This window comes from Neorhizobium sp. SOG26 (assembly GCF_003491345.1).
GTDB classification, from domain to species: domain Bacteria; phylum Pseudomonadota; class Alphaproteobacteria; order Rhizobiales; family Rhizobiaceae; genus Neorhizobium; species Neorhizobium turbinariae.
In genome coordinates, this window is record NZ_CP025512.1 from 1,012,374 (window position 1) to 1,456,422 (window position 444,049).

Genomic DNA, 444,049 nt, shown 5'->3' on the forward strand with positions numbered 1-444,049 from the left:
CTGGCTGACGGCTTCACTCGGTTCACCGCCACCGCCAGCCAGACCACGTTTTCGGTGCCTCACCTGAGCGGGAAGCAAGTCGTTGTATGGGTTGATGGCAAAGCAGTTCGGGATCAGTCGAACCTCGCCACGGTCACCGGCGGCAACGTTGTTATTCCGGCCGTGGCGGCAGGGAAGAGCGTCGTCATCGGTCTTCCCTATGTTGGCCGCTGGAAAAGCACGAAGCTCGCCTACGGGGCCGGTGGTGGCACTGCGCTCTTCCAGCGAAAGAAGGTTGCGCAGCTCGGGCTGTACCTGGTGAAGACGATGCTCGACGGCCTTCGGGTCGGCCGAGACTTCAACACCCTGCGGCAACTGACCACGACGAGCAAGGGTGCTCCAATTGCTCCGGGCACGCTGCAGGAGGCGTTTGACGCGGACCTGATGCCTATCAGCAGCGATTGGGACACCGATAGCCGTGTCTGCATCGAGGCACGCGCGCCTTACCCCTTCACTGCGGCTGGTCTTGTCATGGATGTGACGACCAATGGCTGAAATCGTACCGGCAACGGACGATGATCTGGCCCGCGCATCAGGCGGCATGCAGTTCTCGTCCCGATGGATCGGTAAAGCAATGCACAAGGGGCGCCTAGTGGCGGCGATCGGCGGCGTATTCGAGGTCGAGGAAGGCGTGTGGTTTGGCTTCCTTGAGCTTCCGAGCCACGTTCGCCGGCCTTCTGTTTACCGGCATGTGAAGGACGTGCTGGCGCAAGCGGTCGAGCAGGGCGCTACGACTATTCGAGCAACGTGCGACATGCACATACCGCGAGCGGAAGAGATGATGCGTCGGCTGGGATTCGAGCCGACGGATGAAGAACTCAATGGCAAGGTGATCTGGACGTGTCAGGCTTCGAAACTCTCGCGCTGATTGCCGGCGGTATCGGTACGGCCGTACAGACCTTCGGCACCATCCAAGCGGGCCGCGAGGCTAACGCTCGCGCCCAGTATGAGGCCAAGGTGCAGGAGCAGCAGGCCGATGAAGCCTACGCCGCCTCTCAGCGTGACGCAGCGGAGAAGTATCGGCAGGGCCGTCTCATGCTGTCCCAGCAGAGAGCCGCCATCGCTGGCTCTGGTGGAGACCTGACCGACCCGTCTGTGCTCGACATCATGGGCGACACGGCGGCCGAAATCGATCTTGCCGCTCGCACCGACATCTACAAGGGCGACCAGCAGGCGCGGGGCTACAATGACGCCGCGAAGAACAGCCGAATTTCCGGCAAGAACGCCTTGAACGCCAGCTACATCAGCGCCGCCGGCAGTCTCTTCAGCGGGGTGTCGAATATGTACAGCCGGTTCGGCCAGCAGGCTCGGTCGACAAAGCCAGCATCGGGCTCGACGCGCCCGCTTTACGGGTGAAGTGAATGGTGCAGATCGCTACTTCGCGCGACATCAACCGGCAGAGCACCCGTTCGGGCCGTATTGCCCCCAACGCTCCTCAGGGCGGTATTGGCGCCGCGCTGGCGAACGCCGGGCAGGACATGGTTCAAGTCGCATATGACCTGAACGACCTGCGCACGCAGGAGGACGAGGAGACCCGACGCAAGGCTGGTTATGACCTCGAGACGAAGATCGCCCAGTTCCGTGACCAGGAAGAGCAGGCTTTCCTCAAGGCGAGGGAAGGTACCACCGAGAGCGGGATCGGCTTCACGCGCCAGTTCATCGAGGGCTACGAAACCCGCGTCAACGACTTCATCAAGAACAATTTCACGGGTGTTTCCGACGCGCAGGACGCCCAGAGCAGGCAGACGCTGCTTGGCCTTGGCAACAGCCTCTATGGGAAGGCCTATTCCTACGAGCAGCAGGCCAAGGCGAACTTCTACGACCGGACCACGAATACCGGCCTTGATACGATCCGCACCCAGATCCGCAATAATGCGGCTCCTTACGAGGAACTGAAGCGTCAGGGCCTCGCTGCGATCGATGCAGCGGACATGCCGGAGCCGTGGAAGGCAGAGCGGCGCGCACTGTGGGATGCTGATGCTGCCGAGAGCAAGTGGCGGTGGAAGTTCGAACAGGATCCGCAGGGCGCTATTCAGGACGTGAAGGGCGGCGGCAGTTCTCTCGTGGACAAGATCGTCGGGGTCGAAAGCGGGGGCAACGCTACCGCCAAGAACCCGAACTCATCCGCAACAGGGGCCGGTCAGTTCATCTCCTCCACCTGGATGAACATGATCAAGCAATACCGCCCGGATCTGGCGCAGGGTCGATCGACGCAAGAGGTTCTAGCTCTTCGCAATGACCCGACGATCTCGCGGGAGATGACGCAGCGTTACGCGGAAGAGAACGCGACCTTCCTCCGCAACCAGGGGATCGCCACTACAGACGGGAATGTGTACCTTGCGCACTTCTTGGGACCGCGCGGTGCAGCGCAGATCCTGAAGGCTGACCCGGCTACTCCGGTCGAGAACATCGTAGGCCGTGATGCCGTCAATGCAAATGGCTTCCTCAGAGGAAAAACGGCTGCCGACCTTCAGGCGTGGGCCGACAAGAAGATGGGCGGGGCCGGCGTAACCAGCGCGGTTTCGCGAGACACCACGTTCGATGCCATCCCCTACGAGCGCCGCGAGAAGCTGGCGGCATGGGCGGAGACGGAATACAGCCAGCAGGTCAACCGGGAACGCGCAGCGGCCAAGGATCGCTACAGCCTCCTCATCGCCACACAGCCGGATCAGGTTGACGAGAAGGTCATCCTTCGGGACCAGACGATCGACAACGGCGACAAAGCCCAGCTTATCAACTCGCTGAATGCTGCGAAGAAGGAAAGCGCCGGCGTTAACGAACTCATCTCCGCGATGAGCCAGGGTAATGTTTCGATTAACCCGTTCGATGCTGACCAGCGCAAGCTCGGCAATAAAGCTTACGAGAAGATGCTAGGCGCGGCCGCGCCTGACCAGCAGGCCACGCTCACCTCTGATTTCGTCGCGCGAACCGGCTATATCCCTGAGAAGGTGCAGGCAGAACTTCGTCGCGGTGCTTCGTCTACCGACGCATCGCAGATGGCCCAAGCTATGGAAGCGGCAAGCGTTCTGCAGAAGAACGCACCGGTTTCGTTCGGAGCTTTCGACGGCAGCGCGGCAGTCTCCAAGAACTTGGACCTCTACAAGACCTACACCCAGACGATGGGATACTCGCCGGACGAGGCCGCGCGTAAGATCATCTCGGGCAATGACCCAGAGCAGATTCGCCGACGTGACGCGATCCTGAAGTCCGAGCCCGTCAAGAAGTTGCTGAAGGACAAGTCGGCTGATGATGTCGCGGCGATCTTCGACAAGGGGTTCTTCAGCGCCGCTCCTGACGTGGGAGGTACGGCAACCCCAACGCAGATCCAGGTCGGGGTGAACCCGGAAGCAGAAGCCGCGATCGTGGCCGATTATCGGTCTGTTCTCGAAGAGGCGCTGGTTGATGCCAATGGCGATCAGGGGGCGGCTGAGGATATAGCCAAGCGCCGCTTTCAGACCATCTACGGCACGACGCAGTTCAGCTCGCTCTCGAGCAACATCGTTGTGCGGTATCCGCCGGAGAAGGCTTACCCGGCCATGCCTGACGGATCGCACGACTATGTACGCGAGCAACTGGCAGAAGCCATGAAGGCCGAAGGTGTTGAGGCTGATGCATTCTACCTGCAGGGCGACGGGGATACCGAGAAAGATATCCGCGCCGGCAAGCCCGCCCGGTATCAGGTGTTCTACGAGAAGGACGGCAAGCTTCAGCGCTTCAACCTGCCTTTCTATGCCGACGTCGACGCCGCAAAGGCTTCATTCAAGGCGAAGCAGGAGCAGACCCTTCGGGAAGCTGAGCAGCGGATGCTCGAAAACCGTGTGCAGCAGGAGCGTACCTTCCCTGAAGGCGAAGGCGCCGGTCGCCTCGAGCGGTTCAGCAACGACAAGCTCTACCGCGGCATGGCGCGTGAAAACAGTCCGCTCGGCAAGGCGCTGGAAAAATCACGCCAAGCTCAGGATCGGGCAGCCAAGGCAAGGGCAGAAGATGATGCTGAACGCCGCGCGTTTGACGAACTGACACCAGAAGAGCAGAGGGAACGGTCAATGGATAGCTTCCTGAACGGGCCGTTCCAACCGCAGGGCATGCGCTAATGCCGTTTGATCGTAGCAGGCCGCTGTCTACCGCTGGGGCCGTAGGCGTCGCAGCTTTCGACGCTCCGGAGCCTTCATTTCTGGAAACGGTAGGCGCGGCTTTCCGGCAAGAGAACCTGATCGGGTCGGCCCTGACGAATGCCAACCTGTGGGGCGATCAAGCGTCTCTGACGAAGGTGGACCCCACCTACAACGTCTACCAGGATCCGGACTTCGCAGACCTGATAAAGGAAGCGCCGGACCAGTGGGACGAGGTCTACAACCGCACCGCCGCCGACGCGAAGCGCGCGCAGATAGAGAAGGAACGGAAGGACCGTGCAACGCTCGCAGCCTCGGGCTGGACAGGCGTGGGCGCTTCTTTCGTCGCTGGCATCGCTGACCCGACGATCTTGCTTCCCGGCGGCGCTCTCGCCCGCACTGGCAAGGTAGGCTTCAATGCTTTTCGCTCTGCGGCTTCCGTAGGCGCGATGGCGGCCGCTGGCACTGCCGTACAGGAGGCAGGGCTTCAGGCCACTCAGGAAGAGCGTACGGCCACAGAAAGCGCTATTGCGATTGGCGGTTCGGCTATCCTCGGCGGGCTGATCGGCGCAGGCGCCTCGAAGTTCCTATCGACGGGGGAGTGGACCCGCGTCAGCAAGCAGATCGAGAGCGATCTTGCTGAAGAAGGCGTTGAAGATGTCGTCGGCATGACCGACACCATCGTAAAGCGCATGCAGTCGGCTGGCGCCGCCGCCGTAGATGAAATCAAGCTGGATGACTTGGGCGTTGGTGGACCGAAGGCAGCGCAGATCGTTGCGCGTGCGACAGCGGCCGCGCGGATAAACCCCGGCATTGAAACCATGTTCTCTCCTTCGGTGAAGGTTCGCGAGACCTACGCACGGATGGTCGACAACCCGGTCTACACGACGATGCAGATGGAAGGCCGCTCGCTCGGTGCCGATGTCGAGAACCTCGTGAAACAGTATCAGCGTGGCGCTCTGGCTCAATGGCTGGAATCGTCCCGCAACATCTATCGGGAGGCCCGCAAGGCTGGGTACACCGGCAGCAAGACGGAGTTCTATCAGGCCGTTGCCAAGGCCGGACGGCGTGGAGACGTGGACCCTGGCGGGAACGAGTTCGTCACCCGGGCGGCTCAAGAGGCGCGATCCACGGTATTCAATCCGCTTCTGGAGCGAGCGCAGCGCATCGGCCTTCTGCCTGAAGACGTGAAGGTCTCGACGGCCGCCAGCTACGTGACCCGTCTCTGGAACCGTCAGAAACTGATCGGTGAGGAAGAGCGGTTTCGGAAAATCGCCCGCCAGTATTTCGCAGAGCAGATCGCAAAGCTGCCGGAAGGCAAGGGGCCGGACGCGATCAATGACGATGACCTAAAGGACTACATCGAAGATGTCGTCACGAGCGTGTTCAATAATCTCACCGGCAAGGGGTTGGCCGATGTGCCTGACTGGCTTGTGCCAGTGAAGCGCGGGCCTCTCAAAGAGCGCACGTTCAACATCCCTGACGAGCTGGTGGAGGAGTTTCTCGAAAACGACATGGAAGCCGTCCTCCGCCGATATACCCGAACCATGGGCGCTGAGGTGGAGCTGGCCGACAAGTTCGGCAGGGCCGACATGAAGCCTCAGTTCGAGGAAATCGCCAACGAATATAACGATCTTCGCAAGAACGCTAAGACGGATGATGAACGCCAACGCCTCCATAAGGCAGAAGCCCGCGACCTGAAAAACCTGCAGGCGTTCCGCGACATGATCCGCGGCACCTACCGCGCTGCCGACGAGGCAAGCGACTGGTCGAAGATCACGCGCGCCGCCCTGACATGGAATTACATCCGGCTTCTCGGCGGCGTGACCCTGGCGAGCTTGACTGACGCCTCCCGCTTCGTCGCGGTTCATGGCGTGCGGGCCACCATGCGAGAAGCGTTGCCGGCGCTCACCAAGGGCGTGAAGGCGGCCAAGATATCGAGAGCCGACGCTAAGGCCCTTGGAGCGGTCACCGAGCGCGTTCTTCAATCCCGGCTGGCTTCGTTGACGGATCTGAACGACCCCTACGCCTACGGCTCCCGGTTCGAGCGGTTCCTGTCCAATGCCTCGAACGTTTTCAGCAGGGCGACTGGCCTTGGCTGGTGGAACGATACGCTGAAGACGGTAGCGTCGGTGATGACGCAGAACCGCATGATGCGCAACGCGCTCGACTGGCACGGCGCGGACAAGACTGAGCGCGCCTATATGGCCTATCTCGGCATTAACGAGGACATGGCAGAGCGTATCGCGGCGCAGTTCCGGAAGTATGGGGTTGAAGAGGAAGGCGTCTATGGCGCCAACGTCAGCCAGTGGGACGACCAGGCGGCGGTGCGCGCTTGGGGCGCGGCGCTGAACAAGGACGTCGACCGCACGATTATCACCAAGGGCGTGACAGACACTCCGCTTTGGATGAAAACGAATTGGGGGAAGCTGATCTTCCAGTTCAAATCGTTCGGCCTTGCCAGCAATCAGCGAGTGCTCATCGCTGGCCTTCAGGAGCGCCCACACAGGCTTGCAGAGATGATGGTCATGTCGTCAGCCCTTGGCATGCTGATCGGATACCTGAAGTACGTTGAGCGCGGCGACATGGACGAGGCGAACAAGCTGCTCGACAACCCGGGCCTGTGGATTGCTGAAGGCCTTGACCGCTCTGGCGTGCTGGCTATCCCGTTCGAGATCAGCAATACAGCCGAAAAGCTGGGGCTGCCGGGTATCGTGACTGCTGCCCAGGCGGTGGCCGGCGACGAGGACCGCGGAGGCGGGGCTTCGCGCTATGCCAGCCGTGGCAAGCTCGGGGCCGTTCTTGGCCCATCGTCAGGCCTTTTCGAGGACTTGGCGATGATCGCACAGCAACTCAGTGAAGGCGACTTGAAGAAGAGCGGCGCGAATGCGATTATCCGGCAGGTGCCAGGTGCGACCCTGCCAGGCATCAGAACCGCTATCCATGTCGGTGTGAAGCCGGCGCTTCAAGAGGCTGTCCAGTAGTGCACGACATGGTGATCTTCGCAGGCATGGCTATGGCTCTCGCCTGCATCTGGATCGGGATGAAGTGGAAGGGCGTCACAGGCGGCGTTCTCGGCTTCATCATTGGCGCTGCACTGACTGGTTTCGTAGCCACGCGCGCAGGGGTTGATCTTGGCGACGGAGCAGGTTGCTCCCGATATAGCTCCTTCGCTGACGACTGCTAACCGGCCCCTGAGGGGGGCCTTTTCTTTGACATCCATCGTAGGCGCAGACGCGCTTTAACCGGACTCCCGGAGGGATATCGCATGGCTATTGGATCTGACAATTCGAAGACGACGTCCGCAGAACACGCGGCCGCTGTGACACCAAACGACAATACCGATCTGACCTACACCACGCGCGGGCTCTACGTCGGCGTGGCAGGGAATATATCGGTGGTGATGGCCGGCGGGGAGACTGTGACGATCCCCGTGCAGCCTGGACTTCATCCTCTATCGGTTTCAAGGGTGCGAGCCACCGGAACCACAGCTACCGGCATCGTCGCCGTCTGGTAGACCTCACACCATTCAAGCAAATCGCCAAAGCAGCGCCAGGCTCCCTACATCGGGGGCCTTTTTGTTATGGGAAATTCCATGCCGACAGAATTTGATGACAGCCAGCACTTCGCCACTTTCAAGGGCACCGGCGCTATGCGCACCGGCAACGCATTTGATGTGCGGTGGTCAGAGGTGACGCTGGCCGCATTGCGCGCGGCAGGCGTGCTGGACAACATGGTAGATGGGTTGTCACCGCCTACGACTGACAAATTGTGGCTGGACAAGAACTTGGACCCAGCCGTGCTTAAGGCATGGGATCCAGTTGGCCTGGCGTGGACGAAGGTTTCCTTCAGTACCGCCCTCATGCAGCCCTCTACCTACGACCCACAGCGTATTGCGAAGGACGCATTCGACACCGCCAACCACTCTTTCCGTGCGAACATTACGGGCGCTTTGCCACGCCCCGCGCTTAACAAGATGCGCGACACCCTTAGCGCTCTCGACCTCATGACGTCGGGTAGCCTCGATCAGGCCATCCGCCGCAGAGAGGCGACAAACTCGGATGCATCGGAGGTGACGGCCAAGTTCCAAGAAGCGTTCAGTGAATGCGCCGACCGCGGCTGGGCTCTCGTTGCCCCAGACGGAACCTATCCACTCAACTCCCGGCTGACGGCTGGAAAGCCGCTGTCACTCAAGGGGCATTCCGAAACGGGAACGCGTCTGCAGTGGGTGTCTGGAGCGGCATCGTCCGGCGTTCGGGTGGCGGTGAGCGCCAGCCCAAGGCCGATGGTATTCGAGGATCTGACGCTCGAAACCTTCGGTGTCGCGGCGGGAAAAGCGCTGGATGTCGATTGCTCCGGTCTCATCTCCGGCGGACTAATCATGCCTCGTGCAGAGAGCCACGCGAATATCAGTCGTCTTCTGATAAAGGGCGCGAGTGGCTACACAGTCAATGGCTGGGATGTTGGTGTCGACCTGATTTCCTGTCTGTCTTGTACGGTCCGCGACACCCGCATCAACGGGGTCTATACGGGCGCTTACGGGTCCGTGCCGCAAGCCTCTCGTGGCGTGAGGTTCGGGGGCGATGGTTCTCCGACATCCCTCGACATTCGCGGCCTGTGGGTCAGCGCCGTCAATGAGGCTCTGGAAACGATTGACGCCGAAGGTATCTACCTTTCCGGCTTCGAGTTCGTCACGGTCAACAAGGGGATCACCACCGTCAACACGCTGAACGAAAGTGTCCTGACTGCTTCGTCAGGTCATATCGCTTTCGTTGGAACGGCCATCGACATCGAGCGCATGGCCGAGTTCGATATCAATACGCTCTCGCTCTACAACGTCGCCAACCCGGCCGAAGTGATCGGCATGAAGATCCGTGACTGCGCGCGCGGACGCATTGCCGGGAACCATTTCCAGCGGACTGGAACCACGACGATATACCGCGGCATCATCATTGAAAGCGGCAACAACAATACCATCGAGCCCAACATCTTCGATGTGGGCAATACGGGCCAGCCGATAGAGATACAGGCCGGAGCGACGAACACCGACGTTCACAAGCAGCGTTTCCTGAATGCAAACGCCTTCCCGATCATCGACGCTGGATCCAATAGCCGGTTTGAAGAATTCCCCAGTTATGGCGGAAATCTCAATTCGATATACACCGGGCCGGGTCGGGCGCGCCAGGTGCATACGCTCGTCGTGGGCTGCACAGGCGGGCCCGCCGATACACTGACAGGCGTCGCTATCAACACCGGCGGCGCTATTGTCGAAACATTCTCGTTCGATGGAAATACCGCGCTTCAAACATTCACATCTCCAAACCTGGGGCTGTCTTTCCAGAGGCGGAAGGTTTCGGGAACGTGGGGATCTTGGGGTCCGAAGGAAGCAGAAAACGGCTCAAACGCAAATGGCAAGTACACGAAGCTGGCAGATGGAACGCTAATCTGCACACACACGCTGAATATCACTTCCGTTGTAGGGTCTACGGTTTCGGCAACGTGGACGTTCCCAATCTCGGCGGTTGCCGCTCCGGAAACTGTTACCACAAACGTACCTTCTGCTTCGCTCGGCAGCATCTTTAGCAGCGCCTCAGGCAAAACCAGCACTCAGGCGACAATCAATCTTCGTCGCAACGATACCGCAGTTGCCACGGCGGTTGAGGTGACGATGATAGGACGGTGGAAGTAGGATTGGGGCTAACTCGGGAGCACCAATCCGTTCCTGCTGACATAGTAGTCCGTAACAGCCTGGTGCATCTTCTCGAACCGGACCTTCGCCTCTCCGAAATGCAGCGATAACTTCTGCCTGTCCATCTCCAGAAGATATTCCCTCACGGCGAGGGCCAGAGCATCGGCAGCCGGATCAATGGTCGGCTCTGGTGGGGAGACGCCGAGCGCCTGTTCCGGAGTGAGATCATACCGCGCCATGTAGTCATCGCACAGGCTAAGGAGAGTTTCACGATCAGGCGTATCGAGTTTGTCGTGCATTTTGTTCCTCTAGTGTGACGGCAGGGGATTTACACTTTACCACGGATAGATGGGAGATGGTAACCTAGAGCCCCGGGGAACAGAGGTACCCCTAAAGCTGGGGGGCTTCCCTTGGAAAAATAATCATTGCATTAAGAGCCCTCCATTAGAATACGTAGATCAACTTTACTAGATCGCGGAGACGGCAGGGTGACCATGATGGGGCGCGCAAGTCAGGATGACGTTAAACTCGTGAAGGCTTCCGGGCTTTTTGACGAGCAGTGGTACCTCGGACGGTACCTTGATGTCGCAATATTGGGAATGGACCCGGTTGAGCATTACCTGTGGCTCGGAGGGAGGCTCGGGAGAGACCCGTCGCTTAGCTTCTCAACGCTCGGATATTTGGAGCTTTATAAGGACGTCGCAGCTTCAGACATAAACCCACTAATTCACTACCTTAAATTTGGCCGTAAGGAAGGGCGAGTTGCCGGCTATCGTCCAAACCCATCTAGACCGTTCTTACAGATGCGCACACGGGTGAAAGATCGAAAGAACCGAGTGGGCGTCTTTGCAATCTACCTTGCGGATGGCGAACTGAATCAAAAGGTTGAATGGTACCTCAGCGCCCTGGGAGAGGTTTGCGACAAGGTAATCGTTGTGGCCGATCATGCCCTCGCACCGAAGGATCTGGAGCGTCTTCGCCGGATGACACCGTACATTCTGGCTGAACGTCACCGTGAGTACGACTTTGGCTCTTATAAGCGGGGAATCCAGATCGCCGACGATAGAGGCTTTTTGAGAAAGGCAGACGAGTTAGTCCTCTGCAACGATAGTTGCTTCGGACCGATCGACAGTTTTGTCCCTCTCATGGAGGCGATGGAGAAGAAGGAAATAGACTTCTGGGGGATGACGGCTAACAACAAGCCTACCCAGCACCTTCAGTCGTACTTTCTCGTGTTCCGTCGAAGGGCCTTCGAGACTGGCGCCTTTCGCGACTTCTTCGAGGCGGTCGAAGTAGAAGATAATGTCCAGGCGGTCATCTTAAAATACGAGACACAACTTACTGGCTTGCTTGAGGCTCAGTCACTGCGATGGGAGGCGTTCGTTTCTCCGACAGTCCCTGCCAGCTCCATGCTTAACGGGAACCCAGTCCACAACCCTGTGCGCCTTTTGAAGATGGGAATGCCTTTGGTGAAGGTGAAGGCGCTAAACCATATCCTCGCAAATGACGATGGGATCCCTCAACTCATATCGGAGATAAGGCGACGATCGCCTGATGTATGCGCGATCGTCGAATCTGAAAGCGAAGCGCTCAAGTATGCCGACGCCCCGAAAGTGGGCTTCTCAATCATAATGCCCCTTTATAACCGTGTGGGCCAGGTCTTCCGAGCGATAGACTCGGTGATGTCACAGACGCACCAGAATTTTGAGCTGATAATCGTTGACGATTGTTCTGATGATGGTGGGCCGGACGCGATTGAGGAGCGTTACTCGTCTGAAATATCCAGCGGCAAGATCATCTTGGAACGGCTCAAAAAGCGGAGCGGGGTGTCGGCGGCTCGAAACGCGGGTCTGCGCATGGCCCGAAAAGACTGGATTGCCTATCTCGATTCCGACAATGCAGTGACCCCGGGCTACCTTATTTGCTTCGCGAGCAGTATCGTCACGAACCCGGATCGCAAAAGCTTCTACGCTCGCTGGCGCAACCACACAACCGGCATGGTGTTGGGCGCCGCGTTTGACCGAGAACGACTCAAGAAGGGTAACTACATCGATCTTGGGGTGTTCGTTCACCGCCGCGACCTGCTCGACACGGTCAAAGGCTTCAATGAGGATCTAAAGCGGTTGGTCGATTGGGATCTGATCCTGCGCATCACGGCAGACCATGAGCCTCTTTATATTGAGAAGCCTGTGATGATCTACTGGGACGATGACCAAGACAGAACACGGATTTCCGTACGAGAGTCTCTTGATGTGGCCATACACCACGTCAAGGAGAGCAATGACATGCAGTTCACTGTCACGACTATAATCCCGGCATACAACCATCAAGACTTCATAGAGGCCGCAGTTCAAAGCGCATTGGACCAGCGTGGAGATTTTAAGCACGAGATCATTGTTTGCAGTGACGGATCTACCGACGCAACACCGACGCTGGTCGCGAAGTTGCGCAAGGAACATGGGTCCATAATACGCAACCTCTCAACCTCCAAGAACGAGGGCATATCTGAAACCTTCAGGCGCTGTATTTCGGCCGCGACGGGCGATTTCATCGCGGTGCTTGAAGGCGATGATGTGTGGACGGATGAGCTTAAACTACAAAAGCAACTAACCTTCTTGCGGGAAAACGACGACTGCTCAATGGTCTTCTCAAAGATACTGGTCAAGCGCCTCCCTGGCGGGGAGCAATCCTTCTTGGACCGTCAGACAAAACTGAATAAGAACAAGCTCACCGGCGACGATTTTTTGGCCGATCCGTCAATGAACCTTATCGCCAATTTCTCTAGCTGCATGTTTCGCGCCAACGGCCTGAAAAAGGCTCCGAAGCGTCTGTTTGAAAACCGCTTCAACGAAATTGCATTGGCATTCTACCTTGAAACGTTAGGTAAAATCGGCTTCATCAATGAACCGATGAGCGTTTATCATCAGCATGAAAAGGGTGTTTGGACGGGAAGCACGCGCGAGCAGCAGTTGCGAAGTGGGATCGAGACGAGGGAGATGGTGTTAGATGTAGCGCATCCTAGATATCGAGCCAGAATTCTCGACATCATTGAGGAGCGCTACAAAAAGCCTCTGACTGAACTAGAGGCGAAGCTAGACCGCAAGGAGCTTGCGTAGCTCAAGCCCAATTTGAACGGTGTTCTTCCAGGATGCCAACCAAGTTGTCAAAATTGCAGTCGGGCCTCCTAACGAAGAACGAGAGGGTCCGACTGCTTGCAATAGGGCGAGCGAATTCCTCCACCAAATGATACTCCGGCCTTGGTGAGTAGTCGTGCATGCCCAATACCGAGCCCAAGGGCAAATATCTCAACGCCTCAAGGAAACATGCCACTCTGAAGCGACCGTCGACTAAGCATAGGTCGTAATCGCTGAAACCCGTGTTCAGGATCGCCTTCGAATACGAAGGGAAACGATGCTCGTGTTCTCTGGACGTCGGCGTACCCCAGCCGCCTGTCGGGCCGACGTCTATGTGACTTAGCTGGATTTCTCTGCCTGTTTCGCGGCCGATCTGTTCCGCAACGCTACCGACCCATTCGGCGCTGGTGTCGACTGCGTGTATCCTTTTTCTTACGAGCGTTGATGCAAGAATGGTGCTCCCGCCCATCCCAAACTCAAAGTACGAGTCCGCTTCCGTCAGAAACGAGCTGAACAACTTTATCTCGTCTTCGTGCATCTGAATTTTCATAGCCAGCTCCATTTCGAAGGTTTTCCCTAACGGTCTGTCTAGACGAGCAGCTATCGGGAACGCAACACCTGAACCTCACCACATCGGAGAACATCATGACTGTGCCCATCACGGCGCAGCAAATCCGCACGGCTGCCAAAGCCACGGGGAGTGCTGCGAACCTGCAATCTGTGCTGACCTCTCTCGATCGTTACGGTGCTGATGTCGGGCTGGATCGCCTGCACCGCCTGGTTCATTACCTCGCGCAGCTGATGCACGAGAGCGGCAGCTTCAAGTTCGACAAGGAGATCTGGGGTCCGACGCCGGCGCAGCAGCGCTATGACACGCGCACCGATCTCGGCAACACACCAGAGAAGGATGGCGACGGTTATCTCTACCGTGGCCGTGGCGCGATCCAGATCACCGGGAAGTCAAATTATACGGAGTTTACTGCGTGGGCGCGTAAACTTGATAAATCTGCCCCTGACTTCGTGGCGCAGCCGGACTTGGTGAACACTGACCCATGGGAAGGCCTCGTCCCCATCTGGTACTGGACGACGCGCAACCTCAACACCTGGGCCGACCAGAACGATATTGAAACTCTGACCCGAAAAATTAACGGCGGCAAGAACGGGCTTGCTGACCGGATAGACTACTACGGCCGGCTGGCGCTGGTCGTTTGCGGCTACTCGCCCGACGCTTCTGGTGCCAAGGCCTTCCAGCGCGCCGCGGGCTTCACCGGAGACGCGGTTGACGGCGATGTAGGCCCGAAGACACGCGCCGCCCTCCATAACGCCTTGCTGGCCCGTTCTGCAGTATCTGGCGATGAAGCTGTTCGATCGGCTCCGGTGGTTGAAGAGACCACGGTCGAAAAGCCGGTCGTCCCCAAGAAGGTCGAGCAGGAAGTCAAGCAGAAGACGAATTGGCTCTCGACCATCTTCGGCGGAATCTTCGGCACTGGCGGCTTCGCGGCCTGGCTTGCTGGGATGGATCGCGATGCGCTGATCCTCGTGGCCGGTATCGCGCTATTTGTCGTGATCGGCATCCTCATCGGCGGGCGGTGGCTCGTGCGTCGGGTGAAGGACATTCGGAAGGAACTTGAGGCATGAGCCTCTTCGACCTCCTCAAGCTCGCTGCGGGCGCGCTAATCGGCTTTGGCCTCTGTGTCCTGCTCTACGTGCCTGGCGCTGTCAGGGAGGCCAGAGAAGCCGAAGCCGCCCGCCTGACTGCCGCAACCAATACCGCAATCGGAGAACTGACCAATGAAGCTGACAAGGCTCGCTTTCGTCGTCGTCTGTGCCTCGACAGTGGCGGCGTGTACATCCACCAAGCCGGTCAGTGTAGCGAAAGGCCAGCTGCAATCCACGGCTAGGTCGATCGCCGGCACTTCGCTGATCGGAGCTCGAGGGGCGACGGAGCGCGACCAGGACAAGATCGATGACACCGTTGCGGGGCTGTGCGGCGCGCGGGCTTACACCCCCGACGAATGCGCAGCGCATGACAAGGCGGTCCGCTAATTCACCGTCTTGCCGCTTGCCTTCAGCACGGACGTAAACACCTTTGAGACATCAGGCGGGCGCTTCGGATCCGCGTTCCAGTCTGCGTCCATGCAGCACTGAGGGCACGGCATGCCGGCGCCACCGCATCCGCACGCCTTCGGGCCATGCCAGGGCTTGGTGGAATGGAACTCGCATACAAACCCGGTTCCTCTGCAGCGGTGACAGTTCGCCATCTCTGACCTCGTGAGCTTCCATGAACGAAACCGACATACATGGCGGCCGGCGGTATCGCGGCTGCAACGGGGCGGTGCTCGCCGTCGAGAAGGTTGAAGATGGGCGCGTGTTCTATCGGGTCAACGGGACCGGAACCAGAACATCAATGGAGCTATGCGCATTCGCGCCGCTCGTAAAACACGAGATTATAGACGGCTGAGGCAAGTGTTCGAGCACGCGCCCCAGCCTAAGCAATCCCGATAGCATGCATCGAGACTGCCTGCCGACATTACGCCAGCAGGAGGTTTCTTTTTTGTTACTCACGTCCACACGGCCGGATTATCGCATGGATGAACTAATTCAAAAGCTGGGCGAGTTCTGGGGCCCTGCCGGCGTCATCTGTGCGCTCGAGGCTCTGGTGATCGTCTATCTCTATCGGGGCAGGGAGGCCGATCGCGCCAAGTATGACGCGGCGCTGAAGGAGTCCGCGGACGAGGGCAAGGAAACGCTGAAGCTCGTCATTCCGATCGTGCAGAAGATGACTGCAACTTTGGACGTCACCCTTCCGGTGCTCATGTCGAAGATCAACGGAGGCAATCAATGAGCCTCTTCCACTGGCGCAAGAAGCCAGACCACCGAGAAATCGAGCACATCGAAGCAGAGAAGAAAGAGCTGAAGGCTGAACTCGCTCTGTCAGTGATGCAATTCGAGCGGCGTCGATCCACCGTCGAAGAGATTGCAGACAACGTGATGGCATACATGCATCAGAAGGGTGGCCGGAATTGAAAAGGCTCAAGACGTCTATCGTAGCATGGTCAGGCGCCGCCGCCCTGGCTTCTTTCGCAGTCCTCTACCAGATCGTCCCGTACGAACGATTGCTCGACGTGGCATTGAGCCTTACCTTCGGCGTCTCGTTGGCTGCCGTTCTGAGGTACGCCCTGGATGCGTTCCGAGCCTTTCGCAGCGGGCGGGGCGGGGCAGAGTTCCTGATTGTGGCCGTGTTCTCCATGGTGCTCCTCCTGCTGGTGCAACGGACCTGGGGTATCGTGCTTCGGGTCTACGATCGGCCGGACTGGCTGGTGAACTCTCCCATGACGATCTTCATTCCGTGGATGCTGGCTTGGTCAGTATCGCTGACGCTTGTTGCGCCTGACATGGGGGCCATGGGCGAAGAGAACAGGGCCAGCCTTTGGAGGAGCATCGCGCTCTTCATTGCCGGCGCTCTGGCGGGCTTCGTCCTGTCCACCACGTTCCATAGCCAGAACAAGGAGCTCTCGGCTCTGACCATCTGGCCTCAATTTGCGGGTCAGGTGATTTGTCCGACCCAGCAGCCGGGATGGGCGCCAACCGATCGGCTCTACAACATCGAGGACGCTGCCGGCATGAAGCGCAACTAACCCACTCGCCGCCTCTGTACGCTATCGTACAAAACAATCCGCCCGCCGTGCCCTTCATTGGGTGCGGCGGGCTTTTCTGCGTTTCAAGGGCTGCACCAGTCGTTTCGCTTGCCCTTCCGCCACTCCTTAGCGAAACCCTCGCGGAGCAACTGCGCTCCAATCTCGCGCCCCTCGACATAGAGGTTGACCAGAGGCCGGCCGAACTTGTCCCGGCCCTTCACCTCAACGTGCACATCCTTCCCCTCGATAAGATCCTTGAGCCGTCGCTTTGCCAGCAGGGCAAGCTTCCGCTCCTTCTCGCATTTTGCGTGGCTGCCGATCTCCGGCGTGTCTATGCCGGAGACGAAGGGCGTTCCCCCGCCGAGCAGGCGCATGTTCTGGCCGTACTCGTCCTTCACGGTATCGCCATCTACAGCAGTCAGTGAGGCGCTTAGGAGGAGCGCGAGGATCATCAATAGCCTTCAGGCCTATATGACCTGATCAGCTTCGAGAACACGTACTCCATAGGGTGGTCCCAGATCTTGTGCTCGTATCGCTTGCCCGACTGAACGTCTGAAGGTATCCAAACGTCGCCGCCGGGAGTACGGAAATGGCAATATTCGAAAATGTCATGAGTCAGTTGGGCTGTAGTCAACGTCTCCTTGAAGGAGATGAACGGCAAGACCTGGTTCTGTTCGGCGGCTTTGTAATGCGGCCCCTGATGTGTGATCCGCTTTCCATCTAGTGGGCCTCCCAGAGCGAGGCCGTCGTAAAGCTTGGGCAATTTCATCTCCTTCAGATAGCTCGTGTTCTCGTGTGGAGACTGAGCCGGTTTCACCTGTTATGCAAGCAGTGCCGCGCACATGAAGAGGGTGTTGAGCATTCAGGGTTCCTCAAAGGCGAGGGCGGCGCGACCGGCTGCGGTGATTTCAAAACCGCCGCTTTCCACACGCCGGATAAGGCCCAGATCGATGAGGTCGTAAAGATCGCTGTCTTTGCTCTTCGAGTAGCTGCCAGGATCTCCTGCAATAGCCCGTAGGTCTCGCTTTTGCTCTGCGGAAAGCTTCACGGCTTATCCTCCATTTGCGTCTCGTGCGATGTGGTCTGCTTCTGTGCTTCTGTCACGCTGCACCTCCTTCCGCCTTGGCGATGGCTGCTCGGAGCTGCGCCCGATCCTTCGGGTGAAGGTTGCCCCAGTTGTTCACGATCTTCTGGCACGCCTCCAGCAGATCAGGAGCGGCGTTGCGCAGCGTCGTGTCTTTGTCGGCATCCTCCTTGCTGGAAAACCGGCGCACGATGGCCGTGAACTGCTCGTCTGCCGCGCCAAACTGGATGACGCCGCCGTGCCCCGGCTCCGGCATCTTGTGGTCAAAGGCGTAGCTGCAGAGGGCTTGGAAGAACTCGTTTTCCACGTTGCGGGTGTCGAGCGCCAGTTGAGGGTCTTTGCCGAAACGGGCGAGGACGATCTGGTTCGTCAGCGGCGAAACGCGGATCCCGACGAGGCTTAGGCTGGTGGTCATCATCATCTCCAATCGTGTACCTGATTGAAGTTGTATCGTGTACATGGTATTAGGTCAATATCATGTACACGTTTGAGAGGCCGCTTTGACAGAAATTCATGTACACGCTAAGCCGTCGCGTATGGGGCGTAAGAAAGAATGGACGGAACAGCTACGTTTGCCGCTGGCCGCAGGCACGACGGCGAGGATTGACTCTGTCCTTGAGGAAGGCGAGCCGCGCCTCGACATGATCCGTGAAGCGATCGAGCGGGAAATCAAGCGCCGAGAGAAGGCGAAGAAGTAGCTGAGTCAGTCCGCCCAATACCCCGCCAGCAGATCCCCGTTCTTCTCCCCGCAGGAGGTACACCGGAGACGGGCGGCAATATCGGATAGATCCTTCATCCCGACATAGGCCTTGTCCAGCGCCTCGCGATCCATCTCACGCTCTGCCCCGCATGACCGACACCTCGCCAGCAGGACAACCCCGTAAGGCGTCGTATGAAGATACCCGCCTTGTCCGCAGCCGTGGTGATGGATGAACCGCCTGGGCATGCCTTCGCTCTCCTCGTCCTAAACGAGACCGAGCCGCACTATTCGGTCATGGTAGCTCCTGGCCGCCAAGCAGGTGAGGGCACAGATGGAGCGAGTCGGGAGAGGGGTCAAGCCGTTGTCCACAGTGGGTCAAAACAGTGGATATCATTTTACAGAATGGCGTTGACAGGCCCGACAAGTTCGGGCTTTCGTGGGCGTCACTTTACAGGCCGGTTCCGGTCAAGGATATGAAATCCCGGGACATGCAATCGGATTTGTAATCAGGGGGTCGCGGGTTCGAACCCTGCCGGGGGCACCACTTCTTTTCTCAGACAATCCAGCCATGCGATCCGCGCGCAGTTCCCGTCGTGCGCCAATCTTTGATCAAGCGTACCGGAATCGCGGCTTCTGGGCTTCGTTCGGCGCCAGATCCTGTGCACAGTTCGACTGCCGCAATATGCTGCGGTTTTCCCAACTTGCCCTGCCACCCGGCGGGGCTTTTTGTTTATGGGTGGAGGTGCCGCTAGCGCGGCCGCGGCACGGTGGCCGCGAGCCGCGCGTTTCGTCTTGGCTCAGGCCTTGCCGACGCCGGTATAGGCAAACCCCTGTGCCTCGACCTCGTGCGGGCGGTAGACGTTGCGCAGGTCAACGAGGATCGGCGACTTCATCACCGACTTCAGGCGCTTCAGGTCGAGCGCGCGGAACTCGTTCCATTCGGTGACGAGCACGGCGACATCGGCACCTTCCGCGGCCTGGTAGGGGCCGCTCGCAAAGTCGATCTCCATCATCTGCCTGGCGTTTTCCATGCCTTCCGGATCGTAGCCTGAGACAATGGCGCCGGCATCCTTCAGGGTCTGGACGACCGCAATCGACGGGCTGTCACGCATGTCGTCGGTGTTCGGCTTGAAGGTGAGGCCCAGCAGCGCAACCTTCTTGCCGCGCACATCGCCGCCGGCCGCGGCAATGACCTTGCGGCCCATGGCGCGCTTGCGGCTGTCGTTGATGGCAATCGTTGTTTCGATGAGGCGCACCGGCGCATCGAAATCCTGCGCCGTCTTGGCAAGCGCCAGCGTGTCCTTCGGGAAGCAGGAGCCGCCGTAACCGGGGCCGGCATGCAGGAACTTGGAGCCGATGCGGCCATCAAGTCCGATCCCGCGCGAGACGTCCTGCACGTCCGCGCCAACTTTCTCGCAGAGATCGGCGATCTCGTTGATGAAGGTGATCTTCATGGCGAGGAAGCCGTTCGCTGCATACTTGATCAGTTCGGAGGTGCGGCGCGAGGTAAACAGGAGCGGCGACTGGTTGAGGTAAAGCGGCCGGTAGACTTCCGTCATCACATCGCGCGCCCGCTCGTCCGAAAGACCCACCACGATTCGGTCCGGGCGTTTGAAGTCCTCGATTGCCGCACCTTCGCGCAGGAATTCCGGATTGGAAACCACGGCGAAATCGGCACCCGGATTGGTTTCGCGGATGATGCGCTCGACTTCGTCGCCGGTGCCGACTGGCACCGTGGACTTGGTGACGACGACGGTGAAGCCGGTCATGGCCTCGGCGATCTCGCGTGCGGCGGCATGCACATAACCGAGATCGGCATGGCCATCACCACGCCGTGACGGCGTGCCGACCGCGATGAAGACGACGTCGGCATCGGCAACGGCGGGTTTCAGATCCGTGGTGAAGGAGAGGCGGCCGGCCTTCACATTCGATTCGACCAGGGCATCGAGCCCCGGCTCATAGATCGGCATGATGCCCTGCTTCAGCGCCTCGATCTTTTCGACCGCCTTGTCGACGCAGACCACGTCGTGCCCAAAATCAGCAAAGCAGGCACCCGATACCAGGCCAACATAGCCCGACCCAACCATCACAATACGCATGCGTCATCCTCAATATGGCGATCAGCCCGCCGCTACGACCCAAATGTGCATTTCCTACCGCATCGGAAGGTTATTGCAACGCGTCCCACCAGCTAGTGCAAAACAGGGTTACCTCAAGTAGGGCGTGTAGCTTCGCGAAGACCCCAGGCAATGAAATCCGGGTTGGCGAAATCCACGAGGTCGGTCTGGCCCGTCTTTCCGTAGCGAAGCGGCGCCCCTTCGACATCCAGCGTAATGCCGCCTGCGGCCCTGAGCACCGCGTCGCCCGCTGCCGTGTCCCATTCCATGGTACGTCCGAAGCGAGGATAGAGGTCAGCCGTACCCTCTGCGAGCAGGCAGAATTTCAAGGAGGAACCGATGGAGCGAATTTCGGATGCGCCGGAGGTGCGGATGAAGGCGTCCGTCTCGGGCGTATTGTGCGAGCGGCTGGCGACAACGATCGGATGTTCCGGCACCGGCCGAGCCGAGACGCGCTGGCGTTCAACAACCACGTAAGGATCATCGATAATGAGCTTTTCCACCAGGTTGTCGCCGCCGAGATAGGCAACCTTGAGCGCCGGTGCATAAACCACGCCGAGCGTCGGCACGCCGTCTTCGATCAAGGCGATGTTGACCGTGAAGTCCGTCGAGCCGCTGATGAATTCCTTGGTGCCGTCCAGCGGGTCGACAAGGATGAGGGCCGAGCCGCGGATCTGCGGCGTGTGTCCGGCCGCAACTGATTCTTCCGCCACGACCGGAATGCCGGGGCAGTGCCTTGAGAGTTCGGCAAGAATGATCGCCTCGGCCTGCTCGTCGGCCTCCGTCACTGGCGAGCAATCCGCCTTGTAGTGAGTTTCGGTGCCTGCATCACGGACACGCATGATGGCGTGCCCGGCAAGAAGTGCCGCAGTCTCAAAGGTGGCAGCCAGCGATTGCATCAGCCGGCCTTGCCCGATCCTGTGCGCGCCAGATGTTGGCGGCTTGCATAAAGCGAGACGGCTGCGGCATTCGACACGTTGAGGGACTTGATCTCGCCTGGCATGTCGAGCCGTGCGAGCGCACTCACCGTTTCGCGGGTCTTCTGTCGCAGGCCCTTGCCTTCGGACCCAAGCACGAGGGCTATCCGGTCACCACTGAAGGTTTCTTCGAGAACAGCAGGTCCTTCGGAATCAAGCCCGATGGTCTGGAAGCCGAGCTGGTGCAGTTCACCGAGCGCATCCGAAAGATTTGTGATCTGGATATAAGGAATGAGTTCCAGCGCACCCGACGCGGATTTCGCCAGCACACCCGATTCCGTCGGGCTATGTCTCTGGGTGGTGATAACGGCGCCAGCGCCGAAGGCTACGGCCGAACGCATGATTGCGCCGACATTGTGCGGGTCCGTGACCTGGTCGAGCACAAGAAGAAGCGGGCTTTCCTTCAGGGCTTCGAGACGGCGCACGGGCAGGGGCCTCGTCTCAAGCATGACACCCTGATGGATCGCTTCGGGGCCGAGCACCTTGTCGATATCCTGGGGTGATACGAATTCGACGGGATAGGGAAGGGCTTCCGCTTCGCCGATATCAAGCCGGGCGAATGCATTCTGGGTGACGGACAGCTTGATGAGCTTCCGTTCCGGGTTGTCGAGCGCGGCGCGCACCGTGTGCAGTCCGTAGAGGAGAACCTGTTCGGGCTGCAACTGCGGCGGCTTCCAGTCCTTGTTCGACTTCGGCTTCTTGTGGGGCGGGGTGGGAATCTCGCCACGCTCACGCTTTGCATCGCGCACCTGGCGGCGCAAAGTTGCGTAATGCGTGTCGCGGTTCGATCGGTCTTTGGTGTTGTCCTTGCTCATGAGGCTATATAGCCACGGGCCCGCCTCAGGCATAGACCCTGCAAACAAAGGCCTTCGGATCGGCTCATGTTTATTTTCGCAATTTTTGCTCAGAAGTCGTGTTGACAGACCGAAACGAGGCGGTCATATACGCGGCGCAGACCGAGAGGCGCTCAGCCAAACAGTCTGACAAACTTGGTCGAACGATCCGGACGAAACTGGAGAGATGCCCGAGTGGTTAAAGGGGACGGACTGTAAATCCGTTGGCTCAGCCTACGTTGGTTCAAATCCAACTCTCTCCACCATTCGTCTCATGATCGGACCATACCCCGCGGGTATAGCTCAATGGTAGAGCAGCAGCCTTCCAAGCTGAATACGCGGGTTCGATTCCCGCTACCCGCTCCAAATCATCACGCAGACCTGAGGCAGATCATCCGTCGGATGCTTAGTGCGGCGTCTGATCATCGCTGCAAAGACGCTGGATTTGGGCGTCATTCGCAAGCTCTCTTGCGCCCGGCCCTTGTCCCGGCGCAGGTCGTAATTATGTCTTGCGCATTCTGGTGGAAAGCCTTAAACGGCGACACCAAACCCGGCAGCCGGGTTCACCTCTTATGTTCACAGGAAGCATTCAATGGCAAAGAGCAAGTTTGAGCGCAATAAGCCGCACGTCAACATTGGCACGATTGGTCACGTTGACCATGGCAAGACGTCGCTGACGGCGGCGATCACGAAGTACTTCGGCGAGTTCAAGGCCTATGACCAGATTGATGCTGCGCCGGAAGAAAAGGCACGTGGCATCACCATCTCGACGGCGCACGTTGAGTACGAGACGGCCAACCGCCACTATGCGCACGTCGACTGCCCCGGCCACGCTGACTATGTGAAGAACATGATCACGGGTGCCGCACAGATGGACGGCGCGATCCTGGTTTGCTCGGCTGCTGACGGCCCGATGCCGCAGACCCGCGAGCACATCCTGCTTGCTCGCCAGGTTGGCGTTCCGGCGATCGTCGTGTTCCTGAACAAGGTTGACCAGGTTGACGACGCCGAGCTTCTCGAGCTCGTCGAGCTGGAAGTTCGCGAACTTCTGTCGTCCTACGACTTCCCGGGCGACGACATTCCGATCATCAAGGGTTCGGCCCTTGCTGCTCTTGAAGATTCCGACAAGAAGATCGGCGAAGACGCGATCCGCGAACTGATGGAAGCTGTTGACAGCTACATCCCGACGCCTGAGCGTCCGATCGACCAGCCGTTCCTGATGCCGGTTGAAGACGTGTTCTCGATCTCCGGCCGCGGCACGGTTGCCACGGGCCGCGTTGAGCGTGGTATCGTCAAGGTTGGCGAAGAACTGGAAATCGTTGGCATTCGTCCGACGACGAAGACGACCTGCACGGGCGTTGAAATGTTCCGCAAGCTGCTCGATCAGGGCCAGGCTGGCGACAACATCGGCGCGCTTCTGCGTGGTGTGAACCGCGACGGCATCGAGCGTGGTCAGGTTCTGTGCAAGCCGGGTTCGGTCAAGCCGCACAAGAAGTTCAAGGCAGAAGCCTACATCCTGACGAAGGAAGAAGGCGGCCGTCATACGCCGTTCTTCACGAACTACCGTCCGCAGTTCTACTTCCGCACGACGGACGTGACGGGTATCGTGACGCTTCCGGAAGGCACGGAAATGGTTATGCCTGGCGACAACGTCACCGTTGACGTCGAGCTGATCGTTCCGATCGCGATGGAAGAAAAGCTGCGCTTCGCTATCCGCGAAGGCGGCCGTACCGTCGGCGCCGGTATCGTCGCTGCCATCGTTGAATAATCTTCGACGTCTGAATTGAGAAAAGGCCTCGCTGGAAACAGCGGGGCCTTTTTGTTGTGGTGAAGCCATTTCAGAAAAATGCGGCGGTCAGTTCTTGAGGAAGAGCTCCCGCTCGTATCGGAACTGAGGGTTGCCGCGCGGCTTGCGGAAAGCCAGCGGAAGCCGGTCATCAGGGTCGAGCAACCGTTGGGCAACGTTGCGTGCCCCGGTCTCGATGGCGTCACGACCAATAAAGCCGCCGCGCACCTGGGTCGTCGCCGCCAATGCCCGCAGGAACTTGTCCAGCAGCCGAGGATCGGGTTCGGTCGGAGCCCGCCAGAAGGCGCCAAGGCTCTGCTGCCAGGTCAGGCCCGGCACGTCATAAACGGCCCCGCCAAGCGCAATCACCGGACGGCCGAGGATCAGGGCAGTCAGTCCGACGGTCGAGTTCACCGTCACCACGCCGGCCGACTTTTCAATCAGCATGCTCGTGTCACCGCCGTCAGCCAGGAAGACGCGATCCGCTACATTATATTGTGCTGCAGCCGTGGCGATCCGCTGCGGCCAGCGAGACAGGCCGTTGTCGATCGGATGCACCTTGAACAACAGCCTGGTATTCGACGGCGCGTGACGCGCGAAGGATGCGATGGTCGCGTCCACGATCTTGAACAAGTCACCGCCCGGTGAATGATTGCGGATCTGGTAGTCGCCCGGCAACTGCAGCGGAAACAGGAAGAAGCGGGAAGGGCGGTCACCACCAGAGTGAAGGCACTGGTCGATGGCGAGTTGCGCCCGCCGTTGCCGCCTGCCGCGCGTCAGCGCCTTCCAGATCCAGCCGCTGTATTCCACCACCGGATGGACCGCTCCATGCGTGCGATAGTGTGGATGGACGAGCCATCCGAGCAGGACATTCGGAACATGGTAAACAAGGTCATAAAGTGCGTAGGTGAGGAAACTCGAGCCAAATAACCTGTTGTTCGCGGCATGTTGTTGTCCCGCCGCAAGCGCCTGGATTTTCTCCGGCTCCCGGGGAAAACGCGAGTGTAGCGACATGCCGTCGGGCTCGATTGTCAGCCAGTCTGGCCGCAGATATCCGTGCTCCAGGATGTGAACCTTGATCCCGAGCGCGATGCCCAGATCGGCGGCCGCCGCATGCACCGGGCGCCCGTCACCCAGCATCACAAGATCCGTGACGCCATGCCTCTCGATGTAGGTTTTAAGGTACAGGGGCCAGTTCTCCCGCGTCCCGCGGTAGAAATCAGTCCTCCTTGGCCACCAAAAGAACACATCGCCTAGGCAAAGGCCAATCTTGCGGACACTTGCTCCATTCTTCTCAAGCTCGTCGGCGAGATATTTGAGAAAGGGGGAGGCGGGGCCCTGCAGCAACAGGAAGGTGCGGGCATTCATGTCACACACCTTGCGTTAATGATCAGGCGGAATGGCATTGACGGGGAAACTGCCTTGATGAAAATGTCGCCCGATGTTTATCGATAATGTCCGCAATTGAAATCGCTTTTGTACATCTACGTGCATCGCAGTCTCCAGCAGCATTGGCAACGACATGACGAATGTCCTTTTCCTGCAAGGCCCGCCTTCGATTTTCTGGCGTGAGCTCGCCGAAGGGTTTGAAGCGCAGGGAATAGAGACGTCGCGGGTCAACTTCTCGTTCGGCGACCAGCTGTATTGGCGAAAGCGCGGTGCCATCAACTATCGCGGCAGCGTCAAGGCCTGGCCGCGTTTCCTCGCGGACCTGATTCGCCGCAAGGGGATCACGGACATTCTCTATTATGCGGATCGGCTGCCCTACCATCGACTGGCGGCGCGCGTTGCCCGCAAGCTCGGGGTGAAGTGTCACGCGGTAGAGTTCGGTTACCTGCGGCCGGACTGGATCACGCTGGAGCGCGACGGCATGGGGCGCTTTTCGCATTTCCCGTCCGACCCGGAGCAGATCCGCCAGATCGCCGCAAAGGTTGGCGCGCCGGATCTCGAGCCGCGCTACGGCCACACCTTCAATCAGGAAGCCACCAACGAGGTGGTCTATAACCTCGCGACCTATTTCGGCCGGGGGATGTTCCCGCTTTACCATGCGGACAAGTATTATGACGCCCTGATCGATTACCTGTCGTGGTTGCCGCGCGCCTTCCGGCCACGGCATGACCTGCCCGAAGGCTATTTCAGCGACAAGTCGAAGAAGACCTACCTTGTCGCGCTTCAACTCCAGAGCGATTACCAGATTCGCGCCAACTCGCCGTTCCAGCACTTGTCGCAGATGCTCGAACAGGTCGTGCAGTCCTTTGCGCTGCATGCGCCGAACGATAGTCGGCTGATCGTCAAGCAGCACCCGCTCGACAATGATCTGGAAGGCTGGCGCAAGGTCGTGACGGAGCTTGCGACTCGCTACCGCATCACGAAGCGAGTCGTTTTCATCGAGAGGGGCGATCTCGGCTATATCCTGAAGAACGTCCAGGCCGTCATTGTCTGCAATTCCACCACCGCGCTGCATAGCCTGCGGGCGGGGATCCCGACGATCGCGCTAGGCACGGCCATCTACGACATTCCGGGTCTCACTCACCAGAAGGGGCTCGACAGCTTCTGGCGCACGCCCGAGCCGATTGATCAGCGCCTGCTCGCCGATTTCATCAAGGCGATTGCCGCGACGATCCAGATCAAGGGCAATTTCTACCACAAGACCGGACGCAAGGTGGCAATCGAATCGATCATTTCCCGAGTCGTGAATGACATGGTGAATCAGCCGGACGCCTTCGTGGAAAAGCCCCCGCGCGCCGCCTGGAAGCGCCTGCCGCTCTCGCCCGAGAGGAAGGCCCACGGCGCAAGCGTTGTCGCAGGCGGCTTCGATATCCCGGGCAAGGAAATCCTGGGTACGCGCACAGATTCCGTCCTGGGCGCAGCGCGTGCGGATGCCTCCGAGCGGCCGGGTGTAAAGCTCAGATAGTGTGGTTGCGCGAAAAAACGCTCTTGCCAAGCGGTTCGCATCCCCTTAAAGGGAGCGCCTAGCCGAGGGCGACGGATCGAACGGTTCGGGTTTCTTCGGTTTGAAGGGGTATAGCTCAGTTGGTAGAGCGGCGGTCTCCAAAACCGCAGGTCGGGGGTTCGAGCCCCTCTGCCCCTGCCATCTCGACAACAGGCATGACAGACTTCTGCAGCTTCGCGCAGGGTCGTGGTGCAGACGGCAAAAGTTCATCGAATGCTTTTTTCCCTCTTGTGTGGAGGGGAAGGGGTGTTTATGTAGGCACAAAACAGACACGCGGTGCGTGGGGCTGAGCGAGTTCAGCTTTACGTGCCGTAATTGCGTGGACAATCTATGGCATCCAAGACCAATCCAGTCACGTTTCTGCGCCAGGTGCGCTCCGAAGCGTCCAAGATCCATTGGCCTTCCCGTCGTGAGACGCTGATTTCGACAGCGATGGTTCTGGTTATGGTTGTTTTCGCGGCGCTGTTTTTCTTCGCTGCCGATCAGTTGATGGGTTGGCTTCTGCGCCTGATCCTGAACGTCAGCGTCTGATTCTGGAGAAGTACAAATGGCGGCGCGCTGGTATATCGTCCACGCATATTCGAACTTTGAAAAGAAGGTTGCCGAGGACATCGAGAACAAGGCTCGCCAGAAGGGGCTTGAGCACCTGTTCGAAAAGATCCTGGTGCCGACCGAGAAGGTCGTTGAGGTGCGTCGCGGCCGCAAGGTCGATAGCGAGCGGAAGTTCTTCCCCGGTTATGTTCTGGTTCGCGCCAACCTGACCGACGAGGCCTACCACCTCATCAAGAACACGCCGAAGGTCACTGGGTTCCTCGGTTCCGACAACAAGCCGGTTCCGATTCCGGATTTCGAAGCTGAGCGCATTCTTGGTCAGGTCCAGGAAGGGGTCGAGCGTCCGAAGTCTTCGATCTCGTTCGAGATCGGCGAACAGGTTCGCGTTTCCGATGGTCCGTTCGCTTCGTTCAACGGCACCGTTCAGGATGTCGACGAGGAGCGTTCGCGCCTCAAGGTCGAAGTTTCGATCTTTGGTCGCGCAACCCCGGTTGAGCTGGAATACGCCCAGGTCGAAAAGGTCTAACGGGTTTTACGAGTTGAGCCTGCCGTTCGTTCGGCAGGTCTCGTGCGGCAATGCCGCAGCCGCGTGGAAGGTGAGGGGGTTGATAAGCCAGGCCCCGTTGATCCGAACCACGCAACCGCAGCCGCCGGGCTTCATGAAGTCCGGCACAAAGGATCGGCAATCCGATCCGTAACGAAAGGCAGAGAGAATGGCTAAGAAAGTAGCAGGCCAGCTCAAGCTGCAGGTCAAGGCAGGATCGGCAAACCCGTCCCCGCCGATCGGACCGGCACTTGGTCAGCGCGGCATCAACATCATGGAATTCTGCAAGGCGTTCAACGCCGCCACGCAGGAAATGGAAAAGGGCATGCCGATCCCGGTCGTCATCACCTATTTCCAGGACAAGTCTTTCACCTTCGCGATGAAGCAGCCGCCGGTCAGCTACTTCCTCAAGAAGGAAGCGAAGATCCAGTCGGGCTCGAAGACCCCCGGCAAGGGCGCCAAGGCCGGCACCCTCACCAAGGCTCAGATCAAGTCGATCGCCGAAGCCAAGATGAAGGATCTGAACGCGGCTGATATCGAAGGCGCAATGGCTATGGTCGAGGGCTCTGCCCGCGCTATGGGCCTGGAAGTGGTGGCTTAACATGGCAAAGCTTGCAAAGCGTATTCAGAAGATCCGCGAAGGTATCGATCCGACCAAGCTCGTTGCCCTGTCCGAAGCCATTGCTCTGGTGAAGGAACGCGCAACCGCCAAGTTCGACGAGACCGTTGAAATCGCCATGAACCTCGGCGTCGACCCGCGTCACGCAGACCAGATGGTCCGCGGCGTGGTCAACCTGCCGAACGGCACCGGCCGCGATGTTCGCGTTGCCGTCTTCGCACGTGGCGCCAAGGCTGATGAAGCCAAGGCTGCTGGTGCAGACATCGTTGGCGCCGAAGATCTGGTTGAAATCGTTCAGGGCGGCAAGATCGACTTCGATCGTTGCATCGCGACCCCGGACATGATGCCGCTCGTCGGCCGTCTTGGTAAGGTTCTCGGCCCGCGCGGCATGATGCCGAACCCGAAGGTTGGCACGGTCACCATGGACGTTGCCGGTGCTGTCAAGGCTTCCAAGGGCGGCGCCGTTGAATTCCGCGTCGAAAAGGCTGGTATCATCCACGCCGGCATCGGCAAGGCTTCGTTCGACGCTAAGGCTCTTGAAGAAAACATCAAGGCTTTTGCGGACGCCGTCGTCAAGGCAAAGCCGGCTGGCGCCAAGGGTAACTACGTCAAGCGCGTAGCGATCTCCTCGACCATGGGCCCGGGCGTCAAGATCGACCCGGCCACGGTTTCGGCCGCCTGATTAGGTAGCGGGAGCGTTCGCGCTCCCGTTTCATGAATTCCCGGTCTTTCGAGGCCGGGGATTTCCGGAGAAATCCGGAACTCCTGTCCGAGATTGCAGGTGGCTCTGAGGTCCCAGATCTTTGAGCCTTAATCACTTCGAGCCTGCATGAGACGGGTAAGACCCGAGATTTTCGAGCGCTTGCGCTCTGGATATTCGGTTCGAGCCTAGTGTGCCTTGTGCCTGGAGCCGCTGAGGTGACAGTGCGAGGGGACAGGATCCTCAAGCGTCGCTTGGGATCTTTACCAAAGGATCCCTTGAGGCAAAGGCAAACCCGGTGGGGCCTGCAGGATTGCGGTCCCGCCTACTGGAGACAGACAGTGGAAAGAGCGGAAAAACGCGAATTCGTCACGGAGCTGAACGAAGTCTTCAAGGCTTCTGGTTCGGTTGTCGTGGCCCACTATGCTGGTGTCACAGTTGCGCAGATGAACGACTTCCGTTCGAAAATGCGTGCTGCTGGCGGCACCGTCAAAGTCGCGAAGAACCGCCTGGCCAAGATCGCTCTTCAGGGCACGGAGTCGGAAGGGATGTCGGACCTGTTCAAGGGTCAGACGCTCATCGCTTACAGCGATGACCCGGTCGTAGCTCCGAAGGTTGTCTCGGACTTCGCCAAGACTAACGACAAGCTCGTTGTTCTCGGTGGCGCCATGGGATCGACCACGCTCAACGCCGAAGGTGTCAAGTCGCTTGCGACCCTGCCTTCGCTGGACGAACTGCGTGCAAAGCTGGTGGGTATGATTCAGACCCCGGCTACCCGCATCGCAGGCGTCGTTCAGGCACCGGCCGGACAGCTGGCTCGCGTGTTCGCAGCATATGCCAAGAAGGACGAAGCCGCATAAGGCGGAACTTCGCTGTTTATTTTAAACCAGTTCGAACCGAACAAAAGGAACTAGAAAATGGCTGATCTCGCAAAGATCGTTGAAGACCTCTCCTCGCTGACCGTTCTGGAAGCTGCTGAGCTTTCCAAGATGCTCGAAGAAAAGTGGGGCGTTTCTGCCGCTGCTCCGGTCGCTGTTGCTGCTGCTGGCGGCGCTGCTGCTCCGGCTGCTGCTGAAGAAGAAAAGACCGAGTTCGACGTTATCCTCACGGATGCCGGCGCGAACAAGATCAACGTCATCAAGGAAGTTCGTGGCATCACCGGCCTCGGCCTCAAGGAAGCCAAGGACCTGGTCGAAGGCGCTCCGAAGCCGATCAAGGAAGGCGTTTCCAAGGCTGAAGCTGCAGACCTCAAGAAGAAGCTTGAGGATGCCGGCGCTAAGGTCGACGTCAAGTAATATCGGAATGTGGCGGGTGGGGAGATCTCTCTCCACCCTCCAATTTCCTCCGAACATATTACCCAGGATCCGTCCAGAACGGCTCCTGGGTAATGGGTTCTCAAGAGGATGGTCCTGAACCGAACCGAAAAGGCAATCCGGCCTGGCGCGTTCGGGAAGTAGGACGAGATTGGGAATACCATGATCGACGGGAGATCGACTGGCCAGCGAACCCCGTCCGTTGCAGGCCCGGATGCAATTTGAAGGAGCGACGATGGCTCAGACCCTTTCGTTTAATGGTCGTAGGCGCGTACGCAAGTTTTTTGGAAAAATCCCCGAAGTCACGGAGATGCCGAACCTAATCGAGGTTCAGAAGGCGTCTTATGACCAGTTCTTGATGGTTGACGAACCGAAGGGCGGCCGCCCTGATGAAGGTCTGAATGCCGTCTTCAAGTCCGTATTCCCGATCACCGATTTCTCCGGCGCTTCCATGCTGGAATTCGTGTCCTACGAATTCGAGCCGCCGAAGTTCGACGTCGAGGAATGCCGTCAGCGCGACCTGACCTATGCTGCGCCGCTCAAGGTGACGCTGCGCCTGATCGTGTTCGATATCGATGAGGATACCGGCGCGAAGTCCATCAAGGACATCAAGGAACAGTCCGTCTACATGGGCGACATGCCGCTCATGACCGACAACGGTACGTTCATCGTGAACGGCACCGAGCGCGTTATCGTGTCCCAGATGCACCGTTCGCCAGGTGTGTTCTTCGACCACGACAAGGGCAAGAGCCATTCGTCCGGGAAGCTGCTGTTCGCCGCTCGCGTCATTCCGTATCGTGGTTCGTGGCTCGATATCGAATTCGACGCGAAGGACATCGTGTTCGCCCGTATCGACCGTCGCCGCAAGATCCCCGTGAGCTCGCTGCTCATGGCGCTCGGCATGGACGGTGAAGAAATCCTGTCGACCTTCTACACGAAGTCGATCTACCAGCGTGACGGCGACGGCTGGCGCATCCCCTTCCAGGCCGAAACCCTGAAGGGCGCCAAGACGCTGTCCGACATGATCGACGCCGACACCGGCGAAGTCGTTGTCGAAGCCGGCAAGAAGCTGACCCCGCGTCTCCTGCGTCAGTTGACCGAAAAGGGCCTGAAGGCTCTCAAGGCCACCGATGACGAGCTCTACGGCAACTACCTTGCCGAAGACATCGTCAACATGGAAACCGGTGAGATCTACCTGGAAGCAGGCGACGAGATCGACGAGAAGACCCTGCCGATCATCCTGAAGGCTGGCTTCGACGAGATTCCGGTTCTCGGCATCGACCACATCAATGTCGGCGCCTACATCCGCAACACGCTTGCCGCTGACAAGAACGAGAACCGCCAGGACGCTCTGTTCGACATCTACCGTGTCATGCGTCCGGGTGAACCGCCGACCATGGAATCGGCTGAAGCGATGTTCAACTCGCTGTTCTTCGATCCGGAGCGTTACGACCTCTCCGCCGTTGGCCGCGTCAAGATGAACATGCGCCTCGACCTGCAGGTTGAAGACACCGTTCGCGTTCTTCGCAAGGAAGACATCCTGGCCGTGGTCAAGATGCTTGTCGAACTGCGCGACGGCAAGGGCGAGATCGACGACATCGACAACCTCGGCAACCGTCGTGTTCGCTCGGTTGGTGAATTGATGGAGAACCAGTATCGCCTGGGTCTGCTGCGCATGGAGCGCGCCATCAAGGAACGCATGTCGTCCATCGAGATCGACACCGTGATGCCGCAGGACCTGATCAACGCGAAGCCGGCTGCTGCCGCCGTTCGCGAGTTCTTCGGTTCCTCGCAGCTGTCGCAGTTCATGGACCAGGTGAACCCGCTTTCGGAAATCACCCACAAGCGCCGTCTTTCGGCTCTTGGACCGGGTGGTCTGACCCGCGAGCGCGCAGGCTTCGAAGTCCGCGACGTTCACCCGACCCACTACGGCCGTATCTGCCCGATCGAAACGCCGGAAGGCCCGAACATCGGTCTGATCAACTCGCTTGCAACCTTCGCCCGCGTCAACAAGTACGGCTTCATTGAAAGCCCGTACCGCAAGATCGTCGACGGCAAGGTCACCAACGACGTGCTTTACCTCTCCGCCATGGAAGAAGCCAAGTACTACGTTGCGCAGGCAAACGCGCCGCTTGAGGCCGACGGTTCGTTCTCGGAAGAGTTCGTGGTTTGCCGCCACGCCGGCGAAGTGATGCTCGCTCCGCGCGACAACATCAACCTGATGGACGTCTCGCCGAAGCAGCTCGTTTCGGTTGCAGCGGCTCTCATCCCGTTCCTGGAAAACGACGACGCCAACCGCGCCCTCATGGGCTCCAACATGCAGCGTCAGGCCGTTCCGCTGGTTCGTGCCGAAGCGCCGTTCGTTGGTACCGGTATGGAGCCGGTCGTGGCTCGCGACTCCGGTGCTGCCATTGCTGCCCGTCGTGGCGGCGTGGTCGACCAGGTCGATGCAACCCGTATCGTCATCCGCGCAACGGAAGACCTCGATGCTTCGAAGTCTGGCGTCGACATCTATCGCCTGCAGAAGTTCCAGCGTTCGAACCAGAACACCTGCGTCAACCAGCGTCCGCTGGTCGCCGTCGGTGACGTTCTGAATAAGGGCGACATCATTGCGGACGGTCCGTCGACCGACCTCGGTGACCTGGCTCTCGGCCGCAACGCGCTCGTCGCGTTCATGCCGTGGAACGGCTACAACTACGAAGACTCGATCCTGATGTCGGAACGTATCGTTGCGGACGACGTGTTCACCTCCATCCACATCGAAGAATTCGAAGTGATGGCGCGTGACACCAAGCTTGGTCCGGAAGAAATCACGCGCGACATTCCGAACGTTTCGGAAGAAGCGCTGAAGAACCTCGACGAAGCCGGCATCGTGTACATCGGCGCCGAAGTCCAGCCGGGCGACATCCTCGTCGGCAAGATCACGCCGAAGGGCGAAAGCCCGATGACGCCGGAAGAAAAGCTTCTGCGCGCCATCTTCGGTGAAAAGGCATCCGACGTTCGCGACACGTCCATGCGCATGCCTCCGGGCACGTTCGGTACCGTCGTCGAAGTTCGCGTATTCAACCGTCACGGCGTCGAAAAGGACGAGCGTGCGATGGCCATCGAGCGCGAGGAAATCGAACGCCTCGCCAAGGACCGCGACGACGAACAGGCGATCCTCGACCGTAACGTCTACGGCCGTCTGCTCGACATGCTTCGCGGCCAGGTCTCGGTTGCAGGTCCGAAGGGCTTCAAGAAGGGCGTCGAGCTGTCCAACGCCGTCGTCTCCGAATATCCCCGCTCGCAGTGGTGGATGTTTGCCGTCGAGGACGAAAAGGTCCAGGGCGAGATCGAAGCTCTGCGTGGCCAGTACGACGAATCCAAGTCGCGCCTTGAACAGCGCTTCATGGACAAGGTCGAGAAGGTCCAGCGCGGTGACGAAATGCCTCCGGGCGTCATGAAGATGGTCAAGGTCTTTGTCGCTGTGAAGCGCAAGATCCAGCCAGGCGACAAGATGGCCGGCCGTCACGGCAACAAGGGTGTTGTATCGCGTATCGTTCCGATCGAGGACATGCCGTTCCTCGAGGATGGCACGCATGTCGACATCTGCTTGAACCCGCTCGGCGTTCCGTCGCGCATGAACGTTGGTCAGATTCTTGAAACCCATCTTGCATGGGCATGCGCAGGCATGGGCAAGAAGATCGGCGAATTGCTCGAGGAATACCGCAAGACGCAGGACATCACCGACCTGAAGCGCGAGCTGACGGAAGTGTATGCCAGCCAGGCCCGCGACGAAGTTTCGACTTTTGACGACGAGTCCCTGGTTCGTCTTGCCGAACAGTCCAAGCGCGGCGTGTCGATTGCGACGCCGGTCTTCGACGGTGCACATGAGCCGGACGTTGCAGCCATGCTGAAGAAGGCGGGTCTGCATGAGTCGGGTCAGTCGGTCCTCTACGACGGACGGACTGGCGAAGCCTTCGACCGCAAGGTCACGGTTGGCTACATGTACATGATCAAGCTGAACCACCTCGTGGACGACAAGATCCACGCGCGTTCGATCGGTCCGTACTCGCTTGTTACCCAGCAGCCGCTGGGCGGTAAGGCGCAGTTCGGTGGCCAGCGCTTCGGCGAAATGGAGGTCTGGGCTCTGGAAGCCTATGGTGCCGCCTACACGCTGCAGGAAATGCTGACCGTGAAGTCGGACGACGTGGCTGGTCGTACAAAGGTCTACGAAGCGATCGTCCGTGGCGACGACACCTTCGAAGCGGGCATTCCGGAGAGCTTCAACGTTCTCGTCAAGGAAATGCGCTCGCTGGGCCTGTCGGTGGAGCTCGAGAACTCGAAGCTCGAAGCGGCGGAAGCCGGCCAGCTGCCAGACGCAGCGGAATAAGTTGGAAGGCGCGCGCCGCATCAGGCGCGCGCCGCTCCCGCCGCCGGTTCCCGCCGGCAGTGACGGGAAACTTTCGCCGCATTTCGCGGCTATGACCGTTTTAGTGCTTCGGCGCGTCCATCCCGGGAATTTGGACACGACCGTCGCAAGCGAGGGCTTCCGCCCCTAAAGGAGATAGGCATGAACCATGAGGTCATGAATCTTTTCAACCCCCAAGTGCCTGCGCAGCACTTCGACTCGATCCGGATTTCGATCGCGTCGCCCGAGAAGATTCTCTCCTGGTCCTACGGCGAAATCAAAAAGCCGGAGACCATCAACTACCGCACGTTCAAGCCAGAACGCGACGGCCTCTTCTGCGCGCGCATTTTCGGGCCGATCAAGGACTACGAGTGCCTGTGCGGCAAGTACAAGCGCATGAAGTACAAGGGCATCATCTGCGAAAAGTGCGGCGTCGAAGTGACGCTGTCGCGCGTTCGCCGTGAGCGCATGGGTCACATCGAGCTTGCAGCTCCTGTGGCGCACATCTGGTTCCTGAAGTCGCTTCCGTCGCGCATCTCGACCCTTCTCGACATGACGCTGAAGGATGTCGAGCGCGTTCTGTATTTCGAGAACTACATCGTCACCGAACCTGGCCTGACCTCCCTGAAGGAAAACCAGCTTCTTTCCGAAGAAGAATACATGATCGCCGTCGACGAGTTCGGCGAAGATCAGTTCACGGCGATGATCGGTGCTGAAGCCATCTACGAGATGCTGGCATCGATGAATCTCGAAAAGATTGCAGGCGACCTGCGTTCCGAGCTTGCCGACACCACGTCGGATCTCAAGCAGAAGAAGCTGATGAAGCGCCTGAAGATCGTCGAAAACTTCATCGAGTCCGGCAATCGCCCGGAATGGATGATCATGAAGGTCGTGCCCGTGATCCCGCCGGACCTGCGTCCGCTGGTTCCGCTCGACGGCGGCCGCTTTGCGACCTCCGACCTGAACGACCTTTATCGTCGCGTCATCAACCGTAACAACCGTCTGAAGCGCCTGATCGAACTGCGCGCTCCGGGCATCATCATCCGCAACGAAAAGCGCATGCTGCAGGAATCTGTAGACGCGCTGTTCGACAACGGCCGTCGTGGCCGCGTCATCACCGGCGCCAACAAGCGTCCGCTGAAGTCGCTGTCCGACATGCTGAAGGGCAAGCAGGGCCGCTTCCGCCAGAACCTTCTCGGCAAGCGCGTCGACTATTCCGGCCGTTCGGTTATCGTGACCGGTCCGGAACTGAAGCTGCACCAGTGCGGTCTTCCGAAGAAGATGGCGCTCGAGCTCTTCAAGCCGTTCATCTACGCCCGTCTCGACGCAAAGGGTTATTCCTCGACCGTCAAGCAGGCCAAGAAGCTGGTTGAAAAGGAAAAGCCGGAAGTCTGGGATATCCTCGACGAGGTCATCCGCGAGCATCCGGTTCTCCTGAACCGCGCACCGACGCTGCACCGCCTGGGCATCCAGGCCTTCGAACCGATCCTGGTTGAAGGCAAGGCCATCCAGCTGCATCCGCTCGTCTGCACGGCCTTCAACGCCGACTTCGACGGTGACCAGATGGCCGTTCACGTGCCGCTGTCGCTCGAAGCACAGCTCGAAGCACGCGTGCTGATGATGTCGACGAACAACATCCTGCATCCGGCGAACGGCGCACCGATCATCGTTCCGTCGCAGGACATGGTTCTCGGCCTCTACTACCTGTCGATCATGAACCAGAACGAGCCGGGCGAGGGCATGGCCTTCTCCGACATGGGCGAACTGCACCACGCTCTGGAAAACAAGGTCGTCACGCTTCACGCCAAGATCAAGGGTCGCTTCAAGACCGTTGACGCCGAAGGCAAGCCTGTTTCGAAGATCTATGAGACCACGCCGGGCCGGATGATCATCGGCGAGCTTCTGCCGAAGAACGTCAACGTGCCGTTCGACATCTGCAACCAGGAAATGACCAAGAAGAACATCTCCAAGATGATCGACACGGTCTACCGTCACTGCGGACAGAAGGACACGGTGATCTTCTGCGACCGGATCATGCAGCTTGGCTTCACGCACGCCTGCAAGGCCGGTATCTCCTTCGGCAAGGATGACATGATCATCCCCGACAGCAAGCACAAGATCGTCGGCGACACCGAAGCCCTGGTGAAGGAATACGAGCAGCAGTACAACGACGGCCTGATCACTCAGGGCGAGAAGTACAACAAGGTCGTTGACGCCTGGGGTAAGGCTACCGAAAAGGTTGCCGAGGACATGATGGCCCGCATTAAGGCCGTTGAGTTCGATCCGGAAACCGGTCGTCAGAAGCAGATGAACGCCATCTACATGATGTCCCACTCGGGTGCCCGTGGTTCACCGAACCAGATGCGCCAGCTGGGCGGCATGCGCGGCCTGATGGCGAAGCCGTCGGGTGAAATCATCGAGACGCCGATCATCTCGAACTTCAAGGAAGGCCTAACCGTTAACGAGTACTTCAACTCGACGCACGGTGCCCGTAAGGGTCTGGCAGACACCGCCTTGAAGACCGCGAACTCCGGTTACCTGACCCGTCGTCTCGTCGACGTCGCGCAGGACTGCATCGTCAACATGGTCGATTGCGGCACTGAAAAGGGCCTGACCATGACGGCGATCGTTGACGCCGGTCAGGTGGTTGCTTCGCTTGGCGCACGTATCCTGGGTCGTACGGCTCTCGACAACATCGATCATCCGGTCACGGGTGAGCGTATCGTCGACGCCGGCAAGATGATCCTGGAGCCGGACGTCATCGAGATCGAGAAGGCTGGCATCCAGTCGATCCGCATCCGCTCTGCTCTGACCTGCGAAGTTCAGACGGGTGTTTGCTCGGTCTGCTACGGCCGCGACCTTGCACGCGGTACGCCGGTCAACATGGGTGAAGCCGTTGGTGTTATCGCGGCACAGTCCATCGGTGAGCCGGGTACCCAGCTGACCATGCGTACGTTCCACCTTGGTGGTACGGCAAACGTGGTCGACTCCTCGTTCCTGGAAGCCTCCTATGAGGGCACGATCCAGATCAAGAACCGCAACATGCTGCGCAACTCTGAGGGCGTTCTCGTCGCGATGGGTCGTAACATGGCGGTCACCATTCTCGATGAGCGTGGTGTCGAGCGGTCGTCCCAGCGCGTGGCCTACGGCTCCAAGCTGCACGTCGATGATGGCGACAAGGTACGTCGCGGTCAGCGTCTGGCAGAGTGGGACCCGTATACCCGCCCGATGATGACGGAAGTCGCCGGTACGGTTCAGTTCGAAGATGTCGTCGACGGTATCTCCGTTTCGGAATCGACCGACGAGTCGACCGGTATCACCAAGCGCCAGGTCATTGACTGGCGTTCGACCCCGCGCGGTGCGGATCTCAAGCCGGCAATCGTCATCAAGGACGCTTCCGGTGCGATCGCCAAGCTGTCACGTGGTGGCGAAGCTCGCTTCCAGCTCTCGGTGGATGCGATCTTGTCGGTCGAGCCGGGTCAGAAGGTTTCCCAGGGCGACGTGCTTGCACGTATCCCGATGGAAAGCGCCAAGACCAAGGACATCACCGGTGGTCTGCCGCGCGTCGCAGAACTGTTCGAAGCTCGTCGTCCGAAGGACCACGCCATCATCGCTGAGATCGATGGTACGATCCGCCTCGGCCGCGACTACAAGAACAAGCGTCGCGTCATGATTGAGCCGGCGGAAGACGGTGTCGAGCCGGTCGAATACCTGATCCCGAAGGGCAAGCCCTTCCATCTTCAGGATGGCGACTACATCGAAAAGGGCGACTACATCCTCGACGGCAATCCTGCGCCGCACGACATCCTGGCGATCAAGGGCGTGGAAGCACTCGCTTCCTACCTCGTGAACGAAATCCAGGAAGTCTACCGTCTGCAGGGCGTTGTCATCAACGACAAGCACATCGAAGTGATTGTTCGTCAGATGCTGCAGAAGGTCGAGATCACCGATGCTGGCGACAGCCAATACATCGTCGGTGACAATGTCGACCGGATCGAGCTGGAAGACACCAACGACCAGCTCATCGAGGAAGGGAAGAAGCCTGCATACGGCGAGCCGGTTCTGCTTGGTATCACCAAGGCCTCGCTGCAGACGCCGTCCTTCATCTCGGCTGCATCCTTCCAGGAGACCACCAAGGTTCTCACGGAAGCTGCGATCGCCGGCAAGATGGACACGCTGCAGGGTCTGAAGGAAAACGTCATCGTCGGCCGTCTCATCCCGGCCGGTACGGGCGGAACCATGACTCAGATCCGCCGCATCGCCACTTCGCGCGACGACCTCATCCTCGAGGAGCGCAAGAAGGGTTCGGGCGTTGGCTCGGCCACCCCGATGCTGCAGGACATGAACTCGGAAAATACGCCTGCCGAGTAAGCAGGCGAGGGGGCCCGGAAACGGGCTCCTTTCCGACAGCAAACAAAAACGCCCGGAGCGATCCGGGCGTTTTGCATTTCAGACAGATGATGAAGAGCTCGAAACCGTCCGTCCTAGTCGAAACGAATGATCGCCACTTCGCCTTCAAGTGCGCCCTGGTAGGCGGAAGCATGTGGCTCTTCGGTCGGGATGTCGGTGAGCACGCCGATCTGGTCGAGGTCGGCTTCGAGAAAACCTTCTTCGGAAAGCGCGTTCAAGGCTTCACGAACGGCCGAGTCGTCGTCCGGCGCCTGCAGCATGATGTGCAGCTCGATTCCCTGGCCGCCCTTCTGTTCGTAGCCCTTGCCGATAATGATGAACACCATCGGTCCTTCGGCAATGTTGTCGTTGTCGGGATTGTCGATCATGTCCATCTCCGTTTGAACCTTCTGGAGCGTTGAAAGGGGAAGTCAGTTGGTATGTTCCAACCCATAGTGACATCTGGAACTGATTCCCAAGCGTTAAAGCCGAAGAACAGAAGAATTAACGAAAACCTGTCATCTTGTCGCTCAGCGGGCTCCGGAAAGCCCGCGAAAGCTATTATTTTGGGCCCAGCCCTTGACGGACAGGGGCTAAAACAGTAAACGCCCACCCATCGGAAGCGATGTGAGGCTTGTCCGTCCGGGATGACTCGTTCCGGAGTTCGTCTCAAACACGGTTCCATACGCACGTTGAAGACATGAATGCTGCACGCACGACGCATGTATAATGCGTCCTCTGCCTTCTGTGGTCCATTCCAAATTGGGATTGGGCCACGTTTTGCGCATGAGGAAATGTGTGTGTCGCCCGCCGGAAACGGCATCAGATTGGCCCGAAAGGGTGCTGAGAAACACGTAAGGGATGGTTGAATGCCTACCGTAAACCAGCTGATCCGCAAGCCTCGCCAGGCGAACGTAAAGCGCAACAAGGTTCCTGCCCTGCAGGAGAACCCGCAGAAGCGTGGTGTTTGCACCCGCGTCTACACCACGACCCCGAAGAAGCCGAACTCGGCTCTGCGTAAGGTTGCCAAGATCCGCCTGACCAATGGCTTCGAAGTCATCGGCTATATTCCGGGCGAAGGCCACAACCTGCAGGAACACTCTGTCGTCATGATCCGTGGCGGCCGTGTAAAGGACTTGCCGGGTGTGCGTTACCACATCATCCGCGGCGTTCTCGACACCCAGGGTGTTAAGAACCGCAAGCAGCGCCGTTCCAAGTACGGTGCGAAGCGTCCGAAGTAATTCGGGCTCCAGGTCATCCTGGACATGAAATCCCGGCGCTGCGCGAGGTCCTCCGCGTGGTAGAGCGCTCAATTGTTTAGAGACGAGAAGATATATGTCCCGACGCCATAGTGCAGAAAAGCGTGAGATCAACCCGGACCCGAAGTTCGGCGATCTGGTCGTCACCAAATTCATGAATGCCATCATGCTTCACGGCAAGAAGTCCGTAGCTGAAAGCATTGTTTACGGTGCTTTCGACGCCGTGCAGGGCAAGGCCAAGGCCGACCCGCTTGCGATCTTCCATTCTGCGCTCGACAACGTCGCGCCGCATGTTGAGGTTCGTTCGCGTCGTGTTGGCGGTGCGACCTATCAGGTTCCGGTAGACGTGCGTCCGGAACGTCGCCAGGCTCTGGCAATCCGCTGGGTGATTGCTGCTGCCCGCAAGCGCAACGAAACCACCATGATCGATCGTCTTTCGGGTGAGCTCATGGATGCTGCGAACAACCGCGGCGCCGCTGTCAAGAAGCGTGAAGACACGCACAAGATGGCCGACGCCAACCGCGCATTCTCGCACTATCGTTGGTAATCTTCACCCGATCGAATTTCGAAAGGCAGTCCTATGGCTCGCGAATATAAAATCGAAGACTACCGCAATTTCGGTATCATGGCGCATATCGACGCCGGCAAGACGACGACCACCGAGCGTATTCTTTATTACACCGGCAAGTCGCACAAGATCGGCGAAGTTCACGACGGCGCAGCCACGATGGACTGGATGGAGCAGGAGCAGGAGCGTGGCATCACGATCACCTCTGCTGCCACCACGACCTTCTGGAAGGGTCGCGACGGCAAGATGCGCCGTTTCAACATCATCGACACCCCCGGCCACGTTGACTTCACCATCGAAGTCGAACGTTCGCTGCGCGTGCTCGACGGTGCCATCGCTCTTCTCGACGCCAACGCAGGCGTAGAGCCGCAGACGGAAACCGTCTGGCGTCAGGCTGAGAAGTATCATGTTCCGCGCATGATCTTCTGCAACAAGATGGACAAGACCGGTGCTGACTTCTACCGCTCGGTAGAGATGATCAAGACCCGTCTCGGCGCCACCGCTGTTGTCATGCAGCTGCCGATCGGCGCTGAAAGCGACTTCAAGGGCGTGATCGACCTGATCGAGATGAACGCTCTCGTCTGGCGCGATGAGTCGCTTGGCGCTGCCTGGGATGTCGTCGAAATCCCGGCCGACATGAAGGACAAGGCTGAAGAATATCGCGAAAAGCTGATCGAGACCGTTGTCGAGATCGATGAAGAAGCGATGGAAGCCTACCTGAACGGCGACATGCCGTCGAACGACAAGATCCGCGAACTCGTTCGTCGCGGTACGATCGACGTCAAGTTCCACCCGATGTTCTGCGGCACTGCCTTCAAGAACAAGGGCGTTCAGCCGCTCCTCGACGCGGTTGTCGACTACCTGCCGTCGCCGCTCGACATTCCGGCGATCAAGGGCATCGACACCAAGACGGAAGCCGAAATCGAGCGTCACGCTGACGACGAAGAGCCGCTTGCAATGCTCGCGTTCAAGATCATGAACGACCCCTTCGTTGGTTCGCTCACCTTCGCTCGCATTTACTCCGGCAAGCTCGAGAAGGGCTCGTCTGTCATGAACACGGTCAAGGACAAGCGCGAGCGTGTCGGCCGTATGCTGCAGATGCACTCCAACTCGCGTGAAGACATCGAAGAAGCCTTCGCAGGCGACATCGTTGCTCTGGCAGGCCTCAAGGAAACCACCACTGGCGATACGCTCTGCGACCCGCTGAAGCCGGTTATCCTCGAGCGCATGGAATTCCCCGAGCCGGTCATCCAGATCGCGATCGAGCCGAAGTCCAAGGGCGACCAGGAAAAGATGGGCCTCGCGCTCAACCGCCTGGCTGCGGAAGACCCGTCGTTCCGCGTCAAGACCGACCAGGAATCCGGCCAGACCATCATTGCCGGCATGGGCGAGCTTCACCTCGACATCATCGTCGACCGCATGCGTCGCGAGTTCAAGGTTGAAGCCAACGTCGGTGCTCCGCAGGTTGCTTACCGCGAAACCATCACCCGCAAGACGGAAGAAGATTACACGCACAAGAAGCAGACCGGTGGTACCGGCCAGTTCGCGCGCGTCAAGCTGATCTTCGAACCGAACCCGGATGGCGAAGATTTCGTGTTCGAATCCAAGATCGTCGGTGGTGCTGTTCCGAAGGAATACATCCCGGGCGTTCAGAAGGGTATCGAAAGCGTCCTGTCTTCCGGTCCGCTGGCAGGCTTCCCGATGCTGGGCGTCAAGGCGACCCTCATCGACGGCGCCTTCCACGACGTCGACTCGTCGGTTCTCGCGTTCGAAATCGCCTCCCGCGCTTGCTTCCGTGAAGCAGCTAAGAAGGCTGGTGCTCAGCTCCTCGAGCCGATGATGAAGGTCGAAGTCGTGACGCCGGAAGATTACGTTGGTGACGTGATCGGTGACCTGAACTCTCGCCGTGGTCAGATCCAGGGCCAGGAAAGCCGCGGTATCGCCGTGGTGATCAACGCCCACGTACCGCTGGCGAACATGTTCAAGTACGTCGACAACCTGCGCTCCATGTCGCAGGGCCGCGCACAGTACTCGATGGTCTTCGATCACTACGCGCCGGTTCCGTCGAACGTCGCAACTGAAATCCAGGCCAAGTACTCCGGTCAGAAGTGACCGGAGTAATCCGCCCCATAAACTGAGAGATAACCCCTGACGGGGATAAAAACGGAGAGCCGGTAATGGCAAAGAGCAAGTTTGAGCGCAACAAGCCGCACGTCAACATTGGCACGATTGGTCACGTTGACCATGGCAAGACGTCGCTGACGGCGGCGATCACGAAGTACTTCGGCGAGTTCAAGGCCTATGACCAGATTGATGCTGCGCCGGAAGAAAAGGCACGTGGCATCACCATCTCGACGGCGCACGTTGAGTACGAGACGGCCAACCGCCACTATGCGCACGTCGACTGCCCCGGCCACGCTGACTATGTGAAGAACATGATCACCGGTGCCGCACAGATGGACGGCGCGATCCTGGTTTGCTCGGCTGCTGACGGCCCGATGCCGCAGACCCGCGAGCACATCCTGCTTGCTCGCCAGGTTGGCGTTCCGGCGATCGTCGTGTTCCTGAACAAGGTTGACCAGGTTGACGACGCCGAGCTTCTCGAACTCGTCGAGCTGGAAGTTCGCGAACTTCTGTCGTCCTACGACTTCCCGGGCGACGACATTCCGATCATCAAGGGTTCGGCACTTGCTGCTCTTGAAGATTCCGACAAGAAGATCGGCGAAGACGCGATCCGCGAACTGATGGAAGCTGTTGACAGCTACATCCCGACGCCTGAGCGTCCGATCGACCAGCCGTTCCTGATGCCGGTTGAAGACGTGTTCTCGATCTCCGGCCGCGGCACGGTTGCCACGGGCCGCGTTGAACGTGGTATCGTCAAGGTTGGCGAAGAACTGGAAATCGTTGGCATTCGCCCGACGACGAAGACGACCTGCACGGGCGTTGAAATGTTCCGCAAGCTGCTCGACCAGGGCCAGGCTGGCGACAACATCGGCGCGCTTCTGCGTGGTGTGAACCGCGACGGCATCGAGCGTGGTCAGGTTCTGTGCAAGCCGGGTTCGGTCAAGCCGCACAAGAAGTTCAAGGCAGAAGCCTACATCCTGACGAAGGAAGAAGGCGGCCGTCATACGCCGTTCTTCACGAACTACCGTCCGCAGTTCTACTTCCGCACGACGGACGTGACGGGTATCGTGACGCTTCCGGAAGGCACGGAAATGGTTATGCCTGGCGACAACGTCACCGTTGACGTCGAGCTGATCGTTCCGATCGCGATGGAAGAAAAGCTGCGCTTCGCTATCCGCGAAGGCGGCCGTACCGTCGGCGCCGGCATCGTCGCTGCCATCGTAGAGTAATCCAGAAAAATGGGCGCAGATCTGATCTGCGCCCATTGCATGGATTCTTTAAGCAAAAAGCTGCCAAGCGGCTTGCTTATGACGTGAAAATGTAGCAAATGGCGCGCAAGCGCGATTTGCCGATGCTTCGGCTATCGCTGCAGCAATCAAATCATAAGGTGGGCCGAAAGGCCCGGAGAGTGGAATGGGATGCCCATCCGGCGTCCCCTTCGATCTTTGAAACCGGTGGTCCGCCTTAAGGTAAAAGAACAACCCGTGCCTGTTCGTATGGCGCGGAGGAAACAAACAACAAGGATAACGTCGAATGAACGGCCAAAATATCCGCATTCGCCTGAAGGCGTTCGATCACCGAATTCTCGATGCTTCCACGCGCGAGATTGTGTCGACGGCGAAGCGCACCGGTGCTAGCGTCCGGGGCCCCGTTCCGCTTCCGACCCGCATCGAGAAGTTTACGGTTAACCGGTCCCCCCACATCGACAAGAAGAGCCGCGAGCAGTTCGAGATGCGCACGCACAAGCGCCTCCTCGACATCGTAGACCCGACGCCCCAGACGGTGGACGCGCTGATGAAGCTCGACCTCGCCGCTGGCGTCGACGTTGAGATCAAGCTCTGAGACCTCGGTCTCTCGCTGAGTGAGAAGGATTGAACCGATGCGTTCAGGTGTAATTGCACAGAAAGTGGGAATGACCCGCGTCTATAACGACGCTGGTGAGCATATCCCGGTAACCGTATTGCGGCTGGAAAACTGCCAGGTTGTTGCACACCGTACCGTAGAGAAGAACGGCTATACCGCTCTTCAGCTCGGTGCAGGCACTGCCAAGGTGAAAAACACTTCCAAGGCTGAGCGCGGCAACTTCGCCGTCGCCAACGTCGAGCCGAAGGCGAAGCTTGTTGAGTTTCGCGTTTCCGAAGACAACATGATCGAAGTCGGCACTGAGCTGAAGGCGGACCATTTCTCGGCCGGCCAGCTGGTTGACGTGACCGGTACCACGATCGGTAAGGGTTTCGCTGGTGCCATCAAGCGCCATAACTTCGGTGGTCTGCGCGCCACGCACGGTGTGTCCGTTTCGCACCGCTCGCATGGTTCGACTGGTAACAACCAGGATCCGGGCAAGGTCTGGAAGGGCAAGCGCATGGCTGGTCACATGGGCCAGACGCGCGTCACCACGCAGAACCTCGAAGTCGTCTCCACCGACGAGAACCGTGGCCTGATCCTCGTCAAGGGTGCCGTTCCCGGCTCCAAGGGCGCCTGGATCGTGGTTCGCGACGCCGTCAAGTCGGCTGCGAAGTAAGGGAGCCAGCTACAATGGAATTTAACGTCAAGACCCTCGAGGGAAAAGACGCCGGCACGGTTTCCCTGTCCGATGCGATTTTCGGCCTCGACCCACGCGAAGACATCCTGGCTCGTATGGTGCGCTACCAGCTCGCCAAGAAGCAGCAGGGCTCGCACAAGACGCTGACCCGCGGTGAAGTTTCCCGCACCGGCGCCAAGATGTACAAGCAGAAGGGTACGGGCCGCGCTCGTCACCATTCGGCTCGCGCTCCGCAGTTCCGCGGCGGCGGTCGTGCACATGGTCCGGTTGTTCGCAGCCACGAGCATGACCTTCCCAAGAAGGTTCGCGCTCTTGCCCTGCGTCACGCGCTGTCTGCAAAGTTCAAGGCTGAAGACCTGATCATCATCGACGATCTGGTTGCCTCCGAAGCAAAGACCAAGGCTCTGGCCGGCACCTTCGCTTCGCTCGGCCTCACCAATGCTTTGGTTATCGGCGGTTCGGAGTTGGACAACAACTTCAAGCTCGCTGCTCAGAACATCCCGAACGTGGACGTTCTTCCGGTCCAGGGCATCAATGTTTACGACATCCTGCGCCGCGGCAAGCTCGTGCTTTCCAAGGCCGCTGTGGAAGCTCTAGAGGAGCGTTTCAAGTGACCGATCTTCGCCACTATGATGTGATCGTATCTCCCTCGATCACCGAAAAGTCGACGCTGGTATCCGAACAGAACCAGGTCGTCTTCAACGTTGCCAAGACTGCTTCCAAGCCGGAAATCAAGGCTGCCGTAGAAGCGCTCTTCGGTGTGAAGGTCACTGCCGTCAATACGCTGGTCCGCAAGGGCAAGGTGAAGCGCTTCCGCGGCTTCATCGGGAAGCAGAAGGACGTCAAGAAGGCTGTCGTCACCCTGGCCGAAGGTCAGACGATCGACGTCTCCACCGGTCTCTGAGGTAAGATACAATGGCATTGAAAAGCTACAACCCGACGACCCCGAGCCAGCGTCAGCTGGTCATCGTCGACCGGTCCGGCCTCTGGAAGGGCAAGCCGGTCAAGGCGCTGACGGAAGGTCTCTCCAAGAGCGGCGGCCGTAACAACCGCGGTCGCATCACCGCTCGCTTCATCGGCGGCGGTCACAAGCGTACCTACCGCCTGGTCGACTTCAAGCGTCGCAAGTTCGACGTCGAAGGCACGGTCGAGCGTCTGGAATACGACCCGAACCGTTCGGCCTTTATCGCTCTCGTCACCTATTCCGACGGCGAGCAGGCCTACATCCTGGCCCCGCAGCGCCTGGCAGCCGGCGACAAGGTCATCTCCTCGGAGAAGGCAGTCGACGTAAAGCCCGGCAACGCTATGCCGCTGCAGTACATCCCGGTTGGCTCGATCGTCCACAACGTGGAAATGAAGCCTGCCAAGGGTGGCCAGATCGCTCGCTCGGCTGGCACCTATGTACAGCTCGTCGGTCGCGACCAGGGCATGGCGATCCTTCGCCTCAACTCTGGCGAACAGCGTCTCGTCCCGGGCTCGTGCCTGGCAACCGTTGGTGCGGTATCCAACCCGGATCACGGCAACATCAACGACGGCAAGGCCGGTCGCACCGTATGGCGCGGCAAGCGCCCGCATAACCGCGGTGTCGTCATGAACCCGGTCGACCACCCGCACGGTGGTGGTGAAGGCCGCACGTCCGGTGGTCGTCACCCGGTATCCCCGTGGGGCAAGCCGACCAAGGGTAAGCGCACTCGTAAGAACAAGTCGACCGACAAGTTCATCATGCGCTCGCGCCATCAGCGCAAGAAGTAAGAGAGGAAGTCACCAATGGCTCGTTCAGTATGGAAAGGTCCGTTTGTTGACGGCTATCTTCTCAAGAAGGCTGAGAAGGTGCGCGAAGGCGGACGCAGTGAAGTCATCAAGATGTGGAGCCGCCGTTCCACGATTCTGCCGCAGTTCGTCGGTTTGACGTTCGGCGTCTATAACGGCAGCAAGCACATCCCGGTCAGCGTCAACGAAGACATGGTCGGTCACAAGTTCGGAGAATTCGCTCCCACCCGTACCTACTACGGTCACGGCGCGGACAAGAAGGCGAAGAGGAAGTAACAATGGCGAAGGCTAAGACCGAACGCCGGCTGAAGGACAACGAGGCGCAGGCAGTCGCCCGTACGCTCCGTGTCAGCCCCCAGAAGCTGAACCTTGTTGCCGCCATGATCCGCGGCAAGAAGGTGGAACGCGCGCTCGCTGAGCTCGAATTCTCGCGCAAGCGCATCGCCGGCACGGTGAAGAAGACTCTCGAGTCTGCAATCGCCAATGCCGAAAACAACCATGACCTTGACGTCGATGCACTGATCGTCTCCGAAGCCTATGTCGGCAAGTCGATCGTGATGAAGCGTTTCCACGCTCGTGGCCGCGGCCGCGCTTCCCGTATCGAGAAGCCGTTCGCGCACCTGACGATCGTTGTTCGCGAAGTCGAGGAAAAAGGGGAGGCCGCATAATGGGCCAGAAAATTAATCCGATCGGCTTCCGCCTCGGCATCAACCGTACCTGGGATAGCCGCTGGTTCGCCGACAACGCCGAGTATGGCCAGCTTCTTCATGAAGACCTGAAGATCCGCGCCTACCTGATGTCGGAACTGAAGCAGGCGGGCATTGCCAAGGTGGTCATCGAGCGTCCGCACAAGAAGTGCCGCGTCACGATCCACTCGGCTCGTCCGGGCCTCATCATCGGCAAGAAGGGTGCAGACATCGAAAAGCTTCGCAAGAAGCTTTCCGAGATGACTCGCTCCGAGACGCACCTCAACATCGTTGAAGTTCGCAAGCCGGAAGTAGACTCGACGCTGGTCGCTCAGTCGATCGCCCAGCAGCTCGAGCGTCGCGTGGCATTCCGCCGTGCAATGAAGCGCGCTGTTCAGTCGGCAATGCGTCTTGGCGCCGAGGGCATCAAGATCACCTGCGCCGGCCGTCTCGGCGGTGCAGAAATCGCTCGTACGGAATGGTACCGCGAAGGTCGCGTTCCGCTTCATACGCTGCGCGCCGACATCGACTACGGTACGGCTGAAGCCGAAACCGCATTCGGTATCTGCGGCATCAAGGTCTGGATCTTCAAGGGCGAAATCCTTGAGCACGACCCGATGGCCTCGGAACGTCGTGCGCTGGAAGGCGATGCACAGGGTCCTGCAAGCCGTGAACGCGGCGACCGTGGCGATCGTCGCCGCGAGCGCGAAAACGCTTGATCAACGCTGGCGAAAGATAAGCTCGGAGAAGTAAGAAAATGTTGCAGCCAAAGCGTACCAAGTACCGCAAGCAGTTCAAGGGTCGCATCAAGGGTGTGGCCAAGGGCGGCTTCGATCTGGCCTTCGGCGAATTCGGCCTGAAGTCCCAGGAACCAAACCGCGTCAACGCTCGCGAGATCGAGGCGGCCCGCCGCGCGATCACGCGCGCCATGAAGCGTGCTGGTCGTGTGTGGATCCGCGTGTTCCCGGATGTTCCGGTCACGGCCAAGCCGACCGAAGTACGTATGGGTAAAGGTAAGGGCGGCGTCGAATACTGGGCTTGCAAGGTCAAGCCTGGTCGTATGATGTTCGAGATCGACGGTGTTTCCGAAGAACTGGCGCGTGAAGCGCTTCGTCTCGGTGCTGCCAAGCTCTCGGTCAAGACGCGCTTCGTACAGCGCATCGCAGAGTAAGGAGAAGGCACGATGAAAGCCGAAGACGTTCGCGGCCTCACGGCCGACCAGCTCAAGGACAAGCTTGCCGACCTGAAGAAGGAGCAGTTCAACCTGCGCTTCCAGAAGGCCACCGGTCAGCTCGAAAAGTCCTCGCGCATCAACGAAGTTCGCAAGGACATCGCCCGCGTGAAAACCATTGCCCGCCAGAAGGCGGCAGAAGCCAAGGCTTAAGGAAGAATAATATGCCGAAACGCATTCTGCAGGGCGTAGTCGTTTCCGACAAGAACGAGAAGACCGTTGTTGTCCGCGTCGAGCGCCGCTTCGCTCACCCGCTGCTTCAGAAGACGGTCCGCCGTACGAAGAAGTACAAGGCGCATGACGAAAACAACCAGTACAAGGTAGGTGACGTCGTTTCCATCGAGGAATGCGCACCGATCTCCAAGGACAAGTGCTGGACGGTAGTTACCGCCCAGGCTTAATTTGCAGGTGTTTCTCCGCTTGGGCCTTGTGTTCGGCGGAGAATCCTGTATGAAGCACGCCACTGGCGCAGGACGCTCGGCAACGAGCGTTCTTTTGCTTTGAGCGCAGGGAAGGTCCTTTCATGGAAACCACCTTGGCAAGACCCACCCGCGCACACCGAAATTCTGTCCATAAGCCGGCCTCCGAGCGTTTCCCGCCTGGAGTCTGCCGGTCATTTGAAAAAGGCGACCTGACATGATTCAGATGCAAACAAACCTCGACGTGGCGGACAATTCCGGCGCACGTCGTGTCATGTGCATCAAGGTGCTGGGCGGCTCCAAGCGCAAGTACGCTTCGATCGGCGACGTTATCGTTGTCTCGATCAAGGAAGCGATCCCGCGCGGCCGCGTCAAGAAGGGTGATGTGATGAAGGCGGTTGTTGTGCGTACCGCCAAGGACATCCGTCGTCCGGACGGCAGCGTCATCCGCTTCGATAACAACGCAGCGGTCCTCATCGACAACAAGAAAGAGCCGATCGGCACCCGTATCTTCGGACCGGTTCCGCGCGAACTTCGCGCCAAGAACCACATGAAGATCATCTCGCTGGCTCCGGAAGTACTGTAAGAGGGAGCGGGACACATGCAAAAGATCCGCAAAGGCGACAGCGTCGTCGTATTGACCGGCAAGGACAAGGGCCGCACTGGTGAAGTGCTTCAGGTTCTGCCGAAGGAAGACCGCGCTGTAGTGCGTGGCATCAACATGGTGAAGCGCCACCAGCGTCAGACTCAGACGCAGGAAGCTGGCATCATCAACAAGGAAGCGTCCATTCACCTGTCGAACATCGCCATCGTTGCGAAGGACGGCAAGCCGACCCGGGTTGGCTTCTCCGTCGTCGACGGCAAGAAGGTGCGTGTCGCCAAGCGTACGGGAGATGTGATCGATGGCTGAGGCAAAGTATGAGCCGCGGCTCAAGCAGGAATATGTTTCCCGTATCCGCGCTGCGCTGAAGGAACAGTTCGGCTACTCCAACGAGATGATGATCCCGAAGCTCGAAAAGATCGTCATCAACATGGGCGTGGGCGAAGCAACTGCTGACTCCAAGAAGCCTACCGTTGCTGCAGCTGACCTCGCAGCAATCGCCGGCCAGAAGCCGGTGATCACCAAGGCTCGCAACTCGATTGCTGGCTTCAAGGTTCGTGAGAACATGCCGATCGGCGCGAAGGTCACCCTGCGTGGCGCCCGCATGTACGAATTCCTGGACCGCCTGATCAACATCGCGCTTCCGCGCGTTCGCGACTTCCGCGGCCTGAACCCGAAAAGCTTTGATGGCCGTGGCAACTTCGCCATGGGCCTCAAGGAACACATTGTGTTCCCGGAGATCAACTACGACAAGGTTGATCAGATGTGGGGCATGGACATCATCGTTTGCACGACGGCTACCAAGGACGACGAAGCACGGGCTCTCCTGAAAGAGTTCAACTTCCCGTTCCGCCAGTAACCGTAACGACGAGCGTTTAAAAGGAACTCCGATATGGCGAAAACCAGCGCAGTTGAAAAGAACAAGCGCCGCCGCAAGACCGTCGCCCAGCAGGCTGCAAAGCGTGCTGAACTGAAGGCGACCATCATGAACCAGGAACTTCCGATCGAAGAACGGTTCAAGGCAACTATCAAGCTCGCTTCGCTGTCTCGCGATGGCTCTAAGACGCGTATCCGCAACCGTTGCGAAGTCACCGGTCGTCCGCGCGCTTACTATCGCAAGCTCAAGATGTCGCGTATCGCGCTTCGCGAACTCGGCAACCTCGGCAAGGTGCCGGGCATCGTCAAGTCGAGCTGGTAAGGAGATCGTTAGATGACCATGACTGATCCCTTGGGCGATATGCTCACCCGCATCCGCAATGGCGCTGCCCGCCGCAAGTCGACCGTAACCACGCCTGCTTCCAAGCTGCGTGCCCGCGTTCTCGACGTGCTCCAGGCTGAAGGCTACATCCGCGGTTATTCGGAAATCGACTACGGTAACGGCAAGGCCGAGATCGAAATCGAACTCAAGTACTACGAAGGCGCATCGGTGATCCGTGAGATCGGCCGCGTGTCGAAGCCGGGCCGCCGGGTTTACGTCTCGGTAAAGTCCATTCCGCAGGTCGCGAACGGCCTCGGCATCACCATCCTTTCGACCCCGAAGGGCGTGATGGCCGATCACCAGGCTCGCGAACAGAACGTAGGCGGCGAGGTTCTCTGCTCGGTCTTCTAAGATCGGGTAGGGGAACTCCATAACGAACAGACAGGATTGAAACATGTCTCGTATCGGTAAAAAAGCCGTCCCGGTTCCAGCAGGTGTGACGGCAACCGTTGAAGGCCAGAAGGTCACTGCAAAGGGTCCTAAGGGCGAGCTCGTCTTCGTCGCCAACGACGAAATCAAGCTTGAGCTTAACGACAACGCAGTTTCGGTGACCCCGGTCAACGATAGCAAGGATGCTCGCTCGAAGTGGGGCATGTCCCGCACGATGATCGAGAACATCTTCAAGGGCGTTAAGGACGGCTTCGAGCGCAAGCTCGAAATCAACGGCGTTGGTTACCGCGCGTCGATGCAGGGCAAGAACCTGCAGCTGGCACTCGGCTTCAGCCACGACGTGGTCTACCAGACCCCGGAAGGTATCACCATTGCCGTGCCGAAGCCGACGGAAATCGTCGTCACCGGCATGAACAAGCAGCAGGTCGGTCAGGTTGCCGCGGAAATCCGCGAATACCGTGGTCCCGAGCCCTACAAGGGCAAAGGCGTCAAGTACGCTGAGGAACGGATCGTCCGCAAGGAAGGCAAGAAGAAGTAAGGACGAGCGATCATGGCTACCAGAAAAGAAGCACTCACCAAGCGTGCGAGCCGTGTCCGCCGCCAGCTCAAGAAGGTCGCAAACGGCCGTCCGCGTCTGTCGGTTCACCGCTCCTCCAAGAACATCTATGCCCAGGTTATCGACGACGTTGCCGGCCGCACGCTTGCTGCCGCTTCGACGCTCGATGCAGGTCTCAAGGGCTCGCTCAAGACGGGCGCCGACGTTGCAGCAGCTGCTGCCGTTGGCAAGCTCGTCGCCGAGCGTGCGACGCAGGCTGGCGTGAAGGAAGTCGTGTTCGATCGCGGCGCTTTCATCTATCACGGCCGCATCAAGGCTCTTGCTGACGCTGCCCGCGAAGGCGGCCTGAGCTTCTAAGAATTTCGCCCGGTCTTCCTCGATAGGGAAGGCCGGGCGAAACGCGGTTCGCCGCAGCACATAGTCGTTCCACCGGGTTGCTTCAGGCTGGCTGGTGGTTGGCTCCCGGAAATAAGCCCGTTGCACCCGGAAAAGAAAAAGGAACAGGACAATGGCACAGGAAAGAAGAGGTTCTCGCGACGATCGCCAGAACCGCGAAGAGCGCGATAGCGAATTCGTCGACAAGCTGGTCGCGATCAACCGCGTCGCCAAGGTCGTCAAGGGCGGCCGTCGCTTTGGTTTTGCTGCTCTCGTCGTCGTTGGCGACCAGAAGGGCCGCGTTGGCTTTGGCCACGGCAAGGCACGCGAAGTGCCGGAAGCGATCCGCAAGGCTACCGAAAGCGCAAAGCGCGATCTGATCTTCGTACCGCTGCGTGACGGCCGTACGCTGCATCACGACGTCAATGGCCGCCACGGCGCCGGCAAGGTTCTGCTGCGCTCGGCCAAGGCTGGTACCGGCATCATCGCCGGCGGCCCGATGCGCGCCGTATTCGAAACGCTCGGCGTCCACGACGTCGTTGCAAAGTCGACCGGTTCGTCGAACCCGTACAACATGGTTCGCGCAACCTTCGACGCTCTGAAGCACCAGGTGCATCCGAAGGACGTAGCAGCTCAGCGCGGCATCAAGTATGCAACGCTCCAGGCTCGCCGCGCCGCTTCCGGCAATGCGTCGGAAGAATAAGAGGAGTCTGACCCATGGCTAAGGCTACGCAGAAGACTGAAGCAAAGACGGTTACCGTTCAGCAGATCGGCAGCCCCATCCGCCGCCCGGCCGTACAGCGCCAGACGCTGATCGGTCTCGGCCTCAACAAGATGCACCGGACCCGCACGCTGGAAGACACTCCTTCCGTTCGTGGCATGATCCGGGCTGTCCAGCATCTCGTTCGCGTCGTCGACGAGAAGTGAGACGGAGGAAGACACCATGAAACTGAATGAGATCAAGGATAACGAAGGCGCGTCCAAGGATCGTATCCGCGTTGGTCGCGGTATCGGCTCCGGCAAGGGCAAGACCGGCGGTCGCGGCGTGAAGGGTCAGAAGGCTCGTTCCGGCGTTGCCATCAACGGCTTCGAAGGCGGCCAGATGCCGATCTATCGTCGCCTGCCGAAGCGCGGCTTCAACAACATCTTCGCCTCGGACTACGTCACCGTTTCGGTCGGCCGCATCCAGAGCGCCATCGATGCAGGCAAGCTTGATTCGAACGCGACGATCGACGCCGCTTCGCTCAAGGCTGCTGGCGTGATCCGTCGTCCGAAGGACGGTGTTCGCGTTCTCGCGGACGGTGAACTCAAGGCCAAGGTTTCGATCGAAGTTGCCGGCGCTTCCAAGGCTGCCGTCGAGAAGATCGAAAAGGCTGGCGGCTCTGTAAAGCTGCTCGTTGCAGCTGAAGCCGCTGCTGAATAAATCGTTTGAAAATCGCCCGGTTTGAGCTTCACACCGGGCGATTTTATCTCCATATGTGAGCCTCACGATCCCACGCGATCCTGTTGGTCGCCGGCAGGGATCATACGGAAAACAGGGTGAGGCATCCGATTGCTCCTCGCAATCTCCCGCGCCCGGTTTTTTTGAACCAGAATTTGCGACTGCTTTCCGGCTCTGGCATGTTCCGCCGGCGGATCAGACGGTCGGGCGGAGAAATGCATGGCTTCTGCAGCGGAACAACTCGCCTCCAATCTTAATTTTTCGACCTTTGCCAAGGCAGAGGATCTCAAGAAGCGGCTGTGGTTTACGCTTGCCGCGCTTCTTGTTTACCGCCTTGGGACGCACATTCCGCTTCCGGGCCTGAACCCTGAAGCCTATGCCCAGGCCTTCCGTGGCCAGGCCGGCGGCATCCTCGGCCTCTTCAACATGTTTTCGGGCGGCGCCGTCGAGCGCATGGCGATCTTCGCGCTCGGCATCATGCCCTACATTTCCGCATCGATCATCGTGCAGCTGATGACCTCGGTCGTTCCGTCTCTTGAAAACCTCAAGAAGGAAGGCGAGGCGGGCCGCAAGATCATCAACCAGTACACGCGCTACGGCACGGTGCTGCTGGGCACGCTGCAGGCTTACGGCATTGCTGCCGGCCTTGAGAGCGGCAACGGCCTCGTGCTCGATCCGGGTTGGTTCTTCCGCCTGTCGACGGTCATCACGCTGCTTGGCGGCACGATGTTCCTGATGTGGCTCGGCGAGCAGATCACCTCGCGCGGCATCGGCAACGGAATCTCGCTGATCATCTTCTCGGGTATCGCGGCTGGCCTTCCGACGGCTCTTGCTGGCACCCTTGAGCTTGGCCGTACGGGCGCCCTTCCGACGGCACTGATTCTCACGGTCATCGTGGTCGCGATCGGCGTCATTGCCCTGATCGTCTTCGTCGAGCGCGCCCAGCGTCGTCTGCTGATCCAGTATCCGAAGCGCCAGGTCGGCAACCGCATGTTCCAGGGCGATACGTCGCACCTGCCGCTGAAGCTGAACACTTCGGGCGTTATCCCGGCGATCTTTGCATCCTCGCTGCTGCTTCTGCCGGCAACGGCTGCAGGTTTTGCGGGCAACTCGCAGCTTCCTGACTGGGCAACGACGATCGTTGCCTCGCTCGGCCACGGCCAGCCGCTGTTCATGCTGCTCTACGGCCTGCTGATCGCCTTCTTCGCCTTCTTCTACACGGCCATCGTCTTCAATCCGAAGGACACGGCCGACAACCTGAAGAAGCACGGTGGCTTTATCCCGGGCATCCGCCCCGGCGAGCGCACCGCCGAATACATCGATTACGTCCTCACCCGCATTACGGTCGTGGGCGCGGTCTACCTCGTGTTTGTCTGCGTTCTGCCTGAGTTGTTGATCGCCCGTACCGGCGTACCATTAGCCCTTGGTGGGACTTCGCTTTTGATCGTCGTCAGTGTAACCCTCGATACGGTTGCGCAGATTCAGGGCCATCTCATTGCCCAGCAATACGAGGGCCTGATCAAGAAGTCGAAGCTGCGCGGAGGAAAGAGGGGACGATGAGACTGATTCTATTAGGACCGCCGGGCGCGGGTAAGGGGACCCAGGCCCAGCGGATCGTCGAGAAGCACGGCATCCCGCAGCTCTCCACGGGTGACATGCTGCGTGCCGCCGTTGCGGCCGAAACCGAAGTTGGCAAGCGGGCCAAGGCCGTCATGGACGCCGGAAGCCTCGTTTCGGACGAGATCGTCAATGCGATCGTGTCCGAGCGAATCGACCAGCCCGACTGCGCCAACGGCTTCATTCTCGATGGTTTCCCACGCACGCTTGTTCAGGCGGATGCAACGGAAGCCATGCTGAAGGCCAAGGGCCTTGAGTTGTCCGTGGTGATCGAACTGCGAGTCGACGACAAGGAACTGGTTCGCCGCGTGTCCGGTCGTTACTCCTGTGCCCAGTGCGGGACCGTCTATCATGACACCGACCGCCAGCCGGCCACTGAAGGCGTCTGCGATAAATGCGGTTCGACTCACTTCAAGCGTCGTCCGGACGACAATGCCGAGACGATGACGAAGCGCCTCGAGGTCTACTACAAGGAAACCTCGCCGCTGATCGGCTACTACCACGCCAAGGGCAAGCTCCAGGTTGTGGACGGCATGGCCGAGATGGACAAGGTCACGGCCGACATCGAAAAGATCTTCGCGGCGCTCTGAGCCGTCAGGGATCCGTTAAAGAATCTCGGGCGGAACGGTTGCATTCAAGCGCTGATTCCGCTAAAGACCGCGCCAACTCGCGACAAGTTTTTGCGATCGGCGCGGATTTCCCGCAAGGACATCCGGGACCGGTCGTTTTGACCTGTTCCGTATGACGTTTGAACTGGCGGCCGCCAAACGGCTGCTTTCATGGAAGAGTACCACTTGCTGGATAGCAACTGGAACGAAGGAGAATAGGCGTGGCACGTATCGCTGGCGTCAACATCCCGACTGCGAAGCGCGTTGTCATCGCGCTGACCTATATTCACGGGATCGGCCCGAAATTCGCACAAGAAATCGTCGAGAAGGTCGGTATTCCGGCCGAGAAGCGCGTTCACCAGCTGACGGACTCTGAAGTCCTTCAGATCCGTGAAACGATCGACCGCGACTACCAGGTTGAGGGTGATCTTCGTCGCGAAACCGCGATGAACATCAAGCGCCTCATGGACCTCGGTTGCTACCGTGGCCTGCGTCACCGTCGGGGCCTTCCGGTCCGCGGTCAGCGCACCCACACGAATGCCCGCACCCGTAAGGGTCCGGCCAAGGCAATCGCCGGTAAGAAGAAGTAATTTTGGACGCACGGTCATGCGGGCGGGCAGGGGTCTCCTTGTTCGCTCCTGTTTGACTGGTCGTTCCAAGGTGGAGCCGCTGGAACTACGGCGGTGCAGAGATCAACGAAAGGGATAATATGGCCAAGGAAGCCACCCGCGTACGCCGTCGCGAACGCAAGAACATCACGTCGGGCGTTGCCCACGTCAATTCTACCTTCAACAACACGATGATCACGATCACCGACGCGCAGGGCAATGCGATTGCCTGGTCGTCCGCCGGTGCCAAGGGCTTCAAGGGTTCGCGTAAGTCGACCCCGTTCGCTGCTCAGATCGCTGCCGAAGACTGCGCCAAGAAGGCTCAGGAGCATGGCATGAAGTCGCTGGAAGTCGAAGTTTGCGGTCCGGGTTCCGGCCGTGAGTCGGCTCTGCGCGCTCTGCAGGCTGCTGGCTTCATGATCACCTCGATCCGCGACGTCACGCCGATCCCGCACAACGGCTGCCGCCCGCGCAAGAAGCGCCGCGTCTGATCGACGTGCTGGAGGGTGGTCGGTTTGCTACCCTTTTGTGAACTCGGTAACAGCCGCTTGTCCCTCCTGGGGTCGGGCGGCTTTCACCGTATCGCCGACGAGCAATCCTCCTCTCGGTGTTCCTCATGCTCGGTTGCCACGATTGGATGGTGGCAACGAACGGAAGGTATTTAGTCATGATCCAGAAGAACTGGCAGGAACTGATCAAACCGAACAAGGTGGAATTCACCTCGTCCGGTCGTACCAAGGCAACGCTGATTGCCGAACCCCTCGAGCGCGGCTTCGGCCTGACGCTCGGCAACGCGCTGCGTCGCGTTCTTCTGTCGTCTCTGCGTGGTGCGGCTGTCACCGCCGTGCAGATCGACGGCGTTCTCCACGAGTTCTCCTCCATTCCGGGCGTTCGGGAAGATGTGACGGACATCGTGCTCAACATCAAGGAAATCGCCATCAAGATGGATGGCGATGATGCCAAGCGCATGGTCGTGCGCAAGCAGGGCCCGGGTGCCGTAACCGCTGGTGACATCCAGACGGTTGGCGACATCGAGATCCTCAACCCTGACCATGTTATCTGCACCCTCGACGAGGGCGCCGAAATCCGCATGGAATTCACGGTCAACAACGGCAAGGGCTACGTCCCGGCTGAACGTAACCGTGCCGAGGATGCGCCGATCGGCCTCATCCCGGTCGACAGCCTGTACTCGCCCGTCAAGAAGGTGTCGTACAAGGTTGAGAACACCCGCGAAGGCCAGGTTCTCGACTACGACAAGCTGACCATGACGATCGAGACCGATGGCTCGGTTACCGGTGAAGATGCAGTTGCCTTCGCAGCCCGCATCCTTCAGGACCAGCTCGGCGTATTCGTCAACTTCGACGAGCCGCAGAAGGACGTTGAAGAAGAATCGGTTGCCGAACTCGCGTTCAACCCGGCGCTTCTCAAGAAGGTCGACGAGCTGGAGCTTTCGGTCCGTTCGGCGAACTGCCTGAAGAACGACAACATCGTCTATATCGGCGACCTCATCCAGAAGACCGAGGCGGAAATGCTGCGCACTCCGAATTTCGGTCGCAAGTCGCTGAACGAGATCAAGGAAGTTCTGGCATCCATGGGCCTCCATCTTGGCATGGAAGTTCCCGCCTGGCCGCCGGAAAACATCGAAGATCTCGCAAAGCGCTACGAAGACCAGTACTAATTAGTCAGACTGCAGGCGAATGCCTGCAAGTGAAGGAGACACATCATGCGCCACGGAAAAGCCGGCCGCAAACTCAACCGCACCGCAAGCCACCGCAAGGCAATGTTTGCCAACATGGCGGCTTCGCTCATCACCCATGAGCAGATCGTAACGACCCTGCCGAAGGCGAAGGAAATTCGCCCGATCGTCGAAAAGCTCGTTACCCTCGGCAAGCGCGGTGACCTGCACGCTCGTCGTCAGGCAATCTCGCAGATCCAGGACCAGGACGCTGTTCGCAAGCTGTTCGACGCCATCGCTTCGCGTTACGCAACCCGCAACGGCGGTTACCTGCGTATCATGAAGGCTGGCTTCCGCCAGGGCGACAATGCTCCGCTCGCCGTCATCGAGTTCGTTGAACGCGACGTTGACGCCAAGGGCAAGGCCGACAAGGAACGCGTTGCTGCTGAAGCAGAAGCTGCAGAAGCCGCTTAATCATCTCCGCAATGCGGTTAAGGAAAAGGCCGGATGGAAACATCCGGCCTTTTTGCATTTCGGGCGTGGGTAGCGACCCGGGCTGTCTAACGTGATGCGGGGCGAGGCGCGCCGGCCACGCTTCTTCTCCCGCGCTTCCAATCCAGGAACGGCCGCCTGACGACGCGGTAGGCGACCAGGATCGCGATCAGCGCCACGTGGATGAAGGGCACCAGCGTCACCGATTTCACCGCCAGGACGTAATGCAGGGCGCCGCCTGCCGCGATCAGGTAGACGAGTTTGTGCAGCTTGGTCCATGCGGTGGTGAGCTTGCGGATCGACCAGTTGTTCGATGTCAGCGCCAGCGGGATCAGCAGCACCAGGCAGGCCATGCCGATGGTGATATAGGGGCGCCTTGCGATATCGCTGCCCACCGCGCCGAAGTTGAAGACGAGGTCGAGCGAAACATAGACGGTGAAGTGCATCAGCACGTAGTAGAAGGCAAGCAGGCCGAGCGCCCGCCGGTAGCGAATCCAGTTGATGCCGGCGATGTCGCGCAACGGCGTGATTGCCAGTGTCGCGATCAGGAAGCGCAGCGCCCAGATCCCGAGCGCGTGCTCGAACTCCTTCACCGGGTTGGCACCCAACTGGTCCGTCGCACCGAGATAGAAATACCAGACGGCCGGGACAAGGCCGAGGATGTAGAGCGCCCAGACGCTGGCACCGTGGTAGCGGCGGGGCAGGGCAGGAAGAAACGACATCAGTAGTTCGCCTTCAGGTCCATGCCGGCATAGAGGCTTGCCACCTCCTCGGCATATCCATTGAACGGGAGCGTGTCGCGGCGGTTGCCGCCAAAGAAGCCGCCTTCGCCAATGCGCTGTTCGGTGGCCTGGCTCCAGCGTGGATGGTCGACGGCCGGATTGACGTTGGAATAGAAGCCGTATTCCCGCGCGTTGGCATTCTTCCAGGTCGTTTGCGGCTGCTCTTCGACCAGCGAGATCCTGACGATCGACTTGATGCTCTTGAAGCCGTATTTCCACGGCACCACGAGCCGGATGGGCGCGCCGTTGGCATTCGGCAGTGTCTCGCCGTAAAGGCCGACCGCCAGGATGGTCAGCGGATGGCGCGCCTCATCCAGGCGCAGACCTTCGATGTAAGGCCAGGGGAGCGGCTGGAACAGGCCTTTCTGTCCCGGCATTTCTTCCGGACGCACCACCGTCTCGAAGGAAACGTATTTGGCGCTGCCCAGCGGATCGACCTGGTCGAGGATGGCCGAAAGCGGGAAGCCGATCCAGGGGATCACCATCGACCAGCCTTCGACGCAACGCAGGCGATAGGTGCGGTCTTCGAGCTGCATCTTGAGGATTTCGTCCAGCCCGAACTCCCGCGGCTTGCCGACCAGCCCATCGACCTTCACCGTCCAGGGCGTCGGCTTGAAATCACCGGAATTGGCCGCCGGATCCTCCTTGTTGACGCCAAACTCGTAGAAATTGTTGTAGGTCGTCACCGACTCCTTCGGAGTGAGCTTCTCATCCAGCTTGTATGGCCCGGGCTTGGCGGCGAGCGGCGCGGCAAGCGCGCTGCTGAAACCCGCCAGCGACAGGCCGGCGCCCGCCGTCGCGCCGATGAAGGAGCGCCGCGACATGTAGATGGCGCGGGGCGTAATCTCGGAGGCTGGGATCTTGGGCGGACGATAAGCGGGCATGGCGGTCTCTCCTCTGGCGGCGGCGGTGCCTCTCCTGGTTCAATACGTAGTCCCAAAGCCCTTGGTTTCACAGCGGGTACAAAAAAGGCCGCAACCACTTTCGCGTGACGAAACGCGGCCTGGAACATGGAAACTTCAAGCCCGGATCACCATCTCTTGATGGCAAGTTGTCAGCCGAATCCGCTGGCACGGCGACAAGGAGAACTGCCATGGTGACACGTACATGGGATGCCGGGCGAAGCGACACCTTCACCGACCGTGCCGAGACACTCAAGCGCCTGCGACGGCTGGCCCGCCTTGCGCGGCTGATGGATACCGCCATCGGCATTCCGGGCACGCGGCTGCGCTTTGGTGCAGACTCTGTCATCGGCCTTCTACCGGTCGTGGGTGACGCCGGCGGCGCGCTCATCGGGCTCTACATCGTCAACGAAGCGCGGCGGCTTGGCCTTCCAGCCGACAAGCTGGTGCGGATGGTCGGCAACCTCGCGGCAGACTCGGTCCTTGGCAGCGTGCCACTGGCCGGTGACATCTTCGACGTCTTCTTCAAGTCGCACCGCCGCAACGTGCAGATCATCTTCGATCATCTCGGGATCGATCCAGCCGAGGTGCGGTAGGGCGTGCGCTCTGCGGGTCAACCGTACCGCTTTGGCCTGTCCTGATAGTGACATGATCGGGCGCTTCGGATAAAGAAAGCCGCAAAACAAAGGGGCTTTTTGCGCTCGGCCAACGGCTGGGCACCGGCCCGACGAGATCGAGGACACACCATGCCTGCTTATCGCTCCAGAACGACGACCCATGGCCGCAACATGGCCGGCGCGCGCGGACTATGGCGCGCAACGGGCATGAAGGATTCCGACTTCGGCAAGCCGATCATCGCGGTGGTGAACTCCTTCACCCAGTTCGTGCCGGGCCACGTCCACCTCAAGGACCTCGGCCAGCTCGTGGCGCGGGAAATCGAAGCCGCAGGTGGTGTCGCAAAGGAATTCAACACGATCGCCGTCGATGACGGCATCGCCATGGGTCATGACGGCATGCTGTACTCGTTGCCGTCGCGCGAAATCATCGCCGACTCCGTCGAATACATGGTCAACGCGCATTGCGCCGATGCCATGGTCTGCATCTCCAACTGCGACAAGATCACCCCCGGCATGCTGAATGCCGCCATGCGCCTCAACATCCCGGTGGTCTTCGTTTCCGGCGGCCCGATGGAAGCCGGCAAGGTGGTCCTGCAGGGCAAGACGGTAGCGCTTGACCTCGTAGACGCCATGGTCGCCGCGGCTGACGACAAGGTTTCGGACGAAGACGTCCAGGTCATCGAACGCTCGGCTTGCCCGACCTGCGGTTCCTGCTCCGGCATGTTCACGGCCAATTCCATGAACTGTCTCACCGAAGCGCTTGGCCTCTCGCTGCCCGGCAACGGCTCGACGCTCGCTACCCATTCGGACCGCAAGCGCCTGTTTGTTGAAGCCGGTCACCTGATCGTAGATCTCGCTCGCCGCTATTACGAGCAGGGCGACGAAAGCGTCCTGCCGCGCAACATCGCCACGAAGGAAGCCTTCGAAAACGCCATGTCGCTCGACATCGCCATGGGCGGCTCCACCAACACCGTGTTGCACATCCTCGCGGCCGCCCACGAAGGCGGCGTCGATTTCGGCATGGAAGACATCGACCGCCTGTCGCGCAAGGTGCCGTGCCTGTCCAAGGTCGCGCCTGCCAAACAGGACGTCCACATGGAAGACGTGCACCGCGCCGGCGGCATCATGCGCATCCTGGGCGAGCTCGACCGCGGCGGCCTGATCCACCGTGAATGCGCCACCGTCCACGAAACGACGCTCGGCGACGCGATCGACCGCTGGGACATCACCCGCACCAATTCGGAAACGGTCCGCGAGTTCTTCAAGGCAGCACCGGGCGGCGTGCCGACGCAGGTTGCCTTCTCGCAGTCGTCCCGTTGGGATGAGCTTGATACCGACAGCGAAAACGGCGTCATCCGCTCCGTCGAGAAGCCGTTCTCCAAGGACGGTGGCCTCGCCGTGCTTTACGGCAACATCGCGCTCGATGGCTGCATCGTGAAGACGGCTGGTGTCGATGAATCGATCCTGAAGTTCACCGGTCCTGCCGTTGTCTACGAAAGCCAGGACGCGGCCGTGAAGGGGATCCTCGGCAACGAGGTCAAGGCTGGCGACGTCGTGGTCATCCGCTACGAAGGCCCCAAGGGCGGCCCGGGCATGCAGGAAATGCTCTATCCGACGAGCTACCTGAAGTCGAAGGGACTGGGCAAGGCCTGCGCGCTGATCACCGATGGCCGCTTCTCCGGCGGCACCTCGGGTCTCTCGATCGGTCACGCCTCGCCGGAAGCCGCCCAGGGTGGCGCGATTGGCCTGGTGCGCCAGGGCGACCTCATCGAGATCGACATCCCGAACCGCACCATCAACCTCAAGGTTTCGGACGCTGATCTCGCGGCCCGCCGCCACGAGCAGGACGCGCTCGGCTGGAAGCCGGCGGCACCGCGCAAGCGCAATGTCACGACGGCGCTGAAGGCCTATGCGGCCTTCGCATCTTCGGCCGACAAGGGTGCCGTCCGTATCCTGCCGGAATAACGCTCAGAGCGGCCGGGCGATGTCGTTGAAGGCCTCGTCCAACTGCTTCATGCGTTCCGCGTAAGCCTCCTGCAGGCAGGCCACGTCTTCGGCGCAGGCCTGACGTTTCTTCAGCCACGCACTCTGCTCCTCTTTCAGCTTGTCGCGATTACCCATCGCGACGAGCGTCGTCAGGATGTCGAAGGTGGTCACCATCTTCACATCGGCATCGTTCAAGGAGCGGTTGTCGCAGATCATCTTCTCGTCGGGCGCCAGGTCGGCTCGCTCGCAATCGAAGCTCGCGGCAGACGCCATCTGCGGCAGGGGCACGGCCGCAAGGCCGATAAATGCAAGAGCTGTGACGATTGATCTCATGGCGTAAACTCCTTCTGCATCCGGCTCTGGAGCATCCGTCATCTCCAGCACCGCGTGCCTGGAAAGATGAGGCAGCCGCGCCGGATGGCAAGGCAAGGGCGGCCGGCGGTTGCCATTGGCGCTGCCATCCTAGAGGCTTTATATGGGGGAACGGGTCTCGACATCGCCTGTGCAACCGCGATTCTGACGCCTTTCTTTTTCAACCTGCCGCGCTACAAATCGACCGGACTTTCTGACGCTTGAGAGGAATAATATGCTGAACATGCCGCGCCGCGTGTCGATCGGTCTTCTTGCCCTCCTGGTAGCCATGCCCGTCAACGTGCTGGCCCAGGAGCAGCGGGCGGTGCCGCAAAGCCGCCAGGAGATGCAGCTTTCCTTCGCGCCGCTGGTGAAGCAGGCAGCCGGTGCTGTGGTCAACGTTTATGCCGAGCGCATCGTGCGGCGCATGAACCCCTTCGCTGGCGATCCCTTCTTCGAGCAGTTCTTCGGCCAGCGGATGCCAAACCGCTCCGAGAAGCAGTCCTCGCTCGGTTCCGGCGTCATCCTTGCCGAAGGGATGGTTGTCACCAACAACCACGTCATTGAAGGCGCCGACGACATCAAGATCGCGCTCGCCGACGGCCGCGAATTTCCCTGTGAGATTCTGTTGAAGGACGAGAGCCTGGACTTGGCAGTGCTGCGCATCAAGTCGAAGGAGCGGTTCCCCATCATGCCGCTGGGCGATTCTGACCGCACGGAAGTGGGTGACCTGGTGCTGGCGATCGGCAACCCGTTTGGTGTCGGCCAGACGGTGACGAGCGGCATCGTGTCGGCGCTCGCGCGCAACCAGGTGCGCTCCGGCGACTTCGGCTTCTTCATCCAGACGGATGCCTCGATCAACCCGGGTAACTCCGGCGGCGCGCTGATGAACATGAATGGCGAACTGCTCGGCATCAACACGGCGATCTTCTCGCGCGGAGGTGGTTCGAACGGCATCGGCTTTGCCATCCCATCCAACCTGGTAAAGGTTTTCCTGGCCGCCGCTGCCGAAGGCAAGACGACCTTCGAGCGCCCGTTCGTTGGCGCGACGTTTGATGCGGTCACCTCCGATGTCGCCGAAGCGTTGGGCCTCAAAGCAGCGCGCGGTGCGCTGGTCGTTCGCGTCGTCGAAGGCGGTCCGGCAGACCGCGCCGGGTTGAAGCCTGGCGAGGTCATCACTGCCGTCAATGGCATCTCGGTCGAGCATCCGGATGCCTTGGGGTACCGTCTGACAACCGCCGGCCTTGGCAAGCAGGCGACGCTGACTGTCCAGACCGGCGCCGGCCAGCGGCAGGTGAACCTTGCGCTCAACACCGCGCCGGAAACGGTGCCGCGCGAAGAACGGCTCCTGGAGGGCCGAAACCCGTTTGCCGGGCTGCGCGTGGCAAACCTCTCGCCGAAGCTCGCCACCGAGATGCGTATCCCGGCTGAAAAGGCAGGCGTTGTTGTCACCGATGTCGTGCGCGGTTCGCCTGCTGCACGCTATGGCTTCCAGCCGAAGGACATCGTCATCTCGCTCAACGGCACGACCGTGACCTCCACCAAGGCGCTGGAAGCCATGCTCGACGACAATCCCGGCTTCTGGCGGGTCGAGATCGAGCGAGATGGCCAGCGGATCCGGCAGTTCTTCCGATGAGTGGTGATCTCTTCGCGCCGAAGGTGCCGGACGAGGTGGCCAACCGGCGGCCTCTGGCCGACCGCCTTCGCCCGAAGACATTGGGGGAAGTGGCCGGACAGGCGCACCTGACGGGCGAAGACGGCGTGCTGCGGCGGATGATCGCTTCCGGCTCGCTGGGGTCGATGATCTTCTGGGGCCCGCCCGGCACGGGCAAGACCACTGTCGCGCGGCTCCTGTCTGGAGAGGCGGGGCTCGCCTTCGAGCAGATCTCGGCGATCTTTTCCGGCGTGGCGGACCTGAAGAAGGTGTTCGAGGCGGCACGCCTGCGCCGCATGGACGGGCGCCAGACGCTGCTCTTCGTTGACGAGATCCATCGCTTCAACCGCGCCCAGCAGGACAGCTTCCTGCCCGTCATGGAGGACGGCACCGTCATCCTCATCGGTGCCACGACGGAAAATCCCTCTTTCGAGCTCAATGCCGCTCTTCTGTCGCGGGCCCGGGTTCTGACCTTCCGCTCGCATGATGAAGACAGCTTGCGCGAGCTTCTTGGCCGTGCCGAGGAAGTCGAGAAAAGGCCGCTGCCGCTCGACGAGGGCGCCAGGGAAGCCTTGGTCCGTATGGCCGATGGCGATGGCCGCGCCGTGCTGACGCTGGCAGAGGAAGTCTGGCGGGCGGCCCGACCCGACGAGGTGTTTGACACAGCAGCGCTGACGGAGATCGTCCAGCGTCGCGCCCCGGTCTATGACAAGGCGCAGGACGGGCACTACAACCTCATTTCGGCGCTTCACAAATCGGTTCGCGGTTCCGATCCGGATGCCGCGCTCTATTATCTGGCACGCATGTTCGACGCCGGCGAGGATCCACTTTATCTCGGGCGTCGGCTGGTCCGGATGGCGGTGGAGGACATCGGACTTGCCGATCCGCAGGCGCTGGTGATCTGCAATGCTGCCAAGGACGCCTATGATTATCTCGGTTCGCCGGAAGGCGAACTGGCCCTGGCGCAGGCTTGTGTCTACCTGGCGAGCGCGCCGAAATCCAACGCGGTCTACACAGCCTTCAAGGCGGCGACGCGGGCGGCGAAGGAAAACGGCTCGCTGCTGCCACCGAAGCATATCCTGAATGCGCCGACGAAGCTGATGAAGGGCGAGGGCTACGGCGATGGTTATCGCTACGACCATGATGAACCCGACGCTTTCTCCGGACAGGATTATTTTCCGGAGAAGATGGGGCGGCAGGTGTTTTACGATCCGCCGGAGCGTGGTTTCGAGCGTGAGATCCGCAAGCGGCTGGACTGGTGGGCGAAGCTTCGCAAGGAGCGAAACGGCGGATAACCTCTGAGGCTGGAGCTTAAGAAGCCTGTTTCTGCCCGGCGTTGGCGGGAACGGCCATGATCTTGAGCGAGGACTCCGCCAGTCCGTGATGGCCTTCCATGTCGATGATGACGTGCCAGTGGCCGCTGTCGGGAATGACGAGCCGGACAGGTGAGCGACGCGCCACGCCGCCGATATATTTGAAATCGAGGCGCTCGGTAAAACGCTGGAAATTGCCAGCGGTCATCAGGCGGACGTTGTTCACGCCGTTCAGGGTCACCTCGACCACCGTACCAGCGCGCTGGGCCTTCAGATCGTAATGTGTGAACCGGAAATTCGGGGTGGCCATGCCTGCCTCATGCCGCCAGGATAAAAGTCCGTCAACCTTAACGATCCGCCGTTAACGAAATGTGGAACCGATTGCCAAGTTGCGGGTTAAGTCCATGAAAACAGACATGCATGGCAACACAAGGCCATGCCAAACGAGGCGATCTTCGTCCCCTGCGGTTGCCTCAACAACCATAAATTTTTGACCTCCACTTCAACATCCCGCCGGCTCCCCAGGCGGGATTTTTCTTGTTCGGTTGCCAGCGGCAAAGCGGCTGCTTTCCAACGCATGACACAGCAATAGCCCGAGGCGTGGATGCGCCCCGGGATGCTTTTGAGAATCATCTGGATTGAGCGGAGATCAGTGCCGCCGGTTACGGGGAAGCAGTTCGGTGCGCCTCAACTCATCGATGGCGGAGACAGCGTCCTCGACCCGCCAACCGGCCTTGACCGCAGCGGCGATCATCTTGACCTCGGCTTCTTCTTCCAAAGCCAGGAAAAGTGGCTCGAGGGCTTCCTGGGCAGTGAGGATATGTTCTTCCGGGGAAGGGACAGACGCGCGTGCGGCGAACGTAGGCATGGTACGCTATGCTCCTCTCTTCTTTTTGTGATCGAATCTTTAGAATAGCGCTGCCTCGCGGAAGTTCCCGCCAAGCTGTGGAAAATTTCGCTTTCGGGCCTCCCTTGATGCTGCTCTTGTTCTTTCGCCCAGCCTCTGCCTAGTTGCACAGCTAAAATACCGCTGATTCGGGTGGCGGGGAAGTCGCCCGCCGGCTTGCGCCGATGCCCAAGGAGATGACGATGACGGACGGCAAGAAATTCCAGATTACCGAGATGCGGCCGAAGATCACCGTGATCGGTGTCGGCGGTGGCGGCGGCAACGCCATCAACAACATGATCGCCGAGGAACTGGCCGGCGTCGATTTCATCGCGGCCAATACCGACGCGCAGGTGCTTGCCACCTCGAAGGCATCGCGCCGCATCCAGCTCGGTGCGCATGTGACCGAAGGGCTCGGCGCCGGCTCGCTGCCGGAAATCGGCCGCGCCGCTGCCGAAGAATCGATCGACGAGATCATGGATCATCTCTCCGGCTCGCATATGTGTTTCGTGACGGCCGGCATGGGCGGCGGCACGGGCACCGGTGCCGCGCCGATCATCGCCCAGGCGGCCCGCAATGCTGGCATCCTGACAGTGGGCGTCGTGACCAAGCCGTTTACCTTCGAAGGCAACCGCCGCATGAAGACGGCCGAAGCCGGGATCGAGGAACTGCGTCGTGCGGCCGACACCGTCATCGTCATTCCGAACCAGAACCTGTTCCGCATTGCTGACGCCAAGACGACCTTTGCCGATGCCTTCATGACCGCCGACAAGGTGCTGTTCTCCGGCGTTGGCTGCATCACCGATCTCATCGTCAAGGAAGGCCTGATCAACCTCGACTTCGCCGACGTGAAGTCGGTGATGAAGGGCATGGGCCGCGCGATGATGGGCACCGGCGAAGCCTCCGGCGACGGCCGCGCGCTGACGGCCGCCGAAGCGGCGATTGCCAACCCGCTGCTCGACGACATTTCGATGAAGGGCGCCAAGGGCGTGCTGATCTCCATCTCCGGCGGCTCCGACATGACGCTGTTCGAGGTCGACGAAGCCGCAAGCCGTATCCGTGACGAGGTCATGGACGAGGCCGACATCGTGGTGGGCGCGATCTTCGACCGCAACCTCGACGGCAAGTTCCGCGTCTCGGTGGTGGCGACTGGCCTCGACGGCGATGAACTGGCCGTCGCTGCCGGAACCCAGCCCGGCATGCAGCCGGCGCCGCGTATCCTGCAGTAAGAATTCCGGTCCATTCTTGATGAAAACACGCGGTGACGAGCCGCGTGTTTTTGCGTTTTTGCAAGGGTTACAAATTGTTGATCGAAGGCCGGCGGGCGAGGGCGGTTCGGTTAAGGGACTCTTTAGAGATTCGTGAAAATGGTTCGCAAGACGCAGGCGACATGACCCGAAGGGCTGACGTGGGGAGTCGCGACGACTGCGGACCGTGAATGAAAAGAACCGCCTCCGTCCTTGTTTCGACGCGGGCTTTGTATGGAGTAAAGCATGACCATGATGAAGACGCCCTTCGCGCTGGCAATCGTCGCCGCATTTTTCGCTACCCCCCTCTCGGCTGCAGACCTGACCAACTATTCCGAGCCGCCGATGGCAAACGACGCGATCACCGGCCCGAGCTCCGGTTGGGGTGGCGCCTATGTCGGTGGCGATCTCGGCATGGCTTCGCGCAAGCTGAACCCGTTTGACGGCGACAAGGGCCTGGTTGTCGGCGTGCACGGCGGCTACAATGTCGACCTCGACAGCGGCGTCATCGGTGCCGAAATCGAGGCGAGCCACCTTGGCAACGTCAAGAGCCGCGTTCCGAACGGCAACATCAAGGAGCAGGGCCGCGTTGCCGCCAAGGCAAAGGCGGGCGTCGGCTTCAACGAAACGCTTGTTTACGGCACGGCCGGTGTTGCTCTGACGAGCTTCAAGGATCACAACGGCACGAACGGCCCGGACGGCTGGAAGCCGGGCTGGATCCTCGGCGCGGGCGTCGAGCAGAAGCTTTCCGACAACCTCTCGGCTCGCTTTGAATACAACTACACCATGACCAACGACGTGCGCAGCACGACGGGTGGCGTCGCCTCGCGCACTGACGTTCGCGACCAGACGCTCAAGGCTGGCGTGAACTACAAGTTCTAGTCTGAATGATGGGGAGGCACTGCCTCCCCATTTTCTTATTGCGGCCCTGCTACTTCCTGCAAGTGCCTGCCTTGTCCTTGGCGAGGCATTCATTGCACAACTCGCCCCCGGCGGGTTTCGAAGGCTTCTCCTCGTAATCGCTTGTTGGCCAATTGTTGCAATTGCTGCACCAGTGCCAAGTGTCTTTTCCCTTCCGTTTTCTGTACGCCATGCCATCCTCCTTGGTTCGGCAGGAGGACGCTACGCGCAACCGGTCGCGTCTGCCACGAACCGCGTGCACGCGCTGGTTGGTGTTGTGGCGCGTTCTGCGTGTATCGCCGCCACTTCGGAACTTCACCCGCGCCCGCCGGTTTTTGCTCCTCAACAAGGAGACGAGACGTGCGCTTCATTCCGACATCCGTCCACGGCATCGCCGATTATCTCGTATGCCTCGGCATGATCATCATGGCCTTTGTCGCCGGGGCGCAAGGGGCGGGGTTTGCCGCCTTCGTGATCCTGGGTTGCTTCGGCATCCTCTACTCCCTGTTCACCGATTATGAGCTTGGCTGGAAATCCTACCTGTCGATGCCGGCGCATCTGGCGCTCGATGCCGGCTTTGCCGTCGTGATGCTGGTCCTGCCTTTCCTCGTCGACCTGCCGCCTATGCTTTACCGCTCAAGCTTCGTCATTGCGGTGCTAGCGGCCGCGCTGGTGCTGACGACGCGGATGCGACCTGGGCCGGCGAGGGCGGAGCCGATGGTGTGAACCCTTGGGTGGTATCCGGTGGTGGCGGGGAATGGACGGAGTCCTCCCTTGGCGATCCTCAAAGTTTTGTTTCGGACGGGGCGCTGAAAGCTGCCTCGTAAGTTTTAGTTTATGTGACACCTTTCAGCGCCCCGTTCGGCGGTTTTTGCCCGCGACTTGGGTCTCTCTGCGAGGATCTTGAAGGACGGTGTTTTCCGCCGGTTGCCGGGCGCCTTGGGTTTTTCGCCCCAGGCATCCCGTCGGACCCAGGGGTCCGGCGACACCATCCTCTCTGACCCCCATGTGTGCCGCACAGGCACGTCCGACGCGCTCTTTCGGGCATCAGAAGCAGTGGGTGGTCCGTTCCCGCCTGCTTCCCCCGTCTCGCCGGAGGGAGACCATTTTCCGCGAACCCCGATGATGAAGGTTCACGTCCTCCCTTCACCCCCGGCGCCGGCCCCGCATGGCTGGCACGCCTGCCAGCGTATCCGATGCGGAACGAGGCCATTGTAGGAGCGGGTTCTGGGGGCGTGGAAAATCGAGGGTGGTTTTTGGGCTAAGTGATTGAGGTTGTTGAAGGTGGGGTGCGAAATTTTCCACGGGCGCGGATTGAGTGCATTACCCCCTTGACCTGAGCCCCTGAACTTCCTCCAGAATTTGGTAGAGTCCGTCACAGCTAGGAGACGGACGGATGAAGCGTTCACGGTTCACGGAAGAACAGATCATCGGGATATTGAAGGAGCAGGAGGCGGGCGCGAAGACAGTTGATGTCTGCCGCAAGCACGGCATCTCGGATGCGACCTTCTACAAATACAAGGCGAAGTACGGCGGCATGGACGTGTCGGATGCGCGCAAGCTGAAAGCGCTTGAGGACGAGAATGCCAAACTGAAGAAGCTGCTCGCCGAGGCCATGCTGGACAATGCGATCCTTAAGGATGTCGCTGCAAAAAAATGGTGACGCCCGATGTGAAGCGGGATGCGGTGGCTCATGTCTGTGTGCAGCACGGGGTGAGCCAGCGTCGGGCGTGCGAGGTTCTGTCGGTTGATCGTTCGAGCATGCGGTATCGCAGCGTGCGGCCTGACGATGCGGTCATTCGTGAGGCGATGAAGAAGGTGGCATCTGAGCGACGCCGCTTCGGTTATCGCCGTATCCACGTCATGCTGGGCCGGCAGGGGATCGTCATGAACCTGAAGAAGCTTCGGCGTCTCTACCGGGAGGAGAAGCTGACGGTGCGCAAGCGTGGCGGCCGAAAACGGGCCTTGGGGACAAGGCGGCCTCTGGCTCTGCCCTTACGCCCCAATGAGCGCTGGAGCCTGGACTTTGTCAGCGATGCCTTCACCGACGGTCGCCGGTTTCGGGTGCTGGCGGTCGTCGACGACTTCAGCCGTGAATGCCTGTGCCTGGTGGCAGACACATCGCTGTCTGGCGCAAGGCTGGCTCGGGAACTGGATAGTCTCATCGCCAGACGCGGAAGACCGAGGACGATCGTCTCGGACAACGGCACGGAGATGACCAGCATGGCCATCCTCAAATGGTGCCAGGAGACCAAGGTCGACTGGCACTACATCGCCCCCGGCAAGCCGATGCAGAACGGCTTCGTCGAAAGCTTCAACGGCAGCTTCCGTGACGAGTGCCTGAATGAGACGCTGTTCTCGTCGCTCACCCAGGCCCGCGCCGCCATCACTGCATGGAAGGAGGATTACAACAGGAACAGACCGCACTCGTCGCTGGGCAATATCACCCCCAGCGAATTCGCAATGAAAATGGCTATGGAAAAACAGGCCGCATGAGGCCAGATTGAAAACCCAGACTCTCTCGAAAACTGGAGGGAAGTTGGGTCTCAGGCCACCCTCACCAAGCTCACCTCGCCGATAGGCTTTGCCTCTTGGGGGCTCACGCCTTCGCGCGGGACGCGCTCAGGCCTCCGTTCGTTGAAATCAACTTCATTGATTTCCGACCTTCGGCCATCACTCCGGATCCTCTCCCGCCAGGGGAGAGGATAGTTCGCCCAGAGAGGGGCCTGGAGAGTGGCGGAACTGGGGGCCACGCTCCAGCTTATTGTCAACTGCGTCGAGTTGCCACTTTCTCCAATATGCTGAGCTTCCTCAAACGAATTGGTTCCCACCGATCCGCGATCTCTTGGGCGATCGATGTAAGTTGCTTTCTTCGCTGAGTGAAGCGTGGTGCGCCAAAGTGAACCCTTCGCGAAAACACATCACCTACAGAGCATATGCCAGGATCCGCCGCGCCTAGATGGTCAAGCTGTTGTTCCACATACCAGTGAATAGCTGTGGCGAATAACACGCCACGTTCAGCGTCTGTCCCGGAGTGCAGAGGGAAGGATCTGCTATAGTACGGTTTCACAACACCTATTGATCGCTCTTTGAAGCCTTTCTTGGCTTGAACTGCCACGACATTTGGCTTGACGCGAACAGAGATACCCCCAATCTCGAAATCCTTCGGAAGATTCGGAGCCAGTAGAAGTTCAGCCTCCGTGGGCCATCTCATTTCTCGTGTGTGAGCGATGGCATCGTGTGCGTTGAGAATCCGATCCTCTTGGTGGTTCGTGTGAACTTCTTGCCTCTTGAACTGCTCATCAAGCTCTACGAGGCGAGCGTCGCTGCTGCAATGCGAAGCTAAAAAGTGGCAGGCAGCCTTCTCGATTTCAGGATATTTGGTGTCAAGGATGAAGACTGGCGGCGTCAACGCGTTCTCAATTATTGAGGCACGTCGCTGAGGAGACGCGAATGCATACTCCACCAGTTTTGCAATGGTGATGATCTTGGTCGATGTCATACGGCATATTCTTTCTGCGCACATTGTTGCGCTTCGGATAAACACCTCGCCCAACTCGACACCGAGAAAGACTCTCCGTACAGTGACCTTGCTACAGGGTGGAGAGCTTCTCTTTGCCCCACGAGAGCGACAGCTTGTTCGTGGTATCCAAAGCCGAGACTGCCAGGTCTCGGCTTTGGTGTTTCTAGGGTCGCCAAATGTAGGCTTCTGCCCTCGATTGGTTCTCTAGAGACACAAAAAGCCCAGGGTAACAGACCCTGGGCTTTCTGGTCGTTCATATCCGGGACTCCGAGTTGCTCCTCAAGAGCACCCGCTCGTTGCGCCGCAGGTGTCGCACTTCTCGCAGGTGCCGTTGCGCACCATGGTGAAGTTCTGGCACTCGGAGCACATGTTGCCCGTGTAGCCCTGCGCGATCGAGCGCATGCGGCGTTCGTTTTCCACCTTCTTGGCTTCCGTCTTGGCAGCGGCGGCATCGGCCTCGGCCTTGTCGGAGAAGAGGGCGGTGGCAGCCTGGGCGCTTTCCGGCGCGAGGTTGGCATCCACGTCGCTCGCCTCATCGGCGATCTCTTCGGCCAGTTCCTTGGCGCGCTCCTCGTAATCGCGCTTGAAGGCGACGATTTCCGAGGTCGAGACGGCAGTCGTCGGTTCCAGCTTGCGGGCCGCGGAGCCTGCAAACGAGGTGACGTTGGCCGATGCGCGGGCAGGGGCGGCGGTTGCAGCACCCTTCGGCTCGCTGCCGGTCAGCCGGTCGCCGCCATTGTTGGAGACGAGCGTCGGCTTGTAGCCGCGGGTCCAGCCGGTGGAGATCAGGTTGGTCTTGCCTTCCGAAATCCCCTTGCCCAGTGCGGTGTTGGAGAAGTCCGACGTATCGACATGCGCCAGATCGTGGCGGCCGAGATAGGACACGGCGAGTTCGCGGAACACGTAGTCGAGGATCGAGGTGGCGTTCTTGATCGCGTCGTTTCCGGTGACGATGCCGGCCGGCTCGAACTTGGTGAAGGTGAAGGCCTCCACATATTCTTCCAGCGGCACGCCGTACTGGAGACCGAGCGAGATGGCGATGGCGAAGTTGTTCATCATCGCGCGGAAGGCAGCCCCTTCCTTGTGCATGTCGATGAAGATCTCGCCGAGGCGGCCGTCGCCGAATTCACCGGTGCGCAGATACACCTTGTGGCCACCGACATTGGCCTTCTGGGTGTAACCCTGGCGGCGGTTCGGCAGCTTTTCGCGTTCGCGGGTGACGCGTTCAACGACCCGCTCGACGATCTTTTCGGTGATCTGCACGGCCTGGGCAGCGATCGGCTGCTGCATCAGTTCCTCGACAGCCTCTTCCGCATCGTCCTCGTCGATCAACGAGGCGTTGAGCGGCTGGGACAGCTTGGAGCCATCGCGGTAAAGGGCGTTTGCCTTCAGCGCGAGCTTCCAGGACAGCATGTAGGCTGCACCGCAATCTTCCACGGTCGCGTCGTTCGGCATGTTGATCGTCTTGGAGATCGCACCCGAGATGAACGGTTGGGCAGCCGCCATCATGCGGATGTGGCTCTCGACCGACAGGTAACGCTTGCCGATCTTGCCGCAGGGGTTGGCGCAATCGAAGACCGGCAGGTGCTCGGGCTTGAGGAAGGGCGCGCCTTCCAGCGTCATCGCACCGCAGACATGGATGTTGGCCGCTTCGATGTCCTTCCTGGAGAAGCCGATGTGCTCGAGCAGGTTGAAGCTCATGTCCGAGAGCTGCTCGTCGGTGACGCCAAGCGTGTTCTTCAGGAAGTCGGCGCCGAGCGTCCACTGGTTGAAGACGAACTTGATGTCGAAGGCGGCCTTGGTGGCGCCGTTGATCGCGGCGATCTTCTCGTCGGTGAAGCCCTTGGCCTTCAGCGAACCGGGGTTGATGCCGGGCGCCTGGTTGATGTTGCCGTGGCCAACCGCATAGGCCTCGATCTCGGCGATCTGGCTTTCGGTGTAGCCGAGTGTGCGAAGCGCTGCCGGAACCGCGCCGTTGATGATCTTGAAGTAGCCGCCGCCGGCGAGCTTCTTGAACTTCACGAGCGCGAAGTCAGGCTCGATGCCGGTGGTGTCGCAGTCCATGACGAGGCCAATCGTGCCGGTCGGCGCGATGACGGAAACCTGGGCGTTGCGGTAGCCGTGCTTTTCACCAAGCTCCAGCGCCTTGTCCCAGGCGGCCTTGGCATGGGCTGCCAGATCCTGATCCGGGTTTTCGGCGTGGTTGAGCGGCACCGGATTGACCGACAGCGACTCGTAACCGGAGGTTTCGCCGTAAGCGGCGCGGCGATGGTTGCGGATGACGCGCAGCATGCTTTCGCGGTTCGGCGCGAACTGCGGGAAGGGGCCGAGCTCGGAGGCCATTTCCGCCGAGGTGGCGTAGGAAATGCCGGTCATGATGGCGGTGAGCGAACCGGCGATCGCACGGCCTTCAGGCGAGTCATACGGGATGCCGGAGGACATCAGCAGGCCGCCGATATTGGCATAACCGAGGCCGAGGGTGCGGTATTCGTAAGAGAGTTCGGCAATACGCTTCGACGGGAACTGCGCCATCATCACCGAGATTTCGAGCACAATGGTCCACAGGCGCGTGGCGTGTTCGTAGTCGGCGATGTTGATGCGGCCGGTTGCCTTGTCCTTGAACTGCAGGAGGTTCATGGAGGCAAGGTTGCAGGCCGTGTCGTCGAGGAACATGTATTCCGAGCACGGGTTGGAGCCGCGGATCGGACCACCGGCCGGCGAGGTGTGCCAGTCGTTCATCGTGGTGTTGAAGTGGATGCCGGGATCCGCCGACGCCCAGGCGGCGTAGGAGATCTGCTCCCAGAGATCGCGGGCCTTCAGCGTCTTCATGACCTTGCCGTCCTTGCGGGCGGTGAGGTTCCATTCGCCATCGTTCTCGACGGCGCGCAGGAAGTCGTCCTTCAGCGAAACGGAGTTGTTGGAGTTCTGGCCGGAGACGGTGAGGTAGGCTTCCGAATCCCAGTCGGTGTCATAGGTCTTGAACTCGAGGTCCTTGTAGCCCTGGCGTGCGAACTGGATGACGCGGCCGACATAGTTTTCCGGAACCATGTCCTTCTTGGCGGCCTTGATCTCGCGCTTCAGGGCAGGGTTCTTGTTCGGGTCGAAGCAATCGTCGCCATCGGCCTCGCAGTTGACGCAGGCCTTCATGATCGCCTTCAGGTGCTTGGCGACGATCTTGGAGCCGGTGACGAGGGCGGCAACCTTCTGTTCCTCGCGAACCTTCCAGTTGATGTATTCCTCGATATCCGGATGGTCGATATCGACAACCACCATCTTGGCGGCACGGCGCGTGGTGCCGCCGGACTTGATGGCGCCCGCGGCACGGTCGCCGATCTTGAGGAAGGACATCAGGCCCGACGAGCGGCCACCGCCCGACAAGCGTTCGCCTTCGCCGCGCAGGTGGGAGAAGTTGGAGCCGGTGCCGGAGCCATACTTGAAGAGGCGCGCTTCACGCACCCACAGGTCCATGATGCCGCCTTCGTTGACGAGGTCGTCCTCGACGGACTGGATGAAGCAGGCGTGCGGCTGCGGATGTTCGTAAGCCGACTTCGACTTCGTCAGCTTGCCGGTGAAGGGGTCGACATAGAAGTGGCCTTGGCCGGGGCCATCGATGCCATAGGCCCAGTGCATGCCCGTGTTGAACCACTGCGGGCTGTTCGGCGCGACGCGCTGGGTGGCGAGCATATAGGCAAGTTCGTCGCGGAAGGCGCGCGCATCGTCCTCGGAGGAGAAATACTTGCCCTTCCAGCCCCAGTAGGTCCAGGTGCCGGCAAGGCGATCGAAAACCTGGCGCGCATCGGTTTCAGAACCGTAGCGTTCACCTTCCGGCAGTTCGGCAAGCGCCTTCTCGTCGGCAACCGAGCGCCACAGGAAGGACGGAACGTCGTTTTCCTCGACCTTCTTCAGGATCTTCGGAACGCCGGCCTTGCGGAAATACTTCTGCGCCAGAACATCGGTCGCGACCTGGCTGAACTGCGCCGGCACGTCGATGTCCGCGAGCCTGAAGACGATGGAGCCATCGGGATTACGGATTTCGCTGACGGCCTTGCGGAACTCAATCCCGCCATAGGCGCCGGTTTCCGGCTTGGTAAAACGACGTTCGATGCGCATTGCCTTATCCTCGTCAGTTGGCGCCACGCCGGGCGCACCTATCCGCGCCGGCTGCTCTCCATCATGGGCAGCCGGGTCAAACTCCATCATCCAGAATCATCTTGGATGCACAAACTGTATGTTGTGTTGGATCGTGGCTGCAAGCACTAAATATAGTGTTAACAGGATATTTCCACCAGTGCCAGCACTGTTGCGCCACCAAATCGTGAAGACACGGGAAACCGTTTGCCGAACAGCCGCTCGAGGCTGATCGCCATGCGCATTTTCCCGTCCAACTCGAAAAAGAACCGGCCTCGTTAGCTCCGGTCCAGTCGCCGCCGCAACATGAAAAGCAATGTGTTCCGGCCACTCGGATTCGTCAAGGCGTAGATCCTTACGGATTCATAACCACAAGATATTGTGGCTGGTGCCTGTGGATAACGGGGAAGAAAAAACCTCGTTGATTCTCAAAAGGTTGCAGGCAGCGGCTGCAGTTGCGCCCCTTGTCCACAAACGTCTTGTTGCGCATCGGAAGTGACGGTTTCGACGCCTCGCGGGGCCGGCTTCGCCCGATTCACAAGGCTTTGCGTGTAGCGGATTGGCACATGTGGCGAAAAAGCATCTAGCGCCCAAAGATAAACCCGCCACACGAGGGTGCGGCGGGCTCATGAAAACGGTTGACAGACAAATACCGTGAGAGAATCAGGCCTTGGGGGTCTTGGCGATCGGCTCCTGGTAGGTGAAGCCCATGTCCCAGGGGAAATAGATCCAGGTATCCTGGCTCACTTCGGTGATGAAGGTGTCGACGGTCGGCACGCCCTTTGGCTTGGCGTAGACGCACGCGAAATGTGCCTTCGGCAACATGGAGCGAACTTCCGACGCAGTCTTGCCGGTGTCGGTGAGGTCGTCCACCACCAGCACGCCTTCGCCGCCATCGGTGGTGAGTTCCGGGGCGATGCCCTTCAGGAGGTTCATTTCGCCCTGGTTGACATAGTCATGGTAGGAGGCGACGCAGACCGTCTCGATGAGGCGGATGTTGAGTTCGCGCGAGATGATGGCGGCTGGTACGAGCCCGCCGCGGGTGATGCAGACGATCGCCCGGAAATCACGGCCCATGCCAGCAAGGCGCCAGGCCAGCGCGCGTGCATCGCGGTGAAATTGATCCCAGGAAACGGGAAAGGCTTTTTCGGGAAGAGACATGAGCGGGGCCACCATGAGCGAAAGCAGATTGTTGGCTTTCGCTCATAGCGGCAACACGGCCCTTGGCGCAAGGATGTGTCAGCGCGAAAGCAGTGTCAAAGCCGACATCGAGTCAAGAAGGCTGCGGGTGGCGCCGCCAAACAGCATCTCCCACCAGCGGGAATGGCCATAGCCGCCCATGACGAGAAGGTCGATGCTGTTGTCGGCAAGCCGCTTCTCGATGACCGCCGCCGGAGCCTCGCCGCCGCTGGTATGGGTGGTGAGCGTTGCCTGGATGCCGTGACGCCGCAAGGTGGCAGCAATCTGGGTGCCGGCGGGCTCGAGCGCCTGGCGTCCGCGTTCCGGCGGATCGATGGTGAGCAGTTCCACCGTCTCGGCCGCCTTGAGGAAGGGCATCGCGTCGAATGTGGCGCGTGCCGCTTCGCGCGATCCATTCCAGGCGACGAGCACCCGCTTGATCGGCTGCGGCACCTTCAGCTTGTAGGGGATGAGCAGCATCGGGCGGCCGCTTTCAAACAGGAAGGTTTCGAGATCCGCCCGATGGTCGGCATGGCCGGGATCGCTTTGGCTGGCGACGATGAGGTCGACGCTGCGCGCCGTTTCCATCACCGAGTTGGAACCGAAACCGGCAGATGAGATGAAGCTGCGGCATTCGGTCGAGACGCCGGCAGACGCTGCCTGCTCGCCGAAGATGCGCTGCACTTCCGCGCTTTCCTTTTCCGCGGCTTCCTGGAGCACCTGGACCGCAGCGGGATCCGGGATCTCCATCGGCGCAATCAGGGGCACGGCGGCCAGCGTTTCGGCATGAACGCCGATCAGGTGAGCGGAGAAGTGGCGGGCAAGCGAGATGCTGAAGTCGCTGATCTGCCGCGCGTTCTGCGGGGTGTCCAGAACGGCAAGAATGGTCTTGTAGGCCATGGCGTTATCTCCTCATACCTGGTGCCCATGATCTGTCGCCAGTCTCAGATGTGTACCTGTGTATCGCCTTGATCCTCGTCAAGCGGTGACCTCCTCAGCACCGCTTCACGCCTCCGTGCAAAGCTTGTCTCCTTTGTTCCCTGCAATCAAGCGTCTGCTGTCGGATTGGTCGGCGTGCGCGACTTGTCGATGCCCTTGATCATCTCCGCCACGGCATCAGCGGCGGCGTCGAGTGCGGCGCCATCGCGGGCCCGGATGGCGAGTTCGGTCGAGAAGCGCTGGCCATCGAACTTCGGATAGGAGCCGATGCTCGTTTGCGGATGCGCCTTCTGGACCGCGGACAAGAGCGTGCCGATATCGCCTTCGCCATAAGGGCAGGCGATGGCGCGCGACATCATCTTCGAGCCGGAGCGCAACAGCGGCAGGACGTTGTCGACCATCGCCTGGAAAACCTGCGGCACGCCTGCCATGACATAAACATTGCCGATGATGAAGCCGGGTGCAGTCGAGACGGGATTGGGGATGTGCCTGGCCCCTTGCGGCATGCGGGCCATGCGCTGGCGCGCCTCGGTGAACTCCATCTCGCGGCGCTTGTACGTCTCGCCAAGCAGCCTCATTGCCTCCGGGTCATGGATGCAGGGCACGCCGAAGGCCTTCGAGACCGCGTCGGCGGTGATATCGTCATGCGTCGGGCCGATGCCGCCGGAGGTGAAGACATAGTCGTAGCGGCTGCGCAGCGCATTCAGCGCCTCGACGATCGCGTCTTCCTCATCGGCGACGATGCGCACTTCCTTCACATCAATCCCGGACAGCGTCAGGAGGTCGGCGAGGTGGCCGATATTCTTGTCTTTCGTGCGTCCCGACAAAAGCTCGTCGCCGATCGCGAGCATGGCGGCGGTAACAATGGTGGTCTCAGTCTGTTCGGGCATGGTCATGTCTCCTGGATCACCCAGTGGTAAGCGCAAACGTGCGCTTTAAGAAGAGGAAATCACCACCATGGTTGTTTCCGATCACTGGACGCAAGAGCCATGTCGTCTCCGTTCATTGAACAGTGCGTTTTAGGAGCCGGGGCTTTGCAAACCGTGCGGATGGGATAGTTCTTGTAGCGACGGGCCATTCCGGCCAATCGAGATCACGACGATCATCTGGAGAAGATCATGGCGAAGGTATTGGTACTTTACTATTCCGCGTACGGACACATCGAGAAGATGGCCTATGCTGTCGCAGAGGGCGCCAAGGCAGAAGGGGCCGAGGTCACCGTGAAGCGTGTGCCGGAACTGGTGCCGGAAGATGTCGCCAAGGCTTCCTACTACAAGGTGGACCAGGAAGCGCCGATCGCATCGCCGACCGAGCTCGACCAGTATGACGCGATCATCGTCGGCGCCGGCACACGTTTCGGCACCGTTGCATCGCAAATGCGCAATTTCTGGGACCAGACGGGTGCGCTCTGGGCCGAAGGCAAGCTGGTCGGCAAGGTCGGCTCGGTATTCACCTCGACGGCCACCCAGCACGGCGGCCAGGAATCCACGATCCTGAGCTTCATCCCGACCTTCCTGCACCACGGCATGGCGGTCGTTGGGCTTCCCTATGCCTTCCAGGGCCAGATGGGTACCGAAGAAGTGAAGGGTGGCTCGCCTTATGGCGCATCGACGATCACCAATGGTGACGGCTCCCGCCAGCCTTCGGCTGTCGAACTCGAAGGCGCCCGCTACCAGGGTGCGCATGTCGCAAACCTTGCGGCCAAGATCGCCGGCTGAGTCAAGCTGGTCCCGAAATACCAGAAGCGCGGCCGTTGAGCCGCGCTTTTTTCGTTCAGGTCGAGGGCCGTGTTGGCGCGTGCTCAGTGGCCGCCAATGTTGCGGTCGCGGTTGTTGCGCATCTGCACCGGGACCTCTTCCACATTGGCGAGCATGTTGTTGCGCTTCAGGAACCGCTTGAAGTCCTCCCGCGCAAACGTCACCGGCCGGCTGCCGCACGCCGCTTCGCGCACCGACTTGACCACAGCCTCAAAAGCCAGGTCCCTCTGGTCTGCCGGCCATTCGTCAAGCAGATCAAAGGCATCGTCCAGGCCGCTGATCTCCTGGATGAAGTAGGTGCGCTTTGCAAAAAGCGGAGCGTCAAACGTACCGAGTGCCATGAGAACCTCCTGTCGTGGTGATTCTGACGATTGCCGAGTTAGGAATCGGCAGTATCGGTTTCAAGATCAAATCGGCTGGGGCAGGGCCTGGTGCGGACGACGGGGGTCGACGGTTGCACCGCTTAACAGTTGAAACAAAAGAGCTTTTTCGAGCGCCAGATCGATGCTTTGTAGCGGTTTTTGTAGCGCTTGGCAATCAATACAATGAGGTCGAGGTCGCCGGCCGCCTTTCACAGCTAAAATTCCCTGACTTTCCCAAGGGGGCTTCCTCCTCAAAGTTGGCTGCTTAGCCGGGGCACATCCATTTTCTAAAATGAAACAACTGTGGTTATCTTCCGCTCAACGTAGACTTGTGCTCAACGACAGCTACACTGCGTTCGAAACCCAGAACTCCGTGAGAGCCGCTTGAGCAAACCCTTTATTGATACTGTTTTCATCACTCCGCTTCGTGAAGAATTTGACCGGTTGACAGCCGCTTTTCCTATCAAGGAAGAACATGTGGACCGTTCGCTTTTCTGGGCGGAGGTTGATAGTGGAACGGAGAACATTTCGGCAGTCGTCGTTCTGCAGGATGCGATGGGCAAGGCTGCGGCGACACGAGCCGCTTCTGCGATGCTAGAACGATATGAGGTCGGATTGCTTGCTGTCGTTGGCATCGCAGGTGGTTTGAGCGGCGACGCAGGTATAGGCGATGTCTGCTTCACCGGCCCGTTATTTGACGTTCTGGAAAATTCCAAGGTGGTCGACACTAAAAAAGGAATGAAAATTGAGTTCAATAACCTGCCTTATAACACGGACCCGCTGCTTACCTTCGCATTGAAGTACGTCTCACTGGGAAGCGACATAAAGTCGAAGTTTGAGGACTGGCAGCTAGACCGGTACTACAAATCCCGCGAACTGATACCGGGAGAGTTCATCGGACGGCAATCCAAGAATGAACACATTGGCATACCGCAGATCCATGATGGCAGTATCGTTTGCGCCGCCGTTAGCAAGAGCGAGATCTATAAGAGCAACGTGACCAATCTGGATCGGAAGCTCCTCGCTGTCGAAACCGAGACCGGAGGAGTGTTCTCCGAGGCCGTGAGGCACGGGGTCCCGGTCGTAACTGTTCGTGGAATTTGTGATTACGCGGACGAGAACAAGTCAAAACTCGAAGCTCAGACAGGTGGAAATGCTCGACGTATCGCTGCTGACAACGCCGTCAGTTTCGTGAAACTGCAGTTTGAAAATCCTCAGTTCCAGAAGTTTCTCGGACATCGGCGCTCGCAGGTTCAAGGAGTGAACGCGGAGCAAGCGAAGAAAGAGGCGGAAAAGAAGCTCGTCGCAACCGCTCTGGATAATCTGCGGGAAGAGGTGCATACGCAGCTTACACAGTTATCTCCCGAGTATCAGGGGAAACCGAAGGGCTATCGACTGCCGCTTCCACGCGTTAAAGTATCTCCCACAAATGCATCAGTTAGTCCGTCCACAGAAAGCTACGACGAGAAGAACATTCTTGAAGCCGTAGCTAAGACAAAGACCTCACTGGTCACCATCCCGAGAAATTATCCTGACAACGGCCTTCCTTGGATTGTCGCACAAGAACTCAGCTTGATCGAAATCAATGGTAAGACGGTTGTACCGGTTGTGATCAAAGGTGAGGATGTACGCCCACCCCACAACACGTTGTCCAAACAGGCAGGTGCGCAGGTAGATGCCATTGAGGCGCGTGATGACGCGCGTTTGGTTTTCATTGTCCATGACTTCCCGCTAGCTTCACGTTCTCGTCTCGAATTTCTCAGGACGGAACAACAGAAGTACGAGGAGGCTCATTTTCTCGTCCTGAACCGGACTGATGCTGACCCCTCCGACATGAGTGCTTTGCAGGTAGCTCTCGGCGCTGAGCGTTTTGATCTTTGTCAGATTTCGTTTTCTGAGCTTTCTGACTTTATCAAGCGAAGTTTCCAGTATCCGGACCAGCAGGCAAGCGTTGTAGCTCTTCGCCTACAGAACATGTTCCGGAAGTTTGAACTCAACGCTCACCCCAGCTACTTCGCTGGCTTGAGCAGCGAGTCCTTAGCCGCACTGCTGAAGGCCAACAGGCGATCGGAACTCCTCCAATTGGCCGTAGGAGGATTTCTCAGTTTCGTAGTAGCTGGCGATGAAGATCAAGTTGTGCTTAGCCGCACCACACGCGAGAAGTTCTTGCGAATGCTAGCCTACCGCATGGAGGTTAGAGGGGAGGAATTTGATCGGCCCGCTTTAGTCTCCTTGGTTGAGGAGTTCGCGCTAGAACGAGACTTCGAGATCGACAGCTTGCTATTCTTGAAGGCTTTCCAGGATAAGGGCATCCTGCATTTTTCTGGCGGTAAAGTGCGTATCACTTTGCCATTTATGCTCTCATATCTTCTCGCTGTTGAGCTAGCCGCGGAACCTGAAGAGGCACTGCGGTATTTCAACTTTCAGTCAGAGGACTTCGATTTCCCAACGTTCGAGTTGTACTGTGAGATTGCTCGCAATGAAGCGATAACGAACAAGATCATCAGCCAGCTTCGGAGTGAGCTAGAGGAATTTAGGCAGAGTAAACCAAATATCCACGTCCTGCTAACTAACGATGTCCGCCCCGTCTTTGTAGACCATCCAGGCCGCTTTAAAGCGCTCGAAACGCAACTGCAGCGGGCTGTTGATGATGTCGTCAATGATAGATCCAATAGCCACGAAAAGCAGCGGATCATCGACATCGCGAACCGCGTTCAGGCAGATGCGAGGGAAATCCAGGACGCGGTCAGGCAACGTGCAGACGATGATGAAAAATTCGCAACTACAAGAAGGTTAGCCAAGCTTTGGGGCATCGCGACCATGTCGCTAGGTTCCGGCTCGGAGCAGTTGGCGCGTGACCCTAAACGGGAACTCGCACAACTGGTTGTCTCTGCAAGTAGTGCCCTCTTGGACATGGGGCTAAGGACATTTCCTGCTGCTCAGTTTGAAAACTTGAAGCGGGAACTGAAGAGCGACAGCACAGCAAGGGATCTTTTCAATAAATCACCAGAAGAACCCATCTCGCCTGAAGACCGTGAACTAATCGAGCTAATGGTAGATGCATACGAGTTCTCACTTCTCGGTCTACCGATAAGGGCGGTTTTTGCTCAGTTGGGGAATTTCGCGGGGCAAGCGGTACTTCGGACAAGCGTGGCGAGCGTTACAAGCGAAGATTTGATGGAGAATTTGGTTGCGCGTATCTGGGCGGCCGAGATTAGTGCTGCGAAAGAAAAAGCGCCTTTGCTAGCCGCCATTCGAGACTTACCTCCCGTTCCGTTTCTCAGGCATTCTCTTTCCACTTATTTCATGACCAGAGTTTTCTGGGATCATTGGCAGACTGACAACCGACTTGCACTGCTGGATGCCGCAGAGGAAAGCCTCACCGCTCTCAACAGTTCGATAGACAAAGGTCGGTTGCGCAGGATTATCAAACGCGATCAAGAGAGGGACGACTGAGAAAACACATTATCGCCCCCTCGCTCACGAAGCCGCAGCTTTCTCCTCCCTCAGCGCCCTGAACACGCTCGAGCGGCTGACCCCCAGCTCTCTCACAATCGCCTCCACAGTCTTCCCTTCAGCCCGCAGCGTGCGCACATCAGCGGCCTTCCTACGAGCCGTGGGAGCGCGACCCTTGTACTTCCCTTCAGCCTTGGCCTTGGCGATGCCTTCCCGCTGCCGCTCAAGCATGATGTCCCGTTCAAACTCTGCGATGGAGCCGAGCATGCTAAGCATGAGTTTGCCGGTAGGCGTGGACGTGTCCAGGCTTGGGTCGAGAACCTTCAAAGTGACGCCTTTGGCTAGTAGCCGATCCTTGATCTTCACGAGGTCGGAGATCGAGCGGGCGAGGCGGTCCAGTTTCGTGACCACGAAGGTGTCGCCCTCCCTCACGTAGTCGAGGGCACGTTCCAGTTCCGGTCGCTTGGTGTCCACCGAAGAGAGCTGCTCCTTGAAGATGCGGTGACAGCCAGATGCCTCCAGGTGCCGGAGCTGGGCTTCCAGCCCTGCCATCTGATCGAGAGTTGAAGTTCGCGCATAGCCAACGATTGCGGATGTCATGATGCCTCTGATGGTGTCATTAGGTTCTATGACATCATGAGACGGATAGTGCCAAAAATCAATACCCACTTGTGTGACCCATGCCTCAGGTTTGAGGGATGGAGTCACATGACCAAGGTCTAGTGGGACTGAGGACAAGAACTGCCACAAAACTGCAGAAATGGAATATTCGGCATCGTGCCGAAAAAAGTATGACCAAGCCGTGCAAGATCAGCTCTACCCGGCTGCGCGCACGAGTCACAATGCATCAAGCGCTCGTCCAGTGAGGCGAAGGGATGTCGCTTGCTGCTGAATTTTCAGCCGAAAGGCAAGCGCCACTGGGACGCTCGCGGAAGGAGTTGCCAGTTTCCGTCCCACACATCCTCTGCAATTGCACATACGTCACTCGATTGTGGTCACAGAACGCGGAGGCTATGTTGGCGACCACTGTGCAACTCCGGGGACTGGTGCAGATGGGCGTGAAACGGGTGGCGAGTAAGTTGGAGGAGGCGCTGGAGATGGCAAAGCAGGCCCCACACTCAGAGATGCTCCAATACCTGATCCAGATGGCTTTGCGTGAGGCGCAGGTGGATTACTATAGGCAGCTACCAGTGGATCACCCAGAAAGGCTTCCGCCCGCCTCCTGAAGGGGGCGCCCGGGGGGAATTCGATAGCCTTCTTATCGGGATGCCGTCTCCAAATTTTGTGCCGAACATTTGGTGGTCGCCATCCATGACCGGCTGTACCCACCTTCTGGAACAGGTTGTCGTCTTGGCGGTTTCGGCCCTGTTTCAGTGGAGCAGCCGATGCCGCAGAGATATTTCTTTCATATTCGCAAGCATAACCACCTTCAGCTCGACCCAGAAGGCGTGGAGCTTCCGTCCCATACTGCGGCCCTTGAGGAGGCCGTGGAAGCGGCTCGCGAACTCCTGGCGGTGAAGGTGCGGAATGGCGAGGTTGTGAATGGTGATCAGTTCGAGATCACCGACGAGAAGGGGCAGATCATCCACGTACTACCTTTTCGTTCCGTCCTCCGCCTCAAGGATTGAAATCCGGGGACATCCGTACGGTTTGAGGCTGCGAGCGAAAGTCCGTGCATTCACCGAAGTTTGGTGTATGCTTAGTTATTGCCGCTATTCGGAACAGGTAGGCAGCGGCGACCGAGGGTTACTACGTGCTCCCGCCTATAAGGACGGAGAGCGCCATGTCCGCTACCCATCATTCATTTCAGAACTTGCTTCTCAAGGAAATCGCACCGGAAGAACTGGCGAAGCTCAGCCGAGAGCTGGTCCCGGTCGATATGCCGAAGGACTACGTGATCGCAGCCGCTGATGGGCCTATCGATCACATCTACTTCCCGGATTGCGGCCTTGGCTCCATCGTTGCCATCTCACCCGAGGGCAATCAGGTTGAAGCTGGTATGTTTGGTCGGGATGGGTTCTCACCGGTACAAGCGTTGATTGGCTCTGACATCAGTATCCATGAGATCGTCATGCAAACCGGAGGGTATGGGCACCGAATGAAGCGGGCTGACTTCATGAAGGTGATGGAGGAGAGCCCCTCGTTCGCTCACCTGCTTTCCTGCTATTCGCAAGTTCTTGCCATTCAGACTACCTTCACGGCACTATCGAATGCGACGCACTCCATCGACGAACGCCTCGCCCGTTGGCTGTTGATGTGCCACGACCGGATGGATGGCGACGAGTTGCTCATCACCCACGACTACATCGCCTTTATGCTCGGTGTTCGCAGACCCAGTGTTACGACATCGCTACATGTACTCGAAGGGAATGGCTTCATCCGCAGCGAGCGTCGGTGCATCGTCATCAGAAACCGAGGGGCATTAGAAGATTTCGCACACGACGCCTATGGCAAGCCGGAGGCCGAGTATCGAAGGCTTTTCGGGAAGCCCCTCCACAAGCACTCAAACGTCATTCCCCTGGTCAAGTGTGACTGAGCGCCGTCGTTTCCCTCCGGAGTTGTCTTTGATTATCCAGCCTCACCCAAATCTTGGGTACATCCTCCACGAACATCTCCGGCGGAAGCTCGTTCTGTTGATTTGCACTGAGAGCTGACCCGGGATTTGCGCCGAGAAGTGACCCGCCTTAGGTATCGTCCGTCGTGGTTGGGGTGGTCAAGTTCCTGCGTTTCTCCTTCGTAGTTTTGGGCTCATGGGCTGAACTGTTTTTGAAGCGGAAGCTGTCGTTTCCGGTTTCGAGGATGTGGCAATGATGTGTGAGCCGGTCGAGCAACGCGGTGGTCATCTTGGCATCGCCAAAAACGCTGGCCCATTCGCTGAAGCTCAGGTTGGTGGTGATGATGACGCTCGTGTGCTCGTAGAGTTTACTCAGTAAATGGAAGAGCAGCGCACCGCCTGAAGCACTGAACGGCAGGTAACCGAGTTCGTCCAGGATGACGAGATCGGAGTGTGCCAGGCGGTTGGCGATCTGCCCTGGTCGGCCTTGGGACTTCTCTTGCTCGAGCGCGTTGACCAGTTCCACGGTCGAGAAGAACCGAACTCGCTTGTGATGATGTTCGATAGCCTGGACACCAATTGCCGTGGCGATATGCGTTTTGCCCGTGCCGGGGCCGCCGACCAGGACGATGTTGTTGGCGTCGTCGAGGAAGTCGCAGCGATGAAGCTGACGCACCAGCGCCTCATTGATCTCACTGCTGGCGAAGTCGAAGCCGTTCAGATCACGATAGGCTGGAAAGCGTGCCGTCTTGAGCTGGTAGGCGGTCGATCGAACTTCGCGTTCCGCAGTCTCGGCCTTGAGAAGCTGCGACAGGATCGGGATTGCCGCCTCGAACGCCGGCGATCCTTGCTCCGTGAGCTCGCCGACGGCCTGGGCCATGCCGTGCATCTTCAGTTGCCGCAACATGATGACGATAGCGCCGCTTGCCGGATTATGACGCATGGCGAGCCTCCGTCTTTCTCAGCGCATCGTAGCGTTCGACATTGGCCTTGGGCTCGTTGATGAGCGTCAGGGCCTGAGGGGCGTCAATGGTGGGCGGTGTGAAGGATTTGCCGTCGACGAGGCGATGCAGCAGGTTCAGCACGTGGGTCTTCGTGGGGACGCCGGACTTCAGTGCCATGTCCACGGCCGACAGGATGGCCTGTTCGTCGTGCTGGAGGACCAGCGCCAGGATATCGACCATCTCGCGGTCGCCACCCGGCTTCTTCAGGAGGTATTGCTGCAAGGCTCGGAATGCGTCCGGTAGCTCAACGAACGGTGCACCATTGCGAAGAGCGCCCGGCTTGCGTTGCACGACCGCCAGATAATGCCGCCAGTCGTAGATCGTCTGTCCCGGTCGATCATGAGAGCGATCGATGACACGGCGGTGCTCACAGACGATCTGGCCCTCCGCGGCGACAACGATACGGTCCGGATAGACCCGGAGGCTCACCGGCCGATTGGCGAAGGATGCCGGGACACTGTAGCGATTGCGCTCCAGATGGACGAGGCAGGTCGGCGTGACCCGCTTGGTATACTCGACGAAGCCGTCGAACGGCCGGGAAACCGGCATCAATACCAAAGCTTCCTCAGCCCAGATGTCAGCGATGGTGCCGCGCATCTGGCCGTGTGGCGTCTGCGCCCACAATTCCTTGCAGCGCTGCTCCAGCCAGTCGTTCAACGCTTCCAGCGACGGAAAGCGCGGCGTGGGCTGCCAGAGACGATGACGGGCATCCTGAACGTTCTTCTCGACCTGTCCTTTCTCCCAGCCGGAGGCAGGATTGCAGAACTCGGGTTCGAACACATAGTGGCTGGCCATTGCCAGGAAGCGGATGTTGACGTCACGCTCTTTGCCACGGCCGACCTTGTCGATTGCCGTGCGCATGTTGTCGTAGATGCCGCGACCGGGGATGCCGCCGAAGACCCGGAATGCATGGTTGTGGGCGTCGAACAGCATCTCGTGCGTCTGCAAGAGATAGGCACGGACGATGAAGGCGCGGCTGTAACTCAGCTTCGTATGCGCCACCTGCAGCTTGGTGCGCTCATTGCCAATGATGGCCCAGTCCTCCGACCAATCGAATTGGAACGCTTCGCCCGGCTCGAAGGCCAGAGGCACGAACGTTCCGCGCCCCGTCGTCTGGAATTCCCTCTGCCGGTCTGCCTTCCATTCCCGGGCAAAGGCTGCAACACGGCAGTAGGAACCGTCATAGCCGAGGCTCACCAGGTCGGCGTGGAGCTGCTTCAGGGTGCGCTTCTGTTTGCGGCCCTTCTTGGATTCCGTCTTCAGCCAGGCCGACAGCCGATCTGCGAAAGGGTCGAGCTTGCTCGGTCGCTCCGGGACCTTGAACTTCGGCTCGACGCCGTCCAACCGCAGGTATTTGCGGACAGTGTTCCGGGACAGGCCGGTCCTGCGGCAAATCTCCCGAATCGAAAGATGCTCTCGAAAATGCCAGCGTCGGATTACGCTCAGTAACGCCATGTCGATCACTCCAAAGCCCCCGCTGAAACCTCGCGAGGGATGATTGAAACATGGGTCAAATCTCAGTGATAATTTCCCGCAATCCCGGGTCAGCTCTCAGTGCAAATCAACAAAGAGGCTCTGAAGACACTGAAAAACAAGGACTTTTTCGGTCTTTGATCCGCGTCTCGTGTATCGTGGTCTGTGTCGTGTCGAGCATGTTATCCATCGATGTGATTGTTGTTGAAGCCATCCACCCACGACAGCACCAAAAGAGAACCCCGCAGCTTGAGGCTACGGGGCTGGTAAAGGTCATGGATGAACATGAGCAGGACAGAACCAACTCCCGGTCATCGAGTCGCTGATAAGCGTGTGGTTCTTTATCCTTAAGTGAGGGGCAACCTCGACTTTTCGTAAGGGACCGTGTCCCACAACAACCACCGGAAGAATGCGTCCCTAGTTAAATGACGCAACGACGCATCAGGCATAGGGTATGCTCAGTTTTGAGCAGACATTCACGCCATCTGACGTGAAGACCAGCAACCTTTGTGTCGACTGACCCGTGCGTGGGTCAAGTGTTCTCCCTGTTTGTCTCAGGAAGGGTTGACATTAGGTCGTGGCTCTGTCGGCTGCAGACGTTTGCTTTTGTGGAGTTCCGCAATAGGTGCGGGCTGTTAGGACGGGGTTTTCGTGTCTTATTCTCTGAGCACGCCCTCAGAAAGCAGGCGACACAGGAACGCCACTCCGGCGGGCGAAAGTGCTGGTACTGAGCAACGTTGGGTTCGGATCGTCTTTCGGATGCTCGCCGAACTACCCGTTCAAACACCAATCATTCTTCCTACCGGGACGCCATTCCCGCGCCGTACCTTCCCTAAGCAGGATTTGTCCCACCTCTCGCCCGTCTGGCAGGTAGATGTTCACGAGCGGCCTGTTGAAGGCGTCGACGCCCTTCGCTTCCACCCTGACCGTCTTCCCCTCGATCAAGCTCTTAGGCCGGCGCTTTGCCAGCAGAGCGAGCTTACGCTCCTTCTCAAAATTGACGTGGCTGCCGATCTACGGCGTGTCGATGCCGCGCTGGTTGACGATGCCCATACCAAGGAGGCGCATGTTCTGGCCGTCGCACTTGACCGTGTCGCCGTCTACCGCGACCAGAGAAGCGCAGAAAATTATGGCTGCAAGCACCATTTCTCCTAACAAGTCTCCGATCAATCGTCGGGGAAGCTGATCCTACGACGGTCCACGAGCAACAGTGAGCGGTCTGGCTGGATGATGTAAGTCTCTTGCCAATGCACACCTTTCGCATCCCGGAAGTCATGCGGGACTTGGCTGCCAATCGGGGCGCGGATCAAACGAGTGGCAGGTTGTCCGTTGTAGGTGATACTGCCAGGGATCGGCTCTATACGTGCCGAGCTAGCCGCGCATCCGGTGAGCAAGGCGGCGATAAGGCTGAGGGTTACGGCTGTCATGAACTGATCCTTCGAGCGTGGGCGCAGCCTCTAACAAGACAGCATGCGACTTGTTCGCCCGATGTGGCCAAAACCCCTCCTATGGCTGTCGAGGTTGCGGCTCACAACAGCGCCTCCTGCTTCTCCTGCTGTTCCTGTAGCGGCAGCAAAATCAATCCATCGTCCGGGAGAGGACGCTGCAGAGCCTTCGCCTCTTCCCAGGGTGCCCGCATCCATACGTCCATCTCTTCCTCGCTCGTCACGATGACGGGCATCGCCTTCGGGTGGATCGGGCCAACGACCGCATTTGGCTCGCAGGTGAGGAAGGCATAGAGTTCATGCTCTCCTTCCCGTGGTGTCTTCATCGAGCCGCGCGTGCCGTTCCAGGTCGTCCAGATGCCCGCGAAGAAGGCGAGGGGCCTGTCGTCATTGATGGCAAACCAACGCTTAGTCTTCCTTGGCTTCGTGTCTTCATACTCGCAGAAGGTCGTCCAGGGAACGAGGCAACGGTTTGTTGGGCCGAGCCATCGCCGCCAATGCGGTGAGGTAGCATTGCGAATGTTTGTAACGCCGCAGTCTGGTTTGCCCTGGAGGATGCTCGGCGGTGTCGGCATGCCCCAGGTCAGCATCGTCATCTCGCGACCCTCCGCAGTGTTGCGGATCACCGGGCCTGGCCGATCAGGATAGACGTCGAGCGAAGGCTGCAGATTGCCAAGCCTGTCGAAGGCCTTGGTGATCGCCCTTAGGGCCTCCTGGTTGGTCGTGACATTGTAGAGATTGCACATGCTTTCACCTCGGCAATGACGATATCTCGATCACGCTAGCGTATCTCTTGCATTCCTTACAGTGGAGCTTGGTCGCCAGGTCCTTGATCCGTGCATTGGACCCGACCTGTCGCTCCAGCGCCTTCCTGTTGAGCTTGGCACGACGGCCGCATTGGCAAACGGCCTTCAGCACTTCCCACTCCCGCAGATCGGCAAGGCGTTTTCCCAGCTCGATCTCATGCTGTTCGCGGCTGATGTAGCCACGCTGCCTCACCCATTCGTCCAAGCGCCTGTAATAGAACAGACGGCAAAGATTGTAGTAGCCCTTCTTCGGTCGCTCGCAGCCAACGGCTCTGGCAAGGTCGCCCAGCAGCTCCGGCATGGACGCGTCTCCGTGTTTGCTGAAGAGTTCGTCTCCATCGAAGTGCTGGAGAACCTCACATTCTTCGCAGATGACGGTGACCTTCTTGCCCCTGTATTCGGACAATGTCGCCGCTTGCTTTCCAGCCATTAGTCGCGCTCGTAGCTCGGCCGCCATCCACGCGTGAAGCCACGGCTGCTTGCTCCTTCCGTTAGTGCCAGTTCTTGCCGCAGGTGGCGGCAATCTTCCAGCAACGTCTCAATGGCCGCGCGGCTGTCACCACCGTGCCAGACAAGGACGGCATCTGCCTCAGACAGCTCGGGTTCATTCTGTTGTGGGGCTGCTTCAGGCACGACTTCTCCTTCGCGCCGAAGCGCGTCCATTAGCTGTGGATAACATGTGGATAGCCGCTGCTCATGCTACGGCTGGTGTTCTCAATATGTTCTCCTCGGAGACGGAGTCAACAGGAAATCTTTTTAAGGATTTGCTGTTGCAATGGGTGCATGACCAAGCGCCCTCGCAAGCCGTCCAAGCCGCTGCTGATCGACGACAACCTGCCGCTTCAGAGCAGACCGGTACGGCGGCGTGACCCAAAGCAGCCCGAGCTTCCTTTTGATCCGATGCCCGAACGGGTGGAGCCTTGCCTGGCGACACTGCGGGCTTCTCCGCCTCATGGTCCCGAATGGTCGTATGAGATCAAGTGGGACGGCTATCGCCTTGCGGTGCATGTGGAGCCTTCAGGCGTTCGTGTGATCACGCGCGGCGGCAAGGACTGGACGCACCGCTTTCCTGGCATAGCCGAAGCCGCCAAGGCGCTTAATCGGACGATGATCCTCGATGGCGAGGCGGTGATACTTGACGAGCGGGGGAGGTCAGACTTCGGCCTGCTCCAGAGGTCGCTCGGAGCCAGTGGCAGAAACGGCGGCAAGCTGCCGTCGAGGGACTCCATCCTCTACGCCTTCGACCTCCTCTACCTGGATGGCCACGACCTGCGGAAGCTGGACTACGAGGACCGCCGAGAACTGCTGGAGGAGGTGCTGGATGGGCAGGAGGGAGCGATCCGTCTTTCAGAGGAGTTTGACGCCGATCCAGAGACACTGCTGCAGCATGCTTGTCAGCTAGGCCTGGAAGGCATCATCGCGAAGCACAGGAAACGCCCGTACAGGTCTGGCAGGCAGGGCGACTGGCTGAAGATCAAGTGCATCCAAAGCGACAGCTTCATCGTTGTCGGCTACGAGCCATCAACCGCATTGGCAGGCGCGATTGGCAGCCTGCTTCTTGCCGCCTACCGTGGCGACGACCTCGTCTACGTTGGCAGCGTCGGAACAGGCTTCAAGCACGATCAAGCGCGGGACTTGAAGGCGACGCTCGACAAGCTAAAGTGGAAGGCGAAGAAGCCTCCTGTCGACTACGACGGAAGCCGCAAAGCGGTCTGGGTGCAGCCGACATTGATCGCCGAGATCGAGTATCGAGCCTGGACTGATGAAGGAAAGCTGCGACACGCCTCGTACAAGGGCCTGAGAGACGCTCAAGACAATGCTGACATCTACCGCCTCAAAGAGGAATTGGTTTAGGGCGGGCGGCGAAGGCTTTCGTTAGGAGCGACATCCGCGAGGTTTAAGAATAGGAATGTCATCCAGCGGCATTCGCCTGACACCAGCGTCTTGCTTTCCTAGCTTCATAAGCTTGACGTGATGTTCATGGCGAGCAATCGGACGTTGACCTACGGCGAACTGAGTCGTGGTCAGAATGCACCGGAGCTTTAGGAGACCAAACTGGCTCAGAGTGAGAAATGGTTTCGTCCGATATTCTCTCAGGTCAAAGGCGGCATCGTGGTTACCGATCTTGAGTCGGGAATCGTGCTGGTCAACCGCACCTTCTGCGACATCGTCGGTTACTCTGAGGAAGAACTTGTAGAAATGAGGATGGCGGACATCACGCATCCGGATGAAGCACCTTTGAACATCAATAGGTTTAGACGGATGGTCGAAGGAGGAGGTACAGGCTTCCGCATCGAGACCAGATACATCCGGAAAGATGGACAGGTTGTCCGGATTTCCAAATCAATGTCCCCAGTCAGAAGCGACAATGGCGATATCGTCCAGGCTGTTGCGGTCGTTCGGAATGGCGCCGGGCGCGAAAGTGTTCAAGACGAAGCGTGTCGCCTGGCTCAAATCATAGCCTCTTCTGACGTGGCGATCGTCAGTATCGACACCGACATGAACATCCAAAGCTGGAACAGGGGCGCCCAAAAGCTTTATGGCTACTCACCCGCCGAAGTTCTCGGACGCTCCATCATGATGATCGTTCCCCCAGAAAAGTTCGACGAGGAATGTTCACTCATGCGGAGCATCAGGAGGGGCGAGACCGTTCACTCTCATGAGACAATACGAGTGCACAAGGATGGCAGCGTGACCACAGTCTCGCTCACCGCCGAGCCGATCTACGACGACAACGGGTTAGTGGTGGGCATTTCGAAGATCGCCCGTAGCCACCCCCGTATGTCGGGATAGCCTATGGATTGATCCTTGGCGGCTCGCTCAAGTTCGGCATGGATGGAGGAGCTGGTTGTCCTGGAGCACCGTCCATTGGAGGAAGACCGAAGTTCGGCATCTCGTTGCCCGCGCCGTTGCCGAAGATTGGCACTTCGATCTTGATGGTGTCCAGATCAACGTCCGGTGCCTTATCCAGCCAGTAGGTAACCGACTCTGGCCAGAAGATGACAATCGCCACCAGGATCAACTGCATGAAGAGCCATGGGATTGCTCCGAGGTAGATGTCCTTCGTCTTCACCGACTTCGGAGCGATTGACCTCAGGTAAAACAACGCAAAACCGAATGGCGGGTGCATGAAACTGGTCTGCATGTTGATGCAGAGCAACACACCAAACCAGATGAGGTCGATGCCGAGAGACTGCGCCACCGGCGCAAGCATCGGGACGACGATGAAGGCGATCTCGAAGAAGTCGAGGAAGAAGGCGAGGAAAAAGACGAAGATATTGACGAAGATCAGGAAGCCGAGTGCGCCACCTGGAATGTGAGACAGAAGGTGCTCGATCCAGAGGCCGCCGTCCATACCCTGGAATACAAGGCTGAAGCATGTTGCCCCGACCAGGATGAAGACGACCATGGAGGTAATGGTCATGGTTGAATGCATACCCTGGCGAAGCAGGTCCCACGTCAGCCGTCGATGCATGAGCGCAATGGCCATCGCCCCCACCACGCCAAGTGCACCTGCCTCCGTGGGCGTTGCCAATCCCATGAAGATCGTACCGAGAACAAGGAAGATCAGCGCGATGGACGGCACCATTCCCCACAGCACCTTGCCAACAAGCGCGAGGTTCATCTCCCCACGCGCTTCGAGCGGCAGCGGTGGAACGTCCTTAGGCCGGAAGATCGAAAGAGCGAGAATGAAGAGCAGGAAGATCGTCACCTGGAGGATCGATGGGCCGATTGCACCAAGGTACATGTCGCCGACCGAGCGCCCCAGTTGATCTGCCAGCACGATCAGAACCAGTGACGGAGGTATGACCTGCGTAATGGTACCCGATGCCGCAATCACGCCTGTCGCGAGGCGCGGGCTGTAGCCGTACTTCAGCATGATCGGCAGCGAAATCACACCCATGGTGATGACCGAGGCCGCAACGGTCCCGGTGATTGCGCCGAGGATTGCACCAACAACGATAACGGCATACGCCAGTCCGCCTGGGATGGCACCGAAGAGCTTGCCCGTTCCTTCAAGAAGGTCTTCCGCCAACCCGCAGCGCTCGAGGATCGCGCCCATGAAGGTGAAGAACGGGATCGCCAGAAGCAGGTCGTTCGACACGATGCCGAAGATGCGGAACGGTAGCGCCTGCAGGAACGAGAACTCGAAGTGGCCCGTCGCTACGCCGATCAGGCCGAAGAACAGCCCGACCGCCGAAAGCGAGAAGGCGACCGGAAAGCCATAGAGCATGAAAATGATCATGCCGATGAACATGGCAGGCGGCATCACACCGTATTGAAACATGGGACTGTTCCGGAGATCGGGTTATTGGAGAGGTTTTTCGTAGGCGGTATCGACCTGGAGGATGCCGCGCAGTCCGGCTATCCGTTTGATCAGTTCGGAAACGCCCTGTAGTGCCAGAAGCAGGAAGCCAGTAACGATGATCAGCTTGACCGGCCATCGGATCAGTCCACCTGCGTTCGATGACATTTCGCCCTGAGCGTAAGACAGAGCAAAGAAGGGCCACGAAAGCCACGCCAGATAAAGGCAAGCAGGGATCAGGAACAAGACCAGCCCGACAGCGTCAATCCACAGGCGAGTTCGGTCAGAGACTGCGCCATACACTAGGTCTACTCGGACATGCTCGTTCAACCGCAATGTATGGGATGCACCCAAAAGAACGATGAAGCCGAACAGATACCACTGTATCTCAAGCCAGCCGTTGGAGCTGTAGTTCAACAGGTATCGGATCAAGGCGTTGCCTGCACTGATAAACGTGCAGGCAAGGACCAGATATCCGGCCAACTTGCCGATGATTTCGCTCGTGCGGTCTATAGCCCCGCTAAGCTTTAACAATGCAGCCATGACGTTCCCAGGGCGGGTTTGATGCGCCGTCAACTTCGACTGGGGTCTTGCATGGACCTGGTCAGGATCGGCGGCTTTTCAGTTCAAGGGATTTGCAGATTTTCAGATCGCGAAGTATGTGCGCGATGATCTAAATCATTTGCCTCACTCGGAGACGCCTGATGTCTTTGAGGACTTCAAGCCCAAGAGGATCTCATGGCATCTAGGTGACTATGCCAAGCATCATCCAGCCAAACATAGCGAAGACGAGCGCAGAAAGCGCATAACCAACAACGCTTCCGATCTGCGTGGCAAGGTCTCTTTTCATTCTGCGTCGCCCGTTCTTGAGTGCTGGTATGGATTGTGCCTGATATTGAATAAAGTCAAGGCGTCCCACGGTGACGAACCTGAAACGTGTGGGTAAACATACGGTAGTAACTTTAGCGCAACGGTCGCGCCTTTGCCGAACTCAGTTCATTAAGGTAACGGATTGGCGACAGTGCGTAAGGCTTTGCGGGCGCCAATACCTGCTTACTCGTGCATTGTCCCATTCCCAACCTAGTCTTGGCCTTTATGGAATACCCTGAAGGTATCGCTGTTTGCACGATTGGGCGATCTTGAATAGCAACGGCGTCACCCCTTCCGCGCGTGTAGGAATCATGCAACATCTGCGCGTGACTAGGATGGGGGAAATCTCGTGAAAGTTTATGTTTCGTCGCTGGCGTTCGCGCTGGCTTTGTCGTCTTGCGCCAAGCGCCCTGACGCAATTGTGCCTGCCGACATACCGATGGCAGCCTATACCAACCTCTCTTGCGAACAACTTGGCCAAGAGATGATCCGGGAACAGACAGCGTTGGCTGCGGTCTCTAAACAGCAACATGATGCGGCGACAGGTGACGCATTCGGAGTATTCCTCGTTGGTGTCCCGATGTCATCCACTTTCGGTGGAGATAAGGAGGGGCAGGTTTCCGTCGCGAAAGGGAAGGTGCAGGCGATCCAGTCCGCTTTGCTTGCGAAGGGTTGCAACGGCCCATCCTCCCGGAAGTAGCCGTTGGCCGTCCGCTAGGGTTGGCGGCGAACTGGTGGTATCGAGTAGAACAACCTGGCTGAGGCTGGCAGCCTAGCAGCTTCTGCCAGAGATGTTCTCCGATCATTCACAGCCTTAACCGCTTTTTTAGGGTCAGAGGGCACGCCCACAATCGGGCGCTCCCTCTCACGGCGCAAAGTCGCACGCGCGACCAAAGGGCAAGGCGTCTTAGGCTATGCAGCTATGTCTTCGGGCCTGCTGATCTCTGAACCGCTCACCACGTAGCGTGGAAACTTCTTAAGCTCATTAGCCATGTCTTCTATGGTCGGTGTCTCATAGATGTCGCCCACCTCATCTGTCTCGTGACCGCAGAACGCAAAGCGGAAGCGTTTTTCCATTCCATATCTTGCGGCCTGCCTCTTGAATGTGTGCCGCCAGGCGTGATTGGGCTGAATGTCCGGATCGCGTATGCCTACCTCCTCACGCACCCATTCGGCGAGTTTGTTCCGAGCGATGACGTAGGGTGGCCTTACTGGTTTTGTCGCGTCGGTAGACGCCTTTCTTTTATCATCTGCGTCATAGAACAAAGGCCCATCTCCCGAGGACTTGACGAACTCCAAGAAGCCCTGCGCAATCAGATGCTCGTGAATTGGCACCTTCCGGAACGACGCCCCTTTAACGGTGCCATCTTCCGGGGTGATGTCGATGATCCAGATGCCCTTGTGCTGCTTTACATTCGCGCCATGCAACTGCGTCATCTCGCCAGGACGAGAACCAGTATAGGCGCAGAGCCAGGGGACCCATCTCCGAGCGGCTGCTTTTTTTGCTTTCATCCGTGGTGGGGGCGGCTGCAAAGCTGCGTGAAGGATGGCTTGCACTTCCTCATCCTCGAGTGCCTTCTCACGTCTCTTGATTTTTTTTGGGCGAGCTACGCGAATGCCATCGAACGGATTTACCTTGAGCTTTTTGTTCTCAACCAACCATCCGAACACAACCTTGGCAGCTCGTAGCCAAACATCATTGGCCGATGTCGCGGTGCGAGAAGGGGTTACGAGTGTTTCTTTCCATCCAACCGCTTCCTCCTCGGATATCGTCGCAACGTCTCTGCCCTCGAAATATTGATTTAATCCAAGAAGAACGCCGCGCCACCGATCAACCGTCGCCGATGCTGGCTGACGCTCCTTCACCCAAGCCTCGAACGCCTGCCAGCAGTTCATCCCAGCGAGCTTCTTGTTACCATTCGCCGCCATCGTGCTTGGCTGGGCGAACCGTTGAAGGCGTTGGTCCGGTGAGAAGTCACCCTCAGCCCGTCGTCGAAGCAGGTTGAAGGCAAACGGGACCTCGTCTTCGAGCGCATCTAGAAAAGCCCTACGCGTCTCAGCATCGAGCTTTAGATTTTGCTCAGCCATGAACGTTTCAACATGGCCCAGCTCGATCAGTTTGGCGTCTAGGTAACGTCGCGCTGCAGCTCCTAAGCCATGGTCGTCACCGTCCGGGAGGCGAGCAAAACGATCATAAGCCTCTTCGAGCATCTCAAGGCGTGAGAACCAGTCTTCAGGCCGTCCCGGCTCGTCTTCGTGCTGCGCGATGAACCATGAATACCACTGGCCAGAAAGTGCGCTGACTTGGCGAGTTGTCAGTCTAACGGCAGCACCAGTCACCTGTGCTCTGAGGGCTTCGATCCTCTGACAGATTTGGGCATCCCAGTCTCGGAACTCGGCTTTAGCGGTCCCCATGTTGACGGACGCAGGGCGGCGGAAACGTTCTTCTCTGCCGACGCCATAAGCTAGTTTGTATTGTTCTCTGACATCTGACGGGATCGCTTTTCGAGCGAACCAGTCACCGTTCTTGGCTCGTTTCAGGCTCGTCATCGTAACCATCTTTGTAGCGCCCTTTGTAGCGATGGGCGTCGAGAAGGCTCAGATATTGTTCAACAATTTGAAATCCCAAGAGAAATTCTTGAGCTGGTGCGGACGACGGGGGTCGAACCCGTATGACCGAAGTCGAGGGATTTTAAGTCCCTTGCGTCTACCAGTTTCGCCACGTCCGCGCGCCTTGCTTTTCAGGCACCTCGGCGATTCAGTCAAGCTGACCACACCAAATCATTGCTTTTTCGCGACCCGCGCCAATGCTTGAATGTGGGTGAGGGGCGGACATATCTGCAAGGCGCGGAGCCGCGCTGGCGCTGATGGAGCAAGACGTGACCCTGACCTTTGCGATTGGCGATATCCACGGCTGCCTATCGGAGCTCGAGGAGATGCTGGGGCAGGTGGAAACCTATGCCGACGGCGGCCATGTTGTGTTTGTCGGCGACTATGTTGACCGCGGCCCTGACAGCCGCGGGGTTGTCGAGCGGATCATGGCGGGTCCGCGCGGGCAAGGCTGGCGGTGGACGACGCTCAAGGGCAACCACGAGGAGATGCTGGTGCGCGCCCATGACAACGGCGGCGCCGAGATGGTGACCTGGCTGGAAAACGGTGGCCACGAGACGCTGCAATCCTTTGGCGGCGAATTGCCGGAGGCGGTGGTGGACTGGTGCCGCGCGCTTCCGTCCATCCATGTAGACCAGTACCGCATCTTCGTCCATGCCGGGGTCGATGAAGCGCTTCCGCTGGAGGCGCAGAACGACCATGACCTGATCTGGAAGCGGTACCGGGGCGCCGAGACGGGCTATTTCTGGGGGCGCCATCTTTGCCATGGGCATACGCCGGTGTCGGGCAACCCGCAGACTTTCGACAACCGCACCAATGTCGATGCCGGCTGCGTTTTCGGCGGCGCGCTCGCCTGCGCGGTATTTGACGACGAGATGCCGGAGGGGCCGATCGAGTTCCTGCGGGTGCCCGCCCTAGTGCCGCCAGAAGATCGGCGTTAGCAGCACCAGCACGGTGAGGATTTCCAGGCGTCCGAGCAGCATCAGCACCGACAGGAGATAAAGCGCCGGGTCGCTGATGGTGGAGAAATTGCCGACGGGGCCGATGATCGGGCCGATGCCGGGGCCGACATTCGCGAGGCAGGTGAGGACGCCGGAGAAGGACGTCACGACGTCGTAGCCGAGCAGGGTCATGCCAAGGCTGCCGAGCACCCAGAGGAACAGGAAAAGGCCGAGGAACAGGAAGACGCCGCGCTGGGTATCGGCATCGACGATCAGGGTGCCGTAGCGGACCGGGTAGATCGCGTTCGGGTAGATGAGCTTGTTGATGCCGGCGCGGGCCGTGTTGAACATCACCACGAAGCGATAGGACTTGATGCCGCCGGAGGTGGAGCCGGAGCAGCCGCCCATGGCGCTTGCGAAAAAGACGAGCATCACCGCGAACGGTCCCCAGAGCGTATAGTCGTCGCTGGAGAAGCCGCCGGTCGAAAGGATCGAGGCGATGTTGAAGAAGGAGTGGATGAGGGCGTCGTCGAGCTCCACGCTGTTCCTTAGGTGATGGTAGACGCCGAGCGCCACCGCGATGCCCCCGAGGTACCCGAGGAACACCATGATCTGCGGGTCGCGCAGCGTGTCCAGCCGGCCGCGCATGGCGAGCAGGATCAGCACCGAGAAGGGCAGGCTCGAGATCGTCAGGAAGATCGTGCAGATCACCAGGATCGCCTGGTTGTCCTTCCAGAATGCAAAAGACGCGTCATGGGTGGAAAAACCAGCCGTCGCGACCGTCGAGAGCGCGTGGTTGAGGGCGTCGAAATGGCTCATGCCGGCAACATCGTAGGCGACCGTGCAGGCGATCGTCAGCAGGATATAGACGGCGAGGAAGGCACGGGTGAAGCTTGCGAGGCGGGCGAACGGCTTGTCGTTGGTTTCCGTTGATTCCAGCTTGAAGATGGAGGCGCCGCCGACCTTCAGGAACGGCAGGACGAAAAGCCCGAGGCCGACGATCCCGATGCCGCCGAGCCAGCACAAGAGCGAGCGCCACAGCAGGATGCCGGGCGGCTGCTTGTCGAGCCCCACCATGATCGTTGATCCAGTGGTGGTGATCCCGGAGATGGACTCAAACAGCGCCTGCGCGAAGCTGGTCTTGTATTCCGCAAGAAAGAGCGGGATGGCGCCGACGAGCGAGAACATCAGCCACAGCACGTTGACCAGCAGGAAGCCGAATCGCTTGTTGAAGGCTGGCGGCGGACCGCGGGTGGCAAGCGCGGCGGCACCCGCAATGCCGCCGACAAGGAAGCCGGACAGCGCAAAGACCTGCCAGTCCCGGTGCCCGTAATAAAGATCCACCAGCGCCGGCAGGAACATGGCCATGGAAAGGTAAAGGGCACAGAGCGCCGTAATATAGATCACCGACCGGATCAGATTGGCGTTCAAACGGCTATCCCTGTCTCTCGTCGGCGAAAGCGGCTTTGTCTCTGCGCAAGCCTATGGCATAGCGGGGCCAAGACCTGAATTCAATGGATGGATGACGTGAACGAGCTTGGGCTGACCAAAGCTGCTGTGGATGAGGCAAAAGCCGCGATGCGGGAAATCTTTCCCGAGACGCCACTGCAATTCAACGAACACCTGAGCCGGCGTTATGGCGCAGACATCTGGCTGAAGCGCGAAGACCTGTCGCCCGTGCGCTCCTACAAGATCCGCGGGGCGTTCAACTTCTTCCGCAAGGTGATTGCGGCCGGCGCCACGGGCAAGACCTTCGTTTGCGCTTCGGCCGGCAACCACGCCCAGGGCTTTGCCTTCGTCTGCCGGCATTTCCAGGTGCCGGGCGTGGTCTTCATGCCGGTGACGACACCGCAGCAGAAGATCGACAAGACGCGCATGTTCGGCGGGTCCTTCATCACCATCAAGCTTGTCGGCGATATCTTCGACCAGTGTTATGCGGCGGCACGCGCTTATGTCGAAGAGATCGACGGCGCCATGGTGCCGCCCTTCGACCATGTCGACATCATCGAGGGCCAGGCGACGGTGGCAGCCGAGATGGTGGAGCAACTGCCGCACGGCACAGTGCCGGACCTGGTGATCCTGCCAGTGGGCGGTGGCGGACTGTCGTCCGGGACCTCGGGTTATCTGGAGGGCGTGGTTGCGGCCGAGAACTTCATCTTCACGGAGCCGGAAGGCGCGCCGAGCCTGAAGAAGAGCCTGCTGGTGGGCGAACCGGTGACACTGGCCAAGTTGGACAACTTCGTGGACGGCGCTGCCGTGGCGCGCATCGGCGACCTGAATTTTGCAGCCCTTCGCCGATTTTCGCCCGACCAGGTAATGCTGGTTCCGGAAAACGCCATCTGCGTGACGATCACCGAGATGCTGAACGTCGAGGGCGTCGTGCTGGAGCCGGCCGGCGCGCTGTCGATCACCGCGCTCGATATGCTGGGTCGCGAGAAGCTGGCGGGCAAAACGGTGGTTTGCGTCGTGTCCGGCGGCAATTTCGACTTCGAGCGACTGCCGGACGTCAAGGAGCGCGCCATGCGCTTCTCCGGCGTCAAGAAATACTTCATCCTGCGGCTGCCGCAGCGCCCGGGCGCGCTGCGCGATTTCCTCAACCTGCTGGGGCCTGAGGACGACATCGCGCGGTTCGAATACCTGAAAAAATCGGCGCGTAATTTCGGTTCGATCCTGATCGGCATCGAGACCAGCCGGCGCGAGAATTTTGCGAGCCTCATCGACCGCTTCGAAAGTGCGGGCATGGGCTACGAGGACATCACCGAAAACGAGATCCTGGCAAACCTGGTGATCTGACCCTAAACTTTGGCGGCAGTCGTGGTTCAGGCTGCTGCGGGTTCCCGCTTCTCGATGGATATGCTAGGCAGCGTCATGGCTTCATTTCTTTCCAACATCCTTTCCATGTTCTCCGGCGGCAACAAGGCGGCGGAGCCAGAAGCAAGCGCTGCAAAGCCGGTGGCATATGGCGACTGCACCATCATCGCGAGCCCGATCCGCGAAGGATCGCAGTTTCGCCTGGCGGGGCGCATCGAGAAGGTGGTGAACGGCGAAACGCTGGAGCGCACCTTCGTTCGCGCCGACATGTTCACCAGCATGGATGATGCGGTCGAATACACGGTCAAGAAGGCGCAGCAGATCATCGACCAGAATGGTGCGGCGTTGTTCGGCGACGGCGAGAAGTCGCGCCCGGCCTGACTTCGGATGACCCGATGAACGGGCGGCGGATCAAGTTCATATCGTTGATCCTCATTCAAAATTAAGGGCTGCTTCGTAGAAAAGAACAGCTATTGTTCTGTCCTGTCCTTTTCTACTGAAGCGATGCATTTAGGCCTTTGGAACGCATGGAGTATCAGTGGGGGCGGGATTGCCCTCGGCTTCTCTGCGCATGCCGCCTTCGCCGACGGACTTGCGCTTCAGGCGGATCGCGTTGTCCTGACCTGGCTGCTGGTCGCCGTCGGTCTCGTGATGATGATGCAGGTCGGCTTCCCGCTTCTCGAAGCTGGCATGGTGCGATCGAAGAACTCGATCACATGGGGTAACGGCTCGCATCTAGAAACCTTGTCCAAGGTGGAATCGGACTGAAAATGCAGATGTTCAATCTCGCGCTCTTTCTCTGCGAGGCGGTGATCTACTTCTCCGTGATGATGGCGCTCCTGCATTTTCGACGGCAGCTGGGGCTCGGCGTGTTCCTCACCGCGCTCGGCGTCATGCATTTCATGGAAACCTATCTCGCGGCGGTCTATTACATCGAGCTGCCCTTCGGTACCGTGTCGCCCGGGTCGTCGGTGTTCTTTGCCGGCAAGCTGATGATGGTCCTGCTGCTCTACCTCAAGGAGGATGCAGCGACCGTTCGCCAGCCGATCTACGGCCTGTTCCTCGGCAACCTGTTCACCGTCGGCATCGCGCAGTTCCTGCAACTGCACGAGGCGGCGGGGTTGCCCGCGGGCCGCACGGTCGACGTGAGCTTCATGAACGAGATGGGCTGGCTGATGGTGCTGGGGACGGCGCTGCTCTACCTCGATTCGATCGGCATCATCCTTCTCTATGAGCGCCTGGGGCGGATGTTCCGCAAACACACGGTACTGCGGTTTGCGGTGAGCGGTGCCGCGCTGCTCGTCTTCGACCAGATCGGCTTCTTCATCGGCCTCAGTATCCTCTTTGATGCGCCGGCCTCGGTGTTCGTGGGAGGCATGATCGCCAAGCTGGTGGCGGTCTGCGTCTACGCCGGGCTCTTTGCGATCTACCTGAAGCTCGACCACGTGCCGCGCGCCACGCAGCGGGACCTGAACGACATCTTCCACGACCTGACATTCCGGGAACGATACCAGGCGCTGCTCGCCAACAGCGGCGTCGACGGCCTGACCAGCGTTTATGACCGCCGCAGGCTTCAGGAAGATGCGCCGGAACTGATCCGCCAGTGCCTGGAGCGCGGGGGCAACTGCAGCATCGCGATCATCGATGCGGACCGGTTCAAGGACATCAACGACCTTTTCGGGCACCTGAAGGGGGACGAGGTTCTGAAGGAGGTGGCAGCGCGGTTGAAGGCTGCGTCAAGGCCGACCGATCACCTGTCGCGCTTCGGTGGCGAGGAATTCGTGCTTGTGCTGCCGGATACCAATCATGACGGCGCGATGGCACTTGCCGAACGGTTGCGGAACAACGTCCGCAGCGCCGTTCTGCGGCCGGACGGCAACCCGGTCACTGTGTCGATCGGGGTGGCGACGGGGCCGGAGGATGGCGATGGCTTCGAAGCGTTGCTCGCGGCCGCCGATCGCAGGCTCTACCAGGCAAAAACAGACGGCCGGGACAGGGTCCACGGCCGTCTGGGGTCTTTCGAAGCTATGAAGGGTGTGCAGCCAGCTTAGGCTGCGAGCGCCAGCTGCTCGGTGCGTTCCTGGGCAGCGGCAATGGCCTTCTCGACCGCTTCCGGGCCAAAGGCGAGGCCTTCCACATAAATCACTTCCACATCCACCATGCCCATGAAGCCGAGGACGGTGGTGAGGTAGGGGATTGCGTGGTTCATGCCGGCAGCCGGGCCTTCGGAATAAACGCCGGCGGCGGCAAGCACGATATAGACCTTCTTGCCGGTGGCGAGACCCTGCGGGCCTTCAGCGGTGTAGCGGAAGGTCTTGCCGGCACGGGCAATGTTGTCGATCCAGCTTTTCAGCGTCGAGTAGATGTTGAAGTTGATGAGGCCGGTGGCGATGACGACGGTGTCGGCCGCCAGAAGTTCGGCGACGAGCTTGTCGGAATATTCTGCCGCTTCGGCTTCTTCGGGCGTGCGGTCTTCCGGTGCCTTGCGGATCGCGGAGGTGGACACCATGTCGAGGTGCGGGATCGGGTCGTGGCCGAGGTCACGATGGATGACGTTGCTGTCGGACTTGGCGGCGGTCAGCTTCTCGACGAACTCGGTGGCGATCTTCGTCGACAGCGATTCTTCGCGCGGGCTTGATGTGACGAGAAGGATGGTCATTGCGGTATTTCCTTGCATGCTGTGGGAGGTCGTGCCGAGGTGGATCTCGTTTGATGGCCGGAAGATAGGCATGGACTTCCATCTATTGAACTGGGATAATATCGAAGATTACCATCCAAAATCTGGATAGATTTCATGGACGCCAATCCGACGCTCGACCAGTTGCAGGTTTTCCTGGCGGTGGCTGAAACCGGAAGCTTTTCAGCAGCTTCGCGCAGCCTCAACCGCGCCCAATCGGTGGTCAGCTACACCATCAACAATCTCGAAGCGCAGTTGGAAGTCTCGCTCTTCGAACGTGCCGGAATGCGCCAGCCGAAGCTGACCGAGGCAGGCAAGGCGCTGCTGACCGATGCACGGCGAATCGTGGCCGATCTGCAGGTGATGCGGGCGCGGGCGAAAAGCATGAAGCAGGGGCTCGAAGCCGAGCTTTCCGTAGCACTGAGCGTCATGGTGCCGGCCGACGCTGTGGTGGCCGAGCTGCGCGAGTTCCGCAAGCTGTTTCCGTCAGTCGCGCTCAACCTCAATGTCGGCGAGCTCGGCATGGTGATGGAGATGGTGCTGTCCGGCAAGGCGGATCTTGGCGTCGGTGGTGCACCCGTGCGCGAGGACGACGCGCTGACCATGCAGAAGATCGGGCATTCCTTCATGATCCCGGTCGCCGCGCCGGATCATCCGCTGAGCAAGCTCGGGCGGCCGCTGACGCTCGCCGACGTGCGCGAGGAAGTGCAGCTTGTCGTGACCGATGCCTCGAGCCTGACCAAGGGCAGGGACTTCAACGTGCTGTCCTACAAGACGTGGCGGGTGAGCGACATCGCCACCAAGCACCAGTTGATCCTGGGCGGGCTCGGCTGGGGTGGTCTTCCGGCGCCGGTTGCGGGCAGGGACATCATGAACGGCAATCTCATCGCGCTGAATTTGGACGCCTACGAACAGAGCCAGTATCCGCTTTACGCCATGCGGCGCACCGCCAATCCGCTCGGTCCGGCCGGCCAATGGCTGATCAAGGCCTTCGAGCAGCGCCTCTCGAAATGCCCCGGCCACAGCGAGTTCAAGCAGATGCTCGGCATGGATGAAGCTGATTCGATGCCGGTGGCGGCCGAGTGACAGGGGATTGACCGGCTCCGGCGGTTGAATATAACTGGCGCCACGGTCTGCAGTTCACCGAGGCGTCGCCGTCCCCACAAGGGAAGCTAAACCTGCCAATCTGAAAAGATGATGAGCACTTATCCCGTGCCAGAGTTGACAAGCCGGCGACCAGCGACACCTTGATCTCAAGGCAATGGCACGTCCGAGGATAAGACATGCCCAGATCCATCCATCCAATGGAAATCGCCGACCTGTCGGTGTTCGCCAAGCAACTGCGCGCGCAGATCACCGCGCTCGACCATGCGCCCAGCCATCTGGAAATGCTGAACCTGCTCGCCAAGGCGGGCGGTTACCGCAACTACCAGCACCTGCGCGCCGAACAGTCAGCTTCAGCGAAACCGACCCCTGAAATCACCGAGCCGGTGGTCGCTCAATCCGCGCCCGTCCCGGTGCCCGATGAAACCCGCGTGATGCGCACGCTACGTGTCTTCGACAGCGACGGGCGGATCGTCCGCTGGCCCGGCAAGCGCTCGCAGCAGGAACTGTGCCTGTGGTTCCTGTGGTCGAAGATCCCCGCCAATCGCAGCTTCACGGAGCGCGAGATCGGCGAATTCCTCAACACGCTGCACCTGTTCGTCGATGCGGCCCTGCTGCGTCGTGATCTCTTCGATCTTGGACTGGTGCAGCGGAAACGCGACGGTAGCGATTATCGGCGCGTCGAGCGCAAGCCACCGGCGGAACTCAGCCTGCTCCTTTCCCGCCTCGGTGCCGTGAAAGCAAGAGCCGCCTGAATAAGGGGGGGACCTCATCCCTGATCTGCTCAGGGATGAGGCGTTTTTCGTTCTCCGTCAGAGAACGAGCCGGAACTTGGCGAAGCCGTTTTCACCGTCGCCTGCATCCTCGATCTTTGCGCCCTTCACGGCAGAGGCGAACTCGCGTGCCTTCGGGCCGGTCTCGAATATCGCGGTTGTGCCCGGCAGCGGCTTGAACGACCAGTTGGCGTCGGCCGACGGGTTGATCGTGCCCTGCTCGACGATGTAGCGGACGATCACGTCGCGGTTGGTGTCGGGGGCCACGAAGATCACCTTGTCGCCTGCTATTTCCGGGAACTTGCCGCCGCCGCCGGCGCGGTAGTTGTTGGTTGCGACAACGAACTTCTGCTCCGGATCGATCGGCTTGCCATCGAATTGGAGGTCGACGATGCGGTTGGCGTTCGGGTTCATCAGCTTGCCGTCCTTGTCGAAGCGCACCGGCTGCGACAGGTCGATCTGGTAGGTGACGCCGTCGATGACATCGTAGTTGTAGGACGGGAAGCTGTTGTTGAGGAGCGGTGCGTCCTTCGAACCGGGCGCCACCTGGTTGAACATGCCGGCCGACATTTCCAGCCAATCCTTGACCTGTGCGCCGGTGATCAGCACCGCCTGCACGGTGTTTGGATAAAGGTAGAGGTCGGCGACGTTCTTGATGGCGATATCGCCCGCCGGTACGTCGGTGAAGTAGTCGGCGCCGCCACGGCCACCCGCCTTGAATGGCGCGGCAGCGGACAGGACCGGAAGGTCCTTGTACTGGCCGTCCTTCAGCATCTCCTTGATGTACCAGGTCTGGGCGTTCGAGACGATCTGCACCGACGGATCGTCCGCCACGAGCGCGAAATAGGAATAGAGCGGCGCCGATGTCTTGCCGACCGGACGGCGCACATAGGCAAGCGTTGCCTCATGCTCTTCCTTGACGGCGGCGATCACCTCCGGTTTGTCCTTCACGTCAGCGACGATCTTGCGCTCTTCGTTGCGGTGGTAGATCGGACGCGCCTCCGAGGTGGAATCGACGATCTTCCAGTTCTTCCCGTCCTTTTCGAGCAGCAGGTCGATGAGGCCCATATGCGAGCCCCAGAAGCCGCCCATGACGGCCGGCTTGCCCATCAACGTGCCCTTCTTGGTGTCGGCGCCGGCAATGCCGTCGAAATCCTTCGTGCCCGGGAATACGAGGTGCTGGTGGCCAGTGAAGACCGCATCAATGCCCTGGACGCCAGCGAGGTACAGCGAGGCGTTTTCCATGCGCTCGCTCTGCCCATCGCCGCTGATGCCGGAGTGCGAAAGCGCGATGACGATATCGGCACCTTCCTCCTTCATGACCGGCACCCAGGCCTTGGCTGTTTCGACGATGTCGCGGGTCTGCGCCTTGCCTTCGAGGTTCTTGGCATCCCAGGTCATGATCTGCGGCGGCACGAAACCGATGAAGCCGACCTTGATCGGACTGGTGGCGCCGGATCCATCGCGGATCTGTTTTTCGATGATTACGTAGGGCTTGAGGAAAAGCTCGTCCTTCTTCGGGTCAGATGCGAGCTGGCCCTTGGTGAGGTTGGCGCAGACATAAGGGAAACCGGAGCCGGCCAGCACCTTGAACATGAAGTCGAGGCCGTAGTTGAACTCATGGTTGCCGAGCGTGCCAGCGTCATAACCAAGCACGTTCATCGCCTTTATGACCGGATGCGTATCGCCTTCCCTCATGCCGCGCTCGTAGGCGATGTAGTCCCCGAGCGGATTGCCCTGCAGGAAGTCGCCGTTGTCGACCAGCATGGAATTGCCGGCTTCGGCGCGAATGCCATCGATGATCGAGGCGGTGCGGGCAAGACCGAGCGTGTCGTTCGGCTTGTCGGCGTAATAGTCGTAAGGGAAGACGTGGACGTGGATGTCCGTCGTTTCCATGATGCGCAGATGCGCCTGGTTGCCAGCGGCACGAGCAGCGAAGGGATGCAGCACGACAAGGGCGGTGGAGGCGGCGATGCCTCCCAGCAGCGAGCGGCGAGTAACAGGTTGGAAGCCGGCAAGAAACGACATGGACAATCTCCCTCAAGTCCTTTGGACGATGCAAGCTTACGGTGAATTGCACAAGCTTGCATCACGAAAATGACAGGAGGCGGAGGCTGCCAGAAGAAGCACTTGCCGGTTGTTTTATTTACCGGGCGAGACGGCTGGGCACGTCCTTGTGGAAGAAGCGGAAATAGGACGCGACCTGAGCGTTGGCGTTACTGTTGATATTGAACTGCACGCCCAGTCGCCCGCTGCGGCGCCATTTTACAGTGCCTTCCAAGATGCCGAATTCGTTGCTTTCGACCTTCACCGGGCTGCCATCGTCGGCATGGAAAACGCGCCCGCCGAGATCGAGCGCCAGGCCCGTCGGCGACAGGTCGGTCACGCGCCCCTCGACAGTCTGGTTGAAGTATTTCACAGTTCCCAGGATGCGAGTCTTCTTGCGCTCGGCACCTCGGTTCCTTAAGCGGCTAGTCATCGTGTTACCCCTTCTTGTTCCCTCAACCCAGAATAGCCGCGACCCGTTGAAGTGCATTTGAAGCGATCGATAAAATTTGATGTTTCTCTTGGCCTTGCGGTGAGGCGAAAGCGCTAGCGTTTCATGAGCACCTTTGTTGTTGCCCTGGCACTGTGTGCCGCCCTCCTGCATGCAAGCTGGAACGCCTTCCTGCGCTCCGGTGCCGACCGTTTTTGGACGATGACGGTGATGACGCTGGCGATGACCATCGTCGCCATCCCGGTAGCGTTCGTGCTGCCGTGGCCGTCAGCAGCATCATGGCCCTATATCGCCGGCTCGGCCGTGTTTCAGCTCGCCTACAGCCTGTTGCTGGTGGCTGCGTATCGGCATGGCGAGCTCGGTCAGGTCTACCCGATCATCCGTGGCAGCGCGCCGCTGCTGGTGACGTTCGGCGGTCTCGTCTTCATGGGCGAGGTGCTGCGCCCCGTGACGATGGGCGGCATCATGCTGATCGTCACCGGCATCATGCTCCTGGCGCTCGGACGCGGACGTGCGACGGCAAGCTCGATGGGTTTCGCGCTGGCGACGGCTGTGTGCATCTCCGGATATTCGACGGTGGATGCGATCGGTATCCGGCTGTCCGGCAATTCGGCGGCCTACATCACCTGGGTTTTCCTGCTGCCCGGCATCCTGATGGTGATTGCTTTCATCGCCGCGCGCGGACGCCTTGCGATCGACATGCGATCGAGGGAGACCTGGAAGGCATCGGCAGGGGGCATGGTGTCGCTGCTGTCCTACGGGGCCGTGCTGGTTGCCTATTCGATCGCGCCGGCAGGGCCCGTCTCTGCGCTGCGTGAAACGAGCGTCGTGTTTGCGGTGCTGATCGGCTGGCTGTTGCTGGGCGAGACGCTGACACCGAAGCGGATTGCCGCCTGTATCGTCGTGGCGGCTGGTGCGATCCTCATCGGCCTGTCATAGGCCGACATTCGGGCGATCAATGATCTCGCGCAGCGCAAAGCTTGAATTGATCTTCACCACATGGGGCAGGGCAGAGAGCCAGTCCCGGTGGATGCGCTCGTAGTCTTCCAGATCCTTGGCGGCCACGCGCAAGATATAATCGTATTCACCCGACATCAGGTAGCAGACCAGCACGTTGGGGCAAAGTTTCACCGCTGCCTCGAACTCCGTCAGCGTCTTGGCGAACTGGCCCGACAGCGAGATGTGGACGATGACCATCATCTTGTAGTCGAGCGCCTTGTTGGACAGGCGCGCGTGGTAGCCGCTGATCGTGCCGTTTTTCTCCAGGATGTCGAGGCGGCGCGAGCAGGCCGAGGCCGATAACCCGACACGTTCGGCAAGCTCCGCATTGGAGATTCGCCCGTTGTCCTGAAGCGTGCGCATGATCGCAAGATCGATTGCATCGGGTGTCGACATTCGCAGATCCTTCGAGCAGACGGCGAAATATGCAACATTCTTCGAAAAGGCCCCCAAACGCAAATCTTCTTCGCAAGGACATTCGACGCTTCTTCTGGTTAGCTTTTACCGGGAACAACAACTGGCGAAAGCCGCAACTGAGAGGAACGCTGCATGCGTGTCGGGTGCCCGAAGGAAATCAAAAACCATGAATATCGCGTTGGACTGACGCCTGGAGCGGTGCGCGAATACGTGGCCCACGGCCATGAAGTGCTGATCGAAACAAAGGCGGGTGCCGGCATCGGTGCCGATGACGCGGCTTATGCCGCAGCCGGCGCCAAGATCGTGGGAAGCGCCAAGGACATCTTCGAGAAGTCCGATATGGTCGTGAAGGTGAAGGAACCCCAGCCGGACGAGTGGGTTCAGCTTCGCGACGGACAGATCCTCTACACCTACCTTCATCTCGCCCCAGATCCGGTGCAGACCAAGGGCCTGCTGGCCTCCGGCGTGACGGCGGTTGCCTACGAGACCGTGACGGACGAGCGCGGCGGCCTGCCGCTGCTGGCGCCGATGTCTGAAGTGGCCGGTCGCCTGGCGATCCAGGCGGGTGCCACAGCGCTGCAGAAGGCAAATGGCGGTCTCGGCATCCTGCTCGGTGGCGTGCCGGGGGTGCTGCCGGCCAAGGTCGCGATCATCGGCGGCGGTGTTGTCGGCCTGCATGCCGCCAAGATGGCTGCGGGACTTGGCGCGGATGTCTCGATCATCGACCGCTCGCTGCCGCGGTTGCGCCAACTGGATGACATCTTCAACGGCCGCGTCCACACCCGCTACTCGACAATCGACGCGCTGGAGGAAGAAGTCTTTTCCGCCGACCTGGTGATCGGCGCCGTGCTGATCCCCGGTGCCGCAGCACCGAAGCTCGTCAGCCGCGAGATGCTGTCGGGCATGAAGAGGGGCGCGGTTCTCGTGGATGTCGCGATCGACCAGGGCGGTTGTTTTGAAACCTCGCATGCGACGACCCATTCCGACCCGACCTATGAAGTCGATGGCATCGTGCACTATTGCGTGGCGAACATGCCGGGCGCGGTGCCGGTGACCTCCGCACATGCCCTGAACAATGCGACGCTGCAACACGGCCTGGCGCTCGCCGACCGAGGCTTGCGAGCAATCGCCGAGGACCGGCACCTGCGCAATGGGCTCAATGTCCACAAGGGCAGGGTGACCAACAAGCCTGTGGCGGAAGCGCTGGGTTATGAGGCGGTCGCGCCGGAAAGCATTCTGAATGTAGCGTAACGCTTCGATATATCGGAAGCGGATGCTTTTCCGATTTATCCATGTTGAAAGCGCCTGCGGTTCGACTGCGGGCGCTTTTTCTGTGAGACCAGTTCCGAGACATGTTTTAGATATATCGACTCTTGACAAAATCGCCCGTAGTTGTATCGTTAGATATATCGAAAGATAGTCGAGGAGACAGGATTATGTTCAAGCACCGATTTGATGGACGTCATGGATGCGGCGAGCGCGGTGGACGGCGCGGCTTTGAAGAACTGTTTGCAGCGCGTGGTGGAGCCTTCGGTGGCTTCGGGCGCGGCGCGGGCGGCCCAGGCGGTCGTGGCGGGCGCGGCTTTGGCGATGACGGGGAAGGCCGCATCGGCCGCTTCCTGATGCAGGGTGACCTGCGCCTCGTCGTGCTGGCGCTGATCGAGAAGGAGCCGCGCCACGGCTACGAGATCATCAAGCATATCGAAGACATGACCTACGGCTTTTATGCGCCGAGCCCTGGCGTCATCTATCCGACGCTGACCTATCTCGAAGAGGCAGGGTATGTTTCCGCCGAACCCGACGGCAACAAGAAGCGCTACGTCATCACCGACGAGGGTCGGACTTATCTTGAGGAGAATCGCAGCCTTGCCGCGACCATTCTCGACCGGCTTTCGCAGTTTGCCGAGCGCATCAAGCAGAAGCAGGAACGTCACGAACGTGGACGCGACAATGGGCCCGCCCTGCCGCGCAGCGTCGATGCCGCGATGCTGAACCTGCGCGAGGTCATCGCCCGCAAGATCGGTGAAGACGAGACCAAGGCGAGCGACATCGTGCGCCAGTTGCTCGATTTTGCTGACGAGATCGGCCGCGACAAGCCGATCCAGAACTGACAGCGTCCGGGTACGGGAACCAGAAGCGCCGCATTTTCGATGCGGCGCTTCTTTGCGTCAGATGGCGAGTGCGGTGTTAGAAAAGACGGGCGCCTCGGGCTTGTCGATGCGGCACTGGAAGCAGTTGTTGCGCGCCGAGCGGACATGCACGTAGGCGATGTCAGGACGTGACAGAAGTTCCTCCGCCCGTGCCGTGATGTGGTCGGTTGGCGTCACCGCGCCGCTGCCGTAGACGATGCGATCGTCACTGCCGTAGCCACGCAGGATATAATCCGGGCTCGACAGGATCGGCGGCAGGATTTCTTCCGCAGCGTAGCGCCGACAGGGCGTCTTGTGCAGGAAGATCGGCCCGGTCTCGGCGTAGGGCTGGAGTTCCGGGAACGGCCGGTAGGCGAGAACCAGCAGTTCCTCACCCTCGTCGATATTGCGCAGGCAGTGGCGGCAGGGGTAACCGGCACCGGTCGAGACCTGAACTTCCGGAATGTGTCCATAGGCGTCGCTGCCGCCGGCCCAGAGATGGTGGGCGTCGGTGGTCGGCATGGCGGTGAAGGCGACGGTCATCAGGCTCTCCTCTTCGTTTGACGGAAGAGTTGCGCCGCACGGCTTCCGGTGCCACCCGATACTTGCTTAAAGTCGCCCTTTGGCACCAAGCGCCGCGGCAATTTCGAACTGCGCTGCCCAAAGGGCAAGATAGGCGCCGAGTTCGATGATCTCTTCGGCATTCTGCGCCGAATCCTTGTCGATCGGCAGGCGGAAGCCGAAATTGCCCTCGGCGATGCTCGAGGCAATCATGCCAACTGCGACGAGCCCGAGCGAGAACCACGGGGCACGCCCCTCACGCAGCACTTCGAGCCCGAGCGCCGGCAGGCGCTTGCGGACGATGACGAAGACGCTGAAGGCGATCAGAGCCAGGACGATCGGTGTGATCACCGGCTTGTAGGCGAGCTGGTTGACGGAAAAGGCAGGTCCGTGGTCGGACAGGCTGGTCGGCGGGAACAGAACCGCGCCGAAGCTGAGTTCGCGCGCAATCAGCACGAACCAGAGCGGAATGCCCGCCAGCCACAGCCACTTGGAGCGATCATCGGCCCTGCGGCAAAGCACGATCGCATGGATGAAGCCGAAGACCAGGATCGCAGCTTGCGTGTTCTCGACCGGCTGGTTTTCCCAACCCCACCATCCCGGTAGCGCCAGGCCTAGGGGCAGGCCAAGGACGATCAGCAGGATGGAGCCGGCCTTGAGGATCCTGGCAATGGCGGGGGAAGCGGTCATGGGCAATCATTCTTTGCGATGCGCGTCGCACGGTCGGTGCTGCACGCTGATGTATCCGGAAATTTGGGAGGGGCGGCTTAGCTGTCCAGCGCCTTCAAGAGCTCTGCATCGGTCATCGGCATCACCAAGGCTTCATAGGTGGAGACCGGCGAGAAGCCCATCATCTGGTAAAGCTGGAGCGCCCGAGGATGGTCCAGTGTGTTGGTCGTCACGGTGACCTTCTTCGGATTGTTGTGCCAGGCGGCGTAAAGCGCCTGGAGCAGGAACCACTTGCCGATACCGAGCCCGATGGCGCGCTCGAACAGGCCGAAATAGGAAAGTTCGACCGTATCGTCGTCCTGCTGCAGCAGCTCAAAGAAGCCCGCCGGCGCGCCGTTGACGTAGAGCACTGTCACCGAAACGCGCGGGTTGTGGATCGCGGCGGCGAGTTCCTCGTCGCTCATGCGCAGCCGCTTGTACCAATGCCAGCGTTTGCCGACCTGCCGGTAGAGGTAGCGGTAATAATGCAGCGGGATCTCGGGGGCGCGGATGACGACGGTCTGCAGGTTGACCGGCACGGGAAGGCTCGCCTTCGGCGGCGCCGTCATTTCCAGTTGCGTCACATGCGCCTTCAGCGGAGCGGGCTTCTTTGCCATTCTGCTCAAGCTGCCTTTGGAGAAGCGGGACCAGTGACAACCGGCGTATCCTCGCGGCTGCCCCATTCTGTCCAGGAGCCGTCATAAAGCGCGTTGTTCTCGTGGCCGAGCGACTCGAGCGCAAGGGTGATGATCGCGGCGGTCACACCGGAGCCGCAACTCGTTACCACCGGGCGGTTGACGTCAATCCCGGCTTCCTCGATGACCTGCCGCAACTCGTTCAGCGGCCGCAGCTTGCCATTGGCGGAGAATGCGCTGGAGGGAAGGCTTCGTGCGCCCGGCATGTGGCCGGATCGCATGCCGGCCCGCGGCTCGGGCTCGACACCGCTGAAGCGGCCGGCAGGGCGGGCATCGGCGATCTGCCGGCTGCCATCTTCGACGATGCCGAGCATGGTCTGGAGATCGACGATCCTGTCGGCGTGGAAATCCGGCTTGAAGGTTGCCGGGGCAGGCGTCGGAACCGTCGTCTCGAGCGGACGGCCTTCGGCCTTCCAGCCGTCCAGTCCGCCGTCCAGCACAAAGACCTGCCTGGCGCCCATGACGCGGAACAGCCACCAGCCGCGCGGCGCGGAGAAGATGCCCGGACCATCGTAAATGACGATCCGGTCGTTTTCGGAGATGCCGAGCTTGCCGACGGCTTCGGCGAAAACTTCGGGCGAGGGCACCATGTGCGGCAGGTTGGTCGAGTGGTCGGCTACCTTGTCGTGATCGAAGCGGACGGCGCCGGGGATGTGCCCGGCTGCATATTCGGCATCGGCATCACGCTTTTGCGCTGGCAGGTAGAAGGAGGCATCCAAGATCCTGAGGTCCGGGCTGCCAAGTTCCTTCTGAAGCCAATCGGAGGAGACAACAAAGCGGCTGGTTTCGGTCATGGTGTTCCCCTTCGATGAGATCAGGCGTCTGCTGCGGGTTCGCCAAAGCGAATGCGGAAGCGCCGGTTCTCCTTGCCCTTCTTCTCGATCTTGGCGATGTAGATCGCGCCGACCTCCTGTGTTTCAGACACATGTGTGCCGCCGCAAGGCTGGCTGTCAATGCTGGAATCCTCGCCGATGCATACGAGGCTGACGCGGCCAAGACCCATCGGCGGGCGGACGTTCTTCGACTTGACGATGCCCGGGTTCGCCGCGAGTTCCTCGTCCGTGATCCACTGCACATAGACCGGATGGTTCTGGTTGACGAGTTCCATCAGCCTGGCCGTCACCTCATCCTTGTCGATGACGTCGGTCATGTCGAAGTCAACCCGCGATTCTTCCTCGCCGACGGCCGCACCGGTGATCGGGTACTGGCAGACGACGGAAAGAAGGTGGCAGGCGGTGTGCATGCGCATCAGCTTGTAGCGCCGCGGCCAATCGATATGCATGACGAGCTTCTCGCCAACGAGCGGCTGCGACTCGCCTTCGAGCGGAACATGGATCACGACGTCCTTGGTCGCGCCGTGCCTGGTCTGGCCGAGTTGGATCTTGCTGCCGTCGCTGCGCTCCAGGAAGCCGGTGTCACCCGGCTGTCCGCCTGAGGTGGCATAGAAACAGGTGCGGTCGAGCTCGATGCCGCCGTCCTCATGCACGGCGGTGACCACCGCTTCGACCGTCGAAAGGTAGAAGTCGTCGCGATACAAAGCTTCAACTGGCATTCCGGTCCCCCGATTCGTTCGGTTATACTGCCTGGAACGGCACTGAGATCTGGCGCTTCTGCGTCAGCCAGCCAGGAACCGGCAGGTTCTTCGACTTCAGGAAGTCGGGGTTGAAGAGCTTCGACTGGTAGCGGTTGCCGTAGTCGCAGAGGATCGTCACGATGGTGTGGCCGGGGCCAAGATCCTTGGCCATGCGTACGGCGCCCGCGATGTTGATCGCGGTCGAGCCGCCCAGGCAGAGGCCTTCCTGCTCGACGAGGTCGAAGATGAAGGGAAGCGCCTCGGCATCCGGGATCTTGTAGGCGAAGTCCGGCGTGAAGCCTTCGAGGTTGGCGGTAATGCGGCCCTGGCCGATGCCTTCGGTGATCGAGCTACCATCGGCCTTGAACTCACCGTGGGTGTAATAGTCGTAGAGCGCTGCACCTTCCGGATCGGCGAGGCCCACCTTGATGTTGGCGTTCTTGGCCTTCAGGCCAGCCGCAACGCCAGCGAGCGTGCCGCCGCTGCCGACTGCGCAGATGAAGCCGTCGACCTTGCCGCCGGTCTGTTCCCAGATTTCCGGAGCCGTCGTGGCGATATGGGCGTCGCGATTGGCGACGTTGTCGAACTGGTTGGCCCAGATGGCGCCTGCGGGCTCACTCTTCGCCAGTTCCTCGGCAAGGCGGCCGGAGATCTTCACGTAGTTGTTCGGGTTCTTGTAGGGAACGGCCGGAACCTCGACCAACTCGGCCCCGAGCAGCTTCAGCGCGTCCTTCTTTTCCTGGCTCTGCGTTTCGGGGATGACGATGACGGTGCGGTAGCCGAGTGCCTTGGCAACAAGCGTGAGACCGATCCCGGTGTTGCCTGCCGTGCCTTCGACGATGACGCCACCGGGTCGCAGCAGGCCGCGCTTTTCAGCATCGCGGATGATGTAGAGGGCGGCGCGATCCTTCACGGACTGGCCGGGATTGAGGAACTCGGCCTTACCCAAGATTTCACAGCCCGTCGCCTCGGAGGCACCGTTCAGCCGGATGAGAGGGGTGTTGCCGATTACGTCCAGCACGGAGGATTGAAAAGTCATTGGACAGCCTTCTTGTTCAGCGCTGATTTAAGCGTGGTCTTTTCTGCCGACAAGCGACGAAGAGCAAGAAATTCTTTTCTCTTTGCCGCTCATGTGACGGCCTTCCGCTCCCCGATGTCGGGTGAGACAAGCATTTCTTTGCCCCAGACCAATCCGTTTGGATTGTGGCACGTATGGGAGTAAAGTTGGCCCATACTGACATTCGCTTTCATTATTCCGTTTTTTGACGATCGACCCATTCCCGGCTTGCACGACATGCAATTGAACCTTGAGAGGCTGGACTTCCTCATTGCCCAACATGTTGCCGGCTCGCTGCCTGAACCGGCCAGCGTTCTCGTTGGTGCGCATCTGGAGATGCAGGAGACCTCTCGCAGGCTTGCCGGAAGCTTCGAGATGCTGGCGGGCGAGGCGCTTGAGGCAAGCGAGGGCGAGCCGATCATCCTGCGGGAAAAACGGCTCGAGGAGATCTTTGCATCACCGACGATTACCATTGCCGCCGAACCCGAACGGAAAGTGGGGACACGGTTCCCGTCGGCGCTGTGGCGTTACGCGGGCTGTGACCTGCCCGAGGTGCCGTGGAAGACCAGGCTTCCGGGCTTCAAGCAGCACACGATCGAACGGACGGAGGAGGCGGAGGCAAGCCTGCTGTGGGTGCGACCGGGGCGCGCACTTCCGCATCACGCGCATCATGGGCTGGAACTGACGCTGGTGCTGGAGGGTGAATTCCACGACCATCGCGGCAGCTTTGCCGCAGGCGCTGTTTCGGTCGCGGATGAAAGTGTCGAACATCGACCCGTTGCCGGGACAGAGTGTCCCTGCGTGTGTTTTTCGATCCTGTTTGCGCCGATTGCGCTTTCCGGATCGCCGTTGCGACGCCTCGGCGACATCATCGGGCTTTGAACGGAAGAGCCCGCGGGTGCGGGCTCCTTAAGATCTAGTTCAGATGCGATTGTGCTTCGCTGACCGCCTGTTCGAACTGCAGGCGGGCTTCTTCCGGGGTGCGCCGGCCATCAAGAGCGGCGCGGCAGGCACTGCGGGCACGGACGAAATTGGGGCCACGCATGTCCGGCCAACGGTCCGTCAGGAGGGCGAGCGCCTCGAAAGGCCCATTGACCACCTGCGTGCCGATGTGAGCGAAGGCAACGCGGACTGGCTTTTCCCAACTTGCTTGCGGCATTTACATTTCCTCCCTCTATGGCAACCCAAAAGAACGCGTGAAATGTGCTGCGGTTCCGCAAGCTTACCCAAGCCTGCGTGAGGCAAGTGTATATTAGTGGAAGACGTTGGCAAGCCAGTAGAAGACGACGGAGATGATGGCGGCCGCGGGAAGGGTGACGAACCAGGCGAAGACGATGTTGCCGGCAATCCCCCAACGAACGGCGCTGACGCGCTTGGCCGCCCCAACACCGATGATGGCGCCGGTGATGGTGTGGGTGGTAGACACCGGGATGCCGAGCCAGGTGGCGCCAAAGAGGGTGAGCGCCCCTCCGGTTTCGGCACAGAAGCCCTGCATCGGGTTTAGCTTGGTGATCTTCGAGCCCATGGTGTGGACGATGCGCCAGCCACCGAAGAGCGTGCCGAGCGCCATGGCCGACTGGCAGCTGATGACGACCCAGAAAGGCACGTGGAATTCGCCGCCGAGATACCCTTGCGAGTAAAGCAGCACGGCGATGATGCCCATCGTCTTCTGCGCGTCGTTGCCGCCGTGGCCGAGCGAATACATCGAGGCCGAGAAGAACTGCATGACGCGGAAGGTGCGGTCCACGGCAAAGGGCGTCTGGCGGACGAAAACCCAGGAGACGATCAGCACCAGGAACAGCGCCAGCAGGAACCCGATCATCGGCGACATGAAGATCGCGCCGACGGTTTTCAACAGACCGCTCCAGACGATGGAATCGACGCCAACCTTGGCGATGCCGGCGCCCACCATGCCGCCGATCAGCGCATGCGAGGAACTTGACGGGATGCCGAACACCCAGGTGACAATATTCCAGATGATCGCGCCCATCAGTGCCGCGAAGATGACCTGCGGCGACACGATGTTCGGGTCAATGATGCCCGTGCCCAAGGTTTCGGCCACGTGCAGGCCGAAGAACAGGAAGGCGATGAAATTGAAGAAGGCTGCCCAGAAGACTGCATATTGCGGCCGCAGCACGCGCGTCGATACGATCGTGGCGATGGAGTTCGCCGCATCGTGAAGCCCGTTCAGGAAGTCGAAGAACAAGGCAATGCCGACAAGCGCGATCAGCAGCGGCAGGGCGAGTGTCGCGTCCATTATACGTTCTCGATCACGATGCCGCTGATTTCGTCGGCAACGTCCTCGAAGCGGTCGAGAACCTTCTCGAGTTGGCCGTAGATCTCGCTGCCGATAATGTAGCCCATCGCGTTGCCGCCGGAATGGCGCAGGAACAGGTCCTTCAGACCCTGGTCATGCAGGTCGTCCGACCGGTCTTCGATGCTGGTGATTTCCTGAGCGATGGAACCGAGACGGGTGGCATTAGTGCCGACCTTGTCAAGCAGCGGAACCGCCTGGGCGATGAGGTGCGCCGCCTTGACCACTTCCGCGCCCATCTGCTGCATCAGCGGATCGAAGCTCGTCTGTTCGAACAGCCGGATGGTCTTGACCGTCTTGTGCATCATGTCGATCGCATCATCCATGGACTGGATGAGGTCCTTGATGTCGTTGCGGTCGAACGGGGTGATGAAGCTCAGGCGAACCGCCTGCAGCACTTCATAGGTGATCTGGTCGGCCTCGTTCTCGAGATCGACGATCCGCTTGCAATTGCCTTCGATATCATTGCCGGAAAGCAGGGCGTTCAGCGCTTCTGCGGCACCGACCACGGTCTGAGAGTGGCGCACGAACATCTCGAAGAAAGCATCTTCCCGGGGAAGCAGTTTTCGGAAAAGGCCTAGCATGACGCCTCCTGGCATAGCGCGCTGAATTTTAAAGATGTGTCATAGACCGCAGAAGGCGAGCCTCAAGACACGGTTCCCGACTTTCCTGTGGACGGCGGGCAGGTTTGGCGCCTTGTAGCCAAGAAAAAGCCGCCGCACCAGATGATGCGACGGCTCCTCGACGGATCAGGTGAATTTTGCTTATTCGATAACCTGCACGACCGTGTGGGTGCGCGGGTCAACGATGACGCGCTGCTCGTTCACGACGGCGTAGGAATATTCCGGAGCCTGCGGGATGGGGGTCAGCACGACCTGCTGCGGGATCGGCTTGCCGACCACGACGCGCTCCTGCACGACGACCGACTGCTGGACGGGCTGTTCGCGGACGTAGGAAACAACGCGCTCCGGCGGCGGATCGATTGCGGTGCCGGCTGCTGCGCCGACAATGCCGCCCACGGCTGCACCGATCGGGCCACCGACGATGGCGCCGGTCACCGCGCCGCCAACGGCACCGTTGACGGTGCTTTCCTGAGCGACAGCGCCCGTGGCTGCCAGACCCAGCGCAGCGGTGATGAATACGATCTTCTTCATGGCCAAACTCCTTGTGGTTGAAGTGGCAGAAGAACGTGGCCTCCCTGAAATCGTTCCGCTTTTTTCGCGTGTCAGACCTTGGTCCTAGAACAGGAGCGACGATTGCGCGATCATACTGGAGCGCAAAAGAGCCCGCAGGTGCGGGCTCTTTCTGCGAGGCTGGAAGGTGCGGTGACTGGTGCGTCAGGGACCGGTGGCCGGTACGATCTCGGTCTGCGACGGACGCAGCTTTTCCGGCTCATCGGAGATCGGCTGCTGTGTCGTCAACCGCTCGGCAGCCGGCGGTGCGGGCTGCGCATTTGCTCCGGTTGCCCCGGTGGTTTCTGTCCCGACAGCGGCAGCGGCATCGGGCGCTTGCCCGGCTGGTGTGACGCCCGAAACCTGTGTTGGGGCGACTTGGTCGGTGCCGATCGGCTGCGGGCTGATCTTTCCGTCCGCGGAGGCGACGCGCCAGACGGTATTGCCTGCATCATCGGCAACAAGTAACGCGCCTGTACCATCGATGCCGACGCCGACCGGCCTGCCTTTGGCCTGGTTACCCTGGATGAAGCCGGTGACGACATCCTGCGCCTTGCCATTCGGCTTGCCGTTTTCGAACGGCACGTAGACGACCTTGTAGCCGTTGAAGCTGTCACGGTTCCAACTGCCGTGCTCGCCGATGAAGGCGCCTTTGGTGAAGGCGTCGGGAAGGGCTGAATTCATGGAGAAGGTGAGCCCAAGCGCCGCGACATGGCTCGACAGCGCGTAATCCGGCGGAATGGCCTTTTCGACCATTTCCGGCCGCGGCGGATAAACCCGCGGATCGACGTGCTGCCCGTAGTAGCTCCAAGGCCAGCCATAGAAACCACCTTCCTTGACGGAGGTCATGTAGTCGGGAACGAGGTTCGGGCCGAGTTCATCGCGCTCGTTGATGACGGCCCAGAGTTCACCGGTCTCGGGGTGGAAGGTGAGGCCATTCGGGTTGCGCAGGCCGGAGGCAAAGACGCGCGCGGCCCCGGTCTGGCGGTCGACCTTCCAGATGGCAGCCCGGCCTTTTTCCGCTTCGAGCCCATTCTCGACGATGTTGGAGTTCGAGCCGACGGAGACATAGAGCATCTTGCCGTCGGGACTGAGCGCCAGGTCCTTCGTCCAGTGGTGGTTGATGGGACCGCCGGGCAGGGGCGTGAGGATGCGCGGCGGCTCGGTAATCTCGTTCTGCCCGAGCTTGTAGGGATAGGCGAGGATCGCCGAGGTTGAGGCGACATAAAGCGTGTCGTCGATCCAGGCGACGCCGAAGGGCGAGTCCAGCTTTGTCAAAAGGTCGTGTCGTTCATCCACCGTGCCGTCGCGGTCAGTGTCGCGGAGCAGGGTGATGAGGTTGCTTTCCTTCTGCGGACCGCCGCTGCCGTGGGCAAACGACATGATCCAACCGCGGATGAAATCCTTCGGCCGCGACACCGGCTCTCCGGAAGGACCTTTCGACTGGATCACCAGCACGTCGCCATTCGGCAGCGTGTGGACGGTGCGCGGGTTGGCCAGATCCTTTGCGTAGACGCTGACCTTGAGCTCCGGCGGTACGGAGGGCGTCTCGCCATCCTTCCAGCCGACGACTTCGGCGACCTTCAGGTCCGGCAGGAGCGAAAGCGATGGTTCGGGAAGCGTGGGCTCGGGCCCGATCTGCTGCGAGACGTCGAAACCGCCATCCTGCGCATGGGCAAGAGCTGCGACGGAGACGCCAAAGGCGAGGGCGGAGAAACGGAGAAGGCGTGACGTCATGATCAGATCCTCCAGGCCAGGCGGGCATACTTGCGGGCAGACACCACGACGGCGATCAGGCAGAGCACGAAGGTGATCGCAGAGAGCGCCAGTCCATAAGGAACGACGGCCGTCCAGCCATCCCCGGCATGGACGAGGCTGTTGATCAAGGCGAGCGCCAGGATGATGACGTAGAGGAGCGCTGACAGGAAAGCAGGGCGCAGGGGACGCGTTCGGGGGCGGACAAGATCCAGCAGGCCCGCGATGAGCGCGACGCCCCCGAGCACCAGACCCGCGAACAGCAGCCAGGACGAGAAGTTCTGCCACATCAGGTTGGCGCTGAGGTAGAAGGCGATGTCGGTCGCAAGCGTCAGCGTGAAGCAGACGAAGGGAAACGGCACGAAGAGCGACTGGAGCGGATATGCCGCCGCGTCTTTGTGCGAGGAGGATAAAACAGCCATCGGGAGCTCCGTCGGGAAGGTCTTGCAGACGAAAGTGAACAACCGGCAGTCGAGTTTTGTTCCAGCCAGCGCGGGCTGAGCGCGGCGCTGGTGGCTTTGACGAGCATGCTGGGAACCATGGCGTCAGGCATCAGTTGATCGGCCAAGACGGTGACACTGTTTCGGTTGGCTCAAGCCCGGGTTTCAAAGGAGATGCAGATGGAAAATGGTTCGGGACGGCGGGAGGAGACGGCGAAGAAGGCAAGCTCGAACATGGGCAAGTTCGTCATCACGATCTTCATCATCGCGCTGGTACTCGCAGGCCTGTGGTTTTTCGTGCTGACACCCGGTTCGCCGTGAGGCGGGCTGCACTGAGGCCCATGAGGTCTTGGCCTCACGCATAAATTAGCCAGCAGTCATAATGCCATAGACGGTGACCATCAAGTAAAGCAGGAAGGCCGCGACGGCGACGCCGCCGATGAAGATGGGCAGGCCTCGACCCGCGCGCGCCTGCTTGGCACGCTTCTCACCGCTCGCGGGGCTTGGTGTGACACCCGGTTCGTTTTCCGGCTCAATGCTCAAGATGTCCTCCAGTTAAACCGCCGTTTGGCCGGCGCAGGTTTTCAGGTTAGTCGGCGGCGTTGGAGCTGATCGCCGGTGCGCCAAGCCGCACGGCTTCCTGCCGCGCAGCAACAAAGGCATCACAGGCCTGGATCAGCTCGGCCCTGTCGCGATGGCCGTTCTCGAAGGCTTCGAACATCATCTTGGCTGCCTGTTGGCCAACGGGGCTGCCAGGATCGATGGATTGTTCCGCACACCAATCGAGATGCGCGTCGCGGATGACGTTCATCTGGTCCACGTTGAAAATTCCCGACGTCGCACCACGCATGCATGCTCTCCACCAGCCTCGGGCTCAAAGCCGTCAGCAGATCAGTGTTCTGGAAAAGACGGCAACTGCCGAGCCGGGCGAAAGTTCCAGCGCGCCTGCCGCAGCACCAGCCGGGCACCCGGAAGTCATCGGCACGGCGAAGAATTTCGAGCATGTGCCGCGAACCTCTTCGGCTGCGCTTGGTTGGTGTCGGAGCTTTGATGTCGGACAGGAAGACGCTTGCATGGCGCATGCCCACCTTCACCTCCTTGCCGGAAAACGCATCCTCGTCGTAGCGAACGAGGACTCCCTTTCGGACGGGACGCGTCGACAGCTTGGACGACTAAAGGCCTCCATTTGGGGGCCGGCATCGAGCCTGGCATACGCCGTGCGAATGATCGTGGATGGTGGGATCAGTGCGGCGGTGGTGGATGTGCGCCTTGCCGGTGACGTCTTCTTCGCGGTCGCGGAAAAGCTGGAGGATGTCGATATCCCGTTCGTCTTCGCGATCGCGGGCGAGCCCATGCCCGCTTCGCGCGACTACAGGGGCTTTGTCTTATGCGAGGATCTGGACGAACTGGACAAGATCGCAAGAGCGCTGTTTGCGCCATGTTCTGCGGAAGACTTGCACTGACGCCTCAAGAGAGCTCTTTGGCGAGATGCTGACGAGCCCGGTTGACGCGGCTCTTCATGGTGCCGACGGGGCACTTGCAACGGTCGGCTGCCACTTCATAGCTGATGCCCTGGATGAAGATGAGGTCGATTGCGGTGCGATAATGTTCCGGCAGGCGCGCAATCGCGTGCTCCAGTTCATGTCCGCGCACCACCCATTCCTGCACCGGCGGCACCGCCGGGCGCTCGGCGATATTGGCATCCATGCCCACGCGCTCACGTTTCGCGACGCCGAACTTGGTGCAGAAGCTGTTGCGCATGATGGTGAAAAGCCACGACCGGAGCTTGGTACCTTCTTCGAACTTATCGAAGTTTGCCAGTGCTTTGAGGAGGGTATCCTGAACCAGGTCGTCAACGTCGGTGGGGGAGGAGTGGAAGCGGCGGGCAAATTTTCGGAGCGCCGGAATGAGCTCAATCAGCTCTGCTTTAACCTTGGGATTAGAGTAAGCGTCGTTCATGAGCCGTCTCCCTTCGTTACCGTAGCAACCCCTGTTGAGGTGCTATGTTCCGTAAGGGAGACGCTTCGTACGGTTGCGTACAATTACGGGGTGTTGTTCTGCTGGCCAGGTATCGCGTTCTGGTCGGAAGGCCGGGCCGGCAGGTCATACTGGGATCCATCCGGACCCGAGGAACGCTGCGGCGCGGTGTTCGTCTGCGACGACACGAAAACGCCGAAAGCCCCGGCGCAGATCGCCACAACAAAGGCGCCAGCCATCGCCTTCAGGGCGCGTGCCCTGTTTTCCATGATGAGCCCGAATGCCAGCGCCAGCCCGAGAAGTGCTGCGCCGCCTGCCACGATAAATAACCAAAGTTCGTCTGCCATCGATATCTGCCTCGTGTTTAAATCGCTGACGAAAAACGCGGCGTTGCCGCAATAGTTTCAAATAAAGCGGATGTGGCCGGGAGTGGCTTTCCGGACGCAAAGGAAGGCCCGCCGAAGCGGGCCCGAGAGTGGCAATAGATTGGGTGGCTTGCGAGATCAGCTGCGGGCGGCGTTGCTGTAGACCTGGTCCATCGCGCGGGCCGTATCGGCCAGCCGCTCGCATTCGGGATCGTAACGTCCGCCTTCGGCGAGCTGCCGTGCCCAGGCGACGGCGGCGCGCCCGCCCCAATCGTCCGGTGGCTCCATCAGGCTTTCGCGCGAGGTGCCGCGGAACCGCTCGGCGGTGAAGTCGTAGAAGGAGCCGTTCACATTGCGCATGGCGGCACCACCATCGGTGCCAAAGAAGCTCGCTTCGATGATGGCATCGCAGCCGGCCTGAAGCCGCCAGGAGCATGCGAGGCGGATCACCGTGCCGCCCGCCAGGGTCAGGGTTGCGACGCCATAGTCTTCAACCTTGTCGGACGATCCGAGGGGTTCGCCACCGGCGATGACATTGCTGGAGACACTGGTGATTTCGGGAAAGTCGAGCGCCCACAGCGCAAGGTCGATCAGATGGATGCCAAGATCCATGACGCAGCCGCCGCCAGAAAGGTTCTTGTCATAAAACCATGGTTTGTCGGGCCCATAGGCGTTGTGGAAAGTCACGTCGGCGGCGAAGACCTTGCCAAGCTCGCCGGCGCGGATCAGTTCCCTGATCTGCTGCATGCCCTTCGTTTGGCGATAGGAGAGGTCGACGCCAAGCAGGCGGTCTGCCTTCCTCGCTGCTGCGATCACCGCATCGACTTCCTGGGCTGTGCGGCCAAGCGGCTTCTGGCAGAAGGCCGCGACGCCGCTTTCCAGCGCCTTTATCGACTGTTCCGCGTGCTGGGCGCTGGGGGTGGCGATGACGATGCCATCAAGATCCTGCTGCAGTAACTCGTCCAGGCTTGAGACGACGTTCGCACTGGGGGCAAGCTTGGCGGCCTCCCCAAGGGTTTCCGGCGAGGCATCCGCAATCGCGACGGCCTCCGCGACCCCGCTGTTGAGGATCGCTTCCATGCGGTGCCGGCCGATCCAGCCGACACCGAGGAAACCGAGCCGGGCCGGTCTGGTGATGGTCGAGAGCGTGTTCTGGGAGACGATCTGGTTCATGAATACACCACCAAGGCCTTGATGAAATTACCGGGACGATCCCGCGTGTCGTTCAGTGCCTGGTCGAGCTCAGCCAGCGGATAGCGGTGCGTGTAAAGCGACGAGGGGTCCAGGCGCCCGTCCACGACGGCGTCGACGGCATCGCGAATGCCCTTGGCATAGATCGCCGGATCGCGCTCATGAGCGTTGATGACGTCGAGGCCGCGCCAGTTCCACATCTGCATGTTCACCTGTCGCGGCCCATCCTGATGATAACCGGCGACGATGAGCCGGCCGCGTTCCTTGGTGAGTTCGGCCGCCAGGTCGAGCGGCCATTGCTTGCCGACGGCTTCAATGACCCGACCGCAGAACTGGCCGCCGGTCAGTTGCTTTACCTCTTCGATGATCCGCCAGTGGTCGTCCATGGCGATCGTTTCGGCAGCACCCATGCGTTTTGCGACATCGAGCGACTCTTGCCGGCGGGAAATGGCAATCACTCTCGCGCCGGCCTTCGTCGCCAGCTGGGTGAGAAGCGCACCGAGGAAACCGATGCCGACGATCGCCACCGTCTGGCCTGCCTGGATGTCGGAGCGGCGGAAGATGTTCATGGCGCATCCCAGCGGTTCGCCGGGGAAGGGAATTCCATCCAGCGCGGCGGGCAGGGGAATGACCATATCGGCATCGGCGATGTCGTGGGTGGCATAGGCGTGGTAGCTCAGCGCCGCGACGCGATCTCCGACGGCGAGGTTCCGCACGTCGGTGCCCACGGCGTCGATCCGCCCCCAGCCTTCGTGGCCAAGCCCGCCGGGCTCGGTGGGGAAGGTCATCCAGTCCGGTCCGGACCATGGCGTGAGGTTGGAGGCGCAGACCCCGCAGCCTTCGAGCCGGATGCGGACCTGGTTCGGTCCGGGCTCGGCAAGGGCAACATCCTGGAGTTCGATCTGGCCGGGGCCGGTCACCACCGCCGCGCGCATGATGGTTGACCGTGTCTTGGAAATGACGTTCATTCTCTACCTTCGTCGCAGTTTCACGATGTAAGTCGAGCGGCGAACAAAAAAGACAAGCCGGAGTTCCGGAAGATGTCAAAGAAGAAGATGTTGATGCTGCGCGGCCTCTGTTTCATGGCCACAAAGCCCAGCTGGCACAGCACTTCTTGCCGCCAATAGAAGGCGCGCTACTCTTATATAGGCAGACGGTTGATGACATAGATGTCATTGATGATGACAAAGATGTCATAGAAGAAGGAACTTTCGCCTTCACCCACCGTTCGGACCCCACGAGTTCACATTCTCGCAAGCTCAGGGGTCCCTATGGCAAAGATTTTGGTAACTGGCGGATGCGGCTTTATCGGCCGGCACGTGACGGAAGAACTTCTCGAACACGGTTATGATGTTCGCATCCTCGATGCCTTGATCGACCAGGTGCATGGCGACGCGGAAGTGGTGATCCCCGACATCGTGGAAGTGCTGCGGGGCGATGTCCGCGACAAGGCGCTCGTCGAGCAGGCGCTGGATGGCGTGGATGGCGTGCTCCATCTCGCAGCCGAAGTCGGCGTCGGCCAGTCCATGTATGAGATTGCCCGTTACGTCGGCGGCAACGACCTCGGTACCGCGGTGCTGCTGGAGGCGATGATCGACCGGCCGATCAAGCGCATTGTCGTGGCATCCTCCATGAGCGTTTACGGCGAAGGCCGTTACCAGACCGAAGACGGCGGATTGCTCGGCATCGTTCGGCGCAAGGGCGAGCGCATCAAGAAGGGTGAGTGGGAGCCGCTGTCGCCGGACGGGCGTTCGCTGACGCCGATCGCGACCGACGAAGAAAAGCCGGTCGATCTGGCCTCGATCTACGCGCTGACCAAATATGCGCAGGAAAAGCAGGTCCTGATCTTCGGCGAAGCATATGGCATCGAAGCCGTCGCGTTGCGTCTCTTCAACGTCTTCGGCGCAGGCCAGGCCCTCTCCAACCCCTATACCGGCGTTCTGGCGAACTTCGCCTCGAGGCTCGCCAACAACCAGCCGCCGATGATCTTCGAGGACGGCAAGCAGCGCCGCGACTTCGTGCATGTGCGTGATGTCGCAAAGGCCTTCCGCCTGGCGCTCGAAAAGCCGAATGCCACCGGCCATGTCATCAACGTCGGCAGCGGCCAGGCCTACACGATCGAGGAAGTCGCCCAGCTTCTGGCCGACGCGATGGGTGTGCCGGAGATCAAGCCGGACATCATGAACAAGGCGCGCTCCGGCGACATCCGCAACTGCTTCGCCGACATTTCCAAGGCGCGCGAGCTTCTCGGTTTTGAACCGGCCTACCGTTTGGAAAACTCGCTCGGGCCGTTTGCCGAATGGGTCCGCAGCACCGGCGCCATTGATCGCGGTGCGGAAATGAAGCGTCAGCTGGAAGAGCGGGGTCTTGTATCATGAGCACGTCCGCTTCTACCGAAGGGGCCTCTCCACCTCAGAGAGACTTTGGCTTTGTGGAATGGTTTCGCCCCGGCGAATACGAGCGCGCCGAGCGCGTCATGCCGGACATCCTGGCAAGCGGTGCGAGCTCCCTTCGCACCCACCTTTCCTGGGCGGAATATCTCGCGCCGGGCGGAGAGGCCTGGTTCGACTGGCTGATGCCGCGGCTTGGGCAGGAGATCGACCTTTTGCCCTGCATTCACTACACACCGCCGTCCATGTCCCGCACGGGCAGATCCTCCGGCGCGCCGCATGATCTCAAGGCCTATGCCGATTTCGTGGATCATGTACTGACCCGGTACGGCAAGCACTTCCGCCATATCGAGCTGTGGAACGAGCCGAACAACCTGCTCGACTGGGATTGGCGTGAAGACGGCGATTTCCAGCTGTTTTGCAAGATGGTCGGTGGTGCCGCCTACTGGGCGAAGCACCGCGGCTGGAAGCCGGTGCTTGGTGGTCCATGCCCGTTCGACCCGTATTGGCTCAACCTGATGGGTGAGCGCGGGGTTTTGCAGGTGGTGGATGCCGTCGGCTTCCACGGGTTCCCCGGGACCTGGGATAGCGAGGAAGGGACCTGGGGCGGCTGGGACATGCATCTCGGTGAAATGCGCCGCATCCTCGACCGGCACAATCCCGAAGCTGAGGTCTGGATCACCGAGACCGGCTACTCGACCTGGCGCAGCGACGAGATGGAGCAGGCTCGCCGCTTCGTGAAGGCGCTGAACGTGCCCGCGGACCGCATGTATTGGTATGCGTGGTCGGATGTGGCGCCCGACGTGCCGGTGCAGGAAGGACTGTGGTTCGACCCGCGGCATTATCACCTTGGTGCCGTCACCTACGACAACCAGCCGAAGCTGCTGGCCCGCCTGCTGACCGAGGGCGGCGTATCGCGGCTGGAGGAAGTGACGCGGCTTGCAACGCCGAATGTTGCCTCCGGTGCGGCACCCATCGTTATCACGGGCGGCAGCGGCTTTATCGGCTCGAACCTTGCCGAAAGCTTCCTGAAGGACGGCGAGGACGTCGTCATTCTCGACAATCTCGGTCGGCCGGGGGTCGACCAGAACCTGGCTTGGCTGCGCGAGCGCCACGGCAATCGTGTTCATCCGGTGCTTGCCGATGTCCGCGACCTGCGCGGCATCGAGGCTGCCTTCACCGACGCCAAGGCGGTCTTCCACTTTGCTGCGCAAACGGCGGTGACGACGAGCCTTGTCCATCCGCTCGACGACTTCGAAGCCAATGCCCGCGGAACGATCAACGTGCTTGAAGCCGTGCGCAAGGCCGGCAGGAATGCACCGGTGGTCTTTGCCAGCACCAACAAGGTCTACGGGTCGCTTGAAGACTTGAAGATGCTGGAGATGGAAGATCGGTATGTCCCGGCACATGCGGGCATCCGCTTGAACGGCATTGGTGAGGATCGTCCGCTCGATTTCTGCACGCCTTATGGCTGCTCGAAGGGCGTCGCCGACCAGTATGTGCTCGACTACGCGAAGTCCTATGGGCTTCCGACAGCCGTGATGCGCATGAGCTGCATTTATGGTCCGCGACAGTTCGGCACGGAAGACCAGGGCTGGGTAGCGCATTTCCTCATCCGGGCGCTCGCGGGCGAGCCGATCTCCATCTACGGCGATGGCAAGCAGGTGCGCGACATCCTGCATGTCGACGATGCCGTTGCGGCCTATCGGCTGGTGCTGTCCAACATCGACAAGGTGAAGGGCAGCGTCTTCAATCTCGGTGGCGGGCCACGCAATTCGGTCAGCATCCGCATGGTGATCGACGAGATCGAAACGGTGACCGGCCATCGCATCGACACGCAGTTCGGTGACTGGCGTGCCGGCGACCAGTTCTATTTCGTCGCCGATACGCGTCGCCTGGAACAGGAGCTTGGCTGGCAGGCGAGGATCCGCTGGAACGGTGGCATCCGGCACCTGGCCGAATGGCTGGCGGAGAACCGCTTCGGTGGGCGCGAACTCTTCCCGGAAAAGCAGAAGGTATCGGCATGACGGCTGGACCACGCGGAGCCGAGCTTCGACGTATCCTGATGACCGTGGACGCAGTCGGTGGGGTTTGGCGCTATGCGCTGGACCTTGCGGACGGGCTGCGTCCGCAAGGCATCGAAACGGTCTTCGCCGTATTCGGTCCGGCGCCCTCGGCCGCGCAGGTTCGCGAGGCCGAAGCGATCGGAAAGCTCGTCAGCTGCAATGCACCGCTCGACTGGATGGTCGAGGACGAGGCGGCGCTGAAGGACGTGCCGAAGATCATTGCGGATCTGGCTGTGTCTGAAGGCGTGGATCTCATCCACGTCAACCTGCCGTCCCAAGCAGCGGATCTTGCAGTGAGCCTCCCGGTCGTCGTGGTGTCGCATTCCTGCGTTTCGACCTGGTTCAAGGCGGTGCGCGGCACGGGTGTGCCTGAGCCATGGCAGTGGCAGCTGGCGCTGAATGCACGAGGCTTGGCACGGGCGGACGCGGTGCTGGCGCCGAGCCACAGCTACGCCTCGCTGATGCGGGAAGTCTATCGACCGGTCACCGGCCTGCAGGTGGTGCCGAATGCCTCCAGGGTGCCGATGGCGGATGGCCCGAAGCAGGAACTGGTGTTTGCCGCCGGTCGCTGGTGGGACGATGGCAAGAACGGCGCCGTGCTCGATGCGGCCGCTGCCGATATGCGCTGGCCGGTAGTGATCGTCGGCTCGAACAGCGGTCCGAACGGCCAGCACCTACCGCTCAAAAATGTCCAGCACCATGGCGAACTGCCGCATGCCGAGGCGATGAAGCTGATGGCCGAGGCGGCCATCGTGGTTTCACCGTCGGTCTACGAGCCGTTTGGGCTTGCCGCATTGGAAGCGGCCCGTGCGGGGGCGGCCCTCGTGCTGGCGGACATCGCGACCTACCGCGAACTTTGGGGCGACACGGCAGTTTTCTTTGATCCGCGCGATCCGAAAGCCCTGGCTGAAGCCGTCAACCGACTGGCCGACGATCCCTCGTTGCGGCGGGAGCTTGGCGAACGCGCCCAAAGCCGATCGCTCGGCTTTACCTCCGAAGCGCAGGCACTCGCGGTTGCACAAATCTACCGGCAGCTCCTGCCGGCCACACAGTCTCTCACTGCAGCGGAGTAAGCATGAAGTTCCTCTTTTACACGCATTCGCTGATTTCGGACTGGAACCACGGCAACGCGCACTTCCTGCGCGGCGTGATGCGCGACCTGGTGCGGCGCGGCCACGAAGCGCAGGCGCTCGAGCCGAAGATTTCCTGGAGCCGCGACAACCTCGTGGCAGAGCAGGGACCAGTGGCAATCGAGAAGTTCCGGGAGACCTTTCCGGACCTCAACTCGCAGATCTACGGCGAGGATTTCGACCATGAAGCGGCCGTTGCCGATGCCGACGTGGTCGTCGTGCATGAATGGACCGAGCCCGCGCTTGTGGAGCGCATCGGCAAGGCGCGCCGCGATGGCGGGCACTTCACCCTGCTGTTCCACGACACGCACCATCGTGCCGTGTCGGCCGAGGGTGATATCGCCGGGCTGATGCTGCAGGACTATGACGGCGTCCTCGCTTTCGGTGAAACGCTGCGTGAGCGTTACCTGAAAGCCGGCTGGGGCCGGACCGTCTATACTTGGCACGAGGCGGCTGACGACTCGCTGTTCAGGCCGCGGCCGGAGGTGGAGAAGACTGGTGACCTGATCTGGATCGGCAACTGGGGCGATGACGAGCGTTCTGCCGAGATCGTGGAGTTTCTGGTCCGTCCGGTCGACCAGCTGAAACTCAAGGCCACGGTGCGCGGTGTGCGTTATCCTCAGCACGCTCTCGATGCACTCTCGGATGCCGGCATCCAGTACGGCGGCTGGATTGCCAACGCCGAAGCGCCACGCGCCTTCGCCAGCCACAATGTCACGGTGCATATCCCGCGCCGGCCCTATGTCGAGAACCTGCCGGGCATTCCAACGATACGCGTATTCGAAGCGCTGGCTTGCGGCATTCCGTTGATTTCCGCGCCCTGGAACGACGCTGAAGGGTTGTTCCGCCCCGGCCAGGATTACCTGATTGCAAAGGACGGCGATGAGATGACGCGCCTGCTCGCCGATGTCCTCGCCGACGCCCACCTGCGTGACGACCTGGTCACGTCGGGACTGGAAACCATCCAGGCACGGCACACCTGCCGCCACCGCGTTGATGAATTGCTGGCGATCCTTGGCCAGTGCGGCACGGCGCGTGTCACGGAACAACTCGCCCCACGGGAGGCTGCGGAATGAAGATCGCCTTTTACGGCTCGAGCCTCGTCTCGGCTTACTGGAACGGTGCGGCAACCTATTATCGCGGTCTGCTGCGTGCGCTGGCGCAGAAGGGCTACGACATCACCTTCTACGAGCCCGATGTTTATGACCGGCAGAAGAACCGCGACATCGACCCGCCGGAATGGTGCAAGGTCGTGGTTTATGATGGCACGGTCGACGCGTTGAAGCGCGTGACAGCCGAAGCTTCGCAGGCCGATGTGGTGGTCAAGGCAAGTGGCGTCGGGTTCGAGGATGACCTGCTCTTGGCGGAGGTTCTGCGCAGCGCCCGGCCGGATGCGTTGAAGATCTTCTGGGACGTCGACGCCCCGGCAACCCTGGCGGAACTGCGCGCACATGCTGACCATCCCCTGCGGCAAGCGCTGACCGAGCTTGACCTTGTGCTGACCTATGGTGGCGGCGATCCGGTGGTGGATGCCTATCGTGGCCTGGGTGCTGCCGACTGCATCCCGATCTACAATGCGCTCGATCCGGAAACGCATCATCCGGTCGCCACCAATCCGCGCTTCAACGCAGACCTCGGCTTCCTCGGCAACCGCCTGCCGGACCGTGAAGCCCGGGTGGAGCACTTCTTTCTGGAGCCGGCAACGCATCTGCCGCAGCAGACCTTCCTGCTCGGTGGCTCCGGCTGGCACGACAAGCCCATGTCGCCGAACGTCAACTTCATCGGGCACGTCTCGACCCGGGATCACAACGCCTTCAACGTGACGCCAAAGGCGGTGCTGAACATTTCCCGCGCCAGCATGGCCGAGAATGGTTTTTCGCCAGCGACGCGCGTCTTCGAGGCCGCTGGCGCCGGCGCATGCCTGATCACCGACTATTGGGAAGGAATCGAGCTTTTCCTGAAGCCGGACGAGGAGGTGCTGGTTGCCCGCGACGGGCAGGACGTCATCGACATCATGGCGGGGCTGGATGCTGACAAGGCGCGGCAGATCGGGGAGCGGGCGCTCGCTCGGGTGCTGGCGGAACACACCTATGCGCATCGCGCCGAGGACGTTGATGCCATCTTCCGCAACCATCCGAACACGCGTCGGGAGGCTGCCGAATGACGAAACAACTCGACATCGTCATTCTCGGGCTCACGCTGTCGTCCTCCTGGGGCAACGGACACGCCACGACCTTCCGGGCGCTGCTGCGTGGGCTGAAGGAAGACGGGCACCGGGTGCTGTTCCTGGAACGGGACGTGCCTTGGTACGCCAACAACCGCGATCTGCCGGATCCGGACTTCTGCCAACTTGACTATTTTAGCGACATCGACGGCATGCTCGCGGACTACCGCGCGCGGCTGGAGCAGGCGGATGCAGTCATCGTCGGATCTTATGTGCCGGATGGCGTTGCCCTGATCGATCGGCTGGCAGATCTCGACCTGAAGCGACTGTGCTTCTACGACATCGACACGCCGGTGACGCTCGCCAAGCTCGACCGGGGCGACGAGGAATATCTGGCGCGTCGGCAGATCCCCATCTTCGACGCCTATTTCTCCTTCTCAGGTGGCGAGGTGCTGACGCGGCTGGAGCAGCAGTACGGCGCGCAGAAGGCATGTGCCCTTTATTGCTCCGTTGATGCTGATCGATACCAGAACACCGGCGAGGCGTTCCGCTGGGACCTGGGTTACCTCGGCACCTATAGCCCGGATCGCCAGCCGACCCTGGAGCGGCTGCTCATCGAGCCGGCGCGTCGTCTGCCACATCTGCGGTTTGTCGTGGCTGGTCCGCAATACCCGGCGGACATCGCCTGGCCCGAGAATGTCGAGCGCATCGAGCACCTGCCGCCAGCGCAGCATCCCAGTTTCTACAGCGCGCAGCGGTTTACGCTGAACGTGACGCGCGCCGACATGATCGCCGCCGGGTGGTCGCCGAGCGTGCGGTTGTTCGAGGCCGCCGCCTGCGGCACGCCGATCATCAGTGACGAATGGCGGGGCTTGGGCGAGTTGCTGCCCGATGGCGAAGCCATCACCATCGCGCGGACGACCGATGATGTCATCGAAGCTCTGGCGAATATCGCCGACGACAAACGTCAGGCGATGGCTGACAGGGCGAAAGCCATTGTCCTTGACGGACATACAGGGTTGGCGCGGGCGAGGGGACTCGCGGCGGATCTTCTGGGACTACCTGAACGATTGTCCAATCTCCAACCCATGCTTCAGCAAGCTTCAGCCTAGAGGAGAGGTCTCATGCTTCAAAGAACCCGAAATGGAAAAGGTAAGACCGTTCTCGTCGCTGGGGGAGCCGGCTTTGTCGGATCGCATCTGTGTGATGCGCTGCTTGCGCGCGGCGACCGCGTCATCTGCGTCGATAGCTATATCACGGGCTCGGAAGAAAACATCCGTCCGCTGATGAACCATCCGCGCTTCCGCATGATCGAGGCTGACGTCTGCTCGCTTCGGGAAATGGATGAGCCCGTCGACCAGGTTTACAATCTCGCCTGTGCCGCCTCGCCGCCGCAGTACCAGGCCGATCCGGTGCATACGATGATGACCTGCGTGGCCGGCACCGGCAACCTGCTGTCACTTGCCGAACAGCACGGCGCATCCTTTCTCCAGGCTTCGACCAGCGAAGTTTATGGTGACCCGGAGGAACACCCGCAGCGAGAGGATTACCGCGGCAATGTGAGCTGCACCGGTCCGCGCGCCTGCTACGACGAAGGCAAGCGTGCAGCCGAAGCGCTCTGCTTCGATATGCTGCGCGCCGGGAAGGTCGATGCCCGGGTCGCCCGCATCTTCAACACCTACGGGCCGCGCATGCAGCCGAATGACGGCCGGATCATCTCGAACCTTCTCGTTCAGGCGATTTCCGGGACGCCGCTGACGATCTACGGCACGGGTGAACAGACCCGCTCCTTCTGCTTTGTCAGCGATCTCGTCGCTGGCCTGATGGCACTGATGAATGTCGATCCGAATCCGGAGGGGCCGGTTAATCTCGGGAACCCCGGCGAGTTCACCATCAACGAGCTTGCGGCGATGGTCGTGGAGATGGTGCCGAACGCATCCGAGATCGTCTATCGGCCGCTGCCGCAGGACGACCCGCAGCGCCGCCGGCCGGATATTTCCAAGGCTAAGGAACTCCTGACCTGGGAGCCGAAGATCCCGCTGTCAGAAGGTCTTAAACTGACTGCCGACTGGTTCGTGACGACGCTCGGCACAGAAGCCGAAAAGAAGGCCGTGCAGCCGGTGCGGCGCCACGTTCCGGTCGCCGAGATGCAGTTGGGAGCCTGAGTTATGGATGCCGGGAGAAACCACGACCTCGAAAGCCTGCGCAAGCAGATAACAGCGCTCGGACCATGGTTCCACAATCTGGAGATCAGGGGCATCCAAACCGCTCCTGACCATTTCCTGGGCGACTATCCGAGGTTCAAGTGGGAAGGCTTCCGGCATATCATCCCGGAGGATCTGGAGGGCAGGAGCGTTCTCGATGTCGGCTGCAATGCGGGGTTCTATTCGCTGGAGATGAAGCGGCGGAATGCCGGCCGTGTGGTCGGCATCGATGCCGACCCGCATTACCTGAAGCAGGCTCGTTTTGCGGCGGCGGAGTCAGGTCTCGATGTCGAGTTCCGGCAGATGTCCGTCTACGATGTCGGCAAGCTCAACGAAAAGTTCGACCTCGTGATCTTCATGGGCGTGCTCTACCACCTGCGCCACCCGCTCCTGGCGCTTGACCTGCTATACGAGCATGTCGTGAAGGACCAGATGCTCTTCCAGTGCCTGCAGCGGGGCGACGAGCGGATCCCGGATCTGCAGGAGAACTACGATTTTTCAGAATGGGCAATTTTCGACCGACCGGATTATCCGAAGCTGTTCTTTGTGGAAGAGCGGTATGCCTCGGATCCGACCAACTGGTTCATTCCGAACAAGCCGGCCATGGAAGCCATGCTGCGCAGTTCCGGCTTCACGATCGAGGCCAATCCGGAGCGGGAGGTTTATCTCTGCCGCCGCGGGGAGCGGCATTATGCGGTCGAGCCGCCCCCGCATCTGTGAAGCGGTTCTAGTTCGACTGGTCGATGGCGTGCGGCGAAGGTTGTTCGCTCTCGCCACCACCGCGGCTCGGCAGGAGATACACAAGTCCTGCAACGACGATGATCGCAATCACGATGATCATGATGGTGCGGTTGTTTTTCATCAGAAATGCTCCTGCTACATGTCCCGCGACAACCACCCGCGTCCCAAGAAGTTGCGTCCCACCCACACGGTTTCTCCGCCGGACAAAGGAAACAATCTCCCTCCGTAACTGTTAGCGCCCCGAAACGGTCGCGCTTGGCGACTGCATCTGGAGGATCTGATGAGCACCAATCAATCGGAAAAAGGCCTTGCCGTTGTCACCGGCGCCTCGACGGGCATCGGCTACGAACTGGCCAAATGTGCCGCACAGGATGGCTATGACCTGGTAATCGTGGCCGACGAGCCGCGCATCCAGGACGCGGCGGCGACGCTGAAGGAATTCGGCGTCAGCGTGGAAGCGATGCAGGCGGATCTTGCGACGCCGGAGGGCGTGCGGCGGTTTATTGCCGGCCTCGACGCACTCGGGCGTCCGGTGGACCTGCTGATGGCAAATGCCGGTCGAGGCTTGGGCGACGGGTTCCTTGACCAGAAGATCGCCGAAGCTCAGCGTGTCGTGGACACGAATATCAGCGGCACGATCGCGCTCGTCCACAGCGTTGCAGGACGCATGCGCAGCCGCGGCAAGGGCCGTATCCTGTTCACGGGCTCGATCGCCGGATTCATGCCGGGCGCTTTCCAAGCGGTCTACAACGGCACCAAGGCGTTCATCAATTCGTTCTCGTTTGCGCTGCGCGAGGAGTTGAAGGGGACCGGCGTTTCGGTCACTTGTTTGATGCCGGGACCGACCGACACGGAATTCTTCGAACGCGCCGACATGCTCGACACACCGGTTGGGCAGGGCAAGAAGGATGATCCGGCCTTTGTCGCCAAGACGGGTTATGAGGCGATGCTCAATGGCGAAGGTGACGTCGCCGCCGGCTGGAAGAACAAGGTCATGACGGCCGCAGCCAACGTGACGCCGGCCGAAACGCTCGCCAAGCAGCATCGCAAGATGGCAGAGCCAAACAACAGCCGAAACTGATGATCCTGAAGGTGGCTTGATGAAAGCAGATGCAAACTGGCGCCATCTCTGCGTCGACATGCAGCGGATGTTTGCCGAGGACACGCCCTGGAACGTGCCGTGGATGGAGCGGGTGTTGCCGCAGGTGGAAGAGGTGTCGAAGCGCCATGCGGCGCGCACCATCTTCACCCGCTTCGTACCGCCGATGCGGGCGGAGGACGCCACGGGCGCCTGGCAGGACTATTACCGCAAGTGGGACGTGATGACCCGTGAGCAGATGCCGCCGGACATGATCGACCTCGTCGCGCCGCTCAAGCGGCTCGTGCCGCCGGCGCGCGTGCTCGACAAGCCGGTCTATTCGCCCTGGCTCGATGCGCGGCTACTTTCCCAGTTGCGGGAAGAGTCCGTCGAGACGCTGGTGATCAGCGGTGGCGAAACCGATGTCTGCGTGCTCTCCACCGTGCTTGGCGCCATCGATCTCGGCTTCCGGCTGGTGGTGCTGGAGGATGCCGTCTGCAGCGGCGCCGATGACACCCATGACGCCGCGATCGACGTGCTTGCCCAGCGCTTCTCGGTGCAGCTTGAACTCCTGCCAACCGAGGAGTTTCTGCGCCAGGCGCCGGTACTGGTCTAGACCTCCCGGATCCAGACATCTCCATAAAAAAAGAAGCTGCCCTGTGAGGCAGCTTCTCTAGATTTATACTCGCTCAGACTAGGACCCTGGCGCGGGAGCCGCCGGGTTCTTGGGCTGGCCTGTGGCCGGCGAGGGGTGATCGGCCGCCGCCCCCGGCTGGTCGTTGTCCGGGATCATCGCCATGATGCCCGCGGCGACAACGATGATGGCGGCCAGGATGATCAGGGCTCTTCTGCTCATACTGTCTCCTCAGATCTGCGACGCGCTATTGCCGGCGGGTGCCGCGGCACGCGGACGAGCAGGAAAGCCGCTACGATCACTGTAGTTGCGGCCGGGCGAGCGGCGGGCGTTGCGGCGCGACACAGCCTGCGTCGCGATGATGTCGAGCGCTGTCACGCCAAGCACAAGACCGAGCGCCAGGGCTGCGTTGCCGCGTTTCGGGTTGTCGGGACGGATGGCGGTGGCAAGGGTGGCGATATCCAGCGCATCACCTGCCACGCGGCTGACAAGGCCCGCCTGCTTTTCGGTGGAGAGCGTCATCACACCCGCACCGATCTCCCGCACGCCATAAGCGCGGATGAGGCCTTCGGCGCGCGGCATGCCGAGAGCATGGCTCATGCGGTTGGCGCCAAAAATCTCCATCAGTCCCAGCCCGATGCTGAACCAGCCAAGCGCCCGTGTCAGTTGATCGGCGGAGTCACGCGAGCTTGGGCCCGAGGAGATGATCTTCGGGTTGCTCTTGGGCTGCACCATGTTTGCGATGTAGTTCATGATTTTCTCTCCGATCAGGGCGTCAGCACGACCTTGATGCAGTCGTCCTGCTTGTTCCGGAAGACCTTGTACATTTCAGGCCCATCCTCGAGTTTGGCGCGATGGGTGATGACAAAGGATGGGTCGATTTCCCCTTCCTCGATTCGGCGCAGCAGGTCGTCCGTCCAGCGGCGAACGTGGGTCTGGCCCATGCGGAAGGTGAGCCCCTTGTTCATGGCCGGGCCCATCGGGATCTTGTCGACGAGGCCGCTGTAGACGCCGGGGATCGAGATGATGCCGGCGGGACGGCAGACATAGATCATCTCGCGCAGCACATGCGGACGGTCGTTTTCCATCATCATCATCTGCTTGGCGCGGTCCATGACCGTGTCCGGCTGGCTGAACGACACGTGCGATTCGAGACCGACGGAATCGATGCACTTGTCGGGGCCCTTGCCGGAGGTGAGGTCGTTCAGGCGCTCCACGACGCTCTCATCCTGGAAGTTGATGGTGATCGCGCCGGCCGCCTGCGCCATGGCAAGCCGTTCCGGGATGCGGTCGATCGCCACCACCTGCTTGGCGCCAAGCAGGATGGCGCTGCGGATCGCCATCTGGCCGACAGGGCCGCAGCCCCAGATGGCAACGGTATCGGTCGGCTCGATGTCGCACTGCGCGGCGGCCTGCCAGCCGGTCGGGAAGATGTCGCCGAGGAAAAGCACCTGCTCGTCGGTAAGGCTATCCGGCACCTTGATGTGAGTCGTGTCGGCAAACGGCACGCGCATATATTCCGCTTGGCCGCCCGGATACCCGCCGGTGAGATGCGTGTAGCCGAAAAGGCCCGCTGTCGTATGGCCGAATGCCTTGTCGGCGATGTCCTTGTTGCGGTTGCTTCGCTCGCAGACGGAATAGTTTCCGCGCTTGCACTGATCGCATTCGCCGCAGTTGATGGTGAAAGGCACGACGATGCGGTCGCCCTTCTTCAATGCGCCGTTTATTCCGGAGCCGGTCTCGACCACTTCGCCCATCATTTCATGGCCCATGATGTCGCCGGGCTTCATGGCGGGAATGTAGTTGTGGAAGAGGTGCAGGTCGGAGCCGCATATGGCGCAACTCGTCACCTTGATGATGGCGTCGCGCGGATCCTCGATCTTGGGATCTTCAACCGTGTCGCAGCGGATGTCTTCCTTGCCGTGCCAGACCAGAGCTCTCATTTCATCTCCCTTCGCTCCCGCTCGGCCGTCTGATTTTGAAGGCCGAGGCGGATAAATTTTCAGGGAGGGAACAACGAGAAGCCGTTTAAGTTTCCACGGCGCGTGAAAATTCGAGCCTGTGAGGGACGCGGCGGAAGATAGATGAGAGCTGTCTGGAGTTCAGCGTCTATGACGCTTGAGGCGGAAAGAGCCAGTCTCTTGAAGAAGAAATGGCTCCCCGGGCCGGATAATTTTTAGTAACTTTGCTGTCCATTTCGGCAAATGCTATGTAATATAAGAAAGTATATTCAATGGCTTGCTTGACCATTTCAACCTTCGTGCCGATATATAGCGCATATACCCAAAGCGGGGAAAATGTGGGGAAGGATGAGGATGGGGAGTCATACTCGCAACGTGCTGACGGTGAAGTCGATTGCCGCCAGCAAGGCAGCTAAACTCCGCGACGGCGGGGGGCTTTATCTCGTAGCCAGGGGCAGTGGACGGTACTGGATTTTCTCTTTCACGTTCGCAGGCGCCAGGCGAGAAATGGGGCTCGGGCCGCTTCATACGGTAGGCTTGGCCGAGGCCAGACAGAAAGCAGAGGAAGCGCGGATGCTGATCAGGCAAGGTCAGGATCCGCTCGCCGCCAAGCGGGAGTCTGAGGCTTCGCCAAAAGCGGTGACCTTCGGCGCCTACGCGGATGCCTTCGTCGATGCCGCTGTGAAGGCTGGTCGGTGGCGGGACGCCAAGACCGAGGCGCGCTGGAGAAACCTTCTTGGGAAGCACGCTGCCGACATTCGAGCGAAAGCAGTAGGCAGCATCGGCATTGCGGATGTGGTTACGGTCCTGAAGCCGCTTTGGGGCGAGAAGCAGGAGACAGCCGAGAAGCTGCGTGAAGCGATCGAACGCGTGCTGGACGCGGCAAAGGTGGAAGGTCGTCGAACCGGCGACAACCCGGCGGCATGGAAAGGCAACTTGGAGCATCTGCTGCACAAGCCGAACGCTCTACTTGCTGAGAAGCATCACGCCGCCATGCCTCACGCCGAAGTGCCGGCCTTCATGAAGAAGCTAGCAGAGGTAAGTGGCGTAAGTGCCAGAGCGCTTGAATTGACGATCCTGACAGCCGTGAGAAGCGGCGAGGCGAGGGGCGCTGTGTGGCCGGAGTTTGATCTCGAAGAGAAGCTTTGGACTATACCGGCAGTCAGGATGAAGTCTGGGAAGGAGCATCGCGTTCCGCTTTCGGACCAGGCCGCGGCATTGCTGACAAAGATGAAAAAGCAGGCTGTCAATGACTTGGTCTTTCCAGGCGTCCGCGACAAACGCCCGCTCTCTGACGCGGCTCTCGCCAAGGCCCTAAAGGCAGCCGGAGGAGGGGTTTACACCGTCCATGGCTTTAGAAGCACGTTCCGCGACTGGACAACAGAAGTCGCGCACGCACCTCGCGAGATAGCTGAAGCCGCCCTGGCTCACGCTGTAGGCGACGCAGTTGAACGGAGTTACGCGCGATCCGATGCTTTGGAGCGGCGGCGTCAACTGATGCAACAGTGGGCGGACTACTGCGGGTAATAGGTAAACCGCGAAAATTTACAAATGCGTCAAGAATTTTATCTCTCGTATAAAGAGAAAGATGCTTTGGAAAATTTGTAAAAATCATCTAGTGTAGTGGCCGTATTGAACTTGATGTTCGCCTGGGCAAGCCTTGAGGGTGTGCCTTTAGCCGCAGCATTCGCTGCCGGTTGCCCGACCGCAGAGGGTGGCGTCAAAGACGTCGGTTTGCTCCTAGCCCGGCCATGGCGTGCCGGTTGCCCAACTTCTCAACATACACTGTAGCCATTTCCACGCCCGGATTCCGTCCGCGCGAACAAGAGGAGAACCCATGTCTGCTGCCAATGACAACGTGCCCGCACTAATCAGTCTGAATGACGCTTGTCGCCTGACCAGCATGTCCCGAACGATGTTAAACCGGTATCGCGCCGAGGGCCGCTTCCCGATCGCCGTAGAGCTTGGCGAACGGCGGGTTGCGTTCGTTCGCGCCGAGGTCCTGAGTTGGATCGAGGCGAAGATCGCCGCCCGCGCCGCTTAATCTATCCACCAAGACATCATCAACAGTTTAGCAGCCGGCCGTCGCGCCGGAAGGAGGAGCATTGACGCTAGAAACAACTCAACCGCAGCAGGCAGTCCGTGGATATGGCCTCGCAATCTACAGCGACGGCAACGCCGACCGCTGTGGCTTCCTGGACCACTCGCCGGTCTTGGTGCCAAGCTTCGCTGAACGAGTGGCTGGTCGCAGACGCCTGCGCTTTCACGAAGGCCCCCGCCTGACACGTAGGGGCGGTGATATCTTTTGTGCTGACGGAAATACAGCAAACTTCGTACGACAAGCGGTCGAGGAGACGCTTCAGCGAGAGCGCGACGATGCGAATGCTTTCCGCGTCACAGGAGCATCGGTGAGTCAGCGCCGGCTTTACAAGTTCCTGCGGGTGTCCGTGACGAAGATCGAAAGCGGCGCCGAAGACTCGCGCACTTTTACGCTGGAGGCGCCCTCCCTCGAGGTTCAGCAGTGCGGTCAACGCGAATTCGCTGAGTTCCTGACTGCGCTCGATAAGCGCGAAATCGATGACCCCGACGAACTCGTCGGGCTAACTGTCAATCGGCGCGGAATGTTGACCCCTTATTGGAGTGCGCCCCTTGGGGTGGACAGATCGGGATGAGGAATTGACCGGCCTACCGGGTTTTCGGAAAGAAGACCCATGGCAAAACACCGCAGTCACAGCGTCGAATTCAAACGTCAGCTCGCGCAGGAATTCTTGGCCGGCGAAACGCTGCATGGTCTGGCAAAACGCCACGACGTGTCGCGCAACCTTATCCGCATCTGGGTGCAGAAGTATGAGCAAGGCGCATTCGACGACGATGCGCAGGCGGTCGATCTCATCCAGGAATACGAGGCCCGGATCGCCGCCCTCGAGCGGCTGGTTGGCAAGCAGGCTCTGGAACTGGAATTTCTAAAGGGGGCTCTGAAAAGCGCACCGCGGCGGAAAAACGGGACTACATCCATCATCACCGGCCCCGCGGCATCTCCGTCGCGGAAGGATGCCGGCTGATGGGAATGGCGCGCTCCACCTATTATGACTGTCCAGAACGGCCGGCCGACGACACCGCGATCGTTGAAGCGATGTTCGCAATCTGCGACGAGTTCGAGTTCTACGGCTACCGCCGTGTCGGTGCGGCCCTGCGACAGCAGGGTCTTGTCGTGAACCACAAGAAGATCCGTCGCCTCATGCGCGAACACGATCTGCGTCCGAAGATCAAGCGACGTTTCATTGCCACGACCGACAGTGACCACGACGGCCCGATCTTCCCGAACTTGGCGAAGGACATCATCCCGAGCGGTCCCAACCAGCTCTGGGTCAGCGACATCACCTATGTCGCTTTGCCGGCCCGGTTCATCTACGTCGCCATCATCCTCGATGCCTGGTCGCGGTTGATCGTCGGTTACGCCATCGGTCGGTCGATCGACGCACGGCTGACGATGGCAGCCTTGAAGGCGGCCATTGACCAGAGAAAGCCGCCGCCGGGCGTGGTCCACCATTCGGATCGCGGCTCGCAGTATGCTGCCGAGCTCTACCGCGAGACACTGGCCGTCAACGGCTTGATCGGCTCGATGGGCCGCCGCGGCAATCCGTACGACAACGCCAAGGCCGAAAGCTTCATGAAAACGCTGAAGGTCGAGGCGGTCTATCCGATGGCCTTCGAAACCTTCGAAGAGATCACCGAGCACCTTCCCCACTTCATCGAGGAGGTCTACAACAAACGCCGGCTCCATTCAGCGCTCGGCTATTTGAGCCCGCAACAGTTCGAGGATCAACACATCCGGCAGACTGGCAAATCAGCAGCCTGATCCTTGTCCACCCCAAGGGGCGCACTCCATATCGGCGTCCAATATTGACCCCTCCTACAGACGATCAGCGCTTGGCCTGCCCGGCGCTGGCCTGGGTTGCAGAGGGCAGGCCAAGTGCGGGTGATGGTTATCTTCGGCTTTAGCCTTGAGAGCGGTTCTTGAAGCGCCAGGACTCGTTACCGGTTTCGACGATCTCGCAGTGGTGGGTCAAACGGTCGAGGAGTGCCGTCGTCATCTTGGCATCGCCAAACACCGACGGCCATTCACCGAAGGCAAGGTTCGTGGTTACGATGATTGATGTGCGCTCGTAGAGCCTGCTGATCAGGTGGAACAGGAGTTGGCCTCCGGCCTGGGCGAACGGTAGGTATCCCAGTTCATCGAGAATGATGAAGTCAAGGCGTGTGAGGTAATCGGCGGTCCGTCCCTGCTTGCCGTTGCGCGTTTCCGTTTCCAACCGATTGACCAGATCAACGACGTTGAAGAAGCGGCCGCGCGTGCTGTTGCGGATGAGTGCGCGGGCAATTGCGATGGCCAGATGGCTCTTGCCGGTTCCCGTGCCGCCGACGAGAACGACGTTGCGCTGGTCGGCGACAAAGGTGCCCGTGGCCAATTCCCGGACCAGGGATTCATTGACGGGCGTTTCATCGAAGTTGAAGTCGTCGATATCCTTGGCGAGTGGAAGCTTGGCGATGCTGAGCTGGTACCGGATTGAGCGGGCCTGCTTCTCGGCGATCTCCGACTGCAGGAGGTCACCGACGATGCGCGGTGGCTCGTGCTGCCGTTTGATGCCGTTTCCCATGACCTCGTCGTAGGCGCTGCGCATTCCATAGAGCTTCAGCGTGCTCATCAGTTCGAGAACCTGCGTGCGTTCCATCAACTTGCCCTCCTGAGCCTGTCGTAACGGGCGCAGTCGGCGACCGGCTCATGGGCAAGCCGAAGCGCATCCGGGATTTGCAGGGTTACAGCGGGAGCCGGATCGCGGCTTCGAGCCAGAATGTTGATGATCACCGAGGCCGAGCAGACACCGTGATCAAGCGCTTCCTGGCAGGCAGCCTCAACTGCCGCCAAGCCATCGGCGGGAACACATCCGAGTATGGTGACCATCTGCCGATCACCGTCGTCTACGTTCTTCAGCCGTTTGCGAACCTTCTCCATCGCGGCTGGCAAAACCCATTCCCGGAAGGGAGCGCCGTTGCGCAATGCACCGGGTTTGCGAGCAAGGACAGGGACATAGTGCCAGGGATCATAGACGGTATCACCACGGCCGAAGCTGCGCTGATGTTCAGCGACCGTCACGCCATCCTGCTTGATGACGATCCGATCCGCATAGGCATGAACCTCAACTGGGCGGCCGACGGCCGTCGACAGGACCGAGTATTTGTTGTTGTCGAAGCGGACAGTGCAGGTCTTTGACACTGAGGCGGGCACGCAGTGGAAGCCGTCGAAGGGTCCCACATAGTGCACGAGGCTGCCGCGTTCAGCTTCGAACATCTGCCAGATCGTCTGTGCTGTCTGTTCGGGATGGCTATGAGCCTTGGCATAGGCAATGCACTTGTCGAGCAGCCAGACATTCAATTCCTCCAGGCTTTTGACCCTGAGGCGCGGCGTGAAGAAGCGCTCCCGCACAAGGCCGACCTGGTTCTCGACCTGTCCTTTCTCCCAACCGGATGCAGGCGTGCAGGCAACTGGATGAACGAGGTAATGGCTGCACATCTGCAGGAAGCGGCGATTGTAGAGCCGCTCCTTGCCGATGAAGACTGTCTCGACTGCCGTCCTCATGTTGTCGTAGATGCCGCGCGTGCAGGTGCCACGGAAGAAGGCGAAGGCCTTGTCGTGGGCATCGAAGACCATCTCTTGGCTCTCACGCATGTAGGCGCGGGCGAACATCATCCGGCTGTGGCAGAGCCGGACATGAGCAACCTTCACTGTCGTCGTCACGCCCTGGATCAGAACAATCTCGTGGCTCCAGTCGAACTGGTAGGCCTCGCCGGGCGCGTAGTAGAGTGGCACGTAGGCTTGCGCCGTCACAGCCCCTCGATCTTTCGACCATCCCTTCGCATAGCGCCGGATCGCATCGTAGCTGCCGTTGTAACCCAGCGCCCGAAGCTCTTCGTAAATCCGGATCAGCGTCAACCGTTCACGAGATGGTTTGCCTTCGTTCGCAGCCAGGAAGCGCTCGATCTCGGCCTTCCACCGGCCTGTCTTCGGTAAAGGTTGCCGCTCTCGCTCGTAGGAAAAGTCCGTCTCATTGGATCGTAGAATCTTGCGCACCGTGTTGCGGGACACATGCAACTCCCGGACGATCCTCTTCACCGACCACCCCTGCACATGGAAGGCCCGACGAACACGCGCAATCGTATCCACTCGCTTCAACTCCCCCTCCATCCGCCAGCAAAAGGCGGATGGTCAGACGAAACAGGTGGGGGGTCAAAATTGGACGCCGATCACCCCGCCAGAGGGGTCAATATTCCACGCCGAAACACATCCCGCTCTGGCTCCCAAGGCTGTCTGATACGCCTTCAGGATGTGCCAGAATGGATCGGTTGTAATCACCCATCTAGGTTAGAACCTTTGGGCTACGCGCCCACCTCACTAACATCATCTGCTGGGCAAAATTGCAGGATGGGCAAGCGGGTCAGACCAAGACGTAAGCCTCTATCGCGGCTGACATGAACATCTCTCGAGCTTCCTCAATAGATGAGGCCCGTCTCGCAGCTGTGTCGCATCGTCGGAGTGCCAGTTCGAAATAGAGACCTGCGTTGCGAGGCCATCGCTGTTCCAGGCACTCAATGGCCTCTATCGGGCCTCGAATTGCCTCAGGTAGCCCATAACCGATCCTGATGGTGACCGGATACTTCCAGTGCTGTCCGCCGGTGATCTCCCGCATATGCTTCTCCTTCCAAGGAGAGTGCTAGGAGCGCGTGCCATGCCACTGAACACGCGCTCCTGACAAGTCGAGGCTCCTCGGTGCTCGGCTAAGTCAGAATGGTACGCTTCTAAAGTAACGCGGCAACGCAACCTAAAGAGGTAATGTCTTGGCTTGTCGTGCGCCATCGCCCACGGCACAAGAGACGATTGAGACGGGAAACAGCTGAGTCCTCTTCTCCAAACCGTGGCGCACCTCCGAATCCTCTGAGACTATTGCAGACGGTGGCAAACCAGCAAAAAAAAGACCCGCCGGAGCGGGCCAATGTTCTCTTTGAAGGGACGCTCAAAGTTGAACCCAGCGTCGCGGCCGGAGCCACGATGGCTGTGGCCACGAAGCTAGCGTGCGACGCTTCCGGAGCAATGGGACCAAAGTCCCTTCACGTCCCGGGCAGCTGCATGGCATAGCTCAAAAGGCCTAGTTGAACGTCATTCTCGTGAGCATCATCTTACCCGTGGGGCCAAGGAGGAGACGAGAATGTCGGACCATCGAAGGCCGAGGATTGTACGACTTATACCGGCTCAGGACCATTGCGTCGTTGAGTATTGCAGAAGGTCAGGAGTGACGCTGGCCGAGCAGAAGAAGTTGCTAGCGCTTCTTGGTAAGCGCGCTGCACTCCATGAGTTGAGGTCCAATTCCCCGCCACGGGCGCCGAGGTTCCGGTAAGGCACAATAAAGCCAGAGCCTGGTCCGCCTAATGTTTCGGCTCCTTTGATACCGGCAGCCAATGATCGGATGCGAAACACTCTGCCGACGAGAAGGAATGGACAAGCTCACCATCCTCATCGACGATGTCGACGCGTTGAAAAGGAACGGGCTCGCCCTTCCGCTGCAGCTCCTCAACATACTCGCGAAGAGTAGCGACGATTTCGTTGACAGCTTGTTCCTCGGAAGAGAACTCGAGGCCATTGGCGTCGAACACGGATTCAATAGCTCCGTGAGCATGAATGAAAAATCTCATATGAAAAGGATGGTCCTAGGTATTGGTGTAAAGCATCAAACCTAGATGACGTCCGAAATTGATCAAGAGCTGTGTCTGGCGTTATGATCGACAGGCAGCGCAACAGGCCGCGGCCGAGAGCCTTCCACCGCCTCCACTTAACAAAAAAAGAGCCCAGCCGTTTCCCCGTCTGAGCCCTCCAAGGCTGTGGATATTATTAGTATGTCCGAAAACATAACATCCGCAATCACTCATTTGGGTTAGAACCGTCCCCACTGAATCTATTTCACGGCGCGAACCCGGTTCTCGCTCGCTCGGATAACCTTGCTGGACACCTTTGAAACATCGGGCGGCCGCTTGGGATCTGCATTCGAGTCTGCATCTATGCAGCACTGAGGGCAGGGCATGCCGGAGTCACCGCAGCCGCTGCCTTTGGCCCGCTCCACGGCTTGTTCGAATGCATCTGACATACCCAGCCGGTGTCTATGCAACGGTGACACTCTGCCGTCTCTGACCTCGTGAGCTTCCATGAACGAAACCGACATACATGGCGGCCGGCGGTATCGCGCCTGCGACGCGGAACGTTGACGCCCTGCTGATTCCCCGCCTCCGGTCCCGAACACTAGCTAATAAGCGCGCTCAGTTCCTGCTCACCTCGCACGCCGTGCGCGTAAAGCTCAACAAGCTCGGCGGCAATATGCGCGGCGTCGTTGCCTTCCTTAGACAAACCGCGCCGGTGGCAAGCAGCCTCAAGAACGCGTTGGATCACGGCGAGATCTGCCGGGGCGAGTGGTTTCGGATCATAGGTGGTTGCTATCATCCCGGCAGTATCGGCTGCCGGGATGAACCTCAGATGAATCAAGCGGCCAGTTAAGCCGATGGCGTACCTGTCGTCGTTTTCTTCTTCGGCTCCACCACCGGCGGCGCCATCGTTGGCGTTTTGGGGTTCTTTGGATCCAATGGCTCGAGAACGACGTAAGCTGGGTTAGGGTAGTGGTCAAGCGCGGCCCCAGTGGCCGCATCGACGCCCATACCGATCACTCCACCGACCAGAACGTTGCCTGCAAAACCTGCGGCTCCCCCGTCGCTGATCTTGGTTTTGACATCGAGCCGGCCGGGCTTATAGCCTTCCTTCTCAGCGAAAACGGTGAACTCTGCCTTGCGCTCGACTTTGATCGTGCACGGCGACTGGGGGCAGGAGTGTCCGAGCGACGTGCTGACCTTCGGGTCCGTCGGCATTGCCGAAATAACGACGTTTTCGCTCGTGCCGCGCGAGATCGAACCGCACGACGAGAGAGCCGCGGCAAGCGCAGCGATAGTAGCTAATTGAATATTCATGATTCCCCCTGGATATACGGGAGAACTAAACAGCTACTCGCGTTTAAGTCGAGTGGCAGTTTTCATATGTGGTAAATTTGATGGCCGTCTGGGTGCCGATTTCCACAGCGTTCCGAAAGCCTTCAGCAACTCATCAGCCTCCAACTGATCGACCTCCTGGGCAACAAGCACCCAAGCGGAAAACTCATCGCCGGACGCCAGCCTCAAATGCCGAACGAAGTGCCGACTGATAACTTCGAAGATGGAGGTGACGTCTTCGTCGATAGCTAGTGTGACTCGATCGCCAGGCGCAGGAACAATCCCACTGAGGTCGGCGAGGAGGTGAGAGCCTTCGAGGTGGTATCTGCCATCGTCCTGTAGTGTGAGCAGATAAACAGCGTCGTCGATGATCGGTCGCATATCGGCGCTCACCTGCAAAAGGGACCGAGATAAGCAGCCGCCTCCTTGCGGCCGAGCAGGCGAGGTCGCTCCGTCATGGTCGCGTCCTCCCATTATAGTACCAGTCGATCCGCTTCGCCTCGTCGTGCCCGGCCTCCGTTACCTGCCATACGGTGTCTCCATCCCAGTCTTTGCCTTCGGCAGTGATTACACCTTTACCCGCAAGCCAGACCATCACCGAGGGGCCGGCGTTGGGTATAGCGGGGTGCGTCTGCGCATCAGGGTGCGCCGCCATGTAAAGCAAAACCTTCTGGCTGCGGCCGTCGAGGCCGAGCTGTGGCCTGCGATCATTCCGCAATTGACGTTTGCCGCGCAATGCATCTAGGTTCTCCTTCCCATCCTCCAGCGTCGACATTACGTAGCTTTTGTCGATGCCCATGTGGATCTCGTACCACTTCCGGATCAGGGGGACGGGGCGTCCGCCATGTAAGAGGTCGACCGCCGGGAAGCCGCGAGCCTCAAGGATCTTCAGCGCTCCGCGCTTCCACTCGGAGGCGCGCTTTCGTCCAACGATCGCAATCGCGATTTCATCGTCGGTCGCGAAGAGGGGGAGTTTGGAGAGTGGGTCGTTCAACCTCGGCCCCACTTCACGTGAGTTCTTGTTGCGGCAATTGGATCGCTCCACCACTCCATATTGACCCAACGTTGCGGCACTGGCAGCGTGTTGATGGCCTCGATCAGAGGGGCCTGCGGCACGTTAGTGTAGTGGCGCGACATGCTGTCGACGGCATGTCCGAGGATCTGGTCTTTGACGTGCGGATGCACGCCATTGATGACAAGCTGCGTCGAGACGGTGTGGCGCGCGGTATAAGGCGAGATATCGACGATGGGATTGCCTTTCTCAGCCATCCGTCGCCTTGTCCCACGGAGCGAACCGTGTAGCTGGCCTCCAAACGTCTCATGAATTTTATACGAGCGGCCGCGGTAGCTGCGGAAGAGCTGCGGGTATTTGTCCTTTCTCTTCATCAAAGCCTCGAAGAGAGGTACGAGAAATTCGTGCATTGGCACGCCTCGAGGCTCGCCGGTCTTTGTATGCAGCAAGGTGATCCAGCGCTTGTCGACATTCACGTCTGCCGCCTCCAGCGTGAATAACTCGATAGGTCGCATACCGGTGTAGAACAGTGCGGTCATAGCCATGGCGGGGGCGGGCGACATGTTGCTGACGAAGGTGGCTGCCAGATCATAATCAACCGGCTTGCTGCCGCTGCGTTCCTGCGGGCGGCGCTGGACGGTTCCCTTTGCCTTCCTGGGGCGCCGCCAACGTCGGAGCTCTGCCCACTCGTTACCTACGGCGTAGTTCCAGACCGCAATGAAGGGCGTGTAGAACTGGCGACTAAGCGTCTCAGGTGCAGCGCTGGAGTAGAGCCGCCTTGCCATCAGATCCAAATCGTTCTGGTTGATCTTTCTGAGCAACTTGTCGCCGAGGGCGTCGGTCAATTTCGCCAAGAACCGTGGCGAGCCGCCTCCCTTCAGATAGGCCTCTGCGGCCTGCTTGAAAGTGACCTGAACCTTCTTGCCGAAGATGCTTTCCTCAAGAAGCTCTCGCTCACGAAGAATACGGATCGTCTCCGCGATGTCGCGGTCCGCGATCTTCGTGCTCTCAAATATTTTGAGGCCGCGCACCGTCCCGCGAATATACCAGTTGGGGGAGCCTGAACGGCGATACAGAACTAGAGGCATCGTTACCTAACCACACACATAGAGAACGGACTGCCGCCGGCGCGAACGCCGAAAGCTTTGTTGGCGGGTCTCCTTAAGTGTGGTGTGGTGCTGTTGGTAAGGCAGCGATTGATGGTCGCAAACTATGGCGGCGGAATCAAGCGTGGTAAATAAAAGCCCGCCTCCGGAGCCGCCGGAGGCGGGCATCGCGCCAGCTATGGCCGGCTGCGGGAACGGGGCGTTGGGTTGGTGGCCCTTGCGTGGTGGCGCCGCCGTTCTGAAAGGAACCGGCTGGGCCTGTTATCAAGCAAGCCCGCACCGGCCGTACCACCGGTCTACGTGGCGGCACTACCCGCCGTCGATGCGACGGGTTGGGAAACTGGATTGTATCGGGTCAAAAACTCCCCGCGCACATGCCGGATAGGACGTCCGCCGTCCGTCCCGCTTATTATCTCAACTGTGAATGACTGGCCGCTGCCGCCATCTCTGAAGCGCAGATGCACGACGCAGACGTTGTCATGGAAACGCACAAGTGCGCCTTTCCGGAACTTGAATCTTTTCACGGTCGGTCTTGCGACCAGGCCGCGCGGCAACAGGACTCTTTCAAAATCTTTGATTTGGGCATGCTGCATGGTGGGCGCTCCTCGTTGCCTCTCCGTAGCGTTTTCGCTACACTGTGGAGACTAGCGCATTTTTTCGCTACGTCAATGCGGAATCGAAACGGAGTAGCGAAATGCTGCCTTCACAATGCCGGATGGCACGTGCTGCGCTTGAGCTTGGGGTGCGTGAACTCGCCGCCATGGCGCGCGTATCTACCAACACCATTACTCGCTTCGAGCGAGGAGAAGCCCTGAAGGATCGGACGATCGATGACATTCGAGCAGCCCTCGAAGCTGCCGGGGTTGTCTTTATCGAGGCGAATGGTGGCGGGCCGGGCGTTAGGCTTAAGGAGCCGGCGTGACGACAAATCCTAAGGTTGAAGCTTCCCTCGAAGCCATACGTCTAGCCAAACAGCTTACGGACGCCCTGGCGAAGGCGCAGGAGGTCGGAGTAGAGCTCGCTGTATCCTGTGAGGAGATGACTGTCGGCGGGCGGAGGGTGAAGCAGGTGCTGGTCCGCGTTCAGAATCCAGAAGATCTCGGATAGGTCAGGGCTTCCCTTCACTTAGGAAGCACGGATCTGAGCACATAGGCGACCGTGTCCGGGATCCACTCGGCGCCGGGCACCTTGGCAATGGTGGCTATCGCTGCGGCGGCGACGGCGCCAAGCACCACCCTAGCAGCCCATTTCCGCGCTTCGGAGGCAACGTCGCTCTTCAGGGTTGAGGCTCCACGAGCTACCAAAGAGATCAGGTTCTCAATGGTGCGTGCAAGCGCCAGTGTGAGCCGTCCATCTGGCTTCTCAACTCCCTCCGCCAGGTCGGCCACTGTATTCAGAGCCACGGGCACAGCCTCCACGGCAGCGGTCTCTGAGCGTGCAAGCTGATCCGCGATTGCCCGCGCAGTTGCTATGAGTTCGTCCACATCTTGCCGCTCCATGTAGGTCGACATCGAGTGCTCGACGAAAGCGCGCCACTGCGGATCCTGAGCCAGATAGTTATAGACACTATCGATGTGCGCCTTGAGCATCTCGAACAGGCTTGTCGACAACTCCTCTTCGCTGGCCAGCGTCAATCGGCTACAGGCAGAGTTTAAGATACCGACCTGCACTAGGTTCTTGTTTTGGGCCAGCTTGTCCTGGAGCGCCTGGTAAGCCTGAACCAAACGAGGAGAGCAGTTCGACCCCTGGAGATCGAGGAGGATCCGTTCACCCTGCTCGACCAGCACCTCCCTTGCGGCCTCAGCAGTCGCGGCATCTAGACCGGATGCCTCGCTCGGCTGATCGACGACAACGATCTTGTTGTGTTCGTAGGCGAACTTGTAGGCGGCGACCTTCTGCTCTGGAATCAGCGAGGCAAGTTCGTCTGGGCGCAGAACGTTCAGCCCAATGATCATCCCTGTTGTCAGGTTGCGTAGAAAGTCGCAGTCCTCGATGAGGGCAGCTCGTGCGACGCGACGGAACCCGAGATGAGTCACACGTTTTTCGAAGCTACGGCCGCGGGAGAACGCCTTTAGCGTCTCGATCCCGTCTCGCAAAGCATCGACATCATCTAGCGAGAGAAGGTCGGATCTGCTTTCTAGTTCCGAGATTAGGGAGAGGAGCCGGGCGATCTCTTCCCGCAGATCGTTGGCGTCGAGTGCGTCAGCAGCCAACTCCTGAGAGTAGCGCTGCATACGCTCGAGCCGCTCTCGAACGAGTCGAAGAAGATTTTTTATCCGCTTCTGATCTACTGCCACGGCAAACTCGACCTACCTCTCACACAACCAATAGACCCGTCACGAGTCGAGTTAGCAAGCGCCGCGGATTTATCCACAGGAGTCGAACCAGATCCAAAAGCGGGGAGGGAAAGTAGGGAAGATCGGCGAGGGTGCGGTTAAACCCTTGCAAAACAACCACTTCGAAGAAGAAATGGCTCCCCGGGCCGGATTCGAACCGGCGACCTGTCGATTAACAGTCGAATGCTCTACCGCTGAGCTACCAGGGAACAACCGCTCGGTGGCGGCGTGTGCGGCGGGTAATACTGATGCTTTTCGGTTTTGCCAAGCGCTTTTTTTGAAAAAAATGCACTTGGTTGTTTTATCCACCGCTGGGCCCCATTTTTCGCCTGTTGAAACAGTCATGCAAAGGAGCCTCGGTGTCGGTGGTGCAGAAGGGTGAGAAGAAATTCGGCATTGATCCGCTGACGGGAAAGCTCCTGATCGGCCCCGTCCGGGTCCCGATGCCGCAGTCGCGGGCCGGACGCATCACCACAGGCGTGCTGCTGGTGTGCGGCGGCACGCTTGGCTTTCTTCCGATTCTCGGGTTCTGGATGGTGCCCTTGGGGCTGCTTGTGCTGTCGCACGATCTTCCCGCCGTCCGGCGCAAGCGCCGCCGCATCGCGCTCTGGTGGGCGAGGCGTCAGGCGAGAAAGAACGGCGCCGACCGATCGGCGCCCAAATAAGCTTTTCTCAGCCAAACAGCGATGCGATGCCCTGGCCGGCGCTGAAGGCGAAATAGGCAAGCACGCCGAAATACACGATGGTGATGACGTTGAAGAGGTAGCCGGCGAGCACCACGACGCCATCGCGCTGGATCATTCCGGTCGACAACAACAGGATGGCGATTCCCGGAAGCGTATTGGAAAAGGGGATGAGGCCGAGCGGAAACATCAGGAGCACGCCGGCAAGGGTGATCGCCAGCCCGTTGATGCGGTTGATGAACCGTCCCGACGTCAGCCCCGTCAGCCGCGGCTTCAGGTAACGGTCGAGCCGTGACACGATGTTGACGCCCTTTTCAAGCGCCGGCACGAGTTTCGCCGATTCCAGTCGCCGGTCGAGGATCTGCCGCGGCAGCCAGGGCAGGCGGTTGGCCGTGATCGCCAGGCTGACGAGGATGATCGCCGCACCGAAGACGGTGCTGACGCCGGGGATCGACACGGGGATGAGGAAGGGAAGGGAGGCGACGGCGCAAATCAGCAGGAGACCCTGCTCGCCCACCGCGTCCATCAGTTGCCGCAGCGTAACCGACTGGCCCTGGATGCCGCCGATCAGGTTGCGCAGTGTGCCGCTGAGCGAGGTCGAGGTATCCTGGAATTCAATGCTTGCGTCCAATGTCTTGCTCCATGCAGCCACGATTGCGCCCTGCATAGCAGCATTCGAATCCGACGCAAAGAAACGGGGCAGCGGAGGGCACGCCGCTCACACAAGCGCAAGGCCTGAAGCGCAAGCTTACCTCGAGCTCGCCCAGTGGTCATAGGCGCCGCAGGCGAGCACGATTGCCAGCACGCCGAGCACGATGGGATTGAGTGCAGTTACGAATGCGAAATATTCCATGACGGTCTCCTCCACCGCATGTCCGCCGCCCGAAAATCCTCCCCAAGAAGCTGTATCGGTATGTTAGCACATTCTACAGCATGCGCTACCCATTCTGGTCCGGAGGCTCCGAACCGGACGCGCCTCAAGACAAAGAATGGATCGGGACTGGCCGCGGGGGCGGATATGGGCTTCAGAGTAATCGAAGGCGGGCTTGGCAAACCTTACCCGGAAGAAGACTGCGCCACGCCGACGCAGCGGGACGTGGAACGCGAAGCCGAACGGCGGCTGAATGCGCTGGGTTACCCGAAGTGGCGCAACCGCCGGGCGCTGACGAACATGCCCATCCCGCGCGAGATAGAGTATCCCGCCATGCAGATTCGTTACGTGGCAGAAGTGCTTTCGGGCCTCGTTGATATTCCGGCCGATTTCCGATCCGACATCTACTGGCCGGCCTGAATTGACCCGGCGCCTTGCCCGGGGCTGAGGGCGTGGGGGCCGGCATGGACCAGTTTTTGCACGCACTGCGGGGCGTGTCCCACACGGCCCTGTGAAAAATGCACGATCTGCGGACAGGGCCTATTGCACCCACTCTCGATTCGTTCTAAACGCCCGTCACCACTCGCTGATTTCAGCATCCGGATGGCCTCGTGGCGGAGTGGTGACGCAGAGGACTGCAAATCCTTGCACCCGAGTTCGATTCTCGGCGAGGCCTCCATCCTACTACAAAAACTATCGTTTAGAATTGCGTCGTGATCGTGTGCGTTCGCACCACAAGCGCGTTGGCATCCAGGCTATTATCTCTAGATGCCTTTTTGCCGCTAGCACTCATGGATTGCAAGATGCGGACTACTCTGTCACTTTCTCACTTCAAGCAAAACTGCACCGCTTCTGTACACTTAAGATGCGATTTCCAAGAGATGTTCCCGATCAGCCGATAGATGAACCGGTCGATGTCGCCTTTTGGCAAGTGGATGAAGAGTTCGGCATCCATCCCGTGGGATCAAAACCCAAGAAGATGCTCATTGCTCCACACAACATAACCTTACCATACATTATCCCCGGCCATTCTTACCTCTTTAAGTCCGCCTCGGGTTGGCGTGAACAACAAATCTGGTCAGAGGTGATCGCTTACAGGTTAGCTAAATCCCTAGATCTGCCTGTACCTCCCTGTTTCATTGCCCATGACTCCTGCACTGGTGCCACCGGTGTTCTCGTCGAGTTTTTCTTCGGATACCCAGGTGAAGAAAGTCCAGCACGTCTCGTTCATGCGGTTGATGCAATCATGAGCATTTTTCAGAGCGGCGTGGTTGGTCAGCCCCACACCGTGTTAAGCAATGCGAAGGTGACGAGGGTGATGCTTGGGCAAGGCTTTGGTATGGACTGGTGGGCGGCAGCCTATGCATTCGACGCACTGATTGGCAACACTGATCGCCATACGGAGAACTGGGGGTTCCTTGTCCGTCGGACGGCGACGGGAGAAACTCATTACGAAATCGCTCCACTTTTCGACAACGGCACTAGCCTTGGCTTTCAGTTTCCCGAAAAAAAACTAAAAGACTGCAAATCGCCTGATGCGATAACTCTCTTCAATCAGCGTGGTTTGCATCAATGTGGCTGGGATATCCAAAATCCGAGGCGTTTAGGGCATTTCGAGTTGTGTGAAAAGCTCTTGGAAAGCTACCCTTCAAGTGAGACAATGCTCCGTAGAGTCGCCGACCTGAATATCAGTGATGCAGATGAAATCCTGCAGCAGTGCACCACCTATGAGGTTCCTGTCGCGTTCACAGAACGACGCGCAGAGTATCTGCGTACGCTGATACGATCGCGGAAGGATATTCTCTCTAGACTGTTGTGAGCCATGGAAGCCTACGTTGACCACATCGTTGAACCGGATGTTCTGCTCCTAGCGTGGCAGGCGCCGGATCATATGAAGAATCGTCGACGATGGGTTGTAGCGAAGGTCGACGTTCGGTCCGACTCATGGACCCTCAGGTATCTGTCCGGCGATGAATTCTCCGACGCAAACCCAGACGCCAGCAGTAGCGACTTGTTGGCGCTTGGCTTCGAAGGTTATCCGGCATTCGCGCGACGCATTAACCAGCAGTACTTCGACAAAGGCGTTCGTGAAGCCTTCATGAGGCGTTTGCCGCCGCGAAACCGACCAGATTTCGTGAGCTATCTCAGGAGATTTGGTTTTCGAGATTCTGCCTCAATCAGTGATGCAGCGCTCCTCGCTTACACGGAGGCTAAGTTACCGAGCGACGGTTTCTCATTAGTAGGCGAACTCCGTAACGACATGATGTTTGGCGACCTGATGCTGGACCTTGCCGGTACTCGGTATCAGGACTTCGGTGGTTCGTGTCCGGCTTGCCCGGGCGACGAGGTAGTGTTGAAGAAAGAACCTACAAACCCGTACGATCCGTCGGCGATCGAAGTTCTCTGTAGCGGCCAGCGGATGGGGTACGTCAACAGGCTGCAGGCACCTGCCGTGGGACACTGGATGAATGAACGGTCGGTGAGGGCGCTTGTCCATCGAGTAAACGGTAGGTCTGGTAGCCCGAAGGTTTACGTCCTGCTTCAGGTGAGGCCGTCCGGGAAACAGCTTGCTGCATAACGGTAAACAGTTTCCCGCACCCACCTCCGACATCTCAAACAACCATTTAACAGCTTCATCTTGTGTGCGGTGCAAGGTCGCCTCTTCTTAACAATTCTCGCCTTAGCCTCGGAACCGAAAGGCGTCCCGGGGACTTGAATGGGGACGAACGGAGGAGGTGGAGAATGTTGTCCAGGTTTATCGGCACGTGGCGTTTTTCCAACAACAACCTTGAAGACACCGGCACCTTTGCCGACGGCGTGTTTCCGCTGACGATGGCCGAACAGCACGCGGCGGAAAAGGAGCAGAGCCTGCGCTGTTCCTATGGCCGCGACTACAGCACGGCAGCCAAGCTGGAAACCGCACCTCCAGCCTATGCATAAGGCGGCACACGTCGCGTCTTTAGGCTACAAGAACCATTCCATTTCTTCTCGAGTGTCCGCCAGACCTTGAAAGCATCGGAAGCCGCGATTAAGACGGGCCAAAAGGACCGGCACATGGCCGGCTGATTTGGGACCGACCGAGATGATTGATTTCGAAGCCGCGCGCTTGAAGATGGTGGACACGCAGATCCGCACCACCGACGTCACGTCGCATTCTGTTCTGCGGGCATTCTACAACGTGCCGCGCGAGGCCTTCGTGCCGGAGAAGATGAAGTCCCTCGCTTATATCGATGGCGATATCGAAGTTTCCCCCGGTCGTTACATGATCAAGGCGTCGCCGCTGGCAAAGCTCCTGCAGCTTGCTGCGATCACCAAGGACGACGTGGTGCTCGAAGTGGGGAGCGCGACGGGCTACACGTCGGCGCTTCTGTCCCGGCTGGCAGGTTCCGTCGTGTCGCTGGAAGAAGACGAAGCGCTCGCCGCCCAGAGCTCGGCCACGCTGTCTTCGCTCGGATACGACAACGTGGCCGTGGTCAATGGCCCGCTGGAGCAGGGTTATGCGGCTGAAGCGCCTTACGACCTAATCTTCCTCAACGGTGCCGTCGAACACGTGCCGGCAGCACTTCTCGACCAGCTTCGTGATGGCGGCCGCCTCGTCGGTGTCATCGGTTACGGCAGCACCGGCCAGGCCAAGGTGCTGGTGCGCGAAAACGGCGTGATCTCGGAAGGCTCGGCTTTCAACAGCTCGGTCAAGCCGCTTCCAGGCTTCCGCATCGAACGCGAGTTTGTATTCTAAGCTTCAACGCTCTTGAATGACACAAGGGGCCAGAAACGGCCCCTTTGTTTTTGGCGCTTCACCACGCAGGCGGGTGTGACATCCAAGATTCACCTCGCCAACAAAACTGTGCATGCCTCCCGCGGCGGGGGCACTAGTGATTGTTTCGAACCCGCTCAAGATCTTAAAGTCACTGCGATTCGTCGCTTCTGCGGTTGGAGCCGAATCAAGTGCGGTAACAGCGGGGATTGAAATGGCTCAGCCAAATGTAGCGCGTGAACCTTCCATGGAAGAAATTCTGGCTTCCATTCGACGGATCATTGAAAGCAACGAGCCGACTGCGGACGCGCCCAAGCCGCACCTGATGCCGGTCGATTTCGAAGACGAGATCGAACAGGAAGAACAGGGTTTCACCCCGGATATCGTCGCCAACGACCGCGGCCTGCCGACGCGCGACGAGCCGATGGACTTTTCCTCCCACAACACCCAGGCACCGGCGGGTGCAGAACGCTCGCTGTCGCTGGCCGATGTCGCGGCCCGTGTGCGCGCCGCCTCCGCCCGTCAGCAGGAAGCCAGCAGCGCGCGCGCAGCAGCAGCTCCGGTCGCCGCTGCCCCCGTTGCGTCGCCTGAAGAACCGGTCGTTGCCCCGCGCATGCCGGAATTCCGCATGCCCGAGCCTGCTCCCGCACCGCGCGCGGAACAAGTAAGTGCACCGGCCCCGCAATATCCGTCACGCGCCGAACAGGTTTCGGCCGCTCAATCCCCCGCGGTCGAGCCGCGCCAGCCGATGCCACCGCGTCATGAGCAGGAAGTGCGCCCTTCGCAGGATGCCGCACGCAGTCTCCCGGCCAAGATCGAAGAAACCGCAAGCCTCCTGTCGCAGGAAGCCGGCGCCCATGTGGCTCGCTCCTTCAGTGAGCTGGCCGCGGTTTTCAATGGGATGGAGCGCCGCTCGCTTGAAGACATGGCGCAGGACATGCTGCGCCCGATGCTGCAGGAATGGCTCGACGACAACCTGCCGACGCTGGTCGAACGCCTCGTGCGCGAAGAGATCGAGCGCGTGGCCCGCGGTCCGCGCCGCTAGTTTACCGTCGGGTTCGGATAAAAGGCCGCTCCGGGAACGGGGCGGCTTTTTTATTGACTCCCGCGGCCCCACATCTTTAACACCGCTCCATCTCTGTTCAGACAAGAAACAGGCCAGAAAATGCTTGAGAAGACCTACGATTCCACCGCCGTTGAACCCAAAGTCGCTCAGGCGTGGGACGAGGCAGATGCGTTTCGCGCCGGCGCGAATGCAAAGCCGGGTGCGGAAACCTTCACGATCGTAATCCCGCCGCCGAACGTTACCGGCTCGCTGCACATGGGCCACGCGCTCAACAACACGCTGCAGGACATCATGGTCCGGTTCGAGCGCATGCGCGGTAAGGACGTGTTGTGGCAGCCGGGCATGGACCATGCCGGTATCGCGACGCAGATGGTGGTTGAGCGGCAGTTGATGGAACGCCAGCTTCCGGGCCGCCGCGAGATGGGCCGCGAGGCATTTGTTGATCGCGTCTGGGAATGGAAGGCGGAATCCGGCGGCTTGATCTTCAACCAGCTGAAGCGGCTTGGCGCATCCTGCGACTGGTCGCGCGAACGATTCACCATGGACGAGGGCCTGTCGAAGGCTGTACTGGAAGTCTTCGTAACGCTTTACAAGGAAGGGCTCATCTACCGCGGCAAGCGGCTCGTCAACTGGGACCCGAAGTTCGAGACGGCGATTTCGGACCTGGAAGTCGAGTCCAAGGAAGTCGACGGCCATATGTGGCACTTCAAGTACCCCCTGGCCGGCGGCGAAACCTATACATATGTCGAGAAGGATGCTGACGGAAACGTCATCCTGCAGGAGGAGCGCAACTATATCTCGATCGCCACGACGCGTCCGGAAACCATGCTGGGTGATGGCGCCGTTGCCGTTCATCCGTCTGACGAGCGTTATGCGCCGATCGTCGGCAAGCTCTGCGAAATACCGGTTGGCCCGAAAGAACATCGCCGCCTGATCCCGATCATTGCCGACGAGTATCCGGATCCGACCTTCGGCTCCGGCGCGGTCAAGATCACCGGCGCGCATGACTTCAACGACTATCAGGTTGCTCGCCGCAACAAGATCCCGCTGTATCGCCTGATGGATACGACGGCTTCGATGCGCGATGACGGCGAGCCCTATGCCGTTTGCGCCGCCCGAGCGCTGGAGATTACCAGGTCCGGCGAACTGCCGAGCGAAGCCGAGGTCGACGACCTGAACCTCGTTCCGGACGAGTATCGCGGTCTCGACCGCATGGTAGCGCGCAAGAAGATCATCGAAGCCATCAATGCCGAAGGTCTTGCCGTGACCGTCAAGGATGCGGAAGGCAACGACATTCCTTACGTCGAGAACAAGAAGATCATGCAGCCGTTTGGCGATCGCTCCGGCGTCGTCATCGAACCGATGCTGACCGACCAGTGGTTTGCCGATGCCAAGACGCTGGCGGAACCGGCGATTGCTTCCGTTCGCGAAGGTCGCACCAACTTCGTTCCGAAGAACTGGGAAAAGACCTATTTCGAATGGATGGAGAACATCGAGCCGTGGTGCATCTCGCGCCAGCTCTGGTGGGGCCACCAGATCCCGGCCTGGTATGGTCCGGATGGCCAGTGCTTCGTCGAGAAGACGGAAGAAGAAGCGCTCGACGCCGCCATCCAGCACTACCTGGCGCATGAAGGGCCATGGAAGGCCTGGGTCCAGGAGAAGCTTGAAAACTTCCAACCGGGCGAGATCCTGACGCGTGACGAGGACGTACTCGACACGTGGTTTTCCTCGGCGCTGTGGCCGTTCTCCACCCTTGGCTGGCCGGACAAGACGCCGGAACTGGCGCGCTATTACCCGACGAACGTCCTCGTCACCGGCTTCGACATCATCTTCTTCTGGGTCGCCCGCATGATGATGATGGGCCTGCACTTCATGAAGGATGAGGAAGGCAATCCTGTCGAGCCGTTCAGCACGGTTTATGTCCACGCGCTGGTTCGCGACAAGAACGGCCAGAAGATGTCGAAGTCGAAGGGCAACGTCATCGACCCGCTCGACCTGATCGAGGAATATGGTGCCGACGCCTTGCGCTTCACGCTGGCGATCATGGCCGCACAGGGAAGGGACGTGAAGCTCGACCCGGCCCGCATCGCTGGCTACCGTAACTTCGGCACCAAGCTTTGGAACGCGACCCGGTTTGCGGAAATGAACGGCGTGTCGCGTAATCCTGCGTTCGTGCCGGAAAACGCCAAGCTTACCGTCAACCGCTGGATCCTGACGGAGCTGTCGAAGACGGTTGGCGATGTGACGCAGGCGATCGAGACGCACCGCTTCAACGAGGCGGCCAACGCGCTTTATCGCTTCGTCTGGAACCAGGTGTGCGACTGGTACCTGGAACTGCTGAAGCCGATCTTCATGGGCGACGACGAAGCGGCCAAGGCCGAGGCTCAGGCCTGCATGGCTTACGTGCTTGAACAGACCTACAAGCTGCTGCATCCGTTCATGCCGTTCATGACGGAAGAGCTTTGGGCGCATACGGCACAGCGCGATGGTTTGCTCTGCCACGCAGACTGGCCGCTGGCCAGCTTTGCTGACGATGCGGCCGCCGAAGAGATCAACTGGCTCGTCGACCTCGTTTCGGGTCTTCGCTCGGCGCGCGCCGAAATGAACGTTCCGCCGTCCGCCACGGCGCCGCTTGTTGTCGTTGGCGCCAATGAATTGACGCAAGGCCGCCTGAAGCAGCACGAGAGCGCGATTGGGCGCCTGGCTCGCGTTGCCAGCATTGAGCTTGCCGATGTTGCACCGAAGGGTGCGGCGCAGGTTGTCGTCGGTGAAGCAACAGCATGCCTCCCGCTCGGCACGCTGATTGATCTCGCTGCCGAAAAGGCACGTATCGAAAAGAACATCGGCAAGACGCAGGCGGAGATGGACCGCATCGGCAAGAAGCTCGCCAACGACAAGTTCGTGGCGAATGCTGATCCGGAAGTGGTTGCCGCCGAGCGTGAGCGCTTCGCGGAACTGGAGATCCAGATCGCCAACCTGAGGACTGCAATGCTTCGCGTTTCCGAAGCCGGCTGACAGCTTCGATTCGGTTGACCAATCACAATGCCGCGCCGGTAACCCGGTGCGGCATTTTCTTTATGGCTCGTTGTAGGCTCTGGTTACGCGTTTTGCAGATGCGAGGATCCAGAAACTGCGTCTGTTGCTGAGTTGCCACACACCTTTTGAAGTAGGTGATATTTTTTCACATTTTAGCGAGTGGAGCTGATGTGGTAGCATTTTATTCCGCAACGACGGAAGCAACGCCTGACACTTGGATTTTTTACGTAAATTTTGCGCCATGCTCCGGCGCCCGCACGCGCGTCAGTGAAAGTTGTTATTTGGAATCCAGCTCTTAGACTGCCTCCATCACCTTACCGGGAGTGGGAGCAATTATGGTAAGAAAGACTTTAGCAGGCGGATTTGTGGCGGCCGCTGGCCTCGTGGCGCTCCAATCACCTGCCTTCGCAGGGGGCCTCGAGAGGGGCGGCTACAACATCGACCTCCTGTTTGATCCGGGCAAAGTGGCCGCCGAAGCGGCCGCGACCTACGTCATACCTGAGCGCAAGCTGAAGAACGTACAGGACGTGGATACTACTTCGGGCGCTTTTCCATTCAACGGCACTGCAGCCGGCAATGGCGGCGGTAACTTGAATGGTTTGTCCACGTCGGCAGACGGCAGTGAAGGTTATTGGGTGCCGCGCATCGGCATCAAGGCCGGCATCGACAACGCGGACTGCATGTTCGATTACTCCGAACCGTGGGGCGCTCACAAGAAACCAGGTCGTGACTGGGCTGGCGCCAACGAAGACATCGAAACCAAGGTCGAGAGCCGCAACTACGCGCTGACCTGCTCGTACCGTTTTGATGCCGGTCCGGGACAGCTCCGCATCATTGGTGGTGGTTTCTATCAGGAAGTCTTCGGTTTCCAGGAACGCCTGGTTCAGGATTTCACCGGCGTTCCCCCGGCGTTTGGCGGCTTGCAGAGTGGCGTAGGCCGCCTTGACCTTGAAGGCGACGGTTGGGGCTGGCGTGCAGGTCTTGCCTACGAGATCCCGGAATACGCCTTCCGCGCAAGCCTTGTTTACAACAGCGAAGTTAAGCTGAACGACATTACCGGCACCTTGGACCTGTCGCAGGTCAACGGTACGGCGCCGTTCGATGTTTACGGCTCGCAGAGCATGCCGGATGTCGTGGAACTCAAGGTTCAGTCCGGTATCGCGCCTGATTGGCTGGCCTTCGGTTCGGTGAAGTGGACCGACTGGAGCCAGCTTCAGAAGGTTCGCTTCTTCTGCAAAGATCCGGCAGCATTCGCGGGTTGTGCACTGCCGGGCGGTGTAACTGCCCTCGACCTCGGCTACCGTGACGGCTGGACCATCAGCGGCGGCATCGGCCACAAGTTCAATGAACAGTGGAGCGGTGCGGCCAGCATCACCTGGGACCGTGGTACCTCGCAGGGTTACGGCACCAACACCGATACCTGGACGCTCGGCCTTGGCGCTGCCTACACCCCGAATGAAAACGTCGAGTTCCGCCTCGCGGGCGTGATCGGCGTCGTGACCGGCGGCGAGTCCGGCCCGGTGACGCTCGGCGGCGAGGCCTATGGCACGCGCGCCAGGTACGACTTCGGCGACGATCTGGTGACGGCGATCTCGACCTCGGTCAAGGTTCGCTTCTGATCAACAAGACACACAAGAACGCCCGGCCTCGCGCCGGGCGTTTGCGTTTGTGGCGCATGCTTGCGAAGGACTGCCTCTCCGTCTCGTGACGTTTTGGCAACACTTTTCCTGGACTATGGGAGCCGGGTCCGGAGCTGGGACTTTTGTCCATTTCCCGCCACAAACGGGGAGCAGCGATGAAAGGATAAAGAGCGCGAACTTGCGGGGGCGGGACGCGCAATTGGAGTAACATGGGCGGGTTTTCTGTAATACGGCCAGTTCTTGCCGGGGCGATCGGAGCGAACGAATGTCTTCGCTCATCTGCCACGGAAGCGGCGGCAATAGGTCCTAGTATTGCCGGAAACGGCATCTACAGTTTTCTTTCAACATCACCGGCGCGGACCTTCCGTGTGGGAAGGATGAGGAAGCGTGTGGTGGCTTGCGGTGCTCGGGTTCCAGCTACCGATGGGGTGGCGCTGAAGCAGCGTGAAAGAAAATGACGATGGCGAAGTCTGGTATCGGATCCATGAGAGTATTGCTTCTTGGAGCGACGATTGCCTCGCTGGTGGCTGGGTCGGCCTCTGCGTTTGACATCCAATCCGGCGTCACGAAGGAATCAGGGCCGTTCGATCTCTTCAAGTTCGGCTTCAAGGCCTACAAGAACGGCCAGAAGGAAGATGCGATCGAGGCCTATCGCTATGCAGCGGAAAAGGGCCACACCGGCTCTCGCTGGGCGCTCGCCAACATGTACGCCTATGGCGACGGGGTCACGAAGGACGACTTCGAAGCCTTCAAGATCTATAATGAAATTGCAGCGCAGGGCATCGAGCCGGGCTCTGAAGACACCGGTTTCTTCATCAACGCGCTTCTGTCGCTTGCCGGTTATTACCGCCGCGGCATTCCCGGCACGCCGGTCAAGCCCGACCTGTCTCAGGCACGGCAGCTGTATTTTCAGGTCGCCTCGACATTCGGCGTCGCGGAAGCCCAGTTCCAGCTCGCGAAGATGATGCTGTCGGGCGAGGGCGGTGGCGCCAGCATCCAGCAGGCTAAGAAATGGCTGAACCAGGCGCGGCGCAACGGCCATGCCGGCGCGATGGCAATCTTCGGCAACGTCCTTTTCCAGGAAGGCCAGACTGTTCGTGGGCTTGCCTTCATGACGGCGGCGCTTGATCGCTGTGCGGCGAAGGACTGTTCTTGGATGCAGCAGTTGCAGGAGCAGGCATTCTCTGTTGCCGGTGAAGAAGACCGTCGCGGTGCTGTTGCCCTGTCGCAGCAGTTTGCTCAGGGCGCCGATTGAGGGCCCAACCCTGGCCTGAGGTGAGGCTAGGCGAAGTCGAAGACGCCGATCACGGGCACGTGGTCGGAGGGTTTTTCCCAGGCACGGGTGTGTTTTTCGATCGATGTTGATTTAAGCCGATCCGCGGCCTCGGGTGAGAGCATCAGGTGGTCGATGCGGATGCCGTTGTTCTTCTGCCAGGCACCGGCCTGATAATCCCAGAATGAATAGAGTTTGGTCGCGTCGTTCGTGGCGCGAACGGCGTCCGTCAAGCCAAGATTCTCCAGGCGGCGGAAGGCGGCCCGCGTCTGCGGCAGGAAAAGCGCGTCCATTGCCCAGACGGCCGGGTCAAAGCAGTCATGCGGTTCGGGAATCACGTTGTAGTCGCCGGCGAGGATCAGCGGTTCCTCGAGTTCAAGGCAAGCCTGGGCGTGTTTGCGCAGCCGCTCCATCCAGGCGAGCTTGTAAGGATATTTCACCGGGTCATCAGCCGGGTTGCCGTTGGGCAGGTAGATCGAGGCGACTCGAATGGCGCCAGACGGCACCGAGAACACGCCTTCAATGTACCGGGACTGCTCGTCGACAGGTCCATCTACGCCATCGCCACCCGGAAGGCCTCGCATCACTTCATCCGGCTTCGTCTTGGAAAGCAGGGCGACACCGTTGAAGCCCTTCTGGCCATGCGTTTCCACATGGTAGCCGAGCGCCTCGATCTCCAGACGCGGAAAGTTCTCGTCGACCGATTTGATTTCCTGCAGGCAGACGATGTCCGGCGAGGAATCAGTAAGCCACTGGCGCAAGCTGTCGATGCGCGCCTTGACGCCGTTGATATTCCAGGTGGCAATCTTCATCAGCCTCGTTCCTCTGGTCGGAGGCCTTCTCTTTTAGCCAAAGCGAAGGCGATGGGAAGGGGCTAGATACGCCGATGCTAGATCGAGAAGCTGGTGCCACAGCCGCAGCTTGCTACCGCGTTCGGATTCTTGATCTGGAACGACTGGCCAAGCAGGTTGTCGACGAAGTCGATTTCGGAACCTGCCATGTAGACCAGCGACAGGCTGTCGATCAGCACCTTTGCGTCGCCATTCGCCACCACGACATCGTCATCCTGCGGCGCGTCAGCCAGATCGAATTTGTAGGAAAAGCCGGAACAGCCGCCGCCCTCGACCGATACCCGAAGCGCCTGTTTTCCTGCTTCGGCTTGCACGATTTCCGAAATTCGCTTCGCGGCGGCATCCGAGAGCGTCACATTCGCATTCATTTTCGTCTCCTGCCGGGTTCAAGGCCCGGAGCTGACACCTACATCCTGAGCCAGCCTTGCGCGACTGGCTTTACATCAATTCACCGGCATTGTGCACGGCTGTACTATAGGTATGAAGAGGCAAGAGGCGCGTCAATGGTCCGATGGAGGCTTGGACGAGGCCGAGAAGGCAGGTGAAGGCATGACAATCGATACCGGCACGCTTGGGTTCGGAAGCGGCGAGCGCGCGATCTATTCTTCAAACCCCTGGGCATCGCGCGGACGGATGTTTCCCGAGCCGGGCAGCCTGACGCGCTCGGAGTTCCAGCGTGACCGCGACCGCATCGTGCACACTACCGCCTTTCGGCGGCTGAAGCACAAGACACAGGTCTTCATCAGCCCGGATGGTGACCACTACCGCACGCGCCTGACGCACACCATCGAGGTCGCCCAGATTGCTCGCGCTCTCGCACGTGCCCTGAAGGTGGACGAAGACCTCGCCGAGGGCGTGGCGCTGGTGCACGATTTCGGCCACACGCCATTCGGCCACACGGGCGAGGATGCGCTGGACGAGATGCTGAAGCCCTACGGCGGCTTCGATCATAACGCCCAGTCGCTGCGGATCGTCACCAAGCTAGAGCGCCGTTACGCCGAGTTCGACGGTCTCAATCTCACCTGGGAAAGCCTCGAGGGGCTGGTGAAGCACAACGGTCCGCTGATCAGCCCAACGGGCGAGGGGTTGCGCGGGCCGGTGCCGCAGCCGATCCTGGACTACACGCAGTTGCACGATCTTGAGCTTGCGAGCTTTGCGAGCCTTGAGGCGCAACTGGCAGCGATCTCCGATGACATCGCCTACAATACCCATGACATCGACGACGGGCTCAGATCCGGTCTGCTGACCTTCGATATGCTCGAGGAGGTGCCGTTCCTCTCTGGCCTGATGGCGGAGGTGCGGGCAAAATATCCCAACCTGGAGCGGTCGCGCTTTGCCTACGAGGTCACGCGCCGGCAGATCACCCACATGGTGGAGGACGTCATTGCCGTCGCGCAGGCGAACCTCAAGAAGCTGACGCCGCAAAGTGCTGCAGACATCCGCGCGGCAGACCATGTCGTGGCGACGTTCTCGGCGGAAATGGCCGAAACGGACCGGCAGATCAAGAAGTTGTTGTTCTCCCGCATCTACCGGCATCCGGAGATCATGCGGATCCGCGCCGGCGCAGCCCAGATCGTGTCCGATCTGTTCCATGCCTACATGGATGATCCGACGCTGATGCACAGTCATTTCTGGGTCGAGCAGATTTCCGGCCTGAGCGAAGCCGCCCGCGCCCGCCACGTCGGTGACTATCTTGCCGGAATGACGGATACCTATGCCATCCGGGCGCATGGCGAGCTGTTTGACCAGACTCCCGATTTGCGCTAGGCACCCGAGCCAACGACAACCGCTTTCAAGGATCCGTGGCCTCGTGCTGCGGATGAGTGATATGAACCTCTTCGCCGACTTCGAGATCAGAATAAAGAATGCTCTGGAAACGATTGATATCGTCAAGGAAAAGCGAAGCGAAGTCGACTTCAACCGTATCACGGTAGAGCCACCGCGCGACCAGAGCCATGGTGATGTGGCCACCAACGCTGCTATGGTTCTCGCCAAGCCGCTTGGTACCAACCCGCGCGCACTGGCTGATATCATCGCCACGACGATGCGCATTGACCCGGATGTCAGCGAAGTTTCCGTCGCCGGACCGGGGTTCATCAATATCCGTCTTTCGATTGGTTACTGGCAGAACCTGCTGGCGACGATGATCCGCGAAGGTGTGGATTATGGCCGCTCCACGCTCGGCCAGGGCCGCAAGGCAAACGTGGAATATGTTTCCGCCAATCCGACGGGGCCGATGCACGTCGGACACTGCCGTGGTGCCGTGGTGGGCGATGCACTTGCCAACCTGCTGGCGTTTGCCGGCTACCAGGTCGACAAGGAATACTACATCAACGACGCCGGCAGCCAGATCGACGTCCTGGCGCGCTCGGCCTTTCTTCGTTACCGGGAAGCACTGGGCGAAGTTGTCGGTGAGATCCCGGAGGGGCTTTACCCAGGCGATTACCTCGTTCCGGTCGGCCAGGACCTTGCAAAGGAATACGGGCAGCGCCTGCTGACCATGCCGGAAGATGAATGGCTGCCGATCGTCAAGGACAAGGCGATCGAGATGATGATGGCCATGATCCGTGAGGATCTGGAGGCGCTTAACGTCAAGCACGATATCTTCTTCTCCGAGCGCACCCTGCATGCGAACGGCGCGCAGGGCATCCGGCAGGCAATCAACGACCTGACCTTCAAGGGGCATGTTTACCGCGGAACGCTGCCGCCGCCGAAGGGCCAGTTGCCGGAAGACTGGGAAGACCGGGAGCAGACGCTGTTCCGCTCGACCGAGGTGGGCGATGATATCGACCGTCCGCTGATCAAGTCGGACGGCAGCTACACCTATTTCGCGGCCGATGTGGCCTACTTCAAGGACAAGTACGACCGCGGCTACGACGAGATGATCTATGTGCTGGGTGCCGACCATGGCGGCTACGTGAAGCGCCTGGAAGCGCTGGCGCGTGCCGTATCCGGCGGGTCAGCGAAGCTCACCGTGCTCCTCTGCCAGCTCGTGAAGCTCTTCCGCAACGGCGAACCGGTGAAGATGTCGAAGCGCTCCGGCAACTTCGTGACGCTGCGCGAAGTGGTGGATGAGGTCGGCCGCGATGCGGTCCGTTTCATGATGCTCTACAGGAAGAGCTCCGAGCCGCTCGACTTCGACTTCGCCAAGGTCACCGAGCAGTCGAAGGACAACCCTGTATTCTACGTGCAATACGCCCATGCGCGCACTGCATCGGTCCTGCGGCAGGCCAAGGAAGCGTTTCCGGATCTTGACCTGGCGTCAATCGACCTTGCGGGCTCCACCGCGTTGATTACCGATCCTAACGAGATCCAGATCGTCGCAAAGCTCGCGGAATACCCGAGGATCGTTGAAGCAGCGGCCCTTGCGCAGGAGCCGCACCGCCTGGCATTCTACCTCTACGATCTTGCCAGTTCCTTCCATGCTCACTGGAATAAGGGCAAGGATCAGCCGGAATTACGCTTTGTTAACGATAAGAACCGACAATTGAGCATTGCCAGGCTTGGGCTGGTGCATGCCGTCGCTTGTGTTTTGAAGTCTGGACTTGCAATCACAGGTACTGCAGCACCGGAAGAAATGCGGTAGTTACTGCCCTCATTTCCCCACATTGCGCTGGCAGAGCCGTAGCAATGTAGGTGAGTGGACGGGGTAATGGCCGATAACAACCTAGCGCGTAGCCGGAATGATCTGCCGGACTTCTTCGCCGATGACGACCCGCTGGCAGAACTCGCCCGTATCGTAGGTTACGACGACCTGCCTGCGTCCGCGCGTCCTGCTGCGGCCCAGCCGGTACAGGGTCGGCGCGAGCCCGCGTTCAACCTGGAAGACGAGCTGCTCCAGGAATTCGAGCGCTACGATTCGCCTCGCCTTGATCCGGCCAACGATATCTCGATCGATGACGTCCCGCGGCGGGTGATTGGCTCGGCGCCGGCGCTTGAGCCCTCGGTTGATTATGATGAACCCGCACCGATGCTTCGCCAGGCTCCGATCGAGCCGGTCTTCACCGAAGATCAGCCGACTCCGGAAGCTCCCATGCAGGCGCAATTGGCAAGCCCTGCGCCGCAGAATGTCGAGCCAGCCTTCGACCCGTCCTTCCTCGAGGCAACCCAATCGACCGATTTCGTCATCGATGAGCTTGATCTTGCCGCAGAACTCGAAGCTGCGATCGGCGTAGAGCCGCTCGAAGCGTTCGAAGCCCCGGCTGACGAGGAGCCGGTGCCGGCGCCAGTAGTGCCGAAGTCCAAGGCATATGAGCCTGGCTTCCGCATGCCGCTCGCCAACTTCAATATTGCGCACTCCAATCCTGTGTCGCAGGCACCGGCGATGGAAGCCGCGCCCCAACAGCCCGTTCACGTTGCTCCAGAAGTGGCTCCTGAGCCTGCGCTTCCTGCTGCGCAGGCTGCCGAGGCGACGTTTGTTGAACCGGAAGCGCCGCAGCCTCTGCCGGTCGCTAAAGCGGTCGTTGATCAGCGTGAAGAGCCTGTCTTCGAGGCGGCGCCGTCGGTGGCCCCGATTGAGCCGCCGGTTTTCAACTGGGATGAGTTTGCTCTTCGCGCTGACGATCTCGCCGTGACGCAGCCCGAACCGGTAGCGTCTCCTTCGGTCGAGCAAGCTGAGGCGCTAGACGTCGCGGAGCCTCCGGTCGATCCGGTTTCGATGGAGGCTGCTCTTGATATCGAGGATCCGTTCAAGGACGACGATTTCGAGATCTCGCTGAGTGATCTGGAACTGGATCTCGATCTGGCGGACCTGGCGGTTGAGGACGAGTTCACGCCCGCGCCTGTGGAAGTTGCAGCACCCGAGCCGAAGGTTCAGCCGGCGCCGGTATTCCATGCTGCGCCGCCAGTACAGCCCGCACCGCAGCCGCAGCCCGTTCTGCAGGCGGCAGCCCCGGTTGCGCCGCAGCCGGTAATGGCGCCTGCAGTTGAAGAGATCGCGGAACTCCCATTCGATCCTGCCGAGATTGCAGAGGCCGAGGAACAGGTCGAGGCGATTGCCGAGCTCGACGTTCCGGCCTTGCCGGTCGAGGAGCCGGAGCAGCCGCCGATCTATCGCCCGGACTACGATATCGATATCGATGCCGAACTGGCCTCCATGATGATGGAGCCGGAGAAGCCGGAGCCTACGCCTGTTGCAAGGCCGGAACCGCTTCCGCAGCCGACCGTTTCTTTCGCGTCCTACGATCAGCCGGCAGCCGCAAAGTCGCAGCCGCCGCAGTATTCCGATCTCGACGATTTCGAGCGTGCTCTCGAAGAAGATTTCCGCCGCAGCCTGGCTGCGCCGCTGGCGCCGATCGATCCGAACGAAGCGGGCTCGGGTGGCACGGATTATCTCGCGACTTTCGAAAACGCCCGTCGCTCCGTTCGCAACTGGACCCTGCCGCTGGTGATTGCCGGCGTCGTCGTGGCCGGTGGCCTCGGTGCCTACGCCTGGATTGGCAGCAGCATGCCGGGCGCTTCGTCGAACGGCGAACCGATCATCATCGCTGCCGATACCGATCCGGTGAAGGTTGCGCCTGAAAATCCGGGTGGCAAGACGGTGCCCAACCAGGACAAGGCGGTTTACGACCGCGTGGCCGGCGTTGCCCCGCAGGAGCCGCAACAGCCGACGCTGATTTCCTCCAGCGAGGAGCCGGTTGATGTGGTTCAGCGGACCCTGATGCCAGATACGCTTCCTCTGGAAGGCGAAAACGACATTGAGCCGACGGAGATCGCCGGGGCCGATGATCTGCGCCTGCTTCCAGACCAGGAGCAGCAAGCGGCCCTGCCGGCTGAACAGCAGCCGGTCGCCGTTATGCCTCGTCGGGTGAAGACGATGATCGTGCGTCCGGACGGCAAGCTGGTGGAGCAGGAAGTTCCAGCTCCGGTTACGGCAGCGCAGGACATGGCCAAGGTTCCCGCAGCCGGCACGCGGTCGGGTGAGCCGGCGACGCAGGTTGCCGCGGCACCGAATGCGCTCCCGCAGGCACCAGCCGCATCGGCGGACACCGCGGGTCTGGTTCCGGTCTCGGCACCCGTTTCCGGCAATCTGCCTGAAGCGGCACCTGCTGCACCGCAGGCCGATCTTGCTTCGGTGGAAGCTGCAGCCCAGGCGGCAGAACCTGCGGTCGAGGCTCCGGCCGAGCCGGCAGTGAATATTGTACGCGCACCCATCCCAGCAACGCGTCCGGCCGAACAGCCGGTCAATGTTGTGGCAGCCGTGACGGAACAAGGAACGGTGCGTGCGCCGACGCAGGCACCGGCTGCATCGCAGGCGGCAGCACCGACGCAGGTCGCGTCGCTTGGCGAGGGCGGTTACGTTATCCAGATTGCGTCGCTGCCGACACAGGCCGATGCCCAGAAGTCCTACCAGAGCCTGTCGGCGAAGTTCGGCAACGTGATTGGCGGCCGTGGCGTCGACATCAAGGCGGCGGAGATTGCCGGCAAGGGTACCTTCTACCGCGTCCGCATCCCGGCCGGCAGCAAGGCAGAGGCCGTCGCCCTCTGCGAAAAATATCGCGCTGCCGGGGGTAGCTGCCTCGTCGCACGCTGATCGCGTGCTGGAGAAAACGAAACGGGGTGCCCAGGCGCCCCGTTTTTTGTTGCCGCAGATGTTCTAGGATTTTCCCATGACCGAATCAAAAGCCATGATCCTTGGTGCGAGCGGCGCTGCTCTCACCGCTGACGAAATCTCCCTTTACCGCGACGAACGCCCATGGGGCTTTATCCTCTTCGCGCGCAACTGCGTGGAGTCGCAGCAGATCCGCGATCTTGTCGCGGCGATGCGCGATGCCGTCGGCCGGCCGAACGCGCCGGTTCTGATCGACCAGGAAGGCGGGCGCGTGCAGCGGATCCGCCCGCCGATGATCGAGCGGTACCCGTCCGCGGCTGGGCTGGGCGAGCTCTACAGGCAGGACCGGGAGCAGGGCCTGCGGGCAACATGGCTGATGTCGCGCCTGCACGCCTTCGACCTGATGAAGCTCGGGGTCAACGTTGATTGCCTGCCGGTACTGGACGTGCCGGTGGAAGGCGCTAGCAACGTCATCGGTGATCGCGCCTATGCCTTTGACCCGGCAGTAGTTGCCGAAATGGGCAAGGCCGCAGCGGAAGGCCTAAAGGCTGGCGGCATGCTTCCGGTGATGAAGCACATGCCGGGCCACGGCCGCGGCATGGCCGACAGCCATCATGAGCTTCCCGTCGTTACCGCCTCACGCGCCGAGCTGGAAGCGCATGACTTCATCCCCTTCGTGGCGATGAAGAACGAGTTGATGGCGATGAGCGCCCATATCGTCTTCACCGCGATTGACGAGAATGAACCAGCGACCATCTCGCGCAAGGTGATCGAGGAAATCATTCGCGGCCATATCGGCTTCGATGGGTTGTTGATGTCCGACGACACATCGATGAACGCACTGAAGGGCACGATCGGCGAGCGTGCCGCACGAATCATGGGGGGCGGTTGCGATATTGTCTTGCATTGCAACGGCGTGATGGAGGAAATGAAGGCGGTGGTGAAGGAGACGATCCCGCTGGCTGGCGACGCATTGCGACGCGCAAGAGCCGTGGAAGCTGCCTTCACCGAAGGTGACGGGGCCGACGAAGCAGCGATCCGGGCGGAGTTCCACGGCTTGCTGGGGGCCGCGTGACGGACGCGTAACTGAAGGTTTGGGAATGGCCACGACGACATCGCAGGACGCCATCCCGATGGACAAGCTCTGGCAGGGAACTGCCGAGCGCGCGACCGGCGAGGCTGGTTTGGTGATCGATGTCGGCGGCTTTGAAGGGCCGCTCGATCTCCTGCTGCATCTTGCGCGAAACCAGAAGGTCGATCTCGCCCGCATCTCGGTTCTGGCGCTCGCCGAACAATATCTGCAGTTCATCGAGAGCGCCCGGCGCGTGCGCATCGAACTGGCTGCCGACTATCTCGTCATGGCCGCGTGGCTGGCTTACCTGAAGTCGAAGCTGCTCATTCCGCAGCAGGCGAAGGGCGATGACGGGCCGAGCGGCGAAGAATTGGCCGCAACGCTTGCCTTCCGCCTGAAGCGCCTCGAAGCGATGCGTGACGCGGCGACCAATCTCGTCAACCGCAACCGTCTTGGCCGCGATATCTTCGCCCGCGGTGCGCCGGAGCACATCCCGCATCGGGTGCAGTCGGCGTTTGAAGCCTCGCTTTACGACCTGCTGTCGGCTTATGCCAACCTGCGCCAGCGCGGTGCGGTGACCCAGGTCACGATCGAGCGCCGCAAGGTGTGGTCGCTCGTTGACGCCCGCGAACTGCTCACCCGCATGCTGGGCGAAATTGGCGATTGGACGACTCTGCAGCACTATCTCCTGCCATACCTGCCGCCGGAAGACCGCGTGACCGCAACGGCGAGCGCCTTTGCGGCAGCGCTGGAACTGGTACGCGAGGGCAAGTTGGAGATCCGCCAGGACGGCGCCTTCCAGCCGATCTACCTGCGAAAGGGTGATCGGCCAAAGGTTGTCCAGGCGGTGCCTGCAGGTGAGGGAGGCGAGGCATGAGCGCTGAAGACATGGATATCGCTGCCGAGCCGGGTGAAGACGAAGCTCTTTCCTTCAGCGCCGAAGAAGCCGAACGTATCGCCGAAGCGCTGGTGTTCGCCTCCGCCGAGCCCGTGCCCGAATCATTTCTGGCTGAACGGTTGCCGCGTGGTGCGGATGTACGCGCCATCATGGAGCGGCTGATGGCGGTCTACGCCAAGCGCGGTGTCAACCTCATCCGCACAGGCGACCGCTGGGCCTTCCGGACTGCCGCCGATCTTTCCTTCGTGATCCGTCGGGACGACAACGAGGCGCGCAAGCTCTCGCGGGCGGCGCTGGAGGTGCTGGCCATCATTGCATATCACCAGCCGGTGACGCGCGCCGAGATCGAGGATATTCGCGGCGTGCAGACGTCCCGCGGGACACTCGACGTCTTGATGGAGGCGGGCTGGGTACGTTTCCGCGGCCGTCGCCGCACGCCGGGCCGCCCGGTGACGCTTGGAACCACGCCGGAATTCCTGGATCACTTCGGGCTCGAGGAGTTGCGTGACCTGCCGGGTCTCGAAGAATTGAAGGGCGCGGGATTGTTGTCCGGTCGCATTCCGCCGGGCTTCGCCGTGCCTGCACCGATGGACTCCGACGAGATCTCCGAGGATGAAGATCCGATTACCCAGCTTGATCTCGAGGAACTTGGGTTGCTCGCGCCGCGCGGAGATGCCGAGGATTGAAGGCTTTCTCGCCCTCCAATTCGATATGGAAAAGCGTTTGCCAAGTAACATTTCCACACGTCGTGCTCTTGCTCCTTCGTCTTTCGACGAATAGCGGTGACAGTTACGAAGTGGGACATTTTGGTGTTTGAAAAAGCTGGATAAACCGCTTACATCGATAAAACGGTTCTTAGGGAGTTGAGTTTATGGGTTCTTTCAGTGTGTGGCATTGGCTGATCGTTCTGGTCATCGTGCTCGTTCTTTTCGGACGTGGCAAGATTCCGGAACTGATGGGCGATTTTGCCAAGGGCATCAAGAGCTTCAAGAAGGGCATGTCTGACGACGACGCTCCGGAAGCCAACGGCTCGACCACTGCCAAGACGGTCGATCACAAGGCGGACGAGGTCAAGGAAACCAGCCGGTCGTAAGACTTGCGCTGCAGGTTCCGGGAGCCTTTCTGAATGCTTGATATCGGTTGGAGCGAACTGCTCGTCATCGCGATCATACTGATCGTGGTGGTGGGTCCGAAGGACTTGCCGCCTATGCTGCGGGCATTCGGCAAGATGACCGCGAACCTGCGCAAGATGGCGGGTGAATTTCGAACCCAGTTCGATGAGGCCTTGCGGGAGGCGGACCTCGACGACGTGAAGTCGACGCTGACCGATGTCCAGAAGCTGAACCCGACAAACGCGCTGCGGGATGCCATCAACCCGCTGCGCCAGATGGGGCAGGAGATCAAGTCCGACCTCCAGCGCGCGACCCAGCTACCGAGCCAGATCACGGCTGAACCGGCCAAGACGGCAGATGCCATCGAGTCGGGTGGAAATGTTCCTGCTGCAGCTGACGAGACCCCGATCGTCGCCAACGACACTCAGTTCGCCGCAACGGATACGGCGGCGCAGACGTCACCTGCTTCGACGGCGCCTGTCGTAAGCGCTGCTCCTGCTGAAGTGGCAGGCGAGGCGGCCGCGAAGCCAGTTCGCAAGACTTCTGCACGGGCCAAACCGCAAGCCGATGCTGCCGATACGGCATCTGCGGACGCCAAGCCGGTGCGACGCCGGGTTGCCAAGCCGGCTGCAAAGCCGGCCGCGATCGCTGCCGATGGTGAGCCCGTCAAGGCGGCTAGCCGCAAACGTACCGTGAAGAAGGCCGACACGCCGAAGGATGACGCATGAGCGGTGATTATGAAGATAAGCCGCAGCCGCTTATGGAGCATCTCCTTGAGCTGCGTACCCGGCTGATCTGGTCGATCGGCGCCTTCTTCGTGGCGTTTGTCGTCTGCTTCTTCTTTGCAAAGCAGCTCTTCAACCTGCTCGTCGTGCCCTACAAGTGGGCGGTCGTCTGGGCAGGCCTGGACGTCACGAAGTCGGAGCTGATCTACACCGCGCCGCAGGAATTCTTCTTCACGCAGGTGAAGGTCGCGATGTTCGGCGCGCTGGTCATCGCATTCCCGGTGATCGCCTCGCAGCTCTACAAGTTCGTCGCTCCCGGCCTCTACAAGAACGAACGTGCGGCCTTCCTGCCGTTCCTGATTGCGTCGCCGATCCTGTTCCTGCTTGGCGGGGCGCTCGTCTACTTCTTCTTCACGCCAATGGTGATGTGGTTCTTCCTCGCCATGCAGCAGGCGCCTTCCGAAGGCGAAGTCGGCATCTCGCTCCTGCCGCGCGTGTCGGAATACCTGAGCCTCATCATGACGCTGGTCCTGTCCTTCGGGCTGGTTTTCCAGTTGCCGGTGGTCACGACGCTGCTTGCTCGCGTCGGGATTCTCAGCAGCGACTGGCTGAAGCAGAAGCGCAAGTTCGCGATCGTGATTGCCTTCGTGGTCGCCGCCGTGCTGACGCCGCCGGATCCGATGTCCCAGATCGGCCTTGCACTGCCGACCATCCTTCTCTACGAGATTTCCATCTACGCCGCACGACTCGTCGAGCGCAAACGTGCTGAAGATGCTCTCCAGGAGGAGCAAGCGTCGGATGTTGCGGAGACGGAGAAGGCTTAAATCTTCGTCGTTGAGGCGGGCATGCGGTAACTGGCTTAGAGGCAAGAACCGATGCTCGATATCAAGTGGATCCGTGAAAACGAAGGTGCTCTGGACGCCGCGCTCAAGAAGCGTGGTGCAGAGCCAATGGCAGCGAGCCTGATCGCATTGGACGACACGCGCCGCGCGGTCATCCAGAAGCTCCAGGACATGCAGTCGCGCCGCAATGCGGCCTCCAAGGAAATCGGCATTGCGCTCAGCCAGCGGAACTCGGAACTTGCCGAGAAGCTGAAGGCGGAAGTTGCGACGATCAAGGAAACGATGCCTGCCGCAGAGCAGGAGGAGCGCGACGCCGTCGCAGCGCTGGAAGACGCTCTCTCACGGATCCCGAACATCCCGTTCGATGATGTGCCGGTTGGCAAGGACGAGCACGACAACGTCGTGACCCGCGTCGTGGGCGAGAAGCCGACGTGGACCCATGCTGCCAAGGAACACTACGAGATCGGTGAAGCGCTCGGCTATATGGATTTCGAGCGGGCGACAAAGCTTTCCGGTTCGCGCTTCACGGTGCTGACCGGCCAGCTTGCCCGGTTGGAGCGGGCGCTTGGCCAGTTCATGATCGATATGCACACCACCGAGCACGGCTACACGGAAGTGTCGTCGCCGCTGATGGTGAAGGGCACGGCCATGTACGGCACGGGCCAGCTTCCGAAGTTCGAGGAAGACCTCTTCAAGACCACGGACGGTCGTTACCTTATCCCGACCGCCGAAGTGACGCTCACCAATCTGGTCGCCGAAGACGTGCTGGAGCAGGAAAAGCTGCCGCTTCGCTTCACGGCGCTGACGCCGTCGTTCCGCTCCGAGGCAGGTTCGGCCGGCCGCGACACGCGCGGCATGCTGCGCCAGCACCAGTTCTGGAAATGCGAGCTCGTTTCGATCACCGACGCTGAATCCTCGGTTGCCGAGCATGAGCGCATGACGGAGTGCGCCGAGAACGTGTTGAAGCGCCTCGGCCTGCATTTCCGCACCATGACGCTTTGCACCGGCGACATGGGCTTTGGTGCCCGCAAGACCTATGACATCGAGGTCTGGCTGCCGGGGCAGGATACCTATCGCGAGATCTCGTCCTGCTCGGTCTGCGGTGACTTCCAGGGTCGTCGCATGAACGCGCGTTACCGCGTAAAGGACGACAAGAACCTCAAGTTCGTCCACACGCTGAATGGCTCGGGTGTCGCCGTCGGCCGCTGCCTCATCGCAGTCATGGAGAACTACCTCAACGAAGATGGTTCGATCACTGTCCCGGACGCTCTCCTGCCTTATATGGGTGGTCTGACGAAGATGGAACGGGCTGCTTGATGCGGATATTGCTGACCAATGATGACGGCATCCACGCCGAAGGGCTGGCGGTGCTCGAGCGAATTGCTCGAAAACTGTCGGACGATGTGTGGATCGTAGCGCCGGAAACGGACCAGAGCGGGCTTGCCCATTCGCTGACCCTTTCGGAGCCGCTGCGGCTCCGAAAGGTCGGTGACAAGCATTTCGCGCTGCGCGGTACGCCGACGGATTGCGTCATCATGGGTGTCCGCGAAGTCCTGCCGGAAAAGCCGGATCTTGTGCTCTCGGGTGTGAACGACGGCGCCAACATGGCCGATGACGTGACCTATTCCGGCACGATCGCCGGGGCGATTGAAGGAACGCTGCAGGGTGTTCGCTCCATTGCGCTGAGCCAGGCGGTGCGTCGCGAGAACGGCCGTTTCGTGCCGTGGGACGTCGTGGAATCCTACGCGCCGAACCTGATCCGCAAGCTGCTGAATGTTGATCTGCCGGACGAGACCTTCCTCAACGTCAACTTCCCCAATTGCGAACCATCCGAGGTTCAGGGCGTCGAGGTCACGACGCAGGGCAAGCTGGACTTCGGCCTGACGATCGATGCACGGGAAGACGGTCGCGGCAAGCCCTACTACTGGCTGCGCTTTGGCGAGCGGAACGGCCGCTTCCGGGCCGGCACGGACATCCAGACGCTGAAGGACAACAAGATCTCGGTAACACCGCTGAAGCTGGACCTGACCGATTATTCGGTTCAGGATCGCGTTGCCGAGGCACTGGGATTCGGAGCAGCCGATTGAAATCGGGCATGATCGAGAAAGAAGGCTTTGCAGCACTCGTGCTGCGTCTTCGCTCGGAAGGAATTTCGGATCTTGATTTGCTGACGGCCGTCGAACAGACGCCGCGCTCTGCCTTCGTGCCTGCGCCCTTTGCCGAAGACGCCTATACGAGCCGCACAATCCCGATCGATTGTGGTTCGTTCATGGAAGGTGCCGACCTGACCCTGCGGCTCCTGCATCGGCTGCAGGTGAAGCCGGGACAGCGGGTGTTGGAAATTGGCACGGGAAGCGGCTTTACCGCCGCAGTGATCGCGCGACTGGCAGAACGTGTGTTGACAATCGACCGCTACCGCACGCTGGCGACAGCGGCTCAGCAACGCATGGATGCATTAGGGCTTTCCAATGTGGTCGTACGCCACGCCGACGGCAGCAACGGCATGCCGGGCGAGGGGACGTTCGACCGCATCTTCGTGACCGCCGCTTTCCCATCCATGCCGCGCTTTTATGCAGAGCAGCTCACGCATGGCGGCTCGATGGTGGCGCCGTTGATGATCAGCGACGATGCCTGCATGATGGTGCGGTTGACGAAGACAGGCAGCCGTTTCGAGCGGGAAGACCTGTTTCCGGTCCCCTACCTGCCGATCATGCCAAACGTGGCAGCCGCTCTTTGACAGCTGAGCCATGGGCGGGCTTGAGGCCCGCCTCATCATGGTTATCAATTTCCCAAAAAACTTTCGAGACATGTCGGGCTTTAACCCGGCAGTAAGACTAACGCGCTTTAATGACTCACACACGATGGTTGCGTATCTGTAGGTCGAGTCATGCGTCATATGAGTTCTCCGAAGTCCGGAAAGTCCCTTACCAAGGTCGCGGCTGCGATGCTTCTCGCCAGTGCGGCAACCGGCTGCAGCTCGGATGCGACGCGCTTCTCGGGCCTGTTTTCCAAAACCGATAACATAACGACGGCGTCGATCCCGCAGCGGCAGGGTGCTGGTGCTTATGGTCGGGCTCCGATGCCGAGCGCCGACATCGGCTCCAACCAAGCTTCATTGCCTGCTGTGCCAAGCTACGACTACGGTTCGCGCAACCCTGCCACGTCTCAGGCCTATCCGGCCGCTTCGGGTGGTTATACCTCGCCGGCTCGCGTTGCTTCGGCGCCGGTCGCCGTACAGCGCACCGAACTCGCGCCGCCGAACGCCGGCCGCGATCCGTCCACGCGCCAGGAAGCCATGGCCCAGCCATTCCCGGCTCGCCAGGCTGCAAGCGCTCCTGCGCCGACGGCATCGCCAGCGTCGCGTGGTGACAACCTCACCACCGGCACGGTGAAGCCGCTCGGTTCGCCCCAGAGCGCTGCCAAGGCTCAGCCGATGTCCGGCTGGTCGACCGTCAACGCGCCACGCGTTACGCTGAAGGCCGGTGAGACGGTTTCCACCATGGCAAAGCGCTATGGCGTGCCGGAGAAGGAAATCCTGAAGGCCAACGGCGGCAAGGTTTCGCCTGGCCAGTCGATCATCATCCCAACCTTCGGCACCGCACAGAACCCCGCTAAGAATGCTGCCGGCGATATCGATCTCGCCAACCGCGTTCCGGCACCGAGCCGCGAGCCGGAGCAGAAGGTTGCCGTTCTGCCGAGCCGCGACAAGACAGTCGGCGAAGGCGCAAAGATCACGCCGGCTTCGGGCGGCAAGTCGCTCGGTGGCACCTATACGGTCAAGCCAGGCGACTCGCTTGCCAAGATTGCCCGCGAAACCGGCACCTCGGTGGATCAGCTGAAGGCGGCAAACGGCCTGACCTCGGGTGTTGTCCGTGTAGGCCAGAAGCTGAAGGTGGCGAACGGCGTGGCCGACCCGGTCACCACGGCATCGGTTCCGCAGCCAGCCGTTGAAAAGCCTGCCGCCGCAAAGCCTGCTGCTCCCGCAGCCGTGGCATCTGCACCAGCCGCTCAGGTGACGCCGGTTTCCGTCAAGTCGACGCCTGAAACCGCATCGGTCTCCGAGGTCGAGAAGAAGTCAGATGTTGCGTCCGTTGCGCCGCAGTCTACCGGCATCGGCAAGTATCGCTGGCCGGTCAACGGCGCCGTCATTGCAAGCTACGGCCAGAACGTCGAAGGCACCCGCAACGACGGCATCAACATCTCCGTTCCGGAAGGTACGCCGATCAAGGCTGCCGAGAACGGCGTCGTCATCTACGCCGGCAACGGCCTGAAGCAGCTCGGCAACACCGTTCTTGTCCGTCACGACGACGGCAAGGTCACGGTTTACGGCCACGCGGGCAGCATCAACGTCACGCGCGGCCAGAAGGTGACCCGCGGCCAGACGCTCGCCTCCTCCGGCATGAGCGGTGACGCCAAGCGTCCGCAGGTGCATTTCGAGGTGCGCAAGGACGCCACACCGGTCAACCCGATTACCTACCTTGAATAATGTAGTGCGTTTCAAGGGGACGGCAGAAAGGTCTGGCAGCGATGCCGGACCTTTTTGCTTTTCACACGGACGTTGAACGAAGTTACTTCTTCAGCGGCTTGCGCAGGCGCCCGGCGAGATCCTGGATATATTGCCAGGCGACGCGACCGGACCGGCCGCCGCGGGTCGTGGCCCATTCAAGCGCTTCAGCGTGCAGGGTTTCCTGGTCGAGCCCAAGGTCGAAGTGCTGGGCGTAGCCCTCGATCATCGTCAGGTAATCTTGCTGGCTGCACTTGTGGAAGCCGAGCCACAGGCCAAACCGGTCCGAAAGCGAGACTTTTTCCTCGACTGCTTCCGAAGGATTGATGGCCGTCGACTGTTCATTTTCCATCATGTGCCGGGGCAGGAGGTGGCGCCGGTTTGACGTTGCGTAGAACAGCACGTTGTCCGGCCGGCCCTCGATGCCGCCGTCGAGCGCGGCCTTGAGCGACTTGTAGGCGGTATCGTCGTGGTCGAAGGAAAGGTCGTCGCAGAACAAGATGACGCGCTGGTCCGAGGCCTTGAGCAGATCGAGAAGGGCAGGCAGCGTTGCGATATCCTCCCGATGAACTTCGACAAGCTTCAGCGGCACGTTGGTCGACGCGCGTACGTCCTCGTGCACAGCCTTGACCAGCGAGGACTTGCCCATGCCGCGCGCGCCCCAGAGAAGCACGTTGTTGGCCGGGAAGCCTTCTGCGAACCGCAGCGTGTTTTCGTGAAGGATGTCGCGCACGTGGTCGACACCGCGGATCAGGGACAGCGCCACGCGGTTGGGCCGAGGGACGGGCTGGAGGCGCTGGTTGTGCGGCACCCAGACGAAGCAGTCGGCCGCACCCCAGTCGTTGACGGCTGGCGGCGGTCCGGCGAGCCGTTCCACGGCGTCAGCAAGCCTGCGGATCTCCTGGAGGATCAGCGTGTTCGTCTCGTCGCTCATGATGCTCTTCCCTTGTCCTGCTACCCGATAGCGGATTTGGCTGCGGTAACATGCTCATTTGTGCATCAAAAGCCGCGGAGCCGTGGATTTGGTACTGTTTGTGTTGCATTCCGGGCGGTCGGAATTATAGTCCGGCGGCTTGAAACGGGGGCTCGGCGTCTCCGGTAATCTTAGGAGTTCTCGATGTTCATTACCGAAGCATTTGCCCAGGCCCCGGGTGCAGCACCTTCTGCATTTGGCTCCGGCCTCGAAATGCTTTTCCTTTTCGCGCCGCTGATGGTGGTCTGGTATTTCTTCCTGATCCGGCCGCAGCGCGCCCAGCAGAAGAAGCGCGCTGAAACGCTTGCCAACATCCGTCGTGGCGACCAGGTTGTTCTGGGCGGCGGCATTACGGGCAAGGTTTCGAAGGTCGTGGATGACAACGAACTGGAAGTCGAAATCGCCGACGGCGTTAAAATCCGCGCCATGCGTGCCTATATCGCGGAAGTTCGGGTCAAGGGCGAGCCGGTCAAGGCCGACACGGCTGCCAAGGCCTGATACCGTCTGAAGCTACATGATCGAGCCGCAGCACCGCGGCTCGATTCGAAATCAAGGACTGCGCTGATGGCCAGAGGCATTGAAATGCGTGACGCCCATTTTCCCGGGCAGGCCCCCATCGATGCTTACGGCAATGGCGGCTTTCGGTTTGCCGACATGTCGCACCGCGGTTCGCTTCTGTGTCTCCCGTCCGGAATTCATGGCTGGGAGCTTCAGGAAGGCGAGGCGCTCACCATCGAGGCTTTCGCCAAGGTGCTGGCCGAGGCAGACGGGATCGAAGTCCTGCTGGTCGGTACCGGCGAAAACATGCGGCCGATTCCCGCGGATCTGAAGGCGGCGCTCAAGGAGCGCGGCATCTCGTCCGACCCGATGAGCACCGGCGCGGCCGTGCGCACGTTCAATATCATGCTCGCCGAATCCCGCGCCGTTGCTGCCGCGCTGATCGCCGTGTGATGGCAAGCACCACAAATCCTCCGGCACCGTCACAGGATATTTGCCTCTCGATGCTGCGGGAGCTCGATCGCGACCGCTATCTCGCCTGCCTCCTGTCGCCTGCCGACAGGCGGCCGCACCTGGCGGCGCTTTATGCCTTCAACGCAGAGATTGCTCGCGTCCGTGGCGTGGTGCGCGAACCGCTGCCGGGGGAAATCCGCCTTCAGTGGTGGCGCGACCTGCTGGAAGGCAATGCCCAAGGGGAAAGCACCGGCAATCCCGTTGCGGCAGGACTGCTAACGGCGGTCGAGACATTCAACCTGCCGCGCCAGACTCTGGTCAACATGATCGAAGCGCGGATCATGGATCTTTACGATGATCCATTGCCGGACCGGAATTCGTTCGAAGGTTACGCTGGCGAGACTGCCTCGGCGCTGATCCAGCTTGCGAGCCTGATCCTGTCTCCCGAAGACGCCGCCAAGTCTGCTGAAGCCGCAGGCCATGCCGGGGTGGCACAGGCAGTCGCTGGCGCACTGCTTCTGATGCCCATCCACCGCAGCCGTCACCAGGTTTACCTGCCGCTCGACATCCTGTCGGCGACCGGGCTCGACCGCGACAGCTTCCTGAAGGCCGACGATCGTGCAAGGGTTTCCGCTGCGGTTGAAGCTTTCGCCGGGCTTGGCCAGGAGCACCTGGTGAAGGCCTGCAAGGCCGCGCCTGTGCCGCCTTCAGTCTTCCCGGCCTACCTTCCGGTTTCCCTGGTGGAATCGGTGCTGAAGCGCGCAAGTCGACTGGGTGCCGCTGTCTATGAACAGCCGCTGCAAGCACCACAATGGCGCCGGCAGCTTGTGCTTCTGAAGGCGTCCATCACCCGTCGCTTCTAAAGCGACGCCACATTCGCGCAAGGCTCAAGGCGTAAGACATCAATCGCGAACCTAGATTCGGGAGAAGCGGTTTGAGCCCCATCGTCGTCTGGTCGATCATCGTCGTGCTTGTCATGGCGGTTGTGTACTACGTTCGCCGCCTTTCCTCCGGGCGTGACGAGGACGGCAGCCGCTACGATCCCGGCCTCGCGATCCTGGAATTTGGCCGTGCCTTTCCCAACGAAGCCATTCGCAGCCTGCATGTCACTGCCGATGGTGGCGCCATTTTCGTGCGCCTGCACGGCAACAAGGCCGGCTTCATGAAGAGCCACCGCAACCACTTCGCGTGCCACTTGATCCATCCGGGCCGCGTACAGGTCCAGCCGCTGACGTCGGCGAAGGGATTCACCGTCGAGTTCCTCGACTCGCCAACACAAAGCGGTACCTACGTTTTCGATACGGAAAAGGAAGCAGCCGAAGTCTCGCTCTGGCTGCTCGACAATTACGTGGCGATCGCTGAACGCGACGAGGAAGAAGGCGCCCCGGCGGTAGGCCTCAGTTCCGACCCAGCCAGCTAGCGCAGTCCTTCAAGGCGCGCGCCGAGAGCAACTGCCGCTTCATGATCGTCTTGTCCTTGCCGCGGAAGCGCTTGACGCCTTCCGGCTTGACGATCGCCCCGGGTTCGAGGTCCGGGAAAAGCCCGAAATTGACGTTCATCGGCTGGAACGACCGCTTGCCCGGCTCATCGTCTGATACGAGGTGCCCGCCGGTGATGTGACCAAGGAGCGAGCCAAGCGCGGTAGTCGCCGGCGGCGCCGATAGAGCTTCGCCCCTGCGTTCGGCAGCAGCAAAGCGACCGGCCAACAGGCCGATTGCCGCACTTTCCACATAACCTTCGCAGCCGGTGATCTGGCCGGCGAAACGAAGGCCAGGACGGCTCTTCAGGGTGAGTGTCTTGTCGAGCAGGATCGGCGAGTGGATGTAGGTGTTGCGATGCAGGCCGCCGAGACGCGCAAACTCCGCGTTCTGCAGGCCGGGGATCATCCGGAAGATCTCGGCCTGTGCGCTATACTTCAGCTTCGTCTGGAAGCCGACCATGTTGTAGAGCGTGCCGAGCGCGTTGTCCTGGCGCAGTTGAACGACGGCATATGGCTTGACGGTCGGGTTATGCGCATTCGTCAGGCCCATCGGCTTCATCGGACCGTGGCGCAGGGTTTCGCGTCCGCGCTCGGCCATGACTTCGATCGGCAGGCAGCCGTCGAAATAGGGGGTGCCTTCCCATTCCTTGAAGCCGACGGTGTCTCCTGCGATCAGCGCGTCGATGAAGGCATTGTACTGCTCTTCGTCGAGCGGGCAGTTGATATAGTCCTTGCCCGTGCCGCCCGGGCCAACCTTGTCATAGCGTGACTGGTACCAGCAGATGTCCATGTCGATGGAATCGCGGTGCACGATCGGCGCGATGGCGTCGAAGAAGGCGAGGTGGTCCTCGCCTGTTTCGGCCTGGATGGCGGCCGCCAGCGACGGCGAGGTGAGGGGGCCGGTCGCAATGACGGCGAGGTCCCATTCGCGTGGTGGCAGGCCGTGTACTTCTTCACGAACAACCGTGATCAGCGGGTGGTTCTGGATCGCTGCGGTCACGGCATCGGAAAAACCGTCGCGATCGACCGCAAGTGCACCACCGGCAGGCACCTGGTTGCGGTCGGCCGACGCCATGATCAGCGAACCTGCCAGGCGCATCTCGGCATGGATCACGCCAACGGCATTGGCGGTTGCATCGTCGGAGCGGAAGGAGTTGGAGCAGACGAGTTCTGCAAGCCCATCGGTCTTGTGCGCATCCGTGCCGCGCACGCCGCGCATTTCATGAAGAATGACCGGAACGCCGGCTGATGCGATCTGCCAAGCGGCTTCGGAACCGGCCAGTCCACCGCCGATGACATGAATGGGGGAATAGGTATTGGTGCTCATGGGCGCGTCATTATCATGGCCGCCTTGCGACGCAAACGCCTAAGGCATGGGAACACGAGTTTCCCGAATCAAAAAGGCACCGCGAGGGTGCCTTCGACATGCAGGTATTGTTGGCGCCGCAGTTATGCGGCAGCCGCTTAGCGATAGGAACGGGCAGCAATGCTACGGATGTCGTAGCGGGTCAGGCCGATGTCGTTGAGCGCCTGGTTGGACAGGTTGCCCAGTTCGTTCATCGTGCGGCGGTAGCTGATCCAGTTCTTTGCAATGCGGAGCGGGTTCATGGTCGTTTCCTCAAGATCTTTGTCCTGATGCTCTCATCGTCATCAGCGATGAGCTTGATATAGTGCGTCCATGATGGATATTGCAGTGCGAAAAATGTGCGACTGCTATGCATTTATGCAGGATGATGATGATAAAGAAGGCGGAGGCTGAAAAACGAGCATTCGTCGGGTGCTAGCTAACCCAGCGTGCAGAAACGAAAAGCGCCCCGATTGGAGCGCTTTTGGGGTAGTTCGGTATGTGCCGGAAGTGGCTTAGAAGCCAACAGCCGAACGTGCAACGCGACGGATGTCAGCGCGGCCGATGCCGAGGTCCGAAAGCTCACGATCGCTCATGCGGCCGAGTTCGTTGATGGTTTCGCGGTACTTGCGCCAGTCGTTGATTTTCTTGGCAAAGTTCATGGTCTTGATCCTTTTCGAAGCCCTTGTTCAGCAGCGTTTGCGCCGAACTCGATTTGATGAGCGGGATATATGTTGCAGCGCGAAGAAGTAAAAGCGAGCATTCGGTATGCCACCTATGCGCGTCACGCATTGCGACGACATTGATGCGCGCAAACTGCGCAGGAATTGAGCGGGATGGTTCGGTGGGACCAGAAACAACAACGCCCACCGGGGGAGGAGGTCCGGCGGGCGTCGTTATGTTGACCGACGATTTGGGAGAGGAGGCTCGTCGGTCTTGTCGACAGGCGCTGGGAGGAGGGTGCGCATGTCGAATTCGGTTGTGCAGTTATGGTGAGCTTTCCACCATGAACCGTCAGCGCCCCGCTTCGTTCCCGGCCCGACCTGCAGAATGTGCAATCAACCGAACGGGCCGGAGGTTGCAACACCCTTGGGCAAGTTATGCAGCGAAGGGGCAACTGCATATTGTTAGGTCAGGATCATATACATTAGATTTTAATTGAATGTTAACGGCGCCGGGCGCGGTGCGGTCAGCGACGCGGCATGATGCCGATTTTCTGTTCGGATGATCCCGAAAATCACTGGCCTTAAGAAAGCTTCATTTTCCCTTTGCGTGCGCCAAAACGGGTGTTATAGAGACGCGCGCTCCGGAAGGCCTCGTCGCGAGGATTTTCGACGCTGTCGGGGCGCGGGTATGGTGAAATTGGTAGACACGCCAGATTTAGGTTCTGGTGCCGCAAGGCGTGGGAGTTCAAGTCTCTCTACCCGCACCAGAACTGTCGAGCGCGGTCGGAGCCGCTTTCGGCTTAGACATGCGCTCCGCGAAGCCGCGGCTGGTCTCTTTGAAGTTCCGGCGTTGTGCTCTTGAAACACTGGCTGTCGAGCACCGCCGCCACGATATGAAGGTTTGAAAATGCAGGTTACCGAAACGCTCGCTGAAGGGCTGAAGCGCGAAATTAAGGTCGTTATCCCCAAGCAGGAGATGGAGCAGGAGCTCAACGTTCGCCTCGCCGACGCGAAGGATAAGGTCCGCATCAATGGTTTCCGTCCGGGCAAGGTTCCGGTTGCACATCTGAAGAAGATGTACGGCAAGTCGATCATGGCCGACCTCGTCAACGAGATCGTCCGTGACCGTCCGGGCAAGATCCTGGCAGAGCGCGGCGAAAAGTCTGCGACGCAGCCGGCCATTTCGATGACCGAGGACGAGGCAGAAGCCGACAAGATCCTCAATGCACAGGCTGACTTCGAATTCACCCTGTCCTACGAAGTAATTCCGCCGATCGAGCTGCAGTCCACCGACGGCATCTCGGTTGTTCGCGAAGTCGTCGAAGTTTCCGACGAGGAAGTCAACGAGCAGATCGAAAAGATCGCCGAAAGCGCCCGCACCTTCGAAACGAAGGATGGCAAGGCTGAAAATGGCGACCGCGTCACCATGAACTACCTCGGCAAGGTTGACGGCGAAGCCTTTGATGGCGGCGCTGCTGAAGATGCCGAACTTGTTCTCGGCTCCGGCCGCTTTATCCCGGGCTTCGAAGACCAGCTGGTCGGCGTCAAGGCTGGCGACGAAAAGCAGATCACTGTCACGTTCCCGGCTGAATATCCGGCTGCGAACCTGGCCGGCAAGGAAGCCACCTTCGACATCACCGTCAAGGAAGTGGCTGCTCCGTCTGCTCTCGAAATCAACGATGAACTGGCTTCCAAGCTTGGTATCGAATCGGTTGATCGCCTGAAGGAAATCGTTCGCGGCCAGATCGAAAGCCAGTACGGCAACCTGACCCGCCAGAAGGTGAAGCGTCAGATCCTCGACCAGCTCGACGGCATGTACCAGTTCGAAACCCCGCAGAGCCTCGTCGACGCGGAATTTGAAAACATCTGGCGCCAGATCAACACCGATCTGCAGCAGTCGGGCAAGACCTTCGAAGATGAAGACACGACGGAAGAAGAAGCCCGTGCGGAATACCGCAAGCTGGCTGAGCGTCGCGTTCGTCTCGGCCTCGTTCTCTCCGAAATCGGCGAAAAGGCCGGCGTCGAAGTGACCGAAGAAGAAATGCAGCGCGCACTTTACGCACAGCTGCAGCAGTTCCCGGGTCAGCAGAAGGAAATTCTCGACTTCTTCCGCAACACGCCTGGCGCTTCCGCTTCGCTGCGCGCACCGATCTTCGAAGAGAAGGTTGTCGACAAGCTGCTCTCCGAGATCAAGGTCACCGACAAGACCGTGAGCAAGGAAGAGCTGATGGCTGACGACGAGGAAGGCGCCGAAGCCGCCGCCGAAAAGCCTGCCAAGAAGAAGGCTGCGCCGAAGAAGGCCAAGGGCGAAGCTTCTGCAGAAGCTGCTGAAGGCGAAGAGGCTGCTCCGAAGAAGAAGGCAACGAAGAAGAAGGCTGCCGAAGAAAGCGCCGAATAAGCTTCACGCCCTATGAATAATGAAGCCGGGTCGACAACGATCCGGCTTTTTTTGTTGTCCGTCCCATTTGTGAACCTGCCGCCATGATCCGCATCGAAAACATCAGCAAGTCGAACAGCCATCGCATCCTTTTCATCGAAGCTTCGGCGGCGCTGAACCGCGGCGAAAAGATAGGGCTGGTTGGCCCGAATGGTGCCGGCAAGACGACGCTGTTTCGGATGATCACCGGTCAGGACCTGCCTGACGAAGGCCAGGTTTCTGTCGATAAGGGCGTCACCATCGGATACTTCAACCAGGATGTCGGTGAGATGTCCGGTCGCAGCGCGGTGGCTGAGGTCATGGATGGCGCAGGCCCCGTCAGTGTCGTTGCAGCCGAACTGCGCGAGTTGGAGGCGGCCATGGTCGACCCCGACCGCATGGACGAGATGGACCAGATCATCGAGCGTTACGGCGAGGTGCAGGCGCGTTACGAGGAACTTGACGGCTACGGGCTTGAGGGCCGGGCGCGCGAGGTCCTGGATGGCCTGAGCTTCACGCAGGAGATGATGGATGGCGATGTCGGCAAGCTGTCCGGCGGCTGGAAAATGCGCGTGGCGCTCGCCCGTATTCTCCTGATGCGTCCGGACGTCATGCTGCTCGACGAGCCGAGCAACCACCTGGATATCGAGAGCCTGATCTGGCTGGAGCAGTTCCTGCGCGGATATGACGGCGCGCTTCTGATGACCTCGCACGACCGCGAGTTCATGAACCGCATCGTCACCAAGATCATCGAGATCGATGCAGGGTCACTCAATACCTATTCCGGCGACTATGGTTTTTACGAGCAGCAGCGCGCGCTGAACGAAAAGCAGCAGCAGGCACAATTCGAGCGCCAGCAGGCCATGCTGGCGAAGGAGATCAAGTTCATCGAGCGATTTAAGGCGCGTGCTTCTCACGCTTCCCAGGTGCAGAGCCGGGTGAAGAAGCTCGACAAGATCGAGCGCGTCGAGCCGCCGAAGCGTCGCCAGACGGTTGCCTTTGAGTTCCAGCCGGCGCCTCGCTCCGGCGAGGACGTGGTGAGCCTCAAGGGCGTCGCCAAGAAATACGGAAGCCGCACGATCTATGACGGTCTCGACTTCATGATCAAGCGCCGCGAGCGCTGGTGCATCATGGGCATCAATGGGGCGGGTAAATCGACGCTGCTGAAGCTCGTCGCCGGCGCAACCGAGCCCGACGACGGAAGCGTGTCGATCGGTGCCAGCGTCAAGATGGGATATTTCGCGCAGCACGCCATGGACCTGCTGGATGGCGACCTGACGGTCTTTGAATGGCTCGAGCAGGAGTTCCCGCGGGCCGGGCAGGGATCCTTGCGCGCGCTTGCCGGCTGCTTCGGCTTTTCGGGCGACGATATCAAGAAGAAGTGCCGGGTGCTTTCGGGTGGCGAGAAGGCCCGGCTCGTCATGGCGGCCATGCTGTTTGATCCGCCGAACCTTCTCGTGCTCGACGAGCCGACGAACCATCTCGACCTCGACACGAAGGAAATGCTGATCAAGGCGCTTTCCGATTACGAAGGCACGATGCTGTTCGTCAGCCACGACCGCCACTTCCTGGCAGAGCTTTCGAACCGCGTGCTCGAACTGACGCCGGACGGCATACACCGCTACGACGGTGGCTATACCGAATATGTGGAGCGGACGGGTTACGAAGCGCCCGGTCTGCAAGCCTGACGCAAGCCTCGACCACTAGCTCAGGCGCTGCAGCGGGTCGTTAACCTTTTGTTAACCGTGTGGGAGTAGCTAGGCACCTTGTGCCCAGCGGCGCGACCCGACGTTTTTTGATGACGTCGATTTGATCGGAATCGAATTTCACGTTATCGATACTGCGATCGGTTTGATCACTAACTTCTACACGGGGGAGGGTAGCGATGGCGACCAAGGCGAAACATCTTCTGCGGCCGGCTCTTTGCCTGGCGGGAGCAGTGCTTCTTTCAGCCTGCACATCCGCGCAGACGACGTCTTCCATCTCCCCGAACGCGACGGTGAAGCAGACGCCGATTCCGAAGAAGAAGCAAGTTTACCACTACACCCCCGCCGACCGTGACTGCATGAAGCGCGCCATGTATTTCGAATCTGAGCGCTCCAGCCGCGATGGACTGTTGGCCGTTGGCACAGTCATCATGAACCGCCTTACGTCGGACGCCTATCCCTCCACCATCTGCGGCATTGTTGGCCAGGAAAAGCAGTTCGCACCGGGCGTGCTGACGCGCGAGGTGAAGGCGGCAGCGCATCCCGAGCTCGACGAAGCGGTGGACGCCATCATCCGCGGCGAGCGCAATCCGGATGTGAAAGACGCGATGTTCTTCCACACCGCAGGCCTCAAGTTCCCCTACCGCAACATGCATTACGTGACGGTGGCGGGCGGCAACGCCTTCTATGAGAAGCGCGGCAAGGATGGTGAGCTCCAGACACCGCCGCCGAAGCCGGCAGATGAGTACGTCCTCGCCCTGGTTCAGGAAGCAAAAGATCCGCTGGAATCGATTGGGCGCAAGGAGTTTGACGTTGCTTCCATCCCGGTCAGCGACTCGGTGCTGACGGCGGAGGTGCCTGTGCCGGTTCAGAAGCCGGCGTCCACGATTACGCTCTACACGGAAGCGGCGCCGGCCAAGGCTGATCCGACGGCACAGCTGATCCTGGCGAACGCCAAGGCGGGCGACTGGGAGCCGCGCTTCGATACCAGCACCGAAGCGAAACGCCCGGGTGCCGGCATCAAGCAGACGCCCTGATCAGTCAGGCCTGATTTTCGAGTTCGGCCGCAGCGGCATTGTCTAACTCGTTGGCGCGGATATAGGCGTCGCGCAGCGCCAGCCGGCCGAAATACTGCTCGAAGGCCGGTCGCTTCTCGATCGTGCCGAACTGAAGACCATAACCGATCTGGGAGCCGACATAGACATCAGCAGCGCTGAAGGTGTCGCCGGCGATATAGGAGTTGGTGCGCACCGCGGCTTCCAGCGTGTCCATGACATCCGAAAACGTGCCGTAGCCTACCATGCGCTCGCGCTCCTTGGGCACTTCGAACCCGAGCACGCGGTTGCTGACGGCAGCCTCCAGCGGACCTGCGGCATAGAACATCCAGCGATAGTAATTGCCGCGGTGGGCGGGCGGAGGGGCGAGCCCCTTGCGTGGGAAGGCATCGGCCAGATAGGCGCAGATGGCCGCACTCTCGGTCACGGTCGTCTTGCCATGGACGATCGCCGGAACCTTGCCCATCGGGTTGACCTGTCGATAGGCTTCTCCCTTCATGCTGGTGCCGAACTGCAGGATCTCGACGCGGTATGGCACGCCGATCTCTTCCAGCATCCATCGGGCGATCCGGCCGCGGGACAATGGGTTGGTGTAGAGAATCAGTTCATCGGACATCTCAAAACTCCCGTGCTGGCAGCAAGCCTCTGTTGGTCTGATAGTATGTGGTCTGGATCTGCGTCTAAAGAGGCTTGCGGTATTGAATAAAACCGGAGCGGTCGGCGACGCGATCGTAAAGGCGCCGTGCGGTCACGTTGCTCTCGTGCGTCAACCAATAGAGGCGACCGGCATTGTGCTGGCGTGCAAGGTTGGCGGCCGCGTCGATCAGCGCTTCGCCGGTGCCCTTGCCGCGCTGGCTTTCGTCAACGAAGAGGTCCTGCAGGTAACACGTAACGTCCGGCAGCCACGTGGAGCGGTGAAAGACGAGGTGAACGAGCCCGACCATCACGCCGTTCTCGAACGCCACGTGCCCGTGCATCGGCTCCGCGGGGTCTAGCAACCGCCGCCAGGTAATGTCGTATTGTTCGGTCGGGAGCGTGGTTTCGTAGAACCGGAGATATTTCCTCCAGAGGTCCTCCCATTCCGCACGATCGGATGCGGCAAGCGGACGGATCAAAACAGCCATGCAACCTCCCAAAGAAAAACGGCGGAGATTTCTCCCCGCCGTTCCACTTTAAGCAGATTCGGTTGCCTTAGGCAGCCATTGCGGCCTTCAGGTTTTCGTCGATCTTGTCGAGGAAGGCCGTCGTGGAAAGCCACGGCTGATCCGGACCGATGAGGAGCGCAAGGTCCTTCGTCATGTAACCGGATTCGACGGTGTCGACGCAAACCTTCTCGAGCGTCGACGCAAAGCGGGCAAGCTCAGCATTGTCGTCGAGCTTTGCGCGATGTGCGAGGCCGCGGGTCCAGGCGAAGATCGACGCGATCGAGTTCGTGGAGGTTTCCTGGCCCTTCTGGTGCTGGCGGTAGTGACGCGTAACCGTGCCGTGAGCGGCTTCGGCTTCAACCGTCTTGCCATCGGGGGTCAGCAGAACCGAGGTCATCAGGCCGAGCGAGCCGAAGCCCTGCGCAACGGTGTCGGACTGAACGTCGCCATCGTAGTTCTTGCAGGCCCAGACGTAGCCGCCGGACCACTTCAGGGCGGCTGCAACCATGTCGTCGATCAGGCGGTGCTCATAGGTGATGCCGGCTTCGTCGAACTTAGCCTTGAATTCGGTCTGGTAGACTTCTTCGAAGATGTCCTTGAAGCGGCCGTCATAGGCCTTGAGGATGGTGTTCTTGGTCGACAGGTAGACCGGCCACTTGCGCATGAGGCCATACATCATCGAGGCGCGGGCGAATTCGCGGATCGAGTCGTCCAGGTTGTACATCGCCATGGTGACGCCAGCGCCAGGAGCGTTGAAGACGTCCTTTTCGATGACGGTGCCGTCTTCACCAACGAACTTGATGGTGAGCTTGCCCTTGCCCGGGAACTTAAAGTCGGTGGCGCGGTACTGGTCACCGAAGGCGTGACGGCCGACAACGATCGGCTGCGTCCAGCCCGGGACGAGGCGCGGAACGTTCTTGCAGATGATCGGCTCGCGGAAGATCACGCCGCCGAGGATGTTGCGGATCGTGCCGTTCGGGCTCTTCCACATTTCCTTCAGGCCGAATTCCTTCACGCGGGCTTCGTCCGGCGTGATGGTTGCGCACTTGATGCCAACGCCGTGCTTCTTGATGGCATGGGCGGCGTCGATGGTGACCTGGTCGTTGGTCGCATCGCGGTTCTCGACAGACAGGTCGTAATATTCAATATCCAGATCGAGGTAGGGAAGGATCAGCTTGTCCTTGATGAGCTGCCAGATGATGCGGGTCATCTCATCGCCGTCGAGGTCGACGACGGGATTGGCTACCTTGATCTTTTGCATTGGTTTCCTCTTACAGTCTGTCGCGGGACGTTGATCCCGTCGTGGTGGACATGGTGGGTGCGCTATAGCATCGCGGGCACGGAACGCAAAGGCATTCGCAGCCCAAAAATCCTGCCGCGGCGCGGGTTATTTCCGCCTTATGCCTGCGCCTGACGATTGCCCTTGCCAAACCACAAACCGGGGCTAATGTCCGCGCAATCGCTCTCGAACCACCGGATCTCGATCATGCGGATTTTGCCGCTCGCCCTCGCGCTTTCTCTCGTCTCGACGATGTCGCTGGCCGCCGACGCCACCGATCCGGTCAAGGAGGTGATGAAGGTCACCGAAGACAACTGGAATTCCAATGAAAGCGACTGGAAGTTCATCTTCGACAAGGAGCCGCTGGCGCGCCTTTTCAGCAAGCGCTTCCAGGCCGCCTATGCGGAGGCATCCAAGCATCCGGCTTATGACACGGAGAACAACGAGCCGGGTGATCCTTTCGGCTATGATGTCATCACCAGTTCGCAGGATGGCTGCCCGCTGAAGGACATTGCCATCAACCCAGCGCCAGCCGCCAATGGCATGACGGATGTGACGGTGACCTTCAAGATGTGGACGTGCATCGATGAGGCGGAAGTAAAGGACAGCACCAGCGAGGTTCATTTCGACGTTATCGAGGAAGATGGCCGGCCGGTGATTGATGACATTCACCGGGTTGTCGAAGACGAGCGCGATTCCGTCATCGAGGAAATGGAGTCCATCGCCAAGGGCGAATGACCCTCTCTACCGCTTGCGCAGGGTAGGCGGCAGATGGGCTGGCGGCCTGCGATGCCGCTTGTCGTGTCTGCCAAGGGTTGTGCGCTGCCGGGGCTAGGGCTATTGCGGTCGCACAATTTGCAGAAGTGGACGATCATGTCAGGCACCAACAGCGAGCGCGAACTTATTGCCGAAGGCCCGGCCATTATTCTGGTCGAACCCCAGCTTGGCGAGAATATCGGCATGGTGGCGCGCGCCATGGCCAATTTTGGCCTCGCGGAACTGCGGCTCGTGAACCCGCGTGATGGCTGGCCAAGCGAAAAGGCGCGGTCGGCGGCCTCCAAGGCTGACCACGTCATCGATGGCACCAAGGTTTACGAGACGCTGGAAGAGGCAATCAAGGACCTCAATTTCGTGTATGCGACGACGGCCCGCGAACGCTACGGCTTCAAGCCGGTGCGATCGCCGGTGACGGCGGCCGAGACGCTGCGGCAGAAATTCCGTGCGGGTGAAAAGACAGGCATCCTCTTTGGCCGCGAGCGCTGGGGCCTGACGAACGAAGAAGTTGCGCTGGCCGACGAGATCGTGACGTTTCCGGTCAATCCGGCCTTCGCCTCGCTCAACATCGCCCAAGCCGTGCTCCTCATGTCCTATGAGTGGATGAAGTCGGGCCTTGAGGATCTTGCCGAGACAGCCTTTCTCCCGATCGAGCAGCGGCCTTCGACGAAGGAGCAGGTGCTTGGCCTGTTCGAGCATCTGGAAGAGGCGCTCGACGCCCGCAACTACTTCCACCCGCCGTCCAAGAAACCGCGCATGGTCGACAACCTGCGCGCCGTCATCTCAAGGCGCGGTTTTACCGAGCAGGAAATCAGCGTCTTTCGCGGCGTGATCAATTCGCTGGACCGCTTTCCGCGTCGCTGGCCGAAGCAGGAAAAGCCGGGGGACCAGGAACCGAAGCCGGCAGAAACGAGCAAGGCAGATGACGCCGAAGCCTGAGCTGAAACCCGTCCTGATGTTCGACTCCGGCATCGGGGGGCTGACGGTTCTGCGCGAAGCGCGCGTGCTGATGCCCGAGCGGGGCTTCATCTATGTCGCCGATGATGCGGGGTTTCCTTATGGCGGCTGGGAGGAGCCGGCGCTGCGCAGCCGCATCCTGACGCTGTTTGAAAAGCTGCTTGCGGAGTACGATCCGGAAGTCTGCGTCATCGCCTGCAACACGGCGTTTACGCTGGCAGGCGCGGATCTGCGGGAAGCCTTTCCCACCATGACCTTTGTCGGCACAGTGCCGGCAATCAAGCCCGCGGCTGAACGCAGCCGCTCCGGCCTCGTTTCCGTGCTGGCAACCCCGGGCACCGTGAAGCGCGCCTATACCCGCGACCTCATCCAGTCGTTTGCGAGCCAGTGCCATGTGCGCCTCGTCGGCTCTGAAAACCTCGCCCGAATGGCGGAAGCTTATATCCGGGGCGAGACGGTGTCGGATGAGGCGGTCATGGCGGAAATCTCGCCGTGCTTCATTGAGAACAACGGCCGCAAGACCGACATCGTCGTGCTCGCCTGCACCCACTATCCCTTCATGGCGAATGTCTTTCGTAGGCTGGCGCCTTGGCCCGTGGATTGGCTGGACCCGGCGGAAGCGATCGCGCGACAGGCACGACGCAAGGTGCCGGCGGTCGAGGGGGCTGAGCACCCGGATAACTATGACTTTGCCGTCTTCACCTCGGGCCAGCCGGACTTCTCGACGCGCCGCCTGATGCAGGGGTTTGGCCTGCGCACATGATCTGATGTTGGCGCGCCGTCACGAGGCTGGCTTGATGATGAAGACTCGCTGGAGAGAAATCGATGTCACTTGAACATTGGCTGGCTTTTGTCGCGGCGTCTGCGGTTCTGCTTGCCATTCCGGGCCCGACGATCCTGCTCGTCATCTCCTATGCCCTGACCCACGGCCGCAAGGTCGCTTCGGCAACCGTTGCCGGTACGGCGCTTGGCGATTTCACCGCCATGACGGCGTCCATGTTGGGGCTTGGCGCGTTGCTGGCGACATCCGCGATGCTCTTCACCATCCTGAAGTGGCTTGGGGCCGCATACCTCATCTATCTCGGCATCAAGCTTTGGCGCGCGCCGGTCTCCGAGCAAAATGCAGAAGCCGTGGAAACCGCCGAGGCAAGGCCGCTCCGCATCTTTCTCCATGCCTATGCTGTGACTGCCTTGAACCCGAAAAGCATCGTCTTCTTCGTGGCCTTCCTTCCGCAGTTCCTAGACCTCACGAAACCGCTCTTCATGCAGATGTTGATTTTCGAGGCGACTTTCCTGACGCTCGCCACGCTGAACGCCACCTTGTACGATCTGCTGGCCGCCATGGCGCGCAACCACATCCGCAAACCGAAGGTACAGCGCATCGTCAACCGCACAGGCGGCTCGCTGATGATCGGGGCGGGGCTTCTGTCGATCGGCTTCAAGCGCGCCACAGCCTGACACGAAAGACTGTGCATTTTCGGGTTCAGGCAGCGAAACGAATCCATTTCTCTGTTATGAAGCCGCTCCCGCGGTGACTTGGTCACCGCCCATGGACAAGACGCGAGGACATTCATTGCAAGTCGGCATCGATATGGGAATTGTGTCCGGCGGAGACCCGGCCAAGCTCGATATCGAAGAGCTTCTGGCGACCCGCCTGTTGGTGCAGGGCAATTCCGGATCCGGTAAATCCCACCTGCTGCGGCGTCTGTTGGAGCAGTCGGCGCCGTGGGTGCAGCAGGTGGTGATCGATCCCGAAGGGGATTTCGTCACGCTCGCCGACAAGTTCGGACATCTCGTGGTCGATGGCGAGCGCACCGAGTCGGAGCTCGCAGGGATCGCCAACCGCATTCGCCAGCATCGCGTCTCCTGCGTATTGACGCTGGAAGGTCTTGATCTCGAGGAACAGATGCGCGCTGCCGGCGCCTTCCTCAACGGTCTCTTCGATGCCGATCGTGACTTCTGGTATCCGGTGCTTGTCGTGGTGGATGAGGCGCAGATGTTTGCGCCCTCCGTTGGCGGCGATGTCTCGGAAGATGCCCGCAAGATGTCGCTCGGCGCGATGACCAACCTCATGTGCCGTGGACGTAAGCGCGGGCTTGCGGGCGTTATCGCCACGCAGCGCCTGGCGAAGCTTGCCAAGAATGTCGCGGCAGAGGCGTCAAACTTCCTGATGGGGCGTACCTTCCTTGATATCGACATGGCGCGTGCTGCGGACCTGCTCGGGATGGATCGGCGCCAGGCGGAAATGTTCCGTGACCTGAAGCGGGGCAACTTCGTAGCCCTCGGTCCAGCCTTGTCGCGGCGCCCGTTGCCGATCGTGATTGGCCCGGTAGAGACGTCCGCGCGCTCATCAAGCCCCAAGCTCATGCCGTTGCCCGACGCACCGCAGGACGTCGAAGATTTGATCTTCACGCCGGATCCGGAAGAATTCACGCGGCCTGTGATGGTGCGTCGGCATGCGCCGGCGCCACGCCCGACAACGGATATCCTTGCTGAACTGACGCGGTCGGCGCCAGCGGCAACGCCAGCACCGCAGGAACCGCGCGTCGCGCAGCCGGAACTAACCGCCGAGGAGCGTGAGGAACGGCTTAGCGCTGTCCTCTCCGAAATCCTCGATGACCCTCAGTCGGGTTACCGGACAGACTCGGTGCTTTACCAGGATTTCCTGGTTCGGGCGCGCATGCGTCGCTTGCTGGGGCCTCCGCTCTCGCTGTCCGAGTTCCGGCGGCGGGCGGCAGTCGCACGCTCAGGCGTCGATCCGGAAACCGCGGCAGGGGAGGCCTGGGCGACAGCCTTGTTACTTTCCGCCAACGTCTCCGACGACCTGCAGGGCGTGTTCCTGATGATGGCGAAGGCCGCGATCTGCGGCGAGGTCTGTCCGTCCGATGCGAAGATTGCGCGTGCCTATGGCACCCATTCGGCCCGCCGGGCTCGCCGGCTGCTCGGCTACTTCGAAGAGCAGGGGTTGATCGTCGTCCACACCGATTTTGCCGGCAAACGCATCGTTGCGTTTCCGGACCTGCAGGCCGAAACGGCGCCCGGCAGTGCGGACGCGCCAGACGATGGTGAGCAGCGCATTGCCGCCGAATGAGAGCCGCTGTTGACAATTGCCGGACATCGGCCTAAAGACCCGCCCAACGCCGGGTGGAAACGCCCGGTGTTTTATTTGACATGTCCCGTGGTCTTCTCCGATCGCTTTCGTGAGAGGCCTGTCAGAGTTCTTCTTGAAGATCTCAGAGGAGGGCGTGTTTCCTCCGTCCAGCCTGTGTGAACATGCTGGTCTAACTGTTGAGAAGGAAATGCGATGAGCAAGCGCGAATCGTCCAAGTACAAAATTGATCGCCGCATGGGCGAAAACATCTGGGGCCGTCCGAAGTCCCCGGTAAACCGTCGCGAATACGGCCCGGGCCAGCACGGCCAGCGCCGCAAGGGCAAGCTTTCGGACTTCGGCGTGCAGCTGCGCGCCAAGCAGAAGCTGAAGGGCTACTACGGCGACGTTCGTGAAAAGCAGTTCCGTGCGATCTACGACGAAGCCAACCGCCGCAAGGGCGACACTTCGGAAAACCTGATCGGCCTGCTCGAATCCCGCCTGGACGCCATCGTCTATCGCGCGAAGTTCGTTCCGACCGTTTGGGCTGCTCGTCAGTTCGTCAACCACGGTCACGTCACCGTCAACGGCGTCAAGGTCAACATCGGTTCCTACCGTTGCAAGCCGGGCGACGTTATCGAAGTTCGCCAGAAGTCGAAGCAGCTCGTTTCGGTTCTCGAAGCTGTTCAGCTCGCTGAGCGCGACGTTCCGGACTACATCGATGCCGACCACAACAAGATGACCGCAACCTACGTTCGCGTTCCGAGCCTTTCGGACGTTCCGTATGCCGTCGTCATGGAACCGCATCTCGTCGTCGAATTCTATTCGCGCTGATATCGATCCTTCTGGATCTCAAAAAAGAAGCCGCCTTTCGAGGCGGCTTTTTTATTGCATGTCGTTCTGGCTTCGCCTGTTTGGCTGGAGCCGCCTCACTTGGAGGCGGCAAGCTTTGCCTTCGCCGGTGCCGGCTTGTCTGGCAGAGGTGTTGCCGTCGAATCGGTGGACTGTGCCGTCGCGACCGGCGCTTCCTTCGGGCCGACGCCCATGCGGTTCCACGCATCAAGGCCGGCGATCTTGTAGGCTTCGGCAAGCGTTGGGTAGTTGAAGGTATTTTCGACGAAATACTCAACCGTGCCTTTGAGGTTCAGCACCGCCTGACCGATATGGACAAGCTCGGTCGCGCCTTCGCCGACGATATGGACGCCGAGAAGGCGGCGGGTCTTCAGCGAAAAGATCAGCTTCAGCATGCCGGTGTCGAGGCCCATGATATGGCCACGCGACGTTTCGCGGAACCTCGCGATCCCGCACTCATACGGGATGCCGCGCTCCTTCATCTCTTCTTCGGTGAGGCCGCAGGTGGAGATTTCCGGGACGGCGTAGATGCCGTAGGGGAAATATTTCTGCGGCTCCATGGCGATCTCGCCAACCGCAACGCGCGCGGCGATGCGGCCTTGCTCCATGGAGGTGGAGGCAAGGCTCGGGAAGCCCACGACGTCGCCTGCCGCGAAGATGCCCTTCACCGAGGTCTCGAACGTTTCCGGGTTCACCTTCAGGCGTCCGCGGCTGTCTGCTTCCAGGCCTGCGGCCGGCAGGTTGAGCGACTCGGTGGCGCCCATGCGACCGGCGGCAAACAGCACCATGTCGGTAACGATGGTGCGGCCGGAATCGACCTTCACGGAAACCTTGCCATCGGGCAGGCGCTCCACCTTCTCCGCTCGCTGCCCGAGAAGCAGCTTCATGTTCCGGTCGCGCAGCTGGTAGGTGAAGTCTTCGATGATTTCCTTGTCGATGAAGTCCAGCATCGTCGTCTTTGGATCGATGACCGTGACGGCAATATCGAGCGCGGAGAAGATCGTTGCATATTCGATGCCGATGACGCCCGCGCCGATGACGACCATGGAACGCGGCAGCTCTTCGATGTCCAGCAACTCATCGCTGTCGATCACCGACTTGCCATCGAATGGGATGTAGTCCGGGCGAAACGGCTTGGTGCCGACGGCGAGCAGGATCGAGGTGCCGGCGACGTGCATCGTCTCGCCATCGTCCTTCAAAATCTCCAGCGTATCCGGTGTGACGAAGCTCGCGGTGCCGCGGATGTGCTGTACGCGATTGCGGGCGAACTGGTGTTCGAGCACCTCGACCTCGTGGTCCAGCGTGATCAGCAGCCGGCGGCGCAGGTCATCGGCGCTGATCTCCTGCTTGACGCGGTAGGCGCGACCGTAAAATCCGCGTTCGCGCCAGCCGGTGAGGTTCAAGGCCGTCTCGCGAAGGGTCTTGGACGGGATCGTTCCGGTATGGACCGAAACACCGCCGACCCGTTTTCCCTGTTCGATCACCACAACCTTTTTGCCAAGTTTTGCGGCCTGAATGGCTGCGCGCCGACCAGCAGGGCCGCTGCCGACGACGATGAGGTCGTAATGGTTCATGAAAATGCTCCGCTCACTTCTCGCTGCCAGCGAGGTTGTCGGTTCTTGTCTAGCAATCTTTCCTAAAGGTTTGATTGCCGACGATGCACTGCAATAACAAAGACGTAGACACAGTGTTTCAAGTCTGGGCGACACACGGCCGAGGGTGGTGCCTTATCTATGCGCGCAACTAGAAAAGCCGCAGGCCCTTGAGGCTGACATGGCCGTCCTTGCCGATAATGATATGATCGTGGACGGTGATGCCAAGCGGTTTTGCCGTGTCGACGATGGTTTTCGTCATGTCGATATCCGCGCGCGAGGGCGTCGGATCACCACTTGGATGATTATGGACGAGGATGATGGCGGTTGCAGAAAGTTCGAGCGCGCGCCTTACCACCTCGCGCGGGTAGACTGGCGTGTGGTCCACTGTACCTTGTCCCTGCACCTCGTCGGCAATCAGAACATTGCGTTTGTCGAGAAACAGGATGCGGAACTGCTCGCGCGTCTCGTAGGCCATGACAGCCTGGCAGTAGTCGATGACGGATGACCAGGAACTGAGGACCTGCTTGTTGCGGACGCCGCTTTTCAGCATCCGCTGCGCCACCGTGGCCACCAGTTTGAGGTCAACGGCAACACCTTCGCCAACGCCCTTCACCTCCTGCAGCAGGGAGATCGGTGCTCCAAACACGCCGGCGAGCGTACCGAAGCGGTCGAGCAGGGCTTTCGCCAAGGGCTTTGTGTCACGCTGCGGGATCGAGCGGAAAAGATAAAGCTCGAGGATCTCATAGTCGGCGAGCGCCGCGTCACCGTGCTCGCGGTACTTGGCGCGCACGCGGTCGCGATGACCGTGATAGTGAACGGCTGTGTCGGGCTTGACGGCAGCAGGCGCTTTCTTGCTGCCCTTCGGCTTGATCACCTGCTCGGCGAAAAAGCCTCGCTCATCCTCCAACAGGGAGGTTTGTACGTCCGGCGGCGGGGCTGGACGTCTTGCCATGTCAGCTCGTCAGCGGCGGCAGGCCCGGCCGGTCCAGACCGGCAGGCGACAAGGTGAAGATTTCGCAGCCGGTCGCCGTCACGCCAATCGCGTGCTCGTATTGCGCCGAAAGCGAGCGGTCGCGTGTAACGGCTGTCCAGCCGTCCGAAAGCACCTTCACATGCGGCTTGCCGAGATTGATCATCGGCTCGATCGTGAAGATCATGCCTTCCTTGATTTCCGGACCTTCGTCGGCGCGCCCATAGTGCAGGATGTTCGGCGAATCGTGGAACAACCGTCCGACGCCATGGCCGCAGAAATCGCGCACGACCGAGCAGCGTTCGCCTTCGGCATAGGTCTGGATCGCCTGGCCGATCGCGCCGGTGCGGGCGCCGGGCTTCACCTCGGCGATGCCGCGCATAAGGCACTCATAGGTGACTTCCAGCAGCCGTTCGGCGGCGCGCTTGATCTGCCCGACCGGATACATCCGGCTCGAGTCGCCATGCCAGCCGTCGAGGATATAGGTCACATCGATGTTGACGATGTCGCCCTCGCGCAGCGGCTTGTCTTCCGGCATGCCATGGCAGACCACGTGGTTGATGGAGGTGCAGACGGAATATTTGTAGCCACGGTAATCCAAAGTCGCCGGCAGCGCGCCGTGATCCATGCCGAACTCGAACACGAATCGGTCGATTGCGCTTGTGGTGACGCCAGGCTGGATGATCGCGGCCAGTTCATCCAGGCAGCGTGCCGTCAGAAGGCACGCCTTGCGCATGCCCGCAAAATCCGTCGCCGGGTCGTAAAGACGGATCGCACCCGTGTTCTTCATGGGTGCGGATACGGCTTCGATATAGTTGACCATTGTTCTTCTCTCGTAATCTTCTTGTTCATAAAGCAGCCGGGCCCGTCTCGTCCATCAAAACGGAGCAGGTTTCTGCATTTCCTTTCGCGGAACGACGGGTCGCAGGAGAGGCTCGGTCTTGTGCCTGGGTGTGTCGCCGGTTGGTGACGTCTCAGGCGCGCTCCAGAACGTAGGTGCCGGGCGCATCGGCGATTGCGTTCAAGGCGGAGCCGCCGGGTTTGCGGGCCGGCACGCGCGTCGCATCCTTCCCTTCCACCCAGGCATGCCAGTGCGGCCACCAGGAGCCCCCGGTTTCCTCCGCCTTCGCCAGCCAGTCCTCATAGGAGCCCGTCGGCTTCTCGCCAACCCAGAACTGATACTTCTGCTTGGCTGGCGGATTGACGACGCCGGCAATGTGGCCGGAGCCGGACAGGACGAAATCGACTGGACCACCGAACAGTTCCGAACCCAGGAAGACCGACTTTGCCGGCGCAATGTGATCCTCGCGGGTGGCGAGATTGTAGACCGGGATCTTGATGTCCTTGAGCGAGATGACCTTATCCCCCAGCTTCATCTCGCCCTTGCTCAATGCGTTGTTGAGGTAGCAGTTGCGCAGATAGAAGGCATGGTTGGCTGCCGCCATGCGGGTCGAGTCTGAATTCCAGTGCAGCAGGTCGAAGGGCAGCGGCTCCTGGCCCTTGAGGTAGTTGTTGACCACGTAGGGCCAGATCAGTTCCGAGGCGCGCAGCATGTTGAAGGCTGTCGCCATCTTCGAGCCGTCGAGGTAGCCCACCGACTCCATCTGCTTCTCGATCGCCTCGAGCTGTTCTTCGTCGACAAAGACCTTGAGATCGCCCGCGTGTTCGAAATCAACCTGGGTGGTCAGGAAGGTGACGGACGCGATGCGGCTGTTCCTAGTCTTGGCGTGGTAGGCGAGGGTGGCCGCGAGCAAGGTGCCGCCGACGCAATAACCGATTGCATTGACCTTCTTCTCGCCCGTTGCCTTTTCGACCGTCTCAAGCGCGAAGTCGATCCCTTCGCGCATGTAGGACGCCCAGTCCTTCTTTGCGTGGCGTTCATCCGGGTTGACCCAGGAGATCACGAAGACTGTGTGGCCCTGGTCGACGCACCACTTGATGAAGCTTTTTTCCGGGTTGAGATCAAGAATGTAGAACTTGTTGATCCATGGCGGGCAGATAAGGAGCGGGCGCTTCAGCACCGTGTCCGTGTTTGCCTCGTACTGAAGGACCTCACAGACCTCGTTCTGGGCAATCACTTTGCCAGGGGTGAGGGCGATGTTGCGGCCGATGGCGAACTTGGTGGAATCGGTATGGCGAAGCCGCAACTCACCACGGCCGGCAGCGATGTCTTCGGCAAGCATCTTCATACCGGCGACAAAATTGGCACCATTGGTGGCGACCGTCTCGCGGTAAACTTCCGGATTGGTGACGGCGAAGTTGGCGGGAGACAGGGCAGCCGTGATCTGCTTCACATAAAAGGCGGCCTTGTGTTTCGTATGCGCATCCAGTCCCTCGGCCTCATCGACGAGCTTTTCAGCCCAGGATGCGGTGACGAGGTAGACCTGCCGCAGCAGTGCAAAGAACGGGTTCTTGATCCAGTCTTCGTCGGCGAACCGCTTATCCTTGGTCGGCGCCTCGGCTTCGACCGGAACCCCGCTGAACTGGTTCAACGTCCGCGTCCAGATGCCCATATAGCTTGAGAAAAGAAGCGTCTGCGCCTCGAGCGTCCGCTTCGGGTCCGCCATCCAGTATTCGGTGACGGCGGAGAGCGTCTTCACCAGGTCGTTCAGCGGGTTGGTGTCGGGATTAGGGATTTCGCCGCGCTCGCGGGGCCCGAGCCATTCAGATGCAGCCTTGCCGAGATTTTCTGCGGCGCGCGCAAGGTTCATGGCCAGCGTCTGCGGATCCTTGACCACGTAGGCCTCGACCGACCGGGGATCAAAGCCTGGAAAACCCTGTCCAGCCGCCCCTTTTTGCTCGGTCTTTTCCGCCACGCGTGGCCTCCCCACTGGTTGTCGGCTGTTTTCGTTTGTACATTGTCCCTGAAAGTGAATACAAGTCCAGCGGCCGGCGCTTCAGGGGATCCGGCGACTCGGTTAGGTAGGTTGTTGAGATGGAAAAACTGAGGCAGGCAAGGGTTGGCTCGTCGCTTCTGGTCATGGCTGCCTGTGCGCCTCTGCTGTCGGGCTGCAACAGCCAGAGCTTTGCTCTTGATGACGGTATTCCCAACACGCCGCCTCCAGCTGTAATCACCCAGAGCGGTGCGGCACCGCCTCCAGGCCCCATCGTCAAGCGCAATACCGGCGTCTATCCGACCTTCAGCCCGACCTTGCGTGCTGCTGCGGAGCAGATCGAGGACGACGACTACCGGAAGACCGAGCCGCGGCTCGCCAGCTTGGCGCGGGCCCGCCAGAACGGCTCCATCTCCGAGGCTGAGTACAATCGCCGGGTGGCGGAGTATCGCAAGCTCGCCGCCGAGCATGGCAAGGACGCGCAGGCCAACATCGCACGCTGAAATGCCCGGTAATTGGGGCTTGCCTTTCGCTCTGTTTGGTCGCAAAGCACAAATCGCTTAAGATGCGCCGGTGCGCGAAGCAACGCGCGCCTTTGCATCTCGTCACACTGAGCCCGAGGGAGCTATGGAAGAGTTTCATAAAGTCAGGCGCCTGCCGCCCTACGTTTTCGAACAGGTCAACCGTTTGAAAGCGAGCGCGCGAGCGGGTGGCGCCGACATTATCGATCTCGGCATGGGCAACCCGGACCTTCCGACGCCCAAGGCGATCGTCGACAAGCTGTGCGAAGTGGTCCAGGACCCGCGCACCCACCGTTATTCTTCATCCAAGGGCATTCCTGGCCTGCGCCGCGCGCAGGCCGCATATTACGCCCGCCGCTTCGGCGTGAAGCTCAACCCGGAAACCCAGGTCGTTGCGACACTGGGTTCGAAGGAAGGCTTCGCCAACATGGCGCAGGCGATCACGGCGCCCGGCGACGTCATCCTGTGCCCGAACCCGACCTATCCGATCCATGCCTTCGGCTTCCTGATGGCAGGTGGCGTAATCCGCTCCATGTCGGTGGAGCCGGACGAGAGCTTCTTCCCGCCGCTGGAGCGCGCAGTTCGGCACTCGATTCCGAAGCCGCTGGCGCTGATCCTCAACTATCCGTCGAACCCGACGGCTTACGTTGCGACGCTCGACTTCTACAAGGACGTCATCGCCTTTGCGAAGAAGCACGACATCATCGTGCTGTCGGACCTTGCCTACTCGGAAATCTACTTCAACGACGCGCCGCCACCATCCGTTCTGGAAGTTCCCGGCGCGATGGATGTGACCGTTGAATTCACGTCCATGTCGAAGACGTTTTCGATGCCCGGCTGGCGCATGGGGTTTGCCGTCGGCAACGAACGGCTGATCTCGGCACTGACGCGCGTGAAGTCCTACCTCGACTACGGTGCCTTCACGCCAATCCAGGTGGCCGCGACACACGCGCTGAACGGTGATGGCTCCGACATCGCCGAGGTGCGCAACGTCTACAAGCGTCGCCGCGACGTGATGGTGGAAAGCTTCGGCAAGGCGGGTTTCGAAGTGCCGCCGCCGGCTGCGACCATGTTTGCCTGGGCGAAGATCCCGGAAAAGTTCCGCCATCTTGGCAGCCTGGAATTCTCCAAGCTCCTCGTCGAGAAGGCTGATGTTGCGGTTGCTCCTGGCGTCGGTTTCGGCGAGCAGGGGGATGACTATGTCCGCCTCGCGCTCGTTGAGAACGAGCATCGCATCCGCCAGGCTGCGCGCAACATCAAGAAGTTCCTCTCGACGGCCGATGACACGATGCACAACGTGATCTCGCTCAACACGCGTCGCTGAACTAGACAAACCTACCCCCGGTGGCTCGCCCGGAGCCACCGCCTCCCAAGCAAGCAGGAAGAAAAACCATGGCAGATGCCCTGAAGGTCGGCATTGCGGGTCTCGGCACCGTGGGTGCCTCACTCGTTCGGATCATCCAGAACCGCGCGAACGAACTTGCGACGACCTGCGGCCGTGCCATCGAGATCACTGCCGTCACGGCGCGCGACAGGACGCGTGACCGCGGCATCGACATCTCCCGCATCCAGTGGTTTGATACGCCTGAGCAACTGGCCCGCGAAGCCGATATCGATGTCTTCGTGGAGCTCGTCGGCGGTGCCGAAGGCGCCGCGGCGAACTCGGTTCGCGCCGCATTGGAGCGCGGTCTCCATGTGGTGACGGCCAACAAGGCATTGCTCGCAGCCTCCGGCGTCGAACTTGCCAAGATCGCCGAAGAGAAGGGCGCACTCCTCAATTTCGAGGCAGCGGTTGCCGGTGGCATCCCGGTCATCAAGGCGCTGCGCGAGTCGCTCACCGGCAACACGGTTTCCCGCGTCTACGGGATCATGAACGGCACCTGCAACTACATCCTGACCCGGATGGAGAAGGAAGGCCTGTCCTTTGCCGACTGCCTCAAGGAGGCGCAGCGGCTTGGTTATGCCGAAGCCGATCCTGCCTTCGACATTGAAGGCAATGATACCGCCCACAAGCTCGCGATCCTGACGACGCTTGCCTTCGGAACGCAGATTGCTGCGGACGAGATCTATCTCGAAGGCATCACCAATATTTCGATCGAGGACATCCGCGCGGCGTCAGACCTCGGCTACCGCATCAAGCTCCTCGGCGTTGCGCAGCGGACCGAAAGCGGCATCGAGCAGCGCGTCCACCCGACCATGGTGCCCTACGACTCAGTCATCGCGCAGGTCGATGGCGTGACCAATGCGGTCGCCATCGAATCCGATATCCTGGGCGAACTCCTGATGGTGGGCCCCGGCGCCGGCGGCAACGCCACCGCGTCTTCCGTCCTGGGTGATATTGCCGATATCGCCAAGAGCCGTCCCGGCGCGCAGCGCGTGCCGGTGCTCGGAACACCAGCGGCTGCGCTGGCGCCCTACAAGCGCGCCCAGATGCAAAGCCATGAAGGTGGCTATTTCATCCGCCTGACGGTTGCTGACCGAACCGGTGTCTTCGCAAGCATTGCGGCACGCATGGCCGAGAACGCCATCTCGCTTGAATCCATCGTCCAGCGCGCAAATCCGGACAGTGCCGAAACGGCGAAGACCATTATCCTCGTCACTCACGCGACGATGGAAGATTCGATCCGCAAGGCGGTCGAGGCGATCAAGAGCGAGAGCTATCTCGTTGGCGAGCCGCAGGTCATCCGCATCGAGCGGCCGAAGGACCTCTGATTCACTGGCGCTTCTCGGCAGAAACTCAAAGCGATTCCGCTTGGCGCGGAAATGCAGTAGAAGCAGCCGATGAACAAGTTTGTGTCTGCGATCTCCCCGGCAGCGGAAACGGTGGATCCCGTTCCGCGCGCTTTCCTCAATGTCGAACGCTCCGTCGGTGACCAGCGCTGGATCTCGCGCCTGGATCAGGCGGCACAAAACCGCGCGCTGGCGATCTCGCAGGTGCACGGTATTCCGGAACTCGTGGCCCGGGTGCTGGCGGGGCGGGGGGTATCGCTGGATGACGCACCTGCATTCCTGAACCCGACCATCCGCGCCCTGATGCCAGATCCCTACACCCTGACCGACTGCGAGAAGGCTGTGTACCGGCTGACGCGTGCGATCGACCGCGGGGAAAAAGTGGCGATCTTTGGCGACTACGACGTCGACGGCGCCTCGTCCTCCGCCCTTCTGTATCGCTTCCTGCGGCATTTTGATGTCGAGGCGGAAATCTACATCCCGGACCGCATATTCGAAGGCTACGGCCCCAATCCATCCGCCATCCGCCAACTGATCGCCAATGGTGCTGGCCTGATCGTCACCGTCGACTGCGGTTCAACCAGCCATGAGGCGCTTGCTGCGGCGCGCGACGAGGGCTGCGATGTGGTGGTGATCGACCATCACCAACTCAGCCACGAGCTGCCGCCGTGCCATGCGCTGGTCAACCCGAACCGAGAGGATGATCTGTCGGGGCAGGGGCATCTGTGTGCTGCCGGCGTTGTCTTCATGGTGCTCGTTGGTGCGGCACGGCTGATGCGCGAGCGGGGTGATTCCCGCGCCAAGTCTCTTGATCTACTCGGCTGGCTTGATCTGGTCGCGCTGGCCACCGTCTGTGACGTTGTGCCCCTGAAGGGCCTGAACCGCGCTTACGTGGTGAAGGGACTGCTTGCCGCGCGCCACATGGGCAACCAAGGGCTAGCTGCCTTGTTTCGCAAGGCGGGTCTAGGCAGGCCCGTGACGCCTTATCATTTCGGGTTCCTCGTCGGGCCGCGAATCAATGCCGGTGGCCGGATCGGTGACGCCGCTCTCGGAAGCCGACTGCTGACGCTTGATGACGCGGTCGAGGCTGAGGAGATTGCCGGGCGCCTGGACGACCTCAACCGCGAGCGGCAGGCCATGGAGGCGGCGATGCTTGCAGAAGCGGAGTCCGAAGTGCTCGCTGAATACGGTACCGGTGAGAATGCCTGTGTCATCGTGGCGGCGCGCGACAGCTGGCACCCGGGAATCGTCGGGCTCATCGCAGCGCGCCTGAAGGAGAAGTTCAAGCGGCCAGCCTTCGCGATCTCTTTTGATCCTTCCGGCAAGGGAACCGGGTCGGGCCGCTCGATCAATGGCTTCGACATGGGACGCATGGTACGTGCGGCCGTCGAGGAAGGCCTGCTGGTCAAGGGCGGCGGTCACGCCATGGCAGCGGGCCTCACGGTCGAGCGGGCGAATCTCGGGCGACTGCGTGCCTTCTTCGAGGAGAAGTCGGGGGAGAGCGTGCCGGCGCTTGTCGCTAATCACGTACTGAAGATCGACGGCGCGCTTTCGGCCTCCGGCGTTACGCTGGACCTCTTTGACGTGCTCGAACAGGCGGGCCCTTATGGCTCGGGCCATTCGCAGCCGATCTTTGCGATTCCCGCGCACCGCCTGAAGGACGCTCGGCTCGTCGGGACCGCCCATGTGAAGATTACGCTGGAAGCTGCCGATGGCGCACGGCTTGAAGGAATCGCGTTCCGTGCTGCTGAAACGCCGCTCGGCAACATGCTGCTCAATTCGCGCGGCAGCCAGATTCACGTGGCAGGTTGCCTGAGCGCAGACCAGTGGCAGGGAAATCGCCGCATTCAGCTCCGCGTGCTGGACGCGGCTCGTGCAGGCTAAGTGATTTTTCTTGGAGAGAGAAGTGGCACGCCCTAGGGGAGTCGAACCCCTCTTCCCAGAATGAAAATCTGGTGTCCTAACCGATAGACGAAGGGCGCGTGCGCTTCGTGTGTGGCGCCCTTATAGTCAGGCAGCTTTCACTCCGCAAGCGGAATCTGTACGAAAAACACTGTCGGGTGAAACTTTTTTCAGAAGGAGAAAAGCGAGCAGCGCAAAGCGCTTAGTAACGAAAGATGATGTTTTGGAAGAAGGAGAAGTGGCACGCCCTAGGGGAGTCGAACCCCTCTTCCCAGAATGAAAATCTGGTGTCCTAACCGATAGACGAAGGGCGCGTGCGCTTCGTTGTGGCGCCCTTATAGAGAGGCGATTTCTTTCCCGCAAGCGCCAAAATCATCTTTCCTGCAAAAAAATCCGGAAGACCTTCGAAAGGCGCAAAGAACCCCGAAGATCCGGGCTTTTCAGCAGCTTAGCTCTGCCCCGGTTTGTGGATCAACGCCACATGCGGTGGCGGGAACGGCTTGCGGCGCGCTGTAAACGCTCGCCGTCATGGCGTTGAAGTTCCGGCGCGGCAGGTTTGCCGGTACGGGCCCGGTGGCGGACGGATCGGTGGCGGCAGGAAGGGGTGGTGCGGCGGAGAAAATGGTACCGGTACCAGCGCGCACGCCCGTGGGCTGCGTGGCAAGACCCGCCATGGGATTCTGCACCGGCTGCTCCGGTGCCGGCGGGAAGGCATCTTCCGGTGTGGATGCCGAAGCGTCGGCCACTGCGGCCATCCGGGCCGCTTCTTCAGGATTGGCAGGCGAGGGTCGGGCAACCGACACAGTTGTTCCGCCATTGGCGAGATCGCGTTTCAGGGCTTCCGGGATGGCGTTGCGCGGTGAGGCTGCCGGCGAATCTTCGGCCACCTTCTTCGTGGACGTGCATCCTGCAAGGCTGAGGAGCGAGAGCCCGGCTACCACCAGAAGAAGTCTGGCGCGCGGGATGGTGGAAGGCACTGAATGCAATTTTTGCCCCGTCAGCTCATGTCGCGCGCATCATGCCGCGAATCATGTCCGACAGCATCGGACCGGGGCTTCGCGCGGACAAGCGCCCAATGTGTCAGGACGAGGGCAGCAACAGCCTGGAGCAAGCTTCGCCAAAGGTGCGGCGGCCATGGACGACCGCCGCGAATGATTTTACCAGCTTCCGATATTCGGCGCGGACGCCCAGGGTTCGGCAACCGGCAGATTCTCGCCCTTCTGCAGGATCTCGATCGAAATGCCATCCGGCGAGCGCACAAAGGCCATGCGACCTTCCCGTGGCGGGCGGTTGATGGTGATGCCGTTGTCCTGCAGGTGCTTGCAGAAGTCGTAGATGTTGTCGACTTCATAAGCGAGGTGGCCGAAGTTGCGGCCGCCGGTATAGTCCTCGGCATCCCAGTTGTAAGTCAGCTCAAGGCAGGGCGCCTTGCTCGGGTCGCCCGATGCGATGTCCTCCGGTGCTGCAAGGAAGACCAGCGTGAACCGGCCCTTCTCGTTTTCGCTACTGCGGATTTCCTTCAGGCCGAACAGCGTTGTGTAGAAATGAAGCGAGGCGTCCAGGTCCTTGACCCGCACCATGGTGTGTAGATAGCGCATTCTTATTCTCCCTGAGCGAAACGCAGAAAAAAGTGCCGGATGGCGCTGCGAATATGTGCTCGCGCCAGCCTCGAGCAAGGCTTCCGGAATAGACGTCAAGGTGGATAAAGCCAAGGCAGGGTCTTGCGCTAGACGGTTACCGGGATGTTAATCTATCCTCTAAGAATCAGTTAATCGTCAGGTGTAACGCGTAATCGAGGGGCCGACAGGATATGGCAGACAGGATGTCGTCGAAGGGCGTTGCCACTTTCGAGGAACTCGCGGGCGAACCGGTCGAATTGATCGAGATTACCGGCGTCGTGAAGTGGTTCGACGTGGCGAAGGGCTTCGGATTCATCGTTCCTGACAACGGGATGCAGGATGTTCTCCTGCATGTGACCTGCCTTCGGCGCGACGGCTACCAGACCATCCTGGAAGGCACGCGCATCGTGGCCCTCATCCAGAAGCGGGACCGCGGTTACCAGGCATTCCGCATCCTTTCCATGGATCAGTCGACGGCCGTTCACCCGTCGCAGCTTCCGCCGGTGCGCACGCATGTCCAGGTGACGGCAACGAGCGGCCTGGAACGGGCGCTGGTGAAGTGGTTCAACCGCACCAAGGGGTTTGGCTTCCTGACCCGCGGCGAGGGGACCGAGGACATCTTCGTTCATATGGAAACGTTGCGTCGCTTCGGCCTCACGGAACTTCGTCCGGGCCAGGTCGTTCTGGTACGCTTCGGGCCTGGCGATAAGGGTCTGATGGCAGCGGAAATCCATCCCGACAATCCAAACCCCGTGAGCCGGTCACACTGATGCGTTTGTCATATTCAGCAGTTCTCCAAAGCGCCCTTGTGGCGCTTTTTGTCTTTGTGGGTGCCGCATTCGCGGCCGCCCAAGACGTTACCTTTCCCCGCGAGGAGCTCGCGATCCAGACGAAGGCGGGCAAGACGCATAAGTTCACCGTCGAACTCGCGCTCACCGACGCTCAACGTCAGCAGGGGCTGATGTTCCGCAAGTCTATGGCGCCGGATCACGGCATGTTGTTCGATTTCGGCCTGCCCCGGCAGGTTGGCATGTGGATGGAGAACACGGTTCTCCCGCTCGACATGCTGTTCATCCAGGGTGATGGCACGATCTCCCACATTCGGGAAAACACCGTGCCGTATTCGCGCGATGTGATCGACTCACGCGGAGCGGTGAAGTTTGTGCTGGAGCTCAATGCAGGCACCGCCAACCGTTTGGGCGTCAGTGTTGGCGACAAAGCTGTCTCCAAGCGCATCGGCAACAAGTGGTAATCCACTGCATCTTTTCAGTGGGATAAACATTGTTGGATTTGGGTATTGCGGCCCCGAAGGGAACCGTGTATCTCGCAACCAACGTAGGACGGAGTGTAGCGCAGTCTGGTAGCGCATCTGGTTTGGGACCAGAGGGTCGGGAGTTCGAATCTCTCCACTCCGACCACGCTTTCAGGTGGTGCAACGTTCTGCGTCAGCTGATGGAGCGTTTCAGGAATGCCTGCTAAGATCTTTCGTCCCGCCAAAACCGCCATGCAATCTGGCAAAGCCAAGACGCATCTGTGGGTTCTGGAATTCGACCAGGAAGGTCCCAAGCGCATCGACCCGATCCTGGGTTATACCTCTTCTGCAGACACGAAACAGCAAGTGCGCCTGACGTTTGAAACGCAGGAGCAGGCCGAAGCCTATGCCAAGCGTGAGGGCATCGAATACCGTGTGATCCCGCCGAAGCAGGCGAACCGTCAGGTGGTTTCTTATACCGACAATTTCCGCTTCAACCGCATCCAGCCTTGGACGCACTGAAGAATTGGTAGGCAGCGCCGCTCGCGCTGCCTTGAACGGCCCCTTAGCTCAACTGGATAGAGCAGCTGCCTTCTAAGCAGCAGGTCGTAGGTTCGAGTCCTACAGGGGTCGCCACACTGCCGGACCATCTTTTAAACTATCAGACAGACGTGCCCGACCTGGAAATGCCTAGGCGCGCGCCGTGTAGTTCTTCGCCAGTTCATCTGCGGCGACGCGATTGCCGCGCGCCTGCCGGATGATCTCGATGGCTGCCTCCTTGGGGAGGCTGTGCCTGTCGGCGAAGGCATCGACCTCACGCTCCTCATCCAGCGAGACCGCCGTGCGATCGGTTCCATCCATCGCTTGATTGTCAGACATAGCTGCTCCTTTCCGTGCTCGTCTGTAACAGACCGAGGCACACAGACGTTCCGTGGAAGTTCCCCGGAGATGTTGGATGATACGTTCCGGGGAGCAAAGGCGCCGGTGGACGCGGCAGGGAAGGCGCGCACACGCAGTGGAAATGCTTGCGGTGCGAGGCGCCACAAAAGGAGAGGGGCGCCGCAGCGCCCCTTGTTTGTCCACCTAGTGAAGGATCTGGCTGAGGAAGAGCCGGGTGCGTTCGTGTTGCGGGTTGTCGAAGAACTCGGCCGGTGAGTTCTGCTCGACGATCTGACCCTGGTCCATGAAGATCACGCGATTGGCTACCTGGCGCGCAAAGCCCATTTCGTGGGTGACGCAGAGCATGGTCATGCCTTCTTCGGCAAGGCTCACCATGGTGTCGAGAACTTCCTTCACCATTTCCGGGTCAAGCGCCGATGTCGGCTCGTCGAAGAGCATGATCTTCGGCTTCATGCAGAGCGAGCGGGCGATTGCGACGCGTTGCTGCTGGCCACCGGACAACTGGCCGGGATATTTGTGGGCCTGTTCGGGGATCTTGACGCGCTTCAGGTAGTGCATCGCGATCTCTTCGGCTTCCTTCTTCGGCATCTTGCGCACCCAGATCGGCGCCAGGGTGCAGTTTTCGAGAATCGTCAGATGCGGGAACAGGTTGAAGTGCTGGAACACCATGCCGACTTCGCGGCGCACTTCATCGATCTTCTTCAGGTCGTTGGTCAGTTCGATGCCGTCGACAACGATGCTCCCGGACTGGTGTTCTTCCAGCCGGTTGATGCAGCGGATCATCGTGGACTTGCCGGAGCCGGAAGGCCCGGCGATGACGATGCGCTCGCCCTTCATCACCTTGAGGTTGATGTCGCGCAGAACGTGGAAGTCGCCATACCACTTGTTCATGTTGGTGATCTCGACGGCGACGTCGGTTGCCGACACTGTCAGGTTTTTGGGTTGGGCTTCAGCCATGTGTTTCCCTTTTTGAATTGCGTGGCGGTCAGCGCTGGTGAGCCGTGTCCAGATGCCGCTCCATGAAAGCGGAGTAGCGGGACATGCTGAAGCAGAACAGCCAGTAGATAAAGCCTGCAAAGATCAAGCCGGTGATCGGCGTCACGGGCGTGATCCAAGTCGTATCGATGAAGTTGAGCCGGATGATGTTGAGCAGGTCGAACATCCCAATGATGGAGACGAGCGAGGTATCCTTGAACAGCCCGATGAAGGTGTTGACGATACCCGGGATGACCAGCTTGATCGCCTGCGGCAGGATGATCAGCCGCATCTTCTGCCAGTAGCTCAGGCCGAGTGATTCCGCACCTTCCGACTGTCCCTTCGGGATCGCCTGCAGGCCGCCGCGGATGACTTCTGCCATATAGGCGGAAGCGAAGAGCGCAACGGCGACAAGCGCACGCAGGAAGTTATCGATCGTCCAGCCGGTCGGCAGGAAGAGCGGCAACATCACATTCGCCATGAACAAGACCGTGATGAGCGGCACGCCGCGGATCACCTCGATGAAGGTGACGCAAAGCGTCTTGATCACCGGCATCTTGGACCGGCGCCCGAGTGCCAGCAGAGTTCCGAGAGGGAACGAGACCGCGATCCCGACGAAGGACAGGATGAGCGTCACCATCAGGCCGCCCCAGAGCGGGGTCTCGACGACCCGCAGCCCAAATCCGCCATGCAGCAGGAAAAAGGCGACGATCGGGAAGACGATGAACAGCAGCAGGGCGTTGAGGCCCTTGCGCGGCACCTTGGGGATGAGGAGCGGCGTCAGCAGCGCGATGAACATGATCGTCACGAGAATCGGACGCCAGCGTTCATCGAGTGGGTAGCGACCGAACATGAACTGCACGAAGCGGTCCTGCACGAAAGCCCAGCAGGCGCCCTTCCAGCCATCCGGCTGGATGCCGCCCTGAACCAGGGTGGAGCAGACGGATCGGTCGGAGCCGAGCCAGCTTGCCTGGAAGAACAGCCAGTTTGCCGCCGGCGGCACGATCATCACCAGGATAGCGATCGCGAGTACCGTCAGGACAATGTCCTTCGGCGTCGCCAGCAGGTTCTTGTGCACCCATCCGAAGAGGTTGCCGCTCGCCGTCGGTGCAGGTTTTGCGTCCAGCATTTCTCTGCGGACAAAGGAGACAGAGGTGTCAGCCATGGTCTTACCTCTCCACCAGTGCCATTCGGGCGTTGAACCAGTTCATGAACAGCGAGGTCGCAATGCTGATCGTCAGGTAGACGATGAGCCAGATCGAGATGATCTCAACCGCCTGGCCCGTCTGGTTCATCGTCGTGCCACCCGTTGAAACAAGCTCCGGGAAGCCGATGGCAACGCCGAGCGACGAGTTCTTCGTGAGGTTCAGATACTGGCTGGTCAGCGGGGGAATGATGATGCGCATCGCCTGCGGAACGACAACCAGACGCGTGGTCGTGGAAGGCTGCAGGCCGAGCGCGAAAGCCGCTTCCGACTGGCCCTTCGCTACACCACGGATACCGGCGCGGATGATTTCGGCGATAAACGAGGCGGTGTAGAAGGAGAGGGCGAGATAAAGCGCCACGAATTCCGGGGCGATCACCGAACCGCCCGACAGGTTGAAGCGGCCAGCGACCGGGAAGTCGAAGGTCAGCGGGGCGCCGGCGGCCAGGAAGGCAAGAACCGGAATGCCGACGATGAGGCCGATCGACACCCAGATCGTGTGGAACTGCTCGCCGGTGCGCATCTGGCGACGCTTGGCCCAGGATGCGACGACGACGGACGCCACAATACCGATCAGCAGTGCGATCGGGATCACCCAGGCCGTTTCACCCCAGACGGGCTTCGGAAAGGCGAGGCCGCGGTTGTTCAAGAACATGCCGAGCGGCAGTTCCAGCGAATCGCGCACCTGCGGCAGCGACGACAGGACGCCGGAATACCAGAAGAAGATGACGAGCAGCGGCGGGATATTACGGAAAACTTCGACGTAAACCGTGCAAAGCTTGGCGATCAGCCAGTTCTTCGAAAGTCGTCCGATGCCGATGATGAAGCCGATGATGGTGGCGGTGATGATGCCGGTAACGGCGATCAGCAGCGTGTTGAGCAGGCCGACAAGAATGGCCCGACCATAGGTCGAATCGCTTGAGTAGGAGATCATCGCAAAGCCGATATCGAAACCGGATCGGCCAGACAGGAAGCCGTAGCCGGAGGCGATATTAGCGCGTGCAAGGTTCGTAGCGACGTTGTTGCTGATGGACCAGACCGCAAGAACAACAATAACTGCCGTCAGGATCTGGAAGAAGATGCTGCGCACCCTCGGGTCGTAGATCGGCGAGACTTTCGAATCCCCCCGATGAGATGACACACGTATGGCGTGATCTGTCATGCTGCCTTTTCCCCGCTGGCCTTGATGGCCCATGCTTTTGCTTTTTTTATTTTTGTTTTTATTCGTGGTTGCGGGGCGACAAGGCCGCCCCGCACTGCATTCTTTTAGATCAACGGATCGGCGGTGCGTACTGCAGACCGCCCTTGGTCCACAGGGCATTGAGGCCGCGCTGGATCTTCAGCGGCGTGTCGGCGCCGATGTTGCGCTCGAAGACTTCGCCGTAGTTACCAACACCCTTGATGATGTTGTAGGCCCAGTCGTTGGTGAGGCCGAGGTCGGTACCGACCTTGGTGTCCTGCTCAACGCCGAGGAAGCGACGAACGTCCGGGTTGGTCGAAGAGCCCTTGATTTCGTCGACGTTAGCCTGGGTGATGCCCATTTCTTCGGCCTGAACGAGCGCGTAACCGGTCCAGGTCACGATGTCGAACCACTTGTCATCGCCCTGGCGGACGGCCGGAGCCAGCGGCTCCTTGGAGATGATTTCCGGCAGAACGACGTGGTCATCCGGGTTGGAGACAGCGAGGCGGATCGAATACAGGCCCGACTGGTCGGTGGTGTAAACGTCGCAACGGCCAGCCTGGTATGCAGCGTTGACTTCTTCGAGCTTTTCGAAAACGACCGGCTTGTATTCGAGGTTGTTGGCGCGGAAGTAGTCAGCGAGGTTGAGCTCGGTCGTGGTGCCGGACTGGACGCAGACGGCAGCGCCGGACAGCTCGAGAGCGGACTTCACGTTGAGGCTCTTGGGCACCATGAAGCCCTGGCCGTCGTAGTAGTTGACGTAACGGAAGTTGAAGCCGAGCGCGGTGTCGCGGCCGATGCTCCAGGTGGTGTTACGTGCCAGCAGGTCGACTTCGCCAGACTGAAGGGCCGTGAAGCGGCTCTGTGCAGTGGTGGGCGTGTACTTCACCTTGTCCGGGTCACCGAAAACGGCAGCAGCAACAGCGCGGCAGTAATCGACGTCGAAGCCCTTCCAGTTGCCGGAAGCGTCAGGCTGAGCGAAGCCCGCAAGACCGGTGTTGACGCCGCACTGGATAAAGCCTTTCGCCTTCACATCTTCAAGCGTGCCGGCAGAAGCTGCCGAGGCGATACCAAATACCGCTGCGCCAATCGCGGTAGACAAAAGCGTCTTTTTCATTTTCCCAACCTTATATGTATATTGATGACACCGAGCCGCCCCCAGTTTTTTCCGTTACGGCCGGTTCCCGCTGGCCCTCCCGGCGCGGGTACTCACTATCACAGTCGTAAAACTACGCATGGTCAAGTGTCGCCTTTCCGAATTGCGTCAGAAATGAGGTAAATTCGTTAATCACGGTGAGAAGTTGAGCATGTGCTCGCTTGCTGGGCAAGTGATGCCGAAAACTCCGGCTGTTGAACCGAAGTATTGAGATTGGAACCACCATCCGAAAGCCATGGGTTGACCGAGGCTTGCTCGGGCGGCAAGACTTCGGCCCTCATCTGTCACGGGGAAGCAATCTACCATATGAAAAAGACACAAGACCCGCTGCTTGCAGAAGCAGGAACGAACACGCGCCTTGCCCATATCGGCCACGACCCATCGGGATACCACGGCTTCGTGAACCCGCCGGTCGTTCATGCATCGACCGTTCTCTTCCCGAACTCTTCCACGATGGAAAAGCGGTCGCAGAAATACACTTACGGCACGCGCGCAACCCCCACGACAGATGCACTATGCGAAGCATTCGATGAGCTTGAAGGATCGGCCGGTACGATTCTCGTCCCGTCGGGACTGGCGGCCATTTCGGTGCCGTTCCTCGCCTATCTCTCGTCGGGCGATCACGCCCTGATTGTGGATTCCGTTTATGCGCCGTGCCGCCACTTCTGCAACACGATGCTGACGCGGCTTGGTGTCGAAATCGAGTATTACGATCCCGAGATCGGTGCCGGAATCGAAGCGCTGATCAAGCCCAACACGCGCCTGATCCACACCGAAGCGCCCGGTTCGAACACGATGGAGATGCAGGATATTCCTGCCATCACCGAGGTCGCGCACCGGCACGACATCGTTGTCACCATGGACAACACCTGGGCAACGCCGCTTTTCTTCAAGCCGCTCGATTTCGGCGTCGACGTCTCCATTCACGCGACGACAAAATACCCGTCCGGCCATTCGGACATCGTCATGGGTTCTGTTTCCGCCAATGCCAAGCACTGGCCGAAGCTCGAAGAGGCTCGCATCACGCTTGGCATCTGCGGGGCGCCGGATGATTCCTACATGATCCTGCGTGGCCTGCGCACCATGGGCGTACGCCTCGAACACCACCAGAAGAGCGCGCTCGACATCGCAACCTGGCTCGAGACCCGCGAGGATGTGGCTCGCGTACTCCATCCGGCGCTGCCGAACTTCCCCGGCCATGCCATCTGGAAGCGCGACTTCAAGGGCGCCAGCGGCGTTTTCTCCTTCGTTTTGAAGGCGGATGCAGAGAAGGCGAAAGCCAAGGCGCATGCCTTCCTGGATGCGCTGTCCTTCTTCGGCCTGGGCTACTCCTGGGGTGGCTATGAAAGCCTCGCGGTTCCGGTCAATCTGTCCGATCGGACCATCCGCACCGCTCCGACCGATGGCGCGCTCATCCGCCTGCAGATCGGGCTGGAGGATGTTGCCGACCTCAAGAAGGACCTGGAGATCGGCTTCGCCGCGGCGGCGGCCGTCTGATTCATTCGGCGTCGAAGCCGTAAAGCCAATCAAAGTCCGCCGCGAGCGATTGCGGCGGGCGCATGGACAAGACGAGGTCGCGCGCAAGGCGCACCGGCCCACGGGCGTGGTAGGCAAACCGGTTGAACTGGCCGCGGGCCTTCACGTTGGCGACCCTCGGTTTCCGTAAGTTTTCGTACTGGGCGAGAGCCTGGGGAATATGTGGCGCGTTCATCACCCGGTTGCTGAGGACATAGGCATCCTCGATGGCCATGGACGAGCCCTGGGCGGCAAACGGCATCATGGCGTGGGCCGCATCGCCGATCAGTACGATGTCCTTGCCGTTGTGCCATCTCCCTGGACCGACGGCGTATAGCGGCCAGAAACCCGGCTTCTCGATCGTCTTCAACAGGTCGACGATCTGCCGATCCCAGTGTCGGAACTGTGCAACCAGCATCTCCCGTTGGGGCTCGGAGGCCCTCGCATCCCAGGTGTGGCCGGGACTGATGCCGGACGCAATCGCTACGATGTTGATGCTTTCCATCTCGCAGAGCGGATAAGCTACCAGATGTGTCGACGGCCCGAGGAACGCCGTCACCTGATTGCGCGGGAGCCATGACGGAGCTGTTTCCGAAGGGATGGTGAACCGCCAGGCGACATTGTGAGAGAAGTCCGGATCCGGCCCCTGCGGAACGGAGGCTCGCACATTCGACCACACGCCATCAGCGCCGACGATCAACGGGTAGGATATGCCCGTCACCGACCGGAGACTTTCAACGACACTGCCGCGAATTGGCGTGCCGAGACGGATCGTGCAGAGAGGGTTTCGTTCGACCGCTGACAGCAAAATTTTCTGGAGCGTCGCGCGGTGAAGGACACCATATGGGGCGCCCCAGCGTTCGCGGGCATGGCGCCCTGCCGGCACATGCGCGATGGGGCGCAGCGACGTGCCCGAGACCAGCGAAATCCGTTCAGGCTCCGTCCAGACGGCTTCAAGTTCAGGCAGAACACCAAGTTTGCCGAGAACCCGGGCGGCGTTGGGCGAGACCTGCAGCCCGGCGCCCACTTCGATCAATTCGCCTGCTTCTTCGAAGATGTCGCAGCGAACACCCTTTGAGGCAAACGAAAGTGCGGCCGTCAGGCCCGCAATGCCGGCGCCGACGACCGCGATGTTCTCGAGATGCATTGGATGGCGCCGGTCAGGCAGCCTTGACGTTGAAGACGCAGCCCGGCGGAATCGTCTGGTCAGCCTTCAGCGAAGGATTGTAACGATAGAGAGTCGAGCAATAGGAGCAGATCTTCTCGTTGTCGTCGCCCATGTCGATAAAGATGTGGGGGTGATCGAAGGGAACGGTAGCTCCCGTGCACATGAATTCCTTCACACCGATCTCGATCAGGCGATGTCCGCCGTCATTTTGAAAGTGAGGAATGCTGTGACCGGCCATGATGCTCTCCGCAATTTGAAAGGCTTCTGATTTGCGGCGGACATTACCCCTGCGGCTTCCAAAAGTGTAGTGGGAAAACTATAGCAACAATGCGCTTGGCTCCTTATGGCCTGCGCCATCGTCTCCGTAATGTAGCTCACCAGAAGGATGCGCTTCACATGAACCTGAACGCCCCTGCCTTTTCCGTCTTCCAGCATGATGGTCTCGATCTCGCCTATTTCGACGAGGGCGACCCGTCTGGCGATCCTGTTCTGCTGATCCACGGGTTTGCTTCGAGCGCGACGGTGAACTGGGTCCATCCCGGTTGGCTGAAGACGCTGGGAGATGCAGGTTATCGGGTGATTGCGATCGACAACCGCGGCCATGGCGCCAGCGGCAAACCAACGGATGCGGAAGCCTATCGGCCCTGGGTCATGGCAGAGGACGCGATCGCTCTGCTCGATCACTTGCGCATCCCGGAAGCGGGCCTGTTTGGTTATTCCATGGGTGCAAGGATTTCCGTGTTTGCCGCCCTGGCGCATCCGGACCGGGTTCGCTCGCTGGTGCTCGGTGGCCTTGGCATCGGCATGACCGATGGCGTCGGCGACTGGGATCCGATCGCGGATGCGCTTCTCGCGCCGTCGCTGGATGACGTGAGCCATGCGCGCGGGCGCATGTTCCGTGCTTTTGCCGACCAGACGAAGAGCGACAAGGTGGCCCTGGCTGCATGTATTCGGGGATCGCGCGACCTCGTCAGCCGCTCCGACATGGGCAAGATCGATGCGCCGACCTTGATCGGCGTCGGCACCAAGGATGACATCGCCGGGTCGGCACAGGAACTGGCCGCCTTGATGCCAAATGCCAGGGCACTCGACATCCCCGGGCGCGATCACATGCTGGCGGTTGGCGACAAGGTATTCAAGCGGGCAGTTCTGGAGTTTTATGCCGGTCTGGGCCGACAGTAACGAACAGACCGGCGCATCCTCAACATTTCTTTATCATCACGATCAACGGAATGCGTTTTCGCATCCGTTGGTGTACATGTAATCTCGTTCTATATATTGCCGCTAAGGCAAACCGAGGAGACGGCTATGGCCGCACGTACCGAAATCCGCAGCAAGGGCACCGTTCCGACGGTCGATCCGATCTGGGACACGCTTCGCGAAGAGGCAATGACAGCCGCGGCAAGTGACCCGCTTCTGGCTGCATTCCTGTATTCGACGGTGCTGAACCACCGCTCGCTGGAAGACTGTGTCGTGCACCGCATCTGCGAACGCCTCGATCATCCCGACCTGCAGGCGATCCTTCTGCGGCAGACCTTCATGGAAATGCTGGATGACTGGCCGGAATGGGGCTCCATTCTTCGCGTCGACATTCAGGCTATCTACGACCGTGACCCGGCCTGCCTGCGCTTCCTCGAGCCGGTGCTCTACTTCAAGGGCTTCCACGCCATTCAGACCCACCGGCTGGCGCACTGGCTCTTCAACCGTGGACGCCGCGACTTCGCGCTTTACCTGCAGAGCCGCTCATCGAGCGTCTTCCAGACCGACATCAACCCGGCCGCACGTGTCGGCAAGGGCATTTTCCTTGATCACGCAACCGGGCTGGTGGTCGGTGAAACCGCCGTCATCGGCGACAACGTCTCGATTCTCCATGGTGTGACATTGGGTGGAACCGGCAAGGAAGGCGCTGACCGCCATCCGAAGATCGGCAATGGTGTGTTGATTGGCGCTGGCGCCAAGATTCTCGGCAATATCGAAGTTGGTTCATGCTCGCGCGTGGCCGCCGGGTCCGTCGTTCTGAAGCCGGTGCCGCCGAAGTCGACAGTCGCTGGTGTGCCTGCCAAGGTCGTCGGTGAGGCAGGCTGCTCGGAACCATCTCGCCTGATGGACCAGATTCTCGGCGCCGAAATCTGACGGCAGGGTGCGGCATAAAGGGCAGGAGGTTTAGCCTTTAGCGGCTTTACTTTCGCCTTTCTCCCATGCCACAAGCGCGCCACTTGAACCGCTGACGGAGAAAATCGTGAAACCTGACGAAATCAAGAAGCTGGACGCTTATTTCAAGCGCGTGCTGAACCCGCAGGTCGTTGTCAAGGCGCGTCCGCGCAAGGACGATTCGGCTGAAGTCTATCTCGGCGAAGAATTCCTCGGCGTTGTTTATCTCGACGATGAAGACGGCGATCGCTCCTACAATTTCTCGATGGCGATCCTCGACGTCGACCTCTGAGACGACCGTATCGTGATCGATCTGAACGGGCCTTCGGGCCCGTTTCGCATTTTAGAAATGCGTCCACGCAAGCGCATCTTGCAGCGCACAAGTCGCCTTGACATTCCGCCCGATGAGCCATTCTATGAGCAGGTGCGAATGAACAGGGGTCACGCTATGTTCAATTTCGATGAAGCCAGCAGGCAGAGCAAGGTCGCGATGGACGGGATGCTGAAAAGCTATTCCGAAGTGGCGAGCGGCTTCCAGGCGATCGCCACGGAAGCAGGAGATTATTACAAGAAGGCTTTCCAGGACCTGTCCAGCTACGTGGAAGCCTTGGCTGGCGTTCGAAGCGTCGAAGCAGCCTACGATCTGCAGACCAGCTTCGCGAAGTCTTCCTGTGATGATTACATTGCCCGGGCAACGAGGATCAGCGACATCTATGCCGATCTCGCCAAGGCAGCCTATCGACCTTTCGAAGCGCCGACGCCCAAGCCGCCGGCTGTCGTGGAGCCGCAGGCGGCTTGAGAGCTACCCCGAGGGAGGAGGCTCGCGACGCGAAGGTCGGCTGTGTTTGACGCTGCCGGCCTTTTTGATTCCGAGCGCTCGTTGCGCGGGAATTATGGGCGGCGGTGCGGCCCGAATAGTGATTGCGTAGCAGCGAGGGGGGCTTAAAATCCGTCTCGAATGAACTAAGTTAGGGTAACTGAAGTTCGTGCGACGGCATCAGGCAATCTAGGCCTCTGCCGATCGGACGATGGGGAATGAATGAACATGATCGCACGGCCGATCTTAATGCAGAATGAGAAGGGCGGTGACGGGAACGCTAATCGCGGGACCTCGGTCATCACCCGAACCAAACCTAAGACCAAGAAGCCAAATCTTTATCGCGTACTTCTGCTGAATGACGATTACACGCCGATGGAGTTCGTCATCCACATTCTGGAGCGTTTTTTCCAGAAAGACCGCGAGGCTGCCACGCGTATCATGCTCCACGTTCACAATCACGGCGTGGGGGAATGCGGAATATACACATATGAAGTAGCGGAAACCAAGGTTTCCCAAGTCATGGACTTTGCTCGGCAACACCAGCATCCGCTGCAATGTGTTATGGAAAAGAAGTGAGGACCCGACGTGCCAACATTTTCGCCTAGCTTAGAAAAGGCGCTGCATCAGGCACTGACCTTTGCCAACGAGCGGCATCACGAATATGCCACGCTCGAGCACCTGCTGTTGGCGTTGATCGACGACGCAGATGCAGCGGCGGTCATGGGCGCTTGTAACGTCAATTTGGAAACACTGCGCAAGACGGTTGCTGACTATGTCGACAATGAACTTGCCAACCTCGTCACCGGCTACGACGAAGATTCGAAGCCGACCTCTGGCTTCCAGCGCGTCATCCAGCGCGCGGTGATCCACGTCCAGTCTTCGGGTCGCGAGGAAGTGACCGGTGCGAACGTCCTCGTGGCGATCTTTGCCGAACGGGAAAGCCATGCTGCGTTCTTCCTGCAGGAGCAGGAAATGACGCGCTACGATGCTGTCAACTACATCTCGCACGGTATCGGCAAGCGCCCAGGCGCCTCCCAGCCCCGCACACCGCGCGGTGTCGATGAAGCAGATGCGGATGCAAAGCCGTCCGCCCGCGACCAGGACGAGTCGTCTGCCAAGAAGCCGCAGGACGCCCTGAAGGCCTACTGCGTAAACCTGAACGAAAAGGCGAGGGAAGGCCGTATCGATCCGCTGATCGGTCGCCATTCCGAAGTCAATCGCACGATCCAGGTGCTGTGCCGCCGTTCCAAGAACAACCCGCTTTACGTGGGTGACCCAGGCGTCGGCAAGACAGCGATCGCTGAAGGTCTCGCCAAGCGGATCATCGAAGGCAAGGTTCCGGAAGCACTCGCCGACGCGACCATCTTCTCGCTCGACATGGGCACGCTGCTTGCGGGCACCCGCTACCGCGGTGACTTCGAGGAGCGCTTGAAGCAGGTCGTCAAGGAACTCGAGGAATATCCGGGTGCCGTCCTTTTCATCGACGAGATCCACACCGTAATCGGTGCGGGTGCGACGTCGGGTGGCGCGATGGATGCCTCGAACCTCCTGAAGCCGGCGCTGTCTTCCGGCGCAATCCGTTGCATCGGTTCGACCACCTATAAGGAGTATCGCCAGTTCTTCGAAAAGGATCGGGCCCTGGTTCGCCGCTTCCAGAAGATCGACGTCAATGAACCGTCGATCGACGACGCTGTCGAGATCATGAAGGGCCTGAAGCCCTATTTCGAGGACTACCACAAGCTCCGTTACACCAACGACGCGATCAAGGCAGCCGTTGAACTCTCGGCCCGCTACATCTCCGACCGCAAGCTACCGGACAAGGCGATCGACGTGATCGACGAGACCGGCGCGGCGCAGATGCTGTTGCCCGCTTCCAAGCGGCGCAAGCTGATCACCGAGAAGGAGATCGAAGCGACGATCGCAACGATGGCACGAATCCCCGCGAAGACGGTGTCCAAGGATGACGAGATGGTTCTCGCCAACCTGGACAAGGAACTTCGTTCGGTCGTCTACGGCCAGGATGCCGCGATCGAGGCTCTGTCGACTGCGATCAAGCTGGCACGTGCCGGCCTTCGCGAGCCGAACAAGCCGATCGGTTCCTATGTCTTCTCCGGCCCGACCGGCGTCGGCAAGACCGAGGTGGCAAAGCAGCTTGCGGCCTCGCTCGGCGTTGAACTGTTGCGGTTCGACATGTCGGAATACATGGAGCGCCACACGGTTTCGCGACTGCTCGGGGCACCTCCCGGCTATGTCGGGTTTGACCAGGGCGGTCTCCTGACTGACCAGGTGGACCAGCATCCGCACAGCGTCGTCCTGCTCGATGAAATCGAGAAGGCGCATCCGGATATCTACAATATCCTGTTGCAGGTCATGGACCACGGCTCGCTGACGGATCACAACGGCAAGAAGATCGACTTCCGCAACGTCATCCTGATCATGACGACCAATGCGGGTGCGTCTGAAATGGCCAAGGCCGCCATCGGTTTCGGTTCGTCCAAGCGCACCGGTGAGGACGAAGAGGCGCTCAACCGCCTGTTCACGCCGGAGTTCCGCAACCGCCTGGATGCAACGATCCCGTTTGCGCCGCTGCCGACGGAAGTCATCCATCAGGTGGTCCAGAAATTCGTCATGCAGCTTGAGACGCAGCTCTCGGAACGCAACGTCACCTTCGACCTGCACCAGGATGCAATCGCCTGGCTCGCGGAACGCGGTTACGACGAGAAGATGGGTGCACGCCCGCTCTCGCGCGTCATCCAGGAGCACATCAAGAAGCCGCTCGCCAACGAGATCCTGTTCGGTGCGCTCCGCAAGGGCGGCGTCGTTCGGGTGACGGTCGGCAAGGACGAAAACGGCAAGGACAAGCTGCTGCTGGATTCGATTCCCGAAGCCGTGCCTGTGAAGCCGAAGCCGGAAGTCGAGGTGGAAGAGGCGGCTGAGGAAGCCGGCACCAAGACCACCAAGGCCAAGGCGAAGAAGTCTGGCTCGAAAGGCAAGGACGGAGGCAACAAGGCGCAAGCCGCCGCGGACTCCGACGTCCTGACTGACGAAGCGCCTGCAAAGCCTTCGTCGCGGAAGGGCGGCACTGTGCCGCGTGTGCCGAAGAGCCGATAGGTTTTCATCATCAGAGACTTGCGATGCCGGGCCTGTCCCGGCATCGTCGTATCAAGACGAGGCTGATTCCGAACACGCGTGGCCGATGCAAGAGATTGACGACAATAGCGGCCGCGCGTCTTCGTGGTTCTTTGCCGGGATGCGGGGTATCCTGTCTCTGCCCGCCTTGATCCTCATGACATCCTATATCGGCTTCAGCGCCTTTGCGCTGGAAGCCGGCTTAACCCGTTGGCAGGCGGTTTTCATGACCCTGTCGATATGGGCGCTGCCGGCGCAGATGATCCTGGTCGGCTCGATGCTGAGCGGCGCACATATCGCGGCGTCCTTCCTCGCCGTCACACTCTCATCGATCCGGATGATGCCGATGGTGGCGTCCATCATGCCGGAGATGCGCACCAGCCGCACACCCGTCTGGCTTCTACTGTTCGTGTCGCATTTCATCGCCATCACCTCATGGGTCTTCGCGCTGCAGAACTTGAGGAAGGTGCCGAAAGAGCATCGGCTGGCGTATTTCTCCGGATTCTGCGTGACGCTGACCCTGACGAACTCCGTTCTGGTTGGCATCGGCTACGGGCTCGTATCGAGCTTCCCGCCCATCATCGCCGGCGCCCTGTTCATGCTGACACCCGTCTACTTCCTGTCTTCGATATGGCGAAGCGCCCAGCAGACCGTCGTACGGATTGCCTTCATCATCGGCGTCGTGATGGGACCGGTCATGGCCTATCTCGCTCCGGGCTTCGACCTTCTGTACGCCGGCATCGGGGGCGGTACGGTCGCCTATCTCATTGACCGCAGACGCCGCAGGAGCTTGGCACATCCCGCGGGAGGCGCGGCGTGATCGACGGTTGGTGGACCTATGTGGTGATCATCGTCGCCGGGTTTGTCGCGACAGATTTTTGGCGGTGGCTCGGCGTGCTGTTCGGCAATCGCCTGCGCGAGGATTCCGAAGCGCTCTATTGGGTAAAGGCGGTTGCGACGGCGCTCGTCATGGCGGTAACCGCCAAGCTCATCGTCTTTCCCACTGGGACACTTGCAGCCTCGCCACTCTGGCTGCGGCTCGCCGCCGCTGGCATCGGCTTTGCCGTGTTTCTCGCTACGGGCCGCAGGATCGCGGTTGGCGTGCTTGTGCCGATCGCGATCCTCGTGGTCGGCCTGTGGTGGATCGGCTTCTAACGTGTTCATCACATCCTAAGCTTTCGCCTGTAGCGATCGTTTACAGGTATTGGATGTGGGGCGGGGGATGCTTAATCCAGTAGAGCGGCTGATCGCCTGCACGATCCTGCTGGTCGCCGTTGTTGATATCGCTTTCGTGGTCATAAAAGACGTTGCCGTCGATATCGAAGGCTACGCGGCAGCAACGCTGATCGGGCTTTTTCTGCTGCTTTCGGGCCAGCTCTATCGCCGGTTCCGTCCAGCATTACGCGTCTCGACCGCCTTGTGCGGATCCGGCCTGTTCATTCTGTTTTCCCTGGTCTGCTCAACGCTGAACTACACGTTCTTGCCCACCGTCAACCAGTCGATCGACCCATTCCTCATGCGCTTCGACGCCATGCTCGGCTACGACTGGCCTTCGGTTGTCACCTTCGCCGCGCAGCATTCATGGATCGGCTACACGCTGTTTCTCGTCTATGCGACGTCGCTGCCGCAGCTCCTGCTGCTGGTGTGCTGGTACGGCTTCAGCGGTGATGACCGAAGGCTGCACCATTTCCTGCTGACTGGCATAATCGGAGCGCTTGCTTCCGTCATCTTCTGGTTCTTTTTCCCGACATTCGGCGCAACGTCCTACTATTCGCTTCCGCAATGGGTGATGGAGACGATCCCCCTTGCCGTTGATCCGGCCTATGGGCGGGAACTGCTGCGGCTGGCGGCGGAAGGGGTGAGCTACCTTTCACCCAACAACGTCCTGGGCCTGATTGCCTTTCCATCCTTCCACATCGTGATGGCGTGCATGTCACTGGCCTTCGCACCACGGCTGATGCCGGTCCGGATCCTGTTCTACGTTATGAACGCCCTGATGTTTCCGGCTGTCCTGGTCCAGGGCGGGCACTTCCTCGTCGACATCGCAGGTGGTGTGATCATGTTTCTGCTGGCCTGGCTGTTTGCGCGCGCGCTCCTGTCGAGGCTGAGCCCAGAGCGCGCACCGTCAACGACGCTTCAGGTCGCCTGAACTTACTCAGCCAATGCCTCGATCAGCTTCCGTGCGTGGGCAGCCAGCACTTCATTGTCTTCCATTTGACCCGAATGCGGGCGAAGGGCGACGCCTTCGTAACGCGGAACGATGTGGAAATGCAGGTGGAACACGGTCTGCCCGGCAGGCGCCTCGTTGAACTGCATGATGGTAATGCCGTCAGCCTCGAAGGCTTCCTTGGCGACCTTGGCAAGCCGCTGCACCACCGGCATCAGCTTCGACAGAACGGCCGGATCCGCATCGAGCACATTGCGCGACGGCGCCTTCGGTATCACCAGGAGGTGACCTGGCGACTGCGGCATGACATCCATGAAGGCGAGCGTGTCATCATCTTCATAGACGCGGTGGGAGGGAATTTCGCCGCGCAGGATTTTGCCGAAGATGTTGTTGGCGTCGTAGGTCTGGTTGCTCATGATCTTGTCTCTCTCATGCGGTGTCGCGGCGTTGGTTCTCAATCCTGTTCCTGCTGACGCTCCCCCTTGCGAAAGGGGCTGTGCTCCTGCAGGTACTCGTTCATGTATTCCACTTCCTGGCGTTCGCGCTCAAGATAGTCGGCAACGGCGCGGCGCAAGCCAGGATGGGCGATGTAATGCATCGAATGCGTTGTCACCGGCAGGTAACCGCGCGCCAGCTTGTGTTCGCCCTGCGCACCGGCTTCGACACGCTGCAGGCCCTTGGCAAGCGCAAAATCGATCGCCTGGTGGTAACACACCTCAAAATGCAGGAAGGGGTGGTCTTCGATACAGCCCCAATGGCGACCGTATAGCGCATCGCCACCGATGAAATTGATGGCTCCAGCGATGTAACGGCCGTCGCGCCTGGCCATGACGAGCAGGATGTCGTCGGCCATGCGCTCGCCGATGAGCGAGTAGAATTGCCGGGTCAGGTAGGGCCGGCCCCACTTGCGCCCGCCGGTGTCCATGTAGAATTCGTAGAACTGGTCCCAGATGGCTTCCGTCAGGTCTTTGCCGGTGAGCCAGTCGATCGTGATGCCGTTCTCAAGCGCGGCACGGCGTTCCTTCTTCAGCGCCTTGCGCTTTCGTGATGCCAGCGTCTCCAGAAAGGCCTCATGATCGGCATACCCTTGGTTCAGGAAGTGAAACTGCTTGTCCGTGCGGTGCAGGTATTCCGCTTCCTCGAAGGCTGCCAGTTGGGATTCCGCCACGAAGGTGACGTGGGCTGAGGACACGCCGAGTTGTCGTGTCACTTCCTGGAGACCTGCTGCGAGCGTCAGTTCCGTTGACGGCTTGTCGTAGCCTGCGGAGACAAGGAGGCGAGGGCCGGTTGCCGGCGTGAAAGGCACCGAGCATTGAAGCTTTGGATAATAGCGACCACCGGCGCGCTCGAAGGCGTCCGCCCAGCCATGGTCGAAAACATATTCACCCTGGCTGTGGTTCTTGAGATAACCCGGCACTGCACCGATCAAGTCGCCTTTGTCATCCTCTAGCAGGAGGTGATGCCCCAGCCATCCGGTCTTTGCTGTTGCAGACCCGGATTCTTCCAGCGCTGACAAAAAAGCGTGAGATATGAAGGGGTTATAGGGTGTCCCGTCCGTTGCATCCCTGGATGCGCCGGAAAGGCGCGACCAGCTCTGGGAACTGATCGCGCTCAGCGACTGCTCGACACGGATTGTCAGTTTACCGGTCATTCGTCCCTTATTGGGCATCCATTTCACGCGGGTCGAAACCCTCGAAGGTCATTTGGTCCGCATGAAGATAGCTTTGAGCCCGTCCGTTTCCATCCCTCACGGTCCAGGTAATCACCGGGACACCTGATCCCCGCTGCGCGGTGATGAAGCTGTTTGGCAAATGCGGCCAATGGTAGGAGATGAAATCGAGCCCGAGTTGCATTGCCTCGTCGTGCTTGAAGAAGTCTTCCGGCTTGTCTCCTTCCGCGGTGAGCCCGACCGGCCAGGGGGAACCGGCCATTTTCAGGTCCCTCAGGATATGGTGGTCGAAGCTCATCAGGGCGACCTTGCCCTTGTATCCTTCCAGCGCTTCGAGCACGGCTTCGGCAAAACCGTCATCGTCGCCTGCGGTGCGGCCCTTGACCTCGATGACCAGCGGAACGCGACCGTCCACGAGCTGGAGCATCTGCTTCAGCGTCGGGACCTTGTCCTTCGTGCCGCCAACGGCGAGCATGCCAAGCTCGGCAGAAGTCTTCTCACGCAGATCACCCTTGATGCCGCACAGACGCTGGAGGTCGTCATCGTGGAAGACCACCGGCACGCTGTCGGCCGCAAGCTGCACGTCACATTCGATCGCAAAGCCCGCTTCCGCGGCACGCGCAAAGGCGGACAGGGTGTTTTCCCAAACCAGCTTGTTCGTGTCGTGGTAGCCGCGGTGGGCGATCGGCGTTTCCTTGATCCAGCTTGTATCGGTCATGCCGTGATCTCGATAATGGCTTCGATTTCAACCGATGCGTTGAGCGGCAGCGCGGCCATGCCGACGGCGGCGCGTGCATGCTTGCCGGCATCGCCGAGGACGTTGGCGATCAGGTTGGAGGCGCCGTTGGTAACCACATGCTGTTCGACGAAGTCCGGAGCGGACGCGACAAAGCTCGAAAGTTTCACCACCTGCTTCACGCGTCCCAGATCACCGCCGAGAGCTGCCTTGGCCTGGGCAAGGATGTTGATCGCGCAGAGTTCTGCCGCGCGGGTTGCCGTCGTGACATCGACATCGCGTCCCACCAGGCCCGTCACGGCAACCTTGCCGTTTTCGTTCGGCAACTGGCCGGAAATGAACAGAAGATTGCCGGTGATCACGTAGGGAAGGTAGTTGGCGGCAGGCGCAGCTGCAACGGGTAGGGTGATCCCCAATTCCTTCAGGCGCGCTTCGATTGCTTCGGCCACATCAGACTCCGTTTTGTTGTAAAAAATCCAAAAATCCTGCATCAAGGCCTTAGCTTGGCCAGATGCAGTTCTTATTACACCTGGGCTGAGTCCAACAGGAGAATGTGAATGTTGCGCAAGAGCCTCGTGGCGCTCCTTTTCGGCGGGTCGAGCCTGGTCGTTGCTACTTCAAGCGAGGCGACTGTCGAGAGCGGGGCTCGGGCACTGGTGCCACATCGCGCCATTTACGATCTCAAGCTGAAGGATGCATCGGAGCGCTCCGGCATCGAAGGCATGGTCGGGCGCATGGTCTACGAGTTCACGGGCTCGGCCTGCACTGGGTTCTCGACCAACTTCCGGCTCGTCACCAAGATCAGCACCGGCGAGGAGACGCGTCTCAGCGACCAGCAGACGACGACCTACGAGGATCTGACGGCCGGCCAGTTCCACTTCGAGACGAAGTCTTTCACGGACGAGCAGCTCGACAAGCAACTGGTAGGCGACGCCAAGGCAGCCGAGAACGGCGTCAAGGTGGAGCTGACGCAGCCGGATGGCCGCGAGATCGAACTGCCGATGAGCGACTTCCCGACCGGCCACATGCTGGATGTGATTGAAAACGCCAAGCAGGGGAAGAACTTCTTTGAAGCGCGCGTCTTTGATGGATCCGAAAATGGCGACCAGGCGCTTGTGACGACAACGGTCATCGGCAAGAAGCAGGAGCCGGCGAAGGACGATGCGGACGCCGAGAAGGCAGGTGAGTTCGCCACGGAACCTTACTGGCCGGTGACCATCGCTTACTTCAACGAGAGCGCGGTGGGGGATCCGACGCCGGTCTACAACATGTCGTTCAAGCTTTATGAAAACGGCATCACCCGCGACCTTACCATGGACTACGGCGACTTTTCGCTGTCCGGCAACCTGGTGAAGCTGGAAACGCTGAAGCCGCAGGAAGACACATGTCCCGCTCCGTCTAAGTAGGTGGGGCGCAGCAAGCATTTTTCGTATCTCGCACCTCCGGGAGGGGACAATGAGCATCGAATTCCTGCTGACATCGCTTTTCATCATCGCCTCGCCGGGAACTGGCGCGCTTTACACGATCGCCGCGGGGCTGACGCGTGGCGGGCGGGCGAGCCTCATTGCTGCCTTCGGCTGCACGCTCGGGATCATCCCGCATATGGCGGCCGCGATTACGGGTTTGGCGGCGATCCTGCACACCAGTGCGCTCGCCTTCGACATAATCAAGTATCTTGGCGTCGCCTACCTTCTCTACATGGCCTGGAACACCTTGCGGGAGAAGGGCGCGTTGAGCGTGGACGAGGGGAACGTGCCGAAGTCGGCACGGCAGGTAATTGTCACCAGCATCCTGATCAACATCCTCAATCCGAAGCTGTCGATCTTCTTCTTTGCCTTCCTGCCGCAGTTCGTTCCGTCGCAGGATCCGGGCGCGTTCCTCAAGATGCTGACGCTGAGTGCGCTCTTCATGGCCATGACCTTCATCGTCTTTGCGATCTACGGATGCTTTGCCGCTGTCATGCGCGACCAGGTAATCAGCCGTCCACGCGTGCTCGCCTGGATGCGGCGCAGCTTCGCGGCAGCCTTTGTCGGGCTTGGCGCCAAGCTCGCACTGACAGAGAGGTGATTTCTCGCCTTTGCCGCTTGCTTTTCCGGCCTAACAGCTATATGGCCACCACCATTCCACACGTAAGGCATGGGATCGGTCGGGAGAAATCCGAACGGTTCCGCCCGGTGGCGTCCTCGAAGAGGATGCTGGTCGCCTTGCGGAGGTTCAACCGGAAAAGGAGAAAAAGGCATGGCATTGCCTGATTTCAGCATGCGCCAGCTTCTGGAAGCTGGTGTTCACTTCGGCCACCAGACCCATCGCTGGAACCCGAAGATGAAGCCGTACATCTTCGGCGATCGTAACAACATCCACATCATCGACCTGGCTCAGACCGTTCCGATGCTGTCGCGCGCCCTTCAGGTCGTGTCCGACACCGTTGCTCGTGGCGGCCGCGTTCTGTTCGTTGGTACCAAGCGCCAGGCTTCTGAACTGATCGCCGACTCGGCGAAGCGTTCGGCCCAGTACTACGTCAACTCCCGCTGGCTCGGCGGAATGATGACCAACTGGAAGACCATTTCGAACTCGATCCAGCGTCTGCGCAAGCTCGACGAGATCCTCGGCTCGGAGCAGTCCGGCTACTCCAAGAAGGAGCGCCTGAACCTCGAGCGCGAACGCGAAAAGCTTGAAAAGGCTCTCGGCGGTATCCGCGACATGGGTGGCACGCCGGACCTGATGTTCATCATCGACACGAACAAGGAAAAGATCGCTATCGATGAAGCCAAGCGCCTGGGTATCCCGGTCGTTGCCATCATCGACTCGAACTGCGATCCGGACCTCATCGACTATCCGATCCCGGGTAACGACGACGCTTCGCGCGCCATCGCTCTCTACACCGACCTGATCGCTCGCGCTGCCATCGACGGCATCGCTCGCCAGCAGGGCGCTTCGGGCCGTGACCTTGGCGCTTCCGCTGAAGCTCCGATCGAGCCGGCTCTCGAAGGCGAAGCAGAAGCTTAAGGCCGTCCGGGCGGCTCATCCGCTCGGCTCCGTGATTACGACAGAGGCCAGAGATACCGTTATCCCTGGCCTTCGTCATTTGAAGCGACCGTCACCGCAGGCCATTGAGGCCCGTCGTAGAGACAGTCGCGACCGTGATGTCTAGCATCACGCCGTCATACATCCGGGTACATTCGTCCCAAAACCTCGAGTCTGCCGACGTTCTTCCGGCGACACGCAATCGAAACGATAAGAGGCACGAAAATGGCTGAAATCACCGCTGCACTTGTTAAGGAACTGCGCGAAAAGTCTGGCGCTGGCATGATGGACTGCAAGAAGGCACTTGCTGAAAACAATGGCGACATCGAAGCAGCCATCGACTGGCTGCGCGCCAAGGGTATCGCAAAGGCCGACAAGAAGTCTGGCCGTACCGCTGCAGAAGGCCTGATCGGCGTTGCCAGCAACGGCACCAAGGCCGTTGTTGTTGAAATCAACTCCGAAACCGACTTCGTTGCCCGTAACGACGCATTCCAGAGCATGGTTCGCGGCGTAGCCGACGTTGCTCTTGGCACCGATGGCTCGGTTGACGCCGTCAGCGCTGCTACCTACCCGGCAACCGGCAAGTCCGTTACCGACACCATCAAGGACGCAGTTGCCACCATCGGCGAAAACATGAACCTGCGCCGTTCGGCTGCTCTTGAAGTCGAAGACGGCGTTGTTGCCACCTACATCCACAACGCTGCTGCTGACCGTCTCGGCAAGCTCGGTGTTCTGGTTGCCCTCAAGTCCACCGGCAACAAGGACGCTCTGAACGCCATCGGCCGCCAGATCGCCATGCACATCGCTGCAACCAACCCGCTCGCCATCCGCGCCGAAGAAGTCGACGCAGCTGTTGCCGAGCGCGAGCGCAACGTGTTCATCGAGCAGTCGCGCGCTTCCGGCAAGCCGGACGCCATCATCGAAAAGATGGTTGAAGGCCGCATGCGCAAGTTCTTCGAAGAAGTTGCACTTCTCTCGCAGGCTTTCGTCATCAACCCCGACCAGACCGTCGGCGATGCCGTCAAGGCTGCTGAAAAGGAAGTTGGCGCGCCGATCGAAATCACGGGCATGGCCCGCCTGCTGCTCGGCGAAGGCGTTGAAAAGGAAGAGTCCGACTTCGCTGCTGAAGTCGCGGCTGTTGCCAAGGGCTGATCGCCCTCAATTGGCCTGAGTTATTCAGCATCCAAATCTGCGAAATAGAAAAGGGCACCGGTGACAAGCCGGTGCCCTTCGTGTATCCGCAAACGCGTTTGACCTTGCCCAGGCAGTTTTCCCAAGGAGTAGCCGATGTCGTCCAAGCCAATCTACAAGCGTGTCTTGCTCAAGGCTTCCGGCGAGGCGCTCATGGGCAGCCAGGGCTTCGGCATCGACGTGAATGTTGCCGACCGGATCGCCTCTGATATCGCCGAGGCTCGCGCCATGGGCGTGGACGTTGGGGTGGTTGTCGGCGGCGGCAACATCTTCCGCGGTGTCGCAGTCGCCTCGAAGGGCGGCGATCGCGTGACGGGCGACCACATGGGCATGCTCGGCACGGTGATCAACGCACTGGCGCTTGCAACCTCGCTGCGAAAGCAGAACATCGACACGGTTGTCTTGTCGGCGATCTCCATGCCCGAGATTTGCGAAAGCTTCTCGCAACGCCAGGCGCTGCATCACCTCGCACAGGGTCGCGTCGTGATCTTCGCGGGCGGCACCGGCAACCCGTTCTTCACGACCGACTCGGCCGCGGCGCTGCGTGCCGCCGAAATCGGTGCCGAGGCAATCCTGAAGGGCACCCAGGTCGACGGCATCTACACCGCCGACCCGAAGAAGGATCCAACCGCGACTCGGTTCGAGACGCTGACGCATGGCGAAGTGCTGGAAAAGGGTCTCGCCGTCATGGACGTCGCGGCTGTGGCACTGGCGCGCGAAAACGCAATCCCGATCATCGTCTTCTCGATCCACGAGAAAGGCGGGTTCGCGCAAATCTTGACCGGCGGCGGTCGCAAGACCATCGTAGCTGACGATTGAACGGCAGCGTTGAACGCTGCCAGGAAAAGTTAAGGGAGTATTCGGATGAGTGGAATTGATCTTAGTGACATCAAGCGGCGCATGGATGGTGCAGTCGCCGCATTCAAGAACGATATCGCATCTCTGCGTACCGGCCGTGCGTCGGCCAACATCCTCGACCCGGTAACGGTTGAAGCCTATGGATCGCGCGTGCCGCTGAACCAGGTTGCCAACATCACCGTGCCGGAGCCGCGCATGCTCGGCGTGTCCATCTGGGACAAGTCCATGGTGGGTGCCGTCGATCGCGCCATCCGCGAATCGCATCTCGGCCTCAACCCGATCGTTGACGGCCAGAACCTGCGTATTCCGCTTCCGGAGCTTAACGAAGAGCGCCGCAAGTCGCTCGTCAAGGTTGCCCATGACTATGCCGAAAAGGCCAAGGTGGCGGCTCGCCACGTGCGCCGCGACGGCATGGATGGACTGAAAAAGGCGGAAAAAGACGGGGTAATCGGCCAGGACGAAAGCCGCGCCCAGTCGGAAAAAGTACAGAAGATGACGGACGAGACGATTTCGGAAGTCGACCGCTTGCTTGCCGAGAAAGAAAAGGAAATCATGCAGGTCTAGCTGGCGCAGGCCACCCTGTTACTTGGCCTGCTGAAGGAAACGCATCGAAATGGCGAAGCTTGAACTTGCGATAATTCCTCAACACGTTGCCATCATCATGGATGGCAACGGGCGGTGGGCCAACAAGCGTGGGCTGCCGCGCACTGTCGGGCACAGCAAGGGTGTCGAGGCAGTTCGCGAGACCGTACGTGCCGCGGGCGAGGCGGGCGTCAAATATCTGACGCTGTTCGCCTTCTCCTCGGAAAACTGGCGCCGGCCCGAGAGCGAGGTGAACGACCTCCTGGGCCTGCTGCGCCGGTTCATCCGTCGCGACCTGGCTGAACTGCACCGCGAAAACGTGCGAATCAAGATTATCGGTGAGCGCGAGAACCTGCGTGGCGACATCCTTCCGCTTCTTCTGGAGGCGGAGGAGACCACCAAGTTCAATACGGCCCTGACGCTGGTGATCGCCTTCAACTATGGTGCTCGCAATGAGATTGCGCGCGCCATGGCCAAGCTTGCCACGCAGGTGGAGCAGGGCGCCCTCAAGGCGTCAGACATTGATGTCGAGATGATAAGTCGCAATCTCGACACCGCTGAAATCCCGGATCCTGAACTGATCATCCGGACGAGTGGCGAAGAGCGACTTTCGAACTTCCTGCTCTGGCAGGCGGCCTATTCGGAGCTCGTCTTCATTCCCGACTACTGGCCGGATTTCGACCGCAGGCTCTTCAACCATGCGCTGGAGATCTTCGCCTCGCGTGACCGCCGGTTCGGTGGCCTGTCAACCAAGACCGCTGCGGTGGTTGGTTGATGAGCGGGGAACTCAAGCGTCGCATTCTTTCCGGGATCGTTCTGGCCGTCGTCATCCTGGCCGCGACCTACTATGGCGGCATCTGGTTCCGCCTTGTCGCGGCGCTCACGGCGCTGCTGATCTATTACGAATGGTCAACGATGACGCGGCTGGCGGAGCGCAACTTCCGCACCAATGCCTTCGGTTGGGTCATCATCGCGCTTTTGGCTGCCGACCTTGTTCTCAATGAAGGCGTCTTCAGCGTGCCGCTTCTGGGTGGTGCATCGATCACGGCGATCCTTCTGGTTCTGCTCGGGCGAGCCAACTGGTGGCTCCCCGGCGGCATCGTCTACGCGGGCCTGAGCGGCATCTCGCTTGCTGCGATCCGCGCCGATGACCAGGCGGGCCTGATGGCGATGCTGTTCATTTTCGCTGTTGTCTGGGCGACCGACATCCTCGCCTACTTCGTGGGCCGCGCCTTGAAGGGTCCAAAGCTCGCGCCGCGAATCTCGCCCGGCAAGACCTGGTCCGGTGCGGTCGGCGGTACCGTTTCGGCAATCATCGCGAGCTCGGCTCTGACGCTTGTCGTTTTTTCGCGCCTGTCGCTGTGGACGATTGTCATCGCCTTTCTGCTCTCGGTTGCGAGCCAGATTGGTGATCTCTTCGAATCCTTCATCAAGCGCAGGTTCGGCGTGAAGGACTCAAGCCACCTCATCCCTGGACATGGCGGCGTGATGGATCGGGTCGATGGCCTCGTTTTCGCCTGCTTCGCAGCGTTTTTGCTGTCTGTAGCGTATTCGGCCCTGGCGGGCCGTCCCGAAATGCCCGTAGCGGCCTTCCTGTTTGGATACTGACGTCCATCGACGGTCGATGCATTTGTGAAACGGAAACTCCGATGGCCATCTTCAGCTTCCTCACCGGCTATATCATTCCCTTCATTCTGGTGCTGTCCCTGCTCGTCTTCGTGCACGAGATGGGCCACTATCTGGTGGGTCGCTGGTGCGGAATCCGCTCGACCGCATTCTCTGTTGGCTTTGGCCCGGAGCTTGTCGGCTTCACCGACAAACATGGCACGCGATGGAAGCTCTCGGCCATCCCGCTTGGCGGCTATGTGAAATTCTACGGCGACGACGATGTCGCCAGCATGCCGGATGCCACCGGTTTGGAAGGACTTTCCGAAGCCGAAAAGGCGCAGACGCTTGCCGGCGCAAAGCTGTGGAAAAGAGCGGCCACGGTCGCTGCCGGTCCAATTGCCAATTTCATCCTGGCGATTGCCATCTTCGCCGTTCTCTTCAGCGTCTATGGCAAGGTCATTGCTGACCCGGTCGTCGCCGAAGTACAGCCCAACAGTGCGGCCGAGGCTGCCGGCGTTCTGCCGGGCGACCGGCTGGTGGCGCTCGATGGGACCCGCATCCGCACCTTCGACGATGTCCGCCGTTATGTCAGCATCCGGCCGGAAACGCCCATCACCGTGACTGTCGAACGCGACGGGCGCGACATGGACCTGCCGATGGTGCCGAAGCGCTCGGAAGTGACCGACCAGTTCGGCAACAAGGTCGAACTCGGACTGATCGGGATCGTCACCAACGAGCAGCGCGGCAACTTCCGCGTCGAAACCTTCTCGCCGATCCAGGCGGTCAGCGAAGGCGTAAAGGAAACCGGGCACATCATTACCGGCACGTTCCGTTATATCGGCAATCTCGTCACGGGGCGCATGAAGGCGGACCAGCTTGGTGGGCCGGTGAGGGTGGCCCAGGCATCCGGCCAGATGGCGACCTTGGGCTTTGCCGCGGTGGTGCAACTGGCTGCCGTCTTGTCTGTCTCGATCGGCCTCCTGAACCTCATGCCTGTGCCAGTTCTGGACGGCGGGCATCTCGTATTTTACGCGATCGAGGCAATTCGCGGACGCCCGCTCGGCGCCGGCGCTCAGGACATTGCCTTCAGGATTGGGCTTGCCATGGTGCTTAGTCTCATGGTCTTTGCGACCTTCAACGACATCACCAACCTGATCGGTTAACCCTTAAAAACAGGCGAAATAACAGTTTGTTGACCATGTTTCCAACAGTTGCGTGGCCATTGGGCCACGGCTATGAAGGAAGTAAATAGAAATTAACGCGATAGCTTGCTTGTAGGGCAAAAGAAGGTAAAACCACACACGTGGCCGGAGTCGGGTTCCGCCCGCCGAGGGACAACGGGAAAAGGTAAAGATTGAAATGAAGGCTGGTTCAAAGTTTTTGAACGCAGTGTCGGCGGTTGCGCTGTCTGCTAGTGTTGTTGCCCCCGGCGCAGGTGTTGTGGTGCTTGCCTCCACCCAGTCTGCCGAGGCTGCAGTCGTGCGCAACATTGCTGTGCGCGGCGCTCAGCGGGCAGGCGAAGAGGCTGTTCGTTCCAACCTCACGATCCGTCCCGGTGTGAGTTTTTCCAATAGCGATGTCGATGAATCCGTCCGTCGCCTTTACGCAACCGGCTACTTCTCAGATGTGAAGATCGCTGTTTCCGGCGGCACGCTGGTCGTGACGGTTAGCGAAGCGCAGCTGGTCAACACGGTTGTCTTCAACGGCAATCGCAAGATCACCGACGAGAAGCTCCAGGCTGCTGTTCAGACCCAGCCGCTCGGCCCCTACACCGAAACCATGGTGAATGCTGACATCGAGCGTCTGCGCCAGGCGTATAGCGCCATCGGCCGCAGCGACGTTCAGATCACGACGCAGGTCGTGCCGGTGGGCCAGGGTCGCGTTAACCTTGCCTTCGTGATCAACGAGGGCGACCGCACCAAGATTGCTGATATCGATTTCGTCGGCAACCAGGCTTATGGCGACAGCCGCCTGAAGGCCGTTATCCTGACGAAGGAATCCGGTCCGCTGTCGTTCCTGACCCGTAAGGACGTCTATAGCGAAGACAAGCTGCGTGCCGACGAGGATGCGCTGCGCCAGTTCTACTACAACCACGGCTATCCTGACTTCCGTGTGATCTCGTCGAACGCCGTGCTCGACGAAGCCAACAACAAGTACAACATTACCTTCACTGTCGAAGAAGGCCAGCGCTACCAGTACGGTCCGATCGGCGTCGAATCGACGGTTGACGGCATCAGCGGCCAGGATCTTCAGGGTCTCGTGCAGACTCGGGAGGGTGCTACCTACGACGCCCGCGAAGTCCAGAAGACGATGGAAGCGATCTCGCGTCGTGTTGCCTCTGCCGGTTATCCGTTCGCACGTGTTACGCCGCGCGGCGACCGTAACCTTCAGAACGGCACGATCGGCGTAACCTATCTCGTCGACCAGGGCGAGCGCGCCTATGTCGAGCGCATCGAAGTGCGCGGTAATACCCGCACGCGCGACTATGTCATTCGCCGCGAGTTCGACTTCAGCGAAGGCGACGCCTTCAACCAGGAAATGATCTCGCGCGCCAAGCGCCGCCTCGAAGCGCTGGGCTACTTCACTAAGGTCAATATCTCGACGTCGCAGGGCAGTTCGCCAGACAGGGTTGTCGTTATCGTTGACGTGGAAGACCAGGCAACCGGTTCGTTCGGTATCGGTGCCGGTTACTCCCCGGGCAGCAGCGGCAATGGCTTCCTGCTCGAAGCTTCTGTTGAAGAAAAGAACTTCCTTGGTCGTGGCCAGTTCATCCGCGTCGCCGTTGGTGGCGGTCTTGAGGATGCTCGCACCTACAACATCTCGTTCACCGAGCCTTATTTCCTCGGTTATCGTCTGGCCGCCGGCTTCGACCTCTTCAAGAACCGTACGTCATCCAACGACTACTACGACTACGACGAACAGGGCGTAACGCTGCGCGTAACGGCGCCGATCACCGAAGATCTGGCAACGACCTTCCGTTACACCTATAAGCAGATCGAATACGGCAACGATGGCGCCTATGGTGCGGACAATCTGCCGTTTACGGCTGATGACAACCTGTCCTATCCATACATCTCGATGGTGGACAAGGGCGAGTTCGTTCAGTCGTCGATCTCGCAGACGTTGACCTACAACACGCTCGACAGCACCACGCTGGCACGTGAAGGTATGTACGCCACGTTTACGCATGAATATGCGGGTCTTGGCGGCGACTCCGACTTCTACAAGATCTCGGCGCGTGCACGTTACTTCCACACGCTCTCCACCGAAGCCGACCTGATCGGCTCGATTGCGATCGGCGCCGGCCATGTCTTCGCAACGGGTGACCGCCTGCGCGTCTTCGACCAGTTCACGCTGGGTGGTCGTCAGGTTCGTGGCTTCGAAAACGACGGTATCGGTCCGCGCACGGTTGATCACGGCGATCCGCTTGGCGGCACGACCTACTTCACCGCATCGGCTGAAATGACGATGCCGATGCCGGCAATTCCGGAAGACTTCGGGCTCCGCGCTGCAGTCTTTGCTGACGCCGGTACGCTCTATGGCAACAAGGTCGATCTCGGCACCAGCACGGCGCAGGGCACCGACATGACCTGGCGTGCATCGGTCGGTGCGGGCATCATGTGGGCCTCGCCGTTCGGCAACATCCGCTTCGACTATGCGCATCCTGTGGTGAAGGAAGACTTCGACGAGACCCAGGAATTCCGGTTCAGCATGGCGAACCAGTTCTGATCGTTTCCGCCCGCTCGTCGGGCGGAAATCCGCTCCGGAGCCTGGCTTATGGACCATAATGAATTTTTTCCGCCCCATGGTGGCGTGAGCCTGCGAGAGCTGGCCGCCCATCTTGGGGCCGATCTGCTTGATCCGTCCGCAGGTGATCGCATCATCCGTTCGGTTGCGCCTGTCGCTCGGGCGGTTGAAGGGCAGATCTGCTACATCATTTCCCGCAAGAGCCGCGACGAACTGGCGACCTGCAAGGCTTCCGCGATCATCTGCGATGCTGCGCTCCAGAGTGTTGTGCCGGAAGGCATTGCGGTCCTCGTCAGCAAGATGCCGCATGCGGCCTTCGCGATGGCCGGTGCTTTCCTGCACCCGATCGCGATGCGCCCGTCTCCGGTGACTTCGACTGGAGGAATCTCTCCGGCGGCCTTCATCGACCCCACAGCCAAGCTGGAAGCGGATGTTCAGGTTGAGCCGATGGCTGTTATCGGCGCACGCGCCGAGATCGGCAGCGGCACTCGCATTGGGGCCGGCAGCGTAATCGGCGCGGATGTCAAGATTGGCCGCGATTGCACAATCGCAGCAGGCGCCAGCATTGTCGCTTCCCTGGTTGGCAACAACGTCATCATCCATAACGGCGCACGGCTCGGGCAGGATGGTTTCGGCTTCGCGCCCGGACCACGCGGTATGCTGAAGATCGTCCAGGTCGGCCGCGTCATCGTCCAGGACAATGTCGAGATCGGCGCGAACACGACCATCGACCGTGGCGCGATGGATGACACTGTCATCGGCGAAGGTACGAAGATCGACAACCAGGTGCAGGTTGCCCACAACGTCCGCATTGGCCGTCATTGCGGCATCGCGTCGGGTGTCGGCATCGCCGGGTCGACAACGATCGGCAACGGCGTGCTGATTGGCGGTGCGGCCGCCATCAATGGCCATATCACCATCAACGACGGGGTACAGATCGCAGCGTTCAGCGGTGTCGTCGCGAGCGTGCCGGCCGGCGCGGTTTATGGCGGTGTGCCGGCCCGGCCGATCAAGGACTTCCTGCGGGAGATGGCCGAGAAGATGGCCCAGTCTGATGAACGGGCGAAGCGTAAAGGAGAGAAGAACAATGACTGAAGAGACCAAGCCGGAACTCGGTGCGGCCGATATTCAGGAAATCATGAAGCTGCTGCCCCATCGCTACCCGTTTCTTCTGGTCGACAAGATCATTGATATCGACGGCGACAACTCGGCGATCGGCATCAAGAACGTGACGGCAAGCGAGCCGCATTTCGCCGGCCATTTCCCGGACCGTCCGATCATGCCGGGCGTGCTTCTGGTCGAAGGCATGGCCCAGACGGCTGGCGCGATCTGCGCGCGCAAGGACGGCGAGGGCGGCCATCTCGTCTATTTCATGACGATCGATAACGCCCGTTTCCGCAAACCGGTGGTTCCCGGTGACCGGGTGGAGTACCATGTCACCAAGCTGAAGCAGCGCGGCAACATCTGGAAGTTCCATTGCGACGCCAAGGTAGATGGCGCGCTGGTGGCTGAGGCAGATATCGGTGCAATGATGCGCAAGGGCGAGGAATGAGCGGGATCGCAGCGAGTGCGCAGATCCACCCTATGGCGGTGGTCGAGGACGGCGCTATCCTTGGCGAGAACGTCGTCGTGGGTCCGTTTGCGCATGTGGGCCCGCGCGTTGTCCTGAAGGATGGCACGAAGCTGCACTCGCACGCGGTCGTGACGGGGAAGACGGAAATCGGCAGCAACTGCCAGATCTTTCCGATGGCGGTCATTGGTGGCGTCTCCCAAAGCCTTCATGAGGCAGGTGAGGAATCGTCACTAACAATCGGCGATAACTGCACGATCCGGGAAGGCGTTACGATGAACTGCGGCACCGTCGGTGGTGGCGGCAAGACGGTCGTCGGCAGCAACTGCCTGTTTCTTGCCAATTCGCACGTGGCGCATGACTGCCAACTGGGCAGTGACATCATCATGTCGAACAACGTCATGCTCGCGGGTCACGTCCATGTTGCCGATCGTGCCATCTTGGGCGGCGGATGTGCCGTGCATCAGTTCACGCGAATCGGCCGTCAGGCCTTCATCGGCGGACTGTCTGCGGTCAATTATGACGTGATCCCGTATGGAATGCTGAACGGCAACCCTGGTGTGCTGGGCGGACTGAACGTCGTCGGCATGAGCCGCGCCGGCATCGAACGTTCTACGATCCACGTTGTCCGCCGCGCGTACAAGGCAATCTTCGAAGGCGAGGGGAATATCCGCGCCAACGCAGCCGCCATTCGCGATGAATATGCCGATAGCAAGGAAGTCATGGAAATCCTCGACTTCATCGCTGCCGCAAGCGACCGGGCAATCTCGTCGCCCTTCCGTAACAAGAGCTGATCGGCTGTGGCCGATCAGCAGCGATCTCCTGCGGCGGGCCGGCTCGCCATCATCGCTGGAGACGGTTTCCTGCCGATCTACCTGGCGCAGGCAGCGCGCGATGCGGGTAACGAGCCGCTGATGATCCGGCTTCGAGATGAAGCGGCTCAGGCCTTCGAAGGCTTCGAGACCGTCACCGCAAGCATTGCCGATATAGCCGGCTTCGCCAGCATCTTTCGCCAACATGGGATCAACCGGGTCGTCCTGTCGGGTGCGGTGAAACGCCGGCCGGACTGGCGCGATATCCGCCCGAACTGGAAGGCGCTGCGCCAGCTTCCGTCGCTGGTCGGCACGCTGATCTCGGGCGGAGACGATGCGCTTCTGCAGGCGGCGATAGGCATCATCGAGGCGCAGGGATGTACCGTAGTGGGCGCACACGAGATTGCGCCAGCGCTGCTTGCCCGCGTCGGCGCGCTCGGCATCCATCAACCGAGTGACGATGATCTGCGTGACGTGACGAAGGCGGCCGAGGCCGCAACCAAGCTCGGTGAACTCGATATCGGGCAAGGTGCGGTCAGCATCGGCGGTCGCGTTGTTGCCCTTGAAGGGGTCGAAGGCACCGACCAGATGCTGCACCGGGTGGCAGTGCTGCGTGCAGAGGGACGGATATCCGCGCGCCGCAAAGGCGTTCTCGTGAAGCTCTGCAAACCCCAGCAGGACATGCGGGCCGACCTTCCATCGATCGGACCCTCGACGGTCGAAAATGCGGTGCGCGCGGGTCTGGCTGGCATCGCCGTCGAGGCAGGACGCGCGCTCGTGCTTGAGGAAGACAAGATGGTCGCAGCCGCAAACGAGGCCGGGATCTTCATTTGCGGCATCGACATGGGGTTGCCGGACGGAGGCTTGTCATGACCGAACCATTGAAAATTGGCGTCGTGGCCGGCGAGGTCTCCGGCGACCTGCTTGGTGGAAATCTTGTTGCCGCACTCAAGGCGGCCCGGGGGGATGAGATCGAACTGGTCGGCGTCGGTGGAGAGGCTCTGCAGGCGCAGGGGCTGAAATCCCTGTTCGACTTCTCCGAGCTGTCGATCATGGGTCTCACCCAGGTCCTCGCGCGCCTGCCGAACCTGATCAAGCGCATCAACCAGACGGCTGCGGCGCTTGTCGCTGCAAAGCCTGATGTGCTCGTGATCATCGACAGCCCCGATTTTACGCACCGCGTCGCGAAGAAGGTGCGCGAGGCGCTGCCTGACTTGCCGATCATCGACTATGTCTGCCCCAGCGTCTGGGCGTGGAAGGAGTATCGTGCCAAGGCGATGCTCGATTACGTCGACCATGTCTTGGCTGTGCTGCCTTTCGAGCCGGAAGCGATGCAGCGGCTCGGTGGTCCGCCCACCACGTTTGTCGGCCATCGTTTGACGGATGATCCTGCCGTGCTGAAGGTTCGCGGTCTTCGGGCAGAACGTCCGCTTCCCCTGGAAGGCGAGCAAAAAACGATTCTTCTGCTGCCGGGCTCGCGGTCCGGGGAGATCAGGGCGCTGCTGCCGGTCTTCGCTGAGGCGGCGCGTCAGTTTGCGGAGCGCAATGGTCCGACGCGGTTCCTCCTGCCCACGGTGACCCGCCAGGAGGCTCTGGTTCGCTCGCTCGCGGCGGAGCTTGGCCTCAACGCCGAGATAACGGTCACCACCGACGCAAAATGGGATGCCTTTGCCAAAGCTGATGCTGCAATTGCAGCCTCGGGCACCGTCATCCTAGAACTGGCGCTGTCAAACGTTCCGGTCGTTTCCGCCTATAAGGCCGACTGGCTGATCACTCTGATGTCGAAGCGGATCAAGATCTGGACCGGCGCGCTCCCGAACCTCATCACCGACTACCCGGTCGTTCCGGAATATATTAACGAAGTCGTGCGACCGGCGAGCCTCTGCCGTTGGGCCGAGCGACTTTCCTCCGACACACTGCAGCGCCGGGCGACGATGGAGGGTTTCGAGCTCACGTGGCAACGGCTGCAGGTTCCTGTGCCATCCGGAGAGGCGGCCGCGGGTGTGGTGTTGAGCGTCCTGACCCAGCGTAACCGATAGGCAGCGCGCCCTTCAGCCTTTGAACTTCAGCGCCTTGTCGTTGCGGCACTGCGACAGCTTGAGCTGCCTGAACGAGATGATGCTGGTGATACGTTCGTCGCCGTCTGTTTCGACAGAGAGGCAAGCGCAGGCATAACCATAGTTCCCGTTTGTCCTGACATACTCCTTCTCCGAGATGTCCGGGATCAGGTCCATTCCCTCCGGCTCCTGGTCATCCGGCCCCTGTGTCATGATCACCCAAGTCTTGTCGCGGTCATCGAGCCACCAGTTGCGCGGCGTCGGGTTGGAAATCCAGCCGCAGCGGGTCTCGGCCGCCTGGGCAAGTGAAGGCAGGGCGGCGAGCGTGGCCGCCGCCAACAGGATCATGACGTTTTTCAAGATGTTTTCCCCTCCATGGATGGGGTTGATCATAAGCGGAATCGAAAAAAGCGATAGGGCGTTCGTGACCGCTTGACGATGGCGCTGGATCGGCTATAGGAACGGAACCGTACGGTACGGTACGTGAAGAATTTGAGCCTGAGAGTTGAGCAGTGAGACCCGAGACGAGTGACATGCCCGAATTTTCGCCGCGGCAGAACGAGGTTCTGGAGCAGGCACTTCGGTTGCTTGTAGAGGGTGGTGAAAAGGCGCTGACGACATCTGGCTTGGCGCGTGCCGCCAACTGCTCCAAGGAAAGCCTCTACAAGTGGTTCGGCGATCGTGAAGGCCTGCTTGCCGCCATGATCGCCTATCAGGCCTCCAAGGTCCGCACCCAAGAGCGGTCCGGCGAACGGCTGACGGCGCCGCTTCTGCGAGACCACCTGGAGCTTTTTGCTCGCGACCTTCTTGAAGTCCTGTCCGGCGATGTCTCGCTGGCGCTGAACCGCTTGGCGATCGGCCAGTCGCATCGCGAAGGCTCAAAGCTCGGCAAGCTGCTGCTTGAGCATGGGCGCCGGCAGATCGATCGCCGCGCCATGGCCCTCATGGACCAGGGGAAGCGGGCAGGGCTGCTGCGCTTCGATAATGCCGATGCCGCCTATCACACGCTTTACGGGCTGATCGTTTCCGACCTGCATGTGCGCATGCTGATCGGCGAACCTGGCCTCAAGGACAATGCGCGGCAAGCCCAGAAGGCGGTTGATGCCTTCCTGGTGCTGCATGGCACGCATAACCAATCTGCTGATGCGCAACGCGCCTCGGCTGGACGCTAAACCAAGAACCAAACACACACACGCATAGGGAAGGATCTTAAGATGCGCGTTTATTACGATCGTGACGCCGATCTCAATCTGATCAAGTCGAAAAACGTTGCCATCATTGGCTATGGCTCGCAGGGTCGCGCGCACGCGCTGAACCTCAAGGACTCGGGCGCCAAGAACGTGGTGATCGCGCTCAAGGCCGGCTCGCAGACTGCCAAGAAGGCAGAAGCCGACGGCTTCAAGGTCATGACCGTTGCCGAAGCTGCCAAGTGGGCAGACCTGATGATGATGGCGACACCGGACGAACTGCAGGCTGACATCTACAAGGATGAGATCGCTGCCAACATCCGCGACGGCGCTGCTATCGCTTTCGCTCACGGCCTCAACGTTCACTTCGGCCTGATCGAGCCCAAGGCATCGGTCGACGTAGTCATGATCGCGCCGAAGGGCCCGGGCCACACGGTTCGTGGCGAATACCAGAAGGGCGGCGGCGTTCCCTGCCTCGTGGCCGTTCACCAGAACGCTTCCGGCAACGCGCTTGAACTCGCTCTCTCCTACGCTTGTGGCGTTGGCGGCGGTCGTTCGGGCATCATCGAAACCAACTTCAAGGAAGAGTGCGAAACCGACCTCTTCGGCGAACAGGTCGTTCTCTGCGGCGGTCTCGTCGAGCTCATCCGCGCTGGTTTCGAAACGCTGGTTGAAGCCGGCTACGCACCGGAGATGGCATATTTCGAGTGCCTGCATGAAGTTAAGCTGATCGTCGACCTGATCTATGAAGGCGGTATCGCCAACATGAACTACTCGATCTCCAACACGGCAGAGTGGGGCGAATACGTCACCGGTCCCCGCATCATCACGGAAGAAACCAAGGCCGAGATGAAGCGCGTGCTGAAGGACATCCAGACCGGCCGCTTCACCTCCGAGTGGATGCAGGAGTACCGTTCGGGCATGGCTCGCTTCAAGGGCATTCGTCGCAACAACGACAGCCACCAGATCGAAGAAGTTGGCGCAAAGCTGCGCGGCATGATGCCTTGGATCGGCAAGAACAAGCTGGTCGACAAGGCCGTCAACTAAGCTTCTGAAGTATGATAAGGACCACGGCTGGAGCGAGAGCTTCGGCCGTGGTTTTTTGTGACCAGGCCGCGGGAGCAAAAGCAGCAAAAATTTTGCTCCGCGGCGCGATAGGTCAGTATTGCTGACCTGTCGATGTTTCTGTAATGTATCCGCATAACAAATTGAAATATGAGGAAACATCCGATGCTCGATTGGGAACAAATCTTCGCCTCACGCTCCAGCCGCATGAAGGCATCGGAGATACGCGAGCTCCTGAAGCTGCTCGATCAGCCTGACATTATTTCCTTTGCCGGCGGCATTCCGGACCCGGCGCTCTTCCCGGACGAGGCTTTCAAGGAAGCTTATGCCGACATCTTCTCCAGCGGGCAGGTTGGTTCGGCACTGCAGTACTCGGTCAGCGAAGGCTACAAGCCATTGCGCGAGTGGATCGTCGCCGAGGTCGCCAAGATTGGCATCGACTGCACCGCGGACAACGTCTTCATCACCTCCGGCTCACAGCAGGCGCTCGATTATCTCGGCAAGCTGTTCCTGTCGCCGAAGGATACCGCCCTCGTCACCTGGCCGACCTATCTCGGCGCGCTTTCGGCCTTCAACGCCTACGAGCCGACCTACGACAAGCTGTCGCTGAACGGCAACCGTACGCCGGAAGCTTATCGTGAGACCGCGGCAAAGGCAGGCGGCAGCGTCAAGTTCGCCTACCTTTCCTCCGACTTCTCCAACCCGACCGGCGAGACGGTTGATCTCGCAGGCCGCCAGAAGCTGCTCCAGCTCGCAGACGAGCTCGACATCGCCATCCTCGAAGACGCGGCCTATCAGCACCTGCGTTATGATGGCGAAGCGGTCGCGCCCATCATGGCGCTGGACATCGCCCGCAATGGCGGGATCGAGAACACGCGGACCATCTATAGCGGCAGCTTTTCCAAGACGTTGGCGCCGGGCCTTCGCGTCGGTTTCGTGATCGCTTCCATGCCGGTCATCCGCAAGCTGGTGCTGATGAAGCAGGCGGCCGACCTTCATTCGTCGACGATCAACCAGATCGCCATCGAACATGTCGCGTCGCGTGGCTTCGATGCCCAGGTCGCGAAGATCCGCGCCGTATACAGCCGCCGCCGTGACGTGATGCTCGCTGCCATGGATAAGTACATGCCGAAGGCGGCCACCTGGACACGCCCGGAAGGCGGCATGTTTGTTTGGGTCACACTGCCGGAAGGGCTGGATGGCGCAGAACTGCTGGCAAAATCGATCGCAACCGAGCGCGTCGCCTTCGTCCCGGGCAAGGCTTTCTACGCGGACGGCAGCAATGCCAATACGCTGCGCATGAGCTTCTCCTGCGCCGATGACGCGATGATCGAGGAAGGCATCAAGCGGCTTGGCCGCCTGATTGCTAACGCGCTTCCCGCCGCAGCGTAACAAACGACCTGCGAGACCTGCCGCCGTCGCGCGGCAGGTCTGGTGGTGCCGACAGGCGTTCGGCGAGCTTCATTTGCATTCCCTTGAAAATAAGGGTGTTGGGTGAGCTTGTCATATGCCTGTCAAGCAAGGATGGTTATGGTCCGCTTGAATTTACCAGGGACCCCTCGATGACGAAGCTTCTTTCCGCGTTTACTGCCCTTGTTGCCTTTGGATTGATGTCAGGTGCGAACGCAACTGACCTTGTGGTCTATACCAGCCAGCCGAACGAGGATGCCCAGGCAACCATCGATGGGTTCAAGGCTGCCAATCCGGGCATCGATGTCCAGTGGGTGCGCGATGGAACGCCGCAGATCATGGCAAAGCTGAATGCCGAGATCCAGGCGGGCAATCCGGTGGCTGACGTGCTGCTGATCGCGGATACGGTGACGCTGGAGCGTCTGAAGCAGGCGGGTCAGCTGCTGGCCTATAAATCACCGGAAGCGGTGTACTATGATGCAGCTCTTTATGATGCCGAGGGCTATTATCATTCCACCAAGCTGATCACCACCGGCATCATGTACAACACGCAGGCGGGGATGAAGCCGACCAGCTGGGCGGACCTCGCCAAGCCCGAGGCCAAGGGACTTGTCACCATGCCAAGCCCGCTCGCATCCGGCGCGGCGCTCATTCACGCACAGACGCTGGCTGGCGTCTCCGAGCTCGGCTGGGACTACTACAAGAACCTGAAGGAAAACGGTGCGGTTGCTGCAGGTGGCAATGGCGGCGTGCTGAAGGCTGTTGCGACTGGCGAGAAAGCCTATGGCGTCGTGGTCGACTACATGCCGATCCGCGAGAAGGCCAAGGGTGCACCGATCGAGTTCGTTTTCCCGACAGAAGGGGTCTCGGCGGTCACGGAGCCGGCGGCCATCCTGTCATCCACGAAGCACGCGGACGACGCAAAGAAGTTCATCGACTATCTCCTTTCGGAAGACGGGCAGAAGACAGCCGTCAAGCTGGGCTATATTCCCGCCCGCAACGGCATTGACCTGCCCGCAGGTTATCCCTCCCGTGACCAGATCAAGGTGCTGCCGATCGACGCCGCCGAAGCGCTGAAGAGCTCGGAAAAGGACCTGAAGACCTTCGCCGATATCTTCGGTCTCAAAGGCTGATATAAGCGCCTGATGATGCGAGTGCAGAATCGTGGAAACAGCCAGCCGCGCTGGCTGTTTCCTTTTGTCCTTACCGTAATATGTCTCCTGAGCGTGCTGCCGCTGGCAAGGCTTGCCGTAACGGGCATCAGTTCCGCGTTGCAGGGCCGCATGGGCGACTTGCTGACCGATGCGGTGGTGTGGCACGCGCTTTACGACACGCTGGTCACCTCGTTCTGGGGCATGGTCGCCGCCGTAATCCTGGGCGGCGCCTTCGCGCTGCTGCTGACCCTGTTCGACATTCGTGGAAAGGCTGCGCTCGGTTTCCTGTTCATGCTGCCGACGATGATCCCCCCGCAGGTGACGGCGCTGTCGTGGATCGGCATGACGGGCCCCTCGAGCACGCTGCTGAAGGCGCTCGGCCTCGCGCCGCCGCTTGGCTCGCCGCAGCCGCTCTATTCGATTGGCGGTATCGCGTTGCTGTTCGGTGTGCAGAACGCACCGCTGGTCTTCCTGTCGCTGCGTGCAGGCCTGCTTGCCCTGCCGCGTGATGGCATCGAGGCCGCACGGCTGTCAGGTGCATCATCCTGGCAGGTGATGAAGGATATCATCCTGCCTCTGTCTCTGCCGGGACTGGCGGCTGGAGCGGCGATCGCCTTTGTGTCCTGCGTCGGGAATTTCGGCATTCCCGCGATCCTCGGCATCCCGGCGTCGATCTACACGCTGCCGACGCTGATCTACACCAAGTTCGCGACGTTTAACTCCGGTACCTTTGGCGAGGTGTCGGTGCTGTCGGCAATGATCGGCATCCTTTCGATCATCGGTCTGGCGGTCGAGGGAAGGGTGCTGCGCGGCCGGGACTATCGCGTCATTGGTCTCACCGGGCAGGCGGCAGTGTTTCGCATGAACGGATGGCGCTGGTTTGCCGAACTCGGCCTTTGGCTGACGATTGTGGTGATCCTTGTCATGCCGGTGACCGCGCTTGTGGCAAGTTCGTTGGCGCCCGCCTATGGCGTGCCGCTGAACCTGTCCACCGCGACCCTGCATGCCTACGAAGAGATCCTCTTCCGCCAGTCGATTACCCGCACCGCCTTCACGAACTCCATTTCCCTGTCCCTCGCAACAGCCTTCGGTCTCCTGGTGGTGACAGTGCTCACCGGCTACTTCCTGGTCCGCAGTGGCAGCAGGCTGGCTCCCGTTCTGGCGGCTCTTGCAGAGATCCCCTATGCGCTGCCGGGCATTGTGCTCGCCGTCGCCCTGATCCTGCTCTTCGCCGCGCCGCTGCCGATCATCGGGATCTCGCTCTACGGGACGACCTGGATCATCCTGATTGCCTATTTCTCCAGCTTCTTCGCAGTCAGCCTGAAACCGGTCGTCAGCGCCTTCCGACAGATTGACCCGTCGCTCGAGGAAGCCGCCCGGCTTGCCGGTGCAGATTTTTGTCGCCGCCTCACCGACATTATCGTGCCACTGATCGCGCCGGCGGCTGGCGCCTCCGTGATCCTCGTTTTTCTGATCGCTTGCAACGAACTGACGGTCTCGGCCCTTCTCTGGTCGGCTGGCACGCAGACGCTTGGTGTAGCGATTTATAACCTCGACGACAGTGGCAGTTTTAATCTTGCGTCCGCGCTTTCGGTCCTCGTCGTGCTCATGGTGGTCGCCATGATGCTGGTGCTGGAGACGATGGCAAATCGACTGCCCAAAGGTGTGGTGCCATGGCGAAGCTGATCCTCAATCATCTGTCGAAGACCTTCCACCTGGGTGGCACGGCAGCCGTGCGCGATCTGTCGCTTACGGTGCGAGAGGGCGGCTTTCTGGCGCTGCTCGGTCCCTCCGGCTGCGGCAAGACAACCGTTTTGCGCATGATTGCCGGCTTCGAGCAGCCGACAGACGGATCGATCCTGCTTGGCGAGCGCGTGCTGGCAGATGCCAGCGAGATGGTACCGCCAGAACATCGCAACATGGCGATGGTGTTCCAGTCCTACGCGCTGTGGCCGCACATGAGCGTGGCAGAGAACGTCGGTTACCCGCTAAAGGTGCGCGGCGTCTCGAGCGCCAAGCGACAGGCGAAGGTACTGGAGGCACTCTCGGCGGTTCGTCTCGAAGCCTACGCGGATCGTCGCCCGGCCGATCTTTCCGGTGGGCAGCGGCAACGCGTGGCATTGGCACGGTGCCTCGTCACCGAGCCGGACGTTGTCTTGCTGGACGAACCGCTCGCCAACCTCGACCGTCACCTGCGGCAGGAGATGGAAGAAACATTCCGCGAATTCCACGCCCGTTCTGGCGCCACGATGATCTATGTGACGCATGACCAGGCGGAGGCGATGGCGCTCGCCACGGACGTCGCCGTGATGTCGGAAGGCCGGTTGCTGCAGATGGCAACGCCTGAGGATCTTTATGCGCGCCCGGAAGGACGCCTTGTGGGCAGCCTTGTCGGGCAGGGCGCAATCCTGACGCTTGCGTCATCACCGGGTGACCAGCGCCAGCTCGACTGGGCGGCGTTGAAGGCGTTGTACGAAGAACGGGGAATGACGACCGCTGAAGTTCTCGTGCGTCCGCAGGACGTCGTGATCTCGGCCGACGGTTTGCCCGCGACGGTGAGTTCAGCCCTGTTCGAGGGAGAGCGTTACGCGCTTCGCTTGACCCTTGCCGACGGCCAGATGCTGCGGGCCTTTTCGCGCACCCCGGCCAAGGTCGGCGACCAAGTTTCTGTCGTCATTCATTCCGGTTGGAGATTGTAGCCCGCTCCCTCTGCTCCAGTTATGCTGTTGCGAACAGCAATAGGACATGACGGATGCCGCTGAGGCTGGGTACCTTCAATATCGAAAATCTCATGACACGATTCGATTTTTCCGGCTGGCGTAACCGCCTGCGGCAGGATCGTGTGCTGCAGCTTTATGACGTGCAGGACAAGGCGCTCTACCAGCAACTGGAGCAGGCCCGGTGATCGCCGAAACCGACGACAACCGGCAGCTTTCGGCTCTGGCCATAGCCCAGGCGAACGCAGATATCCTCTGCCTGCAGGAGGTCGACGACATGCCGGCGCTGGAGGCCTTCGAGTATGGCTACCTGTATCGTATGATGGGCACCGGCTACCGCCAGAAATATCTTGTCGAGGGAAACGATAGCCGCGGCATCGACGTGGCGGTGTTGCTGCGTCAGGAAACCCACGACGGCGAGCCAATAGAGGTCGTGAGGGTCAACAGCCACGCCACTGTCACCTATGAGGATCTCGATCTCTTCAACGATGAACTGGCGCTTACCAACCAGCCGCATGACCGCATCTTCAAGCGCGACTGCCTTGAACTGGAACTGAAGATCGGCGGCAGGCCGCTGACGATCTACATCGTGCATTTCAAATCGATGGGCAATGCGCGAGAGAACAAGGACGGGCGGACCGGCACCATGGCGGTTCGCACCGCCGAGACGAGGGCCGTACGCAACATCATCGAAAAACGGTTCGGGAAGGGCGAGACGGCGAAGCATAACTTCGCGATCTGCGGCGACATGAACGACTACCAGGAGAAGGTCCAGGTGATCGGCAATGCCCGCGACGGTTACCGTTTCGAGCCTCGCCGCGAGGAGACGAGCGCGCTCGATGTCTTCAGCCATGATGGTTTTGCCATCAACCCGATCATGGCTCGGGACGTTCTTGACCGCTGGACGCTCTATCATGCGCGCGGGCCGGAAGAGCAGCATCTGTGCCAGCTGGATTACATATGGCTTTCGCCCGCACTTGCCGCTGCCAACCCGAAGAGCGTGCCAAGCATTATCCGCGGCGGTCAACCATACCGCACCGTGTTCCCGCCGGGACAGGAGGTGGAGCGCTTTCCGCGTGTCGGATGGGACAGACCCAAGGCCTCCGACCACTGCCCCCTGGTGATGACACTGGATCTACCATGACGCTTGAACTGCACGAACACTTTGACGACTGGCCGAACGAGAAGACGGTGTTCGATGTCTCTGACGTAGAACTGCGTGTCCGCGAGGATGACCACCCGCTTTTTCTCGCCAACCGCGCGGCGATCGACGGCAACTGGCATAAGGAACTTGCCGCCAATCCGGCGCTCTTCGACGGTCGCATGGTTCTCTACCACTCCACCGCAAGGACAGAGGATCGTATCATCGCTCAAGGGCATATCGTGCCTTACCGCGCCTTCCTCTGGTGGAGGAAGCAACCGGAGCGGCAGGGTGCGATCCACATCCACGCCTATCCGGTCCTGCAATCATCCGACGGAGCGCTCATCGCGATCAAGATGGGAGCGCATACGGCCAATGCAGGCCTTGTTTACTTTGCCTGTGGCTCCTTCGAGGCCGAAGACGTGTTCAATGGCATCTGCAACGCCGACCGCAACATGCGGCGCGAGGTTCTCGAGGAGACGGGGCTCGACCTGCAAGACGCGCGGGCAGACACAGGCTTCCACGTCAGCCATATCAGGCGAGCCATTACACTTTTCCGGCTGTACCGCTTCAACCTCACGGCCGCGGCGATGGTCGCGAAGATCGAGCAACACATGACGGTCGCGGAGGACAAGGAGATCGCCGGCGTTGTGGCGATCCGTTCAACCGATCATGCGGCTCAGAACTATCATGTCGGAATGTTGCCGATCCTCGACTGGTATTTCGGGGATCAATCGACGCCCGTCTGAACGGGGTTGCGTCGCGAAAAACGGTCGGGCAGGTTGGCGTCATCGCCACTTTGGAGGAGATGCACTTTGTCCCGTCGTTATGCCGTCTATGATGTGTTCACCGACAAGAAGCTTTCCGGCAATCCGCTAGCGGTGATCTTCGACGGCGACGGCCTGACCGACGACATGATGCAGGCAATCGCCAAGGAGATGAACCTGTCGGAGACGGTGTTCATTCAGGGCGCCGAGAACCCCGCGTACGCGGCACGGGTGAGGATTTTCACGCCCGGCAAGGAACTGCCCTTCGCGGGCCATCCAACCGTTGGTGCAGCCGTGGCGCTGGCCGAGCGTAGTCACGAGGGGCAAGCGGCGAACCTCGACCTCGTCTGCGTGCTGGAGGAAACGGTGGGGCCAGTGCGGTGCGCGGTGCGGCTGAGGCCGGGCGAGGCGGGCTTTGCCGAGTTCGATCTGCCGAAGCGGCCCTACCGCATCAACCTCGCATTCGAACGCCAGGGGCTGGCGGATGCCTTCAGCCTCAAGGCGTCGGACATTGGCTTCGAAAACCACGTTGCCTCCGTCTGGAGCGCCGGCGTGCCGTTTCTGATGATTCCACTGCACAGCCTCGCGGCCGTCCAGCAACTGGAGTTCGATTCCAATCTCTGGCAGAAGGTCGCGCCCTTCGTCGAAGGCTCGCTTGCGTCGGCCTACGTCTATTGCCGCGGCGGCGTGCACCACCAAGCGAAGTTTCACGCGCGGATGTTTTCGCCAGACATGGGCATACCGGAAGACCCTGCCACGGGTTCTGCCGTCGCAGCTCTGGCTGGCGCCATCCATCACTTCGATGCGCTCCCGGATGGCCATCATCCGGTGCTGATAGAGCAGGGGATCGAGATGGGGAGACCGTCCTTCATTCACCTGCATATCGACGTCAAGGAAGCGGCAATTGCCAAGGCTCGGATCGGTGGCCAGGCGGTCAAGCTTGCGGAAGGAACGCTGGCGCTCTAAGCGCCTGCGGTTTCAAATTTTTATCAACATTATCAAGAGGTTTATGGTGGGTGATGTAGGGCTCGAACCTACGACCCGCTGATTAAGAGTCAGCTGCTCTACCAACTGAGCTAATCACCCAAGACCGTCTTCTGCGAGGCGTCCTCGCCGCCGGTGAGTGGCCGTATAAAGGGGTTATTCGACCTTGTCTAGCGGCCGACGGAAGATTTTTGCATGCACCGCAATATTTTTTGCGGGACGCCTGGAAAGCGGCTTTTCCCGGCCGGTGGAAACCGAAGTTCCCGCTGTAACGATATGTGAATCGAACGACTGCGGGTGCTGCCTTTTGAAGGGAACTCCCTGCCGTGAGTCGGCATTTGGACCAAAAGTAGTTGATGGAGGCGGTTGTGAAACCTGTACTCATGCTTCTGGCGAGCCTAGTCCTGGTCGTCATGGTTTTCCTGAGCGGCGTGATCATCACCGCCAATGTTATTGCAGAGCCGGAGCCGCACAGGTTTGCGAATCTGGACACGCCTGATCTTTGGACCTCCAAGCCCAAACCCGTGGACGCGAGCAAGCAGACCTACGAGCGGATTGAGCCGGCCTTGCCTGCCGCGACAGACACTGCATCCGCTGCGACCGACAACGACGCTGCCGCCATTCAGAATGCCTCGGCCCCGGCAAACAACAACCAGATGCCGAACGCAATCGACGCCACCACGACGGCGTCCGTCCAGCCCGACATGGACGTCGCCAATACGGCCGACATGCTCCCAATCGAAGAACAGCAGCAGCCTATGATCAGTTCTGCCCAAGCGCAGTGGTGTTATGCCCGCTACCGCTCATACCGTGTCGAGGACAATACCTATCAGCCCTACGGCGGCGGGCCTCGCCGGCAGTGCAAATCACCCGGGTCAGTAGCAACGTCAGTGGCGAACGAGAACGTCGCAACTGTCAGCAACCAACGCTCGCAGCAGCGGCAAAGCGTTGCGCCGACGCAGGACGAGTATGTCCGGGATCCGAATATCGACATCGGCTACGATGAGCCTGTGGATAACCAGCAGCCGCAGTACGCCGACAGCGCCACCGTTGGTGCGCATCTGGAATGGTGCTTCAACCGCTACCGCTCGTATCGCGTCGAGGACAACAGCTACCAGCCTTCGGGCGGTGGTCCGCGCCGCGAATGCCGCTCGCCTTACTGAGCGGGCTAACGCAGTGTCACCGGGTGGTGCGTTCTGAATGACGCAGGCACAGCGCCAGCACGAAGCCGATGGCGCCCATCGCTCCGATATAAAGCGGCGCACCCGACCAACCCATGGCCGAGGCGATCGCCGCAAGAAACATGGGGCCGAAGACCTGGCCAACACTTGATCCCTGCACCACGAAGCCGCTGAACGTGCCGACGAGATCCTGCCGCGGGGCGTAGACCGGCAGCAGGCCCATGATCGTCGCCGGGATCGCGCCACTGCTCACTGCGTAGAGGATCGACGCGCCATAGCGCAGCCAGACGGGATAACCGTTTGCGAAAACCACGACGGACAGCACGCCGAGCAGCACACTCGGTATCGCGATGAGGAGCCAGCGCGGCACATCCTTGCGCGCAAGCATCCCGCCGATGATGTTGCCCGCCCCGTTCATCAGCACGGCAAAGGCGGTCATCAAGGATGCTGCGGTGAGGCTGATCTGCAGTTCTTCCACAAGCAGCGTCGGCAGGAAGCCGAACAGTGACATGAAGCTCCCGCTATAGGCGGCGAAAATCCCGGCAAGGATCCAGGAGGCGCGGCGCGAGGCGACGAGTTTCACTGCCTGCAGAAGCGAGCCGGAAGCAGGGGAGGCGGCACCGCCTGCTGGCACCTTCGCCAAGATCAGCAGGGCCATCGGAACCAAGCTAAAGAGGCCTGCGAAGACCCATAGCCCCTGCCAGCCGAACAGCGGCAGGAGGAACGGCGAGGTCATCATCATCACGGCAACGCCCACCGGCATCCACACGCCCCACAAACCGAGCGCTACCTGCCGATCCTCGACCTTGATGGAGGAGTTGATGAAGCCGGGCGCCGCGACCGACACGGCGATGAGCCCAAAGCTTTCCAGGAACCGGCTTGCAAAGATCACAGCCTCGATGTGAGTCGCGGCACCGATGAAGCTGCCAATGACAAGCAGCGCCAGACCGTAGATCATCGCCTTGCGATGCGTGAGGTGATCGGTAAAGCGGCCAATCGCGAGGCCACAGACCGCGCCCAGCACGCTGACGACGCCCATCAACCAGCCGGCTGTCACCAGATCCATGCCGAGTTCGGCGCGAAACAGCGGGATCGCCGGAGGTACCTTGCCGACATGCAGTGCAGCGGCCACACCACTCAGTACCGCAATATAAACATGTCCCCAGCGTGTCATCAGGCCTGCATCCCATACTGCTTCAACCCAACGGCCATAACATCTGGTATCGAGTCGGAGCATAAATTCCGTTACGTGAGCATGAGATCATGTTGCGCATAGCGCATATTTGCTCGTCGGTGAGCGAGCGGAGCGATTGCATCTTCCGGCCTTGCCCGCTACGCAATCGGCATCTTCCAAACTGTGAGTTTCGCCTTGCTTCCGATCATTCCCACGAAGTCTTATGCCGGTTTCCTGTTCGACATGGACGGCACCATCCTCAACTCTCTCGCGTCAGCGGAACGCGTCTGGGGCCGCTGGGCCGCCGAGATGGGGCTTGATGTCGAGAAGTTCCTGCCGACGATGCATGGCAAGCGCGGCATCGATACCATTACGGCGCTGAACCTGCCGGGTGTTGATCCCGTCGTGGAAGCCGAAAAGATCCTTCGCGGCGAGATCGAGGATGTCGAAGGTGTCGTCGCGCTTCCAGGTGCCGCCGAGTTTCTCGCGCAACTGCCGGAAGGGCAGTGGGGTATCGTGACCTCATCGCCGATCGAACTGGCAAAGGTGCGCCTTGCTGCGGCAGGCTTGCCGCAGCCGACGATGCTGGTGACGGCGGAGGACGTCACGATCGGCAAGCCTGACCCTCAGGGTTACCTGCTGGGTGCGAAGCGGCTCAACGCGGCACCGTCAGATGTGCTGGTCTTCGAAGACGTGCTCGCTGGTGTCCGTGCCGGTGAGGCGGCGGGTGCCGACGTCATGGTCATTACCGCCACCCATACCCATCCGCTGGAGACCCAGCATTCCCGCATCGTCGACTACCGGCAAGTGCTGCTCGATATCGGCAGCGATGGCCGCATGACCCTGCGCGCCGCCGCTTAAGCGCCTGCTGCAGCGGTGCGCATGAAGCGGACTGTTGCAAGCCAGAGCACGACGCCAAGGCCGAGAAGGCATGCGCCGATCACATACTGCACCGGGTCCCGGCCGGCCCAGGGCCCGGCAAGGAATGCGCAGCTGAGCGCACCAAGCACGGGCATGATCGTCGGCGTCTTGAAATGCTTGTGGCCCACCTTGTCCTTGCGCAGCATCAGCACGGCAATATTGACGATGGTGAAGACGCAAAGCAGCAGCAGGGCTGTCGTGCCGCCAAGCTCAGGAACACCCCCGGCAAACAGGATCAGCACCACGGCCAGCAGGGACGTGAAGCCGATCGCGATATACGGCGTGCGGCGGTCGCTATGCACCTTGCCGAAGGCGCTGGGCAGCACGCCTTCGCGGCTCATGCCGTAGATCAGGCGGCTTGCCATCATCATGTTGATGAGCGCAGAATTCGCGACGGCGAACATGGTGATGACCGCGAAGATGCTGATCGGGAAGCCGGGCGCCCCGGCCTGGATGACCTTCAGAAGCGGTGTTTCACCTTCACTAAGTTCCTCGGCCGGGACCAACGTGATGGCCGAGATCGCGACAAGCACGTAGATCACGCCAGTGATCGCCAGGCCGCTGAGCAGGACCTTCGGGAATATCTTGCTCGGCTCCTTGGACTCCTCAGCCATGTTGACCGAGTCTTCGAAGCCCACCATGGCAAAGAAGGCGAGGGTGGTGCCGGCGATAACGGGCCAGAACATGCCCGATCCTTCCGGCGTCGAGAAAGTCCAGGTGCGCGATACGTCGCCCTGGCCGCCTGCGATAGCATAAGCGCCAATGCCGATGATGATCAGCAGGCCCGAAAGTTCGACGACCGTCAGCAGCACGTTCATCTTGACGCTCTCACCAACGCCACGGAAGTTGATCGCCGCGACCAGAGCGATGAAGGCTACAGCAATCAGCGGCACGCCCAAGGCGCCCATCTCCAGTCCCAGCGAGGCTGTGAAGTTGGAGGCGAAGGCGCGCGAGGCGGTCGCTGCTGACGTGATGCCGGACGCCATGACGGCGAAGGCAACGAGGAAGGTCAGGAAGTGGATGTTGAAGGCCTTGTGGGTGTAGAGCGCCGCGCCCGCCGCACGCGGATATTTCGTGACCAGTTCAAGGTAGCTGAAGGCGGTCAGGATCGCGACCACGAATGCCACCAGAAACGGCAGCCAGACGACGCCACCAACTTCGGCCGCCACCTGGCCGGTCAGCGCATAAATCCCGGTGCCAAGAATATCGCCGATGATGAAAAGCAGCAGGAGCCCCGGCCCAATCACCCTGCGCAGTTCCGTATCCTTTTCGCCTTCCCGAGCCCCGCGCTTGTCCATAATGCCTCCTCAAACTCTGCCGCATTTATGCCATCAATGGGAACAACGTCATGTTGTTCCACGACATTTGCGCTTTTGGGCAGAGGAGAGGCGGCGGTCAGATCATGCTGAGCGTCGCTGCCGCCAGGACAGTATAGCGCAAGGCCTTGCCGATGAAGACGAGGACGAGGAAGGTCGGCAGCGGTTCGCGCATGACGCCCGCCGCCACTGTCACGGCATCACCGACAACAGGGATCCAACTGACCAGGAGCGACCACTTCCCATATCGGTGGTACCAGCGCTGCGCTCTTTCGAGCTTGTCACGTTTCAGCGGAAACCACCGGCTGTCGCGGTAACGTTCGACACCGCGCCCCAGGAGCCAGTTGACCGCCGCGCCCATGGTATTGCCGACGGAAGCGACCAGCACCAGCAGGACCACAGAGAACCGGTTGCTGAGGATCAGCCCGACGAGGATCGCCTCCGACTGCATCGGGAAGATGGTGGCCGCGATAAAGGCTGCTGAGAACAGACCGACATAGGTGGTGAAGTCGAGCATCCGCTCTCCGCTTAAAGAAAAGGGGCGGATCTGCATCCGCCCCTTCGTGTTTTCTTTTTACTAAAATCAGGCCTTGGTCGCGTGCTCGACGTCTTCGGCGGCGGCCTGCACCTGCTTCTGGTGGCGGGTGCGCCAGTCGCCGAGGAACAGCAGGATCGGCGCTGCGATAAAGACCGACGAGAGGGCTGCAACCGCGATACCGAAGACCATCGGAATCGCGAAGCTTTCCACCGCGCTGCCGCCCCAGATCGCCATTGGCAGCATGGCGAGGAAGGCGGTTGCCGAGGTGTAGAGGCTTCGTGCCAGGGTCTCGTTGATCGAAAGGTCGATCACGTCGCGCAGCGGCATCTTCTTGTAGATGCGCAGGTTTTCGCGCATCCGGTCATAAACCACGACCTTGTCGTTGACCGAGTAACCGACCAGCGTCAGGACGGCAGCAATCGCCGTCAGGTTGAAGTCGAGGCCGGTGATGGCAAAGAAGCCGACGGTTTTCGTCACGTCGAGAATCAGCGTGATGATTGCACCCACGGCGAACGGCCATTCGAACCGCGCCCAGATGTAGATCGTCATGGCGATCGACGCGAGGGCGAGGGCCAGGAAGCCTGCGACCGCAAGCTCGCCGCTGACCTTCGGCCCAACCACTTCCGTGCGTTCAACCCTGGCAGTCTCGTCGATCTTGACGATCTCCGCCTTGAGCTTCTCGACAGCAACGGTCTGCGCTTCCTCGCCACCAGACTGGCGCTCGACGCGAACCAGAACGCGGTTCTTTGCACCGAATTCCTGCAAGGCAACTTCACCCAGGCCAAGCTCGCTGAGGCCGGAGCGGAAGGCTGCCAGATCGGTGTCCTGAGCCGTCGTGACTTCGAGCTGGATACCGCCGCGGAAGTCGACACCATAGTTGAGGCCCGGCTTGAAGAACAGCACGACAGACGCGATCGAAAGCAGCACGGAGACGGTGATGCCGACGAAGCGACCCTTCATGAAGGGAATGCGCGTGCCATCTGGAACGAGGTTGATCGGCAGCAAGGGCTTGATGTCGATCTTCTTGAGCTTCTTGCGGGCGGCAATGAAGATCATCATGACGCGCACAACCGAAACGGCGGTGAACATCGAGATGATGATGCCAAGGCCCATGGTAACGGCAAAGCCGCGAACCGGACCGGAGCCGAACCAGAACAGCAGAACGGTGGCGATCAAGCTCGTGACGTTACTGTCAACGATCGTCGCATAGGCGCGCTGGAAGCCGGCGTCGATTGCGGCAAAAGCGCTCTTGCCCTTGCGGGTTTCTTCCTTGATGCGCTCGTTGATGAGGACGTTTGCGTCCACCGCAAGACCGATGCCGAGCACGACACCGGCGATGCCGGGCAATGTCAGTGTAGACCCGATCAATGTCAGGCCCGCAAAGGTCAGGATGACGTTGATCATCAGCGCCAGGTTAGCGAGGATGCCCCAGAAGCCATACAGGAAGAACATGAAGGCGACGACGAGGGCAAAGCCGATGAGGCCGGTGAAGATGCCCATCTCGATCGCGTCGGAACCGAGGTCAGCACCAACGGTACGTTCTTCGATGACGGTCAGCTTCGCCGGCAGCGCGCCAGCGCGCAGCAGTGCGGAAAGCGTGTTGGCTTCCTGAACAGAGAAGCCGCCGGAGATCTGTCCCGAGCCGCCGGTGATCGGCGTGCGGATGACCGGGGCACTCAGGACCTTGTTGTCGAGGACGATGGCGAAAGGACGGCCAACGTTCTGCTGGGTGATCTGCGCGAAACGGTTTGCGCCAGCCGAATCGAAGCGGAAATTGACGACCGGCTCATTTGTCTGCTGGTCGAACGCGGCGCGCGCGTCGGTGAGGCGGTCGCCCGAAAGTTCAACGCGGTCGAGCACCGGATACTGGTTCCCACCTTCGTCAGACAGCATGGTGACGCCCGGTTCACCCGCCTGGCCAAGCAGGTGGAAGCTCATCTTTGCAGTGGAGCCTAGGAGTTGGCGAAGGCGGGACGGATCCTGCTCGCCGGGAAGCTGGACCAGGACGCGGTCGGAGCCGACGCGCTGGATAGTCGGTTCTGCAACACCAACCTGGTCGACACGCTGGCGGATGATTTCAAGGCTCTGCTCGACGGCGGCGGTGATGTGCGAGTTGATGCCGGCTTCGGTCTGCGCAATCGAGATGGTGTTCTCGCTCGGCGTGGTGATGGCAAGATCCGATCCGCCAACGGTCGTGCCGAAGCCGACGGGGTTGGCGAGCGTCTGGAGTTCGGTCACAGCGGCGTCGCGTTGTGCCGGATCGCGTAGCGTGATGCTGACGGCTTCGCCGGCGCGACGGATGGCGCTCGTGCCGATATTCTTGTCGCGCAGTACACGACGCGCATCCTGAAGCAGGCTCTGGACCCGCTCGTTGATCAGGTCGGTGCGGTCGACTTCAAGTACCAGATGCGAGCCGCCGCGAAGGTCGAGACCAAGCGATACACGGCTATGCGGCAGCCAGGAAGGCAGGCGGTCGAGCGTCGACTGCGGGATGACGTTCGGCAGCGCCACCAGGATGCCGAACAGGATGACGATAAGATAGGTCGTCACCAGCCAGGGGGAGTTTCTCATGGATTTGTCCTGCTATGCCCGCACAAGTCTCAAACTGAGCGGCAGGCGGAAATTCTGTCAGATGCGAAAAGCCTTACGCTTGCACTGGCGGAGCGCGCGGAAGGGCTGCGTGCCAGTAGGAGGGAGCGAGCGGAAGCGTCCGCCGCGGCCTCGTAACCGATCTATCGCCATAAAGTGTCGGCAGTTCATACCAGGCCGGCGTCAGAAGCGCGCCATCGCCAGATCCGTAAGGGCTGGAGACGTCCTTGCGATCAGCCGCCGCGACAGCGCGAATCGGATCGCGCTTCGTCAGGTGAGGGACGTCGGTCCCTTTGTCCGATGCCTGCGCACCGCGGGACCAGTAGCCGTCCTTGACGACATTGGGGAGGAGACCGAAGAACGCCGCGATCAGGATGGTCGCGGCAAGAATGGGCAATCGCGAGAGCGGCCAGGCCCTTTCGCGCTTCAACACTATCCGCTGCTTGCGCGGAAATGGCGCCATCCAGTCGAGCTCCGAAGCTTACCCATCCCGGATCGGTTGCCGAGGATGGAATGGCGCCTTCTAAAGGAGAGGGCCACCATGGTCAATCTGGAGGCGCTTTGTGCCAGAAACACGGCGCCTCCAGTGAAGGCGTTAGCCGATGTTGCCCTGCAGGAGCGGCAGGACCTCGATCGCGCCGTGGTAGAGCATGTTCGCCGCGACGTAAACGATGACGGCAAGGCCCACGTAGGCGATCCAGCGGAAGCGGTGCAGCATGTTGGCCACCAGGTTGGCGGCGATGCCCATCAGCGCGATCGACAGCATCAGGCCAATGATGAGGACGCTCGTGTGTTCGCGTGCCGCGCCGGCAACCGCCAGAACGTTGTCGAGCGACATGGAAACGTCGGCAATGACGATCTGCATGGCGGCTTGGGCGAACGTCTTCTGCTTGACGTTGAGCTCTGCAGCTTTTTCCTCGGTCGGGGCATGTTCTGCGGTGTTTTCGGCCGCGCGCAGCTCCTGCCACATCTTCCAGCAGACCCATGCGAGCAGCAGGCCGCCCACCAGCTGAAGCCCGACAATCCCGAGCAGATAGGCGGTGCCGGTCGCAAAACCGATACGCAGCACGGTCGCTGCCAGGATACCGACAAGGATCGCCTTTTTGCGCAGCTCCGCAGGAAGACCGGCGGCTGCCATGCCGATGACGATCGCGTTGTCGCCTGCCAGCACCAGATCGATGGCAATGACTTGAAGAAGCGCCGCGAAGCCGGCGGCGGTGAAAATTTCCATTTTTGATGGCCTGGATTGCTTACAAAGTTGAGATGACCTCTCTTAGCCCCAAGGTCTGCGGAAAGGTACATAAAATTTTACGACATCCGGTGACGGATGCTGATCTGCGCGGGTCGGATCTTCGTTTGGTCATGTCTCCGGCTAAAGTTTGCTTGCCGCGGCTAGTGATGGTCCTATATGCGCGGCGTCGAAACTACCGACCAGCCAGGAGCACAAAATGCCTCAGAAGGCCGTCGTCCTTATTGTCGAAGATGAGCCGCTGATCCGCTTCGACACACTTGATACCCTTGAAAACGTTGGCCACTCCGCTCTTGAAGCGGCCAATGCCGACGAGGCCATGGTGCTGTTTCGAAACCACAGTGACCTCGACATCGTGGTAACCGACGTGAACATGGCAGGTTCCATGGACGGTATTCAACTGGCGCAGCGGATCCGCGCTATGCGGCCGAGCGTGCGGATCATCATCACCTCCGGCGTGGTTCACCTCGATCCGATGCTTCTTCCGGCCAATACGATCTTTATCCGCAAGCCCTACACCCATGAGGCCTTGCTCGCCTCGATCCACGAATTCCTCGCCTGATCTTCCCTGGTGGAACCGAAGCTCTGGCTCGTGACTTCTTCCGGAAATGAAGGAGGAGTTCGTCATGTTGAGCAAGTTGATCGCAGTCGTGGGAATCGTTGCAGCCACTGCGGCACCTGTGCTGGCCCAGGCACCGACGACAGTTGCACCCGGCACGGAAACCCAAGTGCCTGCAACTGACCCCGCGGGAAGCGCCGTGACACCGCCTCCTGGTGTTTCCGATCCGATGGCGACGAACAGCACGACTGGCACGGTGGATCATGAGGATCACTGCCAGCCGCCCGGCACCAGGGCAAACAGCAACCCGAGCGCCGACAACCTGACCCTGCCGAGGCCGGACGCCTCCTGTAACTAACCTGCCGGAGACACGCAGCACCTGAACTGCTTTACTTGGCCTCCAATTGCCGCCATCAATGCCGCCTTGATCAGCCCGAAAGGAGAGAGCATGGCGGCGGCAGAGGAACGCGATATCGCGAAGATCCAGGAACAGGAACAGGCGCTGGTATTCGACAAGTTCGACCTGGGTACGGCCTTCGAGCTTGGCATGCTGTTGCGTGACATGGCGCTGGAAAAAGGCGTCGCGGTCGCAATCGACGTTCGCTTCCATTCGATGCCGGCCTTCTACCTAGCGATGCCCGGCACCACTGCCGATAACGAACATTGGGTGAGGCGCAAGCGCAACCTCGTGCTGCGCTTCTTCCAGTCCAGCTACGCGATTGGACGAAAGCTCGCCCACATGAATGACACGCTCGAGAGCCGCTATGGTCTATCGTCTGCAGACTACGCCAGCCATGGCGGAAGCTTTCCGCTGAAGGTGAACGGCGTAGGGTGCCTTGGCGCGGTGACGGTGTCGGGCCTGCCCCAGCGCGAGGATCACAACATGGTGGTGGAAGCGCTGTGCCGCATGCTTGGAAAAGACCTCGCCACGCTTCAACTGGAAAGGCAGTGACCATGGTTTCTGAAAGCAATGCGGCCGCGGAAGTCTATGCCTTCTGGTTCAAGGAACTGACGCGCAAGGACTGGTTCGTTAAGAACGAGGCTCTAGACGAGACGCTGCGAACACGGTTCCTCGATACACATCTATCCCTGGCTCGCGGTGAGATCGAAGGCTGGCGTAAGCATCCGCAGGATTGGCTTTCGGCGATTGTGGTGCTGGACCAGTTTTCCCGCAATATGTTCCGCGGGACGCCGCTCGCGTTTGCCGCCGACTGGATTGCCTTGCGGGAAGCTCGGCTTGCGTTGGAAGCCGGAGCGGACCAGCAGGTTTCACCCGACGAGAGGGCGTTCTTTTACCTGCCGTTCGAACATTCCGAAGACCTGGCGGATCAGGACCTTTGCGTTGAACTGTTTGCGAAGCTTGGGGACGCGGAATACCTGGACTATGCCGAGCGTCACCGGGCAGTGATCAGGGAATTCGGCCGCTTTCCGCACCGTAACGCGATCCTCGGCCGAGAATCGACGAACGCCGAGCTCGACTATCTAGCCAAGCCCGGCGCCGGTTTCTGAGGGAGATGCTTTATCGCCGGAACATTCGTGCCACGGCGATAAGGATGCAGGCACCAATAAAGCCGGCGATCAGGTAGCCGATCCAGCCGCCCAGCACGATGCCGAAGACGCCGAGAATCGCGTTTGCGATGATCGCACCAACGATACCGAGAATGACGTTCATGATGACGCCCATGTCGCTCTTCATGAACTTCTCTGCGAGCCAACCCGCGATGCCGCCGATGATGATGGCGGCGATCCAACCGATACCAGCTTCTTCCATGGTCCTTACCTCCGTTGCTGTCTTTCGCTCAGAGAACGCGACGGAATGTTCCAGGTTCCGCAAATTGTTCCAATTCTGTTTGCGGGTCCTCGGCGCCTCCTTCTCTTCGCCCAGAAGTCGCTCTAGTTTCTGGCCGTCGATTCCCAGCAAAGGACGAGCTTGACCTTGGGTAGATTCCATCCCGACCAGAACTCCCGCAGCCGCTGGCACCAGCGAGCCGTCATTCTCGCGCTGCTTCTCGCGGTCCTGCACTCGTCTCTGCTTCCGGGCGCCCCGGCATTCGCTCAAGCGCTGCAGCAGGTCGAGGCCCAGGAGACGGTGGACTCGATCAATGCGGAGATGCGTGACAAGGTCGATGCCATCCGCACCCAGCTTGAAGCCTTCCGCAACCGCATCGATAGCGCTCCGAGGGACGATGCGCGCCTGGCGGAATTGCGCGTCGAGGTCGACAACATCGTCAGCCAGATGCGGGCCGCATCTGACGCGATGCGGGCACGCGTCGAGCAGATCCAGGCACGGCTGCAGCAAATCGGCGAGGCGCCCAAGGAAGGCCAGACCGAAGAAGCGCCAGCTGTCGTGCAGGAACGGCAGAAGCTGATTGCGGAGCAGTCGCAGCTCAATCTCATCAGCGACGACGCAGCGGCGCTGGCAAACAATGCAACGCAGCTTGCGACCTACATCACCAATCTCCGGCGTTCGCTGTTCACCCAGACCCTGTTTCGCCACACCGAGCTGACCGGCAGCCTGTTCACGGATGCCGGCAATGCCTTCGTCACGGAGGTGAAAAATTTCGGCTCAACCTTTGGCAGTTGGTTCACCTTCGTCTGGAAGTTCAAGAAGTGGCAGCTGCTGGGTGCAATCGCGCTGTCGATCGCCGCCGGCCTGCTTTTCCTCTCGGGGGGATACAGGCTGTTCGGTCGCTTCATCAGGCGCAATGGCAGCGGGGACCCGACCTATATCAAGCGCTTGTCGGTGACTTTCTGGTCGACGGTTATCCAGACGGCGTCGATCGCCGCCTTTCTTTTGGCGTCGTACCTGTTCCTCGATGGCTTCAATGTCCTCCGTTCGGACGTTGCCTCCATCGTTGCGACCTTCTTTGGCTTCATCTGGTTGGTTTCCTTTGTCTGGAAACTCAGCAACGGCATTCTTTCTCCCAATGAGCCGCATTGGCGGCTTGTGCGCATCACCGATCGCGGCGCGCGGTTCCTGATGGTGGCCGTGCTGATGATGGCGATCGTCAACGGCCTCGACTACTTCCTCGCCGCGATCAGCGAGGCGCTGGGGTCGCCACTTGTCCTCACCATCGTCAAGAGCCTGATCGCATCGCTGGTCGTTGGTGCAATTCTCATCGCCATTTCCTTCATCAAGCCGCGCATTCGTGAAGGCGAAAGCGACGTGACCGATGTCGGCCATCCCTGGCCGCGGTTCTTCGCGATCCTGCTACGGGTCGTCGGTGGGCTGCTCATCCTCTCGGTACTGACGGGTTACGTGGGGCTGGCGCGGTTTGCATCGACGCAGGTCGTGCTCACCGGCGCCGTTTTCGTGCTCATCTATCTCGGCTTCCTGTCCGGCAAGGCGGTCTCCAAGCAGGGTGCCTTCCGCAATACCGGGGCCGGGCGAAGGCTTGCCGAGCGCTACCGGTTTGGCGAGGTTGCGCTTGATCAGGCAGGCCTTGCCGCCGGCCTCAGCTTCTATGCCTTCGCGCTGATCCTCGGCGTGCCCCTGATCCTGCTGACATGGGGCTTCCAGTTCGCCGATATCGAGGCGTGGATCTACCGCTTCTTTACCGAGATACGCATCGGCAACGTGTCGATTTCGCTTGTCGGCATCTTCGGAGGTATCGTCCTCTTCGGCATTGGCTTCGTCATCACCCGCTGGGTCCAGAAATGGGTGGATGGCAATGTGCTCGCCCGCAGCCAGGTCGATGTCGGTGTAAGAAACTCGGTCAAGACCGGCATTGGCTATCTCGGGATCTGCCTGGCGATCATCATCGGCGTGTCGGCAGCGGGCATCAATCTCTCGAGCTTCGCGCTGGTGGCCTCGGCCCTCTCGGTCGGTATCGGTTTTGGCCTGCAGAACATCGTATCGAACTTTGTGTCAGGGCTGATTCTGCTGGTCGAGCGGCCGTTCAAGGTTGGCGACTACGTCGTCACCGGCACGACGGAAGGTACGGTGAAGCGAATCTCGGTGCGCGCGACGGAAATCGAAACCTCGCGCATGCAGTCGATCATCATGCCGAACTCGGAACTGATCAACTCGCCGGTCGGCAACTGGACCCACCGCAACCGCATGCAGCGCTCCGAGATCCCGGTGTCGGTGAGTTACGATTCGGACCCGCAGAAGGTCATGGACGTGCTGCTGGAGCTAGTTGCCGAGATCCCGGAGGTCATGCGCAATCCGGAACCACACGTGGAGTTCCTGCGGTTCGGCGCCTCGTCGCTTGATTTCGAATTGCGATTCCACCTCGCCGACATGGGCGTGGGCATGCGGATCCGCAACGACCTGCGGATCGCCATCCTCAAGCGGTTCCGGCAGGAAGGCATCGAAATGCCGTTCCCGCAGCAGGAGATCGTCATCCATCGGCCCAAGCCGGCACTGGTCGAGGACGATGACGTTCGGGGCGGCGCGTGACGCTGTGAAACGACACAGTCGCGTGGGAACGATCGGCATGTCGTAAACAGGCGTTTGAGCCGTCTCGAGGAATTGCATAGTCTGGCAAAGATTATGTGTGGCCGCAGGGCCAAGAGGGGTTCATTCGATGAAGACACATGCACGGGCCGTCGTGATCGGGGGCGGCGTCGTCGGCGTATCGACGCTTTACCATCTGGCAAAGAAGGGCTGGAGCGACGCCGTCCTGATCGAGCGCAAGGAACTGACATCCGGCTCGACCTGGCATGCCGCCGGTCTCCTGCCGCTCTTCAACCTGTCTTATTCGGTCGGCCAGCTTCATAAATACTCGGTGCGATTCTATGAGGAGCTGCAGCAGGAAACCGGCATGAATGTCGGTTTTGCGAAAGTCTCCAACATCCGTCTCGCGCGCACCAAGGACCGCTGGGACGAATATATGTATTACGCCGGCATCGCCGAAACGATCGGTGTCAAGGTCAACATCCTGACGCCTGACCAAGTGAAGGAGATCTGGCCGCTTTGTGAGACGGAAGGTCTGCTTGGCGCGATCCAGCATCCGGACGACGGCTACATCCAGCCCGCGGACCTCACCCAGGCGCTCGCCAAGGGGGCGCGAGACCGCGGCGCCACGATCTACCGCAACACGACGGTGATGGCCATCGAACAGCAGCCTGACGGGCTCTGGAAGGTCATGACCGACAAGGGCGAAATCACCGCCGAACATGTCATTTCCTGCACCGGAAACTTCGCGCGCAAGACGGGCGAGATGGTCGGCATCAACGTGCCGGTCATACCGGTCGAGCACCAGTACATCGTCACCGAGCCGCATCCGGCAATCCAGGAGCGCCGCAAGCAGGGTCTGCCCGAGATGGGCGTGCTGCGCGAATCCGATAGCGCATGGTACATGCGCGAAGAAGCAGGCGGCCTGATCCTTGGGCCTTATGAGGTCGGCGCTCCCGTGTGCTACGTCGACGGACCTTCGGACGAAAGCGAATATGAGCTGTTCCAGGAAGAACTGGACCGCTTGATGCCGCATATCGAGACAGCGATCGCACGCGTGCCGGCCTTCGGCGAAGTGGGCATCAAGAAGGTGTATAATGGCGCGATCGCCTATACGCCGGACGGAAACCCGATTGTCGGACCCGCACCGGGTCTCAAGAACTTCTGGCTGAACGAAGGCCATTCCTTCGGTATCACGGCCGCCGGTGGGGCCGGCTGGCAGCTTGCCGAATGGATCGTTGATGGCGAGCCGACGGTCGACCTGATGGGCGTCGATCCGCGTCGTTTCGGGCCCTACGCGACGGAAGGCTACCTGATCGCCAAGAACGAAGAAGCCTATGCCAACGTCTTCACCATGCATTATCCGGATGAAGAGCGCGCGGCTGCCCGTCCGCTGAAGACGACACCGATCTACGACCGCCTGAAGAAGCTCGGCGGCGTGTTTGGCTCCGTTTATGGCTGGGAGCGGGCCAACTGGTTTGCGCCGGAAGGTTACGAGGTCCCGAAGGACCAACTCGGCGTTGGTGCGGATGTCATCACCAACCACAACTACGCGGCGCCGCTCGATGATGGACGCATTGTCGAAAAATGGTCGTTCCGTCGCTCGAACTATTTCGAGCATGTCGGCAACGAAGTGAAGAACGTGCACGAGAATGTCGGCGTGCTCGACATGTCGCCGTTTGCCAAGACGGAAGTCTCCGGACCCGGCGCACGTGCCTGGCTCGATTCGATCCTTGCCAATGCGGTGCCGAAGAAGCGTGGCCGCATCGCGCTGTGCCACGTGTTGACGCCGGCCGGTGGGGTGCGGGCAGAGTTTACCGTCTACGAATGGGCGCCCGGCCGTTTCTACCTCGTATCTGCCGGCGGACTTGAGGCCCATGACCACGACCTTCTCCACCGTCTCGCACCGACCGATGGCAGCGTCGTGCTCCAGCCGATCACTCAGAAATATGGCGTTCTCGTTCTTGCCGGACCGAAGTCTCGTGATGTGCTGAAGAAGCTCACCCGCACGAGCCTCGACAACAAGGACTTCCCTTGGCTGACGGCCAAGCCGATCTCCGTCGGTGTTGCCACCGCCCATGCACTGCGCGTCAACTTCGTCGGCGAGCTTGGCTGGGAACTGCACCATCCAATCGAGATGCAGGCCTACATCTTCGACAAGCTCATGGAGGCAGGTGCCGAGTTCGGCATCAAGCCGTTCGGCATCCGCGCGATGGTTTCGATGGCGGCAGAAAAATCCTACCGCAACATGGGGCGCGAACTGTCGATCGAATACAATGCCTACGAGTCGGCGCTCGACCGATTCATCCGCCCGGAGAAGTCGTTCATCGGCCGCGACGCGATGCTCACCTACAAGGAAAAGGGCCTTAAGTGGAACTTCGTGACGCTAATCGTCTCTGGCAATGACGATGTCGATGCGCGTGGCTCCGAGGCAATTTACAATGAAGCAGGAGAACTTGTCGGTCGTGCCACGAGCGGCGGTTACGGATGGCGCATCGGCAAATCGGTGGCGCTGGCTATGGTGAAGCCGGACCATGCCGCCGAAGGCACCAAGCTCAAGATCAAGATCCTTGGCAACACCTATGATGCCGTGGTCGTGCCCGAAAGCCCGTTTGATCCGGAAAACGCGGTACTGCGGGCGTGAGATAAGCAGCCGCTAACCCATCGTTGACCTTAACGAGCGGTCGCAAGGCCGCTCGTCCTGTTTTGGGCCAGGGGCAGTTTCCGGATTAACTCATATTCAAACCGTCGGCCCTATTGCTGCTCCGGAAGGGGTCTTTCAAGCAATAGGGGCATCATGACTTTCCTCGGCATATCCGGGATGCAGTATTCCGGCCAATCTCTGGCAAATTCCCGTATCCTGCTCGCGGAGGATTCGAACGTCTTCACCTCGATGATCGGAACGCGGCTGAAGGAGCTCTTCGGCATCGACATCGAGATCTGCCGCAATTTCGAGGAAATCCAGCTGGCCTACGACCGTTCCAGCGAACCGGTCACGCTCGCCATCTCCAACATCAACCTTCCCGGAGCTGAAAACGGCGAGGCGCTCGAATACCTGATCGATCTTTCGATCCCCACCATCGTTTTTACTGGCACCTTCCACGAAGAAACGCGCGACAAGCTGCTGACCAAGGAGATTGTCGACTACATCCTCAAGGACAATGTCTTTGCCGTGGAAATGCTCGCCGAATCGGTTTGCCGCTTCCTCACCAACCATCGCCATCACGTGCTCATCGTTGATGATAGCCCAACAGCGCGGGCGCTACTCTCAAGCCGCCTGAAACGCTATAATTTCCGCGTCAGCCTGGCCGACAGCGGTGCCAAGGCGCTGGAGATCCTCAAGAAGAACCCCGATATCGGCCTCGTCGTCACCGACTACAACATGCCGGACATCGACGGTTTCGAGCTGACACGCCGCATCCGCTCGGTGCGCGGGTCGCACGAACTGCGCATCATCGGCGTTTCATCCTCGTCCAACCGGCTGCTGTCAGCTCGGTTCCTGAAAGCGGGTGGTAACGACTTCATGCTGCGTCCGTTCATCGACGAGGAGTTCTATTGCCGCGTCAACCAGAACCTGGACACGCTGATCCAGATCCGCACCATGCAGGCGAAAAGCCAGGGCCGCCCGGTCAAGAACGTGGCCTGACACCGGGACTTTCGCATGCCGTATTTGCAAAGCCAGCACTTCCGTTCCGTGCAGCAGCTGAATCATTGGCTGAGCGCAAAGCCAATGGAAGACGAGGGTGCCGCCGTCGACACCTTGACCGGACTGCCGACGTTGGGAGAGTTTTACCGGGCAGGCCCGGCACGTATTGAAGATTGCCTCGCCAAGGGCATCGCCTGCGCCGTCGCTATCATCGATATCGATCATTTTCGAAGGCTGGTCGAAACTCATGGCGAGGAAGCCGCGGACAAGATTGTCCAAGCCATAGGTGCCCGTATTGGGGCGGCGATTGAGGGTACCCCGCATCTCCTGGCTCGGCTGGACCAGGATGAGTTCGGGCTGCTTCTCATCGACATCGACACAATCGCGGCGACCGAGTTTTGCGACAATCTACGGGAGGAGATCGGTGAGGAGCCAGTCCTGGTTGGCGACTGTGAAATTTCAGTCACGGTGTCCGTCGGCGTCGCAGAGGTTTGCGGGCCGGAGACCTTCGACAATTACCTGAATGGTGCCGAGCAGTTTCTTTTCATGGCGAAGAGCTACGGCCGCAACCAGGTTCTCTCCGATCACACGGTCGCTCTACAGGCCGCAAAATGATCCTCAGTTTCTGAGGCGAAGCTCGTCCGTTTGCATCTGCAGCGAGCCGAGCGTCGACAGGAAGCTCATGCCCAGCAAGCTTTCACCGAGCCTGCCGTCTTCGGCGACCATGGCGCGAATGTTCTTGCGTTCGATCGGGCCGATCGAGATCTGCTCGAGACGAACCGGTGCCGCCTGGGCACGGCCATTGGCGGTCATGACCGTCACGCTGAAATCGAGCTTACCCGGATCGATACCAATCGCACGGGCATCGTCATAAGACAGCACGACAGTGCTCGCGCCGGTATCCACCAGCATCGGGATCACTTGGCCGTTGACACGGACATTGGTCTGGAAGTGGCTGCCGCGTGTCTTGTGGATCACGACCTCGTTCTGGCCCTCGCTCGTTGTCACCACCACGGCGGTACCGGGTAATAGGCCCGCTGTCATACGGGCGGCGACATTGCGGGCATCATCGCGGTAGAGGTAGAGCGCCACGAGCGCGAGCGCGATGAGCAGCCAGATGGCGATGTTGCGCAGCACCTCTCCACCATTGCCGCGACGCCCGGCAAGAATGCCGACGGAGAGGAGACCGAGGATCGGCAGCGAGTAGATCAGATGGCCGAAGTCGTCGTTGGCCATGCCAAAGGTCTGGCCGCTGTCGTGGTTGAAGACCAGGAGCGCAAGGCCGGCCGCCAGGAAAAGAAGAACGAGGGTGAGACGGTTCATGCCGTGCCGCGCTCCTTTGCCAGTCGCTGACGCTTGGTTTCGCGTCGCGGACGCCGCTCCACCGTCTCGAGTCGCTGCGGCAGTCGCTCCATCAACTGGCGGCGCTCACCATCCGTGTAAGCCGTCCAGCTTGCGATCTCGTCGCGCGTGCGTCCACAGCCGAAGCAGTAGCCGGTTTTATCATCAATGGCGCAGACAAGAATGCAGGGTGAAATCATAGACCTTATATCAAGGCTTCAGAGGGTGAGAGCAAGCGTGGCCAACATCACGATCTCGCTTATCTGCTGCGTCGCACCGATCGTATCACCGGTATGGCCGCTGATTTTCTTGCGGGCCCATCGGGTGAACCCGACGGCCGCGATGCCAACGACGATCAACGAAAACACTGTCCTGGGAAGGCCGAAACACGGCACAAGGAGGAGCAGGGCGAGGACAACAGCCGTGAGAAGCGCCACATTGCGTGCACTTTCTTCCGGACTTCCGGCGCCGGCGGCGACACCGTTCACCCGTGCTGCGGGCAGGGCATGCCAGTGCGCTACCATGGCACCGCGGCTGACAACCGCAGCAGCGAGGAGGGCAAGCGCAGCAAAGCCTGAGTCGTTCAGGATGATTGTCGAAAGGGCGGAAGCACGCAGGCCGAATGAGAGGATCAGTGCGGCGACGCCGTAGGCCCCGCTGCGGCTATCCTTCATGATCGAGAGCGCGTGCTCGCGATCGCGGCCGCCGCCAAGGCCGTCGGCGGTGTCCGCCAGACCATCTTCGTGCAGCGCGCCCGTCAGGACCGCCATCACCGCAAGAGCGACGAGACTGCTCAGCAATGCGGTTTCAGGACGGGCAATGAGCAGCAGCACCAGGCCGGGCAGGGCGGCGATGACCAGTCCAGCCGCCGGGAAGGCGCGCACGGCGCGCGACACGCTTCCGTCATAGCCCTTGAAGAACCGGTCCGGCACGGGCAAACGACTCAGGAAACCGACGGAGCGGCCCAGATCAGCAATAAATTCCGTCGCGTTTGGCAGTTGTCCCTCCTCGGCTACCCGACTATGAGAGGCACACAGAAGCGCGATTTGGCGCTGAACACAAGCGGCCATCAAGTCGAAGCGGCCGGTGATGAGAGAGACTTTCCATGAGCGTGAGCGGCTTACCTTTCGATGACTTCCGAGTCCTGTTGCAGAACCTACCGGGCCCCGATTCGCATGCACTGGTTGCCGCCCGCGAGCGCGACTCGCAACTGACGAAGCCGCCGGGCGCGCTCGGCCGTCTTGAAGAAATCGCGTTCTGGCTGGCGGCCTGGACGGGTAGGACTCCGGCGGTCAACCGTCCGCTCGTTGCGATCTTCGCCGGCAACCATGGCGTCACCCGCCACAACATCACGCCGTTTCCGTCGTCGGTCACGCAACAGATGGTGGAGAACTTTGCGGCCGGCGGTGCTGCGATCAACCAGATTTGCGTGACCCACGACCTCGGGCTGAAGATCTTCGACCTGGCGCTGGATTATCCGACCGGTGACATCGCTACCGAAGCCGCCCTTTCGGAGCGCGACTGTGCCGCGACCATGGCGTTCGGCATGGAAGCGATTGCCGGCGGCACGGATCTCCTGTGCATCGGCGAAATGGGGATCGGCAACACGACGGTCGCGGCTGCGATCAATTTAGCGCTTTACGGCGGTGAGGCCGAGGATTGGGTCGGTCCGGGGACTGGCTCCCATGGCGAACTCCTGGAGCGCAAGATTGCGGTGGTGAAGCAGGCAGTCGACCTCCACAAGGATCACCTGAATGATCCGCTGGAGGTTCTTCGTCGTCTTGGCGGCCGTGAAGTCGCGGCCATCGCCGGCGCTATCCTCGCGGCTCGCATGGAAAAGATCCCGGTGCTTCTGGACGGCTATGTGGTGACGGCTGCTGCCTCGATTCTCAAGGCGGCCAATCCCGCAGCCCTCGATCATTGCCTGATCGGCCACGTCTCGGGCGAGCCGGGTCACCTGCGCGCGATCGAGAAGCTTGGCAAGACGCCGCTCTTGGCGCTTGGCATGCGGCTGGGCGAAGGCACGGGCGCTGCGCTCGCCGCTGGGATCGTCAAAGCGGCTGCCGCCTGCCATTCCGGAATGGCGACTTTCGAACAGGCTGGCGTAACCAACAAGGAAAACGGCCACAGCCACTAACTGGTGGTTTCAAAACGAGTTGGGCTGTCGCGGCCGCAGTGGCTGCGACGCTCACATTGGCGGGTTAGAGCGACGCCTTGATCTTCTCGGCGACGTCTGCCGGAACCCACTTCGTCCAGATCTCAGGCATGGACTGCAGGAAGTGGCGGGCCGTCTCCTCATTGGAGCGCTTGTTGTCCGACTGCCACGCAAGCAAGCTGTTGACGGTGGCGTTCGTCCACCGGCGCTTCCTTATGTAATCCATCGCCGTCTCCGCCCGGTTCGCAAAGTCGCGCGTCACGATGCTGAAGGCCTGCGAGGTCGGGTAGGAGTTGATCTTTGGGCTCGTCGCGCAATCCGGCACCACGGTGCAGGCATCCCAGTCACTCTTATCGTGGGGTACGCTGAACGACAGCTTGACCATCTGGTATTTGCCGAGGATGGCCGTGGGCGCCCAGTAATAACCAAGCCAGCCGGTCTTGTTCGCAAATGCCTTGGCGATGGATTCGTCCAGGGCTTCCGCTGACTCAGGCAATACTAGCTTGAAGCCCTTCTCGTCTGCCCCGAGCGCCTTGAAGAGGTTCGCCGTCGAGACACGGCAACTCCAGCCGGTGGGGCAACTGGTGACCGCACCGACTGCCGGATCATCTTCCGCGGGAAAGAGTTTGGGGTTCGCCAGCGCCTGCTGGACGGTCTTGATCTCGGGATGGGCATCGGCGACAAACTTCGGGATCCACCACCCCTCGACCGCGCCATCCTCCAAGATCTCGGCGCCGATCACCAGACGAGAGTCTGCCACCGCTTTTTCAAGCTGCGGCCGAAAGGAATTCACCCAGAGCTCGGGCGCGATGTCCGGTTCACCCTTCTCGTTCATCGCCCCGAAGGTTGTGATCGTCCCGCCCGGAACGAGGGTGACCTGGCAGCCATAACCATTTTCGAGCACGATCTTGTCGAGATGCGCGGCAACTGCTGCGGAGCCCCAGTTCATCTCGGCGATGGACACCGAACCGCATTCAGCCTGGGCGTGCGCCGGATCAACATAGAGGGCGGCGGCGAGCAGCGTTGCCGCGGTCACCACGTTCAGCTTCAGAATGCGCGAGAGATGGCGCTGCAAGGCGAACTCCCTTGTAAAATTGGCCGCTTAGTTCTGCCGGCTCACATGTCGGGTAATGTAGCGGAGAGACAGCATTTGCCAACCGCGCAGACTGCATCGGCGATCAGATTAACGTCAACGACGTCAGGATCATCCCGTGTCCCAAGGAGGCGGCAGATCAGAATTTCGCTTCCGCTGATTTTTCTCGAGTCAACCCAATGCCGATAACGATCCGGTAACGATGTCGGGCTATTGGTGTGCGTGCAGGCAGTTGAGCCCGCACACGGCGCCGGTCTTAGGTATTGCGTACCGGCTCCCCCTGTCTCCGCTGGAGATAGTGTCGCCCGCGTCTTGTCTTTGGGGCAATTGACACTCATATGGAATGCCTGCACACATTGCTGTGCAATGATCCAGAGCAAACATCACCAACAGGGCCGGACGCCTCCTTATCTACGAATCGTCCGGCTTCCTCTGGCCAAGGCTTTCCCATCTTCATGACTCGAACCGGCCACGTCACGCTTGTCCTGGGCGGCGCTCGTTCCGGCAAATCCGCTTTCTCCGAGAAGCTGGCGATCGAAACCGGACTCACGCGGCATTACCTGGCGACCGGGCGTGCCTATGACGACGAGATGCGCGAGCGAATTGCGCGCCATCGGGTCGATCGAGGCGAGGGTTGGCAGACACATGAGGTGCCGATGGATGTTGCGCGCGAACTTTCCCGAACTGTAAATCCTGACACTGTCATCTTGCTCGACTGCCTGACGCTTTGGGTCACCAACCTGATGATGGAGGAGCGCGACATCGAGGCTGAAGCTGCCAGGTTGCTTGGCGTGCTGGCGGAAGCAGAGGGACGCGTGATCCTCGTGTCGAATGAGGTTGGCCTCGGAATTGTGCCGGAAAACCGCATGGCGCGGGAATTCCGGGACCACGTCGGCCGGCTCCACCAGAAGATTGCGGCACAGGCGGACGAAGTGTTTTTTATCGCCGCTGGGCTGCCGCTCAAGATGAAGGGCTAGAAGCCCAGCCAGAGCCTCAAAGGATGCATGGGATCGGCGACAAGCTTGGTGGCCAGCGCCAGGCACGAGATCACCAGCAGCGGCTTGATCAGCTTTGCCCCGCTGCGCATCGCAAGTCGTGAGCCAACCTGAGCGCCAAGAAATTGCGCTGCCCCCATCATAAGCCCGAGCTTCCAGTACACCGAACCCGCGACCGCAAACACCACGAATGACCCGAAATTGGAGCCGAGGTTGATTAGCTTCGTGTGCGCCGTCGCCTTCAGCATGCCGAAGCCTGCGAGAAGCACGAAGCCAAGCATGTAGAACGAGCCGGCGCCGGGGCCGAAAAGCCCGTCATACAGCCCGATCAGCGGCACGAAGGTGATGCCGAAAATGAGCGGTGTCACCCGGCGGTGACTGTCGACGTCATTGAGGTTCGGTTTCAGGGCGAAGAACAGCGCGATCGCAATCAGCAGGAAGGGAATGGCCGCGGCAAGAAACTGTGCCGGAACCATCGCGGCGAGGACCGCGCCAGTCGCTCCACCCACCACCGCCATGGCCGCCATCGGCAGCTGCCGTTTCAGGTCGACATGGCCGCGTCTTGCATAGGCGATCGTCGCCGAGGCCGCACCAAACTGAGATTGAAGTTTGTTGGTGCCGAGGGCCTCCAAGGGAGGAATGCCCGCGAGCAGCATTGCCGGGATGGCGATGAGACCGCCGCCGCCGGCGATCGAATCTACAAAGCCGGCAAAGAACGCTGCCGCAAGCAGCAGCAGGATCAGGTGGGGAAGGAGATCAGGCAAGGGAGGAACTCGGCGATGCGGGGTATGCGGGATGGTGCGCGGCGCTTCTCGCACCGAATCGTCGCGTCCGCAACTGCCACGCTGGACGGCCTTACAGCGCGGACCGGGATTGCACTGAATGCGTTTGGCGTTATGGTGCGCGCCTCAAGAGGTCGCATAGGAATAGCACATGCATAAGGTCATTTTCGATACGGATCCGGGCGTCGATGATGCGATGGCACTGCTCTTCCTGCATCGCCACCCGGAGATCGAGCTTCTGGGCGTCACCACCGTCTTCGGCAATGTCGGTGTGGACCTGACGACGCGCAACGCCCAGTTCCTGCATCGCGAGTGGGAGATCACCGCTCCGATCGCCAAGGGCGCTGGCGCAACACTCGATCCGGCGCGCACCGACGACCGCGCCGCTTCGGTGGTCCACGGCGCCGATGGGCTCGGGAATATCGGCGTGCCTGACGTCATCGACTGGCCGCTCGATCCGCGCCCTGCTTACCAGTTCATCATCGACACCGTGCGGGAGAACCCGGGAGAGGTGACCCTGATTGCGGTTGGACGCATGACCAACTTGGCGCTTGCCGTGCAGGCCGATCCGGAAATTGCCGGGCTTGTGAAGGAAGTGATTGTCATGGGTGGCGCCTTCGACGTGAACGGCAACGTCACGCCGGCCGCGGAGGCCAATATTCATGGCGACCCGGAAGCTGCTGACCTGATCTTCATTACGCCGTGGAAGGTCACGATCGTCGGCCTCGACGTGACCATGAAGACGATCATGTCCAGCCAGTACCTCGCCGAGATGGTGGCTGCCGGCGACAAGTCGGTGAAGCTCCTGTCGGACCTCTCGCAATATTACATCGACTTCTACAGGAACCGCGTCGGAATCGACGGCATGGCCGTCCACGACAGCACCGCCTGTGTTTACCTGGTGCGGCCGGATCTCTTCACCATCCGCAGCGGACCTGTTCGCGTGGTTTGCGGCGGACTGGCGGATGGCGAAACGATCCAGGCGCCGGACAGCGGCCGCAAGTTCCTCGGCACGGCCTGGGATGGGCAGCCGAGCCAGTGGGCCTGCACCGGCGTTCAGGCGCAATCCGTGCTTGAGGTGATCCGGGCAGCCATTGTAGAGCAGCGAGCTTCAGCTGCCTGACAGGCAGCCTGGACTGACGGGATTGTTGTGACCGCCTCTGGCGACCTCCATTGCTGAATTAGCAACAGGGGCCATGCAAATCTTGCCGCTTTGGCAGGAGGCCATTGGCATTTGGAAACGATTTCCCTATGTGGAACCTGATTTTCATATTCTAGAGGACATGGGCGTGACTGCTACATTCGACAAAGTTGCCGATATTATCGCTGAAACCAGCGAAATCGATCGCGAGACCATCACGCCGGAGAGCCACACGATCGATGATCTCGGCATCGACAGCCTCGACTTCCTCGACATCGTGTTTGCGATCGACAAGGAATTCGGCATCAAGATCCCGCTCGAGCAGTGGACGCAGGAAGTCAACGAAGGCAAAGTTTCCACAGAGGAATACTTCGTCCTGAAGAACCTGTGCGCCAAGATCGACGAGCTGAGGGCGGCAAAGGCCTGATCGGTTTCGATCGCCTGCCGGCAATCTGATGTTGCTCGAATATTTCCAGATGATCGATCGCATCGAAGCGGTCGATCTGGGAGCAAAGACCTTGAAGGCGCGTTCGGTCGTGCCTTCGAAGAGCCCGGTGTTTGAAGGCCATTTTCCCGGCATGCCTTTGGTACCCGGTGTGCTTCTGATCGAAACCATGGCGCAGGCATCCGGTATGCTGGTGCTGGCTGCTTCCGATTTTGCCGCCATGCCGTTTCTTATGTCGGTCGACAACGCCAAGATGCGCACATTCGTGGAGCCGGACGCCGTACTCGATATCGAGGCCTTCCTGGAGCATGAAGGTTCGGGTTACGCCGTGACCAAGGCCAAGATCACGAGCAACGGGAAAAAGGTCTGCGACGCGCAGTTGAAGCTTCGCACCATGCCTTTCAGTGAAATCCCGCTGGCTCCGGTCGTGCGCAAGCGCGCCGAAGAAGTCGGCCTGATGGACGCCATTGCCGCGAACGCCTAGAACCTATCCGAGATCAGGGTAGGCATAAGAGGACATGATGAAGTCTGACAATGATGTCGTGATCACCGGTGTTGGTATCGTCACCTGCCAAGGCGTCGGCAAGGAGCCGCATGTCGCTCTTCTTTCGGCGGCTGAAGTCGGTGCGCCGAAGGTTGAGACGGAGCGGTTTGCGCCATACCCGGTCCATCCCATGCCGGAGATCGATTGGTCGGCACAAATCCCCAAGCGCGGCGACCAGCGCCAGATGGAAAACTGGCAGCGGCTTGGCGTGTTTTCGGCAGGTCTTGCTCTGGATGATGCCGGCCTGAAGGCGGACGCCGAAGCATGTGCCTCGATGGACATGATCGTTGCCGCCGGTGGTGGCGAGCGCGACATCAAGGTCGACTCGCTCATCGTGGACGAGGCACTGAAGCGCAATGACCGGGAACTGCTGCTGAACGAAAAGCTGACGACCGAACTGCGCCCGACGCTGTTCTTGGCCCAGCTTTCCAACCTGGTCGCTGGTAATATCTCAATCGTGCACAAAGTGACCGGCTCATCTCGTACCTTCATGGGCGAAGAAGCCGCAGGCATTACCGCAGTCGAGACCGCATTCCACCGCATCAAGGCCGGCCAGTCCACGCATAGCCTCGTCGGCGGCGCCTTCGTCGCGGAACGCGCCGACATCATTCTGCTGGTTGAAGGCATTCGTGCCCATGCGACGGGTGAGTGGCATCCGCTCTGGTCCCGTTCCGAGGACAATGGCGGCGGCATGATGATGGGTTCCGTCGGTGCCTTCCTCGTGCTCGAGTCGCGTTCGCATGCCGAAGCGCGTGGTGCACATATCTATGCCGTCATCGAGGCCATCGAAGGCGACCGTGGCAACCGCGACGAGGGCAAGCTCGAAAAGCGCTTGAGCCGCCTGGCTGCCCATGCCGGCGATCTCTCCAAGGCTGATACAGTTGTTTTCTCCGGCGCCAGCGGCGTGCATGACATTACCAAGCGCGAAAAGTCGCTTCTCGCATCGCAGCTTGATGGTGCACCCATTCGCGGTTACGGCGGCATCACCGGCCACGGTATGGAAGCACAGTTCCCGCTCGGCCTGGCGCTGGCGGCCCTGACGCTGGATAGCGGCGCAACCGTCCCGACATTTGATTCCGAAAATGAGAAGCCGATGACGGCGCCGGCGAAACACGCGGTGGTGACGACAGTCGGTTATACGCGCGGCGAGGGGCTTGCCGTCCTGTCGGCCGCGTAAAGGAGATTGCGATGAGCGAGACACGCTTCAAGGATCATCTCGGCCGCCCGATCGTCGCCGTCACCGGCATGGGCGTCATCACCTCGCTCGGTCAGGGCCTGCAGGATAACTGGGCGGCTTTGACCTCCGGCACGTCCGGCATCCACAAGATCACCCGATTCCCGACGGACAAGCTGTCGACGCGCATCAGCGGCACGGTGGACTTCATCAAGGTGCCGGCCGAAAACTCCGTGGAGCGTTCCTTCGCCTTCGCTCGCGAGACAACGATCGAGGCACTGGCGCAGGCTGGTCTGTCCGGTGATTTCGAAGGCCCGCTTTTCCTTGCAGCACCTCCGGTCGAGCCGGAATGGTCGGATCGGTTTGCGCTGGCCGATCGTTCGGGACCGTCCAAGGCAGAAGGTGACGCCTACGACCGCTTCCTCGCCGCAATGCGCGTTCGGCCGGATCCGGTGTTTCTTGAAGCCGTGCAGTTCGGCTCGATCTCCGAGCGGCTGGCCGACACATTCGGCACCCGCGGCCTGCCGGTGACGCTCTCGACCGCATGCGCATCTGGCGCAACCGCTATTCAGCTTGGCGTTGAAGCCATCCGTCAGGGGCGCACGGATCGGGCGCTGACCGTGGCGACCGACGGCTCGGTGAGCGCCGAAGCTCTGATCCGCTTTTCGCTTCTCTCGGCGCTTTCGACACAGAATGATCCGCCGGAAAAGGCTTCCAAGCCCTTCAGCAAGGACCGCGATGGCTTCGTCATTGCCGAGGGCGCTGCAACGCTGGTGCTGGAATCGCTGGAATCGGCGGTGGCGCGCGGCGCGAAGGTTCTCGGCATCATGAAGGGCGTCGGCGAGAAGGCCGATCACTTCCACCGTACCCGTTCTTCGCCGGACGGCGGACCGGCGATCGCGACCATTCGCGCAGCACTGACTGACGCCGGCATGGAAGAAGGTGGCATCGGTTATATCAACGCGCACGGCACCTCCACACCGGAGAACGACAAGATGGAGTATGGCTCCATGCTCGCCGTATTTGGTGACAGGTTGAAGGACATTCCGGTGTCTTCCAACAAGTCGATGATCGGCCACACGCTGACGGCTGCCGGCGCGGTCGAAGCGGTCTTCTCGTTCCAGACCATGCTGACAGGCACGCTTCCGCCGACGATCAACTACCATAATCCCGACCCGACGATCGTGCTTGATGTGGTGCCGAACCAGAAGCGGGACGCGGCGCCGACAGCCGTTCTCTCTAATTCCTTCGGTTTTGGCGGGCAGAACGCCAGCCTTGTCATGACCGTGGAACCGTCTTAGAGACACCGCCATTACGAATAGACGACGATTTGGCGCCCTTGCGGCGAAGGATGAACTATTATGCGCGCTCTGCAACTGATCGACGACCGCAGGCTTGAAGCAGTGGATATTCCTGAGCCCGAGGCTCCGGGTCCGGGTGAGGTGACGCTTCGTGTGAAGGCTGTCGCCCTTAACCACATCGACGTCTGGGGCTGGCGCGGCATGGCATTCGCCAAGCGAAAGATGCCGCTGACGATCGGTGCGGAAGCATCGGGCGTGGTAGAAGCAATCGGTCCGGGCGTGTCGAACGTGCTGCCGGGCCAACTCGTTTCGATTTACGGTGCCCGCACCTGCGGCCTTTGCAAGCCGTGCCGCGAGAAGCGCGACAACCTGTGCGAAAATGTCTCCGGCGTGCATGGCTTCCACCTGGACGGTTTCGCGCAGGAGAAGACTAACCTGCCTGCGCGTCTGCTGGTCGCGGCACCTCCCGGCGTCGATGCGGTCGCTGCGGCACTCGCACCTGTAACGTTCGGCACGGTCGAGCACATGCTGTTCGACAACGCGAAGCTGCAGCCGGGCGAGACAATCCTTGTACATGCCGGCGGATCCGGCATCGGCACGGCGGCAATCCAGCTGGCGAAGAAGATGGGCTGCACCGTCATCACCACCGTGGGGTCCGACGACAAGATCGAGAAGGCCAAGGCCCTCGGCGCTGATCACGTCATTAATTACCGCGCCGACCGCTTCGAAGGCGTCGTGCGCAAGCTGACGAAGAAGAAGGGCGTCGACGTTGTCTTCGAACATGTCGGCAAAGACACCTGGGCGGGTTCCATGCTCTGCCTGAAGCGTGGTGGCCGACTGGTGACATGCGGTTCCACCTCTGGTGTCTCGACCGAAATGAACCTGATGATGCTCTTCCAGCAGCAGTTGAAGCTGCTCGGCTCCTTCGGCTGCCGGATGGAAAACATGGCGGACGCGATGCAGAAGATGGCGCAGGGCATCGTGCGCCCGGTCATTGATACCGAAGTCACATTCGCCGAGATCAACAAGGCGCTGGAGCGCATGGAAGGTCGCCAGATCTTCGGGAAAATCGTGCTTCGCATGGATTGAGGAAACCTCTCGTGAAGATGTTCCTCACCCGGATCGTGCTCAAGCTGCGCAACTTCCAGCAATGGCTGGTTGCGACGCTGGCGTTCGGCTTCCTGAATTTCCTCAAGATCTTCCCCGCTGACCCGGCCATCCGGTTCGCGGACAGGCTGGCGCGCCGGGTCGGGCCAAAGCTCGGGCGGCACAAGCTGATGCGGGTCAACCTGCGTAATGCCTATCCGGAGAAGACGGACGAGGAACTGGAGGAGATCGCGATAGCGAGTTGGGGCCATATGGGACGGCTTGCCGCCGAGTATGTCTTCCTCGACCGGCTGTTCGACTTTGATCCGGAGCGCGCCGAGCCGGGCAGGGTAGAGGTGTCGGGCATCCCGATCTTCATGGATCTGCGCGACAACCCGCGGCCGTTCATCGTCTTTACCGCGCATACTGGTAACTTCGAACTGCTGCCGGTCGCGGGCAAGGCGTTCGGCCTTGAAGTGACGGTGATGTTCCGACCGCCGAACAACCCTTATATCGCCGACAAGGTTTTCGAGTTTCGCGCGAGCCGCATGGGTCAGCTCGTACCCTCGCATGCTGGTTCGTCATTCGCGCTTGCGCGTCGGCTGGACGAGGGCGGCGGCATTGGCGTGCTCGTCGACCAGAAGTTTCGCAAGGGCATCAAGACGACCTTCTTCGGCAATCCCGTCCAGACCAATCCGCTGGTCGCAAAGCTCGTGCGGCAATTCGATGCGGAGGTTTATCCGGCCCGTTGCATCCGCCTGCCGAATAACCGTTACCGGCTGGAGATCGAGCCGAAGATCGAAGTGCCGCGTGACGCGGCCGGCAAGCTCGATCTGCAGGCGATGGGCCAGTTGCTGAACGACAAGGTAGAGGCTTGGGTGCGCGAATATCCGGAGCAGTGGCTGTGGTACCATGACCGCTGGCACATCAAGCGTTACCTATGATTCCGCAAAGCTGCGACCATTGCAGCAATTCATCGACTAGAAATTGCATCTCGACCGAGATGAAGCTTTAATCAGTATAGCTTTTGATTTGCCCAAGCCGCATGAACACACAGCGGTTGTGGCCCCGGATATGGGGAGGGGTTTTTTGGAAGCACTGATAAATCTCTTCTGGGCGAAATACGCTGACCTGCACGGCGCAATCGGGCGGCAGGATCTTGCCACCATTGCCAAGCTTGATGCAGAGCTCGATCCGCTTCTGGAGGCGATCTTCTCGACCCAAGCTCGCGACCAGGCGAGCGTCCTCATCCAGTTCCGCTTTGCGCTCAAGCTCCTGAAGGAAGAAGCTGACGATCGCGGTTGCGTGCGCCGCAATGTCCACCTCATGCAGATGCTCGTGGAACGCTATCTCGCCGGCGGGAAGGCTGACGAGGCACAGGCCTCTGATGCGGAAGGCTCCGAGATTGCCAACATCGAGGATGCGACCGTCGATGGCTTCCTGGATGACGCCGTGCTTAACCGGCTGTCACAGCGGGTCATGGTTGTCACGCCGGGATATCGGATACTCTACACCAACGACACGAATGCAAGCCGCTTTGCCATCTCGCGCGAGCAGTTGATCGGCAAGCATGTCGCCGAGTTCGTTGGTCTCCATTGCTTCCGCAACGAGTTCAAGTCGGCGGTAGACCGATGCCTTGAGGGCAAGAGCCTGCCGTTGACCTATGCGGTGGACCTCGACGGTGAAATCGTCGTCATGCGCTGCCGCATGTCGCCGTTTGCTCTCTCTCCATCGAAGCCGGCTTGCGCACTTGTCGTGATGGAAGAGGAAGCCGACCGCCGCAGGCGCCCGGCCGCTTGAGCGTCAGGCTTTACCCTCAAGAACAGCCTTCAACGCCATCAGATCCTTCTGGACATGGGCGGCATCGGCCTCGAAGACTTCCTCTGTCATCTCCGGACGCTTCAAGAGCGTGAACATGACCTCGGCGCCGTCGACATTGGGTACGACGCGCATGGGATTACCAACCACCGTGCCGTCTTCCATCGCGACTGTATGGTCGAGAATGCCGTATGGGTTGTTGGGTGAAAAGCGCACGCGAATCCTGCCGATCGGTCCGCCATCTCCGATCCATTCGTCGCCGTCACGCCTTAGGCCTTCAGCGAGGCCGGACGCCCAATACTGCATGTTCTCGGGCTTTGACGCATAGGCATAGACCTCCTGCCATGGCCGATCGATGCTGACATGGATGATGCGCGCCTGATAGACTGCCATGGGTCTCCTCCTTGTCGTCTCTCGGATGAACCAGCATAGCAATGCATGAGAACAAAACAAGATCGTGCATGGCCGGGATGATCAGGCGTCGCTGAAATTTAATCGTTTCGCGTCGTCATCGGCTTGCTCACGACCTATATGGGTGTAACAACATCGCGCGAATCTTCAAATGGAGGCACATCCGTGGAACAGGCAGAAATAGGCCTAATCGGGCTCGGCGTCATGGGCTCTAATCTCTCGCTCAACATCGCCGAAAAAGGCAACAGGATTGCCGTGTTCAACCGGACGCCTGAGGCGACGCGCCAATTTTATGCGCAGGCCGGCCACCTCCAGAAGCAGATCATCCCCTGCGAAACGCTGGAAGAGTTCGTTGCAGCCATCCGCCCGCCGCGGCCGATCATCATCATGATCAAGGCTGGCGATCCGGTTGACCAGCAGATGGAGCTCCTGCGTCCATACCTATCGGCTGGCGACATCATGATCGATGCCGGAAACGCCAATTTCCGCGACACGATGCGCCGCTTCGATCACCTCAAGGATTCCGGCCTTACATTTATCGGCATGGGCGTCTCCGGTGGTGAAGAAGGTGCCCGCCACGGTCCTTCGATCATGGTCGGCGGCAAGGAAGAAAGCTGGAAGCGCGTTGAGAACGTACTGACGTCGATCTCCGCGAAGTTCAACGGCGACCCTTGCGTCGCCTGGCTCGGCGAGAATGGCGCAGGCCACTTCGTCAAGACGATCCACAATGGCATCGAATATGCCGACATGCAGATGATTGCCGAGATCTACGGTATCCTGCGCGACGGGCTTGGCATGAGCGCCGCCGAGATAGGCGAGGTCTTCGACAAGTGGAATAATGGTCGCCTCAACTCCTACCTGATCGAGATTTCCGCCACCGTGCTCAAGGCCGCCGACCCGATCTCCGGCAAGCCGATGGTGGACCTGATCGTTGACGCCGCCGGCCAGAAGGGCACCGGCAAGTGGTCGGTCATCGAGGCGCAGAACATGGGCGTTGCCGCGACAGCCATCGAGGCTGCGGTCGCTGGCCGTATCCTGTCGTCGCAGAAGAGCGAGCGCGAAGCAGCCGAAAAGATCTTCGGTCTTCCGAAGATTGCCGACCTGCCGAGCGACAAGGCGGCCTTCATCAACGATCTCGAAAACGCGCTGCTTGCCGGCAAGATCGGCGCTTATGCGCAGGGCTTCGCGGTCATGGCGGCTGCCTCGGCCGAGTACAAGTGGAACCTGCCGATGCCGACGATCGCCAGGATCTGGCGTGCCGGCTGCATCATCCGGTCCCAGTTCCTCGACGAGATCACGTCCGCCTTCACCAAGGATCCGGATGTCGCCAACCTGATCGTCACCCCGGCCTTCGCACAGATGGTCAAGGATACCGATGGCGCATTGCGTCGCGTCGTCTCCTTCGCAGCGCTCTCCGGTCTGCCGGCGCCGGCGCTGGCTTCCGCGCTGTCTTACTTCGACGCCTACCGTCGTGCCCGTGGCACGGCAAACCTCGTCCAGGCACAGCGTGACTTCTTTGGCGCGCATGGCTTCGATCGCATCGACGGCGTCGACAAGCACCATGGCCCGTGGGGCAGCGGCCTCGGGGAGTTTGCCTGAGACACAAGTTCCAGAAGGGCTGCCCGCAAGGCAGCCCTTTGTTTTTTTGCCCATGACATTCGAGGAGGGGACGCGATGAGCTGGCAGCCGGCCGCCATTCGTTATGAGACCATGAAATACAACCGCTGCGGACGCTCCGGCCTGAAGCTGCCGGCGATCTCGCTCGGCTTGTGGCACAATTTCGGGGACGACACGCCGCATGAGCGCAAGGTTGCCATCTGCCGCAAGGCGTTCGACCTCGGCATCACCCATTTCGATCTCGCCAACAACTATGGCCCGAAGCCCGGCAGCGCGGAACTGGCCTTCGGCCAGATCCTGCGCGAAGACTTCAAGGGCTACCGCGATGAACTGATCATCTCGTCAAAGGCGGGCTACAACATGTGGCCCGGTCCTTATGGTGAGTGGGGCAGCCGGAAATACCTCATCGCATCCTGCGACCAAAGCCTGAAGCGCATGGGGCTGGACTATGTCGACATCTTCTATTCGCATCGCTTTGATCCGGACACGCCGCTTGAGGAGACCTGCGGCGCGCTCGATCAAATCGTTCGGTCGGGCAGGGCGCTTTACGTCGGCATTTCATCCTACAATTCGCGACGCACCCGCGAGGCGATGGCGATCCTCAAGGAACTCGGCACGCCGATCCTGATCCACCAGCCCAGCTACTCCATGATCAACCGCTGGGTGGAGGAGGACGGGCTGCTTGATACGCTGGAGGAACTCGGCATCGGCTCGATCGTCTTCTCGCCATTAGCACAGGGCATGCTGACCTCGAAATATCTTGGCGGCATCCCGGAAGACAGCCGCGCCGCCCAGGGCAAGTCGCTGCGGCCAGCGTTCCTGAACGACCAGAACATCGCCAACCTGCAGGCGCTGAACGCCATCGCAGAGCGCCGCGGCCAGACGCTTGCCCAGATGGCGATTGCGTGGGTCTTGCGGGGCGGGCGGGTCACGACGGCGCTGATTGGCGCAAGCCGTCCGGACCAGGTGGAGGATTGCGTAAAGGCGCTTGATCGTCCGGACTTCACGGCAGAAGAACTCGCCGAAATCGACAGATACGCCACGGACGCCAACATCAACATCTGGGCCGCTTCCGCCGAACGTCCCGGCCCGTCGCGTAACAAGTAGAAACCAGGTCGTGCCCGGCGCCTGTGTGCCGGGCATCTTTTTCGCGCAATTCTGAGTTACGTGCCTCAGGAGGAGAGACATGATTCGCAATCCCATCCTGCCCGGGTTCAATCCTGACCCGTCCATCTGCCGCGTTGGTGAGGACTACTATATCGCCACCTCCACATTCGAGTGGTACCCGGGCGTCCAGATCCACCATTCCCGCGACCTCGTGAACTGGACGCTGGTTCGGCGGCCTCTCGAGCGCGCGAGCCAACTGGACATGCGCGGTAATCCGGACAGCTGCGGCGTCTGGGCGCCATGCCTCTCCTATGCCAATGGCCTGTTCTATCTGGTTTATACCGACGTGAAGCGGCTCGACGGCAACTTCAAGGACGCCCACAACTACATCGTCACGTCACCCGCTATTGAGGGTGAGTGGTCGGATCCGGTCTATGTAAACTCCTCCGGCTTCGATCCTTCGCTATTCCACGATGACGATGGGCGGATGTGGTTCCTGAACATGCAGTGGAACCACCGCACCGAGAGTTATGGCGGAGCACCGAAGCACCCGGCCTTTGACGGAATCCTGTTGCAGGAATGGGACCCCCAGGCAAAAGCGCTGAAAGGGCCGATCAAGAACATTTTCGCCGGCAGCCCGCTGGGACTGGTCGAAGGCCCGCACCTCTTCAAGCGCAATGGCTGGTACTACCTGACGACCGCTGAAGGTGGCACCGGCTACAGCCACGCCGTGACGATGGCGCGTTCGCGCACGGTCGACGGCACGTATGAGATGCATCCGAACACCCACCTCATCACCTCCAAAGACGATCCCGATGCCGTGCTGCAGCGGGCAGGGCATGGGCAATATGTCGAGACGCCCGATGGGCAGCCTTACCACACGCATCTCTGCGGCCGGCCGATGCCGCCCAGCAGACGCTGCACCCTGGGACGAGAAACCGCACTTCAGAAGTGCGTCTGGAAGGACGATGACTGGCTGTATCTCGCTCAAGGTGGCGTCGTGCCGGATGTCGATGTTCCGGCGCCAACCGACGTGGAGCCCGTGGAGAAGCCGCGCCGCATCGAGAGGCAGTTCAACGACACAAAGCTGCCGGAAGAGTTCCAATGGCTGCGCACGCCGCACCCGGCACGGATCTTCAGCCTGGATCAGCGGCCGGGCTACCTGAGGCTCATCGGCCGCGAAAGCATCGGGTCCTGGTTCGAACAGTCGCTGGTCGCACGCCGGCAGGAACATCATTCCTTCCGCGCCGAGACAGTCATCGAGTTCGACCCTGAGACATACCAGCAGGCGGCGGGGCTGACCCATTATTACAACCGGCACAAGTTCCATGCGCTCGTCGTGACGCTGCACGAGAAGCTTGGGCGCGTCGTCACCATATTCTCATGCCCGGGAGATTTTCCGCATGCGCGAATGATCTTTCCGGTGGAAAGCGGCGTCGCGGCTCCGCAGGGCGCACTGCATCTTGCCATGGAGATCCGCGAAAACGACCTGCAGTTCTTCTGGCGCGCTACGGGTGAGCAGCAGTGGCAGACACTGGGGTTGGTACTGGATGCCGGCGTTGTGTCCGATGAAGGCGGTCGCGGAGAACATGGCTCCTTCACCGGTGCCTTCGCTGGAATGTTTGCTTTCGATACGTCAGGCCGAGCCAAGCCGGCAGATTTCGAACACTTCGTCTACGAGGTGCTTTAGATGCTCGCAGGGTGCTTGAATAGGTGCCGCTAACATGCGAAGTTCATTACGAAAACGTAATCTGAAATTCAGTTTGCGTTCATCGGCGAAAACCTAGTCTCCTGGTCGTGAAACATCAGGAGACAGTCATGAAAAAGTTCTTTGCCATCCTCATCTCCGCCACCGTTCTTGCCTCGCCGTTTGCGGCGCAGGCCCAGGATTGGCGGAACGGCCCGGATCGCGGTCGCCATGTCGAAAAGCAGATCGACAAGCGCGTCCATGTGAACAAGAAGGTCGTTCAGAAGAACCGCTGGGTGCGTGGCCAGCGCATCAAGGCTGCCGACCGTCGCCGGATGGCTGAGATCCGCGACTACCGTCGCTACCGGCTTTCCGCTCCGCCGCGCGGCCATCACTGGGTCAAGGTGGACAACAACTACCTGCTGGTTGCCATCACCTCCGGCATCATCTCGAGCATCGTTGCCGCTCGGTAGTCCTCTTGAGGACGCGGGGCTCCCGCGTCCTCACCAATTCGCCCGTCACGTTCGCTGTGACAGGCATTCCGTGATCGAGCGCGCCAGGCCACGCATCATCTCGAAATAGAGGTCGGGTCCGGCCTCCAGCGTTGCCGCTTCCGGATCAAGCGTGCCGGAGCGTGCCGATGTTCCTTCAGTCACGACGGCGACCAGCTTGGGTTCAAACTGTGGTTCGGAAAACACGCATGTCGCGCCGAGATCGGCAACCTTCTTCCGGATCTCTTTCAGCCGCTCCGCGCCCGGCATCATTTCCGGGCTGACGGTGATCGAGCCCGCGACCGTGAGGTCGTAACGTTTCTCAAAATACTGGTAGGCGTCATGGAAGACGATGAAGGCCCTGTCCTTCACGGGTGCGACCGTCGTCTTGATCTCGGCGTCCAGGGCATCGATCTGGCGCAGCAACTCGGCCGTGTTGGCCTGGTAGGCACCTTCATTGGCCGGATCGACCTTGATCAGGCTCCTTTCGATCGCCTGCGCCATGGCTTTCGCATTAACCGGGTTCAGCCAGAGATGCGTATCGAATCTGCCCTGGTCATGGTCGTGCTCGTCATGGTTATGTGAATGGTCTTCGCTTGCAGCATTACCGTGGTCGTCATGATCCTCGTCGCCATGGCCATGAGCTTCGAACGGACCGCCTTCGCGAAAGGCAAGCTTTTCGAGTCCCGGCGCATCTTCAAGCGTGACGACTTCAGCCTTGGCGGCGAGGGCGCCTAGGGGCTTTTCCAGGAAGGTTTCCATGCCGTGGCCGACCCATACCACGAGATCTGCGTTTTGAAGTGCCCGTGCATTCGATGGCTTCATGCTGAACGTATGCGGCGAAGCGGCGCCATCCACGATCAGGTGCGGCTCTCCGACGCCTTTCATGATCGCGGCCGTTAGCGAGTGGATCGGCTTCATCGACACGACCACTTCCGGCGAAGCAAAGGCACTCGTGGCGCCGACGAGCGCGGTACCTGCTGCGGCGAAGAACGAGAGAGGCTTCATATACAGCTTCCTATTTCTCAGGCGTAATGTTATTACATTAATTGCGTTATGCTATAACGTGTGCCATGACGCCGGACAACAGGGAAAGAATGAAAAGATGCTGATGAGCAATCGCGTCGCAGCGCAGGCGGTTCGCGACGAGCAGTTGGTTTCGCTGGTGAATGCCGGCGTGTACCGCGACGGGCGCTGGCTTGTGCGCGGCGTGGATTTGAGCATCAAACGCGGCGAAGTCGTGACATTGATCGGCCCGAATGGTGCCGGCAAGTCAACAACGGCCAAGATGGTGACCGGTGTACTCAAGCAGGACGAGGGCTCGGTGACACGCTCGTCCCACATGCGGATCGGCTACGTGCCGCAGAAGCTCGCAATTGACTGGACCATGCCGCTCTCCGTACGGCGATTGATGCGGCTCACCGGCTCGCTCTCCGACGCTGATCTCCTTGATGCGCTGGGGGCCACCGGCATCCGCCATCTGGTGGATTCCGAAGTGCGTCATCTATCCGGCGGCGAATTCCAGCGGGCGCTCTTGGCGCGGGCGATCGCACGCAAGCCGGACCTGATGGTACTCGATGAACCGGTGCAGGGCGTCGATTTTGCGGGCGAGAGCGCGCTGTACGACCTCATTCGTTCAATCCGCACGTCAACAGGCTGCGGCATCCTCATGATTTCACATGATCTTCACATGGTCATGGCTGGCACGGATACGGTGATCTGCCTCAACGGCCATGTCTGCTGCCGTGGCACGCCAGACACCGTCAGCCAGAGCGCCGACTACCTGAAGCTGTTCGGCAATACACGTTCCCTTGCCGTCTACAGCCACCACCACGACCATACACATCTGCCGGATGGCCGGGTGATGCATGGCGACGGCTCGATTACCGACCACTGTCATCCAGACGACGGTCACCACCACGGCCATGACCATGGGCACCATAACGATCATGACCGCGATCACCCGGTGCACGATCATCCGGGTCACGATCATCACGGCCACACCCATCACCACGCTGCGACCGAAGACAGGCAGGACAATCATGCTTGACGACTTCTTTGTCCGCGCCCTGATCGCCGGCATCGGCGTGGCCCTGACCGCCGGGCCGCTGGGTTGTTTCGTCGTCTGGCGCCGCATGGCCTATTTCGGTGACACGATGGCCCACTCGGCCTTGCTTGGCGTGGCGCTGTCGCTGTTCTTCGAGGTGAACCTGCTGCTTTCGGTGTTCGGCATCGCCGTGGTGGTCTCATTGCTGCTGCTCGGCCTGCAGCGCAAGCAGTCCCTGTCGGCTGACGCATTGCTTGGCATCCTCTCTCATTCGGCACTGGCGATCGGTCTGGTCCTTGTTGCCTTCATGACCTGGGTGCGCATCGACCTTATCGCCTTTCTGTTTGGTGACATCCTTGCCGTCACCCCGGCAGACATCGCATTGATCTGGGGCGGTGGCGCGCTGGTCGTGACTGCACTTGCCTTCCTCTGGCGGCCGCTGATCGCCTCCACCGTCAGCGAGGATCTGGCTGAAGCGGAAGGCATGAAGCCCGCCCAGGCGCGGCTGTTTTTCATGCTGCTGATGGCGCTGGTGATCGCAATCGCCATGAAGATCGTCGGCATCATGCTCATCACCTCGATGCTGATCATTCCTGCCGCAACGGCGCGTCGCTTCTCCGCAAGCCCGGAGGTGATGGCGGTACTCGCCTCCCTGATTGGCGTCCTTGCTGTCGTGGGCGGCCTGTTCGGCTCGCTGCACTACGACACGCCGTCTGGTCCTTCCATTGTGGTGGCCGCACTCCTACTTTTCATCCTGAGCCTGCTGCCTGCCGCCGGCAGAAAGACGTCCGGCCGCGCCGGCAGCAAGGGAGTATGATCCATGAACGCACCCGTGTCCTCGCCTTCTCTGACGAAGAACCAGACGCTGGTCTTTGACGTGCTGAGCCGCTCGGAAGCGCCCATGAGCGCCTATACGATCCTCGATAAGCTACGCGACCACGGCTTCCGGGCGCCACTGCAGGTCTATCGCGCGCTCGACAAGCTGACCGAGCTTGGCATCGTGCACCGGCTTGAAAGCCTGAACGCTTTCGTGGCTTGCGCTCATCGGGAAAGTACCTGTTGTGGCGCGGGCCATGGTCATGGCACCGTCGCCTTCGCCATCTGCGAAAGCTGCGGCCAAGTATCCGAGTTCCATGACCACGAGGTTGATCATCGCCTGGGCGACTGGGCCAGGGGCAGGGGCTTCAGACCAGCCAAGACCACCATCGAAATACGCGGGCTTTGCCGTGGCTGCGCCGCCTAGAGCGGACGCAGGTCGCGGGCGAAACGCTTCCAGTTCGCGACATACCTCTCGGCAGACTGCCTGAGTTTTTCCACCGCCGCGTCGTCGAGCATCCGGATTGCCTTTGCGGGTGAACCGACGATGAGCGAATTGTCGGGAAATTCCTTACCTTCGGTAACGAGCGCGTTTGCGCCCACCAGGCAGTTCTTGCCGATCTTCGCCCCGTTGAGGATCGTAGCGCCCATGCCGACCAACGAGTTGTCGCCAATCGTGCAGCCATGGATAATCGCGTGGTGGCCGATCGTGCAGTCTTCGCCGATCCAAACGGGGTGGCTCGGATCCGTGTGGATCATCACTCCTTCCTGGATATTGGAGCGCGCGCCGACAACGATCGGTTCATTATCGCCGCGCAGCACCGTGTTGAACCAGATGCCCACGTCCTCGGCGAGCTCAACGCGGCCAATAACGGTGGCGTTCGGTGCGATCCAGTACCGATCGGGCGTCGGCAGGCTCGGCTCGAATTCTCCCAAGGCATAAACGGGCATATTACGTCCTCCCCGAAAATATATTCAGCTGACGGTCAGCGACAGGGTGCCGATGCCGTCGATAGCGCAATCGACCTTGTCGCCGCGCACCACTGGACCAACACCAGCCGGCGTGCCGGTCATGATCACGTCGCCCGGAGCGAGTACGAACAGTTTCGAAAGTTCTGCAATGATTTCCGGCAGTTTCCAGATCATTTGGTTTAGGTCGCCGCTCTGCTTGCGCTCGCCGTTGACCTCAAGCCAGATCGCCCCCATTTCAGGATGACCGAGTTCGGTTGCCGGTACGATGGCAGACACCGGAGCGGACTTCTCGAAGGCCTTTGCAGCCTCCCACGGGCGGCTCATCTTTTTGGCGACGTCCTGGAGGTCACGGCGGGTGAAATCGATGCCGACGGCATAACCATAAACCTTGGATATGGCGTCGCTGACAGGGATATCCGACCCGCCATCGGCCAGTGCGACGACCAGTTCTACCTCGAAATGCACGTTGCTGGAGGCCGACGGGTAGGGGAAGGTGTCGCCGTTAAACAGATTGTCCGCGTTCTTCTGGAAAAAGAAGGGCGGCTCGCGGGATGGATCATGCCCCATTTCAATCGCATGGTCGGCGTAGTTGCGGCCAACGCAATAAACCCGGCGCACCGGAAACTGCTCTGTCCTGTCTTTGACATCGAGCAAGACGGGTTCTGGAGACGGGATGACTGTGGCGCGCATGAATTAGTCCTGATCAACAAATGGGGAGGGACATTCGGTGTCCCCTTTTGAAAGGCTGCCATGGATAGTCCCGTTCGGGCAAGCCGCACAACTGGCAGATCGGGCTGCTTTGAGGTATGGAGCCCCCAAAAAGGATTGAACGCATGTATGCTGAGGCGCTGAAAGACGGCCGCAAGATCTTTGCCGTAGCCCCGATGATCGATTGGACGGATCGGCACTGCCGTTTCCTGCATCGGCAGATGTCGAAGCAGGCCCTTCTTTATACCGAGATGGTGGTCGCCGACGCGATCATCCACGGGCCGCGCGAGCGTCTCCTGTCGTATTCACCGGAAGAACATCCCGTGGCACTCCAGCTCGGTGGCTCGGATGCCGGCAAAATGACGGAAGCCATCCGCATCGCCAGCGATTACGGTTATGACGAGATCAACCTCAACGTTGGCTGCCCATCCGACCGCGTGCAGTCCGGTACGTTCGGCGCCTGCCTGATGCGCGACGGCGCGCATGTCGCAAGCCTCGTCGAGGCCATGAAGAAGGTGTCCCCGGTACCGGTCACGGTGAAGTGCCGGATAGGCGTCGATGACCAGGAACCGTCCGAGGTGCTGCCGGAATTCCTCAGCCGGATGATCAGCGCCGGCGCCGACGCGATCTGGATCCACGCCCGCAAAGCCTGGCTGCAGGGCCTGTCGCCCAAGGAAAACCGCGAAATTCCCCCGCTGGATTATGCGCTGGTGCACCGGACGAAACGCGAAAACCCCAACGTCTTCATCGGCATCAATGGCGGCATCGGCGATCTCACGCAGGCACGCGAACACCTGGCGGTGATGGACGGCGTGATGCTCGGTCGAGCAGCCTACCAGAATGCCGGACTGCTGGCAGGCGTTGATGATCTCCTTGGCTCAGGCGCGGCGGCCGAAGGCTGTAGGCCGGAGGTTGATTGGTGGGCGCTGCGCGACACCATGATGGATTACGCGACAGGCTTAATCGCATCAGGCGGGCGGCTGCATCACGTCACGCGCCACATGGTAGGCCTGTTCCAGGGTTACGCCGGCGCTCGGCGCTTCCGGCAGATCCTCTCAACCGACGCGACACGCCCCGGTGCGGGTGTGGACGTGATTGCAGCCGCCTTCGCTGCCGTGGATATCCCAAGCGGCGTCAAATGGCTCGCAAGCTAGTCATCAGGTCCATCTGATTCGTTACCAGGCGGTTTTGCGCGTGCCCCGTTGTCCACAGGTCCTGGATCTCCAAACGACATGGGAACAAAAAGAGAAGGTGCGACTGATTCCGATTTAGAAACAGCTACATCATCGTCCCTTGCCAAACGAGAACAAAAAGAGTACATGTTGGTCGTCGGCTGCTTCATTGCTTGCACGGCGGCAATAACCTAAAGGTGGACCAAACATGGCACAGAACTCATTGCGGCTCGTAGAGGATAAAGGCGTGGACAAGAGCAAGGCGCTGGAAGCAGCACTTTCGCAGATCGAACGGTCCTTCGGCAAAGGATCGATCATGAAGCTCGGCGCAAACGAAAGCGTCGTCGAGATCGAAACAGTTTCGACGGGCTCGCTGAGCCTTGATATTGCGCTTGGCGTCGGTGGACTGCCCAAGGGGCGCATCATCGAGATCTACGGCCCGGAAAGCTCGGGTAAGACAACGCTTGCATTGCAGACGATCGCGGAAGCCCAGAAGAAGGGTGGCATCTGTGCTTTCGTTGACGCGGAACACGCGCTTGATCCGGTTTATGCGCGCAAACTTGGCGTCGATTTGCAGAACCTCCTGATCTCGCAGCCGGATACCGGTGAACAGGCCCTCGAAATCACCGATACGCTGGTGCGTTCTGGTGCCGTTGATGTCCTGGTGGTCGACTCGGTTGCCGCCCTGACGCCGCGCGCGGAAATCGAAGGCGAAATGGGCGACAGCCTGCCGGGTCTTCAGGCCCGCCTGATGAGCCAGGCGCTGCGCAAGCTGACCGCCTCGATCTCCAAGTCAAAGACGATGGTGATCTTCATCAACCAGATCCGCATGAAGATCGGCGTGATGTTCGGTTCGCCGGAAACCACGACAGGTGGCAACGCCCTGAAGTTCTATGCCTCGGTTCGCCTCGACATCCGCCGTATCGGCCAGGTCAAGGAACGCGAAGAGGTGATCGGCAACCAGACCCGCGTGAAGGTCGTCAAGAACAAGATGGCGCCTCCCTTCAAGCAGGTCGAATTCGACATCATGTATGGCGAAGGCGTCTCCAAGACCGGCGAACTGGTCGATCTGGGTGTTAAGGCTGGCATCGTCGAGAAGTCCGGGGCTTGGTTCTCCTACAACAGCCAGCGTCTTGGGCAGGGCCGCGAGAATGCGAAGACCTTCCTGCGCGACAATCCTGAAGTGGCCCGCGAGATCGAAATGTCGCTGCGCCAGAATGCAGGGCTGATCGCCGACCGGTTCCTCCAGAATGGCGGGCCGGACGCAGACGACGGCGATATGGCTGCCGACCTGTAAGCGGTACCGCCGCACTCGGAGTTTAGTCCACCGCTTACGGTCCAACCGGTCGTGCATGAAAATGCGCGGCCGGTTTCTCGTTTTGTCCGGGGCGGGGCGGCTGGACAGCTAAAGGTGTGGGCGGTACAAGCCTTTGGTTTTTGAACATCAAGACGGCATCCGGCGGTAAAAGGGCGTAGCATGAGCGGCGTGAATGAGATCCGGTCGACATTCCTCGACTACTTCAAGAAGAATGGGCATGAGGCTGTCGCCTCCAGTCCACTGGTGCCTCGCAACGACCCGACCCTGATGTTCACGAACGCCGGCATGGTGCAGTTCAAGAACGTCTTTACGGGCCTTGAAAAGCGGCCATATACGACCGCCGCGACGGCGCAGAAATGCGTGCGCGCAGGCGGCAAGCACAACGACCTCGACAATGTCGGCTATACGGCGCGCCACCACACCTTTTTTGAAATGCTCGGCAACTTCTCGTTCGGCGACTATTTCAAGGAGCGTGCGATCGAGCTTGCCTGGAACCTGATCACCAAGGAATTCGGGCTCGACGCCAGGCGCCTGCTTGTCACTGTCTACCACACCGACGATGAGGCGTTCGACCTCTGGAAGAAGATCGCCGGGCTCACGGACGACCGGATCATCCGGATCCCCACCAGCGACAACTTCTGGGCCATGGGCGATACCGGCCCCTGCGGTCCCTGCTCGGAAATCTTCTACGACCACGGCGACCATATCTGGGGCGGCCCTCCGGGTTCTCCCGATGAAGATGGCGACCGCTTCATCGAGATCTGGAACCTCGTCTTCATGCAATACGAGCAGGTCACGAAGGACGAGCGCATCGACCTGCCGCGTCCGTCGATCGATACGGGGATGGGTCTTGAGCGTGTAGCCGCCGTCCTGCAGGGCAAGCACGACAACTACGACATCGACCTTTTCCGCGCGCTGATCTCCGCCTCGGAAGAAGCAACTGGCGTCAAGGCTGAAGGCGACCGCCGCGCCAGCCATCGCGTCATCGCCGACCACCTGCGATCGTCTGCCTTCCTGATCGCCGACGGCGTCTTGCCGTCCAACGAAGGCCGTGGTTACGTCCTGCGCCGCATCATGCGTCGCGCCATGCGCCACGCCCAGTTGCTCGGCGCGCGCGAGCCGCTACTGTGGAAGCTGCTGCCGGCGCTGGTTCACGAAATGGGTCGCGCCTATCCGGAACTGGTGCGGGCGGAATCGCTGATTTCTGAAACGCTGAAGCTGGAAGAAAACCGCTTCCGCAAGACATTGGAGCGCGGCCTGACGCTGCTGTCCGATGCCACGACGACGCTCGGCAAGGGCGACATGCTGGACGGCGAAACGGCTTTCAAGCTCTATGACACCTACGGCTTCCCGCTCGACCTGACACAGGACGCCCTGCGGGCCCGTGAGATCGGCGTCGATGTGGCAGGTTTCACGGACGCAATGGAACGTCAGAAGGCAGAAGCACGCTCGCATTGGGCCGGCTCCGGCGACAAAGCGACCGAAACGATCTGGTTCGAGCTCAAGGAGAAGCTCGGCGCAACCGAGTTCCTGGGTTACGATACCGAAACTGCCGAGGGTGTGATCCAGGCCATCGTTCGTGAAGGGCAGGCTGTCGAAACAGCGGCTGCCGGTGAGCAGGTGCAGGTCGTGGTCAACCAGACGCCGTTCTATGGCGAATCCGGCGGCCAGATGGGTGACACCGGCGTGATCTCTGCCGATGGCGCCAAGCTGACGGTGTCGGATACCCAGAAGAAGGGCGAAGGTCTCTTCGTTCATACGGCGACTGTCGCCGAAGGCACGCTGAAGGTTGGTGATGCCGTGGCGCTGACGGTTGACCATGCACGCCGTTCGCGGCTGCGTTCCAACCACTCGGCAACTCACCTGTTGCATGAGGCCCTGCGCGAAGTGCTGGGAACGCATGTCGCACAGAAGGGGTCGCTGGTCGCGCCCGAGCGCCTGCGTTTCGACGTGTCGCATCCCAAGCCGATGTCCGCAGAGGAACTGCAAAAGGTCGAGGATATGGCGAACGCCATCATCCTGCAGAACGCACCGGTCACGACCCGCCTGATGAGCGTCGACGATGCGATCGCCGAGGGCGCCATGGCGCTGTTTGGTGAAAAGTACGGCGACGAGGTTCGCGTCGTTTCCATGGGCACCGCGATTGATGGCCCCAAGGCGGGCAAGCCTTACTCGGTCGAGCTTTGCGGCGGCACCCATGTCAATGCTACGGGCGATATCGGCTTGGTTCGTGTTCTTGGTGAAAGCGCCGTTGGTGCCGGCGTTCGTCGCCTCGAGGCCGTTACGGGTGAGGCGGCACGCGCCTATCTTGCGGAGCAGGATGAGCGGGTGAAGGCTCTAGCCGGCGCGCTGAAGGTCCAGCCGGGCGAGGTTCTGTCGCGCGTCGAGGCCCTGCTTGATGAGCGGCGCAAACTCGAAAAGGAACTTGCGGATGCCAAGCGTCGGCTTGCCATGGGCGGCGGCACGGGCGGGTCGGACGGCGATGTACGCGAGATCGCTGGGGTCAAGTTCATGGGCAAGGCACTCACCGGCATCGATGCCAAGGACCTGAAGGGCCTGGCGGATGAAGGCAAGGCGAGCCTGGGTTCCGGCGTCGTGACGCTGATCGGCGTGTCAGAGGACGGCAAGGCAAGCGCCGTGGTCGCGGTGACCGCGGATCTTGTAGGCCGCTTCAGCGCTGTTGATCTGGTGCGTGTCGCTTCGGCTGCGCTCGGTGGCAAGGGCGGCGGTGGTCGTCCCGACATGGCGCAGGCCGGTGGTCCGGATGGCGCCAAGGCTGAAGAAGCCCTCCAGGCAGTCGCAGCAGCGATCGGCGCGTAAGAAAACAGACAGCGGGCTTCAACGGCCCGCTCCTGATGTCGAGGATCAGCAATGGGCATTAATGCGGACATCGGGGATGACCTGGACGAGGTCGTCGACGGGCTCGTTCCGGCGTTGTTCCGCAATGCTCCAAGCTCAGTCTCGTTCAACAAGCTCCGCAAGCGCCTGCTGCGACAGGTCCGCCAGGCGTTCGATGACTTCGGGATGTTGTCGGGCCAGAAGCGTTGGCTGGTTGGACTTTCGGGTGGCAAGGATTCCTATTCGCTTCTCGCGGTCCTGCTGGATCTGCAGTGGCGCGGCCTGCTGCCGGTCGAACTGATCGCCTGCAACCTGGATCAGGGGCAGCCCAACTTTCCGAAGCACATCCTGCCTGAGTTCCTTTCGTCGATCGGGGTCAAGCACCGCATCGAGTATCGCGATACCTTTTCGATCGTGAAGGAAAAGGTGCCTGCCGGCGCCACCTATTGCTCGCTCTGTTCGAGGCTTCGCCGCGGCAACCTTTACCGCGTTGCGCGGGAGGAGGGTTGTGACGCCTTGGTGCTCGGCCACCACCGCGAAGACATCCTCGAAACCTTCTTCATGAATTTCTTCCATGGCGGACGCCTCGCGGGAATGCCGGCGAAGCTGTTGAATGATGACGGCGATCTGATGGTGCTTCGCCCGCTTGCCTATTGCGCCGAAGATGACCTGGCGAAGTTCGCGGCGGCGATGGAATTTCCGATCATCCCCTGTGACCTTTGCGGTTCGCAGGACGGGCTGCAGCGCAATGCCATGAAGCAGATGCTCTCCGATATCGAGACGCGCATGCCTGGCCGCAAGGACACGATGTTGCGCGCACTCGCGCACGTCAATCCGTCCCACCTGCTGGACCCCAGCCTGTTTGATTTCTCCGGCCTCCAGGCCAAAACGTCCGACTAAAGCACCTCCGAAAGATCCCCATGACCATGCCGCTCGACATTGCGAAGCTAGCCGACATCTTGCGCCTTGCTGCCAAGACCGAAATCCTGCCGCGTTTCCGCAGGCTTGGCGGCGGCGACATCCGCTCAAAGAGCGAGCCGAGCGATCTGGTGACAGAGGCCGATGAAGCGGCCGAGCGCCTGATCCGGCGTGAATTGGAAGCGCTTGCGCCCGGCGCCTTGTTCGTCGGTGAAGAATCCGTTGCGGCCGATCCGACACTGCTGGGCAAGCTGGCCGACGCAGAATTCGCGGTGGTGGTGGATCCTGTCGATGGCACCTTCAACTTTGCGTCCGGCATCCCGGCCTTCGGCGTCATGGCGTCGGTGGTCTGGAAGGGCGAGGCGGTTGCCGGCCTCATCTATGACCCGATGGGCGACGATTGGGTGATGGCCGAAAAAGGAGCTGGCGCTTACCTGCGTCGGCCGGATGGCGAGGCGATCAAACTTTCCGTCGCAGAGCCGCGCCCGCTCGAAGCCATGGTCGGCATGGCATCTCCCGGCTACTTCTTTGGTGAACGACGCGAGCAGATCCTGGCCAACCTCGCCAAGGTACGGTTCTTTGCCAACTACCGCTGCTCGGCGCACGAATACCGCACCTTCTCGAGCGGCCATGTTCAGTTCGTGCTTTACAACAAGCTGATGCCCTGGGACCACCTGCCGGGCACGTTGATCGCGGCCGAGGCTGGTGGCCATGTCGCTCGGTTCGATGGTTCGCCTTATCGCCCGCACCATGTGGATGGTGGGCTGCTTGTTGCAACCTGCAGGGACAGCTGGCAGATGCTGCGGCGAGAGATCATCGGCGACTGATCGGAGTGCCGATAAAGCAAAAAGGCCTGCACCACGACTGTGATGCGGGCCTTTTTGTTTGGGTGCCGGAGCCTTGCGCCCCGGCAATACTGTCAGACGCGCGGGTTGTGCGGCTGGAAGACCTTGCCCTTCTCTCCAATCAGCACGAACACGAGCCCGATGATGGAGACGGTGAAGAATCCCGCGACCATGGGAAGCGCTGTGCCATCGAAGGCCTGGCCGATGATGACGCCGATGATCGAGCCGCCAACGGTGCTCATGAAGCCGAGCACCGCGGATGCCGTTCCGGCAACGTGCCCCAATGGTTCCATTGCCAGCGAGTTGAAGTTCGAGCCGATCCAGCCGAACTGGAACATGGCGAGCGCGAAGAAGGTGAGGAATAGCAGGAACGGCATGGGCTGCGGTCCGAAGACCTGCACGAGCATCCAGATGAAGGTCACGGCGATAAAACCGAACAGCGAGCCGTGCGACAGGCGCCGCATCCCGAAGCGACCGACGAAGCGGGCGTTGAGGAAGGATGAGGCGGACATGAAGACCGCCACCGCCGCGAACGCAACTGGAAACCAGGCGCCCAGGTGGTAGATGCCCATGTAGACCTGCTGGGCAGAGTTGATGAACCCGAACAGCGCACCGAAGATGAAGGTGCTGGAGATGGTGTAGCAGAGCGCGATCCGGTTCGTCAGCACGATGCGGAATGCGTCGAGGATGGACGACGGCGTGAACGGCCGTACGTCTTCCGGGTTCAGCGTTTCCGGCAGGCGCTTGTACATCCAGATTCCGATCGCCAGGGAGACGACGGCCATGAACACGAAGATCAGGTGCCAGTTGCCGAGGAACATGATGATCTGGCCCGTGCCCGGCGCAATCACCGGCACCACCATGAACACCATCATGATCAGCGACATGACTTCAGCCATCGCGCGCCCACCGAAGACGTCACGAACGATGGACACGGTGATGACGCGGGTTGCCGCGGCGCCGGCACCCTGGATGAAGCGAAGCACGAGCATCAGGCCGAAGGACGGCACCAGCGCGATCGCCACGCAACAGATGATGTAGAGGATGATGCCGAAGATCATCGGCCGGCGACGGCCGAAGCGGTCAGACAGCGGCCCGAACAGCAGCTGTGCGGCGCCGAGCCCGAACACGTAGGACGAGACGACGTATTGGCGGTGGTTCTCGTTTTCGACACCGAGCGAAGCGCCGATCTCCTGGAGACCGGGCAGCATGATGTCAATGGCCAGCGCATTGAGGGCCATCAGCATGGCCATGAGGGCGATGAATTCCGCCCGGCCCATGCGCCCCAGACCTTGGGGAGTTGCGAGTGAAGGGTTTGTCACAATAGCTTCCTAAAACAATGCCAAAGGCGCCGCTCACGCGGCGCCTTGCAGAAAACGAAATTGAAACCGGAAAAGCTCCGGGAGCTGTTTAGGCCGCGCCGCGGACAGCGACGCCTTGCCCCTGCAGGTGAGTCTGCAACTCACCCGATTGGAACATCTCGCGCACGATATCGCAACCGCCAACGAACTCGCCCTTGACGTAAAGCTGCGGAATGGTCGGCCAGTTCGAGTAATCCTTGATGCCCTGACGGATTTCAGCGTCTGCAAGAACGTTCACGCCCTTGTAGTCTACGCCGAGGTAATCGAGGATCTGCACCACCTGACCCGAGAAACCGCACTGCGGGAACTGGGGCGTGCCCTTCATGAAGAGAACGACGTCGTTCGTCTTCACTTCGTTGTCGATGAATTCGTGAATTCCGCTCATGTTCTTATCCTTTCACATGCGGTTTCAAGGACCGCTGCGCTTCGCGTTCCGCTTAGATAGCAATGCGCTCTGTCAAATTCCAGCGGAATAGTCGAAGCGGGGCGCTCGTGCCGCTGCTGATTTCCCGGGAGTCAGTCCTGTGGTGCGGACGTCTGCAATGCGAGCGCGTGGAGCACACCGCCCATGTTTCCCTTGAGCGCTTCATAGACCATCTGGTGCTGCTGGACGCGCGTCTTACCGCGAAACGCCTCGGCGACCACTTCGGCCGCATAGTGATCCCCATCGCCAGCGAGATCTCGGATGGTGACCTTTGCACCCGGGATTCCGGCTTTGATCATGTCTTCGATGTCGCCGGGTTTCATTGGCATGGTGGGAATCCTTCCTGCAGCATTTAAACGAATTTCTTCGCACACTGCCTCAAACATCGGCGTTGGTCAAAGACCTCCGACACACGATCCCCAGCCACGGGAGAGGAGGCTCATTACCTTGCCGATACCGCCTTTCGCCCGCTCCCCACGGGCGCAGCACCCTGCCGACGCGAAAAGCGGAAGAGCCAGATGGCGCTCATCACCAACACCATGAAACCGTATGATTCCAGAAGCTCCTCGGCAAAGACGACATCGCGTTTCTCCGCGACCTGGCTCATACCAAGCACGACGGCGGTGAAGGCGAGCGGCCAGGACAGGCGAGGGTGGATGGCGCGCAACATGCCCCCGCGATGCCGCAACTCAAACAGCACAGTGGCGATCAGGAGCAGGCTGGCGATGACCGCGATGGTGATTGGCAGCATCATCTTGGACACACAGAAGAACGACGTGTCGGCACGGCAGATCGGCATTTCGCGCATGAAGAAGATGGCGGCGATGCAGGCGGTCGTAATGGCAACGTAGCGGGCGAGGATGCTGAGCCTCAGCGCCGCAATTCCGGCCACGACGGCCGCGACGGCGAGCGACAGCGACTGGAGGTCCTCGACCGGTCCGTCTTCCAGGAAAATTTCATGGACCGAGAAGCCGATGGCCCAGAACAGCAGGAACGCGACGAGATTGATGACAGCGGTGGCCACGAGCGCGTCGAGCCAGATACGACGATAGTGCCAGGTTGGGCCAGACGACCACAACCAGCCCTTGATAGACTTCAGCATATTGATTGCCCGACTCTTGAACGACAGCTGCGATAGTAACCGGCCCGGCGTAGGGTTCAACGGGGACAAGTTCTCGGCAGTGACCTGATCAGGCCATGAAGTTCGGGAACCAGCTCTCGTGTGCGATCGTCAGGTCGGCCACGGATACCGATACGACGTCATCGATCTTCAGCGTATCGCCTCCGACCTTGCCGAGCTTGCGGAACGGCACGGCCGCACCTTCCGCTGTGGCCTGCACGAAGTTCGCAAGATCGGCCTTCACGGCAAGCACGTATCGGGCCTGGTCTTCGCCGAACAGAAGTGCGTGAAGCGGACCCTTCTGCTCAGATAGGCTTGCCGTCATTCCCTTGCCCGAAGCCATTGCCATTTCGGCGAGCGCCAGCGCGAGGCCACCCGAGGAGATGTCGTGGCACGCGGTGACCTGACCCGCCTGGATCAGCGAACGCACGAAATTGCCGTGGCGGCGTTCGGCATCGAGATCGACCTCTGGCGGTGGGCCGTCGAGCGAGTCGAGGATGTCACGAAGGTAGATCGAGGAGCCGAGATGGCTTCCGTCGACACCGATCATGATCAGCACGTCGCCCTCGTTGGCAGAGCCGACCTTCGCCATCTTCTGCCAGTCGGGCAGCAGGCCCACGCCCGCAATCGTCGGGGTGGGCAGGATCGCAACACCGTTCGTCTCGTTGTAGAGCGACACGTTGCCAGAAACGATCGGGAAGCTCAGCGCTTCGCAGGCATCGCCGATGCCCTTGATGGCGCCAACGAGTTGCCCCATGATCTCGGGCTTCTCAGGGTTGCCAAAGTTGAGGTTGTCAGTTGCGGCCAGCGGCTCCGCGCCAGTAGCGACAAGGTTGCGCCAGCATTCCGCCACGGCCTGCTTGCCGCCTTCATAAGGATCCGCCTCGACGTAACGCGGCGTCACGTCCGAGGAGAAAGCCAGCGCCTTGCTGTGATGGTGTTCGATGCGCACGACGCCGGCATCGCCGCCCGGGCGCTGCAGCGAATTGCCCTGGATGAGCGTGTCGTACTGCTCCCACACCCAACGGCGGCTGGACTGGTTCGGCGAACCGACGAGCTTCAGCAGCGTTTCGTTATAGTCGGAAGGTGCGGGTACCTTGGACGCCGGAAGCGGTTCGCGCGGCGTGGAGGCGACCCACGGCCGGTCATATTCCGGAGCCTGATCACCCAGTTCCTTGATCGGCAGGTTCGCGACTTCCTCGCCCTGGTGCAGGATACGGAAGCGCAGATCGTCAGTCGTCTTTCCGACGATGGCGAAATCGAGGCCCCATTTGACGAAGATCGCTTTGGCCTGCTCTTCCTTTTCCGGCTGGAGAACCATGAGCATGCGCTCCTGGCTTTCAGACAGCATCATCTCATAGGCCGACATGCGCTCTTCGCGCACCGGGACCTTGTCGAGGTCCAGTTCGATGCCGAGGTCACCCTTGGCGCCCATTTCGACGGCAGAGCAGGTGAGGCCAGCCGCGCCCATGTCCTGGATCGCGATCACGGCGCCCGTTGCCATCAGTTCGAGGCAGGCTTCGAGCAGGCACTTTTCGGTGAAGGGGTCGCCGACCTGGACGGTCGGACGCTTCTCTTCGATCGACTCGTCGAATTCGGCAGACGCCATGGTCGCGCCGCCAACACCATCACGTCCGGTCTTTGCGCCCAGATAAACGACGGGAAGGCCAACGCCCTTCGCTTCCGACAGGAAGATCGCGTCGGATTTTGCAAGGCCGGCCGCAAATGCGTTGACGAGGATATTGCCGTTGTAGCGTGCATCGAACTCAACTTCGCCGCCGACAGTCGGCACGCCGAAGGAGTTTCCGTATCCGCCAACGCCAGCAACAACACCGGAGACGAGGTGCTTGGTCTTCGGGTGGTCGGGTGCACCGAAGCGCAGCGCGTTCATGGCAGCGATTGGCCGTGCGCCCATGGTGAAGACATCGCGCAGGATGCCGCCGACGCCCGTTGCCGCGCCCTGGTAAGGCTCGATGTAGGACGGATGGTTGTGGCTTTCCATCTTGAAGACGACGCAGTCGCCGTCATCGATGTCAACGACGCCGGCGTTTTCGCCAGGTCCCTGGATGACCCGCGTGCCCTTGGTCGGCAGCGTGCGAAGCCAGCGCTTGGAGGACTTGTAGGAGCAGTGCTCGTTCCACATGGCGGAGAAGATGCCAAGCTCGGTGAAGGTCGGCTCGCGTCCGATCAGGTCGAGGATCCGCTGGTATTCGTCCGGCTTCAACCCATGGGAAGCGACGAGTTCGGGCGTGATCGCGATGCTGTTCGGAATGGTCATGTTCTTCTCTGGATTGAAGGGGGCCAAGCTCTAAGCGGGGTCTTTAGCCTATGTCGCCGGATGGCGCGACAGGAAAATGTTGCTGTGCACCTTCGTCTTTAGGGCCGGAAACGAAAAGCGCCGGACTGAGCCGGCGCTTGGGTATTTGTAAGGTGTTGCTGGCCTCAGAACTTGTAGCCGACAGCCAAGCCTGCATAGCTCAGGCCATCGTTCTCGTCGCAAAGATCTGCGTTGGACGAGTGCTCTATGGTCGCCATCACGCGCCAGTTCTGGTCGATGTTGTAGCCGAGAGCGGCTGCTTCATGGAACTGCAGGCGGCAGCCAACCACCGGACGCTTGTTCGGATCATCGAGGCTGGCGTCTGTTACTGAACCGCCGAAGCTCAGGTCGAGGAAGAACTTTTCGGTGAAGTTCGCGGTCCAGGTGAAGCCGGCAAAAGCCTGGTTTGCGCCGCCGGTCGTGGAGACGATGGCGCCGACATGGAAGCGCGGTCGCAACACGTGGTCAAGAAAGGTGGTCGCACCGCGCTGGTCGAAGGGGTCGAAGAAGACGGTCGCAGACGGGAAGACGCCTGGTTCGAACGTTTCCTTCTCCTGAATGGAGGCCGAAAGTCCGAAGCGGACTTCGTCAAAAATCTGTTCCTGTGCCGATACCGGCGACGACAGCAGCACGGCTGCAGCCACTGCTCCCGCGACCGATCCCCAAAGTGCCCTGCTCATTCCACTGCTCCCCTCGGCGCATGCGCTTGCCCGAACACCGAAACCGGCTCAGGTCACCTGAGTCGATTGGTACAATGGGACATGACAATCGTCCAGACACCGCCGATTCAACCGCTGGTCGGGCGTAACAAAACGACAAAGATTCGGGAAGTAGGTGCAGAGCTGCAACAGCTACGGGAGGTTGCAGGGGCCGGGCGGCCCTCAGCAGGCGCTGTCGCCACCGGCCCAGCGCATGACGTCGCGCTTGATGCGTTCTCCATCCGGGCCGCTCATCAACGGTCCGAAAGCATCGAGACGCGCCGGAGTGCCTTCAGCCTGCACCACCAGCATCGGCCGTGATTCCGGGCTGTTGCGCGGCACTGCGAGGATGCGGGGGCGGCCGGAGAAGGAGTTCAGTTCCGGTGCCAATCGGTAAGGCTTGAACGTCGCATCACCCGACTTGAACCAGCAGGCGTTGGCCGCAAGGGCAACCCGCTCCATCACCGGCAGGGCTCCGCGGTTGGTAGCCACCGGGGCAGGGCGTTCCGGCGTGCATGCCGACAGGGCGAGCACGGTGGAACAGGCGAGCACGGAAACCGGAAGGCGATGGCGCAGCATTTTCTTGTCCTGGGCTTGAAGGCCGGGATGGAGGATGATGACGTAAGGCGAGGGCGGCGTTAAGCGGTTGCCGCCACCACATCAAGCGCGGAAGCGAAGATGCCGCGACCGTCGCTGCCGCCATGGGCAGATTCGATCAGGTTTTCCGGGTGAGGCATCATGCCGAGCACGTTGCCCTGGCGGTTCATGACACCGGCAATGTCGCTCAGGGAACCATTGGGGTTCGTGCCTTCGGCGTAACGGAACACGACTTCGCCGCGGTCTTCCATGCCGGCCAAGGTCTCGGGATCAACGAAGTAGTTGCCGTCGTGGTGGGCGACCGGGCAGCGGATGATCTGGCCCTTGGCATAAGCGCGGGTGAAGTCCGTATCGGCGTTTACCACCTCAAGCTTCACTTCCTTGCAGACGAACTTGAGCGAGGTGTTGCGCATCAGGGCACCGGGCAGCATGCCCGCTTCGACCAGGATCTGGAAGCCGTTGCAGACGCCGAGCACCTTCACGCCCTTGTCAGCCTTCTCCTTGATGGCCTGCATCACCGGCATGCGGGCGGCAATAGCGCCGCAGCGGAGGTAGTCACCGTAGGAAAAACCGCCGGGAATGACGATGAGATCGACGTCATCCGGGATCTCGGTCTCGGTCTGCCAGATGGTGATGGGGGCCTTGCCGGAGATCTTCGTCAACGCCGCGATCATGTCGCGGTCACGGTTGAGGCCGGGGAGTTGGACGACAGCGGACTTCATGGGTGTGGTTCAAACCTTGGCTGTGCCTCGGCCAGCTCGCGCCGCTCAAGGCTATTGTCGATCAGGTCGAGCGCCTCGTGCCCGGCCTGCGTCATGTCGATCCTGTCGCTCCGCTCACGCATCGTGTCGCAGTTTAGGCAGGAGGTCATCCGTGACATCGGCCACCGCTTGCGCGGCAAGCGTCAGTCGATCGCGATAGTGTAGTTCTCGATCACCGTGTTTGCCAGAAGCTTCTCGCACATGGCCTTCAGGTCCGCCTCGGCCTTTGCCTTGTCGGTGCCGTCGAGTTCAAGATCGAAAACCTTGCCCTGGCGAACCTGGCCGACGCCGGAAAAACCAAGGCTGCCGAGTGCGCCTTCGATGGCCTTCCCCTGCGGATCGAGAACGCCGTTCTTCAGCGTGACAGTCACGCGTGCCTTAATCACTGATCTACCCCCAGCTTACTTGACCAGAACCGGGCCGGTGCCACGGATCGGTTCGTTTTCATTGATGATGCCCAAACGGCGTGCAACTTCGGAATATGCTTCCAAGAGGCCGCCCATGTCGCGACGGAAACGGTCCTTGTCCATCTTCTCCTGGGTCGTGATGTCCCACAGGCGGCAGCTATCCGGCGAAATCTCGTCCGCCAGGATGATGCGCATCATGTCGCCTTCGAAGAGGCGGCCGCACTCGATCTTGAAGTCGATCAACTGGATACCGACGCCGAGGAAAAGCCCGGACAGGAAGTCGTTGACGCGGATGGCAAGCGCCATGATGTCGTCTAGTTCGGCGGGGTTTGCCCAGCCGAAGGCCGTGATGTGCTCCTCGGAGACCATCGGGTCTGCGAGCTGGTCCGACTTGTAGTAGAACTCGATGATCGAGCGCGGAAGAACCGTACCTTCCTCGATGCCGAGTCGGGTCGAGAGCGAACCCGCGGCGACGTTGCGCACAACGATCTCGAGCGGAATGATTTCCACTTCCTTGATCAGCTGCTCGCGCATGTTCAACCGACGAATGAAGTGCGTCGGAATGCCGATCTTGTTGAGGTGCGTGAAGAGGTATTCGCTGATGCGGTTGTTCAGCACACCTTTTCCGTCGATGACGTCATGCTTCTTCTTGTTGAAGGCGGTCGCATCATCCTTGAAGAATTGTATCAGCGTCCCTGGCTCCGGTCCTTCATACAGGATCTTGGCCTTGCCCTCGTATATACGGCGGCGACGGTTCATATCAGCTTGTCTCATTGTTGGCGCCGTCAGAGGCGCAAGTGGTAGTTCTGCGGTCCCTTATCGGAAAAGAACGCGTTTCACAATGCGGCGTCCTGCGGCGGTTCCTTGAAACCGGCGGATCAAGAGGTCGCTCGGGCGATTGCCCTGTGGGCAGCATGCGCGGCGCTTTGCCTCGCCTCACTTAAATCCTCATCAGCGCTAATTGAACTTCCATTGTGTTTTGATTATGGGGTCGGGCAGCACCTACATTGGGAGACTTGGCATGACCGGTATCAGCGATCGCGAGAAAGCTTTCGAAAACAAGTTTGCACACGACCAGGAACTAAAGTTCAAGGCACTCGCTCGACGCAACAAGCTGCTGGGCCACTGGGCTGCCGGCATCATGGGCAAGGCTGATGCCGAAGCTTATGCCAAGGAAGTCGTGGCCGCCGATTTCGAGGAAGCTGGCGACGAAGACGTCTTCCGCAAGATCCGCACTGATTTCGATGCTGCCGCCGTCGCCGTCTCCGACCAGGACATCCGCACCAAGATGGTCGAACTCCTGGGCGAAGCGGTAGCCCAGATCGAGAAGCAGTAAATACGTTCCCGGCGCCGCCAGCAGATGCTCGCGGCGCTGGTTCAACACACGCCGGTCAAACTTTCAGGCGGCTCAAGAACTGAGCGAACACCATCGTCCCTTCGGGCCAGGGTCCGTGACCGGATTCCGCATTGATGTGGCCTGATTCTCCGGCATCGATCAGCAGCGATCCCCAGGCAGCAGCAACATCATCCGCGTGTTCGTAGGAACCGAACGGATCATTGCGGCTGGCGATCGTCAGTGACGGAAACGGCAGCGGTTCGCGCGGGTAGGGGCCAAAGGTCATCAAATGCTTTGGCCGGATCTTCGGGTTCTCCACCTCGGGCGGCGCGACGAGGAACGCACCGGCCACCGGCTTGCGAAACTCAGGCACGGCGTGCATGACCGCAGCCACGCCTAGCGAGTGCGCGACGAGAACCACCGGCTTCGTCGCGGCATTCACCTCTTCGATCACCCTTGCGACCCAATCCTCACGGACCGGCTTCGACCATTCCGCCTGCTCCACCCGACGGGCGGTCGTGAGCTTCTGCTGCCAGCGGCTCTGCCAGTGGTCCGGTCCGGAATTGGTATAGCCGGGAACGATCAGTATTTCTGCTTCTGATGCTTTCATGCCGGCTATCTGGGTCCAATCGCGTGCGATATCAAGCTTCGCCGAAGACGCGGCGGAAGATCGTGTCGACGTGCTTGGTGTGGTAGCCGAGATCGAATTTCTCGCGAATGACGTCTTCCGATAGCGCTGCGCGCACTTCCTGGTCGGCCAGAAGCTCCTCCAGGAAGTCCTTGCCTTCTTCCCAGACCTTCATCGCGTTGCGCTGCACGAGGCGGTAGGCATCCTCACGCGACACACCGGCCTGGGTGAGGGCAAGAAGCACACGCTGCGAGTGAACAAGGCCGCGGAACTTGTTCATGTTCTTCATCATGTTCTCGGGGTAGACGAGAAGCTTGTCGATGACGCCCGTCAGGCGCGCCAGCGCGAAGTCCAACGTTACGGTGGCGTCAGGGCCGATCATGCGCTCGACGGACGAGTGGGAGATATCCCGCTCATGCCACAGCGCGACGTTTTCCATCGCCGGCATGGCGAAAGACCGAACCATGCGCGACAGACCGGTGAGGTTCTCGGTGAGGACCGGGTTGCGCTTGTGCGGCATGGCCGACGAGCCCTTCTGGCCCGGCGAGAAATACTCCTCGGCTTCCAGCACTTCCGTGCGCTGCAGGTGGCGGATTTCGGTCGCGAGCCGCTCGATGGACGAAGCGATGACGCCAAGCGTTGCGAAATACATGGCATGGCGATCGCGCGGGATAACCTGGGTGGAAACCGGCTCTGCCTTCAGTCCCATGGCGGCCGCGACATGTTCTTCGACGCGCGGGTCGATATTGGCGAAGGTACCGACAGCGCCGGAGATGGCGCATGTCGCGATCTCGTCGCGCGCAGCCAGCAGGCGCGTCTTGTTGCGATCGAACTCGGCATAGGCCTGCGCCAGCTTCACGCCGAAGGTGGTCGGCTCCGCATGGATGCCGTGGCTGCGGCCGATGGTGACCGTGTTCTTGTGCTCGAAAGCGCGACGCTTGAGCGCTTCCAGGAGCTTGTCCATGTCTGCCAGCAGAAGATCTGTCGCACGAACAAGCTGCACGTTGAAGCAGGTATCGAGCACATCGGACGAGGTCATGCCCTGGTGGATGAAGCGGCTGTCCGGACCGACAAACTCGGCCAGGTGCGTCAGGAAGGCGATGACGTCATGTTTGGTAACGGCTTCGATCTCGTCGATGCGCGCGACGTTGAACTCGGCCTTGCCGCCCTTTTCCCAGATGGTCTCGGCCGCTGACTTGGGGATGACGCCGATGGCGGCGAGTGCATCGCAGGCATGTGCTTCGATTTCAAACCAGATGCGAAACTTGGTTTCCGGAGACCAGATGGCCACCATCTCGGGCCGCGAGTAACGGGGGATCATGAATTATCGTTCCTGTGGATTTCAGCGCCGCTGTAGCAAGAAGCGCCGGTAAGCTCAAGTTTTGAGAATCAACGTGTGGGTGGAGCCGCCGTCTTGATAGGCACCGCGATCCAGCGACCGTCAGGCCCTTCGAAGCCGGCGCTGAGCACCATCACGAGCGCCACCTCGACCGTGCCGCCACCCGTGGTTTGGCCGGCGACAATGCCAGCAAGCCGGTATCCGCTGACGCAGCCGCGGGAATTCGGGATGGGTTCGTCGTCGTACACGACGTCGTTTGCAGCCTCGCCATCCCGCTCGGTGAACCGCAGGCGGAACGATACCTTCTGCTCGATCACGCCTTCGCAGGCCGGATCCGGCGGCTCGGGAATCTCCTCCAGCACCAGGGTGCTCGGCTCCTCGATCGGCGGCAGTACCGAGACATGCCGGTAGCGGATCTTGCGCGCGTCAACATCCGACTCGGTGATCGGATTGAAGGCGAGGAATTCCGCCGGCTGATTGTCTATCTCATGGGTGTCGAGCAGCGTTTCCGCGGCGCTCTGAACCTTCCATCGCGCCTGGGCAAGGCTGGCCCCGTCCTCCTCCAGCCGGGCGCGGAACGGCGTGCCGGGAAGGTAGGTGTCCTTATCGAGGTCAACCGTATAGATGCTGGCATAAGGAAAGCCGGAGCCATCCTGGATGCCGTATTCCTCGAAGGCGAAGACCGCGCCATCTGGCGAAAAACCGATCGGCCGGATGCTTGCGATATCGCCTGCCTGTGCGGGCGCGGCGGCTAAGGCGACAACTGCGCCGAGAACAGGCAGGCTAAGCAGGTGGCGCTGGCTTCTCATCCTCGACCATCCGCTGCTGCTTGCTTGAGACGCGCTATGTTCTCGCGATAGGCGGTGACGCCATCACCCTTGTAGACGGCGGAGCCCGCCACAAAGACATTCGCGCCGGCAGCCGTGGCAGCCCCAATGGTATCCGCCGTGATCCCACCATCAACCTCCAGCTCGATCGGTCGCGCGCCGATCATCGCCTTGGCAGCACGGATCTTGTCGAACATCGCCGGGATGAATTTTTGGCCCCCGAAGCCTGGATTGACGCTCATGATCAGGATGAGATCCACGTCGTCCAGCACGTTCTCGATGACCGAAAGCGGCGTTGCGGGGTTGAGCGTGACGCCAACCTTCTTGCCGTGGCCACGGATCGTCTGGAGCGAGCGGTGAAGATGCGCACCGGCTTCGGCATGCACCGTGATGCCATCGCAGCCAGCCTTGGCAAAGGCTTCAAGATACGGATCAGCCGGCGAAATCATCAGGTGACAATCGAAGAAGGCAGAGGTGTACGGCCGCAGCGACTTGATGACGTCTGGCCCGAAGGAAATATTGGGCACGAAATGCCCATCCATCACGTCGAGATGTACCCAGTCGGCCCCGGCGTCGACCACATCCTTGACCTCCTGGCCAAGCCTGGAGAAGTCCGCGGCAAGAATGGACGGTGCGATGCGAATGGGCAGGGTCATCAACGTGTTCTCCGGTTGTTGGCGCCCTCTACCATCCAGATGCGAGAGGAACAACGGCTAGTCGGTTGCGGCCGGTGACAGCACGAAGCCCGAGCCGCGCCATTCAAGCAAACGGAACGGGTTGTCGGCAAGCTCGTGGTTCTCATCGAAGCGGATGGGTCCAATGGCGGTGCTGAAGCTCTTGCCCGCAAAAGCCGCGACAGGCTCTTGTCCGGCAGTCACCGCCTGGTGAGCAAGTTCAACCGCTGCGTAAGCCGGCAGCATATAGCCTTCGACCTCAAGCCCTTTCGCGCGAAGTGCAGAGACGGCCGGTGCGGCAGAGGGAAGCGACGCGTAATCAGGAATGGCGATCGCCAAGACGCCATCAGGTAGCGGAACGGGGCGGTTGAGGCCGCGCAACGTGTCACCGCCGAGCAGCGTCAGCGGCACGTTCTCGGCTGCTGCATCGCGCGCAATGATCGCGGCATCGTTCCGGTCCCCGCCGAACAAGGCATGGGTGATGCCGGCCTTGGCCAAACGGCGAACAAGCGCGATCTGCTGTTCCTGCCCGGGGCGGAACGTGTCGGTGAAGGCCGCGGTCATACCCTTGGGTTCGAGTCGGTCGCGGACCGCCCCCACGAGCTCGCGTCCATAGATCGTACCGTCTTCCATGAAGGCGACCGGCTCTGCTTTCCACAGGCGCAGGATCGTTTCGGCAAGCTGCTCTGCTTCCGCTCCTTCGGCTGGCGCCATCCGGAAGAAGGGCCAGTTGTTGCGCAAGGCGTCTTCCATGAGGATTTTCGAGCGCACGGAAACCGTGATGGAGGGGATCTGCGCGGCCTTCAGGGCAGGAAGTGCCGTGGTCAGGGTCTCGACGCAGAGAAAGCCGACTGCAGCGGCAACCTTGGCGTCGGCAAGCGCCTTGGCAACCGACGCTCCGTCTTTCTCTTCGCAGCTCTCTTCGACCTCGACCAGGGTATCACCAACGGCCTTGGCGGCAGCGCGTGCACCCTCGAAGATCTGCGTGCCCAGCAGTGCGTAAGGTCCGGAGCGAGGTGCAACAACGCCGATCACCGCCGCGGCTGCGGGCTGAGAGGTGCCGATCACGGCCAGCAGACCGGCGATGATGAGACGTCTGGCTGTCATGCATTCCCTGCCATTTCACCTGTCTCGACATTTACCCCTCTCGGCCCAGCCGTCAAAGAGATTCCTGTCAGTAGCGGATTTGCGAGCGGCTGCGTAGACTTCATGCCTCCGCCTCACCATATTGCCTGAACACGCCGAAGGTGATCTGTTTCGTTCGCTCTCTCGTTCGCGGGAGATCAAGCTCCGTTCCGGCCAGGAGGAAACGCCGGCGGCGGATCAACAGGTTGCCGTTGAGGGAATATTTCATGCCAGACGACACCATGCGCGCTCTGCCTGCCTCGATCGACGAAACCATCGCCATGCTTGGCGCTGAGGATTATCTCGCCGGGCGAGCTCTCGGCACGGTGGTTTTCCTGGCGCTGAAGATGAAGCGGCCGCTGTTCCTGGAAGGCGAGGCGGGTGTCGGGAAGACGGAGATCGCCAAGAGCATCGCCAAGGCGCTAGACCGGCCGCTGATCCGCCTGCAATGCTACGAGGGGCTCGATGTGTCCTCTGCCGTTTACGAGTGGAATTACCCGGCGCAGATGCTGGACATCCGGCTTTCGGAGGCGGCTGGCGTCAAGGATCGCAACGCTATTGAGGCCAACCTTTTTTCGGAGCGGCACCTGATCCGTCGGCCGGTCCTGCAGGCGCTCGGCGAACCAGGCGGAAAGCCGCCCGTCTTCCTGATCGATGAACTAGACCGCACCGACGAGGCATTCGAAGCCTTCCTCCTGGAAGTGCTATCCGACTTCCAGGTGACGATTCCGGAGTTCGGCACGATCAAGGCCGACGAGCCGCCGATCGTCATCGTGACGACCAACCGCACCCGCGAAATCCATGATGCCCTGAAACGGCGCTGTCTCTACCATTGGGTTGATTATCCCGATGCCGCGCAGGAGCTGGAGATCATCCGGCGCAAGGTGCCGAACTGTCCTGACATGCTGTCGCGGCAGATCGTGGCCTTCGTACAGAAGCTCCGAACGCTTCAACTGTTCAAGAATCCCGGCGTGGCGGAGACCATCGACTGGGCGACGGCGCTGACCGAACTTGATCGGGTGGCGCTCGATCCGGAAACGATCGCCGATACGCTCGGGACGCTTCTTAAATACCAGGAAGACATCGGTCGTGTGCGCGGCGGCGAGGGCGAACGTGTGCTGGCCGAGGTGAAAACCGAACTGCAGGCGGCGGGGTAGGCATGTCGGCGGGGACGGATAAAATAGCTGGAAGCCGTAACGGCCTCATGGTCGGTGACCAAGCCGCAGGTTCTGGCCGCTTTGCCGACAACCTCGTCTATTTCTCCCGCGTCCTGCGCCGCGCAGGTCTGAAGACGGGACCGGCCGCTGCGGCGGACGCAATCGCCGCCGTGGATGCGATCGGGATTGGTTCACGCGAAGAGTTTCATGCCGCGCTATCGGCGGTTTTCGTTAAACGGCACGAGGATCAACCGGTTTTCGACGAGGCGTTCGAGCTGTTCTGGAGGCCGCGTGATCTTGTCGGCAAGATGATCGCACTGATGTCCCCCAAGGCACCGGCCGGGCGCCAGAGGGAAAAGCAGAAGGCAGGATCAACCCGGGCCGGCGAGGCGTTGACCGCCGAGCAGCAGGGCAAGCCTCCGAAACAAGAACCGCAGGTCGAGGTCGATTCCCGCTTCACCGTGTCGGCCAACGAAGTCTTCAAGCATATCGATTTCGCGCAGATGACGGCCGCAGAACTCGCCCAGGCGCGGCAGGAACTGAAGAAGCTCGCCTTGCCGCTCGACAAGGTTGCGACGCGCAGGTTCAAGACGTCACATCGGCCACCAATCATCGATCCACGGGCGACGATGCGTCACGCGATGCGAAGTGGTGGCGATCTCATCCTGCCACGTTTTCGCCAGCGGAAGATGACGCCACCGCCTCTTGTCATCCTCGCCGACATTTCCGGCTCGATGAACCAGTACACGCGAATCTTCCTGCAGTTCGTGCATGCGCTGACAGAGAAGCGGACGCGGGTGCATACCTTCCTGTTCGGTACGCGGCTCACCAACGTAACGCGCGAGATGCGAAGACGCGATCCGGACGAAGCCATTGCGCTTTGCAGCGATGCTGTGCGCGACTGGTCCGGCGGAACCCGGATCGGCTCGACATTGGCCGAGTTCAACCGCCTTTGGTCGCGACGCGTGCTCGGTCAGGGCGCCGTCGTGCTTCTGATCACCGACGGCCTGGAGCGGGAAGGCGTGGAAGAGCTTGAAACCGAAATGGACCGGCTGCACCGGTCGTGCCGCCGGCTCATCTGGCTGAACCCGTTGCTGCGTTTCAACGGTTTCGAAGCCAAGGCGCGAGGCGTGAAGGCGATGCTTCCGCATGTGGACGAGTTCCGCGCGGTGCACAATCTACAGTCTCTTTCTGACCTCGCGTCAGCCTTGTCGGCAAACATGACGAATGCCGCAGATCCGCGGCGTTATCTGGACATGAGGAGGGGCGCATGACCTCGACAGCAACTTTGGACCCACTCACCACTGCGCAAGCCTGGAAGCAGGCGGGACGTGACGTCGCCATCGCAACCGTCGTTGAAACTTGGGGCTCGGCTCCGCGGCCGACTGGTAGTCACCTGGTGATTGACAGTGACGGCAACTTTGAAGGCTCCGTTTCGGGCGGCTGCGTCGAAGGCGCCGTCATTACCGAAGCGCTGGACGTGATCGGCAGCGGCGCGCCGAGGATGCTGGAATTCGGCGTGGCGGACGAGACCGCGTGGCAGGTGGGGCTCTCCTGCGGCGGGCGGATCAAGGTTTATGTGGAAAGGCTCGGCTAATGCAGCTTGGCCTGCTGAAACGGCTGAACGCTGCGCGTGCATCACGGCAGGCGGCGGTGGTGGTGAGCGATCTCGCAAGCGGCGAGGTGCGGCTGATCCTCGAAGGGGAGCCGGTCGCCGGTCCTCTCGGCGATGAAGTGGGAAAGGTCTTCCGCAGCGGCAAGGCCGTAACGGTCGAGGTTGAAGGAAAGAACCTGTTCCTGAACGTCCATCTTCCGCCGCCGCGAATCGTCGTTATAGGAGCGGTGCATATTAGCCAGGCTCTGGCGCGCATGGCGCCCGTTGCGGGATACGAGCTGACGATCATCGACCCGCGGACCGCCTTTGCAACGGAGGAACGCTTCGAAGGCGTTGAACTCATCGCTGACTGGCCGGAGGATGTGCTGAAGGACCGCCCGCTGGACGCCTATACGGCGCTTGCCGCAGTCACCCACGATCCGAAGATCGATGACTTCCCGCTTTCGGAGGCGCTGCGGTCGGGTTGTTTCTACGTTGGAGCACTCGGCAGCCGAAAAACGCATGCCAAGCGCGTCGAGCGACTGAAGGCTTTGGGGCGTTCGGAGGCGGAGATCGCCCGCATTTCTGCACCCATCGGGTTGGATATCGGCGCCGCAAGCCCGGCCGAAATCGCGCTCGCGACGCTGGCGCAGATCGTGCAGGCCTTCCGCCGCCGTGACATTGTCAGTGCTCGGTGACCGCATGAAGTACGGGCATTTTCCTCTCGCTGAAGCAGAGGGCACAATTCTCGCGCACAGCATCCGGCTGTCGTCGGGCCGCCTCTCGAAAGGCGATGTTGTGACGCGTCGGGAAGTCGAACGGCTCGAGGCCGAATTCGTCGAGACGGTGGTCGCAGTGCGGCTTGATCCCGAGGATCTTCTCGAGGATCAGGCGGCCGAGGCCATTGCAGGCGCCATCGCACCGGACGGGTTGCGTTTTTCTGCCGCTACGACGGGGCGCGTCAACGTCTATGCGAAGGAGAATGGCTTGTTCGTTGCGGACAAGGCGGTCGTCGACCGGCTGAACCGCATAGACCCGGCCATTACGCTCGCAACCGTGGCTGATCACGCTGCAGTGCGTGCCGGAGACATGGTCGCGACGGTCAAGATCATTCCTCTGGCTGTTCCGGGCCTGAAGGTCCAGGAGGCTGTTGAACTTCTGCGAAATGCCACGCCCTTCGAGGTCAAGCCGTTCCGTCCTCATGCGGTGACATTGATCGCAACAGAGCTGCCGTCGCTGAAGACCTCGGTCATGGATCGAACGGCCAAATTGCTGGAGCAACGCTTGGCACCCTCGGGTAGCCGCCTGGTTCGCGAGATCCGGATCCCGCACAACGCGGACCGGCTGACGGAGGTGCTTACGGAACTCCACCTCGGTGACTCAAGTGATCCTGCCATGGTCATCATTTTCGGGGCATCGGCCGTCGCCGATCCGCAGGATGTCATTCCCGATGCGATTCGCCGGGCGGGCGGAGAGGTGGAACAGGTTGGCATGCCGGTCGACCCCGGCAACCTGCTTGTGCTGGGATGGATGGGCGATGTTCCGGTTCTCGGGGCACCAGGCTGCGCCCGCTCACCGAAGGAAAACGGTTTCGACTGGGTCTTGAACCGTCTGTTGGCGGGCGAGGTGCCGACGTCGTACGATATCACCGGCATGGGCGTTGGAGGGCTGCTGATGGAGATACCGACGCGGCCCCGACCGCGCGATCTCGCCGAGAAGACGCCGGCAGTTGCCTCGGTTGCTGCGGTCCTGCTGGCGGCCGGCCAGGCGCGGCGGATGGGTAGCGACGGGCAGCACAAACTGCTTGCGGAGTTCGAAGGCGTGCCGCTGGTGCGCCGTTCGGCGCAGACGCTTTTGTCATCGCAGGTCAGCCCGGTTGTCGCTGTGACAGGCCATCGGCAGGAAGAGGTTGAGGCCGCTCTGGCTGGCCTTGACCTCACCACGGCTCATAATCCGGACTTCCCATCGGGCATGGCAAGCTCTCTCGTCACCGGATTTTCACATCCCGCAGTCGCCGAATCGGATGGCGTCCTGGTGATGCTCGCCGATATGCCGGGTGTGACCGCTGAACACATAAGGATGCTCATCTCTGCGTTCCGCGATGCGGAAGGACGGGCGGTGGTTCGCGCGGTGTCGAATGGCAAGCGGGGTAACCCGATCATCCTGCCAAGAGCCACCTACGGCGCTGTCCTGCGGCTGGAGGGCGACGTTGGCGCGCGGGCCATCATAGAGACATCGGGGCTGCCGGTGGTTGATGTGGAGATCGGACCCGCTGCTCATCTCGATGTGGATACCCCGGAGGCCGTGACGGCCGCGGGCGGCGTCCTGGGGGCATAACGATGGCAATGGACAATGCCGCCATAGAAGAAATGTTCGAAGGCCTCGGTCCCGTATCGATACGACGGATGTTCGGCGGCAAGGGCATCTATCACCAGGGCCTGATCGTCGGGGTTGATCTTCACGACGAGATCCTGCTCAAGGCCGATGCCGTCAGCGGACCGGAATTTGCGGCGGCCGGCGCGCGGCAGTGGGTCTACCAGAACAAGAAGGGCACGCCGGTGCCAATGCCTTACTGGACGATACCGGATGAGGCGCTCGATGACCCGGACGAGATGCGAAAGTGGGTCCGCCTCGCATTCGAAGCCGCCGTGCGTTCAAGTGGCTAATCTGGAATACATTGTTCGGGGGAAAGGGGTTGATAAAGATAGTAAGCCACGCTTACTATCTGGGCGTACTGGAGGCAGCCGGGACGGGTTCCCAGAGATGGCTCGCTTTGATCTATCGCTTTTCATGAAGAGTGCCGCTTCGGTCTTCCGGAGCGGCTTTTTCCTCTAACGGCGCGCGAGCTTTTCGAAAGCGACCTGCGCGAAAGCGGAAAGCGGCTGCGGCAGGTTGTCGAGGTCGAACCAGCCGATGTCCGAGAGCTTGTCCGGCTCGGTGAGCTGAGCCTCACCGGTGAAGTCGCTCGTGATATAGATGAGCGAGACCCAGTGCTGCCGGTCCGCTTTGATGATCTGCTCGGTGGGGCAAAGAAACTCAACCCGGCCGATCTTGAGCCCGGTTTCTTCTTCCGCTTCACGGCGTGCGGCGTCCGCAGATGGCTCCATGGGATCCACCTTGCCGCCAACAATGTTCCAGAACCCGGCTTCCGGCGCCTTCAGGCGCTTGCACAGCAGGACCTTGCCATCGTCGCGCTGAAGCACAAGCCCCACACCAACGCCGGGAAAGTCTGTCCCAGGTTTTGCGGACATCTTGATGACTGGATCAGGTGCGGGCGTTTGCGACGATCAGCATGAAAGCCGGGATATCGTCGCCGAAGCCGACCGGAGTCGGGCCGTCGTCGTGGTCGCGATGGTGGCGCGAACGACGATCGCGAGCGTCGTCGTTGGCAGGATAAGGCCGAGCACTGCGGTTGCCGCCGTTGTTCTGCGGCTTCCTGTCTGACTTGCGCTCAGGTCTCACGTTTTCCACTCTCTGTTCTTCGACAGCCTTCTCGGCTTCGATCTGGACTTCCGGATTCTTTGCCTCGACCGGCTCGGCACGCTCGCGGCTGGACGCACCACGGCGACCGCGGCCACGTTCCTTGCTTTCGTCGCGACCCTTGCGCCCACGACCGGTGTCATGGCTTTCCATTGGCGCGGGCAGGGCAGACAGGTCGCCATTCAGCCACTCGATCTTCTCGTTGATGAGCTTTTCGATGGCGTCGAGATATTTAGTGTCCGACTTGGTGACGATCGTGAACGCCGCGCCCGAACGACCCGCACGACCGGTACGACCGATACGATGGACGTAGTCTTCGGCGTGAATCGGTACATCGAAGTTGAAGACGTGGCTGACGTCAGGGATATCGAGACCGCGTGCAGCGACGTCAGATGCTACAAGCAGCGTGATCTTGTTGTCCTTGAAGTTCGCCAGCATGGTGGTGCGCGAACGCTGGTCCATGTCGCCATGCAGCGCCCCGACCGAGAAGCCGTGGCGATCGAGCGACCGGAAGAGGTCGGCGACGTCCTTCTTGCGATTGCAGAAGATGATCGCGTTCTTGAGATCATCTTGCGCCTTGATAAGGTCGCGGAGCACTGCGCGCTTCTCGTAGTCCTTGGAGTGGGACGCCACGAGACGCTGGGTTACGGTCTTCGCCGTGGAAGACGGCTTTGCAACCTCAATTCGTTCCGGGTTCTGCAGGAACCGGTCGGCGAGCTTCTGGATCTCCGGCGGCATGGTGGCCGAGAAGAACAGTGTCTGCCGGGTGAACGGGATCATTTTGGCGATCCGTTCGATGTCCGGAATAAAGCCCATGTCCAGCATGCGGTCGGCTTCGTCAATGACCAGGATCTCGACGCCGGTCATCAAAAGCTTGCCGCGCTCGCAGTGGTCAAGCAGGCGGCCTGGCGTGCAGATCAGCACATCGGCGCCACGCTCAAGCTTGCGATCCTGTTCATCGAAGGACACGCCGCCGATCAAGAGTGCGACGTTGAGCTTGTGATTCTTGCCGTATTTATCAAAGTTCTCGGCTACCTGCGCGGCCAGTTCGCGAGTCGGCTCCAGGATCAGCGTGCGCGGCATGCGCGCACGGGCGCGACCCTTTTCCAGAAGCGTCAGCATCGGCAGAACGAAAGACGCAGTCTTGCCGGTTCCGGTCTGGGCAATACCGCAGATATCGCGGCGCTGCAGCGCAGGCGGGATCGCCCCAGCCTGGATCGGCGTGGGTGTCGAATAACCCGCGTCTGTGACAGCGGACAAGACTTTTTGGCTCAGGCCAAGTTCAGCAAATGTGGTCAAAGGAAGTTCTGTTTCCGTTCCGGTTCTACGCGAACATCTAGACAGGCAAGCCCCGGAAAAGGGGCGCCAACTGGCCGCGACATAGGACCTAAACGCCGGAAAGTCAAGAAAAGTGGGCAATTCCGCTGTGCATTTGGTGAATGAACATCCTAAAGATCGATCCCTCTACCGGTATCGCGCGCATGACGAGAGAAGGCGCCTTGAGGGACTAGTTCAGGTAGCTGCCCAGCTTCATTCCAGCATTGAGGAAATGGACCGGATCAACGGGATTGGAATCACGCCGGACTTCGTAATGGACATGCGGGCCGGTGGAGCGCCCCGTGGACCCTGCGCGTCCAATAACGTCGCCAGTCGCCACCGTGTCTCCTTCGCGAACGAGGATGCGCGACAGATGGCCATAACGGGTGGTGATCCCTTGGCCGTGGTCGACCTCGACGAGGTTTCCGTATCCTGCCGCAGGCCCAGCGATGGTGACCTTGCCGCTGCCGGTGGACTTTACCGGCTGTCCCGTTTCGGCCTTGAAATCAATGCCCGCGTGGAGCGCCAGCCGCCCGAGGAATGGGTCGATTCGGTTGCCATAGCGGCTCGTCACCGGGTGGCCGGGGGCAGGGTTCCCGAACGGCAGGTTGCGGGCGGTCTCGCGCACGCTCTCGAGCCTGCTCAACTGGGCGTCAAGTTCTTCGAGCGACGCATCAAAGCCGCTGATGTTGAGTTGCGGCGCGACATAGGGGCCGCCGACGCCTTCTTCCGCCTTGTCGCGCGTTTCCGCAGTCGCAACGGATACACCGGTCTTGCGCAGGATGGTGGCAATCGCGTCGGCCGTTTCCGCCGCTCCGGCCGCAAGGTTATTGATCCGGGCGAGTTGTTCCTTCTCGATGTTCTTCAACGACAGCGTCACCTTTGAGAAGACACGGTCAGCACGATCGGCCATGTTTTCCCGAAGCGGCGTGTAGCCGAGGGCTGCAACGGAGGCAGCCGGTTTCTCAGCGGAGAGCAGCTTGCGAATCACAAGCGCTGCGTCACGTCCGCCCGACAACGAAGCCTGTTTCTCCTTGGTGTCTGCCTTCGGTTCTACGGTGGAATCGGTAAGGCCCGACTCCTCGGCGCGGTTCAGCAGGGAGCCGAGCTTCCCGTGGCGGGAAAACAGCGCGTCCTGCTGTTCAAGAAGCTTTTCGACCTTCTGCTCGACGACCTGCTGATCGAGCAGCTGGCGCGACGTTATGCGATCGAGCTGCGCGCGGAGCGCGGCAATCCGGTCCTCGTATTCATGCTGCATGCGCGCCTGCCGCGCCATGGTGGCGCCGATCAGGTCGTCGCGGATGACGAGGTAGGAGGTGGCGGCGAGGTAGCCAATTGCAAATACGCCTAGGGAGCCGAAGACGAGACCGGCCATCCAGGGCCGGATCGTCATGTGGCGGATTTTGTCACCGCTGGCGAGGATCAGAACGTGCTGCTGTGCGCGTTTACCAAAAACTCGACTGTCGCTTCCCTTACCCACGCGATTCTCCCGGAGATACGACTCATTCGGTCGCTTTCGCTGTGTTGGAAGTACACATGGATATGGTTAACGTTCGCTTTAGCGAGCACTCGCTCAGGCGTTGCTGGTGGATGTCAGCGACCGGTAGAAGGACGGGGTGAGCCCCGCTTCGGCGCGTGCCACATCGTTGAACGGCGCCTTCAGCGAGCCGCGGAAATTGGCCCGCACCAGTTGCTGGAACGTGGCCGCCGGATCACGTCGCTCGCGGGCGCAAAGGAACCTGAACCACTTCGCGCCGATCGCCACATGGCCCTTCTCGTCGTTGTAAATGACGTCGAGCACCGCGGCCGTTTCCATGTCGCCGGTTTCTCGCATCTTCGCCTGCAGCGACGGCGTGACATCCAGCCCACGCGCCTCAAGGATCAGCGGAACGACGGCGAGCCGCGCCGTCAGATCGTTGCGGGTGGAGTGCGCCGCCTGCCATAGACCGTCGTGCGCGGGCATGTCGCCGTAGTCGGCGCCAAGGTCGTTCAACCGCTCGCGCACCATGCGGAAGTGCTTGGCTTCCTCGAACGCCACCTGCATCCAGCCATCGAAGAAGGAGTTCGGCACCGGTTCTGTGGCAAACCTGGCGACGATGTCCAGGGCCAGGTCGACGGCGTTGAGTTCAATATGAGCGATCGAATGGAGGAGGGCGATTCGCCCCTGCTTTGTATGCAGCGATCGTTTTGCCACGGCCTTCGGCGGCACGAGCTCGGGCTTCTCCGGCCGGCCGGGGCGATCCGGCAGCGGCGGATCGAGTGGCGAGCGCAGCGACAGCCGCCGTTCGAACCAGCGTGTGGCACTTTCCTGCGCCAGTCGCGTCTTTCGGTCGAGGTCGGCTGACATGATTGCCGCGGTTGCTCCGCCGCGCAGGGACGTGATTGCAAACTCTCTGCTCATCGCTGCCTCGCTTAAAGTGCCTTTGCGCTCGCCAGGACTTCTTCGGCATGGCCGGCGACCTTCACCTTCGGCCAAATCCTGGTGATCTTGCCGTCCTTGTCGATCAGGAATGTTGTGCGCTCGATCCCCATGTAGCGGCGTCCATACATGGATTTCTCCTTCCAGACGCCATAGCGCTGTGCAACCTGAGTGTCTTCGTCCGACCCCAGGATGAGGGACAGGCTATACTTCTTGGCGAATTTGTCGTGCTTGGAGACGCTGTCAGGTGAGATGCCGATGACGGCCGCTCCGATCGCCTCGAACTCGGGCGCAAGCTCGGTGAAGGAGATCGCTTCCTTCGTGCATCCGCTCGTGTCGTCCTTCGGATAGAAGTAGAGGACGACCGGCCTCCCCGAGAAGGCGCTGAGGGATATCCTGTCGCCGCCGTCGCGCGGAACGTCGAAGTCCGGAGCTGCGTCGCCAACGGTCAAATCAGCCATGGATTTCCTTTCTTTCGCCTGTATCTTGAGTGATATTCGCCGCAATCGGTATATAGTGGCGGGTGCGTCGTCCAGACCAATTGCGTCCTGATGGGCTGCAGAAGCAGAAAGATGAGTTCTCAACCTGATGGCGGAAATTCGAGGTGAAAGGGTTCGTTTCAGCCGGAAAGAAATCCGCCCCTTGCACGAACTCCCTTCTGCCCAGGTAGAAGATCCACTCATCGTCCATTGCCCGCCGCCGCGGTCGCGGGTCAGGCGCATCGGCAAGACCTGCGTGCTGTTTTTTATGCTTGTCATGCTGGCGATCAGCAGCGCCGTTTTTGCCATCGAAGGCGGCATTGTGGACGGCGCCTTGTCATCGCGCGCGCAGACAGCCCTCAATTCGGCGATCGGGCCACGTTATGTCGCCTCCGTTGGCTCGGCCGCGATCCGGTTTGATTCCCGTTTTCGGCTGGCTCTCGAAGCCCGCAATGTCGACATCGTCGAGCAGGCGACGGGTGAACACTTGAGCCGCGCCGGTGCCATGCGCATGGCGGTTGATCCCATCGCCCTCCTAAGCGGCCGGGTCTCGATCAAGAACATCGAGGCTGAAGACATACGCCTTGATACGGCGCAACTGCCAGACGGCGACCCGCTTCCGTTGTCGGATGTGCGCGTCGACGCCATGCCGGCCTTGCTGGAACAGGCGTTCCAGCGGTTTGATGAGGCGCGTGGTCTTATCGAGCGTACGGGGACCGGCTCCGCCCGCATCTCCGGCATTCAGATTCTTTTGCCCGCCGCGCCCGGGCGTAAGCCTGTCACGCTGATGGTCGAAGATCTACAGGTGGCGCGCAGCGCCGAAGGCGAGGTCGAAGTCGGCGGCGTGATCAGTCTGAATGATCGCAAGGCAAAGTTGACCGCAGCCTCGAGCACCGTAAACGGTGTGACGACCGCACTATCAGCGCGGCTTCAGGGGCTGGAGGTCACGCCATTTCTTCTCCAGCGGACCGATGACGGACGTCCGCGCGAGGGGTTTGAAGGCAATCTTGACCTCGAGCTTGCCGCGACCCGCTCGCGCGAGCAGGTCAAGCCGTCGATCACCGCCAAGCTCCGCCAGTCTCCGGGGCACTTCTACTTCGACGGCATCCAGCAGACCTTCTCGGGCGCTGAGATCAACGTCGCATACAACTTCGCCAAGAACTCCGTCGAGCTTCTGGAGTCGGAAGCTCGCTTCGGGCCGACTATCGTACCCTTCACTGGAGCAGTCATCGACCTCAACCGCCTCGATCCGAACGATACGCGGCTGGGTTTCGGGCTCGACCTGCTGGTGAGCGGCGGCACGGCGGTCGGCGCGACGGAAGACGAGCAGCCGGCGCGTTTCGACCTCAAGGCCAATGGCCGCTATCTTTCGGCAGATCGGGAACTGCAGTTCGATGAAATGGCAGTCTCCAGCCCGCTCGGGCGGATGGCCGGCGCGCTGAAGGTTCGGTTCAGCAATGAGTCGCCGGAAATCAGCTTTGGTGCGCAACTGCCGGAAATGCAGGTCACGGGTGTCAAGCAGCTCTGGCCGTTCTGGATGGCGCGAAAGCCGCGCGACTGGGTGATGGAGAACCTGTTCGGCGGCACGGTCACCAACGGATCGATCGCAGTCTTCATCCCGGCCGGGCGTATGAAGGGCCCGGGGATCCCGATGGAGCTCAACAAGAACGAGCTTCAGATCAGCTTCGATATCGCCGAGGCGCGAATGAACCTTCCGGGCGACGTTCCGCCGCTGCGCAATATCAACGGTCGCTTCGACCTCAAGGGCGAGGTCATGAAGGTCGATGTGGCGCGCGCCGCCTCCTTCTTCCCGTCGGGTCGCTCCGTTGCGGTGGAAGGTGGACGCTTTGCCATTGCTTCAACCTATTCCCAGCCGCTGATGGCGGACCTGACCTTGAAGGTGGCCGGTTCCGCAGACGCCGTGACCGAGCTTGCGAACTTCGAGCCGATCGGCGCATTGAAGGGCACCGGGTTCAAGCCGGATGATTTTTCTGGCCAGGCGCGAGTCGACCTGACAGCGCGGATGGGGCTGATCAAGGCGCACAACCCGCCCAAGCCCACATGGAACGCACACGCCGACCTCGACAAGGTCGACCTCAAGCCGGAATTCTCCGGTCGGAAGATTTCATCTCTCTCTGGAACGCTCGACGTGGACAACAAGGCCGCCCGCCTTGTCGCCAAGGGCAATATCGATGAGGTACCCGCTGATATCACGCTGGTCGAACCCGTCGATTCCTCTTCCTCCGTAAAGCGGGAGCGGGTCGTCAAGGCCGTGCTTAACAATGCGCAGAGGGAGAAGCTTGCTCCTGGCCTTTCCGATGTCATTGACGGCACAATCACCGCCCAGTTCACTCATATCGACGAGAAGCGTCAGGCGGTGTCGCTCGATCTGGGACGCGCCACCCTTTCCGTGCCGTGGATCGGCTGGACCAAAGGCAGCGGCGTCCCGGCCAAAGCGGAATTCGACCTATCGGAGGATGGCGAACAGGTCGATGTGCGTAACTTCAGGCTCGACGGAGAAGGCTTCGGCGCCAAGGGAGAGCTTGCGCTGGCCGGTGGCTCGCTTGTTTCTGCCAACTTTGCGCAAATGCAGTTGTCACCGTCGGACAGCTATGCCGTCTCCCTGAAGCGCACAAAGGGCGGCTTCGACGTCAGCATCAACGGATCGGTTGTCGACATGCGGCCGGTGATCACCGCGCTCCGTTCTGGCAGTGAGGGCAGCGGGTCTGGCAAAGGCGGCAAGAGCGATACGGACAACACCACCATCCGTGCCAAGGTCAACCGGATGATCGGCTTCCACGACCAGAGCCTTTCCGACGTCACCTTGCTGCTTTCGACCCGTGGGGGCGATATCAAGACGGCCGACTTTTCCGGCGTGACCGAAAGCCGGCAGGCGGTCGTCAGCCGCATGAATGGCGGCGACACGATCTCTATCACCAGCGGTGATGCGGGCGCCGTCACCCGCTTCCTGAACCTCTACAGCAACATGCGCGGCGGCCTTCTGAACTTGCGGCTTAGGGAACAGGGCGATGTCTGGACCGGCGCGATTGATCTGCGCAGCTTCTCTCTGATCAACGAGCAGAAACTTCAATCGCTCGTTTCCACCGCCGACCGTGAGGGGCGCACGCTCAGTACCGCTGCAAAGCGGGATATTGACGTGACGTCGGCCAAGTTCCAACGTGGTTATGCGAGCCTGCTTTATCGCAACGGTTCTCTTGCGGTGGAAAACGGCGTCGTTCGCGGGGAGCAGATCGGCGCGACCTTCCAGGGACTGGTCCGGGACGCCAAGGGGCGCATGGAGATGACCGGCACCTTCATGCCTGCCTACGGCCTGAACCGCTTGTTCGGCGAACTTCCGCTGATCGGCGCGATCCTCGGGAATGGGCGCGACCGTGGACTGCTCGGCATCACCTTCAAGCTCGAAGGCCAGTTCGACAAGCCGAAACTGACGGTCAATCCTCTATCGCTGATCGCTCCCGGCATCTTCCGTCAGATCTTCGAGTTCCAATAAAAAAGGCCCGCATGAACGGGCCCTTCAATATGCTCGATGCCTGATGATCAGGCGGGGCGCACGAGGATGTGCTTCTTCTTGCCGAGCGACAGCTTGATGACCTGATCGGCCGTCACTTCGCCGCTGCCGATCATCTTGCGTTCGTCGCTGACCGGCTGGTCGTTGATCCTCACCGCTCCGCCCTGGACGTGACGGCGGGCTTCTCCGTTCGAGGCCGCAAGGCCGGCGCGGACGATCAGCGAGAGCAGGCCGATACCGGCCTCCAGTTCGGCAGCCGGCACTTCGATCGAAGGCAGGTTGTCGGAGAGCGCACCTTCTTCGAAGGTCTTGCGAGCCGTTTCCGCGGCCTCTTCGGCAGCCGCGCGGCCGTGAAGAATCGCTGTCACTTCGGTCGCGAGGATCTTCTTTGCCTCGTTGATTTCGGAACCGCCAAGCTGGGCCAGCTTGTTGATCTCCGACATCGGCAGCGTCGTGAACAGCTTTGCGAAGCGGACGACGTCGGCGTCTTCCGTGTTTCGCCAGTACTGCCAAAAGTCGTAGACCGGCAGCAGATCCTTGTTCAGCCAGACGGCACCGGATGCGGACTTGCCCATCTTCGCACCGGACGAGGTGGTCAGGAGCGGCGAGGTGAGGGCAAACAGCTGCGGCGTCCCCATGCGGTGACCCAGATCGATGCCGTTGATGATGTTGCCCCACTGGTCGGAGCCGCCCATCTGCAGGCGGCAGCCAACGCGCTTGTTGAGCTCCACGAAGTCATAGGCCTGGAGGATCATGTAGTTGAATTCTAGGAATGACAGCGACTGCTCACGATCGAGCCGCGTCTTGACGCTGTCGAAGGACAGCATGCGGTTGACCGAGAAATGCCGGCCGACATCGCGCAGGAACTCGAGGTAGTTCAGCGGGCGCAGCCAGTCGGCATTGTTGATCATCAGGGCCGGATTGCCGGGGCGATCGTAGTCGAGGTAGTTCGCGAAGACGTGCTTCAGCGACACGATGTTGTCCTCGATCATCTCGACGGTCATCAGCTTGCGGGCCTCCTCCTTGAAGGAAGGATCGCCCACCATGCCGGTGCCGCCGCCCATCAGTGAGATCGGCTGGTGCCCGGTCTGCTGCAGCCAATGCAGCATCATGATCTGTGTCAGGTGACCGACATGCAGGCTCGACGCCGTCGGGTCATAGCCGATATAGGCAGTCACTTTTTCCTTCGAGAAAAGATCGTCGAGACCAGCCTCGTCGGAGACCTGGTGGATGAAACCGCGCTCATCGAGCGTGCGAAGGAAATCAGACTTGAACCTGGACATTGTTTATCTCTGGCAGATGTATGGTGGCCGCGCTCTACCATTATTTTCCGCGGCGATCACTGCAAAAAGTGACGCAGTTTTCCATTCACATGAAGTCGCGACGCATGAGCAGCCGGATGAAAAACCGGGTTAAGGACAAACTTCCCGCCGTCTTTAACATTTTCTTTTTGTGTATGCCCCTAGACGGGGAAAGGCGATTTCGTCCGGCACACGTTCCGCGATTGATAGGTTATGTCTTCTGCCGTGCTTTTCCTGGTGGTGAATTTTGTCATCGCCACCTGCTTCAGTGCAGTCTTTGCAGTCATCTCGGTTTATAGCCGGTGGCGCCGGGTCGCCATGTCCTTCGCAATCGGTCTTGGCGTCGCGTCGCTGACGATGCTCTTCGAATTCGGGGTTGCTTACGCGGCCGACGCGCGTCCCTGGTCCGCCGGGGTCTATGGTACGGTGCTGGCCGGCATCGTCTTCCTGTGGGCCGGCATCGAGGAACTCTATCGAAAGCCGGTATCGGTCTGGCACGGCGTGCTGGTGTTTGTGGCCGGTATGGCGATCTATTTCATCACGCAAAACATTCCGCGTGGGACCTGGCTTTACCCCATCCTGTATCAAGGCTCCTACGCTGCGGTCGTCTTCGCCGGCACCTACACGGTGTTTCGTTCGAAGCGGCGCGAGCCGCTGGATCGGGCTTTAGGTTTCGCGCTTCTGGTCGGCGCCCTGCATTTCCTCGCCAAGGCCGGCCTCGCCGTTGCACTTGGCTCCGGAGATTCGCCCAAGGATTACATTTCTACCCATTACGCCATTGCCTCACAGAGCATCACGGCCATCATCATCGTTGCCGTCGGGCTGTTGCTGCTTGCAATCCTGACCGTGGACCTGATGGCTGAAGAGCGTGGCAAGGCGGAGCGCGACAGCCTTTCGGGTCTGCGCAACCGCCGTGGTTTTGAGAAGGACGTGCAGGTCGCGATGCTTGGCCCCGTACGAGGCCCGCATTCAGTCATCCTCTGCGACCTCGACCACTTCAAGTCGATCAACGATACCTATGGCCACCACGCCGGTGATGCTGTGATCATCGCCTTCGGCAGCCTTCTCAATCGTGAGGCACCCGCCGGCGCAATCTTGGGGCGGATCGGTGGTGAGGAGTTTGCGATCTTCCTGCCCAACACGGAGCTCTCTGCAGCCGTCGCGGTCGCCGAACGACTGCGATCCGGGATCCGGGCCATGGACGTTCCGGGCATGCCGCAAGGTTTCGTCGTGAGCGCGAGCTTTGGGGTTTCGACTTTTTCCGGCGACAAAGGCTTTGAGGATGCGGTGCGCAATGCCGACGCCGCGCTTTATGATGCTAAGCGGGCCGGTCGTAACCGCGTCCAGACCTTCCAGCCGGCGCGAGTCGCGGTCGCCGGCAAATGGGGCGGGCTCAGCATCGTCCGCTAACTGTCCGCGGCAGGGCAGATACAAAAATGGCCGCTCACTGGCGGCCACTTTCATTCATCTTTTAAGTGTTTAGCGGATGCGCTTGGCCGCCGGCTCCGGCACCAGTTCGCCGTCGAGGCGACGATCGAGGTAATCCTCGCACTCGGCCATCAGCTTTTCCACGTGTCCGTTGAAGAAGTGGTTCGCGCCTTCAACCGTGCGGTGGGTGATCAGGATGCCCTTCTGCGTCTTCAGCTTTTCCACAAGACCGTTGACGTCCTTCTCCGGCGCCACCTTGTCGCTGTCGCCATTAATGATGAGGCCGGACGAAGGGCAGGGGGCCAGGAACGAGAAGTCATAGATGTTCGGCTGGGGAGCGATCGACATGAAGCCTTCGATCTCCGGTCGGCGCATGAGGAGCTGCATGCCGATCCAGGCGCCGAAGGAATAACCGGCTACCCAGCAGCTCTTGGAATCAGGGTGAAGGCTCTGCACCCAGTCGAGAGCCGACGCTGCATCCGAGAGCTCGCCCGCACCATGGTCGAACTCGCCCTGGCTGCGCCCGATTCCGCGGAAGTTGAACCGAAGGGTCGTGAAGCCACGCTTCTGGAACATGTAGAAGAGCTGGTAGACGATCTGGTTGTTCATCGTGCCGCCGAACTGCGGATGCGGATGAAGGATGATCGCGATCGGTGCGCTCTTTTCCTTGGATGGCTGGTAGCGACCTTCCAGGCGGCCTGCAGGGCCGTTGAAAATGACTTCGGGCATCGGTACTCCGGTCAACGTGCTTGAGGTTCTGGCGGGTTTTTCGCGTCGAGTTTGACTTGACGAAGCCGCTCAGCTTTTCTAGAACCCAGTTTAGAACCATTCGAAACTTTGGGCGGTCCCTTCGGACGCCCGATGGGACGTCTCATAAGGCAAGGCTGGCCGAAAATTCAAGGAAAATGCGGCCTTCGGCTTCCCTTAGTTATCGACTTATTTAGATTCGGAACCTGATCAGGCAATGGCGTTGAACCGCATATATCTGGACTGGAACGCGACGGCGCCGTTATCGGCGGCCGCTCGCGCGGCCATGCTGGACGCCTTTGACCTGCCGGGTAACGCATCATCCGTTCATGCCGAGGGTCGCGCAGCGCGGAACATGCTGGATAAGGCGCGCCGCCAAGTCGCAGCACTCGTTGCAGCAAAGCCTGCAAACGTGACCTTTGTCAGCGGCGCGACGGAAGGCGCAAACTTCCTGCTGACGCCAGATTACCGGATGGGCCGGGCACCGATCCGGATTGGCAGGCTCTATGTATCTGCGATCGAGCATCCAGCGATCCGCGAAGGCGGGCGGTTTGAGCCCGTGGATGTGGTCGAAGTTCCTGTGACGCCCGCGGGCGTGCTGGATCTCGTGGCGCTGGAGAGCCTGCTGTCGGCGCATGACAAGACGATTGGCATGCCGATGGTCGCGGTCATGCTCGTCAACAATGAGACGGGGATCATCCAACCTGTCCGGGAAGCTGCAGCACTCGTGCATGCTGCTGGTGGGCTGATGATCGTGGATGCCGTGCAGGCGGTTGGTCGCATGGGGGTTGATATCCAGGCTCTCGATGCAGACTTTATGATCATCTCGTCGCACAAAATCGGCGGTCCGAAGGGTGCCGGTGCAGTTATTTCCCGCGGCGAAGTGCTGATGCCGAAGCCGCTCATCCGCGGTGGCGGACAGGAAAAGGGATACCGCTCCGGCACGGAGAACTTCCATGCCGTTATCGGCTTCGGCGCAGCTGCGGAAGCGGCGGGAACCGATGTCTCGGGACGCAATGCTGCTATCGAAGCGATTCGTGCGCGGTTGGAAGAAGGCATGCGGCGGGCAGCGCCAGACGTCATCATTCATGGTGCGTCGGTTGCAAGAGTGGCAAATACCAGCTTCTTCACCTTGCCTGGGCTGAAGTCGGAGACCGGCCAGATCGCCTTTGATCTCGAGGGCGTCGCTTTATCGGCTGGCTCGGCCTGCTCGTCCGGCAAAGTTGGCGAGAGCCACGTGCTGACGGCGATGGGCCATGATCCGAAGCTTGGCGCGCTGCGCATTTCGCTCGGTCCGGAGACCACGCAAGCCGATGTGGATCGGGCGATCGCTGCCTTCGCGAAAATTGCTGGTCGTCGGAAAACGACCGGAGAGGCAGCCTAGCTGTCGACACTTTGCGGAAACGCAAATTTCCGCTTGCCAAAAGGTGTGAAAACCGCCTTCTGGCGCCTACATGAGGGAGGCTTACGTCCTCCTGAAAGAAAGACAGAATTGCCGGAATTTGACCCGGCAAGATTTGGAGTATGACATGCCTGCTGTCCAGGAAACCATCGATCAGGTCCGCGGGATCGACATCGATCAGTACAAATACGGTTTTGAAACCGTCATCGAAGTGGACAAGGCGCCCAAGGGGCTTTCAGAAGACATCATTCGCTTCATTTCGGCCAAAAAGCAGGAGCCGGAATGGATGCTCGAGTGGCGCCTGGATGCCTACAAGCGTTGGCTCACCATGGAAGAGCCGACCTGGGCGCGCGTCGATTACCCCAAGATCGACTTCAACGACATCTACTATTATGCCGCTCCTAAGAACGTGACGGGACCGACCTCGCTCGATGAAGTCGACCCGGAACTGCTGAAGACCTATGAAAAGCTCGGCATCCCGCTTCGCGAGCAGGAAATTCTGGCTGGCGTCAAGACTTCGAAGGTGGCCGTCGACGCCGTGTTCGACTCGGTCTCTGTTGTCACGACCTTCAAGGAAGAGCTGAAGAAGGCCGGCGTGATTTTCATGTCGATCTCGGAAGCCATCCGCGAACATCCTGACCTGATCAAGAAGTATCTCGGCTCGGTCGTCCCGACCTCCGACAACTATTACGCAACGCTGAACGCTGCCGTGTTCACCGACGGATCCTTTGTTTTCGTCCCCAAGGGTGTTCGCTGCCCAATGGAGCTGTCGACCTATTTCCGTATCAACGAAAAGAACACCGGCCAGTTCGAGCGCACGCTGATCATTGCTGAGGAAGGCGCCTATGTGTCCTACCTCGAAGGCTGCACCGCGCCGCAACGCGATGAAAACCAGCTTCACGCTGCCGTGGTCGAGCTCGTCGCGCTCGATGATGCCGAGATCAAGTACTCGACGGTTCAGAACTGGTTCCCGGGCGACGCCCAGGGCAAGGGCGGTATCTACAACTTCGTCACCAAGCGTGGCGATTGCCGTGGCGCACGCTCGAAGATCTCCTGGACCCAGGTCGAGACCGGTTCGGCCATTACCTGGAAGTACCCGAGCTGCATCCTGCGCGGTGACGACAGCCGTGGCGAGTTCTACTCGATCGCCGTTTCCAACGGCCACCAGCAGATCGATTCCGGCACGAAGATGATCCACCTCGGCAAGAACACGTCGAGCCGTATCATTTCCAAGGGTATTTCGGCTGGCAAGTCGAACAACACCTATCGCGGCCAGGTTTCCATCCATCGCCGGGCCGAAAACGCACGCAACTTCACCAACTGCGATTCCTTGCTGATTGGCGACAAGTGCGGTGCGCACACGGTTCCCTACATCGACGTGAAGAATGCCTCGGCGAAGATCGAGCACGAGGCAACGACGTCGAAGATTTCCGACGACCAGAAGTTCTACGTGATGCAGCGTGGCATTCCCGAAGAGGAAGCGATCGCGCTCATCGTCAACGGCTTCGTCAAGGAAGTCATCCAGGAATTGCCGATGGAATTTGCTGTTGAGGCGCAGAAGCTGATCGGCATTTCGCTCGAAGGCTCCGTGGGCTGATCGCCCTTTCACCGAATTCGCGCCCTGTGCGCCATGAACTATGTCCGGAAAGAAATTAAGATGCTTGAGATCAAGAACCTGCACGCTCGTATCGCTGAAGACGGCACTGAGATCATCCGCGGCCTGAACCTGACGGTTAAGCCGGGTGAGGTCGCCGCCATCATGGGCCCGAACGGCTCCGGCAAGTCGACGCTTTCCTATATCCTCTCGGGTCGCGAAGACTACGAAGTCACCGAAGGGGAGATCCTGTTCAACGGAGAGAACATCCTTGAGCTGGATCCGGCAGAGCGCGCCGCCAAGGGCGTCTTCCTGGCCTTCCAGTATCCCGTGGAGATCCCGGGCGTTGCGACCATGCAGTTCCTCAAGGTAGCGATGAACGAGCAGCGCAAGGCACGCGGTGAAGCCGAACTGACGACGCCGGACTTCATCCGCCGTGTCAAGGAAGCTGCCGACAAGCTGAAGATTGACCAGGCCATGCTGCGCCGTCCGCTCAACGTCGGTTTCTCCGGCGGTGAAAAGAAGCGTGCCGAGATCCTGCAGATGGCGCTGCTCGAGCCGAACCTCTGCATCCTCGACGAAACCGACTCGGGCCTCGACATCGATGCCCTGAAGATCGTTGCCGACGGCGTCAACGCCCTGAAGTCTCCGGATCGCGCCACGATCGTGATTACCCACTACCAGCGCCTGCTCGACTATATCGTGCCGGACACCGTTCACGTCCTCTACAAGGGCCAGATCATCCGCTCCGGCGACAAGTCGCTGGCGCTTCAGCTCGAAGAAAACGGCTATGCCGACATCATCGGGGAAGCTGCGTAAGGCGAAGGAGAAGCGTGATGAACATGCAGACGACACCTCGTCTCACCGCCGCCGAATCAGCCCTGGTTGAAGCCTTCAGCGGCCAGATCGGCCAACTGCCGGGCAACGGCGCCGTTATCGGCAGCCGTGATCGCCTGCTCGACGACCTGAAGAAGTCGGGCCTGCCGACGCGTCGCATCGAGTCCTGGCACTATACGGACCTGAAGACGCTGCTCCGCAGCCTGCCTGCGACCGCACCGGCTTCTGCCATCGACCCTATCGCTCCAGTGCTCGAAGGCTCTACCGTTCTTTCTGTGCTGCAGGGGGCTGCGACTTCCGAGGCCTCGATCGATGGCGTGGAAGTCACGACCTACCACGATCAGTTGGTGGATGGCTCCGCTGCAGCTTCACTGACGGCACTCGACAAGGACGACGCCATCGGTCGCATCAACGGCAGCTTTGTTCGCGATGGTTTTGCCCTCAACGTGCCGGCGAATACCGAAGTGGCGCAGCCGATCGAGTTGCAGGCGCTGCATGCCAGCGGTCAGATCCACACCCGCTTTCCCGCCACCTTTGGCGCGGCATCCAAAGCAACGATCGTCGAGCGTCACCAGTCGGTGACGGAGGGCGATGCTTTCGTTTCGTCGATCAGCGACGTGGTGCTGGAAGACGGCGCGGAAGTCACCTGGATCATCCTGCAGCAGCAGGGTGCCACCGACACGCATCTCGGCCAGATCCGCATCAAGCTCGGCACGGAAGCAAAGCTTTGGCTATTCGTGGTGAACGCCGGCGGCAAGCTGGTTCGCCAGGAACTGCGGATCGAAGTTGAAGGCGAGGGTGCTGAGCTTACGCTGCGTGGCGTCAACCTCCTGGGTGGCGGCAGCCACACGGACGTGACGCTGGTGCTTGGCCACAATGTGCCGAACACGAATTCGACGGAGATCATCCGCAACGTCGTGTTTGACAAGGCAAGCGGCGTATTCCAGGGCATGATCCGGGTCGCGCCGGATGCCCAGAAGACGGACGCGAAGATGGCATGCAACACCTTGCTGCTGTCCGATGACGCGGATTTTTCGGCGAAGCCTGAACTTGAGATCTTCGCTGATGACGTGATCTGCGGCCACGGCGCAACCGTTGCCGATATCGATCGCAACCATCTCTTCTACCTGATGGCGCGTGGCGTGCCGGAGAACAAGGCGCGAGCCATGTTGGTCAATGCCTTCGTGGCCGAGATCGTCGAAGAGCTGGAAGACGAAGCGCTTGTCGAGGCGCTGGAAGCGATCATCTCGACCTGGCTCGAAAAGCACGCCTGACCGGCGTCGCTTTTCGACACGCGCTCAAGGAGAATGACGATGGACCAGAACGTGCAGTCTGGCGTCTATGACGTGGAAGCCATCCGCAGGGATTTCCCGATCCTGTCAACGATGGTGCATGGCAAGCCCCTGGTCTATCTCGACAACGGAGCGTCCGCGCAGAAGCCGCAGGTCGTGATTGATGCCATCAGCCACGCCTATTCAGCCGAATATGCGAACGTTCATCGCGGCCTGCACCACCTGTCGAACGCTGCGACGGAAGCATACGAAGCGGCGCGCGAAAAGGTGCGCCGGTTCCTGAACGCGGGCTCGATCGACGAGATCGTCTTCACCAAGAACTCGACGGAAGCGATCAACACGGTCGCTTACGGTTGGGGCATGCCGAAGATCGGCGAAGGTGACGAGATCGTCATCTCGATCATGGAGCACCACTCCAACATCGTGCCCTGGCATTTCCTGCGGGAGCGTCAGGGCGCAAAGCTTGTCTGGGTGCCGGTGGATGACGAGGGCGCCTTCCACATCGAAGACTTCGAGAAGTCGCTGACGGAAAAGACGAAGCTCGTCGCCATCACGCATATGTCGAATGCACTTGGCACCGTCGTTCCGGTCAAGGAGATCTGCCGCATCGCCCACGAGCGGGGTATCCCAGTGCTCGTTGATGGTAGCCAGGGTGCGGTGCATATGCCGGTCGATGTCCAGGACATCGACTGCGACTGGTATGTGATGACCGGGCACAAGCTCTACGGTCCGTCCGGCATCGGCGTGCTATACGGCAAGGCGAACCGCCTGAAGGAAATGCGCCCCTTCCAGGGTGGCGGCGAAATGATCTTTGACGTTACCGAAGACAACGTCACCTACAACGATCCGCCGCATCGTTTCGAAGCCGGCACGCCTCCGATCGTGCAGGCAATTGGTCTCGGTTATGCACTCGACTACATGGACAAGATCGGTCGTGCCGCGATCGCTCGCCATGAGGCCGATCTTGCGGCCTACGCGGCAGAGCGGCTGCGGACGATCAACTCGCTGCGCATCATTGGCAATGCGCCGGGCAAGGGCGGCATCTTTTCCTTTGAGCTTGCGGGGATCCACGCGCACGACGTGTCCATGGTGATAGATCGCAAGGGCGTGGCAGTTCGCGCCGGTACCCATTGCGCCATGCCGCTCTTGAAACGCTTCGGTGTCACCTCCACATGCCGGGCATCGTTTGGCATGTACAATACGCGCGCGGAAGTAGACGCGCTTGCCGATGCGCTGGAATATGCGCGCAACTTCTTTGCCTGAGGATGATGCCATGGCCGTCGAAGAAACCGAGTTCAAGTGGGATGCCCGCGAAGGCATCATCCAGTCGGCAATTCCAGCAGATGAACTCGCACGCCTGTCCGACGATATCGTCGCGGCCCTGAAAACGGTCTACGACCCGGAAATCCCTGCCGACATCTTCGAACTCGGCCTCGTCTACAAGATCGACATCGAAGATGACCGCATGGTGAAGATCGTCATGACCCTGACCGCGCCTGGTTGCCCGGTTGCCGGCGAAATGCCTGGCTGGGTCGAGAACGCCGTTGGCGCCGTGGAAGGCGTGTCTGGCGTGGAAGTGGAGATGACGTTTGATCCGCCGTGGACGCCCGAGCGTATGTCGGAAGAGGCTCAGGTGGCAGTCGGCTGGTATTGATCCATTTACATCCAGATCTTACATTGATGCCATGAAGCGGCGGGCCTTGAACCCGCTTGCGGAAGGAGAATAGTCCCATGGGTTTTGCAGTGATGACGATGACGGAGGCAGCCTCCGCGCGTGTCAAGCAGATCGTCGCCGGTTCCGGCCCTGATGCAAAAGGCGTTCGTGTCGGCATCAAGAAGGGCGGCTGCGCCGGGATGGAATACACCATCGATCTCGTGACCGAGCCGAACCCGAAGGACGACCTCATCGAGCGGGATGGTGCGCGCGTCTGGATCGAGCCCTCCGCAGTGCTTTATCTGCTTGGCACTGAAATGGATTTCGAAGTGACCAAGATGCGCTCCGGCTTCACCTTCGTGAACCCGAACCAGACATCCGCCTGCGGCTGTGGCGAGTCCGTGGAACTGAAGCCCGCTGATCTGGCAGCACTTGCCAAGCAGCGTGAAGCTGAAGCCCACGCCTGAGCCAAGGCAACATTCTCGATTGTTATAGAGGGCCCATTTCGGCCCTTTTCTTATTCGTGGCGCAGGGCTTCGATCGGATTGAGCTCCGCCGCCCGGCGCGCCGGGAAGTAGCCAAAAATCATGCCGATTGCTGCGGAGAAGGCGAAGGCGAGCATGATGATGGTCGGGCTGACCACGAACGGCACCCCGAGGAAACTGACGACGCCGAAGGCGAGGCCGAGGCCCGCGATAATCCCCGTCACACCGCCAAAGATCGACAACATCACCGCTTCCACAAGGAACTGCGTCAGCACCTGACGTTCCAGGGCGCCGATCGCGAGGCGAATGCCGATCTCACGCGTTCGCTCCGTAACAGATACCAGCATGATGTTCATGATACCGATGCCGCCCACGAGCAGGCTGACGGCGGCCACTGCACCGAGAAGACCGGTAAGCAGCACCGTTGTGCCGGTCATTGCCGCGGCGATCTGGGACATGTCGTTGACCGAGAAGTCATCCTGGCGGCCGATGCCGATCCGCCGACGTTCGCGCAGCAGGTTCTCGACATCCGATTGGACCTTGGCGGTCGAGACTCCATCCTGTGCCGAGAGGATGATGCTGGAAATGGTCGTCGTGCCACCGATGCGGCGCTGGTGCAGCTTGAGCGGCATGATCACCGTGTCATCCTGATCATCGCCCATGCCGGACTGGCCTTTGACCGCCAGCACCCCCACGACTGGGCAGGCGACATTGCTGACCCGGATATTTTGACCTACGGGATTGGCCGACCCGAACAACTCCTTGCGTACCGTCTCGCCGATGATGCACGCCGCCTGGCTGCCGCGGTCCTCGTTCGGCAGGAACTCGCGACCGAGCGCGATCGTCCAGTCCTGGGCGATAAGGTAGTCATTGGTAGTGCCGATGACGCTGGAGGAATGGTTGGCGCCGCCCGCAATGACCGTTGCCGTGCCGCGGTTCACCGGCGCCACTGCGCGCAGGCCGCTGACCTGGTCCTGGATTGCCAGCACATCCTTGTCGCTAAAACGCTTGGCCTCACTGCTGGCACGCCCCGGGCCCCACTGTCCGGGACGCACGAAGAGCGTATTGGTACCGAGCCGCGACAGTTCTGCCTGAACCTTGGCAGTGGTGCCATTGCCGACCGTGACCATGGCAATCACGGCAGCGACGCCGATGACCACGCCGAGCACGGTGAGGAAGGACCGCAGCATATTGCGGCTGATGGCCCGCCAGGCGAGCTTCGCGGTCTCAAAGAACATGCTCGGCCTCCGCGTTCTGGATTTCGTCCGACGCAAGATGCCCGTCCACGAAGCGCAGCAGGCGCTTGCCGTAGGCGGCGATGTCTTCCTCGTGCGTCACCATGATAACCGTGATGCCGTTCTCACGATTGAGCCGGGTGATGAGCTCCATGATCTCGACGCTGGTCTTGGTGTCCAGGTTGCCGGTCGGCTCGTCGGCAAGCAATACGGCCGGATCCGTGACGATGGCGCGGGCGATTGCCACGCGCTGCTGCTGACCGCCGGATAACTCCTGCGTCGTATGGTTCTCACGCCCGGCAAGTCCCACCTGCTCGAGCGCCATCAGCGCACGCCGCCGTCGCTCCCGTTGCTCCATCCCACGATAAACCAGCGGCAACTCCACGTTCTCGACCGCCGAGGTGCGGGCAAGAAGGTTGAAGCCTTGGAAGACGAAACCGAGCATGTGACGGCGCAGCAGCGTCAACTGGGAACGGTCGAAGGCACTTGTCGGGATTCCCTGGAAAAGGTATTCCCCGGATGTGGGCACGTCCAAGCCGCCAATGATGTTCATCGCGGTGGACTTGCCAGAACCCGACGGTCCCATGATCGCGACGAACTCGCCGGAGGTGATGGACAGGTTGATCTTGTCCAGCGCGCGAATGGTGGCTTCACCACGACCGTATGATTTTGAAAGATCCTTGAACGTGATGAGGGGAGGCAGCGTCATCTCGGCCCTCAGTTGTTACGTGCGACGGCGTCCGTCACCAACTGGTCGCCAGACTTGATGTCACCGGAGGTGACAACCGTGAACTCACCGTCTGTCGCACCTGTTTCGACCCGAACCCGCTGCGGTGGCGCACCATCGCGACGGACGTAAACGGCGCGGATGTTTGCCGCGGCATCATCGGCACTGCCGCCGCGGTTTCCACCACGCGGCCGCGGAGGCGAGAAGAGACGGGTCAGGAAGTTGCCGCGAGCGCGTGCGGTCGTTGGCGGAGAGTAGCGAAGCGCCGCATTTGGCACCAGAAGCGCGTCTTCAACGGACTTGACCGTGATGTCTGCCGTTGCCGTCATACCAGGGCGCAGCAGCAGATCACTGTTGTCGACCGTCAGCACCGCCTTGTAGGTGACGACGTTGGAGACGGTTTCGGAGGCGAAGCGGACGGCCTGGATGGTCGCCGGGAACTGCCGCTCCGGATAGGCATCCACCGTGAAAACCGCATTTTGCCCTTCCTGCACCTGGCCGACATCGGCTTCATCGACCGCCACTTGCAACTCCATCTGCTTCAGGTCGCCTGCGATGGTGAAGAGCACCGGCGCATTGAGCGATGAAGCAACTGTCTGGCCCGGATCAACGGCCCGCGTCAGCACGATGCCGTCGATCGGCGACACGATCTTGAGCTTTGCAAGATTGAGCTCGGCCAACCGCAAAGCTGCCTCGGCGGACAGCACGGACGCTTCCGCGACTGATTTGGCGGCGAGCGCCGACTGGTAGGCAAAGCGGGCGGCATCGAGTTCCTGTTGCGTGGAGATGCGGTTCGTCACCAAGCCGATCAGACGGTCGAACGCGTTTTTGGCGGAAGCCGCTTCCGCTTCTGCGCGCAACACGCTCGCCTGCGCCGATGCCAACTGGGCGCGGGCATTCTGCACGTCCGCTTCCTGCTTGCTCGTATCGAGCTCCGCCAGCACCTCGCCCTGCGTTACCGCGCTGTTGAAACTGACATTGACCTTGCGGACGGTGCCGGAAAGCTCGCTGGAGATGTCCACCTGGTCGGTGGGCTGGACGGACCCGGTTGCCGTGACCACCACTGACAAGTCCCCCACTTTGGCGGGGCGCGTTGTATAGTCATAGCGTGGACCGCTGCTGCCCATGTAGAAGTAAGCGACGCCAGCGACCACCAGAATTAGCAGCGTCAGCAGCGGCCAAAGGAATCTGCGTTTCTTCCGTCCACCCTGCGAGCCGGCCAGGATCGCGGCCAGATCAGGCTCGGAACGTTTTGCCGCTGGGTCAGGCGCATTCTGCATGTTCAACCGATACTCCTTGCAATGCGGCTGCATCATGACGGAAAGCAGCCACCGTCTTGCGCCTTCCATGACATAGGTCGCGCCTGCGTCCTACTTAAACATCGGTAAGGTGACATGCGGCACGTAACCGCCAGCTTCTTTGGTGCACCATGCATCCATCGGCATGTTTACGCGTTCCTCACGCGCAACAAAGGAGATCACCATGATCGAAGCAGGACAAATTAAGGAACATGCCGAAGTGATCGGCGCCGATGGTGCGCATGTCGGCACGGTTGATCGTGTCGAAGGCGGTCGCATCAAGTTGACGAAGAAGGATAGCGGGCAGGGCAGGCACGAAGGCCACCACCACTTCATCCCGCTTGATCTTGTCGCTGATATCGAAGGTGACCGTGTGCGCCTTTCTGCGAACGGCGACGTGGCCATCACTTTCGAAGAAGAAGACGGCGGCAAGAGCGTCCAGTAAAAGCGTTCCAAACAAAGAAAACCGGGGACCTAAGATCGCCGGTTTTCTTTTACCGTTACTGCGACAGGGCAGGCACTCCGAAGCGTTCGGGCAAGAATGCTGTTTCGGCCGGCGGACCGCTGAGACGGGCGGATTTCGCTGCGGCCGTTATCGTCGGCGTTTCCGGATGCATCAGAAGTGCTATGACCAGTCCGCCTGCGACGGCTGATCCAAGTGCCAGCATCATGTTCTGTATAGTCATGGCCAACCCTCCTTGTTGCAGGAGAACAACGTCAGGCGCGCCTTGTTCCTCAGTATGTGCGGCAGTTCGAAAAGATGAAAGCTGAAAGTCAGTTCATTGCTGAAAGTTCAGCCGGCGAGGCCAGCAGCGTGCTGTCCCCGATCGACTTGTCCATATACTTGAATACCAGAATACTGAGGACCGAACCGAGCAGGATCACGAATATGATGCGCATGCGTTTCTCCTTCGGCATGGTAACGGCATCACCAATCCAAGGTTCCGCTGCGCGAAACACTGCTTCGTGAAGTCTTCGTGGCCGAGCTACTTTGATATTTGATAGCCGTATTGGCCTGCGTCAAATCAAGATCTGATGAGGATTCCGGCTTCCGCGGCGGCATCCGCAAAAGCCTTGCGCGCGTCTTCCGGCTTGCGTTTGCCGGCATCGACAGCGGCACAGACTGCGAGCGCGCGATCGAGAAGCGTGCCATCCTCGGTCGGCCAATCCTCGATCATCGCCCATGCTGCTGCCTGGGTGGTTTCGATGGTTGTCTCAACCGGCGGCTCGCCGAGCCGCACGAGAACGGGCTTTTTCCAGGGAGTGTTCATGCTGTGTACGTTTTCCGGAATGGTCGAACGCGGAGGATTCGGCGCTGGACTTCCTGATAGAATTCCGCGGCATCTTAATCCAGTATCTTCTGTAGCAAGTCGCGCTGTTCGGCTCGACCAAAACGCTAAGGGCACCGACCGCTGAAGCGGGTGCCCTTTAAGCCTTGAAGATGAATATGTTGGCAGGCCTGCCGCGCATGCACAGCCCGGTTACGGGATCACCCACCTGCCTATTCTAAATTAGCGGAGGCCAAGCAGGCTCAGAACGGCCAAGATAATAACGACTGCGCCGACCAACCAAACGATGCTGTTCATGAGAAACCCCTTTCCGATCAACCATCAGCGAATGCTGACGGAGTGGGAAATGCACAGCCCCGCTTGTTGTTCCCGCCAAGCCGTCAAGGCCTAGTGTTCACGTAGCGGGGCCGAGGCTGATGCGTTTGACGAAATCTTCAGCGCGATCAGGAAGAACACGAACAGCGGCGCGAAATAGATCCGTCCGTCGTGCAGCGGGAAGATCACGTATTTTGCTGCCACGGACAGAAGACAGGTGAACAGCAGGACCTGCAACCTGACGTCAGGCACCGCGTGGCGGAAATAGATCCGCACCCCCAGGGACAGCGCGACGACATAGGCCGCAAGCCAGGTGTTGTGAAAGAGGGACCGGTAGAGGTTGAGGCCGATGGCGGTCACGTAGACCTTCAAGGAGAAGTCTGGCCTGAAATTGGTCATGTCCTCCTGGATCTGGTAGGTCGAGAACCAGAAGTGCGGCCACCAGCCGATGCTGTGCACGCTGTGGTCAGCAATCCGCCAGCACACGAAGCTGATCGCGAAGGTCAGTGCAAAGATCCTGATGTTTCGGTCGCCGAGGTACCAGGCGAGCGCCATCAAGATGCCCGCTACGGCGATCTGGTCGGGACGGGTGAGGATGGCGAGAAACAGCAGGGCTGAGCCTAGCCAGTTTTTTTCTCGATCATAACTGAGAAGCGCGGCGATGAGCAGCGTGTTGCCGAGAAAATCCGGCTGCTGCGTGACAGCAAATCCCTGCAGTTGCAGCACGAACATCAGGGCGACCACCAGCGGTGCGAACCCCGAGAGCCGCGTTGCGCGCAGCCACAGACCGATCGATACGGACAGAATGATGAGCGCCACCGCGTTGATGACATCGAAGGCCGCGAGCGGCCCGACAAAACGCTCCAGCACCTTCAGCAGCGAGATGTACAACCATTTTATCTCGTACATGCCCAACATGGACATCAAGGCGGACGCGTCGGTGAACTGCCGTTGGCGGTAGGCATCCAGTTGCGTCAGTTCGGTGAATTCCTCAACCGACGTGGCCTGTTGAAGGATGGAATAGGCGTGCTGATGGATCTGCTCGGCGGAGCCAAACTGATCCCGCACGCTGGCGGCGATGTACGGCAGGGCGTCCCAATTGTAGATCGGCCGGAGTTGGGCGATTGCCAAAAACGCGATGGTGAAGCCAGCCAGGCTGAGAAAAGCAACGATCCCCGCGTGGCGCCAGTAGAAGGTGCTCGCTTCCCTTGCCACGGACGCAGCAAAGCCTCTCAAAGCACCACGAAAGCCATCATCTTTTCTGGCATCACGCATCTGGTTCAACCGTCGAGTGCCGTGGGCGCAATCAATTGTCGCCACCGTTGAAATTCAGCATCGTCGGAATATTAGGGACAGGCTGCCCTAAACGAGCGTTAATTCGACGCGATCGCGTGGCAGAGGTGCGATCTAGGCTTAACGAAGGGGAAAAGAGGCGACCGAACCCGAATGTTTCGGGCGGACGCACGTGGGGTGCAGGGCAGCACCAATATCGGTTTCGGCTATATGCGGTGTTGCAAGGAAGGTGGTGAGAGCGCAGGGATTCGAACCCTGGACCTACTGATTAAAAGTCAGTTGCTCTACCGACTGAGCTACGCTCTCCCATGGCCGCGGCGAGCGCTTGCCTGAAAGTGCGCGGAACATATGCAGGCGCCCTTGTGGGGTCAACCGCAAAAACAGCAAAAATGTGGGCGGCCTCTCCTTTTTCCACGGGGCCGTCGAAAAGGTGATTGGCAAAGTTCCGCCCGACCCATTACCTGACGCCTGGGTGGGCGCGGTAGCGTCACCAAGTCGGAGCGTGACGTGTCGATTGCCGAAATTTCCCTGTTAAGTGCGCTGATTGCCGGTGCGCTCTCGTTTCTTTCTCCTTGCGTGCTCCCACTCGTGCCGCCGTATCTCTGTTACATGGCGGGCATTTCCGTCGACCAGTTCCGGGGCGGCACGTCAGGCGCGGTCGCCGAATCGTCGGCGCGACGCGCGGTGTTGCCCGCCGCTTTGGCCTTCACGCTCGGTTTTGCTACCGTCTTCGTCGCCCTCGGTGCTGGCGCCTCGACAATCGGTGTCTTGCTGCGACAGCATCTTGATCTCCTGTCGAAGATCGGCGGCATCATCATCATCATCATGGGCCTGAATTTTCTCGGGGCGCTGCGCATCGGCATGCTGTCTCGCGAGGCGCGCTTTCAGGGGGGCGGGCAACCTGCCACGCTATCCGGCGCCTATGTCATGGGACTTGCCTTTGCCTTTGGCTGGACGCCATGCATTGGACCGGTGCTGGGAGCTATTCTTGGCGTCGCCGCGTCGCGGGAGACGGTGGGCGATGGCGCCATCCTGCTCGCGGTCTACTCCCTTGGCCTCGCGGTGCCGTTCTGGATCGCCGCAGGTTTCTCTGGCGCATTCATGCGCTTCCTCGCGAAGTTCCGTCGGCATCTCGGCCTGGTGGAAAAGGCAATGGGCGTGTTCTTGATCCTGACGGGCCTTGCCTTCATCTTCGGTTTTGTCACCTCCGCGGCCATCTGGTTCCAGCAGACCTTCCCAATCCTGATGCAAATCGGCTAACGGGACTGATGGCTGATATCATCGCATTGCTTCTGCCCTTTTTCGGGCTGATCCTCATCGGTTACGTCGCAGCCAAGGTGACGCGGCAGCCGGCAGAGGCGCTCGGCTGGATGAACACCTTCATCATTTACGCGGCCTTGCCAGCGCTGTTCTTCAAGCTCGTGTCCCGTACCCCGGTGGAAGAGTTGACGCGGATCGACTTCATCCTCGGCGAGGTCGGTGCGACCTATCTCGTGTTCTTCACGCTGTTTGCCATCGGATACGTCATCCGCCGCAACTCGCTCGGCGATTGCACGATCCAGTCCTTTGCCGGCGCTTATGGCAATATCGGTTACATGGGGCCCGGGCTGGCGCTGCTTGCGCTCGGCGAATCGGCCGCGGTGCCGGTGGCGCTGATTGTGTGTTTCGAGAACGCCTTCCATTTCATTATGGCGCCCGCGCTGATGGCAATCGCAGGCGGCGACAAGCGTCCCGCAGGAGAGGTCGCGATCGATATTGCCAAGAAGGTCGCGGTGCACCCGTTCATCCTGTCGACGGTCTTCGGCTTTGCCTTTGCGGCCTTTGCCGTGGAGCCGCCGGACGCGTTTAGCACGCTCGTGGATTACCTGGCGCAGGCCGCAGCACCCTGTGCGCTGTTTGCCATGGGTGTGACCCTGGCGCTACGGCCGATCAAGCGCGTGCCGGTCGAGATCGGTTACATTTCGCTCGCCAAGCTCGTCATCCTGCCGGCAACGACCTATGTGGTGCTGTCGCTTGTCGGGAGTTTCGAGCCGGTCTGGGTCTACTCAGCGATCCTGTTGTCGGCGCTGCCAACGGCCACGAACGTCTTCGTGCTCGGCCAACAATATGGCGTGTGGCAGGAGAGGGCGTCCGCCAGCATCCTCATCACGACGATTCTGTCCGTCGCGACACTACCGGTGGTGCTTTACCTCATCCATTCCGGTGCCTTACCGGCGGACCTCTTTCCGTAAGGACTCCATCACCGCCCGCAGCCCACGACCCGGCTCGATACCTTCGCGCATCAGCAGGTTTCGGAGCGGCGGTGCGTTGGTCAGCACATGCAAGCCTGCGGCGCGGACCATCTGGGTCGGCAGGAAATCCGACAACAGCGAACGGTTGAGGAGATCGACCCCCAGAGTGCGGGTCATCACGTCGGCGCGGCGGCGGCTGTTGAAGTGGTCGCCGGCATCGGCACGGATGGCGCGGTCCGCGGCGGCCGTCGCAAACTCGTCGTGCAAGGTAATGATATCGCGCAGCGACAGGTTCAGTCCCTGTGCGCCAATCGGCGGGAAGGCATGCGCTGCCTCCCCGATCAGCGCCAGGCGTCCCTTGCCGAAGCGGTCCGCCATCAGGCTGGAGAGTGGCCACGCCTGCGGCGCGGCTTCCACTGTCACCTTGCCCAGCATCGACTGCATGCGCTCTTCAACGCGGCGCGAAAGCTCCTCGATCGACAACTGGAGAAGCTCTTCGGCCTGTTTCGGCTTCACCACCCAGACCAGGCTAGAGCGGGAACCGGGAAGGGGAACCTGCGTGAACGGACCGCTCTCGGTATGGAACTCGGTGGAGATATTGCCGTGCCCCAGCGAATGGCCGAAGTTCAACACAAGCGCGGTCTGCGGATATGACCAGCGCCGGGTGCCGATGCCGGCAGCCTCGCGCGCCTTGGAATTACGGCCATCGGCAGCCACGACGAACTTGGTTTCGAATACCGAGCCGTCACTGAGCGTCAGCGCCACCTTGCCGGATCCGAAGTCGTAGCTTGCTACCTCGCTGTCGTGCCGCTCGATGTTCGGCTCGGCCGAGACGGCGGCGTCGAGCACATCCAGAAGCGCGTGGTTTGGCATGTTGTAACCGAAGGCATAGAGCCCAACATCCTGCGCCCGGAACTGCGCCGTCGGCGCCCGCAGCAGGCGCTGCGTACCATCGATGATCTGCATAACGGAAAGCGGTGCGGCAGACGGCGCGATGTCCTGCCAGACGCCCAGCCGCTCAAGGAACTGGATGGAATGGTCCATCAACGCGGTGGTCCGTTGGTCCTTCTGGCTCGTCGGGGGCGCAATGGCCAGAACCTTGCGGCCAGCCCGTGCCAGCGCCAGTGCGGCGACCGAGCCTGCCAGCCCTCCACCCACAACTGCGATTTCCAAACCTTGCATACCGGTTGTCCTGCTTTGCATTCCTCAACAGGGCGTTATGTAGAACGCCGCGGCAGCCTTATCCATGGGGTAGCGTGCCGCATTGGTGAAAAGGCTGGGATGGTTGGCGCAGCGCGCCGCAGACGGTTGCAATGTCACCTGTTTGGCCGCATACCTGCCGAACTGTCGAGGAGTGGATGCAGGGCGTGATCAGACGAATCTTCAATTATCGTAAGGTGCCCTACGCGGAAATCCGTGCCTTCTCCGTCCATCTATTGACCGCGTCCGGGTCGTTCCTGGCGTTCCTCGGGGTTGTGGCTGCGGCGGAGCGGCGTTTCGTTGACATGTTCTGGTGGCTTGGGCTCGCGCTTCTGGTTGACGGCATCGATGGCCCGATTGCCCGCAAGGTGAAGGTAAAGGAAGTCCTGCCGAACTGGTCGGGCGACACGCTCGACAACATCATCGACTACGTCACCTATGTGCTGCTGCCGGCCTTTGCGCTCTACCAAAGCGGCATGATCGGCGAGCCATGGTCCTTTGTCGCGGCCGGTGCGATCGTCGTGTCGAGTGCAGTCTATTATGCAGACATGGGCATGAAAACGGACGAATATTTCTTCTCCGGCTTCCCCGTCGTCTGGAACATGGTGATCTTTACGCTCTTCGTGATCGACGCGAGCGCCACAACCTCACTTGCCGTGGTTTCGATCGCCGTGATCCTCACCTTCTTCCCAATCAACTTCCTGCATCCGGTCCGCGTCAAACGGCTGAGGCCGCTCAACCTTGCGGTCGGCTTTATCTGGTGTGCGCTCGGCGGTTACTCGCTCCTCCTGCACTTCCAGTCGCCGGACTGGGTCATCTGGGGCGTGGTCATCAGCGGCATCTACCTCTTCTGCATTGGCGGCATCCTGCAGGCTTTTCCAAACCTTGGAAAATGACGTGTGGTGTTAAGTAAGCCGCACCTTTATTGTTGTGCGAAGCAACAAAAACGGTATCAATATGTCATCGGCCGCTCGGGTCCTGCTTGTGAAGCGGCTGCAAAAAACAATGCGCTGTCATGCCATTAAGCCTCGTTAGAAGGTGGCAAAGTCGGCGACAGGGGGTTCGGTGACTTTATCCGCAGGTCCAACAAGCGTTCCGCTTTTGTCGGTTCGAGGTTTGACCAAGCTGTTCGGGAGCTTTGCGGCCTGCAACGGCGTTGATCTCGATATCGCTCCGGGCGAAATCCACGCATTGCTGGGCGAAAACGGCGCAGGCAAGTCCACGCTGGTCAAGATGCTGTTCGGCGTGCTGCAGCCGAGCGCAGGCGATATCCTCTGGGAGGGTCGTAGCGTCGCCATCAATTCTCCGGGTGAGGCGCGCCAGCTTGGCATCGGGATGGTGTTCCAGCACTTTTCCCTGTTCGAGGCGCTGACGGTTGCCGAAAACATCGCCCTTTCTCTCGACCCGAAGATATCGCTCGCCAAGATTTCTGACGAAGCTGCCGCCTTGTCCAAGGCTTATGGGCTGCCGCTCGACCCGAATGCTCATGTTGCCGACCTTTCCGTGGGCGAACGCCAACGCATCGAGATCGTCCGCGCGCTGCTGCAGAACCCGAAGCTGATCATTCTGGACGAGCCGACTTCGGTGCTGACGCCGCAGGAAGCGGACCGCTTGTTCGAGACACTGTTCAAGCTGCGGTCGGAAGGGCGCTCGGTGCTTTACATCAGTCACCGGCTCGAGGAAGTGCAGAGGATCTGCGACCGTGCAACGGTTCTCCGGCACGGCAAGGTCACCGGTGCGTGTGACCCGAAGCAGGAGACGCCAGGCTCGCTCGCTCGCATGATGGTGGGCTCGGAAGTGGCCCAGGTTCATCGTGATGGCAGTGCCGCGCTTGGTGATGTCGGGCTCGAGGTCAGGAACCTCAGCGTTCCGGCTCGCACACCATTTGCGATGTCCCTGAAGAATATCTCGATGACGGTGCGTGCTGGCGAGGTTCTCGCGGTTGCGGGTGTGGCTGGCAACGGCCAGAGCGAGTTGTTCGACGCGCTATCTGGCGAATTCCCTGTGACCGATGACGCTGCGATCCGTATCCGCGGCAAGGCTGTCGGTCGCCTGGGTATCAACGGTCGGCGCCTGTTGGGTGCCGGGTTCGTGCCGGAAGAGCGTCACGGGCACGCGGCCGTCTCGGCCATGTCGCTATCGGACAACCTTCTGCTCGCCCGCAGTCGTTCGGACAAGCGGGCGTTTTTGTCGGGCGGTGCGGCCTCGATCATTCGCTATGATGCGATCCGTTCCGCCGCCCGCCGCATCTGCGAAAAGATGGACGTGCGCAAGAGCGGCGACGACCCGCTTGCCGGGTCACTGTCCGGTGGCAACCTGCAGAAATTCATCGTCGGTCGTGAGTTGGATCGGCAGCCGACCGTGCTGATCGTGAACCAGCCGACGTGGGGCGTGGATGCCGGGGCCGCAAGCCGCATCCGCCAAGCCCTGATTGACCTGGCCAAGGCCGGCTCGGCTGTGGTCGTCATCAGCCAGGATCTCGACGAGATCTTCGAGGTAGCGACGAACATCGCGGTGATCTCCGAAGGCAGGCTTTCTGCAGCCGAGCCGGCGGGCTCGCTGACGCTGGAGCGTATCGGACTGTTGATGGGGGGCATTCACGAGAGCCATCCTGTGCCGGAGGCTGCGCATGCGCATTGAACTTCAAAAGCGCGCGCGCGTCTCGACGCTCTTCTCGATCGTATCGCCGATACTGGCTCTTGCTTTGACGCTGGTGTTCGGTGGCATCATGTTCTGGTTGCTCGGCAAAAGCCCGCTCGGAGCGCTCCACAGCTTCTTCATCGAACCTTTGCTGGAAGTATGGTCGCTGCACGAGCTTGCGATCAAGGCTGCGCCGCTGATCCTGATCGGCGTCGGCCTTGCCGTCTGCTACCGGTCGAACAACTGGAATATCGGCGCCGAGGGTCAGTTCACGATCGGCGCAATTACGGGCTCGATCCTGCCGGTGCTGAACCCCGACTGGCACTCGCCGCTGATCCTGCCGCTGATGCTGGTCATGGGCATGCTGGGTGGTGCGCTTTACGCCGGAATTCCGGCGCTCCTGAAGACGCGGTTCAACACCAATGAAATCCTGACGAGCCTGATGCTCGTCTATATTGCACAGCTTTTCCTGGACTGGCTGGTGCGTGGACCGTGGCGCGACCCGCAGGGCTATAACTTCCCCCAGACCAAGAGCTTCCAGATCGAAGCCGTCCTGCCGGAAATCCTGGCGTCCGGGCGCGCGCATTGGGCCTTCATCTTCGCCATCGTTGCGGCAATCGCGCTCTGGTTCATGATGCGCTTCATGCTGAAGGGCTTTGAGGTGTCTGTGCTTGGCCAATCGGAGCGGGCAGGGCGTTTCGCCGGTTTTTCGGCGCGCAAGATGGTTTGGTTCTCGATGCTGCTGTCCGGCGCCTTGGCGGGTCTCGCGGGCATCTCTGAAGTGTCGGGCTCCATCGGCCACGTGCAGCCGAGCATCTCGCCGGGCTACGGCTTTACCGCGATCATCGTGGCTTTCCTCGGTCGCCTGAACCCCTTGGGGATCATTGCCTCCGGCCTCGTTCTTGCACTTACTTACCTCGGGGGAGAGGCAGCACAGCTGTCGATCGGCATTTCGGACAAGGTTAGCCGCGTCTTCCAGGGCCTGCTTCTCTTCTTCGTGCTCTCCTGTGACACGCTGATCCACTACCGCATCCGCTTGCACTTCGGGCGCACAAGACCTGCTGAGGTGGCCGGCTGATGTTTGAAGCGATCCTCCTTACTGTCATCACCGCCTCCACTCCGCTGGTCATCGCCGCGCTTGGCGAGCTGGTGACCGAGCGCGCTGGCGTGCTGAACCTCGGCGTCGAAGGCATGATGATCATGGGCGCCGTTTGCGCCTTCGCCACCGCACAACTCACCGGCTCGCCCTACCTTGGCATCCTCGGCGGCATCCTGGGTGGCGGCCTGTTCTCGCTGCTGTTCGGTTTCCTGACGCTGACGTTGGTCGCCAACCAGGTGGCGACGGGCCTCGCCCTGACGATCCTCGGCCTCGGCCTGTCCGGCCAGATCGGTGAAAGCTTCGTCGGCCAGTCAGGCATCAAGCTGCAGCCGATCGCCATTCCGTTCCTGTCGCAGCTGCCGCTTGTCGGTCGGGTGCTCTTCGCGCAGGACCTCACCTTCTACCTGTCGATCGCGCTCGTCATCGGCATCAGCTGGTTCCTGTTCAAGAGCCGTGCAGGGCTGAAGGTTCGGGCGATCGGCGACAACCACGGCTCCGCCCACGCGCTCGGCATCCACGTCATCCGCACGCGTTACCTTGCGGTGCTGTTTGGTGGCGCCTGCGCCGGGCTCGCCGGAGCGCAGCTGTCGCTCGTCTACACCCCGCAATGGGTGGAAAACATGTCAGCCGGCCGCGGCTGGATCGCGCTTGCGCTCGTGGTGTTCGCGTCATGGCGGCCGTGGCGTGTGCTCGCCGGCGGCTACCTTTTCGGCGCCGTCACCATCGGCCAGCTTCACGCGCAGGCCTTCGGGCTTGGCGTGCCCTCGCAACTTCTGTCCGCACTTCCGTATGCGGCCACTATTGTCGTGCTGATTATCATCTCGCATAATCGCCGCACGACCCTCATCAATACGCCGGCGTCGCTCGGGAAGCCTTTTGTGCCCGAACGGTGACCGCGATACCAGATCACGTGCTTCAGCCAGTAGAGGTTAGGAAATGAAGAAACTGATTATCGCACTTGCCGCATCGGCCGCCCTGCTGGGCGGATTCTCGACCGGCGCCCAGGCCCAGGAAAAGAAGAAGGTCTGTTTCATTTACGTCGGCTCCAAGACGGACGGCGGCTGGACGCAGGCCCATGACATTGGTCGCCAGGAGCTGCAGAAGACGCTGGGCGACAAGATCGAGACCCCTTATCTCGAAAACGTCCCGGAAGGTCCGGATGCCGAGCGCGCGATCGAGCGCATGGCGCGTTCCGGCTGCGCGATGATCTTCACGACCTCGTTCGGCTTCATGGACGCCACCGTCAAGGTTGCTGCCAAGTTCCCGGACGTGAAGTTCGAACATGCGACCGGCTTCAAGGCCGCACCTAACCTCGCGACCTACAACTCTCGCTTCTACGAAGGCCGCTACATCCAGGGCCAGATCGCCGCGAAGATGTCGAAGAAGGGTCTTGCCGGCTACATCGCATCCTTCCCGATCCCGGAAGTTGTCATGGGCATCAACGCCTTCGAACTTGGCGCTAAGTCCATCAACCCGAACTTCAAGCTGAAGGTGGTCTGGGCCAACACCTGGTTCGACCCGGGTAAGGAAGCCGACGCAGCCAAGGCCCTGATCGACCAGGGCGTCGACATCCTGACGCAGCACACGGATACGACGGCCCCGATGCAGGTTGCCGCAGAGCGTGGCATCCCGGCATTCGGCCAGGCTTCCGACATGATCGCGGCCGGCCCGAAGACGCAGTTGACGGCAATCGTCGACACCTGGGGCGCTTATTACATCAAGCGCACGCAGGCGCTTCTCGACGGTACCTGGAAGTCCGAGCAGATCTGGGACGGCCTGAAGGACGGCATCCTGACCATGGCGCCCTACACCAATATGCCTGACGACGTGAAGGCGATGGCGGAAGAGACCGAAGCCAAGATCAAGTCCGGTGAACTGCACCCGTTCACGGGCCCGATCAACAAGCAGGACGGTTCGCCGTGGCTGAAGGCTGGCGAGAAGCCGGAAGACGGCGTGCTGCTCGGCATGAACTTCTACGTCGAAGGCGTGGACGACAAGCTGCCGCAGTAAGCGGACCGCAAACACTCAAGGGGCGTCTTCGGGCGCCCTTTTTGTTTCTGGCCTACACACTGCGTTTGTCGCGCAGCATCCAACTCGGTGCTACAACCCGCGCGATCGTAGATAGGGAGATTCGTGTATGAGCCGCTCATGCCTTGCCGTCATCCTGGCCGCCGGTGACAGCACCCGGATGAAGTCATCGAAATCGAAGGTACTTCATGACGTGGCCGGGCGCCCGATGATCGCCCATGTCATGGCGGCGGTGGCTGCGGCCGGTGTGTCAGATGCGGCCCTGGTGGTCGGTCGCGATGCGGACGCAGTCGCCAAAGCGGCGGCACTAGAGGGCTTAAACGTCGAGACTGTTCTACAGACCGAGCGTCGCGGAACGGGGCATGCCGTGCTGACGGCGAAAGATGCCATCGCGCGCGGCTATGACGACGTCATTGTCACCTACGGTGACGTGCCGCTGGTGCAGCCGTCCTCGTTCGCGGCAGCGCGCGAACGACTTGCAGAAGGTGCCGACGTTGTCGTCATCGGCTTCCACACAGACAAGCCCACCGGCTACGGCCGGCTTCTGGTCGAAGGCGGCGAGCTGATTGCCATCCGTGAAGAACGCGACGCAACGGACGAAGAGCGCAAGGTTACCTGGTGCAACAGCGGCCTGATGGCGATCAACGGCCGTAACGCGCTGGCTTTCCTTGAGCGGATCACCAACAACAACGCCAAGGGAGAGTATTACCTGACGGATGTCGTGGAGATCGCACGCTCTGCTGGCGGCAAGGTGGTGGCCGTGGATGCGCCGGAAACCGAGGTGGCGGGCTGCAACAACCGCGCCGAACTCGCCTCTCTCGAAAAGCTGTGGCAGCAGCGCCGGCGCCATGAAGTCATGGTTTCGGGCGTGACGATGATCGCTCCGGAAACGGTGTTCCTGTCGTTCGACACAAAGATTGGTCAGGACGCGATAATCGAGCCGAACGTCGTCTTCGGTCCAGGTGCTGTTATTGAGGAAGGCGCCGTCATCCACGCGTTTTCACACATCGAGGGCGCCCGCGTCGCAAGTGGTGCGACGGTGGGGCCTTTCGCACGGTTGCGCCCGGGTGCGGACCTGATGGAAGGCTCCAAGGTCGGTAACTTCTGCGAGGTGAAGAATGCGACGATCGCCGAAGGCGCGAAGGTAAATCACCTGACCTATATTGGCGACGCGGCGGTGGGCGCCAAATCGAACATCGGGGCCGGGACCATCACCTGCAACTATGACGGCGTGAACAAACACAAGACGACAATCGGCGCGAACGCGTTTATCGGCTCGAATTCCTCGCTCGTTGCGCCAGTGTCGATCGGGGATGGATCCTATGTGGCCTCGGGCAGCGTCATCACCGAAGACGTGCCTGCCAATGCGCTGGCGCTCGGGCGCGCGCGGCAGGAGGTGAAGCCGGAGCGCGCCAGCGTGATCCGTGAGCGGGCACTGGCTTTGAAGGCGGCAAAGAAGGCGTCCAAGTAAACTTAGGCACTGTAGGTCGAAGCTGCATTTCAGTCGTTCATCAAATGTGTGATCGGAGGACTTGCGGCCACAAGGGAAGCCGCTAGGTCTTTGCCGGCTGAGCGGAGCGTGAGGGGTTGATATGTGCGGAATTGTCGGGATCGTTGGGCAGGAGCCGGTTGCCGGTCGTCTGGTGGATGCACTGCGGCGGCTTGAATACCGCGGTTACGATTCTGCAGGCGTCGCCACTATCCATGACGGCCGTCTCGACCGGCGCCGCGCCGGAGGCAAGCTCTTCAACCTCGAAAAGAAGCTCGACGAGGAACCGCTTCCCGGGATCATCGGCATCGCTCATACCCGCTGGGCCACGCATGGTGTGCCGAACGTAACCAATGCCCATCCGCATTTCGTGGATGGCGTGGCCGTCGTCCACAACGGTATCATCGAGAACTTCTCGGAACTAAAGGACGAACTGGTCAGCGACGGCGCGGTCTTCGAGAGCCAGACGGATACGGAGGTCGTGGCTCACCTTCTCGCGAAATATCGTCGGGAAGGGATGAGCCAAAGGCAGGCGATGCTTGCCATGCTCAACCGCGTATCCGGCGCCTATGCTCTGGTGGTGATCTTCCAGGACGACCCGAACACCATCATGGCCGCACGCTTCGGGCCGCCGCTTGCCATCGGCCACGGCCGCGGAGAGATGTTCTTGGGTTCGGACGCCATCGCGCTTGCGCCTTTCACCACCGAGATCACCTATCTCGTTGACGGCGATTGCGCGATCATGACGCGCAACGGCGTCGAGATCATCGACTACGACGGCAAGCCGTTGGTTCGGAAGAGCCAGATTTCGCAGGCCGCTGCCTTCATGGTCGACAAGGGCAACCATCGCCACTTCATGGAGAAGGAGATCTACGAGCAGCCGGAGATCATCTCCCATGCGCTCGGCCACTATATCGATTTCGCCAGCCACACAGTAAAGCCGAACCAAAGCGACATCGACTTCGGTGCTGTCTCCGGTCTCGCCATCTCGGCCTGCGGCACGGCCTATTTGTCCGGCCTCGTCGGCAAATACTGGTTTGAGCGGTATGCGCGCCTGCCGGTCGAGATCGACGTTGCCTCCGAGTTTCGTTACCGCGAACTGCCTCTGTCTCCATCGCAGGCAGCCCTGTTCATCTCACAGTCCGGTGAAACGGCCGACACGCTGGCTTCGCTGCGCTACTGCAAGGAGCAGGGGTTGAAGATCGGTGCGGTGGTGAACGTGAAGGAGTCGACCATCGCACGGGAATCCGATGCGATTTTTCCAATCCTTGCCGGCCCGGAAATCGGTGTTGCCTCGACCAAGGCCTTCACCTGCCAGCTGGCGGTGCTTGCCGCGCTTGCGATCGGGGCGGGGCGCGCCCGTGGCACGGTGACAGCGGCCGATGAAAAAGCGATGGTCAAGCATCTCGCCGAAATGCCGCGCATCATGAGCCGGGTGCTCAACGAGATCCAGCCGCAGATCGAGGCGCTGTCGCGCGAGCTTTCGCGCTTCAAGGACGTGCTGTATCTCGGTCGCGGCACCAGCTATCCGCTGGCGCTCGAAGGTGCGCTGAAGCTCAAGGAAATCTCCTACATCCACGCCGAAGGTTATGCGGCGGGTGAGCTCAAGCATGGACCGATCGCCCTGATCGACGAATATATGCCGGTGATCGTGATTGCGCCCCATGACCGCTTCTTCGAGAAGACGATCTCCAACATGCAGGAAGTCGCCGCGCGCGGCGGCAAGATTATCTTCATTACCGATGAAGCGGGTGCCGCTGCGTCGAAGCTCCCGACCATGGCGACGATCACGTTGCCGAATGTGGACGAGATCATCTCACCGATGATCTACTCACTGCCGATCCAGTTGCTGGCCTATCATACGGCCGTCTTCATGGGTACGGACGTCGACCAGCCGCGCAACCTCGCGAAGTCGGTCACCGTGGAGTGATTACCCATCGCTTTTCCTTGCATCGCAGCATGGCATCCGGCATTGTCGCCACGAATGAGCCGCAATGCGCAGATGATGTAAGGAAACCCGATGAGCGACAGTCCAGAGCGAATCTCGCTGGCCGGCCGCCTCAGGAACAATTTCCTCACCGGCCTGATCATCTGTGCCCCTCTGGCGATCACGATATGGCTGACCTTCACCTTCATTGATTGGGCGGACAGCTGGGTTACGCCCTACATTCCGCAGCGTTACGATCCGCAATATTACCTGGATGTCGCGATCCCTGGTACCGGCCTGCTGATTGCCGTGTTGCTGATCACCATCGTCGGTTTCCTCGGCAAGAACCTGATCGGCCGCTCGATCGTCAACTTTGGCGAGTCGATCCTTCATCGCATGCCACTGGTGCGCACGATCTACCGCAGCGTGAAGCAGATCCTGGAGACGGTGCTGAAAGAGCAGTCGACCTCCTTCAAGAAATGCGGCCTCATCGAGTTCCCGAGCCCCGGGATGTGGGCACTGGTGTTCATCTCGGGTGATGCGCAGGGGGAAATCGCTGCGAAACTCAATGCTGATGGCGAGGAAATGATCGGCGTCTTCCTGCCGCCGACACCGGTGCCGACCGCAGGCTTTCTGATGTTCGTGCCGAGAAGCAAGGTCATCATGCTCGACATGACGCCGGAAGAGGGTGCTCGCCTGCTGATCTCGGGCGGCCTGATCGCCCCGGAATACAAGCCGCAGGGACAACCGGTTCCGGCTCTTGTTGCACCTATCCGGCCCGCAGGAACCTGATCGCCTCGTCACGCCGGTGCAGGTAAAGCAGCGTCCGCAGCGCTTGCCCGCGTTCGCTTGTCAGGTCCGGGTCGCGCTCGAGCAGGTAGGCTGCATCTTTTCGGGCGATCTCGAGAAGATCCGCATGCGCCTCCAGGCTTGCCAGCCGGAAGCCGGGCGTGCCGGACTGGCGTGTACCAAGCAGTTCGCCTTCGCCGCGCAGTTCCAGGTCTTCTTCGGCGATCAGGAAGCCGTCTTCGCTGTCGCGCAGGATCGAAAGTCGCGCGCGGCCGGTTTCGCTGAGCGGCCCCTTGTAAAGCAGGATGCAGGTCGAGGCCTCGCTTCCGCGCCCGACACGGCCCCTCAACTGGTGAAGCTGAGCGAGCCCGAAGCGCTCGGCATGTTCGATGACCATGATGGTCGCATCAGGCACGTCGACACCGACCTCCACCACGGTCGTCGCGACTAGCAGGCGGATCCGACCCTCCTTGAACGCGCTCATTACCGCGTCCTTTTCTGGACCGCCCATCCGCCCGTGAATGAGCCCGACATTCTCCCGCCCAAGTTCCCCGGCAAGCACCGCGAACCGCTCCTCCGCCGACATCAGCTCCGATACGTCGGATTCCTCCACGAGTGGGCAGATCCAGTAGGCTTTCTTGCCTTCAGCAATCGCACTCCTGAGGCGGCCGACGATATCGCCGATCCGCTCGGTGGGGATCGTCACGGTCTGGATTGGCTTGCGTCCGGCTGGCTTCTCGGTGAGTTTCGACACGTCCATGTCGCCGAAGGCCGCAAGCACGAGCGTGCGCGGGATCGGCGTCGCCGTCATCACCAGCATGTGCGGCGAGATGCCCTTTGCGGTCAGGCGCAGTCGCTGGTGCACGCCGAAACGATGCTGTTCATCGACCACCGCGAGAAGCAGGTTCTTGTAGTTGATCGCATCCTGGAACAGTGCATGGGTGCCGATGATGATCTGTGCCTCGCCAGATGCGATCCGCTCGATGATGTTTTCCCGCTCGCGTCCCTTGGTTCGCCCCGTCAGGACCTCCACGGAAATGCCCGCCGCGGCGGCCAGCTTTGAGATCGTCGCATGGTGCTGGCGGGAAAGAATTTCTGTCGGGGCCATCAGCACCGCCTGGCCACCCGCTTCAACGGCGGCCGCCATGGCAAGCAGGGCTACGAGCGTCTTGCCTGCTCCAACATCGCCCTGCAGCAGGCGCAGCATTCGTTCCTCGGCGGCCATGTCGGCAAGGATCTGCTCCACCGCCGCGGACTGGCTGGGGGTAGGGGTGAACGGCAGTGCCTTCAGGATTTTCGCGGCCAGCGCGCCTTCCACGCGGACTGGCTTACCCGGAACCTTGCGCACCTTCTGGCGCACCAGCGACAACGACACTTGCCCGGCGAGAAATTCGTCATAGGCAAGCCTCCGCCGCGCCGGCGCTTGCGGATCAATATCCTTATCGTCGCGCGGGTCATGAAGCCGTCGGAACGCATCGGCGACGGACGGAAAGCCCTGGCGCTGTACGAGGCTCAGGTCCGCCCACTCCGCCAGTTCCGGGATACGGGCAGTCGCACCTTCAATGGCTTTCCTGAGAGTCTTCGGCGTCAGGCCTGCGGTCAGCGGATAGACGGGCTCCACCAGCGGCATGTCCTGCGCTTCGGACGCTTTCACCATCAGATCAGGGTGCACCATCGAGGCGCGGCCGTTGAACCAGTCGACCTTGCCGCTCACAATGACCTGTTCGTCTAGGGGCAGTGACTTCGCCAGCCAATCGCCCTTTGCGCGGAAGAAGGTGAGCGCCAGTTCGCCCGTTTCGTCGTGCAGGAACACGCGGTAAGGAACATTGGGTTTGCCGCGCGGCGGCGGCTGATGGCGATCAACGCGACCTTCGATGGTGACGATGGCACCCTGCGGCGCAAAGGCAATCCCGGGCTTGTTGCGGCGGTCGATCAGCGAATAAGGTGCGTGGAACAGAAGATCCACCACCCGGGCGTCCTCCTCGTCTGCGCCCGTCACCTTCGCAATCAGGTCCGCAATCTTCGGCCCGACACCGGGCAGGGAAGAAACGGAGGCGAAAAGGGGATCAAGCAGAGCCGGGCGCATGGACGTTAGATGCGATAGATTTTGCACGCTTGGCAAGGTGACGCGGCGAGAAAACAGCCCTATATGATCCGCAAAACAGGGGCTTGCACATGACTGGACTGGCGCGCACAAGCGCGGACCTCGACCCGCGCCGCCGGCGCATTCTTTACCGCTGCTGGCATCGCGGCATCCGGGAAATGGATCTGGTTTTCGGCAGCTTTGCCGAGGCCGAGATTGCCGCACTTTCCGAAACCGAACTTGACGAATTCGAGCAGATCATGGCCGAGGATGACCACGACCTGCACGCCTGGATTACCGGCGCAAGACCACTGCCGGCGGACCGAAACACGCCACTTTTTGCGCGTGTTGCCGCTTACAAGCCGGATTTTGATCCCGTCACCAAAGCTTCGCTTCAGGAAAAGCTGGGACAGCCTGAATGATCTCCGGATTCGATGCAAAGAAGATCGCGGCCTCCTCGGTGCCGATGATCATCGGCGGCGTGCCGACCGGCATGGAGCCGATGGTGCTCGCCGAGCTGGTGCGGGCCGGTCAGTCGGTGGCCTACGTCATGTCGGATGGCCAGAAACTCCTCGACCTGGAGCAGATGCTGTCCTTCGTCGCGCCGGAAATACCGGTGCTGACGCTGCCTGCCTGGGACTGCCTGCCTTACGACCGCGTGTCGCCGAGCGCAGATGTCTCCGCCCGGAGACTTTCTGCCCTTTCGGGGCTGATCTCGCACGCGAAGAAGCCGCACGCGGCGATCGTCCTGATCACCGTCAACGCCATGCTGCAGAAGATCGCGCCGGCGGAGGTGATCGAGAGCCTGGCGTTCTCCGCCAGGCCCGGCAACCAGATCCGGATGGACGATATTGCCGCTCGGCTGGAGCGCAACGGCTTTGAGCGCGTCGCGACGGTTCGGGAGGTCGGTGAGTTCGCCGTTCGCGGTGGTATCCTCGACGTGTTCGTTCCCGGCACAGAGGAGCCGGTGCGGCTCGATTTCTTCGGCGATACGCTCGAGACGATCCGCTCCTTCGATCCGGCGAGCCAGAGGACGACAGGGCAGGCCCGCTCACTCGATCTCAACCCGATGAGCGAAGTTACGTTGACGCCGGATACGATCAGCCGTTTCCGCAAGAACTATCTGTCGCTCTTTGGAGCCGCGACGCGCGACGACGCGCTGTACCAGGCTGTCTCCGAAGGACGCCGTTATGCCGGCATGGAGCACTGGCTGCCGCTGTTCTACGATCGGCTGGAAACTGCATTCGACTACCTCAAGGGCTTTCGCATCGTCACCGATCACAATGCCCGCGAAGCGGCGAGTGAGCGATCGAAGCTGGTGCTCGATTACTTCGAGGCGCGTCGGGATTCTGGCTCGCAGGGCAAGGGCCTGACGGCGCAGGCGACACCCTACAAGCCAGTCTCGCCGGGGCAACTCTACCTCGATGCCAAAGCCTTTGGCGACGCGCTGGATGAGGCGGGCGCGCTGCGGCTCACGCCATTCAACGAGATGGACGCTGAAGCACGCCGCGTCGTGACCGTTGATGCCCATGTTGGTCCGCGTTGGGCCAAGGCCCAGGCCGAGAGGACGGATAGCGACGAGCGCACCAATGTCTTTGACCTGGTGGTGAAGCATATCGCCGACAAACGTGCCGCGGGCAGCAAAGTGCTTGTCACCGGCTGGTCCGCAGGATCGCTCGACCGCCTGCTGCAGGTGCTGGACGAGCGCGGCCTTAAGCGGATCCGCCAGATCGACAAGTTGGCTGACCTCAACAAGCTCGAAAAGGGCGAGGCGGCCGCCGCCGTGCTGAGCCTGGAAGGCGGTTTCGAAACCGGTGACCTCGTTGTCATCGGTGAACAGGACATCCTCGGCGACCGCATGGTGCGCCGTGGCAAGCGCCGCAAGCGCGCGGCGGACTTCCTGACCGAGGTGGCGGGTCTCGACGAAGGCTCGCTTGTCGTGCATGCCGAGCATGGTATCGGCAAGTTCGTCGGCCTGGTCACGATCGAAGCGGCCGGCGCGCCGCGCGCCTGCCTTGAGCTTCATTACGCCGACCAGGCCAAGCTCTTCCTGCCGGTTGAAAACATCGACCTTCTGTCGCGTTATGGCTCCGATGCCGCCGAAGCCCAACTTGACAAGTTGGGCGGTGGTGCTTGGCAGGCCCGCAAGGCAAAGCTGAAGAAGCGCCTGCTCGACATGGCAGGTGACCTCATCCGCATTGCCGCCACCCGAATGGTGCGGCGTGCCCCGGTGCTGTCGACGCCGGAAGGGCTCTATGACGAGTTTGCGGCACGCTTCCCTTATGACGAAACGGAAGATCAGGAAAACGCAATCGAATCGGTCCGCGAAGACTTGGCGGCCGGACGCCCGATGGACCGCCTGGTGTGCGGCGACGTCGGTTTCGGCAAGACCGAGGTGGCGTTGCGTGCTGCCTTCTTCGCGGCCATGAATGGTGCGCAGGTAGCGGTGGTTGTTCCGACGACGCTGCTGGCCCGCCAGCATTTCAAGACCTTCAGCGAACGTTTCCGCGGCCTGCCGATCAAGATCGCCCAGGCATCGCGCCTGGTCTCGGCCAAGGAGCTCGCGCAAACCAAAAAAGATGTCGCCGAAGGTAAGGTAGACATCGTTGTCGGCACGCATGCGCTGCTTGGCGCGGGCATCCAGTTCGCCAATCTAAGCCTGCTGATCATCGACGAAGAACAGCATTTCGGCGTAAAGCACAAGGAACGGCTGAAGGAGCTGAAGAGCGACGTGCATGTGCTGACGCTTTCGGCAACGCCGATCCCGCGCACGCTGCAGCTTGCCATGACAGGGGTGCGGGAGCTCTCCCTCATCACCACGCCACCGGTGGACCGCATGGCGGTGCGCACCTTCATCTCGCCTTTCGACCCGCTGGTGATCCGCGAAACGTTGATGCGTGAGCACTACCGTGGCGGACAGAGTTTCTACGTCTGCCCGCGGCTCGCCGACTTGCCGGAAATCCAGGCCTTCCTTCAATCGGATGTGCCGGAACTGAAGGTTGCCGTCGCACACGGCCAGATGGCCGCTGGCGAACTCGAAGACATCATGAACGCCTTCTACGACGGCAAATATGATGTTCTGCTTTCGACGACGATCGTTGAATCAGGTCTGGATGTACCCACGGCAAATACTCTGATTGTGCACCGTGCCGACATGTTCGGTTTGGCGCAGCTCTACCAGCTGCGTGGCCGCGTCGGCCGTTCGAAGGTGAGGGCGTTTGCCCTCTTCACCCTGCCGGTGAACAAGCAGCTGACTGTCACGGCGGAACGCCGCCTCAAGGTGCTCCAGTCGCTTGACACGTTGGGCGCCGGTTTCCAGCTCGCCAGCCACGACCTCGATATCCGCGGTGCCGGCAACCTGCTTGGCGAAGAGCAGTCCGGTCACATCAAGGAAGTCGGCTTCGAGCTCTATCAGCAGATGCTGGAAGAAGCGGTCGCCGAGGTGAAGGGCGAGAGCGACATCGTCGACACCGGCTGGTCGCCACAGATCTCCGTCGGCATCACGGTAATGATCCCCGAAAACTACGTGCCGGACCTGCATCTGCGCATGGGCCTCTACCGCCGGCTTGGCGAGCTCGAGGACCTGCAGGAAATCGATGGTTTCGGTGCCGAGATGGTCGACCGCTTTGGACCGATGCCGGTCGAAGTCCAGAACCTGCTCAAGGTCGTCTACATCAAGTCATTGTGCCGCACGGCCAATGTCGAAAAGCTGGATGCAGGGCCGAAGGGTGTGGTCGTCACTTTCCGCGACAAGCAGTTCCCGAACCCGGCCGCACTGGTTGGTTACATCGCCAAGCAGGGCGTGATGGCCAAGATTCGCCCGGACCAGAGCGTCTTCCTCAACCGCGATCTTCCGACACCGGAAAAGCGGCTGACGGTTGCCGCCCAGATCATGAAGCAGTTCGCCGAGCTCGCGAAGGCGAGCTAGCCGACTGCAAACAGAACCGCCGCCTCTTGCGACAAGGGCGGCGGTCTAAATGACTTAATATGGATGCCGTGGGCGATCGGCGCCTAGGCATTAGATCATGCTCTTGCGAGCCTCGCCCTTGAGCTTTGCAATCTCGCGCAGGGCGTTCGACAACACGTCCGGCGTCTGTGCCCCGCTCACCGCATACTGGCCGTCGATGATGAAGAAGGGCACGCCGTTGACGCCCATCTTCTGCGCGGCATCGATCTCCGACAGAACCGTGTCCTTGTCTGCATCCGTCTTGAGAAGGTTCTCGATGACCTTGCGGTCGAGACCGCAGGCTTCGGCGATATCGGCCAGTACCGCGTGGTCACCGACATTGCGCCCTTCCTCGAAGTTCGCCTTGAAGAGCGCGCTCGCCACCCGGTCTTGCGCCTCGCGACCTTCCATCAGCGCCCAGTGCAGCAGCCGGTGGGCATCAAGCGTATTGGGCCCAATTTTGATCGCTTCGAAGTTATAGCGGATGCCGACTTCTTCGCCGAGCTCGGTGAGCATGCCATGGGCGCGCTCCATCGCGTCCTTGCCGCCCAGCTTCTCAGCCAGGTGCCTTTGATGGTCGACGCCTTCCGGCGGATGCTCCGGGTTAAGCCGGTAGGGGCGCCAGTTGATGTCGACGCCGATCTCATCCTGCACATCTGCAATCGCGAGCTCCAGGCGAGCCTTACCGAGATAGCACCACGGGCAGACGATGTCCGAGACGATGTCGATGGTGATGCGTTCCATGGCAAGTGTCCTTTGCGAGTGGATGCCGCGCGGCCTTATTGCGCGCGCTTGTCCCACCACGTGTTGAGCTGGTAGCCGTAAAGCGGCAGCTTCTCGGGGTAGCTGATATGGCTCCATCGCGCCACCCATTGATCGGGAATGTGATAGAGCGGCACGAGATAGTGGCCGGAGAGCAGCATCCGGTCGTAAGCTCTCACAGTCGCCTCAAAATCCGGTTGGCTGCGCACCGTCATCATCGACCCGATCAGGCGGTCGAGATCCGGATCGGCCGCGCCGGCGAAGTTGAAGCTGCCCTGCCGATCCTTCGACGCAGAGCCCCATCGGTTCACTTGTTCAATGCCCGGGGACAGCGACGACGGATAGGACTTCACGATCATGTCGTAGTCGAAGTTGCCGGAACGCGCCTGATATTGTGCGTCATCGACGGTGCGGATCGACATATCGACGCCGATCATCCGCAGCGTCCGCTGGTAGGCGATGGCAAGCTTCTCCTGGTCGGCGGTCTGCGTCATCACCTCGAAGGAGAGAGGCTTGCCAGCAGTATTCGACATACGGCCGTTCTTGATCGTGTAGCCGCCGGCCTTCAGCTTCTCCACCGCCTGGCGAAGGACCTTTCGGTCGGCACCCGAACCGTCGGTCCTGGGCTGGCGGTAGCTGCCATCGAGAATGGCCGGCGCCACCTTGTCCTTGGCAGCGCCCAGCAGTTCGAGTTCCCGCAGCTCTGCGGGCTTGCCGAGCGCGCTCAGCGGCGAGTTCTGCCAGTAGCTTTCGGTGCGCATATAAGCGCCGTCAAACAGGTTGCGGTTCACCCACTCGAAGTCGAACGCGAGCGACAGGCCTTCGCGAACGTTGGCATCGGCGAAGATCGAACGGCGGGTGTTGAACACGAAGCCCAGCATGCCGGTCGGCAATTGCGGCTTGAAGGACTCCTTCAATACGTCGCCGCGCTGCACCGCCGGAAAATCATAAGCCCGCGTCCAGTGGGTCGGGCTGCCTTCGAGGTAGATGTCGACAGCGCCCTTCTTGAAGGCCTCGAACAGCGTGTTCTCCTGGAGGAAATATTCCACCGAGATCTGGTCGTAGTTGTCGAACCCGATCTTCGACGGGAGATCTGCGCCCCAGTAATCGGGATTGCGCTCATAGACGATCCGTTCGCCCGGCGAGACAGCTTTGATCCGGTATGGCCCCGAACCGATAGGGTACTTTAGCGTGCTCTGGTCGAAACGCTCGGGGTCGATGGCGTGCTTGGGCAGGATCGGCGTGGCGCTCGCCAGGATCAGGGGGAATTCGCGGTCCGCCTTCTCGTTGAAGGTAAAGCGCACGCTGTGCTCGCCAACCTTTTCCATCTTCTCCACGGCAGCCAGCCGGCCGGAGAAGGGGATGCGCCCCTTGTCGCGCAAGAGCTCCATGGTGAAGATCACGTCGTCAGGCGTCACCGGTTCCCCGTCAGACCATTTCGCCTTGGGATTGAGGTTGAACTGGATGTAGGTGCGGTCGTCGTCCATCTCGACTGTTTCGGCCAGCAGGCCGTAGAGCGAGAATGACTCGTCGCTGGAGCGCGTCATCAGCGATTCGAACACGAGGTTGCCGAAGATCGTGTCCCACAGGCCGCGCGCCGTCGTTCGCATGCTCTTCAGGATGAACGGGTTCAGGTTGTCGAATGTGCCGACAACGCCGTAGCTGATCCGGCCGCCCTTCTTCACGTCCGGGTTCACATACGCAAAGTGCTGGTAGTTAGAGGCCAGTGCCGGCTCACCCCGCATGGCGATGCCGTGAACCGGTTCTGCGGTCGCTTGTGAGCCTATAAGGAGAGCGGCGATGAATGGCAGCAGGTGTCGCATGGTTCTCGAAGATCAGGTTTGATTCGCCTCCAAGGTAACGGAAGCACGCGCGTCGACCAATGGCTGTTCCGCCTGCAGCCTGGCCGTCGTCGTTAACGTTTTATCACAAAATTGGACGAGGGGACTGGATATCGGACCGGTCGCGATGTAACAGGTTGCCGGACGGACGGGTCATTCAATTGCCTCATTTGAACGACAGGTGACGGGCAGTAGGACACCCCGAGGGAGTTTGTTCGGCGATGGCCGGCCCCAACGGTTTTCAGGAGACGGATCTCGTTATGATGCTTAAGGCAACCCAAGTTCTGCGGACGGCAATGTCCGCCCTTGCTCTTTCGGTCGGTGCAAGCGCGCTGCCGGTTGCAGCTTCTGCCCAGGACGCTCCCGCCGCGGCTGCTCCGGGTGCCCCGCCGCTCGGCTGGTTCAAGACCTGCACCAAGCAGGATGACAGCGATCTCTGCGTGGTGCAGAACATCATCGCCGCCCAGAACGGCCAGCTGATCACCGCTGTCGGCCTCATCACGGTTGAAGGCAAGGTGAACCGCAAGATCCTGCAGGTTTCCGTGCCGACCGCGCGCCTCGTGCCCCCGGGCATCGTGATGCAGATCGATGGCGGCAAGGGCCAGAAGCTCGACTACGTGGTCTGCCTACCGGACAAGTGCACCGCCGAAGTGCCGCTCACCGACGCTATGATCACCAGCATGAAGAAGGGTACCGAAGTGGTCTTCACCTCGGTAAACTTCCGTCGTGCGCCGAACCCGATCAAGATCCCGCTGACCGGCTTCACTGGCGCCTTCGATGGCCCGGCCATGCCGCAGGAGCAGATTGCCCAGAGCCAGCGCAGCCTCGAAGAAGGCCTGCAGAAGAAGGCTGAAGAGACCCGCAAGAAGCTTGAGGATGCGCAGAACGCAGCCAAGCAGGGTCAGTAAGATCCTTCACGGACAACTGAACAAGAAAGGCCGGCGAAAACGCCGGCCTTTTTATTTTGTGCTCGAACTTGTGGTTGGTTCAGTGCGCCAGGATGACCTTCGGCTTCAACTGGCCTGAAGGCGCGCGGTCGAAGATCTGGTAGACCTGCGGGTTGCGCAGAGGCATCTCGCTCTCATCATGCTCAAGGTTTTGCTCCGAAACATAAGCGACGTATTCGCTTTCGTCGTTTTCGGCGAGCAGATGGTAGAACGGCTGGTCCTTCGCTGGGCGGATTTCGGCTGGAATAGAATTCCACCATTCGTCTGTATTGGCGAATTCCGGATCCACATCGAACACCACGCCCCTGAACGGAAAGACCTTGTGGCGAACCACTTCACCGATGGTAAATTTGGCGTTTCTCTGTTTCATGGTGCGACGTCCTTTCGGAACCTAATGTGGGAATAATTTTCTCCGACATCAAGAGACTAATGCATGTCGCTGGTCTTCGTTCCACTGCTAAGCATTGCGCAGGCGGGGCCGTTTCATCTTGGCCGTGGCGAGAATTACACCACCGAGCACGAGAATGATTCCAACGGCGTGGTAGGTCTCGAATGTTTCCCCGAGGAAGATCACCGCCATGATGATCGAGACCGGAGGCATCATGTAAAGCGTTGCGCCTGCAGTCGCCGGGCCAAAGACGCGCACCGTGTGCTGGAAGCAGAAAAAGGCGGCAAGGGAGGCAAGGAGGATGATGCCGGCGATCATCGACCAGGCGTTCAGCGTGGAGGGTAGCAGGCCACCATCCCAGTACTCCCAGATCGCGGGCGGCAGGAGCACGAGCGATCCGGAAAAGGACATCAGCCCAAAGAGCGTCAGTGGCGGCACCGCTTGTGCGGCTGGACGGCGCAGAAGGACCGAATACACGGCAAAGGCGATTGCGGCGGTCAGCATGCCGAAGTCGCCGATGTTGAACCGCATATGCGTGAGGGCGGCCAGATCGCCGCGCAACACGATTGCCGCGACGCCGGCAAACGCGACGATCATACCGAAGAGCTCACGCAAGCTGATGCGCCGCCCGGCAAAAGCCCATTCCAGCAGGATGATAAAAAGCGACGACGTGGTGTAGATCAGCGTGGCGTTGGAAGCGGTCGTCAAAGTCAACGCCCAATAGACCAGCCCGCCGCAGATGCCGATGCTCAGAAAGCCGAGCCATAACCATAGCCAGGTGTGGTTCCGGACAAAGCCGCGCGCTACCGGCCAGGTTGCGTACAAGATCGGCACCATGATCAGGCCTGACCCGAACCAGCGAATGAAGGCGGTGATGAACGGTCCGATCTCGCCGATGATGCCGCGCCCGAAAATCAGGTTGCTTGAAAAGAAGACCGGCGCCATCACGAAGAGGAGCCAGTCGCCAGGCCGGGGCGACTTCGGAGTAGGCGAGGGCATCGGCGCACCATGCAGTGACAAGACGACTGAAACGGAAACGGCGGGCCGGAGCCCGCCGCCGAACGCGTGTGACGTGTCGGCCCGATCAGGCCGAGTAGTACATGTCGAACTCGACCGGATGCGGCGTCATTTCGAAGCGCATGACTTCCGTCATCTTGAGCTCGATATAGGCGTCGATCTGGTCGTCATCGAATACACCGCCGGCGGTCAGGAACTTGCGGTCCTTGTCGAGGCTTTCGAGCGCTTCACGCAGCGAACCGCAAACCGTCGGGATCTTCTTCAGCTCCTTCGGCGGCAGGTCGTAGAGATCCTTGTCCATGGCCTTGCCCGGATGGATCTTGTTCTTGATGCCGTCGAGGCCGGCCATCAGCATGGCAGCGAAGCCGAGATAGGGGTTCTGTGCCGGATCGGGGAAGCGAACTTCGACACGTTTTGCCTTCGGGTTGGAGCCGAAAGGAATGCGGCAGGATGCAGAACGGTTGCGGGCGGAATAGGCGAGCAGCACCGGCGCTTCATAACCAGGAACGAGACGCTTGTAGGAGTTCGTTGTCGGGTTGGTGAAGGCGTTGATCGCCTTGGCGTGCTTGATGATGCCGCCGATATAATACAGGCAGCTCTCCGACAGGCCGGCATATTCATCGCCAGCAAAGGTCGGCTTGCCATCCTTCCAGATCGACTGGTGGACGTGCATGCCCGAGCCGTTGTCGCCAAAGACCGGCTTCGGCATGAACGTCGCCGTCTTGCCATAGGCATTGGCAACCTGGTGCACGACGTATTTGTAGATCTGCATCTTGTCGGCGTTGCGCACCAGCGTGTCGAACTTCACGCCGAGCTCGTGCTGGGCGGACGCTACTTCGTGGTGATGCTTTTCGACGACGACGCCCATTTCAGCGAGGACCGTCAGCATTTCGGAGCGCATGTCCTGCAGGCTGTCGACCGGCGGAACCGGGAAGTAACCGCCCTTGACACGCGGACGGTGGCCAAGGTTGCCGGTCTCGTAGTCGGTGTCGTCGTTAGACGGCAGTTCGGACGAGTCGAGCTTGAAGCCGGTGTTATAAGGATCCGCCTTGTACTTGACGTCGTCAAAGACGAAGAACTCGGGCTCAGGCCCAACGAACACGGTGTCGCCGATCCCGGATGCCTTCAGGTAGGCTTCGGCCTTCTTGGCGGTGCCGCGCGGATCGCGGTTATAGGCTTCCCCAGAAACCGGATCCAGGATGTCGCAGATGATGACCATGGTCGACTGCGCGAAGAAGGGGTCCATGTGCACGGTCGCCGGATCCGGCATCAGCACCATGTCGGACTCGTTGATGGCCTTCCATCCGCCGATCGAGGAGCCGTCAAACATGACGCCGTCGGTGAACATGTCCTCGTCGACAGCGGCAACGTCCATGGTGACGTGCTGCAGCTTGCCGCGGGGATCGGTAAAGCGAAGGTCCACGAACTTGACGTCGTTTTCCTTGATTTGTTTCATGATTTCGCTTGCGCTCGTCATATGAACTTCCTCGATGTGCGATGACGATGAAGCCTGCGCTGAGTGCGGCAGGACAATGAATGGTGGGCTTTATATAGCGTCGACGCCGGTTTCGCCGGTCCGGATGCGGATGACCTCTTCGACATTCGAAACGAATATCTTGCCGTCTCCAATCCGTCCAGTTTGGGCGGCATTCCGAATGGCTTCGATGACGGCGTCGGCATTCTCGTCCGCCAGGACGACCTCAACCTTGACCTTCGGAAGGAAGTCAACGACGTACTCGGCGCCTCGGTAAAGCTCGGTATGCCCTTTTTGACGGCCGAAGCCCTTCGCTTCGGTGACGGTAATGCCCTGCAGGCCGACTTCCTGAAGGGCTTCCTTCACCTCGTCGAGCTTGAAAGGCTTGATGATCGCTTCGATCTTTTTCATGAGAAACTATGTCTCCGCTTCTCCCCTGGCGCAGGTCTTTACCTGCGTGCGCCTACAAATGCAGGTATCGTGCCAAAGTCGGAAGAGACATTCAAAAAAATAATGCGGTTTTGCACGAAAACCGGACGACTTTCCCAAACGCTGGCCGTGGCGGGGATAGTGAGGCCGGAGCGGTCGAGAACATCGTTGGTGAAGGACGCGATAGATCAGAAGTGCGAGCGGGCTTTCGAAGCAATAGATGCGCCTTGCGCCTATTCGGTGTGCAAATGCCTGCCATTTCGGCATCAGGCACTCTGGAATTCCGCTTGTTTTCTGACCATGCTGCAGTTCCAATAACCTCATGAAGCAGGAAATCAGCAATCTCATCCTGACACCGACAGAAATGGCCGCCGCAGATGCGTCCAGCGCTCAATCCGGCATTCCCTCGTTGGACCTGATGGAGCGGGCAGGGCGCGCTGTCGCTGCGTCAGCCTTGCGGCACTTTCCAGGGGCACGTCGATTTGCCGTCCTTTGCGGACCCGGAAACAATGGCGGCGATGGCTATGTCACGGCGAGAGCGCTCTCCGAAGCAGGCGCCAAAGTTGTCGTGCATTACCTCTGGGACGTGAACGCGCTGAAGGGAGATGCAAAGCGCGCCCTGGAGCTATGTCCTTTGCCACCCCAAAGATTGGAGCTCTACGAGCCCGCGCGAGGCGATGTGGTTGTCGATGCCTTGTTCGGGGCGGGGCTGGCACGGGAGGTTCCGGAAACCATCGTCAACCTGATCGGGCGTGTCGAGCAAGCCGGTGTTCCAGTTCTCGCGGTCGATCTTCCGTCGGGCGTCTGCGGCAGGCGCGGCACTGTGCTCGGCGCTGCCTTCCGCGCCAGCCATACCGTCACCTTCATGACGCGAAAACCCGGCCACCTCCTGCTTCCCGGGCGTTCTCTGTGCGGTGACATCGAGGTTTTTGACATCGGCATCCCGCACAGGATCATCCACTCTGTTGCTGGCCAGACACGTGAGAACACGCCCAATCTTTGGCGTAACCTGATCCCGACACCGGGCGAGGAAACGCACAAATACCGTCGTGGCCACCTTGCCGTGTTTTCCGGCCCCGCAGGCAAAACCGGCGCCGCCCGCCTCTCCGCGACAGCAGGATTGCACGCCGGCGCTGGCTTGGTGACGGTGGCGGCGCCGCCGGACGCGATGGCGGACAATTCGGCTCACCTCACGGCAGTGATGCTGCACGAGATCAACGACATGGGCGCCCTCCGGGACTGGCTGGAGAGCGCCAAGCTATCAGCCTTCGTGCTCGGGCCAGGCTTTGGCGTCGGGAAAAAGGCGCGTGATTTTGTCCTGGCGCTGGACGGACGCCCGCTCGTGCTCGACGCAGACGGGATCACATCCTTCCGGGACCACCGCGCGCTGCTGTTCGACGCCTATGCGGGAGGAGCGACACAGTTGGTACTCACGCCGCACGAAGGCGAATTCGGGCGGCTGTTTCCAGAACTCGCTGAAGATGCTGAACTTGGCAAGGTGGAGAAAGCCGTCGCGGCGGCAAAACTCGCCAATGCCGCCATCGTCTACAAGGGTGCGGACACCGTCATCGCCACCCCGGACGGGCGGGCCTTTATCAACGGCAACGCGCCGCCATGGCTTGCGACCGCCGGATCCGGCGATGTGCTCGCCGGGATGATTGGGGCTCTCTTGGCTCAGGGCGTGCCTGCCTTCGAGGCGGCGGCGGCAGGCGTCTATCTGCATGGCGAGGCCGCCAGGCGCGCAGGGCCAGGAATGACGGCAGAGGATCTTGCCAAGGCCGCCGGCGCAAAACTGGCGCCGCTCGGCTAGCCGTCGAGCTTTTCCTGCAGGGCCATCGCGCCATAGGGGGCATTGACCTTGCCCTCATGGATAAAGAAGGCGAACACGTCGCGCGGCTGCTGCCTGGGCTTGCGGCTCGGGTCGATCAGTGGCAGGTCAACTGGCACGCCGCCTTCCGACCATATCCGCAGCCGATTTGACCAAGCCCGCAGTTCGTCCTCGGCATAACATGTCTTGATCGCTTCCGATCCCTTCTGAAGTCGGGCATAAGCGAAGTCGGCAGTGACGTCCGCAATCATTGGGTACTCGGCGTGTTCGGCACAGACGGGCGCGACATTATACTTAGCCAGTAGTTCCACGAACTCCGGCACCTTGAAGCTGTCATGCCGCACCTCGACGACGTGCCTGAGCGGCAGCCCCGAAAGCTCGGCAGGAAGAAGCTGGAGGAAGGCTTCGAAATCTTCGGGCTCGAACCTCTTCGTCGGCGCGAACTGCCAAAGCAGCGGACCGAGGTGTTCGCCAAGCTCAGCAAGGCCTTGCGAGAGAAACTTCTCGATCGACGGACCGGCCTCCGCCAGCACCTTCCGGTTCGTAGTGAACCGGCTCGCCTTCAGCGAAAAGATGAAGCCTTCGGGCACTTCCGAAGCCCATTTGGCGAAGGTTTCCGGCTTTTGCGAGCCGTAATAGGTGCCGTTGACCTCGATCACCTTGAGCTTGCTGGCGGCATATTCAAGCTGCCGCTTCTTCGGCAGCTTGTCAGGATAGAACGTGCCTTCCCACGGCTCGAAGGTCCAGCCGCCAATGCCCGTCCGGATCGTACCTGCCTTGCTCATCGCTCCCCCCCAACGCGCGGAAACTTATTCCGCGGCTTCGATTTTCTTGAACGGCCGGCGCTCCAGAAGCTCCTTGAGGAACTGCCCGGTGTAGGACCGCTTCTCCTTGACCACCTGTTCCGGCGTACCGGCGGCAACGACTTCACCGCCTCCGGTACCGCCTTCCGGGCCGATGTCGATGATCCAGTCGGCGGTCTTGATGACCTCGAGATTGTGCTCGATCACCACTACCGAATTGCCCTGGTTGACGAGCTCGTGCAGCATTTCCAGCAGCTTGGCGACGTCATGGAAATGCAGCCCCGTTGTCGGCTCATCGAGGATATAAAGCGTGCGGCCGGTCGACCGCTTCGACAACTCCTTGGCTAGCTTGACGCGCTGCGCCTCACCACCCGAAAGCGTGTTCGCCTGCTGTCCCACCTTGATATAACCAAGACCGACATCAAACAGCGACTGCAGCTTGTCGCGCACGGCCGGAACGGCGGAAAAGAACTCGACGCCCTCTTCGACTGTCATGTCCAGCACGTCGGCGATCGACTTGCCCTTGAAGGTGACATCCAGCGTCTCGCGGTTGTAGCGCTTGCCGTGGCAGACATCGCAGGTGACATAGACGTCTGGCAGGAAGTGCATCTCGATCTTGATGACGCCATCGCCCTGGCAGGCTTCGCAGCGGCCGCCCTTGACGTTGAACGAGAAACGCCCGGGCTGGTAACCGCGCGCCTTTGCTTCCGGCAGGCCGGCAAACCAGTCGCGGATCGGCGTGAAGGCGCCGGTATAGGTCGCCGGGTTGGAGCGCGGCGTGCGACCAATCGGCGACTGGTCGATGTCGATCACCTTGTCGATATGCTCGAACCCATCGATCCGGTCGTGCTCGGCCGGGATTTCGCGCGCGCCCATGACGCGACGTGCGGCCGCCTTGTAAAGCGTCTCGATCAGGAAGGTGGACTTGCCACCGCCAGAAACGCCGGTCACCGCCGTGAAGACACCGAGCGGGATCGCCGCCGTGACATTCTTCAGGTTGTTGCCACGGGCACCAAAGACCTTGATCTCCTTGCCTTTCTTCGGCTTGCGCCGTTCCGCCGGGACAGCGACGCCAAGCTCGCCCGACAGGTACTTGCCTGTCAGAGATTTCGGGTTCGCCATCACCTGCTGCGGCGTTCCTTCGGCAACAATCTGGCCGCCATGGATACCTGCAGCAGGGCCGATATCCACCACATAATCCGCCGTCAGGATCGCGTCCTCGTCGTGCTCCACAACGATCACCGTATTGCCGATGTCGCGCAGGTGCTTGAGCGTTTCGAGCAGGCGGGCATTGTCGCGCTGGTGCAGCCCGATCGACGGCTCGTCAAGAACGTAAAGGACGCCGGTAAGACCTGAGCCGATCTGCGATGCGAGCCGGATACGCTGGCTTTCACCACCCGACAGGGTGCCGGAATTGCGCGACAGGCTGAGGTAATCCAGCCCTACGTCGTTCAGGAAGCGAAGGCGCTCGCGGATCTCTTTCAGGATTCGAACTGCGATCTCATTCTGCTTGGCGTTCAACTGTTCCGGCAGTGCCTCGAACCAGTCGCGCGCCACCTTGATCGACATGTCCGTGACCTGTCCGATATGCAGCTTGTTGATCTTCACCGCCAGCGCCTCTGGCTTTAGACGGAAACCGTTGCAGGCGGGGCAGGGGGCGGCCGACATGTAGCGCTCGATTTCCTCCCGCGCCCAGGCTGAATCCGTTTCCTTCCAGCGCCGTTCGAGGTTCGGAACGATGCCCTCGAAGTTCTTCACCGTCTTGTAGGAGCGGGCGCCATCGGCATAGTGGAACTCGATCTTCTCCTCGGTCCCATGCAGGATCGCCTTCTGGGCGGCTTCCGACAGCTCGTTCCAGCGGCTGGAGAGCTTGAAGCCGAATGACTTGCCGAGCGCCTCGAGCGTCTGGTTGTAATATGGCGAGCTGGACTTTGCCCAAGGCGAAATCGCTCCATCCCGCAGCGTTCGCGCGGGCTCCGGCACGATCAGGTTCTCGTCCACCTTCTGCTGCGAGCCGAGACCATCGCAAGTCGGGCAGGCCCCGAAGGGATTGTTGAAGGAGAACAGGCGCGGTTCGATCTCTGGGATCGTGAAGCCGGACACAGGGCAGGCGAACTTCTCGGAGAACAGCACCCGTTCATGAGTTTCGTTGAGCGACTTGTTGGCCGAACCGCCGGCAGCTGTTTCTGAGGCAGGCAGCGGCTTGTCGGCGAACTCAGCGATCGCCAAGCCGTCCGCGAGCTTCAGTGACGTCTCGAGGCTGTCCGCCAAGCGCGCCGAGATGTCGGAGCGAACCACGAGGCGGTCAACGACGACATCGATGTCGTGCTTGTACTTCTTGTCCAGCGCAGGGACATCGGCAATCTCGTAGAATTGCCCGTCGACCTTTACGCGCTGGAAGCCCTTCTTCATCAGTTCAGCGAGTTCCTTCTTGTACTCGCCTTTGCGGCCGCGGATCATCGGCGCCAGGATGTAGAGGCGCGTGCCTTCCTCGAAGGTGAGGATTCGGTCGACCATCTGGCTGACGGTCTGGCTCTCGATCGGAAGTCCCGTCGCAGGTGAATAAGGAACGCCCACGCGCGCAAACAGCAGGCGCATGTAGTCGTAGATCTCGGTGACGGTGCCGACCGTTGAACGCGGATTGCGCGACGTCGTCTTCTGTTCGATGGAGATCGCCGGGGAAAGACCCTCGATCTGGTCGACATCCGGCTTCTGCATCATTTCCAGGAACTGGCGCGCATAGGCCGAAAGGCTCTCGACGTAACGCCGCTGGCCTTCCGCATAAATGGTGTCGAATGCCAGGGAAGACTTGCCGGAGCCGGACAACCCCGTCATCACGATCAGTGAGTTGCGCGGAAGATCGAGATCGATCCCCTTCAAATTGTGCTCGCGCGCACCACGTATCGAAATGGTCTTTAGTTCACTCATCGTCATGCCTTCGGGGGAGGTTTGAAGGTCCTTATGTAGTGATTGATCGGCGGGTGTCGAGCCGAAACCGGCTCAGGTCACCGGCCAATTCGACTCGGATTGACTCCAGTATAATGACGAACTAGAACAAATAAAGAACAAAATACACTGTGGATTACGATGGTGAACCGCCCCATGCCCGGCAGGCTTGGGGTAAGGTGAGGCGGAAACGAAGAGCCGCTGTGCGGCGGCGGATAAGGTGAGACTATGGCTGGAAGCGTCAACAAGGTTATTCTCATTGGTAATGTTGGGGCAGATCCGGAGATCCGCCGCACCCAGGACGGCCGGCCGATCGCAAATCTGCGTATCGCAACGTCCGAACAGTGGCGGGATCGCAATACCGGCGAGCGCCGCGAAAAGACCGAATGGCACAATGTCGTGGTCTTCAATGAAGGCCTGACGAAGGTCGTGGAGCAATACGTCAAGAAGGGCGCCAAGCTCTACATCGAGGGCCAGCTCCAGACCCGCAAGTGGCAGGACCAGAGCGGCAATGACCGTTACTCGACCGAAATCGTGCTCCAGGGCTTCAACTCCACCCTGACCATGCTGGATGGTCGCGGCGAAGGCGGCGGCGATCGTGGCGGTTACGGCGGTGGTGGTGGCCGCAGCAACGACTTCGGCGGTGGCGGTGATGACTTCGGTGGCGGTGGCGATTACGAGCGCCGTCCGTCCGGTGGCGGTGCAGGCCGCGGCGGCAGCCAGCCCGCGAGTGGCGGAGGTTTCTCCCGCGATCTCGACGACGACATCCCGTTCTGACTAGACACAAAAATGGCGGCCTCGGGCCGCCATTTTCTTTGTTGATGTCTTCGCTAGCTCAGAGGTTGAAGGCAGAGCGGATCCCGTCGAGAACGAACTGCACGGAAAGTGCGGCAAGGATCACACCGAGCAGTCGCGTCAGGATGGCGCGTCCCGTTACCCCGAGGAAACGGTCAAGCTGCTCTGCGATCAACAGGGTCGCGTAAAGCACCGCCATGATCAGCGCTATGATGCCGATCAGCAGCGCCCGGTCTAGCGGGCCGGGGAACGTCCCGGAAAGCAGCACGGTGGCGGAGATCGCGCCTGGCCCGGCGATCAGCGGCAGGGCGAGAGGGAAAACCGAGATATTCTGGATGTGGTCGATGGTGATCGCCGCCTTGGACGTCTTTTCCTTGCGCTCCTGCCGGCGCTCAAACACCATCTCGAACGAGATCCAGAACAGAAGCAGGCCGCCGGCGATGCGGAAGGCGCCGATCGAAATGCCGAGCAGGCCGAGCACGCTTGAGCCGAACAGGGCAAAGACGGCAAGGATCCCGAAAGCAATGATCGAGCCCCGGAAAGCCACCTGGCGGCGCTGCACCGCCGTCATCCCGACGGTGAGACCCAGGAACACCGGGGCAAGCCCGGGCGGGTCGAGGGTCACCAACATCGTTGTCAGGGCATTGACCAGCATATCCGGCGTTGGCATCGGCTCTCCTTCTGGGCTGCAAATCCTTGCAGTTGGGTCGCAAGATTGTTAGGACAAGCCAACCGGGAATGGAAGCCTGCCAAGGCGACGGCTTGTACGTTCCTGGACCTCTGAATACGGCGCATCCAAGCCGCGAAATCTGTTCAAAACCTTGCCCGAAATTGGCGCCTCCCGCTGCTTTCGGCTATAAAAATGCAACTGATTCCGAACAAAGATCGTGATCCGATTTGACTGAACAAAGCACACCCGGCGGCGGAAAGCTGCCTCCAGGCATCGAACCCATTTCCATCATGGAAGAGATGCAGCGGTCCTATCTCGATTACGCCATGAGCGTCATCGTCAGCCGCGCGCTTCCTGACGTTCGTGATGGATTGAAGCCGGTTCACCGGCGCATCCTCTACGGGATGTCCGAACTCGGCATCGACTGGAACAAGAAGTATGTGAAGTGCGCCCGCGTTACCGGGGACGTGATGGGTAAATACCATCCGCACGGCAATGCCGCGATCTATGACGCCTTGGCGCGTATGGCGCAGGATTGGTCGCTCCGCCTGCCGCTGATCGATGGCCAGGGGAACTTCGGTTCCATCGACGGTGACCCGCCAGCAGCCGAACGTTACACCGAATGCCGCCTGCAGAAGGCAGCGCATACCTTGCTCGACGATCTCGACAAGGAAACGGTCGACTTCCGCGACAACTACGACGGCACGCTATCCGAGCCCGTCGTCGTCCCTGCGAAGTTCCCGAACCTGCTGGTAAACGGCGCGGGCGGCATTGCCGTTGGCATGGCGACCAACATCCCGCCGCACAACCTGTCGGAAGTCATCGACGGCTGCATCGCGCTGATCGATAATCCGGCCATCGAACTGTCCGAACTGATGCAGATCATTCCCGGTCCGGACTTCCCGACCGGCGCTCTGATCCTCGGCCGTTCCGGTATCCGCTCCGCTTATGAGACCGGTCGCGGCTCCGTCATCATGCGCGGGCGCGCGTTCATCGAGCCGATGCGCGGTGACCGCGAGCAGATCATCATCACGGAAGTTCCCTACCAGGTGAACAAGGCGACGATGGTCGAGAAGATCGGCGAACTGGTGCGCGAAAAGCGCATCGAGGGCATCTCCGACCTGCGCGACGAGTCCGACCGCCAGGGTTACCGCGTTGTCATCGAGTTGAAGCGCGATGCCAATGCCGAGGTGATCCTCAACCAGCTCTACCGCTACACCCCGCTGCAGACCTCGTTCGGCTGCAACATGGTGGCGCTAAATGGCGGCAAGCCGGAGCAGCTTTCGCTGCTCGACATGCTGCGGGCGTTTGTCTCCTTCCGCGAGGAAGTTGTCAGCCGCCGCACCAAGTACCTGCTGCGCAAGGCGCGTGAACGCGCCCACGTCTTGGTCGGCCTCGCGATTGCGGTTGCCAATATCGACGAGATCATAAGCCTGATCCGCCGTGCGCCTGATCCGGCGACTGCGCGCGAGCAGTTGATGACGCGCCGCTGGCCGGCCCATGACGTCGAGCCGTTGATACGCCTGATCGACGACCCGCGCCACAAGATCAACGAGGACGGCACCTACAACCTCTCGGAAGAGCAGGCCCGTGCGATCCTCGAACTGCGTCTTGCACGACTGACCGCTCTCGGCCGCGATGAAATCGCCGACGAGTTGAACAAGATCGGCGCCGAGATCAGCGACTACCTGGACATCCTGTCGTCGCGCATCCGCATCCTTTCGATCGTCAAGGAAGAGCTCGCCGGCGTTCGTGACGAGTTCGGCACGCCGCGCCGCACCGAGATCATGGAAGGCGGCCCGGACATGGACGATGAGGATCTCATCGCCCGTGAAGACATGGTCGTCACCGTTTCGCACCTCGGTTACATCAAGCGCGTGCCGCTCGGCACCTACCGCGCGCAGCGCCGTGGCGGCAAGGGCCGTTCCGGCATGTCAACGCGCGACGAAGATTTCGTGACGCGGCTGTTCGTGGCAAACACGCATACGCCGGTCCTGTTCTTCTCCTCGCGTGGCATCGTCTACAAGGAAAAGGTCTGGCGCCTGCCGATCGGCACGCCGCAGTCCCGCGGCAAGGCGTTGATCAACATGTTGCCGCTGGAGCCGGGCGAGCGGATCACCACGATCATGCCGCTGCCAGAAGACGAGACGACGTGGGACAACCTCGACGTCATGTTCTCGACGACCCGTGGCACGGTACGCCGTAACAAGCTGTCCGACTTCATCCAGGTAAACCGGAACGGCAAGATCGCCATGAAGCTCGACGACGAGGGCGATGAAATCCTCTCCGTCGAAACATGCACCGAACGTGACGACGTGCTCCTGACGACGGCGCTCGGCCAGTGCATCCGCTTCCCGGTCGATGACGTTCGCGTCTTTGCCGGCCGCAACTCGATCGGCGTCCGCGGCATCTCGCTGGCGCCAGGCGACCGCATCATCTCGATGACCATCGTCGGCCACGTGGATGCTGAGCCTTGGGAACGTGCAGCCTACCTGAAGCGGTCCGCGATCGAGCGTCGTGCCGCCGGTGTCGACGAAGACGACATCGCGCTGGTCGGCGAGGAAGTCACCGAAGAGGGACAGTTGTCCGACGAGCGTTACGAGGAACTGAAGGCACGCGAGCAGTTCGTGCTGACAGTTTCCGAAAAGGGCTTTGGCAAGCGCTCCTCGTCCTACGATTTCCGCACCTCGGGTCGAGGCGGCAAGGGCATCCGCGCCACCGACACCTCGAAGACGGCCGAAATCGGCGAACTCGTGGCTGCCTTCCCGGTCGAGGAGAAGGACCAGATCATGCTCGTCTCTGACGGCGGCGTTCTGATCCGCGTCCCGGTCGACGGCATCCGCATCGCAAGCCGCGCCACCAAGGGCGTCACGATCTTCTCGACGGCCAAGGACGAGAAGGTGGTGTCTGTCGAGCGCATCAGCGAGCCGGAAGGCGACGACGACAACGGTGTTGTCCTGCCTGACGAGATCACCGGCGAGAGTGGTGACCTCGGTGCTGAGGCTGAGACCGCGAACGATGCACCGGCAGCCAATGACGGCTCCGAAAACGGTGACGCGACCGAATAGGTCGCGCCGCCAACACCGAGAGACAAAGAAAAGCCGGAGGATGAAAATCCTCCGGCTTTTCTATTCAGGATCTAAGTCGGGTATCTCGGCGAGGCGGACCTGGCGGCATCCCAGGCGTTGCCACCGGAAGAGCAGGATCGGGGGCAAATCGTCAGAAAGACGGCTGCCCCGCTAAACTCAATAGTAGGAGAACTGCTGGTAGCGGCCGGTCATCTGCGGGTACTCGATGTCACCGACGCTGGACTTCTCCTGGTACAAGGTAACCGTGGCGGTGAGCATCAGCGCGACCATTGCGCTCCATACGAGGTTGATCATCGTGATCTTGTCGGGCATCGCCGTTTTGCGTCTCGCGATCATCATCGTCTTCCTTTTATTTTTCTCCCAGCCACGTCGAGCGCAGCCGAGTCCATCTTATGAGAGCCATTTACACGGCTTGCTCTGAAGCATGCTTGAATGGCCCGTTCATCTGACGTTCAGAAACGGAAGCCGTTTCCGGTTCACCGGCCAAGCACGCCCGATATATCCTCGGAGATAATCACAACGCCGCTGAAGCGACCTTGAATGGCGTATTCATCTGAAGTTCAGGCGAGAGCTTGCGAGAACTTCGCGTCCGTGACAAAAGGCCAGCGACATTTGGGACATGGCCCATCAGGGCCGGGATAGGCTGGCGATGACAACTGCTTTTTATCCGGGGTCTTTCGATCCGATGACGAACGGCCACCTCGATGTGCTGGTGCAGGCACTCAACGTCGCCGACCAGGTCATCGTTGCGATCGGCGTTCATCCCGGCAAGTCGCCGATGTTCTCGTTTCAAGAGCGCGCCGAGCTTATCCGCGCGTCCCTGCAGGAGGTTTTGCCGGCAAAGGCGGAAAAACTGTCGGTCGTCGCATTCGACAACCTGGTGATCGACGCGGCACGCACCGCTGGTGCATCGGTGCTGATCCGCGGGCTGCGCGACGGAACCGATCTGGATTACGAAATGCAGATGGCCGGCATGAACCGCCAGATGGCGCCCGACATCCAGACCGTGTTTCTGCCGGCAGGGGTTGCCACGCGCCCTATTACCGGCACATTGGTCCGGCAGATCGCCGCGATGGGCGGAGACGTGAGCGCCTTCGTGCCAGCATCCGTCCTTCAGGCTCTCAACAGCAAATTGAAACGCTGACGCGTTTTTGAACCGGAGTTCTTTCATGAAACTGCTACGCATTGCTCTGGCTGGCGCTTTTGCCCTTGCTTCCATGGTTCTGCCTGCCGCCGCAGCACCGGATGACTTCCTGACGATCCAGTTGAAGGACGGCCCGGTCGTCGTCCAGTTGATGCCGGAAGTGGCGCCGAAGCATGTGGCGCAGATCAAGGCACTGGCTGCCAAGGGCGAATACGACAACGTGGTTTTCCATCGCGTTATCGACGGCTTCATGGCGCAGACCGGCGACGTGCAGTTCGGCAAAGAGGGCTCCTCGAGATTCAACCCGCAGCGCGCCGGAATGGGTGGATCATCGCTTCCGGATATCCCGGCTGAGTTCTCCAAGGTGCCGTTCGAACGTGGCGTCGTAGGCATGGCCCGTTCGCAGGATCCGAATTCCGCGAATTCGCAGTTCTTCATCATGTTCACGCGCTACCCGAGCCTCGACAACCAGTACACGGTCGTCGGCAAGGTCGTGTCGGGCATGGAGCATGTCGACAAGATCAAGCGCGGGCAGGGTGGCAATGGCGAAGTCACCAACCCCGACAAGATGATCAAGGTATCGGTCGGCAAGCAGTAACCAGCAGATAGCAAAGGCGTCAGATCCGATATCGGGCGACGCCCAACACAGGAGAAGGCATATGGCCGAGATCAAGGATCCGGAAAACACCCTCATCATGGAAACCACCAAGGGCAAGGTCGTGATCTCGCTCATGCCGGATCTGGCACCGGGTCACGTTGCACGGATCAAGGAACTGGCACGCGAAAACGCCTACGACGGCGTTGTCTTCCACCGCGTCATTCCGGACTTCATGGCCCAGACGGGTGACGTGAAGTTCGGCAAGAAGGGGGGCGAAAGCTTCAACCCGGCACGTGCCGGCATGGGCGGTTCGGAGAAGCCGGACCTCAAGGCCGAATTCTCGGCTGTTCCGCACGTCCGCGGCACCTGCTCGATGGCGCGTTCGCAGAGCCCGAATTCCGCCAACTCGCAGTTCTTCATCTGCTTCACGGATGCTCCCTGGCTGAACAAGCAATACACCGTCTGGGGCCAGGTCATCGAAGGCATGGAAAACATCGACCAGATCAAGAAGGGCGAACCCGTTCAGGATCCTGACTCAATCGTTTCCCTGCGCGTCGCCGCAGACGTTTGATCTCACTTTACCAGCAACCCGCTCCGCCGATCGCGGCGGAGCGGGTTTCGCGTTTCTGCACGGTCCCCTCCCATGCGTGTCGATCTGTTCGATTTCGATCTACCTGAAGAAAACATTGCGCTGCGGCCGGTGAGCCCACGCGACAGCGCGCGGCTGCTCGTCGTGAAGCCGGGCGCCGATCCTGCGCTGGCAGATCATCGCGTTTCGGAACTTGCAAGCTTCCTGAAGCCTGGCGACGCGCTGGTATTCAACGACACCAAGGTCATCCCGGCGCAGCTCGAAGGCATCCGCCATCGCGAGGGGGCAGGTGGGCAGCAGGTGTCGGCAACGCTCCACATGCGCATCGCACCGGATGTCTGGAAGGCCTTCGCCAAGCCCGGCAAGCGGATCAAGATCGGCGACCGTATCCAGTTTGGGGAAGATGCCACCGTATGCCTGCTGGGTTCGTTGGTTGCGACCGTTGAGGACAAGGGCGAGGGCGGCGAGGTGACGCTTCGCTTCGAACTGTCCGGACCGGCGCTCGACGAAGCGATCATGACCGTCGGGCATATCCCGCTGCCTCCCTATATTGCCGCCAAACGCCCGGAAGACGAGCAGGACCACAAGGACTACCAGACGATCTACGCGCGCGAAGAAGGCGCCGTGGCGGCCCCGACCGCCGGCCTGCATTTTACACCGGAGCTTTTTGCCAAGCTCGATGCGGCCGGTATCCAGCGCCATTTCGTGACGCTACATGTTGGGGCAGGGACGTTCCTGCCGGTCAAGGCGGATGACACCACAGACCACAAGATGCACCAGGAAATCGGCTATGTAAGCGCCGAGACCGCCGCCAGCCTCAACGCTGTCAGGCGTGCCGGCGGCCGCATTGTCTGCGTCGGCACCACATCGCTGCGGCTGATCGAGAGCGCCGCACAGGACGACGGCACGGTCGCCCCGTGGAGTGGCGCGACCGGCATCTTCATCACCCCTGGCTACCGCTTCAAAGCAGTCGACATGTTGATGACCAATTTCCACCTGCCGAAATCAACGCTGTTCATGCTGGTTTCGGCCTTCTCCGGCCTCGACACCATGCGGGCCGCTTATTCCCACGCCATTTCCTCGGGCTACCGCTTCTACTCCTATGGTGACGCGAGCCTGCTTTTCCGGAACGACCGATGACCGAGACATTTCAGTTCAATCTCAAAACCACCAGTGACGGCGCCCGCTTGGGCGAGATCACCATGCCGCGCGGCACGATCCGCACGCCTGCGTTCATGCCGGTCGGCACCGTTGGCACCGTCAAGGCCATGTATCTTGACCAGGTGCGCGATACCGGCGCCGACATCATCCTGGGCAACACCTACCACCTGATGCTCCGCCCCGGTGCCGAGCGCGTCGCGCGGCTGGGTGGCCTGCACAAGCTGATCCGTTGGGAACACCCGATCCTGACCGATAGCGGCGGTTTCCAGGTGATGTCGCTTTCGGGGCTGCGCAAGCTCGACGAGAAGGGCGTAACCTTCAAGAGCCACGTCGACGGAAGCCTGCACCACATGTCGCCGGAGCGTTCGATTGAGATCCAGGGCCTGCTCGGCTCGGATATCCAGATGCAGCTCGATGAATGCGTGGCGCTGCCGGCAGAGCCAAAGGAAATCGAGCGCGCGATGGAGCTTTCGCTGCGCTGGGCCGAGCGCTGCAGTGTCGCCTTCGGGGACCAGCCGGGCAAGGCCATGTTCGGCATCGTCCAGGGCGGCGACCAGCCTGCACTCCGCATCCGCTCTGCCGAGGGACTGAAGCAACTGGATCTCAAGGGTTATGCCGTAGGTGGTCTCGCTGTCGGCGAGCCGCAGGAGGTGATGCTGCGCATGCTCGAGACGACGCTGCCGGTACTGCCGACAGAAAAGCCACGCTACCTCATGGGCGTCGGCACGCCGGACGACATCCTGAAGTCGGTGGCACGGGGCATCGACATGTTTGACTGCGTCATGCCGACCCGTTCGGGGCGCCATGGGCTTGCCTTCACCCGCCGCGGCCGCGTCAACATCCGCAACGCCCGCCATGCGGAAGACATGCGGCCGCTGGACGAGGAATCGAGTTGCCCAGCCGCGCGAGACTATTCCCGCGCCTACCTTCATCACCTGATCCGCTCGGACGAAGCGCTTGGCGGCATGCTGCTCTCCTGGAACAACTTGCATTATTACCAGGACCTGATGAAGGGCATTCGCCAGTCGATCGCCGAGGGCCGTTTTGCGGACTTCTTCGCCGAGACACAAGACGCCTGGGCCAGGGGTGACATTGATCCGGTATAGGCGCTGGGGTAGGGCGCGCGTCCTGCTTCCCCACTGTCGAACTGATGCTCGGCTCAGATCCCCTGGCTCACGGTATTGCGGATCATCCGCACGCCGTTGACCTTGTAGCTGCCGTCGTCCATCAGCCGGACCTCGTAGATAGCCGTCCAGTCCTTGCCTTCCTTGGCGCTGATCATCACCTCCTGAAGCACAACCTCGCCGCCGCCGATGAGCTTTGATCTGCCGAAGGCATAGGAACTGGCTGCATAGACTGGTTGGTAGCTCTTGCGCACCATCTGCAGGAACTGGTCCTTGTTTGGATAAAGGCTGCGGATGCCGGGCGAGGCATAGGAATAAGCCGTCTCGGCGTCGTTCCCCACCAGGGCCGAGATCTGTGCGGCGATCACCGCCTGGGCATCAGCTACAGGATCCTCAGCTTTGGCTGCCGAAACCGGCAAGAGAAGCAAAGTCAGGATGACGAAAACGAACCGTGCAGACATAGGCTGTTTCTCCTTGGATACGGATAGGCTAGCGCCGTGACGCGCAAGGAGAAGAGGGACGGACGAGAAATTTACGATCGCGACGAATCTCGATAGTTGGGGAGGGAGTGTTGCCGCCCCCAAAATGGCCACAAGCCTTTATATGGGTTGAGCGCATGGTCCTAAGCCGCTACCACAACACAATGATTATGCGAAAGCAGGTGACACTGTGATCGACCCCTACGAACTTCTCGGTGTTTCCCAGGACGCCGATGGCCAGGCCATCAGGAACGCCTACCGCAAGCGCGCCAAGACCGCTCATCCGGATGCCGGAGGAGATGTCGATGCGTTCGCCAAGCTGACGGCGTCCTACGAGCTCCTGTCGGACCCGCTGCGTCGCAAGGTCTATGATGACACGGGATTCGATCCGGAACTCGCCGACAGCAAGGATCTTCAGGGGCTGGTTATCCTGGAGACGCTGGTGAACGACATCATTCTGGATGAGCGGGAGCCGGGGAGTTTTGACCCTGTGGCCGCCATGCGCCGCAAGCTCACCGACAAGATCGTCAACGCCCGCTTCCACATCCTGGAGATGGAACGCCACCGGGCGCGCATCCGCAACCACATGGACCGCATAGGCAAGAAGCCTGAAGCCGATGTCCTCGGCCGGATGCTGAAATCGCGCTGCGAGACGATCAACGAAGCGATCGCAAAGGCCGAGACCGAGATCAGCAATATCGAAAAAGCCTATGGCATGCTCGACGGCTATTCCTACGAAGTGGACGTCGTTGAGGTCAAATCCGCTGCCGAATGAGCGCAGCAGCCCCAGCAGAATGATATATAGATGGAGAAGTCATGCCCTTAGCGATCCGCGCGGCAACGCGAAGTGATACCGCAACCTTGCTGCGCTTCATTCGCGAACTGGCGATTTACGAGAAAGCCGAACACGAAGTTGCCGCGACGCTGGAGACAATCGAGGAATCGATCTTTGGCCCCAGGTCAGTGACACAGGCTCTGATCTGCGAGCGCGACAGTGAGGCGATCGGCATGGCGATCTGGTTCTTCAGCTATTCGACCTGGCAGGCTCGTAACGGACTCTATCTTGAGGACCTCTATGTAACGCCGGCGGCGCGTGGGCTTGGCGCAGGCAAGGCACTCCTGAAGAGGCTCGCCCAGATCGCCATCGAAAACAACTGCGGCCGCTTCGAGTGGAGCGTGCTCGATTGGAACGAACCAGCCATCAAGGTCTACGACGCAATTCGTGCGGATCCGATGAAGGAATGGATCCGGTACCGGCTTGCAGGCGACTCGTTGAAAAGCTTCGCCGAAAGCCCGTGATGAACCCGAGAGGTCAGCAGGAGCCGCCGCATTTTTTCCGGGCGCTTTCGCTGATCCCAGAAGGATATAGCGAAGGACGGTTCGACGGGCGGCGCTGGGGCGTGAGGGTTAAGCGGTCGGAAGACAATCGTTGCGTCTGGCTCTTCGCCGAAGAGCTGGCAGGAACGGACATCATAAGCTTCAATCTCTATGTGCTGAAGACCGGCGCGCGGCTGAAACCGTGCGAGATGTCGTCGGGCAAGGTGATGGAGTTCGTCATTGGCTACAGGGCAGCGCCTGGATCATGGGAGGATAGGGCGACCGGATAACCGTCCACGCATCGAGAGCCATATCCGATGTGACGGCAAGGTTGAAATGTCCGCCAGCCTGCAAAAAAGAAATGTCCGAGAAGTCGCCGCATGGGACGAGGACCAGCCCCGATCTGAGCGGCTGATCCCGGTTGCAAGATCAGATCGGGGCGGGTGAGAACCACCCCTCGGCTTTAGCTTTGAGGCTATTCGAACGAGCATTCACTCTGCGGCTTGCTGCCGCAACAGTGCCTTCTCATGTCGCGCGATGATCGCCGGATCGTTCATGTAATCTGTCCGGGGACCGGGTTTCCGGCCACGCGGTTTATAGCCAATCTTCTCGCTGTTGGTCTTTACGTCCGGCTTCGACTGCTGATCCTGGCGTTCCTTGATATAGGCCAGAACATCACCCAGTCGCTTGTTCTCCGTGATCGCCGCATGCGTCACCCGCTGGTCCTTGTCGAACACCGTGTAGGGCAGGGAATATCCTTTCCAACGCACCTCCAGGCGACCGTCCGCATAGGCATAGGTCTCGACATAGCGACCAACCAGCCCCCGCGTCACATCGGTCTCCTGCAGCATGATCCGCTTGCGCTCGAACGAAAACGCCAGCTGCGCTCCGACATAACGTTGCTCGCGCTTGCACAGGATCTCCGCCAATCGGTCCGGCCCCAGATTGATCGGCCGGTGCAAATCATCGGGCCGGGCAGGGACCACCGCAAACCGCCTGTTGTAATCCTCCATGAAGCCCGGCAAGAACGCATTGCCAGCCTCCATATCGTCGATGCCAGCCAGCCGCAGCTCCTTGACCAGCCGATCCTGCAGCGTCCGATTCATCCGCTCGACGCGGCCCTTGGCCTGGCTCGAATTCGCGCAAAGAATCTCGATGTTTAACTCGCAAAGTGCACGCCCGAACTGGGTCATGCCCTGGCCACCCCTGGCATCCTTCTTCGCCACCCGGAACACCGAATGCTTGTCCGAGTAAAAGGCGATCGGTGCGCCGTGACGCTGGAGATAGAGATCTAGCGCCTCGAAGTAGGTGAAGGCACTTTCCGAGCGCACGAAGCGCAATTGCATCAGCCTGCCAGTCGCATCATCGACAAACACCAACAGCGAGCATGGCGGTCCGCGATCCTCGAACCAGCGATGCTCCGACCCATCGATCTGCACCAGTTCGCCATAAGCTTCGCGGCGCAGACGCGGCTGATGAAACGTCCGACGCTGTTTGCGTGACAACCACAGTCCAGCCTCGGACATCCAACCGCGCACCGTCTCGCGCGACACGCGCAAACCATCGCGTTCAGCAAGCTTCTCCGTCGCCAAGGTCGGACCGAAATCCGCATAACGTTCGCGCACCAGCATCATCGCATAATCCCGAACGCCGTCGCTGATCCGGTTGTTCGATGGCCGGCCGATCGCCTTGTGCCGGATCGACGCCGCGCCGCCAGTCCGTATTCGCTCCAGAAGCCGGCGCACCTGGCGCTCGCTCAGGTCAAGCACATGCGCCGCTGACACCGTCGTCATCCGTCCGCCAGCGACCTTCGATAAAACCTCGATCCGCCGCAGATCGCGCTCGCTCATCGCTATCAATCCCATCTGCAATCTCCCAGGCATCATTCAGACCCGGGGAGTGTGACATTCCAACTTTGCAGAAACAGGACATTCCAACTTTGCGGCTACATCCGAACATCAGATAACATAGATTATGGAACAGAAGGCAACGAGGAGAGCTGGCGCCTAGAGATTCAGTTCGACCTCATAGGTCATGCTATCGAATGCCGGCTCCACATGCGCAGGCGTTTCGGCCATCACCGTGTCGTAGTCCAGCGGAATGTGCATATGCGTCAGCACGGCACGTTTGGGCTTCAACTGCTCGATCCAGTTCAGTGACTGCTCAAGCGACAGATGGCTCGGATGGAACCGGTATTGCAGCGTGTCGATAATCAGCAGATCGAGGCCCTGCAGCTTCGGAATGGTCTCGACGGGAAAATCGCTGACGTCGCTGCAATAAGCCACATCGCCGATCCTGAAGCCGAGCGAATGGATCTCGCCATGCACCTGGTCATGCGGCAGGAATTCGATCGAGCCGCCAGGCCCATCCACCGTGATCGTCGCATCCATGTCCTCGATGAGAAACGGCCGCGCGATTGGCGGATAGTTGCCGCCGGGCGGCGTCTCGAGGCAATAGCCGAATCCCTGGCGGATTCGCTCCATGGTCACCGGATCGGCATAAACCGGGATCCGATGGCGCTGCAGGATGAAATAGGTCCGCAGGTCATCGATGCCGTGCAGGTGGTCCGCATGGGCATGGGTGTAAAGTACCGCGTCGATGCGCCGGACGTTGTTGGCGACCATCTGCTGCCGAAAATCCGGCCCCGTATCGACGATGACCACCGTGCTTTCGCCATCCGGGCCGATCTGCTCGACCATGAATGCCGCGCGCGTTCGCTGGTTCTTCGGGTTTCGCGGGTCGCAGGCACCCCAGTCACCATTGGGGCGCGGGACACCGGGCGACGACGCGCATCCAAGGATCGTGAAACGCCGCAGGTACCGGGCCACGGTTCAGAGCCTCGGCATCTTGGAAAAGCAGCGAAACGCGTTCTCGGTGGTGATCTCCGCCATCTCAGCGTAGCTCAAGCCCTTGCACTCCGCCAGAACCTCCGCCGTATTTACCACATAGGACGGTTCGTTGCGATTACCGCGCCAGCGTTTCGGCGCAAGATATGGCGCATCCGTTTCCACCAGCAGCCGATCCAGCGGCACGTCCTTGGCGATCTCCCGAAGCTCTTGCGACTTCGGGAATGTCAGAATGCCGGAGAAGGAGATGTAGCCGCCCAGTTCCACGCCAACTCGAGCAAGTTCTGCACCTGAGGAGAAGCAGTGCAGGATGAAAGGGAAGGCCCCCTTCCCGCTTTCCGTCTGCAGGATCTCGATCATGTCGTCGTCGGCGCTGCGGCTGTGGATCACAAGCGGCAGCTTGGTTTCACGCGCTGCGGCAATGTGGCGGATCAACCCCGTCTTCTGGTCGCCAGGCTTCTGGGTGTCATAAAAATAGTCCAGCCCCGCCTCGCCGATCGCCACGATTTTCTCATGCGCATTCGCCAGCCGGACAAGATCCTCGGTCTTGATGTCGAGTTCGTCGCCGGCATTGTTGGGATGCGTGCCCACCGAGCAGAAGACCGACGGATAACGCTCCGTGATCGCGAGCAGGCCATCGATCTTGCGAACCCGTGTCGAGATGGTCACCATCTGTTTGACGCCGGCCTCATGAGCGCGCGCGATGATATCGTCGCGCTCGTCGTCGAAGTCGGCAAAGTCGAGGTGGCAATGGGTGTCGATCAACATGACGAAGCCTTACGCTTCCGGAGCCACGTAGCGTGGGAACACGGGGGTCGGCGCCTCCAGCACGATGCCCGGCTTCAGCCGACCGGCTTCGCCGAGCGCCGTGAAGTCGCGCGCATCGGCCGGAGCCTTGACGAGATCCAGCAGCTTGGTCGACGACTGTGGCATGAACGGCTGCAGCAGGATGGCGATCTGCCGAACCACTTCTGCCGTCACGTAAAGCACGGTGCCCATGCGAGCCGGATCCGTCTTTTTCAGCACCCATGGCGCCTGCGCGGCAAAATACCGGTCCGTTTCAGAGACCACGGCGATCACCGCAGCGAGAGCCTTATGGATCGCCTGGCGGTCCATTTCCTCGCGGCAGTTTGCCAGCATCGCGTCGGCCTGTGCCAGTAGTGCCCTATCTTCCTCGGTCAGTTCGCCCGGCTGGGGAACAACGCCGTCGCAGTTCTTGACGATCATCGACAGCGAGCGGCTGGCCAGGTTGCCGATGCCGTTGGCGAGGTCGGCATTCACGCGCGTCGCGATCAGCTGCTCATTGCAGTTGCCGTCCTGGCCGAAGGAGATTTCGCGGCAGAGGTAGTAGCGCACGTAGTCCAGCCCAAACGTCTCGATGATATCGAAGGGATCGACCACGTTGCCGAGAGACTTCGACATCTTCTCGCCGTTGTTCAGCACGAAGCCATGCGCGAAAACGCGCTTCGGGAGCGGCAGGCCTGCCGACATCAGGAAGGCCGGCCAGTAGACCGCGTGGAAGCGGATGATGTCCTTGCCGATGATGTGCACGTCCGCGGGCCAGTATTTGGCGCGTGGTCCGTTCTGGTCGCTGAGGTATCCTGTCGCGGTGATGTAGTTGGTCAGCGCGTCAACCCAGACATACATGACGTGATCCGGATCATCCGGCACCTTGATACCCCAGTCGAAGGTGGTGCGGGAAACCGACAGATCGCGCAGGCCCGACTTCACGAAGGAGATGACTTCGTTGCGGCGCTCATTCGGGCCGACGAAGTCCGGATTTTCCTCGTAGTGTTTCAGCAGCTTGTCGCCATAGGCCGAGAGCTTGAAGAAGTAGCTGGACTCTTCCACCCACTCGACCGGCGTGCCCTGTGGTCCGTAGCGGACGCCGTCGCGGACCTGCGTCTCGTCTTCGGCATAATAAGCTTCGTCGCGAACCGAGTACCAACCAGCGTAGCTGTCCTTGTAGATGTCGCCATTGGCCGCCATGCGCTTCCAGATGGCCTGCGAGGCCTCATGGTGCCGCTGCTCGGTGGTGCGGATAAAGTCGTCGTTGGAAGCGTTGAGCAGCTTGCCCATCGCCAGGAATTCGCCGGAGTTGCGCTCCGCCAGCGCTTCCGGCTTGATGCCTTCGGCGCGCGCCGTCTGCTGCATCTTCTGTCCGTGCTCGTCCGTGCCGGTCAGGAAGAATACGTCTTTCCCGTCGAGGCGCTGGAAGCGCGCCATGGCGTCCGTCGCAATCAGTTCGTAGGCATGACCGATATGCGGCTTGCCGTTCGGATAGGAGATTGCGGTCGTGATGTAATATGGCGTCTTGTTGGACATGTCGCACTCGGTACTTGCAGGGAGGTCTTCCGCACAGAAATGTGCTGTGCGCTCTTAGCGCATGTTTGGAAGATGCGAAACCCAAACTTCCTCGTGATGTTCCCATGGCACCCGCGTGACGACCAAAGTCAGGCGCGCGCAGCTTCCAGGATCGACAGGATCGTCTGCTTCCGGTCGAGGTTATAGGCCTGGGAAACAGTGATCTTCTCGTTGATGTCTGTGACAAGCTTTGCCTGCCTGTCGGCAGTTGCGATATCGCCTGCCAAGGCTGCCGCCCTCGCCCGTGCCACCAGATGGTCGCTCAGGTGTTCCATGAAGAACCCGAAGATGACCTCACTATCCTTGCCGGACAGCACGTCGGCCAGCCGATGCATGGCCTTGCGCGCCTTCGGTCCTTCGGAGGACAGGATTTCGTCGAACGCGGCGATGATCTCGGTGCCGCCGTAGTTCAACAGCTTCAGCGCCTGCGCCACACTGCCCTTCGACATCGACAGGACCATCTCCTCGGTCTTGCCACCGTCAAGCGCGAGCCCGAGTGCTCCCAGCGCTTGCGAAAGGTCCTTGTCATTGAGCGGTGACAAGCGCAGCGGCTGGCAGCGAGAGCGGATCGTCGGCAGCAGCTTGCCCGGCGCATGCGACAACACGAGGAACATTGCCCGTTTCGGCGGCTCTTCCAATATCTTCAGGATCGCATTGGCGGCGTTGCGGTTGAGGTCGTCAGCCGGATCGATGATGACGATGCGCCAGCTTCCCGTGCCGGAGGTCTGCGAGAAGAAATGGCCGGCCCGCCGCACCTCATCCACCGTAATGGCGCTTTTCACCCTGCCCGTCTTGTCATCGACCGGGCGCGAAAGGTGTAGCAGGTTATGGGACGCACCCGAGGCGATTTGCCGGCTCACCGCCGAATCTGGATCCGGTTCCGTCAGGTATGGCGGTGCCGCAGCAGGATCGGGATGCGACAAGACATGGTTGGCGAAGCGGAACGCCAGCGTTGCCTTGCCGATACCCTCAGGACCTTCGATCAGGATTGCATGATGCGCCTTGCCGGAACGGTAGGCGCGCGCCAGGAATTCTTCGGCCGCTTGGTGCCCGAACAGGTTCGTATTGCGTGCCGGCGGCTGTGCGCCGTCGAGCAGTCCTGCGACGTCTTCGCTCATTCGGCATTTTCCGTTTCGGCGGGTTCCGGCGCGCCCGACCGATTGATCAGCGGTTCGATGATCGCATAGACCTCGTCTGCGATCTCGTCTTCGGCGCGTTCGGCATTGACCACTCGGCAGCGCTGCGGCTCTGCCTCGGCAATCTCCAGGTATGCTTCACGACGCTTTTCATGCGTCTCGATTTCTTCGCGCTCGAACCGGTCCGGCGCAGCATCGGCTGCTCTCCGGCGCGCACGCCCGAGGCCCGTCTCCGCAGGCAGATCCAGGATCAGCGTACAGTCAGGCACGACGCCATCGATCGCAACGCGCTGCAGAGCCTCGATGAAATCCGTCTCCAGGTTGCCCGTCACGCCTTGGTAGACCCGCGAGGAATCGATAAACCGGTCGCAGAGCACGATCGCGCCACTTTCCAGTGCCGGGCGAATGACTTCCTCGACATGATCGTTGCGGGCGGCGGCAAACAGCATGGCCTCCATGCGCACGCCAAATTCCTCGGCGGCTCCTGACAGCAGCACATGGCGAACCGCCTCTGCGCCCGGGGATCCGCCTGGCTCCCGCGTCACGAGAACATCATGGCCGGCCCGGCGCAATCGATCCGCAAGACGGCGAATCTGGGTTGATTTGCCTGCCCCCTCGCCCCCTTCGAATGTCACAAACAATCCGGGATGTTCTGCCACGCGTATTTCCGCACTTCCTGTTTTATCGGCTTATAGCGCAGATGGATGCGCTGCGAAACCGCGCATCAGAGCCAGAAGAACATCAGTTCCAGAAGTGCGTCGGTCGCCCGGCTTGCAAGCGTGCCGGTACCGATTGCCTGGTTCGTCACCAGCGGCACTTCCCGAATCACGCGGTCGCCGGCGGAAATTCGCAGCACGCCAACATCCTGCCCCGCCTCCACCGGCGCCCTCAGCGGCCAGCGGTAGACGATCCGCGCCGACAGGCGGTCGGGATTGTTGGTCGGCAGGTAGATGTCGACAGGCTCCTTGGCGACGAGATCCACATAACGCGACGTGCCGCCGTAGACGCTCGCCTGACCGATCACCTCATCCTGCTTGAACAACACCTTGGTCTGGAAGGCAGAAAGCCCCCATTCAAGAACCTTGCGTGCTTCCTCCAGCCGCTCCTTGTCGCTGGCGAGACCGCCCATGGCGAGGAACAGCCGCGTGCCGTTGCGGTCGACGGACGCTGCAAGGGCAAAGCCCGCGCCTTCCGCATAACCGGCGCCCAGGCCATCGACGCCGAGGTTGAGCGACATCAGCGGGTTCTTGTTGCGCTGGAAGATCTTGTTCCACTCGAAATCCGGCTGCGAGTAGATGGGGTAATATTCCGGGTACTCGCGATGGATATGACGCGACAGCTCGACAAGATCGCGCACAGTCGTATGGCTTTCAGCACTCGGCAGGCCTGTGGCGTTACCGAACGTTGAACGACCGAGACCTAAATCCTTTGCGCGTGCCGTCATGCGGGCGGCGAATCCGCTCTCCGAGCCCGATATGCCTTCCGCGAGGATGATGCATGCGTCATTGCCGTTCTGGACGATCACGCCCTTGACCAGGTCCTCGACCCGAACCTGGGAATTCAGCGCCGCAAACATGGTCGTCGTACCGGATGGCGCCCCACCGGTGCGCCAGGCATTCTGGGAGACGGTATAGGTCGTGTCAGGCGTGATCTCGCCACGCTTGAGGGCGCTGAAAACGACCTCCATCGTCATCAGCTTTGCGAGCGACGCCGGTGGCAGATCCTGGTTCTCGTTGATCGCGAGAAGAACGGTACCGGTCTTGGATTCGACCAGATATGCCTGCTTTGCCTTGGTGGCAAAGGGCGGTGGGGTTTCCTGTGCGTTCGCGGTTGCACATGATGCCGACGTTCCAAGGAACGTCAGCAAGAGTAGAAGCAAGACACGCCGCATCATCACCCTCGTGAGCCAGTCACGTCTGGCCTAGCAGTGGCCAGTTGCGCATGCAACCGCAAGTGCGCTTAACGCACGGGCTTTTGACCGGGCGCGGGGTTCTGGAGGATCATGTTGCCGAACATGACGATCGGTTCCTTCGCCCGCGGCTCACCGGCGTAAGCGGTCGCCGACGTCTGAGGCTGGCGCACCACCTGCTCTGCCGGGCGAGCATTGGAGGCGACCTGTACCGGCTGGGGCGCTGGAGCCTGCTTCACCTGCCGCTGCTGCTTTTCGGCTGGATTTGACGCCACCTTCGCCGGCTGGCGAGCTTCGGCGACAAGCGGACGCGGCGCAGGAACGGCGAGAGCTGCAACATCGACCGGAGCCGGTCGCGCTGCGGGCGCCGCCGAACGCTCAACAGGAGCGGCTGTACGACGCTCGGAAGAACCATAACTCTGAAGTTGGTCGCCCAGCGACTGATTGGAGGCAACCATTACGCCAGTCGCAATCTGGCCTTCCGGCTGGATCGACGGCAGGCGGTCACCCTTGCGGGTATAGGATGCCATCAGCATCGGCATGTCGTTGCCGTCCATCTGGGCTCGGCCGACGTATTGCACATTGACGCGGCCGGTGCCGGAGCGCTTGAAATCAAGAAGTTCCGCGGTCTTTTCCGACACATCGAGAATGCGGCCCGGATGGTAGGGGCCGCGATCGTTCACACGAACGATGACTGAGGAGCCGGTATCGACATTGGTCACCCGCGCATAGCTCGGAAGCGGGAATGTCGGGTGGGCCGCAGAAAGGTGGTCGCTGTCGTAGACTTCGCCATTTGCAGTCAGTCGACCGTGGAACGCCGAGCCGTACCAGGACGCAAGCCCTGTCTTGTTATAGTTCGGGTCTTCCTTGGGAACGTAGGTCTTGCCTTTGACCTGATAGGGCTGGCCGACTATGAAACGACCGCCGCCCTTCGGCACGGCCTGCCCCTCGCCCACCACGCGCGGGCTTGCCTTCACGCCATATTCCTTCTCGGAGAAGTATTCCTTGCTCCGAGGTTTCGGTTTGTTCTTCGGTGTCTCGGTCGTTGCGCAGGACGCCATGCCCGCACAAATCAAGGTGATCCCAATCCACTTCGCGCCGCGCGAAAGCTTGCCGCCACTCAAACTCAACGTGTTCGTCCCATGCCGCCGCGGCAGAACAGACCGGCGGCGACGCCGCAAGCTTGCACTGCCATTGAACCAGTTCGGCACATACCCCTATGCACCGAATGTATAGCAGTGAACTTTTGCCGCCAAAGTGGCTAAAATGCGAACACAATTGGATCGATGCGGAGCGTTTTACTTTATATGGTTAATAACTTGCTAACGCACTGGCGCATGATCTGCTCGCCAACATTGGAGGCTTACGCCTTATGGACCTGTCGGCGACGGATCTCCTGCGGACAATTGCTTGTCCGTCAGTTCCCGTTGTGCCTGATGCCAATGGGCGTCATGAGATCCCTCCGGACGGCCCTGCTCTTCCCATATGGCGTAAGCCCTCTCCCGGATATTACTCTCGTCCGCGCCGCCTTGCGTTCCCGCCTCGATGCCTTCGCGAACCGGATCGCCGATCCGAGTTGCAGCTTCGACATTCTCCTTAATCGCCATGATGATCCTCCTTGGTCGTGAGGACCAAACCGGAGGGAACGAGCAAGGTTCCGGTGGGGCTGGATTGGAAATCGCTAGCCGCTCGCGGCCGACGCGACGGGGATCAACATCATCTATTTGTTGGAAAATGGCGGAAGAGGTGGGATTCGAACCCACGGTACGGTTTCCCGCACGCCGGTTTTCAAGACCGGTTCCTTAAACCACTCGGACACTCTTCCACGCGCATCGCTTTAGCGCCTTCAACTGGCAAACGTCAACCGCACGGACATGTCTGTTTTTGGCACATACGGCTGAACCATTTGCTGCTATTGGCGTTCCCTTCGCGACGAAGGGGTGGCGGGCACAAGGCTCAAGCTTTGCGCAAGCATCGCGCCCTAGCGTCGCCTCACCCGGAATGAGTCCGGTCAAGCCTGGGGACAATGACATGTCGAACGAACACAGCAACTTCAACCAGCCATCGGAACAGGCGATCGCACTCTTCCTGCAGGAAAACGACGGCGACAAGCTCACGGATATACTGGTCGAAGCGCTCTACGAAGCCTTCCGCATCATGGAAGATGACCTGAACCCCGGCACGCTGCACTAGGCCGTGCCATCAGTTGCCCTGCGGTCTCCATGGAATTGGCCGTAATAGCCGGCGAGCGCCGGCAAGGCCTCCGCAAGCTCTCTTGAAAGTACTCGTTGGGCGTTCACATCGCCCGCATATTTGGCCGTCAGGAACTGCTGGTGACGCTCGATCACCGCAGTATCCGGCTTCTGGCGAAGCACGGTAAACACCGGCGATTGTTCCGTCTTTCCCTTCACCGTGATCCGATCAAGTTCGAGCACCATGAGAGTTCCAAAGGCAGCGTGCGCCGTCGCCTCGCCAACCAGCAGCGAGACGTTGTAGGGTTTCGACGCCCCCTCCAGGCGCGCCGCGAGATTAACCGCGTCACCGAGCGCCGAATAATCGAACCGGCTGCTGGACCCCATATTGCCCACCACGCATTCGCCGGTATTGATGCCGACGCCGATCCTCAGCGGATAATGGACGCGCCCGGACGCTTGCGCTTCTGCCTTGAGTTCGGCGTTCAGCCCGTCCATCGAATCAAGCATGTCGAGTGCCGCGGAAACCGCATGTCTGGCGTGGTCGGGATCATCCAGCGGCGCATTCCAGAAGGCCATCAGGCAATCGCCGATATACTTGTCGATCGTCCCGCCGTGTGACAGCACGATCTCCGAGAGCGGCGTCAGCAACCGGTTGATCAGCGTCGTTAATTGTTGCGGGTCATCCTTCAACTGCTCGGAAATGGTGGTGAAACCGCGCACGTCGCAGAACAGGATCGACAGTTCCCGCTTTTCGCCGCCAAGTTTCAGTTTGGACGGGTCGCGCGCGAGCTCCTCCACGAGGGCCGGCGCCAGATATTGAGAGAAGGCGCGGGTGATCTGGCGGCGGCTCTTGCGTTCCTGCGCATAATCAAGCCCTGCCTGCGCCACGGCGATGCCGATGAAAGCGAGAGACGGAGCCATGGGCGAGGCAAACACCCGGCCGAACCGCAGCGTCAGATAGCTTCCGGCCAAGAGCATGAAAAGCGCCGCTGCGCCAAGGACGACCGTCTTCCAGCCGGTGCCTCGCCAGACCAGCAAGGCAGCGAAGGCAACGGCGACCAGAAGCACAGCCTGGCGGATCGGCAGGCTCGCCTCCGTCACATATTGGCTAAGCCTCAGATTATCGAGGATCGTCGCCTGGATCTCTGCGCCGGCGGTGAGCTTTCCTGTATGGACGGTAGAGGAGGTTGCAAAGGCATCCGCGCCGCCGGATTCGATCGAGGGGGCATTCTGGAGGCTCAAACCAACGATCACCATGCGATCCTTGAACAACCCGGGCGGCAGGAAGTTTTCGGGATCCAGCGCCTGGTAATAGGAGACCGTCGGATAGGTTCGGGGACCACCAAAGGTCTGGATCAAGCTGCCCCGGGGCGGACTTTCCGCCGCCCCCCCTGCCCCGGCAGCGATCATCGCGGCAAAACCGTCGCTGTAGACCGGCATCTCGCGCAATACGCCGTCCCGGTGAAGCCCGACCGAGGCAATCCCCGTCATCGCGAGCTTGTCGGTGAAGATCTGCAGCGGCGTTACCCGGATGAACTGGTCAGCCTGCGCCGACGTCACCAGCGTCTCGTCGCCTGCCAGCACAACATCCGGGCCAAGGGACGCCGCCAGGCCTTCGTCTTCACCGGGCAGTGACGGTTCGGAAAAAATGATGTCGATGCCGATCATCTTGGCGCCCGCAGCGCGCAGGGCAGAGATCAGGCGCGCATGCAGGCTGCGCGGCCACGGCCACTGGACATTGATCTCGGCGAGCGACGGCTCGTCGATCGCCACGATGATCGGCCCGTCATCCGGCAAAGGATCTGCGCCGATTGTCGAAAGATAATCGAACGCGCGGTAGTCGATGAGCGGCCACGCCGGCAGCCGGGAAACCAGCGCGACCGCGGCAAACATGAACAGGCTCAAGGTCAGGACCTGCACGCGCCGCGAAGCAAACGGGCGCCGCCTTGTAATGGAACTGACTGTCGCCCCGATCATCAGAAGCGGACTTTGAGCGTGCCCTTGAAGGACCGACCCCAGCCGGGCGTGCCGGTATCCACCTCGAAGTCTTCGTCGAGCAGGTTATAGGCCGCCAGGTTCAACTCCATCCGGTCGTCGAATGGCTCCCAGGTGAGCGTTGCATCAAGGGTCCAGTAGTCACCCAGCCGCGTGCTGTCATCGCTGATCCGCTCGCCGACATAATTGGCGGCGAGCGTAGCGCGAATATTGGCCTCGTTCACCCAGGTCAGAGCCACCTGCCCCGCCCATTCCGGGATGAACGGCAGGGGACCGTTGTAACGCGGCGAGGTTGGGTCCTCATCCTCCGAGTCGGTGTAAACGACTGTCGACGAAAGGCCAAAACCATGACCCAGAAGAAGGTTCGCGGTCAGGCTGCCACGGTCGATGCGGCCGCGACCGGTCGAAAATGGCGTGACCGAAAGCGCGATCGGGATCGTCGGGTCGTGGAGCTCCTGGTGCTGGAACTCTGCCGACGTGAAGAAGTCTGGCGTCCATTCCGCATCCCAGCGCAGCGCGTAGGTATCCACGTAACCTTCGGCGCCAACCGATATCTGGTTCGGCTGGAGGCCGACGATCCCCACAGGCGACAGGGTGGGCGTTGAGACGTCAATGCTGCTGCGCATGAAGCCGGCACGGAACAACTGCCCGTTCATCGGCGTCCACGCCAAGCCGATACGTGGCTCCAGACGTGATACGTCGCCGTTGTCGCTGTCGACATAACTTCCAAACAGTGCGTACTCGGTTTTCAAGCTGGGGGAGATCTCATGAAGCAGATCGACATAGGCCCTGCCAACCGTGCTGGTGTCAGAGGTGGTAACGTCGAATGTTGGACCAGACGGCAGGAGGTCGAAGAACGGCGCGAATAGAGTAATCGGCACCCGGTCTTCGTAGCTGATCCCCGTTTCCTCCCGGCTCCAACCACCTTCGACCCCATAACGCCAAGTCAGATCGCCTGAGGCGATCGTGTGGTTCAAGGCGAGGATATAGGTTTCCTGATCCAGTGCCGCGGAGGTTATACCGACAGGAATCGGCAGACCGAGAAAGTCAAACTCAAGGTAGGAGCGTGTACGCGATTCGGTCCTGCTGTAGAGGAACGCTGCGTTGACGTTGTTCTTGTAGCCAATCGTATGGCTCCACCCGAGGCCGCCGTTGACGGCCCTCGTGGATATGTCGCGTTCTCTCAGGAGAGGCACTTCGCCAACGACGGGGAAGGGAAAGAGTGCCGCCGGACTGTCTTCCGTTATCACGTCCTGCGAGAAATCAGCGCTGGCATCGTTGTAGTAGAGGATCAGCCGATCATAGGGGGTAACGTCTGCGCTCAAGAAAACGCTTCCGCCCACGACCTCACTCTCGCTATTGAGGTCGCTCAAGGCGCCGATATCCCGGCTATCCGGCGTCTGCTGCCATTGCAGCGTGCCACTGAAGCTGATCGGGATCGGCAGGTTGGTATAACCCTGAACGCTGGCTTCCGCTTCATACCCCACCTCGCCGCCGGCGGTATTGAAACCACCTTCCAATGATGTCTCGAAAAAGGGCGTGGTAAAGAGGTGGGTGCCAATCGATTGCGACGCGATCAGGTGCGGTTCAAGCAGCAGGCCCTGGAAGAGCGAAGAGAATGCCTGGCTGTTGCCGGTATTGTTGATGACGTCCGTGCCGTAGGTGTAGCTGTTGGCAAACGGGTTCGCGCTGCCCCGGATCGCCTGGTCGATATACGCGGTGCCGGCAAACGGGTCGAACACGGCGTCGCTATAATATTCGGCCCAGGAGTCCAGGCCCTGGAAACGGAAGGCAGAGTTCAGCGTCGAGCCTGCCTGCTGGTTGGCGCCGAGCGTGCTGTAGTCGCCGCCACGCGCCAGTGACCGCTTCACATAATCCTGCGCGTGACGGATCGCGCCTTCGGAATCATAGTCTTCAATGGCAAGCGCGGTGCGCGCGGCGGCGATGACCGGATCATTGTCATCAAGACGATCGGCGTTATCGAGCGCCTGTTCTGCCGCGACACGATCGCCCTTTTCCAGATGCGCGGCCGCAAGCACCGTCTGGCCGGCAGAATAGGCGGGGTTGGCAACCGTGCCCGCCAGCACATCCTCAAGCCCCGCGTCGACCTGTCCCGCCTGGATCTTGTAGCGGCCGCGGAAGATCAGGGCGAGATCAAAGCCTGGATCCAGTTCCAGGGCCTTGTCGATCAGCGCCCTCGCCTCCTCCACCCGGTTCTGGTCCATGTAGATGTTGGCGAGGTTGGCGTAACCGAGTGGATCGAGCGGATCGAGGTCGATCGACTTCTTCAGCGCCGCTTCTGCCGCGCGTTCGTCACCGCGCTCATATTGCAGGTTTCCGAGGGCGTTCCAGATCGTGGTGGAGCCCGGTGCCACCTTCAGCGCGGCCTGCAGGTCCGCGAGCGCGCCATCCAGGTCGCTTTTGAAGTCGGCGCGATAGTTGGCGCGTGCTTCCAAGGCCGTCGGCTCGTTCGGGTCAAGCGCCAGCGACCGCGCAATCGCCTCCTCGATCTGCGGCCGGTCGTTGACCAGGATTGCCAACTGGGCGCGTGCGGCGGGCAGCATCGGATCCTGCGGGAACTTGCGTTCCGCATCGCGTATGACTTCGATGGCCGCAGGGATATCCTTGAGGAAGCCCGTGGCATAAGCTTTGAGGAGAGCGCTGTAAGCGCTGTTGACAGAGGAAGGCGGCTGCACAACCCGGTTCGGGTCGCCGAGCGAGCGGGCATAATAGCTGCCGTATTCCGCAACGTTGCGTCGTTTTGGATCAAGGCCGGGGGTTGCAAGCTTGAACAGCTTGACGGCTTCGTCGTAGCGCCTGTCGCTCGCCGCCGTGATGGCTTTGACGAGGTGCAGCCTGGCCCGCTGTGCCGGTGACAGCTTTCGCGATTCCAGAAGCGCGAGTGTTTCCAGCATCGTCTGCCGGCCCTCAAGCGAAAGCTGGGTTTCCGCCAGGACCAGAAGGTCTTCGGTGCTACGGCTGCCGGGCTGGATAGCGGAGATGCGATCGACCTCGCGGCGCATGTTGGCGACCGGCAGCGGCGAGGCGGCCATGAAGCCGAAGGCGTTGCGGGGAGCCAGGAAATACAGCATCTGCTCGCGGTCGTCGGAGTCGACGATGACGATCTTGCGAGGCGCCTGGCCGATCGATGCGACCGCCCCCTCGCCCTGGCGCACATCAACGCTGCCCTGCGGATTGCTGAACTGCACCAGCCCTTCAAGCACGGTCAGCGAGGTCTGGCTGCCCTTCACGGTCATCGTCCAGTCCGTGCCACGGATGGCGGCGGCAGCGGCCGGCGTCTGCACCTGCACGCCTGGACCACCTCGTTCTGCACGCGCCCAGATCGTTCCAGATTGCAGTTGCAGCACGGTGTCGGCACTGGTGCCTGCAGTAATTTGCTTCACGACAAGCGTCGAATTGCGCCCAAGCCGCACCTGGGTGCGGTCGGAGAACAGGATCGCCAACTGCCCGGTTTCATTGGTGCGCAGCACGTCGCCGGTCAGGAGATCCTGCTTCAGATCCACAAAACGCCAGTTCGAGACGTCAATGAAGCGGACTTCCTCGCCAGCCTTGCGCGCGATGACGGCACCGGCCGCAGGTCCGCTCCGCGCCACTGGCTCCGCGAATGCAGTCACGGAAAGTCCGGCGACGACCGCCGGCAACGCAACGGCCGCAAGTAATAATCGATTGAATGTCCCCAGCATGCGCAACCAGTGGCTACTTACTTGCGAACTGTCAAGATAGCCTAAACCGCCGCTACTTGCTTTCTAAGTAGACTGTATTAACAGAGTTACAGTGAGATAAAGGGGAATATTCACGTGAGTGACTTTGAAACTGCACCGACTGAGATGCTCGAAATGCCGATGGCGACGGGCGAGATAACCGAGGAATATATCAACCATATCCGTAAGATAAACGACATCTATTACGATCAGATCAAGATATCTGACCAGAAGGCAGCCTACATCTTTACTTTCATGCTTGCCTTTCTGGTGTCGTCGTCGGAAGGTCGCGGCGTCTTTAGCTGGATCCGGTACACGCAGGGAGACTGGCCACAGATTTTCGTCTCGGCCGCGCTCGCGCTTGCTTCTGTCGCCTCGATTCTGTGCGCCATCCTCGTGGTCCTGCCGCGCCGCGTCGACAAGTCCACCTCGCTGTTCTGGGGCACCTGGCCGATGCACCGGCCACTGTTCGAGCAGGCCGCGCGGCACAGCGACGTCAGCTATCTGTTCAACCAGTACCTCGACAATGCCGACGTGCTCTCGCTCATCGCGCGGCAGAAATACAAGTTCGTCTCCTATGCCTTCCGTGGCCTGATGTTGACGGTCATGGCTTATGTGCTGCTTTTGATTGTCACGCAGGGGCAGTGAGCGCTAGAGGATCACATCCTGCCCAGTCGGCTGGCGCAGGCATCACAGTCCCTGGGATTATCCGTCATGTCTTTGTCTTCCGTCCCCTTCGTCACGATCGGGCTTCTGATCCTGTCCAACGTCTTCATGACCTTTGCCTGGTATGGGCACCTGAAGTTCGAGAACAAGCCGCTCTACCTGGTGATCCTGGTTAGCTGGGGTATCGCGTTGTTTGAGTATTGTGCGCAGGTTCCGGCGAACCGGATCGGCTACGGGTATTTCAACGCCGCACAACTGAAGACCATCCAGGAAATCATCACCCTTTCGGTCTTCGTCATCTTCTCGGTCTTTTATCTCGGCGAAGCGATCAGCTGGAAGCAGATCATCGGGTTTGCGTTCATCGCGCTTGGGGCCTTCTTCATCTTCACAAAGTAGGCCGACGGAACTTCATCTGCTCCATCCTGTTCACCCGGCAATGGAGGTGCAGGATGAAGCAGCGTATCGGTGATGTCCGCATCGGGATCTCCGGCTGGACCTACAAGCCGTGGCGTGGTGTCTTTTATCCAAAGGGTCTGCCGCAAAGGCAGGAGCTGAGCTTTGCGGCCAACAGCTTCCGCTCCATCGAGATCAACGGCACCTTCTACGGCCTGCAGCGTCCGGAGAGCTTCGCTGCCTGGCATGCCGCTACGCCGGATGATTTTATCTTCGCCATCAAAGGCCCGCGCTTCATCACCCATATGAAGCGCCTCATCGATGTGGAAACCCCGTTGGCGAATTTCCTCGCCTCCGGCGTTCTGCGCCTCGAACAGAAGCTTGGCCCCATCTTGTGGCAGTTTCCGCCGCAGATGAAGTTTGACCCGGCACGGTTTGAAACCTTTCTGCAGTTACTCCCGCGCGACACGGAGCAGGCACTGCAGTTGGCTTCTCAGCACGATGCTCGGCTGAACGGCCGCTCCCACCTCGAGATCGACAGGCAGCGTCCGATGCGTCACGCCTTCGAGATCCGCCATGACAGTTTCCGTTCGCAGGCGTTCATCGACCTTCTGCGCCAGTACCACGTGGGCTTGGTTGTGGCCGATACGGTCGACTGGCCCCTGCTCATGGATATCACCGCCGACTTCATCTACTGCCGCCTGCACGGGTCCGAGCAACTGTATGTCAGCGGCTACGATGATGCCGCCCTCGATCACTGGGCGCAACTGATCGGCGAATGGCGGCGCGGCAAGGATCCACAGTCCGCGCCAAGGGTGGGACCACCGTCGCCGCCGCAGATGCGCGGGCTGGATGTCTATGTGTACTTCGACAACGACGCGAAGGTGCGGGCACCATTCGATGCAGCAGCCCTTGCCGCAAAGCTCGGCGAGATAGCCGAACCGCAGGTCGAACGAGCATAAGCCAGATGTGGACGCGCCCCGGCGGTTTTCATTGCACCCACCTTCATTTCCGCGTCGCTTTGATTTAGAGACAGTGCTCAACCCGCCTCGTTGGGGCGGCTATCGCTGTTTGCAAGGTAATTGAACGATGCTTGATTCCCTCCGAAATGCCGCCCGCTCTTGGGTTGCGAAGGCTCTGCTCCTCCTTCTGGTTGCCTCCTTCGCCATTTGGGGCATTTCAAGCACGGTCTTTACCTCCGGTGGCAACACCGTCATGACGGTTGGCGACCAGCAGGTCTCGCCGGAAGAGTTCCGCCTCGCCTACCAGCGCCAGATCGCGAGCCTCAGCCGCCAGTTCGGCACCCAGCTGACGCCGGACCAGGCCCGTGCCTTCGGCCTGCAGAACCAGGTGTTCGCGCAGCTCGCTGCCGGCGCCGCGCTCGATCAGCTTGCTGACGATATGAACCTCGGTCTCTCGGAAGATCGTCTGGCCAATCTCATCGCAGAAGACCCAGCCTTCAAAGCAACCAACGGCCAGTTTGACCGCAACCTCTTCACCGCGCGCCTGCGAAACGCCGGCATCCGCGAAGACGACTATATCAAGGAACGCAGCAAGGTCGCGGTGCGCAGCCAGATCGTTGAGGCCGTTTCGGATGGCTTCAAACCGCCGCAGGCGCTTGTTGATGCGCTGAAGCAGTACCGCGATGAAGTGCGCAACGTCGACTACGTCCTCCTGACGAACGCGACGATCGATCCGGTCAAGGCGCCGGCTGACGACGTGCTCGCAGCCTGGTTCGAAGGCGTCAAGGGCCGCTACCGCGCACCGGAATACCGCACCTTCGCCTATGTGAAGATGCAGCCTGCCGATATCGCTGATGTATCGTCCGTATCGGATGACGAGGTTCGCGCAGAGTACGAAAAGCGCAAGGACAGCTACAAGACCCACGAGACCCGGACGATCGAACAGCTCCCCTTCCCGAACAAGGAGATGGCAGAGGCTGCGGCGACCCAACTGAAGGAAGGCAATGTGACCTTCGAACAGCTCGTCAAGGATCAGGGCAAGTCGCCGGAAGACGTGCTGCTCGGCGCCTTCACGCGCGAAACTATGCCTGATCCGACTTTTGTCGATCCCGCCTTCAAGGTTGCTGCCGCCGGCGGCACGACGTCGGTCGTGGATGGCACCTTTGGCCCGGTCATCCTCCGTGTGACCAACATTCAGCCGGAAACCACCCGTTCCTTCGAGGACGTGAAGGAAGAGCTGCGCAAGCAGATGTCGCTGGCGTCGGCTTCCCAGGAAGTGCAGGCCGCACATGATCGCTTCGAGGACTTGCGCAGCAGCGGCACGCCGCTCGAAGACGCGGCCAAGGAAATGAACCTCAAGGCCGTGACCGTCACCAGCGACGCTTCAGGCCGCGACCAGCAGGAACAGCGGATCGCAGACCTGCCCGCAGCGACCAATCTGGTTGCCGAAGTCTTCCGGACCGAACCCGGCGCCGACACCCTTCCCGTCAGCCTCGGCAACGATGGTTATGTCTGGTTCGAAGTCCGCAACATCGTCCCGGAACGTGAACGCCCGCTGACGGAAGTGCGCGAAAAGGTCGTTGCCGACTGGACGGCGGACCAGCAGCGCCAGGCACTTGCCGCCAAGGCGACTGAGCTGAAGGGTCGCATCGACGGCGGTGAGGAACTCTCCGCCATCGCAACCGAATTCGGTCTTGCTGTGGAAACGAAGCAGGGCCTGCGCCGTGGCGCCGAAGACGCCATCTTCGGCAACGAAGCGATCACGGCGGCCTTCAGCGGTCCGGTCAACACCACCGCTAGCGCGCTGGGCGCCGATGGCGAAAGCCGGCTTCTCCTGAAGGTCACGGCCGTGGATCAGGCGACCTCCGACGCCCTGTCCAGCGACCAGCAGCTTCAGCAGATGGCGGAATCGGCAGGCGACGACATGCTGGACCAGATGGTCAATAGTCTGAAGGATAGCTACGGCGTGTCGGTCAACCAGAGTGTGGCCGATCAGGTCGTGCTTCAGTAGCGGGAGCGGCGAATGGCAGACCTGAAACCGCTCATAGCAAGGGTCGCGAACGGCGAAAGTCTGTCGCGCGAAGAGGCACAAGCCGCCTTCGATATCCTGATGTCGGGCGAAGCAACGCCATCGCAGATCGGTGGCTTCCTGATGGCCCTGCGGGTACGCGGCGAAACAGTCGCGGAACTGACCGGTGCTGTCGCCACCATGCGCGCGAAGATGTTGCCCGTTGAAGCGCCGGTCGATGCCATCGACATCGTCGGCACCGGCGGCGACGGGCTCGGCACCTACAATATCTCGACGCTCGCTTCGTTGATCGTCGCAGGCTGCAAGGTTCCGGTTGCCAAGCATGGCAACCGGGCGCTGAGCTCCAAATCCGGGACCGCGGACACACTGTCGGTGCTCGGCGTCAACCTGGAGATCGGCCCGCAACTGATCTCGCGCTGCATTCGCGAAGCCGGCATCGGCTTCATGTTTGCCTCAATGCACCATGCCGCCATGCGCCATGTCGGCCCAAGCCGCGTCGAACTCGGCACGCGCACGATCTTTAATCTGCTCGGACCTCTTTCGAACCCGGCCGGCGCTAAGCGACAGTTGCTCGGCGTCTTCTCGCCACGGTGGCTGGAGCCGATCGCCGAGGTATTGCGCGATCTTGGTTCGGAGAACGTCTGGGTCGTCCACGGCGACGGCATGGATGAAATCACCACGACCGGCATCACCCAGGTAACTGCGCTCGAAAATGGCCGCATCCGCTCCTTCGAGCTGACACCGATGGATTTTGGCGTACAGGCCGCGTCGATGGAGGAACTCAAGGGTGGCGACGGAACGGCCAATGCCGCCGCACTGCGGGCCGTCCTTGCTGGTGCCCGCAATGCCTATCGCGACATTTCGCTTTGCAACGCCGCGGCTTCGCTCGTGGTCGCCGGCAAGGCGGAAACCATTATGGACGGAATGACTCTCGCAGCGCAGTCCCTCGACAGCGGCCAGGCGGCCGCTGCGCTGGATCGCCTCGTGGCCGTCTCCAATGACAGGGACTGAGCGGATGGCGGACATCCTCAAGAAGATCGAAGCCTACAAGCGCGAGGAGATCGCAGCCGCCAAGGCGAGTGTGCCGCTTTCAGAACTCAAGGCACGGATTGCCGATCAGCCGGCACCGCGCGGTTTTCGCCGTGCGCTGGAAGGCAGGAAACAGGCCGGCAAGTTTGGCCTGATCGCCGAAATCAAGAAGGCGAGCCCATCCAAGGGCCTGATCCGTCCGGATTTCGATCCGCCGGCGCTGGCCGCGGCTTATGAAGCGGGCGGTGCCGCATGTCTGTCGGTGCTCACCGACACCCCAAGCTTTCAGGGCGCGCCTGAATTCCTGACAGCCGCCCGTACCGCCTGCTCGCTACCGGCGCTACGCAAGGACTTCATGTTCGAGCCGTACCAGGTTTACGAAGCACGCGCCTGGGGCGCTGATTGCATCCTGGTCATCATGGCATCCCTGTCAGACGACGAGGCACTTAGCCTCATCGAGACCACGGCGGAACTCGGCATGGACGCGCTCATCGAAGTCCATGACGAAGAAGAGACTGAACGCGCGTTGAAGCTGCCGGACTCGATGATCGGCATCAACAACCGCAACCTGCGCACCTTCGAACTCAACCTCGAAACCAGCGAACGGCTGGCGCCCATGGTGCCCGCCGGCCGTCTCCTTGTCGGTGAAAGCGGCATCTTCACGCATGCAGACTGCCTGCGGCTGAAGAAGGTCGGCATCGAAACCTTCCTCGTTGGCGAAAGCCTGATGCGCCAGGACGACGTGGCCGCTGCCACCCGCCTGCTGCTGGAAGGTGCTCCCGCGAGCGCGGCGGCGGAATAGATGGCGGAGCTCTCCCATCTCGGCGCCTCGGGTGAGGCGAACATGGTTGATGTCGGCGACAAGGCCGACACCAGTCGTTCGGCAACGGCCGAAGGTTTCGTCCGGATGCGGCCAGAGACGCTCGCGCTGATCCGCGAGGGGAATGCCAAGAAAGGCGACGTGATCGGCACCGCGCGGCTTGCCGGCATCATGGCGGCCAAGAAGACGTCGGATCTCATCCCGCTCTGTCATCCGCTGATGCTGACCAAAGTTGCCGTGGAGATCGCCGAGGATGGGGCGCTTCCGGGTCTGCGTGTGACCGCCATCGCAAAACTCTCAGGCAAGACAGGCGTGGAGATGGAAGCGCTGACCGCCGTCTCCGTCGCCTGCCTGACGATCTACGACATGGCGAAAGCCGCGGACAAGGCCATGGAGATCGGCGGCATCCGCCTGCGTGAAAAGACCGGCGGCAAATCCGGAACCTACCGGCTCGAGGACTGAACCATGGCGCTCCTCCCCGTTCCAGACGCGAAGGCCCGGCTGCTTGATCGGGCACGGCCCCTGGAGCGGACAGAGGTCATCCCTCTCACCGAGGCCAAGGGTCGCGTTCTTGCCGTCGATCTTGCAGCCAGGCTCACCCAGCCGCCGTTTCATGCGTCTGCCATGGATGGTTATGCCTTGCGTGCCACCGATGCCCCGGAGATTGGTTCCGAACTGGCGGTTATCGGCACGGCGTCCGCCGGACACGCCTTTGATGGCGTGGTTGGAGAAAAACAGGCGGTACGGATTTTCACCGGCGCACCGCTGCCGGAGGGCGCGGACTCGATCCTCATCCAGGAAGATGCCGAGGTGCTCGACGGCGGCCGCATCCGCACCAGGTTCGAGGTGACCATTGGGCGCCACGTGCGGCCGCGCGGCCAGGATTTCGCCGAGGGCGACGTCGTCCTGCCGGCGGGAACCGTGATGGACTTTGCGCACATGACGGTTGCCGCCGCCATGAACCACCCGACGCTTTCCGTCTACCGTCGCCCGCGTGTCGCTGTTCTCGCCACTGGCGACGAACTCCTGCCGCCGGGAGCCAACCCCGGCCCGTCGCAGATCATTGCCTCCAACACGTTCGGCATCTCCGCGCTTGTTCGCGACAATGGCGGCGAGATTGTCGACCTTGGCATTGTGAAGGATCGGCAGGAAGACATCGCGGCCGCAATCGACAAGGCGCGTGCCGCCGGCGTTGATGTGCTCGTCACGCTGGGCGGAGCCTCGGTTGGTGACCACGACCTTGTACAGGCAACACTGAAATCCGCCGGCATGGAACTCGATTTCTGGCGCATCGCGATGCGCCCCGGCAAGCCGCTGATGGTTGGTTCCTTAGGCGACATGCATGTGCTGGGCCTGCCTGGCAATCCGGTCGCAAGCCTCGTGACGGGCATGCTGTTCCTGGAACCACTGGTGCGCCAGCTCGCCCGGTGGCCGGAGCGGCAGAGGCTCGTCTCCGGCCTCACTGCCAATCGGCTCTCCGCCAACGACCAGCGGCAGGATTACCTGCGAGCCAAACTTCGGCGCGATGAAGCTGGCGCTCTTGTCGCAGAAGTCTTCAACAAGCAGGATTCCTCGATGATGAAGATCTTTTCGCAGGCTGACGCGTTGATCGTCCGACCGCCGCATGCACCGGAGCTGCCGGCCGGTGCGCCCTGCCAGCTGCTGCTGATTCGGCCCTTCATTCAAACCTGACCGCACCGGACAGCGATCCAGTCGACCAGTGGAGTTGCCGCTTGAACGCCCGTCCCGCAATTCTCTGGTTCCGGAAAGACCTGCGTATTGACGACAATGCTGCGCTTCAGGCCGCGCTGGAGGCCGGCGGGCCGGTGATCCCGGTCTACATTCGCGAGCCGGCGCATGTGAACGTCGGGCCGCTGGGTGCCGCTCAGTCCTGGTGGCTCCATCACTCGCTCATCTCCCTCCGCACCTCACTCAAGTCGCTTGGTAGTGACCTCGTCCTGCGTGCGGGGCCGGCGGAGGATGTACTGCTGGAGCTTGCGCGGCATACGGGCGCCACTACCGTCTTCGTCAACCGCGCCTATGAGCGAAATGATCTCGATCGGGAGATCGCGATTGCCCTGAAGGCCGGCGGCATCGCCATCCAGGCGTTCCACGGACAGTTGCTCCATGAGCCCGGCTCTATCCGCACCGGATCGGGCAGCGCCTTCAAGGTCTTCACGCCCTTCTGGAACGCGATGCAAAAGCGCGGCGAACCCCGCGAACCGGTTCCGGCGCCGAGCGCCATACCGTCGCCAGCCTCGCTCCCCAGGTCGGATAATCTCGAGGACTGGGACCTGCTGCCCAAAGCGCCGAACTGGGCTGCCACCTTCAGCGAACTCTGGACGCCCGGAGAGGCCGGAGCCCGTGCCAAGCTGGAAGAGTTGATCGGGCGCGAGCTGCACGACTACAAAAGAGGCCGCGACTTCCCGGCGGAAACGGTAACTTCTCTCCTGTCAGCACATCTCACTCACGGCGAGATATCCCCGGCGCGGCTCTGGCACGCCACACGCGACCTGCCGCAGAGAGCATCCACGGAGATCACGCACTTCCGCCGCGAGCTTGCCTGGCGCGACTTCTGCTACAGCCTGCTGCGTGATCTCCCGGCGCTCCACGAAGAGAACTGGGACAGCAAGTTCGACCGCTTTCCGTGGCTCTATGATGAGGCTGACTTCACTCGCTGGACGAAGGGCGAGACCGGCTACCCGATCGTTGATGCCGGAATGCGCCAGCTCTGGCGCCACGGCTTCATGCACAACCGCGTGCGGATGATCACCGCGTCTTTCCTGATCAAGGACCTGATGATCGACTGGCGCAGGGGCGAGCGCTGGTTCCGCGACACGCTCGTCGATGCCGATCCGGCCAACAACAGCGCCAACTGGCAGTGGGTCGCCGGTTCTGGCGCCGATGCGTCACCCTTCTTCCGGATCTTCAATCCCGTCCTGCAGGGCGAAAAGTTTGATCCGGATGGCGATTACGTCTGCGCGCATGTGCCCGAACTCGCAAAGCTCGGCCGCAGATATGTCCACAGACCGTTCGAAGCGCCGGAATCGGTCCTGCAAGAAGCCGGCATTGAACTCGGCAAGAACTACCCGAAGCCGATGATCGACCATGGCTTTGCGCGCGACCGGGCGCTCACTGCCTATCGAAGCATCCGCTGACGCTTAGGCCGCGCTCCCATTCCTCGGCTCCGCTTCGATCAGCACCCAGGCATGACCGGCGGGATCAAAGATCGTTGCCACCTGCCGGCCCTGCAGGTCTGTCTGGATGTTGTCGCGCAACATGCCGCCTGCCTCGAAAGCAGCATCCACCACAGCCTCCACATCCGGCACCGTCAACTGAAACATGGCGCTGACAGCCCCGTCCGTTTTTGGGTGGAACGGCCCCTGGTATGACGGCGCGCGTTCGCGTTTCGGGTCGGATCCGCAGACCACGAGACCAATTCGCCCAAGCTGCAGTTCAATCATCATCAGGTGCAGCATCTCGTAGGAATTCGTTTCTTCAGCCCCGAACACCGATTTGTAGAAATTGGCGGTCTGGCGCTCGCGTCCCTGCGCCACGAACAGGCTGAGGCTCAGGCTGAAATTATTTCCGAACATGTGTCTTGTCCATTTTCAACGTGCGGCGGAAGATAGGCGAGAATGGGCCGAAGAGCTACGCCGTGAGCCCACGGTTTCAACATCTTGTTCGTCCGCGCCGGCATATCGGGCTCGCGGCCGGATCAGTTCCCCGCTTTCCACCTGCTCCATGGCATGGGCAAGCCACCCCGTGGTGCGCGCCATCGCAAAAATCACCAGCGGCGCCTCAGGCGGCAGTTCGAAAGCGACCGCAAGGCTCGCCAGCGCGAAATCGATATTGATCGGCTCGCCCAGAAGCTCCTCGCCCGCCTCCGCAAGATCGCGGTAAAGCTTTGGCGCCTCGAACTCCGCCATCAACGCCTTGGCACGGGGATCGCCTTGCGGATAAAGCCGATGCCCGAAGGCACGCAGTAACCCTTCCGATGACAGACCGGTCGAGATTGCCTCACGCACCCCATGGGCCTTCGCCTGCGCCGCCAGCATCGTGACATCACGCCATGCGCCGCCATGGCGGGGGCCCGTCAACGTCGCGAGCCCGGACAGCACTGCGGCCGACAGGGCAGCACCCGATGACGCCGTCACGCGCGCCGCGAAGGCGGACACATTCAGCTCATGCTCGGCCGTTAGGACCAGTGCCTTGCGAATCGGCTCGGCGGCTTGCGGCTTTTCCCAACCTTCCGCGAGGCGCTGGTGCAACGGATCCCGCCAGTCACCTCCTGGTGCCAGCGCTCCCGCAACAGTTGACAGGATCTTGGCCGCTTCGGATCGAAGCACCGCCGGACGACGCCCGAGCGCCGGCAGATCGGTGGTCGCCCGTTTGGCCAGAGCGACAAGCGCCTCCGTCACGCGCGAGGCGTTTCCGCCTGCCTCTGAAGCGCCCTCTGTCAGTTTTGCTGGCCCCGTGTCCCACAACAGACCCGCCGTCTCTTCCAGTGTCAGATGTTGCGCAAGCTCGAGCGCGTCGCGTCCGCGGTAATAAAGCCGCCCGTTCTCGATGGCGGAGATCGTCGTCGGCAGCAGCGGCTCGCCCCAGCGAATCGTTTCCGTGGCCACGGCAGCCGAAGCGCGCTGGCCGGAATGCCGCTCCGCAAGCCGCACCACGTCTTCCGCCTGATACAGGCTGCGCCGCGAATCCGCCGGATCGGCTTTGGCCCGGATGCGACCGCGGCTGACATTGGCGTAAAGCGTTTGCGGCTTGGTGCCGAGCCGCTTCAAAGCTTCCTCTGCGCTGATCCACCCACTCTTCATATTGATCTATCTCATCAAGATTGACGTCAACATTGATAGCTTTGATCATGTTCCCGGTAAAGGAGAACGTGATGATGAAGAATGGTTTGGATGATGTCGTTGCTGCCGAAACGGTGCTCTCGGATGTTGATGGTGAGGCCGGCAGGCTGATCATCCGCGGCGCCTGGCTGGATGACCTCGCGGGATCTGCGACCTTTGAAGATACGGCCTTGCGCTTATGGGACCGGTTCTTTGAAGAACCAATGTCTGCCGTGACGCTCAAGACGGCACTGGGTCGAGCGCGCGTCGAAGTCTTTGCGCATATTGGCGCTGTGGACGAGGCAATATTGAGCCTGCCACCCGTGGACGCTCTGCGCGCACTCCTTGCAAGGCTGCCGGATGGCGATGATCTGCCAACGGCCGTACGTCTTGCCGCGGCAACAGCGGCGTTCCTCCCTGCACTCTTGAGGCTTCAGCAGGACCTGCTGCCTATCGCACCAGATGCGACGCTTTCACAAGCTGCCGATACGCTGAGGATGCTGACGGGCACCACGCCCTCCCCGGCCCAGGTCGCCGCGCTCGATGCCTATCTCGTGACGATCTGCGACCACGGGCTCAATGCCTCGACCTTCACGTCGCGCGTCGTCGCATCCACCGGAGCCGGGCTTGCTTCGGCCGTATTGGCTGCGCTCAGCGCGCTCAAGGGACCACTTCACGGTGGAGCACCCGGACCTGTACTCGATATGCTGGATGAAATCGGGACGGAGTCGAGTGCCGAAACCTGGCTGCGCGAGACGGTCGGCCGCGGCGAGCGGCTGATGGGATTCGGCCACCGGATCTACAAGGTGCGCGACCCACGCGCCGAAGCGCTGAAAGCCGCGCTGCAGCGACTGGCAGAAGAAGGCACGGTCAATCTTTCGCGGGTGAAGCTGGCAGAGGTCGTGGAACGGATGGCTGTCGTGATCCTCAGGGAGCGCAAGCCGGATCGGCGCCTCGACGTCAATGTCGAGTTCTATACGGCGCTGCTTCTCGATGCGCTCGGCTTCCCGCGCGAAAGCTTCACCGGAGTGTTCGCGCTTGGCCGCACGGTCGGCTGGATTGCGCACGCCCGTGAACAGGCAATGAACGGTCGGCTGATCCGCCCCCGTTCGGTCTATGTCGGCCCGCAGCCCGACCAGCAACACTCGCTCCAGCGAGCGATCTAGAGCCGCCTCGGCCTGGAGCACGAACTGCAGGATAAAAGAAAGGCACGGTTTCCCGTGCCTTGAAACTCATGCCATGCTGGGACGATCACTCGTCCCGGTAAACCTTCTCGCGCCGTTCATGACGCTCCTGCGCCTCGATCGACAGGGTTGCGATCGGACGGGCATCCAGGCGCTTGAGGCCGATGGGTTCGCCCGTTTCTTCGCAGTAACCGTAGGTCCCTTCCTCGATACGCTGTAGCGCGGCATCGATTTTCGAAATCAGTTTCCGCTGTCTGTCGCGGGCGCGAAGTTCGATAGCCCTGTCTGTTTCGGAGGAGGCCCGGTCGGCGAGATCGGGATGGTTAGCGCTTTCTTCAGCCAGATGGTCCAGCGTTTCGCGCGCTTCTCTCAGTATGTCATTCTTCCAAGCAATCAGCTTCGCCCGAAAGTACGCCTTCTGATTTGCATTCATGAACTCTTCGTCTTCCGAGAGCACATAATTGCTAAGATCGATCTTCTCACTCAACGCGATTCTCCTGAAGAACATCTCATGCGGCGCCTCTATATCGCATTCGGCCATCGCGATTCAAGCCGTGCACAAACTATTGAGCGCAATTTAAAACTGTCACAAAAATGGGCTAAATGGTGAATTTTTCAGCTTTATTCTTAACGCCTGAACTATAGCACGGCCTGACGCGCCGATCCGCGTCCACTGCCGGTTGACGCCGGGTGGGGCCATAGCTACCTCTGCCTCAGACATTCCTTCCGACCTGGCGCATCACCTATGACCTCCCCTTCTCCGTCCCGTCTCTACCTGTTGCGCCATGCCAAATCGGGGTGGGCGGAGCCCGGACAGAAGGATTTCGACCGCCAGCTCGACGCCCAGGGTTTTGCCGAAGCCGAGCTTGTTGCGGACAAGGCAGCCGACCTTGGTTACCGGCCAGACCGGGTGCTCTGCTCCACCGCCACCCGCTGCCGCCAGACGGCAGATGCCATCCGCCGCGCAACGGACGAAACGATCGAGCCGACCTTTGTCGATGAACTCTACAACGGCTCGTTGTCCACCTATCTGTCCCTGATCGAAAGCCAGCAGGACGCAGGCTCGGTCATGATCATCGGCCATAACCCGACGATGGAAGAACTGCTCGAGGCGCTTGCGGGTCCAACCCAGATGCTGGCGGCAGTTCCCTCGAGTTATCCGCCCGCGGGACTTGCGGTCCTTGACCGGAATACGCAAACATCAGGCGCCGGCACGGACTGGATCCTCACCGATTTCCTTACCCCTTGAGGCATACGGCGTCTTTGCCTCCGGCTCCGGCGATACCTATATTGCCCCGAACACGGAAACCGGAACCTCACCTTGCCGCCTTCGCTCACCAGCTTCACCGACGACGCGCGAATAGCGCTCGACAACCTCACCGATCGTGCAAGCGGGCTGATCCACCCGACGATCAGGCTCGGCGTGACCGGCCTGTCGCGTGCCGGCAAGACCGTCTTCATCTCCTCCCTCGTCCACAATCTGCTGAACGCCGGGCGCCTGCCGCTGCTCGAAGCTTATCGATCGGGCCGCGTGTCCAACGTGAGGCTGGAGCCGCAGCCGGATGATGCGATCCCGCGCTTCCAGTACGAGGATCACATCAATGCGTTGGTCAACGACCGCATCTGGCCCGATTCCACCCGCGCCATCTCTGAGTTGCGCATCACGCTGGACTACGAAAGCGCCAGCGGCTGGGGCCGGATGTTTTCGCGCGGCAAGCTGTCGATCGACATTGTTGATTATCCCGGAGAGTGGCTGCTCGACCTGCCACTGCTTGCGCAGGATTTTCGCCAGTTCAGTGAAAGCACCGTCTCGCTCGCCCAGACCGGCATCCGACAGGAACTGTCGCGGGATTGGCTGCAACTGGCGCAGAGCATCGACCAGGACGCGCCGGCCGACGAGATGACGGCGCGGCGACTTGCGGAAACTTTCGCCGCCTATCTGAAAGCCTGCAAATCGGACGAGCGCTCGCTCTCCACCCTGCCGCCCGGACGTTTCCTGATGCCAGGGGATCTGGAAGGCTCGCCGGCACTCACTTTCGCGCCGCTGCCGAACATGCCTGAAACCAAGGCGCCAAAGGGATCGTTGCGGGCGATGATGGAGCGCCGCTACGACGCCTACAAGAACATCGTCGTGAAGCCATTCTTCCGCGAGCACTTCGCACGACTGGACCGTCAGATCGTGTTGATCGATGCGCTGCAGGCGATCAACCGAGGCCCGGAAGCGGTGCAGGATCTCGAGCGCGCACTGACGGACGTTCTCGCGTGCTTCCGTCCCGGCAGCAACAGCATCCTGTCCGCACTCCTCGGCCGCCGCATCGACAAGGTGCTGGTCGCCGCAACCAAGGCCGACCATCTTCACCACGAAAGCCATGACCGGCTGGAAAAGCTTGCTGGAAGGCTGGTGGATCGCGCCATCGAACGGATCGGCATGGCCGGAGCCGGTATCGAAATGATGGCGATCGCTTCGGTGCGCGCCACCCGCGAGGCGACGGTGAAGGAGGACGGTCAACTGCTCCCCGTCATCGTCGGCACGCCGATGGCTGGCGAGACGATCAACGGCGAACGCTTCGACGGAGAGAGGAAGACGGCCGTCTTTCCGGGAGACCTGCCGGAAGATCCCGAAACGCTGTTCCGCGGCATGGACGCGGCGAGCAATGACCTGCCGGAGGTCAACATCGTGCGCTTCAGGCCGCCGCTCCTGGAGAGGACGGCGACCGGAGCCAAGCTGTCGATCCCGCATATCCGGCTCGATCGCGCCCTGCAGTTCCTTCTGGGAGACCGGCTTGCATGAGACCTCCTGAGTCGCAGAACAACAGGCGGCGCCCCGCGTCATTCGCCGTCGAGGAAGAAGCAACCGCCACCAGCGCGGTCAATGTCCCGGCACGCCGCAGCCCTCGCAGCTTCGATGACGGCATGGTCGCCGTGACGCCGGACGAAGAGGATCCGTTCCTTTCCCCGCCGGAACTGGATACTGACGCCATACCGGTCGCAGAGACCCGCCGACGCAGGAAGTTTTCCTTCGTCAATCTCGCGCTGGCCGCTTTTGGCACCTTCCTGTCGCTGGCATTCGGCTTGTGGGCGGACAGCGTCATCCGCGACCTCTTCGCGCGAGCGGACTGGCTGGGGTACGCAGCACTCGCAGCGCTTGGAATCGGCTTGGTTGCCGTGTTCGTCCTGGTGGCGCGCGAAGTGCTTGGCATCATGCGGCTTTCCGCCGTGCAGACATTGAAGACGCAGGCTGAAGATGCCTTGCTGTCGCCTCGCCCCGCAGCAGCCCGTTCGGTCGTTTCGAGCCTTTATACGATCCTCAGTCACCGCCCGGAGACAGCTAAGGGACGCGCCACGCTCGACGCAACCAAGGACGACATCATCGACGCCCCGCAACTGATCGATCTGGCAGAGCGGGAACTGCTGTCACCGCTCGACCGCAAGGCACGCGCCCTCATCCTGGCATCCTCCAAGCGCGTCTCCATCGTCACTGCCGTCAGCCCGCGCGCCATCGTGGATCTCGCCTATGTGCTGTTTGAAGTCACGCGGCTGGTTCGCGCCATGGCGGAGCTTTACGGCGGCCGTCCCGGCACGCTCGGCCTGATGCGGCTGCTGCGCGACGTGGTGGCGCATCTGGCGGTGACCGGCTCAATTGCGGTTGGCGACGGGCTTGCCCAGCAGGTGCTCGGCCATGGGCTTGCATCGAAACTTTCGAAGCGACTCGGCGAGGGCGTAATCAATGGATTGCTGACCGCCCGGATCGGGATTGCCGCCATGGATCTTTGCCGTCCGCTGCCGTTCCGCGCTGTAAAAAGGCCCGGCATCGGCGATTTCTTGTCCGATATTGCCTCCGTTGGAGGCCGCTCCGACGAGCGATAATTCACTCCGCATTAACCATTCGCGCGTAAATTTAGCGGCAGTTAAAGTTGCCGCTCGTCTGAGGAAAGTTCATGTTTACGCGCTTCTTTTCGCTTCTCGGCGGTATCGCCGTTCTTACCGCTGCGGCACCTTCGGCCATCACCTCACAGGCTGAGGCCGCACCGCGCGACAAGGCGTTTTTCCAGTCCGTAGCGGGTGTCTGGAAGGGTCCGGGCGAGATCGTCGCCGGCAAATACAAGGGCACGAAATTCAGCTGCAACCTCATCGGTGCTCCGCCGGTCGCTGGCGACGTTGGAATCAAGCTCGACGGCACCTGCCGGGTCGGCGTATTCCAGCAGCCGATGTCGGCCACAATCACCCAGAGCGGCAAGGGTTACACCGGCAAGTTTCTCGATGGCGCCGAAGGGAAGGGTCTCGACATCATCTCCGGCTCCGTCAATGGCGACAAGGTCGTCATGGGCATCAACCGCAAGCAGTTGAACGGCGCCATGGTCGCTAGCCTGCGCGGCGAGAACAAGATGAACATCACCATCTCCGTGAAGGTCGACGAGCAAATGATCCCTGTCATCGGCCTGTCGCTCGACCGCGACATGGACTCGATCGCCGTCGGCTCGATCAAGCCTTAAGCTTGAAGAGGAGCGTCACGCGCTCCTCCACCAGTCGGGATCGTTTTCAGCGACCCTGATTCCCGTCACGTCAACCTCTTGCAGCCAGGCGTCGACCGTCCGGCCGTTCAACACCATCTCCGGCGCGATATCAGCGAGAGGCTTGATCACGAAACCGCGCTCCGTCATCCGCGGATGCGGCAGTTCAAGCGTTTGCGTCTTCTGCTCCCGGTTGCCATAGGTCAGGACATCGATATCGATCGTGCGCGGGCCCCAGCGCTCCACGCGGACACGCTTCATGTTCCTCTCGATGGAAAGGCAAAGCTGCAGCAGCGCCTCCGGCTCCAGCACCGTTTCCACCAACGCGCAGCAATTGAAGAAGTCGGCCTGGTCAAGCTTGCCCCATGGCGGTGTTGAATACAGCTTGGAAACGCTGACCAACCGGCAATCGTCGCTACGGTCGATCTGCCGCAGGGCCTCGGCCATGGCCGTTGGCGGGTCGCCGATATTGCCTCCGAGACCGAGCGCCGCGACTTCCCAAGTCCGGTCAGGCAACGTGCTCAACCCGAACCTCCGCATAATCGAGGATGCCGGCGATCGGCACGCTGGGCTTGCGCACCGCAACTTCGACCCGCCTGATCTGCGGCGACCAGGCACACAGCGCCTTGCCGATGTCCTTCGCCAAAGTCTCGATCAGGTTTCGGCGCGTCCCTGTGACGATCTGCTCAACGATGGCATAAGCCTCGCCATAGTGGACCGTGCTTGCGACGCTGTCATTGGTGAGCGCGTCTTCGGCCTCGACCATCATCACCACATCGACAAAAAAACGCTGGCCGAGCCGGGCCTCTTCGTCCAGCACGCCGTGACGCCCGAAGAAGGCACAGTTCTTGAGGGTGATCGTGTAGGTGCCCATCAGTTGCCATCCCCTTCCCCAGTTCCTGCGCCTGCCGCAAGCACGGCATCGGCCATCCGCAGCGCGTCGCGGCTTGATGCAACGTCATGAACCCGGAAGATCGCAGCACCCGCGAGCCGCAGGATCGCCGTGGTTGCCGCGGTGCCGACATCCCGCTCGTCCGCTTTCTCCCGGCCGGTGACCGCGCCGATGAAGCGCTTCCGCGAAGTCCCGGCCAGCAGCGGGAAACCGAGCTCATGCAATTCGGCAAACCGCGCCATCAGGACCAGGTCGTCATGGCCGTCCTTGGCAAAACCAAAGCCGGGATCGAGAACAATCGCTTCTTCTTCGATGCCGGCGCCCCGCGCGATCTCGAGCGATTGCCGCAGGAAGAAGTGTTGGTCTTCGATGTGATCAGCGAGTTTTTCGCGACCGCGACCGGTATGCATGATGCAGACCCCTGCCCCTGCCTTGGCTGCCACATCAGCAATCTCCGGCTCGCGTTGCAAACCATGGACGTCATTGACGATGTGAGCACCGGCAGCGACCGCAAGCCGCGCGGTCTCGGCACGATAGGTGTCGATCGAGATCAGGGCGTCCGTCTCGGCGACGAGCGTTTCGATTACGGGGAGAACACGGTCTTGCTCCTCGGCAGCCGTAACCTCGACAGCGCCCGGCCGTGTCGATTCACCGCCTATATCCAAAATGGCGGCGCCTTCGCGCGCGCAATAGAGCGCATGCGCGACCGCCGTATCGCGTGCGGCATGGCGTCCGCCATCGGAAAACGAGTCTGGCGTGACGTTGATGATGGCCATGAGATGCCCCACCGGCCCAAGCTCCAGACTGCGCCCGTGCGCGAGCTTCCAGAGCCGCGGATGCCAGGGGCTGTTGCTTCCGGATACCACAGGCAGACCATCTTTCATTAGGTAACGCAAAATTTGACGCCTTCGAGTTGCGCTCCGGCTGGCTATGCCCCAAGGTCATCCCAAGTTCAACGTCGCAGGCATTAGAATGTTCTTCAGCCGTAAGGTTTGCCGGGTTTTCGGCACGGTTCTTTTATCCTGCTTCGTATCCTCAACGGCCCTTGCAGCTCCCGTCATTACCAAGACCTATTCCTACTTCAATGTCGGCGGCCTGACTGCTGACGACTTGGACAAGGAACTGGAAAAGCGCGGGCCTTTGACACGATCGACCGGCCACCGGCATCCCGGCGCCACCGAGATCAAGTTCGGCGGCGATGTCACCTATGTCGAGAAGAACGGACGCTGCACGGTCGGCGGCACACGCGTGACGCTGCGCACTCACATCATCCTGCCGCGCTGGACCAACCGCAAGAAGGCGCCTGCCGATCTCGGCTTCATCTGGGATACGCTGTCGTCCGATATCAAGCGCCATGAAGAACGCCACGCGGAGATAGCCCGCACCTACGCCCGCCGCCTTGAGCGTGAATTGCTCGGCCTCAAGCCGACACGAACCTGCCATGCACTGGAAACTGACGTCGCAGACGTCACGCGCCGTGTTCTCGCCAATCACGACCGCGACCAGCAGCGTTTCGACCAGGTCGAGTCGGCCAACTTCGACGAGCGCATGATGCGGCTGCTGCAATACCGCCTGAAGAGCAAACGTCGCTAACCACCGCCAGCCGGTTTACCGCCAATACGGTCGAAGCTTGCGCCAGGCTGACCTGCAGCCTCGTGAATGATGGATAATATATGGTGATGGGCTAATTCACCGTTTTCAGATACAAGCTGAGGCATGGGAAGCGCCCTGAACCACCGATCTGGCGAAGGCGCGAATGGTGAGTTCGCGCGCGAGCGCTGGAGCTTCCGGACCCTGACGAAATCGGTAGCATAGCATACGCGTAAGAACTTCCGTTTGCCGTGTTCTCCCGGCGTGTCCTTGAACCCCAGGTGCCTCCTCCCTTGGCCTGTGGTGATGCGCCCGACTTGCCTCGCTAGCAGCTTAAGCGCAGCGAGGCTTTTTTTGGACAATCACATCAGACGCAAGAGCCGATCAGGCCTGGCGCTCCGGCACATGCACCACGAGCCCGTCGAGCTCCGGCTTCACCTTGATCTGACAGGAAAGCCGCGACGTCGGCTTCACCTCGAATGCGAAGTCAAGCATGTCTTCTTCCATCGGCGCCGGCGGGCCAACCTGTTCGGTCCAGGCGTCATCGACGTAAACATGACAGGTTGCACAAGCGCAGGCCCCGCCGCATTCGGCTTCGATTCCCGGCACGGAGTTGCGCACGGCATTCTCCATTACGGTGGTGCCAGGCTCTGCCTCGAGTTCGAAGCGCGTTCCGTCGAAGGCAACGATTGTCAGTTTCGTCATGTTTCACATCCGGGATATTGAAGATTGCAACCAGAAAATCCGGCGCTGTCTTCCGATATATGCCCGGTGCAGTCAATCATCGAGGGCGTCTTCTGCTACTCCGCTGACGCCGTTGTTATCGAGCCTAGCGGTAAAGCTTCTTGATGAAGTTTTCGGCCTCCACCACGGCAGCACTTACGGCAGCCCGCCGTGCGGCGTCGGACGCATCGAACTCCACGCCTTGCGCCGCCGCTGAAACGCGAAAGGCACCGACAGCATTCGCGGCACCCTTCAGGCGATGCGCGGCCGCAACGACGGCGTCGGCATCAGGTGTCGCCATGTCGTGCAACGCACGACGCGCCTGGCGCGCAAACATCTGGAGGACCTCTACTTCGAGTGCCCGATCACCCATCGTCTGAGTCGCGAGATGCACAAGATCGATCGGGCGCGTCTGCGAGGGACAGGCGCCTCGCCCGTGCTCGGATGCTGATTGTGATGCTTCGAACGCGATACCTGCGGCTGCCATTGCCATAACCCTCTTCCCCGTTGTTATTGTTGGCGTTGTGCAGATTATGCGCAACGGGGCAGTTATCCCGTTAAATTCCGGCACAACCGGGTCCGCAATCTTTCCATATGGTTAATTTTTGTTAAGTTACGGGGAAGTTACGGCTTTTGTGTCTCAGCTTGGTTTAAATCCTGTTAACAAAGCGCGCGCAGGCCGGGCGCCTTAATGAGTGTTAATTGTACGAGATGGCCGAATGTGCCACTACAGTACGACTACGGTGGCGGCAAATCACGTGCTTCCGTCACCCAGGACAGGCCGGTAAGCTTTCATTATCATCCGTTTGAAAGAACGGCCGTCCGAACTGAAAGTAAATGGAAATCCCAAACCGCCAGTGTCGGCGGCGGATTTCCGGCAGGCAGTTTTCCACCTTCGGTCTGCGGGCGGCAGAGCGTCTCGTGGAGCGGCCGGGCGAGTATGTAGCGAGGCGTAACCGCATGGCGAAGAATCCCAGCAGCGAGTCGATCGACGAAACGGCTTTCCAGGCTCTGGAAGATGCGTTGAAGATCAACTTCAACGACGACCAATCCCGCAACAGCAAGCCATCGCCGCAGCCCTCGGACCAGAGAGCACGCGAAACGGCAAGCTCACGCGCATCCGCCTATCAGGAGGATGCGGCGGAGACCTATCGTCCGTCAGCCCAGGAAACTGCACCGAAAGCACCCGCCTTCCAGCCAGCCAACGACTCCGGCCGCCGCAGCAGCGCCGCCATCATGCGCACGCTTGAAAGCGGCGCAATGCGCTCCTCGGTTCGCAACGCCGTCATCCTGTCTGTCATCTGGGCCGTCGCCGGCTTCGCCCTCGGTTACCTGATCTACGGCAATCAGCTGTGGCAGGTCACTTCCGTTGAAGGCGTGCTGGCAGCGCCGGGCATCGTCGCGCTCGCCATCGGCATCGTCGTGCCGATCATGCTCTTCTTCGCCTTCGCCGTGATGATGGCCCGCGCGCAGGACCTGCGCAACGCCGCCCGTTCCATGGCCGAAGTTGCGCTGCGCCTGTCGGAGCCGGAAACCGTCGCTTCCGACCGCATCATGAGCGTCGGCCAGGCTGTTCGCCGCGAAGTTTCTGCCATGAACGAGGGCATCGAGCGCACCATCGCCCGTGCCGCCGAACTCGAAACGCTCGTCCATTCGGAAGTGAACGCGCTGGAGCGCAGCTTCACCGATAACGAGTTGCGCGTTCGTGGCCTCGTCCATGAACTGGGTGCCGAGCGCGACGCGATCGTCAACCATGCAGAACGCATCCGTTCCTCGATTATTGGTGCCCACGACCAGCTGAAGGAAGAGCTTTCGCTCGCAACCGAAGAGATCTCGATCCGCCTTGCCACCTCCGGCGAGGCTTTTGCTTCGTTGATCGAGACCCGCGGCGCGGCGTTGATGGAGAAATCCGACGCTGCCGGCGACGCGCTTGCGACCCTGCTCACGACCAAGACCGAAAACCTTCTCGAAGCGCTGAACTCCTCTGGCTTTGCGCTGGCCCATGACTTCGACAACCGTATCGAAGAAATCCAGTCGGTTCTGTCGACCCGCGGACAGGCGCTACTGGCCGAATTCGAGACGCGCGCTTCGTCGCTTGATGCCAATACCGAGAAGCTGAATGCGGCGCTCGCCGATCGCACGCGCCAGCTGAACGAGACCCTGCTTGCCCGCACGCGTGAAATTACCGAAGGCCTGAGCGAAGGCGAAAGAAGCATCACGACCTCGCTTGACGCGGTGCTTTCGTCCCTCAACAGCTCGCTTGCCGAAAAGAGTGCCGCCTTCCGCGACACGCTGCAGAACACCGTCGAAGACGTGGTCATGGATCTCGACATGCGCTCCGGCTTCTTCGAGGAGCGCCTGCAGGCGACCGTTGGCCAGCTCAGCACGACTTTCGACGAAAGCGTTGCGCAGTTCACCTCCGCCTTCGACCAGCGCGCTGGCTCGCTTGACAGCAAGCTGATGGACAGCCTCGCCCGCATCAACGAGACGGTATCCTCCGGCTCGGAAGCAATGGAAAACATCCTGAGCTCCAGCATCGAGCGCATCAGCTCGTCGTTGACGGATCAGTCGCTGGCGCTCGCCACCACCCTTGGCACAGGCCAGGAAGTGCTCGACTCGATGCTGGAAGGTCGCGCGAACGATATCGCCGAAGTCATTTCCAGCCGTGGCAGCGCGCTGCAGGACGCACTTGCTGCGCGTACCGGCGAGTTCCAGGACGCCCTCACCGCCCGCACCACCGAATTCCAGGAGGCCTTTGCTGCCCGCAGCGGCGAGATCCAGGAAACGCTCGCGAGCCGCACCTCCGAACTCGAAGGCACGCTGGCCGCTCGCACGACCGAAATTCAGGATGTGCTGGCAACGCGTTCGGCCGAAATTCAGCAGAACCTGTCGTCCGCTCGCGAAGACCTCGACGGCACGCTTTCGTCGCGCAGCATCGAGATCGGCGATCTCCTTGCCTCCCGTGGCGCCGAAATCCGCGGCGGCCTTGCCGATGCTCACCAGCAGCTCTCCGATACGCTGGCCACCGGCAGCAGCACGCTCTTGAGCGGCCTGTCCGAGAACCAGACGCGCTTCGAGCAGGGCCTTGCGATCCGCTCCGGCGCCATCATTGCCGCGCTCTCAAGCAGCCATGACCACCTGACGGACGTCCTGACCCAGAAGACGAGCTCCATCGAGAACCTGATGGCCAGCGCGCCCGAGCGCCTGTCCGGCATGTTCGACGAGAAGGCCGAACACATCGCCCGCACCATGTCGGAAAGCGAGCAGCGCATCAGCGACGACCTCGGCCGCCATGCCACGAGCATGCAGTCCTCCCTCGAGGCTAACCGCGAACGCATCTCCGAGATCCTCGAAGACAAGTCGATGGAAATTGCGACGTCCTTCGCGCTCGGCGAAGATCGCCTCACCGGAATGCTCGACGAGAAGTCGGAGGCGATTGCCAAGGCCCTGTCGGAAACGGAAGCCCGGATGTCGAGCGACCTCGGCCGCCGCACCACCGAGATCCACGAAGCGCTGAGCACCAACCGCGATCGTTTGGCCGGCATCCTCGACGACAAGTCGGTGGAAATCGCCACCTCCTTCGCGCTTGGCGAAGATCGCCTTGCCGGCATGCTCGACGAGCGGACAACGGCGCTTACCACGGTCCTTACCGAGGCAGACACGCGCATCGAGCAGTCTTTCGCCGAACGCGCCGAAGCGATCCGCAATGCTTACCTGACAAGCCAGCTCAACCTCGAAACCACGCTCGACACCCGCACCGAGGAACTGACCCGCGCTCTCGAAAGTGGCAGCGAGCGTGTGGCCCAGGTGGTCGACGGCGTGACGGAGAAGGTCGAAACGACGCTCTCCACCGGCTCGCAGCGCCTGCATGACAGCCTGTCGGAAGGTCTGGACCAGTTCGGCAACCTGCTCGGCTCCAACCAGGAGCGGATCGCGGCTACCATCGGCCTTGGTCACCAGCAGATGGCGGAAACGCTCGGCTCCGGTCAGCAGCAGCTGTCCGAGACCCTGAGCACCAGCCACGAACAGATCGCTGCGACGCTGAGCGACAACCATCTCCAGCTGGCAACCACCTTGTCTTCGAGCCACGACATGATGGCCGATACGCTCGGCTCCAGCCAGCGCCGCATGGCCGAAACCCTCGAAGCCGGTCAGCACGGGATGCGCGACACGCTCGACCAGTCGACCGGTCAGCTGTCCTCTACTCTTACCCAGGCCGAACAGAGCATTGGCGACCTGCTGCGCGATGGCACCACCTCGCTCGGCACCACCGTTGCCGCAAGCGCGGGCATGCTGGAAATGTCGCTCGAAAGCCAGCAGGGTGCGCTCCGCGAAGCGATCGACACCGCAAGCCAGTCGCTTGAAGAGCGCCTGCGCGAGAACGTCGGCACGCTTGCTGTGCGTCTCTCCGACGCCGCCGGCGAAATCGGCCGCTCGGCCGACGCCTTCTCCAACCGCATCCGCCACACGGTTGGCGGCGTGCAGACGGCGCTTGAAGAAACCGGCACCCGGATCGAGACGACCTTCGGGGGTCTGGAAGGCCGTATCCGCGGCGAGATCCTTGAAGCCGCGCAGCTCATGGACGAAGCAGGCAACAACCTGTCTGCAACACTGGTGAACCGCACCGCTGACCTTGAGCGGACTGCATCGGAAGCAACCGATCGCATCACTGAGACCATGGACGGCCGCACGGCACGTATCGAAGAACGCCTCGGCACGATCGACCGTGCCCTCACCGTCGGCCTCGACAACGTTACCAAGACCATCGAAAGCAAGGCTGTTGGTCTCGCTTCGACGCTGCGTGAGGCTGTCAGTGCAGCTGCCCAGAGCATGGACAGCGAAGCCAGCCGTTCGGCGGAAGTGCTTGCTCGTGCCGGCGCCGAGTTCACGGAAGAACTCAATGCTCGCAACGAGGAGTTCACCAAGGCGATCGAAGAGCGCTCGACGCAGATCGTTGGCCGCATTTCCGAGACGCAGAACCGCCTCGCAGGTCAGGCAGCGACCGTTGCCCACGCTTTCTCGGAAGCCGGCAACGCGATCGTCCACAAGGTGGCGGAAGCCGACAACCTGGTGAAGCGCCAGGTGACTGCGATCTCTGAGGCGCTGGACGAGGCCCAGAAGGCACTTGGCGAACGTGGCAGCGATATCCGCTCGACGCTGGCCGAAACCGCAAGCCAGCTCGACGACGCGATGGATGCGGTCGACCGGGCACTTGCCGCGCGCGGCGACGCGATCCGCGACGCGCTCGACAACCGTGCCCGTGACCTCAACTCGATGCTCGCAAGCCGCTCTGCGGAATTGGCTCGCCTCATCGACGAGCGCGCCCGGCCGATGGTCGAGCAGTATGCCGATGCCGGCCGCCTCGCTGCCGAGCAGATTGCCGTTGCGGCAGAACAGAGCGCCGAGCGCCTGACGAACACGGCGGAAGAAACCACCTCGCGTATCCGCACCGAGAACTCGGCGCTGATCGACGCAATCGCCGCGCGCACCAACGACACGCTTTCGGCGATCAGCCAGCGGACGGAAAATGCAGCGGGTACGCTGCGTTACGTCGAGCAGGGCCTGTCCTCGAGCGTCAATGCGCTCATCGACCGCCTCGCGGAAAGCAACTCGAACATCGCGGCAACCGTCGAACAGGCCGGTGCCCAGATCAGCAGCACGGCTGAAAACGTCGCTCAGCAGATGTCGGAAGCTGATCGTCGCCTCGGCTCCACCGCCGGTCGCTTCGCGCAGTCGGCGTCCCAGGTTGCCGAAGTCGTTGCCGGCTCGACCCGCCAGCTCGAAAACAATATCGCGCAGATGACCGAAGCCTTCGGCCAGACGCTCGAGCAGGTTGGCGGCATTGTCGGTCGCTTCGACGAGCATTCCCGCGTCCTGGCGGAGGCGTCCGACCTCCTCAACGCCGCTCAGTCGAGCCTCATGACGACGCTGGAAGATCGCCAGCATGCCCTGCGGACGCTGGCAAGCGGCCTCCTAGCCCGCTCGGAGGAAATCCAGTCGACCATGCAGGGCCTCGCCGGCCTCGTCGACAGCGCCTTCGAACGTGCCGAGGAGCGGTCGCTCCAGGTGGGCACGCATCTGCGCGAAAGCCTGCATGCCTCGTTTGCCGATATCGGACGGACGCTGGGTGAAACCCAGCACCGCGCCGAAGTCACCGCCGATGCGATGCGCCACGCGCTGGTCAATGCCGGCGCGGAAGCCAACCAGGCAATCGAGACGACGCTTTCGGAAGCTGAGAAGCGCACCCGCGAACTCTCTGATCGCATGCGCGGAAGCATGTCGCAGTCGCTCACCGAAGTCGAACGTCTGCTCAGCGATGCCACGACCCGTTCCGGCACTGCAGCCGAGCAGCTGCGCGAGTCGCTGCGTGAGTCGGTCGAAGAAGCGATCTCGCGCTTCTCCGGTGCGACCCAGGAAATCCGCCAGTCGGCGCAGGACATCCGCCGCGAACTCGACACCACCCGCTCGGAACTGAAGCGTGGCGCGTTCGACCTGCCGGAAGAAGCCAAGGAAAGCGCTGCTGCCATGCGTCGCGCCGTTGCCGAACAGATCCGCGCCCTGCAGGACATCTCTGCCTTGGTCGGTCGCTCGACGCAGAACCTTGAAGTTTCCGAGGCACCGTCCAACTCGCGTCCGGCTCCGCAGCCTGCCGCACCGCGCCTGCAGGCTCCGATTGCTGCCGCCATGGCGCCGCAGCAGCCGGCACAGCTTCCGCCGGCTCCTCGCGAAGCCTCTGCAGCCGCAGGCCTTCGCGGCAGCCTGCCGCTTGACCGTCCCGCGCCCGCTCCCCGCGCGCCGGAACCGGCTCGCGGCGGCAATAGCGACGACGGCTGGATCAGCAACCTGCTCCGTGGTGCATCACGTGACGAATATGCCGAGCCTGGGGCGCAGCGCCAGCCGCAACCGGTCCGTCCTGCCGAGCCCGCTCCGGCGCCCCGCGCCGCTGGCGACAACCGCAACCCGCGCCACATGGTCGAATCGCTGAACTCGCTCTCTGTGGATATCGCCCGCGCCATCGACCACGATGCGTCGGTCGAACTCTGGCGCCGTTACCAGCGCGGCGAGCGCGACGTCTTTACCCGTCGCCTCTACACGCTGAAGGGCCAGCAGACCTTTGACGAAATCCAGCGCAAGTACGAACGGGAGCCGGAATTCCGCACCGCCGTCGACCGCTATATCTCGGACTTCGAGAAGTTGCTGGCGGATGTTGCTCGCACGGACCGCGACAAGACGGTGACGCAGAGCTACCTCACCTCCGATACCGGCAAGGTCTATACGATGCTTGCCCATGCGGCGGGACGGTTCAACTAAGCCTCGCTCAAACAACAAAAAGGCCGCCCTCGAGGCGGCTTTTTTTTGTGCCTGGTGTTTGGTGATAGCGTGAACGACGGGCGCAAGCGGCCTCTACGCGCAAGGAGGTCCCCCATATCAAAAGAGGCCCCGTAGGACCTCTTCACAACCTTCCAGAGCAACTTTGGAGGTGACGGCCTGAAGCAGGGCGTCGCACCGGCTACATGGCCTTCAGCGACCACTCGACGATTTCAGAACCGACCTTGGCAAAGGCACGGTCGAGCGCCTCGATGAACTTGCGGTTCTCGGCGCCGGAGATCGGTGACGAGGCCTTGAACACGTTCTGGGCGCGCACCGTACCGTTACGGTCGTTGAGGATCTTCACGGAGATCTCGACCGTCGCGATCCGCGGGCTGCCGGCGCTCACTTCGAAAGCACGGATATCGGTGACGATCTGGTAGTCGATCGCCAGTCCTTGCCCCGGCTTGCCGACGCCGCCAAGCCGCCCGGAGTTCTCGAACGCCTCCACGAGCTTGGACTGCACCAGCACCGGCAGTCGGTCGCTCCAGCGCGAGTCGGCCAGATACTGGATCTCCGACTGCGACACGCGCACGACCACCTGCTCGCTATTGAGCGACTTGATGGCTGTCGGCTCCGGCACGAGGATCTGGCGGCTGCGGGCAGACGCACCATCGCTGGCGGGCGTGATCGAGAGATCGAACGTATCGTTGTTCGCCTTGCTGCCGCAGCCTGCCACAAGGGCTGCGATCATCGGCAGAGCAAGCAGGATCGGGCGGCTGGTTACGCGTCGCATCGTCTCATACGAACCGGTCATTAAATTTCTCATCTCCGCCGCTTATCGCCGTGTCCGGCCGTCATATTCCTTGACCGTCTCGCCGCCGAAAATCAAACGCTGCGGGTTCTGGTCGAAATTGTTGATCGTCTGGTCGAGCGACTGCACGGTGCGCCGCGCGTCGTTGACCAGCACCTGGATGTCCCGCAATCCGGTTGCGGAAAAGCGCGTCAGGTTGTCCGCGATCGGACCCACCCGCGCGTTGATGTTGTCCGCCACATTGCGGATCGAAAGCAGTGTCTTCTGCGCCTCGGCAAACAGCCCATCCGAGTCGGCGCCGGAGACCATTCCGTCCACCTTGGCGAGGATGCCGTCGACCCGGTTCGATGCCTGGTTCAGCTTGCTGGCGAGTTCGGTGAAGTCGCGTACCGCATTGTCGATGTCCTGGCGGCGGTTCGCGAAGCTGTCGACGACACTTCGGGCAGAACTCAGCGTTTGGCGGGCATCTTCCGAGGCCGCGGCGACATTGCCGATGGTGGTACGGATCTGGTCGGGGCTGACCGACGCCATGACGCTGTCGATCCGCCGCAGCACGCTCTGCGCCTGCGTCCCCGCCTGCTCGAAGTTGGCGGCAGCATTGCGCACGTTGACGATGAGGTCGGGGAAGTTATCGGACGCATTGGCGATGTTGCGCGACGCGCGTTCGGTGTTGGCCACTACGGCATTGATGCGGTCGGCGTCGATCGCGCTCACCAGCCGTTCGGCGGCCTGCAGCGTGGAATTGAGCGTGCCGGAAACGCGGTCGATCGTGCCCGAAAGCGTCGAGAGGCTGTTGAGGAACTTGTCGATGCTGTCGGAATTCTGGGCGAGCGCCGAGGTGAAGGTCTCGACGTTGCGGATCGTCTGGGTCAGCGGCCCGCGCGCATCGGCCACGAAGCCCTGGATGTCACCGATCGCCGAGTCGGCGCGATCAAGGATCTTGTCGGCTGTCGCCAAGAGGTTGGTGACGCTCGACTGCTCGGCGATCAGGACCGCCGGACGGTCCTCCTCCATCGCCTTCTGCAGGATGTTCTCTTCGCCCTTGGCGCCGCCGGAAAGTTCGATATAGGCCGCACCCGTGAGGCCCTGCACTTCGAGGGCTGCCTTGGTGGACTGATAAACCGGCGCATCCGCCCGAACTTCCGTCAGTGCAATGGAATAGCGCGGATCATCGGGATCGATCGAGAGCCTGCGGACCGAACCAACCGCGATACCGTTGAAGCGCACGGGAGAGCCCACCGAAAGGCCGTTCGCAGACCCGGGAATTCGGATCGCAAGCTCGGCGGAAGGACCGCCGCGGCCCGATTGCGCCATCCAATAGACGAAGCCGAAGGCAGCCGCGATGACCAACAGCGTGAAGAAGCCAACGAGTGCGTAATTCGCTCTGGTTTCCATGATTTCAGGTCTTCTCTACTTCTGCAGCCAACGGCTCTTCTTGGATTACGACTGACCGTGCCCGCTTGCCGCGGAAATAGGACTGAACCCATGGATCGTCATGCGCAAACATATCTTCCAAGGTACCTTCAACCAATACCCGTTTCTGGCCAAGCACGGCAATACGGTCACAGACCGAAAACAGGCTGTCGAGGTCATGGGTGACCATGTAGACGGTCAGGCCAAGCGTGTCGCGGAGCTTGGCGATCAGGGCGTCAAAGTCGGCAGCACCGATTGGGTCGAGGCCCGAGGTGGGCTCGTCGAGGAACACCAGGTCCGGATCGAGCGCCAGCGCGCGCGCCAGGGCCGCGCGCTTGATCATGCCGCCCGAAAGCTCGGAGGGATATTTGTCGGCCGCATCCGGCGGCAGGCCCACCATCTCGATCTTGAGATAAGCAAGCTCGTCCATCAACTCCTGCGGAAGATCGAGATATTCCCGCATCGGCAA

At 60.6% G+C, this 444,049-nt stretch carries 449 protein-coding genes, 14 tRNA genes and 2 pseudogenes (2 of these 465 only partly in view); 278 read left to right on the forward strand and 187 right to left on the reverse strand.

Features of this window, described 5'->3' with window-relative positions:
* The 8 genes from CYG48_RS05035 to CYG48_RS05070 all read left to right on the forward strand — a co-directional run.
* Positions 1 to 534: the final stretch of a hypothetical protein gene (locus CYG48_RS05035; RefSeq protein WP_118849380.1), read on the forward strand. 2,136 nt of this gene lie to the left of the window's left edge; the window shows 534 of its 2,670 coding nt (coding positions 2,137-2,670); its start codon lies beyond the left edge, outside the window; its stop codon occupies positions 532 to 534.
* Positions 527 to 907: a hypothetical protein gene (locus CYG48_RS05040; RefSeq protein ID WP_118849381.1), complete on the forward strand. Its 381-nt coding sequence runs from the start codon at positions 527 to 529 to the stop codon at positions 905 to 907. The genes CYG48_RS05035 and CYG48_RS05040 overlap by 8 nt, the downstream gene beginning before the upstream one ends.
* A complete protein-coding gene (locus CYG48_RS05045) occupies positions 880 to 1,395 on the forward strand; it encodes a hypothetical protein (RefSeq protein WP_118849382.1) in 516 nt (171 codons plus the stop codon). The genes CYG48_RS05040 and CYG48_RS05045 overlap by 28 nt, the downstream gene beginning before the upstream one ends.
* A 5-nt stretch (positions 1,396 to 1,400) precedes the next feature.
* Positions 1,401 to 4,130 (forward strand): hypothetical protein, encoded by a 2,730-nt coding sequence (locus CYG48_RS05050; protein ID WP_118849383.1) that lies wholly within the window; start codon positions 1,401 to 1,403, stop codon positions 4,128 to 4,130.
* Positions 4,130 to 7,132 (forward strand): hypothetical protein, encoded by a 3,003-nt coding sequence (locus CYG48_RS05055; RefSeq protein ID WP_118849384.1) that lies wholly within the window; start codon positions 4,130 to 4,132, stop codon positions 7,130 to 7,132. Before CYG48_RS05050 ends, CYG48_RS05055 begins: the two co-directional genes overlap by 1 nt.
* An 8-nt stretch (positions 7,133 to 7,140) precedes the next feature.
* Positions 7,141 to 7,335 carry a hypothetical protein gene (locus tag CYG48_RS05060; protein ID WP_118849385.1) on the forward strand — a complete coding sequence of 65 codons (195 nt, stop codon included), beginning with the start codon at positions 7,141 to 7,143 and terminating at the stop codon, positions 7,333 to 7,335.
* Positions 7,336 to 7,416: 81 nt separating this feature from the next.
* The gene (locus CYG48_RS22870; protein WP_118849386.1) at positions 7,417 to 7,665 is read left to right on the forward strand and encodes a spike base protein, RCAP_Rcc01079 family; all 249 of its coding nucleotides are present in this window, start codon (positions 7,417 to 7,419) and stop codon (positions 7,663 to 7,665) included.
* 78 nt (positions 7,666 to 7,743) lie between these two features.
* Complete coding sequence (locus CYG48_RS05070) at positions 7,744 to 9,837, forward strand: hypothetical protein (RefSeq protein ID WP_118849387.1); 2,094 nt, start codon at positions 7,744 to 7,746, stop codon at positions 9,835 to 9,837.
* Positions 9,838 to 9,845: 8 nt separating this feature from the next.
* On the opposite strand, the gene CYG48_RS05075 is transcribed toward CYG48_RS05070, so the two are convergent.
* Positions 9,846 to 10,136 (reverse strand): hypothetical protein, encoded by a 291-nt coding sequence (locus CYG48_RS05075; RefSeq protein WP_118849388.1) that lies wholly within the window; start codon positions 10,134 to 10,136, stop codon positions 9,846 to 9,848.
* Positions 10,137 to 10,331: 195 nt separating this feature from the next.
* Between CYG48_RS05075 and CYG48_RS05080 the strand changes: the two genes are divergently transcribed.
* A complete protein-coding gene (locus CYG48_RS05080) occupies positions 10,332 to 12,953 on the forward strand; it encodes a glycosyltransferase (RefSeq protein ID WP_118849389.1) in 2,622 nt (873 codons plus the stop codon).
* A 1-nt stretch (position 12,954) separates the two neighbouring features.
* On the opposite strand, the gene CYG48_RS05085 is transcribed toward CYG48_RS05080, so the two are convergent.
* A complete protein-coding gene (locus CYG48_RS05085; protein ID WP_150132692.1) occupies positions 12,955 to 13,521 on the reverse strand; it encodes a hypothetical protein in 567 nt (188 codons plus the stop codon).
* A gap of 95 nt (positions 13,522 to 13,616) precedes the next feature.
* On the opposite strand from CYG48_RS05085, the gene CYG48_RS05090 reads away from it, so the two are divergent.
* The 6 genes from CYG48_RS05090 (at position 13,617) to CYG48_RS05115 (ending at position 16,609) form a co-directional block, all read left to right on the forward strand.
* Positions 13,617 to 14,609: a glycoside hydrolase family 19 protein gene (locus tag CYG48_RS05090; protein ID WP_118849391.1), complete on the forward strand. Its 993-nt coding sequence runs from the start codon at positions 13,617 to 13,619 to the stop codon at positions 14,607 to 14,609.
* Positions 14,606 to 14,872, forward strand: a complete 267-nt coding sequence (locus CYG48_RS05095) for a hypothetical protein (RefSeq protein ID WP_118849392.1) — start codon at positions 14,606 to 14,608, stop codon at positions 14,870 to 14,872. The genes CYG48_RS05090 and CYG48_RS05095 overlap by 4 nt, the downstream gene beginning before the upstream one ends.
* A 380-nt stretch (positions 14,873 to 15,252) precedes the next feature.
* The gene (locus tag CYG48_RS22265; protein ID WP_150132693.1) at positions 15,253 to 15,432 is read left to right on the forward strand and encodes a hypothetical protein; all 180 of its coding nucleotides are present in this window, start codon (positions 15,253 to 15,255) and stop codon (positions 15,430 to 15,432) included.
* 126 nt (positions 15,433 to 15,558) lie between these two features.
* Positions 15,559 to 15,816: a hypothetical protein gene (locus tag CYG48_RS05105; protein ID WP_118849394.1), complete on the forward strand. Its 258-nt coding sequence runs from the start codon at positions 15,559 to 15,561 to the stop codon at positions 15,814 to 15,816.
* The gene (locus CYG48_RS05110; RefSeq protein WP_118849395.1) at positions 15,813 to 15,998 is read left to right on the forward strand and encodes a hypothetical protein; all 186 of its coding nucleotides are present in this window, start codon (positions 15,813 to 15,815) and stop codon (positions 15,996 to 15,998) included. The genes CYG48_RS05105 and CYG48_RS05110 overlap by 4 nt, the downstream gene beginning before the upstream one ends.
* A 98-nt stretch (positions 15,999 to 16,096) precedes the next feature.
* On the forward strand, positions 16,097 to 16,609 hold the full coding sequence (locus CYG48_RS05115; protein ID WP_150132694.1) for a hypothetical protein: 513 nt from the start codon (positions 16,097 to 16,099) through the stop codon (positions 16,607 to 16,609).
* An 83-nt stretch (positions 16,610 to 16,692) separates the two neighbouring features.
* On the opposite strand, the gene CYG48_RS05120 is transcribed toward CYG48_RS05115, so the two are convergent.
* The 4 genes from CYG48_RS05120 to CYG48_RS05135 form a co-directional block, all read right to left on the reverse strand.
* The gene (locus CYG48_RS05120) at positions 16,693 to 17,061 is read right to left on the reverse strand and encodes a thermonuclease family protein (protein WP_118849397.1); all 369 of its coding nucleotides are present in this window, start codon (positions 17,059 to 17,061) and stop codon (positions 16,693 to 16,695) included.
* Entirely contained in the window at positions 17,061 to 17,372 is a 312-nt protein-coding gene (locus CYG48_RS05125) for a hypothetical protein (RefSeq protein WP_150132695.1), read from the reverse strand. Before CYG48_RS05125 ends, CYG48_RS05120 begins: the two co-directional genes overlap by 1 nt.
* A gap of 99 nt (positions 17,373 to 17,471) precedes the next feature.
* Complete coding sequence (locus tag CYG48_RS05130; RefSeq protein WP_118849399.1) at positions 17,472 to 17,657, reverse strand: hypothetical protein; 186 nt, start codon at positions 17,655 to 17,657, stop codon at positions 17,472 to 17,474.
* 52 nt (positions 17,658 to 17,709) lie between these two features.
* Positions 17,710 to 18,108 (reverse strand): hypothetical protein, encoded by a 399-nt coding sequence (locus tag CYG48_RS05135; protein ID WP_150132696.1) that lies wholly within the window; start codon positions 18,106 to 18,108, stop codon positions 17,710 to 17,712.
* An 85-nt stretch (positions 18,109 to 18,193) separates the two neighbouring features.
* Here CYG48_RS05135 and CYG48_RS22270 point away from each other — a divergent pair, with 85 nt between their 5' ends.
* Positions 18,194 to 18,391, forward strand: a complete 198-nt coding sequence (locus tag CYG48_RS22270; RefSeq protein WP_150132697.1) for a hypothetical protein — start codon at positions 18,194 to 18,196, stop codon at positions 18,389 to 18,391.
* A gap of 5 nt (positions 18,392 to 18,396) precedes the next feature.
* On the opposite strand, the gene CYG48_RS05140 is transcribed toward CYG48_RS22270, so the two are convergent.
* The 4 genes from CYG48_RS05140 to rlmB all read right to left on the reverse strand — a co-directional run bounded on the left by CYG48_RS05140 (position 18,397) and on the right by rlmB (position 22,302).
* Positions 18,397 to 18,639, reverse strand: coding sequence for a hypothetical protein (locus CYG48_RS05140; RefSeq protein WP_118849401.1), 243 nt, complete (start codon positions 18,637 to 18,639; stop codon positions 18,397 to 18,399).
* A gap of 551 nt (positions 18,640 to 19,190) precedes the next feature.
* Positions 19,191 to 20,492, reverse strand: a complete 1,302-nt coding sequence (locus CYG48_RS05145) for a UDP-glucose dehydrogenase family protein (RefSeq protein ID WP_118849402.1) — start codon at positions 20,490 to 20,492, stop codon at positions 19,191 to 19,193.
* A 113-nt stretch (positions 20,493 to 20,605) separates the two neighbouring features.
* A complete protein-coding gene (cysQ, locus tag CYG48_RS05150) occupies positions 20,606 to 21,400 on the reverse strand; it encodes a 3'(2'),5'-bisphosphate nucleotidase CysQ (RefSeq protein ID WP_199925274.1) in 795 nt (264 codons plus the stop codon).
* 8 nt (positions 21,401 to 21,408) lie between these two features.
* Entirely contained in the window at positions 21,409 to 22,302 is an 894-nt protein-coding gene (gene rlmB / locus CYG48_RS05155) for a 23S rRNA (guanosine(2251)-2'-O)-methyltransferase RlmB (RefSeq protein WP_118849404.1), read from the reverse strand.
* A 199-nt stretch (positions 22,303 to 22,501) separates the two neighbouring features.
* Here rlmB and CYG48_RS05160 point away from each other — a divergent pair.
* The 3 genes from CYG48_RS05160 (at position 22,502) to tuf (CYG48_RS05170) (ending at position 24,088) form a co-directional block, all read left to right on the forward strand.
* Positions 22,502 to 22,586 (forward strand) — tRNA-Tyr (locus CYG48_RS05160).
* A gap of 26 nt (positions 22,587 to 22,612) precedes the next feature.
* A tRNA-Gly gene (locus CYG48_RS05165) sits at positions 22,613 to 22,686 on the forward strand.
* A 226-nt stretch (positions 22,687 to 22,912) separates the two neighbouring features.
* On the forward strand, positions 22,913 to 24,088 hold the full coding sequence (gene tuf, locus CYG48_RS05170) for an elongation factor Tu (protein ID WP_118849405.1): 1,176 nt from the start codon (positions 22,913 to 22,915) through the stop codon (positions 24,086 to 24,088).
* An 87-nt stretch (positions 24,089 to 24,175) separates the two neighbouring features.
* On the opposite strand, the gene CYG48_RS05175 is transcribed toward tuf (CYG48_RS05170), so the two are convergent.
* The gene (locus CYG48_RS05175; RefSeq protein ID WP_118849406.1) at positions 24,176 to 25,474 is read right to left on the reverse strand and encodes a capsule biosynthesis protein; all 1,299 of its coding nucleotides are present in this window, start codon (positions 25,472 to 25,474) and stop codon (positions 24,176 to 24,178) included.
* A gap of 154 nt (positions 25,475 to 25,628) precedes the next feature.
* Here CYG48_RS05175 and CYG48_RS05180 point away from each other — a divergent pair, with 154 nt between their 5' ends.
* The 10 genes from CYG48_RS05180 to rpoC all read left to right on the forward strand — a co-directional run bounded on the left by CYG48_RS05180 (position 25,629) and on the right by rpoC (position 39,548).
* The gene (locus CYG48_RS05180; RefSeq protein WP_118849407.1) at positions 25,629 to 27,020 is read left to right on the forward strand and encodes a capsule biosynthesis protein; all 1,392 of its coding nucleotides are present in this window, start codon (positions 25,629 to 25,631) and stop codon (positions 27,018 to 27,020) included.
* Between the two features lie 104 nt (positions 27,021 to 27,124).
* Positions 27,125 to 27,200 (forward strand) — tRNA-Trp (locus tag CYG48_RS05185).
* Between the two features lie 189 nt (positions 27,201 to 27,389).
* On the forward strand, positions 27,390 to 27,590 hold the full coding sequence (gene secE / locus CYG48_RS05190) for a preprotein translocase subunit SecE (protein ID WP_118849408.1): 201 nt from the start codon (positions 27,390 to 27,392) through the stop codon (positions 27,588 to 27,590).
* Positions 27,591 to 27,606: 16 nt separating this feature from the next.
* Positions 27,607 to 28,137 carry a transcription termination/antitermination protein NusG gene (nusG, locus tag CYG48_RS05195; RefSeq protein WP_118849409.1) on the forward strand — a complete coding sequence of 177 codons (531 nt, stop codon included), beginning with the start codon at positions 27,607 to 27,609 and terminating at the stop codon, positions 28,135 to 28,137.
* 187 nt (positions 28,138 to 28,324) lie between these two features.
* Positions 28,325 to 28,756, forward strand: coding sequence for a 50S ribosomal protein L11 (rplK, locus tag CYG48_RS05200; RefSeq protein WP_118849410.1), 432 nt, complete (start codon positions 28,325 to 28,327; stop codon positions 28,754 to 28,756).
* A 1-nt stretch (position 28,757) separates the two neighbouring features.
* The gene (gene rplA / locus CYG48_RS05205) at positions 28,758 to 29,456 is read left to right on the forward strand and encodes a 50S ribosomal protein L1 (protein WP_118849411.1); all 699 of its coding nucleotides are present in this window, start codon (positions 28,758 to 28,760) and stop codon (positions 29,454 to 29,456) included.
* Between the two features lie 359 nt (positions 29,457 to 29,815).
* A complete protein-coding gene (gene rplJ / locus CYG48_RS05210) occupies positions 29,816 to 30,334 on the forward strand; it encodes a 50S ribosomal protein L10 (RefSeq protein ID WP_118849412.1) in 519 nt (172 codons plus the stop codon).
* 57 nt (positions 30,335 to 30,391) lie between these two features.
* The gene (rplL, locus tag CYG48_RS05215; RefSeq protein ID WP_118849413.1) at positions 30,392 to 30,769 is read left to right on the forward strand and encodes a 50S ribosomal protein L7/L12; all 378 of its coding nucleotides are present in this window, start codon (positions 30,392 to 30,394) and stop codon (positions 30,767 to 30,769) included.
* Positions 30,770 to 31,022: 253 nt separating this feature from the next.
* A complete protein-coding gene (rpoB, locus tag CYG48_RS05220) occupies positions 31,023 to 35,159 on the forward strand; it encodes a DNA-directed RNA polymerase subunit beta (RefSeq protein ID WP_118849414.1) in 4,137 nt (1,378 codons plus the stop codon).
* Between the two features lie 180 nt (positions 35,160 to 35,339).
* Positions 35,340 to 39,548, forward strand: a complete 4,209-nt coding sequence (gene rpoC / locus CYG48_RS05225; protein ID WP_118849415.1) for a DNA-directed RNA polymerase subunit beta' — start codon at positions 35,340 to 35,342, stop codon at positions 39,546 to 39,548.
* A gap of 113 nt (positions 39,549 to 39,661) precedes the next feature.
* On the opposite strand, the gene CYG48_RS05230 is transcribed toward rpoC, so the two are convergent.
* Positions 39,662 to 39,955, reverse strand: a complete 294-nt coding sequence (locus CYG48_RS05230) for a transcriptional regulator (protein WP_118851500.1) — start codon at positions 39,953 to 39,955, stop codon at positions 39,662 to 39,664.
* Between the two features lie 480 nt (positions 39,956 to 40,435).
* Here CYG48_RS05230 and rpsL point away from each other — a divergent pair, with 480 nt between their 5' ends.
* From rpsL to rplQ, 31 genes are all read left to right on the forward strand, one after another.
* Entirely contained in the window at positions 40,436 to 40,807 is a 372-nt protein-coding gene (gene rpsL, locus CYG48_RS05235) for a 30S ribosomal protein S12 (protein ID WP_003547537.1), read from the forward strand.
* Positions 40,808 to 40,901: 94 nt separating this feature from the next.
* Entirely contained in the window at positions 40,902 to 41,372 is a 471-nt protein-coding gene (gene rpsG / locus CYG48_RS05240) for a 30S ribosomal protein S7 (RefSeq protein WP_118849416.1), read from the forward strand.
* Between the two features lie 33 nt (positions 41,373 to 41,405).
* Positions 41,406 to 43,505, forward strand: coding sequence for an elongation factor G (gene fusA, locus CYG48_RS05245; RefSeq protein ID WP_118849417.1), 2,100 nt, complete (start codon positions 41,406 to 41,408; stop codon positions 43,503 to 43,505).
* A gap of 65 nt (positions 43,506 to 43,570) precedes the next feature.
* Positions 43,571 to 44,746: an elongation factor Tu gene (tuf, locus tag CYG48_RS05250; protein ID WP_118849405.1), complete on the forward strand. Its 1,176-nt coding sequence runs from the start codon at positions 43,571 to 43,573 to the stop codon at positions 44,744 to 44,746.
* Between the two features lie 304 nt (positions 44,747 to 45,050).
* Positions 45,051 to 45,359, forward strand: a complete 309-nt coding sequence (rpsJ, locus tag CYG48_RS05255; RefSeq protein ID WP_003547547.1) for a 30S ribosomal protein S10 — start codon at positions 45,051 to 45,053, stop codon at positions 45,357 to 45,359.
* Between the two features lie 37 nt (positions 45,360 to 45,396).
* The gene (rplC, locus tag CYG48_RS05260; RefSeq protein ID WP_118849418.1) at positions 45,397 to 46,038 is read left to right on the forward strand and encodes a 50S ribosomal protein L3; all 642 of its coding nucleotides are present in this window, start codon (positions 45,397 to 45,399) and stop codon (positions 46,036 to 46,038) included.
* Positions 46,039 to 46,052: 14 nt separating this feature from the next.
* Complete coding sequence (gene rplD / locus CYG48_RS05265) at positions 46,053 to 46,673, forward strand: 50S ribosomal protein L4 (RefSeq protein WP_118849419.1); 621 nt, start codon at positions 46,053 to 46,055, stop codon at positions 46,671 to 46,673.
* Positions 46,670 to 46,963: a 50S ribosomal protein L23 gene (locus CYG48_RS05270; RefSeq protein ID WP_046792692.1), complete on the forward strand. Its 294-nt coding sequence runs from the start codon at positions 46,670 to 46,672 to the stop codon at positions 46,961 to 46,963. Before rplD ends, CYG48_RS05270 begins: the two co-directional genes overlap by 4 nt.
* Before the next feature lie 11 nt (positions 46,964 to 46,974).
* Positions 46,975 to 47,811: a 50S ribosomal protein L2 gene (gene rplB / locus CYG48_RS05275; RefSeq protein ID WP_118849420.1), complete on the forward strand. Its 837-nt coding sequence runs from the start codon at positions 46,975 to 46,977 to the stop codon at positions 47,809 to 47,811.
* A 15-nt stretch (positions 47,812 to 47,826) separates the two neighbouring features.
* A complete protein-coding gene (gene rpsS / locus CYG48_RS05280; RefSeq protein ID WP_029620128.1) occupies positions 47,827 to 48,105 on the forward strand; it encodes a 30S ribosomal protein S19 in 279 nt (92 codons plus the stop codon).
* Positions 48,106 to 48,107: 2 nt separating this feature from the next.
* Positions 48,108 to 48,497 (forward strand): 50S ribosomal protein L22, encoded by a 390-nt coding sequence (gene rplV / locus CYG48_RS05285; protein WP_117193858.1) that lies wholly within the window; start codon positions 48,108 to 48,110, stop codon positions 48,495 to 48,497.
* Positions 48,497 to 49,234 carry a 30S ribosomal protein S3 gene (gene rpsC, locus CYG48_RS05290; protein ID WP_118849421.1) on the forward strand — a complete coding sequence of 246 codons (738 nt, stop codon included), beginning with the start codon at positions 48,497 to 48,499 and terminating at the stop codon, positions 49,232 to 49,234. The genes rplV and rpsC overlap by 1 nt, the downstream gene beginning before the upstream one ends.
* Before the next feature lie 38 nt (positions 49,235 to 49,272).
* Positions 49,273 to 49,686: a 50S ribosomal protein L16 gene (gene rplP / locus CYG48_RS05295; protein WP_007770145.1), complete on the forward strand. Its 414-nt coding sequence runs from the start codon at positions 49,273 to 49,275 to the stop codon at positions 49,684 to 49,686.
* A 12-nt stretch (positions 49,687 to 49,698) separates the two neighbouring features.
* Complete coding sequence (gene rpmC, locus CYG48_RS05300) at positions 49,699 to 49,899, forward strand: 50S ribosomal protein L29 (RefSeq protein WP_037151107.1); 201 nt, start codon at positions 49,699 to 49,701, stop codon at positions 49,897 to 49,899.
* 11 nt (positions 49,900 to 49,910) lie between these two features.
* Entirely contained in the window at positions 49,911 to 50,147 is a 237-nt protein-coding gene (rpsQ, locus tag CYG48_RS05305; protein WP_118849422.1) for a 30S ribosomal protein S17, read from the forward strand.
* A 235-nt stretch (positions 50,148 to 50,382) separates the two neighbouring features.
* Positions 50,383 to 50,751 carry a 50S ribosomal protein L14 gene (gene rplN, locus CYG48_RS05310; protein WP_105374405.1) on the forward strand — a complete coding sequence of 123 codons (369 nt, stop codon included), beginning with the start codon at positions 50,383 to 50,385 and terminating at the stop codon, positions 50,749 to 50,751.
* 15 nt (positions 50,752 to 50,766) lie between these two features.
* Positions 50,767 to 51,075: a 50S ribosomal protein L24 gene (rplX, locus tag CYG48_RS05315; RefSeq protein WP_118849423.1), complete on the forward strand. Its 309-nt coding sequence runs from the start codon at positions 50,767 to 50,769 to the stop codon at positions 51,073 to 51,075.
* A complete protein-coding gene (rplE, locus tag CYG48_RS05320) occupies positions 51,068 to 51,625 on the forward strand; it encodes a 50S ribosomal protein L5 (RefSeq protein ID WP_118849424.1) in 558 nt (185 codons plus the stop codon). The genes rplX and rplE overlap by 8 nt, the downstream gene beginning before the upstream one ends.
* A 33-nt stretch (positions 51,626 to 51,658) precedes the next feature.
* Positions 51,659 to 51,964 (forward strand): 30S ribosomal protein S14, encoded by a 306-nt coding sequence (gene rpsN, locus CYG48_RS05325; RefSeq protein WP_118849425.1) that lies wholly within the window; start codon positions 51,659 to 51,661, stop codon positions 51,962 to 51,964.
* Between the two features lie 12 nt (positions 51,965 to 51,976).
* On the forward strand, positions 51,977 to 52,375 hold the full coding sequence (gene rpsH, locus CYG48_RS05330; RefSeq protein WP_117193853.1) for a 30S ribosomal protein S8: 399 nt from the start codon (positions 51,977 to 51,979) through the stop codon (positions 52,373 to 52,375).
* Positions 52,376 to 52,418: 43 nt separating this feature from the next.
* Positions 52,419 to 52,952 (forward strand): 50S ribosomal protein L6, encoded by a 534-nt coding sequence (gene rplF / locus CYG48_RS05335; RefSeq protein ID WP_118849426.1) that lies wholly within the window; start codon positions 52,419 to 52,421, stop codon positions 52,950 to 52,952.
* Between the two features lie 12 nt (positions 52,953 to 52,964).
* On the forward strand, positions 52,965 to 53,327 hold the full coding sequence (rplR, locus tag CYG48_RS05340) for a 50S ribosomal protein L18 (RefSeq protein WP_118849427.1): 363 nt from the start codon (positions 52,965 to 52,967) through the stop codon (positions 53,325 to 53,327).
* 151 nt (positions 53,328 to 53,478) lie between these two features.
* Positions 53,479 to 54,048 (forward strand): 30S ribosomal protein S5, encoded by a 570-nt coding sequence (rpsE, locus tag CYG48_RS05345; RefSeq protein ID WP_118849428.1) that lies wholly within the window; start codon positions 53,479 to 53,481, stop codon positions 54,046 to 54,048.
* Positions 54,049 to 54,062: 14 nt separating this feature from the next.
* The gene (rpmD, locus tag CYG48_RS05350) at positions 54,063 to 54,272 is read left to right on the forward strand and encodes a 50S ribosomal protein L30 (RefSeq protein WP_118849429.1); all 210 of its coding nucleotides are present in this window, start codon (positions 54,063 to 54,065) and stop codon (positions 54,270 to 54,272) included.
* Positions 54,273 to 54,288: 16 nt separating this feature from the next.
* Entirely contained in the window at positions 54,289 to 54,768 is a 480-nt protein-coding gene (gene rplO / locus CYG48_RS05355; RefSeq protein ID WP_118849430.1) for a 50S ribosomal protein L15, read from the forward strand.
* Between the two features lie 237 nt (positions 54,769 to 55,005).
* Entirely contained in the window at positions 55,006 to 56,346 is a 1,341-nt protein-coding gene (gene secY, locus CYG48_RS05360; protein WP_118849431.1) for a preprotein translocase subunit SecY, read from the forward strand.
* Positions 56,343 to 56,993, forward strand: a complete 651-nt coding sequence (locus CYG48_RS05365) for an adenylate kinase (RefSeq protein WP_118849432.1) — start codon at positions 56,343 to 56,345, stop codon at positions 56,991 to 56,993. The genes secY and CYG48_RS05365 overlap by 4 nt, the downstream gene beginning before the upstream one ends.
* 239 nt (positions 56,994 to 57,232) lie before the next feature.
* Positions 57,233 to 57,601 carry a 30S ribosomal protein S13 gene (rpsM, locus tag CYG48_RS05370; protein ID WP_118849433.1) on the forward strand — a complete coding sequence of 123 codons (369 nt, stop codon included), beginning with the start codon at positions 57,233 to 57,235 and terminating at the stop codon, positions 57,599 to 57,601.
* A gap of 119 nt (positions 57,602 to 57,720) precedes the next feature.
* Positions 57,721 to 58,110, forward strand: coding sequence for a 30S ribosomal protein S11 (gene rpsK, locus CYG48_RS05375; RefSeq protein WP_007766864.1), 390 nt, complete (start codon positions 57,721 to 57,723; stop codon positions 58,108 to 58,110).
* A gap of 176 nt (positions 58,111 to 58,286) precedes the next feature.
* Positions 58,287 to 59,297: a DNA-directed RNA polymerase subunit alpha gene (locus tag CYG48_RS05380; protein WP_118849434.1), complete on the forward strand. Its 1,011-nt coding sequence runs from the start codon at positions 58,287 to 58,289 to the stop codon at positions 59,295 to 59,297.
* 45 nt (positions 59,298 to 59,342) lie between these two features.
* On the forward strand, positions 59,343 to 59,768 hold the full coding sequence (rplQ, locus tag CYG48_RS05385; protein ID WP_118849435.1) for a 50S ribosomal protein L17: 426 nt from the start codon (positions 59,343 to 59,345) through the stop codon (positions 59,766 to 59,768).
* An 86-nt stretch (positions 59,769 to 59,854) separates the two neighbouring features.
* Here rplQ and msrQ read toward each other — a convergent pair whose 3' ends face one another.
* Both msrQ and msrP read right to left on the reverse strand, forming a co-directional pair.
* Positions 59,855 to 60,508 (reverse strand): protein-methionine-sulfoxide reductase heme-binding subunit MsrQ, encoded by a 654-nt coding sequence (gene msrQ, locus CYG48_RS05390; protein WP_118849436.1) that lies wholly within the window; start codon positions 60,506 to 60,508, stop codon positions 59,855 to 59,857.
* On the reverse strand, positions 60,508 to 61,452 hold the full coding sequence (gene msrP / locus CYG48_RS05395; protein ID WP_118849437.1) for a protein-methionine-sulfoxide reductase catalytic subunit MsrP: 945 nt from the start codon (positions 61,450 to 61,452) through the stop codon (positions 60,508 to 60,510). Before msrP ends, msrQ begins: the two co-directional genes overlap by 1 nt.
* Before the next feature lie 209 nt (positions 61,453 to 61,661).
* Between msrP and CYG48_RS05400 the strand changes: the two genes are divergently transcribed.
* Positions 61,662 to 62,066, forward strand: coding sequence for a DUF4112 domain-containing protein (locus tag CYG48_RS05400; protein ID WP_118849438.1), 405 nt, complete (start codon positions 61,662 to 61,664; stop codon positions 62,064 to 62,066).
* 150 nt (positions 62,067 to 62,216) lie between these two features.
* Positions 62,217 to 64,052, forward strand: coding sequence for a dihydroxy-acid dehydratase (gene ilvD / locus CYG48_RS05405; RefSeq protein WP_118849439.1), 1,836 nt, complete (start codon positions 62,217 to 62,219; stop codon positions 64,050 to 64,052).
* Between the two features lie 3 nt (positions 64,053 to 64,055).
* Here ilvD and CYG48_RS05410 read toward each other — a convergent pair whose 3' ends face one another.
* Positions 64,056 to 64,406, reverse strand: a complete 351-nt coding sequence (locus CYG48_RS05410) for a lysozyme inhibitor LprI family protein (protein WP_118849440.1) — start codon at positions 64,404 to 64,406, stop codon at positions 64,056 to 64,058.
* Between the two features lie 253 nt (positions 64,407 to 64,659).
* Between CYG48_RS05410 and CYG48_RS05415 the strand changes: the two genes are divergently transcribed.
* Together CYG48_RS05415 and CYG48_RS05420 are read left to right on the forward strand one after the other, a co-directional pair.
* The gene (locus CYG48_RS05415) at positions 64,660 to 66,060 is read left to right on the forward strand and encodes a DegQ family serine endoprotease (RefSeq protein ID WP_118849441.1); all 1,401 of its coding nucleotides are present in this window, start codon (positions 64,660 to 64,662) and stop codon (positions 66,058 to 66,060) included.
* A complete protein-coding gene (locus tag CYG48_RS05420) occupies positions 66,057 to 67,373 on the forward strand; it encodes a replication-associated recombination protein A (RefSeq protein WP_118849442.1) in 1,317 nt (438 codons plus the stop codon). The genes CYG48_RS05415 and CYG48_RS05420 overlap by 4 nt, the downstream gene beginning before the upstream one ends.
* 16 nt (positions 67,374 to 67,389) lie before the next feature.
* Here CYG48_RS05420 and CYG48_RS05425 read toward each other — a convergent pair whose 3' ends face one another.
* Together CYG48_RS05425 and CYG48_RS05430 are read right to left on the reverse strand one after the other, a co-directional pair.
* Positions 67,390 to 67,701: a DUF1883 domain-containing protein gene (locus tag CYG48_RS05425; RefSeq protein WP_118849443.1), complete on the reverse strand. Its 312-nt coding sequence runs from the start codon at positions 67,699 to 67,701 to the stop codon at positions 67,390 to 67,392.
* A gap of 339 nt (positions 67,702 to 68,040) precedes the next feature.
* Positions 68,041 to 68,259: a hypothetical protein gene (locus tag CYG48_RS05430; protein WP_118849444.1), complete on the reverse strand. Its 219-nt coding sequence runs from the start codon at positions 68,257 to 68,259 to the stop codon at positions 68,041 to 68,043.
* Positions 68,260 to 68,480: 221 nt separating this feature from the next.
* Here CYG48_RS05430 and ftsZ point away from each other — a divergent pair, with 221 nt between their 5' ends.
* The 4 genes from ftsZ (at position 68,481) to CYG48_RS05450 (ending at position 72,920) form a co-directional block, all read left to right on the forward strand.
* Entirely contained in the window at positions 68,481 to 69,506 is a 1,026-nt protein-coding gene (gene ftsZ / locus CYG48_RS05435; protein ID WP_118851501.1) for a cell division protein FtsZ, read from the forward strand.
* A gap of 264 nt (positions 69,507 to 69,770) precedes the next feature.
* A complete protein-coding gene (locus tag CYG48_RS05440) occupies positions 69,771 to 70,406 on the forward strand; it encodes an outer membrane protein (protein WP_245450419.1) in 636 nt (211 codons plus the stop codon).
* 378 nt (positions 70,407 to 70,784) lie between these two features.
* Complete coding sequence (locus CYG48_RS05445) at positions 70,785 to 71,150, forward strand: hypothetical protein (protein ID WP_118849446.1); 366 nt, start codon at positions 70,785 to 70,787, stop codon at positions 71,148 to 71,150.
* 670 nt (positions 71,151 to 71,820) lie between these two features.
* Positions 71,821 to 72,920, forward strand: a protein-coding gene (locus CYG48_RS05450; RefSeq protein WP_118849447.1) for an IS3 family transposase whose coding sequence is annotated in 2 segments (ribosomal slippage) — positions 71,821 to 72,073 and positions 72,073 to 72,920 — 1,101 coding nt in all. Because the reading frame shifts where the segments join, the coding sequence is not laid out codon by codon here.
* A gap of 271 nt (positions 72,921 to 73,191) precedes the next feature.
* Here the strand turns inward: CYG48_RS05450 and CYG48_RS05460 are convergent.
* The 5 genes from CYG48_RS05460 to CYG48_RS05480 form a co-directional block, all read right to left on the reverse strand.
* Entirely contained in the window at positions 73,192 to 73,926 is a 735-nt protein-coding gene (locus CYG48_RS05460; protein WP_118849449.1) for a hypothetical protein, read from the reverse strand.
* A 300-nt stretch (positions 73,927 to 74,226) separates the two neighbouring features.
* The gene (locus CYG48_RS05465; RefSeq protein ID WP_118849450.1) at positions 74,227 to 78,057 is read right to left on the reverse strand and encodes a vitamin B12-dependent ribonucleotide reductase; all 3,831 of its coding nucleotides are present in this window, start codon (positions 78,055 to 78,057) and stop codon (positions 74,227 to 74,229) included.
* A gap of 681 nt (positions 78,058 to 78,738) precedes the next feature.
* On the reverse strand, positions 78,739 to 79,236 hold the full coding sequence (gpt, locus tag CYG48_RS05470; protein WP_118851502.1) for a xanthine phosphoribosyltransferase: 498 nt from the start codon (positions 79,234 to 79,236) through the stop codon (positions 78,739 to 78,741).
* 78 nt (positions 79,237 to 79,314) lie between these two features.
* Complete coding sequence (locus CYG48_RS05475) at positions 79,315 to 80,154, reverse strand: universal stress protein (protein WP_118849451.1); 840 nt, start codon at positions 80,152 to 80,154, stop codon at positions 79,315 to 79,317.
* 146 nt (positions 80,155 to 80,300) lie between these two features.
* Positions 80,301 to 81,083: a competence/damage-inducible protein A gene (locus CYG48_RS05480; RefSeq protein ID WP_199925227.1), complete on the reverse strand. Its 783-nt coding sequence runs from the start codon at positions 81,081 to 81,083 to the stop codon at positions 80,301 to 80,303.
* A gap of 228 nt (positions 81,084 to 81,311) precedes the next feature.
* Here CYG48_RS05480 and wrbA point away from each other — a divergent pair, with 228 nt between their 5' ends.
* On the forward strand, positions 81,312 to 81,911 hold the full coding sequence (gene wrbA, locus CYG48_RS05485; RefSeq protein ID WP_118849453.1) for an NAD(P)H:quinone oxidoreductase type IV: 600 nt from the start codon (positions 81,312 to 81,314) through the stop codon (positions 81,909 to 81,911).
* A gap of 83 nt (positions 81,912 to 81,994) precedes the next feature.
* Here wrbA and CYG48_RS05490 read toward each other — a convergent pair whose 3' ends face one another.
* Positions 81,995 to 82,291 (reverse strand): DUF982 domain-containing protein, encoded by a 297-nt coding sequence (locus CYG48_RS05490; protein WP_118849454.1) that lies wholly within the window; start codon positions 82,289 to 82,291, stop codon positions 81,995 to 81,997.
* 405 nt (positions 82,292 to 82,696) lie between these two features.
* Here CYG48_RS05490 and CYG48_RS05495 point away from each other — a divergent pair, with 405 nt between their 5' ends.
* Complete coding sequence (locus tag CYG48_RS05495) at positions 82,697 to 85,768, forward strand: phosphorylase family protein (RefSeq protein WP_150132698.1); 3,072 nt, start codon at positions 82,697 to 82,699, stop codon at positions 85,766 to 85,768.
* Positions 85,769 to 85,792: 24 nt separating this feature from the next.
* Here CYG48_RS05495 and CYG48_RS05500 read toward each other — a convergent pair whose 3' ends face one another.
* Complete coding sequence (locus CYG48_RS05500; RefSeq protein ID WP_118849456.1) at positions 85,793 to 86,368, reverse strand: recombinase family protein; 576 nt, start codon at positions 86,366 to 86,368, stop codon at positions 85,793 to 85,795.
* A 785-nt stretch (positions 86,369 to 87,153) separates the two neighbouring features.
* Here CYG48_RS05500 and CYG48_RS05510 point away from each other — a divergent pair.
* Together CYG48_RS05510 and CYG48_RS05515 are read left to right on the forward strand one after the other, a co-directional pair.
* Complete coding sequence (locus tag CYG48_RS05510) at positions 87,154 to 87,396, forward strand: DUF6894 family protein (protein WP_118849458.1); 243 nt, start codon at positions 87,154 to 87,156, stop codon at positions 87,394 to 87,396.
* A gap of 155 nt (positions 87,397 to 87,551) precedes the next feature.
* On the forward strand, positions 87,552 to 88,304 hold the full coding sequence (locus CYG48_RS05515) for a Crp/Fnr family transcriptional regulator (RefSeq protein ID WP_118849459.1): 753 nt from the start codon (positions 87,552 to 87,554) through the stop codon (positions 88,302 to 88,304).
* Between the two features lie 148 nt (positions 88,305 to 88,452).
* On the opposite strand, the gene istB (CYG48_RS05520) is transcribed toward CYG48_RS05515, so the two are convergent.
* A complete protein-coding gene (gene istB, locus CYG48_RS05520) occupies positions 88,453 to 89,265 on the reverse strand; it encodes an IS21-like element helper ATPase IstB (protein ID WP_057352983.1) in 813 nt (270 codons plus the stop codon).
* Positions 89,255 to 90,781, reverse strand: coding sequence for an IS21 family transposase (gene istA, locus CYG48_RS05525; protein WP_118851503.1), 1,527 nt, complete (start codon positions 90,779 to 90,781; stop codon positions 89,255 to 89,257). Before istA (CYG48_RS05525) ends, istB (CYG48_RS05520) begins: the two co-directional genes overlap by 11 nt.
* A 777-nt stretch (positions 90,782 to 91,558) precedes the next feature.
* Here istA (CYG48_RS05525) and CYG48_RS22875 point away from each other — a divergent pair.
* Positions 91,559 to 91,954, forward strand: a complete 396-nt coding sequence (locus tag CYG48_RS22875; RefSeq protein ID WP_445304318.1) for a hypothetical protein — start codon at positions 91,559 to 91,561, stop codon at positions 91,952 to 91,954.
* An 11-nt stretch (positions 91,955 to 91,965) separates the two neighbouring features.
* Here CYG48_RS22875 and CYG48_RS05535 read toward each other — a convergent pair whose 3' ends face one another.
* The 4 genes from CYG48_RS05535 to CYG48_RS05550 form a co-directional block, all read right to left on the reverse strand.
* Positions 91,966 to 92,226 (reverse strand): hypothetical protein, encoded by a 261-nt coding sequence (locus CYG48_RS05535; protein ID WP_118849460.1) that lies wholly within the window; start codon positions 92,224 to 92,226, stop codon positions 91,966 to 91,968.
* Between the two features lie 101 nt (positions 92,227 to 92,327).
* Positions 92,328 to 92,990, reverse strand: coding sequence for an SOS response-associated peptidase (locus CYG48_RS05540; protein ID WP_118849461.1), 663 nt, complete (start codon positions 92,988 to 92,990; stop codon positions 92,328 to 92,330).
* Positions 92,991 to 92,994: 4 nt separating this feature from the next.
* On the reverse strand, positions 92,995 to 93,480 hold the full coding sequence (locus tag CYG48_RS05545; protein WP_150132699.1) for a hypothetical protein: 486 nt from the start codon (positions 93,478 to 93,480) through the stop codon (positions 92,995 to 92,997).
* Positions 93,480 to 93,683 (reverse strand): hypothetical protein, encoded by a 204-nt coding sequence (locus CYG48_RS05550; RefSeq protein ID WP_445304319.1) that lies wholly within the window; start codon positions 93,681 to 93,683, stop codon positions 93,480 to 93,482. Before CYG48_RS05550 ends, CYG48_RS05545 begins: the two co-directional genes overlap by 1 nt.
* A 150-nt stretch (positions 93,684 to 93,833) precedes the next feature.
* Here CYG48_RS05550 and ligD point away from each other — a divergent pair, with 150 nt between their 5' ends.
* Entirely contained in the window at positions 93,834 to 94,904 is a 1,071-nt protein-coding gene (gene ligD / locus CYG48_RS05555; protein ID WP_118849464.1) for a non-homologous end-joining DNA ligase, read from the forward strand.
* A gap of 258 nt (positions 94,905 to 95,162) precedes the next feature.
* Positions 95,163 to 95,843 carry a PAS domain-containing protein gene (locus CYG48_RS05560; protein ID WP_118849465.1) on the forward strand — a complete coding sequence of 227 codons (681 nt, stop codon included), beginning with the start codon at positions 95,163 to 95,165 and terminating at the stop codon, positions 95,841 to 95,843.
* Position 95,844: 1 nt separating this feature from the next.
* On the opposite strand, the gene CYG48_RS05565 is transcribed toward CYG48_RS05560, so the two are convergent.
* Together CYG48_RS05565 and CYG48_RS05570 are read right to left on the reverse strand one after the other, a co-directional pair.
* A complete protein-coding gene (locus CYG48_RS05565; protein WP_118849466.1) occupies positions 95,845 to 97,338 on the reverse strand; it encodes a TRAP transporter large permease in 1,494 nt (497 codons plus the stop codon).
* Positions 97,339 to 97,359: 21 nt separating this feature from the next.
* Positions 97,360 to 97,899 carry a TRAP transporter small permease subunit gene (locus tag CYG48_RS05570; RefSeq protein ID WP_118851504.1) on the reverse strand — a complete coding sequence of 180 codons (540 nt, stop codon included), beginning with the start codon at positions 97,897 to 97,899 and terminating at the stop codon, positions 97,360 to 97,362.
* A 676-nt stretch (positions 97,900 to 98,575) separates the two neighbouring features.
* On the opposite strand from CYG48_RS05570, the gene CYG48_RS05575 reads away from it, so the two are divergent.
* Complete coding sequence (locus CYG48_RS05575; RefSeq protein ID WP_118849467.1) at positions 98,576 to 98,926, forward strand: hypothetical protein; 351 nt, start codon at positions 98,576 to 98,578, stop codon at positions 98,924 to 98,926.
* A gap of 212 nt (positions 98,927 to 99,138) precedes the next feature.
* On the opposite strand, the gene CYG48_RS05580 is transcribed toward CYG48_RS05575, so the two are convergent.
* Together CYG48_RS05580 and CYG48_RS05585 are read right to left on the reverse strand one after the other, a co-directional pair.
* Positions 99,139 to 100,776 carry a hypothetical protein gene (locus CYG48_RS05580; RefSeq protein ID WP_199925228.1) on the reverse strand — a complete coding sequence of 546 codons (1,638 nt, stop codon included), beginning with the start codon at positions 100,774 to 100,776 and terminating at the stop codon, positions 99,139 to 99,141.
* 94 nt (positions 100,777 to 100,870) lie between these two features.
* Positions 100,871 to 100,955 (reverse strand) — tRNA-Leu (locus CYG48_RS05585).
* A gap of 150 nt (positions 100,956 to 101,105) precedes the next feature.
* Between CYG48_RS05585 and CYG48_RS05590 the strand changes: the two genes are divergently transcribed.
* Positions 101,106 to 101,777, forward strand: a complete 672-nt coding sequence (locus tag CYG48_RS05590; RefSeq protein WP_245450421.1) for a metallophosphoesterase family protein — start codon at positions 101,106 to 101,108, stop codon at positions 101,775 to 101,777.
* On the opposite strand, the gene CYG48_RS05595 is transcribed toward CYG48_RS05590, so the two are convergent.
* Complete coding sequence (locus CYG48_RS05595; RefSeq protein ID WP_118849470.1) at positions 101,751 to 103,208, reverse strand: TrkH family potassium uptake protein; 1,458 nt, start codon at positions 103,206 to 103,208, stop codon at positions 101,751 to 101,753. The genes CYG48_RS05590 and CYG48_RS05595 overlap by 27 nt on opposite strands.
* An 87-nt stretch (positions 103,209 to 103,295) precedes the next feature.
* Here CYG48_RS05595 and ilvA point away from each other — a divergent pair, with 87 nt between their 5' ends.
* The 4 genes from ilvA (at position 103,296) to CYG48_RS05615 (ending at position 106,639) form a co-directional block, all read left to right on the forward strand.
* On the forward strand, positions 103,296 to 104,570 hold the full coding sequence (gene ilvA, locus CYG48_RS05600) for a threonine ammonia-lyase (protein ID WP_118849471.1): 1,275 nt from the start codon (positions 103,296 to 103,298) through the stop codon (positions 104,568 to 104,570).
* 75 nt (positions 104,571 to 104,645) lie between these two features.
* Positions 104,646 to 104,969 carry an HlyU family transcriptional regulator gene (locus CYG48_RS05605; protein ID WP_118851505.1) on the forward strand — a complete coding sequence of 108 codons (324 nt, stop codon included), beginning with the start codon at positions 104,646 to 104,648 and terminating at the stop codon, positions 104,967 to 104,969.
* A gap of 123 nt (positions 104,970 to 105,092) precedes the next feature.
* On the forward strand, positions 105,093 to 105,356 hold the full coding sequence (locus tag CYG48_RS05610; protein ID WP_245450423.1) for a hypothetical protein: 264 nt from the start codon (positions 105,093 to 105,095) through the stop codon (positions 105,354 to 105,356).
* A gap of 2 nt (positions 105,357 to 105,358) precedes the next feature.
* Positions 105,359 to 106,639 carry a GGDEF domain-containing protein gene (locus CYG48_RS05615; protein WP_118849472.1) on the forward strand — a complete coding sequence of 427 codons (1,281 nt, stop codon included), beginning with the start codon at positions 105,359 to 105,361 and terminating at the stop codon, positions 106,637 to 106,639.
* Here the strand turns inward: CYG48_RS05615 and CYG48_RS05620 are convergent.
* Positions 106,636 to 107,247 carry an FMN-dependent NADH-azoreductase gene (locus tag CYG48_RS05620; protein ID WP_245450424.1) on the reverse strand — a complete coding sequence of 204 codons (612 nt, stop codon included), beginning with the start codon at positions 107,245 to 107,247 and terminating at the stop codon, positions 106,636 to 106,638. The genes CYG48_RS05615 and CYG48_RS05620 overlap by 4 nt on opposite strands.
* A 135-nt stretch (positions 107,248 to 107,382) precedes the next feature.
* Between CYG48_RS05620 and CYG48_RS05625 the strand changes: the two genes are divergently transcribed.
* Entirely contained in the window at positions 107,383 to 108,351 is a 969-nt protein-coding gene (locus CYG48_RS05625; protein WP_118849473.1) for a LysR family transcriptional regulator, read from the forward strand.
* Between the two features lie 197 nt (positions 108,352 to 108,548).
* Positions 108,549 to 109,124, forward strand: a complete 576-nt coding sequence (locus CYG48_RS05630; protein ID WP_118849474.1) for a DUF2087 domain-containing protein — start codon at positions 108,549 to 108,551, stop codon at positions 109,122 to 109,124.
* Between the two features lie 57 nt (positions 109,125 to 109,181).
* Here CYG48_RS05630 and CYG48_RS05635 read toward each other — a convergent pair whose 3' ends face one another.
* Entirely contained in the window at positions 109,182 to 111,170 is a 1,989-nt protein-coding gene (locus CYG48_RS05635) for a bifunctional 2',3'-cyclic-nucleotide 2'-phosphodiesterase/3'-nucleotidase (protein WP_118849475.1), read from the reverse strand.
* A 118-nt stretch (positions 111,171 to 111,288) separates the two neighbouring features.
* Positions 111,289 to 111,621: a PilZ domain-containing protein gene (locus CYG48_RS05640; RefSeq protein WP_118849476.1), complete on the reverse strand. Its 333-nt coding sequence runs from the start codon at positions 111,619 to 111,621 to the stop codon at positions 111,289 to 111,291.
* Positions 111,622 to 111,744: 123 nt separating this feature from the next.
* Here CYG48_RS05640 and CYG48_RS05645 point away from each other — a divergent pair, with 123 nt between their 5' ends.
* Positions 111,745 to 112,578 (forward strand): DMT family transporter, encoded by an 834-nt coding sequence (locus tag CYG48_RS05645; protein ID WP_118849477.1) that lies wholly within the window; start codon positions 111,745 to 111,747, stop codon positions 112,576 to 112,578.
* Here the strand turns inward: CYG48_RS05645 and CYG48_RS05650 are convergent.
* On the reverse strand, positions 112,573 to 113,034 hold the full coding sequence (locus CYG48_RS05650) for an Lrp/AsnC family transcriptional regulator (protein WP_118851507.1): 462 nt from the start codon (positions 113,032 to 113,034) through the stop codon (positions 112,573 to 112,575). The two genes, CYG48_RS05645 and CYG48_RS05650, sit on opposite strands and share 6 nt — an antisense overlap.
* Positions 113,035 to 113,187: 153 nt before the next feature.
* On the opposite strand from CYG48_RS05650, the gene ald reads away from it, so the two are divergent.
* On the forward strand, positions 113,188 to 114,306 hold the full coding sequence (gene ald, locus CYG48_RS05655) for an alanine dehydrogenase (protein ID WP_118849478.1): 1,119 nt from the start codon (positions 113,188 to 113,190) through the stop codon (positions 114,304 to 114,306).
* Positions 114,307 to 114,491: 185 nt separating this feature from the next.
* Complete coding sequence (locus tag CYG48_RS05660; RefSeq protein ID WP_118849479.1) at positions 114,492 to 115,166, forward strand: PadR family transcriptional regulator; 675 nt, start codon at positions 114,492 to 114,494, stop codon at positions 115,164 to 115,166.
* A gap of 57 nt (positions 115,167 to 115,223) precedes the next feature.
* Here CYG48_RS05660 and CYG48_RS05665 read toward each other — a convergent pair whose 3' ends face one another.
* The 6 genes from CYG48_RS05665 to CYG48_RS05690 all read right to left on the reverse strand — a co-directional run bounded on the left by CYG48_RS05665 (position 115,224) and on the right by CYG48_RS05690 (position 119,760).
* Positions 115,224 to 115,727, reverse strand: coding sequence for a DUF1203 domain-containing protein (locus CYG48_RS05665; protein ID WP_445304320.1), 504 nt, complete (start codon positions 115,725 to 115,727; stop codon positions 115,224 to 115,226).
* Positions 115,728 to 115,793: 66 nt separating this feature from the next.
* Entirely contained in the window at positions 115,794 to 116,435 is a 642-nt protein-coding gene (locus CYG48_RS05670; RefSeq protein WP_118849481.1) for a hypothetical protein, read from the reverse strand.
* 77 nt (positions 116,436 to 116,512) lie between these two features.
* Entirely contained in the window at positions 116,513 to 117,070 is a 558-nt protein-coding gene (locus tag CYG48_RS05675) for a GNAT family N-acetyltransferase (protein WP_245450426.1), read from the reverse strand.
* A 5-nt stretch (positions 117,071 to 117,075) separates the two neighbouring features.
* Positions 117,076 to 117,942: a 3-mercaptopyruvate sulfurtransferase gene (sseA, locus tag CYG48_RS05680; RefSeq protein WP_118849483.1), complete on the reverse strand. Its 867-nt coding sequence runs from the start codon at positions 117,940 to 117,942 to the stop codon at positions 117,076 to 117,078.
* A 20-nt stretch (positions 117,943 to 117,962) separates the two neighbouring features.
* The gene (locus tag CYG48_RS05685) at positions 117,963 to 118,700 is read right to left on the reverse strand and encodes an alanyl-tRNA editing protein (RefSeq protein WP_118849484.1); all 738 of its coding nucleotides are present in this window, start codon (positions 118,698 to 118,700) and stop codon (positions 117,963 to 117,965) included.
* Between the two features lie 22 nt (positions 118,701 to 118,722).
* The gene (locus CYG48_RS05690; protein ID WP_118849485.1) at positions 118,723 to 119,760 is read right to left on the reverse strand and encodes a cysteine synthase A; all 1,038 of its coding nucleotides are present in this window, start codon (positions 119,758 to 119,760) and stop codon (positions 118,723 to 118,725) included.
* Positions 119,761 to 120,015: 255 nt separating this feature from the next.
* Between CYG48_RS05690 and CYG48_RS05695 the strand changes: the two genes are divergently transcribed.
* Positions 120,016 to 120,660 carry a ChrR family anti-sigma-E factor gene (locus tag CYG48_RS05695; protein WP_118849486.1) on the forward strand — a complete coding sequence of 215 codons (645 nt, stop codon included), beginning with the start codon at positions 120,016 to 120,018 and terminating at the stop codon, positions 120,658 to 120,660.
* A 34-nt stretch (positions 120,661 to 120,694) separates the two neighbouring features.
* Here CYG48_RS05695 and CYG48_RS05700 read toward each other — a convergent pair whose 3' ends face one another.
* The 6 genes from CYG48_RS05700 to CYG48_RS05725 all read right to left on the reverse strand — a co-directional run bounded on the left by CYG48_RS05700 (position 120,695) and on the right by CYG48_RS05725 (position 125,441).
* The gene (locus tag CYG48_RS05700; protein ID WP_118849487.1) at positions 120,695 to 120,937 is read right to left on the reverse strand and encodes a DUF982 domain-containing protein; all 243 of its coding nucleotides are present in this window, start codon (positions 120,935 to 120,937) and stop codon (positions 120,695 to 120,697) included.
* A gap of 93 nt (positions 120,938 to 121,030) precedes the next feature.
* Positions 121,031 to 122,035: an inorganic phosphate transporter gene (locus CYG48_RS05705; protein ID WP_118849488.1), complete on the reverse strand. Its 1,005-nt coding sequence runs from the start codon at positions 122,033 to 122,035 to the stop codon at positions 121,031 to 121,033.
* A complete protein-coding gene (locus tag CYG48_RS05710) occupies positions 122,035 to 122,676 on the reverse strand; it encodes a DUF47 domain-containing protein (protein WP_118849489.1) in 642 nt (213 codons plus the stop codon). Before CYG48_RS05710 ends, CYG48_RS05705 begins: the two co-directional genes overlap by 1 nt.
* Before the next feature lie 180 nt (positions 122,677 to 122,856).
* The gene (locus CYG48_RS05715; RefSeq protein WP_118849490.1) at positions 122,857 to 123,246 is read right to left on the reverse strand and encodes a DUF1236 domain-containing protein; all 390 of its coding nucleotides are present in this window, start codon (positions 123,244 to 123,246) and stop codon (positions 122,857 to 122,859) included.
* A 183-nt stretch (positions 123,247 to 123,429) separates the two neighbouring features.
* On the reverse strand, positions 123,430 to 125,001 hold the full coding sequence (locus tag CYG48_RS05720) for a PQQ-dependent sugar dehydrogenase (protein ID WP_118849491.1): 1,572 nt from the start codon (positions 124,999 to 125,001) through the stop codon (positions 123,430 to 123,432).
* Positions 125,002 to 125,003: 2 nt separating this feature from the next.
* Positions 125,004 to 125,441 (reverse strand): DUF2231 domain-containing protein, encoded by a 438-nt coding sequence (locus CYG48_RS05725; RefSeq protein WP_118851508.1) that lies wholly within the window; start codon positions 125,439 to 125,441, stop codon positions 125,004 to 125,006.
* Between the two features lie 198 nt (positions 125,442 to 125,639).
* Here CYG48_RS05725 and CYG48_RS22420 point away from each other — a divergent pair, with 198 nt between their 5' ends.
* Positions 125,640 to 125,780, forward strand: a complete 141-nt coding sequence (locus CYG48_RS22420) for a hypothetical protein (RefSeq protein ID WP_199925229.1) — start codon at positions 125,640 to 125,642, stop codon at positions 125,778 to 125,780.
* Positions 125,781 to 125,825: 45 nt separating this feature from the next.
* Here CYG48_RS22420 and CYG48_RS22425 read toward each other — a convergent pair whose 3' ends face one another.
* Both CYG48_RS22425 and CYG48_RS05730 read right to left on the reverse strand, forming a co-directional pair.
* Complete coding sequence (locus CYG48_RS22425) at positions 125,826 to 126,002, reverse strand: hypothetical protein (protein WP_199925230.1); 177 nt, start codon at positions 126,000 to 126,002, stop codon at positions 125,826 to 125,828.
* A gap of 46 nt (positions 126,003 to 126,048) precedes the next feature.
* The gene (locus tag CYG48_RS05730) at positions 126,049 to 126,309 is read right to left on the reverse strand and encodes a hypothetical protein (RefSeq protein ID WP_118849492.1); all 261 of its coding nucleotides are present in this window, start codon (positions 126,307 to 126,309) and stop codon (positions 126,049 to 126,051) included.
* A 223-nt stretch (positions 126,310 to 126,532) separates the two neighbouring features.
* Here CYG48_RS05730 and CYG48_RS22275 point away from each other — a divergent pair, with 223 nt between their 5' ends.
* Positions 126,533 to 126,922: a response regulator gene (locus CYG48_RS22275; RefSeq protein ID WP_150132700.1), complete on the forward strand. Its 390-nt coding sequence runs from the start codon at positions 126,533 to 126,535 to the stop codon at positions 126,920 to 126,922.
* Between the two features lie 4 nt (positions 126,923 to 126,926).
* On the opposite strand, the gene CYG48_RS05740 is transcribed toward CYG48_RS22275, so the two are convergent.
* From CYG48_RS05740 to CYG48_RS05755, 4 genes are all read right to left on the reverse strand, one after another.
* Entirely contained in the window at positions 126,927 to 127,418 is a 492-nt protein-coding gene (locus CYG48_RS05740) for a sigma-70 family RNA polymerase sigma factor (RefSeq protein ID WP_118849494.1), read from the reverse strand.
* A gap of 83 nt (positions 127,419 to 127,501) precedes the next feature.
* A complete protein-coding gene (locus tag CYG48_RS05745) occupies positions 127,502 to 127,783 on the reverse strand; it encodes a hypothetical protein (protein WP_118849495.1) in 282 nt (93 codons plus the stop codon).
* A 156-nt stretch (positions 127,784 to 127,939) separates the two neighbouring features.
* The gene (locus tag CYG48_RS05750) at positions 127,940 to 128,974 is read right to left on the reverse strand and encodes a Gfo/Idh/MocA family protein (RefSeq protein ID WP_118849496.1); all 1,035 of its coding nucleotides are present in this window, start codon (positions 128,972 to 128,974) and stop codon (positions 127,940 to 127,942) included.
* Complete coding sequence (locus CYG48_RS05755) at positions 128,971 to 129,960, reverse strand: MDR/zinc-dependent alcohol dehydrogenase-like family protein (RefSeq protein ID WP_118849497.1); 990 nt, start codon at positions 129,958 to 129,960, stop codon at positions 128,971 to 128,973. Before CYG48_RS05755 ends, CYG48_RS05750 begins: the two co-directional genes overlap by 4 nt.
* A 303-nt stretch (positions 129,961 to 130,263) precedes the next feature.
* Here CYG48_RS05755 and CYG48_RS05760 point away from each other — a divergent pair, with 303 nt between their 5' ends.
* From CYG48_RS05760 to CYG48_RS05795, 8 genes are read left to right on the forward strand one after another with little or no spacing between them, the layout of a single operon-like run.
* Entirely contained in the window at positions 130,264 to 131,370 is a 1,107-nt protein-coding gene (locus CYG48_RS05760; RefSeq protein WP_118849498.1) for an NAD-dependent epimerase/dehydratase family protein, read from the forward strand.
* Positions 131,367 to 133,409 (forward strand): NAD-dependent epimerase/dehydratase family protein, encoded by a 2,043-nt coding sequence (locus tag CYG48_RS05765; protein WP_118849499.1) that lies wholly within the window; start codon positions 131,367 to 131,369, stop codon positions 133,407 to 133,409. Before CYG48_RS05760 ends, CYG48_RS05765 begins: the two co-directional genes overlap by 4 nt.
* Positions 133,406 to 134,521: a glycosyltransferase family 4 protein gene (locus tag CYG48_RS05770; protein ID WP_245450429.1), complete on the forward strand. Its 1,116-nt coding sequence runs from the start codon at positions 133,406 to 133,408 to the stop codon at positions 134,519 to 134,521. The genes CYG48_RS05765 and CYG48_RS05770 overlap by 4 nt, the downstream gene beginning before the upstream one ends.
* 2 nt (positions 134,522 to 134,523) lie before the next feature.
* Entirely contained in the window at positions 134,524 to 135,654 is a 1,131-nt protein-coding gene (locus CYG48_RS05775; protein WP_118849500.1) for a CgeB family protein, read from the forward strand.
* A complete protein-coding gene (locus tag CYG48_RS05780) occupies positions 135,651 to 136,742 on the forward strand; it encodes a CgeB family protein (protein ID WP_118849501.1) in 1,092 nt (363 codons plus the stop codon). Before CYG48_RS05775 ends, CYG48_RS05780 begins: the two co-directional genes overlap by 4 nt.
* Positions 136,739 to 137,854: a CgeB family protein gene (locus CYG48_RS05785; RefSeq protein WP_118849502.1), complete on the forward strand. Its 1,116-nt coding sequence runs from the start codon at positions 136,739 to 136,741 to the stop codon at positions 137,852 to 137,854. The genes CYG48_RS05780 and CYG48_RS05785 overlap by 4 nt, the downstream gene beginning before the upstream one ends.
* Before the next feature lie 12 nt (positions 137,855 to 137,866).
* Positions 137,867 to 138,907, forward strand: a complete 1,041-nt coding sequence (locus CYG48_RS05790; RefSeq protein ID WP_118849503.1) for a UDP-glucuronic acid decarboxylase family protein — start codon at positions 137,867 to 137,869, stop codon at positions 138,905 to 138,907.
* A 3-nt stretch (positions 138,908 to 138,910) separates the two neighbouring features.
* Complete coding sequence (locus CYG48_RS05795) at positions 138,911 to 139,666, forward strand: TIGR04290 family methyltransferase (protein ID WP_118849504.1); 756 nt, start codon at positions 138,911 to 138,913, stop codon at positions 139,664 to 139,666.
* Positions 139,667 to 139,673: 7 nt separating this feature from the next.
* Here the strand turns inward: CYG48_RS05795 and CYG48_RS22765 are convergent, their stop codons facing one another.
* Positions 139,674 to 139,808 (reverse strand): hypothetical protein, encoded by a 135-nt coding sequence (locus tag CYG48_RS22765; RefSeq protein WP_256371649.1) that lies wholly within the window; start codon positions 139,806 to 139,808, stop codon positions 139,674 to 139,676.
* Positions 139,809 to 139,967: 159 nt separating this feature from the next.
* On the opposite strand from CYG48_RS22765, the gene CYG48_RS05800 reads away from it, so the two are divergent.
* Together CYG48_RS05800 and CYG48_RS05805 are read left to right on the forward strand one after the other, a co-directional pair.
* Positions 139,968 to 140,768, forward strand: a complete 801-nt coding sequence (locus tag CYG48_RS05800) for an SDR family NAD(P)-dependent oxidoreductase (protein WP_118849505.1) — start codon at positions 139,968 to 139,970, stop codon at positions 140,766 to 140,768.
* Positions 140,769 to 140,787: 19 nt separating this feature from the next.
* A complete protein-coding gene (locus CYG48_RS05805; RefSeq protein ID WP_118849506.1) occupies positions 140,788 to 141,381 on the forward strand; it encodes a cysteine hydrolase family protein in 594 nt (197 codons plus the stop codon).
* Positions 141,382 to 141,459: 78 nt separating this feature from the next.
* Here the strand turns inward: CYG48_RS05805 and CYG48_RS22430 are convergent, their stop codons facing one another.
* From CYG48_RS22430 to CYG48_RS05815, 3 genes are read right to left on the reverse strand one after another with little or no spacing between them, the layout of a single operon-like run.
* Positions 141,460 to 141,621, reverse strand: coding sequence for a hypothetical protein (locus tag CYG48_RS22430; RefSeq protein ID WP_199925231.1), 162 nt, complete (start codon positions 141,619 to 141,621; stop codon positions 141,460 to 141,462).
* 9 nt (positions 141,622 to 141,630) lie between these two features.
* Positions 141,631 to 142,152, reverse strand: a complete 522-nt coding sequence (locus tag CYG48_RS05810; RefSeq protein WP_118849507.1) for a hypothetical protein — start codon at positions 142,150 to 142,152, stop codon at positions 141,631 to 141,633.
* A 14-nt stretch (positions 142,153 to 142,166) separates the two neighbouring features.
* Positions 142,167 to 143,342 (reverse strand): zinc-dependent alcohol dehydrogenase, encoded by a 1,176-nt coding sequence (locus CYG48_RS05815; protein ID WP_118849508.1) that lies wholly within the window; start codon positions 143,340 to 143,342, stop codon positions 142,167 to 142,169.
* A gap of 393 nt (positions 143,343 to 143,735) precedes the next feature.
* Between CYG48_RS05815 and CYG48_RS05820 the strand changes: the two genes are divergently transcribed.
* The 5 genes from CYG48_RS05820 to CYG48_RS05840 all read left to right on the forward strand — a co-directional run bounded on the left by CYG48_RS05820 (position 143,736) and on the right by CYG48_RS05840 (position 147,219).
* Positions 143,736 to 144,887, forward strand: coding sequence for a tyrosine-type recombinase/integrase (locus tag CYG48_RS05820; RefSeq protein ID WP_340162636.1), 1,152 nt, complete (start codon positions 143,736 to 143,738; stop codon positions 144,885 to 144,887).
* A gap of 310 nt (positions 144,888 to 145,197) precedes the next feature.
* Complete coding sequence (locus CYG48_RS05825; RefSeq protein WP_118849509.1) at positions 145,198 to 145,404, forward strand: helix-turn-helix transcriptional regulator; 207 nt, start codon at positions 145,198 to 145,200, stop codon at positions 145,402 to 145,404.
* 61 nt (positions 145,405 to 145,465) lie between these two features.
* On the forward strand, positions 145,466 to 146,032 hold the full coding sequence (locus CYG48_RS05830; RefSeq protein ID WP_118849510.1) for a hypothetical protein: 567 nt from the start codon (positions 145,466 to 145,468) through the stop codon (positions 146,030 to 146,032).
* A 39-nt stretch (positions 146,033 to 146,071) separates the two neighbouring features.
* The gene (locus tag CYG48_RS05835; RefSeq protein WP_118849511.1) at positions 146,072 to 146,422 is read left to right on the forward strand and encodes a transposase; all 351 of its coding nucleotides are present in this window, start codon (positions 146,072 to 146,074) and stop codon (positions 146,420 to 146,422) included.
* Positions 146,395 to 147,219: an IS3 family transposase gene (locus tag CYG48_RS05840; protein WP_245450493.1), complete on the forward strand. Its 825-nt coding sequence runs from the start codon at positions 146,395 to 146,397 to the stop codon at positions 147,217 to 147,219. Before CYG48_RS05835 ends, CYG48_RS05840 begins: the two co-directional genes overlap by 28 nt.
* 139 nt (positions 147,220 to 147,358) lie before the next feature.
* Here the strand turns inward: CYG48_RS05840 and istB (CYG48_RS05845) are convergent, their stop codons facing one another.
* The 4 genes and pseudogenes from istB (CYG48_RS05845) to CYG48_RS22880 form a co-directional block, all read right to left on the reverse strand.
* Positions 147,359 to 148,093, reverse strand: coding sequence for an IS21-like element helper ATPase IstB (gene istB, locus CYG48_RS05845; protein WP_118849513.1), 735 nt, complete (start codon positions 148,091 to 148,093; stop codon positions 147,359 to 147,361).
* A gap of 5 nt (positions 148,094 to 148,098) precedes the next feature.
* Positions 148,099 to 149,592, reverse strand: a pseudogene (gene istA / locus CYG48_RS05850) (IS21 family transposase); the annotation flags it as partial.
* Positions 149,593 to 149,854: 262 nt separating this feature from the next.
* Complete coding sequence (locus CYG48_RS05855) at positions 149,855 to 150,106, reverse strand: DUF982 domain-containing protein (RefSeq protein ID WP_118849515.1); 252 nt, start codon at positions 150,104 to 150,106, stop codon at positions 149,855 to 149,857.
* Between the two features lie 733 nt (positions 150,107 to 150,839).
* Positions 150,840 to 151,106, reverse strand: coding sequence for a DUF6894 family protein (locus tag CYG48_RS22880; protein ID WP_445304321.1), 267 nt, complete (start codon positions 151,104 to 151,106; stop codon positions 150,840 to 150,842).
* Between the two features lie 526 nt (positions 151,107 to 151,632).
* Here CYG48_RS22880 and CYG48_RS05870 point away from each other — a divergent pair.
* On the forward strand, positions 151,633 to 151,959 hold the full coding sequence (locus CYG48_RS05870; protein ID WP_118849518.1) for a hypothetical protein: 327 nt from the start codon (positions 151,633 to 151,635) through the stop codon (positions 151,957 to 151,959).
* Here the strand turns inward: CYG48_RS05870 and CYG48_RS05875 are convergent.
* The 5 genes from CYG48_RS05875 to CYG48_RS05895 form a co-directional block, all read right to left on the reverse strand.
* Positions 151,956 to 152,423: a translation initiation factor 2 gene (locus tag CYG48_RS05875; protein WP_118849519.1), complete on the reverse strand. Its 468-nt coding sequence runs from the start codon at positions 152,421 to 152,423 to the stop codon at positions 151,956 to 151,958. The genes CYG48_RS05870 and CYG48_RS05875 overlap by 4 nt on opposite strands.
* A gap of 33 nt (positions 152,424 to 152,456) precedes the next feature.
* Complete coding sequence (locus CYG48_RS05880) at positions 152,457 to 152,822, reverse strand: hypothetical protein (RefSeq protein WP_150132701.1); 366 nt, start codon at positions 152,820 to 152,822, stop codon at positions 152,457 to 152,459.
* Between the two features lie 73 nt (positions 152,823 to 152,895).
* Entirely contained in the window at positions 152,896 to 153,435 is a 540-nt protein-coding gene (locus CYG48_RS22435) for a hypothetical protein (RefSeq protein ID WP_199925232.1), read from the reverse strand.
* Positions 153,432 to 154,541 (reverse strand): tyrosine-type recombinase/integrase, encoded by a 1,110-nt coding sequence (locus CYG48_RS05890; protein ID WP_118849521.1) that lies wholly within the window; start codon positions 154,539 to 154,541, stop codon positions 153,432 to 153,434. Before CYG48_RS05890 ends, CYG48_RS22435 begins: the two co-directional genes overlap by 4 nt.
* A 314-nt stretch (positions 154,542 to 154,855) precedes the next feature.
* The gene (locus CYG48_RS05895; protein WP_118849522.1) at positions 154,856 to 155,152 is read right to left on the reverse strand and encodes a hypothetical protein; all 297 of its coding nucleotides are present in this window, start codon (positions 155,150 to 155,152) and stop codon (positions 154,856 to 154,858) included.
* 101 nt (positions 155,153 to 155,253) lie between these two features.
* Here CYG48_RS05895 and CYG48_RS05900 point away from each other — a divergent pair, with 101 nt between their 5' ends.
* On the forward strand, positions 155,254 to 155,481 hold the full coding sequence (locus CYG48_RS05900; RefSeq protein WP_118849523.1) for a helix-turn-helix domain-containing protein: 228 nt from the start codon (positions 155,254 to 155,256) through the stop codon (positions 155,479 to 155,481).
* 199 nt (positions 155,482 to 155,680) lie between these two features.
* On the opposite strand, the gene CYG48_RS05910 is transcribed toward CYG48_RS05900, so the two are convergent.
* Positions 155,681 to 156,856 carry a hypothetical protein gene (locus CYG48_RS05910; protein ID WP_150132702.1) on the reverse strand — a complete coding sequence of 392 codons (1,176 nt, stop codon included), beginning with the start codon at positions 156,854 to 156,856 and terminating at the stop codon, positions 155,681 to 155,683.
* A 173-nt stretch (positions 156,857 to 157,029) separates the two neighbouring features.
* Positions 157,030 to 157,104 (reverse strand) — tRNA-Asn (locus tag CYG48_RS05915).
* Between the two features lie 150 nt (positions 157,105 to 157,254).
* On the opposite strand from CYG48_RS05915, the gene CYG48_RS05920 reads away from it, so the two are divergent.
* Positions 157,255 to 157,560, forward strand: coding sequence for a hypothetical protein (locus CYG48_RS05920; RefSeq protein ID WP_390920228.1), 306 nt, complete (start codon positions 157,255 to 157,257; stop codon positions 157,558 to 157,560).
* 7 nt (positions 157,561 to 157,567) lie between these two features.
* Here CYG48_RS05920 and CYG48_RS05925 read toward each other — a convergent pair whose 3' ends face one another.
* Positions 157,568 to 158,209, reverse strand: coding sequence for an exopolysaccharide biosynthesis protein (locus CYG48_RS05925; RefSeq protein WP_245450430.1), 642 nt, complete (start codon positions 158,207 to 158,209; stop codon positions 157,568 to 157,570).
* 387 nt (positions 158,210 to 158,596) lie between these two features.
* Between CYG48_RS05925 and CYG48_RS05930 the strand changes: the two genes are divergently transcribed.
* The 10 genes from CYG48_RS05930 (at position 158,597) to exoR (ending at position 169,200) form a co-directional block, all read left to right on the forward strand.
* Positions 158,597 to 158,869: a hypothetical protein gene (locus CYG48_RS05930; protein ID WP_118849527.1), complete on the forward strand. Its 273-nt coding sequence runs from the start codon at positions 158,597 to 158,599 to the stop codon at positions 158,867 to 158,869.
* A gap of 185 nt (positions 158,870 to 159,054) precedes the next feature.
* Positions 159,055 to 159,128 (forward strand) — tRNA-Cys (locus CYG48_RS05935).
* Between the two features lie 117 nt (positions 159,129 to 159,245).
* Positions 159,246 to 160,268 carry a HipA domain-containing protein gene (locus CYG48_RS05940; RefSeq protein WP_150132703.1) on the forward strand — a complete coding sequence of 341 codons (1,023 nt, stop codon included), beginning with the start codon at positions 159,246 to 159,248 and terminating at the stop codon, positions 160,266 to 160,268.
* A gap of 3 nt (positions 160,269 to 160,271) precedes the next feature.
* Positions 160,272 to 161,027, forward strand: coding sequence for an HIRAN domain-containing protein (locus CYG48_RS05945; protein ID WP_118849529.1), 756 nt, complete (start codon positions 160,272 to 160,274; stop codon positions 161,025 to 161,027).
* Between the two features lie 164 nt (positions 161,028 to 161,191).
* Positions 161,192 to 161,389, forward strand: coding sequence for a hypothetical protein (locus CYG48_RS05950; RefSeq protein WP_118849530.1), 198 nt, complete (start codon positions 161,192 to 161,194; stop codon positions 161,387 to 161,389).
* A 142-nt stretch (positions 161,390 to 161,531) separates the two neighbouring features.
* A complete protein-coding gene (locus CYG48_RS05955; RefSeq protein ID WP_118851512.1) occupies positions 161,532 to 162,185 on the forward strand; it encodes a protein-L-isoaspartate O-methyltransferase family protein in 654 nt (217 codons plus the stop codon).
* Between the two features lie 232 nt (positions 162,186 to 162,417).
* Complete coding sequence (locus tag CYG48_RS05960) at positions 162,418 to 163,248, forward strand: PopZ family protein (RefSeq protein WP_118849531.1); 831 nt, start codon at positions 162,418 to 162,420, stop codon at positions 163,246 to 163,248.
* A 120-nt stretch (positions 163,249 to 163,368) separates the two neighbouring features.
* Positions 163,369 to 166,284: a valine--tRNA ligase gene (locus CYG48_RS05965; protein WP_118849532.1), complete on the forward strand. Its 2,916-nt coding sequence runs from the start codon at positions 163,369 to 163,371 to the stop codon at positions 166,282 to 166,284.
* Positions 166,285 to 166,640: 356 nt separating this feature from the next.
* Positions 166,641 to 167,924: an OmpP1/FadL family transporter gene (locus CYG48_RS05970; protein WP_118849533.1), complete on the forward strand. Its 1,284-nt coding sequence runs from the start codon at positions 166,641 to 166,643 to the stop codon at positions 167,922 to 167,924.
* Between the two features lie 505 nt (positions 167,925 to 168,429).
* On the forward strand, positions 168,430 to 169,200 hold the full coding sequence (exoR, locus tag CYG48_RS05975) for an exopolysaccharide production regulator ExoR (protein WP_445304322.1): 771 nt from the start codon (positions 168,430 to 168,432) through the stop codon (positions 169,198 to 169,200).
* A 26-nt stretch (positions 169,201 to 169,226) separates the two neighbouring features.
* On the opposite strand, the gene xth is transcribed toward exoR, so the two are convergent.
* Together xth and erpA are read right to left on the reverse strand one after the other, a co-directional pair.
* A complete protein-coding gene (gene xth / locus CYG48_RS05980; RefSeq protein WP_118849534.1) occupies positions 169,227 to 170,030 on the reverse strand; it encodes an exodeoxyribonuclease III in 804 nt (267 codons plus the stop codon).
* 77 nt (positions 170,031 to 170,107) lie between these two features.
* Positions 170,108 to 170,437 carry an iron-sulfur cluster insertion protein ErpA gene (erpA, locus tag CYG48_RS05985; RefSeq protein WP_118849535.1) on the reverse strand — a complete coding sequence of 110 codons (330 nt, stop codon included), beginning with the start codon at positions 170,435 to 170,437 and terminating at the stop codon, positions 170,108 to 170,110.
* 181 nt (positions 170,438 to 170,618) lie between these two features.
* Here erpA and CYG48_RS05990 point away from each other — a divergent pair, with 181 nt between their 5' ends.
* The 13 genes from CYG48_RS05990 (at position 170,619) to CYG48_RS06050 (ending at position 185,754) form a co-directional block, all read left to right on the forward strand.
* On the forward strand, positions 170,619 to 171,836 hold the full coding sequence (locus CYG48_RS05990; protein WP_118851514.1) for a deoxyguanosinetriphosphate triphosphohydrolase: 1,218 nt from the start codon (positions 170,619 to 170,621) through the stop codon (positions 171,834 to 171,836).
* A gap of 61 nt (positions 171,837 to 171,897) precedes the next feature.
* Complete coding sequence (argS, locus tag CYG48_RS05995; protein ID WP_118849536.1) at positions 171,898 to 173,655, forward strand: arginine--tRNA ligase; 1,758 nt, start codon at positions 171,898 to 171,900, stop codon at positions 173,653 to 173,655.
* Positions 173,656 to 173,721: 66 nt separating this feature from the next.
* Complete coding sequence (locus tag CYG48_RS06000; protein WP_118849537.1) at positions 173,722 to 176,601, forward strand: SPOR domain-containing protein; 2,880 nt, start codon at positions 173,722 to 173,724, stop codon at positions 176,599 to 176,601.
* 76 nt (positions 176,602 to 176,677) lie between these two features.
* Positions 176,678 to 177,694, forward strand: a complete 1,017-nt coding sequence (nagZ, locus tag CYG48_RS06005; RefSeq protein ID WP_118849538.1) for a beta-N-acetylhexosaminidase — start codon at positions 176,678 to 176,680, stop codon at positions 177,692 to 177,694.
* 25 nt (positions 177,695 to 177,719) lie between these two features.
* On the forward strand, positions 177,720 to 178,568 hold the full coding sequence (locus CYG48_RS06010) for a segregation and condensation protein A (RefSeq protein ID WP_118849539.1): 849 nt from the start codon (positions 177,720 to 177,722) through the stop codon (positions 178,566 to 178,568).
* A gap of 11 nt (positions 178,569 to 178,579) precedes the next feature.
* Positions 178,580 to 179,275, forward strand: a complete 696-nt coding sequence (gene scpB / locus CYG48_RS06015) for an SMC-Scp complex subunit ScpB (protein WP_118851515.1) — start codon at positions 178,580 to 178,582, stop codon at positions 179,273 to 179,275.
* A gap of 185 nt (positions 179,276 to 179,460) precedes the next feature.
* Positions 179,461 to 179,682 (forward strand): twin-arginine translocase TatA/TatE family subunit, encoded by a 222-nt coding sequence (locus CYG48_RS06020; protein WP_118849540.1) that lies wholly within the window; start codon positions 179,461 to 179,463, stop codon positions 179,680 to 179,682.
* A gap of 33 nt (positions 179,683 to 179,715) precedes the next feature.
* Positions 179,716 to 180,429 carry a Sec-independent protein translocase protein TatB gene (tatB, locus tag CYG48_RS06025; protein ID WP_118849541.1) on the forward strand — a complete coding sequence of 238 codons (714 nt, stop codon included), beginning with the start codon at positions 179,716 to 179,718 and terminating at the stop codon, positions 180,427 to 180,429.
* Positions 180,426 to 181,250 (forward strand): twin-arginine translocase subunit TatC, encoded by an 825-nt coding sequence (gene tatC / locus CYG48_RS06030; RefSeq protein ID WP_118849542.1) that lies wholly within the window; start codon positions 180,426 to 180,428, stop codon positions 181,248 to 181,250. The genes tatB and tatC overlap by 4 nt, the downstream gene beginning before the upstream one ends.
* A 51-nt stretch (positions 181,251 to 181,301) precedes the next feature.
* On the forward strand, positions 181,302 to 182,585 hold the full coding sequence (gene serS, locus CYG48_RS06035; RefSeq protein WP_118849543.1) for a serine--tRNA ligase: 1,284 nt from the start codon (positions 181,302 to 181,304) through the stop codon (positions 182,583 to 182,585).
* On the forward strand, positions 182,585 to 183,355 hold the full coding sequence (surE, locus tag CYG48_RS06040; RefSeq protein WP_118849544.1) for a 5'/3'-nucleotidase SurE: 771 nt from the start codon (positions 182,585 to 182,587) through the stop codon (positions 183,353 to 183,355). Before serS ends, surE begins: the two co-directional genes overlap by 1 nt.
* 8 nt (positions 183,356 to 183,363) lie before the next feature.
* On the forward strand, positions 183,364 to 184,005 hold the full coding sequence (locus tag CYG48_RS06045; RefSeq protein ID WP_445304323.1) for a protein-L-isoaspartate(D-aspartate) O-methyltransferase: 642 nt from the start codon (positions 183,364 to 183,366) through the stop codon (positions 184,003 to 184,005).
* Between the two features lie 150 nt (positions 184,006 to 184,155).
* The gene (locus tag CYG48_RS06050) at positions 184,156 to 185,754 is read left to right on the forward strand and encodes a peptidoglycan DD-metalloendopeptidase family protein (RefSeq protein WP_118849546.1); all 1,599 of its coding nucleotides are present in this window, start codon (positions 184,156 to 184,158) and stop codon (positions 185,752 to 185,754) included.
* Positions 185,755 to 185,836: 82 nt separating this feature from the next.
* Here CYG48_RS06050 and CYG48_RS06055 read toward each other — a convergent pair whose 3' ends face one another.
* The gene (locus CYG48_RS06055; RefSeq protein WP_118849547.1) at positions 185,837 to 186,706 is read right to left on the reverse strand and encodes an ATP-binding protein; all 870 of its coding nucleotides are present in this window, start codon (positions 186,704 to 186,706) and stop codon (positions 185,837 to 185,839) included.
* A 183-nt stretch (positions 186,707 to 186,889) separates the two neighbouring features.
* Here CYG48_RS06055 and yajC point away from each other — a divergent pair, with 183 nt between their 5' ends.
* From yajC to CYG48_RS06075, 4 genes are all read left to right on the forward strand, one after another.
* Positions 186,890 to 187,243: a preprotein translocase subunit YajC gene (gene yajC / locus CYG48_RS06060; RefSeq protein WP_118849548.1), complete on the forward strand. Its 354-nt coding sequence runs from the start codon at positions 186,890 to 186,892 to the stop codon at positions 187,241 to 187,243.
* A gap of 66 nt (positions 187,244 to 187,309) precedes the next feature.
* Entirely contained in the window at positions 187,310 to 187,696 is a 387-nt protein-coding gene (locus CYG48_RS06065) for an Mth938-like domain-containing protein (RefSeq protein WP_118849549.1), read from the forward strand.
* Positions 187,696 to 188,559 carry a phytoene/squalene synthase family protein gene (locus CYG48_RS06070; protein ID WP_118849550.1) on the forward strand — a complete coding sequence of 288 codons (864 nt, stop codon included), beginning with the start codon at positions 187,696 to 187,698 and terminating at the stop codon, positions 188,557 to 188,559. Before CYG48_RS06065 ends, CYG48_RS06070 begins: the two co-directional genes overlap by 1 nt.
* A gap of 71 nt (positions 188,560 to 188,630) precedes the next feature.
* A complete protein-coding gene (locus tag CYG48_RS06075; RefSeq protein WP_340162637.1) occupies positions 188,631 to 189,116 on the forward strand; it encodes a hypothetical protein in 486 nt (161 codons plus the stop codon).
* On the opposite strand, the gene trmFO is transcribed toward CYG48_RS06075, so the two are convergent.
* The 3 genes from trmFO to CYG48_RS06090 all read right to left on the reverse strand — a co-directional run bounded on the left by trmFO (position 189,094) and on the right by CYG48_RS06090 (position 191,183).
* Complete coding sequence (trmFO, locus tag CYG48_RS06080; protein WP_118849551.1) at positions 189,094 to 190,503, reverse strand: methylenetetrahydrofolate--tRNA-(uracil(54)-C(5))-methyltransferase (FADH(2)-oxidizing) TrmFO; 1,410 nt, start codon at positions 190,501 to 190,503, stop codon at positions 189,094 to 189,096. The two genes, CYG48_RS06075 and trmFO, sit on opposite strands and share 23 nt — an antisense overlap.
* 137 nt (positions 190,504 to 190,640) lie before the next feature.
* Positions 190,641 to 190,784 (reverse strand): DUF1127 domain-containing protein, encoded by a 144-nt coding sequence (locus CYG48_RS22885; protein ID WP_118849552.1) that lies wholly within the window; start codon positions 190,782 to 190,784, stop codon positions 190,641 to 190,643.
* Positions 190,785 to 191,036: 252 nt separating this feature from the next.
* Positions 191,037 to 191,183, reverse strand: a complete 147-nt coding sequence (locus CYG48_RS06090; protein WP_118849553.1) for a DUF1127 domain-containing protein — start codon at positions 191,181 to 191,183, stop codon at positions 191,037 to 191,039.
* 685 nt (positions 191,184 to 191,868) lie between these two features.
* Between CYG48_RS06090 and CYG48_RS06095 the strand changes: the two genes are divergently transcribed.
* The 4 genes from CYG48_RS06095 to CYG48_RS06110 all read left to right on the forward strand — a co-directional run bounded on the left by CYG48_RS06095 (position 191,869) and on the right by CYG48_RS06110 (position 196,345).
* Positions 191,869 to 191,953, forward strand: a tRNA-Leu gene (locus CYG48_RS06095).
* A gap of 140 nt (positions 191,954 to 192,093) precedes the next feature.
* A complete protein-coding gene (tig, locus tag CYG48_RS06100) occupies positions 192,094 to 193,584 on the forward strand; it encodes a trigger factor (RefSeq protein WP_118849554.1) in 1,491 nt (496 codons plus the stop codon).
* 83 nt (positions 193,585 to 193,667) lie between these two features.
* Complete coding sequence (locus CYG48_RS06105; protein ID WP_118849555.1) at positions 193,668 to 195,290, forward strand: ABC-F family ATP-binding cassette domain-containing protein; 1,623 nt, start codon at positions 193,668 to 193,670, stop codon at positions 195,288 to 195,290.
* A 197-nt stretch (positions 195,291 to 195,487) separates the two neighbouring features.
* Positions 195,488 to 196,345, forward strand: coding sequence for a cell wall hydrolase (locus CYG48_RS06110; RefSeq protein WP_118849556.1), 858 nt, complete (start codon positions 195,488 to 195,490; stop codon positions 196,343 to 196,345).
* A 4-nt stretch (positions 196,346 to 196,349) separates the two neighbouring features.
* On the opposite strand, the gene CYG48_RS06115 is transcribed toward CYG48_RS06110, so the two are convergent.
* The 3 genes from CYG48_RS06115 to CYG48_RS06125 form a co-directional block, all read right to left on the reverse strand.
* Entirely contained in the window at positions 196,350 to 196,979 is a 630-nt protein-coding gene (locus CYG48_RS06115) for a glutathione S-transferase family protein (RefSeq protein ID WP_118849557.1), read from the reverse strand.
* Between the two features lie 64 nt (positions 196,980 to 197,043).
* Positions 197,044 to 197,487 (reverse strand): GNAT family N-acetyltransferase, encoded by a 444-nt coding sequence (locus CYG48_RS06120; RefSeq protein ID WP_118849558.1) that lies wholly within the window; start codon positions 197,485 to 197,487, stop codon positions 197,044 to 197,046.
* 67 nt (positions 197,488 to 197,554) lie between these two features.
* A complete protein-coding gene (locus tag CYG48_RS06125; RefSeq protein ID WP_118849559.1) occupies positions 197,555 to 198,769 on the reverse strand; it encodes an NADP-dependent isocitrate dehydrogenase in 1,215 nt (404 codons plus the stop codon).
* A 225-nt stretch (positions 198,770 to 198,994) separates the two neighbouring features.
* Here CYG48_RS06125 and CYG48_RS06130 point away from each other — a divergent pair, with 225 nt between their 5' ends.
* The 6 genes from CYG48_RS06130 to rpsD all read left to right on the forward strand — a co-directional run bounded on the left by CYG48_RS06130 (position 198,995) and on the right by rpsD (position 204,440).
* Positions 198,995 to 199,525 carry a hypothetical protein gene (locus tag CYG48_RS06130; protein WP_118851517.1) on the forward strand — a complete coding sequence of 177 codons (531 nt, stop codon included), beginning with the start codon at positions 198,995 to 198,997 and terminating at the stop codon, positions 199,523 to 199,525.
* Positions 199,526 to 199,660: 135 nt separating this feature from the next.
* Positions 199,661 to 200,500 carry an RNA methyltransferase gene (locus CYG48_RS06135; protein ID WP_245450542.1) on the forward strand — a complete coding sequence of 280 codons (840 nt, stop codon included), beginning with the start codon at positions 199,661 to 199,663 and terminating at the stop codon, positions 200,498 to 200,500.
* Entirely contained in the window at positions 200,484 to 201,281 is a 798-nt protein-coding gene (gene murI, locus CYG48_RS06140) for a glutamate racemase (protein ID WP_118849560.1), read from the forward strand. The genes CYG48_RS06135 and murI overlap by 17 nt, the downstream gene beginning before the upstream one ends.
* Positions 201,282 to 201,343: 62 nt before the next feature.
* Entirely contained in the window at positions 201,344 to 201,976 is a 633-nt protein-coding gene (locus CYG48_RS06145; protein ID WP_118849561.1) for a LysE family translocator, read from the forward strand.
* Between the two features lie 115 nt (positions 201,977 to 202,091).
* Complete coding sequence (locus CYG48_RS06150; protein ID WP_118849562.1) at positions 202,092 to 203,609, forward strand: ATP-binding protein; 1,518 nt, start codon at positions 202,092 to 202,094, stop codon at positions 203,607 to 203,609.
* 213 nt (positions 203,610 to 203,822) lie between these two features.
* Complete coding sequence (rpsD, locus tag CYG48_RS06155) at positions 203,823 to 204,440, forward strand: 30S ribosomal protein S4 (protein WP_118849563.1); 618 nt, start codon at positions 203,823 to 203,825, stop codon at positions 204,438 to 204,440.
* Positions 204,441 to 204,535: 95 nt separating this feature from the next.
* Here the strand turns inward: rpsD and sthA are convergent, their stop codons facing one another.
* The 4 genes from sthA to phaC form a co-directional block, all read right to left on the reverse strand.
* Positions 204,536 to 206,032 carry a Si-specific NAD(P)(+) transhydrogenase gene (sthA, locus tag CYG48_RS06160; RefSeq protein WP_118849564.1) on the reverse strand — a complete coding sequence of 499 codons (1,497 nt, stop codon included), beginning with the start codon at positions 206,030 to 206,032 and terminating at the stop codon, positions 204,536 to 204,538.
* A gap of 169 nt (positions 206,033 to 206,201) precedes the next feature.
* Complete coding sequence (gene radC, locus CYG48_RS06165) at positions 206,202 to 207,005, reverse strand: RadC family protein (protein ID WP_118849565.1); 804 nt, start codon at positions 207,003 to 207,005, stop codon at positions 206,202 to 206,204.
* Between the two features lies 1 nt (position 207,006).
* On the reverse strand, positions 207,007 to 207,846 hold the full coding sequence (map, locus tag CYG48_RS06170; protein ID WP_118849566.1) for a type I methionyl aminopeptidase: 840 nt from the start codon (positions 207,844 to 207,846) through the stop codon (positions 207,007 to 207,009).
* 151 nt (positions 207,847 to 207,997) lie between these two features.
* A complete protein-coding gene (gene phaC / locus CYG48_RS06175; protein ID WP_118849567.1) occupies positions 207,998 to 209,839 on the reverse strand; it encodes a class I poly(R)-hydroxyalkanoic acid synthase in 1,842 nt (613 codons plus the stop codon).
* Positions 209,840 to 209,958: 119 nt separating this feature from the next.
* Here phaC and CYG48_RS06180 point away from each other — a divergent pair, with 119 nt between their 5' ends.
* The 4 genes from CYG48_RS06180 (at position 209,959) to recJ (ending at position 214,992) form a co-directional block, all read left to right on the forward strand.
* Positions 209,959 to 210,360, forward strand: coding sequence for a hypothetical protein (locus CYG48_RS06180; protein WP_118849568.1), 402 nt, complete (start codon positions 209,959 to 209,961; stop codon positions 210,358 to 210,360).
* A 124-nt stretch (positions 210,361 to 210,484) separates the two neighbouring features.
* On the forward strand, positions 210,485 to 211,702 hold the full coding sequence (locus CYG48_RS06185) for an LL-diaminopimelate aminotransferase (RefSeq protein ID WP_118849569.1): 1,218 nt from the start codon (positions 210,485 to 210,487) through the stop codon (positions 211,700 to 211,702).
* A 68-nt stretch (positions 211,703 to 211,770) separates the two neighbouring features.
* Complete coding sequence (locus CYG48_RS06190) at positions 211,771 to 213,090, forward strand: homoserine dehydrogenase (protein WP_118849570.1); 1,320 nt, start codon at positions 211,771 to 211,773, stop codon at positions 213,088 to 213,090.
* 69 nt (positions 213,091 to 213,159) lie between these two features.
* On the forward strand, positions 213,160 to 214,992 hold the full coding sequence (recJ, locus tag CYG48_RS06195; RefSeq protein WP_118849571.1) for a single-stranded-DNA-specific exonuclease RecJ: 1,833 nt from the start codon (positions 213,160 to 213,162) through the stop codon (positions 214,990 to 214,992).
* Between the two features lie 23 nt (positions 214,993 to 215,015).
* Here recJ and CYG48_RS06200 read toward each other — a convergent pair.
* The 4 genes from CYG48_RS06200 to CYG48_RS06215 form a co-directional block, all read right to left on the reverse strand.
* Positions 215,016 to 215,090, reverse strand: a tRNA-Glu gene (locus tag CYG48_RS06200).
* Positions 215,091 to 215,249: 159 nt separating this feature from the next.
* Positions 215,250 to 215,324, reverse strand: a tRNA-Glu gene (locus tag CYG48_RS06205).
* Positions 215,325 to 215,450: 126 nt separating this feature from the next.
* Entirely contained in the window at positions 215,451 to 215,996 is a 546-nt protein-coding gene (locus CYG48_RS06210) for a hypothetical protein (RefSeq protein ID WP_150132704.1), read from the reverse strand.
* A 171-nt stretch (positions 215,997 to 216,167) separates the two neighbouring features.
* Positions 216,168 to 216,608 carry a VOC family protein gene (locus CYG48_RS06215; protein ID WP_118849573.1) on the reverse strand — a complete coding sequence of 147 codons (441 nt, stop codon included), beginning with the start codon at positions 216,606 to 216,608 and terminating at the stop codon, positions 216,168 to 216,170.
* A 212-nt stretch (positions 216,609 to 216,820) separates the two neighbouring features.
* On the opposite strand from CYG48_RS06215, the gene CYG48_RS06220 reads away from it, so the two are divergent.
* The 5 genes from CYG48_RS06220 (at position 216,821) to CYG48_RS06240 (ending at position 218,517) form a co-directional block, all read left to right on the forward strand.
* Positions 216,821 to 217,399, forward strand: a complete 579-nt coding sequence (locus tag CYG48_RS06220) for a cold-shock protein (RefSeq protein WP_118849574.1) — start codon at positions 216,821 to 216,823, stop codon at positions 217,397 to 217,399.
* Complete coding sequence (locus tag CYG48_RS06225) at positions 217,399 to 217,881, forward strand: DUF192 domain-containing protein (protein WP_118849575.1); 483 nt, start codon at positions 217,399 to 217,401, stop codon at positions 217,879 to 217,881. The genes CYG48_RS06220 and CYG48_RS06225 overlap by 1 nt, the downstream gene beginning before the upstream one ends.
* A gap of 89 nt (positions 217,882 to 217,970) precedes the next feature.
* Positions 217,971 to 218,047 (forward strand) — tRNA-Pro (locus CYG48_RS06230).
* 50 nt (positions 218,048 to 218,097) lie between these two features.
* Positions 218,098 to 218,403, forward strand: a complete 306-nt coding sequence (locus CYG48_RS06235) for an ETC complex I subunit (protein ID WP_118849576.1) — start codon at positions 218,098 to 218,100, stop codon at positions 218,401 to 218,403.
* A 37-nt stretch (positions 218,404 to 218,440) separates the two neighbouring features.
* Positions 218,441 to 218,517 (forward strand) — tRNA-Arg (locus tag CYG48_RS06240).
* Between the two features lie 54 nt (positions 218,518 to 218,571).
* Here the strand turns inward: CYG48_RS06240 and CYG48_RS06245 are convergent.
* The 5 genes from CYG48_RS06245 to CYG48_RS06265 form a co-directional block, all read right to left on the reverse strand.
* Positions 218,572 to 218,760: a hypothetical protein gene (locus CYG48_RS06245; RefSeq protein ID WP_118849577.1), complete on the reverse strand. Its 189-nt coding sequence runs from the start codon at positions 218,758 to 218,760 to the stop codon at positions 218,572 to 218,574.
* Between the two features lie 204 nt (positions 218,761 to 218,964).
* Positions 218,965 to 219,738, reverse strand: a complete 774-nt coding sequence (locus CYG48_RS06250; RefSeq protein WP_118849578.1) for an amino acid ABC transporter ATP-binding protein — start codon at positions 219,736 to 219,738, stop codon at positions 218,965 to 218,967.
* A 28-nt stretch (positions 219,739 to 219,766) separates the two neighbouring features.
* Positions 219,767 to 220,921, reverse strand: a complete 1,155-nt coding sequence (locus CYG48_RS06255; RefSeq protein ID WP_118849579.1) for an amino acid ABC transporter permease — start codon at positions 220,919 to 220,921, stop codon at positions 219,767 to 219,769.
* 4 nt (positions 220,922 to 220,925) lie between these two features.
* Complete coding sequence (locus CYG48_RS06260; RefSeq protein ID WP_118849580.1) at positions 220,926 to 222,122, reverse strand: amino acid ABC transporter permease; 1,197 nt, start codon at positions 222,120 to 222,122, stop codon at positions 220,926 to 220,928.
* A gap of 109 nt (positions 222,123 to 222,231) precedes the next feature.
* A complete protein-coding gene (locus tag CYG48_RS06265) occupies positions 222,232 to 223,257 on the reverse strand; it encodes an amino acid ABC transporter substrate-binding protein (RefSeq protein ID WP_118849581.1) in 1,026 nt (341 codons plus the stop codon).
* A 345-nt stretch (positions 223,258 to 223,602) separates the two neighbouring features.
* Here CYG48_RS06265 and CYG48_RS06270 point away from each other — a divergent pair, with 345 nt between their 5' ends.
* The gene (locus CYG48_RS06270) at positions 223,603 to 224,793 is read left to right on the forward strand and encodes a cystathionine beta-lyase (protein ID WP_118849582.1); all 1,191 of its coding nucleotides are present in this window, start codon (positions 223,603 to 223,605) and stop codon (positions 224,791 to 224,793) included.
* 1 nt (position 224,794) lies between these two features.
* Here the strand turns inward: CYG48_RS06270 and CYG48_RS06275 are convergent, their stop codons facing one another.
* Both CYG48_RS06275 and CYG48_RS06280 read right to left on the reverse strand, forming a co-directional pair.
* Positions 224,795 to 225,958, reverse strand: coding sequence for an FAD-dependent monooxygenase (locus CYG48_RS06275; RefSeq protein WP_118849583.1), 1,164 nt, complete (start codon positions 225,956 to 225,958; stop codon positions 224,795 to 224,797).
* Between the two features lie 13 nt (positions 225,959 to 225,971).
* Entirely contained in the window at positions 225,972 to 226,217 is a 246-nt protein-coding gene (locus CYG48_RS06280) for a zinc-finger domain-containing protein (RefSeq protein WP_118849584.1), read from the reverse strand.
* 158 nt (positions 226,218 to 226,375) lie between these two features.
* Here CYG48_RS06280 and CYG48_RS06285 point away from each other — a divergent pair, with 158 nt between their 5' ends.
* The 9 genes from CYG48_RS06285 to CYG48_RS06325 all read left to right on the forward strand — a co-directional run bounded on the left by CYG48_RS06285 (position 226,376) and on the right by CYG48_RS06325 (position 234,228).
* Positions 226,376 to 227,161, forward strand: a complete 786-nt coding sequence (locus CYG48_RS06285) for an alpha/beta fold hydrolase (RefSeq protein ID WP_118849585.1) — start codon at positions 226,376 to 226,378, stop codon at positions 227,159 to 227,161.
* Positions 227,162 to 227,287: 126 nt separating this feature from the next.
* Positions 227,288 to 228,112: a serine O-acetyltransferase gene (gene cysE / locus CYG48_RS06290; RefSeq protein WP_118849586.1), complete on the forward strand. Its 825-nt coding sequence runs from the start codon at positions 227,288 to 227,290 to the stop codon at positions 228,110 to 228,112.
* A gap of 106 nt (positions 228,113 to 228,218) precedes the next feature.
* Positions 228,219 to 228,422, forward strand: coding sequence for a DUF3126 family protein (locus CYG48_RS06295; protein WP_118849587.1), 204 nt, complete (start codon positions 228,219 to 228,221; stop codon positions 228,420 to 228,422).
* Positions 228,423 to 228,578: 156 nt separating this feature from the next.
* Positions 228,579 to 228,929 carry a phasin family protein gene (locus CYG48_RS06300; RefSeq protein WP_118849588.1) on the forward strand — a complete coding sequence of 117 codons (351 nt, stop codon included), beginning with the start codon at positions 228,579 to 228,581 and terminating at the stop codon, positions 228,927 to 228,929.
* A gap of 246 nt (positions 228,930 to 229,175) precedes the next feature.
* Positions 229,176 to 229,526, forward strand: coding sequence for an ATP-dependent Clp protease adapter ClpS (gene clpS, locus CYG48_RS06305; protein ID WP_118849589.1), 351 nt, complete (start codon positions 229,176 to 229,178; stop codon positions 229,524 to 229,526).
* A gap of 9 nt (positions 229,527 to 229,535) precedes the next feature.
* Entirely contained in the window at positions 229,536 to 232,061 is a 2,526-nt protein-coding gene (gene clpA, locus CYG48_RS06310; protein ID WP_118849590.1) for an ATP-dependent Clp protease ATP-binding subunit ClpA, read from the forward strand.
* Positions 232,062 to 232,146: 85 nt separating this feature from the next.
* Positions 232,147 to 232,899 (forward strand): AzlC family ABC transporter permease, encoded by a 753-nt coding sequence (locus CYG48_RS06315; protein WP_118849591.1) that lies wholly within the window; start codon positions 232,147 to 232,149, stop codon positions 232,897 to 232,899.
* A complete protein-coding gene (locus CYG48_RS06320) occupies positions 232,896 to 233,234 on the forward strand; it encodes an AzlD domain-containing protein (protein ID WP_118849592.1) in 339 nt (112 codons plus the stop codon). The genes CYG48_RS06315 and CYG48_RS06320 overlap by 4 nt, the downstream gene beginning before the upstream one ends.
* A gap of 67 nt (positions 233,235 to 233,301) precedes the next feature.
* A complete protein-coding gene (locus tag CYG48_RS06325; RefSeq protein ID WP_118849593.1) occupies positions 233,302 to 234,228 on the forward strand; it encodes a phosphatase PAP2 family protein in 927 nt (308 codons plus the stop codon).
* 2 nt (positions 234,229 to 234,230) lie between these two features.
* Here CYG48_RS06325 and CYG48_RS06330 read toward each other — a convergent pair whose 3' ends face one another.
* The 4 genes from CYG48_RS06330 to CYG48_RS06345 are packed head-to-tail and all read right to left on the reverse strand — an operon-like array spanning position 234,231 to position 237,100.
* A complete protein-coding gene (locus CYG48_RS06330) occupies positions 234,231 to 234,662 on the reverse strand; it encodes an HIT family protein (protein ID WP_118851518.1) in 432 nt (143 codons plus the stop codon).
* Between the two features lie 38 nt (positions 234,663 to 234,700).
* The gene (locus CYG48_RS06335; RefSeq protein WP_118849594.1) at positions 234,701 to 235,897 is read right to left on the reverse strand and encodes a GNAT family N-acetyltransferase; all 1,197 of its coding nucleotides are present in this window, start codon (positions 235,895 to 235,897) and stop codon (positions 234,701 to 234,703) included.
* Positions 235,898 to 235,904: 7 nt separating this feature from the next.
* Positions 235,905 to 236,633: a glycerophosphodiester phosphodiesterase gene (locus tag CYG48_RS06340; RefSeq protein WP_199925234.1), complete on the reverse strand. Its 729-nt coding sequence runs from the start codon at positions 236,631 to 236,633 to the stop codon at positions 235,905 to 235,907.
* Entirely contained in the window at positions 236,630 to 237,100 is a 471-nt protein-coding gene (locus CYG48_RS06345) for a RidA family protein (RefSeq protein ID WP_118851520.1), read from the reverse strand. The genes CYG48_RS06340 and CYG48_RS06345 overlap by 4 nt, the downstream gene beginning before the upstream one ends.
* Before the next feature lie 108 nt (positions 237,101 to 237,208).
* On the opposite strand from CYG48_RS06345, the gene CYG48_RS06350 reads away from it, so the two are divergent.
* The 15 genes from CYG48_RS06350 (at position 237,209) to lpxB (ending at position 252,082) form a co-directional block, all read left to right on the forward strand.
* Positions 237,209 to 238,057 carry a cell envelope integrity EipB family protein gene (locus CYG48_RS06350; protein ID WP_118849595.1) on the forward strand — a complete coding sequence of 283 codons (849 nt, stop codon included), beginning with the start codon at positions 237,209 to 237,211 and terminating at the stop codon, positions 238,055 to 238,057.
* Between the two features lie 49 nt (positions 238,058 to 238,106).
* Entirely contained in the window at positions 238,107 to 238,718 is a 612-nt protein-coding gene (locus tag CYG48_RS06355; protein ID WP_118849596.1) for a LysE family translocator, read from the forward strand.
* A gap of 171 nt (positions 238,719 to 238,889) precedes the next feature.
* On the forward strand, positions 238,890 to 239,657 hold the full coding sequence (rpsB, locus tag CYG48_RS06365) for a 30S ribosomal protein S2 (protein ID WP_117191361.1): 768 nt from the start codon (positions 238,890 to 238,892) through the stop codon (positions 239,655 to 239,657).
* Between the two features lie 243 nt (positions 239,658 to 239,900).
* A complete protein-coding gene (gene tsf / locus CYG48_RS06370; protein WP_118849597.1) occupies positions 239,901 to 240,827 on the forward strand; it encodes a translation elongation factor Ts in 927 nt (308 codons plus the stop codon).
* A 135-nt stretch (positions 240,828 to 240,962) separates the two neighbouring features.
* The gene (pyrH, locus tag CYG48_RS06375; protein WP_118849598.1) at positions 240,963 to 241,685 is read left to right on the forward strand and encodes a UMP kinase; all 723 of its coding nucleotides are present in this window, start codon (positions 240,963 to 240,965) and stop codon (positions 241,683 to 241,685) included.
* A 45-nt stretch (positions 241,686 to 241,730) separates the two neighbouring features.
* Positions 241,731 to 242,288: a ribosome recycling factor gene (gene frr / locus CYG48_RS06380; RefSeq protein ID WP_118849599.1), complete on the forward strand. Its 558-nt coding sequence runs from the start codon at positions 241,731 to 241,733 to the stop codon at positions 242,286 to 242,288.
* 49 nt (positions 242,289 to 242,337) lie between these two features.
* Positions 242,338 to 243,081, forward strand: a complete 744-nt coding sequence (locus CYG48_RS06385) for an isoprenyl transferase (RefSeq protein WP_118849600.1) — start codon at positions 242,338 to 242,340, stop codon at positions 243,079 to 243,081.
* On the forward strand, positions 243,081 to 243,914 hold the full coding sequence (locus tag CYG48_RS06390) for a phosphatidate cytidylyltransferase (RefSeq protein ID WP_118849601.1): 834 nt from the start codon (positions 243,081 to 243,083) through the stop codon (positions 243,912 to 243,914). Before CYG48_RS06385 ends, CYG48_RS06390 begins: the two co-directional genes overlap by 1 nt.
* Before the next feature lie 41 nt (positions 243,915 to 243,955).
* Positions 243,956 to 245,077, forward strand: a complete 1,122-nt coding sequence (gene rseP / locus CYG48_RS06395) for an RIP metalloprotease RseP (RefSeq protein WP_118849602.1) — start codon at positions 243,956 to 243,958, stop codon at positions 245,075 to 245,077.
* A 196-nt stretch (positions 245,078 to 245,273) separates the two neighbouring features.
* A complete protein-coding gene (bamA, locus tag CYG48_RS06400; RefSeq protein ID WP_118849603.1) occupies positions 245,274 to 247,643 on the forward strand; it encodes an outer membrane protein assembly factor BamA in 2,370 nt (789 codons plus the stop codon).
* Positions 247,644 to 247,691: 48 nt separating this feature from the next.
* Positions 247,692 to 248,756 (forward strand): UDP-3-O-(3-hydroxymyristoyl)glucosamine N-acyltransferase, encoded by a 1,065-nt coding sequence (gene lpxD / locus CYG48_RS06405; protein WP_118849604.1) that lies wholly within the window; start codon positions 247,692 to 247,694, stop codon positions 248,754 to 248,756.
* Positions 248,749 to 249,213: a 3-hydroxyacyl-ACP dehydratase FabZ gene (fabZ, locus tag CYG48_RS06410; RefSeq protein ID WP_118849605.1), complete on the forward strand. Its 465-nt coding sequence runs from the start codon at positions 248,749 to 248,751 to the stop codon at positions 249,211 to 249,213. Before lpxD ends, fabZ begins: the two co-directional genes overlap by 8 nt.
* The gene (lpxA, locus tag CYG48_RS06415) at positions 249,210 to 250,025 is read left to right on the forward strand and encodes an acyl-ACP--UDP-N-acetylglucosamine O-acyltransferase (protein ID WP_118849606.1); all 816 of its coding nucleotides are present in this window, start codon (positions 249,210 to 249,212) and stop codon (positions 250,023 to 250,025) included. Before fabZ ends, lpxA begins: the two co-directional genes overlap by 4 nt.
* Before the next feature lie 6 nt (positions 250,026 to 250,031).
* On the forward strand, positions 250,032 to 250,916 hold the full coding sequence (locus CYG48_RS06420) for an LpxI family protein (protein WP_199925235.1): 885 nt from the start codon (positions 250,032 to 250,034) through the stop codon (positions 250,914 to 250,916).
* Entirely contained in the window at positions 250,913 to 252,082 is a 1,170-nt protein-coding gene (gene lpxB, locus CYG48_RS06425; RefSeq protein ID WP_118849607.1) for a lipid-A-disaccharide synthase, read from the forward strand. Before CYG48_RS06420 ends, lpxB begins: the two co-directional genes overlap by 4 nt.
* A 12-nt stretch (positions 252,083 to 252,094) precedes the next feature.
* Here the strand turns inward: lpxB and CYG48_RS06430 are convergent, their stop codons facing one another.
* On the reverse strand, positions 252,095 to 252,448 hold the full coding sequence (locus CYG48_RS06430) for a DUF4087 domain-containing protein (RefSeq protein WP_245450544.1): 354 nt from the start codon (positions 252,446 to 252,448) through the stop codon (positions 252,095 to 252,097).
* Positions 252,449 to 252,633: 185 nt separating this feature from the next.
* On the opposite strand from CYG48_RS06430, the gene CYG48_RS06435 reads away from it, so the two are divergent.
* The 9 genes and pseudogenes from CYG48_RS06435 to CYG48_RS06475 all read left to right on the forward strand — a co-directional run bounded on the left by CYG48_RS06435 (position 252,634) and on the right by CYG48_RS06475 (position 262,507).
* The gene (locus tag CYG48_RS06435) at positions 252,634 to 253,272 is read left to right on the forward strand and encodes a TetR/AcrR family transcriptional regulator (RefSeq protein WP_118849609.1); all 639 of its coding nucleotides are present in this window, start codon (positions 252,634 to 252,636) and stop codon (positions 253,270 to 253,272) included.
* A 42-nt stretch (positions 253,273 to 253,314) separates the two neighbouring features.
* On the forward strand, positions 253,315 to 254,334 hold the full coding sequence (gene ilvC / locus CYG48_RS06440) for a ketol-acid reductoisomerase (protein ID WP_118849610.1): 1,020 nt from the start codon (positions 253,315 to 253,317) through the stop codon (positions 254,332 to 254,334).
* A 183-nt stretch (positions 254,335 to 254,517) separates the two neighbouring features.
* Positions 254,518 to 255,744, forward strand: a complete 1,227-nt coding sequence (locus CYG48_RS06445; protein WP_118849611.1) for an aminotransferase-like domain-containing protein — start codon at positions 254,518 to 254,520, stop codon at positions 255,742 to 255,744.
* A gap of 170 nt (positions 255,745 to 255,914) precedes the next feature.
* Positions 255,915 to 256,895, forward strand: a complete 981-nt coding sequence (locus CYG48_RS06450; protein WP_118851522.1) for an ABC transporter substrate-binding protein — start codon at positions 255,915 to 255,917, stop codon at positions 256,893 to 256,895.
* A gap of 12 nt (positions 256,896 to 256,907) precedes the next feature.
* Positions 256,908 to 258,602 (forward strand): ABC transporter permease, encoded by a 1,695-nt coding sequence (locus CYG48_RS06455; RefSeq protein WP_118849612.1) that lies wholly within the window; start codon positions 256,908 to 256,910, stop codon positions 258,600 to 258,602.
* Positions 258,590 to 259,615 (forward strand): ABC transporter ATP-binding protein, encoded by a 1,026-nt coding sequence (locus tag CYG48_RS06460; protein ID WP_118849613.1) that lies wholly within the window; start codon positions 258,590 to 258,592, stop codon positions 259,613 to 259,615. Before CYG48_RS06455 ends, CYG48_RS06460 begins: the two co-directional genes overlap by 13 nt.
* Before the next feature lie 53 nt (positions 259,616 to 259,668).
* Positions 259,669 to 260,777, forward strand: a pseudogene (locus CYG48_RS06465) (endonuclease/exonuclease/phosphatase family protein).
* Positions 260,774 to 261,523, forward strand: a complete 750-nt coding sequence (locus tag CYG48_RS06470) for an NUDIX hydrolase (protein WP_118849614.1) — start codon at positions 260,774 to 260,776, stop codon at positions 261,521 to 261,523. Before CYG48_RS06465 ends, CYG48_RS06470 begins: the two are co-directional and overlap by 4 nt.
* Positions 261,524 to 261,589: 66 nt before the next feature.
* Positions 261,590 to 262,507 (forward strand): PhzF family phenazine biosynthesis protein, encoded by a 918-nt coding sequence (locus tag CYG48_RS06475; RefSeq protein ID WP_118849615.1) that lies wholly within the window; start codon positions 261,590 to 261,592, stop codon positions 262,505 to 262,507.
* 44 nt (positions 262,508 to 262,551) lie between these two features.
* Here CYG48_RS06475 and CYG48_RS06480 read toward each other — a convergent pair.
* A tRNA-Lys gene (locus tag CYG48_RS06480) sits at positions 262,552 to 262,627 on the reverse strand.
* 266 nt (positions 262,628 to 262,893) lie between these two features.
* Between CYG48_RS06480 and CYG48_RS06485 the strand changes: the two genes are divergently transcribed.
* Positions 262,894 to 263,688, forward strand: a complete 795-nt coding sequence (locus tag CYG48_RS06485) for a BA14K family protein (protein WP_199925236.1) — start codon at positions 262,894 to 262,896, stop codon at positions 263,686 to 263,688.
* 16 nt (positions 263,689 to 263,704) lie between these two features.
* On the opposite strand, the gene CYG48_RS06490 is transcribed toward CYG48_RS06485, so the two are convergent.
* A complete protein-coding gene (locus CYG48_RS06490) occupies positions 263,705 to 264,880 on the reverse strand; it encodes an MFS transporter (RefSeq protein WP_199925237.1) in 1,176 nt (391 codons plus the stop codon).
* A gap of 243 nt (positions 264,881 to 265,123) precedes the next feature.
* Between CYG48_RS06490 and CYG48_RS06495 the strand changes: the two genes are divergently transcribed.
* Entirely contained in the window at positions 265,124 to 265,741 is a 618-nt protein-coding gene (locus CYG48_RS06495) for an HAD-IA family hydrolase (RefSeq protein WP_118851523.1), read from the forward strand.
* Here CYG48_RS06495 and CYG48_RS06500 read toward each other — a convergent pair.
* The 5 genes from CYG48_RS06500 to CYG48_RS06520 form a co-directional block, all read right to left on the reverse strand.
* Positions 265,738 to 267,099: an APC family permease gene (locus tag CYG48_RS06500; RefSeq protein WP_118849618.1), complete on the reverse strand. Its 1,362-nt coding sequence runs from the start codon at positions 267,097 to 267,099 to the stop codon at positions 265,738 to 265,740. The two genes, CYG48_RS06495 and CYG48_RS06500, sit on opposite strands and share 4 nt — an antisense overlap.
* A 97-nt stretch (positions 267,100 to 267,196) precedes the next feature.
* Positions 267,197 to 267,634, reverse strand: a complete 438-nt coding sequence (locus tag CYG48_RS06505) for a YqaA family protein (RefSeq protein WP_118849619.1) — start codon at positions 267,632 to 267,634, stop codon at positions 267,197 to 267,199.
* Between the two features lie 66 nt (positions 267,635 to 267,700).
* The gene (gene secD / locus CYG48_RS06510; protein WP_118849620.1) at positions 267,701 to 270,226 is read right to left on the reverse strand and encodes a protein translocase subunit SecD; all 2,526 of its coding nucleotides are present in this window, start codon (positions 270,224 to 270,226) and stop codon (positions 267,701 to 267,703) included.
* 73 nt (positions 270,227 to 270,299) lie between these two features.
* Positions 270,300 to 270,707, reverse strand: coding sequence for a hypothetical protein (locus CYG48_RS06515; protein ID WP_118849621.1), 408 nt, complete (start codon positions 270,705 to 270,707; stop codon positions 270,300 to 270,302).
* 132 nt (positions 270,708 to 270,839) lie between these two features.
* Positions 270,840 to 271,475: a TerC family protein gene (locus CYG48_RS06520; RefSeq protein WP_118849622.1), complete on the reverse strand. Its 636-nt coding sequence runs from the start codon at positions 271,473 to 271,475 to the stop codon at positions 270,840 to 270,842.
* Positions 271,476 to 271,692: 217 nt separating this feature from the next.
* Between CYG48_RS06520 and CYG48_RS06525 the strand changes: the two genes are divergently transcribed.
* The 4 genes from CYG48_RS06525 (at position 271,693) to CYG48_RS06540 (ending at position 273,561) form a co-directional block, all read left to right on the forward strand.
* The gene (locus tag CYG48_RS06525) at positions 271,693 to 272,055 is read left to right on the forward strand and encodes a response regulator (protein ID WP_118849623.1); all 363 of its coding nucleotides are present in this window, start codon (positions 271,693 to 271,695) and stop codon (positions 272,053 to 272,055) included.
* A gap of 64 nt (positions 272,056 to 272,119) precedes the next feature.
* Positions 272,120 to 272,410, forward strand: coding sequence for a hypothetical protein (locus CYG48_RS06530; RefSeq protein ID WP_118849624.1), 291 nt, complete (start codon positions 272,120 to 272,122; stop codon positions 272,408 to 272,410).
* 90 nt (positions 272,411 to 272,500) lie between these two features.
* Positions 272,501 to 273,004 (forward strand): heme-degrading domain-containing protein, encoded by a 504-nt coding sequence (locus CYG48_RS06535; protein ID WP_118849625.1) that lies wholly within the window; start codon positions 272,501 to 272,503, stop codon positions 273,002 to 273,004.
* 2 nt (positions 273,005 to 273,006) lie between these two features.
* Positions 273,007 to 273,561: a DUF924 family protein gene (locus CYG48_RS06540; RefSeq protein WP_118849626.1), complete on the forward strand. Its 555-nt coding sequence runs from the start codon at positions 273,007 to 273,009 to the stop codon at positions 273,559 to 273,561.
* 10 nt (positions 273,562 to 273,571) lie between these two features.
* On the opposite strand, the gene CYG48_RS06545 is transcribed toward CYG48_RS06540, so the two are convergent.
* Entirely contained in the window at positions 273,572 to 273,823 is a 252-nt protein-coding gene (locus CYG48_RS06545) for a GlsB/YeaQ/YmgE family stress response membrane protein (RefSeq protein WP_118849627.1), read from the reverse strand.
* Positions 273,824 to 273,988: 165 nt separating this feature from the next.
* On the opposite strand from CYG48_RS06545, the gene CYG48_RS06550 reads away from it, so the two are divergent.
* The 4 genes from CYG48_RS06550 (at position 273,989) to CYG48_RS06565 (ending at position 280,712) form a co-directional block, all read left to right on the forward strand.
* Positions 273,989 to 276,454: a mechanosensitive ion channel family protein gene (locus tag CYG48_RS06550; RefSeq protein ID WP_245450433.1), complete on the forward strand. Its 2,466-nt coding sequence runs from the start codon at positions 273,989 to 273,991 to the stop codon at positions 276,452 to 276,454.
* 127 nt (positions 276,455 to 276,581) lie between these two features.
* Entirely contained in the window at positions 276,582 to 279,095 is a 2,514-nt protein-coding gene (locus CYG48_RS06555; protein ID WP_118849628.1) for a GcvT family protein, read from the forward strand.
* Between the two features lie 153 nt (positions 279,096 to 279,248).
* Positions 279,249 to 280,097: a response regulator gene (locus tag CYG48_RS06560; RefSeq protein ID WP_118849629.1), complete on the forward strand. Its 849-nt coding sequence runs from the start codon at positions 279,249 to 279,251 to the stop codon at positions 280,095 to 280,097.
* A gap of 15 nt (positions 280,098 to 280,112) precedes the next feature.
* Positions 280,113 to 280,712 (forward strand): GGDEF domain-containing protein, encoded by a 600-nt coding sequence (locus CYG48_RS06565; RefSeq protein ID WP_118849630.1) that lies wholly within the window; start codon positions 280,113 to 280,115, stop codon positions 280,710 to 280,712.
* A 3-nt stretch (positions 280,713 to 280,715) separates the two neighbouring features.
* Here CYG48_RS06565 and CYG48_RS06570 read toward each other — a convergent pair whose 3' ends face one another.
* The 3 genes from CYG48_RS06570 to CYG48_RS06580 are packed head-to-tail and all read right to left on the reverse strand — an operon-like array spanning position 280,716 to position 282,370.
* Positions 280,716 to 281,420 carry a retropepsin-like aspartic protease family protein gene (locus CYG48_RS06570; protein WP_118849631.1) on the reverse strand — a complete coding sequence of 235 codons (705 nt, stop codon included), beginning with the start codon at positions 281,418 to 281,420 and terminating at the stop codon, positions 280,716 to 280,718.
* Entirely contained in the window at positions 281,417 to 281,638 is a 222-nt protein-coding gene (locus CYG48_RS06575) for a DUF1289 domain-containing protein (RefSeq protein ID WP_118849632.1), read from the reverse strand. The genes CYG48_RS06570 and CYG48_RS06575 overlap by 4 nt, the downstream gene beginning before the upstream one ends.
* A gap of 18 nt (positions 281,639 to 281,656) precedes the next feature.
* The gene (locus CYG48_RS06580; RefSeq protein WP_245450434.1) at positions 281,657 to 282,370 is read right to left on the reverse strand and encodes an adenosylcobinamide-GDP ribazoletransferase; all 714 of its coding nucleotides are present in this window, start codon (positions 282,368 to 282,370) and stop codon (positions 281,657 to 281,659) included.
* A 173-nt stretch (positions 282,371 to 282,543) separates the two neighbouring features.
* Between CYG48_RS06580 and cobT the strand changes: the two genes are divergently transcribed.
* A complete protein-coding gene (gene cobT, locus CYG48_RS06585) occupies positions 282,544 to 283,575 on the forward strand; it encodes a nicotinate-nucleotide--dimethylbenzimidazole phosphoribosyltransferase (protein ID WP_118849634.1) in 1,032 nt (343 codons plus the stop codon).
* Positions 283,576 to 283,639: 64 nt separating this feature from the next.
* On the opposite strand, the gene CYG48_RS06590 is transcribed toward cobT, so the two are convergent.
* Positions 283,640 to 284,638 carry a glycine betaine ABC transporter substrate-binding protein gene (locus tag CYG48_RS06590; protein ID WP_118851525.1) on the reverse strand — a complete coding sequence of 333 codons (999 nt, stop codon included), beginning with the start codon at positions 284,636 to 284,638 and terminating at the stop codon, positions 283,640 to 283,642.
* Positions 284,639 to 285,141: 503 nt separating this feature from the next.
* Here CYG48_RS06590 and cobU point away from each other — a divergent pair.
* Positions 285,142 to 285,663: a bifunctional adenosylcobinamide kinase/adenosylcobinamide-phosphate guanylyltransferase gene (gene cobU, locus CYG48_RS06595; RefSeq protein ID WP_118849635.1), complete on the forward strand. Its 522-nt coding sequence runs from the start codon at positions 285,142 to 285,144 to the stop codon at positions 285,661 to 285,663.
* Here cobU and CYG48_RS06600 read toward each other — a convergent pair.
* A complete protein-coding gene (locus tag CYG48_RS06600; protein WP_118849636.1) occupies positions 285,660 to 286,445 on the reverse strand; it encodes a TSUP family transporter in 786 nt (261 codons plus the stop codon). The genes cobU and CYG48_RS06600 overlap by 4 nt on opposite strands.
* A 169-nt stretch (positions 286,446 to 286,614) precedes the next feature.
* Between CYG48_RS06600 and CYG48_RS06605 the strand changes: the two genes are divergently transcribed.
* From CYG48_RS06605 to CYG48_RS06640, 8 genes are all read left to right on the forward strand, one after another.
* Entirely contained in the window at positions 286,615 to 287,586 is a 972-nt protein-coding gene (locus CYG48_RS06605) for a nucleoside hydrolase (protein WP_118849637.1), read from the forward strand.
* A 160-nt stretch (positions 287,587 to 287,746) separates the two neighbouring features.
* Entirely contained in the window at positions 287,747 to 288,031 is a 285-nt protein-coding gene (locus CYG48_RS06610; RefSeq protein WP_105373468.1) for an acyl carrier protein, read from the forward strand.
* A gap of 28 nt (positions 288,032 to 288,059) precedes the next feature.
* Complete coding sequence (locus CYG48_RS06615; protein ID WP_118849638.1) at positions 288,060 to 288,533, forward strand: 3-hydroxyacyl-ACP dehydratase FabZ family protein; 474 nt, start codon at positions 288,060 to 288,062, stop codon at positions 288,531 to 288,533.
* Between the two features lie 34 nt (positions 288,534 to 288,567).
* Positions 288,568 to 289,770: a beta-ketoacyl-ACP synthase gene (locus tag CYG48_RS06620; protein WP_199925238.1), complete on the forward strand. Its 1,203-nt coding sequence runs from the start codon at positions 288,568 to 288,570 to the stop codon at positions 289,768 to 289,770.
* A gap of 11 nt (positions 289,771 to 289,781) precedes the next feature.
* Complete coding sequence (locus CYG48_RS06625) at positions 289,782 to 291,068, forward strand: beta-ketoacyl-ACP synthase (protein WP_118849639.1); 1,287 nt, start codon at positions 289,782 to 289,784, stop codon at positions 291,066 to 291,068.
* Positions 291,069 to 291,128: 60 nt separating this feature from the next.
* Positions 291,129 to 292,157 (forward strand): zinc-binding dehydrogenase, encoded by a 1,029-nt coding sequence (locus CYG48_RS06630; RefSeq protein WP_118849640.1) that lies wholly within the window; start codon positions 291,129 to 291,131, stop codon positions 292,155 to 292,157.
* Positions 292,158 to 292,168: 11 nt separating this feature from the next.
* The gene (locus tag CYG48_RS06635) at positions 292,169 to 293,098 is read left to right on the forward strand and encodes a lipid A biosynthesis lauroyl acyltransferase (protein ID WP_118849641.1); all 930 of its coding nucleotides are present in this window, start codon (positions 292,169 to 292,171) and stop codon (positions 293,096 to 293,098) included.
* A gap of 145 nt (positions 293,099 to 293,243) precedes the next feature.
* On the forward strand, positions 293,244 to 293,954 hold the full coding sequence (locus CYG48_RS06640; RefSeq protein WP_199925239.1) for a PAS domain-containing protein: 711 nt from the start codon (positions 293,244 to 293,246) through the stop codon (positions 293,952 to 293,954).
* A gap of 3 nt (positions 293,955 to 293,957) precedes the next feature.
* Here CYG48_RS06640 and CYG48_RS06645 read toward each other — a convergent pair whose 3' ends face one another.
* On the reverse strand, positions 293,958 to 294,365 hold the full coding sequence (locus CYG48_RS06645) for an SRPBCC family protein (RefSeq protein WP_118849643.1): 408 nt from the start codon (positions 294,363 to 294,365) through the stop codon (positions 293,958 to 293,960).
* Positions 294,366 to 294,548: 183 nt separating this feature from the next.
* Here CYG48_RS06645 and gndA point away from each other — a divergent pair, with 183 nt between their 5' ends.
* The 4 genes from gndA to CYG48_RS06665 all read left to right on the forward strand — a co-directional run bounded on the left by gndA (position 294,549) and on the right by CYG48_RS06665 (position 299,267).
* On the forward strand, positions 294,549 to 295,982 hold the full coding sequence (gene gndA, locus CYG48_RS06650; RefSeq protein ID WP_118849644.1) for an NADP-dependent phosphogluconate dehydrogenase: 1,434 nt from the start codon (positions 294,549 to 294,551) through the stop codon (positions 295,980 to 295,982).
* A 75-nt stretch (positions 295,983 to 296,057) separates the two neighbouring features.
* On the forward strand, positions 296,058 to 297,107 hold the full coding sequence (gene mgrA / locus CYG48_RS06655) for an L-glyceraldehyde 3-phosphate reductase (protein WP_118849645.1): 1,050 nt from the start codon (positions 296,058 to 296,060) through the stop codon (positions 297,105 to 297,107).
* Positions 297,108 to 297,186: 79 nt separating this feature from the next.
* Positions 297,187 to 298,797, forward strand: a complete 1,611-nt coding sequence (locus CYG48_RS06660) for a glycoside hydrolase family 43 protein (RefSeq protein WP_118849646.1) — start codon at positions 297,187 to 297,189, stop codon at positions 298,795 to 298,797.
* Positions 298,798 to 298,925: 128 nt separating this feature from the next.
* Positions 298,926 to 299,267, forward strand: coding sequence for an RcnB family protein (locus CYG48_RS06665; RefSeq protein WP_118849647.1), 342 nt, complete (start codon positions 298,926 to 298,928; stop codon positions 299,265 to 299,267).
* 45 nt (positions 299,268 to 299,312) lie between these two features.
* On the opposite strand, the gene znuA is transcribed toward CYG48_RS06665, so the two are convergent.
* Positions 299,313 to 300,293, reverse strand: a complete 981-nt coding sequence (znuA, locus tag CYG48_RS06670; RefSeq protein WP_118849648.1) for a zinc ABC transporter substrate-binding protein ZnuA — start codon at positions 300,291 to 300,293, stop codon at positions 299,313 to 299,315.
* Between the two features lie 97 nt (positions 300,294 to 300,390).
* Between znuA and CYG48_RS06675 the strand changes: the two genes are divergently transcribed.
* The 3 genes from CYG48_RS06675 to CYG48_RS06685 are packed head-to-tail and all read left to right on the forward strand — an operon-like array spanning position 300,391 to position 302,575.
* Positions 300,391 to 301,335, forward strand: coding sequence for an ATP-binding cassette domain-containing protein (locus tag CYG48_RS06675; RefSeq protein ID WP_118849649.1), 945 nt, complete (start codon positions 300,391 to 300,393; stop codon positions 301,333 to 301,335).
* Positions 301,328 to 302,149: a zinc ABC transporter permease subunit ZnuB gene (znuB, locus tag CYG48_RS06680; protein ID WP_118849650.1), complete on the forward strand. Its 822-nt coding sequence runs from the start codon at positions 301,328 to 301,330 to the stop codon at positions 302,147 to 302,149. The genes CYG48_RS06675 and znuB overlap by 8 nt, the downstream gene beginning before the upstream one ends.
* A 15-nt stretch (positions 302,150 to 302,164) precedes the next feature.
* Positions 302,165 to 302,575, forward strand: coding sequence for a Fur family transcriptional regulator (locus CYG48_RS06685; RefSeq protein WP_118851527.1), 411 nt, complete (start codon positions 302,165 to 302,167; stop codon positions 302,573 to 302,575).
* On the opposite strand, the gene CYG48_RS06690 is transcribed toward CYG48_RS06685, so the two are convergent.
* Together CYG48_RS06690 and CYG48_RS06695 are read right to left on the reverse strand one after the other, a co-directional pair.
* On the reverse strand, positions 302,572 to 303,099 hold the full coding sequence (locus CYG48_RS06690; protein WP_118849651.1) for a gamma carbonic anhydrase family protein: 528 nt from the start codon (positions 303,097 to 303,099) through the stop codon (positions 302,572 to 302,574). The two genes, CYG48_RS06685 and CYG48_RS06690, sit on opposite strands and share 4 nt — an antisense overlap.
* A 24-nt stretch (positions 303,100 to 303,123) precedes the next feature.
* Positions 303,124 to 303,810, reverse strand: coding sequence for a fumarylacetoacetate hydrolase family protein (locus CYG48_RS06695; RefSeq protein WP_118849652.1), 687 nt, complete (start codon positions 303,808 to 303,810; stop codon positions 303,124 to 303,126).
* 143 nt (positions 303,811 to 303,953) lie between these two features.
* On the opposite strand from CYG48_RS06695, the gene dusA reads away from it, so the two are divergent.
* From dusA to CYG48_RS06720, 5 genes are all read left to right on the forward strand, one after another.
* The gene (dusA, locus tag CYG48_RS06700; protein WP_118849653.1) at positions 303,954 to 304,982 is read left to right on the forward strand and encodes a tRNA dihydrouridine(20/20a) synthase DusA; all 1,029 of its coding nucleotides are present in this window, start codon (positions 303,954 to 303,956) and stop codon (positions 304,980 to 304,982) included.
* A gap of 226 nt (positions 304,983 to 305,208) precedes the next feature.
* Positions 305,209 to 306,297 (forward strand): recombinase RecA, encoded by a 1,089-nt coding sequence (gene recA / locus CYG48_RS06705; protein ID WP_118849654.1) that lies wholly within the window; start codon positions 305,209 to 305,211, stop codon positions 306,295 to 306,297.
* Positions 306,298 to 306,477: 180 nt separating this feature from the next.
* Positions 306,478 to 309,138: an alanine--tRNA ligase gene (gene alaS / locus CYG48_RS06710; RefSeq protein WP_118849655.1), complete on the forward strand. Its 2,661-nt coding sequence runs from the start codon at positions 306,478 to 306,480 to the stop codon at positions 309,136 to 309,138.
* 51 nt (positions 309,139 to 309,189) lie between these two features.
* Entirely contained in the window at positions 309,190 to 310,056 is an 867-nt protein-coding gene (gene ttcA / locus CYG48_RS06715; protein ID WP_118849656.1) for a tRNA 2-thiocytidine(32) synthetase TtcA, read from the forward strand.
* A gap of 20 nt (positions 310,057 to 310,076) precedes the next feature.
* On the forward strand, positions 310,077 to 310,901 hold the full coding sequence (locus tag CYG48_RS06720; RefSeq protein ID WP_118849657.1) for an inositol monophosphatase family protein: 825 nt from the start codon (positions 310,077 to 310,079) through the stop codon (positions 310,899 to 310,901).
* Between the two features lie 92 nt (positions 310,902 to 310,993).
* On the opposite strand, the gene CYG48_RS06725 is transcribed toward CYG48_RS06720, so the two are convergent.
* The 11 genes from CYG48_RS06725 to purC all read right to left on the reverse strand — a co-directional run bounded on the left by CYG48_RS06725 (position 310,994) and on the right by purC (position 319,363).
* Complete coding sequence (locus tag CYG48_RS06725) at positions 310,994 to 312,241, reverse strand: multidrug effflux MFS transporter (RefSeq protein WP_445304324.1); 1,248 nt, start codon at positions 312,239 to 312,241, stop codon at positions 310,994 to 310,996.
* A gap of 88 nt (positions 312,242 to 312,329) precedes the next feature.
* Positions 312,330 to 312,665: a Grx4 family monothiol glutaredoxin gene (grxD, locus tag CYG48_RS06730; RefSeq protein ID WP_118849659.1), complete on the reverse strand. Its 336-nt coding sequence runs from the start codon at positions 312,663 to 312,665 to the stop codon at positions 312,330 to 312,332.
* A gap of 131 nt (positions 312,666 to 312,796) precedes the next feature.
* Entirely contained in the window at positions 312,797 to 313,033 is a 237-nt protein-coding gene (locus tag CYG48_RS06735) for a BolA/IbaG family iron-sulfur metabolism protein (RefSeq protein WP_118849660.1), read from the reverse strand.
* A 113-nt stretch (positions 313,034 to 313,146) separates the two neighbouring features.
* Positions 313,147 to 313,806 (reverse strand): hypothetical protein, encoded by a 660-nt coding sequence (locus CYG48_RS06740; RefSeq protein WP_118849661.1) that lies wholly within the window; start codon positions 313,804 to 313,806, stop codon positions 313,147 to 313,149.
* An 88-nt stretch (positions 313,807 to 313,894) separates the two neighbouring features.
* Positions 313,895 to 316,102: a phosphoribosylformylglycinamidine synthase subunit PurL gene (gene purL / locus CYG48_RS06745; protein ID WP_118849662.1), complete on the reverse strand. Its 2,208-nt coding sequence runs from the start codon at positions 316,100 to 316,102 to the stop codon at positions 313,895 to 313,897.
* Positions 316,103 to 316,266: 164 nt separating this feature from the next.
* Entirely contained in the window at positions 316,267 to 316,821 is a 555-nt protein-coding gene (locus tag CYG48_RS06750) for an acyloxyacyl hydrolase (RefSeq protein ID WP_118849663.1), read from the reverse strand.
* Between the two features lie 201 nt (positions 316,822 to 317,022).
* The gene (locus tag CYG48_RS06755) at positions 317,023 to 317,418 is read right to left on the reverse strand and encodes a hypothetical protein (RefSeq protein ID WP_118849664.1); all 396 of its coding nucleotides are present in this window, start codon (positions 317,416 to 317,418) and stop codon (positions 317,023 to 317,025) included.
* Between the two features lie 59 nt (positions 317,419 to 317,477).
* Positions 317,478 to 318,158, reverse strand: a complete 681-nt coding sequence (purQ, locus tag CYG48_RS06760) for a phosphoribosylformylglycinamidine synthase subunit PurQ (protein ID WP_118849665.1) — start codon at positions 318,156 to 318,158, stop codon at positions 317,478 to 317,480.
* Complete coding sequence (locus tag CYG48_RS22440; RefSeq protein ID WP_199925241.1) at positions 318,155 to 318,316, reverse strand: hypothetical protein; 162 nt, start codon at positions 318,314 to 318,316, stop codon at positions 318,155 to 318,157. The genes purQ and CYG48_RS22440 overlap by 4 nt, the downstream gene beginning before the upstream one ends.
* 24 nt (positions 318,317 to 318,340) lie before the next feature.
* Complete coding sequence (gene purS, locus CYG48_RS06765) at positions 318,341 to 318,583, reverse strand: phosphoribosylformylglycinamidine synthase subunit PurS (protein ID WP_118849666.1); 243 nt, start codon at positions 318,581 to 318,583, stop codon at positions 318,341 to 318,343.
* Between the two features lie 15 nt (positions 318,584 to 318,598).
* Positions 318,599 to 319,363: a phosphoribosylaminoimidazolesuccinocarboxamide synthase gene (purC, locus tag CYG48_RS06770; protein WP_118849667.1), complete on the reverse strand. Its 765-nt coding sequence runs from the start codon at positions 319,361 to 319,363 to the stop codon at positions 318,599 to 318,601.
* A 262-nt stretch (positions 319,364 to 319,625) separates the two neighbouring features.
* Between purC and CYG48_RS06775 the strand changes: the two genes are divergently transcribed.
* Positions 319,626 to 319,940: a DUF1476 domain-containing protein gene (locus CYG48_RS06775; RefSeq protein WP_118849668.1), complete on the forward strand. Its 315-nt coding sequence runs from the start codon at positions 319,626 to 319,628 to the stop codon at positions 319,938 to 319,940.
* Positions 319,941 to 319,995: 55 nt separating this feature from the next.
* On the opposite strand, the gene CYG48_RS06780 is transcribed toward CYG48_RS06775, so the two are convergent.
* The 6 genes from CYG48_RS06780 to CYG48_RS22445 all read right to left on the reverse strand — a co-directional run bounded on the left by CYG48_RS06780 (position 319,996) and on the right by CYG48_RS22445 (position 324,762).
* Positions 319,996 to 320,550 (reverse strand): RBBP9/YdeN family alpha/beta hydrolase, encoded by a 555-nt coding sequence (locus CYG48_RS06780; RefSeq protein ID WP_118849669.1) that lies wholly within the window; start codon positions 320,548 to 320,550, stop codon positions 319,996 to 319,998.
* Between the two features lie 31 nt (positions 320,551 to 320,581).
* Complete coding sequence (gene purB, locus CYG48_RS06785) at positions 320,582 to 321,889, reverse strand: adenylosuccinate lyase (RefSeq protein WP_118849670.1); 1,308 nt, start codon at positions 321,887 to 321,889, stop codon at positions 320,582 to 320,584.
* Between the two features lie 68 nt (positions 321,890 to 321,957).
* Complete coding sequence (locus CYG48_RS06790; protein ID WP_118849671.1) at positions 321,958 to 322,716, reverse strand: DUF2259 domain-containing protein; 759 nt, start codon at positions 322,714 to 322,716, stop codon at positions 321,958 to 321,960.
* Complete coding sequence (rpe, locus tag CYG48_RS06795; RefSeq protein ID WP_118849672.1) at positions 322,713 to 323,390, reverse strand: ribulose-phosphate 3-epimerase; 678 nt, start codon at positions 323,388 to 323,390, stop codon at positions 322,713 to 322,715. Before rpe ends, CYG48_RS06790 begins: the two co-directional genes overlap by 4 nt.
* A 57-nt stretch (positions 323,391 to 323,447) precedes the next feature.
* Positions 323,448 to 324,515, reverse strand: coding sequence for an ABC transporter substrate-binding protein (locus tag CYG48_RS06800; protein ID WP_118849673.1), 1,068 nt, complete (start codon positions 324,513 to 324,515; stop codon positions 323,448 to 323,450).
* Between the two features lie 100 nt (positions 324,516 to 324,615).
* Entirely contained in the window at positions 324,616 to 324,762 is a 147-nt protein-coding gene (locus tag CYG48_RS22445) for a hypothetical protein (RefSeq protein WP_199925242.1), read from the reverse strand.
* On the opposite strand from CYG48_RS22445, the gene CYG48_RS06805 reads away from it, so the two are divergent.
* Genes CYG48_RS06805 through CYG48_RS06830 form a run of 6 tightly spaced genes read left to right on the forward strand, consistent with a single transcriptional unit; the run spans position 324,761 to position 329,950 of the window.
* Entirely contained in the window at positions 324,761 to 325,690 is a 930-nt protein-coding gene (locus CYG48_RS06805) for an AAA family ATPase (RefSeq protein ID WP_118849674.1), read from the forward strand. The genes CYG48_RS22445 and CYG48_RS06805 overlap by 2 nt on opposite strands.
* Before the next feature lie 47 nt (positions 325,691 to 325,737).
* Positions 325,738 to 326,964 (forward strand): vWA domain-containing protein, encoded by a 1,227-nt coding sequence (locus tag CYG48_RS06810; RefSeq protein WP_118849675.1) that lies wholly within the window; start codon positions 325,738 to 325,740, stop codon positions 326,962 to 326,964.
* A complete protein-coding gene (locus CYG48_RS06815) occupies positions 326,961 to 327,287 on the forward strand; it encodes an XdhC family protein (RefSeq protein WP_118849676.1) in 327 nt (108 codons plus the stop codon). The genes CYG48_RS06810 and CYG48_RS06815 overlap by 4 nt, the downstream gene beginning before the upstream one ends.
* Positions 327,287 to 327,982, forward strand: coding sequence for an XdhC family protein (locus CYG48_RS06820; RefSeq protein ID WP_118849677.1), 696 nt, complete (start codon positions 327,287 to 327,289; stop codon positions 327,980 to 327,982). The genes CYG48_RS06815 and CYG48_RS06820 overlap by 1 nt, the downstream gene beginning before the upstream one ends.
* Before the next feature lie 4 nt (positions 327,983 to 327,986).
* Positions 327,987 to 329,621, forward strand: a complete 1,635-nt coding sequence (locus tag CYG48_RS06825; protein WP_118851528.1) for an NTP transferase domain-containing protein — start codon at positions 327,987 to 327,989, stop codon at positions 329,619 to 329,621.
* A gap of 8 nt (positions 329,622 to 329,629) precedes the next feature.
* On the forward strand, positions 329,630 to 329,950 hold the full coding sequence (locus CYG48_RS06830) for a TfoX/Sxy family protein (RefSeq protein WP_118851529.1): 321 nt from the start codon (positions 329,630 to 329,632) through the stop codon (positions 329,948 to 329,950).
* 165 nt (positions 329,951 to 330,115) lie between these two features.
* Here the strand turns inward: CYG48_RS06830 and CYG48_RS06835 are convergent, their stop codons facing one another.
* The 5 genes from CYG48_RS06835 to bcp all read right to left on the reverse strand — a co-directional run bounded on the left by CYG48_RS06835 (position 330,116) and on the right by bcp (position 334,961).
* Complete coding sequence (locus tag CYG48_RS06835; RefSeq protein ID WP_118849678.1) at positions 330,116 to 330,535, reverse strand: NUDIX domain-containing protein; 420 nt, start codon at positions 330,533 to 330,535, stop codon at positions 330,116 to 330,118.
* 13 nt (positions 330,536 to 330,548) lie between these two features.
* The gene (locus CYG48_RS06840) at positions 330,549 to 332,063 is read right to left on the reverse strand and encodes a DEAD/DEAH box helicase (protein ID WP_118849679.1); all 1,515 of its coding nucleotides are present in this window, start codon (positions 332,061 to 332,063) and stop codon (positions 330,549 to 330,551) included.
* Between the two features lie 208 nt (positions 332,064 to 332,271).
* Positions 332,272 to 333,561, reverse strand: a complete 1,290-nt coding sequence (locus CYG48_RS06845; RefSeq protein ID WP_245450438.1) for a M23 family metallopeptidase — start codon at positions 333,559 to 333,561, stop codon at positions 332,272 to 332,274.
* Between the two features lie 93 nt (positions 333,562 to 333,654).
* Entirely contained in the window at positions 333,655 to 334,482 is an 828-nt protein-coding gene (locus tag CYG48_RS06850; RefSeq protein ID WP_118849681.1) for a ferritin-like domain-containing protein, read from the reverse strand.
* 11 nt (positions 334,483 to 334,493) lie between these two features.
* Positions 334,494 to 334,961: a thioredoxin-dependent thiol peroxidase gene (gene bcp, locus CYG48_RS06855; protein WP_118849682.1), complete on the reverse strand. Its 468-nt coding sequence runs from the start codon at positions 334,959 to 334,961 to the stop codon at positions 334,494 to 334,496.
* Positions 334,962 to 335,088: 127 nt separating this feature from the next.
* Here bcp and CYG48_RS06860 point away from each other — a divergent pair, with 127 nt between their 5' ends.
* Positions 335,089 to 338,490: a YhdP family protein gene (locus CYG48_RS06860; RefSeq protein ID WP_118849683.1), complete on the forward strand. Its 3,402-nt coding sequence runs from the start codon at positions 335,089 to 335,091 to the stop codon at positions 338,488 to 338,490.
* A 47-nt stretch (positions 338,491 to 338,537) separates the two neighbouring features.
* On the opposite strand, the gene tyrS is transcribed toward CYG48_RS06860, so the two are convergent.
* Positions 338,538 to 339,791, reverse strand: coding sequence for a tyrosine--tRNA ligase (gene tyrS / locus CYG48_RS06865; protein ID WP_118849684.1), 1,254 nt, complete (start codon positions 339,789 to 339,791; stop codon positions 338,538 to 338,540).
* Here tyrS and CYG48_RS22450 point away from each other — a divergent pair.
* Together CYG48_RS22450 and CYG48_RS06870 are read left to right on the forward strand one after the other, a co-directional pair.
* Positions 339,778 to 339,924, forward strand: a complete 147-nt coding sequence (locus CYG48_RS22450) for a hypothetical protein (protein ID WP_199925243.1) — start codon at positions 339,778 to 339,780, stop codon at positions 339,922 to 339,924. The genes tyrS and CYG48_RS22450 overlap by 14 nt on opposite strands.
* A 98-nt stretch (positions 339,925 to 340,022) precedes the next feature.
* Positions 340,023 to 341,219, forward strand: coding sequence for a GGDEF domain-containing protein (locus CYG48_RS06870; protein WP_118849685.1), 1,197 nt, complete (start codon positions 340,023 to 340,025; stop codon positions 341,217 to 341,219).
* A gap of 69 nt (positions 341,220 to 341,288) precedes the next feature.
* On the opposite strand, the gene CYG48_RS06875 is transcribed toward CYG48_RS06870, so the two are convergent.
* On the reverse strand, positions 341,289 to 341,966 hold the full coding sequence (locus CYG48_RS06875; RefSeq protein WP_118849686.1) for an alpha/beta hydrolase: 678 nt from the start codon (positions 341,964 to 341,966) through the stop codon (positions 341,289 to 341,291).
* Between the two features lie 235 nt (positions 341,967 to 342,201).
* Between CYG48_RS06875 and CYG48_RS06880 the strand changes: the two genes are divergently transcribed.
* From CYG48_RS06880 to sufA, 7 genes are all read left to right on the forward strand, one after another.
* Positions 342,202 to 343,368 (forward strand): cysteine desulfurase family protein, encoded by a 1,167-nt coding sequence (locus CYG48_RS06880; RefSeq protein WP_118849687.1) that lies wholly within the window; start codon positions 342,202 to 342,204, stop codon positions 343,366 to 343,368.
* Between the two features lie 145 nt (positions 343,369 to 343,513).
* Entirely contained in the window at positions 343,514 to 344,983 is a 1,470-nt protein-coding gene (gene sufB, locus CYG48_RS06885; protein ID WP_118849688.1) for a Fe-S cluster assembly protein SufB, read from the forward strand.
* A gap of 60 nt (positions 344,984 to 345,043) precedes the next feature.
* Entirely contained in the window at positions 345,044 to 345,799 is a 756-nt protein-coding gene (gene sufC / locus CYG48_RS06890) for a Fe-S cluster assembly ATPase SufC (RefSeq protein WP_118849689.1), read from the forward strand.
* 17 nt (positions 345,800 to 345,816) lie between these two features.
* A complete protein-coding gene (gene sufD, locus CYG48_RS06895; RefSeq protein ID WP_118849690.1) occupies positions 345,817 to 347,091 on the forward strand; it encodes a Fe-S cluster assembly protein SufD in 1,275 nt (424 codons plus the stop codon).
* Between the two features lie 39 nt (positions 347,092 to 347,130).
* Positions 347,131 to 348,372, forward strand: a complete 1,242-nt coding sequence (locus tag CYG48_RS06900) for a cysteine desulfurase (protein WP_118849691.1) — start codon at positions 347,131 to 347,133, stop codon at positions 348,370 to 348,372.
* A 10-nt stretch (positions 348,373 to 348,382) separates the two neighbouring features.
* On the forward strand, positions 348,383 to 348,763 hold the full coding sequence (locus CYG48_RS06905) for an SUF system Fe-S cluster assembly protein (protein ID WP_118849692.1): 381 nt from the start codon (positions 348,383 to 348,385) through the stop codon (positions 348,761 to 348,763).
* 77 nt (positions 348,764 to 348,840) lie between these two features.
* Positions 348,841 to 349,230, forward strand: a complete 390-nt coding sequence (sufA, locus tag CYG48_RS06910) for a Fe-S cluster assembly scaffold SufA (protein ID WP_118849693.1) — start codon at positions 348,841 to 348,843, stop codon at positions 349,228 to 349,230.
* 50 nt (positions 349,231 to 349,280) lie between these two features.
* On the opposite strand, the gene CYG48_RS06915 is transcribed toward sufA, so the two are convergent.
* The 3 genes from CYG48_RS06915 to CYG48_RS06925 are packed head-to-tail and all read right to left on the reverse strand — an operon-like array spanning position 349,281 to position 352,490.
* Positions 349,281 to 350,486 (reverse strand): ABC transporter permease, encoded by a 1,206-nt coding sequence (locus CYG48_RS06915; protein WP_118849694.1) that lies wholly within the window; start codon positions 350,484 to 350,486, stop codon positions 349,281 to 349,283.
* On the reverse strand, positions 350,476 to 351,192 hold the full coding sequence (locus tag CYG48_RS06920) for an ABC transporter ATP-binding protein (protein ID WP_118849695.1): 717 nt from the start codon (positions 351,190 to 351,192) through the stop codon (positions 350,476 to 350,478). The genes CYG48_RS06915 and CYG48_RS06920 overlap by 11 nt, the downstream gene beginning before the upstream one ends.
* A gap of 8 nt (positions 351,193 to 351,200) precedes the next feature.
* Positions 351,201 to 352,490: an efflux RND transporter periplasmic adaptor subunit gene (locus tag CYG48_RS06925; RefSeq protein ID WP_199925278.1), complete on the reverse strand. Its 1,290-nt coding sequence runs from the start codon at positions 352,488 to 352,490 to the stop codon at positions 351,201 to 351,203.
* Positions 352,491 to 352,692: 202 nt separating this feature from the next.
* Here CYG48_RS06925 and CYG48_RS06930 point away from each other — a divergent pair, with 202 nt between their 5' ends.
* Complete coding sequence (locus tag CYG48_RS06930) at positions 352,693 to 352,953, forward strand: DUF2171 domain-containing protein (protein ID WP_118851531.1); 261 nt, start codon at positions 352,693 to 352,695, stop codon at positions 352,951 to 352,953.
* A 55-nt stretch (positions 352,954 to 353,008) separates the two neighbouring features.
* Here the strand turns inward: CYG48_RS06930 and CYG48_RS22280 are convergent, their stop codons facing one another.
* The 5 genes from CYG48_RS22280 to CYG48_RS06950 all read right to left on the reverse strand — a co-directional run bounded on the left by CYG48_RS22280 (position 353,009) and on the right by CYG48_RS06950 (position 355,711).
* Complete coding sequence (locus tag CYG48_RS22280; protein WP_150132705.1) at positions 353,009 to 353,194, reverse strand: hypothetical protein; 186 nt, start codon at positions 353,192 to 353,194, stop codon at positions 353,009 to 353,011.
* An 88-nt stretch (positions 353,195 to 353,282) separates the two neighbouring features.
* Positions 353,283 to 353,408, reverse strand: a complete 126-nt coding sequence (locus CYG48_RS22770; protein ID WP_256371650.1) for a hypothetical protein — start codon at positions 353,406 to 353,408, stop codon at positions 353,283 to 353,285.
* 125 nt (positions 353,409 to 353,533) lie between these two features.
* Positions 353,534 to 353,779 carry a DUF982 domain-containing protein gene (locus CYG48_RS06940; RefSeq protein ID WP_118849697.1) on the reverse strand — a complete coding sequence of 82 codons (246 nt, stop codon included), beginning with the start codon at positions 353,777 to 353,779 and terminating at the stop codon, positions 353,534 to 353,536.
* Positions 353,780 to 354,184: 405 nt separating this feature from the next.
* Positions 354,185 to 355,387, reverse strand: a complete 1,203-nt coding sequence (locus tag CYG48_RS06945; RefSeq protein WP_150132706.1) for a hypothetical protein — start codon at positions 355,385 to 355,387, stop codon at positions 354,185 to 354,187.
* 248 nt (positions 355,388 to 355,635) lie between these two features.
* Positions 355,636 to 355,711, reverse strand: a tRNA-Lys gene (locus tag CYG48_RS06950).
* Positions 355,712 to 355,912: 201 nt separating this feature from the next.
* On the opposite strand from CYG48_RS06950, the gene CYG48_RS06955 reads away from it, so the two are divergent.
* Together CYG48_RS06955 and CYG48_RS06960 are read left to right on the forward strand one after the other, a co-directional pair.
* Complete coding sequence (locus tag CYG48_RS06955) at positions 355,913 to 356,665, forward strand: cytochrome c biogenesis CcdA family protein (protein ID WP_118849699.1); 753 nt, start codon at positions 355,913 to 355,915, stop codon at positions 356,663 to 356,665.
* 8 nt (positions 356,666 to 356,673) lie between these two features.
* Positions 356,674 to 357,636, forward strand: coding sequence for an AEC family transporter (locus CYG48_RS06960; RefSeq protein ID WP_118849700.1), 963 nt, complete (start codon positions 356,674 to 356,676; stop codon positions 357,634 to 357,636).
* On the opposite strand, the gene CYG48_RS06965 is transcribed toward CYG48_RS06960, so the two are convergent.
* Positions 357,613 to 358,818, reverse strand: a complete 1,206-nt coding sequence (locus CYG48_RS06965) for a UbiH/UbiF family hydroxylase (protein WP_118849701.1) — start codon at positions 358,816 to 358,818, stop codon at positions 357,613 to 357,615. The genes CYG48_RS06960 and CYG48_RS06965 overlap by 24 nt on opposite strands.
* A 176-nt stretch (positions 358,819 to 358,994) precedes the next feature.
* Between CYG48_RS06965 and pcsA the strand changes: the two genes are divergently transcribed.
* The 8 genes from pcsA (at position 358,995) to CYG48_RS07005 (ending at position 368,811) form a co-directional block, all read left to right on the forward strand.
* Complete coding sequence (gene pcsA, locus CYG48_RS06970) at positions 358,995 to 359,732, forward strand: phosphatidylcholine synthase (RefSeq protein WP_118849702.1); 738 nt, start codon at positions 358,995 to 358,997, stop codon at positions 359,730 to 359,732.
* Positions 359,733 to 359,901: 169 nt separating this feature from the next.
* Positions 359,902 to 361,476 (forward strand): ABC transporter ATP-binding protein, encoded by a 1,575-nt coding sequence (locus CYG48_RS06975; protein WP_118849703.1) that lies wholly within the window; start codon positions 359,902 to 359,904, stop codon positions 361,474 to 361,476.
* Positions 361,466 to 362,554 (forward strand): ABC transporter permease, encoded by a 1,089-nt coding sequence (locus CYG48_RS06980; protein ID WP_118849704.1) that lies wholly within the window; start codon positions 361,466 to 361,468, stop codon positions 362,552 to 362,554. Before CYG48_RS06975 ends, CYG48_RS06980 begins: the two co-directional genes overlap by 11 nt.
* The gene (locus CYG48_RS06985; protein WP_118849705.1) at positions 362,554 to 363,468 is read left to right on the forward strand and encodes an ABC transporter permease; all 915 of its coding nucleotides are present in this window, start codon (positions 362,554 to 362,556) and stop codon (positions 363,466 to 363,468) included. The genes CYG48_RS06980 and CYG48_RS06985 overlap by 1 nt, the downstream gene beginning before the upstream one ends.
* 43 nt (positions 363,469 to 363,511) lie before the next feature.
* Complete coding sequence (locus CYG48_RS06990) at positions 363,512 to 364,585, forward strand: BMP family ABC transporter substrate-binding protein (protein WP_118849706.1); 1,074 nt, start codon at positions 363,512 to 363,514, stop codon at positions 364,583 to 364,585.
* Positions 364,586 to 364,712: 127 nt separating this feature from the next.
* The gene (glmU, locus tag CYG48_RS06995) at positions 364,713 to 366,074 is read left to right on the forward strand and encodes a bifunctional UDP-N-acetylglucosamine diphosphorylase/glucosamine-1-phosphate N-acetyltransferase GlmU (protein WP_118849707.1); all 1,362 of its coding nucleotides are present in this window, start codon (positions 364,713 to 364,715) and stop codon (positions 366,072 to 366,074) included.
* A gap of 121 nt (positions 366,075 to 366,195) precedes the next feature.
* Positions 366,196 to 368,022, forward strand: a complete 1,827-nt coding sequence (glmS, locus tag CYG48_RS07000) for a glutamine--fructose-6-phosphate transaminase (isomerizing) (RefSeq protein WP_118849708.1) — start codon at positions 366,196 to 366,198, stop codon at positions 368,020 to 368,022.
* Between the two features lie 90 nt (positions 368,023 to 368,112).
* The gene (locus CYG48_RS07005) at positions 368,113 to 368,811 is read left to right on the forward strand and encodes a DUF502 domain-containing protein (protein WP_118849709.1); all 699 of its coding nucleotides are present in this window, start codon (positions 368,113 to 368,115) and stop codon (positions 368,809 to 368,811) included.
* Here CYG48_RS07005 and recG read toward each other — a convergent pair.
* Positions 368,789 to 370,894, reverse strand: a complete 2,106-nt coding sequence (gene recG, locus CYG48_RS07010; RefSeq protein WP_118849710.1) for an ATP-dependent DNA helicase RecG — start codon at positions 370,892 to 370,894, stop codon at positions 368,789 to 368,791. The genes CYG48_RS07005 and recG overlap by 23 nt on opposite strands.
* Positions 370,895 to 370,983: 89 nt before the next feature.
* Here recG and CYG48_RS07015 point away from each other — a divergent pair, with 89 nt between their 5' ends.
* Positions 370,984 to 371,313 (forward strand): succinate dehydrogenase assembly factor 2, encoded by a 330-nt coding sequence (locus tag CYG48_RS07015; RefSeq protein ID WP_118849711.1) that lies wholly within the window; start codon positions 370,984 to 370,986, stop codon positions 371,311 to 371,313.
* On the forward strand, positions 371,310 to 374,819 hold the full coding sequence (gene mfd / locus CYG48_RS07020; RefSeq protein WP_118849712.1) for a transcription-repair coupling factor: 3,510 nt from the start codon (positions 371,310 to 371,312) through the stop codon (positions 374,817 to 374,819). The genes CYG48_RS07015 and mfd overlap by 4 nt, the downstream gene beginning before the upstream one ends.
* A gap of 90 nt (positions 374,820 to 374,909) precedes the next feature.
* On the opposite strand, the gene CYG48_RS07025 is transcribed toward mfd, so the two are convergent.
* Positions 374,910 to 375,581, reverse strand: coding sequence for a DsbA family oxidoreductase (locus CYG48_RS07025; RefSeq protein ID WP_118849713.1), 672 nt, complete (start codon positions 375,579 to 375,581; stop codon positions 374,910 to 374,912).
* 35 nt (positions 375,582 to 375,616) lie between these two features.
* Positions 375,617 to 377,422, reverse strand: a complete 1,806-nt coding sequence (locus CYG48_RS07030; protein WP_118849714.1) for an extracellular solute-binding protein — start codon at positions 377,420 to 377,422, stop codon at positions 375,617 to 375,619.
* A gap of 278 nt (positions 377,423 to 377,700) precedes the next feature.
* On the opposite strand from CYG48_RS07030, the gene CYG48_RS07035 reads away from it, so the two are divergent.
* Positions 377,701 to 378,348, forward strand: coding sequence for an invasion associated locus B family protein (locus CYG48_RS07035; protein ID WP_118851532.1), 648 nt, complete (start codon positions 377,701 to 377,703; stop codon positions 378,346 to 378,348).
* A 79-nt stretch (positions 378,349 to 378,427) separates the two neighbouring features.
* On the opposite strand, the gene hspQ is transcribed toward CYG48_RS07035, so the two are convergent.
* The 4 genes from hspQ to CYG48_RS07055 all read right to left on the reverse strand — a co-directional run bounded on the left by hspQ (position 378,428) and on the right by CYG48_RS07055 (position 381,677).
* Positions 378,428 to 378,757, reverse strand: a complete 330-nt coding sequence (hspQ, locus tag CYG48_RS07040) for a heat shock protein HspQ (protein ID WP_118849715.1) — start codon at positions 378,755 to 378,757, stop codon at positions 378,428 to 378,430.
* Between the two features lie 87 nt (positions 378,758 to 378,844).
* A complete protein-coding gene (locus tag CYG48_RS07045; protein ID WP_118849716.1) occupies positions 378,845 to 379,774 on the reverse strand; it encodes a DMT family transporter in 930 nt (309 codons plus the stop codon).
* An 85-nt stretch (positions 379,775 to 379,859) separates the two neighbouring features.
* Positions 379,860 to 381,269 (reverse strand): type I glutamate--ammonia ligase, encoded by a 1,410-nt coding sequence (gene glnA / locus CYG48_RS07050; protein ID WP_118849717.1) that lies wholly within the window; start codon positions 381,267 to 381,269, stop codon positions 379,860 to 379,862.
* 69 nt (positions 381,270 to 381,338) lie between these two features.
* Entirely contained in the window at positions 381,339 to 381,677 is a 339-nt protein-coding gene (locus CYG48_RS07055; protein WP_007753933.1) for a P-II family nitrogen regulator, read from the reverse strand.
* A gap of 340 nt (positions 381,678 to 382,017) precedes the next feature.
* Here CYG48_RS07055 and CYG48_RS07060 point away from each other — a divergent pair, with 340 nt between their 5' ends.
* On the forward strand, positions 382,018 to 383,505 hold the full coding sequence (locus CYG48_RS07060) for an NAD(P)H-hydrate dehydratase (protein ID WP_118849718.1): 1,488 nt from the start codon (positions 382,018 to 382,020) through the stop codon (positions 383,503 to 383,505).
* Here CYG48_RS07060 and CYG48_RS07065 read toward each other — a convergent pair.
* Both CYG48_RS07065 and uvrA read right to left on the reverse strand, forming a co-directional pair.
* Positions 383,502 to 384,308, reverse strand: a complete 807-nt coding sequence (locus CYG48_RS07065; protein WP_118849719.1) for a DUF72 domain-containing protein — start codon at positions 384,306 to 384,308, stop codon at positions 383,502 to 383,504. The genes CYG48_RS07060 and CYG48_RS07065 overlap by 4 nt on opposite strands.
* Before the next feature lie 24 nt (positions 384,309 to 384,332).
* Positions 384,333 to 387,254, reverse strand: a complete 2,922-nt coding sequence (gene uvrA, locus CYG48_RS07070) for an excinuclease ABC subunit UvrA (RefSeq protein ID WP_118851533.1) — start codon at positions 387,252 to 387,254, stop codon at positions 384,333 to 384,335.
* Between the two features lie 246 nt (positions 387,255 to 387,500).
* Here uvrA and CYG48_RS07075 point away from each other — a divergent pair, with 246 nt between their 5' ends.
* Positions 387,501 to 388,049: a single-stranded DNA-binding protein gene (locus tag CYG48_RS07075; RefSeq protein WP_118849720.1), complete on the forward strand. Its 549-nt coding sequence runs from the start codon at positions 387,501 to 387,503 to the stop codon at positions 388,047 to 388,049.
* Positions 388,050 to 388,107: 58 nt separating this feature from the next.
* On the opposite strand, the gene CYG48_RS07080 is transcribed toward CYG48_RS07075, so the two are convergent.
* The gene (locus tag CYG48_RS07080) at positions 388,108 to 388,737 is read right to left on the reverse strand and encodes a MarC family protein (protein ID WP_118849721.1); all 630 of its coding nucleotides are present in this window, start codon (positions 388,735 to 388,737) and stop codon (positions 388,108 to 388,110) included.
* Between the two features lie 227 nt (positions 388,738 to 388,964).
* Between CYG48_RS07080 and gyrA the strand changes: the two genes are divergently transcribed.
* On the forward strand, positions 388,965 to 391,805 hold the full coding sequence (gene gyrA / locus CYG48_RS07085; RefSeq protein ID WP_118849722.1) for a DNA gyrase subunit A: 2,841 nt from the start codon (positions 388,965 to 388,967) through the stop codon (positions 391,803 to 391,805).
* Positions 391,806 to 391,982: 177 nt separating this feature from the next.
* Here the strand turns inward: gyrA and CYG48_RS07090 are convergent, their stop codons facing one another.
* Complete coding sequence (locus CYG48_RS07090; RefSeq protein WP_199925244.1) at positions 391,983 to 392,162, reverse strand: hypothetical protein; 180 nt, start codon at positions 392,160 to 392,162, stop codon at positions 391,983 to 391,985.
* A gap of 313 nt (positions 392,163 to 392,475) precedes the next feature.
* On the opposite strand from CYG48_RS07090, the gene coaD reads away from it, so the two are divergent.
* The 5 genes from coaD to tgt all read left to right on the forward strand — a co-directional run bounded on the left by coaD (position 392,476) and on the right by tgt (position 396,424).
* Positions 392,476 to 392,970, forward strand: coding sequence for a pantetheine-phosphate adenylyltransferase (coaD, locus tag CYG48_RS07095; protein ID WP_118849724.1), 495 nt, complete (start codon positions 392,476 to 392,478; stop codon positions 392,968 to 392,970).
* Positions 392,971 to 392,995: 25 nt separating this feature from the next.
* The gene (locus CYG48_RS07100; protein WP_118849725.1) at positions 392,996 to 393,568 is read left to right on the forward strand and encodes a peptidylprolyl isomerase; all 573 of its coding nucleotides are present in this window, start codon (positions 392,996 to 392,998) and stop codon (positions 393,566 to 393,568) included.
* 61 nt (positions 393,569 to 393,629) lie between these two features.
* Positions 393,630 to 394,139 carry a peptidylprolyl isomerase gene (locus CYG48_RS07105; protein WP_118849726.1) on the forward strand — a complete coding sequence of 170 codons (510 nt, stop codon included), beginning with the start codon at positions 393,630 to 393,632 and terminating at the stop codon, positions 394,137 to 394,139.
* Between the two features lie 72 nt (positions 394,140 to 394,211).
* Positions 394,212 to 395,297, forward strand: coding sequence for a tRNA preQ1(34) S-adenosylmethionine ribosyltransferase-isomerase QueA (gene queA / locus CYG48_RS07110; RefSeq protein WP_118849727.1), 1,086 nt, complete (start codon positions 394,212 to 394,214; stop codon positions 395,295 to 395,297).
* On the forward strand, positions 395,294 to 396,424 hold the full coding sequence (gene tgt, locus CYG48_RS07115) for a tRNA guanosine(34) transglycosylase Tgt (RefSeq protein WP_118849728.1): 1,131 nt from the start codon (positions 395,294 to 395,296) through the stop codon (positions 396,422 to 396,424). The genes queA and tgt overlap by 4 nt, the downstream gene beginning before the upstream one ends.
* 53 nt (positions 396,425 to 396,477) lie before the next feature.
* On the opposite strand, the gene CYG48_RS07120 is transcribed toward tgt, so the two are convergent.
* Positions 396,478 to 396,903 carry a DUF4864 domain-containing protein gene (locus CYG48_RS07120; protein ID WP_118849729.1) on the reverse strand — a complete coding sequence of 142 codons (426 nt, stop codon included), beginning with the start codon at positions 396,901 to 396,903 and terminating at the stop codon, positions 396,478 to 396,480.
* A 208-nt stretch (positions 396,904 to 397,111) separates the two neighbouring features.
* Between CYG48_RS07120 and CYG48_RS07125 the strand changes: the two genes are divergently transcribed.
* Genes CYG48_RS07125 through CYG48_RS07135 form a run of 3 tightly spaced genes read left to right on the forward strand, consistent with a single transcriptional unit; the run spans position 397,112 to position 398,528 of the window.
* Entirely contained in the window at positions 397,112 to 397,696 is a 585-nt protein-coding gene (locus CYG48_RS07125; RefSeq protein ID WP_118849730.1) for a J domain-containing protein, read from the forward strand.
* Positions 397,697 to 397,737: 41 nt separating this feature from the next.
* Positions 397,738 to 398,220 carry a GNAT family N-acetyltransferase gene (locus CYG48_RS07130; protein WP_118849731.1) on the forward strand — a complete coding sequence of 161 codons (483 nt, stop codon included), beginning with the start codon at positions 397,738 to 397,740 and terminating at the stop codon, positions 398,218 to 398,220.
* Positions 398,220 to 398,528 (forward strand): hypothetical protein, encoded by a 309-nt coding sequence (locus CYG48_RS07135; RefSeq protein WP_118849732.1) that lies wholly within the window; start codon positions 398,220 to 398,222, stop codon positions 398,526 to 398,528. The genes CYG48_RS07130 and CYG48_RS07135 overlap by 1 nt, the downstream gene beginning before the upstream one ends.
* Before the next feature lie 201 nt (positions 398,529 to 398,729).
* On the opposite strand, the gene CYG48_RS07140 is transcribed toward CYG48_RS07135, so the two are convergent.
* The 10 genes from CYG48_RS07140 to CYG48_RS07185 form a co-directional block, all read right to left on the reverse strand.
* Complete coding sequence (locus CYG48_RS07140; RefSeq protein WP_118849733.1) at positions 398,730 to 400,103, reverse strand: ISNCY family transposase; 1,374 nt, start codon at positions 400,101 to 400,103, stop codon at positions 398,730 to 398,732.
* A 141-nt stretch (positions 400,104 to 400,244) separates the two neighbouring features.
* Positions 400,245 to 401,066, reverse strand: a complete 822-nt coding sequence (locus CYG48_RS07145; protein ID WP_118849734.1) for an MBL fold metallo-hydrolase — start codon at positions 401,064 to 401,066, stop codon at positions 400,245 to 400,247.
* A 3-nt stretch (positions 401,067 to 401,069) separates the two neighbouring features.
* Positions 401,070 to 401,852: a TatD family hydrolase gene (locus CYG48_RS07150; protein ID WP_118849735.1), complete on the reverse strand. Its 783-nt coding sequence runs from the start codon at positions 401,850 to 401,852 to the stop codon at positions 401,070 to 401,072.
* A gap of 9 nt (positions 401,853 to 401,861) precedes the next feature.
* Positions 401,862 to 403,409, reverse strand: coding sequence for a methionine--tRNA ligase (gene metG, locus CYG48_RS07155; RefSeq protein ID WP_118849736.1), 1,548 nt, complete (start codon positions 403,407 to 403,409; stop codon positions 401,862 to 401,864).
* Positions 403,410 to 403,537: 128 nt separating this feature from the next.
* Complete coding sequence (locus tag CYG48_RS07160; RefSeq protein ID WP_118849737.1) at positions 403,538 to 404,566, reverse strand: DNA polymerase III subunit delta'; 1,029 nt, start codon at positions 404,564 to 404,566, stop codon at positions 403,538 to 403,540.
* Entirely contained in the window at positions 404,563 to 405,243 is a 681-nt protein-coding gene (gene tmk, locus CYG48_RS07165; RefSeq protein WP_118849738.1) for a dTMP kinase, read from the reverse strand. The genes CYG48_RS07160 and tmk overlap by 4 nt, the downstream gene beginning before the upstream one ends.
* 65 nt (positions 405,244 to 405,308) lie before the next feature.
* On the reverse strand, positions 405,309 to 406,475 hold the full coding sequence (locus tag CYG48_RS07170; protein ID WP_118851534.1) for a D-alanyl-D-alanine carboxypeptidase family protein: 1,167 nt from the start codon (positions 406,473 to 406,475) through the stop codon (positions 405,309 to 405,311).
* Positions 406,476 to 406,543: 68 nt separating this feature from the next.
* Positions 406,544 to 407,554: a septal ring lytic transglycosylase RlpA family protein gene (locus CYG48_RS07175; RefSeq protein WP_118851535.1), complete on the reverse strand. Its 1,011-nt coding sequence runs from the start codon at positions 407,552 to 407,554 to the stop codon at positions 406,544 to 406,546.
* A gap of 309 nt (positions 407,555 to 407,863) precedes the next feature.
* Positions 407,864 to 408,100 (reverse strand): DUF2934 domain-containing protein, encoded by a 237-nt coding sequence (locus CYG48_RS07180; protein ID WP_118849739.1) that lies wholly within the window; start codon positions 408,098 to 408,100, stop codon positions 407,864 to 407,866.
* Between the two features lie 128 nt (positions 408,101 to 408,228).
* Positions 408,229 to 408,318, reverse strand: a tRNA-Ser gene (locus CYG48_RS07185).
* A 206-nt stretch (positions 408,319 to 408,524) separates the two neighbouring features.
* Between CYG48_RS07185 and CYG48_RS22455 the strand changes: the two genes are divergently transcribed.
* Positions 408,525 to 408,686: a hypothetical protein gene (locus CYG48_RS22455; protein ID WP_199925245.1), complete on the forward strand. Its 162-nt coding sequence runs from the start codon at positions 408,525 to 408,527 to the stop codon at positions 408,684 to 408,686.
* Here CYG48_RS22455 and CYG48_RS07190 read toward each other — a convergent pair.
* Positions 408,683 to 410,665 carry an adenylate/guanylate cyclase domain-containing protein gene (locus CYG48_RS07190; protein ID WP_118849740.1) on the reverse strand — a complete coding sequence of 661 codons (1,983 nt, stop codon included), beginning with the start codon at positions 410,663 to 410,665 and terminating at the stop codon, positions 408,683 to 408,685. The two genes, CYG48_RS22455 and CYG48_RS07190, sit on opposite strands and share 4 nt — an antisense overlap.
* The gene (locus tag CYG48_RS07195) at positions 410,665 to 414,387 is read right to left on the reverse strand and encodes a FecR domain-containing protein (RefSeq protein WP_118849741.1); all 3,723 of its coding nucleotides are present in this window, start codon (positions 414,385 to 414,387) and stop codon (positions 410,665 to 410,667) included. The genes CYG48_RS07190 and CYG48_RS07195 overlap by 1 nt, the downstream gene beginning before the upstream one ends.
* Positions 414,388 to 414,501: 114 nt before the next feature.
* Here CYG48_RS07195 and CYG48_RS07200 point away from each other — a divergent pair, with 114 nt between their 5' ends.
* The 9 genes from CYG48_RS07200 (at position 414,502) to CYG48_RS07240 (ending at position 423,462) form a co-directional block, all read left to right on the forward strand.
* Positions 414,502 to 415,053, forward strand: a complete 552-nt coding sequence (locus CYG48_RS07200) for a Pycsar system effector family protein (RefSeq protein ID WP_118849742.1) — start codon at positions 414,502 to 414,504, stop codon at positions 415,051 to 415,053.
* Positions 415,054 to 415,119: 66 nt separating this feature from the next.
* Positions 415,120 to 415,467: a DMT family protein gene (locus CYG48_RS07205; protein WP_118849743.1), complete on the forward strand. Its 348-nt coding sequence runs from the start codon at positions 415,120 to 415,122 to the stop codon at positions 415,465 to 415,467.
* A 53-nt stretch (positions 415,468 to 415,520) separates the two neighbouring features.
* Positions 415,521 to 416,426, forward strand: coding sequence for a DUF72 domain-containing protein (locus CYG48_RS07210; RefSeq protein ID WP_118849744.1), 906 nt, complete (start codon positions 415,521 to 415,523; stop codon positions 416,424 to 416,426).
* 127 nt (positions 416,427 to 416,553) lie between these two features.
* Entirely contained in the window at positions 416,554 to 418,437 is a 1,884-nt protein-coding gene (locus CYG48_RS07215; RefSeq protein ID WP_118849745.1) for a SurA N-terminal domain-containing protein, read from the forward strand.
* A gap of 12 nt (positions 418,438 to 418,449) precedes the next feature.
* Positions 418,450 to 419,466, forward strand: a complete 1,017-nt coding sequence (gene trpD / locus CYG48_RS07220; protein ID WP_118849746.1) for an anthranilate phosphoribosyltransferase — start codon at positions 418,450 to 418,452, stop codon at positions 419,464 to 419,466.
* 4 nt (positions 419,467 to 419,470) lie between these two features.
* Positions 419,471 to 420,286: an indole-3-glycerol phosphate synthase TrpC gene (gene trpC / locus CYG48_RS07225; RefSeq protein ID WP_118849747.1), complete on the forward strand. Its 816-nt coding sequence runs from the start codon at positions 419,471 to 419,473 to the stop codon at positions 420,284 to 420,286.
* Positions 420,287 to 420,766 (forward strand): cyclic pyranopterin monophosphate synthase MoaC, encoded by a 480-nt coding sequence (moaC, locus tag CYG48_RS07230; protein WP_118849748.1) that lies wholly within the window; start codon positions 420,287 to 420,289, stop codon positions 420,764 to 420,766. It abuts the gene before it with no gap.
* A gap of 3 nt (positions 420,767 to 420,769) precedes the next feature.
* Positions 420,770 to 421,996 carry a molybdopterin molybdotransferase MoeA gene (locus tag CYG48_RS07235; protein WP_118849749.1) on the forward strand — a complete coding sequence of 409 codons (1,227 nt, stop codon included), beginning with the start codon at positions 420,770 to 420,772 and terminating at the stop codon, positions 421,994 to 421,996.
* Between the two features lie 41 nt (positions 421,997 to 422,037).
* The gene (locus CYG48_RS07240) at positions 422,038 to 423,462 is read left to right on the forward strand and encodes a cryptochrome/photolyase family protein (protein ID WP_118849750.1); all 1,425 of its coding nucleotides are present in this window, start codon (positions 422,038 to 422,040) and stop codon (positions 423,460 to 423,462) included.
* Between the two features lie 3 nt (positions 423,463 to 423,465).
* Here the strand turns inward: CYG48_RS07240 and CYG48_RS07245 are convergent, their stop codons facing one another.
* Both CYG48_RS07245 and CYG48_RS07250 read right to left on the reverse strand, forming a co-directional pair.
* Positions 423,466 to 423,900: a VOC family protein gene (locus CYG48_RS07245; protein WP_118849751.1), complete on the reverse strand. Its 435-nt coding sequence runs from the start codon at positions 423,898 to 423,900 to the stop codon at positions 423,466 to 423,468.
* A 15-nt stretch (positions 423,901 to 423,915) separates the two neighbouring features.
* Complete coding sequence (locus CYG48_RS07250) at positions 423,916 to 425,127, reverse strand: citrate synthase (RefSeq protein ID WP_199925246.1); 1,212 nt, start codon at positions 425,125 to 425,127, stop codon at positions 423,916 to 423,918.
* Between the two features lie 74 nt (positions 425,128 to 425,201).
* Between CYG48_RS07250 and CYG48_RS07255 the strand changes: the two genes are divergently transcribed.
* Positions 425,202 to 426,311 (forward strand): citrate synthase/methylcitrate synthase, encoded by a 1,110-nt coding sequence (locus CYG48_RS07255; protein WP_118851536.1) that lies wholly within the window; start codon positions 425,202 to 425,204, stop codon positions 426,309 to 426,311.
* 85 nt (positions 426,312 to 426,396) lie between these two features.
* Here the strand turns inward: CYG48_RS07255 and dksA are convergent, their stop codons facing one another.
* The gene (dksA, locus tag CYG48_RS07260) at positions 426,397 to 426,816 is read right to left on the reverse strand and encodes an RNA polymerase-binding protein DksA (protein ID WP_118849752.1); all 420 of its coding nucleotides are present in this window, start codon (positions 426,814 to 426,816) and stop codon (positions 426,397 to 426,399) included.
* Between the two features lie 258 nt (positions 426,817 to 427,074).
* Here dksA and CYG48_RS07265 point away from each other — a divergent pair, with 258 nt between their 5' ends.
* The 4 genes from CYG48_RS07265 (at position 427,075) to CYG48_RS07280 (ending at position 430,822) form a co-directional block, all read left to right on the forward strand.
* The gene (locus CYG48_RS07265) at positions 427,075 to 427,578 is read left to right on the forward strand and encodes a SixA phosphatase family protein (protein ID WP_118849753.1); all 504 of its coding nucleotides are present in this window, start codon (positions 427,075 to 427,077) and stop codon (positions 427,576 to 427,578) included.
* Positions 427,579 to 427,650: 72 nt separating this feature from the next.
* On the forward strand, positions 427,651 to 429,120 hold the full coding sequence (locus CYG48_RS07270; RefSeq protein ID WP_118849754.1) for a YcjX family GTP-binding protein: 1,470 nt from the start codon (positions 427,651 to 427,653) through the stop codon (positions 429,118 to 429,120).
* A complete protein-coding gene (locus CYG48_RS07275; RefSeq protein WP_118849755.1) occupies positions 429,117 to 430,196 on the forward strand; it encodes a YcjF family protein in 1,080 nt (359 codons plus the stop codon). The genes CYG48_RS07270 and CYG48_RS07275 overlap by 4 nt, the downstream gene beginning before the upstream one ends.
* A 71-nt stretch (positions 430,197 to 430,267) precedes the next feature.
* Entirely contained in the window at positions 430,268 to 430,822 is a 555-nt protein-coding gene (locus tag CYG48_RS07280) for a hypothetical protein (RefSeq protein ID WP_118849756.1), read from the forward strand.
* Between the two features lie 15 nt (positions 430,823 to 430,837).
* Here the strand turns inward: CYG48_RS07280 and folK are convergent, their stop codons facing one another.
* Genes folK through folP form a run of 3 tightly spaced genes read right to left on the reverse strand, consistent with a single transcriptional unit; the run spans position 430,838 to position 432,616 of the window.
* Complete coding sequence (gene folK, locus CYG48_RS07285; RefSeq protein ID WP_245450545.1) at positions 430,838 to 431,356, reverse strand: 2-amino-4-hydroxy-6-hydroxymethyldihydropteridine diphosphokinase; 519 nt, start codon at positions 431,354 to 431,356, stop codon at positions 430,838 to 430,840.
* Complete coding sequence (gene folB / locus CYG48_RS07290; RefSeq protein WP_199925247.1) at positions 431,349 to 431,714, reverse strand: dihydroneopterin aldolase; 366 nt, start codon at positions 431,712 to 431,714, stop codon at positions 431,349 to 431,351. The genes folK and folB overlap by 8 nt, the downstream gene beginning before the upstream one ends.
* On the reverse strand, positions 431,714 to 432,616 hold the full coding sequence (folP, locus tag CYG48_RS07295; protein WP_199925248.1) for a dihydropteroate synthase: 903 nt from the start codon (positions 432,614 to 432,616) through the stop codon (positions 431,714 to 431,716). The genes folB and folP overlap by 1 nt, the downstream gene beginning before the upstream one ends.
* 88 nt (positions 432,617 to 432,704) lie before the next feature.
* Here folP and CYG48_RS07300 point away from each other — a divergent pair, with 88 nt between their 5' ends.
* Positions 432,705 to 433,325, forward strand: coding sequence for a DUF922 domain-containing Zn-dependent protease (locus tag CYG48_RS07300; RefSeq protein ID WP_118849759.1), 621 nt, complete (start codon positions 432,705 to 432,707; stop codon positions 433,323 to 433,325).
* Between the two features lie 381 nt (positions 433,326 to 433,706).
* Here CYG48_RS07300 and CYG48_RS07305 read toward each other — a convergent pair whose 3' ends face one another.
* On the reverse strand, positions 433,707 to 434,027 hold the full coding sequence (locus tag CYG48_RS07305) for a 2Fe-2S iron-sulfur cluster-binding protein (protein WP_118849760.1): 321 nt from the start codon (positions 434,025 to 434,027) through the stop codon (positions 433,707 to 433,709).
* A 124-nt stretch (positions 434,028 to 434,151) separates the two neighbouring features.
* The gene (locus tag CYG48_RS07310; RefSeq protein ID WP_118851538.1) at positions 434,152 to 434,532 is read right to left on the reverse strand and encodes an Hpt domain-containing protein; all 381 of its coding nucleotides are present in this window, start codon (positions 434,530 to 434,532) and stop codon (positions 434,152 to 434,154) included.
* Positions 434,533 to 435,005: 473 nt separating this feature from the next.
* Here CYG48_RS07310 and CYG48_RS07315 point away from each other — a divergent pair, with 473 nt between their 5' ends.
* Positions 435,006 to 441,356, forward strand: coding sequence for an apolipoprotein A-IV repeat region-like domain-containing protein (locus tag CYG48_RS07315; RefSeq protein ID WP_118849761.1), 6,351 nt, complete (start codon positions 435,006 to 435,008; stop codon positions 441,354 to 441,356).
* Positions 441,357 to 441,555: 199 nt separating this feature from the next.
* Here CYG48_RS07315 and CYG48_RS07320 read toward each other — a convergent pair whose 3' ends face one another.
* The 3 genes in view from CYG48_RS07320 to CYG48_RS07330 are tightly spaced (at most 21 nt apart) and all read right to left on the reverse strand, a layout consistent with a single transcriptional unit that may run on beyond the window.
* Positions 441,556 to 442,170, reverse strand: coding sequence for an ABC-type transport auxiliary lipoprotein family protein (locus tag CYG48_RS07320; RefSeq protein ID WP_118849762.1), 615 nt, complete (start codon positions 442,168 to 442,170; stop codon positions 441,556 to 441,558).
* A gap of 21 nt (positions 442,171 to 442,191) precedes the next feature.
* Positions 442,192 to 443,562 carry an MlaD family protein gene (locus tag CYG48_RS07325; RefSeq protein WP_118849763.1) on the reverse strand — a complete coding sequence of 457 codons (1,371 nt, stop codon included), beginning with the start codon at positions 443,560 to 443,562 and terminating at the stop codon, positions 442,192 to 442,194.
* Between the two features lie 4 nt (positions 443,563 to 443,566).
* Positions 443,567 to 444,049 carry the 3' portion of an ABC transporter ATP-binding protein gene (locus tag CYG48_RS07330; RefSeq protein WP_118849764.1) on the reverse strand. The gene runs 333 nt beyond the window's last position, so only the last 483 of its 816 coding nucleotides appear in the window; its start codon lies off the right edge, out of view; the stop codon is at positions 443,567 to 443,569.

What these genes read in the sequence shown, in the direction of transcription:
- CYG48_RS05040 (WP_118849381.1), top strand. Translation starts at nt 527, where the DNA reads ATGGCTGAAATCGTACCGGCAACGGACGATGATCTGGCCCGCGCATCA.
- CYG48_RS05050 (WP_118849383.1), top strand. Translation starts at nt 1,401, where the DNA reads ATGGTGCAGATCGCTACTTCGCGCGACATCAACCGGCAGAGCACCCGT.
- CYG48_RS05055 (WP_118849384.1), top strand. Translation starts at nt 4,130, where the DNA reads ATGCCGTTTGATCGTAGCAGGCCGCTGTCTACCGCTGGGGCCGTAGGC.
- CYG48_RS05060 (WP_118849385.1), top strand. Translation starts at nt 7,141, where the DNA reads ATGGTGATCTTCGCAGGCATGGCTATGGCTCTCGCCTGCATCTGGATC.
- CYG48_RS22870 (WP_118849386.1), top strand. Translation starts at nt 7,417, where the DNA reads ATGGCTATTGGATCTGACAATTCGAAGACGACGTCCGCAGAACACGCG.
- CYG48_RS05070 (WP_118849387.1), top strand. Translation starts at nt 7,744, where the DNA reads ATGCCGACAGAATTTGATGACAGCCAGCACTTCGCCACTTTCAAGGGC.
- CYG48_RS05075 (WP_118849388.1), bottom strand. Translation starts at nt 10,136, where the DNA reads ATGCACGACAAACTCGATACGCCTGATCGTGAAACTCTCCTTAGCCTG.
- CYG48_RS05080 (WP_118849389.1), top strand. Translation starts at nt 10,332, where the DNA reads ATGATGGGGCGCGCAAGTCAGGATGACGTTAAACTCGTGAAGGCTTCC.
- CYG48_RS05085 (WP_150132692.1), bottom strand. Translation starts at nt 13,521, where the DNA reads ATGAAAATTCAGATGCACGAAGACGAGATAAAGTTGTTCAGCTCGTTT.
- CYG48_RS05090 (WP_118849391.1), top strand. Translation starts at nt 13,617, where the DNA reads ATGACTGTGCCCATCACGGCGCAGCAAATCCGCACGGCTGCCAAAGCC.
- CYG48_RS05095 (WP_118849392.1), top strand. Translation starts at nt 14,606, where the DNA reads ATGAGCCTCTTCGACCTCCTCAAGCTCGCTGCGGGCGCGCTAATCGGC.
- CYG48_RS22265 (WP_150132693.1), top strand. Translation starts at nt 15,253, where the DNA reads ATGAACGAAACCGACATACATGGCGGCCGGCGGTATCGCGGCTGCAAC.
- CYG48_RS05105 (WP_118849394.1), top strand. Translation starts at nt 15,559, where the DNA reads ATGGATGAACTAATTCAAAAGCTGGGCGAGTTCTGGGGCCCTGCCGGC.
- CYG48_RS05110 (WP_118849395.1), top strand. Translation starts at nt 15,813, where the DNA reads ATGAGCCTCTTCCACTGGCGCAAGAAGCCAGACCACCGAGAAATCGAG.
- CYG48_RS05120 (WP_118849397.1), bottom strand. Translation starts at nt 17,061, where the DNA reads ATGATCCTCGCGCTCCTCCTAAGCGCCTCACTGACTGCTGTAGATGGC.
- CYG48_RS05135 (WP_150132696.1), bottom strand. Translation starts at nt 18,108, where the DNA reads ATGACCACCAGCCTAAGCCTCGTCGGGATCCGCGTTTCGCCGCTGACG.
- CYG48_RS05140 (WP_118849401.1), bottom strand. Translation starts at nt 18,639, where the DNA reads ATGCCCAGGCGGTTCATCCATCACCACGGCTGCGGACAAGGCGGGTAT.
- CYG48_RS05145 (WP_118849402.1), bottom strand. Translation starts at nt 20,492, where the DNA reads ATGCGTATTGTGATGGTTGGGTCGGGCTATGTTGGCCTGGTATCGGGT.
- rlmB (WP_118849404.1), bottom strand. Translation starts at nt 22,302, where the DNA reads ATGAGCAAGGACAACACCAAAGACCGATCGAACCGCGACACGCATTAC.
- tuf (WP_118849405.1), top strand. Translation starts at nt 22,913, where the DNA reads ATGGCAAAGAGCAAGTTTGAGCGCAATAAGCCGCACGTCAACATTGGC.
- CYG48_RS05175 (WP_118849406.1), bottom strand. Translation starts at nt 25,474, where the DNA reads ATGAATGCCCGCACCTTCCTGTTGCTGCAGGGCCCCGCCTCCCCCTTT.
- CYG48_RS05180 (WP_118849407.1), top strand. Translation starts at nt 25,629, where the DNA reads ATGACGAATGTCCTTTTCCTGCAAGGCCCGCCTTCGATTTTCTGGCGT.
- secE (WP_118849408.1), top strand. Translation starts at nt 27,390, where the DNA reads ATGGCATCCAAGACCAATCCAGTCACGTTTCTGCGCCAGGTGCGCTCC.
- nusG (WP_118849409.1), top strand. Translation starts at nt 27,607, where the DNA reads ATGGCGGCGCGCTGGTATATCGTCCACGCATATTCGAACTTTGAAAAG.
- rplK (WP_118849410.1), top strand. Translation starts at nt 28,325, where the DNA reads ATGGCTAAGAAAGTAGCAGGCCAGCTCAAGCTGCAGGTCAAGGCAGGA.
- rplA (WP_118849411.1), top strand. Translation starts at nt 28,758, where the DNA reads ATGGCAAAGCTTGCAAAGCGTATTCAGAAGATCCGCGAAGGTATCGAT.
- rplL (WP_118849413.1), top strand. Translation starts at nt 30,392, where the DNA reads ATGGCTGATCTCGCAAAGATCGTTGAAGACCTCTCCTCGCTGACCGTT.
- rpoB (WP_118849414.1), top strand. Translation starts at nt 31,023, where the DNA reads ATGGCTCAGACCCTTTCGTTTAATGGTCGTAGGCGCGTACGCAAGTTT.
- rpoC (WP_118849415.1), top strand. Translation starts at nt 35,340, where the DNA reads ATGAACCATGAGGTCATGAATCTTTTCAACCCCCAAGTGCCTGCGCAG.
- CYG48_RS05230 (WP_118851500.1), bottom strand. Translation starts at nt 39,955, where the DNA reads ATGATCGACAATCCCGACAACGACAACATTGCCGAAGGACCGATGGTG.
- rpsL (WP_003547537.1), top strand. Translation starts at nt 40,436, where the DNA reads ATGCCTACCGTAAACCAGCTGATCCGCAAGCCTCGCCAGGCGAACGTA.
- rpsG (WP_118849416.1), top strand. Translation starts at nt 40,902, where the DNA reads ATGTCCCGACGCCATAGTGCAGAAAAGCGTGAGATCAACCCGGACCCG.
- fusA (WP_118849417.1), top strand. Translation starts at nt 41,406, where the DNA reads ATGGCTCGCGAATATAAAATCGAAGACTACCGCAATTTCGGTATCATG.
- tuf (WP_118849405.1), top strand. Translation starts at nt 43,571, where the DNA reads ATGGCAAAGAGCAAGTTTGAGCGCAACAAGCCGCACGTCAACATTGGC.
- rpsJ (WP_003547547.1), top strand. Translation starts at nt 45,051, where the DNA reads ATGAACGGCCAAAATATCCGCATTCGCCTGAAGGCGTTCGATCACCGA.
- rplC (WP_118849418.1), top strand. Translation starts at nt 45,397, where the DNA reads ATGCGTTCAGGTGTAATTGCACAGAAAGTGGGAATGACCCGCGTCTAT.
- rplD (WP_118849419.1), top strand. Translation starts at nt 46,053, where the DNA reads ATGGAATTTAACGTCAAGACCCTCGAGGGAAAAGACGCCGGCACGGTT.
- rplB (WP_118849420.1), top strand. Translation starts at nt 46,975, where the DNA reads ATGGCATTGAAAAGCTACAACCCGACGACCCCGAGCCAGCGTCAGCTG.
- rpsS (WP_029620128.1), top strand. Translation starts at nt 47,827, where the DNA reads ATGGCTCGTTCAGTATGGAAAGGTCCGTTTGTTGACGGCTATCTTCTC.
- rplV (WP_117193858.1), top strand. Translation starts at nt 48,108, where the DNA reads ATGGCGAAGGCTAAGACCGAACGCCGGCTGAAGGACAACGAGGCGCAG.
- rpsC (WP_118849421.1), top strand. Translation starts at nt 48,497, where the DNA reads ATGGGCCAGAAAATTAATCCGATCGGCTTCCGCCTCGGCATCAACCGT.
- rplP (WP_007770145.1), top strand. Translation starts at nt 49,273, where the DNA reads ATGTTGCAGCCAAAGCGTACCAAGTACCGCAAGCAGTTCAAGGGTCGC.
- rpmC (WP_037151107.1), top strand. Translation starts at nt 49,699, where the DNA reads ATGAAAGCCGAAGACGTTCGCGGCCTCACGGCCGACCAGCTCAAGGAC.
- rpsQ (WP_118849422.1), top strand. Translation starts at nt 49,911, where the DNA reads ATGCCGAAACGCATTCTGCAGGGCGTAGTCGTTTCCGACAAGAACGAG.
- rplN (WP_105374405.1), top strand. Translation starts at nt 50,383, where the DNA reads ATGATTCAGATGCAAACAAACCTCGACGTGGCGGACAATTCCGGCGCA.
- rplX (WP_118849423.1), top strand. Translation starts at nt 50,767, where the DNA reads ATGCAAAAGATCCGCAAAGGCGACAGCGTCGTCGTATTGACCGGCAAG.
- rplE (WP_118849424.1), top strand. Translation starts at nt 51,068, where the DNA reads ATGGCTGAGGCAAAGTATGAGCCGCGGCTCAAGCAGGAATATGTTTCC.
- rpsN (WP_118849425.1), top strand. Translation starts at nt 51,659, where the DNA reads ATGGCGAAAACCAGCGCAGTTGAAAAGAACAAGCGCCGCCGCAAGACC.
- rpsH (WP_117193853.1), top strand. Translation starts at nt 51,977, where the DNA reads ATGACCATGACTGATCCCTTGGGCGATATGCTCACCCGCATCCGCAAT.
- rplF (WP_118849426.1), top strand. Translation starts at nt 52,419, where the DNA reads ATGTCTCGTATCGGTAAAAAAGCCGTCCCGGTTCCAGCAGGTGTGACG.
- rplR (WP_118849427.1), top strand. Translation starts at nt 52,965, where the DNA reads ATGGCTACCAGAAAAGAAGCACTCACCAAGCGTGCGAGCCGTGTCCGC.
- rpsE (WP_118849428.1), top strand. Translation starts at nt 53,479, where the DNA reads ATGGCACAGGAAAGAAGAGGTTCTCGCGACGATCGCCAGAACCGCGAA.
- rpmD (WP_118849429.1), top strand. Translation starts at nt 54,063, where the DNA reads ATGGCTAAGGCTACGCAGAAGACTGAAGCAAAGACGGTTACCGTTCAG.
- rplO (WP_118849430.1), top strand. Translation starts at nt 54,289, where the DNA reads ATGAAACTGAATGAGATCAAGGATAACGAAGGCGCGTCCAAGGATCGT.
- secY (WP_118849431.1), top strand. Translation starts at nt 55,006, where the DNA reads ATGGCTTCTGCAGCGGAACAACTCGCCTCCAATCTTAATTTTTCGACC.
- CYG48_RS05365 (WP_118849432.1), top strand. Translation starts at nt 56,343, where the DNA reads ATGAGACTGATTCTATTAGGACCGCCGGGCGCGGGTAAGGGGACCCAG.
- rpsK (WP_007766864.1), top strand. Translation starts at nt 57,721, where the DNA reads ATGGCCAAGGAAGCCACCCGCGTACGCCGTCGCGAACGCAAGAACATC.
- CYG48_RS05380 (WP_118849434.1), top strand. Translation starts at nt 58,287, where the DNA reads ATGATCCAGAAGAACTGGCAGGAACTGATCAAACCGAACAAGGTGGAA.
- rplQ (WP_118849435.1), top strand. Translation starts at nt 59,343, where the DNA reads ATGCGCCACGGAAAAGCCGGCCGCAAACTCAACCGCACCGCAAGCCAC.
- msrQ (WP_118849436.1), bottom strand. Translation starts at nt 60,508, where the DNA reads ATGTCGTTTCTTCCTGCCCTGCCCCGCCGCTACCACGGTGCCAGCGTC.
- msrP (WP_118849437.1), bottom strand. Translation starts at nt 61,452, where the DNA reads ATGCCCGCTTATCGTCCGCCCAAGATCCCAGCCTCCGAGATTACGCCC.
- CYG48_RS05400 (WP_118849438.1), top strand. Translation starts at nt 61,662, where the DNA reads ATGGTGACACGTACATGGGATGCCGGGCGAAGCGACACCTTCACCGAC.
- ilvD (WP_118849439.1), top strand. Translation starts at nt 62,217, where the DNA reads ATGCCTGCTTATCGCTCCAGAACGACGACCCATGGCCGCAACATGGCC.
- CYG48_RS05410 (WP_118849440.1), bottom strand. Translation starts at nt 64,406, where the DNA reads ATGAGATCAATCGTCACAGCTCTTGCATTTATCGGCCTTGCGGCCGTG.
- CYG48_RS05415 (WP_118849441.1), top strand. Translation starts at nt 64,660, where the DNA reads ATGCTGAACATGCCGCGCCGCGTGTCGATCGGTCTTCTTGCCCTCCTG.
- CYG48_RS05420 (WP_118849442.1), top strand. Translation starts at nt 66,057, where the DNA reads ATGAGTGGTGATCTCTTCGCGCCGAAGGTGCCGGACGAGGTGGCCAAC.
- CYG48_RS05425 (WP_118849443.1), bottom strand. Translation starts at nt 67,701, where the DNA reads ATGGCCACCCCGAATTTCCGGTTCACACATTACGATCTGAAGGCCCAG.
- CYG48_RS05430 (WP_118849444.1), bottom strand. Translation starts at nt 68,259, where the DNA reads ATGCCTACGTTCGCCGCACGCGCGTCTGTCCCTTCCCCGGAAGAACAT.
- ftsZ (WP_118851501.1), top strand. Translation starts at nt 68,481, where the DNA reads ATGACGGACGGCAAGAAATTCCAGATTACCGAGATGCGGCCGAAGATC.
- CYG48_RS05440 (WP_245450419.1), top strand. Translation starts at nt 69,771, where the DNA reads ATGACCATGATGAAGACGCCCTTCGCGCTGGCAATCGTCGCCGCATTT.
- CYG48_RS05460 (WP_118849449.1), bottom strand. Translation starts at nt 73,926, where the DNA reads ATGACATCGACCAAGATCATCACCATTGCAAAACTGGTGGAGTATGCA.
- CYG48_RS05465 (WP_118849450.1), bottom strand. Translation starts at nt 78,057, where the DNA reads ATGCGCATCGAACGTCGTTTTACCAAGCCGGAAACCGGCGCCTATGGC.
- gpt (WP_118851502.1), bottom strand. Translation starts at nt 79,236, where the DNA reads ATGTCTCTTCCCGAAAAAGCCTTTCCCGTTTCCTGGGATCAATTTCAC.
- CYG48_RS05475 (WP_118849451.1), bottom strand. Translation starts at nt 80,154, where the DNA reads ATGGCCTACAAGACCATTCTTGCCGTTCTGGACACCCCGCAGAACGCG.
- CYG48_RS05480 (WP_199925227.1), bottom strand. Translation starts at nt 81,083, where the DNA reads ATGCCCGAACAGACTGAGACCACCATTGTTACCGCCGCCATGCTCGCG.
- wrbA (WP_118849453.1), top strand. Translation starts at nt 81,312, where the DNA reads ATGGCGAAGGTATTGGTACTTTACTATTCCGCGTACGGACACATCGAG.
- CYG48_RS05490 (WP_118849454.1), bottom strand. Translation starts at nt 82,291, where the DNA reads ATGGCACTCGGTACGTTTGACGCTCCGCTTTTTGCAAAGCGCACCTAC.
- CYG48_RS05500 (WP_118849456.1), bottom strand. Translation starts at nt 86,368, where the DNA reads ATGACATCCGCAATCGTTGGCTATGCGCGAACTTCAACTCTCGATCAG.
- CYG48_RS05510 (WP_118849458.1), top strand. Translation starts at nt 87,154, where the DNA reads ATGCCGCAGAGATATTTCTTTCATATTCGCAAGCATAACCACCTTCAG.
- CYG48_RS05515 (WP_118849459.1), top strand. Translation starts at nt 87,552, where the DNA reads ATGTCCGCTACCCATCATTCATTTCAGAACTTGCTTCTCAAGGAAATC.
- istB (WP_057352983.1), bottom strand. Translation starts at nt 89,265, where the DNA reads ATGCGTCATAATCCGGCAAGCGGCGCTATCGTCATCATGTTGCGGCAA.
- istA (WP_118851503.1), bottom strand. Translation starts at nt 90,781, where the DNA reads ATGGCGTTACTGAGCGTAATCCGACGCTGGCATTTTCGAGAGCATCTT.
- CYG48_RS22875 (WP_445304318.1), top strand. Translation starts at nt 91,559, where the DNA reads ATGCTCGCCGAACTACCCGTTCAAACACCAATCATTCTTCCTACCGGG.
- CYG48_RS05535 (WP_118849460.1), bottom strand. Translation starts at nt 92,226, where the DNA reads ATGACAGCCGTAACCCTCAGCCTTATCGCCGCCTTGCTCACCGGATGC.
- CYG48_RS05540 (WP_118849461.1), bottom strand. Translation starts at nt 92,990, where the DNA reads ATGTGCAATCTCTACAATGTCACGACCAACCAGGAGGCCCTAAGGGCG.
- CYG48_RS05545 (WP_150132699.1), bottom strand. Translation starts at nt 93,480, where the DNA reads ATGGCTGGAAAGCAAGCGGCGACATTGTCCGAATACAGGGGCAAGAAG.
- ligD (WP_118849464.1), top strand. Translation starts at nt 93,834, where the DNA reads ATGACCAAGCGCCCTCGCAAGCCGTCCAAGCCGCTGCTGATCGACGAC.
- CYG48_RS05565 (WP_118849466.1), bottom strand. Translation starts at nt 97,338, where the DNA reads ATGTTTCAATACGGTGTGATGCCGCCTGCCATGTTCATCGGCATGATC.
- CYG48_RS05570 (WP_118851504.1), bottom strand. Translation starts at nt 97,899, where the DNA reads ATGGCTGCATTGTTAAAGCTTAGCGGGGCTATAGACCGCACGAGCGAA.
- CYG48_RS05580 (WP_199925228.1), bottom strand. Translation starts at nt 100,776, where the DNA reads ATGACGAGCCTGAAACGAGCCAAGAACGGTGACTGGTTCGCTCGAAAA.
- ilvA (WP_118849471.1), top strand. Translation starts at nt 103,296, where the DNA reads ATGGATGACGTGAACGAGCTTGGGCTGACCAAAGCTGCTGTGGATGAG.
- CYG48_RS05605 (WP_118851505.1), top strand. Translation starts at nt 104,646, where the DNA reads ATGGCTTCATTTCTTTCCAACATCCTTTCCATGTTCTCCGGCGGCAAC.
- CYG48_RS05610 (WP_245450423.1), top strand. Translation starts at nt 105,093, where the DNA reads ATGCATTTAGGCCTTTGGAACGCATGGAGTATCAGTGGGGGCGGGATT.
- CYG48_RS05615 (WP_118849472.1), top strand. Translation starts at nt 105,359, where the DNA reads ATGCAGATGTTCAATCTCGCGCTCTTTCTCTGCGAGGCGGTGATCTAC.
- CYG48_RS05620 (WP_245450424.1), bottom strand. Translation starts at nt 107,247, where the DNA reads ATGACCATCCTTCTCGTCACATCAAGCCCGCGCGAAGAATCGCTGTCG.
- CYG48_RS05625 (WP_118849473.1), top strand. Translation starts at nt 107,383, where the DNA reads ATGGACGCCAATCCGACGCTCGACCAGTTGCAGGTTTTCCTGGCGGTG.
- CYG48_RS05630 (WP_118849474.1), top strand. Translation starts at nt 108,549, where the DNA reads ATGCCCAGATCCATCCATCCAATGGAAATCGCCGACCTGTCGGTGTTC.
- CYG48_RS05635 (WP_118849475.1), bottom strand. Translation starts at nt 111,170, where the DNA reads ATGTCGTTTCTTGCCGGCTTCCAACCTGTTACTCGCCGCTCGCTGCTG.
- CYG48_RS05640 (WP_118849476.1), bottom strand. Translation starts at nt 111,621, where the DNA reads ATGACTAGCCGCTTAAGGAACCGAGGTGCCGAGCGCAAGAAGACTCGC.
- CYG48_RS05645 (WP_118849477.1), top strand. Translation starts at nt 111,745, where the DNA reads ATGAGCACCTTTGTTGTTGCCCTGGCACTGTGTGCCGCCCTCCTGCAT.
- CYG48_RS05650 (WP_118851507.1), bottom strand. Translation starts at nt 113,034, where the DNA reads ATGTCGACACCCGATGCAATCGATCTTGCGATCATGCGCACGCTTCAG.
- ald (WP_118849478.1), top strand. Translation starts at nt 113,188, where the DNA reads ATGCGTGTCGGGTGCCCGAAGGAAATCAAAAACCATGAATATCGCGTT.
- CYG48_RS05660 (WP_118849479.1), top strand. Translation starts at nt 114,492, where the DNA reads ATGTTCAAGCACCGATTTGATGGACGTCATGGATGCGGCGAGCGCGGT.
- CYG48_RS05665 (WP_445304320.1), bottom strand. Translation starts at nt 115,727, where the DNA reads ATGACCGTCGCCTTCACCGCCATGCCGACCACCGACGCCCACCATCTC.
- CYG48_RS05670 (WP_118849481.1), bottom strand. Translation starts at nt 116,435, where the DNA reads ATGACCGCTTCCCCCGCCATTGCCAGGATCCTCAAGGCCGGCTCCATC.
- CYG48_RS05675 (WP_245450426.1), bottom strand. Translation starts at nt 117,070, where the DNA reads ATGGCAAAGAAGCCCGCTCCGCTGAAGGCGCATGTGACGCAACTGGAA.
- sseA (WP_118849483.1), bottom strand. Translation starts at nt 117,942, where the DNA reads ATGACCGAAACCAGCCGCTTTGTTGTCTCCTCCGATTGGCTTCAGAAG.
- CYG48_RS05685 (WP_118849484.1), bottom strand. Translation starts at nt 118,700, where the DNA reads ATGCCAGTTGAAGCTTTGTATCGCGACGACTTCTACCTTTCGACGGTC.
- CYG48_RS05690 (WP_118849485.1), bottom strand. Translation starts at nt 119,760, where the DNA reads ATGACTTTTCAATCCTCCGTGCTGGACGTAATCGGCAACACCCCTCTC.
- CYG48_RS05695 (WP_118849486.1), top strand. Translation starts at nt 120,016, where the DNA reads ATGCAATTGAACCTTGAGAGGCTGGACTTCCTCATTGCCCAACATGTT.
- CYG48_RS05700 (WP_118849487.1), bottom strand. Translation starts at nt 120,937, where the DNA reads ATGCCGCAAGCAAGTTGGGAAAAGCCAGTCCGCGTTGCCTTCGCTCAC.
- CYG48_RS05705 (WP_118849488.1), bottom strand. Translation starts at nt 122,035, where the DNA reads ATGGACGCGACACTCGCCCTGCCGCTGCTGATCGCGCTTGTCGGCATT.
- CYG48_RS05710 (WP_118849489.1), bottom strand. Translation starts at nt 122,676, where the DNA reads ATGCTAGGCCTTTTCCGAAAACTGCTTCCCCGGGAAGATGCTTTCTTC.
- CYG48_RS05715 (WP_118849490.1), bottom strand. Translation starts at nt 123,246, where the DNA reads ATGAAGAAGATCGTATTCATCACCGCTGCGCTGGGTCTGGCAGCCACG.
- CYG48_RS05720 (WP_118849491.1), bottom strand. Translation starts at nt 125,001, where the DNA reads ATGACGTCACGCCTTCTCCGTTTCTCCGCCCTCGCCTTTGGCGTCTCC.
- CYG48_RS05725 (WP_118851508.1), bottom strand. Translation starts at nt 125,441, where the DNA reads ATGGCTGTTTTATCCTCCTCGCACAAAGACGCGGCGGCATATCCGCTC.
- CYG48_RS22420 (WP_199925229.1), top strand. Translation starts at nt 125,640, where the DNA reads ATGGAAAATGGTTCGGGACGGCGGGAGGAGACGGCGAAGAAGGCAAGC.
- CYG48_RS05730 (WP_118849492.1), bottom strand. Translation starts at nt 126,309, where the DNA reads ATGCGTGGTGCGACGTCGGGAATTTTCAACGTGGACCAGATGAACGTC.
- CYG48_RS22275 (WP_150132700.1), top strand. Translation starts at nt 126,533, where the DNA reads ATGGCGCATGCCCACCTTCACCTCCTTGCCGGAAAACGCATCCTCGTC.
- CYG48_RS05740 (WP_118849494.1), bottom strand. Translation starts at nt 127,418, where the DNA reads ATGAACGACGCTTACTCTAATCCCAAGGTTAAAGCAGAGCTGATTGAG.
- CYG48_RS05745 (WP_118849495.1), bottom strand. Translation starts at nt 127,783, where the DNA reads ATGGCAGACGAACTTTGGTTATTTATCGTGGCAGGCGGCGCAGCACTT.
- CYG48_RS05750 (WP_118849496.1), bottom strand. Translation starts at nt 128,974, where the DNA reads ATGAACCAGATCGTCTCCCAGAACACGCTCTCGACCATCACCAGACCG.
- CYG48_RS05755 (WP_118849497.1), bottom strand. Translation starts at nt 129,960, where the DNA reads ATGAACGTCATTTCCAAGACACGGTCAACCATCATGCGCGCGGCGGTG.
- CYG48_RS05760 (WP_118849498.1), top strand. Translation starts at nt 130,264, where the DNA reads ATGGCAAAGATTTTGGTAACTGGCGGATGCGGCTTTATCGGCCGGCAC.
- CYG48_RS05765 (WP_118849499.1), top strand. Translation starts at nt 131,367, where the DNA reads ATGAGCACGTCCGCTTCTACCGAAGGGGCCTCTCCACCTCAGAGAGAC.
- CYG48_RS05770 (WP_245450429.1), top strand. Translation starts at nt 133,406, where the DNA reads ATGACGGCTGGACCACGCGGAGCCGAGCTTCGACGTATCCTGATGACC.
- CYG48_RS05775 (WP_118849500.1), top strand. Translation starts at nt 134,524, where the DNA reads ATGAAGTTCCTCTTTTACACGCATTCGCTGATTTCGGACTGGAACCAC.
- CYG48_RS05780 (WP_118849501.1), top strand. Translation starts at nt 135,651, where the DNA reads ATGAAGATCGCCTTTTACGGCTCGAGCCTCGTCTCGGCTTACTGGAAC.
- CYG48_RS05785 (WP_118849502.1), top strand. Translation starts at nt 136,739, where the DNA reads ATGACGAAACAACTCGACATCGTCATTCTCGGGCTCACGCTGTCGTCC.
- CYG48_RS05790 (WP_118849503.1), top strand. Translation starts at nt 137,867, where the DNA reads ATGCTTCAAAGAACCCGAAATGGAAAAGGTAAGACCGTTCTCGTCGCT.
- CYG48_RS05795 (WP_118849504.1), top strand. Translation starts at nt 138,911, where the DNA reads ATGGATGCCGGGAGAAACCACGACCTCGAAAGCCTGCGCAAGCAGATA.
- CYG48_RS22765 (WP_256371649.1), bottom strand. Translation starts at nt 139,808, where the DNA reads ATGAAAAACAACCGCACCATCATGATCATCGTGATTGCGATCATCGTC.
- CYG48_RS05800 (WP_118849505.1), top strand. Translation starts at nt 139,968, where the DNA reads ATGAGCACCAATCAATCGGAAAAAGGCCTTGCCGTTGTCACCGGCGCC.
- CYG48_RS05805 (WP_118849506.1), top strand. Translation starts at nt 140,788, where the DNA reads ATGAAAGCAGATGCAAACTGGCGCCATCTCTGCGTCGACATGCAGCGG.
- CYG48_RS22430 (WP_199925231.1), bottom strand. Translation starts at nt 141,621, where the DNA reads ATGAGCAGAAGAGCCCTGATCATCCTGGCCGCCATCATCGTTGTCGCC.
- CYG48_RS05810 (WP_118849507.1), bottom strand. Translation starts at nt 142,152, where the DNA reads ATGAACTACATCGCAAACATGGTGCAGCCCAAGAGCAACCCGAAGATC.
- CYG48_RS05815 (WP_118849508.1), bottom strand. Translation starts at nt 143,342, where the DNA reads ATGAGAGCTCTGGTCTGGCACGGCAAGGAAGACATCCGCTGCGACACG.
- CYG48_RS05825 (WP_118849509.1), top strand. Translation starts at nt 145,198, where the DNA reads ATGTCTGCTGCCAATGACAACGTGCCCGCACTAATCAGTCTGAATGAC.
- CYG48_RS05835 (WP_118849511.1), top strand. Translation starts at nt 146,072, where the DNA reads ATGGCAAAACACCGCAGTCACAGCGTCGAATTCAAACGTCAGCTCGCG.
- istB (WP_118849513.1), bottom strand. Translation starts at nt 148,093, where the DNA reads ATGGAACGCACGCAGGTTCTCGAACTGATGAGCACGCTGAAGCTCTAT.
- CYG48_RS05855 (WP_118849515.1), bottom strand. Translation starts at nt 150,106, where the DNA reads ATGCGGGAGATCACCGGCGGACAGCACTGGAAGTATCCGGTCACCATC.
- CYG48_RS22880 (WP_445304321.1), bottom strand. Translation starts at nt 151,106, where the DNA reads ATGAGATTTTTCATTCATGCTCACGGAGCTATTGAATCCGTGTTCGAC.
- CYG48_RS05870 (WP_118849518.1), top strand. Translation starts at nt 151,633, where the DNA reads ATGGCGGCCGGCGGTATCGCGCCTGCGACGCGGAACGTTGACGCCCTG.
- CYG48_RS05875 (WP_118849519.1), bottom strand. Translation starts at nt 152,423, where the DNA reads ATGAATATTCAATTAGCTACTATCGCTGCGCTTGCCGCGGCTCTCTCG.
- CYG48_RS05880 (WP_150132701.1), bottom strand. Translation starts at nt 152,822, where the DNA reads ATGCGACCGATCATCGACGACGCTGTTTATCTGCTCACACTACAGGAC.
- CYG48_RS05890 (WP_118849521.1), bottom strand. Translation starts at nt 154,541, where the DNA reads ATGCCTCTAGTTCTGTATCGCCGTTCAGGCTCCCCCAACTGGTATATT.
- CYG48_RS05895 (WP_118849522.1), bottom strand. Translation starts at nt 155,152, where the DNA reads ATGCAGCATGCCCAAATCAAAGATTTTGAAAGAGTCCTGTTGCCGCGC.
- CYG48_RS05900 (WP_118849523.1), top strand. Translation starts at nt 155,254, where the DNA reads ATGCTGCCTTCACAATGCCGGATGGCACGTGCTGCGCTTGAGCTTGGG.
- CYG48_RS05930 (WP_118849527.1), top strand. Translation starts at nt 158,597, where the DNA reads ATGGGCTTCAGAGTAATCGAAGGCGGGCTTGGCAAACCTTACCCGGAA.
- CYG48_RS05945 (WP_118849529.1), top strand. Translation starts at nt 160,272, where the DNA reads ATGGAAGCCTACGTTGACCACATCGTTGAACCGGATGTTCTGCTCCTA.
- CYG48_RS05950 (WP_118849530.1), top strand. Translation starts at nt 161,192, where the DNA reads ATGTTGTCCAGGTTTATCGGCACGTGGCGTTTTTCCAACAACAACCTT.
- CYG48_RS05955 (WP_118851512.1), top strand. Translation starts at nt 161,532, where the DNA reads ATGATTGATTTCGAAGCCGCGCGCTTGAAGATGGTGGACACGCAGATC.
- CYG48_RS05960 (WP_118849531.1), top strand. Translation starts at nt 162,418, where the DNA reads ATGGCTCAGCCAAATGTAGCGCGTGAACCTTCCATGGAAGAAATTCTG.
- CYG48_RS05965 (WP_118849532.1), top strand. Translation starts at nt 163,369, where the DNA reads ATGCTTGAGAAGACCTACGATTCCACCGCCGTTGAACCCAAAGTCGCT.
- CYG48_RS05970 (WP_118849533.1), top strand. Translation starts at nt 166,641, where the DNA reads ATGGTAAGAAAGACTTTAGCAGGCGGATTTGTGGCGGCCGCTGGCCTC.
- exoR (WP_445304322.1), top strand. Translation starts at nt 168,430, where the DNA reads ATGAGAGTATTGCTTCTTGGAGCGACGATTGCCTCGCTGGTGGCTGGG.
- xth (WP_118849534.1), bottom strand. Translation starts at nt 170,030, where the DNA reads ATGAAGATTGCCACCTGGAATATCAACGGCGTCAAGGCGCGCATCGAC.
- erpA (WP_118849535.1), bottom strand. Translation starts at nt 170,437, where the DNA reads ATGAATGCGAATGTGACGCTCTCGGATGCCGCCGCGAAGCGAATTTCG.
- CYG48_RS05990 (WP_118851514.1), top strand. Translation starts at nt 170,619, where the DNA reads ATGACAATCGATACCGGCACGCTTGGGTTCGGAAGCGGCGAGCGCGCG.
- argS (WP_118849536.1), top strand. Translation starts at nt 171,898, where the DNA reads ATGAACCTCTTCGCCGACTTCGAGATCAGAATAAAGAATGCTCTGGAA.
- CYG48_RS06000 (WP_118849537.1), top strand. Translation starts at nt 173,722, where the DNA reads ATGGCCGATAACAACCTAGCGCGTAGCCGGAATGATCTGCCGGACTTC.
- nagZ (WP_118849538.1), top strand. Translation starts at nt 176,678, where the DNA reads ATGACCGAATCAAAAGCCATGATCCTTGGTGCGAGCGGCGCTGCTCTC.
- CYG48_RS06010 (WP_118849539.1), top strand. Translation starts at nt 177,720, where the DNA reads ATGGCCACGACGACATCGCAGGACGCCATCCCGATGGACAAGCTCTGG.
- scpB (WP_118851515.1), top strand. Translation starts at nt 178,580, where the DNA reads ATGGATATCGCTGCCGAGCCGGGTGAAGACGAAGCTCTTTCCTTCAGC.
- CYG48_RS06020 (WP_118849540.1), top strand. Translation starts at nt 179,461, where the DNA reads ATGGGTTCTTTCAGTGTGTGGCATTGGCTGATCGTTCTGGTCATCGTG.
- tatB (WP_118849541.1), top strand. Translation starts at nt 179,716, where the DNA reads ATGCTTGATATCGGTTGGAGCGAACTGCTCGTCATCGCGATCATACTG.
- tatC (WP_118849542.1), top strand. Translation starts at nt 180,426, where the DNA reads ATGAGCGGTGATTATGAAGATAAGCCGCAGCCGCTTATGGAGCATCTC.
- serS (WP_118849543.1), top strand. Translation starts at nt 181,302, where the DNA reads ATGCTCGATATCAAGTGGATCCGTGAAAACGAAGGTGCTCTGGACGCC.
- surE (WP_118849544.1), top strand. Translation starts at nt 182,585, where the DNA reads ATGCGGATATTGCTGACCAATGATGACGGCATCCACGCCGAAGGGCTG.
- CYG48_RS06045 (WP_445304323.1), top strand. Translation starts at nt 183,364, where the DNA reads ATGATCGAGAAAGAAGGCTTTGCAGCACTCGTGCTGCGTCTTCGCTCG.
- CYG48_RS06050 (WP_118849546.1), top strand. Translation starts at nt 184,156, where the DNA reads ATGCGTCATATGAGTTCTCCGAAGTCCGGAAAGTCCCTTACCAAGGTC.
- CYG48_RS06055 (WP_118849547.1), bottom strand. Translation starts at nt 186,706, where the DNA reads ATGAGCGACGAGACGAACACGCTGATCCTCCAGGAGATCCGCAGGCTT.
- yajC (WP_118849548.1), top strand. Translation starts at nt 186,890, where the DNA reads ATGTTCATTACCGAAGCATTTGCCCAGGCCCCGGGTGCAGCACCTTCT.
- CYG48_RS06065 (WP_118849549.1), top strand. Translation starts at nt 187,310, where the DNA reads ATGGCCAGAGGCATTGAAATGCGTGACGCCCATTTTCCCGGGCAGGCC.
- CYG48_RS06070 (WP_118849550.1), top strand. Translation starts at nt 187,696, where the DNA reads ATGGCAAGCACCACAAATCCTCCGGCACCGTCACAGGATATTTGCCTC.
- trmFO (WP_118849551.1), bottom strand. Translation starts at nt 190,503, where the DNA reads ATGAGCACCAATACCTATTCCCCCATTCATGTCATCGGCGGTGGACTG.
- CYG48_RS22885 (WP_118849552.1), bottom strand. Translation starts at nt 190,784, where the DNA reads ATGAACCCGCTCCGCATTGCAAAGAACTGGATCAGCTACCGCCGCACG.
- CYG48_RS06090 (WP_118849553.1), bottom strand. Translation starts at nt 191,183, where the DNA reads ATGAACTTTGCCAAGAAAATCAACGACTGGCGCAAGTACCGCGAAACC.
- tig (WP_118849554.1), top strand. Translation starts at nt 192,094, where the DNA reads ATGCAGGTTACCGAAACGCTCGCTGAAGGGCTGAAGCGCGAAATTAAG.
- CYG48_RS06105 (WP_118849555.1), top strand. Translation starts at nt 193,668, where the DNA reads ATGATCCGCATCGAAAACATCAGCAAGTCGAACAGCCATCGCATCCTT.
- CYG48_RS06110 (WP_118849556.1), top strand. Translation starts at nt 195,488, where the DNA reads ATGGCGACCAAGGCGAAACATCTTCTGCGGCCGGCTCTTTGCCTGGCG.
- CYG48_RS06115 (WP_118849557.1), bottom strand. Translation starts at nt 196,979, where the DNA reads ATGTCCGATGAACTGATTCTCTACACCAACCCATTGTCCCGCGGCCGG.
- CYG48_RS06120 (WP_118849558.1), bottom strand. Translation starts at nt 197,487, where the DNA reads ATGGCTGTTTTGATCCGTCCGCTTGCCGCATCCGATCGTGCGGAATGG.
- CYG48_RS06125 (WP_118849559.1), bottom strand. Translation starts at nt 198,769, where the DNA reads ATGCAAAAGATCAAGGTAGCCAATCCCGTCGTCGACCTCGACGGCGAT.
- CYG48_RS06130 (WP_118851517.1), top strand. Translation starts at nt 198,995, where the DNA reads ATGCGGATTTTGCCGCTCGCCCTCGCGCTTTCTCTCGTCTCGACGATG.
- CYG48_RS06135 (WP_245450542.1), top strand. Translation starts at nt 199,661, where the DNA reads ATGTCAGGCACCAACAGCGAGCGCGAACTTATTGCCGAAGGCCCGGCC.
- murI (WP_118849560.1), top strand. Translation starts at nt 200,484, where the DNA reads ATGACGCCGAAGCCTGAGCTGAAACCCGTCCTGATGTTCGACTCCGGC.
- CYG48_RS06145 (WP_118849561.1), top strand. Translation starts at nt 201,344, where the DNA reads ATGTCACTTGAACATTGGCTGGCTTTTGTCGCGGCGTCTGCGGTTCTG.
- rpsD (WP_118849563.1), top strand. Translation starts at nt 203,823, where the DNA reads ATGAGCAAGCGCGAATCGTCCAAGTACAAAATTGATCGCCGCATGGGC.
- sthA (WP_118849564.1), bottom strand. Translation starts at nt 206,032, where the DNA reads ATGAACCATTACGACCTCATCGTCGTCGGCAGCGGCCCTGCTGGTCGG.
- radC (WP_118849565.1), bottom strand. Translation starts at nt 207,005, where the DNA reads ATGGCAAGACGTCCAGCCCCGCCGCCGGACGTACAAACCTCCCTGTTG.
- map (WP_118849566.1), bottom strand. Translation starts at nt 207,846, where the DNA reads ATGGTCAACTATATCGAAGCCGTATCCGCACCCATGAAGAACACGGGT.
- CYG48_RS06180 (WP_118849568.1), top strand. Translation starts at nt 209,959, where the DNA reads ATGGAAAAACTGAGGCAGGCAAGGGTTGGCTCGTCGCTTCTGGTCATG.
- CYG48_RS06185 (WP_118849569.1), top strand. Translation starts at nt 210,485, where the DNA reads ATGGAAGAGTTTCATAAAGTCAGGCGCCTGCCGCCCTACGTTTTCGAA.
- CYG48_RS06190 (WP_118849570.1), top strand. Translation starts at nt 211,771, where the DNA reads ATGGCAGATGCCCTGAAGGTCGGCATTGCGGGTCTCGGCACCGTGGGT.
- recJ (WP_118849571.1), top strand. Translation starts at nt 213,160, where the DNA reads ATGAACAAGTTTGTGTCTGCGATCTCCCCGGCAGCGGAAACGGTGGAT.
- CYG48_RS06215 (WP_118849573.1), bottom strand. Translation starts at nt 216,608, where the DNA reads ATGCGCTATCTACACACCATGGTGCGGGTCAAGGACCTGGACGCCTCG.
- CYG48_RS06220 (WP_118849574.1), top strand. Translation starts at nt 216,821, where the DNA reads ATGGCAGACAGGATGTCGTCGAAGGGCGTTGCCACTTTCGAGGAACTC.
- CYG48_RS06225 (WP_118849575.1), top strand. Translation starts at nt 217,399, where the DNA reads ATGCGTTTGTCATATTCAGCAGTTCTCCAAAGCGCCCTTGTGGCGCTT.
- CYG48_RS06235 (WP_118849576.1), top strand. Translation starts at nt 218,098, where the DNA reads ATGCCTGCTAAGATCTTTCGTCCCGCCAAAACCGCCATGCAATCTGGC.
- CYG48_RS06245 (WP_118849577.1), bottom strand. Translation starts at nt 218,760, where the DNA reads ATGTCTGACAATCAAGCGATGGATGGAACCGATCGCACGGCGGTCTCG.
- CYG48_RS06250 (WP_118849578.1), bottom strand. Translation starts at nt 219,738, where the DNA reads ATGGCTGAAGCCCAACCCAAAAACCTGACAGTGTCGGCAACCGACGTC.
- CYG48_RS06255 (WP_118849579.1), bottom strand. Translation starts at nt 220,921, where the DNA reads ATGGCTGACACCTCTGTCTCCTTTGTCCGCAGAGAAATGCTGGACGCA.
- CYG48_RS06260 (WP_118849580.1), bottom strand. Translation starts at nt 222,122, where the DNA reads ATGACAGATCACGCCATACGTGTGTCATCTCATCGGGGGGATTCGAAA.
- CYG48_RS06265 (WP_118849581.1), bottom strand. Translation starts at nt 223,257, where the DNA reads ATGAAAAAGACGCTTTTGTCTACCGCGATTGGCGCAGCGGTATTTGGT.
- CYG48_RS06270 (WP_118849582.1), top strand. Translation starts at nt 223,603, where the DNA reads ATGAAAAAGACACAAGACCCGCTGCTTGCAGAAGCAGGAACGAACACG.
- CYG48_RS06275 (WP_118849583.1), bottom strand. Translation starts at nt 225,958, where the DNA reads ATGCATCTCGAGAACATCGCGGTCGTCGGCGCCGGCATTGCGGGCCTG.
- CYG48_RS06280 (WP_118849584.1), bottom strand. Translation starts at nt 226,217, where the DNA reads ATGGCCGGTCACAGCATTCCTCACTTTCAAAATGACGGCGGACATCGC.
- CYG48_RS06285 (WP_118849585.1), top strand. Translation starts at nt 226,376, where the DNA reads ATGAACCTGAACGCCCCTGCCTTTTCCGTCTTCCAGCATGATGGTCTC.
- cysE (WP_118849586.1), top strand. Translation starts at nt 227,288, where the DNA reads ATGGCCGCACGTACCGAAATCCGCAGCAAGGGCACCGTTCCGACGGTC.
- CYG48_RS06300 (WP_118849588.1), top strand. Translation starts at nt 228,579, where the DNA reads ATGTTCAATTTCGATGAAGCCAGCAGGCAGAGCAAGGTCGCGATGGAC.
- clpS (WP_118849589.1), top strand. Translation starts at nt 229,176, where the DNA reads ATGATCGCACGGCCGATCTTAATGCAGAATGAGAAGGGCGGTGACGGG.
- CYG48_RS06315 (WP_118849591.1), top strand. Translation starts at nt 232,147, where the DNA reads ATGCAAGAGATTGACGACAATAGCGGCCGCGCGTCTTCGTGGTTCTTT.
- CYG48_RS06325 (WP_118849593.1), top strand. Translation starts at nt 233,302, where the DNA reads ATGCTTAATCCAGTAGAGCGGCTGATCGCCTGCACGATCCTGCTGGTC.
- CYG48_RS06330 (WP_118851518.1), bottom strand. Translation starts at nt 234,662, where the DNA reads ATGAGCAACCAGACCTACGACGCCAACAACATCTTCGGCAAAATCCTG.
- CYG48_RS06335 (WP_118849594.1), bottom strand. Translation starts at nt 235,897, where the DNA reads ATGACCGGTAAACTGACAATCCGTGTCGAGCAGTCGCTGAGCGCGATC.
- CYG48_RS06340 (WP_199925234.1), bottom strand. Translation starts at nt 236,633, where the DNA reads ATGACCGATACAAGCTGGATCAAGGAAACGCCGATCGCCCACCGCGGC.
- CYG48_RS06350 (WP_118849595.1), top strand. Translation starts at nt 237,209, where the DNA reads ATGTTGCGCAAGAGCCTCGTGGCGCTCCTTTTCGGCGGGTCGAGCCTG.
- CYG48_RS06355 (WP_118849596.1), top strand. Translation starts at nt 238,107, where the DNA reads ATGAGCATCGAATTCCTGCTGACATCGCTTTTCATCATCGCCTCGCCG.
- rpsB (WP_117191361.1), top strand. Translation starts at nt 238,890, where the DNA reads ATGGCATTGCCTGATTTCAGCATGCGCCAGCTTCTGGAAGCTGGTGTT.
- tsf (WP_118849597.1), top strand. Translation starts at nt 239,901, where the DNA reads ATGGCTGAAATCACCGCTGCACTTGTTAAGGAACTGCGCGAAAAGTCT.
- pyrH (WP_118849598.1), top strand. Translation starts at nt 240,963, where the DNA reads ATGTCGTCCAAGCCAATCTACAAGCGTGTCTTGCTCAAGGCTTCCGGC.
- frr (WP_118849599.1), top strand. Translation starts at nt 241,731, where the DNA reads ATGAGTGGAATTGATCTTAGTGACATCAAGCGGCGCATGGATGGTGCA.
- CYG48_RS06385 (WP_118849600.1), top strand. Translation starts at nt 242,338, where the DNA reads ATGGCGAAGCTTGAACTTGCGATAATTCCTCAACACGTTGCCATCATC.
- CYG48_RS06390 (WP_118849601.1), top strand. Translation starts at nt 243,081, where the DNA reads ATGAGCGGGGAACTCAAGCGTCGCATTCTTTCCGGGATCGTTCTGGCC.
- rseP (WP_118849602.1), top strand. Translation starts at nt 243,956, where the DNA reads ATGGCCATCTTCAGCTTCCTCACCGGCTATATCATTCCCTTCATTCTG.
- bamA (WP_118849603.1), top strand. Translation starts at nt 245,274, where the DNA reads ATGAAGGCTGGTTCAAAGTTTTTGAACGCAGTGTCGGCGGTTGCGCTG.
- lpxD (WP_118849604.1), top strand. Translation starts at nt 247,692, where the DNA reads ATGGACCATAATGAATTTTTTCCGCCCCATGGTGGCGTGAGCCTGCGA.
- fabZ (WP_118849605.1), top strand. Translation starts at nt 248,749, where the DNA reads ATGACTGAAGAGACCAAGCCGGAACTCGGTGCGGCCGATATTCAGGAA.
- lpxA (WP_118849606.1), top strand. Translation starts at nt 249,210, where the DNA reads ATGAGCGGGATCGCAGCGAGTGCGCAGATCCACCCTATGGCGGTGGTC.
- lpxB (WP_118849607.1), top strand. Translation starts at nt 250,913, where the DNA reads ATGACCGAACCATTGAAAATTGGCGTCGTGGCCGGCGAGGTCTCCGGC.
- CYG48_RS06430 (WP_245450544.1), bottom strand. Translation starts at nt 252,448, where the DNA reads ATGATCCTGTTGGCGGCGGCCACGCTCGCCGCCCTGCCTTCACTTGCC.
- CYG48_RS06435 (WP_118849609.1), top strand. Translation starts at nt 252,634, where the DNA reads ATGCCCGAATTTTCGCCGCGGCAGAACGAGGTTCTGGAGCAGGCACTT.
- ilvC (WP_118849610.1), top strand. Translation starts at nt 253,315, where the DNA reads ATGCGCGTTTATTACGATCGTGACGCCGATCTCAATCTGATCAAGTCG.
- CYG48_RS06445 (WP_118849611.1), top strand. Translation starts at nt 254,518, where the DNA reads ATGCTCGATTGGGAACAAATCTTCGCCTCACGCTCCAGCCGCATGAAG.
- CYG48_RS06450 (WP_118851522.1), top strand. Translation starts at nt 255,915, where the DNA reads ATGACGAAGCTTCTTTCCGCGTTTACTGCCCTTGTTGCCTTTGGATTG.
- CYG48_RS06455 (WP_118849612.1), top strand. Translation starts at nt 256,908, where the DNA reads ATGATGCGAGTGCAGAATCGTGGAAACAGCCAGCCGCGCTGGCTGTTT.
- CYG48_RS06460 (WP_118849613.1), top strand. Translation starts at nt 258,590, where the DNA reads ATGGCGAAGCTGATCCTCAATCATCTGTCGAAGACCTTCCACCTGGGT.
- CYG48_RS06470 (WP_118849614.1), top strand. Translation starts at nt 260,774, where the DNA reads ATGACGCTTGAACTGCACGAACACTTTGACGACTGGCCGAACGAGAAG.
- CYG48_RS06490 (WP_199925237.1), bottom strand. Translation starts at nt 264,880, where the DNA reads ATGACACGCTGGGGACATGTTTATATTGCGGTACTGAGTGGTGTGGCC.
- CYG48_RS06495 (WP_118851523.1), top strand. Translation starts at nt 265,124, where the DNA reads ATGGACGGCACCATCCTCAACTCTCTCGCGTCAGCGGAACGCGTCTGG.
- CYG48_RS06500 (WP_118849618.1), bottom strand. Translation starts at nt 267,099, where the DNA reads ATGGACAAGCGCGGGGCTCGGGAAGGCGAAAAGGATACGGAACTGCGC.
- CYG48_RS06505 (WP_118849619.1), bottom strand. Translation starts at nt 267,634, where the DNA reads ATGCTCGACTTCACCACCTATGTCGGTCTGTTCTCAGCAGCCTTTATC.
- secD (WP_118849620.1), bottom strand. Translation starts at nt 270,226, where the DNA reads ATGAGAAACTCCCCCTGGCTGGTGACGACCTATCTTATCGTCATCCTG.
- CYG48_RS06515 (WP_118849621.1), bottom strand. Translation starts at nt 270,707, where the DNA reads ATGGCGCCATTTCCGCGCAAGCAGCGGATAGTGTTGAAGCGCGAAAGG.
- CYG48_RS06520 (WP_118849622.1), bottom strand. Translation starts at nt 271,475, where the DNA reads ATGGAAATTTTCACCGCCGCCGGCTTCGCGGCGCTTCTTCAAGTCATT.
- CYG48_RS06525 (WP_118849623.1), top strand. Translation starts at nt 271,693, where the DNA reads ATGCCTCAGAAGGCCGTCGTCCTTATTGTCGAAGATGAGCCGCTGATC.
- CYG48_RS06530 (WP_118849624.1), top strand. Translation starts at nt 272,120, where the DNA reads ATGTTGAGCAAGTTGATCGCAGTCGTGGGAATCGTTGCAGCCACTGCG.
- CYG48_RS06535 (WP_118849625.1), top strand. Translation starts at nt 272,501, where the DNA reads ATGGCGGCGGCAGAGGAACGCGATATCGCGAAGATCCAGGAACAGGAA.
- CYG48_RS06540 (WP_118849626.1), top strand. Translation starts at nt 273,007, where the DNA reads ATGGTTTCTGAAAGCAATGCGGCCGCGGAAGTCTATGCCTTCTGGTTC.
- CYG48_RS06545 (WP_118849627.1), bottom strand. Translation starts at nt 273,823, where the DNA reads ATGGAAGAAGCTGGTATCGGTTGGATCGCCGCCATCATCATCGGCGGC.
- CYG48_RS06555 (WP_118849628.1), top strand. Translation starts at nt 276,582, where the DNA reads ATGAAGACACATGCACGGGCCGTCGTGATCGGGGGCGGCGTCGTCGGC.
- CYG48_RS06560 (WP_118849629.1), top strand. Translation starts at nt 279,249, where the DNA reads ATGACTTTCCTCGGCATATCCGGGATGCAGTATTCCGGCCAATCTCTG.
- CYG48_RS06565 (WP_118849630.1), top strand. Translation starts at nt 280,113, where the DNA reads ATGCCGTATTTGCAAAGCCAGCACTTCCGTTCCGTGCAGCAGCTGAAT.
- CYG48_RS06570 (WP_118849631.1), bottom strand. Translation starts at nt 281,420, where the DNA reads ATGAACCGTCTCACCCTCGTTCTTCTTTTCCTGGCGGCCGGCCTTGCG.
- CYG48_RS06575 (WP_118849632.1), bottom strand. Translation starts at nt 281,638, where the DNA reads ATGATTTCACCCTGCATTCTTGTCTGCGCCATTGATGATAAAACCGGC.
- cobT (WP_118849634.1), top strand. Translation starts at nt 282,544, where the DNA reads ATGAGCGTGAGCGGCTTACCTTTCGATGACTTCCGAGTCCTGTTGCAG.
- cobU (WP_118849635.1), top strand. Translation starts at nt 285,142, where the DNA reads ATGACTCGAACCGGCCACGTCACGCTTGTCCTGGGCGGCGCTCGTTCC.
- CYG48_RS06605 (WP_118849637.1), top strand. Translation starts at nt 286,615, where the DNA reads ATGCATAAGGTCATTTTCGATACGGATCCGGGCGTCGATGATGCGATG.
- CYG48_RS06610 (WP_105373468.1), top strand. Translation starts at nt 287,747, where the DNA reads ATGGGCGTGACTGCTACATTCGACAAAGTTGCCGATATTATCGCTGAA.
- CYG48_RS06615 (WP_118849638.1), top strand. Translation starts at nt 288,060, where the DNA reads ATGTTGCTCGAATATTTCCAGATGATCGATCGCATCGAAGCGGTCGAT.
- CYG48_RS06620 (WP_199925238.1), top strand. Translation starts at nt 288,568, where the DNA reads ATGATGAAGTCTGACAATGATGTCGTGATCACCGGTGTTGGTATCGTC.
- CYG48_RS06625 (WP_118849639.1), top strand. Translation starts at nt 289,782, where the DNA reads ATGAGCGAGACACGCTTCAAGGATCATCTCGGCCGCCCGATCGTCGCC.
- CYG48_RS06630 (WP_118849640.1), top strand. Translation starts at nt 291,129, where the DNA reads ATGCGCGCTCTGCAACTGATCGACGACCGCAGGCTTGAAGCAGTGGAT.
- CYG48_RS06645 (WP_118849643.1), bottom strand. Translation starts at nt 294,365, where the DNA reads ATGGCAGTCTATCAGGCGCGCATCATCCATGTCAGCATCGATCGGCCA.
- mgrA (WP_118849645.1), top strand. Translation starts at nt 296,058, where the DNA reads ATGAGCTGGCAGCCGGCCGCCATTCGTTATGAGACCATGAAATACAAC.
- CYG48_RS06660 (WP_118849646.1), top strand. Translation starts at nt 297,187, where the DNA reads ATGATTCGCAATCCCATCCTGCCCGGGTTCAATCCTGACCCGTCCATC.
- CYG48_RS06665 (WP_118849647.1), top strand. Translation starts at nt 298,926, where the DNA reads ATGAAAAAGTTCTTTGCCATCCTCATCTCCGCCACCGTTCTTGCCTCG.
- znuA (WP_118849648.1), bottom strand. Translation starts at nt 300,293, where the DNA reads ATGAAGCCTCTCTCGTTCTTCGCCGCAGCAGGTACCGCGCTCGTCGGC.
- CYG48_RS06675 (WP_118849649.1), top strand. Translation starts at nt 300,391, where the DNA reads ATGCTGATGAGCAATCGCGTCGCAGCGCAGGCGGTTCGCGACGAGCAG.
- znuB (WP_118849650.1), top strand. Translation starts at nt 301,328, where the DNA reads ATGCTTGACGACTTCTTTGTCCGCGCCCTGATCGCCGGCATCGGCGTG.
- CYG48_RS06690 (WP_118849651.1), bottom strand. Translation starts at nt 303,099, where the DNA reads ATGCCCGTTTATGCCTTGGGAGAATTCGAGCCGAGCCTGCCGACGCCC.
- CYG48_RS06695 (WP_118849652.1), bottom strand. Translation starts at nt 303,810, where the DNA reads ATGCGCGCCACAGTCATCCCGTCTCCAGAACCCGTCTTGCTCGATGTC.
- dusA (WP_118849653.1), top strand. Translation starts at nt 303,954, where the DNA reads ATGTATGCTGAGGCGCTGAAAGACGGCCGCAAGATCTTTGCCGTAGCC.
- recA (WP_118849654.1), top strand. Translation starts at nt 305,209, where the DNA reads ATGGCACAGAACTCATTGCGGCTCGTAGAGGATAAAGGCGTGGACAAG.
- alaS (WP_118849655.1), top strand. Translation starts at nt 306,478, where the DNA reads ATGAGCGGCGTGAATGAGATCCGGTCGACATTCCTCGACTACTTCAAG.
- ttcA (WP_118849656.1), top strand. Translation starts at nt 309,190, where the DNA reads ATGGGCATTAATGCGGACATCGGGGATGACCTGGACGAGGTCGTCGAC.
- CYG48_RS06720 (WP_118849657.1), top strand. Translation starts at nt 310,077, where the DNA reads ATGACCATGCCGCTCGACATTGCGAAGCTAGCCGACATCTTGCGCCTT.
- grxD (WP_118849659.1), bottom strand. Translation starts at nt 312,665, where the DNA reads ATGAGCGGAATTCACGAATTCATCGACAACGAAGTGAAGACGAACGAC.
- CYG48_RS06735 (WP_118849660.1), bottom strand. Translation starts at nt 313,033, where the DNA reads ATGCCAATGAAACCCGGCGACATCGAAGACATGATCAAAGCCGGAATC.
- CYG48_RS06740 (WP_118849661.1), bottom strand. Translation starts at nt 313,806, where the DNA reads ATGCTGAAGTCTATCAAGGGCTGGTTGTGGTCGTCTGGCCCAACCTGG.
- purL (WP_118849662.1), bottom strand. Translation starts at nt 316,102, where the DNA reads ATGACCATTCCGAACAGCATCGCGATCACGCCCGAACTCGTCGCTTCC.
- CYG48_RS06750 (WP_118849663.1), bottom strand. Translation starts at nt 316,821, where the DNA reads ATGAGCAGGGCACTTTGGGGATCGGTCGCGGGAGCAGTGGCTGCAGCC.
- CYG48_RS06755 (WP_118849664.1), bottom strand. Translation starts at nt 317,418, where the DNA reads ATGCTGCGCCATCGCCTTCCGGTTTCCGTGCTCGCCTGTTCCACCGTG.
- purQ (WP_118849665.1), bottom strand. Translation starts at nt 318,158, where the DNA reads ATGAAGTCCGCTGTCGTCCAACTCCCCGGCCTCAACCGTGACCGCGAC.
- CYG48_RS22440 (WP_199925241.1), bottom strand. Translation starts at nt 318,316, where the DNA reads ATGTCACGGATGACCTCCTGCCTAAACTGCGACACGATGCGTGAGCGG.
- purC (WP_118849667.1), bottom strand. Translation starts at nt 319,363, where the DNA reads ATGAACCGTCGCCGCCGTATATACGAGGGCAAGGCCAAGATCCTGTAT.
- CYG48_RS06775 (WP_118849668.1), top strand. Translation starts at nt 319,626, where the DNA reads ATGACCGGTATCAGCGATCGCGAGAAAGCTTTCGAAAACAAGTTTGCA.
- CYG48_RS06780 (WP_118849669.1), bottom strand. Translation starts at nt 320,550, where the DNA reads ATGAAAGCATCAGAAGCAGAAATACTGATCGTTCCCGGCTATACCAAT.
- purB (WP_118849670.1), bottom strand. Translation starts at nt 321,889, where the DNA reads ATGATCCCCCGTTACTCGCGGCCCGAGATGGTGGCCATCTGGTCTCCG.
- CYG48_RS06790 (WP_118849671.1), bottom strand. Translation starts at nt 322,716, where the DNA reads ATGAGAAGCCAGCGCCACCTGCTTAGCCTGCCTGTTCTCGGCGCAGTT.
- rpe (WP_118849672.1), bottom strand. Translation starts at nt 323,390, where the DNA reads ATGACCCTGCCCATTCGCATCGCACCGTCCATTCTTGCCGCGGACTTC.
- CYG48_RS06800 (WP_118849673.1), bottom strand. Translation starts at nt 324,515, where the DNA reads ATGACAGCCAGACGTCTCATCATCGCCGGTCTGCTGGCCGTGATCGGC.
- CYG48_RS06805 (WP_118849674.1), top strand. Translation starts at nt 324,761, where the DNA reads ATGCCAGACGACACCATGCGCGCTCTGCCTGCCTCGATCGACGAAACC.
- CYG48_RS22445 (WP_199925242.1), bottom strand. Translation starts at nt 324,762, where the DNA reads ATGAAATATTCCCTCAACGGCAACCTGTTGATCCGCCGCCGGCGTTTC.
- CYG48_RS06810 (WP_118849675.1), top strand. Translation starts at nt 325,738, where the DNA reads ATGGTCGGTGACCAAGCCGCAGGTTCTGGCCGCTTTGCCGACAACCTC.
- CYG48_RS06815 (WP_118849676.1), top strand. Translation starts at nt 326,961, where the DNA reads ATGACCTCGACAGCAACTTTGGACCCACTCACCACTGCGCAAGCCTGG.
- CYG48_RS06820 (WP_118849677.1), top strand. Translation starts at nt 327,287, where the DNA reads ATGCAGCTTGGCCTGCTGAAACGGCTGAACGCTGCGCGTGCATCACGG.
- CYG48_RS06825 (WP_118851528.1), top strand. Translation starts at nt 327,987, where the DNA reads ATGAAGTACGGGCATTTTCCTCTCGCTGAAGCAGAGGGCACAATTCTC.
- CYG48_RS06830 (WP_118851529.1), top strand. Translation starts at nt 329,630, where the DNA reads ATGGACAATGCCGCCATAGAAGAAATGTTCGAAGGCCTCGGTCCCGTA.
- CYG48_RS06835 (WP_118849678.1), bottom strand. Translation starts at nt 330,535, where the DNA reads ATGTCCGCAAAACCTGGGACAGACTTTCCCGGCGTTGGTGTGGGGCTT.
- CYG48_RS06850 (WP_118849681.1), bottom strand. Translation starts at nt 334,482, where the DNA reads ATGAGCAGAGAGTTTGCAATCACGTCCCTGCGCGGCGGAGCAACCGCG.
- bcp (WP_118849682.1), bottom strand. Translation starts at nt 334,961, where the DNA reads ATGGCTGATTTGACCGTTGGCGACGCAGCTCCGGACTTCGACGTTCCG.
- CYG48_RS06860 (WP_118849683.1), top strand. Translation starts at nt 335,089, where the DNA reads ATGGCGGAAATTCGAGGTGAAAGGGTTCGTTTCAGCCGGAAAGAAATC.
- tyrS (WP_118849684.1), bottom strand. Translation starts at nt 339,791, where the DNA reads ATGTCCAGGTTCAAGTCTGATTTCCTTCGCACGCTCGATGAGCGCGGT.
- CYG48_RS06870 (WP_118849685.1), top strand. Translation starts at nt 340,023, where the DNA reads ATGTCTTCTGCCGTGCTTTTCCTGGTGGTGAATTTTGTCATCGCCACC.
- CYG48_RS06875 (WP_118849686.1), bottom strand. Translation starts at nt 341,966, where the DNA reads ATGCCCGAAGTCATTTTCAACGGCCCTGCAGGCCGCCTGGAAGGTCGC.
- CYG48_RS06880 (WP_118849687.1), top strand. Translation starts at nt 342,202, where the DNA reads ATGGCGTTGAACCGCATATATCTGGACTGGAACGCGACGGCGCCGTTA.
- sufB (WP_118849688.1), top strand. Translation starts at nt 343,514, where the DNA reads ATGCCTGCTGTCCAGGAAACCATCGATCAGGTCCGCGGGATCGACATC.
- sufC (WP_118849689.1), top strand. Translation starts at nt 345,044, where the DNA reads ATGCTTGAGATCAAGAACCTGCACGCTCGTATCGCTGAAGACGGCACT.
- sufD (WP_118849690.1), top strand. Translation starts at nt 345,817, where the DNA reads ATGAACATGCAGACGACACCTCGTCTCACCGCCGCCGAATCAGCCCTG.
- CYG48_RS06900 (WP_118849691.1), top strand. Translation starts at nt 347,131, where the DNA reads ATGGACCAGAACGTGCAGTCTGGCGTCTATGACGTGGAAGCCATCCGC.
- CYG48_RS06905 (WP_118849692.1), top strand. Translation starts at nt 348,383, where the DNA reads ATGGCCGTCGAAGAAACCGAGTTCAAGTGGGATGCCCGCGAAGGCATC.
- sufA (WP_118849693.1), top strand. Translation starts at nt 348,841, where the DNA reads ATGGGTTTTGCAGTGATGACGATGACGGAGGCAGCCTCCGCGCGTGTC.
- CYG48_RS06915 (WP_118849694.1), bottom strand. Translation starts at nt 350,486, where the DNA reads ATGTTCTTTGAGACCGCGAAGCTCGCCTGGCGGGCCATCAGCCGCAAT.
- CYG48_RS06920 (WP_118849695.1), bottom strand. Translation starts at nt 351,192, where the DNA reads ATGACGCTGCCTCCCCTCATCACGTTCAAGGATCTTTCAAAATCATAC.
- CYG48_RS06925 (WP_199925278.1), bottom strand. Translation starts at nt 352,490, where the DNA reads ATGCAGAATGCGCCTGACCCAGCGGCAAAACGTTCCGAGCCTGATCTG.
- CYG48_RS06930 (WP_118851531.1), top strand. Translation starts at nt 352,693, where the DNA reads ATGATCGAAGCAGGACAAATTAAGGAACATGCCGAAGTGATCGGCGCC.
- CYG48_RS22280 (WP_150132705.1), bottom strand. Translation starts at nt 353,194, where the DNA reads ATGACTATACAGAACATGATGCTGGCACTTGGATCAGCCGTCGCAGGC.
- CYG48_RS22770 (WP_256371650.1), bottom strand. Translation starts at nt 353,408, where the DNA reads ATGCGCATCATATTCGTGATCCTGCTCGGTTCGGTCCTCAGTATTCTG.
- CYG48_RS06940 (WP_118849697.1), bottom strand. Translation starts at nt 353,779, where the DNA reads ATGAACACTCCCTGGAAAAAGCCCGTTCTCGTGCGGCTCGGCGAGCCG.
- CYG48_RS06945 (WP_150132706.1), bottom strand. Translation starts at nt 355,387, where the DNA reads ATGCGTGATGCCAGAAAAGATGATGGCTTTCGTGGTGCTTTGAGAGGC.
- CYG48_RS06960 (WP_118849700.1), top strand. Translation starts at nt 356,674, where the DNA reads ATGGCTGATATCATCGCATTGCTTCTGCCCTTTTTCGGGCTGATCCTC.
- CYG48_RS06965 (WP_118849701.1), bottom strand. Translation starts at nt 358,818, where the DNA reads ATGCAAGGTTTGGAAATCGCAGTTGTGGGTGGAGGGCTGGCAGGCTCG.
- pcsA (WP_118849702.1), top strand. Translation starts at nt 358,995, where the DNA reads ATGCAGGGCGTGATCAGACGAATCTTCAATTATCGTAAGGTGCCCTAC.
- CYG48_RS06980 (WP_118849704.1), top strand. Translation starts at nt 361,466, where the DNA reads ATGCGCATTGAACTTCAAAAGCGCGCGCGCGTCTCGACGCTCTTCTCG.
- CYG48_RS06985 (WP_118849705.1), top strand. Translation starts at nt 362,554, where the DNA reads ATGTTTGAAGCGATCCTCCTTACTGTCATCACCGCCTCCACTCCGCTG.
- CYG48_RS06990 (WP_118849706.1), top strand. Translation starts at nt 363,512, where the DNA reads ATGAAGAAACTGATTATCGCACTTGCCGCATCGGCCGCCCTGCTGGGC.
- glmU (WP_118849707.1), top strand. Translation starts at nt 364,713, where the DNA reads ATGAGCCGCTCATGCCTTGCCGTCATCCTGGCCGCCGGTGACAGCACC.
- glmS (WP_118849708.1), top strand. Translation starts at nt 366,196, where the DNA reads ATGTGCGGAATTGTCGGGATCGTTGGGCAGGAGCCGGTTGCCGGTCGT.
- CYG48_RS07005 (WP_118849709.1), top strand. Translation starts at nt 368,113, where the DNA reads ATGAGCGACAGTCCAGAGCGAATCTCGCTGGCCGGCCGCCTCAGGAAC.
- recG (WP_118849710.1), bottom strand. Translation starts at nt 370,894, where the DNA reads ATGCGCCCGGCTCTGCTTGATCCCCTTTTCGCCTCCGTTTCTTCCCTG.
- CYG48_RS07015 (WP_118849711.1), top strand. Translation starts at nt 370,984, where the DNA reads ATGACTGGACTGGCGCGCACAAGCGCGGACCTCGACCCGCGCCGCCGG.
- mfd (WP_118849712.1), top strand. Translation starts at nt 371,310, where the DNA reads ATGATCTCCGGATTCGATGCAAAGAAGATCGCGGCCTCCTCGGTGCCG.
- CYG48_RS07025 (WP_118849713.1), bottom strand. Translation starts at nt 375,581, where the DNA reads ATGGAACGCATCACCATCGACATCGTCTCGGACATCGTCTGCCCGTGG.
- CYG48_RS07030 (WP_118849714.1), bottom strand. Translation starts at nt 377,422, where the DNA reads ATGCGACACCTGCTGCCATTCATCGCCGCTCTCCTTATAGGCTCACAA.
- CYG48_RS07035 (WP_118851532.1), top strand. Translation starts at nt 377,701, where the DNA reads ATGATGCTTAAGGCAACCCAAGTTCTGCGGACGGCAATGTCCGCCCTT.
- hspQ (WP_118849715.1), bottom strand. Translation starts at nt 378,757, where the DNA reads ATGAAACAGAGAAACGCCAAATTTACCATCGGTGAAGTGGTTCGCCAC.
- CYG48_RS07045 (WP_118849716.1), bottom strand. Translation starts at nt 379,774, where the DNA reads ATGCCCTCGCCTACTCCGAAGTCGCCCCGGCCTGGCGACTGGCTCCTC.
- glnA (WP_118849717.1), bottom strand. Translation starts at nt 381,269, where the DNA reads ATGACGAGCGCAAGCGAAATCATGAAACAAATCAAGGAAAACGACGTC.
- CYG48_RS07055 (WP_007753933.1), bottom strand. Translation starts at nt 381,677, where the DNA reads ATGAAAAAGATCGAAGCGATCATCAAGCCTTTCAAGCTCGACGAGGTG.
- CYG48_RS07060 (WP_118849718.1), top strand. Translation starts at nt 382,018, where the DNA reads ATGAAGCAGGAAATCAGCAATCTCATCCTGACACCGACAGAAATGGCC.
- CYG48_RS07065 (WP_118849719.1), bottom strand. Translation starts at nt 384,308, where the DNA reads ATGAGCAAGGCAGGTACGATCCGGACGGGCATTGGCGGCTGGACCTTC.
- uvrA (WP_118851533.1), bottom strand. Translation starts at nt 387,254, where the DNA reads ATGAGTGAACTAAAGACCATTTCGATACGTGGTGCGCGCGAGCACAAT.
- CYG48_RS07075 (WP_118849720.1), top strand. Translation starts at nt 387,501, where the DNA reads ATGGCTGGAAGCGTCAACAAGGTTATTCTCATTGGTAATGTTGGGGCA.
- CYG48_RS07080 (WP_118849721.1), bottom strand. Translation starts at nt 388,737, where the DNA reads ATGCCAACGCCGGATATGCTGGTCAATGCCCTGACAACGATGTTGGTG.
- CYG48_RS07090 (WP_199925244.1), bottom strand. Translation starts at nt 392,162, where the DNA reads ATGATCGCGAGACGCAAAACGGCGATGCCCGACAAGATCACGATGATC.
- coaD (WP_118849724.1), top strand. Translation starts at nt 392,476, where the DNA reads ATGACAACTGCTTTTTATCCGGGGTCTTTCGATCCGATGACGAACGGC.
- CYG48_RS07100 (WP_118849725.1), top strand. Translation starts at nt 392,996, where the DNA reads ATGAAACTGCTACGCATTGCTCTGGCTGGCGCTTTTGCCCTTGCTTCC.
- CYG48_RS07105 (WP_118849726.1), top strand. Translation starts at nt 393,630, where the DNA reads ATGGCCGAGATCAAGGATCCGGAAAACACCCTCATCATGGAAACCACC.
- queA (WP_118849727.1), top strand. Translation starts at nt 394,212, where the DNA reads ATGCGTGTCGATCTGTTCGATTTCGATCTACCTGAAGAAAACATTGCG.
- tgt (WP_118849728.1), top strand. Translation starts at nt 395,294, where the DNA reads ATGACCGAGACATTTCAGTTCAATCTCAAAACCACCAGTGACGGCGCC.
- CYG48_RS07120 (WP_118849729.1), bottom strand. Translation starts at nt 396,903, where the DNA reads ATGTCTGCACGGTTCGTTTTCGTCATCCTGACTTTGCTTCTCTTGCCG.
- CYG48_RS07130 (WP_118849731.1), top strand. Translation starts at nt 397,738, where the DNA reads ATGCCCTTAGCGATCCGCGCGGCAACGCGAAGTGATACCGCAACCTTG.
- CYG48_RS07135 (WP_118849732.1), top strand. Translation starts at nt 398,220, where the DNA reads ATGAACCCGAGAGGTCAGCAGGAGCCGCCGCATTTTTTCCGGGCGCTT.
- CYG48_RS07140 (WP_118849733.1), bottom strand. Translation starts at nt 400,103, where the DNA reads ATGGGATTGATAGCGATGAGCGAGCGCGATCTGCGGCGGATCGAGGTT.
- CYG48_RS07150 (WP_118849735.1), bottom strand. Translation starts at nt 401,852, where the DNA reads ATGTTGATCGACACCCATTGCCACCTCGACTTTGCCGACTTCGACGAC.
- metG (WP_118849736.1), bottom strand. Translation starts at nt 403,409, where the DNA reads ATGTCCAACAAGACGCCATATTACATCACGACCGCAATCTCCTATCCG.
- CYG48_RS07160 (WP_118849737.1), bottom strand. Translation starts at nt 404,566, where the DNA reads ATGAGCGAAGACGTCGCAGGACTGCTCGACGGCGCACAGCCGCCGGCA.
- CYG48_RS07170 (WP_118851534.1), bottom strand. Translation starts at nt 406,475, where the DNA reads ATGCGGCGTGTCTTGCTTCTACTCTTGCTGACGTTCCTTGGAACGTCG.
- CYG48_RS07175 (WP_118851535.1), bottom strand. Translation starts at nt 407,554, where the DNA reads ATGGCGTCCTGCGCAACGACCGAGACACCGAAGAACAAACCGAAACCT.
- CYG48_RS07180 (WP_118849739.1), bottom strand. Translation starts at nt 408,100, where the DNA reads ATGGCGATTAAGGAGAATGTCGAAGCTGCAACTCGGATCGGCGATCCG.
- CYG48_RS22455 (WP_199925245.1), top strand. Translation starts at nt 408,525, where the DNA reads ATGTCGAACGAACACAGCAACTTCAACCAGCCATCGGAACAGGCGATC.
- CYG48_RS07190 (WP_118849740.1), bottom strand. Translation starts at nt 410,665, where the DNA reads ATGATCGGGGCGACAGTCAGTTCCATTACAAGGCGGCGCCCGTTTGCT.
- CYG48_RS07195 (WP_118849741.1), bottom strand. Translation starts at nt 414,387, where the DNA reads ATGCTGGGGACATTCAATCGATTATTACTTGCGGCCGTTGCGTTGCCG.
- CYG48_RS07205 (WP_118849743.1), top strand. Translation starts at nt 415,120, where the DNA reads ATGTCTTTGTCTTCCGTCCCCTTCGTCACGATCGGGCTTCTGATCCTG.
- CYG48_RS07210 (WP_118849744.1), top strand. Translation starts at nt 415,521, where the DNA reads ATGAAGCAGCGTATCGGTGATGTCCGCATCGGGATCTCCGGCTGGACC.
- CYG48_RS07215 (WP_118849745.1), top strand. Translation starts at nt 416,554, where the DNA reads ATGCTTGATTCCCTCCGAAATGCCGCCCGCTCTTGGGTTGCGAAGGCT.
- trpD (WP_118849746.1), top strand. Translation starts at nt 418,450, where the DNA reads ATGGCAGACCTGAAACCGCTCATAGCAAGGGTCGCGAACGGCGAAAGT.
- trpC (WP_118849747.1), top strand. Translation starts at nt 419,471, where the DNA reads ATGGCGGACATCCTCAAGAAGATCGAAGCCTACAAGCGCGAGGAGATC.
- moaC (WP_118849748.1), top strand. Translation starts at nt 420,287, where the DNA reads ATGGCGGAGCTCTCCCATCTCGGCGCCTCGGGTGAGGCGAACATGGTT.
- CYG48_RS07235 (WP_118849749.1), top strand. Translation starts at nt 420,770, where the DNA reads ATGGCGCTCCTCCCCGTTCCAGACGCGAAGGCCCGGCTGCTTGATCGG.
- CYG48_RS07245 (WP_118849751.1), bottom strand. Translation starts at nt 423,900, where the DNA reads ATGTTCGGAAATAATTTCAGCCTGAGCCTCAGCCTGTTCGTGGCGCAG.
- CYG48_RS07250 (WP_199925246.1), bottom strand. Translation starts at nt 425,127, where the DNA reads ATGAAGAGTGGGTGGATCAGCGCAGAGGAAGCTTTGAAGCGGCTCGGC.
- CYG48_RS07255 (WP_118851536.1), top strand. Translation starts at nt 425,202, where the DNA reads ATGAAGAATGGTTTGGATGATGTCGTTGCTGCCGAAACGGTGCTCTCG.
- CYG48_RS07265 (WP_118849753.1), top strand. Translation starts at nt 427,075, where the DNA reads ATGACCTCCCCTTCTCCGTCCCGTCTCTACCTGTTGCGCCATGCCAAA.
- CYG48_RS07275 (WP_118849755.1), top strand. Translation starts at nt 429,117, where the DNA reads ATGAGACCTCCTGAGTCGCAGAACAACAGGCGGCGCCCCGCGTCATTC.
- CYG48_RS07280 (WP_118849756.1), top strand. Translation starts at nt 430,268, where the DNA reads ATGTTTACGCGCTTCTTTTCGCTTCTCGGCGGTATCGCCGTTCTTACC.
- folB (WP_199925247.1), bottom strand. Translation starts at nt 431,714, where the DNA reads ATGGGCACCTACACGATCACCCTCAAGAACTGTGCCTTCTTCGGGCGT.
- folP (WP_199925248.1), bottom strand. Translation starts at nt 432,616, where the DNA reads ATGAAAGATGGTCTGCCTGTGGTATCCGGAAGCAACAGCCCCTGGCAT.
- CYG48_RS07300 (WP_118849759.1), top strand. Translation starts at nt 432,705, where the DNA reads ATGTTCTTCAGCCGTAAGGTTTGCCGGGTTTTCGGCACGGTTCTTTTA.
- CYG48_RS07305 (WP_118849760.1), bottom strand. Translation starts at nt 434,027, where the DNA reads ATGACGAAACTGACAATCGTTGCCTTCGACGGAACGCGCTTCGAACTC.
- CYG48_RS07310 (WP_118851538.1), bottom strand. Translation starts at nt 434,532, where the DNA reads ATGGCAGCCGCAGGTATCGCGTTCGAAGCATCACAATCAGCATCCGAG.
- CYG48_RS07315 (WP_118849761.1), top strand. Translation starts at nt 435,006, where the DNA reads ATGGCGAAGAATCCCAGCAGCGAGTCGATCGACGAAACGGCTTTCCAG.
- CYG48_RS07320 (WP_118849762.1), bottom strand. Translation starts at nt 442,170, where the DNA reads ATGACCGGTTCGTATGAGACGATGCGACGCGTAACCAGCCGCCCGATC.
- CYG48_RS07325 (WP_118849763.1), bottom strand. Translation starts at nt 443,562, where the DNA reads ATGGAAACCAGAGCGAATTACGCACTCGTTGGCTTCTTCACGCTGTTG.